At 52.1% G+C, this 461373-nt stretch carries 390 protein-coding genes, 4 tRNA genes and 1 riboswitch (2 of these 395 cut by a window edge); of the genes, 219 read left to right on the forward strand and 175 right to left on the reverse strand.

Annotated features, from left to right (window positions below; genetic code table 11):
• Positions 1-2158 carry the 3' portion of a translocation/assembly module TamB domain-containing protein gene (locus QUF18_RS01620; protein ID WP_289384674.1) on the forward strand. Its footprint begins 2621 nt before the window's first position, so 2158 of the gene's 4779 nt are visible here — the last part of the coding sequence; the start codon falls outside the window, past its left edge; it ends in the stop codon at positions 2156-2158.
• Positions 2159-2484: 326 nt separating this feature from the next.
• A complete protein-coding gene (locus tag QUF18_RS01625; RefSeq protein ID WP_289384676.1) occupies positions 2485-3198 on the forward strand; it encodes a L,D-transpeptidase in 714 nt (237 codons plus the stop codon).
• Between the two features lie 122 nt (positions 3199-3320).
• Here QUF18_RS01625 and QUF18_RS01630 read toward each other — a convergent pair whose 3' ends face one another.
• The 4 genes from QUF18_RS01630 to QUF18_RS01645 form a co-directional block, all read right to left on the reverse strand.
• Positions 3321-3515, reverse strand: a complete 195-nt coding sequence (locus QUF18_RS01630; protein WP_289384680.1) for a hypothetical protein — start codon at positions 3513-3515, stop codon at positions 3321-3323.
• A 100-nt stretch (positions 3516-3615) separates the two neighbouring features.
• Complete coding sequence (locus QUF18_RS01635; protein WP_289384682.1) at positions 3616-4122, reverse strand: hypothetical protein; 507 nt, start codon at positions 4120-4122, stop codon at positions 3616-3618.
• A 484-nt stretch (positions 4123-4606) separates the two neighbouring features.
• Positions 4607-5611 (reverse strand): DUF1775 domain-containing protein, encoded by a 1005-nt coding sequence (locus QUF18_RS01640; protein WP_374806446.1) that lies wholly within the window; start codon positions 5609-5611, stop codon positions 4607-4609.
• A gap of 216 nt (positions 5612-5827) precedes the next feature.
• Complete coding sequence (locus QUF18_RS01645) at positions 5828-6262, reverse strand: DUF2946 family protein (RefSeq protein ID WP_289384685.1); 435 nt, start codon at positions 6260-6262, stop codon at positions 5828-5830.
• A 251-nt stretch (positions 6263-6513) separates the two neighbouring features.
• Between QUF18_RS01645 and QUF18_RS01650 the strand changes: the two genes are divergently transcribed.
• The gene (locus QUF18_RS01650) at positions 6514-7680 is read left to right on the forward strand and encodes an Mrp/NBP35 family ATP-binding protein (RefSeq protein WP_289384687.1); all 1167 of its coding nucleotides are present in this window, start codon (positions 6514-6516) and stop codon (positions 7678-7680) included.
• Positions 7681-7745: 65 nt separating this feature from the next.
• On the opposite strand, the gene QUF18_RS01655 is transcribed toward QUF18_RS01650, so the two are convergent.
• Positions 7746-8177 (reverse strand): GNAT family N-acetyltransferase, encoded by a 432-nt coding sequence (locus QUF18_RS01655; protein ID WP_289384688.1) that lies wholly within the window; start codon positions 8175-8177, stop codon positions 7746-7748.
• Positions 8178-8281: 104 nt separating this feature from the next.
• Positions 8282-9913 carry an alpha-D-glucose phosphate-specific phosphoglucomutase gene (locus QUF18_RS01660; protein WP_289384689.1) on the reverse strand — a complete coding sequence of 544 codons (1632 nt, stop codon included), beginning with the start codon at positions 9911-9913 and terminating at the stop codon, positions 8282-8284.
• 376 nt (positions 9914-10289) lie between these two features.
• Here QUF18_RS01660 and QUF18_RS01665 point away from each other — a divergent pair, with 376 nt between their 5' ends.
• The 5 genes from QUF18_RS01665 to trhA all read left to right on the forward strand — a co-directional run bounded on the left by QUF18_RS01665 (position 10290) and on the right by trhA (position 13942).
• Complete coding sequence (locus QUF18_RS01665) at positions 10290-10937, forward strand: nucleoside triphosphate hydrolase (protein WP_289384690.1); 648 nt, start codon at positions 10290-10292, stop codon at positions 10935-10937.
• A gap of 53 nt (positions 10938-10990) precedes the next feature.
• Positions 10991-11683, forward strand: a complete 693-nt coding sequence (locus QUF18_RS01670) for a fumarylacetoacetate hydrolase family protein (protein ID WP_289384691.1) — start codon at positions 10991-10993, stop codon at positions 11681-11683.
• A gap of 234 nt (positions 11684-11917) precedes the next feature.
• Positions 11918-12106: a hypothetical protein gene (locus QUF18_RS01675; protein WP_289384692.1), complete on the forward strand. Its 189-nt coding sequence runs from the start codon at positions 11918-11920 to the stop codon at positions 12104-12106.
• Positions 12106-13110: a lytic transglycosylase domain-containing protein gene (locus QUF18_RS01680; protein WP_289384693.1), complete on the forward strand. Its 1005-nt coding sequence runs from the start codon at positions 12106-12108 to the stop codon at positions 13108-13110. The genes QUF18_RS01675 and QUF18_RS01680 overlap by 1 nt, the downstream gene beginning before the upstream one ends.
• Positions 13111-13300: 190 nt before the next feature.
• The gene (gene trhA, locus QUF18_RS01685; RefSeq protein ID WP_374806445.1) at positions 13301-13942 is read left to right on the forward strand and encodes a PAQR family membrane homeostasis protein TrhA; all 642 of its coding nucleotides are present in this window, start codon (positions 13301-13303) and stop codon (positions 13940-13942) included.
• Between the two features lie 313 nt (positions 13943-14255).
• Here the strand turns inward: trhA and QUF18_RS01690 are convergent, their stop codons facing one another.
• Positions 14256-15476, reverse strand: a complete 1221-nt coding sequence (locus QUF18_RS01690) for an argininosuccinate synthase (protein WP_289384694.1) — start codon at positions 15474-15476, stop codon at positions 14256-14258.
• Positions 15477-15697: 221 nt separating this feature from the next.
• On the opposite strand from QUF18_RS01690, the gene QUF18_RS01695 reads away from it, so the two are divergent.
• On the forward strand, positions 15698-16357 hold the full coding sequence (locus QUF18_RS01695) for a LysE family translocator (RefSeq protein ID WP_289384695.1): 660 nt from the start codon (positions 15698-15700) through the stop codon (positions 16355-16357).
• A gap of 114 nt (positions 16358-16471) precedes the next feature.
• On the opposite strand, the gene QUF18_RS01700 is transcribed toward QUF18_RS01695, so the two are convergent.
• The 5 genes from QUF18_RS01700 to QUF18_RS01720 form a co-directional block, all read right to left on the reverse strand.
• Complete coding sequence (locus tag QUF18_RS01700; protein ID WP_289384696.1) at positions 16472-16942, reverse strand: hypothetical protein; 471 nt, start codon at positions 16940-16942, stop codon at positions 16472-16474.
• Between the two features lie 13 nt (positions 16943-16955).
• The gene (gene rlmN, locus QUF18_RS01705; RefSeq protein WP_289384697.1) at positions 16956-18194 is read right to left on the reverse strand and encodes a dual-specificity RNA methyltransferase RlmN; all 1239 of its coding nucleotides are present in this window, start codon (positions 18192-18194) and stop codon (positions 16956-16958) included.
• Positions 18195-18576: 382 nt separating this feature from the next.
• On the reverse strand, positions 18577-19080 hold the full coding sequence (locus QUF18_RS01710) for an invasion associated locus B family protein (RefSeq protein ID WP_289384698.1): 504 nt from the start codon (positions 19078-19080) through the stop codon (positions 18577-18579).
• A 299-nt stretch (positions 19081-19379) separates the two neighbouring features.
• Entirely contained in the window at positions 19380-19772 is a 393-nt protein-coding gene (locus tag QUF18_RS01715; protein ID WP_289384699.1) for a YkvA family protein, read from the reverse strand.
• 71 nt (positions 19773-19843) lie between these two features.
• Positions 19844-20137, reverse strand: a complete 294-nt coding sequence (locus QUF18_RS01720; protein WP_289384700.1) for a 4a-hydroxytetrahydrobiopterin dehydratase — start codon at positions 20135-20137, stop codon at positions 19844-19846.
• A gap of 208 nt (positions 20138-20345) precedes the next feature.
• Between QUF18_RS01720 and QUF18_RS01725 the strand changes: the two genes are divergently transcribed.
• On the forward strand, positions 20346-20837 hold the full coding sequence (locus tag QUF18_RS01725) for a low molecular weight protein-tyrosine-phosphatase (protein ID WP_289384701.1): 492 nt from the start codon (positions 20346-20348) through the stop codon (positions 20835-20837).
• Between the two features lie 109 nt (positions 20838-20946).
• On the opposite strand, the gene thpR is transcribed toward QUF18_RS01725, so the two are convergent.
• A complete protein-coding gene (gene thpR / locus QUF18_RS01730; RefSeq protein ID WP_289384702.1) occupies positions 20947-21573 on the reverse strand; it encodes an RNA 2',3'-cyclic phosphodiesterase in 627 nt (208 codons plus the stop codon).
• A 293-nt stretch (positions 21574-21866) separates the two neighbouring features.
• Complete coding sequence (locus tag QUF18_RS01735; protein ID WP_374806468.1) at positions 21867-22559, reverse strand: arylesterase; 693 nt, start codon at positions 22557-22559, stop codon at positions 21867-21869.
• 161 nt (positions 22560-22720) lie between these two features.
• Between QUF18_RS01735 and QUF18_RS01740 the strand changes: the two genes are divergently transcribed.
• From QUF18_RS01740 to QUF18_RS01750, 3 genes are all read left to right on the forward strand, one after another.
• Positions 22721-23446 (forward strand): ABC transporter ATP-binding protein, encoded by a 726-nt coding sequence (locus QUF18_RS01740; protein WP_289386087.1) that lies wholly within the window; start codon positions 22721-22723, stop codon positions 23444-23446.
• The gene (locus QUF18_RS01745; protein WP_289384703.1) at positions 23443-26034 is read left to right on the forward strand and encodes an ABC transporter permease; all 2592 of its coding nucleotides are present in this window, start codon (positions 23443-23445) and stop codon (positions 26032-26034) included. The genes QUF18_RS01740 and QUF18_RS01745 overlap by 4 nt, the downstream gene beginning before the upstream one ends.
• Before the next feature lie 209 nt (positions 26035-26243).
• A complete protein-coding gene (locus QUF18_RS01750; RefSeq protein ID WP_289384704.1) occupies positions 26244-27020 on the forward strand; it encodes a Bax inhibitor-1/YccA family protein in 777 nt (258 codons plus the stop codon).
• Between the two features lie 174 nt (positions 27021-27194).
• On the opposite strand, the gene acnA is transcribed toward QUF18_RS01750, so the two are convergent.
• Positions 27195-29885, reverse strand: a complete 2691-nt coding sequence (acnA, locus tag QUF18_RS01755) for an aconitate hydratase AcnA (protein ID WP_374806444.1) — start codon at positions 29883-29885, stop codon at positions 27195-27197.
• Between the two features lie 346 nt (positions 29886-30231).
• Between acnA and ccmA the strand changes: the two genes are divergently transcribed.
• The 5 genes from ccmA (at position 30232) to QUF18_RS01780 (ending at position 33272) form a co-directional block, all read left to right on the forward strand.
• Positions 30232-30891, forward strand: a complete 660-nt coding sequence (gene ccmA, locus QUF18_RS01760; RefSeq protein WP_289384705.1) for a heme ABC exporter ATP-binding protein CcmA — start codon at positions 30232-30234, stop codon at positions 30889-30891.
• Positions 30888-31553, forward strand: coding sequence for a heme exporter protein CcmB (gene ccmB, locus QUF18_RS01765; protein WP_289384706.1), 666 nt, complete (start codon positions 30888-30890; stop codon positions 31551-31553). The genes ccmA and ccmB overlap by 4 nt, the downstream gene beginning before the upstream one ends.
• A 134-nt stretch (positions 31554-31687) precedes the next feature.
• Complete coding sequence (locus QUF18_RS01770; RefSeq protein WP_289384707.1) at positions 31688-32503, forward strand: heme ABC transporter permease; 816 nt, start codon at positions 31688-31690, stop codon at positions 32501-32503.
• Positions 32500-32658: a heme exporter protein CcmD gene (gene ccmD, locus QUF18_RS01775; protein WP_289384708.1), complete on the forward strand. Its 159-nt coding sequence runs from the start codon at positions 32500-32502 to the stop codon at positions 32656-32658. The genes QUF18_RS01770 and ccmD overlap by 4 nt, the downstream gene beginning before the upstream one ends.
• A gap of 2 nt (positions 32659-32660) precedes the next feature.
• The gene (locus QUF18_RS01780; RefSeq protein ID WP_289384710.1) at positions 32661-33272 is read left to right on the forward strand and encodes a DsbE family thiol:disulfide interchange protein; all 612 of its coding nucleotides are present in this window, start codon (positions 32661-32663) and stop codon (positions 33270-33272) included.
• Between the two features lie 55 nt (positions 33273-33327).
• On the opposite strand, the gene QUF18_RS01785 is transcribed toward QUF18_RS01780, so the two are convergent.
• From QUF18_RS01785 to QUF18_RS01805, 5 genes are all read right to left on the reverse strand, one after another.
• Entirely contained in the window at positions 33328-34137 is an 810-nt protein-coding gene (locus QUF18_RS01785; RefSeq protein ID WP_289384712.1) for a class I SAM-dependent methyltransferase, read from the reverse strand.
• A gap of 318 nt (positions 34138-34455) precedes the next feature.
• Positions 34456-35007, reverse strand: a complete 552-nt coding sequence (locus QUF18_RS01790; RefSeq protein ID WP_289384714.1) for a hypothetical protein — start codon at positions 35005-35007, stop codon at positions 34456-34458.
• A gap of 76 nt (positions 35008-35083) precedes the next feature.
• Positions 35084-36928: a dihydroxy-acid dehydratase gene (ilvD, locus tag QUF18_RS01795; RefSeq protein WP_289384716.1), complete on the reverse strand. Its 1845-nt coding sequence runs from the start codon at positions 36926-36928 to the stop codon at positions 35084-35086.
• 234 nt (positions 36929-37162) lie between these two features.
• Positions 37163-37399: an Lrp/AsnC ligand binding domain-containing protein gene (locus tag QUF18_RS01800; protein WP_237121037.1), complete on the reverse strand. Its 237-nt coding sequence runs from the start codon at positions 37397-37399 to the stop codon at positions 37163-37165.
• A gap of 208 nt (positions 37400-37607) precedes the next feature.
• Complete coding sequence (locus QUF18_RS01805) at positions 37608-37994, reverse strand: MliC family protein (RefSeq protein ID WP_289384718.1); 387 nt, start codon at positions 37992-37994, stop codon at positions 37608-37610.
• 198 nt (positions 37995-38192) lie between these two features.
• Between QUF18_RS01805 and QUF18_RS01810 the strand changes: the two genes are divergently transcribed.
• From QUF18_RS01810 to pncB, 7 genes are all read left to right on the forward strand, one after another.
• On the forward strand, positions 38193-38618 hold the full coding sequence (locus tag QUF18_RS01810; protein ID WP_289384720.1) for a hypothetical protein: 426 nt from the start codon (positions 38193-38195) through the stop codon (positions 38616-38618).
• A 182-nt stretch (positions 38619-38800) separates the two neighbouring features.
• A complete protein-coding gene (locus tag QUF18_RS01815) occupies positions 38801-39832 on the forward strand; it encodes a sulfate ABC transporter substrate-binding protein (RefSeq protein WP_289386089.1) in 1032 nt (343 codons plus the stop codon).
• Positions 39833-39855: 23 nt separating this feature from the next.
• A complete protein-coding gene (gene cysT / locus QUF18_RS01820; RefSeq protein ID WP_289384722.1) occupies positions 39856-40773 on the forward strand; it encodes a sulfate ABC transporter permease subunit CysT in 918 nt (305 codons plus the stop codon).
• Positions 40763-41644 (forward strand): sulfate ABC transporter permease subunit CysW, encoded by an 882-nt coding sequence (gene cysW, locus QUF18_RS01825; RefSeq protein ID WP_289384724.1) that lies wholly within the window; start codon positions 40763-40765, stop codon positions 41642-41644. The genes cysT and cysW overlap by 11 nt, the downstream gene beginning before the upstream one ends.
• A gap of 74 nt (positions 41645-41718) precedes the next feature.
• Positions 41719-42759 carry a sulfate/molybdate ABC transporter ATP-binding protein gene (locus tag QUF18_RS01830; protein WP_289384726.1) on the forward strand — a complete coding sequence of 347 codons (1041 nt, stop codon included), beginning with the start codon at positions 41719-41721 and terminating at the stop codon, positions 42757-42759.
• A 454-nt stretch (positions 42760-43213) separates the two neighbouring features.
• Positions 43214-51862 (forward strand): glycoside hydrolase family 94 protein, encoded by an 8649-nt coding sequence (locus tag QUF18_RS01835; protein ID WP_289384728.1) that lies wholly within the window; start codon positions 43214-43216, stop codon positions 51860-51862.
• Between the two features lie 247 nt (positions 51863-52109).
• Positions 52110-53414 (forward strand): nicotinate phosphoribosyltransferase, encoded by a 1305-nt coding sequence (gene pncB / locus QUF18_RS01840; RefSeq protein WP_289384730.1) that lies wholly within the window; start codon positions 52110-52112, stop codon positions 53412-53414.
• A gap of 41 nt (positions 53415-53455) precedes the next feature.
• Here the strand turns inward: pncB and QUF18_RS01845 are convergent, their stop codons facing one another.
• On the reverse strand, positions 53456-54382 hold the full coding sequence (locus QUF18_RS01845) for a carbohydrate kinase family protein (RefSeq protein ID WP_289384733.1): 927 nt from the start codon (positions 54380-54382) through the stop codon (positions 53456-53458).
• A gap of 25 nt (positions 54383-54407) precedes the next feature.
• Positions 54408-55154, reverse strand: coding sequence for an SDR family NAD(P)-dependent oxidoreductase (locus QUF18_RS01850; RefSeq protein ID WP_289384734.1), 747 nt, complete (start codon positions 55152-55154; stop codon positions 54408-54410).
• 139 nt (positions 55155-55293) lie between these two features.
• On the opposite strand from QUF18_RS01850, the gene glpK reads away from it, so the two are divergent.
• Positions 55294-56787, forward strand: a complete 1494-nt coding sequence (gene glpK, locus QUF18_RS01855) for a glycerol kinase GlpK (RefSeq protein ID WP_289384736.1) — start codon at positions 55294-55296, stop codon at positions 56785-56787.
• Positions 56788-57255: a GNAT family N-acetyltransferase gene (locus QUF18_RS01860; RefSeq protein ID WP_289384738.1), complete on the forward strand. Its 468-nt coding sequence runs from the start codon at positions 56788-56790 to the stop codon at positions 57253-57255. It begins immediately after the preceding gene.
• Between the two features lie 3 nt (positions 57256-57258).
• On the opposite strand, the gene QUF18_RS01865 is transcribed toward QUF18_RS01860, so the two are convergent.
• Entirely contained in the window at positions 57259-59667 is a 2409-nt protein-coding gene (locus QUF18_RS01865; protein WP_289384740.1) for a PBP1A family penicillin-binding protein, read from the reverse strand.
• A 275-nt stretch (positions 59668-59942) separates the two neighbouring features.
• On the opposite strand from QUF18_RS01865, the gene QUF18_RS01870 reads away from it, so the two are divergent.
• Positions 59943-61049 carry an acyltransferase family protein gene (locus tag QUF18_RS01870; protein ID WP_374806443.1) on the forward strand — a complete coding sequence of 369 codons (1107 nt, stop codon included), beginning with the start codon at positions 59943-59945 and terminating at the stop codon, positions 61047-61049.
• An 80-nt stretch (positions 61050-61129) separates the two neighbouring features.
• Here the strand turns inward: QUF18_RS01870 and QUF18_RS01875 are convergent, their stop codons facing one another.
• Positions 61130-61750: a ribonuclease D gene (locus tag QUF18_RS01875; protein WP_289384742.1), complete on the reverse strand. Its 621-nt coding sequence runs from the start codon at positions 61748-61750 to the stop codon at positions 61130-61132.
• Between the two features lie 83 nt (positions 61751-61833).
• Positions 61834-63225, reverse strand: coding sequence for a dipeptidase (locus tag QUF18_RS01880; RefSeq protein ID WP_289384744.1), 1392 nt, complete (start codon positions 63223-63225; stop codon positions 61834-61836).
• 501 nt (positions 63226-63726) lie between these two features.
• Here QUF18_RS01880 and polA point away from each other — a divergent pair.
• The 7 genes from polA to QUF18_RS01915 all read left to right on the forward strand — a co-directional run bounded on the left by polA (position 63727) and on the right by QUF18_RS01915 (position 75188).
• Entirely contained in the window at positions 63727-66669 is a 2943-nt protein-coding gene (gene polA, locus QUF18_RS01885) for a DNA polymerase I (protein WP_289384746.1), read from the forward strand.
• Positions 66670-67017: 348 nt separating this feature from the next.
• Positions 67018-68889 (forward strand): DEAD/DEAH box helicase, encoded by a 1872-nt coding sequence (locus tag QUF18_RS01890; protein ID WP_289384748.1) that lies wholly within the window; start codon positions 67018-67020, stop codon positions 68887-68889.
• Positions 68890-69123: 234 nt separating this feature from the next.
• A complete protein-coding gene (locus tag QUF18_RS01895; protein WP_289384751.1) occupies positions 69124-70134 on the forward strand; it encodes an Ldh family oxidoreductase in 1011 nt (336 codons plus the stop codon).
• A gap of 95 nt (positions 70135-70229) precedes the next feature.
• A riboswitch (cobalamin riboswitch) is annotated at positions 70230-70418 on the forward strand.
• A gap of 171 nt (positions 70419-70589) precedes the next feature.
• Complete coding sequence (locus tag QUF18_RS01900; RefSeq protein WP_289384753.1) at positions 70590-72539, forward strand: TonB-dependent receptor plug domain-containing protein; 1950 nt, start codon at positions 70590-70592, stop codon at positions 72537-72539.
• Between the two features lie 101 nt (positions 72540-72640).
• A complete protein-coding gene (locus QUF18_RS01905; RefSeq protein WP_289384755.1) occupies positions 72641-73411 on the forward strand; it encodes an ABC transporter substrate-binding protein in 771 nt (256 codons plus the stop codon).
• 2 nt (positions 73412-73413) lie between these two features.
• Positions 73414-74418, forward strand: a complete 1005-nt coding sequence (locus tag QUF18_RS01910; protein WP_289386091.1) for a FecCD family ABC transporter permease — start codon at positions 73414-73416, stop codon at positions 74416-74418.
• Positions 74415-75188, forward strand: a complete 774-nt coding sequence (locus tag QUF18_RS01915) for an ABC transporter ATP-binding protein (protein ID WP_289384757.1) — start codon at positions 74415-74417, stop codon at positions 75186-75188. Before QUF18_RS01910 ends, QUF18_RS01915 begins: the two co-directional genes overlap by 4 nt.
• A gap of 153 nt (positions 75189-75341) precedes the next feature.
• Here the strand turns inward: QUF18_RS01915 and gyrB are convergent, their stop codons facing one another.
• The 3 genes from gyrB to QUF18_RS01930 form a co-directional block, all read right to left on the reverse strand.
• Entirely contained in the window at positions 75342-77813 is a 2472-nt protein-coding gene (gyrB, locus tag QUF18_RS01920; RefSeq protein WP_289384759.1) for a DNA topoisomerase (ATP-hydrolyzing) subunit B, read from the reverse strand.
• A gap of 279 nt (positions 77814-78092) precedes the next feature.
• Positions 78093-79787, reverse strand: a complete 1695-nt coding sequence (gene cueO / locus QUF18_RS01925) for a multicopper oxidase CueO (protein WP_289384760.1) — start codon at positions 79785-79787, stop codon at positions 78093-78095.
• A gap of 72 nt (positions 79788-79859) precedes the next feature.
• Entirely contained in the window at positions 79860-80159 is a 300-nt protein-coding gene (locus tag QUF18_RS01930) for a hypothetical protein (protein WP_289384761.1), read from the reverse strand.
• 324 nt (positions 80160-80483) lie between these two features.
• On the opposite strand from QUF18_RS01930, the gene QUF18_RS01935 reads away from it, so the two are divergent.
• The gene (locus QUF18_RS01935) at positions 80484-81911 is read left to right on the forward strand and encodes a cytochrome P450 (protein ID WP_289384762.1); all 1428 of its coding nucleotides are present in this window, start codon (positions 80484-80486) and stop codon (positions 81909-81911) included.
• A 69-nt stretch (positions 81912-81980) separates the two neighbouring features.
• Here the strand turns inward: QUF18_RS01935 and fghA are convergent, their stop codons facing one another.
• The 5 genes from fghA to QUF18_RS01960 form a co-directional block, all read right to left on the reverse strand.
• The gene (gene fghA, locus QUF18_RS01940; RefSeq protein WP_289384763.1) at positions 81981-82811 is read right to left on the reverse strand and encodes an S-formylglutathione hydrolase; all 831 of its coding nucleotides are present in this window, start codon (positions 82809-82811) and stop codon (positions 81981-81983) included.
• A gap of 122 nt (positions 82812-82933) precedes the next feature.
• Entirely contained in the window at positions 82934-83575 is a 642-nt protein-coding gene (locus QUF18_RS01945) for a DUF1345 domain-containing protein (protein WP_289384765.1), read from the reverse strand.
• Between the two features lies 1 nt (position 83576).
• Positions 83577-84038 carry a GNAT family N-acetyltransferase gene (locus QUF18_RS01950; protein ID WP_289384766.1) on the reverse strand — a complete coding sequence of 154 codons (462 nt, stop codon included), beginning with the start codon at positions 84036-84038 and terminating at the stop codon, positions 83577-83579.
• On the reverse strand, positions 84038-85150 hold the full coding sequence (locus QUF18_RS01955; RefSeq protein ID WP_289384768.1) for an S-(hydroxymethyl)glutathione dehydrogenase/class III alcohol dehydrogenase: 1113 nt from the start codon (positions 85148-85150) through the stop codon (positions 84038-84040). Before QUF18_RS01955 ends, QUF18_RS01950 begins: the two co-directional genes overlap by 1 nt.
• 29 nt (positions 85151-85179) lie before the next feature.
• The gene (locus QUF18_RS01960; protein ID WP_289384771.1) at positions 85180-85461 is read right to left on the reverse strand and encodes a metal/formaldehyde-sensitive transcriptional repressor; all 282 of its coding nucleotides are present in this window, start codon (positions 85459-85461) and stop codon (positions 85180-85182) included.
• Between the two features lie 150 nt (positions 85462-85611).
• Between QUF18_RS01960 and hrpB the strand changes: the two genes are divergently transcribed.
• The 3 genes from hrpB to QUF18_RS01975 all read left to right on the forward strand — a co-directional run bounded on the left by hrpB (position 85612) and on the right by QUF18_RS01975 (position 90366).
• Positions 85612-88089 (forward strand): ATP-dependent helicase HrpB, encoded by a 2478-nt coding sequence (gene hrpB, locus QUF18_RS01965; protein ID WP_289384772.1) that lies wholly within the window; start codon positions 85612-85614, stop codon positions 88087-88089.
• Between the two features lie 239 nt (positions 88090-88328).
• A complete protein-coding gene (locus tag QUF18_RS01970; RefSeq protein ID WP_289384775.1) occupies positions 88329-89633 on the forward strand; it encodes an ActS/PrrB/RegB family redox-sensitive histidine kinase in 1305 nt (434 codons plus the stop codon).
• A gap of 169 nt (positions 89634-89802) precedes the next feature.
• Positions 89803-90366, forward strand: coding sequence for an ActR/PrrA/RegA family redox response regulator transcription factor (locus QUF18_RS01975; RefSeq protein ID WP_147245504.1), 564 nt, complete (start codon positions 89803-89805; stop codon positions 90364-90366).
• Between the two features lie 99 nt (positions 90367-90465).
• On the opposite strand, the gene QUF18_RS01980 is transcribed toward QUF18_RS01975, so the two are convergent.
• Positions 90466-90951, reverse strand: coding sequence for an MmcB family DNA repair protein (locus QUF18_RS01980; RefSeq protein ID WP_289384779.1), 486 nt, complete (start codon positions 90949-90951; stop codon positions 90466-90468).
• Between the two features lie 165 nt (positions 90952-91116).
• Here QUF18_RS01980 and QUF18_RS01985 point away from each other — a divergent pair, with 165 nt between their 5' ends.
• Complete coding sequence (locus tag QUF18_RS01985; protein ID WP_289384781.1) at positions 91117-91737, forward strand: L,D-transpeptidase; 621 nt, start codon at positions 91117-91119, stop codon at positions 91735-91737.
• Positions 91738-91908: 171 nt separating this feature from the next.
• On the opposite strand, the gene QUF18_RS01990 is transcribed toward QUF18_RS01985, so the two are convergent.
• The gene (locus tag QUF18_RS01990; protein WP_289384783.1) at positions 91909-92475 is read right to left on the reverse strand and encodes a NifU family protein; all 567 of its coding nucleotides are present in this window, start codon (positions 92473-92475) and stop codon (positions 91909-91911) included.
• 315 nt (positions 92476-92790) lie between these two features.
• On the reverse strand, positions 92791-93282 hold the full coding sequence (locus QUF18_RS01995) for a universal stress protein (RefSeq protein WP_374806467.1): 492 nt from the start codon (positions 93280-93282) through the stop codon (positions 92791-92793).
• A 300-nt stretch (positions 93283-93582) separates the two neighbouring features.
• On the opposite strand from QUF18_RS01995, the gene QUF18_RS02000 reads away from it, so the two are divergent.
• Entirely contained in the window at positions 93583-94329 is a 747-nt protein-coding gene (locus QUF18_RS02000) for a class I SAM-dependent methyltransferase (protein ID WP_289384787.1), read from the forward strand.
• A 61-nt stretch (positions 94330-94390) separates the two neighbouring features.
• Here the strand turns inward: QUF18_RS02000 and trpS are convergent, their stop codons facing one another.
• The 4 genes from trpS to QUF18_RS02020 form a co-directional block, all read right to left on the reverse strand.
• Positions 94391-95458, reverse strand: a complete 1068-nt coding sequence (gene trpS, locus QUF18_RS02005; RefSeq protein ID WP_289384789.1) for a tryptophan--tRNA ligase — start codon at positions 95456-95458, stop codon at positions 94391-94393.
• Between the two features lie 224 nt (positions 95459-95682).
• A complete protein-coding gene (gene murJ, locus QUF18_RS02010; protein WP_289384793.1) occupies positions 95683-97269 on the reverse strand; it encodes a murein biosynthesis integral membrane protein MurJ in 1587 nt (528 codons plus the stop codon).
• Between the two features lie 59 nt (positions 97270-97328).
• The gene (locus QUF18_RS02015) at positions 97329-100145 is read right to left on the reverse strand and encodes a [protein-PII] uridylyltransferase (RefSeq protein WP_289384794.1); all 2817 of its coding nucleotides are present in this window, start codon (positions 100143-100145) and stop codon (positions 97329-97331) included.
• A gap of 248 nt (positions 100146-100393) precedes the next feature.
• Positions 100394-102691 (reverse strand): NADP-dependent malic enzyme, encoded by a 2298-nt coding sequence (locus tag QUF18_RS02020; RefSeq protein WP_289384795.1) that lies wholly within the window; start codon positions 102689-102691, stop codon positions 100394-100396.
• A 387-nt stretch (positions 102692-103078) separates the two neighbouring features.
• Here QUF18_RS02020 and mutS point away from each other — a divergent pair, with 387 nt between their 5' ends.
• Complete coding sequence (mutS, locus tag QUF18_RS02025; protein WP_374806466.1) at positions 103079-105757, forward strand: DNA mismatch repair protein MutS; 2679 nt, start codon at positions 103079-103081, stop codon at positions 105755-105757.
• Positions 105758-105925: 168 nt separating this feature from the next.
• Here the strand turns inward: mutS and olsB are convergent, their stop codons facing one another.
• The 8 genes from olsB to sppA all read right to left on the reverse strand — a co-directional run bounded on the left by olsB (position 105926) and on the right by sppA (position 113574).
• The gene (gene olsB, locus QUF18_RS02030; RefSeq protein ID WP_374806441.1) at positions 105926-106795 is read right to left on the reverse strand and encodes a l-ornithine N(alpha)-acyltransferase; all 870 of its coding nucleotides are present in this window, start codon (positions 106793-106795) and stop codon (positions 105926-105928) included.
• 505 nt (positions 106796-107300) lie between these two features.
• Positions 107301-107783 (reverse strand): signal peptidase II, encoded by a 483-nt coding sequence (lspA, locus tag QUF18_RS02035; protein ID WP_289384799.1) that lies wholly within the window; start codon positions 107781-107783, stop codon positions 107301-107303.
• A 28-nt stretch (positions 107784-107811) separates the two neighbouring features.
• Positions 107812-108675 carry a TrmH family RNA methyltransferase gene (locus tag QUF18_RS02040; RefSeq protein ID WP_289384800.1) on the reverse strand — a complete coding sequence of 288 codons (864 nt, stop codon included), beginning with the start codon at positions 108673-108675 and terminating at the stop codon, positions 107812-107814.
• Positions 108672-109856: a class I SAM-dependent methyltransferase gene (locus tag QUF18_RS02045; protein WP_353074475.1), complete on the reverse strand. Its 1185-nt coding sequence runs from the start codon at positions 109854-109856 to the stop codon at positions 108672-108674. Before QUF18_RS02045 ends, QUF18_RS02040 begins: the two co-directional genes overlap by 4 nt.
• A 347-nt stretch (positions 109857-110203) precedes the next feature.
• The gene (gene lhpI, locus QUF18_RS02050; protein WP_289384801.1) at positions 110204-111178 is read right to left on the reverse strand and encodes a bifunctional Delta(1)-pyrroline-2-carboxylate/Delta(1)-piperideine-2-carboxylate reductase; all 975 of its coding nucleotides are present in this window, start codon (positions 111176-111178) and stop codon (positions 110204-110206) included.
• Between the two features lie 193 nt (positions 111179-111371).
• On the reverse strand, positions 111372-111701 hold the full coding sequence (locus QUF18_RS02055) for a lipopolysaccharide assembly protein LapA domain-containing protein (protein WP_289386094.1): 330 nt from the start codon (positions 111699-111701) through the stop codon (positions 111372-111374).
• Positions 111702-112032: 331 nt separating this feature from the next.
• Complete coding sequence (locus QUF18_RS02060) at positions 112033-112320, reverse strand: integration host factor subunit beta (RefSeq protein WP_289384803.1); 288 nt, start codon at positions 112318-112320, stop codon at positions 112033-112035.
• A gap of 276 nt (positions 112321-112596) precedes the next feature.
• On the reverse strand, positions 112597-113574 hold the full coding sequence (gene sppA, locus QUF18_RS02065) for a signal peptide peptidase SppA (RefSeq protein WP_289384805.1): 978 nt from the start codon (positions 113572-113574) through the stop codon (positions 112597-112599).
• A 574-nt stretch (positions 113575-114148) separates the two neighbouring features.
• On the opposite strand from sppA, the gene lptC reads away from it, so the two are divergent.
• The 6 genes from lptC (at position 114149) to QUF18_RS02095 (ending at position 119011) form a co-directional block, all read left to right on the forward strand.
• Positions 114149-114733 (forward strand): LPS export ABC transporter periplasmic protein LptC, encoded by a 585-nt coding sequence (lptC, locus tag QUF18_RS02070; RefSeq protein ID WP_434547411.1) that lies wholly within the window; start codon positions 114149-114151, stop codon positions 114731-114733.
• 290 nt (positions 114734-115023) lie between these two features.
• Positions 115024-115686: an LptA/OstA family protein gene (locus QUF18_RS02075; protein WP_289384807.1), complete on the forward strand. Its 663-nt coding sequence runs from the start codon at positions 115024-115026 to the stop codon at positions 115684-115686.
• A 195-nt stretch (positions 115687-115881) separates the two neighbouring features.
• Positions 115882-116664 carry an LPS export ABC transporter ATP-binding protein gene (gene lptB, locus QUF18_RS02080; protein WP_289386096.1) on the forward strand — a complete coding sequence of 261 codons (783 nt, stop codon included), beginning with the start codon at positions 115882-115884 and terminating at the stop codon, positions 116662-116664.
• Positions 116665-116925: 261 nt separating this feature from the next.
• Positions 116926-117516 carry a ribosome hibernation-promoting factor, HPF/YfiA family gene (gene hpf, locus QUF18_RS02085; RefSeq protein WP_289384809.1) on the forward strand — a complete coding sequence of 197 codons (591 nt, stop codon included), beginning with the start codon at positions 116926-116928 and terminating at the stop codon, positions 117514-117516.
• Positions 117517-117978: 462 nt separating this feature from the next.
• Positions 117979-118443, forward strand: a complete 465-nt coding sequence (gene ptsN, locus QUF18_RS02090; RefSeq protein ID WP_113943956.1) for a PTS IIA-like nitrogen regulatory protein PtsN — start codon at positions 117979-117981, stop codon at positions 118441-118443.
• A gap of 133 nt (positions 118444-118576) precedes the next feature.
• On the forward strand, positions 118577-119011 hold the full coding sequence (locus QUF18_RS02095) for an NUDIX hydrolase (protein ID WP_289384811.1): 435 nt from the start codon (positions 118577-118579) through the stop codon (positions 119009-119011).
• 93 nt (positions 119012-119104) lie between these two features.
• On the opposite strand, the gene QUF18_RS02100 is transcribed toward QUF18_RS02095, so the two are convergent.
• Both QUF18_RS02100 and QUF18_RS02105 read right to left on the reverse strand, forming a co-directional pair.
• The gene (locus QUF18_RS02100) at positions 119105-119356 is read right to left on the reverse strand and encodes a BQ00720 family protein (protein ID WP_113943548.1); all 252 of its coding nucleotides are present in this window, start codon (positions 119354-119356) and stop codon (positions 119105-119107) included.
• A gap of 126 nt (positions 119357-119482) precedes the next feature.
• Entirely contained in the window at positions 119483-119923 is a 441-nt protein-coding gene (locus tag QUF18_RS02105; protein ID WP_289384815.1) for an Hsp20 family protein, read from the reverse strand.
• Positions 119924-120128: 205 nt separating this feature from the next.
• Here QUF18_RS02105 and QUF18_RS02110 point away from each other — a divergent pair, with 205 nt between their 5' ends.
• Complete coding sequence (locus QUF18_RS02110) at positions 120129-121064, forward strand: nucleoside hydrolase (protein ID WP_289384817.1); 936 nt, start codon at positions 120129-120131, stop codon at positions 121062-121064.
• 143 nt (positions 121065-121207) lie between these two features.
• Here the strand turns inward: QUF18_RS02110 and QUF18_RS02115 are convergent, their stop codons facing one another.
• Positions 121208-122089 carry a ribokinase gene (locus QUF18_RS02115; protein ID WP_289384819.1) on the reverse strand — a complete coding sequence of 294 codons (882 nt, stop codon included), beginning with the start codon at positions 122087-122089 and terminating at the stop codon, positions 121208-121210.
• Between the two features lie 26 nt (positions 122090-122115).
• Entirely contained in the window at positions 122116-122634 is a 519-nt protein-coding gene (locus tag QUF18_RS02120) for a DUF2244 domain-containing protein (RefSeq protein ID WP_289384821.1), read from the reverse strand.
• A gap of 104 nt (positions 122635-122738) precedes the next feature.
• Here QUF18_RS02120 and nth point away from each other — a divergent pair, with 104 nt between their 5' ends.
• Complete coding sequence (gene nth / locus QUF18_RS02125; RefSeq protein ID WP_289386098.1) at positions 122739-123464, forward strand: endonuclease III; 726 nt, start codon at positions 122739-122741, stop codon at positions 123462-123464.
• Here nth and QUF18_RS02130 read toward each other — a convergent pair.
• Complete coding sequence (locus tag QUF18_RS02130) at positions 123461-124099, reverse strand: aspartate/glutamate racemase family protein (protein ID WP_289384823.1); 639 nt, start codon at positions 124097-124099, stop codon at positions 123461-123463. The two genes, nth and QUF18_RS02130, sit on opposite strands and share 4 nt — an antisense overlap.
• 11 nt (positions 124100-124110) lie before the next feature.
• Positions 124111-124830, reverse strand: coding sequence for a sulfate transporter family protein (locus tag QUF18_RS02135; RefSeq protein ID WP_289384824.1), 720 nt, complete (start codon positions 124828-124830; stop codon positions 124111-124113).
• A 256-nt stretch (positions 124831-125086) separates the two neighbouring features.
• Between QUF18_RS02135 and QUF18_RS02140 the strand changes: the two genes are divergently transcribed.
• Positions 125087-126106: an adenosine kinase gene (locus QUF18_RS02140; RefSeq protein WP_289386099.1), complete on the forward strand. Its 1020-nt coding sequence runs from the start codon at positions 125087-125089 to the stop codon at positions 126104-126106.
• Between the two features lie 119 nt (positions 126107-126225).
• On the opposite strand, the gene QUF18_RS02145 is transcribed toward QUF18_RS02140, so the two are convergent.
• From QUF18_RS02145 to hrcA, 3 genes are all read right to left on the reverse strand, one after another.
• Positions 126226-126885 carry a trimeric intracellular cation channel family protein gene (locus QUF18_RS02145; protein ID WP_289384825.1) on the reverse strand — a complete coding sequence of 220 codons (660 nt, stop codon included), beginning with the start codon at positions 126883-126885 and terminating at the stop codon, positions 126226-126228.
• A 267-nt stretch (positions 126886-127152) separates the two neighbouring features.
• Positions 127153-127800 (reverse strand): nucleotide exchange factor GrpE, encoded by a 648-nt coding sequence (gene grpE / locus QUF18_RS02150; RefSeq protein ID WP_289384826.1) that lies wholly within the window; start codon positions 127798-127800, stop codon positions 127153-127155.
• 106 nt (positions 127801-127906) lie between these two features.
• On the reverse strand, positions 127907-128992 hold the full coding sequence (gene hrcA / locus QUF18_RS02155; RefSeq protein ID WP_289384827.1) for a heat-inducible transcriptional repressor HrcA: 1086 nt from the start codon (positions 128990-128992) through the stop codon (positions 127907-127909).
• A 344-nt stretch (positions 128993-129336) separates the two neighbouring features.
• On the opposite strand from hrcA, the gene rph reads away from it, so the two are divergent.
• The 14 genes from rph to QUF18_RS02225 all read left to right on the forward strand — a co-directional run bounded on the left by rph (position 129337) and on the right by QUF18_RS02225 (position 140123).
• Positions 129337-130053: a ribonuclease PH gene (rph, locus tag QUF18_RS02160; protein WP_113943537.1), complete on the forward strand. Its 717-nt coding sequence runs from the start codon at positions 129337-129339 to the stop codon at positions 130051-130053.
• A 159-nt stretch (positions 130054-130212) separates the two neighbouring features.
• Positions 130213-130623, forward strand: coding sequence for a VOC family protein (locus tag QUF18_RS02165; RefSeq protein WP_113943954.1), 411 nt, complete (start codon positions 130213-130215; stop codon positions 130621-130623).
• 4 nt (positions 130624-130627) lie between these two features.
• Positions 130628-131281 (forward strand): RdgB/HAM1 family non-canonical purine NTP pyrophosphatase, encoded by a 654-nt coding sequence (gene rdgB / locus QUF18_RS02170; protein WP_289384828.1) that lies wholly within the window; start codon positions 130628-130630, stop codon positions 131279-131281.
• Positions 131281-132489 (forward strand): radical SAM family heme chaperone HemW, encoded by a 1209-nt coding sequence (gene hemW / locus QUF18_RS02175; protein WP_289384829.1) that lies wholly within the window; start codon positions 131281-131283, stop codon positions 132487-132489. The genes rdgB and hemW overlap by 1 nt, the downstream gene beginning before the upstream one ends.
• 19 nt (positions 132490-132508) lie before the next feature.
• On the forward strand, positions 132509-133414 hold the full coding sequence (gene rsmI / locus QUF18_RS02180) for a 16S rRNA (cytidine(1402)-2'-O)-methyltransferase (protein WP_289384830.1): 906 nt from the start codon (positions 132509-132511) through the stop codon (positions 133412-133414).
• Positions 133414-133788: a YraN family protein gene (locus QUF18_RS02185; RefSeq protein ID WP_289384832.1), complete on the forward strand. Its 375-nt coding sequence runs from the start codon at positions 133414-133416 to the stop codon at positions 133786-133788. Before rsmI ends, QUF18_RS02185 begins: the two co-directional genes overlap by 1 nt.
• Positions 133789-133913: 125 nt before the next feature.
• Positions 133914-135392: a siroheme synthase CysG gene (gene cysG / locus QUF18_RS02190; RefSeq protein ID WP_289384834.1), complete on the forward strand. Its 1479-nt coding sequence runs from the start codon at positions 133914-133916 to the stop codon at positions 135390-135392.
• Positions 135392-135691, forward strand: coding sequence for a DUF2849 domain-containing protein (locus tag QUF18_RS02195; protein WP_113943532.1), 300 nt, complete (start codon positions 135392-135394; stop codon positions 135689-135691). Before cysG ends, QUF18_RS02195 begins: the two co-directional genes overlap by 1 nt.
• Before the next feature lie 34 nt (positions 135692-135725).
• Positions 135726-137396 carry a nitrite/sulfite reductase gene (locus tag QUF18_RS02200; protein ID WP_289384837.1) on the forward strand — a complete coding sequence of 557 codons (1671 nt, stop codon included), beginning with the start codon at positions 135726-135728 and terminating at the stop codon, positions 137394-137396.
• Positions 137386-138135 (forward strand): phosphoadenylyl-sulfate reductase, encoded by a 750-nt coding sequence (locus QUF18_RS02205; protein ID WP_289384839.1) that lies wholly within the window; start codon positions 137386-137388, stop codon positions 138133-138135. The genes QUF18_RS02200 and QUF18_RS02205 overlap by 11 nt, the downstream gene beginning before the upstream one ends.
• Positions 138132-138671, forward strand: a complete 540-nt coding sequence (locus QUF18_RS02210; protein WP_289384841.1) for a DUF934 domain-containing protein — start codon at positions 138132-138134, stop codon at positions 138669-138671. The genes QUF18_RS02205 and QUF18_RS02210 overlap by 4 nt, the downstream gene beginning before the upstream one ends.
• A 254-nt stretch (positions 138672-138925) precedes the next feature.
• Entirely contained in the window at positions 138926-139273 is a 348-nt protein-coding gene (locus QUF18_RS02215; protein WP_289384842.1) for a 2Fe-2S iron-sulfur cluster-binding protein, read from the forward strand.
• A gap of 124 nt (positions 139274-139397) precedes the next feature.
• Complete coding sequence (locus QUF18_RS02220; RefSeq protein WP_289384844.1) at positions 139398-139691, forward strand: Dabb family protein; 294 nt, start codon at positions 139398-139400, stop codon at positions 139689-139691.
• 186 nt (positions 139692-139877) lie between these two features.
• Positions 139878-140123 carry a hypothetical protein gene (locus QUF18_RS02225; RefSeq protein WP_289384847.1) on the forward strand — a complete coding sequence of 82 codons (246 nt, stop codon included), beginning with the start codon at positions 139878-139880 and terminating at the stop codon, positions 140121-140123.
• A 135-nt stretch (positions 140124-140258) separates the two neighbouring features.
• Here the strand turns inward: QUF18_RS02225 and QUF18_RS02230 are convergent, their stop codons facing one another.
• Positions 140259-140717 carry a BA14K family protein gene (locus tag QUF18_RS02230; RefSeq protein ID WP_289384849.1) on the reverse strand — a complete coding sequence of 153 codons (459 nt, stop codon included), beginning with the start codon at positions 140715-140717 and terminating at the stop codon, positions 140259-140261.
• 347 nt (positions 140718-141064) lie between these two features.
• Here QUF18_RS02230 and metH point away from each other — a divergent pair, with 347 nt between their 5' ends.
• Both metH and QUF18_RS02240 read left to right on the forward strand, forming a co-directional pair.
• A complete protein-coding gene (gene metH / locus QUF18_RS02235) occupies positions 141065-144820 on the forward strand; it encodes a methionine synthase (RefSeq protein ID WP_289384851.1) in 3756 nt (1251 codons plus the stop codon).
• A gap of 223 nt (positions 144821-145043) precedes the next feature.
• A complete protein-coding gene (locus QUF18_RS02240) occupies positions 145044-145262 on the forward strand; it encodes a hypothetical protein (protein WP_289384853.1) in 219 nt (72 codons plus the stop codon).
• A gap of 91 nt (positions 145263-145353) precedes the next feature.
• Here the strand turns inward: QUF18_RS02240 and QUF18_RS02245 are convergent, their stop codons facing one another.
• The gene (locus QUF18_RS02245) at positions 145354-146481 is read right to left on the reverse strand and encodes an NAD(P)/FAD-dependent oxidoreductase (protein WP_289384854.1); all 1128 of its coding nucleotides are present in this window, start codon (positions 146479-146481) and stop codon (positions 145354-145356) included.
• A 289-nt stretch (positions 146482-146770) separates the two neighbouring features.
• Between QUF18_RS02245 and cysD the strand changes: the two genes are divergently transcribed.
• The 3 genes from cysD (at position 146771) to cysQ (ending at position 150593) form a co-directional block, all read left to right on the forward strand.
• Entirely contained in the window at positions 146771-147751 is a 981-nt protein-coding gene (gene cysD, locus QUF18_RS02250) for a sulfate adenylyltransferase subunit CysD (protein ID WP_289384857.1), read from the forward strand.
• Positions 147751-149700, forward strand: a complete 1950-nt coding sequence (cysN, locus tag QUF18_RS02255) for a sulfate adenylyltransferase subunit CysN (protein ID WP_289384859.1) — start codon at positions 147751-147753, stop codon at positions 149698-149700. The genes cysD and cysN overlap by 1 nt, the downstream gene beginning before the upstream one ends.
• Positions 149701-149774: 74 nt before the next feature.
• Entirely contained in the window at positions 149775-150593 is an 819-nt protein-coding gene (gene cysQ, locus QUF18_RS02260; protein WP_289384860.1) for a 3'(2'),5'-bisphosphate nucleotidase CysQ, read from the forward strand.
• A 12-nt stretch (positions 150594-150605) separates the two neighbouring features.
• Here the strand turns inward: cysQ and QUF18_RS02265 are convergent, their stop codons facing one another.
• Entirely contained in the window at positions 150606-151184 is a 579-nt protein-coding gene (locus tag QUF18_RS02265; protein WP_289384863.1) for a transglycosylase SLT domain-containing protein, read from the reverse strand.
• Between the two features lie 287 nt (positions 151185-151471).
• Positions 151472-151548: transfer RNA gene (locus QUF18_RS02270), tRNA-Pro, on the reverse strand.
• 410 nt (positions 151549-151958) lie between these two features.
• Here QUF18_RS02270 and QUF18_RS02275 point away from each other — a divergent pair.
• The 8 genes from QUF18_RS02275 to QUF18_RS02310 all read left to right on the forward strand — a co-directional run bounded on the left by QUF18_RS02275 (position 151959) and on the right by QUF18_RS02310 (position 163304).
• Positions 151959-153500, forward strand: a complete 1542-nt coding sequence (locus tag QUF18_RS02275) for a phosphomannomutase/phosphoglucomutase (protein WP_289384865.1) — start codon at positions 151959-151961, stop codon at positions 153498-153500.
• A gap of 32 nt (positions 153501-153532) precedes the next feature.
• Positions 153533-155875: an AGE family epimerase/isomerase gene (locus QUF18_RS02280; RefSeq protein ID WP_289384866.1), complete on the forward strand. Its 2343-nt coding sequence runs from the start codon at positions 153533-153535 to the stop codon at positions 155873-155875.
• 226 nt (positions 155876-156101) lie between these two features.
• Positions 156102-156869: a DeoR/GlpR family DNA-binding transcription regulator gene (locus tag QUF18_RS02285; protein WP_289384869.1), complete on the forward strand. Its 768-nt coding sequence runs from the start codon at positions 156102-156104 to the stop codon at positions 156867-156869.
• A 238-nt stretch (positions 156870-157107) separates the two neighbouring features.
• The gene (gene glpD, locus QUF18_RS02290; RefSeq protein WP_289384871.1) at positions 157108-158634 is read left to right on the forward strand and encodes a glycerol-3-phosphate dehydrogenase; all 1527 of its coding nucleotides are present in this window, start codon (positions 157108-157110) and stop codon (positions 158632-158634) included.
• 289 nt (positions 158635-158923) lie between these two features.
• The gene (locus QUF18_RS02295) at positions 158924-159925 is read left to right on the forward strand and encodes a GAF domain-containing protein (RefSeq protein ID WP_289384873.1); all 1002 of its coding nucleotides are present in this window, start codon (positions 158924-158926) and stop codon (positions 159923-159925) included.
• 233 nt (positions 159926-160158) lie between these two features.
• The gene (adh, locus tag QUF18_RS02300; RefSeq protein ID WP_289384875.1) at positions 160159-161676 is read left to right on the forward strand and encodes an aldehyde dehydrogenase; all 1518 of its coding nucleotides are present in this window, start codon (positions 160159-160161) and stop codon (positions 161674-161676) included.
• A 207-nt stretch (positions 161677-161883) separates the two neighbouring features.
• Positions 161884-162918: an alcohol dehydrogenase AdhP gene (gene adhP, locus QUF18_RS02305; RefSeq protein WP_289384877.1), complete on the forward strand. Its 1035-nt coding sequence runs from the start codon at positions 161884-161886 to the stop codon at positions 162916-162918.
• 20 nt (positions 162919-162938) lie between these two features.
• Positions 162939-163304, forward strand: coding sequence for a DUF779 domain-containing protein (locus QUF18_RS02310; protein WP_289384879.1), 366 nt, complete (start codon positions 162939-162941; stop codon positions 163302-163304).
• Positions 163305-163386: 82 nt separating this feature from the next.
• Here QUF18_RS02310 and QUF18_RS02315 read toward each other — a convergent pair whose 3' ends face one another.
• The 4 genes from QUF18_RS02315 to QUF18_RS02330 all read right to left on the reverse strand — a co-directional run bounded on the left by QUF18_RS02315 (position 163387) and on the right by QUF18_RS02330 (position 171151).
• Positions 163387-165744, reverse strand: a complete 2358-nt coding sequence (locus QUF18_RS02315) for a glucose/quinate/shikimate family membrane-bound PQQ-dependent dehydrogenase (protein ID WP_289384881.1) — start codon at positions 165742-165744, stop codon at positions 163387-163389.
• Positions 165745-165994: 250 nt separating this feature from the next.
• Entirely contained in the window at positions 165995-168505 is a 2511-nt protein-coding gene (locus tag QUF18_RS02320; protein ID WP_289386100.1) for a heavy metal translocating P-type ATPase, read from the reverse strand.
• A 117-nt stretch (positions 168506-168622) separates the two neighbouring features.
• A complete protein-coding gene (locus QUF18_RS02325; RefSeq protein ID WP_289384882.1) occupies positions 168623-168850 on the reverse strand; it encodes a heavy-metal-associated domain-containing protein in 228 nt (75 codons plus the stop codon).
• A 201-nt stretch (positions 168851-169051) separates the two neighbouring features.
• Positions 169052-171151 (reverse strand): sensor domain-containing protein, encoded by a 2100-nt coding sequence (locus QUF18_RS02330; protein WP_289384884.1) that lies wholly within the window; start codon positions 171149-171151, stop codon positions 169052-169054.
• A 496-nt stretch (positions 171152-171647) separates the two neighbouring features.
• Between QUF18_RS02330 and QUF18_RS02335 the strand changes: the two genes are divergently transcribed.
• Together QUF18_RS02335 and QUF18_RS02340 are read left to right on the forward strand one after the other, a co-directional pair.
• Positions 171648-173732, forward strand: coding sequence for an LTA synthase family protein (locus QUF18_RS02335; RefSeq protein WP_289384887.1), 2085 nt, complete (start codon positions 171648-171650; stop codon positions 173730-173732).
• A gap of 180 nt (positions 173733-173912) precedes the next feature.
• Positions 173913-175973 carry a sensor histidine kinase gene (locus QUF18_RS02340; protein ID WP_289384889.1) on the forward strand — a complete coding sequence of 687 codons (2061 nt, stop codon included), beginning with the start codon at positions 173913-173915 and terminating at the stop codon, positions 175971-175973.
• A gap of 4 nt (positions 175974-175977) precedes the next feature.
• Here the strand turns inward: QUF18_RS02340 and cueR are convergent, their stop codons facing one another.
• Positions 175978-176421 (reverse strand): Cu(I)-responsive transcriptional regulator, encoded by a 444-nt coding sequence (gene cueR, locus QUF18_RS02345; protein WP_289384891.1) that lies wholly within the window; start codon positions 176419-176421, stop codon positions 175978-175980.
• Positions 176422-176905: 484 nt separating this feature from the next.
• On the opposite strand from cueR, the gene QUF18_RS02350 reads away from it, so the two are divergent.
• Complete coding sequence (locus QUF18_RS02350; protein WP_289384893.1) at positions 176906-178342, forward strand: aldehyde dehydrogenase family protein; 1437 nt, start codon at positions 176906-176908, stop codon at positions 178340-178342.
• Between the two features lie 49 nt (positions 178343-178391).
• On the opposite strand, the gene QUF18_RS02355 is transcribed toward QUF18_RS02350, so the two are convergent.
• The 4 genes from QUF18_RS02355 to QUF18_RS02370 form a co-directional block, all read right to left on the reverse strand.
• Complete coding sequence (locus QUF18_RS02355; RefSeq protein ID WP_289384895.1) at positions 178392-178682, reverse strand: hypothetical protein; 291 nt, start codon at positions 178680-178682, stop codon at positions 178392-178394.
• A gap of 73 nt (positions 178683-178755) precedes the next feature.
• A complete protein-coding gene (gene mgtA, locus QUF18_RS02360) occupies positions 178756-181467 on the reverse strand; it encodes a magnesium-translocating P-type ATPase (RefSeq protein ID WP_289384897.1) in 2712 nt (903 codons plus the stop codon).
• Positions 181468-181745: 278 nt separating this feature from the next.
• Positions 181746-181916: a hypothetical protein gene (locus QUF18_RS02365; RefSeq protein WP_289384899.1), complete on the reverse strand. Its 171-nt coding sequence runs from the start codon at positions 181914-181916 to the stop codon at positions 181746-181748.
• A complete protein-coding gene (locus QUF18_RS02370) occupies positions 181913-182143 on the reverse strand; it encodes a hypothetical protein (RefSeq protein WP_289384901.1) in 231 nt (76 codons plus the stop codon). Before QUF18_RS02370 ends, QUF18_RS02365 begins: the two co-directional genes overlap by 4 nt.
• Positions 182144-182596: 453 nt before the next feature.
• On the opposite strand from QUF18_RS02370, the gene QUF18_RS02375 reads away from it, so the two are divergent.
• Genes QUF18_RS02375 through QUF18_RS02385 form a run of 3 tightly spaced genes read left to right on the forward strand, consistent with a single transcriptional unit; the run spans position 182597 to position 185085 of the window.
• Complete coding sequence (locus tag QUF18_RS02375) at positions 182597-183331, forward strand: MgtC/SapB family protein (RefSeq protein ID WP_434547412.1); 735 nt, start codon at positions 182597-182599, stop codon at positions 183329-183331.
• A gap of 9 nt (positions 183332-183340) precedes the next feature.
• Positions 183341-184450 carry a sensor histidine kinase gene (locus QUF18_RS02380; RefSeq protein ID WP_289384903.1) on the forward strand — a complete coding sequence of 370 codons (1110 nt, stop codon included), beginning with the start codon at positions 183341-183343 and terminating at the stop codon, positions 184448-184450.
• Positions 184447-185085, forward strand: a complete 639-nt coding sequence (locus QUF18_RS02385; RefSeq protein WP_289384904.1) for a response regulator transcription factor — start codon at positions 184447-184449, stop codon at positions 185083-185085. Before QUF18_RS02380 ends, QUF18_RS02385 begins: the two co-directional genes overlap by 4 nt.
• A 140-nt stretch (positions 185086-185225) precedes the next feature.
• Here the strand turns inward: QUF18_RS02385 and QUF18_RS02390 are convergent.
• The 3 genes from QUF18_RS02390 to QUF18_RS02400 all read right to left on the reverse strand — a co-directional run bounded on the left by QUF18_RS02390 (position 185226) and on the right by QUF18_RS02400 (position 187343).
• A tRNA-Arg gene (locus QUF18_RS02390) sits at positions 185226-185302 on the reverse strand.
• A 79-nt stretch (positions 185303-185381) separates the two neighbouring features.
• Positions 185382-185458: transfer RNA gene (locus QUF18_RS02395), tRNA-Arg, on the reverse strand.
• Between the two features lie 187 nt (positions 185459-185645).
• Positions 185646-187343, reverse strand: coding sequence for a sensor histidine kinase (locus tag QUF18_RS02400; RefSeq protein ID WP_289384906.1), 1698 nt, complete (start codon positions 187341-187343; stop codon positions 185646-185648).
• Between the two features lie 352 nt (positions 187344-187695).
• Here QUF18_RS02400 and QUF18_RS02405 point away from each other — a divergent pair, with 352 nt between their 5' ends.
• From QUF18_RS02405 to QUF18_RS02420, 4 genes are all read left to right on the forward strand, one after another.
• Complete coding sequence (locus QUF18_RS02405) at positions 187696-188859, forward strand: carbohydrate kinase (protein ID WP_289384908.1); 1164 nt, start codon at positions 187696-187698, stop codon at positions 188857-188859.
• 118 nt (positions 188860-188977) lie between these two features.
• Positions 188978-189895, forward strand: coding sequence for a pseudouridine-5'-phosphate glycosidase (locus QUF18_RS02410; RefSeq protein ID WP_289384911.1), 918 nt, complete (start codon positions 188978-188980; stop codon positions 189893-189895).
• Positions 189896-190187: 292 nt separating this feature from the next.
• Positions 190188-191336, forward strand: coding sequence for an efflux RND transporter periplasmic adaptor subunit (locus QUF18_RS02415; RefSeq protein WP_289384913.1), 1149 nt, complete (start codon positions 190188-190190; stop codon positions 191334-191336).
• Positions 191337-191338: 2 nt separating this feature from the next.
• A complete protein-coding gene (locus tag QUF18_RS02420; protein WP_289384916.1) occupies positions 191339-194560 on the forward strand; it encodes an efflux RND transporter permease subunit in 3222 nt (1073 codons plus the stop codon).
• A 52-nt stretch (positions 194561-194612) separates the two neighbouring features.
• Here QUF18_RS02420 and hydA read toward each other — a convergent pair whose 3' ends face one another.
• The 3 genes from hydA to QUF18_RS02435 form a co-directional block, all read right to left on the reverse strand.
• Positions 194613-196109: a dihydropyrimidinase gene (gene hydA / locus QUF18_RS02425; RefSeq protein ID WP_289384919.1), complete on the reverse strand. Its 1497-nt coding sequence runs from the start codon at positions 196107-196109 to the stop codon at positions 194613-194615.
• A gap of 94 nt (positions 196110-196203) precedes the next feature.
• Positions 196204-197454 (reverse strand): Zn-dependent hydrolase, encoded by a 1251-nt coding sequence (locus QUF18_RS02430; RefSeq protein WP_289384921.1) that lies wholly within the window; start codon positions 197452-197454, stop codon positions 196204-196206.
• Between the two features lie 78 nt (positions 197455-197532).
• Positions 197533-197787 carry a hypothetical protein gene (locus QUF18_RS02435; RefSeq protein ID WP_289384923.1) on the reverse strand — a complete coding sequence of 85 codons (255 nt, stop codon included), beginning with the start codon at positions 197785-197787 and terminating at the stop codon, positions 197533-197535.
• Positions 197788-198027: 240 nt separating this feature from the next.
• On the opposite strand from QUF18_RS02435, the gene QUF18_RS02440 reads away from it, so the two are divergent.
• A complete protein-coding gene (locus QUF18_RS02440) occupies positions 198028-198615 on the forward strand; it encodes a TetR family transcriptional regulator C-terminal domain-containing protein (RefSeq protein WP_289386102.1) in 588 nt (195 codons plus the stop codon).
• A gap of 86 nt (positions 198616-198701) precedes the next feature.
• On the opposite strand, the gene preA is transcribed toward QUF18_RS02440, so the two are convergent.
• The 3 genes from preA to QUF18_RS02455 form a co-directional block, all read right to left on the reverse strand.
• Positions 198702-200030 (reverse strand): NAD-dependent dihydropyrimidine dehydrogenase subunit PreA, encoded by a 1329-nt coding sequence (preA, locus tag QUF18_RS02445; RefSeq protein WP_289384924.1) that lies wholly within the window; start codon positions 200028-200030, stop codon positions 198702-198704.
• A 1-nt stretch (position 200031) separates the two neighbouring features.
• Positions 200032-201531, reverse strand: a complete 1500-nt coding sequence (locus QUF18_RS02450) for an NAD(P)-dependent oxidoreductase (protein WP_353074476.1) — start codon at positions 201529-201531, stop codon at positions 200032-200034.
• Positions 201532-201860: 329 nt separating this feature from the next.
• Entirely contained in the window at positions 201861-202331 is a 471-nt protein-coding gene (locus tag QUF18_RS02455) for an SRPBCC family protein (RefSeq protein ID WP_289384926.1), read from the reverse strand.
• A 326-nt stretch (positions 202332-202657) separates the two neighbouring features.
• On the opposite strand from QUF18_RS02455, the gene pgi reads away from it, so the two are divergent.
• The 3 genes from pgi to QUF18_RS02470 all read left to right on the forward strand — a co-directional run bounded on the left by pgi (position 202658) and on the right by QUF18_RS02470 (position 206333).
• The gene (gene pgi / locus QUF18_RS02460; RefSeq protein ID WP_289384928.1) at positions 202658-204304 is read left to right on the forward strand and encodes a glucose-6-phosphate isomerase; all 1647 of its coding nucleotides are present in this window, start codon (positions 202658-202660) and stop codon (positions 204302-204304) included.
• Between the two features lie 227 nt (positions 204305-204531).
• A complete protein-coding gene (locus tag QUF18_RS02465; RefSeq protein WP_289384929.1) occupies positions 204532-205593 on the forward strand; it encodes a succinylglutamate desuccinylase/aspartoacylase family protein in 1062 nt (353 codons plus the stop codon).
• Positions 205593-206333 carry an HAD family hydrolase gene (locus QUF18_RS02470; protein WP_289384930.1) on the forward strand — a complete coding sequence of 247 codons (741 nt, stop codon included), beginning with the start codon at positions 205593-205595 and terminating at the stop codon, positions 206331-206333. Before QUF18_RS02465 ends, QUF18_RS02470 begins: the two co-directional genes overlap by 1 nt.
• 50 nt (positions 206334-206383) lie before the next feature.
• Here QUF18_RS02470 and QUF18_RS02475 read toward each other — a convergent pair whose 3' ends face one another.
• From QUF18_RS02475 to QUF18_RS02485, 3 genes are all read right to left on the reverse strand, one after another.
• Complete coding sequence (locus tag QUF18_RS02475; protein WP_289384932.1) at positions 206384-206788, reverse strand: hypothetical protein; 405 nt, start codon at positions 206786-206788, stop codon at positions 206384-206386.
• Positions 206789-206902: 114 nt separating this feature from the next.
• On the reverse strand, positions 206903-208960 hold the full coding sequence (locus QUF18_RS02480) for a DUF4344 domain-containing metallopeptidase (protein WP_289384934.1): 2058 nt from the start codon (positions 208958-208960) through the stop codon (positions 206903-206905).
• Between the two features lie 368 nt (positions 208961-209328).
• The gene (locus QUF18_RS02485; RefSeq protein ID WP_289384936.1) at positions 209329-211074 is read right to left on the reverse strand and encodes a long-chain-fatty-acid--CoA ligase; all 1746 of its coding nucleotides are present in this window, start codon (positions 211072-211074) and stop codon (positions 209329-209331) included.
• Here QUF18_RS02485 and QUF18_RS02490 point away from each other — a divergent pair.
• Together QUF18_RS02490 and QUF18_RS02495 are read left to right on the forward strand one after the other, a co-directional pair.
• Positions 211016-211687, forward strand: a complete 672-nt coding sequence (locus tag QUF18_RS02490; RefSeq protein ID WP_289384938.1) for a hypothetical protein — start codon at positions 211016-211018, stop codon at positions 211685-211687. The two genes, QUF18_RS02485 and QUF18_RS02490, sit on opposite strands and share 59 nt — an antisense overlap.
• 393 nt (positions 211688-212080) lie before the next feature.
• A complete protein-coding gene (locus QUF18_RS02495) occupies positions 212081-213466 on the forward strand; it encodes a pyridoxal-phosphate dependent enzyme (RefSeq protein WP_289384940.1) in 1386 nt (461 codons plus the stop codon).
• 221 nt (positions 213467-213687) lie between these two features.
• Here the strand turns inward: QUF18_RS02495 and QUF18_RS02500 are convergent, their stop codons facing one another.
• A complete protein-coding gene (locus QUF18_RS02500; protein WP_289384942.1) occupies positions 213688-213855 on the reverse strand; it encodes a hypothetical protein in 168 nt (55 codons plus the stop codon).
• Positions 213856-214680: 825 nt separating this feature from the next.
• Between QUF18_RS02500 and QUF18_RS02505 the strand changes: the two genes are divergently transcribed.
• On the forward strand, positions 214681-215352 hold the full coding sequence (locus tag QUF18_RS02505; RefSeq protein WP_289384944.1) for an HAD-IA family hydrolase: 672 nt from the start codon (positions 214681-214683) through the stop codon (positions 215350-215352).
• An 11-nt stretch (positions 215353-215363) separates the two neighbouring features.
• Here the strand turns inward: QUF18_RS02505 and QUF18_RS02510 are convergent, their stop codons facing one another.
• Positions 215364-216311 carry an XdhC family protein gene (locus QUF18_RS02510; protein WP_289384946.1) on the reverse strand — a complete coding sequence of 316 codons (948 nt, stop codon included), beginning with the start codon at positions 216309-216311 and terminating at the stop codon, positions 215364-215366.
• 137 nt (positions 216312-216448) lie between these two features.
• Positions 216449-217006 carry an Lrp/AsnC family transcriptional regulator gene (locus QUF18_RS02515; protein WP_289384948.1) on the reverse strand — a complete coding sequence of 186 codons (558 nt, stop codon included), beginning with the start codon at positions 217004-217006 and terminating at the stop codon, positions 216449-216451.
• 77 nt (positions 217007-217083) lie between these two features.
• Between QUF18_RS02515 and QUF18_RS02520 the strand changes: the two genes are divergently transcribed.
• Complete coding sequence (locus tag QUF18_RS02520; RefSeq protein WP_289384950.1) at positions 217084-220125, forward strand: aminotransferase class III-fold pyridoxal phosphate-dependent enzyme; 3042 nt, start codon at positions 217084-217086, stop codon at positions 220123-220125.
• 40 nt (positions 220126-220165) lie between these two features.
• On the opposite strand, the gene dld is transcribed toward QUF18_RS02520, so the two are convergent.
• The 5 genes from dld to QUF18_RS02545 all read right to left on the reverse strand — a co-directional run bounded on the left by dld (position 220166) and on the right by QUF18_RS02545 (position 225095).
• A complete protein-coding gene (dld, locus tag QUF18_RS02525) occupies positions 220166-221908 on the reverse strand; it encodes a D-lactate dehydrogenase (protein ID WP_289384952.1) in 1743 nt (580 codons plus the stop codon).
• An 8-nt stretch (positions 221909-221916) separates the two neighbouring features.
• Entirely contained in the window at positions 221917-222312 is a 396-nt protein-coding gene (locus tag QUF18_RS02530; RefSeq protein ID WP_289384954.1) for a c-type cytochrome, read from the reverse strand.
• Positions 222313-222468: 156 nt separating this feature from the next.
• Complete coding sequence (locus tag QUF18_RS02535) at positions 222469-224040, reverse strand: GMC family oxidoreductase (protein WP_289384956.1); 1572 nt, start codon at positions 224038-224040, stop codon at positions 222469-222471.
• Between the two features lie 59 nt (positions 224041-224099).
• Positions 224100-224636: a twin-arginine translocation signal domain-containing protein gene (locus tag QUF18_RS02540; RefSeq protein ID WP_289384958.1), complete on the reverse strand. Its 537-nt coding sequence runs from the start codon at positions 224634-224636 to the stop codon at positions 224100-224102.
• Between the two features lie 63 nt (positions 224637-224699).
• On the reverse strand, positions 224700-225095 hold the full coding sequence (locus QUF18_RS02545; RefSeq protein ID WP_289384961.1) for a VOC family protein: 396 nt from the start codon (positions 225093-225095) through the stop codon (positions 224700-224702).
• A 187-nt stretch (positions 225096-225282) separates the two neighbouring features.
• Between QUF18_RS02545 and QUF18_RS02550 the strand changes: the two genes are divergently transcribed.
• From QUF18_RS02550 to QUF18_RS02570, 5 genes are all read left to right on the forward strand, one after another.
• Complete coding sequence (locus QUF18_RS02550) at positions 225283-225591, forward strand: ribbon-helix-helix domain-containing protein (RefSeq protein WP_289384963.1); 309 nt, start codon at positions 225283-225285, stop codon at positions 225589-225591.
• Positions 225592-225741: 150 nt separating this feature from the next.
• A complete protein-coding gene (gene ydiJ, locus QUF18_RS02555) occupies positions 225742-228792 on the forward strand; it encodes a D-2-hydroxyglutarate dehydrogenase YdiJ (RefSeq protein WP_289384965.1) in 3051 nt (1016 codons plus the stop codon).
• Positions 228793-228800: 8 nt separating this feature from the next.
• Positions 228801-229361 carry a L,D-transpeptidase family protein gene (locus tag QUF18_RS02560; protein ID WP_289384967.1) on the forward strand — a complete coding sequence of 187 codons (561 nt, stop codon included), beginning with the start codon at positions 228801-228803 and terminating at the stop codon, positions 229359-229361.
• Between the two features lie 401 nt (positions 229362-229762).
• Positions 229763-230851, forward strand: a complete 1089-nt coding sequence (locus QUF18_RS02565; protein WP_289384969.1) for a DUF475 domain-containing protein — start codon at positions 229763-229765, stop codon at positions 230849-230851.
• Between the two features lie 159 nt (positions 230852-231010).
• Positions 231011-232426, forward strand: a complete 1416-nt coding sequence (locus tag QUF18_RS02570; protein ID WP_289384971.1) for an MATE family efflux transporter — start codon at positions 231011-231013, stop codon at positions 232424-232426.
• 134 nt (positions 232427-232560) lie between these two features.
• Here the strand turns inward: QUF18_RS02570 and QUF18_RS02575 are convergent, their stop codons facing one another.
• From QUF18_RS02575 to QUF18_RS02600, 6 genes are all read right to left on the reverse strand, one after another.
• Positions 232561-233382 (reverse strand): M55 family metallopeptidase, encoded by an 822-nt coding sequence (locus QUF18_RS02575; RefSeq protein ID WP_289384973.1) that lies wholly within the window; start codon positions 233380-233382, stop codon positions 232561-232563.
• A 113-nt stretch (positions 233383-233495) separates the two neighbouring features.
• Positions 233496-233651, reverse strand: a complete 156-nt coding sequence (locus tag QUF18_RS02580; RefSeq protein ID WP_289384977.1) for a hypothetical protein — start codon at positions 233649-233651, stop codon at positions 233496-233498.
• Between the two features lie 188 nt (positions 233652-233839).
• Positions 233840-235357 carry a tripartite tricarboxylate transporter permease gene (locus QUF18_RS02585; protein ID WP_289384979.1) on the reverse strand — a complete coding sequence of 506 codons (1518 nt, stop codon included), beginning with the start codon at positions 235355-235357 and terminating at the stop codon, positions 233840-233842.
• 87 nt (positions 235358-235444) lie between these two features.
• Complete coding sequence (locus QUF18_RS02590; RefSeq protein WP_289384980.1) at positions 235445-235930, reverse strand: tripartite tricarboxylate transporter TctB family protein; 486 nt, start codon at positions 235928-235930, stop codon at positions 235445-235447.
• Positions 235927-236871, reverse strand: coding sequence for a Bug family tripartite tricarboxylate transporter substrate binding protein (locus QUF18_RS02595; protein ID WP_289384981.1), 945 nt, complete (start codon positions 236869-236871; stop codon positions 235927-235929). The genes QUF18_RS02590 and QUF18_RS02595 overlap by 4 nt, the downstream gene beginning before the upstream one ends.
• A gap of 240 nt (positions 236872-237111) precedes the next feature.
• Positions 237112-238137, reverse strand: a complete 1026-nt coding sequence (locus tag QUF18_RS02600) for an ABC transporter substrate-binding protein (RefSeq protein ID WP_374806465.1) — start codon at positions 238135-238137, stop codon at positions 237112-237114.
• Positions 238138-238453: 316 nt separating this feature from the next.
• On the opposite strand from QUF18_RS02600, the gene QUF18_RS02605 reads away from it, so the two are divergent.
• From QUF18_RS02605 to QUF18_RS02615, 3 genes are all read left to right on the forward strand, one after another.
• Positions 238454-239176 carry a response regulator transcription factor gene (locus QUF18_RS02605; protein ID WP_289384982.1) on the forward strand — a complete coding sequence of 241 codons (723 nt, stop codon included), beginning with the start codon at positions 238454-238456 and terminating at the stop codon, positions 239174-239176.
• Positions 239173-240570: a sensor histidine kinase gene (locus tag QUF18_RS02610; RefSeq protein WP_289384983.1), complete on the forward strand. Its 1398-nt coding sequence runs from the start codon at positions 239173-239175 to the stop codon at positions 240568-240570. Before QUF18_RS02605 ends, QUF18_RS02610 begins: the two co-directional genes overlap by 4 nt.
• Positions 240571-240741: 171 nt before the next feature.
• Positions 240742-242475: an ABC transporter ATP-binding protein gene (locus QUF18_RS02615; RefSeq protein ID WP_289384985.1), complete on the forward strand. Its 1734-nt coding sequence runs from the start codon at positions 240742-240744 to the stop codon at positions 242473-242475.
• 55 nt (positions 242476-242530) lie between these two features.
• Here QUF18_RS02615 and QUF18_RS20465 read toward each other — a convergent pair whose 3' ends face one another.
• Positions 242531-242683, reverse strand: a complete 153-nt coding sequence (locus tag QUF18_RS20465) for a hypothetical protein (protein ID WP_434547413.1) — start codon at positions 242681-242683, stop codon at positions 242531-242533.
• 96 nt (positions 242684-242779) lie between these two features.
• Between QUF18_RS20465 and QUF18_RS20470 the strand changes: the two genes are divergently transcribed.
• The 4 genes from QUF18_RS20470 to QUF18_RS02635 all read left to right on the forward strand — a co-directional run bounded on the left by QUF18_RS20470 (position 242780) and on the right by QUF18_RS02635 (position 245810).
• Entirely contained in the window at positions 242780-243238 is a 459-nt protein-coding gene (locus tag QUF18_RS20470) for a hypothetical protein (protein WP_434547414.1), read from the forward strand.
• Positions 243239-243832: 594 nt separating this feature from the next.
• Positions 243833-244744 (forward strand): DMT family transporter, encoded by a 912-nt coding sequence (locus QUF18_RS02625; RefSeq protein WP_289384988.1) that lies wholly within the window; start codon positions 243833-243835, stop codon positions 244742-244744.
• Entirely contained in the window at positions 244741-245391 is a 651-nt protein-coding gene (locus QUF18_RS02630; protein ID WP_289384990.1) for a TetR/AcrR family transcriptional regulator, read from the forward strand. The genes QUF18_RS02625 and QUF18_RS02630 overlap by 4 nt, the downstream gene beginning before the upstream one ends.
• Entirely contained in the window at positions 245388-245810 is a 423-nt protein-coding gene (locus QUF18_RS02635) for a DoxX family protein (RefSeq protein WP_289384992.1), read from the forward strand. The genes QUF18_RS02630 and QUF18_RS02635 overlap by 4 nt, the downstream gene beginning before the upstream one ends.
• Here QUF18_RS02635 and QUF18_RS02640 read toward each other — a convergent pair whose 3' ends face one another.
• Together QUF18_RS02640 and QUF18_RS02645 are read right to left on the reverse strand one after the other, a co-directional pair.
• A complete protein-coding gene (locus tag QUF18_RS02640) occupies positions 245811-246176 on the reverse strand; it encodes a winged helix-turn-helix domain-containing protein (RefSeq protein WP_289384994.1) in 366 nt (121 codons plus the stop codon).
• 32 nt (positions 246177-246208) lie between these two features.
• Complete coding sequence (locus QUF18_RS02645) at positions 246209-246763, reverse strand: cupin domain-containing protein (RefSeq protein ID WP_289384996.1); 555 nt, start codon at positions 246761-246763, stop codon at positions 246209-246211.
• A 191-nt stretch (positions 246764-246954) separates the two neighbouring features.
• Here QUF18_RS02645 and aptA point away from each other — a divergent pair, with 191 nt between their 5' ends.
• A complete protein-coding gene (aptA, locus tag QUF18_RS02650; protein WP_289386105.1) occupies positions 246955-248286 on the forward strand; it encodes an omega-aminotransferase AptA in 1332 nt (443 codons plus the stop codon).
• Between the two features lie 62 nt (positions 248287-248348).
• Here aptA and QUF18_RS02655 read toward each other — a convergent pair whose 3' ends face one another.
• The 4 genes from QUF18_RS02655 to QUF18_RS02670 form a co-directional block, all read right to left on the reverse strand.
• A complete protein-coding gene (locus QUF18_RS02655; RefSeq protein WP_289386106.1) occupies positions 248349-249329 on the reverse strand; it encodes a purine-nucleoside phosphorylase in 981 nt (326 codons plus the stop codon).
• Between the two features lie 367 nt (positions 249330-249696).
• Positions 249697-252489: a TonB-dependent receptor gene (locus QUF18_RS02660; protein ID WP_289384998.1), complete on the reverse strand. Its 2793-nt coding sequence runs from the start codon at positions 252487-252489 to the stop codon at positions 249697-249699.
• 115 nt (positions 252490-252604) lie between these two features.
• Positions 252605-253576: a FecR family protein gene (locus QUF18_RS02665; RefSeq protein ID WP_289385000.1), complete on the reverse strand. Its 972-nt coding sequence runs from the start codon at positions 253574-253576 to the stop codon at positions 252605-252607.
• Between the two features lie 98 nt (positions 253577-253674).
• Positions 253675-254223 carry an RNA polymerase sigma factor gene (locus tag QUF18_RS02670; RefSeq protein WP_289385003.1) on the reverse strand — a complete coding sequence of 183 codons (549 nt, stop codon included), beginning with the start codon at positions 254221-254223 and terminating at the stop codon, positions 253675-253677.
• Positions 254224-254344: 121 nt separating this feature from the next.
• On the opposite strand from QUF18_RS02670, the gene ppaT reads away from it, so the two are divergent.
• Genes ppaT through QUF18_RS02700 form a run of 6 tightly spaced genes read left to right on the forward strand, consistent with a single transcriptional unit; the run spans position 254345 to position 260640 of the window.
• The gene (ppaT, locus tag QUF18_RS02675) at positions 254345-255604 is read left to right on the forward strand and encodes a pyridoxamine--pyruvate transaminase (RefSeq protein ID WP_289385005.1); all 1260 of its coding nucleotides are present in this window, start codon (positions 254345-254347) and stop codon (positions 255602-255604) included.
• 24 nt (positions 255605-255628) lie between these two features.
• Positions 255629-257278 (forward strand): ABC transporter substrate-binding protein, encoded by a 1650-nt coding sequence (locus QUF18_RS02680; RefSeq protein ID WP_289385007.1) that lies wholly within the window; start codon positions 255629-255631, stop codon positions 257276-257278.
• A gap of 6 nt (positions 257279-257284) precedes the next feature.
• Positions 257285-258256 carry an ABC transporter permease gene (locus tag QUF18_RS02685; protein WP_289385009.1) on the forward strand — a complete coding sequence of 324 codons (972 nt, stop codon included), beginning with the start codon at positions 257285-257287 and terminating at the stop codon, positions 258254-258256.
• Positions 258253-259083, forward strand: coding sequence for an ABC transporter permease (locus QUF18_RS02690; protein WP_289385011.1), 831 nt, complete (start codon positions 258253-258255; stop codon positions 259081-259083). Before QUF18_RS02685 ends, QUF18_RS02690 begins: the two co-directional genes overlap by 4 nt.
• Positions 259076-259870 carry an ABC transporter ATP-binding protein gene (locus QUF18_RS02695; protein WP_289385013.1) on the forward strand — a complete coding sequence of 265 codons (795 nt, stop codon included), beginning with the start codon at positions 259076-259078 and terminating at the stop codon, positions 259868-259870. The genes QUF18_RS02690 and QUF18_RS02695 overlap by 8 nt, the downstream gene beginning before the upstream one ends.
• Positions 259867-260640, forward strand: a complete 774-nt coding sequence (locus QUF18_RS02700; RefSeq protein WP_289385014.1) for an ABC transporter ATP-binding protein — start codon at positions 259867-259869, stop codon at positions 260638-260640. Before QUF18_RS02695 ends, QUF18_RS02700 begins: the two co-directional genes overlap by 4 nt.
• Here QUF18_RS02700 and QUF18_RS02705 read toward each other — a convergent pair.
• On the reverse strand, positions 260615-261514 hold the full coding sequence (locus tag QUF18_RS02705) for a LysR family transcriptional regulator (RefSeq protein WP_289385016.1): 900 nt from the start codon (positions 261512-261514) through the stop codon (positions 260615-260617). The two genes, QUF18_RS02700 and QUF18_RS02705, sit on opposite strands and share 26 nt — an antisense overlap.
• Before the next feature lie 107 nt (positions 261515-261621).
• Between QUF18_RS02705 and QUF18_RS02710 the strand changes: the two genes are divergently transcribed.
• On the forward strand, positions 261622-262842 hold the full coding sequence (locus tag QUF18_RS02710) for a multidrug effflux MFS transporter (RefSeq protein ID WP_289385018.1): 1221 nt from the start codon (positions 261622-261624) through the stop codon (positions 262840-262842).
• Here QUF18_RS02710 and phnF read toward each other — a convergent pair.
• Positions 262839-263597: a phosphonate metabolism transcriptional regulator PhnF gene (phnF, locus tag QUF18_RS02715; RefSeq protein ID WP_289385019.1), complete on the reverse strand. Its 759-nt coding sequence runs from the start codon at positions 263595-263597 to the stop codon at positions 262839-262841. The two genes, QUF18_RS02710 and phnF, sit on opposite strands and share 4 nt — an antisense overlap.
• A 111-nt stretch (positions 263598-263708) precedes the next feature.
• Between phnF and phnG the strand changes: the two genes are divergently transcribed.
• The 13 genes from phnG (at position 263709) to phnN (ending at position 275443) form a co-directional block, all read left to right on the forward strand.
• The gene (phnG, locus tag QUF18_RS02720) at positions 263709-264197 is read left to right on the forward strand and encodes a phosphonate C-P lyase system protein PhnG (RefSeq protein ID WP_289385021.1); all 489 of its coding nucleotides are present in this window, start codon (positions 263709-263711) and stop codon (positions 264195-264197) included.
• The gene (gene phnH, locus QUF18_RS02725; protein WP_289385023.1) at positions 264197-264808 is read left to right on the forward strand and encodes a phosphonate C-P lyase system protein PhnH; all 612 of its coding nucleotides are present in this window, start codon (positions 264197-264199) and stop codon (positions 264806-264808) included. Before phnG ends, phnH begins: the two co-directional genes overlap by 1 nt.
• 3 nt (positions 264809-264811) lie before the next feature.
• On the forward strand, positions 264812-265915 hold the full coding sequence (locus tag QUF18_RS02730) for a carbon-phosphorus lyase complex subunit (protein WP_289385026.1): 1104 nt from the start codon (positions 264812-264814) through the stop codon (positions 265913-265915).
• Positions 265912-266820 (forward strand): alpha-D-ribose 1-methylphosphonate 5-phosphate C-P-lyase PhnJ, encoded by a 909-nt coding sequence (locus QUF18_RS02735; RefSeq protein WP_289385028.1) that lies wholly within the window; start codon positions 265912-265914, stop codon positions 266818-266820. Before QUF18_RS02730 ends, QUF18_RS02735 begins: the two co-directional genes overlap by 4 nt.
• Positions 266817-267605: a phosphonate C-P lyase system protein PhnK gene (gene phnK / locus QUF18_RS02740; protein ID WP_289385030.1), complete on the forward strand. Its 789-nt coding sequence runs from the start codon at positions 266817-266819 to the stop codon at positions 267603-267605. Before QUF18_RS02735 ends, phnK begins: the two co-directional genes overlap by 4 nt.
• 2 nt (positions 267606-267607) lie before the next feature.
• Entirely contained in the window at positions 267608-268327 is a 720-nt protein-coding gene (phnL, locus tag QUF18_RS02745) for a phosphonate C-P lyase system protein PhnL (protein ID WP_289385032.1), read from the forward strand.
• Positions 268324-268938 (forward strand): DapH/DapD/GlmU-related protein, encoded by a 615-nt coding sequence (locus tag QUF18_RS02750; protein ID WP_289385034.1) that lies wholly within the window; start codon positions 268324-268326, stop codon positions 268936-268938. Before phnL ends, QUF18_RS02750 begins: the two co-directional genes overlap by 4 nt.
• Before the next feature lie 163 nt (positions 268939-269101).
• Entirely contained in the window at positions 269102-269950 is an 849-nt protein-coding gene (gene phnC / locus QUF18_RS02755; protein ID WP_289385036.1) for a phosphonate ABC transporter ATP-binding protein, read from the forward strand.
• A gap of 152 nt (positions 269951-270102) precedes the next feature.
• Positions 270103-271020, forward strand: coding sequence for a phosphonate ABC transporter substrate-binding protein (gene phnD, locus QUF18_RS02760; RefSeq protein ID WP_289385038.1), 918 nt, complete (start codon positions 270103-270105; stop codon positions 271018-271020).
• A 229-nt stretch (positions 271021-271249) separates the two neighbouring features.
• The gene (gene phnE, locus QUF18_RS02765) at positions 271250-272215 is read left to right on the forward strand and encodes a phosphonate ABC transporter, permease protein PhnE (RefSeq protein ID WP_289385040.1); all 966 of its coding nucleotides are present in this window, start codon (positions 271250-271252) and stop codon (positions 272213-272215) included.
• Between the two features lie 3 nt (positions 272216-272218).
• On the forward strand, positions 272219-273586 hold the full coding sequence (gene phnE, locus QUF18_RS02770) for a phosphonate ABC transporter, permease protein PhnE (protein ID WP_289385041.1): 1368 nt from the start codon (positions 272219-272221) through the stop codon (positions 273584-273586).
• A gap of 115 nt (positions 273587-273701) precedes the next feature.
• On the forward strand, positions 273702-274856 hold the full coding sequence (locus QUF18_RS02775) for an alpha-D-ribose 1-methylphosphonate 5-triphosphate diphosphatase (protein ID WP_289385042.1): 1155 nt from the start codon (positions 273702-273704) through the stop codon (positions 274854-274856).
• 26 nt (positions 274857-274882) lie between these two features.
• Positions 274883-275443 carry a phosphonate metabolism protein/1,5-bisphosphokinase (PRPP-forming) PhnN gene (gene phnN / locus QUF18_RS02780; protein ID WP_289385043.1) on the forward strand — a complete coding sequence of 187 codons (561 nt, stop codon included), beginning with the start codon at positions 274883-274885 and terminating at the stop codon, positions 275441-275443.
• A gap of 58 nt (positions 275444-275501) precedes the next feature.
• Here the strand turns inward: phnN and ccoS are convergent, their stop codons facing one another.
• The 8 genes from ccoS to ccoN all read right to left on the reverse strand — a co-directional run bounded on the left by ccoS (position 275502) and on the right by ccoN (position 283770).
• Positions 275502-275669: a cbb3-type cytochrome oxidase assembly protein CcoS gene (ccoS, locus tag QUF18_RS02785; RefSeq protein ID WP_289385044.1), complete on the reverse strand. Its 168-nt coding sequence runs from the start codon at positions 275667-275669 to the stop codon at positions 275502-275504.
• Between the two features lie 4 nt (positions 275670-275673).
• On the reverse strand, positions 275674-277920 hold the full coding sequence (locus tag QUF18_RS02790; protein WP_289385045.1) for a cation-translocating P-type ATPase: 2247 nt from the start codon (positions 277918-277920) through the stop codon (positions 275674-275676).
• Positions 277917-278468 (reverse strand): FixH family protein, encoded by a 552-nt coding sequence (locus QUF18_RS02795; RefSeq protein ID WP_289385046.1) that lies wholly within the window; start codon positions 278466-278468, stop codon positions 277917-277919. Before QUF18_RS02795 ends, QUF18_RS02790 begins: the two co-directional genes overlap by 4 nt.
• A gap of 16 nt (positions 278469-278484) precedes the next feature.
• Positions 278485-280041: a cytochrome c oxidase accessory protein CcoG gene (gene ccoG, locus QUF18_RS02800; protein ID WP_289385047.1), complete on the reverse strand. Its 1557-nt coding sequence runs from the start codon at positions 280039-280041 to the stop codon at positions 278485-278487.
• 315 nt (positions 280042-280356) lie between these two features.
• Positions 280357-281220, reverse strand: a complete 864-nt coding sequence (ccoP, locus tag QUF18_RS02805) for a cytochrome-c oxidase, cbb3-type subunit III (RefSeq protein ID WP_289385048.1) — start codon at positions 281218-281220, stop codon at positions 280357-280359.
• Positions 281213-281371, reverse strand: coding sequence for a cbb3-type cytochrome c oxidase subunit 3 (locus QUF18_RS02810; RefSeq protein WP_289385049.1), 159 nt, complete (start codon positions 281369-281371; stop codon positions 281213-281215). The genes ccoP and QUF18_RS02810 overlap by 8 nt, the downstream gene beginning before the upstream one ends.
• A 12-nt stretch (positions 281372-281383) precedes the next feature.
• Complete coding sequence (gene ccoO, locus QUF18_RS02815; protein ID WP_289385050.1) at positions 281384-282115, reverse strand: cytochrome-c oxidase, cbb3-type subunit II; 732 nt, start codon at positions 282113-282115, stop codon at positions 281384-281386.
• Positions 282116-282129: 14 nt separating this feature from the next.
• Positions 282130-283770, reverse strand: a complete 1641-nt coding sequence (ccoN, locus tag QUF18_RS02820; protein WP_289385051.1) for a cytochrome-c oxidase, cbb3-type subunit I — start codon at positions 283768-283770, stop codon at positions 282130-282132.
• 80 nt (positions 283771-283850) lie between these two features.
• Here ccoN and QUF18_RS02825 point away from each other — a divergent pair, with 80 nt between their 5' ends.
• From QUF18_RS02825 to QUF18_RS02860, 8 genes are all read left to right on the forward strand, one after another.
• Positions 283851-284003, forward strand: a complete 153-nt coding sequence (locus tag QUF18_RS02825; RefSeq protein ID WP_289385052.1) for a hypothetical protein — start codon at positions 283851-283853, stop codon at positions 284001-284003.
• Positions 284004-284729: 726 nt separating this feature from the next.
• Positions 284730-286355 carry an amidohydrolase gene (locus tag QUF18_RS02830; RefSeq protein WP_289385053.1) on the forward strand — a complete coding sequence of 542 codons (1626 nt, stop codon included), beginning with the start codon at positions 284730-284732 and terminating at the stop codon, positions 286353-286355.
• Between the two features lie 59 nt (positions 286356-286414).
• Complete coding sequence (locus QUF18_RS02835) at positions 286415-287356, forward strand: ABC transporter permease (protein ID WP_289385054.1); 942 nt, start codon at positions 286415-286417, stop codon at positions 287354-287356.
• Entirely contained in the window at positions 287353-288246 is an 894-nt protein-coding gene (locus tag QUF18_RS02840; protein WP_289385055.1) for an ABC transporter permease, read from the forward strand. Before QUF18_RS02835 ends, QUF18_RS02840 begins: the two co-directional genes overlap by 4 nt.
• A gap of 58 nt (positions 288247-288304) precedes the next feature.
• Positions 288305-289897, forward strand: coding sequence for an ABC transporter substrate-binding protein (locus QUF18_RS02845; RefSeq protein ID WP_289385056.1), 1593 nt, complete (start codon positions 288305-288307; stop codon positions 289895-289897).
• Positions 289898-289973: 76 nt separating this feature from the next.
• Positions 289974-291410 (forward strand): amidohydrolase family protein, encoded by a 1437-nt coding sequence (locus QUF18_RS02850; RefSeq protein ID WP_289385057.1) that lies wholly within the window; start codon positions 289974-289976, stop codon positions 291408-291410.
• 88 nt (positions 291411-291498) lie between these two features.
• Positions 291499-292479, forward strand: coding sequence for an ABC transporter ATP-binding protein (locus QUF18_RS02855; RefSeq protein WP_289385058.1), 981 nt, complete (start codon positions 291499-291501; stop codon positions 292477-292479).
• On the forward strand, positions 292476-293555 hold the full coding sequence (locus QUF18_RS02860; RefSeq protein WP_289385059.1) for an ABC transporter ATP-binding protein: 1080 nt from the start codon (positions 292476-292478) through the stop codon (positions 293553-293555). Before QUF18_RS02855 ends, QUF18_RS02860 begins: the two co-directional genes overlap by 4 nt.
• 66 nt (positions 293556-293621) lie before the next feature.
• Here the strand turns inward: QUF18_RS02860 and QUF18_RS02865 are convergent, their stop codons facing one another.
• From QUF18_RS02865 to QUF18_RS02900, 8 genes are all read right to left on the reverse strand, one after another.
• Positions 293622-295019 (reverse strand): alanine/glycine:cation symporter family protein, encoded by a 1398-nt coding sequence (locus QUF18_RS02865; RefSeq protein WP_289385060.1) that lies wholly within the window; start codon positions 295017-295019, stop codon positions 293622-293624.
• A 261-nt stretch (positions 295020-295280) separates the two neighbouring features.
• On the reverse strand, positions 295281-296105 hold the full coding sequence (locus QUF18_RS02870) for a bifunctional allantoicase/(S)-ureidoglycine aminohydrolase (protein WP_289385061.1): 825 nt from the start codon (positions 296103-296105) through the stop codon (positions 295281-295283).
• Between the two features lie 160 nt (positions 296106-296265).
• A complete protein-coding gene (locus QUF18_RS02875; RefSeq protein ID WP_289385062.1) occupies positions 296266-296982 on the reverse strand; it encodes a glycerophosphodiester phosphodiesterase family protein in 717 nt (238 codons plus the stop codon).
• A gap of 14 nt (positions 296983-296996) precedes the next feature.
• Positions 296997-297872, reverse strand: coding sequence for an ABC transporter permease (locus tag QUF18_RS02880; protein ID WP_289385063.1), 876 nt, complete (start codon positions 297870-297872; stop codon positions 296997-296999).
• 12 nt (positions 297873-297884) lie between these two features.
• A complete protein-coding gene (locus QUF18_RS02885) occupies positions 297885-298814 on the reverse strand; it encodes an ABC transporter permease (protein WP_289385064.1) in 930 nt (309 codons plus the stop codon).
• 12 nt (positions 298815-298826) lie between these two features.
• A complete protein-coding gene (locus QUF18_RS02890) occupies positions 298827-299846 on the reverse strand; it encodes an ABC transporter ATP-binding protein (RefSeq protein ID WP_289385065.1) in 1020 nt (339 codons plus the stop codon).
• Positions 299843-300877, reverse strand: coding sequence for an ABC transporter ATP-binding protein (locus tag QUF18_RS02895; RefSeq protein WP_289385066.1), 1035 nt, complete (start codon positions 300875-300877; stop codon positions 299843-299845). Before QUF18_RS02895 ends, QUF18_RS02890 begins: the two co-directional genes overlap by 4 nt.
• Positions 300878-300973: 96 nt before the next feature.
• Positions 300974-302608, reverse strand: a complete 1635-nt coding sequence (locus tag QUF18_RS02900) for an ABC transporter substrate-binding protein (protein WP_289385067.1) — start codon at positions 302606-302608, stop codon at positions 300974-300976.
• Positions 302609-302998: 390 nt separating this feature from the next.
• Here QUF18_RS02900 and QUF18_RS02905 point away from each other — a divergent pair, with 390 nt between their 5' ends.
• The 7 genes from QUF18_RS02905 to QUF18_RS02935 all read left to right on the forward strand — a co-directional run bounded on the left by QUF18_RS02905 (position 302999) and on the right by QUF18_RS02935 (position 309860).
• The gene (locus QUF18_RS02905; RefSeq protein WP_289385068.1) at positions 302999-303817 is read left to right on the forward strand and encodes a sugar phosphate isomerase/epimerase family protein; all 819 of its coding nucleotides are present in this window, start codon (positions 302999-303001) and stop codon (positions 303815-303817) included.
• Between the two features lie 80 nt (positions 303818-303897).
• The gene (locus QUF18_RS02910; RefSeq protein ID WP_289385069.1) at positions 303898-304815 is read left to right on the forward strand and encodes a hypothetical protein; all 918 of its coding nucleotides are present in this window, start codon (positions 303898-303900) and stop codon (positions 304813-304815) included.
• 157 nt (positions 304816-304972) lie between these two features.
• A complete protein-coding gene (locus QUF18_RS02915) occupies positions 304973-305788 on the forward strand; it encodes a hypothetical protein (RefSeq protein WP_289385070.1) in 816 nt (271 codons plus the stop codon).
• A gap of 159 nt (positions 305789-305947) precedes the next feature.
• Complete coding sequence (locus QUF18_RS02920; protein WP_289385071.1) at positions 305948-306646, forward strand: response regulator transcription factor; 699 nt, start codon at positions 305948-305950, stop codon at positions 306644-306646.
• Positions 306643-307827: an ATP-binding protein gene (locus QUF18_RS02925; protein WP_289385072.1), complete on the forward strand. Its 1185-nt coding sequence runs from the start codon at positions 306643-306645 to the stop codon at positions 307825-307827. Before QUF18_RS02920 ends, QUF18_RS02925 begins: the two co-directional genes overlap by 4 nt.
• Before the next feature lie 326 nt (positions 307828-308153).
• The gene (locus QUF18_RS02930) at positions 308154-309026 is read left to right on the forward strand and encodes a DUF535 family protein (RefSeq protein ID WP_289385073.1); all 873 of its coding nucleotides are present in this window, start codon (positions 308154-308156) and stop codon (positions 309024-309026) included.
• 66 nt (positions 309027-309092) lie between these two features.
• Positions 309093-309860 carry a phosphatase PAP2 family protein gene (locus tag QUF18_RS02935; protein WP_289385074.1) on the forward strand — a complete coding sequence of 256 codons (768 nt, stop codon included), beginning with the start codon at positions 309093-309095 and terminating at the stop codon, positions 309858-309860.
• 1 nt (position 309861) lies between these two features.
• On the opposite strand, the gene QUF18_RS02940 is transcribed toward QUF18_RS02935, so the two are convergent.
• A complete protein-coding gene (locus QUF18_RS02940; RefSeq protein WP_289385075.1) occupies positions 309862-310848 on the reverse strand; it encodes an AraC family transcriptional regulator in 987 nt (328 codons plus the stop codon).
• 118 nt (positions 310849-310966) lie between these two features.
• On the opposite strand from QUF18_RS02940, the gene QUF18_RS02945 reads away from it, so the two are divergent.
• The 18 genes from QUF18_RS02945 (at position 310967) to lpdA (ending at position 331742) form a co-directional block, all read left to right on the forward strand.
• Complete coding sequence (locus QUF18_RS02945) at positions 310967-312154, forward strand: acetyl-CoA C-acyltransferase (protein WP_289385076.1); 1188 nt, start codon at positions 310967-310969, stop codon at positions 312152-312154.
• A 38-nt stretch (positions 312155-312192) separates the two neighbouring features.
• Positions 312193-313968: an AMP-binding protein gene (locus tag QUF18_RS02950; RefSeq protein WP_289385077.1), complete on the forward strand. Its 1776-nt coding sequence runs from the start codon at positions 312193-312195 to the stop codon at positions 313966-313968.
• The gene (locus QUF18_RS02955; RefSeq protein WP_289385078.1) at positions 313958-315106 is read left to right on the forward strand and encodes an isobutyryl-CoA dehydrogenase; all 1149 of its coding nucleotides are present in this window, start codon (positions 313958-313960) and stop codon (positions 315104-315106) included. The genes QUF18_RS02950 and QUF18_RS02955 overlap by 11 nt, the downstream gene beginning before the upstream one ends.
• Positions 315103-315999, forward strand: a complete 897-nt coding sequence (mmsB, locus tag QUF18_RS02960) for a 3-hydroxyisobutyrate dehydrogenase (protein ID WP_289385079.1) — start codon at positions 315103-315105, stop codon at positions 315997-315999. The genes QUF18_RS02955 and mmsB overlap by 4 nt, the downstream gene beginning before the upstream one ends.
• Positions 315996-316769 (forward strand): enoyl-CoA hydratase, encoded by a 774-nt coding sequence (locus tag QUF18_RS02965; RefSeq protein ID WP_289385080.1) that lies wholly within the window; start codon positions 315996-315998, stop codon positions 316767-316769. Before mmsB ends, QUF18_RS02965 begins: the two co-directional genes overlap by 4 nt.
• Before the next feature lie 126 nt (positions 316770-316895).
• The gene (locus tag QUF18_RS02970) at positions 316896-317585 is read left to right on the forward strand and encodes a GntR family transcriptional regulator (protein WP_289385081.1); all 690 of its coding nucleotides are present in this window, start codon (positions 316896-316898) and stop codon (positions 317583-317585) included.
• Position 317586: 1 nt separating this feature from the next.
• A complete protein-coding gene (locus tag QUF18_RS02975) occupies positions 317587-319050 on the forward strand; it encodes an aldehyde dehydrogenase family protein (protein ID WP_289385082.1) in 1464 nt (487 codons plus the stop codon).
• 32 nt (positions 319051-319082) lie between these two features.
• Entirely contained in the window at positions 319083-319862 is a 780-nt protein-coding gene (locus QUF18_RS02980) for a glucose 1-dehydrogenase (RefSeq protein ID WP_289385083.1), read from the forward strand.
• A gap of 248 nt (positions 319863-320110) precedes the next feature.
• A complete protein-coding gene (locus QUF18_RS02985; RefSeq protein WP_289386107.1) occupies positions 320111-321577 on the forward strand; it encodes an ABC transporter substrate-binding protein in 1467 nt (488 codons plus the stop codon).
• A gap of 39 nt (positions 321578-321616) precedes the next feature.
• Complete coding sequence (locus QUF18_RS02990) at positions 321617-322570, forward strand: ABC transporter permease (protein WP_289385084.1); 954 nt, start codon at positions 321617-321619, stop codon at positions 322568-322570.
• 2 nt (positions 322571-322572) lie between these two features.
• Positions 322573-323433 carry an ABC transporter permease gene (locus QUF18_RS02995; protein ID WP_374806464.1) on the forward strand — a complete coding sequence of 287 codons (861 nt, stop codon included), beginning with the start codon at positions 322573-322575 and terminating at the stop codon, positions 323431-323433.
• Positions 323430-324446 carry an ABC transporter ATP-binding protein gene (locus tag QUF18_RS03000; RefSeq protein ID WP_289385086.1) on the forward strand — a complete coding sequence of 339 codons (1017 nt, stop codon included), beginning with the start codon at positions 323430-323432 and terminating at the stop codon, positions 324444-324446. Before QUF18_RS02995 ends, QUF18_RS03000 begins: the two co-directional genes overlap by 4 nt.
• Positions 324443-325267: an ATP-binding cassette domain-containing protein gene (locus QUF18_RS03005; protein WP_289385087.1), complete on the forward strand. Its 825-nt coding sequence runs from the start codon at positions 324443-324445 to the stop codon at positions 325265-325267. Before QUF18_RS03000 ends, QUF18_RS03005 begins: the two co-directional genes overlap by 4 nt.
• A gap of 88 nt (positions 325268-325355) precedes the next feature.
• Positions 325356-326741 (forward strand): amidase, encoded by a 1386-nt coding sequence (locus tag QUF18_RS03010; protein ID WP_289385088.1) that lies wholly within the window; start codon positions 325356-325358, stop codon positions 326739-326741.
• A 102-nt stretch (positions 326742-326843) separates the two neighbouring features.
• Complete coding sequence (locus tag QUF18_RS03015; protein WP_289385089.1) at positions 326844-328073, forward strand: thiamine pyrophosphate-dependent dehydrogenase E1 component subunit alpha; 1230 nt, start codon at positions 326844-326846, stop codon at positions 328071-328073.
• A gap of 2 nt (positions 328074-328075) precedes the next feature.
• A complete protein-coding gene (locus QUF18_RS03020; protein ID WP_289385090.1) occupies positions 328076-329089 on the forward strand; it encodes an alpha-ketoacid dehydrogenase subunit beta in 1014 nt (337 codons plus the stop codon).
• The gene (locus QUF18_RS03025; protein WP_289385091.1) at positions 329090-330343 is read left to right on the forward strand and encodes a dihydrolipoamide acetyltransferase family protein; all 1254 of its coding nucleotides are present in this window, start codon (positions 329090-329092) and stop codon (positions 330341-330343) included.
• A 1-nt stretch (position 330344) separates the two neighbouring features.
• Positions 330345-331742 carry a dihydrolipoyl dehydrogenase gene (gene lpdA / locus QUF18_RS03030; RefSeq protein ID WP_289385092.1) on the forward strand — a complete coding sequence of 466 codons (1398 nt, stop codon included), beginning with the start codon at positions 330345-330347 and terminating at the stop codon, positions 331740-331742.
• A gap of 46 nt (positions 331743-331788) precedes the next feature.
• Here the strand turns inward: lpdA and QUF18_RS03035 are convergent, their stop codons facing one another.
• Positions 331789-333441 (reverse strand): alpha/beta hydrolase, encoded by a 1653-nt coding sequence (locus QUF18_RS03035; RefSeq protein ID WP_289385093.1) that lies wholly within the window; start codon positions 333439-333441, stop codon positions 331789-331791.
• Positions 333442-333460: 19 nt separating this feature from the next.
• Entirely contained in the window at positions 333461-334246 is a 786-nt protein-coding gene (locus tag QUF18_RS03040; RefSeq protein ID WP_289385094.1) for a hypothetical protein, read from the reverse strand.
• A gap of 274 nt (positions 334247-334520) precedes the next feature.
• Between QUF18_RS03040 and bioB the strand changes: the two genes are divergently transcribed.
• The 8 genes from bioB to QUF18_RS03080 all read left to right on the forward strand — a co-directional run bounded on the left by bioB (position 334521) and on the right by QUF18_RS03080 (position 343062).
• Complete coding sequence (gene bioB, locus QUF18_RS03045; protein WP_289385095.1) at positions 334521-335513, forward strand: biotin synthase BioB; 993 nt, start codon at positions 334521-334523, stop codon at positions 335511-335513.
• Complete coding sequence (locus tag QUF18_RS03050; protein ID WP_289385096.1) at positions 335507-336622, forward strand: 8-amino-7-oxononanoate synthase; 1116 nt, start codon at positions 335507-335509, stop codon at positions 336620-336622. Before bioB ends, QUF18_RS03050 begins: the two co-directional genes overlap by 7 nt.
• Entirely contained in the window at positions 336615-337250 is a 636-nt protein-coding gene (gene bioD, locus QUF18_RS03055; RefSeq protein WP_289385097.1) for a dethiobiotin synthase, read from the forward strand. Before QUF18_RS03050 ends, bioD begins: the two co-directional genes overlap by 8 nt.
• Positions 337247-338521 carry an adenosylmethionine--8-amino-7-oxononanoate transaminase gene (locus tag QUF18_RS03060; RefSeq protein WP_289385098.1) on the forward strand — a complete coding sequence of 425 codons (1275 nt, stop codon included), beginning with the start codon at positions 337247-337249 and terminating at the stop codon, positions 338519-338521. The genes bioD and QUF18_RS03060 overlap by 4 nt, the downstream gene beginning before the upstream one ends.
• A gap of 71 nt (positions 338522-338592) precedes the next feature.
• A complete protein-coding gene (locus QUF18_RS03065) occupies positions 338593-339468 on the forward strand; it encodes a beta-ketoacyl-ACP synthase 3 (protein WP_289386108.1) in 876 nt (291 codons plus the stop codon).
• A 91-nt stretch (positions 339469-339559) separates the two neighbouring features.
• Positions 339560-340753: a CaiB/BaiF CoA transferase family protein gene (locus QUF18_RS03070; RefSeq protein WP_289385099.1), complete on the forward strand. Its 1194-nt coding sequence runs from the start codon at positions 339560-339562 to the stop codon at positions 340751-340753.
• Between the two features lie 33 nt (positions 340754-340786).
• Complete coding sequence (locus QUF18_RS03075; RefSeq protein ID WP_289385100.1) at positions 340787-341962, forward strand: acyl-CoA dehydrogenase family protein; 1176 nt, start codon at positions 340787-340789, stop codon at positions 341960-341962.
• An 11-nt stretch (positions 341963-341973) separates the two neighbouring features.
• Positions 341974-343062, forward strand: a complete 1089-nt coding sequence (locus QUF18_RS03080) for an acyl-CoA dehydrogenase family protein (protein WP_289385101.1) — start codon at positions 341974-341976, stop codon at positions 343060-343062.
• On the opposite strand, the gene QUF18_RS03085 is transcribed toward QUF18_RS03080, so the two are convergent.
• From QUF18_RS03085 to QUF18_RS03095, 3 genes are all read right to left on the reverse strand, one after another.
• Positions 343047-344810, reverse strand: coding sequence for a LysR family transcriptional regulator (locus QUF18_RS03085; protein WP_289385102.1), 1764 nt, complete (start codon positions 344808-344810; stop codon positions 343047-343049). The genes QUF18_RS03080 and QUF18_RS03085 overlap by 16 nt on opposite strands.
• Before the next feature lie 147 nt (positions 344811-344957).
• The gene (locus tag QUF18_RS03090) at positions 344958-346469 is read right to left on the reverse strand and encodes a M81 family metallopeptidase (protein ID WP_289385103.1); all 1512 of its coding nucleotides are present in this window, start codon (positions 346467-346469) and stop codon (positions 344958-344960) included.
• Positions 346470-346601: 132 nt separating this feature from the next.
• Positions 346602-347396, reverse strand: coding sequence for a transporter substrate-binding domain-containing protein (locus QUF18_RS03095; RefSeq protein WP_289385104.1), 795 nt, complete (start codon positions 347394-347396; stop codon positions 346602-346604).
• 247 nt (positions 347397-347643) lie between these two features.
• Between QUF18_RS03095 and QUF18_RS03100 the strand changes: the two genes are divergently transcribed.
• Together QUF18_RS03100 and QUF18_RS03105 are read left to right on the forward strand one after the other, a co-directional pair.
• A complete protein-coding gene (locus QUF18_RS03100) occupies positions 347644-348552 on the forward strand; it encodes a LysR family transcriptional regulator (RefSeq protein WP_289385105.1) in 909 nt (302 codons plus the stop codon).
• A 155-nt stretch (positions 348553-348707) separates the two neighbouring features.
• Positions 348708-349202, forward strand: a complete 495-nt coding sequence (locus QUF18_RS03105) for a DUF2938 domain-containing protein (protein ID WP_289385106.1) — start codon at positions 348708-348710, stop codon at positions 349200-349202.
• A 52-nt stretch (positions 349203-349254) separates the two neighbouring features.
• Here the strand turns inward: QUF18_RS03105 and QUF18_RS03110 are convergent, their stop codons facing one another.
• Entirely contained in the window at positions 349255-350070 is an 816-nt protein-coding gene (locus tag QUF18_RS03110; protein ID WP_289385107.1) for an IclR family transcriptional regulator, read from the reverse strand.
• A 246-nt stretch (positions 350071-350316) separates the two neighbouring features.
• Here QUF18_RS03110 and QUF18_RS03115 point away from each other — a divergent pair, with 246 nt between their 5' ends.
• The 16 genes from QUF18_RS03115 (at position 350317) to QUF18_RS03190 (ending at position 368403) form a co-directional block, all read left to right on the forward strand.
• Positions 350317-351366 carry an ABC transporter ATP-binding protein gene (locus QUF18_RS03115; RefSeq protein ID WP_289385108.1) on the forward strand — a complete coding sequence of 350 codons (1050 nt, stop codon included), beginning with the start codon at positions 350317-350319 and terminating at the stop codon, positions 351364-351366.
• A 2-nt stretch (positions 351367-351368) separates the two neighbouring features.
• The gene (locus QUF18_RS03120; protein WP_289385109.1) at positions 351369-352250 is read left to right on the forward strand and encodes an ABC transporter permease; all 882 of its coding nucleotides are present in this window, start codon (positions 351369-351371) and stop codon (positions 352248-352250) included.
• 4 nt (positions 352251-352254) lie between these two features.
• Positions 352255-353049 (forward strand): ABC transporter permease, encoded by a 795-nt coding sequence (locus QUF18_RS03125; RefSeq protein WP_289385110.1) that lies wholly within the window; start codon positions 352255-352257, stop codon positions 353047-353049.
• Between the two features lie 5 nt (positions 353050-353054).
• A complete protein-coding gene (locus QUF18_RS03130) occupies positions 353055-353381 on the forward strand; it encodes a (2Fe-2S)-binding protein (RefSeq protein WP_289385111.1) in 327 nt (108 codons plus the stop codon).
• Positions 353381-354805: an FAD/NAD(P)-dependent oxidoreductase gene (locus QUF18_RS03135; RefSeq protein WP_374806437.1), complete on the forward strand. Its 1425-nt coding sequence runs from the start codon at positions 353381-353383 to the stop codon at positions 354803-354805. Before QUF18_RS03130 ends, QUF18_RS03135 begins: the two co-directional genes overlap by 1 nt.
• Positions 354802-355929, forward strand: coding sequence for an NAD(P)/FAD-dependent oxidoreductase (locus QUF18_RS03140; protein ID WP_289385112.1), 1128 nt, complete (start codon positions 354802-354804; stop codon positions 355927-355929). Before QUF18_RS03135 ends, QUF18_RS03140 begins: the two co-directional genes overlap by 4 nt.
• A gap of 66 nt (positions 355930-355995) precedes the next feature.
• Positions 355996-357030, forward strand: coding sequence for an ABC transporter substrate-binding protein (locus QUF18_RS03145; protein WP_289386110.1), 1035 nt, complete (start codon positions 355996-355998; stop codon positions 357028-357030).
• 218 nt (positions 357031-357248) lie between these two features.
• The gene (locus tag QUF18_RS03150; RefSeq protein WP_289385113.1) at positions 357249-357935 is read left to right on the forward strand and encodes a GntR family transcriptional regulator; all 687 of its coding nucleotides are present in this window, start codon (positions 357249-357251) and stop codon (positions 357933-357935) included.
• A 193-nt stretch (positions 357936-358128) separates the two neighbouring features.
• Positions 358129-359694, forward strand: coding sequence for an ABC transporter substrate-binding protein (locus QUF18_RS03155; protein ID WP_289385114.1), 1566 nt, complete (start codon positions 358129-358131; stop codon positions 359692-359694).
• Between the two features lie 405 nt (positions 359695-360099).
• Positions 360100-361671, forward strand: a complete 1572-nt coding sequence (locus tag QUF18_RS03160; RefSeq protein ID WP_374806436.1) for an ABC transporter substrate-binding protein — start codon at positions 360100-360102, stop codon at positions 361669-361671.
• Positions 361672-361786: 115 nt separating this feature from the next.
• Complete coding sequence (locus QUF18_RS03165; protein WP_289385115.1) at positions 361787-362758, forward strand: ABC transporter permease; 972 nt, start codon at positions 361787-361789, stop codon at positions 362756-362758.
• Positions 362759-362768: 10 nt separating this feature from the next.
• Positions 362769-363716, forward strand: coding sequence for an ABC transporter permease (locus tag QUF18_RS03170; RefSeq protein WP_289385116.1), 948 nt, complete (start codon positions 362769-362771; stop codon positions 363714-363716).
• A gap of 5 nt (positions 363717-363721) precedes the next feature.
• Entirely contained in the window at positions 363722-364915 is a 1194-nt protein-coding gene (locus tag QUF18_RS03175; protein ID WP_113943384.1) for an amidohydrolase family protein, read from the forward strand.
• On the forward strand, positions 364912-366426 hold the full coding sequence (locus QUF18_RS03180; protein ID WP_289385117.1) for an amidohydrolase family protein: 1515 nt from the start codon (positions 364912-364914) through the stop codon (positions 366424-366426). The genes QUF18_RS03175 and QUF18_RS03180 overlap by 4 nt, the downstream gene beginning before the upstream one ends.
• 1 nt (position 366427) lies before the next feature.
• The gene (locus QUF18_RS03185; protein WP_289385118.1) at positions 366428-367420 is read left to right on the forward strand and encodes an ABC transporter ATP-binding protein; all 993 of its coding nucleotides are present in this window, start codon (positions 366428-366430) and stop codon (positions 367418-367420) included.
• Entirely contained in the window at positions 367420-368403 is a 984-nt protein-coding gene (locus QUF18_RS03190) for an ABC transporter ATP-binding protein (protein WP_289385119.1), read from the forward strand. Before QUF18_RS03185 ends, QUF18_RS03190 begins: the two co-directional genes overlap by 1 nt.
• A gap of 304 nt (positions 368404-368707) precedes the next feature.
• On the opposite strand, the gene QUF18_RS03195 is transcribed toward QUF18_RS03190, so the two are convergent.
• Both QUF18_RS03195 and QUF18_RS03200 read right to left on the reverse strand, forming a co-directional pair.
• Positions 368708-369406: an aspartate/glutamate racemase family protein gene (locus QUF18_RS03195; RefSeq protein ID WP_289385120.1), complete on the reverse strand. Its 699-nt coding sequence runs from the start codon at positions 369404-369406 to the stop codon at positions 368708-368710.
• Between the two features lie 4 nt (positions 369407-369410).
• A complete protein-coding gene (locus QUF18_RS03200; protein WP_289385121.1) occupies positions 369411-370046 on the reverse strand; it encodes a flavin reductase family protein in 636 nt (211 codons plus the stop codon).
• Between the two features lie 174 nt (positions 370047-370220).
• Between QUF18_RS03200 and QUF18_RS03205 the strand changes: the two genes are divergently transcribed.
• On the forward strand, positions 370221-371411 hold the full coding sequence (locus QUF18_RS03205) for a M24 family metallopeptidase (RefSeq protein ID WP_289385122.1): 1191 nt from the start codon (positions 370221-370223) through the stop codon (positions 371409-371411).
• 52 nt (positions 371412-371463) lie between these two features.
• Here the strand turns inward: QUF18_RS03205 and QUF18_RS03210 are convergent, their stop codons facing one another.
• Genes QUF18_RS03210 through QUF18_RS03225 form a run of 4 tightly spaced genes read right to left on the reverse strand, consistent with a single transcriptional unit; the run spans position 371464 to position 376327 of the window.
• Positions 371464-372462: a TRAP transporter substrate-binding protein gene (locus tag QUF18_RS03210; RefSeq protein WP_289385123.1), complete on the reverse strand. Its 999-nt coding sequence runs from the start codon at positions 372460-372462 to the stop codon at positions 371464-371466.
• A gap of 26 nt (positions 372463-372488) precedes the next feature.
• Entirely contained in the window at positions 372489-374318 is a 1830-nt protein-coding gene (locus QUF18_RS03215; protein ID WP_289386112.1) for a TRAP transporter large permease, read from the reverse strand.
• A gap of 2 nt (positions 374319-374320) precedes the next feature.
• Complete coding sequence (locus tag QUF18_RS03220) at positions 374321-375451, reverse strand: LLM class flavin-dependent oxidoreductase (protein WP_289385124.1); 1131 nt, start codon at positions 375449-375451, stop codon at positions 374321-374323.
• Between the two features lie 39 nt (positions 375452-375490).
• Positions 375491-376327, reverse strand: coding sequence for an ABC transporter substrate-binding protein (locus QUF18_RS03225; RefSeq protein WP_289385125.1), 837 nt, complete (start codon positions 376325-376327; stop codon positions 375491-375493).
• A gap of 255 nt (positions 376328-376582) precedes the next feature.
• On the opposite strand from QUF18_RS03225, the gene QUF18_RS03230 reads away from it, so the two are divergent.
• The 3 genes from QUF18_RS03230 to msuE are packed head-to-tail and all read left to right on the forward strand — an operon-like array spanning position 376583 to position 378202.
• On the forward strand, positions 376583-376969 hold the full coding sequence (locus QUF18_RS03230) for an ArsR/SmtB family transcription factor (protein WP_289385126.1): 387 nt from the start codon (positions 376583-376585) through the stop codon (positions 376967-376969).
• A 1-nt stretch (position 376970) separates the two neighbouring features.
• A complete protein-coding gene (locus QUF18_RS03235) occupies positions 376971-377645 on the forward strand; it encodes a glutathione S-transferase family protein (RefSeq protein ID WP_289386114.1) in 675 nt (224 codons plus the stop codon).
• On the forward strand, positions 377642-378202 hold the full coding sequence (gene msuE, locus QUF18_RS03240) for an FMN reductase (protein WP_289385127.1): 561 nt from the start codon (positions 377642-377644) through the stop codon (positions 378200-378202). The genes QUF18_RS03235 and msuE overlap by 4 nt, the downstream gene beginning before the upstream one ends.
• A gap of 9 nt (positions 378203-378211) precedes the next feature.
• On the opposite strand, the gene QUF18_RS03245 is transcribed toward msuE, so the two are convergent.
• The 11 genes from QUF18_RS03245 to QUF18_RS03295 form a co-directional block, all read right to left on the reverse strand.
• Positions 378212-379105 carry a DMT family transporter gene (locus tag QUF18_RS03245; protein WP_289385128.1) on the reverse strand — a complete coding sequence of 298 codons (894 nt, stop codon included), beginning with the start codon at positions 379103-379105 and terminating at the stop codon, positions 378212-378214.
• A 218-nt stretch (positions 379106-379323) separates the two neighbouring features.
• On the reverse strand, positions 379324-380181 hold the full coding sequence (locus QUF18_RS03250) for a ChaN family lipoprotein (RefSeq protein WP_289385129.1): 858 nt from the start codon (positions 380179-380181) through the stop codon (positions 379324-379326).
• The gene (locus QUF18_RS03255) at positions 380178-380894 is read right to left on the reverse strand and encodes a hypothetical protein (protein WP_289385130.1); all 717 of its coding nucleotides are present in this window, start codon (positions 380892-380894) and stop codon (positions 380178-380180) included. Before QUF18_RS03255 ends, QUF18_RS03250 begins: the two co-directional genes overlap by 4 nt.
• Before the next feature lie 24 nt (positions 380895-380918).
• Positions 380919-382640 (reverse strand): ABC transporter ATP-binding protein/permease, encoded by a 1722-nt coding sequence (locus QUF18_RS03260; RefSeq protein ID WP_289385131.1) that lies wholly within the window; start codon positions 382638-382640, stop codon positions 380919-380921.
• A 19-nt stretch (positions 382641-382659) separates the two neighbouring features.
• On the reverse strand, positions 382660-384966 hold the full coding sequence (locus QUF18_RS03265; protein ID WP_289385132.1) for a TonB-dependent hemoglobin/transferrin/lactoferrin family receptor: 2307 nt from the start codon (positions 384964-384966) through the stop codon (positions 382660-382662).
• Positions 384967-385145: 179 nt separating this feature from the next.
• Positions 385146-386009 carry a transporter substrate-binding domain-containing protein gene (locus tag QUF18_RS03270; RefSeq protein WP_289385133.1) on the reverse strand — a complete coding sequence of 288 codons (864 nt, stop codon included), beginning with the start codon at positions 386007-386009 and terminating at the stop codon, positions 385146-385148.
• 135 nt (positions 386010-386144) lie between these two features.
• On the reverse strand, positions 386145-386939 hold the full coding sequence (locus QUF18_RS03275; RefSeq protein WP_289385134.1) for an ABC transporter ATP-binding protein: 795 nt from the start codon (positions 386937-386939) through the stop codon (positions 386145-386147).
• The gene (locus QUF18_RS03280) at positions 386936-387691 is read right to left on the reverse strand and encodes an ABC transporter permease (RefSeq protein WP_289385135.1); all 756 of its coding nucleotides are present in this window, start codon (positions 387689-387691) and stop codon (positions 386936-386938) included. The genes QUF18_RS03275 and QUF18_RS03280 overlap by 4 nt, the downstream gene beginning before the upstream one ends.
• Entirely contained in the window at positions 387688-388410 is a 723-nt protein-coding gene (locus tag QUF18_RS03285) for an ABC transporter permease (protein WP_121993910.1), read from the reverse strand. Before QUF18_RS03285 ends, QUF18_RS03280 begins: the two co-directional genes overlap by 4 nt.
• A gap of 112 nt (positions 388411-388522) precedes the next feature.
• Entirely contained in the window at positions 388523-388762 is a 240-nt protein-coding gene (locus QUF18_RS03290) for a hypothetical protein (protein ID WP_289385139.1), read from the reverse strand.
• A gap of 439 nt (positions 388763-389201) precedes the next feature.
• The gene (locus tag QUF18_RS03295; protein ID WP_289385141.1) at positions 389202-389795 is read right to left on the reverse strand and encodes a DUF922 domain-containing Zn-dependent protease; all 594 of its coding nucleotides are present in this window, start codon (positions 389793-389795) and stop codon (positions 389202-389204) included.
• A gap of 235 nt (positions 389796-390030) precedes the next feature.
• On the opposite strand from QUF18_RS03295, the gene QUF18_RS03300 reads away from it, so the two are divergent.
• From QUF18_RS03300 to QUF18_RS03315, 4 genes are all read left to right on the forward strand, one after another.
• Positions 390031-391629, forward strand: coding sequence for an ABC transporter substrate-binding protein (locus tag QUF18_RS03300; RefSeq protein ID WP_289385143.1), 1599 nt, complete (start codon positions 390031-390033; stop codon positions 391627-391629).
• Positions 391630-391742: 113 nt separating this feature from the next.
• A complete protein-coding gene (pepT, locus tag QUF18_RS03305) occupies positions 391743-392981 on the forward strand; it encodes a peptidase T (RefSeq protein ID WP_289385145.1) in 1239 nt (412 codons plus the stop codon).
• A 774-nt stretch (positions 392982-393755) separates the two neighbouring features.
• On the forward strand, positions 393756-401894 hold the full coding sequence (locus QUF18_RS03310) for a DUF7507 domain-containing protein (RefSeq protein WP_289385147.1): 8139 nt from the start codon (positions 393756-393758) through the stop codon (positions 401892-401894).
• Between the two features lie 4 nt (positions 401895-401898).
• A complete protein-coding gene (locus QUF18_RS03315) occupies positions 401899-405645 on the forward strand; it encodes a TonB-dependent receptor (protein ID WP_289385148.1) in 3747 nt (1248 codons plus the stop codon).
• Between the two features lie 80 nt (positions 405646-405725).
• Here the strand turns inward: QUF18_RS03315 and QUF18_RS03320 are convergent, their stop codons facing one another.
• The 11 genes from QUF18_RS03320 to QUF18_RS03370 all read right to left on the reverse strand — a co-directional run bounded on the left by QUF18_RS03320 (position 405726) and on the right by QUF18_RS03370 (position 417785).
• The gene (locus tag QUF18_RS03320) at positions 405726-406805 is read right to left on the reverse strand and encodes an SbmA/BacA-like family transporter (RefSeq protein WP_289385150.1); all 1080 of its coding nucleotides are present in this window, start codon (positions 406803-406805) and stop codon (positions 405726-405728) included.
• A 164-nt stretch (positions 406806-406969) separates the two neighbouring features.
• Positions 406970-407911 carry an isoaspartyl peptidase/L-asparaginase family protein gene (locus tag QUF18_RS03325; RefSeq protein WP_122008957.1) on the reverse strand — a complete coding sequence of 314 codons (942 nt, stop codon included), beginning with the start codon at positions 407909-407911 and terminating at the stop codon, positions 406970-406972.
• Positions 407912-407976: 65 nt separating this feature from the next.
• Positions 407977-408861, reverse strand: coding sequence for an ABC transporter permease subunit (locus QUF18_RS03330; protein WP_113943350.1), 885 nt, complete (start codon positions 408859-408861; stop codon positions 407977-407979).
• Positions 408858-409778: a glutathione ABC transporter permease GsiC gene (gene gsiC / locus QUF18_RS03335; RefSeq protein ID WP_113943349.1), complete on the reverse strand. Its 921-nt coding sequence runs from the start codon at positions 409776-409778 to the stop codon at positions 408858-408860. Before gsiC ends, QUF18_RS03330 begins: the two co-directional genes overlap by 4 nt.
• A gap of 64 nt (positions 409779-409842) precedes the next feature.
• Positions 409843-411372: a glutathione ABC transporter substrate-binding protein gene (locus QUF18_RS03340; RefSeq protein ID WP_289385157.1), complete on the reverse strand. Its 1530-nt coding sequence runs from the start codon at positions 411370-411372 to the stop codon at positions 409843-409845.
• Between the two features lie 19 nt (positions 411373-411391).
• On the reverse strand, positions 411392-413269 hold the full coding sequence (locus tag QUF18_RS03345) for a dipeptide ABC transporter ATP-binding protein (RefSeq protein ID WP_289385158.1): 1878 nt from the start codon (positions 413267-413269) through the stop codon (positions 411392-411394).
• On the reverse strand, positions 413250-414161 hold the full coding sequence (locus QUF18_RS03350; protein ID WP_289385161.1) for a MurR/RpiR family transcriptional regulator: 912 nt from the start codon (positions 414159-414161) through the stop codon (positions 413250-413252). The genes QUF18_RS03345 and QUF18_RS03350 overlap by 20 nt, the downstream gene beginning before the upstream one ends.
• 172 nt (positions 414162-414333) lie before the next feature.
• Positions 414334-415770, reverse strand: a complete 1437-nt coding sequence (pdxR, locus tag QUF18_RS03355; protein ID WP_289385189.1) for a MocR-like pyridoxine biosynthesis transcription factor PdxR — start codon at positions 415768-415770, stop codon at positions 414334-414336.
• A gap of 105 nt (positions 415771-415875) precedes the next feature.
• Complete coding sequence (locus QUF18_RS03360) at positions 415876-416553, reverse strand: MOSC domain-containing protein (protein WP_289385193.1); 678 nt, start codon at positions 416551-416553, stop codon at positions 415876-415878.
• Positions 416554-416620: 67 nt separating this feature from the next.
• Positions 416621-416694: transfer RNA gene (locus QUF18_RS03365), tRNA-Cys, on the reverse strand.
• Between the two features lie 134 nt (positions 416695-416828).
• Complete coding sequence (locus QUF18_RS03370) at positions 416829-417785, reverse strand: LysR family transcriptional regulator (protein ID WP_289385195.1); 957 nt, start codon at positions 417783-417785, stop codon at positions 416829-416831.
• Between the two features lie 149 nt (positions 417786-417934).
• On the opposite strand from QUF18_RS03370, the gene QUF18_RS03375 reads away from it, so the two are divergent.
• The 5 genes from QUF18_RS03375 to QUF18_RS03395 are packed head-to-tail and all read left to right on the forward strand — an operon-like array spanning position 417935 to position 422272.
• A complete protein-coding gene (locus QUF18_RS03375) occupies positions 417935-418627 on the forward strand; it encodes a CoA transferase subunit A (protein WP_289385197.1) in 693 nt (230 codons plus the stop codon).
• Positions 418608-419267: a 3-oxoacid CoA-transferase subunit B gene (locus QUF18_RS03380; RefSeq protein WP_289385198.1), complete on the forward strand. Its 660-nt coding sequence runs from the start codon at positions 418608-418610 to the stop codon at positions 419265-419267. Before QUF18_RS03375 ends, QUF18_RS03380 begins: the two co-directional genes overlap by 20 nt.
• A gap of 14 nt (positions 419268-419281) precedes the next feature.
• On the forward strand, positions 419282-420565 hold the full coding sequence (locus tag QUF18_RS03385) for an ArgE/DapE family deacylase (protein WP_289386115.1): 1284 nt from the start codon (positions 419282-419284) through the stop codon (positions 420563-420565).
• 6 nt (positions 420566-420571) lie between these two features.
• The gene (locus QUF18_RS03390; protein ID WP_289385200.1) at positions 420572-421750 is read left to right on the forward strand and encodes a thiolase family protein; all 1179 of its coding nucleotides are present in this window, start codon (positions 420572-420574) and stop codon (positions 421748-421750) included.
• A 24-nt stretch (positions 421751-421774) separates the two neighbouring features.
• Entirely contained in the window at positions 421775-422272 is a 498-nt protein-coding gene (locus QUF18_RS03395) for a GNAT family N-acetyltransferase (protein ID WP_289385202.1), read from the forward strand.
• Here QUF18_RS03395 and QUF18_RS03400 read toward each other — a convergent pair whose 3' ends face one another.
• Positions 422273-422959, reverse strand: a complete 687-nt coding sequence (locus QUF18_RS03400) for a GntR family transcriptional regulator (protein WP_289385203.1) — start codon at positions 422957-422959, stop codon at positions 422273-422275.
• Positions 422960-423010: 51 nt separating this feature from the next.
• On the reverse strand, positions 423011-424318 hold the full coding sequence (locus tag QUF18_RS03405) for an aspartate aminotransferase family protein (RefSeq protein ID WP_289385205.1): 1308 nt from the start codon (positions 424316-424318) through the stop codon (positions 423011-423013).
• A 448-nt stretch (positions 424319-424766) separates the two neighbouring features.
• Here QUF18_RS03405 and QUF18_RS03410 point away from each other — a divergent pair, with 448 nt between their 5' ends.
• From QUF18_RS03410 to QUF18_RS03435, 6 genes are all read left to right on the forward strand, one after another.
• Positions 424767-425534: a transporter substrate-binding domain-containing protein gene (locus QUF18_RS03410; protein WP_289385208.1), complete on the forward strand. Its 768-nt coding sequence runs from the start codon at positions 424767-424769 to the stop codon at positions 425532-425534.
• A 344-nt stretch (positions 425535-425878) separates the two neighbouring features.
• On the forward strand, positions 425879-426667 hold the full coding sequence (locus QUF18_RS03415) for a transporter substrate-binding domain-containing protein (RefSeq protein ID WP_289385210.1): 789 nt from the start codon (positions 425879-425881) through the stop codon (positions 426665-426667).
• 77 nt (positions 426668-426744) lie between these two features.
• A complete protein-coding gene (locus QUF18_RS03420) occupies positions 426745-427392 on the forward strand; it encodes an amino acid ABC transporter permease (protein WP_289385213.1) in 648 nt (215 codons plus the stop codon).
• A 12-nt stretch (positions 427393-427404) separates the two neighbouring features.
• Complete coding sequence (locus tag QUF18_RS03425; protein WP_289385215.1) at positions 427405-428064, forward strand: amino acid ABC transporter permease; 660 nt, start codon at positions 427405-427407, stop codon at positions 428062-428064.
• A 35-nt stretch (positions 428065-428099) separates the two neighbouring features.
• The gene (locus QUF18_RS03430; RefSeq protein WP_289386116.1) at positions 428100-428846 is read left to right on the forward strand and encodes an amino acid ABC transporter ATP-binding protein; all 747 of its coding nucleotides are present in this window, start codon (positions 428100-428102) and stop codon (positions 428844-428846) included.
• Between the two features lie 40 nt (positions 428847-428886).
• Positions 428887-430251, forward strand: coding sequence for an aminotransferase family protein (locus QUF18_RS03435; protein ID WP_289385217.1), 1365 nt, complete (start codon positions 428887-428889; stop codon positions 430249-430251).
• Positions 430252-430457: 206 nt separating this feature from the next.
• On the opposite strand, the gene QUF18_RS03440 is transcribed toward QUF18_RS03435, so the two are convergent.
• Positions 430458-431915 carry an NAD-dependent succinate-semialdehyde dehydrogenase gene (locus QUF18_RS03440; RefSeq protein WP_289385219.1) on the reverse strand — a complete coding sequence of 486 codons (1458 nt, stop codon included), beginning with the start codon at positions 431913-431915 and terminating at the stop codon, positions 430458-430460.
• A gap of 109 nt (positions 431916-432024) precedes the next feature.
• Between QUF18_RS03440 and QUF18_RS03445 the strand changes: the two genes are divergently transcribed.
• Positions 432025-432813 carry an IclR family transcriptional regulator gene (locus QUF18_RS03445; RefSeq protein WP_289385221.1) on the forward strand — a complete coding sequence of 263 codons (789 nt, stop codon included), beginning with the start codon at positions 432025-432027 and terminating at the stop codon, positions 432811-432813.
• A gap of 44 nt (positions 432814-432857) precedes the next feature.
• On the opposite strand, the gene QUF18_RS03450 is transcribed toward QUF18_RS03445, so the two are convergent.
• From QUF18_RS03450 to QUF18_RS03470, 5 genes are all read right to left on the reverse strand, one after another.
• Positions 432858-434912 (reverse strand): oxidoreductase, encoded by a 2055-nt coding sequence (locus QUF18_RS03450; protein ID WP_289386117.1) that lies wholly within the window; start codon positions 434910-434912, stop codon positions 432858-432860.
• Between the two features lie 116 nt (positions 434913-435028).
• Entirely contained in the window at positions 435029-435841 is an 813-nt protein-coding gene (locus QUF18_RS03455; RefSeq protein WP_289385223.1) for an ABC transporter permease subunit, read from the reverse strand.
• A gap of 1 nt (position 435842) precedes the next feature.
• Positions 435843-436574 carry an ABC transporter permease gene (locus tag QUF18_RS03460; protein ID WP_122008940.1) on the reverse strand — a complete coding sequence of 244 codons (732 nt, stop codon included), beginning with the start codon at positions 436572-436574 and terminating at the stop codon, positions 435843-435845.
• A gap of 89 nt (positions 436575-436663) precedes the next feature.
• Entirely contained in the window at positions 436664-437458 is a 795-nt protein-coding gene (locus tag QUF18_RS03465) for a transporter substrate-binding domain-containing protein (protein WP_289385225.1), read from the reverse strand.
• 39 nt (positions 437459-437497) lie between these two features.
• Positions 437498-438271 carry an ABC transporter ATP-binding protein gene (locus QUF18_RS03470; RefSeq protein ID WP_289385228.1) on the reverse strand — a complete coding sequence of 258 codons (774 nt, stop codon included), beginning with the start codon at positions 438269-438271 and terminating at the stop codon, positions 437498-437500.
• Positions 438272-438615: 344 nt separating this feature from the next.
• On the opposite strand from QUF18_RS03470, the gene QUF18_RS03475 reads away from it, so the two are divergent.
• Complete coding sequence (locus tag QUF18_RS03475) at positions 438616-439236, forward strand: TetR family transcriptional regulator C-terminal domain-containing protein (RefSeq protein ID WP_289385230.1); 621 nt, start codon at positions 438616-438618, stop codon at positions 439234-439236.
• A 76-nt stretch (positions 439237-439312) separates the two neighbouring features.
• Here the strand turns inward: QUF18_RS03475 and QUF18_RS03480 are convergent, their stop codons facing one another.
• From QUF18_RS03480 to QUF18_RS03525, 10 genes are all read right to left on the reverse strand, one after another.
• Positions 439313-439996, reverse strand: coding sequence for a phosphoribosyltransferase (locus tag QUF18_RS03480; protein ID WP_289386119.1), 684 nt, complete (start codon positions 439994-439996; stop codon positions 439313-439315).
• Positions 439983-441164, reverse strand: coding sequence for a M20 aminoacylase family protein (locus QUF18_RS03485; protein ID WP_289385232.1), 1182 nt, complete (start codon positions 441162-441164; stop codon positions 439983-439985). The genes QUF18_RS03480 and QUF18_RS03485 overlap by 14 nt, the downstream gene beginning before the upstream one ends.
• Before the next feature lie 5 nt (positions 441165-441169).
• A complete protein-coding gene (locus QUF18_RS03490) occupies positions 441170-442951 on the reverse strand; it encodes an adenine deaminase (RefSeq protein WP_289385234.1) in 1782 nt (593 codons plus the stop codon).
• The gene (locus tag QUF18_RS03495; RefSeq protein ID WP_289385236.1) at positions 442948-443874 is read right to left on the reverse strand and encodes a nucleoside hydrolase; all 927 of its coding nucleotides are present in this window, start codon (positions 443872-443874) and stop codon (positions 442948-442950) included. The genes QUF18_RS03490 and QUF18_RS03495 overlap by 4 nt, the downstream gene beginning before the upstream one ends.
• A gap of 8 nt (positions 443875-443882) precedes the next feature.
• Positions 443883-444905: an ABC transporter ATP-binding protein gene (locus tag QUF18_RS03500; RefSeq protein WP_289385238.1), complete on the reverse strand. Its 1023-nt coding sequence runs from the start codon at positions 444903-444905 to the stop codon at positions 443883-443885.
• The gene (locus tag QUF18_RS03505) at positions 444898-445695 is read right to left on the reverse strand and encodes an ABC transporter permease (RefSeq protein WP_374806434.1); all 798 of its coding nucleotides are present in this window, start codon (positions 445693-445695) and stop codon (positions 444898-444900) included. Before QUF18_RS03505 ends, QUF18_RS03500 begins: the two co-directional genes overlap by 8 nt.
• Positions 445692-446519 carry an ABC transporter permease gene (locus QUF18_RS03510; protein WP_022709509.1) on the reverse strand — a complete coding sequence of 276 codons (828 nt, stop codon included), beginning with the start codon at positions 446517-446519 and terminating at the stop codon, positions 445692-445694. The genes QUF18_RS03505 and QUF18_RS03510 overlap by 4 nt, the downstream gene beginning before the upstream one ends.
• A gap of 210 nt (positions 446520-446729) precedes the next feature.
• Positions 446730-447746, reverse strand: coding sequence for an ABC transporter substrate-binding protein (locus tag QUF18_RS03515; RefSeq protein WP_289386121.1), 1017 nt, complete (start codon positions 447744-447746; stop codon positions 446730-446732).
• A 5-nt stretch (positions 447747-447751) separates the two neighbouring features.
• Entirely contained in the window at positions 447752-448801 is a 1050-nt protein-coding gene (locus QUF18_RS03520; protein ID WP_289386122.1) for a LacI family DNA-binding transcriptional regulator, read from the reverse strand.
• Positions 448802-449185: 384 nt separating this feature from the next.
• Entirely contained in the window at positions 449186-450289 is a 1104-nt protein-coding gene (locus tag QUF18_RS03525) for a PLP-dependent cysteine synthase family protein (protein WP_289385247.1), read from the reverse strand.
• 415 nt (positions 450290-450704) lie between these two features.
• Here QUF18_RS03525 and QUF18_RS03530 point away from each other — a divergent pair, with 415 nt between their 5' ends.
• The 10 genes from QUF18_RS03530 (at position 450705) to QUF18_RS03575 (ending at position 461046) form a co-directional block, all read left to right on the forward strand.
• Positions 450705-451208, forward strand: coding sequence for a hypothetical protein (locus QUF18_RS03530; RefSeq protein WP_289385249.1), 504 nt, complete (start codon positions 450705-450707; stop codon positions 451206-451208).
• Positions 451208-451780, forward strand: coding sequence for a peroxidase-related enzyme (locus QUF18_RS03535; protein ID WP_113943320.1), 573 nt, complete (start codon positions 451208-451210; stop codon positions 451778-451780). Before QUF18_RS03530 ends, QUF18_RS03535 begins: the two co-directional genes overlap by 1 nt.
• A gap of 63 nt (positions 451781-451843) precedes the next feature.
• Positions 451844-452830, forward strand: a complete 987-nt coding sequence (locus tag QUF18_RS03540) for a LysR family transcriptional regulator (RefSeq protein ID WP_289385251.1) — start codon at positions 451844-451846, stop codon at positions 452828-452830.
• A 2-nt stretch (positions 452831-452832) separates the two neighbouring features.
• Positions 452833-454290, forward strand: a complete 1458-nt coding sequence (locus QUF18_RS03545; RefSeq protein ID WP_289385253.1) for an NAD(P)-binding domain-containing protein — start codon at positions 452833-452835, stop codon at positions 454288-454290.
• Entirely contained in the window at positions 454287-455267 is a 981-nt protein-coding gene (locus QUF18_RS03550; protein ID WP_289385255.1) for an ABC transporter permease, read from the forward strand. Before QUF18_RS03545 ends, QUF18_RS03550 begins: the two co-directional genes overlap by 4 nt.
• Complete coding sequence (locus tag QUF18_RS03555) at positions 455264-456163, forward strand: ABC transporter permease (RefSeq protein ID WP_272906577.1); 900 nt, start codon at positions 455264-455266, stop codon at positions 456161-456163. Before QUF18_RS03550 ends, QUF18_RS03555 begins: the two co-directional genes overlap by 4 nt.
• Positions 456160-457152: an ABC transporter ATP-binding protein gene (locus tag QUF18_RS03560; protein WP_289385262.1), complete on the forward strand. Its 993-nt coding sequence runs from the start codon at positions 456160-456162 to the stop codon at positions 457150-457152. The genes QUF18_RS03555 and QUF18_RS03560 overlap by 4 nt, the downstream gene beginning before the upstream one ends.
• Positions 457149-458192 carry an ABC transporter ATP-binding protein gene (locus QUF18_RS03565; protein WP_289385264.1) on the forward strand — a complete coding sequence of 348 codons (1044 nt, stop codon included), beginning with the start codon at positions 457149-457151 and terminating at the stop codon, positions 458190-458192. The genes QUF18_RS03560 and QUF18_RS03565 overlap by 4 nt, the downstream gene beginning before the upstream one ends.
• Positions 458189-459757: an ABC transporter substrate-binding protein gene (locus QUF18_RS03570; RefSeq protein ID WP_289385266.1), complete on the forward strand. Its 1569-nt coding sequence runs from the start codon at positions 458189-458191 to the stop codon at positions 459755-459757. Before QUF18_RS03565 ends, QUF18_RS03570 begins: the two co-directional genes overlap by 4 nt.
• An 11-nt stretch (positions 459758-459768) precedes the next feature.
• Complete coding sequence (locus tag QUF18_RS03575) at positions 459769-461046, forward strand: acyl-CoA thioesterase/bile acid-CoA:amino acid N-acyltransferase family protein (protein ID WP_289385268.1); 1278 nt, start codon at positions 459769-459771, stop codon at positions 461044-461046.
• A 52-nt stretch (positions 461047-461098) separates the two neighbouring features.
• On the opposite strand, the gene QUF18_RS03580 is transcribed toward QUF18_RS03575, so the two are convergent.
• On the reverse strand, positions 461099-461373 hold the end of the coding sequence (locus QUF18_RS03580) for an arginase family protein (protein WP_289385270.1). The gene runs 532 nt beyond the window's last position; 275 of the gene's 807 nt are visible here — the last part of the coding sequence; its start codon lies off the right edge, out of view — the gene reads right to left on this strand; its stop codon occupies positions 461099-461101.

The following is a 461373-nucleotide window of genomic DNA, read 5'->3' on the forward strand; positions in this document are numbered from 1 at the left end:
AGTTAAAGTTGATGGTGCGCTTGAACCGCAAAATGGTGGTTTGCTCTTGTCGCTTAACGATGCTGAGCTGCGTCAGGGTACAATGCTGACCAAGCTGGCACAGCCTGCATCAGTGGGACTTCAAGGCAGCGACGTCAGCTTCAATAATATTATTATGCAGGTCGGCAGCGGCCGTCTGAGCCTCAATGGTGCTTTGGCGGATCGTTTCAATCTGGATGTGAAGCTGGATAACCTGCCTTTAAATGTGGCCAACAGCATTCAGCCGGAGCTGGGGCTGGGTGGTTTAATCAATGGTCAGGCTAAGGTTACCGGTTCACGGGCGCAGCCGGATGTGAATTTTGACATTACCGCGCGTGATGTGATTGCCCGCCAGACCCGCGAACTTGGCATCGGTGCATTGAATGCAACGGCCAAAGGCATATCCAGTCAGAACCGTCTGAAAGTGGACAGCCGCATTACCGGTGGTAATGGTCTGGACACCCGCATCAATGGTTTTGTGCCGCTCGGCACAGATAAGTCTGCCGGTGCGCTGGATGTGAGCGTTGATCTGGCCAATCTGCCGCTGGCCTTGCTCAATGGCGTGGTTAAAGACCAGAATCTCGGTGGTAATGTTACCGGCACTGCCAAAGTGAGTGGTGCGCTGACCAATCCGTCTGCTGAGTTTAATCTGAATGGCCGCTCGCTGAGTGCAAAGCCGCTGGTTGAAACCGGTCTTGCACCACTGAATCTGAAAGCCGCTGGGCGTTATGGCGATAAGATCGTCAATATCACTTCGCTGGCGATTGATGGCCCGCAAAATCTGAGTGTAACTGCACAGGGGCGTATACCTCTGGCTGGCAGTGGTTTGGGCATTGATGTGACTGGTCAGATTCCGCTGGCACTTGCCAATCGTTTTCTGGCTGATCGCGGTGCGCAGGCAAGCGGTACGCTGGCTCTGACCGCCAATGTCACCGGTGCTTTCGACAATCCGCAAATCCGCGGTATGTTCTCGACAAGCGGCGCACAGATGGTTGATCCTGAGACCAATGTCCGTCTCAACAACATCACCATCAATGGCAGCATGGACGGTCAGACAATTCGCCTGCGCAATGCAAGCGCAGCACTGTCTACCGGTGGTTCAATCAATGCGGACGGCACAGTCTCAATCAATGCCGCGCAGAACTTCCCGGCTGATCTGCGGATCAATTTCAACAAGGCACGCTATGCGGACGGCTCGATGGTGGTTGCGACCATCAATGGCGGTCTGACGATTACCGGTGGCCTGCTGCGCGATCCGCTGATTGCCGGTAAGATTGAAATTGAACGCGCTGAAATCACCGTGCCGGAAAGCATGGGCGGTGGCGGTGCCAATATTGATGTGCGCCATACCCATACACCAGCCTCTGTGTTGATGACGTTGCAGCGCGCCAAAGTGGAAACCCGCACCAAAGGTGCAGCACCTGTGCCGACATCACGTCCGACTGTGCCGCAGCTGGATGTGCGTGTGATTGCACCGAACCAGATTTTTGTTCGTGGCCGTGGTTTGGATACAGAACTGGGTGGCGCGGTGCGTCTGACTGGTCCTGTTACCAATGTGAAGCCGGTTGGTGCTTTTGAACTGCTGCGTGGTCGTCTGGATATTCTGACCCAGCGTGTTACCTTTGATGAAGGCCGTGTGACGCTGATCGGGGATTTGAACCCGCAATTGTATTTTGTTGCCCGCACCGATGGCGGCGATATTACAGTGCTGGTGACCGTGCAGGGTACAGTGGATAATCCGGATATTAAATTCTCGTCCGAGCCGGAGCTGCCGCAGGATGAAGTTCTGGCACGTTTGATCTTCAAGCGCTCAATGTCGGAACTGTCAGCCTTCCAGATTGCACAGCTTGCCGCCGCAGCTGCCGAGCTTGCAGGTGGTAAAAACGCCAATCTGCTCGGCGCTCTGCGTCAGGGCGTGGGGCTGGATGATCTGGATGTGGTGACCGACAGCAAGGGCAATGCGGCAGTGCGTGCCGGTAGCTATATCCGGGATAATATTTATCTCGGCGTTGAGGCCAGCGGTGTGGACGGCACTAAGGGAACAATCAATCTGGATATTACCCGCAATCTGAAAGCCAAGGGCTCGGTCAGCAGCACAGGTGATTCCGGTATGGGTGTGTTCTACGAAAAAGATTATTAGAGCGCCGTGTGCCAGATTTGGCACACAAAGGTCGCTCTAACACTTTAAAAGTAGAGCATAATTTTACCTTAAACTGATCCAAGTTTAAGGAATTATGCTCTAAAGCATTTGCGAGCCAAAAATGCGAAGCGCCTCCGCAGGGAAATCAGTTCGCCGGACTGATTTCCTTTCCTGCTGCGCTCACTTTCAATGAAGCGAGAAGCCGGTGCTGCAAAGCGCCGGCTTTTTTTTATATTATAGTAAACCAACGACACTCGGGATTAATGGAATCTCAACTATGCGGGCGCACAATCTTGACCTCAAACAAATTTAAGGTCGCACTGAGTATGGCAAAGCAGGGTGATAGGTTGAACCGTCGCATTTTTCTGACCGGTATTGGTGCCTTTGGTCTTGCAGGCTGTTCCCAGTCTCTGGATATGTCGGCATTCCAGCCGGATATTGATATGTCATCTACGGGCAGCGTTATGCGCCCGCAAATCAGCGTTGATAAGGGCGTCACCAGTAATGAGGTGATGTATGCGGCTGTTCATGAGAATGGATATGCGCTGCCCGCTATTCCTTATGAAAAAGTGCCGAAACAGTTTCGCCGTCAGATCGTACCCGATCCGACCGGTGAGGCACCGGGCACCATTGTTGTCCGGCTGAATGAGCGTTTTCTTTATCTGGTTCTGCCGGGCGGTGAGGCTATGCGTTATGGCATCGGCGTCGGGCGGGCAGGCTTTGAGTGGTCAGGCCGCGCCAATGTGCAGTATAAAAAGCAATGGCCGCGCTGGACACCACCGCCGGAAATGATCAAGCGTCAGCCAGAACTGGAAAAATACCGCAATGGTCAGGAACCGGGGCCGACAAATCCGCTTGGTGCGCGGGCATTTTATATTTTCCGCAATGGCGTTGATACCGGCTACCGTATTCACGGCAATCCGGAATGGTGGTCGATCGGGCAAGCCATGTCATCGGGCTGTGTGCGTTTGATGAATCAGGACATTATTGATTTGTATGATCGCGTGCAGGGTAAAGCACCGATCGTAGTTCAGGCCTGATACTTTGCCTTGAAGATAAAAAGACAAAAGCCGCGCTTTTCAACGCGGCTTTTTTGTTGTCTTGGGAGGACAGCAATGAATATAGAAATGAATTATAAAAAGAGCGTCTGAAATAAATAAGGTTAGTGAATAGCCTGATTTGTCTGGCTGTTCTGTGCCACGACAACCAGACCCGGCACATTTTTCACGGCTTCCTCAGTCATGCTGAGAAAATGAAATTTCTGTTGTTGCTGGATTGGGTTCGGCGCAACAAAGATCGCTGCTGTGAGCAGAAATGCAGCCATAATTCCTAAGCGCTTTTCAGTTTTTGCATTCATGGTTTTAGTCCTGTTCGTTTTGCCCTTGGCTTGCGAGCGCTCGCCCGGCTCTATGGGCTGAAATCATGGTAAAGTTATGAAAACCTCTGCGGTTTTCACATCAGTGAAATGTTTTGTAGCCAGCCGGTGAGAGAACACAGGCAACGGCATAATGCGGGATTGGCAGCAGTACCTGATCCAGATCGGTCATAGTCTGCGCATAATCCTGCGCGGCCTTTTTGACTTCCGCGATACGGCTGCTGCAAACTAGTGCATCAAGGCAGACATCACGGGTTGTGTCGTCGCCATTCTGCAAAGCAGAGATCAGTCCCATCAGCAGGCATTCTTCGCGGCAGATATGCATCGAACCGTAAGGAAAGGCTTTGAGCTGACAAGCTGCGCAAAAATGCAGGGTGCGGATGAAGTGGGAAAGTTCGGTCACCGCACGCTTGGCTTTATCAAGACCAAGTTCCTGCGTGTAAACTGTCCAGGCCATTTCCCACGGAATAACTGATCCGGTTTCAAAACCGGCCGTCCAGTGGCGGTAGCCTTCAAGCACCAGCTTTTCAGCCTGTCGCTCGAAATAATGGCTGGATGTTTCAAAGAGATTTGTTACCTGCATATTCATAGCTGACGTCCTGACTGCAACGGACGCGAAAGAGCGATGAATATGCGTCGCGGCTGCGGGCGCGACGAGAGTACCACCCTTGGGCGGTAGAGTGCCTGACCAAACATAGGTCCTCCAATAGAGCGGGTTCAAGGCCCAAACATCAAAGGTTGAATTTATTGCCACGAGCTGGGGGAACGCTCCCTCTCTGCTCTGACGAATGGAATATGCCGGTGAAAATGGTTGATTGTCAAACCTAATTTCCACGGATTTTTTAGAAAAATGTTCTTAATTCAATAGCTTAGAATAATTCCAGACTATTTTACTCAAGTTATAAATCTAAAAACGCAAGCTATCTATATGAAACCGTACAGATTTTGCTTGATTGTCGCAGGAGGCCGGATTGCAGTGCATTCCGGCCTGATTTTATCTCTCTGCGACGTCGCGCCTCACGCATTTGATGTGAAACAGAGCCTGCGTGAGGAACAACAACCAGAATCAGCCCTTAGTGATGGCTGTGCGCACCAGCTTTATCGTTCGAACCCTTAGCCGGATTCACGTGAAACGATAAATTAACCTTTCCTGCTTTTTCAAATTCCAGTTCCACATTGACTGCTTCACCTTCTTTGAACGGCTTGGCCAGATCCATAAACATAATATGGAAGCCGGTCGGTGCCAGTGTCACGGTCTGACCGGCAGGAATGGTCAGTGGTTCGCTCAGCTTGCGCATTTTCATGATATTGTCCTTCATGGACATTTCATGAATTTCCAATTTACCGGCAGCATCAGTCTTACCACCGATCAGGCGGTCATCTTCTTTGCCATTGTTGGTGATGACAACATAACCACCGGCCACACGAGCGTTCGGAATTGTTGCAACGCTATGCGCCTTGGAAAGCGACAGATCGCCTACGGTCACGGCATCAACTGCTTTATCGCCATGCATATCGTGGGTGCCATGGCCGTCATGCGCTGAATGATCGGCAGCAGCAACTGTCACATTCAGCTGCGGTGCAGGGTTTTTTAGATCATGCGGGTTCTGGCCTTCAGCAGCAATATCCGTCCAGTTTTCTGTTTTGCCATCTTCGCAGGTCTGCACAGTCGGGAAGGACAAAGCGGTGTCCTTATCAAAAGAGGCAAGCTTGCCGACAAAAGCAAATTCATCATAGAAATCGCTTGGCAGTTTGCCACCTTTCCAGATGATTTCAGTCACGCCGTTCTTTACGTCTTTGCCGTAAAGTTTGTAGCTGTGCTGATAATCGGATTTGACAGTTTCAATGTCCCAACCGGCTTTTAACTGCGGTTGTGCCGCGATAAAGCCTTCCGGAATTTTAACGCTGACCTGTGTGGTTGCAGCAGCGCCACAACCATGCGGGATTTTGAGAACAGCTTTATAAGAGCTTTCGGCAGCGGCTTGCGGTGTTGCAAGCGAAACATGTGCCTGTGCCAGTCCGGCTGTGCCGAGGATAAGGGCAGAGACGCAGAGCGGAGTAAAAATCGTTTTCATCATTATATTCCTTGCAAAGATCAGACTTTCTGTGCCGCATTTGTGCAGCCGGAAGTCTGGAACGTGCGAACGCGTATGACAGATCAATCTCGATATCAGAGATACGCGGGTTCTAGAGCGCGGCGTGCCATACTTGGCACACAAAAGTCGCTCTAACACTTTCAAATGAGAGCATAATTTTACCTTAAACTGATCCAGGTTTAAGGAATTATGATCTAATCAGGCAAGGAGAGGTGGTGCTTGCGGCGGGGCAGCGGGCGGATAATCGCGGGCGCGGGGCAGAACATAAGCCGTACGTCTGACGCTGTCGCTCGTATCTTTGGTAACGACAGGGCCGCCGGTAGCGGGCGGCATCACCAGTGCAAAACCTGCTGAGATACGGCAGGCCTCACAATCAGCCATCATATTGTGGCTCTTGTGATGCTGGTCAGATGCGGCGCTATTTTCAGAAACGCAGATTGAAACAATACTGCCATCCGGCATTGTTTCATAACGGATGAAAACCGGATCAGCTGCTGTGCCGCTCTTCATGGTCATTTGCAGCAGCGGCGCACTGACATCAACCGGCTTATGGGCAAAAGACAACAAAACAAGCGCCAATACGCATAAAATGCGTATCCATACTTGTTTGTTTTTCGTTGTCTGAACCATCATCCGCCAATATATGCCATGAAATATTTTATGCCTTTTTACCGTGAGATTGACCGGAAAGAAAGAGCTTTGCTAGGCGTTCACCGGAGATGCAGTGGGTATGCCTCACGATGTCACAGAGGTTTACGCAGAAAGCGGTGAAGATAACTTTCTCTTAAAGGGAAAATCATTTAACGATGCTACAGGAAATGCTGGTTGCAGGGTAACCTGTTGTTCCGGCGATAATGAACAGATTTTGCGACGGGGTGTGAGACATGTCACAGATCACGAAAGACGTGGTACTGGCTCAGCTGAAACAGGTCACAGGACCGGATTTTGAAGGTGATGTTGTCAGCCTCGGGTTGGTTTCCGATATTTTCATCGCTGATAATAAAGTCTTCTTTTCTATCACCGTTCCTTCTGATCGTGCGCAGGCGATGGAGCCGTTGCGTCTGCGGGCAGAGAAACTGGTGAAGGATATTCCGGGTGTGGCCGGTGCGCTGGTCACTTTAACGGCCGAACGCAAAGGCGGTCGCACCAGCGATGACGCTCCGCAGAGCCGCCCAAAACCGGTTTCGCCGCCGGCACCGCAGCCACGCCCTGCAGCACATGCGCATGCCGCACCGCAGCCACAGGCAAAACCGGGCATTCCGGGGGTGGGTAAGATTATCGCCGTTGCTTCAGGCAAGGGTGGCGTGGGCAAATCCACCACTTCGGTCAATATTGCGGTCGGGCTTCAGGCGCTCGGGCTTAAAGTCGGTATTCTTGATGCCGATATTTACGGCCCGTCCATGCCGCGTCTGCTTGGCATTTCCGGCAGACCGGAAACGGTCAATGGCCGTATCATGAAGCCGATGAGCAATTACGGCCTCAAAGTCATGTCGATGGGCTTTCTGGTAGAAGAAGAAACCCCGATGATCTGGCGTGGCCCGATGGTGATGTCGGCGCTCAATCAGATGATGCGAGAAGTGGAATGGGGTAATCTCGACGTGATGGTCGTGGATATGCCGCCGGGCACCGGCGATGCACAGCTGACCATGGCGCAGCAGGTGCCGCTGGCCGGTGCGGTGATTGTTTCAACACCACAGGATCTGGCACTGATTGATGCCCGTAAAGGCTTGAATATGTTTAACAAGGTCAATGTGCCGCTGCTCGGCATTGTTGAGAATATGAGCTATTTCATCGCGCCGGATACTGGCAAACGCTATGATATTTTTGGTCATGGCGGTGCGCAGCGCGAGGCTGAGCGGCTGAATGTACCTTTCCTCGGCGCTGTGCCGCTGGATATGCAAATCCGCGAATTGTCGGATGCAGGTATGCCGATTACGGTTAAGGAACCGGATAGCCCGCATGCCCAAATCTATCGTGATATTGCTGCGAAAGTTTGGTCTCAGGTCAGCGGTGGCTCAACCCGCGCTGCGCCAAAGATCGTGTTTGAATAACAGATGATGAAATTAAAAAAAGGCCTGCAATGCAGGCCTTTCTATTATGAGTATTGCTGAGTAGTTTACAGGTCTTTGGCCATGAAAATCCGGCTCGTTCCTTCTGGCTTGCAGGGGATTTCACCAAACCTGCGCCATCCGTTTCGCTCATAAAAACCCGGCGCCTGAAAACTGATCGTATAAAGTACTGCAGACTTACAGCCGCGTTTACGGCCTTCTTCTTCGGCCATTTGCAGAATGCGACTGCCGAGACCTGATCCTCGATGCGCTGCAGGAATATAAAAAAGATCGAGAAATAACAGCCCTAGTGATGTTCTGCCTGTTAAGCCACCCAGAATTTCTCCGGTCGCGGGATCTTTGGCGATAACCGCAAGAGGGTGCCGGTCATTTATGCCTATAATTTCATCATTAAAGCTGTTTAAGCCCGCCGAAATTATATCGATTATTTCCTTGTCTGGCGCATCTGTCGTAATAAGGATCGGATTTTCATCGGACATAAGTTGCTCTTTCAGTTTTGTTAAATTGACAGGAAACAAAAAAAGAACAACTTATCCGTCAAGCCTCTGCTTTATACAATCACAATTTTGCTCAGACACAACAATCAGGTAATAACGCTTGGTTTTTCACGGCCGGTATAGCGGGTGATCTCCGTAAGCTCAGCTGCTGCTGCGATCTGCGATGTGAGTGCGCTTTGCGTTTCCAGATCATGTTTGCTGCTGTCGGCTTCATAGCGCTCCAGATAGATGCGGATGGTTGCGCCTGCTGTGCCGGTGCCGGACAGCCGCACCACTAAACGGGAACCGCCCTCAAACAGAATACGGATACCCTGATGTTTGCTGATCGAATGATCGACCGGATCATGATAGGCAAAATCATCAGCTGCTTCTACAACCATGCCCTGCACAGCTGTGCCTTTAAGAGCAGGCAGTTTTGCACGTAATGCATCCATCAGTGCATTGGCGCCATCGGAAGCAACTTCCTCATAGTCATGACGGGAATAATAATTGCGGCCATAGGTCTGCCAATGTTCATGCATAATCTCGGCGACAGACTGTTTGCGTACGGCCAGAATATTCAGCCATAACAGAACTGCCCACAATCCGTCTTTTTCGCGCACATGGTCAGAGCCGGTTCCGGCACTTTCTTCGCCGCAAATAGTAACAAGACCGGTATCCAGTAGATTGCCAAAGAATTTCCAGCCGGTCGGTGTTTCATGCATGCCGATCTTCAGCTTTTCCGCTACACGATCAGCAGCACAGCTGGTTGGCATGGAGCGGGCAATACCGGCAATGCCTTTGCTATAGGCCGGAGCCAGATGGGCATTGGCAGCCAGCACAGCCAGAGAATCTGACGGGGCAATATACATGCCCTTGCCGATAATCAGATTGCGGTCGCCGTCACCATCCGATGCTGCGCCGAAATCCGGTGCATGATCGGACATCAGCTCTTCATAAAGCTCATGCGCATAGACAATATTCGGATCAGGGTGATGACCGCCGAAGTCTTCAAGCGGGACTGCATTGAAAACGCTGCCGGCTTTGGCGCCAAGACGCTTTTCAAAAATCTCTGTCGCATAGGGGCCGGTCACCGCATGCATGGCATCAAAGCGCATGGTGAAGCCTGATTGCAGCAGATTGCGGATGGCGGCAAAGTCAAACAGGCCTTCCATCAATGCGGCATAATCTTTAACCGGATCAATGATCTCCACTACCGTATCACCGATCTGATGCGTGCCGAGCGTATCAATATCGATATCAGCGCAATCAGCAATTTTATATTGGGTGATGGTTTTGGAATGTTCAAAAATCGCTTCGGTCAGCTTTTCCGGTGCAGGGCCGCCATTACTGATATTGAATTTGATCCCAAAATCGCCCTGCGGTCCGCCTGCATTGTGGCTGGCAGAAAGAATAATACCGCCAAAAGCCTTATTCTGACGGATCAGATTGGAAGCCGCAGGCGTTGAGGTAATGCCGCCTTTGCCTACAAGAATACGGCCAAAACCATTGGCTGCTGCAATCTTGATGACACTCTGGATGACTTTGCGATTAAGGTAACGGCCGTCACCGCCCAGCACCAGTGTTTTGCCCTGAAAATTCTCCAGACTGTCAAAAGTCGACTGGATGAAATTCTCGGCATAATGATCCTGCGCAAATACGGTCACTTTTTTACGCAGACCGGAAGTGCCGGGCTTTTGATCTGTAAAAGGCGTGGTACTGATGATTTTAACAGTCATGGTCTGGCTCTGTCCCGACAAAGAAGGCTCTCGTAAAAGATAAATGCACATGGAATAAACAAGTTGCATTTTTAACGGATATTATAGGCAGTCGTGTGAAACATGCGTAAATGATTTCATAGAATAACCGGTTTATTGTTCAAATTTGGTAAGACAGCTTTATTCTATGTGTTTAAAGAATGTGTGAGCTAAAAGTGCGAAGTGCCTCCGCAGGGAAATCAGTTCGCCGGACTGATTTCTTTTCCTGCTGTGATGCGTCGGATAATGCGCAAAAACAAATGGTTACAGCGGTTCCGACAAGTCAGTATTAACTGGAACAGCTGTAACAACTCTCTTTTTTCAAAGAGATACCGGATAATGAGAGATTGGCGGCGGGATGACTGAGGCACCGGTGTTAAAACGCGCAGAATTGGCTGCTAAAATTCTGGCTTCAAGAGCAGCAAAGAGACCGACACGGTTTATTGTTGCAATAGCTGGTGCGCCCGCTGCCGGAAAATCAACATTAGCCGAAGCGCTCTGCGCTGAAATCAATACTCTGTCGGCTTCAGAATTGTGCGTTGTCGTGCCGATGGACGGCTTTCATTATGATAATGCCATTCTCGATGCCCGTGGTGATAGGGCGCGTAAAGGCGCGCCGCATACTTTTGATGCGGCAGGGTTCAGGGTTCTGCTTTCGCGCCTGAAACAGGAGAGCGGTGATATCGCCATTCCGGTTTTTGATCGCTCACAGGATTTGGCGCGCGCAAGCGCGGCTTTGGTAACGTCACAACATCGGATATTGCTGGTAGAGGGCAATTATGTGCTGCTGGATCAGCCGGTCTGGCGCGATCTGCGGCAATATTTTGATCTGAGCCTTTTTCTGGATGTGCCTTTTGCCACGCTGGAACAGCGTCTTATTCAGCGTTGGCTGGATCACGGAGCGGATATGGACGCTGCGAGAAATCGCTCCCTTTCCAATGATATTCCCAATGCGCTGACGGTCACCCGGCAGTCTTATCCCGCAGACTTTATCTTGCAGGATTAAAACTTTCCTGTAGGTTTCTGTTATTCACGAATTCAAAATTTAAGAGAATACAGATGTCCGATAAGCTGATCTTTCCTGCGCACCCGCCGGTTACACTCCCGATTGAGGGGAGCGATCAGCGCTTTCCTGTTCACCGTATCTATTGCGTCGGGCGCAATTATGCAGACCATGCGCGGGAAATGGGACATGATCCGGATCGCGAACCGCCGTTTTTCTTCCAGAAAAATCCGGATAATCTGGTGGCAGATGGCGGCAATTTCCCTTATCCGCCGCTGTCTAATGATGTGCATCATGAAATTGAGCTGGTTGTTGCCCTTCATAAAGGCGGAAAAAACATTCCGGCTGCCGAGGCCAATGACCATATTTACGGCTATGCGGTTGGTCTTGATATGACGCGGCGCGATCTGCAGGGACTGGCTAAAAAGCAAGGCCGTCCATGGGAAACAGGCAAGGCTTTTGAACAGTCTGCCCCATGCTCTGCATTGGTGCCTGTAAGCCGTATCGGTCATCCGAACTCAGGCGCTATCTGGCTGAAAATTAATGGAAAAACAGTTCAGGAAGGCGATATTAACCAGCTGATCTGGTCAATACCGGAAACCATTGCTGTATTGTCCACTCTTTATGAATTGCAGGCCGGTGATCTGATCTTTACCGGCACGCCTGCGGGTGTCGGACCGGTTGCCCGTGGTGATGTTCTCGAAGGTGGTGTTGACGCTATCGGACATTTGACAACAAAAGTTGTCTGATTGTTTTAGCGCTTGCTGCATTTTCAGGCTGGTCTCATGGGCGGAATCTCTGTAACTATTAACCAACCATGAGACAGGGTCCTCATTCTTCGGGACTTTGTGACGACTTTTGACTGCATGAGCGATACGAAAGCTGGCTTGCGTTTAATCAATGCGCCCTGACGGATCGCTGCTTACGTTTGTAAAAGACGATTTATTCTGTCTGCAAGCGAAGACAACAAAAAGGATCGCCCGATGGCATTCGAAGAGATCAAAGCAGAAATCGCTTTGCTGTTTGAGCAGATGGTCAACCAGCCGGAAGATACGCACGAACTGGCTGAAACCATTCGTGAAAAGCTCAATACAATGCGCGCCAGTGGTCTGCCCTTGCCGGAAGATCTGGTTGAGTTGGAAAAACGTCTCAACAGCGATTTGGGTGTCTGATGCGACTTTCTGTTTTGGCATTTCGCTCTGTTCTTCTGCTGTCCGGTGCCGTTGCGCTTTCTGCCTGCACCACGACCAATAATGGCCCTAAAACGGCCGGAACAGCAACTGCAACACCGGCTGTTGATGCTGCTGTAGCTGATATGGCGAAAGCCGTCGGAGCACCTGCAGAGGCTGCCACGATTGATGCCAATCCGGATGGCAGCGCTAAAGGCGCAACAATTGCCGCTTCTGCCTATGCGGCAGAAAATGGTAATGCAGCACAGGTCGTTGCACTTGCGACGACAGAAAGTGCGGATCCTGTTCTGCCTGCTGCTGTGCCATTACCAATGTTCCGCCAGACCGCGACTGAAGCTTTGATCGCAACCGCTACGCCGTCTTTGTCTGCCGATGGCCATAATACACCGGGTGAAGTGAAATATACCGGTGTTACCAAATCCGGTACGGCCAATCATCTGGTTGAGCAGCGTGCCGAGATTGCCTCAAACAGCAAACCGGAACTGCATAATCTGATCGGACAATATGCTGCGGCCTATCAGGTGCCGGAACGTCTGGTACACCGCGTTGTACAACGTGAGAGCCGTTATAACCCGATTGCACGCAACGGCCCGTATTTCGGTCTGATGCAAATCAGCCATGCGACTGCACGCGGCATGGGTTATCAAGGCAATGCGCAAGGCTTGCTCAACGCCAATACCAATCTGCGCTATGCGGTTAAATATCTTGCCGGTGCCTATAAAGTTGCTGGCGGCAATGAAACGCAGGCTGTCAGGCTCTATGCCCGTGGCTATTATTATGATGCCAAGCGTCAGGGGCTTTTGGAAGAAACCGGATTGCGTAAAGGGCCGGATTCAATTCGCACCGCTTTCATTGAGCCGGGTCAGACTGCACCCGCAACGGTCGCTAATGTTGCGCAGACCGATCCGATGACCACGCAATCCGTTGCTAAAGCGAAAAAATCCGCACGCGTGCAACCGAATAAGCGCGATTTCAGCCAACGCTGATCCGACAGTTTTATAAGTTTCAAAACCGCCCGCTTCCTTGTGAAACGGGCGGTTTTTTATTGCGACCTGACTTAGGTGTGCTGTTGTTACAGCACGGTCATTTTGTCGTCATGAATTTATAATCAATCTGGCGCATGATGTTTTTGATCTAAGTTATTCAGTCATGCAGATATTGCGCAGGTTGTTGAACGTGAACCAGATTTTACAAAAAGCAGAAGCCTCTGTTGCGCGTCTTTATGACAGCGCGGAATTATGGGCAGATGGCATTGTCCATGTTGTTGGTGTGGCGCTGGCCATTGGCGGTGCCGCAGCGATGTTGTGGTATTTCGCCGGACAGATTTCGCCGCTGATCTATGTTTTGAGTCTCGTGGCCACGCTGACGATTTCAGCAATTTATAATATCTGGCCGGTTTCACCGGTGAAACAGTTTCTCCGCCGTTTCGATCACTCGATGATCTATGTGCTGATTGCCGGAACCTATACGCCCTTTATTATGAAGATGGGCGAGGGGGCTGGCTGGCATTTGAGCTTAGTCTGGCTGATTGCCTTCTGTGGTATTGCGCTGAAACTGACAATGCCCGGTCGTTTTGACCGCTTGGCAATTCTGCTCTATCTGGCACTCGGCTGGAGCGGCGTGCTGATCTATGATCAGTTGTTGCAGTTTCTGTCCATGCCGGTCGTGATGCTGATCGCAGCAGGCGGCATTATTTATTCGCTCGGCGTTATCTTCCATGTCTGGGAGCGTCTGCGCTTCCAAAACGCAATTTGGCACGGCTTTGTCGTAGCAGGGGCTAGTCTCCACTACGGTGCCGTCTTTCTCGCCGTTCACTAGAGAATTTCGGCTCTGGCGGTCTGCAAATGGCAATTTCCTCCGATCCGGTGCTCATGTACCTTAGAGTACATTCCGCTCCGGTTCTCGAAAATCACCATTTTCGCCACGCCATAACCAAAATTCACGTCGCGCTATTTAGAGCATTTCACAGTTAATTTGGATCAACTTGGACAGTCCGGGATAATGCGACAAACAAAAGAAACTAGAGCAAGCGCTATGATTCAATCTGAACATAACCTGCTTTGGAAATAGTCATAAAAAAACAGCCGGATCACTCCGGCTGTTTTGATTTTTTATAGATTAGCTGACCTGATTAGCCGCGGTTGCGGGCTGCCAGTGTGCGCAGACGCAGTGCATTGAGCTTGATGAAGCCCGCAGCATCTTTCTGGTCATATGCGCCGTGATCATCTTCAAATGTCACCAGCTTGTCGGAATAGAGCGACTTATCGCTTTCACGGCCGGTAACAATCACATTGCCCTTGTAGAGCTTCAGTGTCACTTCACCTTCAACGTGACGCTGGCTGAGATCGATTGCAGCCTGCAACATTTCACGTTCCGGCGAATACCAGAAGCCATAATAGATCAGTTCCGCATAGCGTGGCATCAGTTCATCTTTAAGATGCGCTGCACCGCGATCCAGCGTAATGCTTTCAATCGCACGATGTGCTGCCAGCAGGATGGTGCCGCCCGGTGTTTCATAAACACCGCGGGATTTCATGCCAACGAAACGGTTTTCAACGAGGTCAAGACGACCGATACCATTGTCGCGGCCGTAATCATTGAGTGCGGCCAGCAATGTGGCAGGCGACATGCGTACGCCATTGATCGAAACTGCATCACCGCGCTCAAAGCCGACTTTGATGATGGTGGCTTTGTCCGGCGCAGCTTCCGGCGAAATCGTGCGCATATGCACATATTCAGGAGCTTCAACAGCCGGATCTTCCAGCACTTTACCTTCTGAAGAAGAATGCAGCAGGTTGGCATCAACGGAGAATGGCGCTTCGCCCATCTTGTCTTTTGCCACTGGGATCTGGTGTTTTTCAGCAAAGTCGAGCAGGTCTGTACGGCTCTTGAACGACCAGTCGCGCCAAGGAGCGATGATCTTGATGTCAGGATTGAGCGCATAGGCAGACAGTTCGAAACGAACCTGATCGTTACCTTTACCGGTTGCGCCATGCGCAATCGCATCAGCACCGGTCTTTTTAGCAATCTCGATAAGGTGCTTGGAGATTAATGGGCGGGCAATCGAGGTGCCGAGCAGGTAAACGCCTTCATAAACAGCATTGGCGCGGAACATCGGGAAAACGAAATCGCGGACGAATTCTTCACGCACATCTTCAACGAAGATTTCTTTAATGCCGAGCATTTCAGCTTTTTTGCGTGCCGGTTCCAGCTCTTCACCCTGACCAAGATCAGCCGTAAAGGTAACAACCTCAGCATTGAGCTCAGTCTGCAGCCATTTCAGAATGATTGAAGTATCGAGGCCGCCGGAATAGGCGAGCACGACTTTTTTAACGTCTTTCCAGTTGTTCATTTTATGCATCCAGTACGTGCCGGTACGGCATCTGAGAGTTTTCCGCATCGCTGCGGGCAAAAATTCTGCCTTTTCTTTTATCATCTCAATAAGGCGAAGCAAGACGTCTTATTGTAGAAGTTGGTATGAAGTGAAAATTTACACGGCTAAGCATGAAAGCAGTTTCAGAGAATAAATATCTGCGTTAGTTTGGCCAAACTTAACCTCTTCGGGGCGCATCCATGTCATTTTTAGATACTCTGACTTTTATACCAGACTGGCCGGTATTGGTTCAGTTCGCCATTGCCACTTTTATCCTGTCGATTACACCGGGCCCTGATATGACATTGTTCGTCGGGCGCGCTTTGTCGGAAGGCCGGGCTGCCGGCTTCGCCTGTCTGGCTGGTGCTTCCAGCGGCATTGTTATCCATACGACAATGGTGGCGATTGGTTTGTCTGCGCTGATTATCGCATCACCAAGTGCCTTCTGGGTGCTGAAAGTTGTTGGTGCCGGTTATCTGGTGTTTTTGGCAGTGCAGGCTCTGCGCAAAGGCTCAGCCTTCTCGCCGGAAAAAGGCAGCGGTAAAAAACACACGATGTTTCAGAACTGGGCAACGGGCTTAGGGATTAATCTGCTGAACCCGAAAATCATCTTGTTCAATATGACATTCTTGCCGCAATTCGTTTCTGCGCATGATCCGCATGCTCCGGGAAAGCTGTTCTTCCTCGGCCTGTCTTTCATTCCGCTGAGCTTGCCGGTGGTGGTGCCAATGATTTTGGCTGCCGATAAGTTTGCCGGTCTTTTGAAGAAAAATCCGACGGTTACGCGCTGGGTGGATTATATTTTTGCCGGTGTTTTTTCGGTTTTCGCATTGAAAATTCTGCTGGCCGAAGGCAAGTAATCGCAGCATGTATCCCAAAAGTGGATACCGATTTTGGGGAAAAGACATGCGTAAAATAAAAAGATAGAGCATTTCGAATGATTCAATTTATACGCGAAATGCTCTAAAGAAAAGTTATTTGGTTTCCGGTGTCTTTTTGCCGGAAACCATATTCGTCCAGCGCCCAGATACCAGCCAGTAGACGAAACCGCCGGTAATACCGGCAGCAGCAATGCTCATCAGCATCACTGCTTCATCGACGTTTTTTACATCCGGCTCAAAGCCTGCAACGAAGAGTATAATACCGGAGATCATGCCGCCAAGACTATAAAACAAGCTGTCGCGCTTGTTGAAGTATTCACCGCTTGCGATGAGTATGAGAGCAGGCCAGAAGGCGAGATAGCCGACAATAATGGCCATGAACGGTGTGGCAACAAACAACCCTGCGCCGAAGCCATATTCAAAACCATCATTGATAATATCCGGCAAGAAGCCGATGGTTGCCAGAAGCAGCACATTAAGCAAAAAGCCTGCAGCCAGAACGGCACAGCCATAGCCAAAAAGAATGACTGTGAACCGGCCGATCAGTTGCAGGCATTTATCCATATGATAATTGCTCTTAATCTTCGCCGTGATTGGCAATCATCATGGCTTCAAAAGCCAGACGTTCGGTTTTGCGCATACGCTCGGATTCCGATTTCAGCTGACCACAGGCTGCGAGAATATCGCGGCCGCGTGGTGTGCGGATCGGGGATGCATAGCCTGCTGCATTCACATAGTCAGCAAAGCGTTCAATCTGTTCCCAATCCGAACACTGGTAGTTGGTGCCCGGCCACGGGTTGAAAGGAATGAGGTTGATCTTGGCCGGAATGCCTTTGAGCAGCTGTACCAGTTTCTTAGCATCATCCAGACTGTCATTGACGTCTTTGAGCATCACATATTCAAAGGTGATACGCTTGGCATTCGACAGGCTCGGATAAGCGCGACAGGCTTTAATCAGCTCTTCCAGCGGGTATTTCTTGTTGATCGGCACCAGCATGTCGCGCAGATCATCGCGCACCGCATGGAGCGAGATCGCCAGCATAACGCCGATTTCTTCACCGGTGCGGTAGATTTCAGGCACAACACCGGAAGTGGAAAGCGTGATACGGCGTTTTGAAAGAGACAGGCCATCACCATCGGAGGCAATGAGCAATGCCTTTTTCACTTCTTCGAAATTATAAAGCGGCTCACCCATGCCCATCATCACGATGTTGGTGATCTTGCGGCCTTCCGCAGGTACAATCGCACCATCGGGTGTGTTGGCTTCAGGGAAATCACCAAGCCGGTCGCGGGCGGTAAGAAGCTGCGAGAGAATTTCTTCAGCTGTCAGGTTGCGTACCAGTTTCTGGGTGCCGGTATGGCAGAAAGAACAAGTAAGGGTACAGCCGACCTGAGAGGAAATGCACAGCGTGCCACGGCCTTCTTCCGGGATATAAACACATTCGATTTCAACCGGACGACCGGCACCACGCGGTGGAAAGCGAAACAGCCATTTGCGTGTGCCGTCGGTGGAGATTTGCTCTTCCACAACTTCCGGACGGGCAATTGTATAGTCTTTGGTCAGAGCTGCGCGGAGATCTTTGGAGATATTGGCCATATCGGCAAAATCCGAAACACCGCGCACATAGAGCCAATGCCAGATTTGCGCGATGCGCATTTTAACCTGTTTAGGGGCTATGCCTGCTTCCAGCAGAACCTCACCCAGTTCCTCACGGGAAAGCCCGATCAGTGTCGGCTTTGGTGCCAGCATTGCACGGGCATTGGCAGCCAGTGCATCGCGGGTCTGAGGCGTGGTAAGGTCATAAGAAATAGACATCGGTTTTACTTAAGGCTCACAATTGCATAGCCGCATCAGAAGGACGACAAGCCCTGATTTGAAACTGATAGAACGGCACTGTTGCATGATTTACGGGGGGCTGTTTTCACCTTGAGGCCGAAAAACACCCTGAAGTACGGCCTCATAGCATGGAAATGGCGCTACGTCACGCTTTTATCAAGAGCTGTGGTTTGCGACTTTTTTGTCTTTGTTTCAGAAATGCAAAAAGCCGGACATGAATCCGGCTTTTAAACTTTTCAGATTGGCTACCGCTTTAGAGGCATTTTTTGGCCAGCCTGCTTTAGAGACATTTTCTGACCAGCCCGCTTTAGAGGCATTTTTTGGCCAGCCCGCTTTAGAGGCATTTTTTGGCCAGCCCGCTTTAGCGGCATTTTTGAATAGCAGCGAGCGCTGCTGAAATACCTTTGAGGGAATAGGTATAAGTGGTTTTTGTGCCGCGTTTTGATGCAGCATTCACAACCATGTCAGAGCCGCCGCGCATAGCAGCAATCAGCTTAGGCTCTTCCGCAGCGTTTTCCATCCAGCCGGATTTGCCGTTGGTAAACATGTTAAAGCGCGCATTGCCGATAGTGACGACGACTTTTGTATTGGCCTGCAGCTCATAGCCAGCCATAAATTGCGGCTCAAAAGATACATTCTGGCCTGGCTTCTGACTGACGAGGAAGAAATTATCTCCGTGGTCAACAGATGCAGGCTGTTTCTGGGTCGGGACAGACAGGACATAGCATACTTTACCGTTGCCCGACTGATAGCTGTATGCGCCCCAGGCGTTGAACTGGCTGATCTGGCTCGGAGACTGGGCAAGCGCACTGCCTGCCATAGCCATTGTGAACACAGAAGCCGCGACGATCGATTTTCCAAGCATAGGTCCTACCGGTTCTCTTTCGTTTTGCTTCAAACTCAAAATTCGGGAAACATGCCGTTTAAAGCACGCCCCGCTTGTTTGTCTTAATTTGACTTAATCTGGGTTACCAAACCGTGAAGTTTTGAGATAAAGGAGTAGTTTTTCTGCACAATATGCAGAAATTCTCATTCATCAGCCCTTATCCGCGACTTCAGCATCAGGAAAGCGGCGATAGTTTGTCCGTGAGATTTTTGATTCTGACTTCTTTGAAATCAGGGACAGTGCAACCGTGCCGGCTGACTCTACCGATTGCACAGCAATCAGAGTTCTTGCTGTTCAGTATCCGGATTTTGGCTCAAAGCGTGCCGTGCAGCGGCATAATGTGCCGGCGTAATATGTCTGCGCACAGAGGCCAGCGCTGCCATGAGCACGGCCATATCATCGGTAAAGCCGATGCCAACCAGCAGATCCGGTACAAAATCAAACGGCAGCACGAAATAAGCAAGTGCGGCAAGCAGTATCGCACGCACACGCTTAGGCGTTTTAGGATCAAGGGCACAATAATAGGAGGCCACCAAATCTTCCGTAAAAGGTATCCGGCCTGCGGCTTTTTTCAGGGTTTTCCAAAAATGTTTACGGACACGACGCGCACGACTTTCCTGTTCGCGCTCGGTGCCCGGCTGCAAAATTTCACCTATTTTGACATCATCCATAGCAGATCCTCATGGGAATACAGATGGTGCAGTTGCTGCTGGTTTACAAGATATGCGGAGATTGAGCGCTGTTAGCCTGCATATTCATTGGCAAGCTGTGCCATGCGCATATCCAGCACTGTCAGGCCTTTGGCAGAATGGGTGGTCAGGGTTATTTCAACTTTATTATAAACATTGAACCATTCCGGATGGTGGTCGAGTTTTTCCGCTGCCAGAGCAAGGCGGGTCATAAAAGCAAAGGCTGCAGTGAAATCACGGAATTTGAAATCCTTACGGATTGATTTGTGATCTTCAGATAATTCCCAGCCGGTGAGGCCAGATAAACTAGTCGTGATTTCTTCGCGGGTGAGGGGTATGCGAGACATAGGGAGGACTCCTGAAATAGAACGACGTGAAAATATACCACGAGACTGCATTAAATTACCGTAACTTGTTTTTTGTACAGTTTCGGTTCATGTCACATTTTATATTTGTACCTGTATCAGAACCAATCTTGATTCAATGATTGCATAAACTGAAAACATACCTGCCTTAGCGCTGGTGTGTTTTATATTTTGAATGCCGGGGGAATGTATGCCGCAGCCATTTTCAATTCTTTTCATCTGCCTTGGGAATATTTGCCGTTCTCCCTTGGCTGAAGGTGTTATGCGCGCTGTGGTGCAGGAGCGTTTTCCGCAACGGGAGTTCCTGATCGATTCTGCCGGCACCAATGGTTATCATACCGGTGAAGCGCCGGATGAACGATCTGTGGCCGTTGGTAAGCAAAATGGTATCGATATTTCAAAACAGCGCTGTCGCCAGCTGATTGATGAAGATTTCAGCCGTTTTGATCTGATTTTGGGCATGGATCAGAATAATCTGATGACAATCAACCGCCTTGCACCTTGTGGAAGTTCTGCCGTGACCGGTCTGTTTACGGCTGTCGCGCGTGATGGCCTTGATGGTCATACAGCAGATCGGGGTGAGGAAATTCCTGACCCGTATTATGGTGATACGGAAGATTTCGAACGGGTCTATGAGATGGTTCGTGAGGCAGCTGAGGCGTTAGCCGACAGATTAAAATAACAAGGCGCTAGCCGATAGATTAAAATAATGCGGCGCTAGCCGATAGACTTTCTTAAGTGCGATAGCGGCAGATTACTCTGCCGCTGTTTTATTACTAAGGAGCCGCAGATTACTCCGCGGCTCCGGCAGGAAACTGATAATTGGAAGCAGATACATCCTGTCCGTTTTCAAAACCGGCATTGAAGGATGCGCTGCGCAGCGGCCAGACTTCTTCCGTCACATAAGGGCCGCCACCAGTGGATTCCTTTGAGGACATCAGCACGAACCGGCTGACGTTAAACGGCAGCGTCGTGAAATTGCCCCGCTCAGACAAATAGCGCGCCAGCTGCATATCCGGCAGACCTTTGAGCCGTGCCAATGTGACATGCGGGGTAAATTTGCGCGGGTCAGGCGGCAGGCGCAATCTCTGGCAAATACGCTCCATTTCAGCCTGCAAGGCCAAGAGGTCAGGGGAAGGCGTAACACCGGCATAAATACTATGCGGTTTTTTGCTGCCGAAAACATCAACGCCCGCCAGTTGCAGAGTAAAACTCTGCCGGTCAATGCGATCCAGCGCATGTACGATCTCATCGGCAACATGGCCTTCGACATCGCCGATAAAGCGTAATGTGATGTGATAATTTTCGGGATCAATCCAACGAACTGACCCTTTAGGGCCGATAATTCCGCCACGTAACAAAGATAGTGACAGGGCGGCGTCGCGGGAAATTTCAAGGGCAGTGAAAAGGCGCGGCATAGCATCCTCCTCAAAGGGATATGGTCTTAACATTTGGTTTTGGTCAAACCGGCACCATTGATTTGCGGTCCGGTCTGCACCAGCAAGACAGTATGTTTGTGAGGCAGGCTGTCATGCTTTTATCATAGCGAAGCACTGATTTTCCCTGATTACAAGGACTTTATGGAGTACTCCGCAGATGTTTATTCAATCGTATAAAAACCTGCTGATATTACCACATCATGTGTTTCACAATGCATAATTAGCATATGCATTGTGTCAGGATGATGAAACCACAATAGGGTCTTATCGCCTTAGTTGAGATCAATTGATTCCTGATCCAGCATGGCTTTCACATCCGGCAGAATATTCTGCACCATGATTTTTACGCCTTGCGGATTAGGATGCATACCGTCTTCCAGCAGCAAGCTTTTATCCGCGGCAACACCATCCAGAAAAAACGGATAGAGCCTCACCTGATATTTATCCGCGAGCTTTTGATAGAGCGGATTGAATTTTTCCGCATATTCAGCGCCCATATTCGGTGGGGCAATCATACCGGCCAACAGCACGGGAATGCCGCGTGTCTGTAACCGCGCCAGCATCTGATCGAGGTTCTGTTCTGTCAGCTCAGGAGAGATGCCGCGCAGGGCATCATTGGCACCAAGTTCTAAAATCACTAGCTGTGCTTCATCCGGCACTGACCAGTCGAGTCGTGCCAGGCCCGCACTGCTGGTATCACCGGATACACCGGCATTGGCCACAGTGACTTTATAACCGGCTTCTGTCAGGGCGGATTGTAATTGTGCCGTAAAACCATCTGTTTGTGCCAGCTGATAGCCTGCCATCAGACTGTCACCAAAGCCGACAATCTGCACTGTATCATTGCTGGCATCCTGCGCTGCGACGGGGGACGCGGCAAAGATCGAGAGCCCCAGCAATAAAGCCACGCTTGTGAGATGAGAGAGCCGCAGCGCCATTGGTTTTTGATCCTGTCTGAACATTATAACTTGCATATGGCGAATAATATCAGGCTTGCAAGAGCCAAATTTATGGTCATTGGCAACAGTATTTCAGTCTTTGCCCTGTACATTAGCTTTATGCGACCCCAGATAGAAAACAATCTGTCTTCAGGGCCTCCGCCATTTATCAGGGAAATGACGTGACAATGCAGCCTCACCAATCCGGTATCACGCTTGAAAATATTGATCTGACTTTGGGGAGTAATGCTTCCCGCGTTCATGTTCTCAATGATATTTCTCTAAAAATACAAAGCGGTGAATCGGTTGGTATTGTCGGGCCTTCCGGCTCCGGCAAATCCACTTTGCTGATGGTGCTGGCAGGACTTGAAAAAGTCGATAGCGGCAAAGTGCTGATCAGCGGCGAGCGGATCGACACAATGAGCGAAGATCAGGCTGCGGCCTTTCGCGGTCGCAATATCGGTATTGTCTTTCAGTCCTTTCATTTGATTCCCAATATGACAGCTCTGGAAAATGTCGCCGTGCCACTGGAACTGGCGGGGCGCGATGATGCATTTGCGGTTGCAGAACAGGCTTTGAAATCGGTTGGTCTTGGCCATCGTCTGTCGCATTATCCTTCGGCTTTATCTGGTGGCGAGCAGCAGCGCGTAGCGATTGCCCGCGCTCTGGCGCCAAAACCGGCAATTCTGATTGCTGATGAACCGACTGGTAATCTCGATAGCGAAACCGGTGGCCAGATTGCGGATTTGCTTTTTGCCAAGCAGCAGGAATACGGGCTGACAATGGTGCTGGTGACCCATGACCCGTCACTATCTGCCCGTTGCGCCCGTGAAATTCATGTGCGGTCAGGGCAGGTTCATGCAGAGCCAATCCATGGTGCTGAAGAACCTGTTCCGGCGGAAGCCGCCCAATGAGTAAAGCCAAACCATCTTTTGCTCTCGCTTTGCGTTTTGCTCTGCGTGAGATGCGCGGTGGCCTGACCGGCTTTTACATTTTCCTTGGCTGTATTGCCCTTGGTGTCGCGGCAATCGGCGGCGTCAACTCCGTTGCCCGTTCCATTGCTGATGGTCTGGCTGTCGAAGGGCAGGCTATTCTCGGTGGCGATGTCAGCTTTATGCTCAATCAGCGTGAGGTGAATGAACAGGAACGCGCGTTCTTGAATGCTCAAGGCACTGTGTCGGAGAATATCACCATGCGCTCAATGGTGCGCATGACGGATGGTTCCGATCAGGCGCTGGTTGAGGTAAAGGCTGTTGATAGCGCTTATCCGCTCTATGGCACGTTGAAACTGCAACCGGATTTGTCTTCAAACGAGCGTTTTGCCTTACAAGACGGTGCCTATGGCGCGGCTGTACCGCAGCTTTTGCTTGATCGCTTGAATTTGAAAATCGGCGATCAGATCATGCTCGGCTCGGCAAAATTCACGTTGCGGGCGATTATCGAGAGTGAGCCGGATATGCTTAGCACTGGCATGGCGCTCGCTCCGCGTTTTCTGACCTCGGATGAAGCTTTGCGGGCAGCCGGTCTTATTCAGCCCGGCAGTCTGGTCAATTATATTTATAAAATTGCTTTGCCCGATACGGCGCAGTCAGGGGCACAGGATACGCGGCTTGCAGCGCTGGAAAGTGCAGCCGAAAAAAACTTCCCCGAAGCAGGATGGAATATTCGCAATCGTAACAATGCGGCTCCCGCCTTATCAGCCAATATTGAGCGGTTTTCGCAATTTCTCACCCTTGTCGGGCTGACTTCACTGATTATCGGTGGCGTTGGTGTAGCCAATGCGGTGCGTAGTTTTCTCGATGGTAAGCGGCCGGTTATTGCGACATTCAAATCGCTTGGCGCATCTGCCGATTTCGTGGTGCTGATTTATCTCTGCCAGATTGTGGCGATTGCGCTGATCGGTATTGTGATTGGTCTGGTGCTGTCATTGGGGTTGAGTGCTGCGGCGGTTTTCGGCCTGTCTTCCTATTTGCCAGTCAGCGGCGGTTTGAAAATTTACCCTCAAGCTTTGCTGCTGGCCACGGCTTTCGGTCTGATCACAACGCTGATTTTTGCGCTACTGCCTTTGGGGCGGGCGCGAACAATTCCGGCAACAGCTTTGTTTCGTCAAAAAGGTTTTGACCAGAGCGGCTGGCCGCCGGTGCTCTATATGGTAACCGCCGGAGTTTTGCTGCTGGCATTGATTGGTCTGGTGCTGTTTTTTGTTGAAGATCAGCGCATTGCCGGTGTTTTCATTGTCGGTGCGGTTGCTGCTTTTATCATTTTGCGCGGCGTGTCTTTTGGCTTGCGGATGCTGGCGCGCAAAGCGCAGCATTTTCTTTTTGCGCGCAAAGCGTCGCGGGTTAAAGCGCCTGCTTTGCGGCTGGCTATTGGCAATATTCATCGCCCGGGTGCCTTGACGCCTTCTGTTGTGCTGTCACTTGGTCTTGGCCTGACATTGGTTGTGGCGCTGGCTTTGGTGGATGGCAATCTGCGTCGTCAGATCACCCAGAGTCTTCCAGCCCACGCACCGAATTTCTTCTTCGTTGATATTCAGAATACCGAAATTGACGGTTTTCGCGATTTGCTGGCCAAAACAGCGCCGGAAGGCAAGGTCGTCAGCGCTGCGATGTTGCGCGGGCGTATTGTGGCGCTGAACGGCATTGATGTTGATAAGGTCAATGTGCCGCCGCAAGGTGCGTGGGTATTGCGCGGTGATCGCGGCATTACCTATGCCAAGAATCTGCCGGAAAATTCCACCATGTCGCAAGGCGAATGGTGGCCTGCGGATTATAGCGGTGAGCCGCTGGTCTCTTTTGCTGCCAAAGAAGCGCAAGAGCTCGGGCTGAAAATCGGGGATAAGATTACGGTCAATGTGCTTGGCCGGAATCTCACCGCGAAGATCGCCAATTTCCGTCAGGTGCAATGGGAAACACTGGCGATCAACTTCGTTATGGTGTTTTCACCCAATACTTTTGCCGGTGCGCCGCATTCATGGCTGGCCACGCTGACAGATGCTAATGCATCACCGGAGCAAGAAGCGAATGTGTTGCGTACTGTGACACAGACTTTCCCTGCGGTTACTTCGGTACGTGTGAAAGACGCAATTGAAGTCGCTAATGATTTGATCGGCCAGCTGGCGGTTGCAATCCGCTGGGCTGCATCGGTTGGTCTGCTGGCCGCAATCTTGGTGCTGGCAGGAGCCTTGGCTGCGGGCAACGGTGCCAGACAGCATGATGCGGTCGTGTTGAAAACACTTGGCGCAACGCGTCTGACTTTGATCCGTGCTTTTATCTATGAATATGCATTGCTCGGCTTTGCGACGGCTGTTTTTGCTTTGGGTGCCGGTGGTCTGGCCGCATGGTTTGTCGTGGTCAGGCTGATGAATTTGCAGATGCGGATGTTGCCGGATGTGGCTTTCTTCACGGTTTTAACCGCGCTGGTTTTGACCGTCGGCTTTGGTCTTGCCGGTACATGGCGGGTGCTGGGACAGAAAGCGAGTTCGGTGCTGCGAGAACTATAATGGAGTAAATCCTGCAATTCTCTGCGTAATTCTAAATATCCGTGCAGGCAAAAAGACATAAAAAACGTCGCTTTTTCCTAATATGCGCCTGTTTGGTCTTGTTTTAAACACGTAAAATAACCATTATATTGGGAAGGCATGCTGGGGTTCCGCCAGCGGCGCCTGGGGAGCGCCCCTGACACCGGACGGAACAGAGCTAGAGGAATATCATGGTAGATTTTCGTAATGTACAGGCGCAGAGCCCGATCGGGGCGCGCGCAGACGCAGCCATCGATCAGGGGCTGCGCTCCTACATGCTTGGCGTATATAATATGATGGCGATTGGCCTGGCCGTAACCGGTCTGGTTGCTTATGCCTTCGCAGCTCTGGCGGTTACAACAGATCCGTCTGCTGCTGTCGGTCAGCTTGCCAATGGTAAAATGCTTACCGCACTTGGTGCCGCAATTTATACTTCGCCACTGCGTTGGGTAATTATGCTTGCCCCTCTGGGAGCTGTGTTCTTCCTCAGCTTCCGTATTGAGCGCATGAATGTTGCAACCGCTCAGCTGACCTTCTGGGTTTATGCTGCTCTGGTTGGTTTGTCGCTGTCGTCGATCTTCCTGATCTATACATCGGCTAGCATCGTGCAGACCTTCTTCGTTACCGCGGCTTCTTTTGGTGCCCTGTCGCTTTATGGCTACACCACCAAACGTGACCTGACGGCAATGGGTTCGTTCCTGATGATGGGTCTTTTCGGTCTGATCCTCGCTTCGATCGTGAATATTTTCCTTGGTTCGACTGCTCTGCAGTTTGCAATCTCGGTTCTTGGTGTTCTGATCTTCGCAGGTCTTACCGCTTATGACACCCAGTCCATCAAGGAAATGTATTATGAGGGCGATTCTTCGGATGCGATGGGTCGTAAGATTGTTATGGGCGCGCTGCGTCTTTACCTCGACTTCATCAACATGTTCATGTTCCTGCTGCAGTTCCTGGGCAATCGTGATTAATTCACGGAACTGAATTTATGAATTGAAAAGGGCGGCTGCAAAGCCGCCCTTTTTGCTGTCTGCTTGATGGATATGAAATGCTGATACCCTGTGTAACAAGGCTGTAAATGAGCTATAAAAAAACGCCGCTGAATGTCTTCAGCGGCGTTTTTCGTAGCTTAGATAATGCGCTTATCAGGCTTTGGCCAGATCGCGCAGAACGGTCTGCAGAATGCCGCCGTTCTTCATGTAATCCAGTTCATCCAGCGTATCGATACGGCAGATTAATGGCACCTGTTTCACGGTTCCATCACCGAACGTAATGGTTGCATTGGTCTTCTGGCGTGGACGAATATCTGCCAGACCTTCAATGGTCACCACTTCGTCGCCTTTCAGGCCGAGGGACTGCCAGCTTGTGCCTTCTTCAAACACAAATGGTACAATGCCCATGCCAACGAGGTTGGAACGGTGAATACGCTCAAAAGACTGCGAGATCACAGCTTTAACACCGAGCAGGTTGGTGCCCTTGGCAGCCCAGTCACGGGACGAGCCGTTACCATATTCAATACCGGCAAACACAACCAACGGAACGCCCTCTGCCTTATACTGCATTGCTGCATCATAGATCGAGGTTTCTTCCTTGCTTGGGTAGTGAATGGTGTAACCGCCTTCGCGGCCATTTTCACCCAGCATGTGGTTGCGGATACGGATGTTCGCAAAAGTACCGCGCATCATGACTTCGTGGTTACCACGACGTGTACCGTACTGGTTAAAGTCTGCAACGGCGACGCCGTTATCGAGCAGATATTTACCGGCAGGGGATTGTGCCTTGATCGAACCGGCTGGCGAAATGTGGTCAGTGGTGATCTTGTCACCGAACAGGCCGAGCACGCGTGCGCCCTTAATGTCGGAGATTTCACCGGCTGATTTGCCCATGCCTACGAAATATGGCGGGTTTTGCACATAGGTCGAGTTATCGTCCCATGCATAGGTCTGACCGGCTGGTACTTTCACAGCCTGCCAGTTTTCGTCGCCCTTGAATACGTCGGCATATTTTTCCGAGAAGATCTTGCGCGTTACGTTCTTGGCAATGAATTCCTGAATTTCAGCCGATGAAGGCCAGATATCACGAAGGAATACTGGATTGCCGTCTTTGTCTTCGCCAAGCGGTTCTGTGGTCAGATCCTTGGTGACTGTACCGGCCAGAGCGTGGGCAACAACCAGTGGCGGGGATGCCAGATAGTTGGCCTGAACGTCAGGTGATACACGGCCTTCAAAGTTACGGTTACCGGAGAGAACAGCAGCGCCGATCAGACCTTTTTCATTGATGGTCTTGGAGATCGGGGCAGGCAGCGGACCGGAGTTACCGATACAGGTAGTGCAGCCGAAGCCAACCAGATTGAAGCCCAGTGCGTCGAGATCTTTCTGCAGACCTGCATTTTCCAGATAGGCAGCAACAACCTGTGAGCCAGGTGCCAGCGAGGTTTTAACCCAAGGCTTGGTTTTCAGGCCTTTGGCAACAGCATTACGGGCAAGAAGACCGGCAGCAATCAGCACACTCGGGTTCGAGGTGTTGGTGCAGGAGGTGATCGCAGCAATCACAACATCGCCGTGGCCGAGATCGAAATCTTCGCCTTCAACAGCATAGCGTGCAGTCTGACCGGTTGTTTTCTTGTATTCTGCTTCCAAAGAGGTTGCAAAACCGGAGGCAATGCCTTCCAGAGCAATACGGCCTTCAGGACGCTTAGGACCAGCCATCGATGGCACAACGTCAGCCATATCCAGCTCAAGAATGTCGGTGAAGAGAGGATCTGTGCTGTCAGCTTCACGCCACATGCCCTGCGCACGGGAATAGGCTTCAACCAGTGCAATGCGATGTTCATCGCGGCCGGTTGTGTGCATGTAGTTGAGGGTTTCTTTATCTACCGGGAAGAAACCACAGGTCGCGCCATATTCAGGGCCCATATTGGCAATGGTTGCACGGTCTGCCAGCGTCATATTATCGAGGCCCGGACCGAAGAACTCAACGAATTTACCGACAACGCCTTTTTTACGCAGCATCTGGGTAACGGTGAGCACGAGGTCAGTCGCGGTGATGCCTTCTTTGACCTTACCGGTCAGTTTGAAGCCGATAACTTCCGGCAACAGCATGGAAACCGGCTGGCCAAGCATCGAAGCTTCCGCTTCAATACCACCAACACCCCAGCCAAGAACGCCAAGGCCGTTGACCATAGTGGTGTGGGAATCTGTACCAACGCAGGTGTCAGGATAAGCAACGGTCTCGCCGTTTTCTTCCTTAGTCCACACGGTCTGCGCCAGATATTCAAGGTTAACCTGATGGCAGATACCTGTGCCCGGAGGAACAACGCGGAAATTCTGGAATGCCTGCTGACCCCATTTCAGGAAACGGTAACGCTCGGCATTGCGCTGATATTCGAGATCAACGTTGTTTTTGAAAGCCTGCGGATTACCGAATTCGTCAACGATCACGGAGTGGTCGATTACGAGGTCAACCGGTACCAGCGGGTTGATCTGTTCAGCGTCGCCGCCGAGTGCCACCATGGCATCGCGCATCGCAGCAAGGTCAACAACGGCAGGAACGCCGGTAAAGTCCTGCATCAGCACGCGTGCAGGGCGATAGGCAATTTCCGCACCGGCAGAACCACGGTCAACCAGCCATTTGGCGATATTTTCGATATCCGCTTTCTTGACGCTGCGGTCATCTTCAAAGCGAAGAAGGTTTTCAAGCAGAACCTTCATGGAGAAAGGGAGTTTAGATACGCCTTCAAGACCGTTTTTTTCAGCTTCGGTCAGGCTGTAATAAACATAGTCTTTGCCGTCGACGGTGAGCGTCTTGCGGCATTTGAAACTATCGATGTGAGACACGATGTTCGTCCTTCATGCTTACTGGCCGGAAAACCAGGACGAACGCCTCTGCTGCGTTTCAAGGACGCGCTTAGGTGCGGGTGCAGTCATTTCCGCTGTCCGTCCCGAGGCCTGTGCTTAACAAGGAATTTGTTTAACAAACATCAGGCTTTAGAGATCGGCCAAAAATGGTTTCCACGCCGACCGCTGGCATGGTAGCTGCTATATAGTCAGTTTTTTAAAACTGTTCCAGACTCTTAATGTGTAAAATTATGCCATTGCGGCGAAATGTTGCGGCTTGTTTTGTCGAGGTTCCTGATAGGGGAAACGTAATAATAATGCGCAAAACCATGCGATCGGAGGCCATATGCGGCTTGTTGCGGAAAATCTGAGCGGAGAACGGGGTGATAATCTCCTGTTCAACTCTCTGTGCGCAAGCCTGAAGGATGGTCAGGCTCTGATTATTACAGGGCCGAATGGTGCAGGAAAATCAACATTGCTGCGAATCATCGCGGGGCTGTTGCCCGCCTCAGAAGGGGCGGTCTGGCTGGAGGCGGATGAGGCGCAGGAACCGGTCATGGCGCATAGTCATTATTTGAGTACGCTGAATGCGATGAAACCGGCGCTGAGTGTTTATGAAAATCTGAAATTCTGGCAGGATTTTCATGGCAATCCGCTGCATGATATTGATGAAGCGCTGGAAATTGTCGGTCTCTATAATATCGACCATTTGCCCTATGGCTATCTCTCCACTGGGCAGAAGCGCCGTGTGACCATTGCCACGCTGCTGTGTTCGCACCGGCCATTGTGGCTGCTGGACGAGCCGACCTCCGGTTTGGACACACATGCACAAGCGATGTTTGCCGGTGTGATGCGCGGGCATCTGGCTTCGGGCGGTATGATTGTTGCGGTCACGCATATTGCGCTTGGTTTAGAGCAAGCCGGTTCAGATGCCGTGCAATATTTGCAACTTGAGGATTACCTGCCGAAAGATGATAGCAGTGAAACGCAGGGCTGGTTCTCATGAAAGCACTTTTCTGGCGAGACTTGCGTATTGCTATCCGTGCGGGTGGCGGTGCGTTAACCGGCATCTTGTTTTATCTGGCTGTTGCCGCCGTTGTGCCATTTGCTGTAGGGCCTGATCTTAAATTGCTGGCGCGGATTGGTCCCGCAATGCTTTGGCTTGGCGCACTCTTGGCGGTGCTGCTTGGTCTTGACCGCTTGTTTCAGGCGGATCGGGAAGACGGTTCACTGGATGTGATGATTATGGCGCGTGAGCGCCATTTCCTGACCCTAACCGTGATCGTGAAATGTCTGGCGCATTGGGTGGCAGCCGTCTTGCCGCTGGTGATTGCCGCGCCGTTTCTGGGGCTGATTATGAATATGGAGCCGCTAGCCATTGCGGCGACAACACTGACATTGCTGATCGGCACGCCTGCGGTTATCTTTATCGGTGCGCTGGGCGCGGCTTTGGCCGTTTCCATGCCACGCGGCGGGTTACTTGTTTCGGTGATGATCCTGCCGCTGACAATTCCGGTGCTGATTTTCGGCGTGTCTGCATCCTATGGTGCGGTGACAGATAATGCTGCTTTTCTCTCGCCATTACTGATGCTGACCGCGAATACGTTGATTGCAGCGATTATCGGACCATTGGCCGCAGGTTATGCATTGAAAATTTCAACAGATTAAACCCATATTCTGCAAAGAGTACTGTCTCTTCCGAGATCACTCTAATGTTAAAGTGTTAGAGCGACCTTTGTGTGCCAAGATAGGCACACGGCGCTCTAAGGATAGCTTAAGTTTACAAATATATCCGGGTATCTATGACTGAACGACCAACTGATAAAGCCACATCCAAAGTTGCGCCGCGGCGCTTTCAGGCGCTGCTTGATCTGGCTAACCCGACACGCTTTTTAAGCCTGAGTAGTGCAATCCTGCCATGGATGGTTGCACTGACGGTGCTGTTGTTGCTGACCGGTCTTTATATGGTGTGGTTTGCACCGGAAGATTATCAGCAGGGACTGACCGTTAAAATCATGTTCATTCATGTGCCTTTCGCATGGCTGTCGATGATGTGCTATTCGGTAATGGCCATTGCCGCGCTCGGCACGCTGGTCTGGCGCCATCCACTGGCTGATGTGTCGGCCAAAGCTGCGGCACCGCTCGGTGCCATGTTTACCGCATTGGCGCTGGTCACAGGTTCGCTGTGGGGCAAGCCGATGTGGGGTACATGGTGGGTGTGGGACGCGCGCCTGACCTCGGTCTTTATTCTGTTTTTGATGTATCTCGGTATTATCGCTTTGACCCGCGCCATGGACGATCAGGCGAAATCGGCACGCGCTGCGGCGGTGCTGACACTGGTTGGCTTCATCAATATTCCGATCATTAAATTCTCGGTTGACTGGTGGAATACGTTGCATCAGCCAGCTTCTGTGCTGCGGATGGAAGGGCCGGCAATGCCGCCAAGCATGCTTTATCCGTTACTGGTAATGGCATTGGCGATGACCATGCTGTTTTTTACGCTGCATCTGATGGCGATGCGTAATGAGATTTTCAGCCGCCGTATTGCTGCGATGCGCAAAATTGCAGCACGTAATGCCGAGCGTGAAAATCGCAGACCTGCAGGAGAAGCAGTATGAGCCATCTTGATTATGTTTTAATTTCCTACGGCGTTTCAGCGGTTGTGATCCTGATGATCGTGGCATGGATTGCCATGACCCAGAGAAATTTGCGTGCAGAGCTTGTCCGACTTGAACAACAGGGCATCCGCCGCCGCTCAAACAAGGCAAAATAACTATGACAGATCCGGTTAAACACACGGACGACGGTGATGTGCAGCCAACGAAAAAGCGCGTTTTCGTGGCGCTGTTGCCATTGATTATTTTTGCTGCTCTGGCCGGTATTTTTACATGGCAGTTGCTGAGCGGAAAAAACATGCAGGAAATTCCCTCCGCTTTGATCGGGCGGGATGCGCCGCAGACCGATCTGCCGCCGCTGGAGGGATTACGGCTGGCTGATGGTTCGCAGACACCTGGCCTGAAGGGTTCCGATCTGAAGGGGCAGGTGACACTGGTCAATATCTGGGCATCATGGTGTGTGCCGTGTCGCGATGAGCATCCGCTGATCGTGAAACTGGGGCAGGATCCGCGCATTAAAGTTGTTGGCCTGAACTATAAAGACGCACCGGAAAATGCGCTGGAGTTTCTGAACAGTCTCGGCAATCCCTATGATGTTGTCGGCACGGATCGCTCAGGTCGTGCGGGTATTGAGTGGGGTGTTTACGGTGTGCCGGAAACCTTCATCGTCAACCGTGAAGGCAAGATCGTTTATAAATTTGTCGGCCCTTTGAGCACGGAAAGTCTGATTAAACAATTTATGCCGGAAGTTGAAAAGGCTTTAGCACAGTAAGATTGCGGCGAAAGAAAACAGAAGGGCTTCGCATTTCGCGAAGCCCTTTTTTTATTTAAAGACTATTGCCGGTTTTCACAGCACAGGTAGCTAAGAAAGTTGGCAGATAGGGATCAATCACAAAGCGCGGCGCAGGCTGATAATCCTCCTGAAAACCGGCAATGACAAATCCGGCTTTGAGCTGCCCGCTGATCTGATCAGACAGGCTGTGCCCGAAGACAAAGGCTTCCTGATTTTGTTGTTTTGCCGCGAGCTGCTTGTCGTTCAGGTGATCCTGTTCTGCAAAAGGCATGCGATAAAGCGGGCGGATAATGCCTTGCTTGGCATCTTCCGGATTTCTGGCGCCGACGAAAACGACAGGATTGTAAAAGCTGGAGAGTAACCGTCCGCCGTGTTTTAACACCCTGTAGCATTCACGCCATACAGGCTGAATATCCGGTATATATAGGTTGGAGATCGGGTGAAAAATGACGTCGAACGTCTCGTCATCAAAGCAGGATAGATCGCGCATATCACCCTGAATAGCGGTGAGTGACAGGTTCTCTCGCTTTGCAACCATGCGATCCTGATCGAGTTGACCTTCAGAAAGATCGAAGACCGTAACCTTTGCACCCGCTGCGGCCAGAAGCGGTGCCTGCTGGCCGCCGGCTGATGCAAGGCAAAGGATTTTGCGATCACGCACATCGCCTAGCCATGAGGCCGGAATTGTACCGGGTGTGAGTTTAACCTCCCACTGACCGGCACGGGCTGTTGCAACCTGTTCAGAAGAGACTGGTTGTGACCATTCGCAATTGGCGCGGGCCTGCTTGTCCCATGCTTCACGGTTGTGATTGATGATATCCGAATGTGGTTTGGTAGTTTGCATGATGAACCTCTGGAATTTCCGTTGGTCACCGCAAGAAAGATCTGAAGGCGCGGAAGCCGTGTGCATATATTCTTGATATACGCGGGGCTTATACTGTCCATGTAATGCCGTCATTCATCCTCCTCGCAGGCGAAGATAAGATAAATAAATTGAAACGGGCATTACTGGTTCACTACACGACACTCCTCTGTGTCTTTTGAAAATAGAAGAAATATCTTTGTCGTCAATAAACAAGGTTGAGATGTGAGGGGGTAAAAGGCAATTACATATGATGCCGCTTAAATATAACGTACTGTAATTGTTTGATTGTATGAGGACTCAGTTGAGATCGCTACGCAATTGTTCAAGCATTTTAGGTGGCATTCCTAAAGCATTATAATCACAATATTCGTCTATAAGTGCTTTTGCTTTCTGTTTTATCTGTGCCAGATCAATATTTCTGTCTTCGGGAATAACAAGTTCCATTCTCTCGGCGAGGTCACCTGCGGCGTTTATAGAAATGCGTCCAAGGTTGAAAGCAATTTGTTGCTGACGGTCAGAGGTGGTGATTGATGTCGGATTATACATAAATTCGGAAGGTATATCCAATGTGAGGTCTATTATTGTGATTTTATTGCTGTCGATTGCCTCAAAATATTGCTTGCCGAGTTCGTAGCCTTTCTGAGTGAAGCTTGAGGCCAAGATGCTTATGGCTGGTGATGGTTTCAATACGTTACCAGTATTGGTGAGTAGAATAGCGCATTGGAAATATTTTAATGCTTTGGCAGGCATTGCTAAATAATCTTGTTTACTGAGTTCTTCGCTGTGAATTGTTCCGTTTAATAGCAAAAATGTTGATAAAGCGACCAATAGTGTTGATTTGAAATTCATCGTTTCTGCTGCCGCTATATTGAAGGTTGTAAAAAAAAGAGGGTTCCGAAGAACCCTCATAAGTACGTTTTTAAAATCACTCAGGTACGTGTCTCACGGCACCTTTGGCGGCGCTGGTGGCCATGGCAGCATAGGCACGCAGCGCTGTGGTGACTTTGCGTTTACGTACCTCTGTCGGTTTCCAAGCGGCGATGCCTTTGGCTTCCATCTCTGCGCTGCGCTTTACTAGCACAGCATCGTCAACAGCCAGATGGATTTTGCGGTTCGGAATATCGATCTCGATCAGATCGCCTTCTTCAACCAGACCGATCAGGCCGCCTTCAGCTGCTTCCGGCGAAACGTGACCAATGGAGAGACCGGAGGAGCCACCGGAAAAACGACCATCGGTGATCAGCGCGCAAGCCTTGCCCAGACCTTTGGACTTCAGATAGCTGGTCGGATAGAGCATTTCCTGCATGCCCGGACCACCGCGTGGGCCTTCATAGCGGATCAGAACAATATCGCCTTCTTTGATCTTGCCGTTGAGAATGCCGAGAACCGCACTGTCCTGACTTTCAAAAATACGGGCAGGGCCGGAGAAGGTCAGGATACTATCATCCACACCGGCAGTTTTAACGATACAACCGTCTTCGGCCAGATTGCCGTAAAGCACGGCCAAACCGCCGTCCTGTGAGAAGGCGTGTTCTTTTGTGCGAATAACACCGTTTTCACGGTCGCTGTCAGTGCTGTCAAAATAACGGTTCTGACTGAATGCAACCTGTGTCGGAACGCCGCCCGGTGCAGCGCGGAAAAACTCATCTACGCTCGCATCCGAAGTGCGTTTGATATCCCACTTATCGAGTGCGTTTTTCAATGTGCCGGAATGAACCGAGCCAACATTGGTATGAAGCAGGCCTGCACGGTCAAGCTCGCCGAGGATACCCATAATACCACCGGCACGATGCACATCTTCCATATGCACATCAGCAATCGCCGGTGCGACCTTGCACAATACCGGCACTTTGCGCGACAGGCGGTCGATATCGGACATGGTGAAATCCATTTCCGCTTCATGTGCCGCCGCCAGCAAATGCAGCACGGTATTGGTGGAACCGCCCATGGCGATATCCAGTGTCATGGCATTTTCAAAGGCTTCAAAACTGGCAACTGCGCGTGGCAACACGCTTTCATCATTACCCTCGTAATAGCGCTTGCAGAGGTCAACAACCAGACGACCGGCTTCAAGGAACAGTTCTTTACGTGCGGCATGGGTTGCCAGTGTCGAGCCGTTGCCTGGCAAGGACAGACCAAGCGCTTCAGTCAGGCAGTTCATCGAGTTGGCGGTGAACATACCGGAGCAGGAGCCGCAGGTCGGGCAGGCGGAGCGCTCAATCGCGTCCACTTCTTCGTCGGTGTATTTGTCATCAGCGGCTGCGACCATGGCGTCAACCAGATCGAGCTTCTTCTCTTTGTCACCCCAGACAACTTTACCGGCTTCCATCGGGCCACCGGAAACAAACACGACCGGAATATTGAGGCGCAGTGCGGCCATCAGCATACCCGGCGTGATCTTGTCGCAGTTGGAAATGCACACCATCGCATCAGCGCAATGGGCGTTGACCATATATTCGACCGAGTCGGCGATGATTTCGCGCGATGGCAGCGAATAGAGCATGCCATCGTGACCCATGGCGATACCGTCATCGACCGCAATGGTGTTGAACTCTTTGGCAACGCCGCCCGCTTTTTCGATCTCACGGGCAACCATCTGTCCGAGATCTTTCAGGTGTACGTGCCCCGGCACAAACTGGGTAAAGGAATTGACCACGGCGATAATCGGTTTGCCGAAATCACCGTCTTTCATGCCTGTGGCGCGCCAAAGGCCGCGCGCACCCGCCATATTGCGGCCGTGGGTGGAAGTTCTTGAGCGATAGGCTGGCATGATCTTATTCCCTTATGCATTACAGCGCTGCGAAACCCCTGTTTGCAGAAGTTGCAGAAATGCAGTGTTATCTTTTCAGATATGTCTTACAGTACCCGAGCGTACGGCGCAAAGTACAAATTGCCTCACATGCAAAAATTCTTCGTGTATGAGGTCTTAAAATAAAAAAGCATCGCCCGTTTTTGATACAGGCAATGCTTTGTCGTCGAGCATATTGGCGTTTGGCCGCTGAACTCAGAATGCTTTGAAAGTCAGTGTCGTCAGCGAGCGGACAATATGCGGAATGTTCAGCACATTATCATTGATGAATTTGCCGATATCATCACCTTCCTGAATATAAATCTTTGCGAGAAGATCAAATTCACCGCTGGTGGAATAAAGCTCTGAAGCGATTTCACGCTCATACATTGCTTTGGCAACATCATAGGTTTTGCCGGGGCTGCACTGGATCTGCAGGAATACTGGTTTCATCTCACATCTTTCCTGTAAGAGAACGGATCATATAAATTCATAACAGGCAAATGAGATTGCCGTTTGACGGCACAATTAGCAGTCTAAAGCGCGTTGTGCAATTAAACGACCACATTAAATGCACTGATAGTGCGGCTTAAAAAAGCACAGGCAGCGTATCGGATGAAGCACTGCCTGCTCTTCCTGTTTTTTAGCCGAAATCCGGAATTTACTCGGAAGCCTGTTCCTTGGCGACGCAATTTTGCAGAACTGTCATTTCCTTGGCGCTGTCATCGGCCTCAAGAAATGTCAGCGTGCCTTCATTACCTTTGGTGTGCCAGCGATAGCTGTCCTGCTCATCAATCGCTACATAGAGTGCACCGGAACCGCTTGTTGAAATGCGCATTGGCACCAGCTTGCCTTCGGTCGAAAGGACAGCAGCGGAATCATCATTTTTCAGGCCGTTAATATAAACAACATCCAAGTCGACATTGCGCTGGCAAAGATAAGACACTTTGGTGAGTGGCTGTTCAGCATTATCCTGCGCATTGGCACTGCCCGCAAAAGCAGCGAATACAAAACCTGCGGCAAGGGTAGAGAGGGCTGTTTTCAACATCAGTTTATCCTTTTGTTTATACCATATATAAGGGCATGATGCCTGCTGGAAATCAGACACTGGATTCTGCCGGAAAATGAAATGCGGGCAGGTATTTAGGTATGTCTCATAAAAAACATATCCGGCATAAATAAGATAGTTTACGGCACGATGCTGAAAACCATAACGGACGTTCATAAAAGGATATGTCCCCGCGTGATGAAAAACATTTCTATATTTCGTCATCAAATAAAGGCACCTGTTGGCCGGATCGGACTTCTTGCTGTGCTGGTTCTTTCCGGTTGTGCCGGTGTGAATTATGTTCAAGCCAAATATCAGGGGCTGCCATCCGTTGAGTTTGTTGGTACCAGCGGCACCAATTACCGGATTGTCGATAATCAGGCCGAGAGTCGTTTGCTGATCGGTCCCGGTCTTGCAGGCTCTGCGACACAAAATTTTGTCAAAGGGTTTTCCAACGGTTCAGGGCTTGGTGTCACGCCGCCGGTTGTGTTCCGCGATGTGGCGGAAGAATATCTGAAATCGACCGGCAAACGCTGCGAAACCCGCGATGTGACGCTGGTGGTCGATCCTTATTATGAGGTACGTTATAAATGTAGCCTGCGCAGTCCCCGCATGGCTTTTTAGACGAATATAAAACTGCCTGATCATAGTTGTCTTTGGCAAAGGCGAATTTTTATTTTACAATAGCCGTGCATGAGGAAGATTATTTCCGTCAGGACGGTGTATTGAGGTTCTTGTAGCATCCTTATCCGTTCCGGCTCTGTTAGTTTGTTGTTGAACATGAAACGGAGGCCATAATGATACAGATGCGAAATAGCTTTTCCGCCTTTGCTGCGCTGGTTGTTGTATCAGCGGTTTCCATATCCGTGCAGGGGTCAGTACAGGCACAGGCTGCCCAGACATTGCTGAATGTTTCCTACGATCCGACGCGGGAATTATACAAAGATTATAATGATGCTTTCGCCAAACACTGGAAGGCTGAGACCGGTGAGGATGTCACGCTGCGTGCATCCCACGGCGGTTCCGGTGCGCAGGCACGCTCCGTTATTGACGGCATTCCGGCAGATGTTGTGACGCTGGCACTGCAGAGCGACATTGATGCGATCGTTGCGAAGACCGGCAAAATCAATGCGGACTGGCGGCAGAAATTTCCGAATAATTCCGCGCCCTATACATCTACGATTGTCTTCCTGACCCGCAAGGGCAATCCGAAAGGTATTCAGAATTGGGGCGATCTGATTAAAGACGGGGTAGAGGTGATTACACCCAACCCGAAAACCTCCGGCGGTGCGCGCTGGAATTATCTGGCCGCATGGGGCTGGGCTTATAATGAATTTGGCGGCGATGAAGCCAAAGTCAAAAATTATATGACGGAACTGTTTGCCCATGTGCCGGTGCTGGATACCGGCGCACGCGGGGCAACCACCAGCTTTGTACAGCGCCAGTTGGGCGATGTGCTGCTGGCATGGGAAAACGAAGCCTATCTGTCGGTTGCGGAATTCGGACCGGATGCCTTTGATATTGTTGTGCCGCCACAATCCATTCTTGCAGAACCGCCGGTGGCTGTGGTGGACAAAAATGTGGATGCCAAAGGCACGCGTAAACTGGCCGAAGCCTACCTGACCTATCTTTATTCCGAAGAAGGACAGAAGATCGCTGCCAAGCATTTTTATCGCCCGTCCAAGCCGGAACTAGTGCCTGAAGCCGATCGCAGCTGGCTGAAGGAGGTGAAACTTCTCACCATTGATGACCCGCTCTTTGGCGGTTGGGCAAAAGCGCAGCCTGCCCATTTCGGCGATGGCGGTACATTCGATCAGATTTACAAACCGTCTAAGTAATCCTGTTTTTGATGGGAACACCAATGACAAAACCATCCACGGTAAGTGGCAGTCAGCAAAGCAAGTCTCTGCCGGTCAAGCACCGGCAGAACAAGCCGTCGTTTTTTGCAGCATGGCGCAAGCCGAGCATTCTGCCGGGTTTCGGTCTGACGCTGGGTTTCAGCGTGGCCTATCTGTCGCTGCTGATCCTGATCCCGCTGATGGTGCTGATGCTGCATGCGGTGGGGGTAGGACCTGCACGGTTCTGGCAGCTGGCGACTGATCCGCGACTGGTCAGCGCCTTACAGGTCAGCTTCTTCAGCGCGATTTTGGCGGCTGTGATCAATGTGGTCTTTGGCGGCATTGTTGCATGGGTGCTGGTGCGTTACCGTTTTCCCGGCAGGCGTCTGGTTGATGCTATGGTCGATTTGCCATTTGCATTGCCGACTGCCGTTGCCGGTATTGCGCTGACAGCGCTTTATGCGCCGAAAGGCTGGATTGGCGCGTGGCTGATGCCGCTGGATATCCGCATTGCTTTCACACAAGCTGGTATTGTTGTGGCGCTGGTTTTTATTGGTCTGCCTTTTGTGGTGCGAACCATTCAGCCGGTGATTGAGGAAATCAGTCGTGAGCAGGAAGAAGCGGCAGCAACTCTGGGTGCCAGCCGCTTTCAGACGGTATTTCGTGTGCTGTTACCGGGCTTGCTACCGGCTATCCTGACCGGCTTTTCACTGGCTTTCGCTCGTGCGGTCGGGGAATACGGCTCAGTGATTTTCATCGCCGGTAACCGGCCATATTCGACAGAAATCGCGCCATTGCTGATCTTCATCAAGTTGGAGGAGTTCGACTATTCCGCCGCTACAGTTCTGGCCACGGTAATGATGCTGATTTCCTTTGTGATGTTGCTGATTGTCAATCTCATCCAGACACGAACACGCAGGAGATATGGCTATGGCAGCTAGTGCCGGTAAATTATTCTCCCGTCGTCTGAAAAGCGTGGATAGGGGACAGAGCCAGTCTGCGGTTACAGAGAGACCGGCTGTTCGCTGGTTTCTGACTGCAGTGGGCCTGTTATTCTTGGCTTTATTTATTGTGTTGCCGTTGATTGTGATTTTTACGCAGGCTTTTAGCAAAGGCACGGGCGCTTATTGGGATGCGTTGAACGATCCTGATGCGCTTTCGGCTATTCGTTTGACCCTGCTGGTGGCGGCGATTGCAGTACCGTTGAATATGGTATTCGGCATCGCCGCTTCATGGGCGATTGCCAAATTCGAATTTCGTGGCAAGATCTTTCTCATCACGCTGATTGACTTGCCGTTTTCGGTGTCGCCGGTGATTTCAGGGCTGGTTTTTGTGCTGCTATTTGGTGGCAACAGCCTGCTTGGGCCTTGGCTGCAATCTTATAATATCCAGATATTATTCGCAGTGCCGGGCATTGTACTGGCGACAGTTTTTGTGACATTTCCCTTTGTTGCGCGCGAATTGATCCCGCTGATGCAGGAGCAGGGCACCGGAGATGAAGAAGCGGCATTGTCATTGGGCGCCAGCGGCTGGAAAACCTTTCTCTATGTGACATTGCCGAATATCCGCTGGGGGCTGCTCTATGGGGTGTTGCTGTGTAATGCGCGCGCTATGGGAGAATTCGGCGCAGTTGCCGTTGTTTCGGGTCGTATTCGTGGCCTGACCACGACAATGCCGCTGCATGTGGAGATGATGTATAGCGAGAATATCGTGGCGGCTTTTGCCGTGGCATCGCTGCTGGCCGGACTGGCGCTGATTACACTTGTTTTGAAAACTGTACTGGAGATGCGCTTTGCGCATGACGGGGTCTGATTTGTAATGCGCTTTGCGTATTACAGGGCTTAATTTGCATTGCACTGGCATGAGGGTGCCTGAAAGGATTGAGAATGGAAGTACGCGTTGTTGAGGTGCGCAAGGAGTTTGAGCAGTTTCCGGCGCTGCACAACGTTTCGCTTGATATTCATTCAGGCGAGCTGATTGCTTTGCTCGGGCCATCCGGCTCGGGTAAGACGACATTATTGCGTCTGATCGCAGGACTGGAAAGCCCGACAGAAGGTACAGTCTATTTTGGCGATGAGGATGCCTCGCATAAAACCGTGCAGGAACGCAATGTCGGTTTTGTGTTTCAGCATTATGCTTTGTTTCGTCATATGACTTTGGCGCAGAATGTCGGTTTTGGGCTGAAAGTGCGTCCGCGTGCAACACGCCCGTCCAAAACGGATATTCATAATCGTGCCGTAGACTTGCTTAATCTGGTGCAATTGCAGGGATTGGAAAACCGTTATCCGGCACAGCTTTCCGGCGGTCAGCGTCAGCGTGTCGCTTTGGCGCGTGCTATGGCAATTGAACCGAATGTGTTGCTGCTGGACGAGCCTTTCGGGGCGCTGGATGCACAGGTGCGTAAAGAGTTGCGCAAATGGCTACGTGAAATTCATGACAGTACCGGTCATACCACTGTCTTTGTGACCCACGATCAGGATGAGGCGCTGGAGCTGGCTGACCGTGTGGTGGTGATGAGTCAGGGGCGTATCGAGCAGGTGGGAACGCCGGACGCAATTTATGACAATCCGAACTCGGCTTTTGTCTATGGGTTTATCGGGGAATCCAGCCGTTTGAATGTGCGTGTCGAGCAAGGCGCAGTGTGGCTGGCTGATCGTGCGCTGGGGTTGAAAACAGATCAGGCGGATGGCGATGCCGTTTTGTATTTCCGGCCACATGATGTGGAGCTGGTTGACGGATGCGGCGGTTGTATTGCCGGTGTGGTGACGGCCACGCGACGTGTCGGAGCCAAGCGCCGTGTTGAATTGGAAGTCGGCGGTAACCGTGAAATTATTGAGATTGAAATTCCCGCAGAAAATGAAGCGGTCACCGGAAGCCGTCTGGCTTTCAGGCCGAAATACTGGCGCGTCTTCGCAACTGAAAGCTGAAAATTATTTCAGGAAATGATTCTGTCAGCACCGGATATCGGCTTTAACAGAAGGCCGATATCCGGTGTTTTTCTTTATTACGGAGAAGGACTTTCAAAATAATTTAATCCGTTTAAAGTGCGGTCAGGCAACTTTTTTCACCCTCTGACATTATAACAAAGCGTGCTGCACCCGCTTTGCTCGGGCTCGCGCAATTCCGGAGTGCAAATTGCAGAGGGTAGTGCGTTGATTTTTATAACGTAAAGTTAAAATCAGCTATGATTTGTGCTTTGCGATTTCGCCAAATTCGATCATGGCATGGGCTGCGGACGTAATTTGGTCATAACTGTTTAACACCACCGATTATACGTGAAACTTCATAAATTCACGCGATCTGAAGCATGTGTTTGCGGACTTGAAAAAATCTGATCGTCCGTAGCGGAACTTAAATCTTATAAAAGGCTGTAAAAGGCATATGCCGGCTTTGTCTTTCTCTCTTTCGTCGTTGTTTTCCCGCCCTGCTGCTGACCGTCTTTTGCCGGTTCTGCCTTTGCCAATCAGGGGGCATTATAAAACACCTGAAGAATTACAGCTGCTGGCGGTAGCGCTGGCTCGCAATGAAGCCGTGCGCCTGCCTGATTATGAAACTTTTGATTTTAACAAACGACTGGCAGAAAATGCCGGACTGATCCTGCATGCTTATCGTTCGTCGGATGCGGCATCGCGCAATGGTGAGACGATTACACCGGCGGCACAGTGGCTGCTCGACAATTATTATGTTGTCGATAAAAGCATGCAGCAGGCGCGCCGCGACTTGCCGGACAAGTTTTTGCGCCAGCTGCCATTGGCGGCGAATATTCATCCGGATGTTGCCGGTTCAAAAAACGGTGCTGCTGAAGAGAAGTCAGAAAGCCTGCCGCGGGTTTTCGCGCTGGCCTGGCTCTATGTCGCGCATAGCGACAGCAATTTTTCACTGAAAAGTCTGAAAGCACTGGTTGACGGTTTCCAGAGTGTGGAGCCGCTGCGCATCGGTGAATTATGGGCACTGCCATCGGTGATCCGCTTCATGTTGGTGGAGAATGCCCGCCGTCTTGCGCTGCGTGTTGAGCGCGCCCGTGGTATGCGTAATTTCGCTAATCGCGTGGCTGATAAGATTGTTGTGACCTCTTCGCCGGAAGAACTGCAATCCATTCTGACAGAATATAGTGAACCGGCACGGGACGGCACTTTTGCCACCCATCTGCTCTATCGTTTGCGCAGCTCTTCAACCGCGACTGGTCCGGCCATTGAATGGCTGGAGGCGCAGCTTGAAGCGAGCGGCTATGATGTGGAAGAAGTGATTGTTGAGGAACATGCCCGCCAGTCCACCGGCGGCATGACCATGGGCAATATTATCCGTTCGCTCAAAACCATTGATGATGTGGACTGGACCTCATGGGTTGAAACCGTCAGCATTATGGATGCGATCCTGCGCGAGAACAGTGATTTCGAAGACCTCGATTTCGCCTCGCGTAACAGCTACCGCGTGACCATTGAAAAGATCGCCCGCAATTCCCTGATGACGGAAATTGAGGTGACCAATACGGCACTGAAGCTTGCCCGTGAAAAATCCGTGCGTGAGCATAAAATCACCGAGCGTGAGCAGAGCGGTGCCATTGCCTATTATCTGAGTGGTAATGCCCGCACCGAACTGGAACAGGTTTGCGGTTATAAACCGCCTTTATCGACCCGTTTGCTGCGCTGGTATCGCGGCCTTGGGCTGCTGGGCATTGCCGTGCCGGTCTGGGCAATGACCGTCGGCCTGCTGGCGCTGATTTATATCTGCATGGGGCGCATTGGTTTTGACGAGAGCGAACAGTTGCTCTTTACCCTTCTCGCGCTTTTCCCGGCCTATGAAGCATCGCTTGGTCTGTTCAACTCGCTGGTGCCGTGGTTTGTGCAGCCGAACCGTCTGGTCGGCTATGAATATCGCGATGGCCTGCCTGCCGATGCGCGTACACTGGTGGCAGTTCCGACACTGATCAATTCACGCGACAGCGTGGACGAACATATCCGTAATCTCGAAGTGCATTATCTGACCAATCCGCGCGGTGAGGTCTATTTTGCAATTGTCAGTGACTGGACAGACAGCAATGTCGAAGTCACACCTGCCGATATGGAAGTGCTGGACTATGCCCGTGAGGAAGTGGCCCGGCTTAACGCGCATTATGCGGGTGAGGATTATGCAAGTAACGGGCAGGCGCGTTTCTTCTTTCTGCATCGCCGCCGCCTTTACAATCCGTCACAGGGCAGCTGGATGGGCTGGGAGCGCAAACGCGGTAAGCTGCATGAGCTGAACCTGTTGCTGCGCGGCGATCATGATACCAGCTTCTTCCCGTCGGATGTGCCGCTGCCGCGTGATATCCGCTATGTGATGACACTGGATTCCGACACTCGTCTGACACCGCAATCAGTGACCAATCTGGTCGGTAAGCTGTCGCATCCGCTTAATCATCCGGTTTTTGATGAGAAAACCGGCCGCATTACCAGCGGTTACGGTATTTTACAGCCACGGGTTACTCCGTCGCTGACCACCGGCGATGATGCATCATTCCTGCAGCGCGTATTCTCCGCCAATCGCGGTATCGACCCATATGTGTTTGCTGTTTCTGATGTGTATCAGGATTTGCTGGGTGAAGGCACTTTCACCGGTAAAGGCCTCTATGATGTTGATGCCTTTGAACGGGTGATGCAAGGCAAGATTGAGGAAAATACAGTCCTCAGTCACGATTTGCTCGAAGGCGGCTATGCCCGTTGTGCGCTCGCCAGCGATGTTGAGGTCGTGGAAGATTACCCGACGGGCTATAATGTTGATATTTCCCGTCATCACCGCTGGGCGCGTGGTGACTGGCAGTTGCTGCCATTCCTGTTCTCAACCGGCAAAGGTGTCAGCAATGTCACCCGCTGGAAAATGGCCGATAATCTGCGCCGTTCGCTCAACCCGATTATGTGGGTGATTGCGTCTTTTGCCGGTTGGTGTTTGCTGCCGCTTGGCGTTGCCACCATCTGGCAGTTGTTCCTGATTTTGGCGATGTTCGTGCCGATGATTTTCGGCATCGTCACCAATCTTATTCCCGTGAATATGGACTATTCGCTGAAAGGCCATGCGCAGTCGGTGCTGACCGATGTGACGCTGGCTTTTGCGGATATGGCGCTGCGTCTGAGCTTTATTGCCCATAGCGCAACGCTGATGGGCGATGCGATTGTCCGTACTTTCTACCGTCTGTTTGTCTCGCGCCGCTATCTTCTGGCATGGCGTGCAGCCGCGCAGATGAAGTCTTCCGATACGCTGGATTTCTATGTGCGCCTGATGTGGCCGTCGCTGCTGATCGGCGCACTGGCGTTTCTGCTTCCGGTATTGTTTGGCAGCAAAGCGGTGCTGATTGCAGTGCCTTTTGCCGTGATCTGGATTGCCTCGCCGTGGATCGCATGGGCGGTCAGCCGCTCGGCCAAACCACAGGATACGCTGGAAGTTCGTTCCAGCGATAAAGGTGATTTGCGCCGCTATGCCCGCCGCACATGGCGCTATTTTGAAGCCTTTACCAATGAGGAAGGCAACCATCTGCCGCCGGATAATTATCAGGAAGATCCGGTTGGTCTGGTGGCAATGCGTACCTCACCGACCAATATCGGTGTCTATTTCCTCTCCATTATTTCCGCCCGTGATTTCGGCTGGATCAGCTTTAACGATACGCTCACCCGTATCGGCCTGACGCTGGATACAATGGAGAAGATGGAGAAATTCCGCGGCCATCTCTATAACTGGTATGAGACTGATACGCTGAAACCATTGCAGCCGCTTTATGTGTCGGCGGTGGATAGCGGCAATCTGGCCGGTCATCTGGTTACATTGTCTTCAGCACTGGAGGAATGGGCGCAAGCACCTTCCGTCTATTTGCAAGGCGATTTTGAAGGTATTCTCGACGTCAACGACATTCTGGAAGAGGCAATTGCCGCTATTCCGGATGATCGTCGTATTCTGCGTCCATTGCGCCGCCGTTTGGAAGAGCGGATTGCCAATTTCCGCCGTGCTGTGCGGTCTTTCCGTGAAGAACCGGAAACAGCCTCTTTCCGCACCATCAATATCTCGCTCTTTGCCAAGGATATTGAAAAGCTGGCACTGGAGCTGGATGACGAGCTGGAAACCACCCAGTCGCAGGAAGCACTGGAATGGGCGCGCGCGCTGGTTGAAACCTGTAAAGCACATACAGAAGATGCTATTGGCGAGCATAATGCAGAAGAGCTGCGTGCCCGTCTGCAAGACCTTGGCCGTCGCTCGCGCCAAATGGCTTTTGACATGGAATTCGGTTTCCTTGAGCGCAAAGAACGCCGTTTGTTGTCGATCGGCTTCCGCGTTCAGGAAAATGAACTGGATGAAAGCTGCTATGATCTGCTGGCTTCGGAAGCCCGTCTTGCCAGCCTGTTTGCCATTGCCAAGGGCGATGTACCGGTAGAACATTGGTTCAAACTTGGCCGTCTGCTGGTGCCGGTCGGCTGGAAGGGCGCTTTGCTGTCCTGGTCCGGCTCGATGTTTGAATATCTGATGCCGCCATTGGTGATGAATGAACCGCTTGGCTCGCTTCTGGACCAGACCAATAAGCTGGTTGTGCAGCGCCAGATCGAATATGCAACCTCGCGTGGTCTGCCTTGGGGTATTTCGGAAGCGGCCTACCATGCCCGTGATCCACAGATGAATTATCAATATTCCAATTTCGGCGTGCCGAAACTGGGGCTGCAACGCGGTCTGTCGCGCAATGCAGTGATTGCGCCTTATGCCAGCCTTTTGGCTTCGCAATATCGTCCGGCTGATGCGGTTGCCAATTTGAAGGTCTTGCAGAAGCTTGGCGCTCTGGGACGTTACGGCTTCCACGATTCCGTGGATTTCACTCCGTCGCGTGTGCGTGAAGGTGAAAAATGCGCGGTGGTGAAAAACTATTATGCGCATCACCACGGCATGTCGATTATCGCGGTTAATAACGTGATTTTTGACGGTCGTATGCGTAGCCGTTTCCACTCCGATCCGGTGATTGAGGCGGCAGAACTGTTGTTGCAGGAAAAAGCACCGCGTGAAATTCCGATGGTTTATGCCAAGACGGAAAATCCGATGCGTGTGGATAGCGGTGCCTTTGATGAAGCGCCGATGCGCATTATCGAAGAGCCGTTGAAAGCCCCTCGCAGTGTGCATCTGATGTCCAATGGTCAGTATTCGCTGATGCTGACCGCTGCCGGTAATGGCTACAGCCGCTGGCATGATTTGGCGATTACCCGTTTCCAGCCTGATGCGTCTGAAGGCATGCAGGGCAGCTTCCTGTTCCTGCGCGATATAGAAAGCGGACGCTGGTGGTCGGCAACCGGTGAACCAACCCGTCATCTGGAAACCGAAACCAAGACGGTTTTCACGGAAGACAAGGCCGAGTTCTACAAGACTTCCGGTGACATCAAAACCGTAGTGGAAACCATTGTTACCACCGATGCTGATGGTGAAGGACGCCGGATTGATATTATCAATACCAGTTCGCGCGACCGTGTGATTGAGGTCACGTCCTATGCGGAACTGGTGCTGAATAACCCGGATACGGATGATGCGCATCCGGCTTTTGCCAAGATGTTTGTAGAAACGGAAATCGCACCGGACGGCACCACAATTTATGCTAAACGGCGCAAACGTGCACCGTCAGATACGGAAGTGCATGTGGCGCATTTCGTCACCGATTTGTCGGGTGCCGTGCGTGAGACTGAAGCCGAAACCGACCGTCGTGTCTTTATCGGTCGTGGTCGCACCTTGCGTAATCCGGCAGCATTTGATCCGGACATGAAGTTTACCGGCAGTCAGGGCACGGTGCTAGATCCGGTTGCCTCATTGCGTACCCGTGTTCGTGTTCCGGCACATAAAAAAGTGTCGCTGGTATTCTGGACATTGGCGGGCGGTTCGCGCTCTTATCTGGAAGAAAAAGCGGCATTGCTGCGTTATCCTGAAGCCTTTGCCCGTGAATATACTTTGTCATGGACACGTAGCCAAGTGCGTCTGCATCATGTCGGTATCAAACCGGCTGAGGCAACCGATTATCAGAAAACCGCTGCCTATCTGATCTATCCGGATCGCGCTTTGCGCCAGCCGTCAGAAGTGATTGCTGCGGGACTTGGTGCACAGTCTGATCTTTGGCCATTGTCGATTTCCGGCGATGATCCGATTTTTGTGCTGCGGATTGACAATGAGGCCGATCTTGAAGTGCTTCGCGGTGTGCTGAAGGCACAGGAATATTGGCGCGAAAAAGGTCTCATGGTTGATGTGGTTGTAGTCAATGAACGGGCATTCTCCTATGCGCAGGATACCCAGCGCGCAGTAGAATGGCTGAGCGAAAGCTTCCGTGTCCGCTCGCAGCATCAGGGGCAAAAACCACATCTTTTCACGGTGCGTCGCGATCAGATGAGCGAGGAATCCTATAATACGCTGCTGGCCGCTGCACGGATTGTGATGCATGCGCAGAACGGTTCTCTGGCAGAGCAGCTCAAGCGTATTCAGGAGCTTTCGGTTGATCTGGCAAGCCGCAAGGAAACCAAGCTGGAAAGCACGGATCCGCGGCTGAGCCGTCGTCGCACTACGGAGGCTGATGGCGAGCAGGTTGTCAAACTTCCGGGTGTTGCACCACACCAACTCACAACAGACAAGCAGATTTCCGGTGACGGGCTGGAATTCTGGAATAGCTATGGCGGTTTTGATACGGACGGCAATTATGTTGTGCGTCTCAACGGGGACCGCACAACGCCGCATCCGTGGATCAATGTGATTGCCAATGCGGAGTTCGGCTTCCATGTTTCAGCGGAAGGTTCCGCTTTCACATGGAGCGGTAACAGCCGTGATTATCAGCTGACCCCATGGTCGAATGATCCGGTTTCCAATCTGCCGGGTGAAGCGCTCTATATTGCGGATCGTGACAGCGGCAAGGTTTTCGCACCGACGGCCAATGTTATCCGTGATGCGGAAGTAACCTATGAAGCGCAACACGGTCAGGGTTTCAGCACGTTCACGTCCCAACATGGCGATGTGTTCTGCGAACTGACAATGGCGGTTGATCCGGACAAACCGGTGCGTCTGACACGTCTGCGTCTTGTCAATCGTGGCCAGTCTATGAAGCGTCTGCGGCTGTATAATTATGCGGAATGGGTACTGGGCAATGTTCGTGCTAAAAATGCTGCTTATATTGTGCCGCGTTTTGATACGGGCCTGGGCGCGCTCTTTGCCCGCAATCCGTATCATACCGACAAGGCAGGACAGGTCGCTTTCTTGACAGCCAATATTCTGCCTGTATCAGTCACTTCTGATCGACAAGAATTTATCGGTGCCACCGGTTCCGTGACAGAACCTGATTGTGTGATGCAGGGCAAATCTCTGTCAGGCACGGTCGAAGCCGGACGCGATCCTTGCGCGGCTCTGAGCTATGATCTGGAACTGAGTGCAGGGCAGACCAAAGAGATTCTTTTCATTCTTGGTAACGCCAAAGATGAAGAGGCGGCACAGGGACTGATGACCTATAGTCGTGGTCTGGATATGGACGATCTTTTGGCACGGACTTCTCAGCAGTGGCAGGATTTTACCGCGCCATTGCAGGTGAAAACGCCGGATCGCTCTTTCGATCTGATGGTCAATCGCTGGCTACCTTATCAGAGCATGGCTTCGCGTATTCTGGCGCGTGCGGCGTTCTATCAGGCTAGTGGTGCCTATGGTTTCCGCGATCAGTTACAGGATACACTGTCATTGCTGATGCTTGATCCGCTTTTGGCGCGCAAGCAGTTGCTCAATGTTGCCGGTCGTCAGTTTGCAGAAGGTGATGTGCAGCATTGGTGGCTGCCGGTGACGGGTGCCGATACTGGAGCTGGTGTGCGCACTCTGATCTCCGATGACGTGGTTTGGCTGTCCTATGCGGCAACGCTCTATACGCAGGTGACCGGTGATTTGGCGGTACTTGATGTGGAGATTGCCTATCTGCAGGGCCGTGCGCTGCAAGAGGGCGAACATGATGCTTTCTATCAGCCCGAGGTCTCTGACAAAACCGATACGGTCTATGAGCATTGCGTGAAGGGGCTGGAACTGGCCATGCAGCGCACCGGACAGCACGGTCTGCCGCTGATCCTTGGCGGCGACTGGAACGATGGTATGAACCTTGTCGGCGTTGAAGGCAAAGGCGAGAGCGTCTGGCTTGGCTGGTTCCTGAGCTATACCTTACAGCAGTTTATTCCGCTGAGCGTAGCGCGTGGTGATACGAGCCGTGCGGAAGCCATGCAGCAGCATCTGGATGCATTAAACAAGGCATTGGAAGAGCATGGCTGGGATGGTGAATGGTATCGGCGTGGTTATTTCGACGATGGCGCACCGCTTGGATCGCATTTGAGTGACGAATGTCAGATTGATGCCATTGCCCAGAGCTGGGCTGTATTGTCCGGCGTTGCTGATCCGAAGCGCGCAACCCAAGCTATGGCTTCCCTTGAAAAACATCTGCTGGATGAAGAGGGCGGCTTGCTGCGTCTGTTCACGCCGCCGTTTGATAAGACCGAACATGAGCCAGGTTATATTAAAGGCTATCCGCGCGGTGTGCGTGAGAATGGCGGACAATATACGCATGGTGCTACATGGGCGATCATGGCTCTGACCAAACTTGGTCGTGGTGATGAAGCTTACAAGCTGTTCTCGCTGATTAATCCGGTGCATCACGGTGAAAATCCTGAGACTTATCGTGTTGAGCCTTATGTGATTGCGGCGGATATTTACTCCGTTGAGCCGCGTCGCGGTCAGGGCGGCTGGACATGGTATACCGGTTCTGCTGGCTGGTTCTATCGTGTGGCGACAGAAGGTATTCTGGGCTTGAGCAAGCACGGCAATGCGCTGTTCCTCAATCCGGTATTGCCATCTGACTGGGATGGTTTCGAGCTGGATTATCGCCACGGTGAGGCACTGTATAAAATCATCGTGCGCAATAAGGCTGGTCGTGACAGTTTGAAAGTGGATGGCAAAGCAGTGAGAAAACGCGATGCCGGTATTGCTCTGGCAACGCAGGGGCAGCACGAAATTGTGCTGGAACTGAAATAAGTCAAAGCAGATAAAGCATGTCGCAGCTAAATGCATTCATTTGAGCTACCGCGAACATGCGACAATTAAAAGAAACTAGAGCGAGCGCAGTGGGTACGATTAAACGCAACACGCTCTAGAACTTTAAATAAAGGGCGGTGAGTAATCATCGCCCTTTATTTTTGTTGAATTCTGCTTATGGTCTGTCCAACAAGAATGATGCTCAGGATGAGAATAAATCTCATCGGATCAGATAAGGACATCTGGCATGACCAGAACAGATATTGCGCAGCGCGTTTATAACCATGCCTGGAAGCTGGATCCGATTGTCCGCAGTCTGCTGGATACGGATTTCTATAAGCTGCTGATGCTGCAAATGATCTGGGGGCTTTATCCGCAGGTGGATGCCACTTTCTCGCTGATCAACCGTTCCAAAACCGTGCGGCTGGCGGATGAAATTGATGAAGGCGAGCTGCGTGCGCAGCTTGATCATGCCCGCTCCCTGCGTATGACCAAAAAAGAAATGATCTGGCTGGCCGGTAATAATTTCTATGGCCGCAAACAGATTTTCACGCCGGAATTCCTGCAATGGCTCAGCACATTCCAACTGCCGGAATATGAGCTGACACGCCGTGACGGGCAGTATGAACTGCATTTTCACGGGCCATGGACGCATACCACAATGTGGGAAATTCCCGCACTGGCGATTATCAATGAGCTGCGTTCCCGTGCGGCGATGAAATCACTCGGCCCCTTCGCACTGGATGTGCTTTATGCCCGCGCTAAGGCTAAAATGTGGGGCAAGGTTGATCGCCTGCGTCAATTGCCTGATTTGAAAATCTCTGATTTCGGCACCCGTCGCCGCCATTCTTTCCTTTGGCAGCGCTGGTGCGTGGAGGCGCTGAAAGAAGGTATCGGCGATGCCTTTACCGGTACCAGCAATGTGTTGCTGGCAATGGATACCGATCTGGAAGCGCTCGGCACCAATGCCCATGAATTGCCGATGGTTCTGGCTGCCATGGCCGATACGGATGAAGAGCTGCGCTCAGCACCTTATCGCGTGTTGCAGGACTGGAACCGCTATTATGGCGGTAATCTGCTGATCGTGTTGCCGGATGCTTTCGGCACCACTGCTTTCTTGCGCGATGCGCCGGATTGGGTTGCTGACTGGACAGGTTTCCGTCCAGACAGTTCGCCGCCGATTGAGGGTGGGGAGCGGATTATCGAATGGTGGAAGGCCAAAGGCAAAGACCCGCGTGAGAAGCTGCTGATTTTCTCCGATGCGCTGGATGTTGATACAATCGAGGAAACCTATCGCCATTTTGAAGGCCGTGTGCGGATGAGCTTCGGTTGGGGCACCAATCTGACCAATGATTTCAGTGGGTGTGCGCCGCAGCATGTGTCCGGTCTGGATGCAATTTCGCTGGTTTGCAAGGTGATTGACGCCAATGGTCGTCCGGCGGTGAAATTGTCTGACAATCCGTCAAAAGCAACCGGTGATCCGGAAGCTGTGAAACGCTATATTGCGTTTTTCGGTGGCGAAGATCGCGTTGCCAAAGAAGTGCGGGTGTAAAATACAAAAGGCGGCTGTTTAATAAAGCCGCCTTTTTCATATCAAGTTATCTCATAATCCCATGGGGGATTGGCACCGGTACGCGACACGGTGATCGCAGCGGCTTTCATACCAAAAGCAACAGCTTCGATAAGTTGTCCTTGCGAGATTGCTACAAGTGCCTGTTTGTTTAGCAGTCCTTGTTGCTCAAGGCTGACCAGCACACCGGCATTGACTGTATCACCGGCACCAACTGTATCGGACACGGTGACTTTCTCACCTTGAATACTGACCTTGCCACAGGCGGCATAGGCATCAGCCCCTTCTGCCCCCTTGGTGATGATGAGGATTTTATTGCCGTTGGTTTCCAGCCAGCTGCGGGCAATGGCATCCTGATCTGAACCTTCCTCAAACCACAGCAGATCTTCATCCGACACTTTGACAATATCGGCCAGCGCGATCATGCGCTTGATCCGCGCCATATGCGCGGCTTTGTCGGGAATAAAGTTCGGCCGGATATTCGGGTCAATCATTGTCACACGATGCGGGGTTTCCCGCCGCAGCAGCGCTTCATAGGTACTGCCGCAAGGCTCCGGAATGAGGCTGATGCCGCCGAACATCAGGGCGCGGACATCATCACTCAGTTCCGGCAGTTGAGCTTCACCGAGCAAACGACCGGCGGTATTCTCGTCATAAAAATTATAGCTCGCCTGACCATTGTTCAGTCGCACAAAAGCAAGTGTCGTCGGCTGATCTGAGATTGCGCAAAATCGCGTATCAACACGGGATTGCTCCAGCGTGTCACGCAGAATTTGGCCAAGAAAATCTGACGACAGGCCGGAGAAAAATCCGGCCTTGGCGCCCAATCTGCCAATGGCGATAGCTGTGTTAAACACTGAGCCACCGGCATGAGGCACAAACCCTGTCTCGCCGCCGCATGTTTCACGCGGCAGCATATCAATCAGCGCTTCTCCGCAGCAGAGGATCATACTCGTATCCTTCACCATGCCCGTCTTAGACGTGTTGACCGCCATTAATATGGATTTCGGAACCGGTCACATAGGACGAGGCATCCGTGCACAGATAATAGATGGTCTCTGCCACTTCCGAAGTCTGTCCGAGACGACGCAGCGGCAATTGTTCCACCAGCTTTTCAGTGCCCGGAGATAGGATGGATGTTTCAATTTCACCTGGCGCAATCGCGTTGACACGGATACCATGCGGGCCGAAGTCGGATGCCATTTCGCGGGTGAGACCTGCAAGTGCTGCTTTTGAAGTGGCATAGGCTGTGCCGGCAAAAGGATGCACGCGGCTACCGGCAATGGAGGTGACATTGACCACTGAGCCTTGGGCGGCTTCCAGCTCTTTGAACAATCCGCGTGCCAGCATGATCGGCGCAAAGAAGTTCACTTGGAATACATCGCGCCATGTGGCCATTTGCGTTTCAATGGAGTTCAGGCGGCTTCCGCCTGCGCCTTTTGGTGAGATGCCGGCATTGTTGACCAATGCATTCAGCTGGCCGCCATGATCTTCGAGGCGACGGCGGATTTCTGAAATTGCACGACCGATATCTTCCGGATCAGCCAGATCGACCTTGATATGATCTTCCGGACCTGCAGGCCAAGGACAATTATCAGAAAAGTCCTGCCGTGAGCAGGTGATGACACGCCAACCTGCGCGCGAAAAGCGCTTCACAGTCGCATGGCCGATGCCGCGGCTTGCGCCGGTCAGTACGATGGTTTTTTTAGGCATATCAGTCATTTTAATCGAGCCTTTTGCACAAATTTTAAGTGGACACTATCACTATAGATTTTAGAATTTGCAAGGCGTGTTTAAATTTGTCACTGAATCATTATGCGCATAATTTGAAAAATATAAATTTTGAGAATCGGAGATATTTATGTCGAAACTAATTTTGGCGATTGATCAGGGCACCACTTCCAGCAGAGCCATCTGTTTCGATGAAAAACATAAAATTGCCGGTCTCGGACAGCAGGAATTTGCGCAGCATTATCCAAAATCCGGCTGGGTTGAACATGATCCCGAGGAAATCTGGCAGAGTGTTGTCAGCACCTGCAAGCTGGCTGTCGAAAATGCCAAGGCCAGAATGGCCGATGTTGCGGCGATCGGGATTACCAATCAGCGTGAAACCGTGGTGGTGTGGGACAAAGCAAGCGGTAAACCGGTCTATAATGCGATTGTCTGGCAGGATCGCCGCACACAAAAAGAATGCCTGAAGCTCAAGAAAAAAGGTCTGGAGCCGCGCATTCGCCGCAAGACAGGACTGTTGCTTGATCCGTATTTTTCTGCGACCAAACTGGCATGGATTTTAAACAAGGTTTCCGGTGCCCGCAAAAAAGCTGAAAAAGGCGAGTTGCTGTTTGGCACAATTGATAGTTTTCTGATCTGGCGTTTGACCGGCGGACAGGTTCACGCGACCGATGCCACCAACGCCTCCCGCACACTGCTGTTTAATATTGCAGAAAATGACTGGGATGATGAACTGCTGAAACTGTTCAATATTCCCCGTGCGATGTTGCCGGAAGTGAAAGACTGCGCCGATGATTACGGCGTGACGGAAGCAGGTATTTTCGGTGCCGAAATTCCAATTCTCGGCGTAGCCGGTGATCAGCATGCCGCGATAATCGGGCAGGCTTGTTTTGAAAAAGGCATGTTGAAAGCAACATTTGGTACCGGTTGTTTTGCTTTGCTGAATACCGGTAAGGACAAGGTGCTGTCGCGCAATCGTTTGCTGACGACCATTGCCTATCGCCTCAACGGCGAGGTGACTTATGCGCTTGAAGGCTCAATTTTTGTTGCCGGTGCTGCGGTGCAATGGCTGCGTGACGGGTTGAAAATTATCAAAACGGCTGCTGAAACCGGTGAACTGGCATTGCAGGCAGATGAGACGCAGGATGTCTATCTGGTGCCTGCTTTTGTTGGTTTGGGCGCCCCCCATTGGGATGCGGAAGCTCGTGGCGCGATCTATGGTCTGACGCGCAATTCAGGCCCTGCTGAAATTTCCAAGGCTGCACTGGAATCCGTTGCCTATCAGGCGCATGATCTGCTTGAGGCGATGCACAAGGATTGGAAAGCCGATACGGATCATATTGTGCTACGAGTTGATGGCGGCATGGTTGCTTCTGACTGGACGATGCAGAATCTGTCGGACATTCTCAACGCACCGGTGGATCGCCCAGCCATTCTGGAAACCACAGCCCTTGGTGCCGCATGGCTTGCGGGTATGAAGGCTGGTCTGTGGGGTAATATGGAGGAATTTGCCAAGGACTGGCAGCAGCAGCAGCGCTTTGAACCGGCCATGGAACCGGCATTACGCAAGCGTAAGATCAATGGCTGGCATAAGTCGGTGCGTAGCACATTACGAGCCAAGTAAATGGAAATACGCTCTGCAAGACAGGATGATGCCGCTGAAATTTGTAGTGTTTTACGACGCTCTATCACGGAACTATGCATTGCGGATCATCATAACGATCCGCAGATTTTAGACCCGTGGCTAGCCAATAAAACGTCCGATAATCTGCGGGCATGGATAGTGCGCGATGGACAGACCTATCGGGTTGCTGTGATTGAAGGGCAGATTGCCGGTATTGGTGCAGTCTCGGCCACAGAGGGCGTTTTGCTCAATTATGTCTCGCCGGATTTTCAATATCGCGGTGTGAGCAAGGCTTTGATGGTGACTCTGGAAAATTGGCTAAAAGAGCAAGGGCAGAGCGTGAGCTGCCTGACCAGTACAGCGACCGCCAGAAAATTTTATGGAAAAATCGGCTATTTGCCGGACGGGAAACCGCAAATGGGAAGGTCGGGTAGCCCGACCTTCCCGATGCGCAAGCAGTTGGGATAAACTTTATTCCCCGTTGCCCATAATCACATCCAGCAGCGTGGTGTTTTTGCGCACTGGCTGTCCGCCGACATCACCTTGCGGGCGCGGACCACCATAGGCGGGATCACCGGCAACAGGTGGCGGCGCATTATTGTCCTGCACCGGATAACCGGAATTATCAGGCAGCGGTGCCGGATAACCGCTATTGCCTTGAACCGGCACCGGATTTTCCTGTACGGAAACCGGCGGCTGAACAGGCTGGCCATTATTCTGCGATGGCAGTCTGGCGCTGTCGGGCTGCTGCGGTGTGCCCGGAGCCGGAGGCCAGTAAGTGTCATCATTTTCCGGCAAAGCAGGATAGCTGCTATTGTCCAGCGCTGGCGGCTGCTGGCCGATGCTGGCGGACGCATCCGGCAATTCGTCGCTGCCACCCGGTAGAACATTCTGAATCTCGTAAGTACTTGGCAGATCAGCCACCGGTACGCCTTTATGAGCGGCAGTCATGAAGGTTTTCCATGCCATTGCCGGCAAGCCGCCACCGGTGATTTTTTTGGTCGGCTTGCCGTCATCATTACCGAACCAGACGCCGGTGGTCAGATTGGCAGTATAGCCGATAAACCATGCATCGCGGGAGCTTTGGCTGGTGCCGGTTTTACCCGCTGCTGGCCAGTTGCCGAATTTGGCGCGTTTGGCCGTACCGTCTTCAACTGTGCGGCGCAGCATCGCATTCATCATACCCAGCACCTGCTCGGTAATGATGCGTTGTTGTTGTTCTGCCGGATAGTCATAGATCACTTTGTCATCACCATCGGTGATTTTGGTAATCATATGCACTGGCGCGCGATAGCCGCCATTGGCAAACGGCACAAAAGCATCGGTCAGTTCCATCAGGGTGACTTCCGAAGTGCCGAGCGCCAGTGAGGCATTGGCAGTGAGCGTTGACTGGATACCAAAACGGTGCGCAGTATCGACGACCGCCTGCGGGCCGACTTCCATCACCAGCTGTGCGGCAATCGAGTTGAGCGAGTGCGACAAGGCAGTCGCCAATGTCACTTCACCGAAATATTTGCCGTTATAATTGCTCGGCGTCCATTTGCCGATCCGCACCGGTGCATCATTCCGTACGGAGTCCGGTGTGCGCCCTTGTTCAAGAGCGGTCAGATAGACGAAAGGTTTGAAGGTTGAGCCGGGCTGACGGCGCGCCTCCGTTGCACGGTCAAACTGGCTGTTGGCATAGTCATAGCCGCCGATCATTGCGCGCACCGCACCGGTACCGTCAATCGACACCAAAGCGCCCTGACTGACATCCATCTTCTTGCCATTTTGCGCGATCAGATCGCGAATGGCTTCTTCCCCGACCTTCTGCAAATCCAGATCGACAGTGGTGTGGATGGTTACATCGCTTTTGGTTTCGCCAATCAGTTTTGGCAATTCAGACACGACGGCATCGGCCACGTAATTTTCTGAACCGGACCAATAGGTGGCAGCACGGGTTGGCGGCTCACTCTCGGCGATAGCCTGTTCTTTCAACCCGATCATGCCCTGATCGCGCATAGCTGCTAGCACCAGTTTGGCACGGTCATTCGCGGCTTTCGGGTCACGGGCGGGGGAGAGACGTGACGGCGCTTTCAGCAGACCGGCAAGTGTGGCCGCTTCGGTGAGGTTCACATCCTTGGCGGATTTCTCAAAATAACGCCGTGAGGCAGCATCAACGCCATAGGCGCCGGAGCCGAGATAAACGCGGTTGAGATACATCTCAAGAATTTGGTCTTTGGTGTAAGTATGCTCCAGCCACAAAGCGAGCATGACTTCCTGCACCTTACGCTCCAATGTTCTGTCCGGTGACAGGAACAGGTTCTTGGCAAGCTGCTGCGTAATGGTAGAGCCGCCCTGTGTGGCGCGCCCTTTGGAAATATTGGTGAAAATCGCACGCCCGAGACCAATCGGATCAACCCCATAATGGGAATAGAAACGGCGATCTTCAATGGCAATCACAGCCTGCGGAATAAAGGGCGACATTTCGCGCAAGCCAACTTCTTCGCCGCCGGTAGTGCCGCGATTGGCAATCAGCTTGCCGTTCACATCAAGAATTTTCACATTCGGCGGGCGATCCGGAATCGCCCAGTCACTGGTGGGCGGCATTTTAGCCGCAATATAAACAACCACACCGGCAAGGGCGATACCGCCCCAGAGCATCAGCACCAGCGACCAATAAAACAGGCGGCGCAGCCAGCGGAATGAACCCGTTGCGGGTTGTTTGGATTTTTTTGATTTGCGCGAAGATCGTTCAGAGCGCGGCGCACGTTTTTTCGACGTGCCGCCATTCACACGATCGCTCTCATCCATACGTATTTCATCTTTATTGGTAGCAGGTGTCTCTGGCTTTCCGAATGACGGTTCTATGCGCCGGTCTTTTGAGTCTCTGGAAGCCATATGCGTTGGTGTACCTGCTTAAAAAAGGGAGGGAGTGCATTCTGAAAATGTGCCATAAATTTCATACGGAATGCTCTGCTGTGCTTTGCATCGTAATTGAGGCAGTTTAAAGAGCAGTAAAGTTTTGCTAACAGTATAATGGTGTTAACAAGGTTTTGAGATTTCGCTTTGTATTCAGGAATGTACTTAAATGCAGCTGACGCATGAAAATACATTCATATTTCACGATATTTCATTGTAGAAAACAGGCTGAACGGTTTCAGATAGGTATATGCGTGACACAACGGATTGACTGGGTCGATATCGCCAAGGGTATATGCATCATTTTTGTGGTGATGATGCATTCAACATTGGGCGTGGAAGAAGCTGCCGGTCAGACCGGCTGGATGCATTATGTCGTGGCTTTTGCCAAACCGTTCCGCATGCCTGATTTTTTCCTGATTTCCGGCCTGTTCCTGAGTGCGGTGATTGACCGGCCATGGGTGCGCTATCTTGATCGTAAAGTCGTGCATTTCCTGTATTTTTATGTGCTGTGGCTGACGATCCAGTTTGTCTTTAAGGCGCCGGGGATCATGGCTGAGGGCGGTGTTTCCGGTGTCATTACGGCCTATCTGATGGCCTTTATCGAGCCGTTTGGCACATTATGGTTTATCTATCTGCTGCCGTTTTTCTTTCTGGCAACCCGTTTCATGCGTGAGGTGCCGCGCTCGCTGGTTCTCACGATGCTGGCTATTCTGGAAATCCTGCCGATCCATACCGGATGGATTATGATCGACGAGTTCTGCTCGCGTTTTGTCTATTTCTATGCAGGCTATGCGCTGGCACCGCAGATTTTCCGGCTGGCTGATTGGGTTGCACGTCATTGGCTGGCTGCGGTCGCCGGCCTTCTGATCTGGGCATTTGTGGAATATCAGATGGTGTTCACACCCGTGCCGCACTTCGGGCAATCATTGCTCAGCGGGCAGGCATGGATGGCAGGCGGTTTGGGCGGCTATAGCGAATTGCCGCTGGTCTCGCTGTTTCTCGGGTTTCTCGGCGCTTTGGCAATTATCAGTATGTCATCGTTGCTCGCTAATTTAAGCCAGAGCAATATTGTGCATCGGGTATTGAGCTATCTTGGCGCGCATTCGATTGTTGTCTATCTGGCATTCTTCCTGCCAATGGCTGCCACCCGCACAGTGCTACTCAAGACAGGCATTATCACCGATGTTGGCACCATCTCGCTACTGACAATGCTGATGGGTATTATCTTGCCGGTCATCCTCTACATGCTGATTGAGAAAACCGGTTACGGACGCTTTCTGTTTACACGGCCGCAATGGACTATGACCGAGCAGTTTCAGGAAAAGTGGAAGCCGGTTTTCCGTTCGAAACTGCGTTGAATATGATCGCAGTGGTACAGTTCCGGCACGGGCATAAGGCATATAATAAAAAAGCCCGCTTTTAAGCGGGCTTTAAGTTTTTAAGCGTGGGCGAAGATGTCTTGTTCATCCCAGCCCATCAGATCGAGCTCTGCACGACTTGGCAGGAATTTGAAGCAGGCTTCAGCCTGTTTCTCACGACCATCGCGCTCTAAGCGATATTCCAGAACCTTTTTCAGACGATGCAGATAGAGAACATCGGACGCAGCATATTCAAGCTGCGCCTGAGACAGGTTTTCCGCAGCCCAGTCGGATGATTGCTGCTGTTTGGAAATTGAAACGTCCAGCAATTCCGAGCAAATTTCTTTCAGACCATGGCGATCTGTATAGGTACGGGTGAGTTTCGAGGCGATCTTGGTGCAGAAAACCGGCTGCGGCATCACGCCAAATGTATGCGCCAGCACAGCCAGATCGAAACGGCCAAAATGGAAGATTTTGGTGATCGAACGGTCTTTCAGCAGTTTGACCAGATTAGGGGCTTTTTTCAGCCCTTTCTCGATCTGGATAATATCCGCGGTGCCGTCACCCGGTGAGATCTGCACGACGCACAGGCGGTCACGCAGAGGATTGAGACCCAGCGTTTCCGTATCGATGGCGACGGAATCAACCTGATAATTCTCAAGATCAGGCAGATCGTTTTTGTGAACGCGGATAGATGTCATTGAAAGTTCCGTATCTTATTTATTTGAAAGTGCAGCCGAAATTCTGGCCTCACCTTGCGGCAAGAGTTGCAAGAATGCGAGCCTCACTTGGCGGCAAGAGCCGCCAAAATTCTAGCCCATGAGCGCTGGCCTTTATGGAAAGAGGACAGCTCGTATTTTTCATTCGGGGAATGGATGCGGTCATCTTCAAGGCCGAAGCCGACCAGCAGGGAATCCATACCGAGGAATTTGTCGAAGTCACCGACGATTGGAATTGAGCCGCCCATGGCAATCAGTACCGCAGGGTTTGGCCATTCGTCCGACAGCGCCTGTTTGGCCTGTGTGACCAGTGGTGAGTCATACGAAAGCTGGATGGCCGGTGAACCACCATGCGGATGGAATTCCACGCGGCAATCAGCAGGCAGGCGGGCTTCAACGAATTTGCGGAAATTCGCACGGATTTTATCCGGATCCTGCTTATGTACGAGGCGGAAAGAAACTTTGGCGGATGCTTCAGCAGCGATCACGGTCTTGAAACCTTCGCCGGTATAACCACCGATCATGCCGTTGACTTCGGCAGTCGGGCGCGCCCATGTCTGCTCCAGAACACTGCGACCCTGCTCACCCGATGGCACGGAGAGACCGATAGGGCCGAGGAAGTTTTCAGGGGTACGGCCAAGGCCTTCCCATGATTTCAAAATCTGGCTAGGCGTTTCTTCCACACCTTCATAAAAATCTTCCACAGTTACGCGGCCGGTTTCATCATGCAGGTCGGCGAGAATTTTCGACAGTACATGCAGCGGGTTTGCAGCCGCACCACCGAAGAAACCGGAATGCAGGTCGCGGTCGGCGGCTTTAATGGTGATCTGCTCACCCACCAGACCACGCAGAGCAACACAGATCGCTGGTGTATCACGGTTCCACATCGAGGTGTCACAAACCAGAGCAACGTCTGCTTTGAGTTCTTCTTTGTGGCTGTCGAGGAATGGCTTCAGCGATGGAGAGCCGGATTCTTCTTCGCCTTCAAAAAGAATAGTGACTTTAACCGGCAATTGGCCATGCACGGCTTTATAAGCACGGACAGCTTCAACAAATGTCATCAGCTGACCTTTGTCGTCGGACGTGCCGCGACCGGTCAGGATTTTGCGACCCGGTTCAATTTCTTTAGCGGCAGGGTCAAACGGGTCGTTTTCCCAGAGGTTCAGCGGATCAACCGGCTGCACATCATAATGGCCGTAGAACAGGACATGGGGTGCGTCGGCTGTTGCGCCTTCATGATGGGCAACAACCATCGGGTGGCCTGGTGTATCGCGCACACTGGCATCAAAACCAATGCTTTTCAGATCTTCCACCAGCCACTCTGCGGCCTGACGGCAATCGGCCTTGAAAGCCGGATCCGTTGAAATGGATTTAATACGCAGAAGATCAAACAGATGATCGACACTCTTGTCGAGGTTCTGGTCGAGATGTTTCAATACAGGTTCAAGTGCTGACATGTTGCCCTCATGATAAAACAAGCTTCGACTCGCAAAGCATGAATGAGTTCTAAGAATTCTGTTTGGTTTTAGCGTATATAGAAGGAGACTGTACAGGGAAGATGTTGCGTATTTGCGAGACAAAGGCCGAAGCCGGTTTCACTGCGGATAATGCTTTAAAACAAAAGACAAAGCTTATTTAAATCCGGAAAAACGAAAGCCGTTACGGTGAGGGGAACCGTAACGGCTTATAATAATTGGTGGCAGCCAGAGGGGGGGGAGGCTACCACCCCGGTTTTCCGGCGGGGGACGTGCCGAAAAACGGAAACCGACAATGTTGTCGATGCTGCTAATGTGGCTAGGAATAGTGGCAATACAAGGGCTGAAACGCGGCGGTGCATTCACAAAAAAGTTATTGCTTATAGAGCTTTCAATTACGCAAAAGAAAAACTGAAAGATAAATGAGTGGCATTCGCCGCCCCATGATTTCTTTTTTCGAGCTTATGCTTTACATCTTTTCGCATGAAAAAAGGTGATCATCTCTTCCTCGTCGACGGCTCCGGCTATATTTTCCGCGCTTATCACGCTTTGCCGCCGCTTACCCGCAAATCAGACGGTTTGCCGGTCGGTGCGGTGTCCGGTTTCTGCAATATGCTGTGGAAGCTCCTGAAAGATGCGCGCAATACGGATGTTGGTGTTGTGCCGACCCATTTTGCGGTGATTTTTGACTATTCGTCGAAGACGTTTCGCAAGGAACTTTATCCGGAATATAAAGCCAACCGTACAGCGCCACCGGAAGATCTGATCCCGCAATTCGGCCTGATCCGTCAGGCAACCCACGCCTTCAACCTGCCTTGCATTGAGAAGGAAGGCTATGAAGCGGATGATATTATCGCCACCTATGCCCGCCTTGCGGAAGAGGCCGGTGCGACTGTTACCATCGTCTCATCAGACAAAGACCTGATGCAGCTCGTGACAGAGCAAGTATCAATGTATGACGGGATGAAGGATAAGCAGATTTCAATCCCTGAAGTGATTGAAAAATGGGGCGTGCCGCCGGAGAAAATGATTGATCTGCAATCGCTGACCGGCGATTCAACCGATAACGTGCCGGGTATTCCGGGTATCGGACCGAAAACGGCAGCGCAATTGCTGGAAGAATTCGGCGATCTGGACACCCTGCTAGAGCGTGCTTCTGAGATCAAACAGAATAAACGCCGTGAGAATATTATGGCTTTCGCGGATCAGACCCGCATTGCCCGTCAGCTTGTTACATTGAAGACAGATGTGCCGCTGGAAGTCGATCTTGATGGTTTGCACCTGGAGCCACAAAACGGCCCTAAGCTGATCGGTTTCCTCAAAGCAATGGAAATGACTTCGCTGACCCGTCGCGTGGCTGAAGCAACGGATACGGTTGCTGCCGAGATTGAACCAATATCCGTTGAAACAGAATGGGGTGCGCAAGCGCGTGGCCCTGATCTTGATCGCGGTGCAAATGCAGCCGGTACTGCCGCACCGGAAAAAACATCTGTGGCCGAGACTTCTGAAAACAGTGATGCATTGATGCGCCCTCAGGCGCTGGTCGAAGTGCGCAAAGCGCAAGGTGCATCCGCAACGATTGATCGCTCTGCCTATATTGGCATTACTGATATTGCTGTGTTGAAGAGCTGGGTCGAGCAGGCAATTGAGCAGGGCTTTGTGGCTTTTGACACGGAAACCACTTCGCTTGATCCGATGCAGGCGGAACTGGTCGGTTTTTCGCTGGCACTGGCACCGGGTAAAGCCTGTTATGTACCGCTGACACATAAGTCCGGTCAGGGTGATTTGCTGGGCGGCGGGTTGATCGAAGGACAAATTCCGCTGAATGCAGCACTTGCAGAGTTGAAACGCCTGCTGGAAGATCCGTCTGTTCTCATCATCGCGCAGAACATGAAATATGACTGGTTGATTATGCACCGCCTCGGCATCGATGTTGCGCGTTTTGACGACACGATGTTGCTGTCCTATGCGCTGGATGCCGGCACCGGTACACATGGTATGGATGCACTGGCAGAGCGCTGGCTCGGGCATGCAACAATTCCCTATAAGGAAGTCGCAGGTAGTGGAAAATCTGCTGTAACCTTCGATATGGTGCCGGTTGAGCGCGCCATTGCCTATGGTGCGGAAGATGCCGATGTCACATTGCGTTTGTGGCAGGTACTGAAGCCACGCCTTGCGGCTGATGGTATGGCTTCGGTTTATGAGCGGATGGAGCGTCCGCTTGTGACCGTGCTGGCGTTGATGGAAGAGCGCGGCATCAGTGTTGACCGCCAAATTCTCTCCCGCCTGTCCGGTGAATTGGCGCAATCTGCTGCGGCCATTGAAGATGAAATTTATACGCTGGCCGGTGAGAAGATGAATATCGCCTCACCGAAACAGCTCGGCGATATTTTGTTTGGCAAGCTTGGCCTTCCGGGTGGTTCAAAAACCAAGACCGGACAATGGTCGACCTCGGCGCAGGTGCTGGAAGATCTCGCAGCAGAAGGCCATGAGCTGCCGCGTAAAATTGTTGACTGGCGCCAGCTCACCAAGCTCAAATCGACTTATACCGATGCCCTGCCCGGCTATATTCACCCTGAAACCAAGCGGGTGCATACATCCTATTCCATGGCGGTGACGACCACAGGACGCCTGTCTTCGTCAGAACCGAACCTGCAGAATATTCCGGTGCGCAATGCGGAGGGCCGCAAAATCCGCACGGCCTTTATCGCGCCGCAGGGCAAAAAGCTGGTTTCTGCCGATTACAGCCAGATTGAATTGCGTGTTTTGGCGCATGTGGCGGATATTGCACAGCTTAAAACAGCTTTTGATGACGGTATCGACATTCATGCGATGACCGCATCTGAAATGTTCGGCGTGCCGGTTGAGGGTATGCCGTCTGAAGTGCGCCGCCGTGCCAAGGCGATCAACTTCGGCATTATCTATGGTATTTCTGCCTTTGGTCTGGCCAATCAGCTGTCTATTCCGCGTGAAGAGGCTGGCTCTTATATCCGTACCTATTTTGAGCGCTTCCCCGGTATCAAGGATTATATGGAGGCGACGAAGGCCACTGCGCGTGAAAACGGTTATGTTGAAACGATTTTTGGTCGCCGCATTCATTATCCGGATATCAAGGCCAGCAATGCACAGGTGCGCGCTTTTAACGAGCGTGCTGCGATCAACGCGCCTATTCAGGGCTCGGCAGCAGATATTATCCGCCGTGCGATGATCCGCATGGAACCGGCACTGGTTGCTGCAAAGCTGGATGCAAAAATGCTATTGCAGGTGCATGATGAACTGATCTTTGAAGTCGAAGACCAGCAAGTTGATCGCACAATCGATATTGTGCGGGAAATCATGGTCAATGCGGCAATGCCGGCTGTTTCGATGACTGTGCCGTTGCAGGTTGATGCACGTGCGGCGCAAAACTGGGATGAAGCGCATTGATCTTATGCAGTTAATGCATTAAGAGGCACCAGAACATGTTGCAGAACTCCGGTTTTGCAACATTAGCGCCTTAAAACGCGGATAACAGGTCAACTGCATATAATTGATTGAAACAATCAGCTGTTGCAGATTGACCTTCTTGTCATTCGCCTTTAGTTAGCGCAGCATCATCACTAATTGTTGTTTGCTTATTTACGTTACCGGTCACGGATGTGTGAAAGCATGACTATACGGATATTCTCCGTTTAATCATGAATGAAGCCAGGGATGGGACATTTGCTCTGATTGTCAGGGTAAAGATTGTCGGGGCCAGTTGATGCGTGGGTGAGCCATTGCTGAAAGTCATTCATGACCTTGCCTTCTACTATTGCACCAGCTCTTGCCGGTGCGCTCACAGCCCGTGGCTATGAGGAACTCACCTCCGTTCAGGAAGCTATGCTGACGCCTGATAATGACGGTCGCGATCTGCTGGTTTCCGCTCAGACCGGCTCCGGTAAAACTGTTGCCTTTGGTATTGCCATGGCGCCTGACCTGCTCGAAAAGGGCGATCGTCTGGAAGCCCCGCGCGCACCACTGGCTCTGATTATTGCGCCGACACGCGAACTGGCTTTGCAGGTTGCCCGTGAGCTGGAATGGCTCTACGCGCCAACCGGTGCCCGCATCACCACTTGTGTTGGTGGTATGGATATTCGTACCGAACGCCGCAATCTGGAGCGCGGTGCACATATTATCGTCGGTACACCTGGTCGTCTGCGCGATCATATCACCCGTCGTGCGCTGAATATGTCTGATCTGCGTGCCGTTGTGCTTGATGAAGCTGATGAGATGCTTGATCTCGGCTTCCGCGAAGATCTGGAATTCATTCTCGGTGAAGCACCGGAAGATCGCCGCACGCTGATGTTCTCGGCAACCGTTTCCAAGTCGATTGCTTTGCTTGCCAAGCGTTTCCAGAAAGATGCACTGCGTATTACCGCTACAGCATCCCATGAAAAACACGCTGACATTACCTATCAGGCAATGGTTGTGCCGCCGCATGAGCGCGAAAACGCGATCATCAACACGCTGCTGTATTATGATAATGTCAATACCATCATCTTTGCATCAACCCGTGAAGGCGTAAAACATCTGGCAAGCCGTCTGAGCAATCGCGGTTTCTCGGTTGTAGCACTCTCCGGTGAATTGTCACAGGCTGAACGTACCAATGCGCTGCAATCCATGCGCGATGGCCGTGCCCGTGTTTGCGTAGCGACAGACGTTGCTGCACGCGGTATTGATCTGCCAAATCTTGATCTGGTTATTCATGCCGATCTGCCGAATAATGGTGAAACACTGCTGCACCGCTCCGGCCGTACCGGTCGTGCCGGTCGTAAGGGCACCTGTATTCTGGTGGTTCCGTTCTCCCGCCGTCGTTCGGCTGAGCGTCTTCTGCAAATGGCACGTCTTGATGCCAAGAGCATTTCTGCGCCAACGATTGCTGATGTTCAGGCAAAAACCCGCGCGACTATTCTCGAAGATGCCCGTTTGAGCGAAGAAATTCCTGAGGATATTCAGGAAATGATGCGCGAATTGCAGGCACGTTATACACCTGAACAGATCGCCAGTGCTTATCTGCGCCGTGAAATCGAAAACCGTCCGGCACCGGAAGACGTGTCAGAAGGTCCGGTACGCGCACTCGGTGCACCGGCTCGCGAGCGCGGTGAACGTGGCGAACGCTCAGAGCGCGGCCCGCGTGAAGACCGTTCATCGTTCAACGGCGGTGCGTGGTTTACCCTGTCGGCTGGTCGCAAACATCGTGCAGATCCGAAATGGATTTTGCCGCTGATCTGTAAAGCCGGTCAGATTTCTAAGGGCGATGTCGGTGCAATCCGCATTCTCGAAGACGAAACCCGTTTTGAAATCAACAGCGAGAAAGCCAAAGAGTATTTCTCAATCGTTGAAGAACGTGGCACCGGCGAAAAAGGTCTGGTGATCCGTACGTCTTCTGCACCGCAGCAGGAAAGCCGTGGTCCTCGTTCAGATCGTCCGCGTTCTGACAGAGCGCCATCTGATCGTGATGGCGAGCGTCGTTTTGAAAAACGTGGTGGCGACGATAAAGCAGGTTGGGGTGCGCCTAAGGGCAAGCCACGCTTTAAGGGCGGCGAAGGCAAGCCTTTTGGCGATAAGCCGAAAGGCCCGCGTAAACCACGTGAAGGTGGTGACCGCAAGTTCTCTCGCTCATAATCTGAGTTTGAAAAACCCGCTCTCTGAGCGGGTTTTTTGTTTTATTAGAGCGGCTTTTGGGCGCATAAATACCGCTCTAACACTCTATTTTTGCAGCATAATTTCTTCAATTGGTTCAAGTCTGAGGAATTATGCTGTAGTATAGACCTTGCTGTTTAATAATGGTTGGGCTAAACCTCTGATATATTAGATTGCCTTTCTGGCAAGATGTATACGCAGGGAGGATGCCGTATCATGACCGCAACAATCACAATCACTCTGGATGAAGCTTATAATCTCGCGGAAAAGACCTTTATCAAGCTTGGTCTGTCCGAAGACCATGCACAGGCCAATGCGCGTTTGTTGCAAAGCTGCCAGCGGGATGAATGTGATTCACACGGGCTTTATCGTGTGCTGAGTTGTGCGCAGACCATTAAAACCGGTGCTGTTGTATTGGACGCGGAGCCGGAAGTGGAAGACCGTGCCGGTGGTATTGTCGCGGTAGATGCCAAAGGCGGCTATTCTTTGCTGGCGTTGGAAAAAGGTCTGCCGATGCTGGTGGAAAAAACCCGCAAGCTGGGCATTGCCGCCATGGCGATTAATAATTGCGTACATTTCTCAGCGCTTTGGCCGGAAGTGGAGATGCTGGCGGAGCATGGTTTGGTTTCGCTGACGATGGTGCCGAGCCATTCATGGGTTGCGCCTGCCGGTGGTAAGACCGGTGTCTTTGGTACCAATCCGATTGCTTTTGGCTGGCCGCGTGCGGGCAAATATCCGTTTGTTTTCGACTTCGCCACCAGTGCTGCGGCGCGAGGCGAGATTGAATTGCATCGTCGTGCAGGCAAGCCAATACCGGAAGGCTGGGCGGTTGATAAAGACGGTGCGCCGACAACCGATGCACAAACGGCACTGGAAGGTGCGATGCTGACTTTCGGCGGCTATAAAGGGTCGGCGCTTTCCGCAATGGTGGAACTACTGGCAGGGCCGTTGATCGGCGATATGCTGAGTTTGGAATCTCAGGCCTGGGATAATGGGCGTGGTGCGACGCCGAAACACGGAGAAATCGTGATTGCGCTTAATCCGGAGAGTTTCCTCGGTGCGGCTATGGCTGACCATATGGGGCGGGCGGAAAAAATGTTCTCGGCGATTACGGATCAGGGTGCACGTTTGCCGTCGCAGCGCCGATATGAAGCCCGCGAGCGTAGCCTTGCCAATGGCACAGTGACTATTCCGCAGAAGCTTTATGACGATATTCGTGCTTTGTAAGCGTGTTTTTCTGAAACTGCGGCACATCTATCACGCCATGCATGAAAAATGCATGGCGTATTTGTATAAGAATTGACCGTTCAGCGGTGCATTGTTATCGCTTGATACGGAAAAGGTTTTGCTCATAGCAGCAAATGAAAAGGGAACACGGTGCTAATCCGTGACTGCCCCCGCAACTGTATCCGGTGAGCGGCCTCCGGTAAGCCACTGCTTGAAAAGGCGGGAAGGCGGAGTGCCCGTGTTGACCCGTAAGTCAGGAGACCTGCCTTTTCTTGTCACCAGCCGGTACACGAGGGGTGTGCAGGCGCGGACGTCCGTGACGGTGACATTGTAAAAATGTTGCCGCATGTGGATAAGTGACTGTTTATTCAGCCTGTCTCAAATGCGGTTTGTATTCTTCAGGGCAATGCCTGTGCCGGAATGGTGGTGCATTGTCTGAAATCAGGCGGGACAGCATGACACATAATTTGTTGCAGCATAAAAAATCAGCATTGATCCTTGGCACTGCTTTGACAGTGTTGAGCTTTGGTAGTGCACTGGCGCAAGAGAAAAAGCAGGAAACTGTTCAGCTCAAAGAGATTATTGTGACTGCCGGACGCACACCGATTGAAGAAGGCAAAACCGGCCGTGCGGTGACTGTTATTACCGGTAAGCAGCTTGAGCAAAATCAGGTGCGCTATGTGGCTGATGCCCTGCGCATGGTGCCGGGTTTTGCGGTGTCACGCTCAGGCTCTAAAGGTGGCATGACCAATATCCGTGTGCGCGGTGCGGAATCCAATCATCTGTTGGTGATGGTTGATGGCGTTGAAATGAATGCAGCATCCGGCGACGCCTTTGATTTCGGTGCTTTGCAGGCAGCAGATATTGAGCGGATTGAAATTCTGCGCGGCCCTCAGAGCGCTTTCTGGGGTTCTAATGCACTGGCCGGTGTGGTGAATATCATCACCAAGGGCGGCAAACGCGATGGTTTCAAAATCAGTGGTACAACAGAAGGCGGCAGCCAGAATTCATGGCTTGGCGGTGTGTTGTTACAGGGTGGCGCTGAAAATTACGACATGGCTCTTGGTGCATCTTATCGCCGTACCAAAGGTTTCAATATTTCCAATGTTGGTGATGAAAAAGACGGAGATGAGAACCTGACATTGAACGGTAAGGTCAATGTTGATCTTACCGATACAGCGAAGCTGGATGCGACTTTGCGTTATGTGAAGAACCGCACTGACCTTGATAATATGACATCTCTTAAGCCGCTGGATTCTCTTGGTCTGGAAGGTAAGACGAATGAGTTGCTCGGCAGTGTTGGTCTGACATGGACTGCCCTGGATGATGCGCTGACACAAAAGCTGCGCTTTAGCGGCAGTGATCGTAAATACGAATATATCGCACCGGATTATCCGGCGGAAAATAAAGGCAGCCGTTATAAGGCTTCCTATCAGGCGACCTATGCTTTTGATACGCCATCATTTGCTGATGCTCATCACAAGATCACCGGTGGTATCGAGTGGCAGCAGGAGCGGTTCCGTCAGGTTCCTGTAACTTTTCCTGTTTACGATGAGACACAATTCGAGAAGCATAAGCGTTCGATGTATTCGTTTATCGGAGAATATAACGGTGAGTTTGCCGATCAGTTTTATGTCAATCTCGGCCTGCGTCATGATGTGAATAAAGATTTTGATGACGCGACGACTTTCTCATTGAGTGGTGCATGGGCTATTCCTGATACGAACGCCCGTTTGCATAGTTCTGTTGGTACCGGTGTGACCAATCCGACTTTTTATGAGCAATTTGGTTTTATCCCGAGCAGTTTTGTTGGCAACTCGTCTTTGAAACCTGAAAAAAGTCTCGGTTGGGATATCGGTCTGGAATATGCATTCTTTGACGGTCTCGTTGTAACAGACGTTACCTATTTTAATCAGGATTTGCGTGATGAAATTGTTTCGATCTATAATCCTGACTTTACATCAACTGTGAAAAATCTTGATGGAAAAAGCCGCCGCCACGGTGTGGAACTGGCTGCAACGCTGAATCTGTTCCACGGTTTCACAGCAGGCGGTAGCTATACCTATACGTCTTCGAAAGGTGCGGACGATCTTGATGCTGTTCGCCGCCCACGCCATTCCGGTTCTGTAAATATGGCTTATACCTTCTATGAGGATCGTGCACGCCTGTTCGGGGAAGCAATCTTCAATGGAAAAATGGAGGATGTTGCATTTATCAGCGGCGCGTCTTCCCGTGTTAATCTCGGCAGTTACACCGTCGTCAATATTGGCGGCAGCTATAAATTTACCGATAAGCTGGAAGGTTTTGCTCGCATCGAAAACCTGTTCGACAAGAAATATCAGGAAGTTTACGGCTATAACACACCGGGTCGCGGTGCGTTTGCCGGTTTGAAAGCTTCTTTCTGAGCATGATGCGTTCAAGCGCTCTTCGCAACTTTATCAAAAGGCAGGCCGTACTCGCGGCCTGCCTTTTGTGTTTCTGCGCAGGGATAAGCCAAGCGCAGGCAGTGCCCAAACGCGTGGTGTCTTTGAACCTTTGTACGGATATTCTGGCACTTTCACTGGCTGAGCCGTCTCAGCTGGTTTCTGTCAGTCACATTGCAGCGGATGCCGTTTCCTCTCCGGTTGCGGAAGCTGCCAAAACCTATCATTTGAACCGTTCAGGGCTTGAAGAGATATTATCGCTGAAACCTGATCTGGTGCTGGCGTCGGTTTATACTGCTCCGCATATCCTTGCTGCTTTAGAACGAGCGGGGATAGCGGTTGAGCGTTTCGGCTATGCACAGAGTTTTGCGGATATCGCTCAGCAGATTGCGCAAATGGGGCAGGCTCTGGGGCAGCAAGACAAAGCTGAGGCGCAGATTACCGAGATCAACCGGACAATCGGCGTTGTGAAGAAAACGGCGCAGCCGGTAACCGCGCTTCTTTATGAGCCGAATGGCTATACATCCGGTGCGGGGACATTGGCGGATGAGATCATGAAACAGCTTGGTATCAGCAATCTGGCAGCAGGAGATAGCAGGTTGGCTGCAGGGCGTGTGACACTGGAAGACTTGATTCGGCTGAAGCCGGATATGATTATCGAGCCTGAATTTTATGAGAAACCGGCATTGGCCTATCAGAATTATCGTCATCCGGTTATGCAGGCGCTGGTCAGTGAACAAGGGCGTAAAACCCAGCATATTGCTGTCCCGGGGCGCTATTGGTCTTGCGGTTCAATCTACACACTGCAAGCAGTGAAAATTTTGCAGCGTGCCCGACAGATAAACGGAGAGTGATGATGGACCAGAACCGGCGCTATTATGGTCTGTTGCTTGCGCTTGGCGTGATACTGATCGCCCTGTTTGCTGTCTCATTACTGACCGGCTCGAATTCTATCAGTCTTATGCAAGGACTATCGGCGCTGATTGGTATTGGCGACGGTGATACAGTGCTGATTATGCAGCAATTGCGTCTTCCCCGTGCCTTGCTGGGTTTAATGATCGGGCTGACACTGGGCTTGTCCGGTGCGGCTTTGCAGGGCTATTTGCGCAATCCATTGGCTGAACCCGGATTGCTCGGTGTCAGTTCATCCGCATCGCTTGGTGCAGTTCTGGCGCTATATAGCGGCCTGTCTTTGATGTTTCCTTTGAGCCTCCCGCTGATGGCTTTGGGTTTTGCTTTTGTCGCCGTCATTTTGGTGCAGTTTCTGGCAGGCCGCAGCGGCTCTACGATCACGGTCATTCTCGCCGGTGTGGCTGTCTCGGCTTTTTCCGGTGCGCTGACATCGCTGGCGCTGAGCCTTGCTCCCAATCCTTTTGCGCTGATGGAAATCGTTTTCTGGATGCTTGGCTCTTTGAATGACCGCTCTATGATGCATGTATGGCTGGTTTTGCCGTTTATGGCGCTCGGCTGGGTCATGTTGCTATTTTCCGGCCGTTCATTGGATGCATTGACATTGGGGCAGGAGACAGCAGCGAGCATGGGTGTTGATTTGCGCAAAGTACAGTTTCTTGTCGTGGCAGGAACGGCGGTCAGTGTTGGTGCTGCAACGGCTGTGGCCGGTAGCATCGGCTTTATCGGGCTGGTGGTACCGCATATTTTGCGCCCATTAATCGGTTCGCGGCCATCACATTTGTTACCGGCTTCGGCTCTGGGTGGTGCGGTAATGTTGCTGGCAGCGGATATTTTTGTACGGCTTATTCTGCCGGAAAAAGATCTGAAACTCGGCGTGCTCACAGCACTGATCGGTGCGCCGTTCTTCCTGCATCTGGTTTGGAAATTGCGTAAAGGAGCAGAAATTTGAGCCTGTTACGCGTAGAAAATCTCTCAGTTGCCCGCCAGAAACGCATGGTTGTGGACGGCATTTTTTTTGATGTCGGAGAAGGTGAGTTTGTCGGATTGATCGGCCCGAATGGTGCAGGAAAGTCAACATTATTGCGCGCTATTCTCGCGCAGCTGCCTTATCAGGGATCTGTGATTTTGAACGGGCAGGAGAGTGCGCAGCTTAAAAACGCTAAACGTGCGCAGATGCTGTCTTATATTGCGCAGGATCGTGAGATCAGTTGGAATATGCGCGTTGAAGCCGTCGTGCAGTTGGGAAGGCTTGCCCGATTGTCACATTTTTCCGGATTGAGTTTGCAGGATCAGCAATTGGTGGAAAGTGCCATCAATGCGCTGGAAATCGGGCATCTGCGCGATAAACCGGCACGGGAGTTGTCCGGCGGTGAGCAGGCGCGGGTTTTGATTGCCCGTGCGCTTGCACAGGATACGCCGCTGATGCTGGCTGACGAGCCGGTCGCCGGACTTGATCCGTCACATCAGCTTGGCCTGATGCAGATTTTCCGTGATCTTGCAGCTGGTGGTCGCAGTATTATCTGTACTTTGCATGATTTGGGATTGGCAGCGCGCTGGTGTACGCGATTGCTATTGATGAAAAACGGACGCTTGGTTGCTGATGGAACACCAGCAGAGATTTTGAGCGATGATGTGATCCGCGATCTTTATGGTGTGGATGTTTATCGCGCAGAAACTACCGACGGGCTGATTATCCAGCCGGTTAATATCGTGAAATAAAAAAAGCCGCTTCAACTTTGAAGCGGCTTTTAAATGCACCTACAGCATAATTCCTTAAATTTGAATCAGTTTAAGGTAAAATTACGCTGTAAATATAAAGTGTTAGAGCGACTTTTGTGCGCCCAAGAGGGCGCACGGCGCTCTAATTGGCGATTATACGTCCAGATTGGCAACGCTCAGTGCATTGTCCTGAATGAATTCGCGACGTGGTTCAACCTCATCACCCATCAGACGTGAGAACAGTGCATCGGCACTGGTAACATCCGGAATTTTTACCTGCAAAAGTGAGCGGGCATTCGGATCAAGCGTGGTTTCCCACAGTTGATCGGCATTCATTTCGCCAAGACCCTTATAGCGCTGCAGCGAAAGGCCCTTACGGCCGGTTGCGAAAATCGCTTCCAGCAGCTGAATGGCACCAGAAATCGTTTCGGTTTTATCCTTACGGCGCAGAACCGGCGGCGTAGCGTAAACTTCAGTGAGACGTTCACTGAAACGATCAAGCTGACGGGCATCGGCAGAGCCGAGCAAAGCCATATCGATCAGTGCAGTATCTTTTACGCCGCGCAGCATGCGTTCAAAACGGAAGCCTTCTTCCGGAGAATAGGAGCCGCTCCAGCCGCGCTCCATATCTTCGGCAATCATGTCGAGGCGTTTGGCTACTGCATCGGCCAGAGCCTGCGCTTTTGCCGGATCGTTCGAGGCTTCCACATTCATAGCACCGGCAATCACGGCTTGCTCAACCACCGCACGGTCATAGCGTGTGTGCAGACCAGCAAGAAGCGTACGCAAATTGCGCGCATCATTGACGACAGCCATCAGATCAGCGCTGGCACGCACTTCACCATTGCCAAGTTGCAATGAAGCTTCTTCCAGACCTGTTTCGATCAGGAAGTCCTCAAAAGCGGCTTCATCTTTAATGTATTGCGAGGACTTGCCGCGGGTCACTTTGTACAGCGGCGGCTGCGCAATATAGATATGACCACGTTCAATCAACTCCGGCATCTGACGGAAGAAGAAAGTCAGCAGCAGGGTTCGAATGTGGGCACCATCGACGTCAGCATCCGTCATGATGATGATTTTATGGTAGCGCAGCTTATCGGGATTGAAACCGCTGGTTTCGTCTTTACCGATGGATGTACCAAGAGCCATAATCAGCGTGCCGATCTGGTCGGATGACAGCATGCGATCAAAACGCGCGCGTTCGACGTTAAGAATTTTACCACGCAGCGGCAGAATGGCCTGATTTTGACGCGAACGTCCGCCCTTTGCAGAGCCACCAGCTGAGTCACCCTCAACGATGAAGATTTCAGATTTGGCAGGATCACGCTCCTGACAGTCAGCCAGCTTGCCCGGCAGAGAGGTAATATCCAACGCACCTTTACGGCGGGTCAGGTCGCGGGCTTTACGTGCAGCTTCACGCGCTGCTGCCGCTTCCACAACCTTAGCCATCAGCACTTTAGCTTCGCCCGGATGCTCTTCCAGCCATGTGGCCAGCGCTTCATTGACAAGGCTTTCCACAATTGGTCGGACTTCCGAGGAAACCAGCTTGTCTTTGGTCTGGGACGAGAATTTCGGATCCGGCACTTTCACGGAAAGAACCGCTGTCAGACCCTCACGGCAATCATCACCGGTCAGACTGACTTTTTCTTTTTTTGTCGTGCCCGAGCTTTCCGCATAGCCGGTCATCTGACGGGTCAACGCGCCGCGGAAACCGGCCAGATGTGTGCCGCCATCGCGCTGCGGAATATTGTTGGTGAAGCACAACACGCGCTCATGATAGGTGTCGTTCCACCACATCGCGACTTCAACGGTCATGCCGTCTTTTTCGCTGATGATATAGATCGGCTCCTCCAGCAGAGGTTTCTTGGCCTGATCGATATATTTAACGAACTCCTGCAAGCCGCCGTCATAATGCAGAATTTGCTCAATCACATCGGCATGACGCTTGTCTGACAGTTTGATACGTACACCGGAATTGAGGAAGGCCAGTTCGCGCAAACGGCGCTCCAGCGTTTCATAATCAAATTCCACCATGGTGAAAGTATCAGGCGATGGCAGGAAGCTGACTTCGGTGCCTGTCTCATTGCCTGCATCACCGGTCACTACCAGCGGCGCATCGGCGACGCCATGAGTAAAGCTCATTTCATGAATCTTACCGGCGCGACGGATTTTCAGTTTCAGCCAGATGGACAGCGCATTCACAACCGACACGCCCACGCCGTGCAGACCGCCGGAAACCTTATAGGAATTCTGGTCGAACTTACCGCCCGCATGCAGCTGGGTCATAATAACTTCAGCGGCTGAAACGCCCTCTTCCTTATGGATATCGGTCGGAATACCACGACCATTATCGGTCACGGTGCAGGAACCGTCGGCATTCAATGACACGGTGACCAAAGTTGCATGACCGGCCAGCGCCTCGTCAATTGCGTTGTCCACCACCTCGTAAACCATGTGATGCAGGCCGGAGCCGTCATCAGTGTCACCGATATACATGCCCGGGCGCTTACGCACCGCATCAAGCCCTTTCAGAACGCGGATGGAATCTGCGCCATATTCGGAATTATTCGCATTAATATCTGCGGAAAGGTTCTCGCCGTGAGGATTTTCAGTGGTCTCGCTCATGAAAGACTTTCGTTAGCGTTGCCGTCAGGCATATGCCTTCCGGTAAAGATTTGGGCTGATGACAGATTCTGCACGCGGTATAGCCGAAAAGTGCTGAAACGAATCAGGCTGAAATAGTAAGTTTAATATAGTCGCTGAGCGCTGATTTACCAAATTTTACCGCCGGAAATCGGCATAATTACCAGCTTTTATGCAATAATCCGCACCCATGGCAAAAGACGGCGTAAGAGCCTGTCTGCCATGGGAGCGGATCGCTTCATTCGCCGCTGTTAACGCTTATCAGACCGTTACAAACTGCCCCATCATGCCGACATCTTCATGTTCCAATACATGGCAATGGAACATGAACGGATGCGAGCGCTTGCCCTCTGCTTTGAAATGCACCAGCAGTTCGGCTTCTCCGTCAACCAGCACAGTGTCTTTCCAGCCTTTTTGATAATCCGGTGCTGCCTGACCGTTCTTGGAAAGTACGCGGAAATTCGCACCGTGAATATGGAAAGGATGCCCCATTTCAACGGCCTTCAGTTTCCAGATTTCCATGGAGCCGAGTTTGGCCTCCACATCCACGCGGCTCATGTCGAAAGGCTTGTCAGCAATCGACATGGTAATGCCGGAGGTGGCGGCTGTCAGGGATGGCCCCATCTGGTCAGCGGTGCGTGCTGAATGCTCTCCATGATCCATCTCTCCGGACATCATTTCCTGCATTTTAGATGGTTGCGGCATTTGCATCTGCCCCATCTGGCTGTGATCCATTTTGCTATGGTCCATTTGCCCCATAGGGGAACTTTCACCGCCCATCATTTTTTTGCGCATCATGGCCATATTGCCAGCCATGTTTTCATCAAAAATGAAAGAACGGGTTTTGACAGATTTGGCCGGGTCAGCAGCAGCCGGTTCTTCCAATGCGGAAACAAGTTTCATCACATCGGCTTTCAGACCATCACTCACCTCAAAACGCATCAGATGTTCAAGGCTTTGTGCATCACTCAGTTTCGGTGTTCTGCCGGAGCCGTCATCAGGCAGGCTGGTAAAGTCCGCCGCCATACCATTGGAAAAATCGACCAGCACTTCGTAACGTTCACCCGGTGCAATGGTCAGAATATTGACAGCTACTGGTTTGGCGAGGAAGCCGCCATCCGAGGCAATCGCGTGCATCATCCGGCCATCGCTGAAATGGAAGTGATAATTGCGTGAATTGGAAGCATTGAGCAGACGCAGACGCACAATGCTCTGTGGCACGGTTGCGATTGGTGCAATCGCACCGTTTACAGTCAGATATTGGCCACGGAAACCATGCATCAGATCCATAAAGTCCGGCGCATAAACATTGTCACCGTCAATCACGCGACGATCCTGAAAAGCGAGGAACAGATCGTCGGAACCGAATGTTTCCGGCAATCCGCGCTCACGGTCGCCGCCATCACTGACATGCAGCAGACCGGCTGCCCCCATATGCGCCTGACGGGCAGTGTCCATATGTGTATGCGGGTGGAACCAGTTGAACGATGCCGGTTGATTGATGTCAAATTCCGGCTGCCATGTTGCGTCAGCATTAATCACATTATGCGGGCCGCCATCCATATCAGACGGGATCATCAGCCCGTGCCAATGCAGGGTTGTAACATCATCCATGGCATTTTCAACGGCAAAGCGCACATGCGATTTATTCTGCAGGCGTACAACCGGCCCGAAATAATTGCCGTTAATACCGGCGGATGCAGCGCTGCTGCCTGCCTGAAAACTATGACGGCCTTTAGCGATTTTTAGCTTGATCAAGCCGCTATTATCCGGCTGCAAAAGAGCGGGATGGGGCAGTTTCACCCCTGTGGCCGACTTGGCTGCGGCAGGTGCCATATTGTGCATGTCATGCGCACCTTGTGCACTGGCGCGATTGAGGTGCAAAGCTGGCAGCGCAACAGCAGACAAGCCGCCGAGGCCGAACATTAAAGCGTGACGACGATTGATGATTTTCATCGGAATACTCCGTTTATGTCAGAAAATAGCTGTCCTTCGCACGAATGATTTGTGCGTCAGGAAATGTGATTTTCAGGCAAAAACAGAGATCGGAGGGCGATCGGAAAGGGCAGGCGGCAGACCATGCAGAGCCTGCATATAGGGCACTGTCAGAACGCGCGGTATAAGATCGAGCTGTGTCATCACAGGCGGCACCGGAACAGGCACAACACAACCGCTGACCGAACAGGCCATACCTTTTTTGCTGTGATGCTGGTCAGAGGGCATATCCTGATGGGATTGCCCGTGTTCCGTGGTTTTATGTGCTGATGAATGAGCGGCAATCGTATCGTTTATCGGGGTAACCGGAAACGTATAGGCTTGAGCAGACATCTGGAAAGCGCAGAACTGTAACATCATAAATGCAAGCAAAAACAGCATGAGCCGGTAAGGCAGCCTGATGATGTTGATTGCGGATGACACAGGTGGCAGCTTTCGTTTTCTCTTGAATTTCAATAGATATAGGCAGGTGGGGCAGCATTGACCAGTGCTGCCTTTAAACGTCATGACAGATAATTACGGCGAAATTTAACAAGTCGCTGTTTTGCCTTATTGTCTTTCCTATATTTGTTTGGATAAACGCTGTTTCCGGTGCTATTTGGGGGCGCAGGACTGATACCAGAACAGCATGATGAAGCATTTTTTAAGGATGGCATCATGACTGAATTGACAAGAAATTCATTTTCCAATGGCGGTGCAAATCCGGCAGGGCAACCATTTGTGCCGCCTGCGCCAATCCCCCGCAAAAGTCCGGTCGGACGGCTGGAGCTGATGCGGATTGCCTATCGCAATCCTTTAGAGCTCTGGGGCGAACCATCCTATAATGAGCCGTGGGTTGAGGTAAACTGGATCGGGATGCGCACGATTATTGCCAATGATCCTAAACTGATCCGTCATGTTCTGGTCGAAAATCCGCAAAACTATCCGATGGGGACTGTCCGGCAGCGTGTGCTGCGACCGATCTTGCGTGATGGTTTGCTGACGGCTGAAGGCACAACATGGCGGCGTTCGCGCAAAGCAATAGCGCCGGTTTTCACGCCGCGCCATATTCATGGTTTTGCCGATGCTATGCTGAAAAGTGTGCAGGAATTTACCACGCGCTATCAGATTGCCGGAACGGTAACGGATGTGTCACGGGATATGACCCTGCTGACCTATGATATTCTGGCGGAGACCTTGTTTTCCGGTGAGATTGCAGGTGATCCGAAGGAGTTTGCCCGTCAGACTGATCGCTTGTTTGAAACGATGGGACGGGTCGATCCGTTTGATCTGCTTGGCGCTCCGGACTGGCTGCCACGATTTACGCAGTTGCGTGGTCGTCGTTCCCTCGGCTTTTTTCGCTCGATTGTTGCGCAGACTATTCAGCTGCGTAAAGACCGGATGGATCGCGGCGAGAGAGTGCCGAATGATTTTCTGACATTGCTGCTGCAGGCAGAAACCTCACCGGACAAGCCCGATGGTCTGTCGCGGGATGAGATTGAGGATAATCTGATTACTTTTATCGGTGCAGGACATGAAACAACTGCCCGTGCTCTCGGCTGGACACTCTATCTGCTGGCGCAAGCACCATCGGAACGCGCGATTGTTGAAGCGGAAATTGATGCGTTTATGGCAGGTGAGGGTAAGGATTTACCGCCGCATCAATGGCTGGAAAAACTACCGCTAACCCGCGCTGCTTTTGAGGAAGCGATGCGGCTTTATCCGCCTGCACCGTCTATTAATCGTGAGGCGCTTGCGGATGACAAGTTCGGTGATCTCAAAATTCGGGCGGGTACTGCGGTTATTGTGATGCCTTGGACAATCCACCGGCACCAGAAATATTGGGACAATCCGGAAGCTTTTATTCCGGCGCGGTTCCATCCGCAAAACCGCGATAAAATCGACCGCTTTCAGTATCTGCCTTTTGGTGCGGGGTCGCGTGTTTGTATCGGCGGCAGTTTTGCCATGCAGGAGGCGGTGATTGCTCTGGGGGTTCTGTTGTCAAAGCATCGTTTTGATATGGTGGGCGATGCAAAACCGTGGCCGGTACAGAAACTGACCACTCAGCCTAAAAACGGCCTGCTGATGAAGGTGACGCCGCGCTGAGTTTCAGCGCGGCACATGACACATATTCCGTTTTTGACGCGCCATTTGCAGCCCGTCAAAGCTGAAATATCACAGACGGGCGGCGTGCCAGCGCAAGTGCTCATCCATAAAGGTTGAGATGAAATAATAGGAATGGTCATAGCCATCCTGCATATTCAGCGTCAGCGGAATACCGGCTTTGGCGCAGGCTTCCTGCAACAGCCACGGGCGCAGACCATCATCGAGAAAACCGTCCGAAGTCCCCTGATCAACCAGTAGGCTTTCAATCCGGTGGCCGTCTTCAATCAGCGCGGTTGTATCATAAGCGCGCCATACGCTCTGATCGTTTCCGAGATATTTTTCAAAGGCAGGCTTCGACCATCCGGCTGTGGAGGGCTGGGCAATCGGTGCAAAGGCCGAAACAGATTTGAAGCGTTCAGGGTTTTTCAGAGCGATGGTGATCGCGCCATGGCCGCCCATGGAGTGACCGGTGATCGCCTGATGGGACATATCCAGCGGAAATTTCTGAGCGACCAGCTCGGTCAGTTCTTCCGTGATATAGCTGTACATATTATAGTTTTTAGCAAAAGGCGCTTCTGTAGCATCGAGATAGAAACCGGCACCTTTACCAAACTGCCAGTTATCCGGTTCGTCCGGCACATCATCACCGCGCGGGCTGGTATCAGGGCAGAGAATAGCAATGCCAAGCTCGGCAGCAAGGCGGCGATATTCGCCTTTATCCATCACATTTTGGTGGGTGCAGGTCAGGCCGGAGAGATACCACAAAACTGGCACCGGCCCCTGTTCGGCCTGTGGCGGCAGAAACAACGCAAAGGTCATATCGCATTGGCAAGCTTCGCTTTTATGACGATAGACGCCTTGCGTGCCACCAAATGCTTTGGCTTTTGAAATGGTTTCCATATGGGGCTCCTAAAGCATGTCGCAGCTCAATGAATTCATTGAGCGTCCGCGAACATGCGGTAAATAAAAGAAGTTAGCGCGAGCACTATAAGCACAATTAAACGTGACACGCGCTAGAGGTTTCAGCCCAGCTCCATCGCGACATTAACCGCTGCCGCAACCAGAACCGTGTTGAAAAAGAAAGAGATAATGCAATGCGGCAGCGTCAGCGCCCGCATTTGTCTGGTGGTGACTGCTGTGTCACCGGTACCGGCAGACATGCCGATCATATAAGCACAATAGACAAAGTCCCAGCCGGCCGGATCGGGGGTGTTGGGAATTTCCATGCCCCGCTTATACGGGTCTTCATGGGCGCCGCCTTTGCGCTGCCAGTAAACATGGGCGTAATGCAAAGCGGCCATCATATGCATGGTTGCCCAGCCCAATGGCACAGACAGCAAAGTAGTGAGGAGCGAGAGAATATCCGGCTCCGGTTTGCGGTTCACTAGAATGAACATGGAGACAACCGCAACAATCACAATGGCCAGCGTCAGGCCGAAGATCACCGGTGCGGGTGCATCTGTATAATCTTTCTTTCTGCGCAGACGCTCCGGCGTGAGATAGGGTAAGCGCGTTAAGGCAGCGATCAGAAAGGTCAGGAAAAAGCAGTTCGCGCCGATAACCGGCGCGAGCGGTTTGTCAAAAGGATATGACAGTGAAAAACCTGCAACACCAAGGATTGCTGCCAGATAAAAAGGCATATGGCGCAGCTGAAGTATTTTCATGTCAGATTACCGTTTTCGGAGCGAGACGCATATCAATATGCGGAATATTGTCTTCCAGATATTCTTCTGAAATAGCAACAAAACCGAACGAGCCGTAGAATTTCTGCAAATGGCTTTGCCCGCCCAGCTCAATCGGTTGGCCGGGAAAACGCGCTTGCGCAAAATCCACGGCTTCCTGCATCAGGCGCTGGCCGAGTTTATAGCCCCGATAATTTGGCGCTACAACAACACGACCGATTTTCACCGGTGCGGCTTTTTCCGGTGGCAGAACCCGCAAGCATGCTGCGAGTTCCTCACCATCAAGAATGCGCAAGTGAAAGGCGCCGATATCCTTGCCGTCTATCTCCGCAAAGGCACAATTCTGCTCGACAATAAACACGTCCATACGCAGCTTCAGCATTGCATATAAGGCGCGAGGCGTCAGATCATCGATCTCGTGCCATAGGGAAATAAACTGTGGCATCAGAATGTGATCACCGAACGGATCGACTTGCCTTCATGCATCAGATCAAACGCGGTGTTGATCTCGTCAAGCGGCATTTTATGGGTGATCAGATCATCAATATTGATCTTGCCGTCCATGTACCAGTCAACGATTTTCGGCACATCGGTGCGGCCGCGTGCGCCACCGAATGCTGTGCCTTTCCAGACGCGGCCGGTAACCAGCTGGAACGGGCGGGTGGCGATTTCCTTACCAGCTTCGGCAACGCCGATGATGATGCTTTCACCCCAGCCGCGATGGGTGCACTCCAGTGCCTGACGCATGACATCGGTATTACCGGTGGCGTCAAAGGAATAATCAGCACCGCCGTCAGTCAGATCCTGAATAGCCTGCACCACTTTGTCATTACCGACTTCCAGTGGGTTGATAAAGTCGGTCATGCCGAATTTTTTCGCCATTTCCACTTTGCCCGGATTGATATCAACGCCGATGATCTTATCGGCACCAACCATACGCGCGCCCTGAATAACATTGAGGCCGATACCGCCGAGGCCGAAGACCACCACATTGGAACCCGGGCGTACTTTTGCAGTGTAAATCACCGCGCCGATACCGGTGGTGACACCGCAGCCGATATAGCAAATCTTGTCGAAAGGAGCGTCTTCACGCACTTTGGCCAGCGCGATTTCCGGCAGAACGGTAAAGTTCGAGAAGGTCGAGCAGCCCATATAATGGAAGATTTCACCACTATCACAAGAGAAGCGCGAGGTGCGGTCCGGCATCAGCCCCTGACCCTGCGTCGCGCGGATCGAGGTGCAGAGATTGGAGCGCTGTGACAGGCAGGTTTTGCATGAACGGCATTCCGGTGTATAAAGCGGAATCACGTGGTCACCCGGACGCAGCGTGGTGACGCCGGCGCCGACTTCACGCACGATACCTGCGCCTTCATGGCCGAGAATGGCCGGAAACTTGCCCTCAGAATCAAGGCCGGACAGCGTATAGGCATCGGTATGGCAAACGCCGGTTGCCATGATTTCCACCAGCACTTCACCTGGCTTCGGGCCACCGATTTCGATTGTTTCAATAGTGAGGGGCTTATTGGCCTCCCAGGCAACAGCTGCGCGCGATTTCATGGCTTTGTTCCTCTTTAAATCAGTGTCTTTTATTTCAGATAAGAGCGGATAATCCGCATAAGCTGGTCGATTTCTGTATCCATCTCAGTCGGAGTCAGAGCTGCTTGCGGTTGCTGGAAGGTCTCTTTTAAATGGCTTTCCAACACCTCAGCCATCAGGCCGGTAGCGGCGCCGCGCATGGCGGCAAGCTGCTGTAAAAGCGCGCCGCATTCTGTGCCTTCCTCAACCGCACGCTCAAGCGCCTCCGCCTGTCCTTTAATACGGCGCAGGCGTGTCATGACGCGTTTCTTGGCTTCCGGTGAGTGGGGCATAGTTTTCCGCCGTTTGAATTTATGATGAAAATATATACTATGGGGGAGTATGTCAATTGATGTGCAGTCTCTGTTCCTCAAGAATAGTAAAGCACATTGCGGCTGTTTATAATTCGCTGTAATCAGAATCATTTATCAGGTGCGTTGTCTTTGCCTCAGCAGTCCGTTTCATCCCTTCCGCTTTTGCCTGTCCGTGAGGCACTGCCGCAACTGGATCATGCCTTGCAGGCTGGTGGCTCTGCCGTTCTGGTTGCGCCGCCCGGTGCGGGTAAGACGACTTTGGTGCCGTTGCATCTGTTGCAGGCAGACTGGCGCAATGCTGGACGGATTATTGTACTGGAGCCGCGCAGACTGGCGGCACGGGCTGCGGCCACACAAATGGCGCGTTTGCTGGGCGAAGAGGTTGGCAAGACGGTCGGCTACCGGATGCGTCTCGACAGCCGCTATAATGCGCAGACGCAAATTCTGGTGGTGACGGAAGGCGTGTTTGCACGCATGATCCTTGATGATCCGGAATTGTCCGGTATCAGTGCGGTGCTGTTTGACGAATTTCATGAGCGCAGACTGGATGCCGATTTTGGTCTGGCATTGGCACTGGATGTGCAGGGAGCCTTGCGTCCCGATCTCAAAATTCTGGTGATGTCAGCAACGCTTGACGGTGCGCGGGTGGCGGAACTGCTCGATAATGCGCCGGTGGTGGAGAGTGAAGGCCGCAGTTTTCCGGTGGAAATCCGCTATCAGGAACGCAAAACCGATGAACGGATTGAAGATGCAATGGCGCGGACAATCCGCGCGGTTCTGGCGGATGAGCAGGGCAGTTTGCTATGTTTTCTGCCCGGTCAGGGCGAGATTGAGCGCACAGTCCGTGCCCTTGAAGGGCGTGTGGGCGAGCATGTGCTGCTTTGCCCGTTATATGGTGCTATGGACGGGCGCGATCAGGATCAGGCGATTAAACCGGCACCGGAAGGCAAACGCAAAGTTGTACTGGCAACCTCGATTGCCGAAACTTCGATCACCATTGACGGTGTGCGGGTGGTGATCGATAGCGGGTTGTCACGTCAGCCGCGTTTTGAACCAGCAACTGGTCTGACGCGGCTGGAAACCGTGCGTGCATCACAGGCGGCGATTACCCAGCGGGCAGGACGTGCGGGGCGAACCCAATCCGGCATTGCGATCCGGCTCTGGCATGAGGGGCAGACGTCCTCTCTGCCGCGCTTTACCACGCCGGAAATTCTGGAGGCTGATCTGTCATCGCTGTTGCTCGATTGTGCGGCATGGGGCGTGCAGAATGTCAGTGATTTGCGTTTGCTGGATCAGCCCTCAGCGGCTAGTCTGAAAGAAGCGGCGACCTTGCTGAAACGGCTTGGCGCATTGGATGATGACGGACGGTTGACGGTTTCCGGTGAGCAGATCAGGAAGCTCGCTTTGCCTGTACGACTTGCGCATATGGTGGCAGAGGCAGTCAAACGCGGTGAGGCTTTGCAGGCGGCCGAGCTTGCTGTGCTGATGACCGAAAGGGGGCTTGGCGGCAACGAGGTTGATCTCGATGCACGGCTTTCCCGCTTCCGCCGTGATCGCGGCGACCGTGCGCAAAAGGCGCGTGGCCTGGCGCGCTCACTGATTAAAGATTTACCGGCTGCAAATGCGCAAAGCAAAGAAGATGCCCATGCCGGTCGCTTGCTGCTGGATGCCTATCCGGATCGCGTGGCCAAAGCGCGAGGAAATGGCGGGCAGTTTATTCTGGCGAATGGGCGTGGTGGTGAGTTGGATGCCAGCCAGCATCTCTCCCGAGCATCGTGGCTGGTGGTGGCTGATCTGACCGGACGGGCAGGGGCGCAGCGTATTCTCTCTGCCGCTGAGGTGAGTGAAGAGGATATCCGCAAAAGTCTGGCGAGCCAGATCGAAGGCGGACAGCAGGTGATTTACGACCCTGAACGCAAAGCCTTGCGTGCCCGCGAGGCAGTGCGGTTGGGAGCAATAACCCTGACGGAGAAAAATCTGGCGGCACCATCTGGAGAGGCTGCCGATCTGGGCGTTGTTCAAGCTGTTCGCCAATATGGTTTGGATATTCTGCCTTGGGACAAATCTTCCTTAACGCTGCGCCGCCGTCTTGGCTGGCTTTATCGCGGACTTGGTGAGCCATGGCCGTCGATGGATGATGAATATCTGCTGGCGACACTGGAAGACTGGTTGTTGCCATTCCTGACCGGTGAGGCGCGGCTCGATAAAATCAGTCAGTCCGCTTTGATGAATGGTCTGCGCTCCCTCGTGCCGTTTGATCTGCAACGGCAGATTGATACACTGGCACCAACGCATTTTACGGTGCCGACCGGCTCCAATATCGCGATTAATTATGAAGGCGATGAGCCGGTAATCGCCGTGCGGGTGCAGGAATTGTTCGGTTTGACAACACATCCTTCCATTGCCCGCGATACGGTGCCGCTGTTGCTGGAATTATTATCTCCGGCACACCGGCCAATCCAGATCACCCGCGACTTGCCAAATTTCTGGAAAGGCTCATGGGCAGATGTGCGTACCGATATGCGCGGCCGTTATCCCCGCCATGTCTGGCCGGAAAATCCCGCAGAGGCTGATCCCACTCGACGTGCCAAACCACGCGGGACTTGAATATTTCGGCTCTGGTGGTCTGTAAATGGCACTCTTCTTCGCTTACCTAGGCTCACGTACTGGCAGTACGCTCCGCTCCGGTTCTCGTAGAGTACCATTTTCGACTCACCGTAACCAAAATATGGCGGGAGCGTTCGGGGAGAATTAGCCTGCGGCAGGATGGCGCAGATTAACTTGCGTGTGCGCGGATTTTGCCGCATAAGGCATTGTGTACGAGACATTTTACGGGGAAAGACTGAATGGCAAATGGCGATCTGATTAACCGGGCCTCGTCGCTTTCCCGTCGTTTACGTCTGACAACATTGGTACGTGTGCGCTGGTTTGCCATTACCGGTCAGACTGCCGCCGTATTGTTTGTTTCTCTCTCTCTGCATTTTGTTTTCCCGCTCGGGATCAGCTTTGCACTGATCGCCGTGTCGGCATGGCTGAACCTGTTTCTGTCCTTCCGCTATCAGCTCAATCATCGTCTGGATTTGCGCACTGTTCTGTTGGTGCTGGCCTTTGATATTCTGCAACTCACCGGCTTGCTATATCTGACCGGCGGCCTGCAAAATCCGTTTGCTGTTTTGCTGGTCGTGCCGGTGATTATTGCGGCAACAGCACTCTCAGTGCGCAGTATTCTGCTGCTTGGCCTGATGGCTATTGGTTGTGCCAGTGTTCTTGTGGTGTGGCATCTGCCGCTGCCTTGGTATAGCGGCGTGGCACTGGAATTGCCGCTGATGTTTGTCATCGGCGTCTGGTGTGCCATTGCATCCACGCTGATTTTCAGCGGCGTCTATGTCTATCGTATTGCCGAAGAAGCGCGCCTTTTAGGCGATGCTCTGAGCGCGACTGAACTGGTGTTGCAACGTGAGCAGCATCTATCGGCGCTTGATGGTCTTGCCGCTGCCGCTGCCCATGAATTGGGAACACCATTAGCAACCATCACATTGGTGGTGAAGGAAATGCAGCGCGCTTTGAAAAATGATGATCGTTATGCAGAGGATATCCAGCTGCTGTCTTCACAGGCACAGCGTTGCCGTGAGATTTTGCGACGTCTCACCAGTCTGTCTTCGGAGGGCGAAGAGCATATGTCGAAGCTGGCATTGTCTTCGCTGATTGAAGAGGTGATTGCACCGCATCGTAATTTCGGCATCCAGATTGATGTTGAGAAAAAGCCCGATCCAAAATCGACTGTTACAGAGCCGGTGGTGCGACGTAATCCCGGTGTGATTTATGGTCTTGGCAATCTTATCGAAAATGCGGTGGATTTTGCCAAGACCGAAACACAGGTGATCTGGGGCTGGGACGATCAGTCGGTGCGTATTACGATCCGCGATGACGGGAAAGGTTTCTCGACGGATATGCTCGACCGGATCGGCGAACCTTACATGTCGCGTCGTAATGATGAGCGCAATGGCGGTGGTCTGGGGCTTGGTCTGTTTATTGCCAAGACATTGCTGGAGCGTTCCGGTGCATATATCTCCTTTGCCAACCGGCCGGAGCCTGGACAGAGCGGCGCAGAGATCACAATTGTCTGGGCGCGTCAGGCACTGACGGCTTAAATATGATTCTTTCATTCCGTCAATGTGGAGAAATTTGGTTTTTTGAATAAAATATTTGTGAAATGCTATCAATTTCGGCATTTTACATTAATAGTTACATTGCATATTTGACTTTTTGACGCAGGCGCAGCAAGAAGTAAAAAGACAAAAGACGAGTAAGGAATACCTGATGGATGATATGAGTCAGGATGATCACCTTGCCATCGGCAGTGATCCTTCGCTTCTTCTGGTTGATGATGATAAACCGTTTCTGCAGCGGCTCGCACGAGCTATGGAAAGTCGCGGCTTTACAGTGACAACAGCAGACTCCGTTGAGGAGGGCATTGCTGCTGTGAAACTGGCTGCACCGGCCTATGCCGTTGTGGACATGCGTCTTGGTGACGGCAATGGTTTGGACATTATTGAGGCTATTCGCACCAAGCGCGAAGATACCCGCGCAATTGTGCTGACCGGCTACGGCAATATTGCCACTGCGGTCAATGCGGTCAAAATCGGTGCTATTGATTATCTCTCCAAGCCTGCGGATGCGGATGAAGTTTTTGCAGCGCTCACACGCCGTGACGGTGAGAAGATTGCACCGCCGGAAAATCCGATGTCAGCAGATCGGGTGCGCTGGGAGCATATTCAGCGTGTTTATGAAATGTGCGAGCGCAATGTTTCTGAAACCGCACGCCGTTTGAATATGCATCGCCGCACATTGCAGCGTATTCTTGCCAAACGCGCTCCGCGTTAAGGTTTTATGATATGTGCCGGCTGATCAGGTCAGTCGGCATTAGAGCGCCGTGTGCCGGATCGGCACACAAAGGACGCTCTAACACTTTAAAAATTATGCTTACGTGCGTGGCATCGCCACGCCTGCCATTTCCGCGAGTGTCAGCCGGTTAGCACCAATCCTTGCCAGTTGTAATGTCAGAGCCTTGCGTGTGGCTGGTGCAAGTTTGTGTTCTGGCGCATCACGCAGAATTTCCCCGCCATATCCGTCTGAGAGAATAAAACCGCAATCTTCAGGGAAAATGTCGCGCGGGACTTGTTCGTGAGTGGCAAAAAACAACCGGTCGCAATAATTGCGGTAATCCGGCCATTTCTGATCGGCCTTCCAGTCCTCGACCGATGATTTGATTTCTATAATCCAGATTTCGCCTTTGCGGGTCAGACCAATCAGGTCAGCCCGTCTGCCGGAACGCAAAGAAACTTCCGGCAAAACGTGAATATTCAGATCAAGACACAGGCGCTGTACACCACGGCGAACCAGCAAAGCTAATTCTGACTGACGACCGTCTATGAGCGGATGTTGCTGAAAAGGTGAGATAATCGGCATATTTGTCTGTTGTTTCCGGATATTGCTTTTGCAGGCAATATAATTGACTGTCACTTTTGATGGGGACTTATAAAAAAGATAATCATGGTTAATCTTTGGTTAATCATCAGTAATTACTCTCCTGACAACAATCATCACTGCAAAAACGATTTTCTGAGGGGAAAAATGGTGTTCAGAAATGCTCTCTCTGCTGCCGGTTTTATTCTGACACTGGGTTTGGTCGGTTGCTCGACCACGGCACCTTTTCAGACCAGCACAGCATCCTATTCCAGCGTGACTGATGCAAGCTATGTGCTGCCAACTGTTCCTGTTCAGAAAATCGCACCGGAATATCGCCGCCAGCTGGTTAAATACGATACCAAAGAAGCGCCGGGCACGATCATTGTCGATACGCAGAACAAATTTTTGTACCTTGTGGAGCCGGACGGCAAAGCAATGCGTTATGGTATCGGTGTCGGTCGTGAAGGCTTTCAGTGGAAGGGTAGTGCCAAAGTTGCCATGAAGCGGGAATGGCCGACATGGACACCACCTGCGCCGATGATCAAGCGTCAGCCTGAACTGGCGAAATATGCCGGTGGTATGCAGCCTGGTCTGAATAATCCGCTGGGTGCCCGTGCGCTATATTTATATAAAGGCGGACGCGATAGCGGCTATCGTTTGCATGGCACACCGGAATGGTGGTCAATCGGCAAGAATGTTTCTTCCGGCTGCATTCGTCTGATTAATCAGGACATTATAGACTTGCATGACCGCGCCAGTGTTGGCGCCAAGGTTGTCGTGCTTTAATTTCTTATATAATAGAGCATTTCCAGTTTATCCTGACTTATAGGAAATGCTCTATCTTTTTGTTTTTACGCGCATCTTTTCCGAAAAACGGTTCCCACTTTTCGGGATGCGCTCTAGATAACAAAAAAACGCGGCTGTCTCAGCCGCGTTTTTTAATGCCTGATGGAAAAATCAGATAGCTTCGACCTGTAGCACTTCCGGTACGAAATGCTTGAGCAGGTTCTGGATGCCGTGTTTCAGGGTGGCTGTTGAAGACGGACAACCGGCGCAAGCGCCTTTCATGTGCAGATAAACAACGCCGTGCTCAAAACCACGGAAAGTGATATCGCCGCCATCCTGCGCAACGGCAGGGCGAACGCGGGTTTCGATCAGCTCTTTGATGGTTTCAACGATTTCGGCATCAGAGTCAGCGAAGAATTCGCCTTCTGAGTGGTCGTGACCTTTGGCCTGCTCTGTCGCCATCACCGGCGCGCCGGACATCATATGTTCCATGATAGTGCCGAGGATGGCTGGTTTCAGATGCTGCCACTCCGCGCCGTCTTTGCTGACAGTGATGAAATCATAGCCGAAGAAAACGCCGTTGACGCCCGGTACTGCGAAGAGTTTGGCAGCAAGCGGCGAAGTATTGGACGCGCTGTCGGCATCACGGAAATCGGCGGTGCCTTCCGGCATAACCACTTTGCCCGGCAGGAATTTCAAGGTTGCCGGATTTGGTGTGGCTTCAGTCTGGATGAACATAAAAGTCCTCCTTTTGGATATACAAGCTGTGATTGCTCACATGGTGTTTATTGGGGCGGAACACAATGCGACAAATTAAATATTTGAGTCAGGGCTGACATTAGCGGAGGCACGCAGAAAATGAAACTGCTGTCTTTATTAGACTGTGCGGCTCACGCTTAATTGCTGAGACCATCGGAGTGCCTGCGAAGCAGGGCGTTCAGTGTTCTGATTGTGCAGCATTGTGATGTTTGCAGCTGCACCCCGCCAGTCCCTTCTGCTATCATTTATATACGCATAAGGGACTGTGGTTGTATTCAGAGCCGGAATAGGGCTTTACGCAACAGCATCAATGTCTTCGTCAGAGAGATCTGCCGGAATAACCGTAACCGGAACGGGGAATGAGGCACCGCGTCCGGCAATGGACTGTACCAGAGGCCCCGGACCTTCTTTGCCGGAACCGGCAGCCAGTACCAGAATGGCAATATCCTGATCTTCTTCGATCAGGCTATAAATTTCTTCCGTTGTCTGTCCTTCACGCACAATCAGCTCAGGCTCAATGCCGTATTGCTCACGCAATTGTGTGGCATATTTATTGAGCGCTGTTTGCGCACGTTCCAGTGCTTCGGCGCGCATAATATTGCCAACGCCGAGGAATTGCTGAAAATCTGAGGGGTCGATAACGAAAAGCAGTACCAATGCGCCGCCGGTATTTCGAACACGGCGTGAGGCATAAGCAACTGCACGTCCGCATTCGGGCGTTTCATCGATTGAGACTAAAAATTTACGGCGGTGGCCGGCTTCCCGGCTAAGACGTTTTGAAACCATGCGCGGGAATTTGCCACTCAATGGGCGATACTGCAAGATGACAATTTTGTGGCGGCGCGAAAATTTAACAATTTGGCCGGAAAGAAATATCTGCCTTTATTCATCCGGATTTGGCAGTCGTTGCGGAGAAAACCGCATTTATCTTGTCTTTTCAGATGTTTCATGTTCGAAAGAGACAGCGAACTTTCTGCATATTGGCCGTTCCATCTTGCTGTGCAGTCGAATGATTTTTTATGTGCAACAGAGTTTTAATCGGCTTCAAACCGGTCTCCGGTTGCAGCATGTAAGGCAAATTTCAAAATGACCAAGACTTATGGCAAGCTGGCTTCACGCGTTTACGAATTGGATAAGCCGGTCGGGCGCTCTTTCGGTGATGTGGAATTCTATCTCGAACGCCTGAAATCTGTCGCAGGCCCCATGCTTGAACCGGCTACAGGCAATGGCCGTATGCTGGTGCCACTGGCACAGGCAGGCCATAGTGTCAGCGGTTTTGATCTGTCGCCCGAAATGCTTGCTTTATGCAAAGCCAATTGCGCGCAATATGGTGTGGAAGCTGAACTGAGTGAGCAGGGGTTCACGACATTCCGCTATGCGCAGAAATTCGCGGCTATTGTACTGCCAGCCGGTTCTTTTCAGCTGCTGACCGATGTTGTTGATGCGATGAGCTTCCTGCGACGCAGCAAAGAGGCGCTGACACCGAACGGAAAATTGCTGCTGGATATTTCCGTTACCGGTGGTTTTATGGATCATGCACCGCGTGCGCGTCATTGGCAGGATGGCGAGGATTTGCTGACCTTGCAGGAAATGCGCACCGCAACGGACTATGCCAGACAGCTGGTGACATCGCAGCTGCGCTATGAACTGTGGCGCAACACGCAACTGGTAGAGACAGAGATGGAACTGTTTTCATTGCGCTGGTGGGGAATGTTCGAGCTGGAGCTGGCACTGCGGGAGGCAGGCTTTACGCAAATCAAAATCTTTGGTGATTATCAAGCAGATAGTCTTGATACAGGTTCGGTCAGCACACTGACTTTTGAAGCGCAATAGAAAACAGACAATAAAAAAGGCAGGGAATTCCCTGCCTTTTTAATGTTCGGATTAGACTCTGTTAGTTCTGCAGAAAGCCGACAATATCACGCACATTGTGCATGGTTTCTTCGGCAATCACGGAGGCGCGTTCGCCACCATCACGCAGAACACCATCAATATAGGCCGGATCATTCACCAGACGACGCATTTCCTGCGTAATCGGTGAGAGTTGCGCGACGGCGAGTTCAGCAAGCGATGCTTTGAATTCAGAGAATTGCTTGCCGCCGAAATCACGCAATACGGCTGCCTTGTCCGTGTTTGTCAGTGCCGCAAAAATGCCGATCAGATTATCCGCTTCCGGACGACCTTCCAGTCCTTCCACTTCTGAAGGAATGGCATCGGCATCGGTCTTCGCCTTACGGATCTTCTTGGTGATGGTTTCTTCATCATCAATCAGATTGATACGCGACAGGTCAGACGGATCGGATTTCGACATTTTCTTGGTGCCGTCACGCAGCGACATGATGCGCATGGCAGGGCCGGAAATCATCGGTTCGGTCAGCGGGAAGAAGCCCGAAACTGTTTCATCGCCAACAGCCATTTCCACGCCGATGCCGAGCGAGGCAATGCGGTCGGAATAGTCATTGTTGAATTTCTGCGCGATGTCGCGTGTCAGCTCAAGATGCTGTTTCTGATCGTCGCCAACCGGCACATGGGTGGCGCGATAAAGCAGAACGTCAGCGGCCATCAGGCTCGGATAAGCCAGCAGACCAAGCGAAGCATTTTCGCGATCTTTACCGGCTTTATCTTTGAACTGCGTCATGCGGTTCATCCAGCCGACACGTGCAATACAATTGAACACCCAGGCAAGTTCCGCATGTTGTCTTACGCGGCTCTGATTGAAGACAATGCTCTTTTTCGGATCAAGACCGGCAGCCAGATAGGCCGCTGTAAGTTCACGTGTGGAGCTCAAAAGCTCTGCGGGATCCGGCAAGATCGTCAGGGCATGCATATCCACGACGCAATAGATGCACTCTTTTTCATCCTGCAAGGCGACCCAACGCTTTAATGCGCCAAGATAATTGCCGAGGTGAAGATTGCCGGTTGGTTGTGCGCCGGAGAAAATCCGTTCTTTAAAGGTGTTCATTTTAGTCAATCCTGAAGCTGGTGGAGAGCCGTTCGAGCGCGATTATCGTGCTTTCGTATATTGATAATCAAATTGCTCTGGGGTTGCTTTTAAGGTCGGCATATGTGGTTTGGACGCATGCTGCCGATCTTTGGCGAAAAAATATCCGGAAGGCAGGTGTGTAATCCTGTCTTCCGGATGCGCTATTACTGCCAGAGTGCGGAAGTGCAATCAAGTGCAATTTATTAGTCTGTTTTGGCAGGTGCTTGTTTTTTACGGCCGCGCATATTGCCTTTGACAGAGGAGAGGCTGGCACCGCCAATGGCAAAAACAGTTGCGAAATAAACAATCATACTGCCGGTGACGAGCAGACCGAGCGTGGTTGCCTGAATGGCAAAACCGGCCTGTCTGCTTAAGTAAAACTCCAGATAATCAGAGGCGAAATACAAAGCGGCTGCCATGATAGCGGCGGCAATAATCATTCGTGGAATACGGCGGATCAGACCGGCATCATAATCCCAATGCTTACGCCAGATCAGTAAAACGAACAACAGTATAGCATTGACCCAGCCTGCTGTGATTTCCGCCGTGGCAATACCGGATGGGCCGAAATGCGGGAACAGTGTCAGTGCCAATGCCACATTCACCACCACCGAAATACCGGCGAAAATCATCGGTGTACGTGTGTCTTCACGGGCAAAAAATCCCGGAAGAAAGGCTTTAATCAGCACAAAGGCAGGCAGGCCAAGACCGTAGACAGCCAAAATCTGCGACACAATCAGAGTGGATTCAGGACCGAACTTTCCACGCTCAAAGAGCAGGCGCACCAGCGGCTCGGAGAAAACCAGCAAAGCTGCCGCCGCAGGCAGAGTCAGAAACAGTGTGAATTCGACGGAGCGGTTTTGTAAGTTGCCTGCCTCTTTCAGATCGCCGCTGCGTAGTGCGCGTGCCAATTCCGGTAGTAAAACAGTGGCAACGGCAATACCAACCACACCAAGTGGCAATTGATAAAACCGGTCGGCATAGACGAGGGAAGACACCGCACCATCAGAGCTTGAAGCAATATTGGTATTGATCAGCAGATTGATCTGGGTGATGCCGCCGGTAATAGCGGCAGGCAGTGCCAGTACCAGAAGGCGGCGGACATTGGGGGTCAGTTTAGGCCGACGAAAGCCGATTTTAATACCGGCACGGCGCACGGCAAACCAGACGATCCCCAGTTGCACCACACCCGCCGCCATAACACCCCATGACAGCGCATAACCGATTTGCAGCGGATCATAATTCTGCATCCATGCAAGGATCAGCGCACCAATCAGAATGAAGTTCAGAAACACCGGTGCAATCGCCGCTGCAAAATATTTATGTAGGCTGTTAAGCATGCCGCCCATCATCGCCGCCAGTGACATACAGGCAAGATAGGGGAACATGATCATCGCCAGACTGACCGTATTCTCAAATTTCACCGGATCATCGGTGAAGCCCGGCGCAATCACTGTGCTGACCAGAAACGGCATGGAGAGTTCCATGGCGATGGTCAGACCGAGCAGAATGGTAAATAGCACGCCGAAGACTTCTTCGGAAAAGCGTTTTGCCCCATCCATGCCGTTTTTCTCAATCTCTTTGGCAAAGAGCGGTACGAACGCGGTATTAAACGCGCCTTCGGCGAACAGACGGCGAAAAGTATTCGGGAAGCGGAAAGCCGTGTTGAACGCATCGGCGACCGGGCCTGTGCCGAGAAAAGCCGCCATCAGCATTTCACGGGTAAAACCGAAAATTCTGCTCATCAGCGTGCCGGAAGCAACAGTTGCGAATTTTTTCAGCAGGCTCATGAACGGGTCTCTTTGAAATGGAATGATGATCAGAAGGTACAGCTTTGTCTTAAACTTGTTCAGACAGGTATTTCGCGCAGTTTCTTCTGGTCGCCATTTTTGGTGTCTGACGCTCTGCTATCACTCCCGTTCTTTTCAAACAAGCTGAGGAGACGTTTCTGTATCGTTGTCTGTTTGGTTGGTGCGGTGACCTTTTGCCCGTCGAGACCGGTGACGTAGAAAGTATCAATGACTTTTTCACCGAAAGTTGTGATATGTGCCGAGGCAATATTCAGGGAAAGATCGGAGATTGCATTGGTGATTTCCGATAACAGACCGGTACGGTCGAGCCCTTTGACTTCAATCACCGTGAATTTTTCTGACAAGGTATTGTTGATATTCACGCGCGGCGTAACCTGAAATGCGCGGGCGGAGCGGCGTGATTTTGCCCTTCTGGCCAGCACTTCCGGCAGATGGGTTTTGCCGGTCAGCACATCTTCAATCAGTTGACCGACGCGGGCAGCACGGCGCATTTCATCGTCATTGGTGTCAAATTCACGGCTGATCAGAATGGTATCCAGTGCCCGCCCGTCGGTGGTGGTGAAGATCTGCGCATCAACAATATTGGCACCGGCAGCCGAACAGGCACCGGCAATAATGGAGAGCAGACGCGGGTGATCAGGAGACAGGATTGTCAGCTCGGTCACGGCTTCAAACTCATGCGGGCGAGCCAGAATATTGAGGATTTTTCCGGCTTCGTCGCTGGCGCGGATGAAATCGGCATGGCGCTTCTGGTCTTCCTGCGGCACAGTCAGCAGATAATTATTATAATGCAGGGAGAGCAGGCGATTGCGCGTTTGCTCCGGCCAGTCGCTGAGCTGCTCTGCCAGCTGGGCGCGTGCCTGATTGCTGCGTTCAGTCTGGCTCACTTCCGAGAAACCGCCGGTCAGAAGCAGTTCTGTTTCATGATAGAGGGTGCGCAATAACTGGCCTTTCCAGCCATTCCAGACACCGGGGCCAACGGCTTTAATATCGCAAATTGTCACCAGTAATAGCAGTTTCAATCGCTCGGTGGTTTGCACAATTGCTGCAAAGTCAGCAATGGTTTTGCGGTCATTGAGGTCACGCGATTGTGCTACTTTGCTCATGGTCAGATGTTCCTGCACCAGCCACGCTACCAGTTCGGTTTCCTGCTGGTTCAGGCCAAAGCGCGGACATAATTTGCGGGCGATTTTGGCGCCCGCTGTGGAATGATCTTCCGGTCTGCCTTTGGCAATATCGTGCAGCAGCAATGTCACATAAAGCAGATGCCGGTCATTTTTCAGCGTCGGCAACAGACTATGGGCAAGCGGATGCTCGTTCTTCAGTGTCTCATGTTCAATCTCGGACATGATGGCAATGCAACGCAGCAAATGTTCATCAACCGTATAATGATGATACATATTGAACTGCATCATCGCGACGATCTTGCCGAAATCCGGAATAAATTGCCCCAAAACACCGGACTCATTCATGCGGCGCAGGGTGCGTTCCGGGGAGCGTGGTGAGGCGACAATTTCCAGAAACAGCCGGTTGGCTTCTTTGTCATTGCGCACATCGCTTTTGATCAGTTTCAGCGAGCGGCTGACACGCTGAATGACATGCGGGTGATATTGCAGCCCGTGTTTATCGGCGAGATAAAACAGCCGGATCAGATTAACCGGATCGCGCTGAAATACCTCATCATCGGCAATATTGATACGGTTATGATCGAGAATGAAATCTGTACTGCCGGCAATTTTGCGCTTTTTTCGCGTCAGTGTGGAATAGATCTGGCCGGTGCCTGGTGTTTCTTTGAACTGCTCTTCTTCCAGTGCCGCACTGATGATGCGGGTCAGGTCGCCGACATCTTTTGCCACCAGAAAATAATGCTTCATGAAGCGTTCAACGCCGGTTTGTCCCGGATGATCCGTATAGCCGAGGCGCGTGGCAATCTCGCGCTGAATGTCGAAAGACAAACGCTCTTCCGCTTTGCCGCACAGAAAATGCATATGGCAGCGCACTGCCCAGAGAAAGTCGTCGGCCTTGCTGAACAGTTTTGCTTCGCTGCGCGAAAAGACACTGCGTTTGATCAGTTCTTCGGTGGAGTGGACACGGTAGATATATTTGGCAATCCAGAACAGCGTTTGCAGGTCACGCTGCCCGCCTTTGCTTTCTTTCACATTCGGCTCGACCAGATAACGGGTGGAGCCAGCCTTCTTGTGGCGGATATCACGCTCAATCAGCTTGGCTTGCACAAACTCTGCACCGCTGTCCGCGACAATCTCCTGATCGAAACGCGTGGTCAGTTCACTGTAAAGTTCCCGACTGCCGGTGAGAAAACGTGCCTCCAGCAGTGAGGTACGGATGGTCATATCCTCGCGTGACAGGCGGATAGCCTCATCAATATTGCGTGTGGAATGACCAACTTTCAGCCCCATATCCCAGAGCATATAGAGCATATATTCCACAACCTGCTCGCCCCACGGGGTTTGCTTGTAGGGAAGCAGAAACAGCAGATCGATATCGGAACCCGGTGCCAGCCCGCCGCGACCATAGCCGCCGACAGCTATAATCGCTAGGTTTTCAGCTTTTGACGGGTTAATTGCCGGATAGATATGCGCGACAGTGAAATCATGGAGCGCGATAATCAGCTGATCCATCAGCCCGCTGAGCCGTCGGGCGCAGAGAATGCCGCCGCCATCTTCCAGCAGCATATTTTCCGCACGGGCTTTGCCGTCTTTCCATGCGGATTTAAGAGTTTTCAAAACCTGATTGCGCGTTTGCTCTTTGGAAATTGCCGTTGAGGCGCGTGTCAGATCTTCCAGCAGAGGCTGTTTGTCGATGATGCGGTCGAGATGAAGATCAGAGTGACGCATGGTTCGAAATTCCGTCAAAGCAATAATGTAGGCAATGGCCAAAATTGAGCATGGTTTACAGGTGAGCGCAACCGTATGTGCAGATGAAAGCATTTTCGAGCCAAAAGTGTGAAGCGGTTTTGCGTAGGATAATGCGTAGAAAAAAAGATAGAGCGGTTTCAATATTCAATCGTAAATGGAACCGCTCTATGCCTGAAACAAGAAAAGCCGGAGAGTGCTCCGGCCTTTCTTACGTCATTATTTGCGGATCAGTTGGTTGCGGCATAGGCGGTGAAGGCCGCCATATTCACAATGTCGGAATCCTTGGCGCTCAGCGGCACAATCTGTACGGCTTTGTCCAGACCGGTGAGGAGCGGGCCGATCAGTGTGGCACCGCCCAGTTCCTGCAACATATCGGCAGCAATGGAAGCCGCATGATAATCCGGCATCACCAGCACATTGGCAGGGCCAGTCAGGCGGGTGAACGGATAGGCTTCCATCAGTTTGCCGTTAAGGGCAACTTCCGCGCTCATCTCACCGTCGAACTCAAAATCGACATGGCGTTTTTCGAGAATACGAACGGCTTCCTGAATATTCTCAGAGCGCGCACCGGACATATGACCGAAGGTAGAATAAGCCAGCATGGCAACACGCGGCACATAGCCCATGCGGCGTGCCACATTGGCAGCTTCCACTGCGATATCGGCCAGTTCTTCTGCTGACGGCTGCTCATGCACTGCAGTATCCGCGATGAACACTGTCCGGCCACGGCACAGAGCCAGCGACACGCCGATCATTCGATGACCCGGCTTCACATCAATCACGCGACGCACATCTTCAATGCTGGTCGCATAATTGCGGGTAATACCGGTGACCATGCCGTCGGCATCGCCCATAGCGACCATGCAGGCAGCAAAATGGTTGCGGTCATTATTGATCATGCGCTGGCAATCGCGGAACAAATAGCCTTTGCGCTGCAGCTTCTCATAGAGATGATCGGCATATTCCGAAGTGCGTTTGGACAAGCGGGCATTGGTAATTTCAATGCCAAGTTTAGCAAGATCGATGCCAGCCTGATCGGCAGTTTCAAGGATACGGTCTTCGCGTCCCAGCAGGATAGCCTTGCCAAGTCCCTGATTAGCAAAAGAAACCGCAGCGCGAATGACTTGCGGCTCTTCACCTTCCGCAAACAATACGCGTTTGGTGTGACGGCGGATACGGTCGTTAATGCCGGACATCGCCGAGGCGATCGGATCGCGGCGTGCAGACAGGGAGCGCGCATAGGCCTCCAGATCTTCGATCGGTTTACCGGCAACACCGCTGTCCATCGCAGCTTTAGCAACAGCCACCGGAATGGTGGAGAGCAGGCGCGGATCAAATGGTACAGGGATAATGTAATTCGGGCCGAAGCGCGGGCGGTTGCCCTGATAGGCGGCAGCCACATCATCCGGCACATCGGTGCGTGCCAGCTCAGCCAGTGCATTGGCAGCGGCAACCTTCATCGCATCATTGATGGTGGTGGCGCGAACATCCAGCGCACCGCGGAAAATATACGGGAAGCCGAGAACATTGTTGACCTGGTTCGGATAGTCGGACCGGCCGGTAGCAACAATCGCATCCGAGCGGATGGCGGCGACTTCTTCCGGTGTGATTTCCGGATCAGGATTGGCCATCGCAAAGATAATCGGATTATCAGCCATGGAGCGAACCATATCGTCTGTCAGTGCGCCTTTGGCAGAAACACCGAAGAAAATATCCGCGCCTTCCATAGCTTCCGCCAATGAGCGCTTGTCGGTTTTAACCGCATGGGCAGACTTCCACTGGTTCATACCCTCAGTGCGACCCTGCCAGACCACACCTTTGGTGTCGCAGAGGACAACATTTTCTGAGGCAAAGCCCATGGCTTTAACGAGTTCGATACAGGCAATACCGGCAGCACCGGCGCCGTTACAAACCATTTTGGTGGTTTTCAGATCGCGGCCGGTAAGGTGCAGAGCATTGAGCATACCGGCAGCAGCAATAATCGCAGTACCGTGCTGATCGTCGTGGAAAACCGGAATATTCATCAGCTCGCGCAGGCGGCTTTCAATGACGAAACATTCCGGTGCTTTGATATCTTCCAGATTGATGCCGCCGAAGCTCGGGCCGAGATAGCGCACAGAATTGATGAATTCTTCTACATCGGTGGTATCAACTTCCAGATCGATGGAGTCGACATCGGCAAAGCGCTTGAACAGTACGGATTTGCCTTCCATCACCGGCTTGGAAGCCAGCGCGCCGAGATTGCCAAGACCCAAAATTGCTGTGCCATTGGTGATGACGGCGACCATATTCCCTTTAGATGTATAGTCATAGGCTTTGGCAGGGTCTTCCGCGATTGCCTTAACCGGTACAGCCACACCCGGAGAATAGGCCAGCGACAGATCGCGCTGCGTTGCCATTGGTTTGGTCGGAGTAATTTCCAGTTTGCCCGGACGTCCGCGCGAGTGAAAATCCAGCGCTTCCTGTTCAGTCAGGGACGGGCCCTTTCCTGTCTGTGGCTTATGGGTGGTCTTGTCGATGGTCATTGACCCCTCCGATCTTACTGCGGGGCGGTTACCGGCTTTTGCAAGCGTTAACCGTCATAATATATTGAAGCATCCTTTCGGATGGTTGGGCAGTGTGTTTATCTCAAGTCGTTCTGTTTGGGTAGCGCAATATTTGAAAAGATTCCGGTGTTTAAAGACAATATTCGTATAATATCTGCATTCCGGTGAAAATCACGGGGATATAAGCATCTGGCTGCTTCACAGGGCTTTGCACAAGGCTTTAAACTGACAACAGAATTTTGAAAAATTATTTCAGGAACGTGTGTATTCCCTATGACGCAGCATGAAACAGCTCCCAAAACATCCGAACTCGCTGACGAGCCGCAGAGCACTTATGATGCGGGTCTGAATGCGCGTCCGACACCGATGATGGAACAATATATCGAGATCAAGGCGGCCTATCCGGACAGCCTTTTGTTCTATCGTATGGGCGATTTTTACGAGCTGTTTTTTAATGATGCGGTTGAGGCGTCAGAGGCTCTGGGTATCACGCTGACCAAGCGCGGCAAGCATCTGGGTGAAGATATTCCGATGTGTGGCGTGCCGGTGCATGCCGCAGATGATTATCTGCAACGCCTGATCGGCAAAGGCTTTCGCGTGGCCGTCTGTGAACAGGTGGAAGATCCGGCGGAAGCGAAAAAGCGCGGTTCCAAATCGGTGGTCAAACGCGATGTGATCCGTCTGGTTACACCGGGCACGATTACGGAAGAAAAGCTGCTCGATCCGGCGCGTGCTAACTTTTTGATGATTTTAGGCCGTGTGCGTAGCCCACAAATGGGAAGTGGTGTGCGTGGTGCGGAAGAGGGCAGGCTGGCACTGGCATGGATTGATATTTCTACCGGCCAGTTCCGGATGACGGAAACTACACCGGAAAAACTCTATGCCGATATTATGCGTGTTGATCCGAGCGAGTTGATCGTGCCGGAAACAGCTTTTCAGGATCCGCAAATTCGGCCGACATTGGACTTGCTCGGGCGTATTGTTATGCCGCAGCATCCGAGCCTGTTCGAAAGCTCAACCGCTGAAGAGCGCATCAAGCGCTATTACGGTGTGGCGACACTGGATGGTTTCGGTGAGTTCAACCGCACGGAACTGTCTGCGATTTCCGGTGCGATTGCTTATCTGGAAAAAACCCAGATTGCCGAACGTCCGCCGCTCATGCGCCCTGAACGTGAAACAGACGGCTCATCATTGTTTATTGATCCGGCAACCCGTGCCAGTCTGGAATTGATGCGCACGCTCTCCGGTAATCGTGAAGGCTCCCTGCTGAAAGCTGTTGATCGTACTGTTACCGGTGCCGGTGCGCGTTTGCTGGCTGAGCGTTTGACAGCACCGCTCACCGATCCGGAGCAAATTGCTGCAAGACAGGATTCGGTCGCGTTTTTCTTAAGCGAAACGTCATTGGCGCAGGGGCTGCGCGCAGCTTTGCGTGGTGTGCCGGATATGCCGCGCGCTTTGTCGCGCCTCGCAGTCGGACGCGGCGGTCCGCGTGATCTTGGTGCATTGCATGCCGGTTTTCAGGCGGCACATCTGGTGCGCCAGCTCTTTCAGGGCAAAGATCTGCCGGCAGAATTGGCACATGCCTGCCAGTCCATTCTCGCGCTGCCGGAAGATTATGCGCAATTGCTTGATCTGACTTTGGCGGAAGAACTGCCATTGCTGAAACGGGATGGCGGTTTTATCCGTACCGGCTATCATGTTGAGCTTGATGAAATGCGTGAGTTACGCGATCAGTCGCGCCGTGTTATCGCCGGACTTCAGGCTGATTACATGGAAGAGACCGGTGTCAAATCGCTCAAGATCAAGCATAATAATGTGCTTGGCTACTTCATTGAAGTCACCGCCAATAATGCCGGTGCATTGACGGACACGGATGAAGCCAAAGCCCGGTTTATCCATCGTCAGACTATGGCCAGCGCCATGCGCTTTACCACCACGGAACTGGCTGAACTTGAAACAAAAATCGCCAATGCCGCAGATCGTGCGCTGTCGATTGAACTGGCGACTTTTGAAAACCTGATCCGTCATACGGTTGAAAATGCCGATGCTATCCGTGCCGGTGCCGCCGCCCTTGGCGTCATGGATGTGTCGGCAGCATTGAGTGTGTTGGCGGATGAGCAGGGCTATTGCCGCCCAAGAGTCGATAATAGTCTGAATTTTGCTATTGATGGTGGCCGCCATCCGGTGGTTGAGCAAGCGCTGAAAAAACAGGCTGCTAATCCGTTTGTGGCCAATGATTGTGATCTGTCGCCGGAGGGGACACAGAAATTTGGTGCGATCTGGCTTTTGACCGGTCCGAACATGGGCGGTAAATCGACCTTCTTGCGCCAGAATGCACTGATCGCCATTCTTGCCCAGATGGGTTCCTATGTTCCGGCATCCTCTGCCTATATCGGGATTGTTGATCGTCTGTTCAGCCGTGTCGGTGCATCAGATGATCTGGCACGTGGCCGCTCCACCTTTATGGTGGAAATGGTTGAAACAGCAGCCATTCTCAATCTGGCCGGTGAGCGTTCGCTGGTTATTCTCGATGAGATCGGCCGTGGCACCGCGACCTTTGACGGCCTGTCGATTGCCTGGGCGAGTGTGGAATATCTGCATGAGAAAAACCGCTGCCGTGCTTTGTTCGCCACGCACTTCCATGAAATGACGGCGCTGTCCGAGAGGCTGGCACGGCTTGCCAATGTCACTATGCGGGTGAAAGAATGGGAAGGCGATGTCGTGTTCCTGCATGAGGTGGCCAAAGGCGCTGCTGACCGTTCCTATGGTGTACAGGTTGCCCGTCTTGCCGGTCTGCCGGATGCGGTGGTTGAGCGGGCGCGTGATGTGCTGCATCGCTTAGAGGAGGGGGAAACCTCCGGCAAAGCCGAGAAGATCATTGATGATCTGCCGCTTTTCGCCGTTGTGGCCAAGCCGCGTGAGGTGCCTAAACCTGCGCAGGATAGTGCTTTGCTAACTGCGGTGCATGAGATCAATCCTGATGATCTGACACCACGCGAGGCACTGGAAGCCTTGTACCGGCTGAAGGCCGTAGCGCAAAAATAGGCGCATAATAACAAACCGCCGGATGATGAAATCCGGCGGCTCTTTTAGACAGGTTAGAGCGGCGTGTGCCCTCTTTAGTGCTGCACAAGATAGCTTTAATGCTTTGTATTTACAGCGTAATTTTACCTTTAACTGATTCAAGTTTAAGGAATTGTGCTGTAGATTTTATTACACAAAACGGTCAGCTTCAGCGCCGTAATAATTGATGTAGCGGCTGGAAATGCGCTCAACCGGCAGAATAATCAGTACATCGGTTGTGCCGAACTGATGGTCAACCACAGCGCCGTCACCGATCATTGCACCGAGGCGCAAATACCCTTTAATCAGCGGCGGCATCGAAAACAGCGCCACTTTCGGATTGATTGCTTCCTGTGGTGCAATATCCATTGAGCGATAATGCTGTTCAAGCGCGCGAACATCCCACTCCGCATCGGCACGGCAATGATGATGCAGGAAGGAAAGTGGTACAGCATGCGCTTCCGGCACAGTGCCGTGGAAGGAAGCACAGCCGAACATCACTTCAATCTTGTGCTGGCGGCAATAGGACCAGATGCCCTGCCACAACAATTCAACTGTGCGCTTGGAACGATATTCCGGCTTCACGCAGGAGCGGCCAAGTTCCAGAAATTGCAAGTGAGGCTTACGCGCTGTCAGCTTGGTGATTTCATATTCACCGGCTGAATAAAATGAGCGGCCTTCTGTAATCATATCGCTGCGCATCAGGCGATAGGTGCCGACAAGCTGAGCCGCTTCATCACCGGCAATCGATGTATCGTAAACAACAAGATGATCGCAGATCGCGTCATAATGATCGCTGTCACGTTCTTCGAGCACGGTGTTTTGGGATTTCTGCGCGCCAAGCTCAGTATAGAAAACATCATAGCGCAGTTTTTGAGCGATGCGGATTGTTTCCGGATTATCGGCAATCCGTACAATCAGACTGCCCATGCGGCCGAGTATCTGTCCGGTGAGTGAAGACAAGCCGGAATCAGCCAGAATTGCGCTTATTTCAAGCGTATCAGGAGGTGTCTGCTTCATTTGTGTATCATGCGCGGTTTCTGAAACAATTCCAAGAGCCTGTTGCAAGATATATCCTCCGCCGGATTCAACTGTCTTAGAGCGCCGTGCGCCCTCTTGGGCGCTACACAAGGTCGCTCTAACATTTTATATTTACAGCGTAATTTTACCTTAAACTGCTTCAGGTTTAAGGAATTCTGCTGTTGTTTATCTGCTGCCGCTTTTATGCGCAGCCTCATCCTGTTTGGCTGTAGCATAGATAATATCTGCGTCAGGTATGTGACATAAAACGGAATATAAGGGAATGATGAATTAGAGGGAATAATAAATGCGCTGTTGTTATTTATAGGAGCGGGATTTCTTTCTCTTAGAGCGCCGTGTGCCATACTTGGCACACAAAGGTCGCTCTAACACTTTAAAATGAGAGCATAATTTCACCTTAAACTGATCCAAGTTTATGGAATTATGCTCTAGCCCGCAGAACGGGACTTCCTCCCTTCAACCAGCGGAGCGGGACTTCTTCCCCTCAACCTGCAGAGCGGGATTTTCTCCATTGAACAAGTTCATCAAGAATAATCAGTGCTGCACCGGTGCTGATATAAACATCGGCCATATTGAAGACCGCAAATGACCAGCTTGGTAGATGGAACAGGATATAATCCACCACATAACCGAGCAGGCTACGGTCAATCAGATTGCCCAGTGCACCGCCGATAATCAATGCAAACCCAATCCGGCTGATGACCCGTTCCGGCGCGGTTGTCCACCACAAATAGGAGACGAAGCCGATCACGGCAACTGTCATCGCCACCAGTCCGCCGTCATGCAGCCATGACAGCATTGAGAAGGCGATGCCCTCATTATGCGTGCGATAAAGCGCCAAAAACGGCAGCAGATCAATCTGCTGATTATAGTCCATGCCGCTCTCAACCAGAAATTTGATATACTGGTCTGAGGTGACTGCAAAAACGATAATCAGAACAGACCAGAGAGTGGCACGTTGGGACATAGGGGCTTAAACTCCTGCAACCGTAATTTTAGCGATCATCCAGAACCAGAGCGTCACGGCGGATTTCATAGAGCATAACGCCTGTGGCAATAGCAAGATTAAGCGAATCCGCACGGCCAATCTGAGGAATACGTGCCAAATGCGAACAAATTGCAGCGAGATCATCAGGTAATCCCTGCTGCTCATTCCCCATCATCAGCATCACCGGCTGTTTGTTATAAGGAATGGTACGATAATCAACGGCACCTTTCAGATGCGTGCCGACCAGCACGCCCTTATAGGATTTGCGCCAGTTGATGAATTCTTCATGGCGGGCACGGTAAAGCGGAACCGCAAAAACGGAACCCATAGTCGCGCGCACAGTTTCCATGGAATACGGATCAGTACAATCGCCGATCAGAATGATGCCTTTGGCGCCAACTGCATCAGCGGTGCGGATGATGGTGCCGAGATTGCCGGGATCGCGCACCCGGTCAAGGGCGATATAGGTATCATTACCCTGTGGGCGTAAGCTGTCCAGCGTTTCAAAGCGCTGGTCGAAAACACCTGCAACCATTTGCGGATTGTCTTTACGGGTGATGGCTGCAATGACTTTTTCCGAAGCTTCCAGCACAAGTCCGCCACCGGCTTTGGTGCGGGCTGCGACTTTCTCGACTAGCGGATTGCCTTTGCCGGCTTTGGAAAAAACCAGAGTACGGATGCGCCAGCCTTGCTCAATCGCATCGATCACCAGTTTCAGACCTTCAGCCAGAAACACGCCCTGCTGGTCGCGATATTTCTTCATCGACAGAGCACGCAGATCTTTAACGATCGGATTGGTCAGGCTGGTGACTTCCTTGACGCTGCCGGTGCGCGGCGTATCTTTGCGGGAAAAATCATTGTTGTGGGTCATGAATTGGCAATCCAGCGGGAAAACATGGAAGTGGAAAGCGCACGCTCGGCAGAGCGTTCACGCAGGATGAGTTCGCCTGATTCAATGACACCGCCGCGACCGGTAAAACGGTCACGCATCAGCTCATGAATAGCAAAGAAAGAGGCACGGATTGAATAGGCTGTGAGGACGACGCTGAGAGCATCCGGCGAGAGAATGGCACGGCACATATCGACCATCTGCGGCAGATTATCGAACAACTGCCAAACTTCGCCATTCGGACCACGACCATAGGCAGGCGGGTCGAGCAGAATAATGTCATAGGTATTGCCGCGACGCTCTTCACGCGCCACAAATTTGGTTGCATCTTCGCAAATCCAGCGGATCGGCTTGTCATCAAGACCAGCCAGTGCCTGATTTTCACGCGCCCAGTTAATCGCTTTCTTAGATGCATCGACATGGGTGACTTCTGCACCTGCATGGGCAGCAATCAATGAGGCAACGCCGGTATAGCCGAACAGGTTCAGGACGCGCACGGAACGGTTGACCTGCTTTTTACGGGCATCACGAACCTGCTGCGCCATGAAAGCCCAGTGTGCGGCCTGTTCAGGAAACACGCCGACATGGCGAAATGAGGTGAAGCGACCGAAAAAGCGCACGTCCTGTAGCGCCATTGGCCAGGTTTCACCCAATTGCTGTTTCGGGAACTGCCAGCGACCCATGCCCTCTTCATCGGTATTACCGGTGAAAACGGCATCGGCTTTATCCCATTCGCTTTGCGGCCATGCAGGCTGCCAGATCGCTTGCGCTTCAGGGCGGATGATACGGTAAGGGCCGTATTGTTCAAGCTTGAGGCTGTTGCCGCTATCGAGCAGCGCGTAATCTTCACTCGGACTGGTCTCAAGAATAACCGGCAGATTTTGTTGTGGCCGTTCACCAGTCAGTTTCAGGAGCGGGCGCTGGGCAATAGCAGGCTCGGCGCTCACTTTTTTCGGTGCAGCCGGAGCCGTATTTTCAAAACTTGCAGAATTTTGTTCGGTTTTAGCAAATTTAGGGCGTGGTTTTTTAAAGCCCTGCATCGGTGCAGCTGCTGCGGATTTACGATTGTCGCGCTGTGCTGCCGGTTTTCCGGCCAATTTTCCGGCCAGCTTCGCTGAGGAACCATTGCGTGGTTTGGCTGCTTTTCCTTTTGGCGATTTCACCCTGTCTGCTCCGGAAACTGTTAAATTGAAGATATTATAGCATCAGATGGTGCAATATTTTCTGTTTCGTAGAGCATGGCAGCCTTTTGGGAAAGCTGAATTTAAACGCCAGTGCATAATTTTAAAGTGTTAGAGCACCATGTGCCAAGTTTGGCACATGGTGCTCTAGTGTCTTATAAATGTATCTTTGCCTTGAAAAACTGCATGGATTAAAGCATTTCCAGCAAAAGTGCGAAGCGGTTTTGCGTCGGATAATGCGATAAAAATAAAGAGATAGAGCGGTTCCAACGGTTCACTCTTAACTGGAACCGCTCTAAAACTTTTACAGGGCAACAGAACAGGCGGGATCAGCCCTGTTGTTTCAAGCTCTTTTCATAGACCATGATACCGGCGGCGAGGTCTTCCATCGCGGCACCGACGGATTTAAACAGTGTAATATCCTGATCGCTTTCACGGCCTTTGACCGTTCCGCGTGCCAGATCAAACAGATCGCCGAGAACATGATCCGGCTGAATAATACCATCACGAAGCGGCTGTGTAATGTCGCCGCCCTCTTGCCGCGCACCGGCTTTGGTGTCGACAAAAACGCGCGAGCGCAGAACGGCCTCATCATCACTTTCACGCATAGCAGGGGTGTAAGCGCCCACCAGATCAATATGGGTGCCCGGGCGTAAATGTTTCCCGTGAATCAATGGCTTAGTGGATAAAGTACCGGCAGCGACAATATCCGCCTGCTCAATGGCGGCAGTGTGATCTTCTGCAATATAGGCATTGTAACCTTCATCGCGCAGTTCTTTGATTGTTGTTTCAGCACGCTGCGGATTACGCACGCAAAGAGCAATATCGGTAATCGGACGCACGGAGCTATGCGCACGAACAAGATTGGTGGAAACAGCACCGGCTCCCATAATAACAAGACGGGACGCATCTTCGCGGGCAAGATAACGGGCAGCCAAAGCCGAGGCTGCGGCTGTGCGCCAACGGGTCAGACTTTGTCCGTCGATCAGGGCTTTCGGTTCGCCGGTAATGCCATCGAGTAACAGATAGACCCCCATAACGGCCGGTTTGTTAATCAAACCGTTATCAGGGGAGACGGTAACAATTTTTACCCCCATATAGCCTTGTGACGGATCATTGAGCTTATGAAAATCAGACCATGCCGGCATCAGGAGCAGCATGGATGGTGTACCTTCAGGGCGCTCAACCGGATGATGGTGGCGCACCGGCTGGATCATACCGTTACGGAAAGCGCTGTCCAGCGCATCGACCAGTTCCGGCCATGTCATCAGCTTGTCAACGGCAGCAGCGGAAATATTCAGCATGTTTTATCAGACCTTTATGATACCACGCATCGTCTCCTACAATGCATAGGCACTGGTTTTATTCGCAGTGGTGCGGCAATCTACGCGAAGCGTAAACCGCCACGAGCAGATGAAACAAGGGCTGATCTGTATGAAGTTAATGAAAAAAACGGATCACATAAGTCTTGTCCGCATGACCGTTGCGGAGAATTTCTTAAGATAGCGAAGATGCTGATGGCAGCGCTTTTGCTTCGGCCTGCTTGGCGCGGGTTAAAAGCGCATCCGCTTCCGCTTTACGCTTGCGTGCCAATTTGCGGTGCCGCCCTTGTGTAAACCAGATCAGTAATCCGCCGATAATAATGCCTGCGAGCAATGCGCCAAGCACCCAGAGGAACAGCGGCGCTGTATAGGTCAAGGCAGGATTGCCGGGATTAAACGGGTCAAGTGTAACGCTGACTGCACCACGATTGGCGACTGACAAAACAATCAGGATGACTGCAACAGGCAGAGCAATAAGAAGTGTCAGAAGACGGTTGGTCATAATTCAATCCGTGTTTTGGAACGGCACTAAAGAATGCCGCGCTCAAATGGTATCATTTGAGCTACCGCAAACATGCGACAATCAAAAAACCAGAGCGCCGTGTGCCATGCTTGGCACATAAAACTCGCTCTAACACATTAAAATTAGAGCATAATTCCTTAAACTGATCTAAGTTTAAGGAATTATGCTTTAGAGCGAGCGCTACGACTTCGATTAAACGCGACACGCTCTTGATAAGCATATCTTTGCTATCAGGCATAATTGTGCCCGATAGCAAAAGTGCTGATTGGTATTGCTGCATCATTTAACAAGACGGTGACGCAGTTTTTAAACTTTAGTCATTGCCGTTATTGAGGCGGTCACGCAATTCTTTGCCGGTTTTGAAAAATGGAACCCATTTTTCTTCAACGTCAACTGATTCACCCGTGCGCGGATTGCGTCCGTTGCGGGCAGGGCGGTTTTTCACGGAAAATGCGCCGAAGCCGCGGAGCTCAACGCGGTTTCCTTCCGCCAAGGCTTCAGTAATTTCATCAAAAACTGCGCCGACAATATTTTCCACGTCACGCTGGAAAAGATGCGGATTGCGGCTGGCGATGATCTGCACGAGTTCAGATTTAATCACTGCGTTCGACCTCTCTGCAATATTAGCGTCAAACCTGACTGTCAGAAACAGACCGGTGCGCTTCCGGTTTTGATATACTGCACATCTTAATCCATAATCGTTTCATGGCTTTAAGGATGCGCCCTAAAAGAAATACTCTCAGAACCTGTATGCGAACTGCCTCGGACTAACCAGAGGCAGCTTATTATGAGTAATATAGTTAAACTAGCAATGTTTTATAGCATAACTATCTGAAAAATACGCGCTATCCTTAACGGAGGCTGCATTTTTCGGGGATTATTGCGGTTTTTCTCCGTTGCCACCGTGCCAAACTGAGAGCATGCCGTCAAGAAAGATACGCTGACCGATCTGTTCATTAAATAACGCGCTGCCCTGATCTGACAAGCCCATGTTTCGCAACAATAATTTCATTGCGGCAGATGAGAGGAGGTCATTATAAGGCGAAGTTTCCGCTTTCCATTCAATAACCGGCAGTTCTTTGTCGATTCCTTTGGTGGCGAGCCATGCAATGGAGGTCTCCTGATCGCCGAGCGCATCAATCAATTTGTGCTGCAAAGCCTGGCGTCCGGTATAGACAGAGCCATTGGTGAGTGCCGGTAAATTATCTGCTGGTATCATCGGGCGGCGTTCTTTCACCAATCCAACAAACCAGTCATAAGTGTCTTTGACCGTATTATCGATCATCGCCTTGGCTTCATCACTGGCTGGCGAGAAGAAATTCGGCTCGGCTTTCAGTGGGCTGGATTTGATGGTTTCAAACTTTACACCAATTTTATCGAGCAAGCCGCTGATATCAGGATATTGAAACAACACGCCGATCGAGCCGATCATTGAGGTTTTATGGGCAATCACATGATCGGAGGCGATGGCAATCATATAGCCGGCAGAGGCCGCTAAGGTGCCGACCTGTGAAACAACTGGTTTTTTATCCGCAATCTTGCGCACCGCATCATAAATCACTTCGCCGCCGGTGGTTGTGCCGCCTGGAGAGCTGATATCGAGAATGACGCCTTTGACCATATCGCTCTCTGCGACATCTTTGAGACGTTTCAAAAGCTCTTCATTGTTATAAATGGTGCCGGTGATAGAAATTTTCGCTATATGAGCAATATTGCGGGAAGGTTTGCTGCCGTTGATGTAGAGGGCTGCGAAGAGTATTATTGCTGCAAGCAAGAGCAATGTAACAACGCGCCAAAATGTCAGCTTACGGCGGATTCGACGACGTTCGAGCACTGCATCGGCAGTATAAGTCATGAGATATGTCCGTTCCTGGGCTTATTTGAAGTCTTTATAGATTGTATAGGCTGAATTTGCTTTGAAGGCGAAATGAAAATCCGGGAGAAGATCTGAAGCTGGTATTGTCAGGTCTTTATACCTCATGTCATGAAAAAGTGATCTGAGTTAAGCCTCCGGAATACGGAATCGCTGGATTTCAGCTTGTTTTGGACGCAGTGTGATCCCATTTATACCACACTAAAAAGCGATTTGAGCGCACTGTATTGAATAGTCGGGCATTTCACTAGAGCGCATTCCGAAAAGTGCGAAGCGGTTTTCGGGCTAAAAGGCGCGTAAAAACAAAAGATAAAGCGCATTCCGAAAAGTGCGAAGCGGTTTTCGGAGTAAGATGGGCGTATAATCAAATTGATGGAGCATTTCCAATAATTCAAATTAAGTGGAAATGTTCTAAACAATATTAATACCTTACGTATAGGCAGCTGGCAAATTGCCGGTTTAGGAGTTTTGGACTGTGTCAGACCATAAGATGGTTTTCGGAGCATCACAAAAAAGTACGGCTGTGTTTCATGCTGCAAAGCGACACAGCATACGTGTGCGCGTGTTAAAAACTGCTCTGCCGGTTGTTGCACTTGCCGTGGCTGCCGTATTCTCGTGGTACACATTTTTGGCTGCACCGGCTTCCACTGTCAAAGTGGAACTTGATCCGTCCGAAAGCGGTAAGCTGGTTATGACCGGTCCGCAGTTGAAGGGCTATACAAAAGATAAGCGACCGTTTTCGATGGTTGCTGAGCGTGCGGTACAGGATGCCAAGCAAAGTGGTGTGGTTGCTCTGGAAGGAATCAAAGCACAATTACCTGTCGGCGATAAAGATAGTGCAGAGATTGATGCAGTTTCCGGTGTCTACGACAGTAATAATGGCCGTCTGCAATTTGATGATGCTTTTACTGTCAAGACCACAGATGGCATGGAAGCCAAGCTCGGCTCTGCCAGCGTGAATATGTCGAGTGGCGAAATGTCGACGGATAAGCCGGTCGATATCCGCACCGAGAATGCTCATATCCGCGCGAATAAAATGCGGATTGAGGAAAGCGGTAAAGTGATGGTGTTCGAAAGCGATGTTCACCTGACGATTGAGCCAGTAAAAGAAACGGCCTCTGCTGTGAAAAAAGGCAGCTGACCGGATATTTTCGGCAGTGGCGGAAGTCGTTGTAACAGCGTATTCTGCCATACTGAGATCGGGGCAGGCAGACGTGGCGCTTTGACGGTGTTAAACAGGATGTGATGGCTGTTTGCGTTTCAGCAATGGCGATTTACACCAATAAGTAATACCCCTGTTATAGGGTTCGCTGACAGATTCAGTAGATTCCGTCAGGATATATGAACCGGCAATAACAATATGTTCAAAAGTTTGTTGTGTTATTCTGAAACTTGCGATTTATAACAAGGGTGCTTTTCGAGGGAATGAAGATGATGCAGCAACAGGCATGCAGCGGGCTGATCACCGGCTCACAGAATAAAGTTTCGGGCAAATTTGCGCTGCGTTCCGCAGGCGTCAAAAACTTTGCTGTCCTTTTTATGTCTGCTTTGCTGGCGCTGCCTTTGAGCATGACCGCTGCACAGGCTCAGCAGGGTGTTCCTCTTGATGGCTTGAAGCTTTCTGACAGCAAAGACCCTGTTTCGATTGATGCAGGCAAGATGGAAGTGCGCGATAAAGAAGGTATTATTATTCTGACGGGCAATGTCTCGGTCAAGCAGGGTGATATTGTTTTGCGCGCTGGTCGTATGCAGGTTTACACCGCAAAATCAAAAGACAGTGGTGATAAAGCCAAGGGCGGTATCGGCGGTTTAAGCGGTTCCGGTCTGAATGCCGGTGGCATTGACAAGATTGTTGTCGACGAAAAAGTCTATCTGAAATCAGGTACACAGGTCGCTACCGGTGATGCCGGTACTTATGATGCTAAAGCACAGACTATGGTGTTGACCGGTAAAAAAGTTGTGTTGTCAGATGGCGATAATATTGCATCAGGTTGTAAATTGACTGCCAATACCCAAAGCGGCAAAGCATTTCTGGAAAGCTGCAAAGGCGAGTCCGGTCGTGTTTCGATCATTTTGTCACCAAAAGATAATTAAAAGTTGAAGCCTTTCAGCGGACTTCATCTGATGAGGACTGCTGACAGGTTTAAGAACTGACGAATTTCATTTTGCTGTGTTGCGATACCTGCACCGGCGCTGAGTAACTGGTCTGGATCGCTATTGTCCTCTTCAAAAGCAAACACCGTTCAAGCTTCCGATAATAGTGCTGCCGCAGATGATATCGCTGCCGGTATGCAGCCGCAGGCCGTCGGTGAGGAAGGGCAACGTCCGCCGCAGGAGTTGTCACGCCTCAAAGGCACGCTGGTTGCCCGTGGTATCAGTAAAAGCTATCGCGGCCGCCAGGTCGTAAACGGTGTATCCTTTGGCGTGCGTGCTGGTGAAGCTGTTGGTATTCTGGGGCCGAACGGTGCCGGTAAAACCACTTGTTTCTATATGGTGACCGGTCTGGTGCCGGTTGATAGCGGAACGATTGAGATCGACGGTTTTGATGTAACATCAATGCCGATGTATCGTCGCTCACGGCTTGGCATTGGTTATTTGCCGCAGGAAGCTTCGATTTTCCGTGGTCTTTCTGTGGAAGATAATATCAAAGCTGTGCTGGAAGTGGTTGAGAAAGATCGCAAAAAGCGTGCGATTGAACTCGACGCCCTTCTGGAAGAGTTTCATATTACACATTTGCGCAAGGCGCAGGCGATTTCACTATCCGGTGGTGAGCGCCGCCGTCTTGAGATTGCCCGTGCACTGGCATCCCGCCCGAATTTCATGTTGCTGGATGAGCCTTTCGCCGGTGTGGATCCGATCGCGGTTGCGGATATTCAGCAGCTCGTGCGTCATCTGACCAGCCGTGGTATCGGTGTGCTGATTACTGACCATAATGTGCGTGAAACATTGGGGCTGATTGACCGCGCCTATATTATTCATGCCGGTCAGGTGCTAACCCATGGTCGTCCGAAAGAAATCGTCGCCAACCCTGATGTGCGCAGGCTGTATCTGGGCGACCAGTTTACGCTTTAAGCTGAAGAATCATCTTATTTTAGGGAGCCGAAAGCTTCCGAACTCTTTGCATTCTTTGCTTAATTTTAAAAAACGGCTTGTTATTCGGCAAAATAATGAGCAGGCGCCTATATAAGTGCTGATTGTGGCAATCAAAGAGCCGAAGCCCTAATCTTTTATCTTCTGCCAAGTTTATTTTATTTTGTGCCGGTTGGCTTTGCGCAATGCGTTCGCTTGTGATTAGATTGCTGTGTTCGAATATAGACAGCGAGGTACTGCCACATGAATCTCCGCGTTTCGGGTAAACATATGGACATCGGTGATGCTTTCCGCATCAGAATTGAAGATCGTGTCCGTGATGCTGTTAGCAAATATTACGAAGGTGGCTATTCCGGTACAATTACAGTCGTTAAATCTGGCTCCCGCTTTAGTACAGATTGCACTTTGCACCTCGATACCGGTGCAACGCTCCAGTCTTCTGCTGAAGCTCAGGATCCGCAATTTTCCTTTGACGCAGCTGCTGAGAAGATGGATACGCGTCTGCGTCGCTATATGCGCCGCCTCAAGTCGCGTTCACTGGTACAGTCAGCGCGCAATAATCAGCAGAATATCGCTTATAGCGTGATGGAGCCTGCTCCTGATGAGGATGAGGATCTGCCAGAGGATTACGCACCGACAATCGTTGCGGAATCATCGGTGTCACTACGCACGCTCAGTGTTGCATCGGCGGTTTTTGAACTTGATCTGACCGAACATCCGGTTCTCGTCTTCCGCAATGCGGGCAGTGAAGAGGTCAATATCGTTTATCGCCGGCCGGATGGTAATATCGGCTGGATTGATCCGTCCAAAGCAGCACAGGCTGCGCGCGCATAATCGTGCAAAGAACAAACCCCGCAATTGCAGAAATGTGATTGCGGGGTTTTTCTTTGGCAGATTTTCGCGATTTACCCAGCTTTGGCAGCAGGCAAGCCGGATATTTGGATTCTATTCGATTTTTATTTTAACCAACTGAAATATAATGATAAAATATGATTCAATGCATGTGTTGGGTTTTTTATCGCTTTCGTCGTTGTTAATCACGATATCTAGAGATAGGAATTCTTATCTGACTGGTGTACCCTGACCGGAATGCCGCAGCACAGGCATTATTGAGCGCGCGGTGTAACCTTTTTTTAATTTTTATTTTTGAATAAAATCAAATGGTTATCAATTTTGTGCGTGAAAAATGTGAGTAGAATCGCGAATTTGACTTGAGTATCTGTTGAATGGGCAGTAGATCACTGCACCTCCCGGTTACGGAGATGTTTACTCCGCATGAGAGAAGGAATGGAGAAAATGGATCTTAGCGATCTGATTCAGCCAGGGGCAATTATCCCTTCGCTGAAGGCAAGCTCCAAGAAGCAATTGCTGCAAATCTTGGCTGAGAAAGCTGCTGAACTTACAGGTCTTTCTGAGCGAGAAGTTTTTGAAACTGTGACTCAGCGCGAACGTTTGGGATCTACCGGTGTCGGTAACGGCATTGCTATTCCCCATGGTAAGCTGCCGAATATCAGTAAAATTACCGGTGTTTTTGCCCGTCTTGAACAGCCGGTGGATTTTGAAGCACTGGATGATCAGCCGGTTGATCTGGTCTTTTTGCTGCTTGCACCGGAAAATGCAGGCGCAGATCATTTGAAAGCACTGTCCCGTATTGCGCGTTTGCTGCGCGACCCGGATATGGTTGCCAAATTGCGTGGCACGGTTGATGCGCAGGCGCTGCATTCATTTTTGATTGCGCCTCCGGCAACCAATGCGGCCTGAAAAGCTGCTACCCCTGCTGATTAAGGCAGGGTTGAGTTGAATTATAAATGCCGTGCCTGCCTTGTGCAGCGCGGCATTTTTCATTTCGAAGCCTTATATTTTTAGAAGTGATTTCATAAAAGGATTTTTTGCTATGCTTGTTTTAAAAGCAATGATCTATGTCACCAGCCCTCAGGGCGTGCTGGTTTTTGAAGAACCGGAATCTCCGCATATCGGATTGCAGGTGCCAGGCGGTACGATTGAGACAGGCGAAGACCCGCTTCTTGCTGCTGGCCGCGAACTGTTTGAGGAGACGGGTCTGACAGCGGATGATGGTTTGCGGTTTCTCGGTACAATTGATTTCACACTGACGGAAGAGGGGCGCCCTTATACGATGCGCCGCTATTATTATCATGTGCATTTTGAGGGGGAGTTACCGGAAAGCTGGGAGCATTACGAAATGCATGCTTTTGACGGCAGTGGCCCGATCCTGTTCCGGCTGTTCTGGTTGCCGTATGAGGACGCGCGCCAGAGGCTGGCTCATGGCATGGCGGAGCTGCTGCACCACGTACCCGCCACAGTGAAATAAAGCAAAACCCGCCTGCGTGGCACAGGCGGGTTGCAGAGATTTTAGCTCTGATTGCATCTTGGGATGCAGAATTAATGCAGTTGGGATGCAGAATTAATGCAGCATGACCGTGTGGAGTTCATGTTCCTGTGCTCCGGCCAAGGCTGTGGCGCGCATATCAGAAAGCATAATCGGGGTGCCGCTGGCACCGAAGAGTGCCCAGAGTTCCATGCCCGGTGCCATAGGCGGCAGGGCAGGGAAACGGCGGGAGAGGTCATCAGAGCGCACTTTGCGCAAATAAGCGATTTCACCTTCGCCAAGATGAGCAAATTCAAATTCTGTAAAAATGTGTCTGTCAGCAGTCATTTCAGGCCTCCTGTCTTGGCAGCTCATAAGACGCTGCCTGTCGAGAGCATTTGCGATTGCAGATGCAATCACGGGTCTGATTATAAAGGAGAACCCTTTACAGTTCTTTTATAATCGTAAGAACGATCACTCTTTCACGTTTATACTAATACGTTTGACGAGGCGTTCTGGTTCCGGTCTGTCGAGGTCAATCGATAATAATCCGTTTTTGAGTTCTGCATTGACCACACGCATTCCGTCAGCAAGCACAAAAACACGCTGAAACTGGCGGGCAGCAATACCGCGATGTAAGAATTCGCGCTCAGACTCATCGGTCTGTCGTCCGCGGATCACCAGTTGATTGTCTTCGGTGGTAACTTCAAGATCATCGTCAGAAAAACCGGCGACAGCAAGGGTGATGCGCAATTTTTCCGGAACAGGTTGTTCCTGATCTGGTGCAGGGCTGCGTAATCTTTCGATATTATACGGCGGATAGCCGTCACCGGATTTAGCAATCCGCTCCAGCGTCTTTTCCATCGTATCAAAACCCAGCAGCAGCGGGCTGGAAAAAGGTGTTAGTCTGGTCATTGTTCAGTCCTTGGATAAAAGCGACCGTTAAGAGGGAAAACCCGTTTAGGCATTTTCTTAGTCTTTATATGGCTTGGGAAAAGCGCTACTTCAAGAGGATCTGCTGATATGCATGTGATCTCTTCGGATTCGTGCAGAAAATAATTTAAACAAATTCATAGTGCATCGGAGCCGGTGTGCAGTTTTAAATGAAAAGGATGGCTGAATGGCCCGCAAAATCATTATTGATACAGATCCGGGACAGGATGATGCACTGGCAATTTTGCTGGCACTGGCCAGCCCTGAGCTGGATGTGCTGGGTATTGTGGCTGTTGCCGGTAATGTGCCGTTGCCTCTTACACAAAATAATGCTTTGAAAATTGCAGAACTGGCCGGAAAGCCGGAGACAAAAGTCTTTGCCGGTGCTTGCAAGCCACTGGTGCGTCCGCTGGTAACAGCTGAAGAAGTCCATGGCCGTACTGGTCTTGATGGTCCTGATCTGCCCGAACCGGTAATGAAGCTGCAGGAACAGCACGGTGTGGATTTTATCATTGAAACGCTGCTGCGTGAAAAATCCGGTACTGTGACGCTTTGTGCCCTTGGGCCACTGACCAATATTGCGTTGGCTCTCAACAAGGCGCCGGAAATTGCCACCCGTATTCAGGAAATCGTGCTGATGGGCGGCGGTTTCTTTGAGGGCGGCAATATTACGCCAACTGCCGAGTTCAATTTCTACGTCGATCCGGAAGCAGCCAAAGTTGTCTATGGAGCTGGTATTCCGATTGTGATGATGCCGTTGGATGTAACCCATAAGGCGCTGACAACAGCCAAGCGTATTGAGGCTTTCCGTGCACTCGGCACGAAAGCCGGTGATGCCTGCGTGGCGATGCTGGAATTCTTTGAGCGTTTTGACGAGGAAAAATACGGCACCGACGGCGGCCCGCTGCATGATCCGAATGTCATTGCCTATCTGCTGAAGCCGGAGCTTTATGCAGGCCGTCATTGCAATGTCGAGATTGAAACTGCGTCCGAGCTTTGCCTTGGCATGTCGGTGTTTGACTGGTGGGGTGTTACCAAACGTCCGAAAAATGCAATGGTGATGCGTGAAGTTGACCATGAAGGTTTTTTCACACTGCTGACAGAGCGTATCGGAACGCTTTGAGCATTACAGCATAATTCCTTAAACTTGAATCAGTTTAAGGTAAAATTATGCTGTAAATGTAAAGTGTTAGAGCGACCTTGTGTAGCGCCCAAGCGGGCGCACGGCGCTCTAAAAAGGCCGGAGAAATCTCCGGCCTTTTTAATTTATGCAACATCTGATGCATAAGGAATGGATGGCTGGGCACCGGGCTTCAGGCAGGCGAGTGAGGCTGCATTGGTTGCGCGCTGGCAGGCATCACGCAAAGACAGGCCGCTGTCGAGACCAGCTGCAAGATAGCCGCAGAATGTATCACCGGCACCAACCGTATCCACCGGTTTGATCTTCATCGCTGGCAGGCTGTAATGTTCATCTGGTGTTGCCACCATAATGCCCTGCGCGCCGAGTGTTACAATAACAGTGCGGCCGTAATGCTCGGCAAAATCGATCATTTTTGCCAGACGGTCATCGCCGCTTAGTTCCAGATGCGTGCTGGCCAGATCAAATTCTGTTTCATTGGCGATGATAATATCGGCACGTGGCAACAGAGCTGCCGCATCATCGCGCCAAGGGGCAGTGTTGAGAATGCAGGTGGTGTCGCTGGTTTCCGACATGGCAATGGCTTTTTCCAGCGCTGGCAGCGGGATTTCCATTTGCAGCAGCAGATAGCCGCCATCGAGGTCGGACGCATGCACATCGTCTTCGGTGACCAGACCATTAGCACCCGGAATGACGATAATGGTATTCTCACCACTGTCTTCAACGGTGATCAGAGCAATACCGGTCGCATAGCCACGGGTGGATACACGAGACAAATCCACGCCGTCAGCACGTAGCAGGGCAACGGCCTGCGATGCAAAACTGTCATCACCGATAGCACCAACCATACGTACATCAGCACCGGCACGCGCTGCAGCCAGTGCCTGATTGGCGCCTTTGCCACCTGCCGCGGTGGAGAAGTTGTGACCGGTCAGTGTTTCACCGGGTTCCGGCAGTTTAGGACTGCGGGCAATAAGGTCAAAATTAATCGAACCGATAATCGTAATCATGAAACATCCGGTGTTAAACCTGACCGTCAGCGACGGCTGCGGGTCAGGGCGTTGGAAAAAGCTGTTGCAAAGCTCTCACGATCATCGGGTGGCAGAAAACGGCCGATATCCAGAGATCTGTCGTCACTTTGCAACTGCATCTGGGTAATGCCGATATCATCTTTGCGGGTAATGTGGAACCGTGTGCGGAACGGATTAAACTGATAAGCGCGAATATGTCCGGATGCGGAAACCTGCCGGATGAGCAATTGCTCACGGGAGACACTGATTTCTTCCCGCTGCCGTGCAGCATAATAATTAAGCCGGAAGGCCAGATAAATCAGCGCGATATCTAAACCAAATAATCCGACTATGGGCCCGACCACTGGTAATACGCCGATCTGCATGAAGACCATGCCGATACAAGCCCAGAGCAGAAGCAGGCTTAAAATCATAATCTGAAAACCGCGCGCACTCAGCGAGCGGTAGGGCAATAATGTGGCTTTAAAAAATTGTGCGCCATAGGCGTCCGGATCAGCACCGTCCGGATGGTAGGGTGCATTCATGATGATATCTCTTAAGCCGCAGGTGGTTGATGGTGGTTGATAAAGTCCCTGCTGCGGCAAGCTTGCAGATAGGCTTCTTGCTGATAGCTTACTATATAAATACTATGCAGAACAACCAGACCCAGATTCCCGTTAAACCTCAGCGCCGTGTCAGCGGTACGCTTTACACACCGGCAGAAATCCATGAGATTTTCCGGCGCTTTTCAGTGCAGCGTCCGGAGCCGAAAGGCGAGCTTGAGCATGTCAATACGTTCACCTTGCTGGTGGCGGTTATGCTCTCGGCGCAGGCGACCGATGCAGGCGTGAATAAAGCCACGCGGGCTTTGTTTGCCATTGCGGATACGCCGCAGAAAATGGTTGATCTGGGTGAAGACACAGTCGGTGATTATATCCGCACCATTGGTCTGTGGCGCAATAAAGCCAAGAACGCGATTTTACTGTCGCAGGCTCTGATTGATAATTTCGGCGGTGAAGTGCCGGGTGACCGTGATGCGCTGATGACTTTGCCGGGGGTCGGGCGCAAAACCGCCAATGTGTTACTGAATATGGCTTTCGGCCAGCCGACAATGGCGGTGGATACGCATATTCTGCGCATTGGTAACCGCATTGGTCTGGCACCCTATAAAACACCGGATGAGATTGAAGCCAAGCTGGTGAAGATCATTCCGGCAGAATTTATGATGCATGCCCATCATTGGCTGATCTTGCATGGCCGCTATGTCTGCAAAGCCCGCACACCGGATTGCATCAATTGTGTGATCGCCGATATCTGTAAATCGGCACAGAAAACCAATGCAATTCCTGCGCCATTGGTACAGATAGAGGATTAAACCTGCGCCGTGATCCGCAGTAATGCAACTGTTGGTGCATCCAGTACTGTGCGCTCATGATTTATAAGCTCTGAGGCACCAGCCATAGAGGTTTGTGCCAATACCACCAGCTGCGTACCTTGTTGGTACGCGGTTTCTGCAGCGTCAGCAATTATCCGGTTATAGGTTGCGCTGTCACCAGAGCGGAAGACATCCCATGCTTTGTCAATAAGCCTGATATCCGGCTTGATAGATGTATCGGCAAAGACCTGACGGAACAGGTCGGTTGTTGGCTGCAAGGTGGTCGGCGCTGTACATAACACAGTCAGCGACAAGCCGCTCTCCAAAGCCTGTTCTGCCAAAGCACGATCTGTCCGCAACACCGGCTTGTTGAAACTGCTTTGTGCTGCGTCTGCAATGGCACCCAAAGTTGAACAGGTGACAAGCACAGCATCCGCATTGTCAAGTAATCCGGTAATGATACGCAATGTCTGGCTGGTTATGTCCTGCGTGATGCCGCCTTGCTTTTCAGCCTCTTCCAGTAAACTACCATGCACAACATGGTGCAATTGTCCGGCAGGGAGTGCAAGACGGCTGGCTGCCTGCTCAAAAATACCGATATTACTGGCAGCTGTGTGCAGGCAGGCAATGCGCATATATTTCCCGATCAGTGGCTGTTGATGGCGAGTGGTTTTTGTCCGCTCAGCGCTTTATGCAGATGCACCATCATAGCGGCGGCAAAGAGCGGTGTCAGCAGATTGACAAGCGGTATCGCCATAAAACCGGCAATCACCATGCCGCCGAGGAAAACCGTGATCCGGTTTTCTTCACGGAAGGTTTTAGCGCCATCCTCGCCGCGATAGCGCATGGCTGCAAATTCAAAGAACTCACGCCCCAAAAGATACCCGTTGACGATGAAGAAGGCGATCAGGTTGACACCCGGTATTAGCAACATCAGCAATGCGAACAGGTTGCCGAGAATAACCACGACCAGAAATTTGAGCGAATAAACCAGCGATCGACCAACCGGCATCGGGGTGCCAAGCGGCGCGTTGCTGTAATCCTCACGCTCGATAATCTCGGCCACATCATCAAGAAACAGACCGGCAATCAATGCCGTGACCGGTGCGATCAGAAATGCCAATAGTAGCGCCAACACAAAACCCGCCGCAATGGCAGCAATCAGGCCAAACCAGCTTGTCCAGTCCGGCATGGTTGGTAACAGGTTTTCAAACCATGGCCATGCCAGCCAAAAGAAAAACTGCCGTACAAGCGCCCATAATGCGATCAGTGCCAAAAAGGTCAGGCCGAGAGACTTCCACAGGACCGAACGGAACTCCGGTGTTGGCAGGCGGTAGAGCGCATTCAGCGCGGCAGTCAGGATCATCAGGGCTCCATTGGTTTGTTTTCAGATAGATAGGAAGCCGTTGCAAGGGCAACAAGATGAGGTGATGAGGATATCAGACTGCTTTTTTCAAAATGAAAATCTCGTTCGGCTCTGGCAAAAACCACATTCCGTGATTAGAACTAGAGCATAACTCCTTAAACTTGGATCAGTTTAAGGAGTTATGCTCTAATGCCGCAATGGATGTGAGGGCGTTCAGTTTTGCATCTGACTGCGAAATTTCACGGGAGTAAAAGCCATTTCTGTCCCTAAATATGATGTGTTGTGTATCGGTAATGCGATTGTCGATATTCTGTCCCGCACCGAGGATAGTTTTCTTATTGAGAACGGTATCATAAAAGGTGCGATGAATCTGATTGATACCGAGAGAGCCGAGCTGCTTTACAGCCGCAAAGGCCCTGCGATTGAAGCATCAGGCGGCAGCGCCGGTAATACGGCGGCAGGCATTGCCAGCTTGGGCGGACGTTCCGCTTATTTTGGCAAGGTTGCAGCAGATGAGCTTGGCAAAATTTACACCCATGATATTCGCGGACAAGGTGTGGCTTTTGACACGCCCCCGCTTTTGGATGGTGCGCCAACCGCGCGATGCATGATTTTTGTGACGCCTGATGGTGAGCGCTCCATGAACACCTATCTCGGAGCCTGCGTGGAACTGGGAATTGAAGATATCGAAAGCTCGAAGGTCAGCACCGCTCAGGTTGTTTATTTCGAGGGCTATTTGTGGGATCCGCCACGCGCCAAAGAAGCCATTCTGCTGGCAGCCAAAATTGCCCATGAGCATGGCCGAGAAGTGGCGATGACCCTATCCGATCCATTCTGTGTGGATCGTTACCGTGATGAATTTCTTGATCTGATGCGCAGCGGTGTTGTTGATATTGTTTTTGCCAATGAGGCAGAAGTGAAGTCGCTGTATCAGACATCGTCTTTTGAGACAGCACTTGAAGCACTGCGTAGTGATTGTAAACTGGCGGCTGTAACCCGTTCTGAAGACGGCTCCATTGTTCTGCGCGGCGATGAAACCGTAGAGATCAAAGCTATTGAGATTGATGCGCTGGTAGATACGACCGGTGCCGGTGATCTCTACGCGGCCGGTTTCCTCTTCGGCTATACCAATGGCTATACATTGGAAGAGAGCGGTAATTTCGGCTCGCTGGCTGCAGGCATTGTTATTCAGCAAATTGGTCCGCGCCCGATGCATAATCTGAAAGAGCTTGCTGAGCAGTTTGGTCTTATTAGAGCGCATCCCGAAACGTGTTAAACGGTTTTCGGAAAAGATGCGCGTTAAAACAAATGATTAGAGCGCCGATCTGATCCAATCAGATTGAAACGCGCTCTAAAGCATGAAAATGAAACGGGGAGCTTTTTGCTCCCCTGTTTTTATTCGTCGCGCACGATACCGTCGCGTTTAAGTTCTTCTTCCGTGCGTCCGCGCCGCGCTTTATGCGCAGGCAGCATCCAGCCATATTGCAGGGCGCCACCGCGGATCAGGAATGCGATTGCGGTGCCGGAGAGTACGGAAACGATGGTGGGGACGTTTAACATTTCCAGCGCCACAAAAGTACAGGCACCGGCAAGAGCTGCGGAAATATAGATTTCGCGGCGCATCAAAACCGAAGGTTGACCAGACATAATATCACGCATCACGCCGCCCAGCGTTGCGGTGAAAACTCCGGCGACAATCGCGACCCATGCGTTAAAGCCGAGCTGCAAGGCTTTTTCTGCCCCCATCACACTGAACATCGCCATACCAACCGCATCAAGCCAGAGCAGAATGCGATAACGCGATTCAACACGGTGTGCGGTAAAATAGACCAGAACTGCGGCACAGGTGCCGATCAGCAGATAGAGCGGCTCGCGCACCCAGTTGACCGGCGTATTGCCCAGTACCAGATCACGGATCGTGCCGCCGCCGACAGCAGTCATATTGGCTAGAAAAATAAAACCAATAATATCAAGCCGGCAGCGCGAGGCAGCAAGCGCACCGGTTGCGGCAAAGACAAAGACACCGGCATAGTCGAGAAAATCGATAAATGTCATATTTGCCTTTCAGTGAGAGACGAAAACAGCAGTGCTGTATTAATATTATGAGAGCGCCGTCTGCCATACTTGGCACGCAAAGGTCGCTCTAAGGCTCTGATTTGACGCGCTTCTTGTCCGAAAACCGTTTCACACTTTTCGGGATGCGCTCTAAAATAGGCTATTCTGCATGCCACAGACAATAAAAAGCGGACGCAGAGAAAGCTCTGCGCCCGTTTTTGTCTTTTCATTGAGCGACATATACCATGCCGCAATGTCAGAATGTTATTATTCTTTAGGACCACCGCGTGAAACGCCAACCATCGCCGGACGCAGCACACGATCACCGATAGCGTAGCCGGTCTGCATAACCTGTACGACCGTGTTGTTCGGTACTTCCACGTTTGGCACTTCAAAAATTGCCTGATGGAAGTTCGGGTCGAACTTCTGGCCCTCAGGTGCAATCTGTGTCACGCCATGGCGCTCCAGAGTGTTCAGCATCGCGCGTTCGGTCATTTCCACGCCTTCAGCCAATGCTTTGAGGCTTGGATCGGTTTCCAGAGCGTCAGCAGGGATAGCATCCAGAGCGCGGCGCAGATTGTCTGAGACTGAGAGCATGTCACGCGCAAAATTAGTGGTCGCATAGGTTTTTGCGTCCTGAATTTCGCGGGCAGTACGCTTGCGCAGATTTTCCATGTCCGCAGCCAGACGCAGCATCTGATCTTTCAGCGCATTGTTCGCAACCTGCAGCTCAGCCAGCGGGCTGATTGCATCATCGTCCAGCGCTGCATCTTCTTCAGCTTCCGCAACTGCTTCATCTTTGCGTGCTTTCAGAAAATCATCAGCGGCACGCTTCAGAGCATCACGGTCACGCGGATTGTTAAGATCGCGCTGGCCAAGGTCCGGGGTTTCGCCGTTTTTGTTTTCGTCAGCCATTATTCTCTTCCGTCTTGAATCATCTTGTCTGGGATATCGATGTTTGTGTGCTGAAAATCAAGACCGTCCCTCTGTGGCGCGGCAAATTAACAGGCAAATTTAAATTTTAGCCCCGTAAGAGGCGCGAAACCAGTGAGGCCGTATAGTCAACCATCGGTACGATACGAGCATAATTGAGCCTTGTCGGGCCGATGACACCAAGCGCACCGATTACCCGTTGTTCGGAGTCACGATAAGGCGCAACCACCAGTGAGGAGCCGGACAGGGAGAATAACTTGTTCTCGGAACCGATAAAAATCCGCACGCCGGAACCAGCTTCTGCCAGATCGAGCAGTTGGATCATGCCTTCTTTGGTTTCCAGATCGTCAAACAGTAGGCGCAACCGCTCCAGATCATCCTGTGCGGAAATGTTTTCCAGAAGGTTGGAACGTCCGCGCACAATCAGTCGCGTCTGCTGGTCGCTGGCCGCACCGCTCCAGATAGCAAGTCCCTGTTCCACCAGATGTTGGGACAGGCTGTCGAGCGCCTGACGGGTTTCTTCGCGCAAGGTCGCAATCTGTGTGCGGGCTTCGGCAAGGGTCTTGCCGTGAATATGGGCATTAAGGAAATTCGAGGCTTCAATCAGCTGCGAGGAGGTGACGCCTGCGGGCAGATCAATGACACGGTTTTCCACATCGCCGCTTTGGGTGACCATCACCGCCAAAGCGCGGGTTGGTTCAAGGCGCACAAATTCAATATGTTTGAGCGCACCTTCAGCTTTAGTTGCCAGCACCAGACCGGCACCGCGTGACAGGCCGGAGAGGATCTGGCTGGCTTCAGTCAGCACATGCTCGACAGAATTATTGTGTCCGGCGGCACGTACCTGATGTTCAATGCTGCTGCGCTCATCGGCAGGCAGGTCGCTGACCTCCATAAAGGCATCGACAAAGAAGCGTAAGCCCAACTGGGTCGGCATGCGTCCGGCAGAAATATGCGGCGAATAGACCAGTCCCAGATGTTCGAGATCGCTCATCACATTGCGGATGGTCGCCGGTGACAGGGATAAAGGCAGCAAACGTGAAAGATGACGCGAACCGACCGGCTCACCGTCATTCAGATAGCTCTCAACAATGCGCTGGAAAATATCGCGCGACCGCTGATCCAGCACTTGTAAAGGGGCATGCAGATTATCGGCACGCTCTGATCTGATCATTCGTCAATTTGCTCCGTTGATATGCAATATATAGGCTATTGTCATGCGGGGGCAAAGGGCAGGATCGGTTGTTTGCGTGTTTAGTCGCCGATTTTCCTTTAAATTTCGCCACTTCAGTACAGAGTGGTTTATTTTAAAACCACTCTGTCTCTTTGCTTGACGCAGTTTCGGACGGATCGTAGCGGGGTAGGGAAATAGTCCGGCGAACTATTTTCCCCGCGAAGGCGGTTCCACTTTTCCTGAAACTGCTCTAGAAGCAAAACAAATGCCTTTCAAAGGTGTCATCAGATTATAATCAGGCTGCCGTAAGTTTTTTGGGCGGCATTGTTTTAAAAGGAAAATCCATGCGTCCATCCAAACGCGCTCCGGACGAAATGCGTGCAATCTCTTTTGAACGCGGCATTTCCAAACATGCGGAAGGCTCCTGCCTCGTCAAATTCGGCGATACTCATGTGCTGTGCACCGCGAGCCTTGAAGAAAAGGTTCCGGGCTGGATGCGCAATAGCGGCAAAGGTTGGGTCACTGCGGAATATGGCATGCTGCCACGCTCGACCGGCGATCGTATGCGCCGTGAAGCCGCCTCGGGCAAGCAGGGTGGCCGCACACAGGAAATTCAGCGTTTGATCGGCCGTTCCCTTCGTGCCGTTGTTGATATGCAGGCACTGGGTGAATATCAGATCACTGTTGACTGCGATGTTATTCAGGCCGATGGCGGTACACGCACTGCGGCCATTACCGGTGGCTGGGTTGCTCTGCATGATTGCCTGCGCTGGATGGAAGCCCGCCAGATGGTCAAAGTCGACAAGGTTCTTAAAGACCATGTTGCTGCTATTTCTTGCGGTATTTATGAAGGCACACCGGTGATCGATCTCGATTATCCGGAGGATTCAACAGCGCAGACCGATGCGAATTTCGTGATGACCGGTCGCGGCGGTATTGTGGAAGTGCAGGGCACTGCTGAAGGTGAGCCATTCTCGGATGAAGAATTTGCTTCTCTGATGCTGCTGGCACGCAATGGTATTAAGCGTCTGGTTGACCTGCAGAAAATGGCTGTTTCTTAAATCAGCTGGAGCTGGCCGGAATGCAAAATGAATTATCCAATTATTTTATTGGATAATTCACCCGATCGTGAGCGGAAACTGATTTCGAACCTGTTATAAGGGGAGACAGTTTTCGTGTTCATGATTATTGAAAGGGCATTCATTATGCAAACCGGACAATTGAAACCAACACAGATACTTGAATCTGCGCTCTATGTGCGCGATATCGAAGAGGCTGTGCAGTTCTACCGCGATATTCTGGGGCTGGAGCTGGCTTTACCGCATAATCATCGCAATGCTTTTTTCCGCTGCGGTACAGGGATTTTGCTGGTTTTTGATGCAAAAGAAACCGTAAAACCGGCACCGGAAGGCGCGTTGCCGATCCCGACCCATGGTACGACCGGTGCAGGCCATATGTGTTTTGCCGCCAGCCGTGAGCAGATCGCGGAGTGGAAACAGCATTTTGCGAAGCATGGCATAGAGATTGAGCGTGAATTTGACTGGCCGAATGGCGCGCGCTCCCTTTACATCCGCGACCCTTCCGGTAATTCACTGGAATTCGCTGAACCCAAATTATGGAATAATGGATAAACTGATGAGAGAGCTGAACAAAGGCAAACTGGTTGTTGCAAGTCACAATGCAGGCAAGCTGAAAGAGTTTGCGGATCTGATCGGACCTTTCGGTTTTGATACCCAGTCTGCCGGTCAGCTTGGTCTGCCTGAGCCGGATGAAACCGGCACAACCTTTGAGCAAAATGCTTATATCAAAGCTTTTGCTGCGGCTGAAGCAACTGGTCTGCCGGCTCTCTCGGATGATTCCGGCATGATGGTGGATGCGCTGGGTGGTGAGCCTGGTGTTTATACCGCCAATTGGGCGGAACTGCCGGATGGCAGCCGCGATTTCAATATGGCGATGGGCAAAGTGATTGATAAGCTTGCAGCCGCAGGCGCATTGCAGCCGGAACAGCGCAAAGGCCGTTTTGTCTCCGTGATTTGCCTGTGCTGGCCGGATGGTCATGCTGAATATTACCGCGGTGAAGTGGAAGGCCAGATTGTAACGCCACGCGGCAATGACGGCTTTGGTTTTGACCCGCTGTTCCTGCCGGACGGTTATGACAAGACATTCGGTGAAATGACTGCAACGGAAAAACATGGCTGGAAGCCGGGCGATGCGCAAGCCTTGTCGCATCGCGCACGCGCTTTCAAACTCTTTGCTGAAGCGAAGTTCGCACCTGTGGATGTGAAATAATGCAGTCCCTGTCTGCTGCCGCTTCAGAGACCGCACGTCCGCTGCCTATTTTGCAGACAGACGGGGATCATGCTTTTGGCATTTATCTGCATTGGCCGTTTTGCATGGCGAAGTGCCCTTATTGCGATTTCAATTCGCATGTGCGGCATCAGCCGGTTGATCAGCCGCGTTTCGCGCAGAGTTTTTTGCGCGAGATGGCGACTTTGCGTGAGCGCACCGGCCCGCGCACAGTGACCAGTATTTTTCTTGGCGGCGGCACACCTTCGCTGATGCAGCCGCAGACTGTCGGTGCTTTGCTGGATGGTATCGCCAAATACTGGTCTGTGGCGGATGATATTGAAGTGTCATTGGAAGCCAATCCGACCAGTGTGGAAGCAGACCGTTTTCGCGGATACCGCGCTGCCGGTGTCAATCGCGTATCGCTCGGCGTGCAGGCGCTGAATGACCGTGACCTCAAGCGGCTCGGCCGGTTGCACTCCGTGGCTGAAGCGAAAGTAGCAATTGGTCTGGCACGTGAGATTTTCCCGCGCTTATCCTTCGATCTGATTTATGCCCGCCCAGACCAGAGCATTGCCGACTGGAATGCGGAACTGCGTGAGGCTGTAGCACTCGCTGCTGATCATTTGTCGCTCTATCAGCTGACGATTGAAGAAGGCACGCAGTTCTATAATCTCTGGAAGGCGGGTAAACTGACCACGCCTGATCCTGATCATGCGGCGGCGCTCTATGAAGAAACCCAGCGGGTCACGAGCGAACTCGGACTGCCTGCCTATGAGATTTCCAACCATGCGGTGAAGGGACGTGAGTCCCAGCATAATCTGGTCTATTGGCGCTATGGCGAATATGTCGGCATTGGCCCCGGTGCCCATGGTCGTTTTCGCGAAAACGGTGCGCGCACTGTTACGATGACCGAGAAACATCCGGAAACATGGGTGGATAAAGTGGAATCTTCCGGCCATGGTATTATCGAAGAAGAATATCTGACGCCCGAGCAGGAAGGCGACGAGTTTCTAATGATGGGGTTGCGTCTGAAAGAGGGCGTTGATCTTAACCGCTATCAGAAACTGACCGGCCATGGTTTGAAACCGGAGCGGCTTGCTTCGTTGCAGGAGCAGAATTTTCTGCAAGTGCTGGACGGTAATTTCCTGCGTGCAACACCGGACGGTGCTTTGCTGCTCAATACGCTGGTTGCGGAACTGACTGCCTGAATTTTGATAAGGATATGTTGTGGAAGACAATCTACTGGAAACACGCAGCTATGTAGTGGGCGAAAATCAATTTCGCGCCCGCCCGATTGAGCCTGCGCTCTATATTGTCGCCACGCCGATTGGTAATCTGGGTGATATAACTTTGCGGGCGCTGGAAGTGCTGGCGTCGAGTGATGTGCTGGCCTGCGAGGATACGCGCGTGACCCGTGTATTGCTCAACCGTTTTGCTATTGCGCGCCGCCCGATGGCCTATCACGAGCATAATGCTGCTGAAGCCGGCCCGAAAATTCTCGAAGCTTTGGCATCCGGCAAAAGCGTGGCACTGGTGTCTGACGCCGGTACACCGCTGGTTTCCGATCCGGGCTATCGTCTGGTCGAGGAAACCCGTAATGCCGGTTATAAAGTAGTGCCGGTGCCCGGTGCCTCTGCGGTGATGGCGGCTTTGATGGCCTCCGGCCTGCCGACTGACAGTTTCATGTTTTGCGGATTTTTGCCGTCCAAACAGGGACAGCGCCGCAACAAGCTTGAAACCTATAAGACCATTGATACGACGCTGATCTTTTTTGAATCGCCCAACCGTGCTTCGGATACTTTGCAGGATATGGCAGTCGTTTTCGGGGCGGATCGCCCTGCCGCTCTGTGCCGCGAACTGACCAAAGCCTATGAGACTTTCTCAACTTCGACTTTGGGTGAATTGTGCGAGCAATATGACGGTGAAGACCGTATTCGCGGTGAGGTGGTTTTGTTGGTCGGTGCGCCATTGCAAAATTCCGTGCCGGTGACCGAGCAGGATATTGATGCTCTGTTGCTTTCTCTTGCACAGGAATTGCAGCCTTCCAAAGCTGCCGGTGAAGCCTCGCGCATGACCGGTAAACCAAAAGGTGAGCTGTATCAGCGTTTGATGACATTAAAGGCTCAGAAATAATGAAGATTTCCCATGAGAAAAAGCAGCAGGCATTTTCTCGCGGGATATGGGCAGAGCGGTTGGCCGCTTTTGCTCTGATGCTCAAAGGCTTTCGCATTGTCGAGCGGCGTTATAAAACCCGCTTTGGCGAAATTGATCTGATTGCCAGACGCGGCAGTCTGGTGCTGATTGTTGAGGTGAAAGCACGCACCTCCGTTGAGGCGGCAATGGAGGCGGTCAGCTCTATGAGCCTGTCGCGGATTGAAGCGGCTGCCGACCACTGGCTTGCCCGTCAGCCGGATTATCACAAGCTGTCTTTGCGGTTTGACCTGATTGCAGTGCTGCCACGCCGCTGGCCGGTGCATATACCGGCAGCTGTCAGTTTCCGGAACTAAATTTCACGAAATTTGTAAAACGCGAAAAAGCGATGCGGTGCAACGCTCAAGCGCACAAGCCTGTTGCTTATAAGCTGTCGCAGAATACGCGATACTGGACACAATCTTTAACCACCCTTTGAAAGGTGCTGATTGTGACAGCTCGCCCAACCAGATTAACGGCTTTTCCGGCTTTTTTCCGCGTCGACAGCGCGGCAGTGCTGATTGTCGGCGGTGGTGAAGAAGCGCTGAACAAGGCACGTTTGATTGCGGAAACCACAGCGCAAATCCGTATTGTTGTGCCGGAAGGTGAGGCGCCAGAGCCAAATCTGGTGCAGTTTGTGCTGGACGGTGCCTATAGTTTGCGCACCGGAGCATTGCAGGACAATGATTTCTCTCAGGTAAAATTGGCTTTTGTCGCAACCGGCGATGCCGCACAAGACGCAAAAATCGCAGGCCAGATAAAAGCGCGGCATATTCCGGTCAATGTCGTCGACAGGCCGCATCTGTGTGATTTTTTCACACCGGCACTGGTTGCTCATGCGCCGGTTGCGGTGGCAATCGGCACAGAAGGTGCGGGGCCGGTACTGGCGCAGAAACTGCGGCGCGAAATCGGTGCAGCTTTATCTCCGCAAACCGGAGCGCTGGCACAATTGGCGGCTGACTATCGCAACAAGGTGGAAAGCACGTTGCCGAAAGGGGCGACGCGACGCCAGTTCTGGGATGTATTCTTCAATGGTGCTGTCGCGCATGCGGTTGAGCGTGGCGATCTGAGCCTTGCACGAGAACTGGCTGATCAGGCTCTGACTGAGGTGAATATCCCTTCCGGTTATGTCTGGCTGGTTGGCGCAGGACCCGGAGCAGAAGACCTGCTGACCTTGCGTGCGCAACGTGTGCTGATGCAGGCAGATGTGATCCTCTATGATGCGCTGGTGCCGGAGAGCGTGGTTGCCATGGGCAGACGCGATGCGGTGCTTATTCCGGTGGGAAAGCGCAAAGGCTGCCACAGCAAAAGTCAGGACGAGATCAATCAGTTGCTGGTTGAGCTTGCCCAAGACGGGCAGCGTGTGGTGCGGCTGAAATCCGGCGATCCGCTGGTCTTTGGCCGTGCCGGTGAAGAAATGGCGGCGTTGCGCGCAGCCGGTGTCAGCTTCGAGATTGTGCCCGGCATTACCTCAGCCATAGCTGCCGCCGCCGATATGCAGTTGCCGTTGACGTTACGTGGTGTTGCATCCTCCCTGATTTTCACCACCGGTCACGATATGGCGGGAGTCATCCTGCCGGATTGGGCGCGGCTTGCGCTCAGTGGTGCAACCATTGCTGTTTACATGGGTGCAAGCGTTGCCGCATCGGTGGCTCACCGTTTGACCGCTGCCGGTCTGCATGAGGATACGGCAGTGGCGGTGGTAGAAAATGCCGGACGCACAGAGCGTGTAATGCTGCACGGCCACTTAAAAGATCTGGCACAGTTGGAAAATCATAAAGAGCTGCAAGGGCCGGTCATGGTGATTATCGGCGATGCGGTTGCCGGTGCCTCACTTGAAGGTGCCCGCCCACTTGCCAATCAACAGACAATGACACCGGCACTGCATGTCTTGCAGGTTGGTGAAAAGGAGAAAGCATAATGACGGTCAAAGTCCTGAGTGCCAATCGTCTGAGCGACGGTGTTTCGGTCTGGCTTGCTGCGGATGGCCATTGGGCCAGCTCCATTCGCGGTGCATTGCTCGCGCGTCATCCTGAAGCTGTGGCGGCATTGGAAGCTGCCGGAAAACAGGCCAGCCGTTTTGACGAAGTGGTGGATATCAATCTGATCGAGGTCGAAGAGCGCGGTGTTGAGCTTTTCCCTGTTCGCTTGCGCGAACGCATCCGGCTGTCAGGCCCTACAATCACACCTGTTGTACGGCTGCATTCTGTAGCGGGTTGAACTGTTAAAATGATGCCTGTCGGGAGGGGCTGTAATGTACCGGTATGATGAGTTTGACCGCGAATTTGTTTTCGCCCGTGTGGAGCAATTTCGCGATCAGGTGTCGCGTCGTCTGAGCGGGGAGTTGAGTGAGGATCACTTCAAACCGCTGCGTTTGATGAATGGCGTCTATTTGCAGCTCCATGCCTATATGCTGCGTATTGCTATTCCTTATGGCACTTTGTCGTCGCGTCAGATGCATAAGCTGGCGCATATTGCCCGCGTCTATGATCGTGGCTACGGGCACTTTACAACGCGGCAGAACTTGCAATTTAACTGGCCGAAACTCACCGATATTCCCGCCATTCTGGAGGAACTGGCCGAGGTGGAGATGCACGCCATTCAAACCTCCGGCAATTGCATCCGTAATGTGACTGCCGATCATTTCGCCGGTGCGGCACGGGATGAAGTCGCCGATCCGCGCCCCTATGCCGAGATTTTGCGGCAATGGTCATCACTGCATCCCGAGTTCTCTTACCTGCCGCGCAAATTCAAAATTGCGGTCACTGGTGCAGAGGCCGACCGTGCGGCCATTCAGGTGCATGATATCGGTCTGCATCTCAAAGAAAACGAACAGGGACAGCGTGGCTTTGCAGTCTATATCGGCGGCGGGCAGGGACGCACGCCGATGATTGCCAAAAAGGTACGCGATTTTCTGCCGGAAGCGGATTTGCTGACCTATATCACCGCTATTGTGCGGGTGTATAACCTCCATGGTCGCCGTGACAATAAATATAAGGCACGTATCAAAATCCTCGTCCATGAAACCGGATTGGAGGATTTGCAGGCGCAGATTGAGGCCGAATGGCAGGTGATTAAAGATAGTGATCTGAAATTGCCTGAAGCTGATATTGCCGCTATTAACGCCTATTTTGCAGCGCCCCGATTGCCTGAACGGGCAGAGGGACACGGGTTTGTTGCGGTAACGCGTAAAATTGATGCGGCTTTTGCTTCTTGGTTTTCCCGCAATGTGACGGCGCATAAGCACCCTGATTATGGTGTGGTGACAATCTCGCTCAAAGCCATCGGAGAAATTCCGGGCGATGCGTCAGCCGATCAGATGGATATTGTGGCCGATCTGGCTGAACGCTTTTCGCAAAGTGAAATCCGCGTCAGCCATGAGCAAAATCTGGTGCTGCCGCATGTGGCGCTGGCCGATTTGCCTGCACTTCATGCACAATTGCAGCAGGCCGGACTTGCCACGGCCAATGCAGGGCTGATTACCGATATTATTGCCTGCCCCGGACTGGACTATTGCGCTTTGGCTAATGCCCGCTCCATTCCTGTCGCACAGCGTATTTCCGAGCGCTTTGGCTCGCAGGCGCGGCAGGAGGAAATCGGTGATCTGAAGATCAAAATCTCCGGCTGCATTAATGCCTGCGGTCATCATCATGTCGGTCATATCGGTATTCTCGGCGTGGAGAAAAAAGGCGAAGAACTGTATCAGATAACGCTCGGCGGTTCCGGCGATGAACAGACATCCATCGGCGATATTACCGGTCGCGGATTTTCTTCTGAAACCGTGGTAGATGCTATTGAAACAGTGGTGAATACCTATCTGAGTATACGCAGCGCACCGCACGAAAGTTTTCTCGAAACCTACCGGCGTTTAGGTGCGCAGCCGTTCAAGACAGCACTCTACGGGGAGGCTGTACATGCAGCCTGATCTGACTGAGACCACAGCAGACAGGGCGCAACGCCTGAATTACCTTTACGGCGATGCAAGTGCCGAGGCGATTATCGCAGTGGCCGTTAAAGAGTTTGGCGCAGGGCTGGCTGCCGTGTCTTCTTTCGGTGCGGATTCTGCAATCTTGCTGCATTTGATTGCGCAGATACAGCCGTCGCTTCCGGTGTTGTTTTTGCAAACCAATAAGCATTTTCCGGCAACATTGCGTTATCAGACGCAATTGGTGCAGGAACTGGGGCTGACAGATGTCCGTGATTTGCTGCCGGACGCGGGCGCTTTGAAAGCCCATGATCCGCTGGGCGCTCTGTGCCTGACGGATAAAGACCGCTGCTGCGATTTACGCAAAGTTCAACCACTCGCACAGGGCATTGCGCCATTTCAGGCATGGTTCACAGGACGCAAGCAGTTTCAGGCAGCGACGCGCAACGGTTTGCCTGCTTTCGAGGCAGTAGGAGAGCATATCCGCATCAATCCTATGCGAGACTGGAATGCAGAGCAGCTGGAGGCCTATCGCGCGTCCCATCATTTACCGCCGCATCCGCTGGTGGAGCAGGGCTATCGTTCCATAGGCTGTATGCCCTGCACACGACCGGTCGGTGATGGTGAAGATCAGCGGGCAGGGCGCTGGACAGGTTCAGGTAAAACCGAATGTGGTATTCATCTGGGTGGTCTCGAACAGCATTTGCAAAAGGATAAGGCAAAGGGAGCAGAGCTATGACTGAGACAATTTTACCGGCACTCTGGTCACGTTCCGGCCTGACGGATGATGGTTTTGTGCATGTTGAGAGTGTTGAGGAAATCACCGGCCATGATGCGGTGATCGTGCCGCTTCAACTGTGGCCACAGATCAGTCGCGAGCGCCTGCGCACCAGCAATATCCGGATCGGTGTATGCGTTGAGGCTGGTGAGGCGCTCGACAACCTGCTGGGTGATTTGGCGCATATTGACCTGCTCGTGCTGGACTTTCCGGCTTTCAATGACGGGCGTTCTTTTTCCAAGGCTGCACGCCTGAGGTCGCATTATGAATTTACGGGCGAGATCAGAGCATCGGGTGCCGTACATATTGATCAGGTGAGTGCTATGCTGCGATCCGGTTTTGACACGCTACAGATCAGCGACGCACGGACTTTAAAACGTCTGCTTGCCGGCGAATTGCACGATACAGGTGTTTATTATCAGCCTGTTGCCGGTGGTATCCATGGTGCAGAGCAGGGACTGGCAGGTTATAGCTGGCGTCGACGGCAGGGTTTTTAAACAAGAGGTTCTTATTCCTGTCTGAAGGCTGGCTGCCTGTACCAATTCACGGTATCGGCATAGGGAAACAGGAATAAAGCTTGTTTTATGTGTCGAAAACATTATCTACCATAAAGCGCATCCCGAAAAGTGCGAAGCGGTTTTCGGAATGAGATGCGCGTAAAAACAAAGAGATAGAGCGGTTCTAGTGATTCAGTATTAGTTGGAAACGCTCTAATATCACCCCACGTCTGCGATACTCAAAAGGCATTGTTGTGAGTTCTGATACGCTTCTCATTCATGTTACCGATCAAAAAGGTGAGCGCCATACGCTTGAGGCTCTCGAAGGCTTTCGTGTTATGGAAGTCATCCGTGACTGGGGGCTGAATATTAAAGCAGAATGCGGCGGCGCCTGTGCCTGCGGAACCTGTCATGTCTACGTTACGCCGGAATGGGCGGGTAAGCTCTTTGAGCCGCAGGATGAAGAGCTGGATCAGCTCGATCAGACATTCCATGTCGAAGATAATTCACGCCTGTCCTGTCAGATTATCATGACAGAGGAACTCAATGGTCTGGAAGTCACCTTGGCTCCGGGCACTGAGGCTGACCGCGAAGCAGCCTGAATTGAAAGTGATGTCTTTGGTCTGATTTGAAGATGACTTTTCCGCACTCTCCGTGATAGACAGAATTTGTGAAGAGGAGGCTTTACCAGCCTCCTTGAGTGATTTTATGGATTAGGAAAAGCTCGTGATACGGCATATTGTATTTTTCAGCGTCAAAGAAGATCAGGACGTAGAGGATGTATGCCGCCGGTTACGGGCTTTGGCGACGATTCCCCATTCAGAATGTTTTGAAGTTGTGGCCAATAGCAAGGTTGATCCGATGTGCGACCGGATTGATCTGGTTGTCTATGGAGAGTTCCGTGATGAGGCTGCATTGGCGGCTTTCAAGGCGCATCCGACCTATGATGCGACGACGCAGGCGGTGCGTCCGTTGCGCGAAATGCGCTATTCCGCTGATTTCACATCAACTGTTGTCTGAAATAATCCCCTGAAAAGCAGTGTGATTGCTGATATTCCTTAGCATCAGTGGTTGAAGATTTCCGTTAAAAGTGATTGTCTGACTTTGAAATGATGACAAGTCAGGCATAGTGGTGCCGTTATTACTTTGCAGGCTGTGTTAATAGCTGCTTTAGAGCCCTGACGGGCTGATACATAGGAAATGCATATGGACGATTATGAAAAATATGCCATGGGCATGATGATCGTTTTCGGCGCACTGATTATTGGTGCCCTGATGACCGTAAATCTTGTGGTTTATGACAAGCCTGGCTTCTTGTTCGCACTTGGTGCGGCAGTGGTCGCATGGTTTTCAGCATTTGCTGTCTTGCTGGACAAGCCGCGCGTTTACGGTGCGCTGATCGCAGTGGCGATCGGGCTGGTTGCTGCTTCAATCGGTGCCTATGTAACCTGATCGTATCTGTGAATTTACCTAATGGAGCGCCGTATGCCAGGCTTGGCACACAAAGGGCGCTCTAACACATAAGAATTATGCTCTAAAACGCCGCCTTCAGGGGCGGCGTTTTTTGTTTTCAGGCAGCTTTATGCCTCAGGTATAAGGCGAATAGCATTGGCGACGCGGACCGTAATTCGGCTGAAATGTATTGTCCGATGCGCGGTAAGAGCGGTAGCGGTTATAGCACCAGTTGATATGACCGTTGCGGCCTGAGCGGTAGACCGGTGCCGGACGGTAATGGCGTGGCGGTGCAGGACGGTAATAGCGGAACTGGGGCTGATAATAAGGTCTGTATTGCGGCCGGTAACGCGGGCCGTTCCAGTGGCGCGGCCGGTCATAGCGACGGTCGTAATGCCGTCTTTCACGGTAATGGCGACGCTCCGGATAATATTGCACATTCCGGCTCAGTCCCTGTCCGGTTGCAGTCATATCCTGTAATATAGCATTGTGTGTAACTGCCGCAGGCTGAGCCTGTGCAGCACTACCAAAGGACAGTATGCTCATAGTCAGCGCTGTCAGCGCCGCAGTAAAATAAGAAATCATTCTTCTCATTTTGTTTCTCCTCAGATCAAAGCGCAGTGCATAAAAAGCGATGCGGCTTTTATGGCATGCATATAACAATGTTACTCTTCATGAGATGAACGCTGCATGACTGTAATTATTCCGGCGATACCCGTAAAAATCGTCTGTTTGACTATGACTGAAAGAACGCAGGAATTGCAGCGAATTTGTGCCGGACGGCTTCACAGATCGTAAATGCTGGAATGGATTTGGTGAACGGCTGATATTATAAAAGATCGATCGCTTTGTTTGACATAAAGATATGTTTATGTCATCAACTCGAATAATGGATTTGAGCGGCATAGTGACTGACATATTGTGTGATAGGCAGGTATCGGATGAGCACTTCTTTTGACAATCTTTTCGGACCGGTCGCAGGCAGACCGGATGGTTCCGAAGTGCTTGCTGCCCTGCAAAAAGCAGCACGGGAACGTATCCTGATTCTTGACGGTGCTATGGGCACGCAGATTCAGGGTTTGGGCTTTCATGAAGAGCATTTTCGTGGTGAGCGTTTTGCCGGTTGTGAATGTCATTTGCAGGGTAATAATGACCTTTTGACCCTGACCCAACCGCAGGCAATTGAAGAAATTCATTATGCCTATGCCATGGCCGGTGCGGATATTCTTGAGACCAACACATTCTCTTCCACGTCCATTGCACAAGCTGATTACAGCATGGAAGAGGCGGTTTATGAGCTGAACCGTGACGGTGCGCGTCTGGCACGCCGCGCAGCTTTGCGCGCGCAGCAAAAGGACGGTCGCCGCCGCTTTGTTGCCGGTGCTTTGGGGCCGACAAACCGTACCGCATCTTTGTCACCGGATGTGAATAATCCGGGTTTTCGCGCCGTGACATTTGATGATCTGCGCATTGCCTATGCCGAGCAGATCAATGGTCTGGTCGATGGTGGCTCGGATATTATTCTGATTGAGACTATCTTTGATACGCTGAATGCAAAGGCTGCCGTGTTTGCTTGTGAGCAGGTTTTTGCGGAAAAAGGCATCCGCCTGCCGCTGATGATTTCCGGCACCATCACCGATCTTTCCGGCCGCACACTCTCCGGCCAGACGCCGACGGCTTTCTGGTATTCGCTGCGCCATGCGCGTCCGTTCACTATTGGTCTCAACTGTGCGCTCGGTGCCAATGCGATGCGCGCGCATCTGGCGGAAATCTCAAGCGTGGCGGATACATTTGTCTGTGCTTATCCGAATGCCGGTCTGCCGAATGAGTTTGGCCGTTATGATGAAACGCCTGACGTTATGGCCGCGCAGATGGAAGATTTTGCCCGTGAAGGGCTGGTCAATGTGGTCGGCGGCTGCTGTGGTTCGACACCGGAACATATTACGGCAATCGCGGAAGCCACAGGCAAATATGAGCCGCGCAAGCCGGTAAAGCTGGCCCCGTTGATGCGCCTGAGCGGTCTTGAGCCGTTTACGCTGACGAAGGACATTCCTTTTGTGAATGTCGGCGAGCGTACCAATGTCACCGGTTCTGCGCGGTTCAAAAAACTGATTACCGCCGGAGATTACACTACGGCGCTGGATGTTGCCCGCGATCAGGTGAACAATGGTGCGCAGATCATCGACATCAATATGGATGAAGGTCTGATCGACAGCCAGAAAGTGATGGTTGAGTATCTCAATCTGGTTGCCGCCGAGCCGGATATTGCCCGTGTTCCGGTGATGATTGACAGTTCCAAATGGGATGTGATCGAAGCCGGTCTGAAATGTGTGCAGGGCAAGCCGTTAGTCAATTCCATCTCGATGAAAGAAGGCGAGGAGGCTTTCATTCATCATGCTAAACTGGTGCGCGCCTATGGTGCCGCCGTGGTGGTGATGGCGTTTGATGAGGTAGGGCAGGCTGATACGAAAGAGCGTAAGGTCGAGATTTGTACCCGCGCCTATAAAATCCTCACCGAGCAGGTTGGTTTCCCGCCGGAAGATATCATCTTTGATCCGAATGTTTTTGCGGTGGCAACAGGGATCGAAGAGCATAATAATTACGGCAATGATTTCATCGATGCGACCAAAGAAATCATTGAAACCTTGCCGCATGTGCATATTTCAGGTGGCGTCTCTAATCTGTCCTTCTCGTTCCGCGGTAATGAGCCGGTGCGTGAGGCGATGCATGCGGTGTTTCTCTATCATGCCATTCAGGTTGGCATGGATATGGGGATCGTCAATGCCGGTCAGCTGGCGGTTTATGAATCGATTGATCCGGACCTGCGTGAAGCCTGCGAAGATGTGGTGCTGAACCGCCGTGAGGATGCGACAGAGCGCCTGTTGGAGATCGCCGAGCGTTATCGCGGTGCGGCAGGCAAAGAAGCCAAAGAAAAAGATCTCAGCTGGCGCGAATGGAGCGTTGAAAAGCGTATTGAACATGCGCTGGTCAATGGTATTACCGAATATATTGAGGCCGATACGGAAGAAGCCCGCCAAAGCGCTGAGCGTCCGCTGCATGTCATCGAAGGTCCTTTGATGGCCGGTATGAATGTTGTGGGTGATCTGTTCGGCTCGGGAAAAATGTTCCTGCCGCAGGTGGTGAAATCTGCCCGTGTGATGAAACAGGCTGTCGCTGTGCTGCTGCCATTCATGGAAGAGGAAAAGCGCCTGAATGGCGGTGAAGCACGTCAGAGTGCCGGTAAAATCCTGATGGCGACGGTCAAAGGCGATGTGCATGATATTGGCAAGAATATTGTTGGTGTCGTGCTGGCCTGCAATAATTATGAAATCATCGATCTCGGTGTGATGGTGCCTGCTGCCAAGATTTTGCAGGTCGCCAAAGATGAGAAAGTCGACATTATCGGTCTGTCCGGTCTTATCACGCCGTCGCTTGATGAGATGGTGCATGTGGCTGCTGAAATGGAGCGTGAAGGCTTTGATCTGCCATTGCTGATCGGTGGTGCCACCACCAGCCGCGTGCATACGGCGGTCAAAATCCATCCGAAATATCAGCGCGGCCAGACTGTCTATGTGCTGGATGCCAGTCGCGCGGTGGGGGTTGTATCACAACTGCTGTCACCTGAGCAAAAAGATGGTTATGTGGCCGATATTCGTGCGGAATATGCCAAGGTCACAGCTGCCCATGAGCGCAGTGAGGCAGAGAAGAAACGCCTGCCGCTTGCCCGTGCCCGTGAAAATGCACAGAAGCTCGATTGGAGTAATTACACCCCGCCTGCGCCTTCTTTCCTCGGCACCAAGGTCTTTGAAACCTATGATCTGGCCGAACTGGCACGCTATATTGACTGGACACCATTCTTCCAGACATGGGAGCTGAAAGGTCGATTCCCTGCCATTCTCGATGATGAAAAACAAGGCCCTGCCGCTCGCCAGCTTTATGAAGATGCGCAGGCTATGCTGAAGAAGATCATTGACGAGAAATGGTTTGCACCGCGTGCGGTTATTGGCTTCTGGCCGGCCAATGTGGTTGGCGATGATATTCATCTCTATAAGGATGACAGCCGTCAGGAGCATACGGATACATTCTACACTCTGCGCCAGCAATTATCGAAGCGTGACGGCCGTCCGAATGTGGCACTGTCGGATTTCGTTGCACCAAAGGATAGCGGTAAGGCTGATTATATCGGTGGTTTCGTTGTCACTGCGGGGATTGAGGAAGTCGCGATTGCCGAGCGCTTTGAACGCGCCAATGATGATTACTCCTCCATTCTTGTTAAGGCACTGGCCGATCGTTTTGCGGAAGCTTTTGCCGAAGCTATGCATGAGCGGGTGCGCAAAGAGTTCTGGGGCTATGGTGCGGATGAGACCTTCACACCGGATCAATTGGTGGGTGAGCCTTATGCAGGTATCCGTCCGGCACCAGGCTATCCGGCGCAGCCGGATCATACGGAAAAAACCACTCTGTTCCGTTTGCTGGATGCCACAGCAACGATCGGCGTTGAGCTGACAGAGAGCTATGCGATGTGGCCCGGTTCTTCGGTTTCAGGTCTCTATCTCTCGCATCCTGACAGCTATTATTTCGGCGTGGCTAAGGTAGAGCGCGATCAGGTGGAGGATTATGCCGCCCGCAAGGCTATGCCGGTTGCGGATGTAGAGCGCTGGCTCGGCCCTATTCTCAATTACATTCCGCAGGACTAAAGCCCTTCCCAAAAGTGTGAAGCGGTTTTGGCGTGTGATCTTATAAAAACATCTGGCTCGCAATTTGTTGCGTATATTTACAAAACTTGTTCAGGTGCCGTTCAGGTTGACTGCGCGATATTCACAGCGCGCAATCAATGGATTGCACCAGATTCACCGGCATAAATATTGTTGAGTAGTTTCGACAGGATGCCGATGTCTGCAGCTTAAAAGGTCACTCATTATGAAACGCTTGATTATCGCAATTGCTGCTCTTGGTATGATTGCTCCAGTGGTTGCTCAGGCAGCTCCTGTTGCACATAAAACTGCTGCTGTGCAGACCCACGCTCCGGCTGCAAAGAAAGTTGCTGCCCACAAAACTGTGAAAGCTAAGTCAACCGGCATGCACAAGACTTCCAAGCACACTGTGAAGAAGGCTGCTCCTAAGCACGCTAAAAAATAATCTGAGATGCGTGCCAAGCCGGAGTTCCCGTCCGGCGAGGGAATATTCTGAGATATAAGGCATAAATACCATCAAGGTATTTATGCCTTTTTCATTTGATGAGCGTGTTCACATAAGCAGCAATGGCAAGGCTCGATGTCAGTCCCGGACTCTCAATACCAAACAGATTGACCAGTCCCGGGATACCGTGATCGTCGCTGCCGGAAATATAAAAATCGGCTGCTGTCTCGCCTTTGCCGCTCAGTTTAGGGCGGATGCCGCTATAGGTGGCCTGCAAGGCATTATCCGGTAAGTCCGGCCAATAGCTGCGGATTGCAGCGTAAAAACTATCGCCGCGTTGCGGATCAACGCAATAATCGAGATTGGCGGGTGATGTCTCTTTGCCGAGCCATTCGACATCAGGGCCGAAGCGCATCTGCCCGTTGAGATCAAGCGTCAGATGAACGCCCAGTCCGCCATCTTCCGGCACCGGATAAATCAGATGCGAGAACGGGGTTTTGCCAAGTGCTGAGAAATAATTGCCCTTGGCAAGATATTGTGCTGGTATGTGCTGCGGTGCCAGTCTGTTGATCGTGGCGGCGATGGCTTGCGCACCAATACCTGCAGCATTGATGAAGCGTTCGGCAAGCAGTGTAAATTCCTCGCCGCTCTCACGGTCGCGGGTTGAAATGGAAAAACCGTCTGCATTATGCTCAACACGCAGAATTGCGGTGTTGAAAGCAACCGCCGCACCGTGATTTTCCGCGTCTCCCTGCAGGCTCAGCATCAGAGTATGACTGTCGATAATGCCGGTGGAGGGGGAAAATAAAGCCGCAGTGCATCGGATAGCGGGTTCCAGTACCTGAGCCTCTGCTGCACTCAGACGTTGCAGATCATGCACACCGCAGGCCGTTGCACGCGTCACAATTTTATCCAGTGCGGCATGTTGCGCTTCAGAGGTCGCGACAATCAACTTGCCGCAGCGTTTATGCGGTATGCCCTGTGCTGCGGCATAGGCATAAAGGCGCTCTTTGCCTTCAACGCAAAAACGGGCTTTCAGACTATCCGGTTCGTAATAGATGCCGGCATGGATGACTTCGGAATTACGAGACGACGTCTGCGTGCCGATCATATGTTCGGCTTCAAGGACGAGTGTTTCAAAACCGCGCATTGCCATTTCGCGGGCAATTGCCAGACCAACCACACCGGCTCCGGCAACTACACAAGCTGTCTTTTCCATTCCCGCTCTACCCTCTGATTTTTATCGGCGGAGGATATGCTGACGAAGGGACAGAGTGCAAGATCAAAGCGTTCGCAGGCAATCTCTCAGAACCATCTTGAAATCGATTGCGGAACGGCATTCCACGCAGACAACGCCTTGCGCAATGAAAATCACATTCGCAGGCAAACTTCACCATATCATCCTTTCTCACTGGTACAGTCTTTGGGCATGATGATGGGCATGTATCATCGCCGGAACAGCGTTTCTCTGAGTGGAATGAAGTGCCGGACAAAATACGGAATTGAGTATGAGCCTTGCACTGCATGTGGCGGATCTTGTACCGCTAACCTCTGACCGTCAGACTAGCCCGCATTTCGGCCGGTCTGTTGCACCGCTGACCCATCTGCAAAGATTGGAGGCAGAGGCTATCCACATTTTTCGGGAGGTGGCGGCCAGTTTTGCAAAGCCGGTCATGCTTTATTCTGTCGGTAAAGATTCAAGTGTGATGCTGCATCTGGCGCGCAAGGCCTTCTATCCGGCACCGCCGCCCTTTCCGTTTCTGCATGTCGATACGACGTGGAAATTCAAGGAAATGATTGCTTTTCGCGATGCGCAGGCCAAAGCCTATAAGCTCGATCTGCGGGTGCATATTAATAGCCAAGGCGTTGAGGCCGGTATCAATCCGTTTATTCACGGATCAAATGTGCATACGGATGTGCTGAAAACACAAGCCCTGAAACAGGCATTGGATAAATACGGCTTTGATGCTGCCTTTGGCGGCGCACGGCGGGATGAGGAGAAATCCCGCGCCAAGGAGCGGGTCTTTTCCTTCCGCAATGCGACCCATAGCTGGGATCCGAAAAACCAACGCCCTGAAATGTGGAATATCTATAATACGCGTATTCAGACGGGCGAGTCGATCCGCGTATTTCCGCTGTCCAACTGGACGGAAGCCGATATCTGGCATTACATCCATCAGGAAAATATCCCGATTGTACCGCTGTATTTTGCGGCGCCCCGTCCGGTGGTTGAGCGCGATAATATGCTCATTCTCGCTGATGATGATCGTCTGCAATTGCGGTATGGCGAGACGATTGAAACCCGTATGGTGCGGTTCAGGACGCTGGGCTGTTATCCGCTGACGGCAGCGATTGAATCGCAGGCGCAAACACTGCCGCAAATTTTGGAAGAAATGCTGCTGACGCGCACATCGGAACGGCAGGGGCGGCTGATCGACCGCGATGAAGCCGGCTCCATGGAGAAGAAAAAACGGGAAGGATATTTCTGATGACGGAGACACTGACCCGTGAACAGCCGGAAACAATAATCTCGGATTATCTGGAGGCGCAGGAGCATAAATCGCATTTGCGTTTTCTCACCTGCGGCTCTGTCGATGACGGAAAATCCACCCTCATCGGGCGTTTGCTCTATGACGCCAAAACCCTGTTTGAAGATCAGATATCACAACTGCATCAGGACAGCCGTAACCATGGCACAGCAGGCGAGGATATTGATTTTGCGCTGCTGGTGGACGGGCTGGAGGCAGAGCGCGAACAAGGTATTACCATTGATGTGGCCTACCGGTTTTTTGCAACGCCGAAGCGCCGCTTTATCGTTGCCGATACGCCGGGGCATCTGCAATATACCCGCAATATGGTGACAGGGGCTTCAACCGCAGACCTCGCCATTGTGCTGGTCGATGCCCGCAAAGGGCTACTGGAGCAGACACGCCGGCATAGTTTTATCGCCGCGCTGTTAGGCATCCGTCACATTGTGCTGGCAGTGAACAAGATTGATTTGGCTGGATATGATGAGGGTGTCTTCAACCGGATTGTGCAGGATTATCAGTCCTTTGCGCGAGCTCTTGGTTTCAGTACTATTCAGGCTATTCCGGTATCTGCACGTTTTGGTGATAATATCCGCACAGCTTCAGAGAATATGCCATGGTATCAGGGGCCAGCATTGTTGGAATGGCTGGAGAATGTGGCGACAGACAATGCGGATGCTGCGGAACCGGATTTTCGCTTTCCTGTGCAATATGTCAGCCGCCCCCATGCAGATTTTCGCGGCTTCGCAGGCACGATTGCATCTGGCAAGATTAACGTCGGTGATGAAATCACTGTTGCCCGTTCCGGTGTAAGTTCTGCTATCCGCTATATTGTGACAGCTGACGGCGAGCTGGAAACGGCACAGGCCGGACAGGCCGTGACGCTGGTTCTGGAAGACGAGCGCGATATCTCCCGCGGTGATATGCTGGCGCATCCGCAATCGCGCCCGCAGGTGAGTGATCGTCTGGCAGCCAAACTGGTGTGGTTTGCACAGGAGCCGTTGCGGGCAGGGCGGCAATATTGGCTGCGCAGTCAGACAGATCAGGTGAGCGTAACGGTGACGACGCTCAATTACCGGATTGATATTGAAAATACAGACAAGCAATTTGCGCAGGAACCTGCGGAGCAATTGCAGATGAATGAAATCGGTCAGGTGGCTTTGCAGCTTTCCGCACCACTGGCCTTTGATCCTTACGGACAGAACCGAGCAACCGGTTCTTTCATTCTGATTGATCGTCTGACCAATGCAACCGTTGCAGCCGGATTGATCGATCATTCATTGCGTAAAGCCTCGCATATTCATGTGCAGGCGGCAAAAGTCACACCAACAGAGCGGGCGGCACAAAAATATCAGAAACCGGCACTGTTATGGTTCACCGGCCTGTCCGGCTCCGGTAAGTCAGCCTTGGCAACCGTGCTGGAGCAGCGGTTGCATCTGGCGGGGAAACATACATTCATTCTCGATGGCGATAATCTGCGCCATGGCCTCAACAGCGATCTGGGTTTCTCCGCAGAAGAACGCAACGAGAATATCCGGCGTGTGGCTGAAACATCGCGGCTGATGCTGGATGCGGGATTGATCGTGCTGGTGTCAGTGATTGCACCACTGGCGCAGGATCGCGCTCTGGGACGCCATCTTGCCGGTGATTTTGATTTCATTGAAATCTTTGTCGATACGCCTCTGGAGGTCTGTGAGGCGAGAGATGTGAAGGGTCTTTATGCTAAAGCCCGCGCCGGTGAAATTCGGGATTTTACTGGTATTGATGCACCTTATGAGCGGCCGGTAGCACCGGAACTGCACCTGCGGGGAGAGACGGCGAGTGTGGATGATCTTGCCGACCAAATAGAGCATTATCTCAATCAGCGTGGGCTGATTTATAGTCTGGTCGATGAGGGCTGGTCGATTTAACGCTGTCGAGCGCGGTGTTTCTTACTGATGAAAAATGTTATATGTCACCCTGAACGGGTGAGAGGAACATCGCAATGACAACGGAAAAGACATCACTTGCCACAGATACTCTGATGGCAGTGATGCAGCAGGCAGCACTGGATGCCGGCCATGCAATTATGCGGTTTTATGAGACAGGTTGTGAGATCAGTCTGAAGCCGGATGCATCGCCTGTCAGCGAGGCAGACCATGTGGCGGAAGCTATTATTCTGAAACAGTTGCGTGCATTTCTGCCGGAGGTTTCCGTGGTGGCAGAAGAGGAAATGGCGGCTGGTGACGGCCCCGTTGAAATCCGCGAGCGTTTTTTCCTCGTTGATCCTCTGGATGGCACCAAAGAATTCGTGCTGCGCAATGGCGACTTCACCGTCAATATAGCTTTGATTGAGAATGGTGTGCCGGTCAGCGGCGTGGTTTATGCGCCGGTCAGCGCCAAGCTATATTGCGGATCACCAGCCGGTGCATGGCAGTATGATGTGCGCTCGGATGCACTGGTGGCAGAAACCCGCTTGATCGTGCGGGAATGCGGCGAGCAGAAAACCGCTGTGGCCAGTCGTTCACACAATACGCCTGAAACAGATACGTATTTGCGCGAACAGGCCATTGTCTCTTGCGTGAGTGTTGGTTCGTCCTTGAAATTCTGTTTACTTGCGGCGGGGAAGGCGGATGTCTATCCGCGTTTCAGCCGGACAATGGAGTGGGATACAGCGGCCGGTGATGCGGTATTGCGCGCGGCAGGCGGTAAGACCCTGACACTGGATAATCAGCCGCTGACCTATGGCAAGCGGAACCAGCAGCCTGAAAGCGATTATGCCAATCCGTTTTTTATCGCCTATGGCGGGGCGGAACCAGCCTGAGTCGTTTTTTGACTACAGGCGACCGCAGCTACGCATTTGTGCTGCATAGCGCTGGGAGATGTTGGTGGCTTTGCGGGCGGCACGCTGCACCATCGCATTGCCGCGCCAGCTGCCTTTTGCATAGCCGCCATGGCCGGAATAATAAGCCAGATACAGATTATACGGATCGTTCAGCGAAATGCCGTTACTGATATTGCTCTGTTTGTGATACCAGCCGACAAAATGGATGGCATCGCCAAAATTGGTGCGGCTTGCACCAAAGCGTCCGGTTTCACGCGTATAACGCGCCCATGTGCCGTCCAGCGCCTGAGAATAGCCATAGGCTGAGGACTGGCGCTTCCACGGGATAAAGCCGAGCAATTTGGTGCGTGGTGGCCGTGCATAAGGCTGGAAACTTGATTCTGTGTAAATCGTCGCCATCATAATCGGGATCGGCACGCCGAAATCCCGTTCTGCCTTTTTGGCATCTTTGTGCCAGTTATTCACCCAGCCGTCGCGCTGATCAAAAATCGCACAGGCATTGTTGACTGATTTTGGCGCCGAGGCGCAACCAGCTAGAAGAACAGCAAAAATAAGAATGATTTTTTTCATTTAGGCGATCTTTCAGGCAGGCAATCTCTCAGACGAAATGAAATCTCCCGTTATGCGGCAAGAAAGCGCCACAGAACGACAAAGCGATAATGCTGAAAAGCATAACGCGAAGACTTTTGATAAAATGTGGTGCAATCGGGTTTTGGAGCGTTAAGTTTGCTGGCGTAGTTAATCGCGGGTTAAAGTGTGTTTGATTTTTAAAAACAAAAATAACGTGCGATGAAAAATCATACACGTTTATAATATTGAATTGTAAAGAGAATTTTAAATCACCGCTTGCGGTGTGATGGTCGGAGCGAGAGGATTCGAACCTCCGACCCCCTGATCCCAAATCAGGTGCGCTACCAGGCTGCGCTACGCTCCGTTGACCGTGAGGCGGCTTATAGCTGTGCATTTTGCTCGCTGCAAGCGAATTATGCAAAAAAAACAAAACAACTGTTCATTATTGATTTTTCAGCCCTTTTTGCCGGTCTAACTCTGGGTGCGAAGGCCCGGATTTGAGCGAAAACTGAACCTATTTAATACAGTTTTCATATAATGATCTTGATTATGAATTTATAAATAAATCAATATAATCAATTATTTAATATCTAAATTTTCAGATTAAAATTTATTGGATTTCTTCGTTTTTTACAAAATATCGCTTGGCAAAAAGAAATTCCCGATCTTATGCTCAGTTCATAACTGTAAATGTGATTTTGAGTGAATTTCAGCCGTTCGGAGATCAATCCGTTCAGGACATGCATGTGCTTTGATTCTTTTCAGGAGCAAATAATGCAATCGACTGCGATCAATATGAAGCAATTGCTTCCAAATTTCACGGATGAGTCTGTGATCGACGATTCAGTTTTGCTCTCTCCGCAAGGTTTTCGCGAGTATGATACGCGGTGGTGGTATGGTTTTTCGGGATCGGATCGTGTGCCGGAGATTAATCTCGCCGGTATCAAAGCTGTCGGAGCAGGGCTGGCACATTTGCTGCGGCAGCGAGGTAATGATCAGGCGATTATTGTCGGGCATGATCTGCGCAGCTATTCCTTTGAGGTCAAAACGGCGCTTGTCAAAGGGCTGGTCTCCGGCGGTGCGCATGTCTGCGATATTGGTCTTGCCCTGTCGCCTATGGCTTATTACGCGCAATTTGCGCTGAATATTCAGTCTGTTGCGATGGTCACTGCATCGCATAATGAGAATGGCTGGACGGGTGTGAAAATGGGCTGTGAGCGCCCTTATACCTTCGGGCCGGAGGATATGGCGGAACTGAAAGCCATTGTGCTCGAACAACAGGCCGTACCTGCAACGGGCGGGCAATATAATTTCGTCAATAATATTGAGAAGCTTTATGCATCGGCCTTAACAAAGGGGCGTTTTTTTAAGCGTCGGCTAAAAATTGTGGTGGTTTGCGGCAACGGAACGGCTGGATTGTTCGCACCTCAGATTTTGCGCAGGATCGGTTGTGAGGTTGTCGAGGTTGACTGTGCACCAAATTGGAGTTTTCCGAAATATAATCCCGATCCGGAAGCCGCTCCAATGCAAAAAGCAATGACCGAGGCTGTGCAGCTCTTTCGCGCGGATATGGCTTTTGGTTTCGACGGCGATGGGGATCGCTGTGGTGTGGCGGATCATGAAGGTAATATTATTTATGCTGACCGTATCGGATTGCTGTTGGCGCAGGCATTTTCTACGCAACACCGCGACGCGCATTTTATCGTTGATGTGAAATCAAGCGGATTATTTCGCACAGATCCGGTTTTACAAGCCAATAATGCAACGGTGGACTATTGGAAAACCGGCCATTCTTATATCAAGCGGCGTATGGGAGAAACGCATGCATTGGCAGGGTTTGAAAAGTCAGGCCATGTGTTTTTGAACCAGCCTTTGGGCTTGGGCTATGATGACGGACTGGCAACTGCGATCGCGGTTTGTGAAATGCTGGCAGCGCATCCGGATCAGACACTGGCATCATTAAACCGGCAATTGCCTCAAAGCTTTGCAACGCCAACGCTGAATATTTTCTGCTGTGACCAAGAAAAATACAGAATTATCAGCCGGATACAGGATTATTTTGCAGATTTAGTCAGTTCGGGTGAGATGTTTGCAGGGCAGTGCGTGAGCGAGCTTCTTACCATTAATGGTGTGCGGGTTACGGTTGATGACGGCACTTGGGGGCTGATCCGCGCATCTTCAAACAAACCCGATTTGGTGGTGGTGGCGGAAAGTCCGGTCTCGCTTGAGCGACGCAATGCCATGCTACACGCAATCAATCATGTCTTGGCACGGTTTGAGGCAGGACAACTCTCTGATTTTGAGGGCACTGTATAATTTTGTGAATAGCTTAGGCGGGGGCATTGGCTATGGCATTTGATCTGGAAAACCGGAAACTTAACGCATCGCGCGGCAGAGGTTTGCCTTTTTTGAGTTTTGTCATGTGTGGTGGCAGCGGTTCACGTTTATGGCCGCTGTCACGCATTGATAAGCCAAAACAATTCCACCGGTTGTCCGGCAAAGAGAGCCTGTTATCGGCGACGTTAAAACGCCTGCAATCTGCGCCTGATTTGAACGGCAGAATTACCGTGATCGGTGCGAAGAACCATCAGATGCAGATTGAAAAAACGATCTCTGCCGGCTCTGACATTAAGATGATTTTGGAGCCGGTGGCACGTAATACGGCTGCCGTTGCGGCGTTGGCAACCCTGTCTGCGTTGTCGGGCTGCGATGACGCATTGATATTATTGTGTCCGGCCGATCACGATATTTCGAGCACAGAACAATTCTGGCAGAGCGTGGCGCAGGGTATATCCGCTGCCAGTCGCGGGGCAATCGTTACATTCGGACTTTTGCCCGAGCGTCCGGAAACCGGCTATGGTTATATCGAGGCGGGAGAGCCGGAGGATAACGGCTATGCAATTACCCGTTTCGTCGAAAAGCCGGATCATGAAACGGCCATAGCGTTTATCCGGCAGGGGAGGTTCTTCTGGAATTCCGGTATTTTCCTGTTTCGTGCCAGTACAATGCGGGAGGCTTTTCTGCAATTTGCGCCGGATATCTGGCAGCATACGGAGGGAGCTTTACAGCATGCTGATTGCTCGGCAGAGGCAATATATCTGCGAGATGAGTTTTATCAGTCTGTTCCTGCGATTTCATTTGACCATGCGATCATGGAAAAAGCCGACAGGCGGATGTTGATACCGGCATCATTCAGTTGGAGTGATCTGGGCTCATGGCAATCTCTGTGCAAGCTTGAACAGCAGCACGATAATCAGGATGATTGCGGTAATGTTCTGATTGGCGATGTCATCGCGCATGATTGCAGCAATAGCTATATCCGCAGCGAGGCGGGGCTGCTTACTATTTCCGGTTTAAAGGATATGGCTGTCATTGCTTTGAAAGACGCCACTTTTATTTCGCCGCTGGCACAAAGCCATCAGGTGCAGGCGATTGTCAAAGAGCTGACACAGCAAAAGCGTGCAGAATTATATTATGAGCAACCGGTCTATGCGCCGGACATACACCGCCAGCATGTCAAAGACTGGTTGTTTGAAAAGGCACTGCCTTATTGGGCGCTTAAAGGTGCGGATCACCGGCATGGCGGTTTTTATGAGAGCCTCTCATTGCAAGGGCTGCCGGTTGCAGGGCCACGCCGATCAAGAACTATGGCGCGGCAAATCTATGTTTTCGCTAAAGGTCAGCTTGCCGGATGGGCGGGTGCATCGTCTGATTTGGTTTCGCACGGCCTTCTCTTCATGCAGGAGAGGGGGCGCAGCCGGAGTGGCGGCTGGGTACAGTCTTTCACTGCAAGTGGAGAGGTTGCACAAGCGCGGGAGAATTTCTACGATCAGACATGCATGTTATTGGCGCTCAGCTATGCGCATCAGGCGGGGCATAATCAGGCTTTACAGCTTGGACAGGAAACATTCGCATTTCTGGATAATAAGCTCGCGCATATTGCAGGCGGCTTTTATGAGAGCCGCGCTGACCGCGATAACCCGAGGGCATTACTGACTAGCAATGCGCATATGCATTATCTGGAAGCCTGCCTTGCATGGCATGAGGTGACCGGAGATGATGCCTATCTGAGACGGGCAGATGAGGTTGTTGAGCTTTGTAAAGATCATTTTTTTGACCGTGATTATTGGTGCTTAACAGAGTTTTTTCAGAACGGCTGGCGGCAGGTTGCAGATGCACGGGGCGACCATACCGAGCCTGGTCATTATTTCGAATGGGCCGCCTTATTGAGTGATTACGCCAACCGCACCGGTTGTCGTGAAGCCCGCCGGATGGCACACCGGCTTTATAGTTGCACCCTTTCAACGGGTATCAACCGGTCGACAGGTCTGGCTTATAATAGTGTTTCACGCGAGGGCAGGCCGATTGATCGCGGTAGCCGCAGCTGGCAGCAATGTGAGGCACTCAAAGCGGCTATCATGCTTGATGGCTATAATGATCAGGATTTAAAGCCGGAAATTGAAGCGAGAATTGCCACTTTATTTCGCTGGCATCTTCAGCCTGCGCAAGAAGGACTGTGGTATGATCGTCTTGATGCCAGCGGTACCAATTGCTCAGACCATGTGCCTGCTTCTATTCTTTATCATCTGGTCAGTGCTCTCACCTTGTATTTGCAGCCACTTGGAAAGGTGGACGCGAAGAAGTCGGTGAATAAACAAAACATGGTGGAGCGGGTGACAATGCCTGTCTGAGATAAATTGCCTGTGGAATTGTGCTGATACGAAACAAACTTATTTGAATATGAGGTTCATCTGCTTGTGTTCAGCCGGTGATTAGTTATCCTGATATACAAAACGGCTTCAGGAATAACGAAAATCGGTTTTCCTGAGACGGTTTAAAAAGCAATCAGTGCGGGCGCGGAAGATACATCCGGACGCAGCGCGTTGTCCGGTTCATGGGTAATTCAGGCAGATCTTCATGCAGCACTCGAAGCGTCATCGTGCGATTTTGGAACAGGCCAAGCTGAAAGGGCAGGTGCTGGTTGATGATCTGGCAGAGCAGTTTCAGGTCAGTCCTCAGACAATTCGTAAAGATCTCAATGATTTGTGTCGCGCACAATTGCTGACACGCACGCATGGCGGCGCTTTGTTCCCTTCCGGTGTGGAAAATCTGGAATATGAGGCGCGCAGGCAGATTGCAGCTTCAGAAAAACAGGCAATCGGACAGGCAGCAGCAGAACTGATCCCTGAAGGCGCTTCGCTTTTCATCAATATCGGCACCACGACTGAGGCTGTCAGCCAGCACTTGCTGGCGCATAACCAATTGATGGTCATCACCAATAATATCAATGTTGCCAGTCGTTTACGGGTCTATTCAGGGCTTGAGGTTATTATTGCCGGTGGCGTGGTACGCGCCAGTGATGGGGGTATTGTCGGTGAGGCTGCTGTCGATTTTATCCGTCAGTTCAAAGTGGATTATGCAATTATCGGGGTTTCGGCCATTGATGCAGACGGCGCATTACTCGATTTTGATTATCGTGAAGTGAAGGTTGCGCAGGCAATTATAGCCAATGCCCGCCATGTTATTCTGGTGGCAGATTCGACCAAAATGGAGCGCACTGCGCCGGTGCGGATGGGGCATTTATCGCAGATTAATACCTTCATCACCGATCAATGTATTGAGCCGTCGCTGCGCCAGATTTGTGCTGACCATGATGTGCAACTGATCGAGGCTGTGAAGCGTTAAGGCTTTGCTGGTTTTTGTCTTATGCATATGCGCGTTTTTTACGCGTTCTTATTTGTGTTGAGTTTCGTTTTTTCGCTCGATTTAGTTTCGTTTTTTACTATATTGCTTTCATATGGCGAAGATTGCCGGATTGAAAACGATTCCGGCGCGCCGTTTTTATGTGTCACAGCCGTGTCAATTTACCGTGCTTGAAGTGTTTAAGTATTGAATTGGCATGATTTTCGGCGGAGCTTGCGACGTGGTTGCAAATACGGACTATGATATTTTCATTATTGGCGGTGGTATTAACGGTTGCGGCATTGCCCGCGACGCGGTGGGGCGTGGTTTCCGCACCGGACTTGCCGAAATGAAAGATCTGGCCAGTGGCACATCTTCCCGCGCCACTAAGCTTATTCACGGCGGGCTGCGTTATCTCGAGCATTATGAGTTTCGTCTGGTGCGTGAAGCGCTGATGGAGCGTGAGATCATTTGGGCCAATGCCCCGCATCTGGTCAAGCCGATGCGTTTCATCCTGCCTTATCACCGCGGCGGTGTGCGTCCGGCATGGTTGCTGCGGCTGGGTTTGTTTCTTTATGACCATATCGGTGGGCGTAAACTTTTGCCTGCAACACGCACGCTGAATATGAAAACCGATAAGGCTGCGGTACCTCTCAAAGACCTGTTTACCAAGGCTTTTGAATATTCTGACGCATGGGTTGATGATGCACGTTTTGTGGCACTCAATGCGATGGATGCCAAAGAACGTGGCGCAGAAATCCGCACCCGCACCAAAGTAACTGCAGCACGACGCGTCGGTGATGTTTGGCACATTACATTGCAGGATTTGCGTACCGGCAAGGTCAATGAAGTGACCTCGCGCTTGCTGGTCAATGCGGCGGGGCCATGGGTGGATCGTGTTCTGGCCGGTATGGAAGGTCTGGCTGAGGTGCATAATGTGCGTCTTGTGCAGGGCAGCCATATTATCGTGCGCAAGAAATTTGATGGTGATCGATCTTATTTTTTCCAGAATAATGACGGACGCATCATTTTCGCTATTCCTTACGAAAATGATTTCACGCTGATCGGCACCACGGATCAGGACTATCACGGCGATCCGGCGAAAGTGGAAATCACCGAGAGCGAGAGCGATTATTTGTGCTCTGCCGCCAGCGAATATTTCCGTGAGCCGGTTCAGCGTGAGGATATTGTCTGGGCTTATTCCGGTGTCCGTCCGCTCTATGATGATGGTGCGAATAAAGCGCAGGAAGCCACACGCGATTATGTGCTGAAAGATGATGCCGGTGACGGCAAAGCGCCGCTGATTAATATTTTCGGCGGTAAAATCACAACCTATCGCCGTTTGTCTGAGCATATGATGCAGAAAATCGAGCATTTTCTCGGCAAAAAAGGCGCACCTTGGACACATAAAGCACCGCTGCCGGGCGGTGATTTTCCGGTGCAGGATTTTAGCCGGATGAGTGCGAAATTTGCCGCACATTATCCGTTTTTGACGCCATCCCATGCGGCACGTCTGTTCCGTATGTATGGCACGCGCGCGCAGTGGATTTTGGGCAATGCCACTGATTATAAAGACCTTGGCCAGCATTTCGGCGCTGATCTTTATGAGGTGGAAGTGCGCTATATGATGGTGCAGGAGTGGGCGCTGACGGCAGAAGATATTGTCTGGCGCCGTAGCAAGCGCGGCTTGGTGATGACTGCAAGTGAGATTGCTGCGCTGGATCAGTTTATGAAAACCGAAACCGGTTATGATGAAAAAGCAGCGTAACGCATTTCATATTGCTCGCTTATAATTTTTACACCGCAGTAGAAATTTCCTACTGCGGTGTTTGCTTTTCAAGCCATAGTTTCTCCTCCTTTCAGTCTCATCCTGATGCTCTTCACAGCAGCATAAATCTGGACTAACATTCTCTGTGCAGACTCTGAGTGAAGCATAAGAGCAGTTTTCAATTTGACGGATATTGGGACGCAGAAAACCGCTCTTTCTCTTTGTATTACGCAGTTTCGAACGGAAAACCGTAAACACTTTTCCTGAAACTGCTCCTGAGGAGCAGCCGATGAGCATTCAGTCAGGCGGAATATCCGCCGCGGCAGGTCAGTCAGTTTTTAGCGCTCATGCGGAGCGTGTAGACTCTGCTATTCGTGGTAGCGGTGCAGCACGGTCTGCGCTTGTCGCCTCATGGCAGCGCTCTGCCCGTTTGCATGGCCTGAGGCCGCAGGATTCCGGCAGGCCGCAAACCATCACCGCACAAAGATTGCGGGAGGTGCAGGAGCATGTTGAACCGCTGACCCATCTGGCACAACCTGTACTGGATCGCTTGTTTTTATCCGTTGGCGGTATTGGTTGTTGTGTTCTGTTGGCTGACAGTCAGGGTGTTCCGGTCGAGCGGCGTGGTGCTGTTGCCGATGATGATGTGTTCCATCAATGGGGTTTGTGGACGGGGGCTGTCTGGAGTGAAGCCTGTGAAGGCACCAATGGCATAGGCACCTGCATTGTTGAGCAGCGTGCGGTGACAATTCACCGTGATCAGCACTTTCATGCCAGAAATTCAGGGCTTTCCTGCTCGGTTGCCCCAATTCATGATCATACAGGGCGGCTTGTTGCGGTACTCGATGTATCATCCTGCCGCTCTGATCTGACTGAAGCTTATGCAGGTTTAATATTTGCCGCTGTGAATGAGGCAGCACGCAAGATTGAGACAGATTATTTCCGTTATCATTTTCAGCAAGCCCGTATCGTGCTGGCGCCTGTTGCCGAGCATAATAGCGGCGCATTACTGGCAATTGACCGTGATGATATGGTGATCGGTGCCAGCCGTTCCGCACGACTGGCACTGGGGCTAAGTGAAGACGGGTTGAAAGATCCGGTACCCGCAGCCGATTTTTTCGGTGTTTTAACGGAGAAAACAACCGATATGGCCGAGGCCGAACGCGGTGTGATTATCCGCGCCCTTGCCCGCGCAGAGGGCAAAATTTCCCTCGCGGCTAAAATTTTGGGCATGAGCCGTGCAACTTTGCACCGCAAGCTCAACCGTTTGCAGATCAGACGCAACGACTGATCCTGCGCGTACACGCGTAAAAAGTGATGTGGTTTCGGTCACCATGCGCAGTATTTAAAACTGTCTCTTAAACTGTCTCATTCTTGCGACATTACCGGCAAGAGTTTGTTGTGCGGGCACCACTGTCCTCATGACAAGCGGGATATTTCCCGCAACATTATCTTTGAGTTCAGGCATTCGCATCTGAGGAGAGATGTAGTGTCACAGTTGAACGTGAAACAGGGAGAGAGACAATGAACAAGGTTGAAGTAAGCCGGACTGTTCACCCGAAATTTGCCAAACGCTATGGTAATTTTATCGGCGGCAAATGGGTTGAGCCAAAATCCGGACGTTATTTTGAGAATATTTCACCGGTCAACGGGCAGGTTCTCTGCGAGGTTGCCCGTTCCGATGCTGCGGATGTGGAACTCGCACTTGATGCAGCCCATGCTGCGAAAGAAGCCTGGGGACGCACCAGTCCTGCGGAACGTGCGCTGATCCTCAATAAAATCGCTGACCGGATGCAGGATAATCTGGCACTGCTGGCTGAAGCCGAAACCTGGGATAACGGCAAGCCGATCCGCGAAACCACAAATGCCGATATGCCACTGGCAATTGACCATTTCCGTTATTTTGCCGGTGCTATCCGTGCGCAGGAAGGCGGCATTTCCGAGATTGATCACGATACGGTTGCCTATCATTTCCATGAGCCGCTGGGCGTGGTCGGGCAGATTATTCCGTGGAACTTCCCGATCCTGATGGCCGTGTGGAAACTGGCACCGGCACTTGCTGCCGGTAACTGCGTGGTGCTGAAGCCGGCTGAACAGACGCCGGCCTCTATTCTGGTACTGGCAGAACTGATCGGTGATCTGTTGCCTGCCGGTGTGCTGAATATTGTCAACGGTTTCGGCCTCGAAGCCGGTAAACCGCTGGCTTCCAGCCCGCGTATTGCCAAAATCGCCTTCACCGGTGAAACCACCACCGGCCGTCTGATTATGCAATATGCCAGTCAGAACCTCATTCCGGTGACGCTGGAACTGGGGGGTAAATCGCCGAATATCTTCTTTGAAGATGTGACAGCGGAAGATGATGATTATCTCGACAAAGCCATTGAGGGTTTTGTGATGTTTGCGCTCAATCAGGGCGAAGTCTGTACCTGCCCGAGCCGTGCGCTGATCCATGAGAAAATCTACGATAAATTCATGGAAAAAGCCTTGAAACGGGTGGAAGCCATTGTGCAGGGTGACCCGCTCAATCCGGCAACCATGATCGGTGCGCAGGCTTCACAAGAGCAGCTGGAAAAAATCCTTAGCTATATGGATATCGGCCGTCAGGAAGGTGCGGAAGTACTGACCGGTGGTGAGCGTAGCCATCTTGGCGGTGATCTGGCCGGTGGTTTCTATGTGAAGCCGACGGTCTTCAAAGGCCATAATAAGATGCGTATTTTTCAGGAAGAAATCTTCGGGCCTGTGGTTTCTGTCACGACTTTCAAGAATGATGAAGAAGCACTGTCGATTGCGAATGATACGCTTTACGGCCTTGGTTCTGGTGTCTGGACACGGAATGGCAACCGCGCTTACCGCTTTGGCCGTGGTATTCAGGCAGGCCGTGTCTGGACAAACTGCTACCATGCTTATCCGGCACATGCGGCTTTCGGTGGTTACAAACAATCCGGAATAGGGCGTGAAAACCACCTGAAAATGCTCGATCATTATCAGCAGACCAAAAATATGCTGGTGAGCTACAGCCCTAAAAAACTGGGCTTCTTCTGATAAGACATAGAGCGCATTCCGAAAAGTGTGAAGCGGTTTTCGGATAGAATGCGCGTAAAAACAAAAGCTAGAGCGGTTTCAACGATTCAACATTAACTGAAACCGCTCTAAAGGGTGATCCGAGGCATTCGGATCACCCTCCTTTCGCAATGCTAACTTCATAAATGGAGCAGAAAGAGTGCGCTCTTTCTGCAATAGGAGAATGTTATGGCAAAGACGATGAAAGCCGCCGTCGTGCGGGAATTTGGAAAACCACTAACAATTGATGAAGTGCCGGTACCGGTGCCTGGTCCGGGGCAAATTCAGGTCGCTATTCAGGCTTCCGGTGTTTGCCATACGGATTTACATGCCGCAGAAGGCGACTGGCCGGTCAAGCCGAACCCGCCGTTTATTCCGGGGCATGAAGGTGTGGGCTTTGTTTCCGCTGTCGGAGCGGGTGTTAAAAATGTCAAGGAAGGTGACCGCGTTGGTATTCCATGGCTTTACACGGCTTGCGGCTATTGTCGTCATTGCCTTGGCGGATGGGAAACCTTGTGTGAATCTCAGGAAAATACCGGCTATTCGGTGAATGGCGGTTTTGCCGATTATGTGGTGGCCGATCCGAATTTCGTTGGTCATTTACCGAAGAATATCGAATTTAACGAAATCGCGCCGGTACTCTGCGCTGGTGTGACTGTCTATAAAGGGCTGAAAGTTACCGACACCAAACCCGGTGACTGGATGGTGATTTCCGGTATCGGCGGGCTTGGCCATATGGCGGTGCAATATGCCAAAGCCATGGGCCTGAATGTTGTGGCTGTCGATATTGATGATGCCAAACTCGATCTCGCACGGCGGCTTGGGGCTGTTGCAACGGTTAATGCCAAAACCAGTAATGATCCGGCTGCGGAAGTGAAGAAACTGACCGATGGCGGCGCGCAAGGCGCATTAGTGACAGCGGTTTCACCAAAAGCTTTCCAGCAGGCAATCGGGATGATGTCGCGCGGCGGCACTATCGCTTTCAACGGTCTGCCTGCCGGTGAATTTCCGGTGTCGATCTTCAATATGGTGCTGAACGGCGTGACCTTGCGCGGTTCTATTGTCGGTACAAGATTGGATTTGCAGGAGTCGATTGATTTCGCCGCTGATGGTAAAGTGAAGGCGACGATCAGCACCGACCGGTTGGAAAATATCAACACGATTTTCGACAAGATGCGTAAAGGTGAAATCGAAGGCCGTATCGTGATGGATATGACGAAGTAACCCACAAAGAGGAGGGTGTCATGACTGAAGCAGATCGTAATGCGGATACTGCATCTTTGAACAAGGTGACTGCGACACCTGACGCCCTCAAACTGATTGCCGAATTACAGGGTGAATACGGGCCGGTGATGTTTCATCAGTCCGGAGGTTGCTGTGATGGTTCATCGCCGATGTGTTATGCGCAGGGGGACTTTCTGATCGGTGATCAGGATGTGCAACTGGGTGAGATTGGCGGTGCGCCGTTTTATATCAGCCGCTCGCAATATGAAGCATGGAAACATACCGATCTGATTATTGATGTTGTGCCGGGGCGGGGCGGTATGTTCTCGCTGGATAATGGCCGTGAAGTGCGTTTTCTGACCCGCTCGACCATATGTAAAATTTAAAACCTTTCCCAAGGCACGGTGAAAAACCGCGTGACGTAAAAAAGGGCGGAAATCTCCGCCCTTTTTTCTGTGTCTGTTTTGCCTATGGTAGTTTATAAGACATCACATAATCACCGGCTTTGGTGCCGACTGAACCGTGCCCCCCGGCTACGATCAGCACATATTGTTTGCCGTCTTTGCCGGTATAGCTCATCGGAGTGGACTGGCCGCCAGCGGGCAGGCGGGTCTGCCAGAGCTGCTTGCCAGTGGTGAGATCATAGGCACGCAGATAGTCATCAACTGCCGCACCGAGGAAGGCAACGCCGCCTGCGGTGATCATCGGGCCACCAATACCTGGCACACCAAGTTTCAGCGGAATTGGCACCGGTGCCATATCCTCAACCGTACCGTTTTTATGCTTATAGGCGATTTTGCCTGTGCGCAGATCAACACCCGCGACATAACCCCATGGCGGCGACTGGCACGGAATGCCGAGCGGCGACAGGAATGGCCCCATAAACACGCCGTAAGGTGCGCCGTCATTGCGGTTCAACCCTTGTTCGCTAGCTTTTTCATCCTGACCTTTCGGCGGAATCTGATCCGCTGGCACAAGGCGCGAGGTGAAGGCCAGATAGGTCGGCATACCGAACATCACCTGACGTTTAGGATCAACGGCCACACTGCCCCAATTGAATACCCCGAAATTGCCGGGATAGACAATCGTGCCTTGCAGGGATGGTGGTGTGTAACGGCCTTCATAGCGCAAGGAGCGGAACTGGATGCGGCAAGCGAGCTGATCGAACATCGTCGCGCCCCACATATTGGCTTCCGTCAGTGGTGACGGGTTAAATGTTAGGCCGGAAAGCGGCTGTGTTGGTGCCGAAAAATCTTCCGGTATGGCACCTTTTGGTGCAGCAACTTCCTTCACCGGAATGATTGGCTCACCGGTGCGCCGGTCAAGCACATAAATGTCGCCCTGTTTGGTTGGCCCAACCAGTGCAGGCACGGCCTGTCCGTCTTTGGTGATATCGAGCAGCACCGGTTGCGCAGGCACGTCCATATCCCACAGGTCATGATGTACAGTCTGGCGTACCCAGCGCACTTGACCGGTATTCACATCGAGGGCGGTGATGGATGAGGAATATTTCTCCACCGCCTCACTGCGCCCCATACCGAGCTGATCCGGCACCTGATTGCCGAGCGGTATATAAATCAGACCAAGCTTTTCATCGGCGCTGAAAACTGACCAGCTGTTTGGTGAGTTGGTTGTGTAATGTTCGCCCTCGGCAATCGGTGTAGTGACATCGGGATTGCCGGAATCCCAGTTCCACAACAACTGACCGGTCAGAATATCAAACGCGCGGATAACGCCGGACTGTTCTTCAGTCGAGAAATTATCATTCACTGCACCGCCGACAATAATCTTGCCGTCAATCGCGGTTGGCGGAGACGTGGAATAATAATAACCGGACGGATTATATTTCATGCCACGGGTCAGATCGAGCACGCCTTTTTCGGCAAAGCTCTCGCAGACCTGACCGGTCTTAGCATCCAGTGCGATCAGATGCGCATCAGATGTCGGCAGATAGACCCGCTCATAGCAGGCCTGATCAGCGGCAACGGTCTGGTCTTTCCAGTAGGTTACACCACGGCAGGTCTGGTGCTGACGCTGTGTATTGGCGCTGACCTCCGGATTATAACGCCATTTTTCCTTGCCGGTATCCGCATCCAAAGCAATGGCAATATTATGCGGCGTGCAGAGATAGAGCGTGTCCTCAATCTTGAGCGGTGTGACCTGATAGGTTGTTTCCGTCACATCCTGCGGCTGGCGCACATCGCCGGTGCGGTATTGCCATGCCAGCTCCAGCTTGGCCACGTTCTCCGGTGTGATTTGCGTGAGCGGAGAATAGCGCTGGCCATATTGCGTGCGGCCATATTGATGCCATTCACCGTCCGGCATTGCATTGCCGGTATCGGGTGCAGCCGCCACTTCTTCCGTTGGCAGAGAACCGTCAAGATTATGCGGGTCTTTTGAGATTGCAACACCGGCAACAATCAGTGCTGCAGCAATTGCGGCCAGCAAGGGCAATGGACTGGCATTGCCTGCGCGTGCTTGTTCAACAGTCGGTGCAATTTCTCTGCTGGCAGGGCTCAGCGCTTTGCGGATTGGTGGTAGTAGTAACCACAGACCGAGCAGCACAACAATGCCACCGCGCGAACCGAGCGGCCACCAGTCAAAGCCGACCTCATAGATCGCCCAGCCTAATGTACCGAGAATAATCAGGGCATAAACCCATAGTGCCGCAGCGCGACGGGTAAAAAGCAGGAAGGCGGTCAGTAAAAAACCGACCGCGGTAATAATGTAATAGAGGCTGCCGCCCAGCAGGGCGAGTTTGATGCCACCATAGCCAAGTGCGATGCCAATGAACGCAAAGAGGATGGCTGTTAAAGAAATAAACACAATGCTACCCCTTCTTTATTTGATGGGGAAAAATATAGATCAGCAAAGCACATAGGGAAGTGGTGCGTCACATTTATTTGAAGATAGAATAAATGAATCGGCACAGATACAGTTAATTCTGACAGGAAGAAGAGCCGTTATTTCCGTAAAATAATAATTAAATCAATATTATAAAGAGTTGAACAAAGACGCCGCCCCGTTGAGGGCGGCGTCTTTAGTTAAAAGCATCAGCCTTGGGAGGATGGAGCTTTTATAAACGTGTGCTGGTGAAGCTGCGCAGGCGCAATGCATTGGTCAGCACGAAAATGCTCGACAGTGCCATGGCTGCCGCAGCCAGTACCGGCGAGAGCAGGATGCCGTAAAACGGATAGAGCAGACCTGCCGCAACCGGAATGAGTGCGGTATTGTAGGAAAACGCCCAGAACAGGTTCTGACGGATATTGCGGATTGTCGCTTTAGACAAAGCAATGGCATCCACAACAGCAGTCAGATCACCGCTCATCAGCACCACATCGGCGCTTTCAATGGCGATATCCGTGCCGGTGCCGACAGCCACACCCACATCAGCCGCAGCCAGTGCCGGAGCATCATTGATACCGTCCCCGACAAAGATGATCTTGCGGTCGGAACCTGCAAGACGCTTCAGTGCTTCCACTTTTCCATCCGGCAGAACTTCCGCAGACACTTCATCAATGTTGAGTTCTTTGGCGATAGCATTGGCCACGACTTTACTGTCACCGGTAATCATCGCCACTTTCAGGCCAAGCTTATGCAGGGCATCAATGGTGGCTTTGGTTGTCGGTTTTAGTTCATCAGCCACGGAGAAGGCTGCGACCAGCACACTGCCCCGCGCCATATAGAGCACGGATTGCGCTTTGGCCGTCATTAGTGCTGCGGCTTCTGCACCGGTGGCAACATCAATGCCGAGCTTTTTCATGAAGCGCTCTGCACCGACATGCACGGCCTGACCATCAACCATACCGCTGACACCAAAGCCCGGTACGGCTTCAAATTCCTTCACTTCCGGCTGTTGCAGATCTTTATCTTCTGCTGCCTGAACAATCGCTGTGGCAATTGGATGTTCCGAGCGGGACTCCAATGCTGCTGCCAAAGCCAGCATTTCATCATCCTGATTGCCGGCAAAGCTGAAGAACTGCGAGAGAACAGGTTTGCCGATCGTCAGTGTGCCGGTTTTGTCGAAAGCGATAATATCGGCATCACGCAGACTTTGCAGAGCATCACCACGACGGAACAAGACGCCCATTTCCGCACCGCGACCGGTACCAACCATGATCGAAGTTGGCGTAGCCAGACCCATGGCACAAGGACAGGCGATAATCAGCACGGCGATGGCATTGGCCAGCGCAAAGGTGAAGGCCGGTTCTGGGCCGAAAATAAACCAGATCAGGAACGTGACAAAGGCAGCCAGCATCACCGCAGGCACAAACCATGTTGTCACTTTGTCGATCAGGTTCTGGATCGGCAGTTTGTCGGCCTGCGCATCTTCAACCATGCGGATAATCTGTGAGATCACCATATCCGAGCCGACTTTGGTGGCGCGATAGGTGAAAGCACCAGTCTTATTGACCGTACCACCGACAACTGTATCGCCGACATTTTTAGTCGCTGGCACCGGCTCGCCGGTAATCATGGATTCATCAATATAGGACGTACCTTCAGTGATCTCGCCGTCGACCGGTACTTTCTCACCCGGACGCACCTGAACAAGATCGCCTGCACGCACATCTTCCAGCGGAATATCTTGTGCCACACCATCACGCACCACACGGGCAGTTTTGGCCTGTAGTCCGAGCAGATGGGCAATGGCATGGGATGTCCGGCCTTTGGCACGGGCTTCCATCCAGCGGCCGATCAGGATCAGCGTGACGATAACTGCTGCGGCTTCATAATAGACATTGACGGTTTGTGCAGGCAGGACGGCAGGCATGAAAGTTGCAACAACCGAGAAGCCCCATGCTGCCAATGTACCAACGGCCACAAGCGAGTTCATATCCGGTCCGCCGCGCAGCAAAGCGGGGATGCCGATACGGAAAAAGCGCAAGCCAGGGCCGAATAGCACAAGCGTGGTCAGGATAAACTGGAGATACCAGCTGTTCTGCATGCCGATGGTGCTATCAATGACATGGTGCAGCGAAGGGATCAGATGCGAGCCCATCTCAGTGAGAAAAACCGGCAGTGCCAGCGCACCGGCAATCAGGACATCCCGTTTGAGAATTTTAATCTCGGCGTCATTCTTCTCTGCGCGACGCTCTGCTCCGCTGGCAGGAGCAGCTATTGCGGCAGGTTGCGCCGGATAACCGCTCTTGGTTACAATATCAGTCAGCATTTGCGGCGTAACAGACGGATCACTGAGTGTGATGCTGGCGCGTTTGGTTATCAGATTGACGGAGGCTGTCGCAACACCGGCTGAGGCCTGCAAGGCTTTTTCCACGCGCCCGACACAGGACGCGCAGGTCATGCCATCCACATCCAGCACCACCTGCGATGCCGGCTGCGGAATATGGGCGGTATAACCGGCTTTTTTAATGGCTTCTGCGGCAAGATTTGCATCAGGCTTGTCATCAAAGCGCACGGTTGCCTGCTGGGTTGCCAGATTGACAGAGGCGCTGTTGACACCGGGCAAAGCAAGCAATGCTTTTTCCACGCGTCCGACACAGGATGCACAGGTCATGCCGTCAATTTCGAGCGTAACAACGGGCAGGCCGGAGCGTATCTGCGTGGGATTGCTATGTTTGGTCATCATTGAAGATCCTGCTCTTTAGAGCGCCGTGTGCCATGCCTGGCACACGGCGCTCTAACACTTTAAAATTCGAGCATAATTTTACCTTAAACTGATCCAAGTTTAAGGAATTATGCTCTAGCCGAGGATTGTGGTTTCATAACCGGCGGCATCAATGGCTTTGGCAATTGCCGCAGCATCTGCCGGAGCGGAAAACCCGATACTGGCCTGTTTATTCGCCAGATCAACGCTGACAGTGCTGACGCCGTCGATGGCTTTAGCGGTTTTCTCGATTTTGGCGACGCATGCGCCGCAACCCATGCCGTCAACGGAGAGAAGGACAGTTGAGGAAGCAGAATATGTCATGGTGATTTTCAGAGCTTGATCGCGCGAAAGTTTTGTTCCGCTGGCAGCCCTGCCTTTCTTGTCAGTTTCAGGCGCAGATTTTGCGCGTTGATTGATGTTGAAAGAAAGATAGGGCTTCCCATTATGGGAAGGTCAAGGAAGAAAATCTGAATAATTGAGTAATAATTTATCTAATTGATAATGCTATGTTATTTGTGATTTTTAGTGATGCCGGCTGGCAATAAAATCGCATACTTCCGGCTGCGGCATCGGTTTTCCGGTGAAAAATCCCTGCACTTCGCCAAAATGTTCACGCTTCAGACGGGTCAGTTGTTCCTGAGTCTCCACACCTTCTGCCGTGGTTGTGATATTAAAGGCGCTACCCAGTGAAACCACAGCTTGCAAAATTGCCAGATTGCGTTTGTCGCTATCAATATCGGAGACAAAACTGCGGTCAATTTTGATCTTATCGAAGGGGAAGGTGCGTAAGTAATTGAGAGATGAATAACCGGTGCCGAAATCATCCATGGCGATACGCACCCCGAGTTTACGCAATTCAAACAGCAATTCGGTATTATAGGCAGTATTGGAGAGCAGAACGGTCTCGGTTATTTCCAGTTCCAGACGGTTCGCCTGCAATCCGCTGGTGGCAAGCGCGGATTTAACAATGTCCAGCATATTACGACTGTTGAACTGTACCGGTGACAAATTAACCGAAACTCTGATGTTTTCAGGCCATCTTGTGGCATCCTGACAGGCCTGTTGCAAAGCCCATGCGCCAATCGCGGCGATAATGCCGGTATCTTCAGCAATAGGAATAAAATCATCCGGCGCAATCAACCCGCGCGTTGGATGTTGCCAGCGCAGCAAGGCTTCGCAACCGGTAATCTGATCTGTCGTCAGGGAGAAAATCGGCTGATAGAACAGAACAAACTCATCATTTTGTAGCGCTTTGTGTAATTCCATTGCCGTGCGGTGGCGTTTTTCAACGGCTTCGCGCATGGATTTCTCGTAAAACCGGTAAGTGCCGCGTAGATCGGCTTTGGCGGCATAAAGCGCCAGATCTGCATTGCGCAGCAGGGTATCAATATCCTGCCCATCCTGAGGGGCGAGAACAACGCCGATGGTACAGCCGACATATTCCGAATTGTCTTCCAAATTGTATGGCTGCTGAAACAGCTCTGTAATTTCTTCGACAAACAGGCTGATTTCTTGCCGGTAGTCAGGACTACTGATGTCAAAAGGATGAATGATCGCAAATTCATCGCCGCCAAGACGGGCAATAAAATCTTCCGGTCTTAAATAGGCACGCAGACGACGGGCAACCTGACAGAGTAATTCGTCACCGGCGGCGTGGCCGATACTATCATTAATATGTTTGAAATGATCGACATCCAGAAAAAGCAGGGCGTGTCCCTGATGTGGCTGTCCGGCAGAAAACAATTCGCTGGTATGTTGCGAGAAATAAACCCGATTTGGCAGATTGGTCAGGGCATCATGCAATGCGGCATGTGTCAGATGTGCCTGTAATGCCTGTTTTTCGGTAATATCCTCCATCAAGCCGATGAGATAACGCGAATTACCACCGATTTGCGCCGGAATTGCGCGTTTTACCACTCTGATTTGGCGGGTATTGCCGGGTAGAGGAATATTATTTTCAACGGTGAGTGTCGTATCATTTTCCATGACATGACGATCTTCGCTGACAAAGCAGTTGGAATAATCTGCACTGAAAATCTGATGATCCGTTTTGCCGATTACGTCAACAGCATCTTTGCCGGTAATCGTTTTTGCAGCCTCGTTAAACAGAATGTAGCGGCCGTCATCCTGCATATCTTTAATAAATACACCAACCGGCAGGTTCTTAATCAGACTGTCCAGCAGAGAGCGGGTTTGATTGATCTCATGGCGTGCCTGAGTAATCTCTGTCTGATCCTGAATAATCACCAGAACCGCAGGCTTGCCGCCAAAAACAGTGCGGCGGCCATAGGTGCCAACCTCGACTATGTCACCATTGGCTTTCAGGTGTTTCCAGAGCTGCGGTTTGCCAAAATCAATGTCTGCGTTGATCGCTTCACGCATGCGTTCATATTCGCATTCCGGCCGGATATCGAGCATGGTCATCCCGGCCATTTGCTGTTCCGAATAGCCATAAAATTCATAGACAGCATTATTGAGCAGCAGAAACTTCAACGAAACCGGATCATAAAGCCACATCGGTATCGGGTGCTGGGTAAATAACAACCGGAAATCGCTCTCCGAGAGCGGCGCCTGAATGAAGGGCCAGGAGTCGGTCTGATGAGACAAAGGAACAGTTGTCATAAAGGCTCCGTGGCTTTTAACCGGTAAATAGCGCGCCGGACTGTGCCGGACAGGCGTATTTACGCAAATCTGAGCCTATACTACTCATCACAAATCTTAAAACCACATTACAGCGGCGCGATAATATTTTTAAGGTTTTTGGAGCGTTGTACAGGCGTTTAAATTGATATCTCATTGAAAATGCTTGGAGATTTTTTTGATAATTTTTTGTCGTTTTATGCGAAATATTTACCACTCTGTCTGTTATTACCATTAAAAAGCCTGCAAAGACATCCGGCTGTGAAATTCGCGTGTCTGCGCCGCCCCGCCATCTTGCTTCATGATGCTGCTTTACCTAAAAGCTATGCCTTGTGTGACGTTTTTATGAACCTTCAGTGGCCGCCGGATAAATTAAGATGCATCGGTAAAAAATACCGGTTGATCAGAAAATAAAGGTGAGTGCGGAGGGGTAACGCAGCAGGGATAAAAATGTTCCTGCTTATTCCGGAAGTTATCATTGAGCAATCTTGCCACCCATAGTGCCCCGCACGCTGCATCCTTTTCTGAAGATAAGCTTCATGAAGGGGCTAAGCCTGAATCTGCGGCCGGAACAGCGCGGTTCCGCGCATATTTTGGACGCAGACACTGGGTGTGGCGGGCGCTGATTGCGGCGTGTGGTTCTGCGATCATCACAGTATCTGTGCTGATGCTGACGGAATGGCTGATGCGTGGTTCTTTTGCCTCATGGCAACAGTTTTTCTCGCTCTCCCACCGCCCGTTATGGACGACATTGGCTCTGGTCTTTTTGACTATGCTGCTGCTGGACGGATTGCTTGGGCGCTTGTGGCAGGGCGTGATGATTGTTGCGCCGGTTTTGCTTGGCTTTGCATGGTTCAGCCAACAGAAGGGCATGTATCTCGGAGATCCGCTCTATCCCAGCGATCTGCTGTATAGCCGACAGGTGATTGATCTGATGCCGCTGCTGGTGCGCGACCGCCCGCTGGATGCGGTGCTGATCGTGCTGGCATTGCTCGCAGCTATTGCGGGACTGTATTTTTGCTGGCGCTATTTCCGCCGCTCAATGCCAAAACTCAGCTGGGCAGCACGGGGCGCACGGCTGGCGGTTGCCTTGCCGGTTTTGGTCTGGTTTGGCAGTGTTTCTGATTATTCGAGCTTCTCTTATATCCGTGATCGCATGGGTATTGTGCCGATGATGTGGGATCAGAAGGAAAATTACGCCCATAACGGGCTGGTTGTGGCTTTTATCTTTAATATTCCTATGGCCAATGTGTCTGCGCCCAATGGTTATTCGCAGGAACGGATTGAAAGCATCGCGGAATATTTGTTCCCTGCAGATGCCGATGGCGACCTGAGCGGCGTGGCCGGTACGCATGGGGAAGCGATCGTTCCGGTTGCTATGCGTAATGATGACAAGCCGGATGTGATTATGATTATGAGTGAATCCTTCTGGGATCCCTCACGTCTGCCGGGTGTCGCCTTTGATGAAGACCCGATCAAAAATGTGCGCGCAAACCAGTCCGGCCATGTGTTCTCGCCGGAATTCGGCGGCATGACCGCGAATGTCGAGTTCGAGGCGCTGACCGGTTTCTCCAATGCGTTTTTGCCTTATGGCAGTATTCCTTACCAGCAATATGTTCGCAGGCCTGTTCCGTCTTTGGCCTCTTTCTTCGGAGAGCAGGGTTATGAGACGCGTGCCTTGCACCCGTATCGCCAGTGGTTCTGGAACCGTGGTTCGGTTTATGAGAATTTCGGCTTTGATAAATTCCTGTCAGAGGAAAATCTGCCGGAACTGATGAAAAAAGGCCATCTCGCCTCGGATGAAGAGTTCACCAGCGAGATTATCCGTGCCGCTGAAGAGGCTGAAAAGCCGCTTTTCCTGTTTGGCGTGTCTTTGCAGGGGCATGGTCCTTATGCACCGAGCCGCTATCCGGACAGCAAGATTAAAGTTGTAACCGATGCAGGCAGCGCTGTGAGCGAGGCTTCAAAAGGTTCGGTACGGTCATATGCGCAAGGCGCGCAGGATGCGGATATCAATCTGGCGCGGTTAATGGACTGGGCGAAAAAACGCGAACGGGAAACCATTATTGTGTTTTTCGGCGATCATCTGCCACCCTTGGGTGATGTCTATGTCGAAAGCGGTTTCATGAAAACCCGCGCGGCCAGTCGTGTGGATACTGCCGATCATATGATGGCGCAGCATGAGACCCCGCTGGTTCTGTGGTCAAGCCGCACCAATAGTTTGCGTGGTGTGGGAACCGTCAGTCCGTCCTTCCTGCCGCTGTACGTTCTGGAAATGGCAGGTCTTCAGCACCCTTATTACACCGGTTTTCTGGGTAAAGTGCATCAGGAATATAGTGTGATTGACGGCCATATGCTGCTGGACAAGGATTACACGCCGCATGCAGGCTGGATGCAGCAACCGGTTCTTCCGCAGATTTTGCAGGATTATCGTCAGGTGCAATATGACATGATGTTCGGCAATACCTATTCAAAGGAAAAGATTTTTCCGTTTTTGAGTGCCGGAACTTATGCTGTGACCGATCAGGATAATAAAGAGCAGGTTACATCAACGAAATATTAAAAACGCTTCTGCCAGATCAGTAACCAGTTCGGTTTTGGCTTCATTCCTGTGGTTTTTACGTACTTGCTATGATTTGATAATTTTTTTATCTTTGATCAAAGATTGCGAGTATCGTTCTTTTTTCTGATGGGAGGCTTTGCCTTTTTGTTTGGAAAATGAACCGATCAGGGGAGAGCGAATTTGAAGCGGCATCTTACGCAATTTGCGCTGGTCTTGTTGCTTCCGCTGATCTTCTTGTCAGGCTTTTTTCTGTGGCTGCTGGTCGTGCAGGAAAGAACCCGCATTGAAAACCAGACATTAGATGTCACACAAGCTCTGTCCATTACTATTGACCGCGAAATTTACGGACTACAGCGTGCGGCTGAAATCATCAGCTATTCCAATATTTTAAAAAACGGCCGTTTTGATATTCTGCAAACGACATTGCGGGATATGGCGGCTGAGCTGAATATTGTGATGACGATCTATGATCCGGAAGCGAAGCTGCTTGTGTCGTCGGATACGGCACATATTGCGGATATCCCGCTTTTGACAAAGGCAGACTTACAAAATGTCTCCCCTGAGAAACCGACTTATGTGAGCGGCCTCATGCGTGCCGGACAGGAAGATCCTTATTATTTTACGGTGTTGCGTCCGGTTCTGGTTGAGGGAAGGGTGCAATATTACCTTGCTTTGACGATGGAAGCCCAGCGGATCAGCGATATTTTGAATATGCGTGATATCCATAAAAACTGGACGGCTTTTGTTGTTGATGAGAATGACAGGGTTTTGGCGCGCAGTAGCAACAGCAAGGATTATACGGGCAAGCTGATACCGGATAATTTGCGAGCCGTTACGCGGGATGCGGAGGGTTTTTGGAGCGGTAAAATTCTCGATGGCAATGAGGTTTTCGGTTATTATATCCGCTCTGATTTAAGTGGCTGGAGAACCGCAATCGGCGTTAATCGGGCGGAGCTGAACCGGCCGGTCTGGCTGGCCTTTGCTTATTTCGTGTTGCTGCTCGTCGGGACTGTGCTGTTGAGTGTGGTTCTGGCTGGTTTCTTTGGCCGTAGAATTTCCCGACCGGTACGAAAACTGGCCGCACAGGCTAAAGCTGTTGGTGATGTACCTGCGGTTAAACCGCTGAAATCAGGTATTGTTGAGCTGGATGTGGTCAGCGACGCGCTGGCCGAGGCTGATAAGCGTAACCGCAGCAAAGAACTGAGACTGCTGGAAGCACAATTGCGACTGCAAATGGCGCTCGATGCGGGCAATATCGGTGTATGGGAATATAGTCCTGATGATGCCGGTGTCACACTGGACGGTCGTGCCAGCCATATGCTGGCATTTGAGGACAGGCATAAAATCAATTTTGATACGGATTTCATGCCACTGGTGCATGATGAGGACAGGACGCGCGTTGAAACAGCAATGGGCAAAGCCTTGCAATCCGGTGAGATCGTGCGGGAAACTTTCCGTATCCGTGATGAAGATCAGCCGCATCCACTCTGGGTGACAGGTATTGGCCGCCGTATTTACACGGATAGCGGCAAACCCTCTGTGCTTGGTTTACTCGTTAATGTCACAGCGGAGCAAATGGCATTGCAACAGCGCGAGGTGGTGGCGCAGGAGCTTAACCACCGGCTGAAAAATATGTTTGCGGTTATCATCAGCCTGATGAATTTATCGGCGCGGGGCAAAACGGATGTGCAGGATTATGTCAGGCAGATGCGTGAGCGGATGACAGCGCTCGCCAGTGCTTTTACGCTGACCTATCAGAATAATACGACGGCGCTTAGTCCGCAGACACATATTTCCCTGAATGAATTGCTGAGCCGTTTAGCGGAGCCCTACGGTTTTGCTGATCAGGAACGTATTCGCATTACGGGCGAGGCGCTGTTATGCCCTGTCGGGCATGTCACGCCGATTAGTCTGGTTTTTCATGAGCTGGTGACCAATGCAGTCAAACACGGTGCTTTATCCGTGCCGCAAGGGCATGTGGAAATCCGGTTGTCGAAACAGGCGCCGTTCATGACGATTGAATGGCTCGAAATCCATGGGCCTGAAATTACGCAGGAACCTTTAACGCGTGGTTTTGGTTCCCGCCTTAAGCAAATGAGCATTGATGTGCAAATGCAGGGTTCTTTTAAAGAGGTTTGGGCGAAAGAAGGCCTCATTTGCATCATTCAGTTGCCACTGCCCGATCTGACTGATCTGGCTGAGCAGAAGAGTGGGCAGGAGAGCGGACAGGAGCAGGGCTAAATCACTATTTCTTGGCACCGGTTTTGCTGCAATTATGCTTATTCTCTGCAATCATCTGGTTTTGCAGGGACAGGGCATCAATAATAGCGCAATTCGGATCATTATCGCCGTGGCAGCGGTCGGCCAATTGCTGCAAAGTATCGGCCATGGAGCGCATATCGGCGATTTTTGTTTCGAGTTCAGCCACATGGGCTAAAGCAATTTGCTTGACCTCTGCCGAGGCACGCTGATCATTGCGCCAGAGATTGAGCAGTAGTTTGATCCGCTCCAGCGACAGGCCGAGATCGCGGCACTGGCGGATAAAGCGCAGATTTTGCACATCGCGATCCGAATAGACGCGATAGCCGGATGCGGTGCGGTTGGCCGGATCAATCAGCCCGATGGATTCATAGTAGCGGATCATCTTGGCGGAGATGCCGGATGCTTTTTCTGCCTCGCCGATTATCATGAGTCGCTCCGATCAGTCATAGAGTGCCGTGTGCCAGACTTGGCACACAAAACCCGCTCTAACACTTTCAAATCAGAGCATAATTTTCCTTACACTGATCTAAAGCATGTCGCGCTCAAATGTATTCATTTGAGCTACCGCGAACATGCAATAATTAAATGAACCTAGAGCGAGCGCAGTGGATACGATTAAACGCAACACGCTCTAGGTTTCAGGAATTATGCTCTGGTCACTATTATATAGGTTTGACTGCAGCTTATCAAAGAGCTGACCATTTGGCTTTCAAACTAATATTATGTAGTGACAGCGTCGAAAACTTCATATAATTACTGATATATCACGATCATTCCGAATGATCATCGCTTGATACGGCCTCAGCCATAGTCAGCGGTGGAAAAATCATATTAGTTTGATGCATCATATACGTATATGCAGCCAATAAGTTGAAACATTCGGGTGACACGCAAAGGGGAGTTTGCAGGATATGACATTGCATAAAAATCTGATCAATGGCGAATGGGTTGGCGGCGAGGCGATCCCGAATATCAGTCCGTCTGATACCAATGATGTGGTGGGTGAATATGCCCGTGCCACGCAGGCCGATGCGCTGAGCGCGATTGCAGCAGCCAAGGCGGCATTTCCGTCATGGTCACGCTCCGGCATCATGGAGCGCCATGCGATCCTGCGCAAAACCTCTGACGAAATTCTGGCGCGCAAAGAAGAACTCGGTCGTTTGCTGGCACGGGAAGAAGGCAAGACTTTACTGGAAGCCATTGGCGAAACCATGCGTGCCGCACAGATTTTCGACTTCTTTGCCAATGAGGCTCTGCGCCTTGCCGGTGAAGTTCTGCCGTCGGTTCGCCCGAATATCGGTGTTGAAGTGACCCGTGAGCCGGTTGGTGTGGTCGGTATTATTACGCCGTGGAACTTCCCGATTGCCATTCCGTCATGGAAAATCGCACCGGCGCTTTGCTATGGTAATACCGTAGTGTTTAAACCGGCTGATCTGGTGCCGGGCTGCGCTCATGCAATTGTTGATATTCTGCACCGCGCAGGCCTGCCAAAAGGCGTGCTCAATCTGGTGATGGGCAAGGGCTCGGTTGTTGGTCAGGCTATTCTGGACAGTGCGGATGTACATGCACTGACCTTCACCGGTTCCACCGGTACCGGCCAGCGTGTTGCTGCGGCTTCTATCGTTCATAACCGTAAGTTCCAGCTGGAAATGGGCGGTAAAAATCCGTTTGTCATTCTGGATGATGCCGATCTGGATGTGGCCGTTGATGCCGCGCTTAATTCCTCTTTCTTCTCAACCGGTCAGCGCTGCACAGCATCGTCCCGCCTGATTGTGCAGGAAGGTATTCACGACCGCTTCGTGGATGCACTGGTTGCGCGTATGAAGACGCTGGTGATTGATGATGCTCTGAAATCCGGCACCCATATCGGCCCTGTGGTGGATGACAGCCAGCTGAAACAGGATCTGGATTACATTGCGCTTGGTTCACAGGAAGGTGCGAAACTGGCCTTTGGCGGTGAGCAGCTGGAACGCGGCACACCGGGCTTCTATCTGCGCCCTGCCTTGTTCACAGAGGCCACCAACCAGATGCGCATTTCCCGCGAGGAAATCTTCGGCCCTGTGGCCAGTGTTATCCGCGTGAAGAATTATGAAGAAGCATTGGCAACAGCCAATGATACAGCATTTGGCCTGTCTTCCGGCATTGCAACAACCAGCCTGAAATATGCAACGCATTTCAAGCGCAACTCCGATGCAGGCATGGTGATGGTCAATCTGCCGACAGCGGGTGTGGATTTCCACGTGCCGTTTGGTGGTCGTAAAGGTTCCAGCTACGGCTCGCGTGAGCAGGGGCGTTATGCGGCAGAATTCTACACGACCGTTAAAACCGCTTATACGCTGGCTGGCTGAGACAACCGGTAAGACAAGGAAAAACGGAGAGGGCAACCTCTCCGTTTTTTTAGCGCCGTAACATACGGATCGCGGCTTCATTGAGAGTGGCATAATAGGCCAATAATTGTTTCCGCCGCCTAGGCGACAGACGTTTCTTACGCAGCAGAAATGTGGTGGCAGTTTGAATAAGACCGCACAGGCTGAGCAGAAACAGGCAGAGCAAACGGGCGAACCAGCCGAGTTTTCTGGGTGGTTTATGCTGAAATCGCGGTGCGGATTTCCGCCCTTTGCGCGGTGGCTGATTTCGTGGCAGAGGTGCCTGAAAACAGAGGGGAGATAGCCGGTTGATAAAGGTCATGAGGCATATCCTGTTGTTATGAAAGATTACGGGCAGAACAACCTGCCCGTAATTTCAGTCTAGAACCCCAAACTCAGAACCACTGGCCGAAGCGGCGGATATAGATGGCTTTCATACCCTGTGCGACGATGCAGTAGCTGATGAGCGTACCGGCCAGCCAAGGGAAATACTCCCATGGGAGCGGCACGAGGCCGACAGCATTACCCAGTGGTGAGAACGGAATATAAATACCGATTGCCATCACCAGAGTGGTCATCAGCATCACCGGCAAAGCAGCGGTGCTCTGGATGAACGGGATTTTCTGGGTACGCAGCATATGCACGACAAGGGTCTGGGACAGCAGGCCTTCAATGAACCAGCCGGACTGGAACAGGGACTGCATTTCAGGCGAATTGGCAGCAAAAACATACCACATCAGCGCGAAAGTCGTGATATCGAAGATCGAAGAGGTCGGTCCGATCCAGAGCATGAAGCGGCCGATATTCTTCGCATCCCATTTGCGTGGTTTGCTCAGAAATTCCTTGTCCATCTTGTCCCAGGGCAGAGCCAGCTGCGAGATGTCATACATCAGGTTTTGGATCAGCAGGTGGATTGCCAGCATTGGCAGGAACGGAATGAAGGCAGAGGCAACCAGTACGGAGAAGACGTTACCGAAATTCGAGCTAGCCGTCATATTGAGATATTTGATGATATTACCGAAGGTTTCACGACCTTTGATAACACCTTCCTCAAGCACCATAAGGCTCTTTTCCAGCAGGATGATATCGGCGGATTCTTTGGCAATATCGGCACCGCTGTCGACAGAAATACCCACATCGGCATCGCGCAGCGCCGGCGCATCATTAATACCGTCACCGAGGAAGCCGACAGTATGGCCATTGGCCTGAAGTGCCTTGAGAACACGGGATTTCTGCAATGGTGTCAGTTTGGCAAAAACCGTGGTGTCTTCAACGATAACCCGCAGGGTGGCATCGTCCATTTTCTCGACATCACGACCCATCACCGGCATGCCTGGTTCCAGCCCGACTTCACGGCAGATTTTGGTGGTGACAATCTCATTGTCGCCGGTCAGAACTTTGACAACCACACCATTGTTGCGCAGAGCGGCAAGGGCAGGAGCGGCGGTTTCTTTTGGCGGGTCGAGGAAGGTCAGGAAACCTTCAACGGTCAGTTCACATTCGTCGTTCTGGCTATATTGCGGCTTGGTCGAGCCTTGCGGAATATCGCGGGTGGCGATCATCAGAACACGGAAACCATCTTGATTGTAGGCGCGAGCCAATGAGGTCAGTTCCGCACGGTGCTTATCATCCAATGGTAGAATTTGCGTGCCTTCTTTAACCTGTGTGGCAATGGCGAGCATTTCTTCCACGGCACCTTTACAGATCAGCAGGTGATCGCCGTGAATACCTTCCACAACGACTGAGAGGCGTCGGCGGATGAAGTCAAACGGCAGTTCATCAATCTTGCGGTAGAATGAGGCGGAGCGCAACACATCGCCAAGACCGCTGGAGAACCGGATAACGGCCTGATCCATCAGGTTTTTCATGCCGCTCTGATGATAGCTGTTCAGCCATGCGAGGCGGAAAATATGGTCGTCACGCTCGCCTTTGCTGTTCACATGGTGTTCGAGGATGATTTTATCCTGTGTCAACGTGCCGGTTTTATCGGTGCAGAGCACATCCATCGCGCCGAAGTTCTGAATGGCGTTGAGGCGTTTCACCACCACTTTGCGCCGTGACATCGCAACCGCACCTTTGGCGAGGTTGGAAGACACGATCATCGGCAGCATTTCCGGTGTCAGACCGACGGCAACGGCGAGAGCAAACAGGAAGGCTTCTGCCCAGTCACCTTTGGTAAAGCCGTTAATCAGCAGCACAATCGGCACCATCACCAGCATGAAACGGATCAGCAGCCAGCTGACGGAGTTTACGCCGCGGTCAAAAGCGGTTTCTGCACGGGAACCGACAATGGCTTTGGCCAGCGAGCCGAAATAGGTGCGTGCGCCGGTGGCAACCACCACGGCAGTTGCTGTGCCGGACACTACATTGGTACCCATGAAGCAGATATTCGGCAGATCGAGCATATCTGCTTCGTCAGTAGCGGTAGCGGCGGCAGATTTTTCGGCAACGGAACCCAGCGTGTCGTATTTTTCAATCGGCAGCGCTTCACCGGTCAGAACAGCCTGACTGACATAGAGATCACGCGATTCAATCAGACGGATATCCGCAGGGATCATGTCACCGGCAGACAGCAGCACGATATCACCGGCCACCAAATCACGCATCGGAATTTCATGGCGTTCCGGTGTGTTGCCGCCGCTGCTGCGCCGCAGAACGGTGGCGGTTGTGCGCACCATAGCCTTGAGGGATTCGGCGGCTTTGCCCGAGCGGTATTCCTGCCAAAAACGCAGCAAACCGCTGAGCACAACCATAATGACGATAATGCTCACACCGGTATAATCGACTTCATCGCCGTCGCGCATCGGCAGCCAGATATCGGTGACAGAGCTTATGGCAGCCAGCGCCATCAATACCATGATGAAAGGATTGTTGAAGGCTTGCAGCAACTGGATCAGGGCATGAGGGCGCTTATCGTGAGCGACCTCATTGGCACCGTTTTCTTGCAGACGCAGGGCTGCTTCGGCATTGGTCAGCCCTTGCTGATCGCTGCGCAGATTGGCGAGTGTGGTTTCAAGGCTGTTACGGGCTTCTTTCATCGCACGGGATGAAAGTTTCCGGTCGCCTTTATCCGCCTGAAAGGCGGTATTTTTGAGCGGTTTGTTCATGAGATACTCCCGCGATGACAGAGCATCGCTGAAAAATGGCAGCACAGAGCCGCTCCGCGTTTAGAGCGCCGTGCGCCCTGTCGGGCGCACAAAGGTCGCTCTAGTACTTTGTATCTACAGCATAATTTCTTAAACTGATTCAAGTTTAAGGAATTGTGCTGTAGAAAGCGCAAAACTCTGTGCCGATCTTTACTTGTCTGGTTTTGTGGGGGAGTGGCTGCATGCGGTCTGAAAGCAGGAGGGGTGGTTCCCGCTATCAGACCGCACACAGCCACCGACTACTGTCGTCGTCCATAGATATCTCCATTATCAAGGGGCAGTTCTTCTGTTGTCTGCGTTTTGAGCAAAGGCTCATAGAAACCTGCTTTGGCCTGCACGCGGATAAAACTGACGGCAAGCATCAGCAGCGTGAAGCCGAAGACCATAAGAATATCGAAGAGAATGCTCATGATTGTGCTCCGCCTGATACCGCAGACCAGATACATTCCAGTTTGCGGTTTTGCGGATTACGCACCCAGCGGGCAACCGGCCGGTTTCCGCCGTCAGCGATGACGGCAATCACATCCGGTCCGTCAGCCAGTTTTGGCAGGCGGGATGAGCGGACAAACCGGCGTGTATCACCATTGAGCGGGGATGCGCACAGAATCTGCGCCATGTTGAGAATTGGATAGGTCATGTTTCACCTCGTTAGCCGCAACGGCACGGGTGAAACCTGCAAGGGTTCAGTCCGGTTGCTGCTGCGGCTTGGTTATTTGACTACTGTCGCTTGGCATTTAGGAACGGGATCCTTTCGGGTGCATCCTGAGTATTCAGGAGAAATGCACGTGAGATGTGGTTTCAGAGCGCCTGACTGATCCTGTAAGATCAGATCACGCGCTGAAACCGGTGATTGAACAGTTGAACTGTCCTGACCTGTGTTTAAAACAGATGGTCTGTCGCCTCAACTATGAACAAAGACTGTTTCAATATGATTAGGTGTTATGCGGATATACCAAAGTATATTCTCAGAGGTTAAGCTTGTTTTATGTAGCAAAAACAGACAGAAACGGCCTGAATTTTACGAATTTTATTGATGGAGCAAACCTTCATATAGTTGCGGAATAAAGCTGCTATCGGAATACAGACGAAAATGGCAGGACAGATTATGGTTTCAGTTGAAAGTCTTTTGCATACATTTACTGCACTGGCAGCAGCTTTTGTGCTGGGTGGTATTATCGGGTTTGAACGGCAATGGCGTCAGCGCCTTGCGGGCTTGCGCACCAATACGCTTGTGGCGATCGGTGCTGCGACCTTTGTCTTGTTTGCTTCATTGGTTGACGGCGATACCAGTCCGACCCGTGTGGCCGCGCAGATTGTTTCCGGTATCGGCTTTCTGGGCGCAGGTATTATCTTTAAAGAAGGCTTTAACGTCCGCGGGCTGAATACCGCTGCAACGCTGTGGTGTTCTGCGGCTGTTGGTGTGATGTGTGGCGCTGGCTTCTATCTTCATGCGGCCATTGCCACTTTGTTTATCATCAGTGTGAATCTGTTTTTGCGTCCGCTGGTACATCTGATCGACCGGCAACCGGCGAGTGGCGCAGAATCTGACAGCCGTTATTCCGTTAGCATTGTTTGTATGGGCGATGCGGAGGCGCATGTGCGCTCGCTCCTGCTGCGCGATCTTGGTACGGTGCTGCATATTCAGGATCTGGAAAGCACCAATATTGAAGACAGCAACCGCGTTGAGGTGAATGCACTGTTTCGTGCAGATAATAATCAGGATCCGCTGCTTGAGCAGATTATCGGACGCTTAAGTCTGGAGCCGCTGGTGACTTCAGTGCGCTGGCGTTATGTTACGTCTGATGACGGGGATATAGATTATTGAAAGCGCGCAATGCAGACAGATAAGCAGCTCTTTGAAGACCGGATCAAATCTGCACTTTCCGTGCAGGTATTGCTGGAAGGTGCCAGCTTCTGGCAGGTTTTGGCCGGTCTGGCGCTGATTGTTGCAATTTTTATTGCAGATACCGTTACCGATCTCGAGATTGCGGCGGCTGTCTTCTATGTGGCTGTGGTACTGCTGGCTGTGCGTTTGTTGCAGCCCAAGGCAGTGATTGCCACTGCATTGCTCTGTGTGCTGATGACGATTGTCAGCTATTTTCTGACATTGAGCGGCTCGCCGGAGTCAGGAATTGTAAACGGTTTTATCAGTGTTGCGGCGATTGCGGTCACGACATGGCTGGCTTTGCAAATCCGCAATGCACAGCAGGCGGCAGAAGAAGCACGTAAACAAATGGCGCAAATGGCGCGCGTGATGACACTGGGCGAACTGACGGCTTCTATCGCGCATGAGGTTAATCAGCCATTGGCGGCTGTAACGACCAGTGCGGCGGCTTGCACACGCTGGCTGGCTACCGAGCCACCGAATATTGAAAAAGCGCGGCAAGCTGCAGAGCGGATCAGTAAAGATGCAACGCGTGCAGCTGAAGTGGTCGGGCGTGTGCGTGCTTTGGTACAGCGCCAGCCTTCTGCGCGCGAAGATATCCGCTTGAATAGTCTGATATCGGATGTGCTGGCTTTGGTGCGCGGTGATCTGGAACGCTGGCGGGTGAATATCCGGCTTGATCTGGATGAGGCATTGCCGGTGATACAGGGGGACAGGATTGAGATTGAACAGGTGCTGCTCAACTTGTTCAGCAATGCGGTGGAGGCGGTGCGGGACAGCAAGCGCGTTGAGCCGCGTGAGATCACGATCCTGTCTCGTGGTGAGTCGAATAGCTCTGTTCGCGTGGCCGTGTCCGATACCGGGGAAGGCGTGCCGGCAGAACGGCTGAAAACCATGTTTGATGCGTTTTATACCACCAAATCAGGCGGTATCGGTATTGGTCTGGCGATCAGCCGTAGTATTATCGAAGCGCATCAGGGCGCTATCCGTGCCTATTCCCGTCACCCGCACGGTCTTGTTGTAGAATTCACCTTAAATGGCAGCGGAACAAAAGCATGAAACAGCCGGTCAGTGATAATCATAATACAGAAGAACCGGTCGTTTATATTATTGATGATGACCAGTCTTTGCGTGAGGCCATTGAGGATCTCCTGAATTCAGTTGGGCAGCAGGCGCAGTCCTTTGCATCCGTGCAGGCTTTTCTGGAGACTGAGCGCCATGACGCTCCGGCTTGTCTGGTGCTGGATATCCGCATGCCCGGTATGAGCGGACTGGATTTTCATCGCGAGATGGACAAGTGGGATGTGCAATTGCCTGTTATTTTTATCACTGGCCACGGCGATATTCCGATGTCTGTGCGGGCGATGAAGCAGGGGGCAGTCGAGTTTCTGACCAAGCCGTTCCGCGAACAGGATTTGCTGGATGCGATCCATCAGGCGATTGAGCTTGACCGCAAAAACCGTATCGCCCGCAACAGTCTGAAATCTCTGAAAGATCACTATGCCGGATTGAGTGATGGTGAGCGTGATGTGATCACCCATGTGGTGGCAGGACGGCTCAATAAGCAGATCGCTGCGGAACTGGGTATCAGTGAAATCACGGTGAAAGTGCGCCGTGCGCAGGCAATGCGCAAAATGCAGGCTGCCTCCTTACCTGAGCTGGTGCGGATGATGCAGCAGTTGCATGGTTCTTGAGCGATAAAATGTTTCCGAAGAAATATTTAACCGAAAGTAATTGCAGGCCTGATGCTTTGCGTCATTTTCTGATGTTATGTGCTTGGAAAAAAGCTGAAATTTTCTTTCAGAAATCAGACTTCTCATCGTGAGAGAAGGAATGGCGCACCCGAAAGGATTCGAACCTCTGACCCCCAGATTCGTAGTCTGATGCTCTATCCAGCTGAGCTACGGGTGCATGCCTAGAGTGCTTTGTTTTGTAAAACACCCTCATAAGAAGTTTATTTCATATTAAAATAAAATCTTATTAAGAAGAATGGCGCACCCGAAAGGATTCGAACCTCTGACCCCCAGATTCGTAGTCTGGTGCTCTATCCAGCTGAGCTACGGGTGCATGCCTTAGAACCGCGCCGTTTCCGTGCGGTATGCGCTCTCTAAAGGGTTCTGTTTGGCATTGCAAGGGTTTGTGATGGAAAACTTTCAAAAATTTGTATTTTTTTTGAAGGATGGGGATAAAAACGAAAAAACCACGCGATTGCGTGGTTTTCTTGCGCTTGTTTCAAAGTAAGACGTTGAAATAATTACACCATAGTGCGTTGGGTACGCTGAGCATGGGGCGGATAGGCCGGCATATCGGGGATGCGAATCTCAAATAAAGCGCCTTCAGTGTAATCTTCGCGCAATTCGATGGTTCCGCCATGAGCACGCACCAGTTCCTGCGCAATTACCAGCCCCAAACCGGTGCCGTCACTGCGGGTTGAACCGCGAAAAGCGGTAAAGAGATTGTCCCGCGCTTTTTTCGGTAAACCAGGACCGGTATCAGCAACGGCGATGCAGCAATTATTGCCCATACGCCATGCGGAGATAGTCAGGCTCTTTTCGCTTTCCGGCGCGGTATTATGTGTCGTCATCGCCTGTACCGCATTGCGACAGAGATTATTTAGTACGCGCAGCATCTGTTCTTTATCGATATAGGCTTCAAAATCGACCGGAATCATATTGCGGAAGGTGATCTCCACACTCGGTGGAATCACCAGCATATCTTCGACTTCATGCAGCAGCGGGCGCAGCAGGCGCTGCTGGCGCACAGGAACGGCCTCCTGTGTACGTCCGTAAGCGATGACTGTTTCAGAATAGGTGATGGCGCGGTTGAGTGTCCGGATCAGCTTTGGTGAAAAGCGCTGCACAACGGGATCTTGTGTATCGGCAAGACTGTCAGACATTAGCTGTGCTGAGGCCAGAATATTGCGCATGTCGTGATTGATCTTGGAGACTGCGAGGCCGAGATCTGCCAGATGTTTGCGCTCAAGAAACAAATGCTGCAAATGGGTCTGCATTTGAGCCAGTCGGTTTTGGGCATAGCCAAGCTCATCTTTACGGCAGGAGCCGTCAATAATCAGGGTCGGATCATCGGGCTTTTGGCCAAAGGCAAACATATTGCTGTACATATGGCCGAAAGGCCGCAGTAGCAGGCGATGAATGATAAAATAGATCAGCGCTGCCGCGATCAGCGAGATCAGCAGCGAGATCGTCGCAATAATGCGCGAGTTTTGTATCAGCTTGTCATGCAGCGCGGTGTCATACATGACGATATCGACGGTTGTGCCGGTATAGTCCGGAGAACTTGAAATCTGCATGACTTTTTTGCCGCCGTTAATCAGCGTCTGTAATGCGCCCAGAAAGTCACTCAGCGGGGTTGCTGTGGTCAGATCAACATATTCTGTAACCGGCGGAGTCGACGGAGATGAGGCAAGCACGCGGCTGATACCGTTGCGGGTGATGGTGATGCTTTCTGCGCCGCTGGAACGCAGCAACTGATCCTGCACTTGCGGCTCCAGTGTGGCGCCGGGATTCGCGTCGAGCAAGAGCAGGCTCGATGTGGCAATCATATTATGTCTGGAGGTCAGCCATTGCGTGCGCATATTGGCAATGGAGGGAACAAGAATGATAACTTCCGCAATCAGCACTGCCAGAATGATCATCAGCAATAATTTGCTGGATAGCCGGTGGCGTAAAGGAACGTACCAGTCATCCTTGTCGTGCGGAGGGAAGTCTGGCCGGTTGTCAGCATAAACCGGCGGAACAGCGACACCGAGCGGTGCAGCGGAAGACAGTGTTTTTATTGTTGCCGGCGGAGAAGATACTATGTCGGATGGTTCGGCAGAGCCGTCTGCCTGTGCAGAACTGTTGGCCTGCAAATTTTCCGCGCGTTTTTTCTCTGATTCTGCAGATGCTGTGTCAGCAGGCCCTTGAAAGTCCTCGTTTTTCATAAAGGTCATTTCATCCATCCGTCAGGCTGACAGGTCTCTCCCTGTCCCCCGTTTCCACCCACGGACCCGATCAGGTCACGGACTGTCAAGTTGCATATCTATGCCTGACTGCCAGCCTGTCCCCACAAAGGCTAAAATCCTGCAAAGCAGTAATATAAGCGCTTTGATGCCGGATTTCAAATTTCCGTGTGCGCTTTATGTAAAAAGTGATTTTTCTGAATTTTCGTGTGCTTAGGTGCATTTAATATAAGGGCTAAAACAAGATCAAAACAAATGTTTAAAATAAAACAAATGTTTTGATTGTTGCGACTTGCTGTGCTAGAAGACGCTCTCTCGATAAAAATTGATACGGAGAAGAGCAATGGTGCAGAGCGATCAGGATGTGACCCCGACAGCAAAAGCCGGAACACAAAGCTTGCAGGATCTCTCCGCACAAGAACGTGCTGTTCTGGATATGATTGTTGCTAACCCTTTTGTCGGTCAGCAGCAAATTGCGGATGCGTTAGGCTTGGCGCGTTCGACCGTTGCAGCGCATATTGTGCAATTGACTCAAAAGGGCTTTGTGCTGGGACGCGGTTATTATCTGCCCGTCAGCAAGCGCATTGTCTGTATTGGTGGCGCGGTTTTCGATCGTAAATATCATGCGCATGCCCCTCTCATCAGTGAAACATCCAATCCGGTCAGCGGTTATCGCAGCCATGGTGGCGTTGCCCGTAATGTTACGGAAAATCTGGCGCGTTTGGGAGTGAATATCGGTTTCGTTTCCATTCTTGGTGATGATGAAACTGGTCGTGCCATTCTCGATAATCTGCGCCTGCTCGGTGTGGATGTCAGTCGCGCGATTGTCACCAATGAAGCGCCGACCGCCGAATATGCAGCGATCTTGGGGCCTGATAATGAACTGGCACTCGGTATTGCCGATATGGGTATTTTCGATCTGCTGAAGCCTGAGATGCTTGAAACCGTCTGGCCGCAGCTGGCTTCGGCTGATTGGGTCTTTGCCGATTGCAATCTGCCACAGGCAACCTTGGAAGCCTTGCTGGCTAAAAAATCCGGCAGCCGTTTCCGTTTGAGTATTGATACGGTTTCTGCGCCGAAAGCACTGCGTCTGCCGCAGGATCTCAGCGGCGTTGATCTGTTGTTCCTCAATCTTGATGAAGCGCATAGTCTGCTGCGTCATCCGGCGGGGACGCCGCGTCTTTCGGCAGATCAGGCGATCAGTGCCCTGCGTGAACGCGGTGTGGCTAAAATCGTGATGACGATGGGTGCTGCCGGTGTTCATATCGGTGATGAAAACGGTATCCGGCATATTGCCAGCGTGCCTGCGCAGCCGGTGGATATTACCGGCGCGGGTGACGCATTGATCTCGGGCACACTCTATTGTCTGCTTGACCAGAAGACGCTGCCGGAAGCGGTGCGTACCGGCACATTGCTGGCGACATTAACAACCGAAAGCGATGCCAGTGTGCATCCGGATTTATCCGCACAATTTCTGGAAGCGCACCGCCATCGCGTAAGCGAATAACTAAAAAGCCATCGCGTAAGCGAATAATCAAAAAGTTATCGCGTAAGCGACTGATCCAAATAGCATCGCGTAAGCGAATGATTTTAAGACATAACCTCCCTCAGAAAGGCTGCTCCTCATGACCAGTTTGACCATGCATTTCAGCGACGAAGTCCGTAGCGCCCTTGATAAAGGTGCGCCTGTTGTCGCGCTTGAATCCACAATCATCACCCATGGTATGCCTTTCCCGCAGAATTTGGAAATGGCACGTAAGGTTGAAGATGTGATCCGTGAGAACGGTGCAGTACCGGCAACGATTGCGGTGCTGAAGGGCGAAATTCACGTTGGTCTCGGCGATGCGCAGCTGGAACAGCTGGCACAGACAACTGATGCCGTGAAAACATCGAGCCGCGATCTGGCTGCCGATATGGTGCAGGGTTTGACTGCCGGCACTACTGTTTCGGCAACCATGCGTATTGCGGCTCTTGCCGGTATTGAAATTTTCGCCACCGGCGGCGTTGGCGGCGTGCATCGCGGTGCGGAAGACAGCTTTGATATTTCCGCTGATCTGAACGAACTGGGCATGACCAATACCACCGTTGTTTGCGCCGGTGTGAAGTCCATTCTCGATATTCCGAAAACCCTTGAATATCTGGAAACCCAGCGCGTGCCGATTATTGCGCATGGCAGCGATGATTTTCCTGCATTCTTTACCCGCTCAAGCGGTTGTAAAGCCGATCACCGTCTGAACAGCGCAGAAGAGATTGCAAAAGCAATGGCACTTCACCATGCGCTTGGTTCAGGTACCGGTATTCTGATTGCAAACCCGATCCCTGAAGAAGATGCACTGACACCGGAATTCATTAACGGTACAATTGAAGCTGCTGTTAAAGAAGCTGCCGATCAGGGCGTTGGTGGTAAGGATGTGACACCATTCCTGCTCGCCCGCATCAATGAACTGTCAGAAGGCCGCAGCCTCAAAGCGAATATTGCGCTGGTGCTGAACAATGCCAAACTGGCAGCGCGTATGGCGGTTGCTTACAAGGCTATCGTATAAAAGATTAATATTTTTTATGAAAACGGGCGGAAACATCATGTTTCCGCCCGTTTTGCTTTGTCAGATAGCTGTCATGTTTAAATATTATTAACCATATCGGCGCATGTCAGAGCCAACAGAGCGGTTTAGAATGCGGTAAATGCCTGTTTTGTGGGCTTTCCGGCACTATGCCGCAAGAGGATTACAGAAATTTAATTAGACCTGCGGGCGCAGATTACGCATTTTAAGGACATGATAGTGTTCGCCTGCGACTGCGGGCAATAAACTTGGCTTGCGGCAAGATCGGGATAGAATGAAAAACTGGAAGCAGATTGCGGTATGTGTGGTAGTGGCTGCCGCTGCCTTCGGGGGCTGGAGCTGGTATAATGCCGGGCGCACAGGCACAGAGGCTACGGGCACTCCCCCATCTGCCGGACAGAATAGTGGTGCGCGAAACGCCCCGCTGGTGATGGTTAAGCCTGCACAGAAGCAGATCGTGAATGACAAGCTCAGTGCGATCGGCAGCGGCGTGGCACTCAATACCGTTGCGGTGATGCCCTATTCCAGCGGAACGATCCGTCAGTTTCTGGTGAGCGCCGGTACTTTGGTGAAAAAAGGCCAGATCATTGCCGAGCTGGATGCAGAAACAGAACAGATTGCAGTTGAGAAAGCACAGGTTCTGCTGAAAGATGCAGAAATTACGCAAAAACGCATGGCGACCTTGCGGGCATCCAATACGGCAACGCAGGTGCAGGTGGTTGCTGCCGATCTCGCCCTTGCCAATGCAAAACTCGCGGTCAAGGATGCCGAGCTGGCACTGAGCCGCCGCTCTGTTGAAGCGCCGATTGCCGGTATTGTCGGTATTCTGCCGGTAGATGCCGGTAACTATGTCACGTCCTCAACCACAATTGCGACAATTGATGACCGCTCAAAGCTGTTGATTGATATCTGGGTGCCGGAGCGCTTTGCACCGCAATTGCGTATCGGGCAGGCCGTGACCGCTGTGCCGACTGCCTTGCCTGGCAAGAGCTTTCAGGGGCAGATCAGTGCGCTGGATAATATGATTGATGCGGCGAGCCGTACTATGCGGGTGCGGGCGGAAATCACCAATCCGAGTGATGTGCTGCGTTCGGGCATGTCCTTTACCGTAACAATCCTGTTTCCGGGCGATCAGTATCTGGCGGTCGATCCGCTCTCCATTCAGTGGGACGGTGACGGTTCCTATGTCTGGCGCATTGATACGGATGGGAAAGCCGAGCGCGTTGCTGCCCGTATCATTCAGCGCAATGCCAATGCGGTGTTGGTGGAAAGCGAACTTGCTGAGGGCGATGTGATGGTAACCGAAGGTGTGCAGAATGTGCGTGAAGGTGGCAGCGTGACTGTTAAAGGGCAAAATACCGGCAGTGCTGCCAGCCCGAAAGCACCGGCAACCGCTCAGGCGAATAATAAGCAGGCGGGATGATTATGACATCCGATACATCATCTGCTGACAAGAACACCGTGCCGGAGCAGGATCAGCCTTCCGCTAAAACACATGAAGCAGCTGAAGCCGAGACGCAGCACAACCCGCAAAATGGCGGCTTTACAGCACTGTTTATCCGGCGTCCGGTTTTTGCTTTTGTGCTTAATGTGTTGATTGTTGTGGCAGGTCTTGCCGCACTGACCGGCGTGGATATCCGCGAATTGCCGGATGTTGACCGTCCGGTCATTTCGATCAGTACGACTTTCAACGGGGCATCGGCCGAAACGGTTGACCGTGAGGTAACGCAGGTTCTGGAAAACGAAGTTGCGCGCGTCTCCGGCGTGAAGAATATTTCTTCAACCTCCTCATTCGGCCGCAGCCGTGTGACGGTTGAATTTAATGACGGCGTCGACATCAATGTGGCTGCTGCCGATATGCGTGACTCGATCTCGCGTGTGGCCAACCAGATGCCGGAAGAGGCTGATGCCTCGCGTATCATCAAAGCGGATTCCAATGCTGATGCGGTGATGCGTCTGGCGATTGCTTCTGAAACGCTCAGCGTTGATGATATGACGGTGATTGTTGAAGATCAGATCGTCGATGTGCTGTCCGCCGTTCCCGGTGTTGCCGATGTTGAAACCTATGGCGACCGCGATAAGATTTTCCGTATTGATATCGATCATAAGCGCCTTGCCAGCTACGGCCTGACCTTTGCTGATGTCAGTTCTGCATTGGCTTCGATGGCGCTGGATCAGCCTGCCGGATCGCTGCGCAGTGCTTCGCAGGCGATCGTGGTGCGTGCAACAGCTTCCGTTGCTTCACCGGCAGATTTCGAGAATATTATCATCAAGGGACAAACCCGTATCCGTGATGTGGCGAATGTCACACTCGGGCCGGATATTGAAAGCTCTGCGGTGCTGAACAACGGCCGCAACAGTATCGGCCTTGGTATTATCCGTCAGGCACAGTCGAATACGCTGGATATTTCTGACGGTGTCCGTGCGGAAATTGAACGCCTCAATAAGACATTGCCGGAAGGCATGACGATGCGCGTGACCAGTGATGATGCGAATTTCATCAGGGGCGCGATGCATGAGGTACAGATTGCACTGATTGCTGCAATCCTGATCGTGATTGCTGTGATTTACGTGTTCTTGCGCGATATCCGCGCGACATTGATCCCGACCATTTCCATTCCGGTGGCGCTGGTCGGTACAGTGGCTGCAATTTATCTGGCAGGCTTTTCCATCAATATTCTGACTCTTCTGGCGCTGGTGCTGGCAACCGGTCTGGTGGTGGATGATGCGATTGTAGTGTTGGAGAATATTGTGCGTCGCCGTGCAATGGGGCTGGGGCCGCGTGCCGCAGCCGTGCTTGGCACGAAGGAAGTGTTTTTCGCGGTTGTTGCCACAACCCTGACACTGGTTGCCGTGTTCGTGCCGATCTCTTTTCTGCCGGGGCAGGCGGGTGGTCTGTTCCGTGAATTCGGTTTCGTGCTGGCGATTGCGGTCTTGCTGTCCGGCGTGGTGGCTTTGACTTTATGCCCGATGTTGGCCTCCCGCTTTATGACCGGCGAGGTCAAAGATCATGGTGCGCCGACGGATAAACCGCAGGGTATTGTCGGTCGTATCAGCATGGGACTGGCAAAATTCTACCGTACCAGCCTGCACTGGTGCCTCAATGCACCATGGATTGTGGTTGCGGCTGCGCTTGTCTTCGCGTTTCTCTCGCTGAGCGCCTATACGACCTTGCGTCAGGAACTGACACCAAACGAAGACCGCTCCGCCGTTATGCTGCGTATTTCGGGGCCGCAGGGCATCAGTATTGATTTTCTGCGCTCGCAGCTTGAGCAGATTGATGAGCGTCTGAAACCATTGCGAGACAGTGGCGAGATTATCAATTCCTTTGCGATTGCCGGTTCCGGCGGTGCATCCAATAACGGCTTTATGGTGCTGACATTGGCACCGTGGAGTGAGCGTGAGCGCAAGCAGCAGGATATCGTCAACGACATCAATCAGCGTCTGCGTCCGATTACCGGTGTGCGTGCCTTTACCCTGCAGTCAAACAGTCTGGGTATTCGCGGCGCGGGTAACGGTTTGCAATTCACACTGGTCGGTAATGATTATGCAACGATCCAGCCGGTGACCCGTGCCTTGCTGACCGAGATGGAAAAAGATCCGCGTTTTGTGCAGCCGCGCTTGTCGGTAGATGCAACGCAGCCGCAGCTCTCGGTGCAGATTAACCGTGAACGCGCATCCGATCTTGGTATTGATATTACCGGTCTGGCCAATGCGGTGCAGTCGGTGCTGGATGGTCGTAAGATCGGTGCGGTCTATATCGGTGACCGTTCCTATGACGTGAAAATGATGGCGACTTCCAATCCGATCAATGATCCGACGGATTTGGAAAATATCTTCATGCGTACCGGCGACGGCCGTTATGTCTCCATGGCAACCATTGCTTCGGTGCGTGAAATTGCTGTGCCACCGCAATTGGCGCGTGAGCAGCGTCTGCGTTCCATTGCGATTACCTCCAATCTGCGCAGTGATTTCGCTCTGGGCGATGCTTATAAAACCGTGCAGGAACTGGCAGCACCGCTGCTGCCTGCCGGTGTGCAAATGGTGCCGTTGGCGGAAGCTGCCACACTGGGCGAAACCTCAACCGGTCTGTTTATGGTGTTTGGTTTCGCAGTGGTGATCATTCTACTGGTGCTGGCTGCGCAGTTTGAGAGTTTTGTCAGTGCGCTGATCGTTATGGCGACCGTGCCGCTGGGGCTTGGTTGTGCCATTGTGGCACTGATCCTCACCGGCACCAGCCTTAATGTTTATAGTCAAATCGGGCTGGTGCTACTGGTCGGTATTATGGCGAAAAACGGTATTCTGATTGTGGAATTTGCCGATCAGTTGCGCGACCGTGGCCTGTCTTTGCGGGAAGCGATTGAAGAAGCATCGAATATTCGTCTGCGCCCTGTCTGTATGACAATGATCTGTGCAGTGCTCGGCGGTATTCCGCTGGTGATTGCAACCGGTGCCGGTGCGGAAGCCCGTATCGCACTGGGCTGGATTATCGTTGGCGGTCTTGGCCTGGCAACCATTGCCACGCTCTATGTGACACCGGTGGCCTATCTGCTGCTCGGTCGTTTCACCAAGCCGAAAAGCGATGAAGAAAAACGACTTGATCGTGAGCTGGCTCATGCGGCCACGCTGGAGATGAAGCCGGAGTAAAAGAAAAACGGCGGGATAAATACCCGCCGTTTTTATAAGTTTTTATATGTGGTCACACGCCAATCGGCATCAGTGCCGGATCACGCTCAACTTTGCGTGGCGCTACCACTTCTTTCCAGACTGACAAAGCCTGCTGTTGTGGTGCATTCGGCGCACGTTCCACGAATTTCCCGGCACCGGGTTCTGCCAGTACTTTGCCCTGTGCATAGGCGACGTGGCCGCCGCTTATGGTCATGCGGGGCAGGCCGGTGACTTTCATCCCCTCAAACACGCTGTAATCAATGGCCGAATGTTGAGTTTTTGCAGAGATTGTCTTGGTTGCATTCGGATCCCAGATCACCAAATCAGCGTCAGATCCCTCCAGCACAGCACCTTTGCGCGGATAGATGTTGAGGATTTTCGCCGCATTGGTGGAGGTGACGGCTACAAATTCATTCTCGGTCAGACGACCGGTGCGCACGCCTGTTGTCCAAAGCACCGGTAAGCGTTCTTCCAGCCCTGCGGTGCCGTTCGGGATTTTGGTGAAATTGCCAACGCCGTGGCGTTTTTGTTCCGTGGTGAAAGCACAATGGTCGGTGGCTACACATTGCAGACTACCGGCGCTTAACCCCGCCCAGAGACCATCCTGATTGACCTTGTCACGAAACGGCGGTGACATCACTCGTCGCGCTGCATAGTCCCAGTTTTTATTTTGATATTCGCTTTCATCCAGTGTCAGATGCTGGATCAGCGGTTCGCCGTAAACACGCATGCCTTTCTGGCGGGCACGGCGGATAGCCTCATGCGCCTGTTCGCAGGAGACATGCACCACATAAAGCGGCACCCCTGCTTGATCGGCGATCATAATCGCGCGGTTGGTGGCTTCGCCTTCCACTTCCGGCGGTCGGGAATAGCTGTGCGCTTCAGGTCCTGTATTGCCTGCGGCCAGCAGGTTTTGCTGTAATTGGGCGACAATATCACCGTTTTCCGCATGTACGAGCGGCATGGCGCCGATTTCGGCACAACGGCGGAACGAGGCAAACATCTCGTCATCATTGACCATCAGAGCGCCTTTATAGGCCATGAAATGTTTGAATGTATTGACGCCGCGTGCCACCACCTCCGGCATTTCATTATAGCAGCGCTCGCTCCAGCCGGTGACAGCCATATGGAAGGAATAATCGGTACGTGCTTTTCCGGCTTTCTGAAACCATTCCTGCAGCGCTTCCAGCAGATTACCTTCCGGTGAGGGCAGCACAAAATCAACCACCATAGTGGTGCCGCCTGCCAGTGCCGCAGCAGTGCCGCTATCAAAATCGTCGGTGCTATGGGTGCCCATAAACGGCATTTCCAGATGGGTATGGGGATCAATGCCGCCAGGCATAATCAGGCAGCCATGCACATCAATTGTGGTATCGCCCTGTAAATCATGGCCGATCGCGGCGATTTTGCCGTCTGCGATCAGGATATCAGCATCGTAAGAGCGGTCTGCGGTAACGATTTTACCGCCTTTAATCAGTGTGGTTTTGTTATCTGTCTGTGACTTGGTAGGTGATCCGGTATGTGACATTGTTCGTTTCCCCTTATGGTTTTTTGCGAACAGATGCGGATTGATCGATAAGGTTAAGGGCTCCGGCACAAATGTCTCATGCCGGAGCAGGTATTTATACGATTTCAGCGGTCTCTAATGCCGCATGCAACAACACATCCGCGCCGTTGCCCGCCCATTCCTTGCTGATGTCTTCCGCTTCATTGTGGCTCAGGCCATCAACGCAAGGGCACATAATCATGGCTGATGGTGCGACCTGATTAATCCAGCAGGCATCATGACCGGCACCGGAAATAATATTGCGATGTGTCAACCCGAGACGCTCGGTTGCCTGACGAATGGTCGAGAGGCAGGTCTCGTCAAAAGAAATGGGATCAAAAGCTCCGACTTCTTCAATCTCATAGGTCAGTCCGATTTTCTCGCAGATTTCTGCAACGGATTTTTCCAGCTTCTGCACCATAATGGCGAGTTCTGCTTTGTCCGGATTGCGGAAATCCGCGACGAAGACAGCGGTACCCGGAATGATATTGCGGGAATTCGGGCTGATATGGGCATAACCGACAGCACCCACGCCATTTGGCGCGTGTTCCCATGCGATTTCATCCACACGCTCAGTAATACGCGCCATGCCAAGCCCTGCATTCACACGTTTGCGCATTGGCGTTGAGCCGGTATGGGCTTCTTTGCCGGTCAGCGTAATCTGCAACCATTTCAGCCCCTGACCGTGGGTGACAATGCCGATATCCAGCCCTTCATCTTCAAGGATAGGGCCTTGTTCAATATGCAGCTCATAATAGGCTTTGATCGGGCGCTTGGCCGTTGGCACTGAACCTTCAAAGCCGATGCGCTTCAGTTCGTCACCAACGGTTTTACCTTCTGCATCAGTGCGGGATTTTGCCCATGTCTCATCAAAGAGGCCGGCGAAGACACCGGAGGCCAGCATCGCAGGGGCAAAGCGTGCGCCTTCTTCATTGGTCCAGTTGACCACTTCAATCGGATGACGGGTTTTAATGCCGAGATCATTGAGGGTGCGCACCACTTCCAGCCCGCCGAGGACACCAAGCACACCGTCGAATTTGCCGCCGGTCGGCTGAGTGTCGAGATGGCTGCCGAGCATCACCGGCGGCAGGGACGGATCGCTGCCCTCGCGGCGGGCAAACATATTGCCCATCGTGTCGATGCTCATGGTCATGCCGGCATCTTCACACCATTTCTGAAAAAGCAGCCTGCCTTCACGGTCTTCATCGGTCAGGGTCTGGCGATTATTACCGGTTGAGATTCCGGGGCCGATTTTGGCCATATCCATCAGGCTGTCCCAGAGGCGGTCAGCATTGGTTTTGAGATTGCTGTTCAGATGCGTGTTCATGTCTGTTTCCGTATGCGGTCTGTATTAATCATAATCGTTTCATAAAAGGCGCGGGGAGACGGCATGTGGATGTCCTCCTCAAGCACTATCCCGGAAACCTGACAGGTTTCCGTTGCCGGATAGGCGGTGTTTCAAAGCTTTTGCATAAAAAGAGCCTTGATTGTTTCCCCAAAACACGTTGATTATTGCTCCGTTCTGTTGCGGAGTTTTTTTGAAACCAGCCAACTGCTTGCGTGTTAAACTAGTTAGTTGCTTGCGCGTAAAACTAGCCAGGCGCTTGTGCGTAAAACTAGCCAGGCGCTTGCGCGTAAAACTGATTGACGTATCATTCACTAAAATCTGCTCAGGACAAGCGATTATACGTGAGACAGTATGCCTGCGGCGCGATGCCATTGCAGGACGGGTGCAGAAGGGCGGGAGAACAGCATGGTACGGAAACCGAAAGCGGTCAAAGAGACTTCCGCCATGCATCAGGACAAAGCCGATAGCCCTCTTAAATACCCGTTGAAACTTGCGAAAAAGTGGAAAACAAGTGCGGAACCCGCACCGGAAAACCTGTCGCGCATTCAGGAAATGAACCGCAAACTCATTCTGGATGCCGCACTGGATGTGTTTTCTACCTATGGTTTTCGCGGCTCTACCATCGATCAGATTGCGTTGAAATCGGGCATGTCCAAGCCTAATCTTCTGTATTATTTCCGCCGCAAGGAAGATATTTATTCCACTGTTTTGCAGCAGACGATGGAAGAATGGCTGGCTTCGATGCAGGCGATTGACCCGCAGGGTGAGCCGCTGGAAGAACTTGGTGCGTATATCCGTAACAAGATTGAAATGGCGTTCCGCAATCCCGCTGCATCGCGCCTGTTTGCCAATGAAATTATGCATGGCGCACCGGCGATCGGTACTTTTCTGCAAGAGGATATGCGCAGGTTGGTGGATGAGAAAGCTACGGTGATCGGGCAATGGATGGATGAGGGCAGACTGGCTAAAACCGATCCGCATCATCTGATTTTTACGATCTGGGCTACGACCCAGCATTACTCCGATTTTGAAACACAATTGCGCGCCGTGCTTGGTGAGAAATTTGATGCGCCGGATTGCTGTGAGAACACGGTACAGGCTGTAAGTGCCATTCTGCTCAATGGTATCCGTCCACGTTAAGCAGGCAGGAGCTGAGCGGTGGCGAATAGCGGCAGAAAGATTGCTGCCGCTATCCGTATTATGCGCTGAGATGACTGCCTGTCTTGTCACCTTATCCGCTCCGATTCCGCAGCTTGTTTGTGTCTTGCCATCGGATTGTTCGGATGGGTCGTCCAATTGGCATAATCAGGGCTGATCGGCTCTTTGATGCGCGGATCAATGCCGGAAACCTGCTCCATGGTAATACAATCCTGTACAGGGCAGACGCTCACACAGAGATTGCAGCCGACGCATTCCTCATCAATCACCTCAAAATGGCGCGCGCCGTCCACCATGGATGTGATCGCCTGATGGGATGTATCCTCGCAGACAATGTGGCAACGGCCGCACTTGATGCAGGCATCCTGATCGATCCGCGCTTTGGTGGTGTAATTGAGGTTGAGATATTGCCAGTCGGTGACCTGCGGGGCAGCCAGACCACGGAAATCATCCAGTGAATGATAGCCTTTGCTGTCCATCCAGTCGGACAGACCGTCGATCATCTCCTGCACAACCTTGAAGCCATAGGTCATGGCCGCTGTGCAGACCTGCACTGTGCCGCAGCCGAGCGAAATATATTCCGCTGCATCGCGCCAAGTGGTGATGCCGCCGATACCGGACATTGGCAGACCACGCGTTTCCGGATCGCGGGCAATTTCTGCCACCATATTGAGCGCAATCGGTTTGACCGCAGGGCCGCAATAGCCGCCGTGGGAACCGCGTCCGTCAATACTTGGTTGCGGGGCAAAATCATCGAGATCAATGGAGACGATGGAGTTGATGGTATTGATCAGCGACACGGCATCGGTACCGGCATGTTTGGCAGCCCGTGCAGGCATACGGATATCGCTGATATTCGGGGTGAGCTTGGTGATCACTGGCATGCGGCTATATTGTTTGCACCATTTCACCACCATGGCCACATATTCCGGCACCTGACCGACGGCGGCACCCATGCCGCGCTCGCTCATACCGTGCGGACAACCGAAATTCAGTTCAATTCCATCGGCGCCGGTTTCCTCAACCCGTGGCAGAATGGCTTTCCATGCCTCTTCCTCGCAAGGCACCATGATGGAGGCAATCAGTGCACGGTCAGGCCAGCGGCTTTTGACCTCTTTCATTTCACGCAGGTTAATTTCCAGCGAGCGGTCGGTAATCAGCTCAATATTGTTGAAGCCGAGCAGTCTACGGTCTGCGCCCCAGATGGCACCATAGCGCGGGCCGTTGACATTAACGACTGGCGGGCCTTCAGCCCCTAGTGTTTTCCAGACAACGCCACCCCAGCCCGCTTTAAAAGCGCGCTCGACATTATAGGCTTTGTCGGTTGGCGGCGCAGAGGCCAGCCAGAATGGATTAGGGGAACGGATACCGAGAAAGTTTGTGGTCAGATCAGCCATGTCAGTGATCCTTTGCCGGAGAGGTCGCGTGGGTGTGGATGGGCTGAGTTTGCGGCCAGAGACTTGGCAAATCCTTGCGATTGGCTGCCAGAACAGCCTCAGCAAAACCGCTGACGGCTTCCGGCAACTGCATCAGATGCTGATGGATGGATTGTGCTGCGATTTTGCCGTCCTGCACGGAGGAAACAGTCAAATCCTGACCACCCGCCACACAGTCGCCGCCAGCCCAGATGCCCTGCACACTGGTGCGGTTTTCAGCGTCGGTTTTAATCCTTCCGCCGCTCATTTCTATGCCACTGGCACCAAGGCCTTGACCGTCAAGCTTTTGTCCGATGGCCTTGTAAATCTGATCGGCTGGCACTGTGAGTGTGACACCGGTTGCAACCAGTTTGCCGTCACGTTGCTCGGTCTGGGCGAGGCGGATGGCTATGGCTTGTCCCTGATCGTTGAGCAGGATTTCTTCCGGTTGCAGATTGTCGCGGATTACCACACCTTCAATCTGTGCCAGTTGCTGTTCATAGAGGCTGGCATTCATATGTTCACGGCCACGACGATAGGCCAGCGTTACATTCTCCGCACCTAGCCGTTTGATCTGCACAGCAATATCAATAGCAGTCATACCACCGCCAATGACGACAATGTCATTGCCGATATTCATGCGGGAGAGGTCGGAGCTTTGACGTAATTCGGCAATGGTGCGCACGGCATCCAGCACGTTGTCTGCATCTTCACCGGCAATATGCAGACGGTTTGTGCCGCCAAGGCCAAGCCCCAGAAACACGGCATCATAACCGGAACGTAATGCATCCAGCTGGATGTCTTTGCCCAGCGCTTTGCCGGTCTCAATGGTGATGCCACCAATTTTCAGGATGAATTCCAGTTCACGGGCGGCGAAATTATCGACACTTTTATAGGAAGCGATGCCATATTCATTGAGGCCGCCGCCTTTCGGGCGGGCTTCAAAAATTGTGACCGTATGGCCGTCGCGTGCCAGTGCATGGGCACAGGCAAGACCGGCAGGTCCCGCACCGACAACAGCCACGCTTTTACCGGTAACCGGCGCACGGGTGAAAGGATGAACACCGCTGTCCATCAGATGATCGGTGGCATGGCGTTGCAAGAGCCCGATACGTACCGGCTTGCCTTCAGCAGCCTCACGCACACAGGCTTCTTCGCACAGGGTTTCCGTCGGGCAGACGCGGGCGCACATGCCGCCGAGAATATTCTCGCTCAGAATAGTGCGGGCAGCGCCTTGCGGGTTGCCGCCGGCGATCTGGCGGATAAATTGCGGAATATCAATATGCGTCGGACAGGCTGTCATGCATGGCGCATCATAACAGAAATAGCAGCGGTCAGCCTCGACCAATGCCTCATGCTTGTCGAGCGGCGGATGCAGATCTGCAAATATATCCTGATAGTCATTCAGACGATTGGGTCTGATATCCGGTGCGGTTGTATCCGCACTGCGGGTCATAGCCGGTTTCCCGTTATGGTCACTCATGCCCTTTCACTCCTCCCGGGCATTTCGCAAATTGTGTTCGCGAGAATGCACTAAAAACATGATGTCAGAGTCGCCGGATGTTCTACGAATATGTGCAGACAAATCCGGTTATGCAAAGCTGTCTCAGAACGCATGTGATATGCGCTCCGCATGATTCATTGCTGCATGGTGGGGAAGCGGCGTGGTTCCCTTATTAAACGCCGGTTCCGCAATCTGTCAGAGCAAAGCATTTTTTGTACGCATGCTTTTTTGCTGCTGTGACTTCAGCATGACAGATTTTTACGGAAGGTCAAATTTTTTATCAGATGGTCAAAATATGACAATAATACTCATAAAATAGAGTTATCCTGCCGGACTGTTTTTGCTGCTTCTTCTCCGATACTGGCGAAAAAGCGGTCAGCGATTTTGCGCGCTGCATTGCCAAGCAATTTGGTGCCGAGCTGGGCAATCTTGCCGCCTGCATCACCGTTAATAGTGTAGCGCAGGAGCGTAACATCAGGGCTTTCTTCGATCAGTTCCACATCGGCGCTGCCCGTGGCAAATCCGGCAATAGAGCCCTGACCTTCACCGCTGATGGTGTAGGAAAACGGTGGGTTAAGATTGGAGAGGATCAGCAAGCCGTGAAAACGAATTTTGATAATGCCGAGATTAACCCGTATTGCCGCCTGAATATCGGTATCGGAGAGGCGTTCCAGTGTCTCGCAGCCCGGAATACAGGGCTTGAGCATGTCCACATCATTCATGGCATTCCATACGGCTTGTCTGGGCGCATTGATGCGTTCTTCACCGGTCAGATCCATATTTATCCTTTAAATTTTCCCTCTTGCCGAGGGGGCTTGCAGTACAGGCAGAATTAAGTGCAGACTGCATTCCTGATCATGATATCGGTTTTAATCACAAGAAAACAACGACTGAATTTTGTTTTTATTTATCATGCCCTTAAAACACTTCAATCGGTTCATAATTATAGTGTTATAGGTTGTGACTTGAGAAGCGGTTATTCCTCATTAGAGCGCCGTGTGCCATGCTTGGCACACAAAGGTCGCTCTAACAGTTTAAAATCAGAGCATAATTTCACCTTAAACTGATCCAAGTTTATGGAATTATGCTCTAGGGAGAGATTAGCATGGCAGGGAATGAAGCGGGTATTGCAGCAGGTGTGCGTGCACTGAAAGCGCATTGGCAGACAGTAGCCACGCAGCAGAATATGCGTACAGCTTTTGCTAATGACCCGCAGCGATTTCAGCGGTTTTCCCTTAAAATGGATGATCTTTTGCTCGACTGGTCAAAATGCCGGATCAATGATGAGACAATGGCATTGCTCAAAGAGCTGGCTGTGGCATGCGATGTTGAAGGGCAGCGCGATGCAATGTTTGCCGGTGAGCCGATTAATAACACAGAGAATCGCGCCGTTCTGCATGTAGCTCTGCGCGCAAAACCGGATGATGTGATTGTCACCGGCGGGGAAAATGTGGTGCCGGAGGTGCAGGAGGTTCTGCACCGTATGAGCCTTTTCAGTGAGGCAATTCGTTCCGGTGATTTGGCGGGCGCAACAGGGCGCAGTATTACAGATGTGGTCAATATTGGTATCGGCGGCTCTGATCTCGGACCAGTGATGGCAACGCTGGCACTCACGCCTTATCATGACGGGCCGAATACGCATTTTGTTTCCAATATTGATCCGTCGCATATTGCCGATACGCTGCGTGATCTTGATCCGGAAACCACGCTGATCATTATTGCGTCGAAAACCTTCACCACGATTGAGACCATGACCAATGCTAAAACCGCCCGTCAATGGGTGGCGGATGCTTTGGGTGAGGAGGCCGTCGGCGCTCATTTTGTGGCGGTATCCACGGCGCTTGATAAGGTGGCGGCTTTTGGTATTCAGCCGGAACGTGTTTTCGGTTTCTGGGATTGGGTCGGCGGTCGCTATTCCGTCTGGTCATCCATCGGTCTGCCTGTGATGTTGGCGATTGGCGCACAGCGTTTTAAAGAATTTCTTGCCGGTGCGCATGTTATGGACGAGCATTTCCGCTCAGCACCATTTGAGAAAAACCTGCCGATGATGCTGGGTGTGATCGGTTATTGGCACCGTGATATTTGCGGCTTTAACAGCCGTGCGATTATTCCTTACGATCAGCATCTGGCGCGTCTGCCTGCTTATTTCCAGCAGCTGGACATGGAATCCAATGGCAAAAGCGTGAAGCGTGATGGCACGCCGGTTTCTGGCGCAACCGGTCCTGTGGTCTGGGGCGAACCCGGCACCAATGGTCAGCATGCATTTTTCCAGCTGTTGCATCAGGGCACAGATACGATTCCGTTGGAATTCATGATTGCTGTGCATAGCCATGAAACGGAACTACCGGAGCAGCACCAGATGTTGCTGGCCAATTGTCTGGCCCAGAGCGAGGCTCTGATGAAAGGCCGCACGCTGGAGGAGGCGCAGGCACAGTTGCGTGCGCGCAAAATGCCGGAAGCAGATGTGGCACGGATTGCTCCGCATCGCGTGTTCTCCGGTAATCGTCCGTCGATTACGATTATCTATGACAAGCTGACACCTTTTGCGCTTGGCCGTCTGATTGCCCTGTATGAGCATCGTGTTTTTGTTGAAGCACAACTCTTCGGTATCAATGCATTTGATCAGTGGGGCGTTGAGCTTGGCAAAGAGCTGGCAACCGAATTGCTGGATGTGGTGAGCGGTAAACAGAGCGCTGATAATCGCGATGCCTCAACACAAGGTCTGATCGCGCATCTGCGCCAGTCTCTCTGAGGTTTCCGACTTTCTCCGAAGACTAGTTTTGTTCTATCCCTTTGTTTTTGCTTATTTCGTTTGGAAGTGCGTGACAATTTATTGGGATTGGTGTTCAGTGCTGAGATTGAAGCAATGGTCGCGTGTTGTGAGGGCAGCAGCGATACAGAACTTATCAGAGATAAATCTTGTAATGATGGCCGGAGCCTATGGCTGCGGCGTAATGGAAGAGTTTGGGTGGAGCAGCAATGAAAACGGATCGGATACAGTTTGCCGGTGATGTGCCGGGCATTCAGGTGGAAATGCGCGTCCTGCGGTTTGCCGGGACAAACGCAACAGCGCCAACGGCATATTTGCAATCGTCTTTGCATGGTGCTGAATTGCCGGGGCAGGCGGCGCTGCATTTTCTGATTCCGATGTTGCAAAAAGCTGCTGATGAAGGACGGATTAAAGGTGATATCACGCTTGTGCCGCAGGCCAATCCGGTGGCTTCCAATCAGTGGCAGAGCCATCAGCATCTCGGCCGGTTCGACTTTTTCTCCGGTGTGAATTTCAACCGCAATTTCCCGTTGCTCGAAGATTTTGACACGTCTGCATTGCCGCAGCCTGATGCACCGGTTTCACTGGATAAACGCATCAAGGCGATGCTGGTTCGTCTGGCGTTGAAGCATGAGATCGTGCTCGATCTGCATTGTGATGATGAGAGCGAAAATTATCTCTATGTGCATGAGGATTATGCGGAAGATCTGCGCGATCTGGCAACGGCGCTGCGTTCAACGGCCATTCTTGCGGGTGATTCAACTGTCAGTGCTGCTTTTGAAGAAGCTTGCGTTAATCCGCTGCTGCACATGAAAGCGACGGATCGCGACATGCGCCGCCGCGCTGTGACAACGGTTGAATTCCGCGGTCTCAATGATGTTAATCCGGCAACCGGTCTGGCTGATGCAGAAGGGCTTTACCGCTTCCTCGTGCATCGCGGCGTTGTGGTTGATGCTTCCAGTCAGTTGGGTGAACCGTTCAACGGGCCGATTGCACCTTTCTCCCGCGTGGAAATGATCCGTGCACCGCAAGGCGGTATGGTGCTGTATCATGTGGCACTAGGCGATATTGTTAAAAAAGACGACCTTTTGGCTGTGATTGTGCCCGTTCCGGGCGAGCCGGAATATGATATTAAACTATACGCACCGCAGGCCGGACGCGTTTTAACGCATCGCAGTTTGCGCTATTTGCGCCGCGGTGATGATGTGATGAAGCTGATCGGTGATGAGCCGTCAGTCCAAGCTAAACCTGCCGGTTCACTGGAGGCATAATGTCTGAAACTGTAGCAGTGCCGTCCGGCTCTGAAAAAGCAATCCGTGCTATTCTTTTTGACAAGGATGGCACGCTGGTTGATTTCAACAGGACCTGGTATTCCATTTCCTGTGAACTGGCCAGACGCTCTGCTGCCGGTGATGATGTGCTTGCAAAATCCCTGCTGGATGCCGGTGGTTATGATGCGGGGGCGGAAAAATTCCGCGCGAATTCTGTGATTGCCGCCGGTACAGTTGAAGATATTGTTGCGCTCTGGCATCCGCAGGATACGGATGCACAGCGCCGCGCACGCGTAGCGGAATATGATGTTTACGGCGTTGAAGAAGGTGCAAAACAGGCTGTTGCCGTTGAAGCCCTGAGCCAGACATTGCAGGCACTGAAACAGGCCGGTTTTATCTTAGGCATTGCCACCAATGATTCCGAGGCCGGTGCCCGTGCAACGGCAGAAGCTTTGGGGATCAGCAGTCTGTTCTCCGGTTTTATTGGCTATGACACGGCAGCGCGCGCCAAGCCTTATGCCGATCCGCTGTTGCATTTTGCGGAGGCGGTTGGCGTAGCACCGGAGCAGGTGGCCATGGTTGGCGACAATCCGCATGATATGGAATGTGCCAGAGCGGCTAAGGCCGGTCTGGCCGTCGGTGTGCTCACAGGAAACAGCCCGCGTGAGGTACTGGAACCGCTGGCGGATATTGTTTTGCCATCTATCGCGGATTTGCCGGCTTATCTGGCCGGGAAATAATTTCTGAGATCAAAAATGATAAAGGCCGGTAATTGCACCGGCCTTTTATTTTATTCAGGCATAACCTTGATTGTTATGTAGCCTTTATAAATCTGTACGAAAACCAGCGGGGTGCCGTTAATAATCGCAGCACTTGCTTCATCGCTGATACGGCTATTGGCAATCAATGTGCCGATCAAAGCGCGGTTTTCTTTAATGGCGAAAAAGTAATCGAGATTATCTTCATGGTCGCGGCGACCCAATGCATAAACATTGGCACGATCTTGCTGGATAATTCCTTCCACCTTTGTCAGGGGATTGCCTGATGAGTTGAAATGATCCTGCTTACTCAGTCTTGCATAATATGAATCAATCGACTTTTCCTGCGCAAAACCATTGTTACTAATCAGTAACGGGCAGAGCAGAGCCGCTGCGGATGCCAGCTTACTCAATCGGCTTCGGTTGTTTCTGTTCATATTGCTGTATTCCTGGTTGTCAGCCTCATCCGGCATAGAATGCGATAGCTTAGAGCATAATTTTAGTGTGTTAGAGCGACCTTAGCGTACCAAGTCTTGCACACGGCGCTCTAATCATTTGAGCTGCACCGTTGGCAGTCCGTTGGCAATCCAAGCCTCAAGTCCCCCGCGATACCAATAGGTAGGCCAGCCCAGAGTGCTTGTTCGCAGAGCCGCATTATAGGACGAGCGTTCATTCATGCTCTGGCCGAAAAACACCACGGCAAAATCGCGTTGCCCTTTGGTTTTGTCCATCAGCCATTGATCAAGAGCGGTTTGGAAGCGGTCTGTCGTACTGCCATCCGTACCGGCATCGGCCAAAGAATAAGCCTCCGGCAGCGTTTCCCGTGAGCCGCTGGTATCGATGAGAATAACGTTTTTCTCGGTCTTCAGCAGGTCAACCAGATCAACGGTTTTAATCACTTTTGCTTTTTTGATATAATTCGGTGTTGCGCCTTTATAAGGAGCGGGGAATAACCGAACTGTCGAAGGAATCCCCAGTTCTTCCAGTTCATCAAAGCGGCCGGTTGCGGGCGCTGTCGTTTGGGCAGGAGGGGCGCTGCCGGTATCATTGCCGCCTGTGGTGGCAACAGGTGTTGTGCCGGTTTCGGGCGCCGCTATATTGCCGCCGACGGTTTTCATCTCAATGTCAGAGATCATCACGGCCAGATGCTCAATCAGATCATAGCACATGGTAACAGAACCTTCGCTCGGGCTGTACCATGCATTGAGCTGGCCACAATCTTTAAAGGTGATCTGCAGCGGGCGGGGCAATACATAAGTTTGACCAAGGCGCTTGATATAGCCTTTAAGGCCGCCTGAGAGGTGGTTTGCCAAAAGATTACCGACGCGTCTCTGCGATGGCTCAAAGGCGATGCTAATTTCAGCGCCGGGCGCATTTGCAGGCAGTTCACCATCCGGATGCCATGAATCGACACGGGTATGCGGCGCTAAAATCCGGCGCCATGCACGGTTTTGCTTGTTAAACTCATCACCACAGCGGGCTTTGGTACGTTCTTCCAGTCCCACGCTTTGGGCAACGGATTCAAACACGCCCGGATTGCCGCCATACATGATGCAGAACATGTTGCGGAAGCGTTTAAGATCTGCGGTATGTTCATCCTGCCAAGGGGAGGAGCCTGCGCCTTTCATTTCTGACAATTTGCCGCTGTAATACCATTGCAGAGCGGCGTAAGTGGCAGCGCCGTTGGCAATGTCATTCACTTCTTTATTGCTGTCCGGATACATTGTCGGCTCGACAATTTGTAATGCAGCATAAACATCAACGGCATCTTCTTCAGGGCCGGTGGACGGTAATTGCAATTCACCAATCAGAGCATGACCGAATTCATGCATCAGGATACTTTGTACCAACCCCATATAAACGGAAATCAGACGCACTGTGTCATTGCCAAATTCAGGCAGTGGCCCTGCACCTGGCGTGGAGTTATCCACGCCAGAACCAGAACCAGAACCGGAACCGGAAGCCGGTGTGGTTTGAGCGGTGCCGCCGGTCTCTGTGCGAGGCGGTAATTGTGTGTTCAGATTGGAATCAATATTAAAGCCGGTAATCGCAAATGTACCGATATCATAAGCCATGATACCGATTTCAGAACCGAGAGCAGGGATGTCGCTGATCTCACCGACTTTCTGGTCATTGAAGAGGAAACGGGCAGCGCCCGGTACTTCGATAATTTTTACGATATCTGAGCCGTCAAGTTTGGCGAGATTAGGAACGGACGCAATATTGTGACGTTTTTCGCCCTCAGTACAAAACAGGTTAACTGTTTTATTGGCTGAAATCTCCAGAAGGCAAATGCTCTTTTGGGCGCGATTACTGAGGGTAACGCCGACCGAGGCATTGGGCTTATCAGAATAAACCCCAAGTGCTGCGCTGGTGATACGGCCGGATTCCGGCGGCACACCGACATGTACCGAAAGCGATTGCTCACTTTGGCTGACTGTGAAATTTTGCAGCATGAACCAGCCGTCCTGCTGTTTTGCATTCCAGCCTTTGAGGAGCTGGCTTTTTACCGTATCCGCGAGCGGGCCAAGCTGTTTTTCAAACTCTGCATGTGCAGAAGACCCCAAAAGCACCAGAGAAACGAAGACAGCAGCGCCGCGTAAGAACATTTCTATTTTCCTGTTATCTCAATTTCGGGGGGCTTCTTATCAAGTGAAGCAGAACAACCGCTTTGCCTTATTGCTCAGATGCTGTTTTGGACGAAACCGGTTCCCGTTTTTAAAATAAATTTCGCTATACAGAAAGATAGTAATATCCGGATATTTGTTAATTTGCCTCGGTTTAATTGCAGCAGCGAGACCGGAAGGTGATTGACAGGCGTTCAGTGTTGCTCATCGGAAACATATTTCCGAAGTTACATGCTCAACCTTAGTGCGCCTGATGGGGCGCTGCGCTCGAATGCCGGCAAAACAGGTTTTACCGGCATTCGTTTACAGAAATGGCTTATCTCGATGACAGCTATCGGAGATAAGATAGGTTACCGCAATTCGCGGCGCAGAATCTTACCGACATTGCTTTTCGGCAGACTGTCACGGAACTCAATCATACGCGGACGTTTATAATTGGTTAGGCGCTCAGAACAGAAAGCTTTCAAGGCCTCTTCTGTCAGTTCCGGATCGCGACGTACAACATAGAGTTTGACCACCTCGCCGGAATGTTCATTGGCGATGCCGATGGCTGCCGCTTCCACCACTCCCGGATGTTCGGCAGCAACTTCTTCAATCTCATTCGGATAGACATTGAAGCCGGAGACAAGGATCATATCTTTTTTGCGGTCAACAATTTTGGTGAAACCGCGTTCATTCATGAAGCCCATATCACCAGTCCGGAAGAAGCTGTCAGCGAAAACGGCTTTGGAGGTTTCGTCCGGCCGGTTCCAATAGCCTTTCATGACCTGAGGGCCGCGAACACAAATCTCACCTACATCCCCCAGTGGTACATTATGGCCATCATCATCGCGGATCGCGACGTCAGAACCGGGAATCGGCAGGCCGATTGTGCCTGAAAATTCCGTGGCATTGAGCACATTGGCGGTGGCAACCGGCGAGGTTTCAGACAGACCATAGCCTTCTGTAATCAGGCATCCGGTCATTTTCTCCCAGCGCTCAGCTACAGGTCGTTGAACGGCCATACCGCCGCCAAGAGTGAAGATCAGCGGTTTGAAATCAAGTTTACGGAAATCCGCATTTTCCATCAGGGCATTGAACAAGGTATTGAGTCCGGGGAAAATATGGAACGGCGCTTTTTGCAGGTCTTTTACAAAAGCCGGAATATCACGCGGGTTAGGGATCAGCACATTGCACGCACCTTGCTGGATACCCATCATCGCATTCACGGTCAGCGCGAAGATATGATAGAGTGGTAAAGCGCAGACATAATTGATGTTTTCAGGGCGACCCTTGACCTGAAATGCAACGTCGAGCCACAGGCGCATCTGCTCCACATTGGCAATAATATTGCTATGCATCAACATGGCACCCTTGGAGATGCCGGTTGTGCCGCCGGTATATTGCAGGAAGGCCAGATCATCAGGTGCAATGCTGACCGGTTTGAAACTCTGTTTTGCACCCGCAGCCAGTGCGGATTTGAAGCTGCTATATGCCGGAATATTCCATGCAGGCACCATCTTCTTGACACGACGCACAACGAAATTGATCACTGCGCCTTTGAGCCCGTACATATCGCCCATGGTGGCGACCAGCACATGCTTGACAGGAGAGTTCGGCAGGACTTTTTGCAGTGTATGGGCAAAATTCTCAAGAATGATGATCGCTTTAGCACCGGCATCATTCAGCTGATGTTCGAGCTCGCGCGGTGTGTAGAGCGGGTTGACGTTTACAACCACCAGACCGGCACGTAAAATTGCAGTAATTGCTACAGGATATTGCAGTACATTCGGCATCATCACGGCAACGCGGTCGCCTTTAACCAGTCCGCGTGATTGCAGCCATGCAGCCAGTGCTTCGGATTTTTCATCCAGTTCCCGATAAGACAGGGATTTGTCCATGCAGGTGAAAGCAGGGCGGTCTGCATATTTCTTGCAGGAGGTGTGGATCAAATCCGCAATCGACTGATAGGGAGACGGCTCCAGCGTGTGGGCTACCCCTTGCGGATAACTGTTGAGCCATGGTTTTGCATCATAAGGGCTGACAGTGACAACCGATTTGGCTGCTGGTGCTGTAGCTTTTGTTGCGGATACAGGCTTTTTCTTCTCCGCACTCACGGCTTTGGTTGCCGGTTTAACGCTGGCAGTTTCAGGTGCAGATTTTGGCTTTGCCGCTTTCACCGGCTTTGCGGCAGTAGCTTTAGCTTTTTCCGCCGGTTTTGCTGTTGCTGCTTTTGCAGGCTTTTTCGCTTCTTTTAACGCAACGACAGGCTTATCAGTCGCTTGCGTTTTGACAGTCTTTTTAGCCGGAGATTTCTTGACCGTAGCAGCCGCCTTTGTTGCGACCTCTGCCACCCCAGACTTCACGGCTACAACCGGAGCTGTTTCTTTTTTAACGGTAGTCTTCGTGGTTTTTGTAGCCGGAGTACTCTTTACAGCCGTTTCTTTAACCAGTTTTGCAGCGGCAGGTTTTGCCGTTGCTGTCGCGGTTTTCTTAACTGCGCTTTTTGGTGCAGCGGTTTTGGCATTCGCATCACTTGAACGTGTCATTCTGCCTCCCAGAATTCCTGTTGTGTCGGCATATGCCACCGGAATGTTTCCGGTTTACCGGTCTTCCTCGCTAAGACCGCTCTGCCAACAACTTAAACAAGATTATGCCGATATCAACATCCGGCACAAGGTTTCCATTGACGTAAACGTAAATTTTTTATCAGGCTGTGTATTTGCTTAAACCGCAGGTAATAAATGTAATGCTGTAAGGCAAAGAACTGCCTGCTGTCTTATAATGTGTTGCTGGCAATATTATTCCTGTCGAAGTCATTGTGTGAAACAACAAACCTGTAAGCCCCCTATAAAAGTAAAAAATCTCAGTTTAATTGCGTTGTGCTAAAATAATATGTCTTCTGATTTAGAGCGTAATCCCTTAAATTTGGATCAGTTAAGCAAAGAATTATGCTCTGATTTTACTGTGTTAGAGCTATCTTTGTTTGCCAAGTCTGGCACACGCCGCTCTAGTGATAAAACACTATGCATATATGAACTTTAATCAAAGTGACTGACTTGATAAAATCGCAGATATATCGGGTCTTACACAGCATTATGAGCTGTAAAGGAGCCCATAGCAATGCGATTTGCAAATGTATTTCCGTCCGTTTTACAACTTATTGGCCGCACACCTCTCGTTGAACTCAGTGGGTTTGATACAGGGAAGTGCCGGTTATTTGCAAAGCTGGAGAGCCAAAATCCGTCTGGTTCCATTAAAGACCGGGTTGCACTCAGTATTATTTCTGCGGCCGAACAATCTGGTCAATTGCGCGCTGGCGGTACGATCGTGGAGGCCACCGCCGGTAATACCGGCCTTGGGCTGGCGCAGGTCGCTGCTCTGCGTGGTTATCACTTGATTCTCGCTATTCCCGATAAAATGTCAAAAGAGAAAATCCGGCATTTACGCGCATTGGGAGCGGATGTCCGGCTGACCCGCTGTGATGTGGGGAAAGACCATCCTGATCATTATCAGAATGTGGCGCGCCGTATTGCCGAGGAAATACCGGAGGCATTTTTTGCCGACCAATTCTCCAATCCGGCAAATCCGCAGGCACACGAGACAACAACGGGACCGGAGATTTGGGAGCAGACAGATCATGCAGTCGATGCCGTGATTGTCGGTGCCGGTTCCGGTGGAACACTGACCGGACTTGGTCGTTATTTTCGCGCTGTCTCTCCGCAAACCCAGATTATTCTGGCTGATCCAGAAGGGTCAGTGCTAGCGCCTTTTATCAGGACAGGGCGGATTGGGCAGGCAGGAGAATGGTCTGTTGAGGGGATTGGGCAGGATTACATTCCTGAGAATGCTGATCTTTCTTTTGTCAGTCGTGCCTATACGATCTCCGACCGGCAATCCATTCAGGCTGCCCGTGATTTATTGTTGCGTGAGGGGATTTTAGCCGGAACATCATCCGGTACCTTGCTGGCGGCGGCACTGCATTATTGCCGTGAACAGACTGAGCCCAAAAATGTTGTGACACTGATTTGCGACAGCGGTTCCAAATATTTATCGAAGATATTTGATGATAACTGGCTGCGTGAGCGGCATTTGTCGGAGCGCATTACTCAGGGCAATCTGGAGGATCTGATTTCGCGGCGTCATCAGGATGGTGCGGTAGAGGTGACCGCACCGGATGAAAATCTGCTGGATGCTTACGGACGGATGCGGCGCAATGCAGTATCGCAATTGCCGGTGCTGGATGGTGGCAAGCTTGTTGGCATTATTGATGAAAGTGACATTCTGAAAGTGGTCGAAGGACCGCCGGAAGGGCGCTGGTCGCGCTTTGCCGCACAGGTCTCTACGGCCATGACAGCGCAGCCACGTGTGTTGCAGGTTGATGCGCCTTTGAGTGCATTGCAGAGTTTTTTCGACAGGGATGAAGTGGCATTGATTGTTGACGGTGATGACTTTATCGGCCTGATTACGCGCATCGATCTGATTAATCATCTGCGTTACACGGGTTAAACAGGCATAAAAAAAACGGCCATATGCTGCAAGGTGCATATGGCCGTTTCAGCTTTTTCCGGTCAGTATCAGCTTAATGCAAGCCGCATATTCATACGATGACGGTACAGTTGTGTACCGGAAGTACAAGAGCAGCGCTAAGCTCATCTTTTCTTGGCGTTGTTGTGGAGATCCAACTGCCGGAAAATGCTTATTTGAACTGAGTTTGTTTCCGGTATTTCTTAGCCTAAAGCTGCAATCAGGCTTGTTGAGATTGCCCAGATAAGAAATGCGGCGGGAACAGCCAGACCGGCAAGAAAGATCCCGAGAAAAACAAATGCCGCTTCATCTGTGCGGTTTTTCATCTGATCGGCAGGCTTTTGCCAAAGAGCGGGTACACCATCATACATTGCAGGTCTCCTCCGATATAGTCTTAATGAATTTATTATGATCCGAATGTGAAATACTGCAATACTGAATATAAAAAGATTTGAATTGCACGAAAATGATGGTATTAGCTATCTTGTTGTGAGTTTGAATTTGAATTTTGAAATATTTTCTACAGAATCTGATTGATTTTTTTAATTTAAGTCTATGATATTTATAAATTTTTCTTTTATACTGTAGATTCTGAAGTATCTGTAATTTCAATAAATGCTGAATGTCTCGAAAAATATGAGATTTCTGTATGGATTGTCGTTGAGATAACCCGACAAATTTAAGCAAAATCGGTGTCTGTTGAGTCGGGCAAATCACACGCACTTTGCTGCAGCGCACATGACTTCTTTGATCCCATGATCGTGATGGAATCCATAAGACGGATGGCTGCCTTGCAATGCTGCATAACTGTTATGCATTATTGTTTATTGTCGGTTTTTTTATCTGCCGTTATATGTCTGTCCATCGGGTTCGTTCTCCTCCTCCCAATTGAGCCCGATGACGGAATGCGGCACTCCTCCTCCCAGCCGCATCCATGATCAGGCCGCGCATCTCCTCCCCCGCGCGGCCTTTTTCTTTTCTCCCGAGACTTTTTTGATATTGCGGTGCTCTCTGTCTTTCAGACGAAAGCATATTCAATTTTGTTTGAATTTTTGCTGAGCCCTGTTTGATTTTGGTCAATGCAGTGTAAGAGTGCACTGCCTGATCTGATGTTGCTGACAGAGCTTTGTTTGCGATCTGACGGTCAAATCTGTTTACTCCCTGCCATTTGTTCATTGCCTATGAAGGATATAAAAGTGAAGCAGCGCGATAGTTCGGTATTTCTGAATTCCTATTCCGGTTTTCTGTTTGATATGGACGGTACTCTGGTCAATTCCATTCCGGTTGTGGAGCGGATTTGGCTGGAATGGGCAGCTGAGCACGGCATTGACGGACAGGAATTGCTGAAACAGGTGCATGGTATCCGCGTTGTTGATGTGATCAAAATGCTGAACATGCCGCATCTTGATCCGGACGCGATTGCAGCAGTGTTTCTTGCTGAAGAAATGCAGGACTTCGCCGGTATCCGCGCTATTGCCGGTGCAAAAGATTTTATAGCCAGCCTGCCTGCAGACCGTTGGACAATTGTCACCTCAGCGCCGCGTGAACTGGCGGAAGCCCGTTTGGCCGCCGCCGGTCTTCCGGTGCCGGAAACGATTGTCGTGGCTGAGGATGTTACAGCCGGTAAACCTGACCCGTCCGGCTATCGTCTGGGCGCACAGCGTCTTGGCTTTGATGCTGCCGATTGTCTGGTGTTTGAAGATGCGCCAGCCGGTATTGCAGCAGGGCAGGCGGCAGATGCGCAGGTCGTGGTTATTACTGAAACGCACAGCCATCCGGTGACCGGTGGTAATGTAGACTTTCGTGATTTTACTAATTTGGGTCTGATGCAGGATAGCGACGGGCGTTTGCGTCTTAGTGTTGGCTAAAAGCTTATTAGTCAGGCCTTGCGATAGGCCTGAATAATCTCTGCCAAAATAGCTATGGCAATTTCTGCCGGTTCCTGTGCGCTGATCGCAAGGCCGATTGGCGCGCAGATGCGCTCTAAAGTTCCTGCCTCAAAACCAGTTGCGGTTAAACGCTCCAGACGTTTGGCATGAGTTTTACGACTGCCTAAAGCGCCGATATAGAAGCAATCGCTTTTCAGCGCGGCATTGAGCGCCGGATCGTCGAGATGCGGAATATGGCTGAGCGCGACAATGGCCGTAAAACTATCCGGTTGATTGGTTTTGAAAAATTCCTCCGGCCAAATTTCATGTAAATTGACGGACGGAAAGCGTTCCGCTGTCGCAAAACCGCTGCGCGGATCAATTATGCTCAGATCGTAGCCGGTTATTCGAGCCATTTGTGCCAGCGCCTGAGCGATATGAACAGCACCGATCACCATAATATGGGGTTGCGGCCGGTAAGTCTGAATAAATCCGCTCTCGTCCAGTTGTGTGATCCTGGCATTATCCGGTGCAGGGATCAGCGCGATTTGTCCGGTTGTTAAATCCGTATGGCTGGTAATGCGCTGACGTGTAATCTGCGCCTGTACGATTTGTATCACCACGTCATGTATCGCTGCATCATAGGGCGCAATCAGCAACCGGATCGTGCCGCCGCAGGATAATCCCGCAGACCATGCCGTTTCATCGCTGATACCAAAAGACAAATCACGCGCTTGTCCCTTTGTTAGCACTTCAACGGCTTGAGCAATCACTTCCGCTTCAATGCAGCCGCCGGAGACTGAGCCTTCAAAATTACCCTGATTGTCACAGATCAGATGGCTGCCCGCAGGGCGTGGAGCAGAGCCCCAGACGGAAAGAACTGTCACCAGAGCCAGTTTACGCCCTTGTTCAAACCAGTTTTGTGCATGATGCAGCGGGGTGGTGGCATGGTTTTCCATGGAGGGTATCTCCTTGTCAGGGCGTTAAAGCATTTCCAGCAAGAGTGTGAAGCGGTTTTGCGTGGGATAATGCGTAAAAACAAATAGATAGAGCGGTTTGAATGTTTCGTTTTTAACTGGAACCGCTCTATCAAATTTTATTTATCGCGCAGGATTTCGCGGCGCAGCACGATACTGGTTGTCAGATCTTCCACATTTTCGATTTCTGCAATTTTATTGCGGATTTCGTTCAGAGCATTGATGGAAGGTACTTCTACTTCAACCACCAGATCAAGCTGGCCGCTCACAGAAGAGACTTTGCGCACGGCCGGAAATCCGGCAAGAATGTCGAGAATGGAAATGCTCGGTGTGCGTTTCAGCGTAATCATCAGAAAAGCCTGCAAAGCTGCATCATCCAGCAGGCCGATATCGGCACGGTAGCCACGGATCACGCCGTTCTTTTCAAGACGGGCAACGCGCTCGCTGGTGGCGCTGCGGGACAGACCAACACGCGCTGCAAGGGTCTTCATCGGAATGCGGGCTTCCTGCGACAGAATGGTCAGGATTTTCTGATCCGTTGTGTCAATATCCTGCATCATTCCCCCCTTTGGCCCTCTCTGAAACGGCACGATCCTGATGGTGAAAAGTGCGACCGGCAAAGTGACGGTTACTTGAAACAAAGTGCCGGTGCAACCGGCACTTTGTCTGATGCGCATCTTTTTACGCTGTGCAAATCTGTGGAAATACAGATGCAACGCCTGTCTCAAAAACAGGCAGACAGAACGGAACAGCCATGCTTGATACCGCACCGCAGTTTTCACTTACCGATGCCGCTTCTCTGCTTCAGACACATTATGGTCTGAGCGGTGACCTGTCGCCGCTCAATAGTGAACGCGATCAGAATTTCAAAGTGACCACGGCAGATGGAAAAATCTTCATTCTGAAGATTATCAATGCATCGGAGCCGGTTGTTGAAAGCCGTTTTCAGACTGCTTTGCTGGGGCATATTCGCGATCATGCCGGTCATCTTCCGGTGCCGCATATTGTGCCAACGCTGAAAGGTGACAGCCTTGCCAATACGCTTTCGGTCAATGGTGATGTGCATAATATCCGTCTGGTTGGCTGGGTTGATGGCTTGCCGCTGGCAGAATCCTCCCGCTCATTGCAGGCGTTGGAAGGTTTGGGCGAATTGCTCGGCCAGTTTGATGCCGCCTTGCAGGGCTTCATGCATGGCGGTGCACTGCGTGATCTCGACTGGGATATTACCAAGGCCGGCCGTTCCAATGACCGGTTGCATTTTGTTAAAAATGCCGATGATCGCGCTTTGCTTGAGCGTTTCATCAGCCGTTTTGAAACACAGGTCGTGCCAAAGCTCGGCACGCTGCGCTCGGGTGTAATCCATAATGATGCTAATGACTGGAATGTGCTGGTTGAAGACAGCAACCATGATGTGATTGCCGGTCTGATTGATTTCGGGGATGCGCTTTATACGCCAGTGATTGCGGAAGTGGCGATTGCTGCTGCCTATGCCGGGCTGGATCATGATGCGCCAATTAGTGCCGCCGCTGCTATCGCAAAAGGCTTTCACAAACACTACCCGCTGCGTGAAGAAGAGTTGAATCTGCTCTATGATCTCATCGCCATGCGTCTTGTTACCTCTGTCACGATTTCCGCATCACGCCATGCAGAAACTGCAGATAATCCGTATCTGGCGATCAGTGAAAAACCGGCATGGGATTTTCTGCGCAAGCTCGACCGGATGGAACCACTGTTTGCAACAGCTATCTTGCGCAAGGCCTGCGGCTTTGATGCAGTTTCCGGTGCCTCGGCAACAGTCAGCTGGCTGAAAAATAACCGCTCAAAACTCTTGCCATTGCTGGATAAACCGGTGGCCTCATATCCGGCAGAACTGGTGCCTTACGGCGATCCGACCCATCCGATGACCATCAAGTCGGCAGAAGAACAGCCGGTTATTGCGCAGGCAATGTGGGAAGAGCATTGCGCTGTTACCGGCTCGGAACTTGGCATCGGCCCGTGGGGGGAAGAACGCACTGTTTATGCCGGTACAATGTTTGAATCCAAGCTGGTCAAGGACAAGCGCCGCACCTATCACTTAGGGCTTGATCTGTTCATGGCTTCCGGCACGCCGCTTTATACACCGCTTGATGCGATTGTCCGCAGCGTGGATATTGAGCCGGATCCGTTGGGTTATGGCTGCCTGATTACTCTGGAACATCGCCCCGAGGGCTGTGCGCCATTCATCTCGCTCTGGGGGCATCTGGCGCATGAGGCGGGTAATCGCCTTAGAGCGGGGGATGTTCTGAAAGCTGGTGATCTTGTTGCCGTGATGGGCGATGAAACCGAAAATGGTCATTGGGCACCGCATCTGCATTTGCAGATTTGCACGGATACCCGCCTGACTGCGATGGATATTATCGGTGTGGGTGAAGAAGCCTATCTGGATGTCTGGGCAGAACTGTTTCCTGATGCGCGCAACTATGCCGGTATGGCCGAAGAGTTCTATCAGCAGTCCGGGCGCAGCAAGGAAGAAATCGTGGCTATGCGCCGCGAGATGCTGCTGCCGAACTTGTCGATCTCCTATGAAGATCCAATCAAATTTGTGCGTGGCGACGGCGTCTGGCTGATTGACCATAAAGGCCGCGCCTATCTCGACTGCTTCAACAATGTCTGCCATATCGGCCATGCTCATCCGGCAGTCGTGGAAGCAATGGCAAAACAGGCCTCAACGCTCAACACCAATACCCGCTATCTGCATGATAATATCGTTGCCTATGCCGAGTGTCTGACGGCGACCTTGCCGGATAATCTCACTGTTGCCGGTTTCACCAATAGCGGTTCGGAAGCCAATAGTCTGGCACTGCGCATGATGCGCGTGCATACAGGACGCGAAAATGCGGTTGTACTCGACTGGTCCTATCATGGCACCACACAGGAGCTGATTGATATCAGTCCGTATAAATTCAACCGCAAGGGTGGCAAGGGTGCCAAGCCGCATGTTTATGTGGCGAAAGTGCCGGACAGCTATCGTGCACCGAAAGACTGGTCACCGGAAGATCACGCCAAGCTCTATGCGGAAAGTGTGGCCGAACAGATCACGCTGATGCAGGCAAAGGGCGAAGGGCCGGGCTTCTTTATCGCGGAATCCATTCCGAGTGTTGCCGGTCAGGTCTTTATGCCGGATGGCTACCTCAAGGAAGTTTACAAGATGATCCGCGATGCCGGTGGTATTTGTATTGCCGATGAGGTGCAGGTCGGTTTCGGCCGTGTCGGCAGCCATTGGTGGGCGTTTGAAACGCAAGGCGTTACACCGGATATCGTGACGATGGGCAAGCCGATTGGTGACGGTCATCCGATGGCAGCAATGGTCACCACCCGTGAAATCGCAGACAGCTTCAACAATGGCATGGAATATTTCAACACATTCGGCGGCAATCCGGTGTCCTGTGCCGTTGGTCTTGCTGTTCTGGATGTGATTGAGAGCCAGAACCTGCGCGGCAATGCACTGACAATGGGCAATTATCTGATGGATTCTTTCCGTGAGATGCAGAACCGTTATGAAGTGATCGGCGATGTGCGCGGCCTCGGCCTGTTCCTTGGTATTGAGCTGGTCAATGACCGTTATACCAAAGAACCGGCAACCAATATTGCGCGCGCCGTGTGTAATGTCGCCCGCCGTCGCGGTATTCTGATGGGCACAGAAGGCCCGTTTGATAATGTGCTGAAAATGCGTCCACCAATGATCTTCAGCAAGGCCAATGCCGATTATCTGCTTAATGTGCTGGATGAGGCTTTCGCAGAAGTGACGAAGAAGTAAGTTAAACAAGAAGGCCGGTGAAACTCACCGGCCTTTTGCTTTAGCAGTCATTACACTGACAGCCATAGAATCTGAGTTTCGAAGCTTTACCGATCCCCGGATTGAAACTGTTGGTCGGATCAAGTTTTTTATAGAATGCAGCCTGTTCCGGTTTGGCTTCATAAAGATGACCGACATTATGCTCGGCAGGATATTCTGCGCCACGTGCGCTTATCAATCCCAGCAGATCATGCTTGAATACCTTGGCATCAAAACCCTTTTTCACCACATAATCCTGATGGAAAACATGGCAGAAGAAATGCCCGTAATAGAGTTTTGACAGGCATTGCTGCTCCAGATCGTCCGGCAGAACTTCAAACCAGTCTTGTGTGCTGCGCGGCAAGGCAATATCCAGCGCGACCATATCTTCCGCATCTTTACCATGCACAGTCGCATAGCGGATAGCGGCACCGGCGGCTGCAAAGCGGTGTAGAAATGCTTTCTTGCCCTCTTCTGCCGTGCAGGTGAACCAGTTTCCGCTTCGTGTATTTTCAGCCTTTGTAAACAGGCTGCTTAAGTAATCCCGCGCTTCCTGCACACCCTTGCCGGACATTTTCAGCATCAGATGATGTTCATATTTTTCGTGATAATCCAGCAGGCGTTTTGGCAATACTTCCGGCCAAAGCCGCATCAGTTTTTGCAAAATCCGGTCGGTGAGTGGCGAAGGTAAAAACGGCAAGCGGTTGGTGAAAGCATCAATCCGGCCTTTGAGCGTAAAAAAGCGCGGCATGAATTCTGTGCCGAGCTTGTCGATCATGACAAATGTATCTTTGCCGTAAATGCGGGTTACAGCAAAAGCTTCACGATGCATATATTCACCAGCTACGGGAAGATCGTCAAAATTTTGCAGAATGTGTCGCCGGATTTCGGTGAGGATTTGCGGATTATTCGTGCCAATATAGAAACTTTGCTCTTCGCCTTCCGGTGCAAATGTATCCAGCCGCACGGCAAAAACCGCGAGTTTGCCTGCGCAACCGGAGGCGTTTTTCAGACGACGCGGATCAGCATTGAAACGGGCAGGGCTGTCTTCTTCCACACCACGCACACGAGCGGCATAATCATCATCATGGGCAACTGCATCTGCATTATTGCGGATATCATCCTGAATATAATCACCTTTGTCCAGCCGTGTCAGAATTTCTTCCGGTGTATTGCCGAGATCAATGCCAAGTTCATTGATCAGATGTAATTCACCTTGTTCATCAAGGCGGGCATAGAGCGCCAGTTCCGTATAGGCAGGGCCACGTTTGACCAGTGAACCGCCGGAATTATTGCTGATGCCGCCGATAATTGACGCACCAATACAGGATGAACCGATGACGGAATGCGGCAGACGGTTGTGGGGTTTGAGCAGTTTTTCCAGCTGATACAGCGTTGCACCGGGCAGGCTGATAATCTGTTTCGCGTCATTGATCAAATCAATACGGTTCATCCGTAAAGTGCTGACTAGCACCACAGGCCGGTCATAATCATAACCGCTTGGGGTGGAGCCTTCTGTCAGGCCGGTATTCGCGGCCTGAAAAATGATTGCCGCACCATGTTTCACGCAAACCTGCAATATCCGCCATTGTTCTATAAGGCTTGCCGGAAACACCACTGCCACAGCTGCCCCTTCGCCACTGCGAAACCCTTTGCGATACCGCTCTGTGGCGCGGGCAGATGTCAGAATGTGTTTTCTGCCGACGACAGAACGCAGATCATTGATCAGTTTCTGCGGGGCGGAGGCGGTTGTGCTGGGCTTCATGGGACTGCTTATTCTGCGGATTTGGAACGGATATAGGCAATGAGATCACTGATATCTTCCGGCTTTTTCAGGCCGACAAAGATCATTTTATTGCCCGGAATGAACTGCTTCGGTGCTGTGAGATAAGAGGTCAGTGTTGCTTCGTCCCAAACCATACCGTCTTCACCGGCTTTGGTCATGGCCGGAGAATATTTAAAACTGTCAACCGTTGCGGTCTTACGGCCGAGAATATTCACCAGATGCGGGCCAACGCGGTTTTTCTCATCTTCAATTGTGTGGCAGGCCATGCATTTTGCGAAGACTTTTTTACCTTTGTCGGCATCACCTTCCGCATGGGCAGGTTGGATGAGAGCAAAGCCTGAGAGAACAGCAAGGCCGATAAGAGTTTTTATTGCACTACGCATAGTCATACCTTTTTTAAACCGCAGTTAAAGCATTTCCGGTAACGCAGTCGTCAATGGAACTGCTCTGTTCTGTGGTTTTAAATGAATTCTGCCGCAACGGCGCTGGCATTAGCGTCGCTGCGACAAAGCTGTGCAGAGGAAACATCTTAGTTTACGTCAGATATTTCCTGCAGCCATTTCAGCTGCAATATATTCGGCCTGTCTGATCGCCAGAGATACGATGGTCAGTGTCGGATTTTCTGCCGCTGATGTGGTGAACTGGCTGCCATCCGAAATAAACAGGTTTTTAATATCATGGCTCTGGCCATGTTTGTTCACCACGCCGTCCTGTGCTTTTGCACTCATCCGGTTGGTACCCAGATTATGGGTGGAAGGATAAGGCGGCGTCGGGAAGGCCTTGGTTGCGCCGACAGCTTTATAGAGCGCTTCTCCCTGTTTGTAAGCATGATTACGCATAGCGATGTCATTGGCATGATCCGTGAACCATACATCAGGTATCGGCATGCCATATTGATCTTTCAATTCGCCATGCAGTTTAACGGCATTTTGCTCCTGAGGCAGATCTTCGCCGACAATCCACATGCCCGCCATATTCGGATAATCATCCATAGCGGCTGCAAAAGACCGTCCCCAGCCACCCGGATTAAGGAATGCTGCCATAAAGGGAATCCCCAGCGACAGGGTTTCCAGTTCATAACCGCCGACAAAACCGCGTGACGGATCGTGGCGGGCTTCATCACGGATAATGCCTGCCATAGTGGTGCCGCGATACATGCGAACCGGATTTTCAAACACGCCATAGACGGAACCGGTGGTGTGGCGCATATAGTTTTTTCCGACCTGACCGGAGGAATTGGCAAGACCATCCGGAAACAGGGAGGAAGCCGAGTTTAGTAGCAGGCGCGGACTTTCAATCGAATTACCGGCAACGGCAATGATACGGGCTTTCTGTGTGTGCAGGTTGCCTTCTTTATCCGCATAGGTAACGCCGGTAACTTTGCCGTCTTTGTCATGTTCGATTTTGACAACATGGGCATTATCACGCACTTCGAGTTTGCCGGTGGCTTCACCTTTCGGAATTTCCGTATAAAGGGTTGACCATTTGGCACCCCATTTGCAGCCCTGAAAGCAAAAGCCGGTTTGCTGGCAGGCCATGCGGTCATCACGCTCGGCAGAGTTGATCGCCATATTGCCGGTATGGCATTCTTTATAGCCGAGCTTATCGGCGCCGGCCTTCATGACTTTGAAGTTATTATTACCGGGCAGAGGTTTAATCCCATTGGTATTGGTTACGCCCATTTTGTCTTCGGCACGAGCATAATAAGGCTCTAAATCCTGATAGGTAATCGGCCAGTCCAGCAGGTTGGCACCCTCAATCTTGCCGTAATGGCTCAGGGTTTTGAATTCATGTTCCTGAAAGCGAAGCGATGCACCAGCCCAGTGTGTTGTTGTGCCGCCAACAGCTTTTACAATCCATGCAGGCAGGTTCGGAAAATCTTTTGTTAAGCGCCAGCCACCGCTGCTGGTGCGGTTGTCGCCCCATGAAAGCTGGGCAAAACTGTCCCATTCATCATTGATAAAGTCTTCATACTCATGGCGTTGACCTGCTTCCAGAATGACAACATCAATGCCCTTCTGCGCCAGTTCATTACCCAATGTGCCGCCACCGGCACCGGAGCCGATAATAACGACCACATGGTCATCGGTTAGTTTATAAGGAGCTGCCATAGTTCCCTCCCAAAAGAAAAATGACGTAATTTACTGAAATAGATTGTTAAAATGCGCGGTCAGAGCCACTCGATATCGTCAAAACCGCGTTCGATATAACCACCCTTGGAATAGGATTCGCCCTCATAACCGAACAACGGCCAGAGTTCTTTCTGGTTATAAAGGCTGACAACGAGATCGCTGCGCACAGCCTGAAAAAACGGGGTATCTTCAATGTCACGTAAGATTGCGATGCGGTCTTCTTCCCAACCCATATCGCGGTAGGATGTGCCCGTTGTCGCCGCACGCTTGTCAAGATCGGCAACGCCGTCTTCAATCAAAGCCTGGTGAACTTTGTCTTTCGCGGCTTTAGTCTCATGGCCTTTAATAGCAATGGCATAAAACCGGTCAGCCAGTTTGTCATGCGGATAGATATCGCGTGCCAGTTTGATCAGTGTCGCCATTGTTTCCGGCTTTAAGGCGCTGCTTTCGAGTGCCCATGCATAATTGGCACCGAATACCGTATTGCCCATGACAATGAGTGCAGCACCGGCAGTGCCGCGTTTCAGTAAGTCGCGGCGTGATAGGCCGCGCAGATTTTTGGTTAAGCCTGTCATGTTTCCCTCCCAAGATAGACAGTCATTGCCGGGCAGCACTGCTCAATGCTGCCCGTTTCATGCTTATTTGAAGCGGCGGCCGCGCTGCAAAACTTCGATTTTGTAGCCGTCCGGATCGGTGATGAAGAAGAAGCGACCAACCGGCACACCGTCCGGTTTGAACTCGATCAGCTTGCCCGGATTGAGACCGGCTTGTTCAAGACGGGCATGTTCTGCATCAAGGTCAGACACTGAAACAGCGAGATGGCCGTAGCCGTCACCCAGATTGTAAGGTTCAGTGCGGTCTTTGTTGATCGTGAGTTCAAGTTCAAAATCGCTTTCCGTATTGCTAAGGTAAACAAGCGTGAAAGCCTGAAAATCAAGCCGCTCAGCAATATCCAGATCGAAAGCTGATTTATAGAATGCAAGGGAGCGGGCTTCATCAAGCACGCGGATCATGGAATGGATATTTTTTGCCATAGGACACCGGTTATGAGATATTTAGAATTAGTTTCATTCCAAACTTGCACTTTTTGTCTCATTGCATGGTAGTAGCCCGTTACCGCATGATGATTTTTTATTGTGAAGTGAGCGGATGACGGCGAAATATGCCGGATTACGCTCCGGTATGAATAGAAACGAAAAGAAATTTTAGTGAGGATTGGCCATGTGTGAGGTATTTGCGACGCAGGATCCAGACCGCTATCGTCCGGTTAACCGCTCTGTCCGTATTGGCGGGCATTCCACCAGTATTCAGCTCGAGGCCGCATTCTGGGACATTATTGATGAAATCGCGAGCGGACAGGATATGTCGACTTCGCGTTTTCTTTCCACGCTTTATGATGAAGCAATGCATGTAAATGGTGCGGTGCCGAATTTTGCATCTCTGCTGCGTACCAGCTGCCTGATTTATCAGGGTGGGAATCCGGTGCAGCGTAAAGATATGACAGCACCGCTGATTATTGCTGCCGAATAAATTATATCAGCGATTATGCATGACTTCATGCCAATGCGTGACAAAGTAGCCGCTGCGTATGATTGGAAAATGTTGCTGAAAACGCTATGACATCTGTGAAAGACGGGTTGCTTGCGCAGACAGGCAACCGGCAAATGCGGAGAGAATTGCGTGATACCATTCCTGCAGGCAGACGTTCTGGCAAAACCGGAGCCGTTGGATTTTTACGATGCGTTGCGACTGAGCAGCTTTGGCGGTGATATTGAATTCAGCGCGGCGACAACCACCGTTTATGCAACCGACAATTCCGTTTATCAGGTGCAGCCTCAGGGCGTGGTCTATCCGTGTGGGTTTGAAGATTTGCAGCAGATTGCGCAGCTTCTCCATAAGCCTGAGTTCCGTCACCTGAAAATGGCGATGCGCGGTGGCGGTACCGGCACCAACGGCCAGTCACTGACCGACGGAATTGTGGTTGATACCTCACGCTACATGAACCGTATTCTCTCGATTGATCCGGAAAAGCGCATTGCCCGTGTGCAGAGCGGTGTGGTCAAAGATCAGCTCAACAAAACATTGAAGCCTTATGGCCTGTTTTTCGCACCGGAGCTTTCAACATCGAACCGTGCCACTATCGGCGGTATGATTAATACCGATGCCTGCGGGCAGGGCTCCTGCCTTTATGGCAAAACCTCCAACCATGTTTTGGGCTTACGTGCTGTTTTGATGGATGGCAGTGAGCTGAATACCAGACCGGTTTCAAAGACAGAGCTGCAAGAGTTACAGAAACCGGATAATCGCAGTGGTGCAATCTATCGCCTGATCGATGAGATCGAGCACGATAATCGCGACCTGATTGATAAGACTTTCCCGAAGCTCAACCGCTTTTTGACCGGTTACGATCTGGCGCATTTGCGCGAGAGAGACGGCGGGCTTAATCTCAATTCTCTGCTGTGCGGTGCGGAAGGAACATTGGCGCTGATCGCTGAAGCCGATCTCAATCTGCTGCCGCTCCCGCGTTTCGCGGCATTGATCAATATCCGCTATGATGACTTCAACACTGCGCTGCGCGATGCCCGTTTTCTCACCGGATTGCAGGTAGCATCGGTTGAGACAGTAGATGCCAAGGTGCTGTCACTGGCGCGCGGCGATATTATCTGGAGCCGGATTGCGGATTATTTTCCGTCAGAGGAAGGCAAGCGCACAGACGGTATCAATATTGCCGAGGTGCTGGCCGACAGTGCCGAGGAACTGGCGGAGAAAATCCGTTTTGTCAGCCAGTCTCTGGCAAATTCTCCGCAAAGCGGCCGTCATGGTTTTACCATCACAGAAAAACCGGATGATATTGAAGCGATCTGGACAATGCGCAAACGCGCGGTTGGTTTGCTCGGCAATGTCGAAGGCGCGCGCCGACCAGTTGCATTTGTGGAAGATACGGCGGTGCCGCCGGAAAATCTGGCCGATTATATTCTCGAATTTCGCGCGCTGCTGGATGGGGAAGGGCTGGATTACGGCATGTTCGGCCATGTCGATGCAGGCGTGTTGCATGTGCGCCCCGCTCTCGATCTGTCTGACCCCGCACAGGAAATAATGATCCGCCGTATCTCCGATGCGGTGGTGGCGTTGACGCTGAAATATGGCGGCGTTTTGTGGGGCGAACACGGTAAGGGTGTGCGCTCGGAATATGTGCCGGAGTTTTTTGGCCCGCTTTATCCGCAATTGCAGCGTATTAAAGCTGCTTTTGATCCTTATAATCAGCTCAATGCCGGTAAGATTGCCACGCCGGATGATCAGCCGCTGACAAAGATCGACGAGCTGGCCTTTCGTGGTCAGAAAGACCGGATCATCCCTGCAGATGTGCGCAATGCTTATGACAATGCGCCTTATTGCAACGGTAACGGCGCTTGTTTTGATTTCAACACAGATTCCGCTATGTGCCCGTCTTTCAAAGGCAGCGGCGACCGGCGTTATTCTCCGAAAGGCCGTGCTTCGCTGATCCGCGAATGGCTGCGTCTGTTGAGCGAAAAGGGTATTGATCCGCGCCGTTCGGCACAGGCGTTGCGGGATAAGCCGCTATGGAGTGGTTTGCTTGGTCGTATCAGCAACAGTCTAGGCTCGAAAAACCGCGATGACTTTTCCCATCAGGTGCGTGATGCGATGGATACCTGCCTTGCCTGTAAGGCTTGCGCAGGTCAATGTCCGGTCAAGGTCAATGTGCCTGCCTTCCGCTCCAAATTCCTTGAGCTTTATTACAGCCGCTATCTGCGTCCGCTGAAAGACCCGCTGATTGCCTCGATTGAACATATGATGCCGCTGGTTGCCAAAACCGGCAGGCTTTATAATGGCGTGATGGGCAGTGGTCTTGGCCGTTGGGGTATGAAACAGGTTGGCCTCACAGCTCTGCCGTCCCTAAGCGATGTTCGCCTGACAAAAGAACTGTGCGCCCGCAATATTCATATGGCGGATGCAAATGTGCTGAATAACCTGAGTGCGGAACAGAAAACCAAAGCGGTTATTCTGGTGCAGGACAGCTTTACGAGTTTCTTCGATACACAATTGCTGCTGGATGTGCTGGATCTGCTGAAAGCGCTCGGCTTCACACCTTATCTGGCTGAATTGAAACCGAACGGCAAAGCGCAGCATGTGCATGGTTATCTGAAGTCTTTCACCCGTACGGCGCGCAATACCAGTCTTTATCTCAACACTCTGGCGCAAAGCGGTGTGCCGCTGGTCGGGCTTGATCCGTCGATGACGCTGACCTATCGCAGTGAATATCGCTCGGCGCTGCCAAATGAAGCCGTGCCGGATGTGAAGCTGCCACAGGAATGGCTGGCTCAGCATCTGGGGCAGATTGCCTCCGGGATTAAACCATCGGCTGAGCACAGCACACAGAATTATATGCTGCTGCCGCATTGTACCGAAAAGACTAATGCCACGCCGACAATTGCGGCTTGGGTTGCGATCTTTAAACATTTCGGCATCAATATGGTGATTGGAGAAAGCGGTTGCTGCGGTATGGCCGGTACTTTTGGTCATGAGTTGCGCAATCGTGCACTGTCCGAAAATATCTATGATCTGAGCTGGCGGCAGAAAATGCAGACCCATGGCCGCGAGCAAATTGTTATGGCCACAGGTTTTTCCTGCCGTTCGCAGGTTGAGATCATGGAAAAGACGCAAATTCAGCATCCTTTGCAGGTTCTGAAGCAGTTGATCTCTTCTTTGTAACGGGTGCCATGATTCCAAAGCGTAGAAAAACTTTAGCTGTCTTGCTGGTTCTGGCGCTGGCTGTGCCGGTTGCGGGTTTTGCTTATACGAAAGTGCTGGGACGTTTCGGTTCCGGCACTGCACCGGTTATGGCGGCTGTTGAACAACAGGCAGATAAAATCATCGTGCGTAAAGGTCAGCGTGAGTTGCAATTGCTGCGCGGTGATGAAGTCTTGCGCACATATCGCATTGCGCTGGGTGGCGCACCGGAGGGGCATAAATTACAGGAAGGCGATCAGAAGACGCCGGTCGGTGATTATGTGATTGATTGGCGTAATCCGCGATCCATGGCGCATCTTAGCCTGCATATTTCTTATCCCAATGAGCAGGACGCGCTGAGAGCCAAAGAGGCCAATGTTTCACCCGGCGGCAATATTATGATCCATGGCCTGGCAAATGGCTGGGGCGCGCTTGGAGCTATCCATCATCTCTGGGACTGGACGGATGGTTGTGTGGCCGTGACCAATAGCGAAATGCAGGAGATTTGGTCCTTGGTGCCTACAGGCACGCCGATTTTGATTTCTGAGTAATCATGTTTGAAATGTGGCCTTTTTTCATTGAAAACGGGTCGCAGCTCTTGAAGCCTGAGCAGGAATGATTAATTACTATACATCTGTAGTATGAAGGCTGCGGAATTTTCTGCTGGTGAGAGGCACCGGCATCCGCCTTGCGTTTGTTTGAAGCAACCGGGTTGATCATTACAGAACTAACACGGTACCGGGCCCCTCTGGCGAGAGTTTTTACGGCGCTCTCGTGATGTCGGTACTGCCGCAAATTTAGCCGGCGGACATGTGATCATGAAAATCTGTTTCATGTTTTTTGCGGAAGGCCATCAGGCCATTTCCGCTTTTAACTCTTGTTCTCACACTGAAAATTCATATCGGGCAGACCGGTCTCCCGCCTTTCATCCGGCTAATAAGGAGATCGTGAAATGAGCACGCCTACACCTCATAAAACTGTTCTGAGTTATTTTACCTGGTCATTTATTGTCACCGTTGTCGGTTTGGCACTCGGCGCATGGCTTGGCTGGCAGTCCTCCGGCACAATCGGTGGTATGGCCTCGATCTTCTTTATCTGTGCGGTTCTCGCCGTGCTGGAAATCTCGCTGTCCTTCGACAATGCCGTGGTCAATGCCAATAAGCTGAAAGACATGACGCCGGAATGGCAGCATCGCTTTCTGACCTGGGGTATTATCATTGCCGTTTTTGGTATGCGTATTATCTTCCCGCTGCTGGTAGTGGTGATTGCTGCGGGCATCGGCCCGATTGAAGCGATTGTGCTTGCTGCATCGAAGCCGGAAGAATATGCGCGGATCATGACGGATGCGCATCTGCCGATTGCCGCTTTCGGCGGTACATTCCTGTTGATGGTCGCGCTGACCTATTTCTTCAACTCCGATAAGGATGTGCATTGGTTTGGCCCGTTGGAACGCCCGATGGCACGTCTTGCGGAAATCAAAGGTATTGAAGTTGCGCTCGTTCTGATCCTGTTGCTGACGTTCTCGTCGGTGCTTGGTGAGGTCGAAGGCACAACATTCCTTTATTCCGGTATTTACGGCTTGCTGACTTTCCTCGCAGTGGAAGTTCTGGGTGGTATTCTTGATGCTTCACAGAAAACGCTGAATGCAGCGGCGCAGGGTGGTTTTGGTGCCTTCCTTTATCTCGAAGTGCTGGATGCCAGCTTCTCCTTCGACGGTGTGATCGGTGCATTTGCTCTGTCGCAGAACCTGTTCGTGATTGCGATTGGTCTGGGTATCGGTGCTATGTATGTGCGTTCTATGACTATTATGCTGGTCGAAAAAGGCACGTTGAGCGAATACCGCTATCTGGAGCATGGCGCATTCTATGCGATCCTGATCCTCTCGGTGGTGATGTATTTCCAGACACTCGTGCATATTCCGGAAGTGATTACCGGTCTTGGCGGTGCGGTGCTGATCGGTATCGCCTTCTGGGCATCGGTTCGTCACAATCGTCGTGAAGAAGCACATGCTGAGCAGGGCAAGACTGTTGCGGCTGAATAATCAGCCTCTAGTCCTTCACTAAAATATGAGCCGCCGGAGTGATCCGGCGGTTTTTTATATTTTGCAACATTGCAAAACTGCGATTATTGCTCATTGATGAGACAGGCATAATAACCAATAGCCATTGGCTATCGGTGGCAGCGGGAACGGAAAGCGGATATGACAGCAAGTGGACAGAACGGGAATAACGGACAGGCTGTTGCTGCCAGTGTAGATACTGTGAAGCCGCCTGTACTGCAGGGCCTGTGGCGCTCTTATATGCTGATTTTTCTGCCGATGTTGCTGTCCAATGTGTTGCAGGCAGCATCCGGGACGCTGAATGGTGTGTTTGTCGGCCGGATGATGGGCGTCGATGCACTGGCGGCTATGTCCGCTTTTTCACCGGTGTTCTTTTTGTTCCTCGGGCTGATTATTGGTCTCGGTGCCGGTGCAACTGTGCTGATCGGTCAGGCATGGGGCGCGCGGGACATGGTCAAACTCCATGGCATTGCGGGGAGTGCGGTGGCTATGGTGATGACCGTTTCTATCACTGTGGCAATAATCGGCGGATTATTTGCTACACAGTTCATGGCATTCCTAGGCACGCCCGTGGCGGTGCTTGAAGAATCCTCTCATTATGCGCGTATCATGATGATGGGTATGCCGGTGATTTTTCTGCTATGGCTGATGAGCAATATGAGTCGTGGTGTGGGTGATGCGGTCAGTCCGCTCTGGGCTTTGGTGATCGCCACAGGTGTTGCCATGGTGCTGACACCAATATTTATTGAAGGCTGGCTGGGCTTTCCGCAGCTGGGTGTGATGAGTGCGGCTGTTTCAACAGTGATTGCTTCCGCTGTAGCTCTGATCTGGTTGATATGGTTTTGGAACCGTCGCAATCATCCGATGGCTTTTACGCGGCAATTTCTGGCGCTGGTGCGGTTTAACAGTACCTATTGTAAGACAATCCTGCGTGTTGGATTGCCGACAGCTTTGCAAATGCTGACAATCGCTTTTGCCGAAATCGTGCTGCTGGGGCTGGTCAACGGACATGGTACGCAAGCAACGGCTGCCTATGGTGCAATTGTGCAGACATTGGGCTGGGTGCAGTTTCCGGCTATTTCTATCGGTATCACGGCCTCTATTCTGGCGGCGCAGGCTGTCGGGGCAGGGCGCAATGAGCAGGTGCATAAGATTGTCATTGCCGGATTGCAGCTGAACTGGCTGGTCACGGGTTCCTGTGTCGCACTGGCTTATTTACTGTCCGGTTATATTACCAGTGCTTTCCTCACCGAACAGGCTGTGGCTGATCTGGCAGCGCATTTGCTGCATATCGTGCTTTGGACGATTGTGCTGTTTGGTATGAACATCGTGTTTATGAGTGCAATGCGGGCGAGCGGCGCGATTTATGCGCCGACTGCGCTGACGATGAGTGCCCTTGTGCTGGTGGAAATTCCCGCAGCTTACACCTTCAATCACTGGATCGGCATTGACGGTATCTGGTGGGCTTATTCACTGACTTTCGTAACAATGTTGTGCCTGCAATCGGGCTATTATTATTTCATCTTCAGGAAGCGGAAAATTGTGAAACTGATTTAGAGCGCCGTGTGCCACACTTGGCACTACACAAGGTCGCTCTAACATTTTAAAATGAGAGCATAATTTTACTTTAAACTGATCCAAGTTTAAGGAATTATGCTCTAAAAAAGCCGGCAGTGCCGGCTTTTTTGTTGTTATCTCACATTGGCTGCGAGGCCGGAGAGAACGCCCATCCAGCCGACAGCCTCAGCGACATTTTTGCAATCAAAGCTGATTGTGGTGGCATCTGGACGTTTGGCACAAGGGATAATCGCCATCTGATCGGCGAGCAGCGGTGAATTCATGATGAATTCTGCATGTATGCGGCCGGTAAACGGCTTCCAGACTTTGAGCTCGCTTTTACGTTCAACGGCCTTTTTCGCCCGATCATAGATCATTGTACGGGCATTTTGCACGGAAACCTGACGGGCTGCGCGGTTGCCGAGTGCAGTTTTAACCGTGGCAAATTCAGCTTGCGGGAAGAACGGACGGTTTTCCTGTTCAGTCTGATCGTCACCGCTGATCAAAGCCACCGGCACACCAAGCTCACCGGCATAGGCACCATAAAAGCCTGGCTCGCCAACAACCTGACCATTGAGTTTAATGGTGCGGAAAGCAAAGCCGTTGGTGGTATGAGCAAGCACGCCATATTGCGCGGCACTGGCATGGTGGCCGGTGAAGAACAACAGGTCAAAACTTTCATTCAGACCGGCAGCCATATTGAATTTTTTTGGGCGGCCAAGGATCAGCTCTGCCGCCGGATGCAGCATTTCCGGAATGATATTGACCATTGGTCCGTGAGAGTCATTGACCAGAATATACTCTGCTCCGCCTGCCAATGCGCCTTCGATAGCGGAATTGACTTCTTCTGTCATTAAGCGGCGTGCGCGTTCATATTCCGGATTGCCAGGCTGACCCTGCTGGGATGTTACAACGCCTGCAACACCTTCAATATCCGCACAAATATAGACTCTCATATTTTCCCTCCGGTAATCATGATTGATTCCGTGCGCTACCTTGACAAAAAAGCCCCGCAGCTTCAACCGAAGCGCGGGGCTTAAAACTTTTAAAATCTTGTAGCTAAGGCAGATTAGCTGAAGTCAGCAGGATTGATGCCAAGCGTACGCAAATCTCTTTCATGCGGGCGGCGGCGACCTTCAACGGCGGCGGCAGCGGAAGCGGCAGCGCCGAAAACTGCCAATGCGCGGGCGATGAAGTTACGGGAATGCTTTGTGCGTTCAGTCATCTTGCTTCTCCGTGTTTGGGGCTTCGTCTTTTGCAAAGCCGTAATCTGATGTTTTAAAGATGGGCTCGGAGAAGCACTTTCACAACTGCTGTAAAGGCAGAGCTGCCATGCATGAATCGCATGGCCAGCTACAATAAAAAACCCGCCGTGTTAAGCGGCGGGTTTTTATATAGATCATGCGGGCGTGATTAGTCTTCGTTTGCCGCAAGTTGTGAGAGTACCTGTCCACGGCCACGGGCACGCATAATCAGCGGTACAATTAGAGCCAGCGCTGCAATGGTGAGCAGAACAGCGGCAATCGGTGAGGTAAACAGCACTGTTACATCGCCCTGACTGATCGACAAAGCACGGCGCAACTGTTGTTCTGCCAAGGGGCCGAGGATCAAGCCGACAACCGCAGGGGCGATCGGATAACCGTAAATGCGCATACCATAACCCATCAGACCGAAGGCCAGCAGCATGCCGAGTTCAAACACAGACGGGTTCGCGCCGATGGTGCCAAGGGTGGCGAACATCAGAATACCGGCATAGAGCCACGGCTTCGGAATGCTCAACAGTTTCACCCACAGGCCGATCAGCGGCAGGTTGAGCACCAGCAACATGAAATTAGCGATGAGCAGACTGGCAATCAGACCCCAGACCAGCTGCGGATTGGTAGCAAACAGTAATGGGCCCGGTTGCAGACCATATTGCTGGAAACCGGCCAGCATGATTGCCGCAGTGGCTGTTGTCGGCAGACCGAGCGTCAGCAATGGCACAAGCGTACCGGCCGCCGAGGCATTATTGGCCGCTTCAGGCCCTGCAACACCTTCAATCGCGCCATGACCGAATTCTTCCGGATGTTTGGTGAGTTTGCGCTCCGCTGCATAGGACAGGAATGTGCCGATTTCCGCGCCACCGGCAGGCATGGCACCAATCGGAAAGCCGATAAAAGTCCCGCGCAGCCAAGGTTTCCATGAGCGCGCCCAGTCAGAAGCGGACATCCACAGTGAGCCTTTTACCGCTTCGACTTTATCCGGTGCCCGCGCGCCTTGCGCGGCGATATAAAGCGTTTCGCCAATCGCAAACATGGCAACGGCAAGAGTTGTCACTTCAATACCGTCCAGCAGATCAGGCACACCAAAGGACAGGCGTGCCTGACCGGTAAGCTGGTCAATACCGATGGTTGCAAGCGCAAGGCCGATAAACAGCGAGGTTAGCCCCCGCAAAGCACTGTCACCAAAAGCAGAGGAGACCGTGACGAAAGCCAGCACCATCAGCGCAAAATACTCGCGGGGGCCAAAAACCAGTGCGAGTTTGACGATGTAAGGCGCGATAAAAGCGAGGCCGATGGTGGCGATCAGACCGGCAACAAAAGAACCGATGGCGGCCGTGGCCAATGCAGGGCCACCGCGACCTTTGCGTGCCATTTTGTTACCTTCCAGAGCGGTAACAATCGAGGCACTTTCACCCGGTGTATTTAGCAGGATGGAGGTGGTGGAGCCGCCATACATGCCGCCGTAGTAAATACCGGCAAACATAATCAGAGAGCCTGCTGCATCAAGCTGATAGGTCACAGGCAGCAGCAGGGCAACTGTGAGCGCAGGGCCGATGCCCGGAAGTACGCCGACAGCAGTGCCGAGTGTTACGCCGATCAGTGCGTAAAGCAGGTTCATCGGTTGCATCGCAACCCCAACGCCCTGCATCAGAAAATCAAATGTAGACATTTAAGCATTTCCCACTTTTGTCTCAGAGCTTCTCAAAGCCGCAGGCGTCATGGTAAGGCGCGGCGTTGAGGAGACAGTCTGCGGATTTCAGAAGAACAACCGCTCTAAAGGGCCCGCAGGCAGCGATAATTGCAGCAATTTGGCAAAAATCAGCCAGATCACATAGCAGGCAGCAATGCCGACAGGGATTGAGAACCACAATTTACGTTTGCCGAAACCATAGGCTGTCAGGGCAAACATGATGCCTGTGGCGATGGAAAAACCTGCGATATTGAGCAGCAGCATTTGCGCGGTCAGACCGCCGACAATCCAGAGAACCGGCTTGACTTCCTGCGGCTCGCGCTCAGGAAAATCATTGCGAAAAGCTGCAATAATTGTCCAGACTGCCAGTCCCGCGAGAGCAAAGGCAATGGCTTTGGGAACCGTTGCAGGACCAACTTGTGAATAGCCGGCAGACTCAGAAAGACGGGTCATGTCCCAGAACATAATGCCGGAAACAACGAGCAGGATGGCGGCGATACAAAGCGCCGCCCGATCGGGGCGACGCTCTGTTGCTGATTTCAGCGTACTCATTGAACCAGACCGATATCTTTCAGAACACCTTCGGTCGCCTCAATATCCTTGTCGAGCTGTGCATCAAATGCATCGCCTGCCAGATAGGTGTCGGCCCAGCCTTTGGTTTTCAGCGTGTCCTGCCATGTTTTGGATTTGGCCAGTTTTTCAATATCGGCATTGATCGCGGCTTTCTGCTCAGCGGAAATGCCAGGTGCAGCTGCCAGCATGCGCCAGTTTTCAACCACAACATCAAGGCCGGATTCTTTCAGTGTCGGCGCATCAATACCTTCAAGGCGCTCGGCGCTGGAAATTGCAAGCAGACGCAATGTGCCGGATTTAACCTGCGATTCAAATTCACCATAGCCGGAAATACCGGCAGAAACCTGACTGCCAAGGATAGCGGCCAGTGCTTCACCACCGCCGGAATAGGCGATGTAGTTGATTTTCTTAGGATCAACGCCCGCAGCCTTGGCAATCAGACCAACCGCAATATGGTCAGTCCCACCGGCCGAGCCGCCGCCCCATGAAACAGCACCCGGATCTTTTTTGAGCGCTTCAACCAGATCGCCGATGTTTTGGAAAGGGGATGAAGCAGGCACAACAATGGCTTCATATTCGCCGGTCAGACGAGCAATCGGGGTAACATCTTTCAGCGTTACCGGTGATTTATTGGTAAGAATAGCACCGACCATCACATAGCCGCCGACGATCAGGGCATCGCCTTTGCCTTTTTGCTGACTGGCAAATTGTGCAAGGCCGATTGTACCACCGGCACCTGGTACGTTCTGTACCTGTACTTTACCGGAAATGCCTTCCTGCTGCAGAACAGTCTGCAGGGAACGGGCTGTCTGATCCCAGCCTCCGCCCGGATTGGCCGGTGCGATAATGGTGTAATCTGCTGCATAGGCAGGCAGTGCTAATGCGCTTGCAAAAAGGGAAGCGAGTAAAAATTTTTTCACGTCTGATCCTCCGGATGCTGCGTTTCAACGCAGGCTGTGCTTTTAAAATAAACGCACGGGAAGGATCAGGCACTGTGGCCCCCGACCATATGACAGTATTCCTCCCCGGCACTGTTGTGAGCCGCCTCCACGGACAACAGTGCTTCCAATCGATCATATGAAGCTGACGCCAACCTGACATGATATGCAGATTGTTTGCTGCGTCTCGCGTGTTCACAGAATTATAGCCGGAGAGAGGGATTACTGCTGCCGCAGGACATTATTCCATTTTTCAATCAGACGGCTACGCTTGACCTGATCGAGATAGACCATCAGCCCTGGGCTGACCGGCACCGGTTTCAGCTTACTGCCGTAGATTTCCTGCATCGTCAGAGCAGTATTCTCACCGGCAACTTCAGGGCTGACCGCCGGAATTTGCAGCTGGCGGGCGAGAATGGTCTGGCCTTCTTTCGACATGAAAAATTCAAGATAGCGCCAGCCAAGTTCCGGTGAGGCGGCAGCCTCCGGCACCAGACCGATACGGGACATCACCACCGTATAATCTTTGGGCAGAATAATGCCGACATCCGGATTGCGGGATGCCCAGTCGGCGGCATAAGAACCGAGAATATTATAACCGAGGACAAAGCGCCCGTCAGCTACACGCTCTAAAATGGCCTGACTGGTGGAATAAAGTTTGACACCGGCGGCACCCATCGCGCGAATGACTGTCCAGATATCGTCAAACTGCTCCTGATCGCGTGCCATAAAGAGAAAGCCCACGCCGGAGCGTTCAATATCATAGGTGCCGATACGGCCAAAGACCGCTTCTCCCTGTTCTTTGAGATAGGCGATAAATTCTGCACGGGTTGACGGTGGTTTGCGGGTTTTAAAATCCGGTTTGTGATAAACGAAAACGGCCGGCTCGAAAGTCAAAGCATAGGCTGTATTGCGCCAGTTCGCCCAAGCCGGCCAACGTTCGCTCATTGGTAAAATACCGGATTGTGCATAGCCGTCATTGGTGAGTTTGACCTGCAAGTCCATTGCCGAGGAGAAAGCAAAGTCGGCGGTTTTCAGCCCGTCATCCGTTTCACGCACGATACGCTCATAAATCTCGGTGGTGAGCATATCCTCATAACGCACAGTGATGTCTGGGTTTTCTTTTTGAAAGCCTTCAATCATCGGGCGGGCAAGCGGCTCGTCTAGCGATGAGTAAACAACCAGTATCTGTGCATTTTTATTGCCGTTGAGAGCGGGAAATAAGACAGGGGCGGTCTGTGCAGGGATGCTCCCCAGCACAAGTACACCGAAAATAATACTCAGCCACAAACGGCGCACACTCTGTCCTCCTCAGAACTACAGCGTCAATGCAATGTGCCATAATCTTAAACCAAAACTCTGTGAGTATGACTCATGGGGTTTTGGTTAAGCCCGAGTGGCGATTGAACTTCTTCAAGGCGTGATGCGTTAGCATCTTAGCGTCTTGGTGTTATGTGCTATTAATTTGCTTGCATGGCACTGACATTGCTGCGGTAATCATTATATGTTGCTCGCAAGAGAAACAATACGGGCTGCGATATACTGGCGGGGAGAGGCTGACTGCGTGCGGATTTTGCTGGTTGAAGACAACAAGGCACTATCAGAAGGGCTTGGTGCTTTGCTGCGTGGTAGCGGTTATGCTGTTGATATTGTTGAGGATGGAGCATCAGCCCATGCCGCAGCAGCGACGGAGACTTTTGATCTGGTGATCCTTGATCTCAATTTGCCGGAAATGGACGGTCTGGATGTTTTGCGCGCGATGCGGGCGCGGCATAATCAGGCAGCCGTGCTTATTCTGACAGCGCGCGGGACAGCGGAGGAGCGGGTGCGCGGGCTGGATCTCGGTGCTGATGATTACATGATTAAGCCCTTTGATATCAGTGAGTTTGAAGCACGGGTGCGGGTTTTATTGCGCAGACAAGCGGGATTGCGTCATGCGCTGGTACATTTTGGGTCTGTAACACTGGATCTGAACACACGTACATTCAGCGCAGGCGGACAGCCGATTGAAATACCGGCACGTGAGCTTGGTTTGCTGGAATTATTGTTTGTGCGTGGCGGCAAAGTGGTGGCGAAAGAAGCAATTGTGCAATCGCTCAGCGGTTTTGACCATGATTTGAGCTCCAATGCGATTGAGCAATATGTCAGCCGTTTGCGTAAACGGCTTGCACCCTTCGCTTTGACGGTGCGAACCGCGCGCGGCCTTGGTTATTATCTTGATCGCCTGACTGCAGCGCAGCCGGTTCTGCCTGACGATATGCCGATACTCTCTGCGGACAGAGAATGAGAGAAGCCGCCTATTCCCTGCGCAAACGTCTGCTTGGCTGGTTGCTGGTTTCAACTGTGCTGATCGGTCTGGTTGCGCTGGTGGATACCTATCAAGAAGCCGTCAGTACCGCCAATAAAGTTGCGGATCGTGTGTTGAGTGGCTCTGCGCTGGCTATTGCCGAACGTGTTGTTGTCTCTGAATATGGTGAGCTGGAAGTCGACATTCCCTATGTCGCGCTGGAAATGCTGACCTCTGCGGCGCAGGATCGGGTATTCTATCGCGTCGATGGTCCGCCGGGACAGTTTATTACCGGTTATGAAACGTTGCCGCTGCTGGAAAATCCGCAAAATAAAGATCTGGAATTTGGTGACGGGCTTTATCGCGGAGAGCCGATCCGGCTTGCTCTGTTACGGCGCTCCGCATCGACGGGCGTCAATTCCGTGCCGTTTACGGTGACCGTTGCTGAGACCACCATGGCTCGCCGCCAGCTGACGCAAACGATTTTGCTGCGCTCGGCTTTACGATTGTTATTCATGATTATTGGCACGGCGCTGGTGGTCTGGATTGCTGTTACCTATGCGCTGCGCCCGCTTTATCGTTTAAGTGACGCAATTGCGGAGCGAAATCCGCAGGATTTGCATCCGATCAGCGAGCATGTGCCCAATGAGGTGCAGGGATTGGTGGAAACGGTCAATTCCTTCATGGTGCGGCTGCAATCGGCGCTTGATGCACTGCGTCATTTTACAGGCAATGCCAGTCATCAGTTGCGCACGCCGCTGGCGGTGGTGCGTACCCAGCTTGCCCTTGCACAGCGCAATGATGACAGGCAGGCTATGCTGGAGGCTGTGACGCAGGCCGATCAGGCTGTTGCCCATGCGGAGCGCATATTGGCTCAATTGCTTCTACTGGCAAAAATTGATGCATCCGGCGATCAAGCAGCACAATTGCTGGTGCCGCTGGATATGGCGGAGATGGCACGTCAGATCACCGGCGACTATGTGCGCGAGGCAGCGCGTAACAATATTGACCTCGGTTACGAGGGCGAAGCAAGTCTGATAGTACGGGGCGACCGGCTGTTGCTGGAAGAAGCTTTGAAAAATCTTATCAGCAATGCCCTGCTTTATGCCGGAGAGAATACGGCTGTAACGGTGCGGGTACGCAGGCAGGGCGATAATGTCTGTCTGGAGGTTGAGGACAGTGGTGCGGGCGTAGCGGAAGAAAAGCTCGCTGTGATCCGCAAGCGCTTTGCCCGTGGCGAAGTATCAAAAAATACCCAGCATCAGCCACATGGCAGTGGTTTGGGACTGTCGATCGTGGAAGAAATCGCAGTGCTTCATGGTGGTAATTTGAGTTTACGTCACGCTGGTCAGGGCAAAGGCCTACTGGCCACAATCTGTTTTCCTCATCCTTGATGAAATATCTTGGCCGGTTAAAATAATATTGTGTTGCGTATAAATCATACCGGCCGTGTTCCTGCCCGCCAGCAATTTATTCTGTTGCAAGATAAAGCTTTTTCACTACAACCGCCTGTAACTTGAATAAAAATGTCAGATTTGTACGGACGGATGGCGGGAGAGAGAAGCATGACGGATATATTAAAGCGGTTTTTTGCCTATTATCGCCCGCATAAGCTTCTCTTTGCCGTAGATTTTTGCAGTGCTGTGCTTTCCGGTTTGCTGGAACTGGCCTTTCCGGTGGCGGTGACATTGTTCATCGACCGTTTGCTACCGACAAATGAGTGGGGGCTGATTGCTCTTGCTGCGGCAGGTTTGCTTTGTGTTTATGTATTCAATGCCGGTTTGCAGGTGGTTGTGACCTATTGGGGGCATATGCTCGGAATCAATATTGAGACCGAGATGCGCCGCAAAGCTTTTGATCATTTGCAGAAATTGTCTTTCGGTTATTTCGACAATCAAAAGACCGGTCACCTTGTGGCGCGTATGACCAAGGATCTTGAGGAGATCGGTGAGGTCGCCCATCACGGCCCCGAAGACCTGTTCATTGCGATTATGACCCTGATCGGCGCTTTCCTGCTGATGTTCTGGGAGCATTCGACACTCGCAATCATTACTGTGCTGATCGTGCCGGTAACCGCTTGGGTGACGTTGCGCTACGGCGGTCGTATGACCACAACATGGCGTGCGCTCTATGGTCGTGTGGCGGCGTTCAATGCGCGTATCGAGGAGAATGTCGGCGGTATTCGTGTGGTTCAGGCGTTCACCAACGAAGATTATGAGCGCGCGCTTTTTGCCGAAGACAATCAGAATTATCGCAACACCAAGCTTGAAGCCTATAAGGTCATGGCCGCCTCAACATCGCTAAGCTATCTGTCGATGCGCTTTATTCAGGTTGTGGTGATGCTGTGTGGCGCTTATTTCGTAATCCGCGGCGATCTGACAGCCGGTGGCTTTGTCGGCTTTCTGTTGCTGGTGAGTGTGTTCTTCCGCCCGATTGATAAGATCAATTCCGTGATTGAAAGCTATCCGAAAGGGATTGCCGGTTTTCAGCGTTATCTGGAGTTTTTGGATACGCGGCCGGATATTGCCGATCGCAGCAATGCCCGCGATGTGGGGCAATTGCAGGGCAATATCCGCTATGATCAGGTATCCTTTGGTTATCAGGACAACCGTGCGATTGTGCAGGGGCTGAACCTCGATATTCAGGCCGGTGAAACCATTGCTTTTGTCGGCCCTTCCGGTGCGGGTAAAACGACGATCTGTTCTTTATTGCCACGCTTTTACGAAGTGACCGGCGGCAGTATCAGCATTGATTGTATTGATATCCGCGACATGACGCTGAAATCTTTGCGTAGTAATATCGGTATTGTCAGTCAGGACGTGTTTCTGTTTGCGGGAACCATTCGCGAGAATATTGCCTATGGCCGTCTTGATGCGAGTGATGCCGAGATTATGCAGGCGATGGAACGTGCGCGTCTGAGTGATGTAGTTGCCGGTCTGCCAGCGGGGCTGGATACGATTATCGGTGAGCGCGGGGTTAAACTTTCCGGCGGACAGAAACAGCGTCTGGCGATTGCGCGGATCTTCCTGAAAAACCCGCCGATCCTGATTTTGGACGAGGCGACTTCTGCGCTGGATACAGAAACTGAGCGTGCCATTCAGCAGTCACTGGCGGATCTGTCGGTCGGGCGTACCACTCTAGTGATTGCACATCGCCTTGCCACGATTACCAATGCTGATCGTATCGTTGTGGTGCAGGACGGGCGCGTGGCGGAAGAGGGCAGCCATGAGCAATTGCTCGCGTCTCAATCGGGACTTTATCGTCAGTTGCTGGAGGCGCAAAACCGACCTGCAGCTTAAAAAATGACTGAAGTTATGAGAGCATTTCGTTCCTGAAAATGCTCTCATAATGTTTTTAAAAAGTGCGCTGGATGAGTAGCGTGCCGCCAAAAGCTTGTTTCCCGTTAAGGGCTGTAGCGCGCTCATCATTCCATTTCGTATAGTTAAATTCCGGTTGGATAGTCAGACCGGGAAGAATTTGATATTCAACATTAATTGCTGCTGCCAACGTCTTGCTGGCATCGTAGCCAACTTGTGTGTTGAGGCTGGCTTTAGCGTTTAACTGATATGCGAAACCACCCCAGCCAACCCAGTCTCCGCCCCATTGGCCGTAAAAACTGGTTTTCTGGCGTTGTCCGTTAAAATAAATATCTTCGTTATTTTTGTAAGCGCCCTGTATCCAGAGAGACAGAGCATCACTAACTTTCAGGTCAAGTCTGGTTTTTCCTGCCCAGGTTCTGTTCACGCTGTCATAGGCTGCTACAGTCGCAACAGCACCCCATCCCTGTTCATATTTCACACCGGCAATAACGTGCGGTACATAATCTTTAATTGTGCCGCCGTGGATCAGGCTGGTATCGTCATCTTTTTTCGTATTATAGCCGCTGTCTTTGTCACTACCCTGTTCAAGAGCCAGAAGAGCCGAGAAACCATTGTCGCTTTTATAAATATAACTGATTTGGGCGGTGCGGGTGCCGCCGTAAGCGATAACATCATCATTGATAATATTGCCGAGATAGTTACTGAAGCTAACAAAAGTCGAAAAATCGAGGCCGATTTATAAGCCTCCTAGCTGGATAATTGCTTTACGCAACGTGCCGGTGCCCTTGCCGTCGTTTCCATCATCCCATTGAAAACGGAGGGAAGTATCTGTTTTCAATGTGCCGAGTTCGGTCTCGGAGGCTGTTTTAGTGTTGAATGTAAATCGTACGGAATTCGTGGGGCTTGTATAATTTGTATTGTCATAGGGGTCATGACCGACTTGCGTTGTCGTGCGCACATATCCCCCGAGCGACAGACAAGTTTGTGTGCCCGGAATCGCGAAGTAGCTCTTACCATAAGTATCGCAAATACGAACATAATTGAGATTATCTGGCTCAGGCGATATTATATTATCGGCTGCATATGAAGTATTATTGAAAGATGTTAATAAGATTAAGCTGCAATATATTTGCAAATGTTTCATTGCGTCCCCTAAATGTTTTTATTTGAGTTCTCAATATGTATGGATATCTTATTGTCCGAAATTGCAGTTTTTGGGGACGCAGAATGAGCGGGCAAGCACTGTGCCGGATCATATCTATGCATAAATTTAACGTATTGATACGGTACCGTATGGTATGATATTGATGTGACAAATTGAAAGACAGGTCACATTATGAACCCAAAACTTGCCGCTGCACTGGCCACCATTCTGTGGGGCTTCACCTATATTGTTTCCTCTAACATGCTTCCGCATAATCCGGTTTTCATCGGTGCTATCCGCGCTTTGGGCGGCGGCATACCGCTGCTGCTGTTCGCCCGCACAATGCTGCCGCGCGCGTGGTGGTGGAAAATTGTTGTGCTTGGCACACTCAATGCCGGTCTGTTTTTCGGTCTGATATTCGTCGCAGCGCTGCGTTTGCCGGGTGGTGTAGCGGCAACCATTCAGGCGCTGGGGCCGCTTTTTACCATTCTGCTGGCGTGGCCGCTGATGCATGTTATCCCAACTGGCCATAAAATTTTCAGTGTGCTGCTTGGCGCGGTTGGCGTTAGCCTTGTGGTGCTGCGCGGTGGCGTGCAGATGGATATGATCGGCGTGCTGGCAGGTCTGGGCGCAGCTCTGTCTGTGGCGCTGGGCGGTATCTATGTCCATAAATGGGGACGCCCGTGTTCTCTGCTGGCTTTTACCGGCTGGCAGTTGGTGGTCGGCGGTGTTGAACTGGCAATCCTTGCTGTGATTTTTCAGGATATTCCGTCTTCGATAAGCCTCGTTAATGTCACCGGCTTTGTGGTTATGGCACTCTTTCTCACTGCTTTGGCCTTTGCTTTATGGTTCCGTGGTATTGAAGGTGCAGGCCCATCAGCCGTTGCACCATTCTTCCTGCTCGCTCCGGTCACAGCCTTCATTATGGATGCGACATTTAATAATATGGTGCCAAGCTGGTTGCAGCTTGGTGGTATTATGCTGGTATTGGGCAGTCTGCTTTATGGTCAGCTGGTGGATCGCAGGTCTTTCCGGCCAGCGCATCACCATAAAATCAACGCTGCAGATAAAAAGGCAGAGAAACAACCGGAGGTCGCTGAATGAGTGAGATAAAGCCTGTCCGGATTACCCGCCGCGGCATTGAGCGGCGGGAGCAGATCAGAACTATCGCTGCGGCTTTGTTCTTGGAACATGGCTATGAAGGCGTGTCGGTTGACGAGATTATGCGGCAGGCCGGTGGTTCGAAAACCAATCTCTATAATCATTTCGGCGATAAAGAAGGCCTGTTCATGGCTGTTATCTCGGAAATGAGTGAGACTTTTACCCATGGTATCAAAGATCTGGATGTATCCATGCTACCGTTGAAAGACGGGCTGGAACGCTTAGGCCGGCAATTATTGTCTTTGCTGATGCAGGAGCATCATGTGGCTTTTCAGCGGCTGGTGATAGCGGAATCCGGCCGGTTTCCGGCGATTGCCAAAACTTGGTTTGAGAAGGGGCCGCAAATGGCACGGCATTATTTTGCTAAAACCATTGCGCCGCATATTCAGAAGGGCAGCCTGCGGCAGGGCGACCCTCATGTGATGGCAACCCATTATCACGATATGATTGTTGAAAATCTGCTCAGTCAGGCACTGCTCGGTCAGCATGTGGATGAGCCCATGCAACATCAGGCTGTTGAAGATGCTTTGCAGACATTGTTGTGGGGCTGGCAGTCCCGATCTCACGATTTAAGCGGAGTAAAATCATGAACCCGAACTGGATTTACCAGCTTTTAGCCATGCCTGTTATTCAGCTCTTGGCACGTATCTTACTGACGATTACCTTCTGGCTGAGTGGATTAGCCAAGCTGTTTGATTTTCCGGCAGCTGTGGCGGAAATGACGGCGAATGGCCTGCCTGCTCCGGCTTTATTCGCCGCGCTGACTATTGCAGTGCAACTGATCGGCTCTGCTCTGGTGATCTGGGGCGGCTCACTTGTCTGGCTGGGCGCGGGAGCATTGGGTGTTTTCACGGCCGCCACCATTCCGGTGTCTCATGCGTTCTGGCGGGCAGAGGGGGCGGAAGCTATTGCCAAAATGCATGTGGCGGTTGAGCATTTGTCCGTGATCGGCGGCTTAATTGTCGTGGCTGTTCTGCATGCTGTTGTACCGCATCTGCGGCGCAAATAATCAGTCCTGTTCTGCGCGGTTGCTGTCCAGCCATGCGAGATCATCGTTCAAGGCATCATTAAGGGTCACTTCCATTTGACGGAACCGGCGGATCAGCTCTTCTCCGAAAGGGGTGAGAACTGCACCACCGCCCTGTTTACCACCGCGTTGCGACGTGACAGAGGGCTCACTGAACATGCTGTTCAGCGCATCAACCAGCTGCCATGCACGGCGATAGGACATATCCATAGCGCGACCGGCTGCAGAGATTGAGCCGGTTTCGCGGATGTGTTCAAGCAGCTGGATTTTACCACGACCCAAGCGTGCTTTTTCAGGGAAATCAATCCGGAGTACCGGTTTTAGCAGATTGGTATTTTGATGTGCCATGAGCGGTCTCCGCTTGGATTCAGGCTGAAAATTTAAAAACTTGGTGGTGTGCAGGCGCTGATGACATCACAAGCAACCGGCCCCACACAACGGAAGCGATGCGGGCGTCGGCTTTCAAAGTAATAGCCGTCACCGGGGCCGAGAATTCGTCGTTCACTGTCAACCGTCACTTCAAGGCGACCGGCAATCACAATACCGCCTTCCTCGCCTTCATGAACCAGCGGTACTTTTCCTGTGTCTGCGCCCGGTTCATAGCGCTCTTTCAGAATTTGCAATGCGCGTCCAAACAGATTATCGCCCAATTGACGGAATGAGATTTTGCCTTTGCCGATTTCAACAAATTCTTCCGACTGATAAAATGCTTTTTGCGGCATATCCGGCTGCAAAGCAAAAAACTCAGACATACCAATAGGTAGGCCGTCGAGGATGCGTTTTAAAGCGCCAACGGAAGGATTTGTCTGATTGCCCTCAATCAGCGAAATGGTAGCATTGGTGACGCCGGTGCGCTTTGCCAGTTCACGTTGTGACAGGCCGGATTTTTCACGAATAAAGCGCAGACGACCACCAATATCGATTTCATTCGTCATAATGCAATCATCCGCTGTTATGGTTGTTAAATATTTTAAACAATCTATGCACTTTATAAGCAAGATCAAGGGGATAATAATCAATAGAAATAGACTTGTTTCGCTCCCCGAAGCATGGCCAACTTAACATCATACAGATGGGAGAGGTCAGTTTTTTATTACTGAAAAACTGTGCCTGTGAGGAGTGAATGATGAGCGATTTAACCAATAGTCCGAAACTGGATAGTTTCTGGATGCCGTTTACGGCAAACCGTCAGTTTAAAGCGGCGCCGCGTATGCTGGCAGCTGCCGCTGGTATGTACTATACCGATGTCGACGGTAATTCCGTGCTGGATGGTACGGCCGGTCTGTGGTGCGTGAATGCCGGTCACGGTCGCAAGCAGATTTCCTCTGCCGTGGAAAAACAGCTTTCAACCATGGATTTCGCGCCAACCTTCCAGATGGGGCATAATATTGCATTTGATTTTGCGACCCGTCTTGGTGAAATTGCACCGCGTGGTGATGGTAAAATTCTCGACCGCGTTTTCTTCACCGGTTCCGGTTCGGAATCCGTTGATACCGCTCTGAAAATTGCGATTGCCTATCAGCGTGCGATTGGTCAGGGCACCCGTACCCGCGTGATTGGTCGTGAGCGGGGCTATCATGGCGTGGGCTTTGGCGGTATTTCCGTTGGCGGTCTGGTCAATAACCGCCGTGTGTTCCCGCTGCTGCCGGGTGCAGACCACCTGCGCCATACCCATGATCTTGAGAAGAATGCTTTCAGCAAAGGTCAGCCGGAACACGGCGCAGAACTGGCGGATGATCTGGAGCGCATGGTTGCACTGCATGGTGCGGAAACTATTGCCGCGGTGATCGTGGAACCGCTGGCCGGTTCAACCGGTGTACTGGTGCCGCCGAAAGGCTATCTGGATCGCCTTGCTGCTATTGCCAAAAAACACGGTATCCTGCTGATTTTTGATGAAGTCATCACCGGTTTTGGCCGTCTTGGTACGCCATTTGCGTCAGATTATTTCGGTGTAACACCGGATCTGATCACCACTGCAAAAGGCCTGACCAACGGTGCCATTCCGATGGGCGCTGTTTTTGCCAGCCGTCATATTTATGATGGTCTGATGCATGGGCCTGAAGGTGCGATTGAGCTGTTCCACGGCTACACCTATTCCGGTCACCCGGTCGCTTGCGCTGCGGGTATTGCAACGCTGGATGTTTATGCCGAGGAAGGTCTGCTGACCCGTGCGGCTGATCTTGCCGATGATTGGCAGGAAGCCATGCATTCGCTGAAATCCGCGAAAAATGTGATTGATATCCGTACACTCGGTCTGGTGGCCGGTATTGAATTGTCCTCCCGTGACGGTGCTGTGGGCGCGCGTGCCTATGACATCTTTACCGATTGCTTCAGGAAGGGGCTGCTGATCCGTGTGACCGGCGATGTGATTGCCCTTTCTCCACCGCTGATCGTCAGCAAAGAAGAAATCGGTAAGATTGTCTCTATCCTTGGTGATGCAATCAACCGCGCAGCGTGATTGTACAAACATGAAAAAGCCCCGCACAGTGTTTGCTGTGCGGGGCTTTTTCTATTTTTCAATTATTTCGCGCTGTCGGTCTGCGGTGCTTCCTGCCATTTGTCCCAGCCTGTCAGAATGGTCTGGGCATAGGTTTTGCCGATGCGATAGGCATTGGTTGTGGCCAGCTTGAAGCCGCCGGATTCTGATTTCAGCGATTCCAAAGCGGTCTGATCTTCACCCTGACGGTCAAAATTCGATGCAGTACGCAGCAGGGCAATACGGTCAAAATCCAGCTTGCCGGCTTCGGATGCACGTTTCAGCGCGGTCAGCGTGGCATTGTCTTCCATCTGTGATGTGCAATAGGTCGCTTTGCCATCGGTGAGCAGTTCAACCCATTTTTCCATAAACAGCGCCATTTTAACGCCATGCCAGTAGGTGTCGCTGGAAAGCGTGTCACAAATGCTGACAATCGGCGCACCGGTTGCGATATCGCCTTTGTAATGTTTGCGATAGGCTTTGGCACCGTCACCATCCAGCAGTTCCACATCTTTGGTCACGCTGAAAGCATAGTCGGTCAGCTTGGCATTGAGAGCATAAACTTCTGTACCGGCAGACCATTTGGCTGTTTCTGTCGGGTTTTCAGCACCCAGTGCAAAAGAACCGGTTTCCCATGTATCAGGCACTTCACTCTGATCAATGCGGTGGTTGAGGTCAGCATCAATGGCAAATTTTGCCCAGTGCGCGGAGCCGAGTGTGCCGTGCTTCGGATCAACACCGGCAATACCGGCAATCAGAAAATAGGTTTTGGAGAGGTCGAATTTCTCGCTGAGCGCCATAGCCGAAACCGAACTTGCGGCATTGGCAAAGCCCATGGCGGTTGTCATGTGGCACAGACCTTCATCCGAGCAGTCAACATTCGGATATTCAGGATTAAGGCCGGCCAGCTTGATCTGTTGGGTGAATTTTTCGCCTTCAATCCAAGGCTTGGCTTCCTGACCGAACATGGTGATGACCATGACTTTCGGTGCGATTTTAGCGCCGTCCTGTGCCTGAGCAGGCATTGTCAGTGCAGCAGAAAAAGTAACAGCGGTGAGGGCAGAAGCTGAAAGAAGAAGCGAGCGCAATTCTGGAATACCTTTGATGATATGACACTAGAGCATAATTCCTTAAACTTGGATCAGTTTAAGGTGAAATTATGCTCTCATTTTAAAGTGTTAGAGCGACCTTGTGTAGTGCCAAGTATGGCACACGGCGCTCTAGTCAGTTTCATATCAGACAGGTTGCATTGCGGATCAATTGGCGATCAGGCTCTGCCGGTTATCTGGCTAGTTAGAAACTGATCTTTCGTCTTTTACGGCATCTTGCGGTCTATGGGAACTCGGATTTGCGGTTATACAGGCCGGAGATTGGCTCTCCGGCCTCTGTTCATCAGAATTTTGCGGTCAGACTGGCGCGGAATGTCCGTCCCGGTGAAGGCATCAGGCCGAGTGTCAGCGCATCCATATAATAAACATCGGTGAGGTTATCGATGTTGAAATCAAAGGTCGTATCCTCATTGATCTTATAGCTCGCGAAGATATCCACCAAGGTATATTGGCTCCACTCAATACCGGCGGTATAGCCGCCGCTGGTGGCATTGCCGAGTTCGGAGGCCCGTCGACCGGTATAGGTGACACGGCTACCCACAGTCAGAGCCTCATCCAGCCAGCGGGTGCCCAGAATGACCGAGCCGGATTTTTTAGGCGGCAGATGCATTTGTGCATAGCCGCTCGGCACGCCGCCGCCGAAGCAATTTGGCCGTGAAGTGCTGCCGGTTTGTTCTGTGGTGCAGAATTCCGTGCCGGTATAATAGATGCCGGATGCTTCACCGAAGAACCAGCCATTGTCATAGCGGGCTGAAATTTCGTAACCTTTGAACTTTGCATAATCCAGATTACGCATAGTTGTGGAGCCGATATTTTCACCCGGTTTGTTTTCAATGGTGCGGGTGAGGTAATTATCAATGTGGTTGTTGAAATAAGCGACTTTGAAACGCAGTTCATCGCCGCCGTCAAACACGCTGTCGAGTTTGAGATTGGAGCCGAATTCCCAGTTTTTGGCGTGTTCCGGTTTGAGCGTCAGCAACGGCGAGGCATCAAAAGACCAGCCTGATGTTGTTTCAAACAGGTTCGGCGCACGGATCGCTTCTGCATAACGGGCATAGAATTGCAGTCCGTCCTGCGGTTCGATCGTCACCGCCGCAATCGGGGCAAAGCCGGAGCTATTTTCCTCATTGTTCAGATAATAAGCATCTGCCGGATTTTTCGTCGGAATACGGGTCAGGGCATTATCGTAACTATGGGTTTTGGTATAACGTAGCGTGCCGTCAAATTTCAGCCAGTCGAGCGGTTTCCACTCACCGGAAATGAAGCCGCTGGTTTCTTTGCGCCAGCCGTCACGGGCATTCAGCGTGCCACCATCCGGTGTGTTGGGACGATGTTTTGATGGCGCCAGCGTTTCATAGGTGTAAGAGCCACCATAATTCAGCGTTACATCACCCCAGCGCGTATCGAATAAACTCTCATTGGAAACATCGAAGCCGGTACGTTTGGCAACATCCGAGTAACCTTGCGTATAGTCATCGCCGAAAAACTCGTAAGGCGTGCGGATATCGGTTTCGGTTTTGGTATGCCAGAGATTGGCAGTGAGATTGATCAGATCATTATTGTCCGGCTTCCAGTTATAGCGTGCGGTATAGGTATCGACATCCACATCGCTGAGCGGTGCCTGCACTGCACCTTCACCGCGAATAATCACGGAAGGCATCAGCTCACCGAATTTGCTCTGATATTTCATATAGCCGAGATCAAGCGTATGCCCGCCTTCCAGCATGAACTTGCCTTTAAGCAGATAAGACGTGTTATCCTGCGAGGTATTCAGCACTTCTTCCCCCGCGCGATAGCGGTTCAGACCATCAAGCGCGAAGGAAGTCGTTTCCGTCCATGTGTCCGGTCGCCCGCCGCGTCCTGGTCGCACAACCCGTCTGACAGTTTTTTTAATCTCCGGCGTGTCGCCCCGTGTTCCCGCATGGTAATTGCCGACCTTTCGTCTGGTATAGGCAGCTACCAGCTCAAAATTTTCCCAGCGCTTGGCAAAGGCAACACTGCCGGAGCCGGAGCTTGGCTCCAGCAAAGCAGGGCGGTCAAAGCCGGTTTTACTGCCATATTTGCTCATATCCATTTTGGCGATGTCATCCGGTATCGGCTGAATCACGCAGTTCGTATTACAACCGGTGATATAGGATTTGCTGACACCATAGAGGCCGCCGGTCGTGCCTGCCGGTGGCGGGGAGGACGTGTTGCCCATCAGGCTGCCGCGTACCCGCCAGCCCATATCCTGCCCGTCTTTGATAATGTCATTGGCTGTGAGTGTCCGCATAACGGCGACACCGCCGGTGGCACCCACACCATAAACACCGGCAGATGGGCCTTTGACGATTTCCACGCCGCCGATCATATCCGGATCAACATAGTTGCGCGACGCCACGCCGGAATAACCGCGATAAACGGTGTTTTGCTGCTGCGCACCATCAATCACCACCGGCACACGGCCAAAGCCCTGCATCCCGCGAATATTAATATCAATCGCACCGCTATTGCGGTTGTCGCCGGTCATAATACCGGCCTGACCCTTGAGAAAGTCACCTGTGGATGTACCGCGAAACAGCTCGATTTTTTCCTGTGACAGATAGGTGGACGAGCCGGGGCTGGAATAGGTAGCATCCGCCGCAGCGATGGCACTGTTACCGGCAATGGTGATGGTGTTGAGGGTGATCCCTCCCTCCGGCACGGCACCTGCATTGCCTGTTGCTGCCGGAGCAGGGGCATTGAGGGTCACAGACGTCGGCGAGGTGAAATGATAGCTGATACCGCTGCCTGACAATAGCTGACTGAGGGCGGCCTCCGCAGACATTGTGCCTTTGACACCATTGGTGGAAAGCCCGCGCGTGACTGAAGCATCATAGACAAGACGTATGCGCGATGTGTCAGCGAACCGGTTGAGTGCCGCACTGAGATTGCCGGATGCAATCGCATAGCTGAAACTTGCACTTTGCTGGGCGGCAACCGGAGCCGCGCCATACAAGAGCGTGCCACCGGATAAAGCGGCAATGGCTACCGAATTCAGCAATAAAGCTGTCAAGAATTGTGAGTGGCGCAAACCGCTATTCATCCGCGTGGTCATATTGTCAAATTCCGCTGTCAATCTGTGCAACAGGCACATTCATAGCGGTAGACGAATGAGTGGTTTAAAACCGGATATAAATAATCATCTTTTTATAAAAAATATTTTACTGCACTCAGCGATGCAGCAAAATCAGATAATTACTGAGCCGTGTGGAGCGGATATTCAGTGCATTTTCCAGATCGCTGACAACGACAACGGTGTTTTTGGTATCAAACACGCCGCTCACACGCTGTTCACGGATTGCTGCATCCGTAATGCGGATCAGCCCTGCATGATAACGATTGAGCTCTTCAATAACTTCACCAAGCGGACGATCCGCTACAATCAGCTTACCGCGTCGCCATGCGGTTGCGGTATCTGCATCAATCGTGCTGACTGCGGAGACGGTATTGCGGGTAAAACGAGCCGTCTCATCCGCATTGAGCACTGTTGCCTGTGCATTTTCCGCACGGCCTTTGATCTCGACCTTACTCTCCAGCACAGTCACTTCCGTGCTTTGCGGCTGCTGCCGCACAGCATAGATGGTGCCGAGTGCTGTGGCTTCCCCCTCATGGGTCTCCACACGAAACGGACGGGTTTTATCGGCGGCAACGGTGAACACAGCTTCGCCTTTCAACAGGCGTATTCTCCGCTCTTGCGGCGTGTAGAGAACTTCAAGTGCGGTCGCCGTGTTTAGCTCCGCGGTAGAGCCATCGGGCAGAGTGACGCGCTCATTATGCCCTTTGGCGGTGTAAATATCAGCCTGCACCCGTGTTGGAACATCATAAATATAGGTGCCGGAAAGCGCGAACGCTGCGAATAATCCAGCGGCGGCAGCGGACTGCCATCGGGTGAAAACAGAACGGCGCTGAGGCGCAGTTTTGGCAGAGAGCGGGATGACGTTATCCTGTATTGCGGGTTTGGGCAGTAATGCCGTTTCATACCAAATGCCGGATATTTCATGATAGACAGCACGATGCCTTGCGCTGGCGGCAAGCCAGTCGTCAAAGGCGCTCTGATCTGCGTCGGAAAGCGCATTGTCTTCCTGTCGGGCAAACCACAGAGCCGCTTGCTCAAGGATATGATGCTCTGTTGTGTCTCTCATGAAAGGTTCTGTTTCATTCCCTGTGATCGTGATGTTGATAGGTTTCTATAGTTAAGACGAATGAGAACGGCCAATTCCTCATTGATTTATAAAAATAATTATCCGCGCTCCCGCATCCGCCTTGTACAATGCGCCGTTGCTGCAGCAAGATGTTTCTCTACGGCACTTCTGGTAATATTCATGCGGAAGGCAATTTCTGCATGGGGCAGCTCGTCAAAACGCCGCAAAATAAAGCATTCACGGCAGCGCGGCGGGAGTTCATCAATAGCTTCCTGCAGGATTTTCAGGCGCTGTCGCGCGATCAGCTGGTCTTCGGCATTTTGGGTATCAGCTGCAATATCCGGCGCTTCTGCTGTGCTGAAACGCTCACGGGTACGCCGTAACTTGCGAAAATGATCGGTCACCAGATTGTTGAGAATACGAAACAGGAAAGCGCGCATATTGCGCAACTCGGAACTGTCGCTGTTGACAGCACGTAAATAGGTTTCCTGCACCAGATCTTCGGCCAGCACCGTGTCTCCGGTTCTGGAGCGGGCAAAATTATGCAATTCACGATAATGACCGGCACTGTCCCGTGCCGCATCTTCGTGCTTTACAATTTTGCTTTGGCCGTTGTTATGCGGCGCATCAGGGTCCGAAAAATCCATGCCGCTCTGAAAATGAAGAATGCTGATCAAAGCCGCTTATATAAAACATGATTTTTATAATCAAGTTAATTGCCCGTACAAATTCAGGTGAAAATCAGGCATGCGGCAGATATGAATATCTATGCGTATAAAATTTATGCAGCAGAGTATTTCCGCAAATTGCAGGAAAAGAAAATCAGATTTCAATAAATCCGGATCGTGGAAAATTATCCCTCTTGGAGAAGCGGAAAAGCGCTCCTATGATGCTGTTTTTCAACAGGTCAATGCCACCATGCTTCACGTGCCTGCCTATATGCTCACAACCGGTCCGGTACCTGCTTATCCGGAGGTGCTCCGTGCATTGGGGCAGCCGGTTTCCTATGACTATACGGATGCGTTTCAGGCATTTTATCAAAGCGTGATTGAGAAGCTGGCGCAGATTATGCGCACCGTCAACCAGCCGGTGATTATGCAGGGTGAGGCTATTCTTGGCATTGAGGCGGCAGCTGCGGGTCTGATCGCCCGTCAGGATGTGGTGCTTAATCTGGTGTCCGGTGTTTATGGCAAGGGTTTCGGGCCTTGGGCTGCGCGCTATGGAAGTGAAGTCATTGAACTGGCAGTGGATTATGACGATGTGATTGATCTGCAGGCTGTAGAGGTCGCGCTGAAACAACGCCCTGACATCAGTATTATTGCCGTTTGTCATCACGATACGCCTTCGGGTACGCTCAATCTTTTGGCGGAGATCGGTGCGATCGCCGCGCGTCACGGTGCTTATCTGATTGTCGATGCGGTCTCATCTTTTGGCGGCATGGATGTGCATCCTGAAGCTGTGCATGCGGATATTTTCATTACATCACCGTCCAAATGTTTGGGCAGCACACCGGGACTGACATTGGCTGCGGTGAGCGATCGCGCATGGCAGAAAATGGCCTCTAATCCGGATGCGCCACGAGCATCATTCCTGAGCCTTCTGGATTGGAAAGACGCATGGCGTGCAGGCAATGCTTTTCCGGTAACACCTTCAGTTGCGGAAATTTATGCTCTCAATGCGGCGCTTGATCTTTATCTGGCGGAAGGCGCTGCAAATGTCTGGGCGCGTCATGCCAAGACTGCGCAAATCGCTCGTGAAGGTGTCAAAGCGCTGGGGCTGGAATTATGGCCGCGTCAGGAGGCTTATGTATCACCGACTGCGACAGTGTTTAAAGTGCCGGATGGTATCAGCGATGTGCCTTTGCGCGATCTGATGCTGCGCGACCATGATGTGCTGGTATCGCTGGGTCGCAAGGATACGGCTGGCAAGGTGTTGCGCATCGGTCATATGGGGGCATCTGCACAACCGGAATTCGCGGCAAAAGCGGTTGAGGCTTTGGCTGCTGCATTGAAAAAACTTAAGATATAAGCGATTACAGAGGGACAGGGACTTATGACAAGATTGACGCTTAACCGACGCGCGCTGCTGGCAGGAACTGCCGGTCTTGCAGCATTGTCTGTTCTGCCGCGATTTGCTTTTGCGCAAGGTTCAACATCGCCGCGCCGCGAAGCGGTTGTGCCCAATCGCGGCGGTCATTTGGTGGTTGCGGCAGATAGTGAACCGGCCAATCTTAATCCGGCAATTGTCGCCTCCAATGGCGTGTTCTTTGTTGCCAGTAAGGTGATTGAGCAACTTGCCGAGCAGTCCTATGTGAATGTTGATCAGCCGGATGGTTTGAAACCTCTGCTGGCCACCAGTTGGGAAGGCGCAGCAGATGGCCTGTCGGCCACATTCAAATTGCGTGAAGGCGTGACATGGCATGACGGCAAGCCGTTCACCTCTGCCGATGTGGCATTCTCGGCGCTGGAGGTTTGGAAGAAACTACAAAATCTCGGCCGCTCGGTTTTCAAAAATCTGGAAAATGTTGAAACACCGGACGAGTATACGGCTGTCTTCCGTTTTTCCGAGCCGACACCGTTTCAGCTGATCCGCAATGCCTTGCCGGTAGTAACTTCAGTACTGCCGAAACATCTCTATGAAGGCACGGATATTGCGAAAAATCCGGCCAATGAGAAACTTGTGGGCACGGGGCCGTTTGTCTATGGCGATCACAAACCGGGTGAATATTACCTGCTGAAACGCAATGAGAATTATTGGGACAAACAAGCACCTGCACTGGATGAGATTATCTATCAGGTGCTGCCGGATCGTGCTTCTGCGGGCAATGCGCTGGAAGCCGACCAGATTCAGCTGGCCGCTTTCTCTGCCGTGCCACTGGCTGATCTGGAGCGGATTTCCAAAGTACCAGGGCTGAAAGTCTATGCCGACGGCTATGAGGCACTGACCTATCAGTTGAGTGTCGAGCTTAATCATCGTCGCAAAGAACTCGCTGATCTGAAAGTGCGCCAAGCTATTGCTCATGCGATCGATAAGGACTTTGTGGTTAAGACGATTTTCCTCGGCTATGCAAAACCGGCGACAGGACCGGTACCGGCTTTTGACACGGTATTTTATGCGCCGGATACGCAGCAATATGCATTTGATATTGCCAAGGCTGAAAGCCTGCTGGATGAGGCCGGTTATAAAAAAGGCGCTGACGGTATCCGCTTTAAACTAAAGCTGCTGCCTGCTCCATTCTTTAATGAAACCAAGCAATTCGGCGATTATCTGCGTCAGGCTCTGGTGAAAATCGGTATTGATGCGGTGATTGTCGCCAATGACTCACCGGCGCATCTCAAAGCGGTCTATACCGATCATGACTTTGATATTGCTGTGGCTACGCCGGTTTATCGCTCTGATCCGGCGATCTCGACAACAGTACTGTTCCAGAGTGGATTACCAGCCGGTGCGCCATTCACCAACCAATATGGCTATAAGAATGAGGCGGTTGATGCACTGATTGCCAAGGGCGCAGTGACTTTGGACGATGGGCTACGTGCAGGTATCTATCAGGATCTGCAACGACTGGTGGCGGAAGATTTACCGCTGATTAATGTTGCGGATTTCTCGTTCATTACGGTTGCAAGCGAACGTGTGCAGAATGTTTCGGATAATCCACGCTGGGCTGTGTCTTCATGGGCGAATACTGGTTTGCAAGAGTAACCCGCAGTGCCGTTTCTCCTCCGCCGTCTTGCCAGTATCCTTCCGGTTCTGGGTATTGTTCTGGTGGGTAGCTTTCTTATTCTGGAAGCTGCCCCCGGCGATGCCGTGGATGCTTATGTGGCGCAGATGGGCGGGGCGGATGCGCAGCACCTTGAAGCTTTGCGCCAGTCATGGGGATTAGATCAGGGGCCGTTGCAGCGGTTTTTTGCCTATGTCACGGCGCTGTTCTCCGGCGATTTTGGCTGGTCTTCGGCTTTTCAGCGTCCGGTGCTGGATGTCATTCTGGAGCGGCTTCCGGCAACCTTACTGTTGATGGGCGTATCGACGTTTTTGGCATTTTTTGCCGGTTCTCTGCTCGGTATCGTGGCCGGTGCCAAACCGCATTCCAAGCGAGACCGGTTGTTGTCACTGACTTCACTGGCACTTTATGCAGTCCCGGGTTTCTGGCTGGGCTTGGTACTGATAGTGATCTTCGGCGTAACATTGCGCTGGTTGCCAATCGGCGGGCTGGAAACCATTGCATCGGGTAAAACAGGACTGGCCAGAGCGGCGGATATCAGCCGACATCTGATCCTGCCGGTTGCGGCACTTTCCAGCGTCTATCTCACGCTTTACCTGCGCTTGATGCGGGATCGTATGGCCGATCTGCATCAGGAAATGTTTGTGCAGGCGCTTAAAGCACGCGGAATTTCTTCGCGCCGGATCATCTGGCGGCATATCGCCCGTAATGCTGTGTTGCCGGTGGTGACAATGTTAGGTCTGCAGGCCGGTGTGATGCTCGGCGGCAGTGTGGTGATTGAGAGTGTCTTTGCCATTCCGGGCTTTGGTCGGCTGGCAGCAGAAGCCGTTGCCAAACGCGATACGGCCTTGCTGCTTGGTGTCGTTCTGTTCGGTGCTTTCGCGGTGATCATTGCCAATCTGCTGGTTGATCTGGCCTATGCACGGCTTGATCCGCGGGTGCGGAGCCAGCGCCAATGAAGTTTTTTCAGACTTTGGACAGGCAGAGTAAGGCCGGTATTGGTCTTCTGATACTTCTAGGACTAATGGCGCTGTCTGCACCATTACTGTTTGCCGGTGATCCGCTGGCGATTGCCGGAGAACCGCTGATCCGGCCATTCACGGATTATGCCCATTGGTTGGGTACAGACCGGTTGGGACGCGATGTGCTGGCAGGGCTGTTTCATGGCGCACGCACGACTTTGCTGGTGGCGCTGAGTTCCGCAGCAGCAGCACTGATTGCTGGTAGTCTGATCGGCACACTGGCTGGTTTTCTCGGCGGTTTTGCCGATAATGTGCTGATGCGGATCACTGAGGCGTTTCAGACTGTGCCGGGCTTTTTGCTGGCGCTGGCGATGATCAATGTGCTGGGGCCAAGCATTCCGACGCTGATTATTGCAATCAGCATTGGCAGCTGGACGCAGGCTGCGCGGGTAACGCGGGCGGAAGTGCTGTCTCTGCGCGAGCGCGATTTTGTTGCCGCTGCCCGCACGCTGGGGCAGGGGCCGTTCTCCATTGCTTTTCGGGAAATCCTGCCCAATGCTTTTGGGCCAGCGGCATCGCTGGCAGCTGTCTCTGTTGCGGCGGCAATTTTGATTGAAGCCTCACTGGCCTTCTTAGGCTTTGGCGATCCGAACAGCGTGACATGGGGCACGATGATTGCCGAGGGACGCAGCGTGCTACGCTCAGCGCCTTATCTCTCGATCATTCCGGGACTGGCATTGGTGGTAACCGTTTTGGCTGTGCATCTCACCGGACAGGCACTGACACGCCGCCCATCATCCGCGAGGGAGCGCAGCAATGTCTGAGGTCTTTCTTGTCGTACAGGACTTGGCTGTTCGCTATGGTGCGCAGCAGGTGTTGCACCCTGTTAGTTTTGAGCTAAAACAAGGTGAAAGACTGGCGCTGATTGGTGAAAGTGGTTCCGGTAAAACCACATTGGCCATGGCAATTGCCGGTCTCTTGCCTGCCAGTGCTAAAACTGCCGGTTCAATCCATTTTCCGGCTTTAGCGCATGAGCCGCGTGCCGGTCGTGATATTGGTGTGGTGTTTCAGGATCCTGATGGGTCACTCGATCCGATGATGCGGGTGGGCGATCAGATTGCAGAAGTGATCGTCACGCATCTTAAAACCTCTTGGACTGAAGCACGCCAAAGAGCTGTAGAACTGATGCAGCAGGTGCAGATTGCGGATAGTCAGCAGCGTTTACGCAGCTACCCGCATGAATTCTCCGGCGGGCAAAAACAGCGTATTGCCATTGCCGCAGCTTTGGCTGCACAGCCGCAGTTACTGATCGCAGACGAGCCGACCAGTGCGCTGGATACGGTAGTACAAAATCATGTGGCGCAATTGCTGGATGGTCTGGTGCGGGCACAAGGACTGACAATGCTGTTCGTGACCCATGATATCGCGCTGGCATCACAACTGGCTGATAGAATTGCCGTGCTTTATCGCGGGGATCTGGTGGAACTTGGCACGGCTGAACAGGTAATCACCGCGCCGCAGCATGAGTATACCAAAGCTTTGCTGGCAACCCATATCGGGCTGGACTGGGAAAAGCAGCCACGCCTGCCTGAGATTGACGGTGTGCTATGAGAGAGGTTTTGAATATTTCCGGTCTCAATAAGACCTTTGGTAAAGACCCTTCTAAAGGATTGAAAAATATCCATCTCACAGTTCATGCCGGTGAGACACTGGCGCTGGTCGGGCGTTCCGGCTCCGGCAAAAGCACACTGGCGCGGCTGATCATGCGGCTGAACGAGCCGGATAGTGGCAGGATCATTCTCAACGGCACCGATATTACCGCTCTTCAGGGCAATGCGCTGCGGGAGAAGCGTACTGCATTCCAGATGGTGTTTCAGGACCCTCTGGCGGCTTTCAACCCGCGCCATACGCTGCGTCAGATATTACATGTGCCGCTGGCTTTGCACGGTAGTCAGCAGCATACGAACCAGCAAATTGCTGAAGTCTTGCAACGGGTTGGTCTGACAGCGGATATGGCTGACCGCTATCCGCGTGAACTCTCCGGTGGTCAGCGCCAGCGTGTTGCCATTGCCCGTGCGCTGTTGTGCAAGCCTGATCTGATTGTGCTGGATGAACCGGTATCGGCTTTGGACGTATCTGTGCGTGCGAAAATCCTTAATCTGCTGGCTGATTTACAGCGCGAAAATGACATTGCCTATCTGTTTATCTCGCATGACCTGGCATTGGTGCGGGCTTTTTGTGACCGGATGCTGGTGCTGCATGAGGGCGAGATCGTCGAGCAGGGTGTGCCGGATGATGTACTGCAAAACCCGCAGACAGAACCGACGCGGCAACTGGTTGATGCTGTACCAAAACTTATAACTGAATTCGGCAAATCTTAACGGCGAAATCAATGAAGTGCCGCAAAACAGGCAGAATACGCCCGCTTTTCCGGTAGAACAAATGCACCGGAACCGCTGGTAATTCATAGTCCGGTAGCAGGCGGATCAGCTCGCCGGAGCGGATCATATCCTCAAGCATATAATGATGCAGGGAAACAATGCCTGTACCTTGGCAGGCAGCCTGCCGCATGGCCGATGTATCATTGAGGCGCAGAACTGTGCGCATTGCCACTTCCTGATGATCTCTGAATATCAGCCTGTTCGGATGGCGGCGCATCGTATGGGCAATCAGATAATGTTCGCTCAGATCATCCGGTTGTTGCGGATGACCGTGGCGCTCCAAGTAAGACGGTGCGGCACAGAGCCAATAGGCCGTCTTGCCGATGGAGCGCTGGATCAGACCGGCAGTGCCTTGCATGGTCATGCCGAAAATCAGATCGATATTCTCCTGTTCGATATCCGGAAAGCGCTCAGCCAGTTCCAGATCAAGGGTGATATGCGGAAAGCGGCTGGTAAATTCGTGTAAATGCGGCAGCAGGAATTGTGTGGCCAGCGGACGTGCAGCGACAACGCGCAAAGTACCGGATGGCTCGCCACGCATTTCCGAAAGATAACGGCTTTCCCGTTCGCTTAGGAGGCGCAATGTCTCGGCCGCATAATCTTTGAAAATCCGGCCTGCCGGTGTCAGCTGCATACGCCGTGTGGTGCGTTCAATCAGTCCCAGTTCCAACTGGTTTTCCAGCATTGTCAGTTGTTTGCTGACTGCAGGAGCGGAAATGCCGAGCTTTTTGGCGGCAGCAGCAATGCTGCCAGCCTCGGCAATATCCAGAAAAATTTGCATCTGCTGCGGTGAAACGCGAAAATTCGGTGACATCTATTCGTAACTTTTAGTTATGAAATCGTAATTTTAACAGGGCTTATGTTACTTATTAGATTGTTTTAAGGACTGGCGCAAATTCTGAATAAAGAAAGGAATGCGCCATGACCACATTGGCTGCGCAAACGAAGACATTCCGTAAAACACCGGCTTTGCTGCTTCTGGCGCTGCTGGTTACACTGCCGCAAATCGGCGAAACAATTTATACGCCTTCTCTGACTGGTATGGCGCGGGGGCTGAATATTTCCGCATCGGCGGCGCAAACAACACTGAGCATCTTTTTTGCCGGTTTCGCGCTTGGCGTTTTATGCTGGGGGCAGGTGTCCGATCATATCGGGCGGCGTAAAACCATGATCATCACACTGGCACTTTATCTGCTGGGTTGCCTGATCTGTCTTTCTGCATCCTCGTTGTGGGTGCTCAATAGCGGACGTTTCATTCAGGCTTTCGGTGCGGCCAGCTGTTCGGTGGTGATTCAGTCTGTCTGTCGTGAGGCATTCAGCGGTGAGCGTCGCGTGGTTGTTTTTACAACAATCGGTATGCTCATTCCTGTTTCCGCGGCAGCAGGGCCGTTTATCGGCGGTCTGAGTGTCACGCTCGGTGACTGGCGTACCGCTTTCATGGTACTGCTGGTGCTTGGTGCTGTCTCTCTGGTGCTGGTCTGTGTTGCTTTTCCGGAAACGCTGGTGAAGCAGAACCATAAATCATCCCTGATGCAGATTTTGGCGCGGATGCTGCGCGATCCGCAGGTGATCGGCACAGGCCTGCTGATCGGCATTGGTAACGGGATTATTTTCAGCTTCTATGCGGAGGCACCGTTTCTGCTAATCAATATGCAGGGCTTGTCGCCTGTTACCTATGGCACGCTTTGTATGCTGGTCGTGTCCGGCAGTATTTGGGGTGGCATGGCGATGCGCCGTTTGAATACGGCAGGCTATACAAGTCAGACGGTGATGATTGCAGGTATTCTGCTGTTGGCTTGTGCTGCGGCCGGTTTGCTGGTCGTGAGCCTGCTGACAACAGGACAGCTTTATCTTGTGTTGTTTACCGGTTTTTCCGTGCTGCTGTTTGCCGGTTTTACTTTGCTGACAACCGCCTGTCTGCATGGCGCCTTGCAACATTATCATGATGCTTTGGGCACGGCTGGTGCTTTGCTCGGCCTGTTCTACTATGCGGTGATCACAGCGCTTACAGAGGGCATGGCACTGCTGCACAGTGGTTCTGCTCTGGTTTTCCCGAGCTATGCGCTGGGGCTGAGTGCGGCGGCAGCGCTGATATTCTTTGCCTTTATTTACAAGGCAAAGGCCGCTGCTGTTAAAGCCTAATCATCATTCAGCGACATGCTCTCAATAGAGAATTCCATGCGGTCAGCAGGAAAGCGTGTCGCTGAATATTCCACCGGCACGCCATTCGTATCGACATTGAGGGATTGAGCTGTGAGTACAATCGCACCCGGTGTGAGCTTTAGGTGGAGCAGATCTTGTCCATTGGCATGCTGGGCGGAAATCAAGGTGGATTTGCGGAAATAATCGGCAATGCCCGATTGTTTCAGCGCCTGTGTAACCGAACCGCTGGCCTTGTAAAATTCATCAAATTGCGGAAAGCGCTGTTGATCAAACCAGCTGTCAGACATGGAAACCGGCTGGCCATCGGCAATGGATAATGTTTCAAAATGATGCACCTGTGCAGTCTCATCATTGAGTTGCAAGGCATGGGCAACCTCAGCGGATGGTTTGTCGATGCTGTGGGCAAGAATAACCCGCTCCTGCTGTGTAATCTGTTCGGCGAGACTGGTCGACATACGCGTGCGTTTGCTGATGGGGTAAGTCAGCCGCTTGGCATTGGCGATAAAAGTGCCACGCCCTTGCTCCGCCCGTAACACGCCTTCCTGTGTCAGCGCAGCAATAGCACTACGCACCGTATGGCGGTTGACACCAAAGCGGGCAGCCAGTGTCATTTCCGGCGGCAGCTTTTCGCCGCGTTTGAAATGACCGTGTTTAATTTCCCTGCGAATTTCATCTGCAATCTGCCGCCAGACAGCCACGCCGCTGTTGCGGGCGATTTTTGTTGTTTCTGCCATTTATTTTGTCGCAGCCCCGCTGATTGTCATGCGCTTGTCACCAAGAGCGTTTAAGACAATAATTAATGTCTAGTTGTATAGATGAATAGACAATTTAGAGCGGTGTGTCAAATGAAGAATGAAACCGAAAATCTACCCGATAATTTGCAGGGTGAGCGACGCAAGGTTGCAGCACTACTGGCAAAGGCGGAGTTGCAGGAGCTGGCTTCCTTCTGGAGCAATCAATCAGAGCAGCCGCAGGTCGATGTGCTGCGCGGCCCTGAAACCGGACTGGTCATGGTGCGTGGCCGCATTGGTGGCGGCGGTGCACCTTTTAATCTGGGTGAGACAACCGTGACTCGCGCGACGGTGCGCGTGGCATCAGGTGCTTCTTCGGAAGGTTCTGTTGGTCATTCCTATGCGCTTGGTCGCGATCATGAAAAAGCGCGTCTGGCAGCTATTGCCGATGCTTTATGGCAGGCGCCGCAAAGCCGTGCGGCTGTTGAGCGCGATCTGTTGCAGAAAATTGCACAGCGTCTTGATGCACGTGCCACGCAGCGCCGCCGTGAAGCGGCAGCAACGAAAGTGGACTTCTTCACCATGGTTCGGGGAGACGACTAATGGCTTTTGATAATCAGGCTTTTGAAGGCGGTTTTGCTGATGCCGTTTATGATGCGCAAACCTGTTTTCGCGCATTGATGGATGCTTTGGCTAATCCGGGCATAATCCAATCGCTGACAGCCGAAACGCAGCCGCCATTGCCGCTGACACCGGAGCTCGGTGCCATTGCACAGGCATTGTTTGATCACGATACCAAGGTCTGGCTCGACAGTCGTTTAGCCGCAAGCAGCGCGGTGCGTGAATGGCTCTCGTTCCAGACCGGTCTGGAACTGGTGTCTGAGATTGGTGAGGCACAATTCGCGCTGGTCAGCGATATTGCTCAGATGCCGCCGCTGGATGTTTTTGCCAAAGGCACATCGGAGTATCCGGATCGCTCAGCCACCATTATCATGGCGTTGGACGGCTTTACGGGCACGCAGACTCTGCAGCTTCAGGGGCCTGGTATCGAGCATGTCCGTGATTTCGCGCCAAGCATTTTGCCGGTGCGTTTCAGTGAGCAATGGGCAGCCAATGCAGCCTTGTTCCCGCGTGGTGTGGATCTGGTTTTTGCAGCATCCAAAGCCGTTGCCGCACTGCCGCGCAGTACCAAACTTATCAAAAACGGAAATTGAACCATGTATGTTGCAGTTAAAGGCGGTGAAGCCGCTATTCAGAATGCACATCAGTTGCTGGGTGATCGCCGCCGTGGTGACCGTTCAGTACCGGCCTTGCAGCTGGAGCAGATCGTGGAGCAGCTGGGTCTGGCCGTTGATCGTGCTATGGCGGAGGGTGCGCTTTATGATCGTGAGCTGGCAGCACTGGCAATCCGTCAATCGCGCGGTGATTTGATTGAGGCGATTTTTCTGGTGCGTGCCTATCGCACAACCTTGCCGCGCTTCGGCTATTCCGAGCCGCTGGACACAGCGCAGATGCTGGCGGAACGCCGCATTTCCGCAACCTTTAAAGACCTGCCGGGTGGTCAGCTTTTAGGCGCAACTTTCGATTACACCCATCGTCTGCTTGATCCGGAAATGGCCGGAGATCATCCCGTGGCGCAAGGTGTGCAGCGTGATGATGAGACCGTCGGTGAGCACATGCCGCGTGTGACCGATATTCTCGGTGCCAATGGCATGATCGAGCCGGATGGCGAGATGCCGGAAGGCCATGTTCCGGGTGATCTGACCCGCGAACCTTGGACATTCCCGATGGAGCGCGATCTGCGTTTGCAGGCCTTGGCACGTGGCGATGAGGGTTTTCTGCTGGCGCTGGGTTACTCCACGCAGCGCGGTTATGGCCGTACGCATCCTTTCGTGGGCGAAATCCGTATTGGTGAAGTTGAAGTTGAACTGGATGTGCCGGAGCTTGGCGGTCTGGTATCGCTAGGCAGCATACAGGTGACTGAGTGCCAGATGGTCAATCAGTTTGCCGGTTCGGCAACTCGCCCGCCACAATTCACCCGTGGCTATGGTCTGGTTTTTGGTCAGAGCGAACGTAAGGCGATGTCAATGTCGCTCTGTGACCGTGCGCTGCGCACCGCAGAATTTGAAGAAGATATTACCGCACCGGCACAGGATGAGGAATTTGTGATTTCCCACTCCGACAATGTGCAGTCGACCGGTTTTGTCGAGCATCTCAAACTGCCGCATTATGTGGATTTTCAGGCTGAGCTTGACCTTATCCGCCGTATGCGTGCCGAATATGCCAGCCACAATGATGCACAGAAGGAAGCCGCAGAATGAGCGTTCTGATGCAGTATAATTTTGCTTATCTTGATGAGCAGACCAAGCGGATGATCCGCCGTGCATTGCTTAAAGCGATTGCGGTGCCGGGGTATCAGGTGCCTTTTGCAAGCCGCGAAATGCCGATGCCTTATGGCTGGGGTACCGGTGGTGTGCAGGTGACCGCTGCGGTGCTGGGCGCTGACGATACGCTGAAAGTGATCGATCAGGGTGCGGATGATACGACCAATGCCGTGTCGATCCGTGCATTCTTTGAAAAGACCGCGCAGGTTAAAGTGACGACCCGCACGGAAGATGCAACCATCATTCAGACCCGTCACCGTATTCCGGAAGCACCGCTCACAGAAGGTCAGATCCTTGTTTATCAGGTACCGATCCCTGAGCCGCTGCGCTTTCTGGAACCACGCGAGACCGAAACCCGCAAAATGCATGCACTGGAAGAATACGGCCTGATGCATGTTAAGCTCTATGAAGATATTGCCCGTCACGGCCATATCGCCACGACCTATGCCTATCCGGTGAAAGTCGAAGACCGATATGTGATGGACCCTTCACCGACGCCGAAATTCGACAATCCGAAAATGCATATGTCACCGGCCTTGCAGCTGTTTGGTGCGGGACGTGAAAAGCGTATTTACGCTCTGCCGCCTTACACCAAAGTGGTGAGCCTCGACTTTGAAGATCATCCGTTTGAGGTGCAGAAATTCGCCCAGCCTTGCGCCATGTGTGGTGCCAAGGGCGTTTATCTCGACGAGGTGGTGTTGGATGACAAGGGCGGCAGCATGTTTGTTTGCTCCGACACCGATTATTGCGAAACACGACAGGCCGACGGCCATGTTGGCCATCTCTCCGCAAATAACAAAGATATCGGACAAGCGTCCTCAGGTCGGGAGGCAGCCCAATGAGCGATATAAATCATGATACGCCTTTGCTGCGTGTAAACGGATTGTCGAAGTTCTATGGCAACCGCCTTGGTTGCAGCAATGTTTCCTTTGAGCTGTATCCGGGTGAAGTGCTGGCGATTGTCGGCGAGAGCGGTTCCGGTAAGACAACGCTGCTCAACTGCCTTGCCACACGCTTGCAGCCCTCAGTCGGCGCTGTGGAATACCGGATGCGTGACGGCCAGTTCCGTGATCTGTACCGGATGAGTGAGGCCGAGCGCCGGTTTCTGATGCGTACTGACTGGGGCTTTGTGCATCAGAACCCTTCTGACGGTTTGCGTATGACTGTCTCTGCCGGTGCCAATGTCGGCGAGCGTCTGATGGCGGTTGGTGAGCGCCATTATGGCAAAATCCGTGAGACCGCGACAGACTGGCTTGGTCGTGTGGAAATCTCTGCCGACCGTATTGATGACCAGCCGCGTGCGTTTTCGGGTGGTATGCGCCAGCGCTTGCAGATCGCCCGCAATCTGGTGACTGCACCGCGTTTGATCTTCATGGATGAGCCGACCGGTGGTCTGGACGTATCCGTGCAGGCGCGTTTGCTCGATCTGTTGCGCGGTCTGGTGGCCGATCTCGGTCTGGCTGCAATTGTCGTGACCCACGATCTGGCTGTGGCGCGTCTGTTATCGCATCGTATGATGGTGATGAAAGACGGTCATATTATTGAAGCCGGTCTGACTGACCGCGTGCTGGATGATCCGCAGGCGCCTTATACACAGCTGCTCGTTTCCTCGATTTTGCAGGTTTAATCATGACTATGCCCCTTATTGTTTCGGAAGTGGCAAAGAGCTTCACCATGCATTTGCAGGGCGGCATTAAGTTGCCGGTGGTGAATAATGTTTTCTTTGCTCTGAAAGCCGGTGAATGTGCCGTGCTCGGCGGCCCGTCCGGTGCCGGTAAAAGCTCGATCCTGAAAATGGTCTATGGCAATTACGCCGTGGACGAAGGTCAGATCATTCTGCGCCATCACGGCAAACAGATCGATATTGCCTCGGCAGATCCGCGCACTGTTATGGCGGTGCGCCGCGATACGATTGGTTATGTCAGCCAGTTTTTGCGCACTGTACCGCGTGTCAGTGCATTGAATGTGGTGGCTGATCCGTTATTTGCCCGTGGTATTGACCGCGAGAAAGCTCAGGATAAAGCGCGTGAATTGCTGGCGATGCTCAATCTGCCGCAGCGCCTGTGGGATCTGCCGCCAGCCACTTTCTCCGGTGGTGAGCAGCAACGTGTGAATATTGCCCGTGGGTTCATCACCGATCATCCGGTTCTGTTGCTCGATGAACCAACTGCCTCGCTCGATGCCAAAAACCGTGACGTGGTTGTGGAGCTGATCCGCCGTAAAAAAGCGGAAGGCGTGGCGATGCTCGGTATTTTCCACGATGAAGATGTGCGCGAAGCCGTGGCTGACCGTATCATTGACGTGACGGAGTTTGCTCCGGGTTATGTGCGTCAGGGAGCGGACGCATGACCAGATTGTCAGAGCAGCCGTTTATCCATCTGGATACAGAAATTTCCGACAGCACATTCGGCCGCTATACGGAAATTGGTAACCGTTGTCGTATTTCTGAAACGGAAATGGGTGACTATTCCTATATTGAGCGCGACGGTATGGTCTGGTGCGCCAAGATCGGTAAATTCGCGAATATTGCAGCCTCTGTGCGTATCAATGCCACCAATCATCCGATGTGGCGCGCAACACTGCATCACTTTACCTATCGCGCCAATGATTACTGGCCGGATGCCGAGCAGGAGGCGGATTTCTTTGAATGGCGCCGCGCCCATGAAGTGACCATTGGTCATGATACATGGCTTGGACATGGTGTAACCGTTTTGCCTGGTGTTAAAATCGGTAATGGCGCGGTCATCGGCTCCGGTGCAGTCGTTTCCAAAGATGTCGCGCCTTATACGATTGTCGGCGGGGTGCCTGCCAAACGCATTCGTCAGCGTTTTACAGACAGCATTGTTGAGCGTCTCGAAGCTCTGGCATGGTGGGACTGGGATCATCAGCGCCTGCGGGATGCACTGGATGATTTCCGCAAACTTGAGATTGAAGCCTTTCTTGAAAAGCACGGCGGCTGATAAGCCAAGGTGCTGAATCCAATAGCAGAACAGAGCCGCCGGAGTTTCCGGCGGCTTTTTTGTCAAAAATCTGATTCAGAATTTTCACATAGATGTAATATAAGTTACATTTTCATTTCATATCACGCCCCTAATTTCGCATGGAAATTGATAGAGGGCGCTGATGCTGAAGCTAGAAAATGTAACCCGTCGTTTTGGCGGTAATACTGCGGTTGCAGATGTAAATCTGGAAATCCCGCAGGGCCAGATGGTGGGTATCATTGGTGCATCGGGTGCGGGTAAATCCACACTGCTACGCATGATCAATCGTCTGATTGATACCTCTGATGGTTCCATCATCTTCAAAGATCAGCATGTCTCGCGTTTGCGTGGTTCTGAACTGCGCCGCTGGCGCAGCGATTGCGCGATGATTTTCCAGCAGTTCAATCTGGTGCCGCGTCTTGATGTGCTGACCAATGTTCTGCTCGGCCGTCTTAATCAGCGCTCCACAGTCAAAAGCCTGATGGGCATTTTTTCCCGTGAGGAACGGGCGCAGGCGCTATCGAATATCGAGCGTCTGGATATTGTTAAAACTGCTTTGCAGCCAGCTGGTACGCTTTCCGGTGGTCAGCAGCAGCGTGTGGCGATTGCCCGTGCGCTGATGCAAAACCCGAAAGTTATTCTCGCCGATGAGCCAATTGCTTCGCTTGACCCGCGCAATGCGCAGGTGGTGATGAGTGCACTGCGCGATATCAATCAGCGCGAAGGCCTGACGGTTATCACCAATCTTCATACGCTGGATACAGCACGCACCTATTGCGACCGGATCATCGGTATGCAAGGCGGACGCGTTGTGTTCGACGGAACGCCTGCTGATCTGACACAGGCCGCAGCCCGCCGCATTTATGGTGCTGAAGCTGATGATGAAAGCTTCTCAGAAGCGGTGACATCCACCGCTCTGGAGCAGCCGCAGCCGCCGGTCAGCCCGCAAGTGGCACGACAGGTCGCAAAGCTCGTTGCAGACGCACAATAATATAGCATTTCCAGCAAAAGTGCGAAGCGGTTTTGCGTCGGATAATGCGTAAAAACAAACAGTTACAGCGGTTCCAACGATTCAGTCTTAACTGGAACCGCTGTAACTCATCCCAACCAAAAAACGATCATCGTTTAACAGGAGAATGGTTCATGACCTTCAAGAAGCTTTTGCTCGGCGCCGTTGCGCTGTCCGCAGTGGCAACCGCAACCGCAGCGCAGGCAGATAAGCCTGAAGTGTTCCGCGTTGGTATTATCGGTGGCGAAAACGAAGCTGACCGTTTACGCAATTACCAGTGCATTATTGACCAGCTGCCAAAGGCAATCGGCGTAAAGGAAGTTAAACTGTTTCCTGCCGCTGATTATGACGGTGTTATTCAGGGTCTGCTCGGCGGCACACTGGATTATGCAGAGCTTGGCGCTTCCGGCTATGCCAAAATCTATCTGACCAAAGAAGATGCTGTTGAGCCAATCCTGACCACTGAACAGACAGACGGTTCGACCGGTTATTATTCGATCATGGTTGCCCGCAAAGACAGCGGCATCAAGACTATTGCCGATATGAAAGGCAAGAAGCTTGGTTTTGCTGATCCGGATTCAACTTCCGGCTATCTCATTCCGGTAACTTCGCTGCCAAAAGATCTGAGCGGCGCGACGGTTAAAGATTATTTTAGCGAAACCGGTTTTGGCGGCGGTCATGAAAATCTGGTTCTTGCTGTTAAAGACGGCAAGTTTGATGCCGGTACAACTTTCGGCTCCGGCGTTGGCAGTTTCGATGAAGGTTACACATCCGGTAACCTGCGCAAGATGGTCGACAAAGGCCTGATCGACATGAAAGACTTCACAGAAGTCTGGAAGTCCCCGCTGATCCCGAACGGCCCGATCGTTATCCGTACAGCCATTGATGCTGATCTGAAAGCCAAGTTCAAAGCCTATATGCTGGACCTGCCGAAAAATGATCCTGAGTGCTTTGCTTCCACCATGGGCGGTGATTTCAAGTCCTATATCGAAGTGAATAAAGATTTCTACCAGCCGGTTATCGACGCACGTAAGTCGCAGATCGGTCAGTAATATTAAGTTGCGGCCAGTGTCAGAGTCTGATGCTGGCCGCATTTTTGTATCCTTTTTAGAGCGTGTTGCGTTTGGTCTTTATTCACTGCGCTCGCTCTAACTCTTTGTTTTGTCGCATTATCGCGGTCGTCAAATGAAGTCATTTGACTGCGAAATGCTCTGTCTTTTTGTTTTTACGCGTATCCCGAAAACCGCTCACACTTTTCGGGATACGCTCTAGGCGGGCCCGATGACCCATACTGTTTCTAAGCCATCCCTGTCCGGTGAAGCCGCTTTGGTCGAGCAGCACTGGCGGGAGCTATCCTCCCGACGTCGTACCTATACGCTGCTGATACTCGGCGGATTGTTTCTGGCGCTTTCCGCATCTTTGTGGTTCGCCAATGAAAGCAATGCCGGTAAATTCTGGGAGCGTCTGCCGCATTTCTTCGACTTCGTAGGCGATATGGTGCCGCGTGACGGCTGGGAAGTCTGGCGGGCTCTGTTCGATCTGCCGTCACCTTATTTCGACGGTAGTCAGAAATATGATTATGAGGCAGGCCGCATCTATTTGTTCGGCAGCGGTTTTTATATTCCTGAATATTTCTACAAGATGCTGGAGACGCTCAATATTGCCATGATGGCAACTTTGATCGGCTTTTTCTTTGGTTTTATACTCTGCTTCCTTGCCGCTAAAAATCTGACAACCAGCCGTGCGCTGCGTTTCTTCGTGCGCCGCTATATGGAAATTCTGCGTGCTTTTCCTGAAATCGTGATTGCCGGTTTCTTCGCTGCCATTCTCTCGCTGGGGCCAATTCCTGCGATTTTTGCGGTTGGTATTCACACCATCGGCGCGCTGGGTAAGCTATTTTTTGAAGTGGTTGAGAACGCCGATATGAAGGCGGAAGAAGGCCTGCGTGCCGTCGGCGCCAACTGGTTCGAGCGTGTGGGCTTCGGCATTGTGCCGCAAGTCATGCCAAACTTCATGTCCTATGCCTTCTTGCGTTTCGAGATCAATGTCCGTGCATCCACTATTATCGGTGCGGTTGGCGGCGGCGGTATCGGTGAGGCACTACGCCTGTCGATCGGTCATGGCCATCAGGCAAAAACACTGGCGATTGTGTTTCTGCTGCTCGTTACAATCATTGCGGTGGATCAGACCTCTGCATGGCTGCGTGGTCGTCTTGTCGGCGCACAAGCCTTTCAGTTCGGAGCGTAAAAAATGACAGCTTTGACTTTAAACGCCGATCAGATTGCTGATTACGAAAACCGCTATCCGCATGTCTTTCGCCGCCCGTTCTCCAAGCGCTATACATTGCCGCTGATCGGTTTGGGCATTGTGCTGTATATGGCCTATAGCTGGTGGTTTTTTGCCATTGGTACAGTGATCTCGGAAGGTCAGTGGGATCGTGCCGGTATTACTGCGCGTCAGTGGTATTCCTACGAAGTGCGCCCGACTATACGCCTAACCACTGGCTTGAATGGTGATGAGGCAAAAGTAACCTATCCGCGCTTTTCTGTGCTGGGTAAAAATCCTGATCCGGATTGGGTGCAGCAGGCCAATGGCCGTGCCAGTGTGATTTTCGGCAGTTCTGAAGCGCTGCATCTCAGTGGCAATACGGTTGTCGTGGAGCATGGCGGCGAGACGCTCAATGTGCGTATTGATGCTGATGCTGCCCGACCTGCCGATGATAAGCCGCTGCCGTCTTGGGCAGTGCTGAAAAATGATGAAGTGCAGGTGGATTTCGGCTTCTCCGGTGAAGCCCGTATCATGCCGGAGCGTATCACCGTTAACCGCCGCTTTTTAGGTTGGCCGAACTTTGTCTTCGATACCAATTCGCCATTCTGGGGTAAATCTGTTGGTGAAGTTACCTCGATGATCGTCTCAGGTGAGCGTATCAAACCGGAAATGTCCAATCTGTCGTTGGCTTTCAACAATATCTGGAACAATGCGGAATGGCAGCACGGCGATGTCTGGATCAAGATGTTGCAGACCATTGTCATGGCCTTTGTCGGGACGCTGTTTGCCGGATTAATCGCCTTACCGCTGGCATTCATCGCTGCGCGTAATATTACACCGAACTTCTTTGCCAATCAGATTACCAAACGCCTGTTCGACTTTTTGCGTTCCGTCGATATGTTTATCTGGGCCTTGTTCTTCACGCGTGCTTTCGGCCCGGGGCCGCTGGCTGGTATTTCGGCGATCTTCTTCACCGATACCGGTACGCTGGGAAAACTCTATTCGGAAACACTGGAAAATATCGACGATAAACAGCGTGAAGGTGTGAAATCGGTTGGTGCTTCACCGGCCAATGTGCAGCGCTATGGTGTTATTCCGCAGGTGATGCCGGTCTTCCTCAGCCAGATGCTGTATTTCTGGGAGTCCAATACCCGTTCGGCAACGATTATCGGTGCTGTTGGTGCCGGTGGTATCGGTCTGAAGCTTTGGGAAGCGATGCGCACCAACTCCAATTGGGCAAACGTCGCCTATATGGTGATCCTCATTCTGATCGTGGTGTTTGTATTTGATGCCATTTCCAATGCGCTGCGTTCACGTTTGACCGGTGATCGCCGCGTCTCACAGAAATGAGACAAAAACTTCAAATCAGCGTTGTGTGATTGTCACAAAACTCCTGTAGGCCACAGCCATGCTGCGTGATCCGATCATGCAGCATGGTTATTTCTTGTAGGAAAGCATAATTCCGATGACACGTGACACGCGCCCTTCCGATATCGTTTTTAAAAATGCCCGCATCATCCTTGAGGATGAAGTTATCACCGGTACAATCCAGATCCGTGACGGAAAAATCGCTGATATCAGCGCTGGCAATGGCATAAGCGGTGAAGATTTTGGCGGCGATTATCTGATGCCGGGTGTTGTGGAGCTGCATACCGATCATCTTGAACATCATTATGCACCGCGCCCTAAAGTCCGCTGGAACGCAGATGCAGCATTGATGGCGCATGATGCACAGATCGCGGCTTCGGGTATCACCACAGTGTTTGACGCTTTGCGCGTTGGTCTGGACGGGGACACCGATATTAACTCAGATGATATGGTGCTTCTTGCCGATGCAATTGCCGATGGTCAGAAAAACGGACGACTGCGCGCAGACCACTATCTGCATTTGCGCTGCGAAGTATCTTCGCCGAATTGCCTCGATGCGTTTGAATTATTTGAGCATAACCCGCAGGTGAAAATTGCTTCCCTGATGGATCATGCACCGGGGCAACGTCAGTTCGCCAGCCTTGAAGCCTATAAGACCTATTATATGGGCAAACAGAAAATGACACAGGCCGAGTTTGATGCGTTCTGTGATCGTCGCGTGGCGGAATCTGTGTCTCATGCAGATCGTTTCCGTAAAGAAATTGCTGCCCGTTGTCAGGCCAAGGGCATTTCTCTGGCCAGCCATGATGATGCGACACTTGCTCATGTGGATGAGGCGATTGAGCAGGGCATTCATGTGGCAGAGTTCCCGACAACGTTGGAAGCTGCCAAAGCCTCCAAAGAAGCAGGTATGGCTGTTTTGATGGGCGCACCGAATATTGTGCGTGGTTCTTCGCATTCCGGCAATGTCTCGGCACGTGATTTGGCTTCTGCCGGTCATCTGGATATTCTGTCGTCCGACTATATTCCTTTCAGCTTGATACAGGCGGTTTACACACTGCCGCAATTGGTGGATGGCTATACGCTGCCGCAGGCGATCAATCTGGTAACACGCAATCCGGCCAAAGCGGTTGGTTTTGCAGATCGCGGAACACTTGCATCGGGCAAGCGGGCTGATATGGTTCGCGTTCATATGCAAAATGCGATACCGGTGGTACGTTCAGTATGGCGGGAAGGGCAGCGCGTACTCTAAGTGCGGTTGCAATGTTGAGTGACGGAATGAGTGAAATGACCGGTATTTTTGTTGCCGTTGTGGGACCGAGCGGTGCGGGCAAAGACACAATCATTGATTATGCACGCACGCATTTGCCACAGGATGGCAGCTATCATTTTGTGCGTCGCGTGGTAACCCGCGATGCGGATAGTAATACGGAAGATCATGATACATTGTCGGAAGCCGATTTTCTGAAAGCAATTGAGCAGTCAGAATTCTGTATGCACTGGCAGGCGCATGGTCTGTATTATGGCCTGCCTGCTTCCGTGGAGAAGGTGCTTGAAAACGGCGGCGTGGTAATCGCCAATCTGTCGCGAAAAGTGCTGCCGCAACTGGCTGAGCGTTTCCCTCATGTCGCGATTGCCCATATTACCGCTCGTCCTGAAGTGCTGGCACAACGTCTTGCATCACGCGGGCGCGAAACTGAAGACTCCATTGCATTACGTTTGCAACGTCAGCAGCCGGTGGAGGCAGGTAATCTGCCGCTCTGGACGATTGATAATTCCGGTGAAGTGTCGGATGCCGGTGATGCTTTCACCGCGCGTCTCAAAGCTTGCCAGTCCTGAACGGATACATTGACATAAAATAAAAGAGGCGATGCCGGGTTGCGTTATCGCCTCTTTTTTATGATTTTTCCTGCGCTGGCCTGTCATCATCATCCGGCAGGAAAATCCGGTTGGCAGCACCATCCATATCCTCATATTGCCCGCTTTTCAGCGACCACAGAAAAGCCGCGAGCCACATACCGCCTAAAAACAAGGCGATGGGAATAAGGAAGATCAAGATATTCATATATTCAAGCCTTTTGACGCTTGAGCAGGCTTAAAGGAGAGACCGCTTTAGGGTCTTTCTTCTTGCCCGCTTTCAGGCGAAGCGCGTTGCTGACCACGAGGATCGAAGACAGCGACATAGACAGCGCCGCAATCAAAGGCGTGACATAGCCGAACAACGCAATGGGTACGGCGATGATATTATAGATCAGCGACAAAGCAAAGTTCTGACGGATCAGTTTGCCAGCCTCGCGGGAAATTGCCACTGCCAGTGGTACAGCTTTCAGGCTGTCATGCAGGAAGACGAAATCCGCAGCATTACGACCGATATCCGCAGCCGTTGCCGGTGCCATAGAAACATAAGCGGACATCAATGCCGGAGCATCATTCAGCCCGTCGCCGACCATCAATACCTTATGGCCTTCATTGGTACGCTCGGTCACCAGTTCCGATTTATGCGCAGGCAGAATTTCCGCACGATATTTCTCAATACCCAATTGACGAGCCAGAGTCTTGACGGCCTGTTCTTTATCGCCGGAGAGAATTTCCACACTGAGTTTTTCGTCTTTCAGCGCCTGCACAGAGCGGGCGGCATCATCACGCGGGCTGTCTTCAAAACGGAATGCCTCAAGCAGGCTGCCATTGCGGCTCAGAACAGTTTCCGTGCCAGTGTTGGCGGTGTCTTGTGGATTGTCTGCAACAGCCCAGTCGCGGCGACCAAGACGGTAAATATCTTTGCCCATACGCGCTTCGATACCGGCGCCGCTCACTTCTTCAATCAGATCAAAACGGATGTTTTTTGCCGGATTGGTAAAAGCGGTCAATGCACGCGACAGCGGGTGGCGGGAATAGAGTGCCAGTTCTGCGGCCAGCTCAAGCGCATTTTGGTCAAGAGCGCCGCGCTCAATCAGCTGCGGCTGACCGAGAGTCAGTGTGCCGGTCTTGTCAAACATCACACTGTCAATCTCAGCCATGCGCTCCATAGCGGAGCCGTCTTTGACCATGATGCCGTTTTCAAACAGACGACGTGCGGCTACAACCTGCACAATCGGCACAGCCAAAGCCAGGGCGCACGGACAGGTGATAATCAGTGTGGTAATGGCAACGTAAGTGGACTTGTACCAGTCGCCGGTGAAATAGAACCAGACGACAAAAGCCAGAAATGCAGTGGTATGCACAAGCGGCACATAAAGGGCGGAAGCACGGTCGGCCAATTGGCGATAACGGGCGCGGCCACCCTCAGCCGCATCCATCAGACGTACCATTTCCGAGAGGAAAGAATTGTCGGCGGAAGCAGTCGCTTTAATGGTCAGCGGTGCGGTCAGGTTCATCGTACCAGCGCGGATTTTGGAGCCTTGCGTCACCGGAACCGGCACACTTTCACCGGTGGCAATCGAGCAATCGAGATCGGAGCGGCCGCTTTCAACAACAGCATCGACCGGCACGCGTTCACCAACCGCCAGAATAATCCGCATGGAGGGGCGAATATCGCCGATCGGCAGGAAATTATGCTGGTTATCATCACCTATCACCACAGCGCCGCGTGCCGCCAGCTGGCTTAAACCTTTCACGGCAGAGCGTGCGCGTTCACGCATCACGTGATCCAGCGTGCGCCCGATCAGCAGAAAAAACAGCAATGTCGCTGAAGCATCAAAATAGGCATGCTGACCGGAATTGAGTGTTTCATACACACTCATACCAAAGGCCAAAGTGATCGCCAGCGAGATCGGCACGTCCATATTGGTGCGGCCGTGTTTCATTGCATTCCATGCGGACATATAGAAAATACGGCCGGAATAAACCAAAGTCGGTAGTGCAATCAGACCGGACAGCCAGTGGAACATATCACGCGTTGCAGCATCCGCACCGGACCAGACCGACACGGAGAACAACATGATATTCATAGAGGCAAAACCGGCAACCGCCAGCGCAATCAGCAAGCGGGAAAGCTGCGGATCTTTGTCATCACCGAGTTCAAAAATATGAGCGGGGTAACCGGCTTTTTGCAGCGCATCAATCACATGTGGCGGTTCAATACCATCCTTCCAGCGAATGGAAACCCGCTTGGAGGACAGATTAACGCGCGCATAGCTGACATCCGGCAGTGCTTTCAACGCGCTTTCCACTGTCTGGATACACAACCCGCAATGAACAGAAGGAACGGCCAGATCAAGCTGACGCTGACCGTCACCGAGGATGCGGCTGGCCAGCAATAATTCTTCCGGGCGGTAATCCGCAGCAGAAAATTGAATACCGGAGCCGCAGCAACTCATTTTGCTGTTCCTTTCGCAACGTGATCATCATCAATGACCACAAATTTACCATTGGTAATATTCACGCGGTGAACCTGACGATACGGCTCTTCAAGACCGGCATAGGTGTTGACTTCAACAACCCAGTTACCGTCCTTCAGTTCCGCTTCTGCTGACAGCATATTGTCTGCGGCAGGCAGCATATTCAACGTCTGGTCTTCTTTTTCATTCACCGGCCTGCGGAAAACGGCGGTGGCACCAACAGCTTTAATCGCCTCGCCATTGATGTCAGTCAGGTGATAGGTCACGACACCGTTTTCATAATTGAGGTGTTCCTGCCAGTTCAGCGCCGCATGCGCTTTACCGGTGATTGATTTCTCATTGAATTCCTGACTGGCGACATAGGAATTCTGAACAACGAGGCCGGACCAGCTTCTGATCGCTGATGTCGCCATAATGAGGTTCACAACGATAATCACGCCAAAAAAAGCGACCATAATTGCGAGCATATGCCAGCCGGTAAATTCACGACCCTGTGGGGCAGGGGGCGATGTATCTTGCTTGATCATCTGCTTGTCTCCGTAATTAGCGCTTTTCAGGGGCGATGAATGTGGCCTTATAGGTAGCCGATTCCGTGCCGTTCACGTCCCGAACTGTCATGGTGAAAGGTGTACTGTCTGCCGCTATCGCATCTTTAGGCATCACCACAAAGACTTTCAATGTTTTCAGGCGATCCGGCTCGGCATTGAAAACATGCTTGCCTGAACCATTCGTTGCCTGATCCGCTACATTAACTTCCGCCTGTGGCAGGCCATCGACGATGAGTTCAAACTGGCGTGGTTCATTGACCATATTCAGCAGTTTAACAGTGTAACCGTTTCGGATGGAACCGTCAGAGAGTAACACATATTGCGGGTTACGATCCTGCAATACGTTAATACCAATGCGTTCGCGCATCAGCAGTGTTGTGACCAGTGCCACACCGATCAGCATCCAGATCGAGAAATAGAACAAGCTGCGCGGACGGAACACCTTGGACATTTTGAGCTGTTCCACCTTATCATTAAAGGTGTTTTTAGCTTCATATACGCGGGTCGGTTCAATCGGAGAGGTACCATTATTGGTGGCCAGCGCCATATTGGCATCGTAATCGGACAGAGTGGAATAGGAAATCAAACCACGTGGTTTGCCGATCTTGTCCATGACCGAGTTACAGGCATCAATACACAATGCGCAGGTGATACATTCCAGCTGCTGTCCGTCACGAATATCAATCCCCATCGGGCAGACGGCAACGCAGGCATTACAATCCACGCAATCGCCGACGCTCTCACCGGCCGCGATTGCCTTTTTAGAATTGCGTGTACGAGGCTCACCGCGCCAGTCATTATAGGTCACAGTGAGGGAATTTTCGTCGAGCATAGCCGCCTGAATACGTGGCCAAGGGCACATATAGGTACAGACCTGCTCGCGCATCAGTCCGCCGAAAACATAGGTCGTGGCTGTCAGAATTGCGACAGTGATATAGGCGACCATTGCCGCCTGTCCGGTGATAAATTCCATTGCCAAAGTCGGTGCGTCAGCAAAATAGAAAATCCACGCACCGCCGGTCATAACGGCAATGGCGAGCCAGATTGTATGTTTGGTGACGCGTTTCGCCAGCTTGTTGGCATTCATCGGGGTGTTTTCGAGTTTGATACGCGCGTTGCGGTCGCCTTCAACGGCGCGCTCCACAACGAGAAACAGATCAACCCAGACAGTTTGCGGACAGGTATAGCCGCACCATGCACGTCCCGCGACACTGGTGACAAGGAACAGTCCGATACCGGCCATAATCAGCATACCGGCAACGTAATAGAATTCTTGCGGCCAGATTTCGATGAAGAAGAAGTAGAAGCGGCGATGCGCGATATCAATCAGCACTGCCTGATCGGGCGCATAAGGCCCGCGATCCCAGCGCAGCCATGGCGTGAGATAATAGATGCCCAACGTGATGAACATGATAATCCACTTGAAGCGGCGGAAATCACCGCTCGCTCTCTTCGGGAAAACCTTGACGCGTGCAGCATAAAGAGGACTGCGTTTTCCAGACGAATTAACCGCCTGTGCATCGATACGTTCAAACTCACCAATATCAGACATGGTATACTCCGGGGGCTAGAGCGGTTTACGTCCGGATTGGATCACTGCGCTCGCTCTAATTTTTTAGTTGTCGCATTATCACGGACATCAAGTTGATCTGACTTGATTGTGAAATGCTTTAGAGCAGTTTGAAAGCTTGGGGCGTTTTCATCAATAACTGCGCTAATAATTAATCAGAGCGGTACCGGCAGGAGCGAAAATTGCACTTTGGCAGTACCGTTCTGATTAACTGCCCGATGATCAAAACTTAATATTCGGGCCGTTTGGGGTGTAAACCGGCCGGTGCAACAATGCTCCGGCCGGTAATGATAGTTTTTATTCACCGCCACCGAGGGAGTGAACATAGATTGCCAACTGCTTAACTGTGGTGTCGCCGAGGCGCACTTCCCAAGCAGGCATAACGCCATGCTGAGGCTTTCTGATCTGCTTGGTAATATCAGCTTCAGACGAACCATAGAGCCAGATCGCATCGGTCAGATCAGGCGCACCAAATTCCTTGCTGCCTTTGGCATTTTCGCCATGGCAGGCTGCGCAGTTTTCCGCAAAAATCTGCTGACCGGCAGGAATAAGTTTGGCGTCGTGCGGTGTCGATGTCAGGCTGGTAACATAGGCCGCCACTTCACGGATCTGCTGTGGTTCCAGAATGTCACCATAGGCAGGCATTTCTGAGATGCGGGTATCATCATCATCTTTTGCGCGCACGCCGTGACGAACTGTCTGAAGGATCTCGTCAATAGAACCGCCCCACAACCAGTCATCATCATTCAGGTTCGGATAGCCTGGTGCACCCTGTGCGCCGGAACCATGACACTGAACACAGTTCACACGAAAAGCTGCCGCGCCGCCTGCAATCGCAAACTGGTTAAGCTGCGGATCCGCCATGATGTCCTGCACGGACTTTTCCTTGATCGCAGTCAGAGTTTCCTGACGTTCATCAAGGATTTTGGCGTTTTCTTTCCAGAAATCACCACGGCTCGACCATTCCAGCACACCGGTTGTAGCGCCGTTGATCAGCGGCCATGCCGGATATGCAATCGTATAGGCAATTGCCCAGACAATACTGGCGTAATAGGCATAGAGCCACCAACGCGGCATCGGATTGTCGAGTTCTTTAATGCCGTCCCATTCGTGGCCGGTTGTTTCAACGCCTGTGACGTCGTCAATTTGCTTTTCACTCATTGTTTTCGTCCTTGAACGGAATGGCTTTCGCAGCATCAGCAGCTTGTTTGCTGCCTGGACGGAAGGCGTAGAAGACAACAAAAAGGAAGAAAAGGAACATGCCTAACAGCCCCCAGCTGTCGGCAAAGTGACGCAAGGTATTATAATCCATGCTGAACCTCCTTTAGCGCGATTTTGGTGACTGGTCGTAGGTCGAGAAATCAACCAATGTGCCCAGCATCTGCAGATAAGCAACAAGGGCATCCATTTCGGAAAGCACTTGCGGATTGCCATCGAAATCGCCGACCTTGGCTTTTGGATAACGTGCCAGCAGAGCTGTCGTATCCGCATCTGGATCAGCCTGAGCCTTGATGTCCACCAAAGCATTATCAAGCATTTCCTGCGTATACGGTACGCCGAGGAGGACGTTTGCTTTCAGATTATCGGCGATGGTCGCGGTGCTCAGCGGTGCATTCATCAGGAACGCATAGCTCGGCATCACGGATTCAGGCACAACTTTGCGCGGCTCAATCAGATGCTGCACATGCCATTCGTTGGAATAGCGGCCACCAACACGTGCCAGATCGGGACCCGTGCGCTTGGAACCCCACTGGAAGGAATGGTCATACATACTTTCAGCCGCAAGGCTGTAATGACCATAGCGCTCTACCTCATCACGGAACGGACGGATCATCTGCGAGTGACAGGTATAGCAACCTTCACGCACATAAATATCACGTCCGGCCAGTTCCAGAGGAGAGTAGGGGCGTACGCCCTCTACTTTCTCAATGGTGTTTTGCAGCCAAAACAGCGGAGCGATTTCAACGAGACCGCCGATTGTCACCACAAAAAGCGAACCGATCAGCAATAAAGTAGCGTTTTTTTCAATCAGCGAGTGTTTTTTGAGAATAGACATAACTCACCTGCTCCTTATTCCGCCGGTTTCAAGTACGGGCCGTTGTTTGTGGTTTGGATGATCGGAGTGGAGCCCGGAATGAGGGCTTCCTTTCTCAGATCGCCTTTGATGGTCTTGTAGACGTTCCAGGCCATAACGAAACCGCCGGACAGATACATCACGCCGCCAAGTGTACGGATGACATAATAAGGGAACATAGCAGCTACAGTTTCAGCGAAGGAGTAAACCAGGAAGCCCTGATCGTCATATTCGCGCCACATCAGACCCTGCTGGATACCGGCAACCCACATGGCGGCGGCGTAAAGCACGATACCAAGTGTTGCGAGCCAGAAGTGCCAGTTGACCATGCGGATCGAGTACAGACGCTCACGGTTCCACAAGCGCGGTACAAGGTAATACACGGCTGCAAAAGTGATCATACCATTCCAGCCAAGCGCGCCGGCATGAACGTGACCAATGGTCCAGTCCGTATAGTGCGACAGCGAGTTAACGGCCTTAATCGACATCAGCGGGCCTTCGAATGTCGCCATGCCGTAGAAGGCAATAGCAGCAACCATCAGACGAACCACCGGATCGGTACGGATCTTGTCCCATGCGCCGGAAAGCGTCATCAGACCGTTGATCATACCACCCCATGACGGCATCCACAGCACGATCGAGAAGACCATACCCAGTGTCTGTGCCCAGTCAGGCAGCGCTGTATAGTGAAGATGGTGCGGGCCGGCCCAGATATAGAGGAAGATAATCGACCAGAAGTGAACGATCGACAGGCGGTAGGAATAAACCGGACGATCAACCTGCTTCGGTACGAAATAATACATCATCGCAAGGAAAGGCACGGTCAGGAAGAAGGCCACGGCATTATGACCATACCACCACTGGGTCACTGCATCCTGTACGCCGGAGAAAGCCGAATAGCTTTTTACGCCGAGGAAAGAGACCGGAATTGCCAGATTGTTGATCACATGCAGCATGGCAATCGTGATGATGAAGGACAGATAGAACCAGTTCGCTACATAAATGTGCGGTTCTTTACGCTTTATCAGCGTGCCCATGAAGATCACGAGATACGCAACCCAGACAATGGTCAGCCAGATATCGACATACCATTCAGGTTCAGCATATTCACGCGACTGGGTGATGCCGAGCAGATAGCCGGTGGCGGCCATGATGATGAACAGGTTGTAGCCCCAGAACACGAACCAAGCCAGATCGCCGCCATAAAGGCGCGCACGGCAGGTACGCTGAACCACATAAAAAGAGGTGGCGATCAGGGCGTTACCGCAAAAGGCAAAAATAACAGCTGATGTGTGAAGAGGACGCACACGGCCAAAATTTAGCCATGGTCCCAGATTCAAATCAGGGAAAGCAAGCTGCGCCGCGATGAAAACACCGACGAGGAAACCAACAACACCCCAAAACACTGTGGCAATGATACCATAGCGGATCGGGCCATCCATATAAACGGAGTTGTCTTCCTTCACAGGCTTCAGGCTGTAATCTGCATTACGCAGCAGCAGCACTGTGAAAATGACAAGTGTAAAGAACAGAACCCACATATGGCTTCTGAATAAAGGATCATGTGTAAAGCCCGCGGCCAGGAGCGCCAAAAAAGCACCCACCCCCGAGATTACAATTCCCGCAGCGTAATTCATGAAGATTCCCCTCGCGCGCGCAACAAGTTTTGCCCGGTCATTGCGGATAAGCCGCAACACGAGCAATATGGGCGTATTATATGAAACGCGAAAAAATAGTCATTGATTTAAATCAAACAGAACCCTGTGCGACAGGGACTGAAATAGCCCGGATTTTGCTGTTTTGCTTATGCGGGAGCGCTGCTACTCATCAGGTGGCAAGCACTGATTTTGTAAATTCAAAAGGTATTTAATACTAATATTAAAGACTATGGTTATGTATAACCAAATCAACAGCTTAGATTGTTTTCGGAAATTGTTATATGCAGAGTTTTCAGAAATTTCTGAAAATTTTGTATAAAAATCTCTGCCTTTAAATAAAAGAATGGCGCGAGCTGAGCTGCTTGTTTTTGCTGCATAAATGTGTTCGTCGCACGGCTTTTGAGAGAGGCTCGAGGGGGTGGGGCTGATTGTCGCTGAGGCTATGCGGGTCACCTCAAACAGGCAAATTTGCAGTCGGTTATTTGTCGGGACTATCGGGCATCTGCGTTTTTACTTTGGAATGATTCTCACCTTAACTGCGTGTCCGAAGGAATAATCTGTGAGGGGTAAGCAATTTGCTTTCCGTTTCTAAACGGCCTTAGAAATGTTTTTATTATGCATAAATGTTATTGATGTATGCAATTTTCGTCTGATAAATTGTCAACATTTGTGTCGCGGGCTCTTGCTTTGGTACCAGTTTTTTGCAAGCATGATGTAACAAATAAGAAGAAATGCTGACGGATTAACCGATATGTTAAGTCGGAAACTACGCACAGCACAGGGGAATAAAAAGCCGTCGGATTTCGTATGCCGGATCTCATGTAAATGAGGCTTTTCCTCAGCTCTATCACTAACCTTTCCGAGAATAATCATCGGTAGGGAACACTGAATTATGTCTTGTCTTTGCAAGGGGCAGGGCACTGGGAGATTGACAGAATATGAAATATGCAGATCTCGTCCTGTCGGGCGGGCGGATTTTTTGCGGCCTGAATGAGGGCTTTGTTGAGGCGCTTGCAATTGCTGACGGTAAGATTTCGGCCACCGGTACAGCCGCAGACATTGAACCTCTGGCCGGTGAAGCAACAAAGCGTGTTGATCTGCAAGGGCGGGTTGCGGTTCCGGGGCTGAATGATGCCCATATGCATCTTCTGATGCTTGGCGTCGCGATGAATGAGATTAACCTGCGACCTGAATCCGGTGCGCGCAGTCTCGAAGAAATTTTCAAACGTATTGCTGATGTTGTAGCGCAAAAACCTGCGGGTGAGTGGGTTTGCGGTGGCGGCTATGATCATTATGAGCTGAGCGAGCAGCGTCATCCGACCATTGAAGAGCTTGATGCGATTGCACCGGATCATCCGGTTTACATTACACGCACCTGTGGTCACGTCGGTATTGCTAATAGTGCAGCCATGCGTCTGGCAAATATTACCCATGATACACCAAGTCCGTCCGGCGGGCTGATTGAAAAGCGCAACGGTAAATTGTCGGGTCTGTTGGCAGAATCCGGTATGCGTGTGGTCACGGATAAAATTCCGCCACTGAGCCGTGAGGAATTGAAAACGGCCATCACCCGTGCTGCAGAATTTATGCTGTCACAGGGCTTCACTAGTGTGATGGATGCCGCTGTCGGCATGAGCTATGGCATGGAAGAGCTTCATGCTTATGAAGAACTGGCCGCTGCCGGAGATTTGCCGATCCGTACCTGGGTCTGCATCTATGGCAATCATGACGGCATTGGTGATCAGGCCTATGCAGAGGGTTTCCGTGCCAAACGCCAGACCGGAAACTTACGCTATGGCGCGATGAAAGTATTCTCGGATGGCAGTGCCGGTGGCCTGACGGCTGCGATGAGCGAGCCTTATGTGGCAGGTGATCCGAATAATTTCGGTATTTTCTGCTATTCGGATGAGGAGATGCACAAATCCCTCAAACATTATCATGAGCTTGGTTATCAGTTGGCCATTCATGCGATTGGTGATGCCGCGATTGAGCAGGTTTTGTCCGGTATTGAGAATGCCGATAGCGCAGAACAGCCTATTAAAAACCGCCGTCACCGCATTGAACATTGCGGCTTTTTGAGTGACGGCCAGATTGAACGTATGGCCAAAGCCGGAATTGATCCGGTGCCACAGCCAATGTTCATTTATGAATTCGGCGATCTTTACGTTGCCAATCTCGGTGAAAAGCGTGCCCATGAATCTTATCCGATGCGCAAATGGATGGATGCCGGTTTGCATCCTGCGGCGTCTTCCGATGCACCGGTAACCTCCACCAATCCGTTTCAGAATATCTACACGCTCATCACCCGCAAGACCAAGATCGGTTCGGTGATTGGTGGTGATCAGCGTCTGACACGGGAAGAGGCGATCCACGCTTACACGCATTTCGGTGCCTATACGCAGTTTGCGGAACAGGAAACCGGACGATTGGCGGCTGGTATGGCTGCGGATATTGCTGTGTTGTCGAAAGATATCTTCACTTGTGATGAGGAAGAAATCCGCACTGATGTGGTCTGCGACATGACCGTGCTCGAAGGCAAGATCGTATTTGAGCGGCAGGTGTAACTGTTGTCGTTTGAGGTGCTCAAAGCACCTCAGGCAAACAGCCAGAGAAAGGCAATTTCATGCTTCGGCACACGTTACAACGTCTGCTTCTCGCATTGCCGGTCATGTTCGGTGTGCTGCTGCTCGGCTTTTTGCTGATGCAGGTGGTGCCGACGGATCCGGCGCAGGTGCGTGCAGGTCCAACCGCGACACAGGAGCTGGTTGAGGCCATTCGCCGTGATCTCGGTCTCGATCAGCCATTATGGAAACAGTTCTTCTTTTATGTCGGCCGTCTGATGCAGGGCGATCTCGGCGTATCCATCATCAATAATGTGCCGGTGTCTCAGGAACTCGGTGCCACAATCGGCCCGACATTGGAGCTGATGGTTGCTTCCCTGATCTGGGCAATTCCGCTGGGTATTCTGCTCGGCACAGTCGGTGCTTATTACCGCGGCTCGCTGCTGGATCGCTCGATCATGGCTGTGTCGGTTGCCGGTGTGTCTATCCCTGTGTTTTTCTTAGGTTTGGTGCTGGTCTGGCTGTTTGGTTTTAAATATCCGATTCTGCCGTTTACCGGTCGCCTCGGGCCTTTATGGACATGGGAAGGCTTCACCAGCATAATCCTGCCGGCGATTACGCTGGGTGGTGTTTTCGTCGGCCCTGTTGCCCGTATGACCCGCACATCCGTGCTGGATGTGCTGGGCGCGGATCATATCCGTACCGCGCGTGCGAAAGGTCTGAAAGAACGTCTGGTTGTGACCCGTCATGCTTTACGCAATGCGCTGGTGCCGGTGGTGACACTGATCGGCTTGCAGATCGGCTTTTTGCTTGGTGGCGCCGTTGTGGTTGAGACAGTGTTCTCATGGCCAGGCATTGGCCGTCTGGCCGTCGGCGCTATTCTTTCCAGCGATCTGCCAATGGCGCAGGGTACGATTATTGTGATGTCTCTCGGCTTTATTCTCGTCAATCTCGGTGTTGATATTCTCTATGCCGTGCTCGACCCGCGTGTGAGAGGTGCATGATGACCAGTGTTGCAAAAACAACGCCTGTTCAGGCGGCAGAACCGGAAGTCGCCTTCAAGCGTGTCAGCGTTTTACGCATGTTGATGTCTGATACCGGCTCGGTGATTGCTTTGACCCTTGTGGTGCTGACCCTGTTTTGCGGTCTGTTTGCGCCGTGGCTGGCACCGGAAGACCCGTATGGCGGCAATCTCGGTATGATGCTTAAGCCGGTCGGTGAGGCAGGCTATCTGCTTGGCACCGACGGGCAGGGACGTGGTATGGTTACGCGTCTGCTCTATGGTATCCGCACCACGCTGTTTATGGGTTTCGTCTCGGTATTTTTCGGTTGTGTCGTCGGTGGTCTTATCGGTTTTGTTGCCGCTTATTACACCCGTTGGAGCGGCCTGCTGATGCGCTTCATGGATGTGCTGCTGTCGTTTCCGGCTATTTTGTTTGGCTTAGCAATTGCCGCAATCTTTGGGCCGGGTCTCACCGCAGTCATTATTGCTTTGTCGATTGCGACTGTGCCGCTGATGGCGCGCGTGGTGCGTGGTGGCGCGATTGTGGTGTTGCAGCAGGATTATATTGAAAGTGCCCATTCGCTCGGCATGTCCGACAGCCGTATCATCTTCAAATATGTGCTGCCGAACTGCCTGTCTTCAATCTTCGTGTTCGTGACACTTCGTTTCGGACAGGTGATCCTGCTGGGCGCGGCACTTTCTTTCATCGGTCTTGGTGCGCAGCCGCCGACAGCAGAACTTGGTGCCATGGCATCGGAAGGACGCAACTTTCTGTTCTTCGCACCGCATGTCTCGGTTCTGCCAAGTCTGATGATCTTCATTATCGTTCTGGCGTTTAACGTATTGGGGGATTCCCTTCGTGACGCGCTCGATCCGAAATTACGTAAATAAACATTTTTGGCGGCGGATCACTGCATAGAACAGGGAGCGCCACATCAGGAGGACTAAAATGAAAAAATACCTGACTGCCACGCTTATCGCCGGCGTTGCTGCCGGAGCCGTTTTGTCCGGTGCGACTTATGCCCAGACCAAAGCGCCATTGTCGATCCTGCGCGTGATTGATGCGGATAATTACGATCCGATCCGTTCCACCGCAACAGCAATGGTGGAAGTGATGTCGATGCTGGGCGATACGCTGGTATCGCTCGATTTCGACATGAAAACCGTCAAGCCGGGGCTGGCTGAAAGCTGGACCGTGTCTGATGATGGCACAACATATACCTTTAACCTGCGCAAAGACGTAAAATTCTGCGATGGTCGTCCAATGACGGCTGCTGACGTGGTCTATACGATCGAGCGTTGGCAAAATCCTGAAAAACGCTCACCAACCGCTTTCCGTGGCGGTAAGGTGAAAAGTGTAACCGCTAAAGACGATTACACCGTTATCTATCAGCTGGAAGAGCCATATTCCGATCTTCTGCCTCAGCTGACCATGCCGTTCTCATCCGTTGTGGACAAGGACACAGTTGAAAAACTGGGTGAAAATTTCGGTGTGCAGGGCTTCAACGGCACCGGCCCTTATTGCTGGGTCAGCTGGCAGCCGCGTCAGGAACTGAAGCTGAAAAAGAACCCGCATTATACATGGGGGCCGTCTTTCTATAAAAATCCAAGCCCGCAGATCGATGAGATTGTCTGGCGTATTATTCCTGAAGCCAACACACTGATGGCGGCTATTCAGGCACGTCAGGCGGATATGACCTATTACATGCCGCCGATTGCGCTGACCACAATGGAAAGCATGCCGGGTATCAGCGTTTCCAAGCAGGAAAACTATATCTATGATATGTTCATGGGGTTCAAGATCGACAAGCCTGTGGTGTCTGATCCGGTGATCCGTAAAGCCGTGAATATGGCAACCAACAAGGCGGCGATCACGCAGGCCGTTTATTTCGGTCATGGTAAGGAAATGCGCTCGCTCGTTAATCCGGCGATCATTGATTATGATGCGGAATCCGCCAAACTGACACCTGCCTTTGATCAGGATGCAGCCAATAAAATGCTGGAAGAAGCTGGCTGGAAAATGGGCGGCGACGGTATCCGTGAAAAAGACGGCCAGAAAGCCACCTTCCTTGTCTATGGTCTGCGTAATGCGACCAATCCGACTGTGAGTGAGGCCATGCAGGCTGATCTGCGCAAAGTCGGTATCGACATGAAAATCCAGCTTTGGGATGCGACTGTCGGCTGGGGCAAGATGGCAACACAGGAATTTGATGCGTTCTATATGAACTATCCGGCGCTGACTGCTCTTGAAGCGATTGGTCTGTATTTCCCGAGCCGTCAGGCACCGACACCAAACCGCATGAACTGGAAAGATCCGGCAACGGATGAGCTGATCCGTAAGGCGGCAACCACCACCAGTAAGGAAGAGCGTCATGAAGCGCTGGCAACTCTGCAGCGTAACCTGACCGAGGCCAATGTCTGGGTCACATTGTCGTCCGAGCCGATGTGGCTGATCTCCGGTGATCGTGTGGAAGGTGCCAAGGCGCACGGTATCTATGGTGCCGGTATCTATAAAGGTCTGGATATTTCTCTGAAACGCTAAAAACAAAGACTGCGGCACTGCGAGGAGGCAGTGCCGCAGTCTCAAATCGGAAATTCAGGCGCAGGGGAGTGATGCGGTGCGTGTAACAGTCATCAGAAACGCGGATATTGTCGTTGCATGGGATAAGGACAGCCAAAGCCATATCTATGTAAAAAATGCCGATGTTGCTTTTGAAAACGGCAAGCTTACCTATGTCGGTACGGGCTATGCCGGTGCAGCCGATACAGAACAGGACGGTCGTGGTTTTATGGTCATGCCGGGTCTGGTCAATATCCATTCCCACCCAGCAAGCGAACCGCTGAATAAGAGCATCCTCGATGAACTCGGTTCTCCGGGGCTGTATAATTCCGCGCTTTATGAATTTATGCCGATTATCCGTCCGGATGCGGAAGGCGCTGAAGCCGCATGGAAAGTCGCCTATGCGGAACTGCTGAAATCCGGCGTCACAACACTGGCTGATCTCTCTGTTGCCCATCCGTCATGGATTGATCTGGCAGGGCAGAGTGGTCTGCGCGTCTGCATTACGCCAATGTTCCGTACGGCGCGCTGGTACACCAAAAACGGCCATGTGGTTGAGTATGAGTGGGATGAGGCCGTTGGCGAAAAAGCCATGGCGCAGGCATTGGAAATGGTGGATGCCGCAGAGGCACATCCGTCTGGCCGCCTGTTCTCCATGCTGTGTCCGGCGCAGATTGATACATGTAGCGAAGGCCTGATTAAAGAGAGCTATGCAGAAGCACAGCGTCGCAAAATTCCTTGGCAGATTCATGCCGCACAATCGACCGTAGAATTTCATGAAATTACCCGCCGTCATGGTGTTTCGCCGGTGCAATGGCTGGAGCAGCTTGATGTGCTGGGTGAGACCAGCATTGTCAGTCACGGGATTTTCCTCGACGATTATCCGCGCAACAGCTGGCATACGCGCCGCGATCTTGATCTGCTGGTGGAAACCCGCACAGCGGTTGCCCATTGCCCGACTGTGTTTATGCGACGTGGCATAGCCATGCGCGATTTTGGCCGTTATCTGCGCGCCGGTGTGCGCCTTGGCATCGGCACCGATACCTATCCGCATAATATGCTCGAAGAGATGCGTCATGTCGGCTACGTGGCGCGGATGATGGCTGAGAACCCGCGCACTGTTACATCCGGTGAGATTTTTACCGCGGCGACTGTGGGCGGTGCTGATCTGCTCGGACGTGATGATATCGGGCGTCTGGAAACTGGCTGTAATGCCGATCTGGTGCTGGTTAATCTCGCGCATCCGATGATGCGGCCGGGCTATGATCCGATCCGCAGCATGATCTATGCGGCAGCCGAGCGTGCTGTGGATACGGTCTATGTCGGTGGTGAGAAGGTGGTCGAGAAAGGGCAATGCCTGACGATTGATTTTGAGCAGGCCGCCGAAGACCTCCACGCTGCACAGCAACGCACAGTTCAACGGGCACCACAGGAAGACTGGGCGAAACGCCCTGTTACTGCTTATGCCCCGCATTCATTTTCCGGCCTTGCGTAAGCAAGCCAACCAAAAATCCGGCCTCGATTAATCAGGCCAAAGCAATATTCCGGTCATATGGAACTATGACCGGCTTGGAGATCACACTATGACAGAACCGGTTCTCGAAATCCGCAATCTCGTCACAGAGTTTAAAACCCCGAACGGTGTCATCCGTGCGGTGGACGGCATTTCTCTGAAGGTTGAACGCGGCAAGACACTGGGTATTGTGGGAGAAAGCGGCTGTGGTAAATCCATGCTGTCGCTGTCTGTCATGGGACTTGTGCCGCAGCCCGGTAAGAATGCGGGTGGTGAAGTAATTTTTGAAGGGCAGGATCTTCTGAAACTATCGCCGGATGAGATGCGCAGGCTGCGTGGCAACCGTATTGCGATGATTTTTCAGGAGCCGATGACCTCGCTCAATCCGGTGCATACAATCGGCTATCAGCTGGTTGAGGCGCTGCAAGCGCATTATAAAAAACCGTATAAGGAAATGCGTGAGGAAGCGATTGAAGCGCTGCGCAAAGTGCGCATTCCTGCACCGGAATGCCGTTTTGATGAATATCCGCATCAACTGTCCGGTGGTATGCGCCAGCGTGTGATGATTGCAATGGCACTGGTTTGCAAGCCGGTTTTGCTGATAGCCGATGAGCCGACAACAGCGCTGGATGTGACCATTCAGGCGCAGATTCTTAACCTGTTGCGCGAGTTGCAGCAGGAAACCAATATGGCAATCATCCTCATTACCCATGATCTGGGTGTGGTAGCGCAAGTCGCGGATGATGTGGCGGTGATGTATGCCGGTAAAGTGGCGGAACGCGCTTCCGTCAATGCGATTTTCAAAGATCCGCAGCATCCCTATACCATTGGTCTGATGGGCTCGATGCCGCGTATGGATGAGGATGTTGACCGGTTGGTGGCAATCAGCGGTGTTGTGCCGCCGCCGTTTCGTTTGCCATCCGGCTGCCGGTTTAACCCGCGCTGTCCGTTTTCCGATGAGGAATGCACGTCCACTTTACCGGCATTGCATGAACTCCAGACCAATCATCTTGTTGCCTGCCATAGAGCGCCGGTGGAGGATTTCGTATGACGCAACCGCTTCTGGAGCTACAGGGTATTTCCAAACATTTCCCTGTCAAAAAAGGCCTGATCCGTCAAAAAGTGGTGGGTACCGTGCGTGCTGTGGACGAAGTTTCGTTCAAGCTGATGCCGGGTGAAACGCTGGCAATCGTGGGTGAAAGCGGTTGCGGTAAATCCACAACTGCACGTCTGGCATTGCGCCTGCTGGAGCCGACCGCCGGTCGGGTACTGTTTGAGGGCGAGGATGTTACCCATGCCAGCGGCACTAAACTGCGTGATCTGCGCCGTCAGATGCAAGTGGTGTTTCAGGACCCCTATGCCAGTCTCAATCCGCGCATGACAGTGGGGGAACTGATTGCCGAACCGATGCTGGTGCATGGTGTCGGTACCGATGCCTCACGCCGCGAGCGGGTGATTGAACTGCTGCGCCGCGTTGATCTGGCACCGTATCATGCCGCGCGTTATCCGCATGAGTTTTCCGGTGGTCAGCGCCAGCGTATCGGTATTGCCCGTGCGCTTTCCTTGTCACCGAAACTGATCGTTTGCGACGAGCCTGTCTCGGCACTGGATGTGTCCATTCAGGCGCAGGTGGTCAATCTGCTCAAAGATTTGCAGAAAGAAATGGGGCTGTCTTACCTGTTTATTTCGCACGGACTGCCGGTGGTCAAACATATGGCTGACCGCGTGGCAGTAATGTATCTCGGACAGGTGGTGGAGATCGCCGACAAGCATCAGCTCTATAATAATCCGCGCCATCCCTATACGCAGGCTTTGTTGTCTGCCGCGCCGCAGCCCGATCCGGCGTCGCGCGGCTCATGGAACGTGCTGGGTGGCGATGTCCCAAGCCCGCTTAATCCGCCTTCCGGTTGCCGCTTTCATACCCGTTGTCCACTGGCACAGGATTTGTGCAAACAGCAAATTCCTGAATTGAAGGATTTAGGCACTGGCCAGCAGGTGGCCTGCCATTTTGAGAGCCAGGTGTCTGCCTTCAAACATGCGGCGCATTTCGCATCCGGTGCGGAGAAATTGCAGCAGCGTTTAGGGCTTTTCGCGAAGAAGCGGGCAGAAAAAGAACAGGCTGCTTAAAAACAATCAGACTACAATAAAAACATGCCGCTTCAGTTCTGAAGCGGCATGTTTTGTGTTTGGTGGTTATTTCCAGATTTCGCCGTCTACTTTGCCGTTGAGTTCCGGATAATCTTTCAGCGTGAAATGCGGTGTACCGCGCTTCTGCTGGTCGAAATAATCCTTGGTCACTTTAACAACCGTGCCGGAGAGCAGAGCAATGGCAATCAGGTTGATGGTTGCCATCAGACCCATAGCGGCATCAGCCGCATTGAACACGGTGAGAATGCTTTCATAGGCGCCCCAGACGACCATCAGCAGTGTGCCGCAGCGCAGTAGTGAGATCCACAGACGTTTACCGGCACCGAGATAAATCATGGCATTTTCCGCATAAGCGTAATTGCCGATGATGGAAGTGAAGGCAAAGAAGAAGATCGCAATACTGATAAAATAGCTTCCGAACCAGCCGATATGCACAGTCATGGCTTCCTGTGTCAGAAGCGTGCCGGTAAGACCTGAATTTGGTGCCAGTTTATTTGACAGCAGGATCATGATGGCTGTTGCGGTACAAATCAGAATTGTATCAATGAACACGCCGAGTGCCTGCACAAACCCCTGCGAGGACGGGTGGTGCGGATTAGGTGTGGCAGAGGCCGCGATATTTGGTGCCGAGCCCATACCGGCTTCATTGGAGAACAGCCCGCGCTTCACACCATTCATCAGTGCGCCGGCGATACCACCTGCGGCAGCTTCCACACCAAAGGCGCTTTTGACAATCAAGGCCAGCAGAGCAGGGACTTCGGTAATATTGGTAATCAGTACAAAGAGCGCAACACCGAGATAGATTGCCGCCATAAACGGCACAACCAGTTCGGCCACGCGGGCGATCTGACGGATGCCACCGAAAATGACGATACCGGCAAGCGCTGCAATTACAATGCCAACCACAATTTTGGAGAAGCCGAAAGAGCCGTTCATTGCATCGGCAATGGCATTGGCCTGCACAGCATTAAACACCAGACCAAAGGCGAGGATCAGACAGACGGAGAAGATGACAGCGATCCACGGGGCTTTCAGACCTTTCGCAATATAATAGGCTGGCCCGCCACGGAACTGACCATTTGCATCACGGGTTTTATAAAGCTGCGCCAGTGTGCTTTCGGCATAGGCCGTAGCCATACCGACAAAGGCGACGATCCACATCCAGAAAATAGCACCGGCACCACCGAGATAAAGCGCAACCGCCACACCGGCAATATTGCCGGTACCGACGCGGGAGGCAAGGCTGGTACAGAGTGCCTGAAACGGGGTAATCCCGCTGTCATCGCGCTTTGGTGCGCGCAAAACCGAGCGGAAAAACTCAGGAAAGTGCAGAAGCTGAATGAAATTGAGCCTGATCGAGAAATAAATCCCGACCGCAAGCAATCCGTAAATCAGGACATAATCCCAGAGGATCGTGTTAATAAAGGCAATAATTGTTGTCATTTGTAGAATACGCTCCGGTCACACCTCAGTTGAGGTGACGATGTCGTTTTGCGGTAAATATGACTTAATAAATTATTTTAGCTTATATTCAGGCTCATTGCTTGGAGCACTGCGATCCAACATGAATGTAGACCGCTCCAGTTTTTTAGCAATGACTGAAGAGCGGTGCTTTTGCCAATAAAATTCGGTCTTGTCAAAAATACAGCCGCACGGTCTGTGTAAAACCGGCGGCTGTTGTTTAAAAAATGATTATTTATGCGGTCAGAGCTTCAGCTTTACATGACGGTTGACATCTTTGTAGAGCAGATAGCGGAACTTGCCCGGACCACCGGCATAACAGGCCTGCGGACAGAAGGCGCGCAGCCACATATAGTCACCGGCCTCAACCTCAACCCAATCCTGATTGAGACGATAAACCGCTTTACCTTCAAGCACATAAAGACCATGCTCCATCACATGGGTCTCCGCAAAAGGAATAATGGCACCCGGCTCGAACGTGACGATATTGACATGCATATCGTGGCGCAGATCGCTTGGGTCAACAAAGCGGGTGGTTGCCCATTTGCCGTCGGTGTCCGGCATAGCAACCGGCTCGACTTCGGACTCATGCTTGAAAAAGGCTTCCGGCACATCCAGACCATTCACATATTCAAAACTTTTGCGAATCCAGTGGAAACGGGCAGGTGCCTCGCTTTTATTACGCACAGTCCAGAGGCTCTTCGGCGGCAAAAACGCATAGCTGCCTGCGCGCATGGCATGATCTTTGCCGTCAAGCGTAATGACAATATTGCCTTCAACCACAAAAATACCGGCCTCGGCATCCGGGTCAGGTTCTGGCTTGTCACTACCGCCTTTTGGTTCCAGTTCGACGATATATTGCGCAAAGCTCTCGGCAAAACCGGACAACGGGCGCGATAAAATCCAGACGCGTGTCTTGTCCCAGAATGGCAGGCAGGATGTGACAATATCCATCATCACGCCTTTAGGGATAACCGCATAGGCCTCAGTGAATACGGCACGGTCGCTCAGCAATTGCGTCTGCTTGGGTGCGCCGCCGGTTGGCGCATAATAAGTGCGGTCAGTCATGATCTCTCCCGTTGTCTTTATCCTCTGTTTGCAGTCAGGCTGGTTTTGAGCAATTCTGCAAGAGGGCGTAGTGGGATTATCACTGAAATCTATAAATTGTCGACAATATTGTATATAATTTCCCGTTTATTGGATTAATAAACGGGAAATTACAGTATGATCAGGCGAGATCAGGCCGGTCTGTGGTGATCTGACGGATTGGTGTGTTTTTCCAGAACGTCAGTTCTGGTTCGGTATTCGGCACCCAAACGCCCAGACGCTCCGGTGCGATCCGGCTGGTGATAGCGTCCCAGCTATGGGAGAGCAGGGCTTTTTCAATGGCGAGAATATCGGCATGGGTGTCGAAATAATCGAGCGCTTCCTGTAAACCACCGAGAATAGTGGCGCTGAAAGCATTGAGCGAGGCGAGGCGGCGCATTTCCGGAGCAACATCTTTCACTTGCTCCAATACCTGACGGGTAAAGCCGGTAAGTATGCACTGATCTTTCATACCCTGTGCGCGGATGATCTGCACAACCGCATCGGTGAGGCCGTCATAGAGATCACCATTGGCGCGGTTTTTCAGTTCCACATGCAGTTCCATACCGGTCGGTTTGAAAATTTCCAAAACCTCTTCAAACAGCGGAATATGTTCATCCATGCTTTCACGTAAATAAGTATTCACACGCGCAGTTTTGGAAAGCTCTGCCACATCGCCGAGGCCGTTGGTGGTGCGCTCCAGTGTCGGATCATGCAGCACAACCACTTCACCGGCATTGGTCAGATGCAGATCAAATTCCACACCGGCAATATTAAGATCAGCGGTTTTGCGAAAACCGGAGAGTGAATTTTCAGGCCAGAGATTACGCGCGCCGCGATGGCCGATAATACGTGTCATGACAGGTATTCCTTTTAACGAATGGTCGGGTCGAGTTTGTCGCGCAGCCAGTCACCGAGGATGGAAATCGATAGCGTGGTGAACATGATCACAAAGGCCGGTGCCAGCATGATCCATGGCGCGGTTGTCAGATATTCGCGTCCGTAACCGACCATATTGCCGAGGCTGGATTTTGGCGGCTGCACACCAAGGCCTAAGAAAGACAGGCTGCTTTCCAGCAGAATGATCTCAGGAAAAGTCAGGGTCATCGAGACGATGAGGGTCGAGGCAATATTTGGCAGAATATGGCGCAGATAGACCCATGATTGCTTGGCACCAAGCTGCGTCACTGCTGCGGCATAGCCCTGCGAACTGGCGGAAATGGCCAGACCACGGGCGATACGGGCATAGCGCTCCCAACCGTAAAGCCCCATCAGGCAGACCAGCAGCATCATGGAGTTACCGAAGAAAGCCAGCACTGAGAGTGCGAGGATCAGAAACGGCAATGCCGCCTGAAAATCGGCCAGTGTCAGCACGACTTGTTCTACGGTCTTGCGGAAATTCGCAGCAAGAAAACCAACGGTAGTGCCGAGCAGGGTGGAAATAATGGTGGCACCAAAAGCGATCAGCAGAGAGACACGAATGGATTCAATCAGGCGGGACAGGACATCGCGCCCGACCTCATCTGTACCGAGCCAATGTTGCGGGTGTCCCGGCATGACAAGACGGCTTTTAAGATCCATCGCCGTAATGCTGTAAGGGCGGATCCAGTCAGCTGCGATAGCGATGATAATCATCGCGGTAAACCAGATCAGCGACAGCATAACCAGCAGGGGTATGCGTTTCTTTTTGCGCTTTTGGATATTCACCGCCGGCACGCCGGTACTATCGCTGATTGAGAGTTCAGACATCAGCTGGTTCCTTTACGCTTTGGCTTGATTATCGCGCAGGCGCGGATCGAGAAAACCATAGAGCAGATCAACAACGAAATTGGACAACACCATTGTCGAGGCAATCAGCAGCAGGATACATTGCACGACCGCCAGATCGCGGTTGGAGACGGCAACCACCAGCAAACGTCCGACACCTGGCCATGAGAACAGGGATTCAATCACCACTGCACCGGCCACCAGTGAGCCGACCATGAAACCGACCAGTGTCACAATCGGAATGGCGGCATTGGGCAGCGCGTGATTGCGAATGACGTTGCCCCAGCGCACGCCTTTGGCACTGGCGGTGCGGATATAAGGTTGGCCGAGAATTTCAATCATGGCACTGCGGGCAAAGCGGGCGAGAATGGCCGCACCGGCAATGCTCATGGTGAACACTGGCAGAATGGCATGCATCCATGTGTCACTGCCACCGGAAGGTAACCATTTCAGTGTCACCGAGAAGATCAGCACCAGCACCAGACCCAGCACGAAATTCGGCAGGGTAAAGCCTATAATGGCGGTCATCATCACCAGCCGGTCGATGATGCTGTCACGATGGAGTGCCGCATAAACACCGGCAGGAATACCGATGGCCAGATTGAGCAGCAATGTCGGAATGGTCAGCATCAGTGTCGCGGGAATGCGCTCGGCAACCAGATCAATCGCTTTCTGGCCGTCGCGCATGGAGACACCGAGATCGCCCTGAAAAATCGCCCCGAAATAACTGAAATATTGTACGAGGATCGGCTGATCCAGCCCCCATGCTTTGCGGAAAGCCTCGACGGCTTGTGGCGGTGCATCAGGCCCAAGAATGATTTGTGCCGGATCACCGGACATGCGCAGCACGATAAAGGCAAAGCTTACGACCAGCACGATGGTGATGAACGCCCGCAACAGACGGGTAAGGAAAAAAGAAATCATCAGTCTGTCCTGTTATCCGGCTAATGCTATTTGCTGCGATGCACTGTCATAGAGATGGCTTGTTTGCCCCTTGTCATAAAGATGACAGGCAACACTATGCTCTTTGCCGGTTTGCAAGGTTTCAGGCACCTCGGTGCGGCAGCGCTCAGAGGCGAAACGGCAGCGCGGATGAAAGGCGCATCCGCTTGGTCTGGCTGCCGGATTTGGCGGCTCGCCCTGCAGGATAATGCGGTTGCTCAGGAGCGTACCGGGCACCGGAATACTGGAAACCAGTGCCTGCGTATAAGGATGCTGGGGTGCCTGAAAAATCACATCGGACGGTGCTTCTTCCACAATCCGACCCAGATACATCACAGCCACACGGTCACTGATATTGCGTACCACTTTCAGATCATGGCTGATAAACACCATGGCAATGCCGTTTTTCTCCTGCAGATCGCGCAGCAGATTGACCACCTGCGCCTGAATGGAAACATCCAGTGCTGAGACGGCTTCGTCGCAAACCAGCAATTCGGGATTGCAAGCAATGGCACGAGCAATCACCACGCGCTGGCGCTGCCCGCCGGAAAGCTCGTGGGGAAAGCGCGCTGCATGGTGCGGCATCAGGCCAACGGATTGCATCAGTTCTTTCACCCGTGCCGCACGGCTTTCCTTGTCGCCGATGCCATGGATCAGCAGCGGTTCTTCAATCTGCGTGGCAATGGTCAGACGGCGATCAAGTGCAGCCAGCGGGTCCTGATAAACAAGCTGCATGCGTTTGCGCAAAGCCCGCCATTCATTGGTGCGGGCAGGTGGCAGAACATCGCCGTCAAAGCGCACTTCACCGGTACTCGGACGTTCCAGTCCCAGCAACAGGCGACCGGTGGTGGATTTGCCGGAGCCGCTTTCGCCGACAATACCCAGCGTTTTACCTTTTTGTATGGACAGGCTCACCGCATCTACGGCTTTGACCTCTGTTGGCTTGGCAAATAATCCGCGCTTGGAGGTGTAGATTTTGCTTAAATTTTTAGCTTCGAGCAGCGGCTTGTTCATGACAGCACCTGCTGTTGTGTTGCCGGAGCGGGAGCAATAAATGCAGTCGGTACAACCGGTGTCGCAGGAATAACAGTGTCACGTATTTCAACGGGGCGGAAACAGGCGATATAACGATCATACTGATTGCCGGTCAAAGGCGGCAGATCGCTTTTGCAACGATTTTCTGCACGGTTGCAGCGCGGAGAAAAAGCACAGCCTTTCGGTAGTTTTCCCGGTTCCGGCACAGTGCCTTCAATAGGGATGAGACGCTCACGGCCACCATCAATGCGCGGGATCGCATCAAAAAGCCCGCGTGTATAGGGATGGCGCGGCTGCGCGAACAGCGCTTCTGTCGAACTTTTTTCGATCATACGTCCGGCATACATCACGCAGACCCGTTCGCAGATTTGCGACACGGCACCCAGATCATGGCTGATGAACACAATCGCCATGCCGGTTTCCTTACGGATACGGGCGAGCAGGTCGAGCACCTGCGCCTGAATAGTGGCATCCAGCGCGGTGGTCGGCTCATCGGCAATCAGCAAATCCGGCTCACCGGCCAATGCCATGGCGATCATCAGACGCTGGTTCTGCCCGCCGGAAAACTCATGGGGAAAATTATCAAGACGGCGGACAGCATCAGGAATGCCGACCAGTTCCAGCAGGCGCAGCGCTTCTTTGCGCGCAGCCGCACCGGAAATACCGCGATGCAGTTTCACCGCTTCTTCGATCTGCTTGCCGACACGGATCACCGGATTGAGCGAAGAGGACGGATCCTGAAAAATCATGGCAATGCGTGATCCGCGTACAGATTCCAGTTTGCGCCGTGTCGCGCCGATCAGATTGGCACCGTCAATCATGACCGAACCGGCGACTGTGGCTTTCTTCGGCAGTAGCCCGAGTGCTGCCAGCCATGTTACGGATTTGCCGCAACCAGATTCTCCGACCAGCCCGACGGCTTCGCCTTTTTCAATTTTCAGATTGATACCGTGCAAAACCTGCACGCCGTCAAAAGCCACTTTCAGATCGGCGATCTCGACCAAAGCCATCGACGCGCTCCTGTTATAAATAACGGCATCAAATGCCGAAGCAGAGAATGAAACAAAAAGCCATGCGGATGATGACACCCGCATGGCTCACAGGGCTTAGCCCCAGTTGTTTTTACGGAATTCCATGGCGAAGGCCGGTGCGGCTTTCCACTTCACGGATTTACGTTTGGCGGTGAAAGTCGCGTTCTGGTGCAGAACCGTATAGGCCGGATCTTCACGCTCGCAGATTTCCAGCATCCGCTTGAAAGCTTCACGGCGTTTGCCCTGATCCATACTGGTTTCAAGGAAGCCCGAGAGTTCATTCACTTCCTTGTTTGTCCATTCGCCAACCTGCTGCTGCTGACCGTTTGGACCATGTTGGCTGACAATGGAAGAGACCGGATCGTTGAACGGTGCGGAGTTCGACCAGTCGCGCACCGCGCGGGTCGGGGTCTGTTCCAGCACCTGCTGCCAGTTTTCCTTCATCTCGATCTCAACATTGAGACCGGCCTGCTGCCACATCTCCACCAGAATTTGACCGGTTGCGGTCTGGTTGGTGTAGTAATTGTTGAGCAGACGATAAGGGATCGGATCGCCTTTATAACCGGCTTCTTTAAGCAGCTGACGCGCGAGACCGGGATTATATTCCGGCACAGTCCAGTCACTGATGAACATGTCAGCATAATACGGCCATTGCAGACCCGCCGGAATTTGTGTGCGGCCTGCCCACAGGCTTTCAACGATAGCCTGACGGTCGATCGCATGGGTGAAGGCGCGACGGATCAGCGGGCTGGCAAGTTGCGGGTGGTTCTTGTCGAACACGGTCAGACGATGGTTGAGCACCGCACCGCCGAGAACTTCAAACTCGGGGTTCTTTTCGATGTTTTCAATCTGATCCGGCGGGATATCACAGGCGAAATCATATTCACCGGAAAGCAGACCATTGACGCGGGAAGCGACTTCCGGCACTTCAACAAAACGGATGCTTTTCAATGGCGGACGCCCGCCCCAATATTCGTCATGCGCTTCAAGCTGCAGATAATTATCCGGTTTGAATTCCACGATTTTATACGGACCGCTGGTCACAGGCTTACGTGCCCAGTCGAGATAGCTGCTGGCTTCTTCATAGGCGCGGCGGTTCATGATCTGGCTGCCGTAACGGGAAATGCGGCCTTCCAAGGTGATGTCCGGCGTACCATTTTTGAAGCGTACGGTATATTTGTCGACGATCTCAACGCCGAGCAGTGACGGGAAATTGCGGCGCGCTGTGGCCGGAACTTCCGGCGGCAGTTCTTTGCTCTCGCGATTGGTTGGATTGACCTCGGTGACGCGGAGCGTTTCACCTGTATTTGGCTTGGTGTCGCCGAACATACGGTCTGCACTGAATGTAAAGGCCACATCTTCGGCGGTCATTTCATCGCCGTTGTGGAATTTCACGCCTTGGCGCAATTTCAGTTCAACGGTCTGGTCGTCAATGCGCTTCCATTCGGTCGCAAGACCTGCAACGCGGTTGAGATTGTTGATCCAGTCAATCTCGATCAGTGCTTCCCACAATTGCGAGAAGAATATGCGTTCGCCCACATTGGACTGCTCGCGCAACACATCAAGCGTATTGGAGTTGGATACTTTCTGCACCGCAATGGTGATGGAAGGACGGTCATTGCTCTGGGCAATGGCAAAGCGTGGCAGGGTCAGTGAGGCTGCGCCAAAGCCGATCAGGCCGAGTGCATTGCGCCGGTTAATCGAAACCATCAAAGGTCTCCCGTTGTTGACAGAAACATGATGCCGTCCGGCTGTTAAAGAGCGGGGAGGAAAAACCGGTTCCGGCATGGACTGGCAGCGGAATAGGCGCTCTGTGTGACACGGGTATAAACTTGATTTTATCTTTTCATGACATTCTGCTGACAGCCGGTTTTTGTGTTGCAACCGTATGAAATATTTATGAATTTTCTAATTTCTATGATTTGAGCTCAGTGTTGTAAAATGCCTGACATATAATGCAGGCAAGAGCGCGCTCATGCGGTTGCTTGCAGAGTTGCAGCGCCGTTTATTGATGCATAATGTATGATTATTTTGTGCATCGCATTTTGGCGCCATCCTTCAATAAGTGTGGCTATCTGATTATTATCCGAGGACGAGACAATGTCTGAACTGCCGATTATTGGTGCTGCCCTGCTGGTTGAAGAAATGCCGGTTCACCGCGACTGGTATCTTTCCAAACCGCGCGATCTAGAAATCCAGAGCTTTATCGATGCCGATGTACTGCGCGGTGACTGGAAACCTATGGCTGAAGAAATCAAGAAACAGCTGGATGGTCATCAGGGGCGTTTGGGTATTCATGGCCCGTTCTGGGGTTTTACCATTGATACGCCGGATCCGGATGTACGCACCGTTGTGCAGAAACGTCTCGATCAGGCTCTGGATGTTTGTGAGTTTCTCGGTGCCGATCAGGTTGTGATCCACAGCCCGTTCACCACATGGTCTTACAACCATCTGGATGACGGTTTTAAAGGCCGTGAAGAAATGACTGAAAACACCCATTTGGCGCTGACACCAGCTCTGCGCCGCGCGGAAAATATGGGCGTGACTTTTGTGATTGAAAATATTGAAGACATCAATCCGTTTGAACGTCTGAAACTGGCCGACAGTTTTAACTCGTCTTCTGTGGCCGTTTCCATCGATACCGGTCATGCCCATTACGCTCATGGTAATACCGGTGCGGCGCCGGTTGATCATTTCGTTCATGCTGCCGCCAACCGTTTGCAGCATGTGCATTTGCAGGATGCGGACGGCTATGCTGACCGCCATTGGGCAACCGGTGACGGCACAGTCAACTGGAAAGCTGTCTTTGCAGCGTTGAAACAATATGACAGCAATCCGCGCCTGATTTTGGAAATGCGCGACCATAATGACATTAAAAAATCGATGAAATATCTGGAAGCCACAGGGTTGGGACAGTAAATTTTATCGACGGAATAATAATTGTTGTTGCGTCCCGCCGGTGTTACACCGGCGGGATGTTGCATTTTAAGGAGCCGCTTATGTCCGTTTTACGCCCGTTTTTATCCGCTTGTGTCATGCTGCCTTTATGGTCAGGCACAGTGCTTGCAGAACAAAGTTCAGCAGAGCCGGTAAAGCAGGCAACGGCAAAAGCGGAAGGTCCTTGTGCAGTGATTTTTTCCGAGGCGTCTTCACTTTTGAATGATGCAGAAATTACCTATCGTGCCGATGGCTGTACACTCACCAATGTTACATTCAACGCCGGTATGTATCAGAACTGGACAGCGCAAAAAGTGGAAATCAGCAGTGCTGCGCTTGATGAAAAGGCGCAGACCCTACCGGAATGGGGAGAGGTGCATATACAGTCTGTCGGATTCTGGCCGAGCAATCTTCCTGCTATGCGTTATCTGAGTAAGCTCAAAGACGATGGCTTTAGTCTCAAAGTGGCCTATCGCTGGGATCAAGACAGCAAAGTCTTGAATGTGAATGAGGTTCGTTTATACGGCAAATATATCGGTGAGGTTCTGGCATCTGCCATTGTGGAATTACCTGAATTACCAAAATTGGATGCCCTGGATGAACCAACTCCGCCGGTTGACAATATTAAACTCCGTGAGATTTCAGCAAAGCTCGACGATCAGGGTTTCTTTGTAAATTACGTGATGATGACCCTTGTCGGGCTGATCGGGTATGATCATGATCCGGAACCGGAAGTTGAAAATTACCGCGCTATGGCACTGGCTTTTGTGGCCGGTTTGTCACCGGAGATGCTCGCGAGCGACGATAAACAGGCCATAATCCGCTTCATTACGGATTTGCCGAAGCCAAAAACTCCCGCAGAAATTCATCTGAATTTTGATCCGGCTATCGCTCTGGCTCAGAACGATAAAGAGCCTTTGAAAATGCTTGGTGAACTCCAGAAAACTTTAAAAATTAAGGCGAGTTACGCAGGGCAATAAGCCCTTCATGGCTATAATTTCAGTTGGTTTGGCAGCATGAAGCACAAGTTTGTTTACATAGGTTTGTGCTTTGTGAAGTGGTTTCCGGTGGTCTCAAGGGCTGTTTTTCATTATAGCGGCCAAAATATTTCGCTTCAGACAGTAGGAAATGACTCTTATGCAAGCACTTGAACAGACGTTTCCGCGTCGTGCAATTCAGATCAAAAATGCAGGCCTTTCAGGCGGTATCATGCTCTCGTTCGCGATGGTCGTTTGTATGGCGCTGGGTATATTTTTGTTGTGGTATCAGGGCCCGGGTATTCTCCGCGATTATACAATCAGCCAAAATCCGATCGTGGATGACAATGCATATATCCGAAAAGGCGAATGTAAAACCCGCCAAATCATTATGACGGATTGCAAAGCTGATATTATCTTCAAGGACAATACGGGCAAGTCTGTTCAGGAGAGCGTCAGCTTCATGTTTTTTGACCTGAACAGTTCAGGTTATGAAGTAGAAGTCGTCCGCTCCGGCGATGATCCGTCATTGGTGACGCTGGATCTGGGAATTGAAAAGCTTTGGGATCGCATTTTTACACTTGGTGTTTTCACGGTGCTGCTGATCGGTGGGGCGATTGCAGTGATTGTCGCCATGTTCAAAACCCGCGGGTTGAATAAGAAGATGCGTAAACCACTGGTGCTTAAACCGGTTGCTGTGACGATCACAGGTATTCAAAAGAACTATGGTATTCGCAACGTGTTTTACAGCTACATGAATGATGCGGGTAAGAAGAAAAAACGCGCAAGCCGCTTCAAGAAAAAAGAAGAGCCATTTTACTTGAGCGTTGCAGCGGGCACTAAAGCCAATCAAACACCTGCATTGGCAGTCTTACCACAGGGCTGCGATGTGCCGATATTGCTGGATGAAAATCTTGATCGTCTCGATCTGACAGCAGATGAAAAACAATCAATTCAGAACGCATTGGCAGTCTGATCATTCTCTGTCGTCATCATCTTTGGAGGCTTGGCATCACGCACACATAATCTTGACAATCAGCCTATACTGGCAACTGTTTCTCCGGACAGGTGACAACTGATCTTGCCAAGTGCAGAGAATATGACTTTGTGCGAACTCCGCTATTAGAGGTGTAGAATGCTTGATAAAGGCCTGATACTGATTGTTGAAGATGAGCCTGCTATTGCCAGTATTCTGGAGGCATATCTGATCCGCGACGGTTTTCGCACAGTGAGTGCGTCTGATGGTGAAATCGCGTTGCGGCATCATTCTATGCTGTCCCCCGATCTCATCCTGCTTGATGTCAAAATGCCGAAATATGATGGTTTCGAAGTGCTGGCACGTATCCGTCGCGACAGTAATATTCCGGTGATTATGATTAGTGCTTTGGCGGAAGATCTCGACCGTTTGTCAGGTCTGCGTCTGGGGGCGGATGATTATGTGATCAAGCCGTTTAATCCGCAGGAGGTGGTCGCACGCGTTAATGCCGTGCTGCGTCGCACCCGCAATAATGCTGCCAATGTTGCAATCCGCTTTGAGAATATATTGGTGGATTTCGACGCTCATGCGGCCTTTACCGATACGGGTGACGAAAGGCAGCTTTTGCCGCTCACCCTGAGCGAGTTTCGTATTCTGGCGCATATGATCCGCAGACCGACGCATGCATTTCCGCGCAATGATCTATTGGATGCCTGTCTGCCGCAAAGTGATGCGCTTGTGCGCACCATTGATACGCATATCGCCAATTTGCGCCGCAAGATTGAAGTTTCAGGCGGTCCGTCAGGACTGTTTCCGGCCGTTCGTGGTATAGGTTATCGTCTGGCAGAACCACGATGAAAATTTCCCGTCTGTCTCTGAGTACGGTTTCAGCATTGGTCACAGCAGCAATGTTGTTGCTGAGTATGGCCATAGTCTTCTTTGGTGTGCTGTGGGTGCAAAATCTCTATGAGCAGGAATATCTGGATCAGCTGACGCCGAATGCGCGGCGGGCTTATGATATGCTGGACAGGCTAGAATTGCCCAAAGAGGCTGATTTTCTGGCTCTGGTTCAGCAGCTGAAGCCGCTTTATGAGACCGGGGAAGCAGAATTATATCTGCTGGTCGTGAAATTTGGTCTGGCGGCTGCTTTTTTGTGCAGCATTATCGGCTTCTGGCTTGCCCGTAAAATCAGCCGCCCGTTGGAGAACCTGACTCGGGTGGTCAATAATCTGCGCGAAGGGGATTTTTCGGTACGCGTTCCTGATGATGTTCAGGGGACAGGTGAGGTGCAGTTGCTGATCCACCGGTTTAATGCCTTGGCAGAGGAACTGGAAAATATGGAGCGGCGCCTGCGGTTTAATACAATGGCCGTTGCCCATGAACTACGTACACCGCTGACAATTGTACAGGGTATGTTGCAGGGGATGGCGGATAAGGTTTTTCCGCGTGATGATGATCGTATCGAGGATTTGTTGACGCAGGTTGAAGGCCTGTCACGCCTTGTCAATGATTTGCGAACTTTGTCGCTGGCGGCCAGTCAGAAGCTGGTGACAGAGCGGAATAAGGTGGATATCGCGCAAGCAGCCGAACAAATTTTGCAGGCATCACGGCCCTTGCTACAAGATGCTGGCATGGTGCTGGAGACCGGTCTGAAAAAAGCAATCATACCTGCGGATAATCAGCGTTTGCGTCAGGCTATACTGGCCGTGATGGAAAATGCCTGTCGCTATGCGGCAGAAGGCGGGTATCTGCGTTGTGAAAGCGGTTATCTGAATAAGGAAGAAGCCTTCTTAAGGATTATTGATCGTGGCCCCGGTTTTTCGCAGGATATGACTGGGTATTCGATTGATGTTTTCTGGCGCGGAGAGCCATCGCGTTCCAGAGCAAGCGGTGGTTCAGGGTTGGGGCTGTCTATTGTGCGGGCGATTGTTGCTGCTCATGGCGGCAGGCTGGAACAAGAAAATCTCAAAGAAGGCGGTGCCTCTGTAACGATGATTTTTCCGCGAAATTTACCGGTGAAGACCGGTGATGTCATATGATGCTGCCGGAATTTTAATTCAGTATTGATTTTATTTCATGTGCATTAAGTATTTTTATGCCTATGAGGTTTTTAGAATTTAAGAAAATTCAGAAGAAATATTTATAAAGTTTATTGTCTTATAATATAGCTTGCATTTGGTCACATAATTCTCCGGTTAAATCTTGACATTTCTGCCGCACAAGCTCTCACGAAAGTGAGAAATATGCTGTGAACTGTCATATAAACCTTCCTGAAGCAAAAAAACATCCGGTCAGAAGACGTGTAAAGTCTGAAGATTTGCCCTCGCAGGTTTTACAGGCTCAAGCGATAAGCTGGCGCTGTGTATTGAAACATGCGCTTGGTATGGGCTTACGGCTGCGTTTCAGAAAGGCTGCGGCTTTCACATTGCGCCTGATGATCTATCCGCAATTATCATTGCAGTGGTATGCTTTTATTGCGGCATTTTGCCAAAAGCATCACCTTGGTTTGCCGCATGATGATCTGATCCGCAAAGCCATTCCGAATTTCTTTCTTCATAAAGCTTCATTGCGCGAGCGTTCACACTGGTTGCAAAATCATTTTTCTATTGCCGGCCAAGTGATGGCTCAGGAAGATCTGCAGCAGCTCTGGATGGGGCGGCGGCTGAAAATCTCCGAAATTGAGGGGAAACGGGATCATTATGATCTCTCGCTCTGCTTGTCGGATCATGCAGGGGCGCGTCACGAAGGCGGGTTTACACTCGCTCTGAAACGGCGGCGGGATCAGGCATTTCTCCACATGCTCAGCTTTATTTTTACAAAGGATGAGAACGGCAAAGTGACCGTGGCTATTGGCGGATTTCAGGGCGCGAAAGGCGAGGATGCTAAGCGATCTGTGATTGATGCGACCCGCGATCTTTTTGGGGTGCGCCCGAAAGATGCCTTGTTGATGGTTACGGAGGGTATAGCAGAGGCTGGCGGCGCCACTCATGTGCTGGCCGTGGCCAATGATAGTCACGTTATTAATTTCCGGCACAATACGCGTCGTGAAAAGATGATGTCCGATCTGAACCACTATTGGACTGAGCGTGGCGGTGAACCTGCGGGCCGCTTCGGCTATATTTTGCCGCTGCGGAATGCCGGATTAAGACCAAAAGCTGCCAAGCGTGATATTTGCAAATCGGAGTTTTTGCTGGCCGGAAGACAGCTGATATTTGCGGGTGAGGATGCCCCCTTATGAAAAAGGCGACCTCATGATTTATTTTTATATCTTGTTTTTATTGTATTTTTTTGTGCGTGAGTTTTTATGGACTTAAATCCTATTGTACCGGCTTTTATTCGCAGTTCTGCTATCAAACCACAAAATGAGTGGCTGATTACGCTGACACGACTGGCGGTGGTCATCAGTTTTATTTTTATGATTGTGCCTGTCACCGATATTATGATTTCCGGCCTGTTTGCAGACGCGGCAGGCAAATTTGCGCTTCATGAGAATTGGTATTTACTGGCATTGCGTGATTTGCATCGCATACTGCCGGCCATAATAGTCCCTGCATTATTGTTGGCTTTGGTGATACAGGCCTTATTCAGGCGGCGCTGGCTGCCGGCACCGCATAAGTTGCTCTATGTTATTTCAGTCTATGCTGTGGGAGCCTTGGCAGTCGTCCACGTGTTAAAATATCTGATTGGCCGTGCGCGCCCGAATGAAATATTGGAGTTCGGCGGCACAATGCTTTTCACACCGGCTTGGCAGATTGCCAATAGCTGTCAGAGCAGTTGCTCTTTCCCCTCCGGAGAGGCCGCCAGTGCTATGGCCATGTTATCTGTTCCTTTGATCTTAGGTGGTGCTTATCGTTTGCCGTTACTGGCTTTGACAGCCATTTTTGCGCTGATTTTCTCATTGAACCGCATTGTGATGGGGGCGCATTTTTTGTCTGACGTGATGCTATCATGGATGTTTGTCGCCATTGTAATGGCATGGCTATGGCTGGTATTTGAACGCAACAGCACACGTATTGACCACTCTGTCGGACAGATCGGACAGGCTATCCGCAATCTGTTTCGCTCACAGTGATTTATGGTCTCTTGCGATAAAGGGCGGGGCTGGTGCCTGTCCATTTTTTAAAGGCACGGTGAAAGGCGCTTGGCTCCGTATAGCCAAGCTCGGCTGCAATCATGCCAACAGGCTTATCTGCTTCCTGCAACCAGATCAGTGCATATTGACGACGCAACTCTTCTTTCAAACCGCTGTAACTCATACCGTCGGCATGTAAATGACGGCGCAAAGTCGGCTCGGATATATGCAGGCTTTGCGCTGCCTGTGCAAAATCCGGCCAACTGACAGGGGGCGTTTCACGCAGCAATTTGTGGATTGCGGAAGCACTGCCGCGATCATAGCGATAGCGCAGCAGAATATTGGCCGGTGCCTGCGCCAGAAACTGCCGCAAAGCTGACTTGCTGCGATGAATTTTCAATGACAGCAGCGCCGGATCAAACGCAAGGCTGGTTTCCTGGCTCAAGAAACGAACTTTGGTGCTGAAAAAATCTGCATAATCGGTCCTGTCCGGCGGCGGTGCACCACGAAAACTGATATCGTGAATAGGAAGACGCCGCTTCACCAGCCAGCATAACAGGCCGTAAAGAATGAGAAAAAAGGTGCGATAGGCAAAGGCTGGGCGTGCAGGGCTGACCTCACGCAGCACAATAACAGCCAGTCCGTCGCGCAAGATCAGTTCGCCCCTCGGCTCACCGATCAGCAATGTGAAAAAGCGCAAGGAACGGCGGATGGCATGTTCCAAATTATCGCTCGACAGGGCTGCATGGCAGAGCATGGCAAAGCTGCCGGGTGGCATCGGACGCTGGCCAAAGCGGAAAAACTCACATTGAATTTCCTCTGCAATGGCCAGCCAGAGACGACCATATCGGGCGGCATCGAGTGTAAAATCCGGTTGTTTTAAGGCGAGCGCATCAATACCGGCGGCTGCCAGCACAAGCGGTACTTTTGCAGGCGCATAGTGCTGCAAGGCTGCCAGTGCATCATCAACAAAGCCGCTGCCGATCATGGTTTTCTCCTGCTCCTTAAAGGCAGAATATGGCAAAACCGATCATAAAATAAAGTCCAAACTGTTATTATTTGCCATAGACCTTAGGGTTAGGCTGAATTTGCAATTCTGGGAGGAGATGCAAATGGCAGATCCGGTGGTTATTGTCGGTATGGCACGCACGCCTTTAGGGGCGTTTCAGGGCAGTTTCAGTGCCTTGCAGGCACCGCAACTGGGCGCAACCGCTATTCAGGCGGCTGTTGAGCGGGCGGGTATAAGACAAGCGGATATTGATGAGACTTTGCTTGGCTGTGTCCTGTCTGCGGGGCAGGGACAGGCACCGGCACGCCAGGCTGCCATTGCTGCCGGCATTCCCGTGGCATCGGGAGCAACAACCATCAATAAAATGTGTGGTTCCGGTATGAAAGCTGTGATGCTGGCGCATGATATGCTGGCTGGCGGTAGTGCGGATATTATCGTCGCAGGTGGCATGGAGAGCATGACCAATGCACCCTATCTGCTGGATAAAGCCCGTGGCGGCTATCGCATGGGACATGGCAAAATCACCGATCATATGTTTCTCGACGGGCTGGAAGATGCCTATGACAAAGGCCGCTTGATGGGAAGTTTCGCCGAGGATTGTGCCGAGGCCTTTCAGTTTAGCCGCACCACGCAGGATGAATTTGCACTGCGCTCCCTGAAACGTGCGCAGACGGCGCTGGAGCGCGGTTATTTTGCGCAGGAGATTGCGCCCGTTGTGACCGGAAACGGCAACTCCGCCCATCTGATTGATATGGATGAACAGCCTGCCAAGGCACGACCGGAGAAAATTCCGTTTCTGCGTCCTGCGTTTCGCGAGGACGGCACCGTTACAGCAGCCAATTCCAGCTCGATTTCTGATGGTGCGGCGGCTCTGGTGCTGATGCGCTTGTCTGAAGCGGAAAAACGCGGGCTGACACCGCTTGCCCGCATCGTTGCACAAACCTCTTATGCTTATGAGCCGCGTTTGTTTGCCACTGCACCGATTGGGGCAATGCGTAAACTTTACGAGAAAACCGGCTGGACGGCGGATGATGTCGATCTTTTCGAGATCAATGAGGCCTTTGCCGTGGTGACAATGGCCGCAATGCAGGAACTGAATCTGCCTGCGGAGAAGGTGAATATTCATGGCGGTGCCTGTGCGCTCGGCCATCCGATCGGCGCATCAGGCGCGCGTATTTTGGTGACATTGCTGGCCGCACTGCAAACCCATGATCTGCAACGTGGCATTGCCAGTATCTGTATCGGTGGCGGTGAGGCAACAGCCATAGGTGTGGAGCGTTTATAGTCGCAGTCACAGTGATCTATGCTTTTTGGGAGGATGGCATGAGGCAGCTGAGTACGGAGAATTTCAAGCAAGCACGTGATTTTCTTTTGCAGCATCGCGAGGATTATCACACTGCAAAAGCTGGTTTTGTCTGGCCGGAGGCACTGCCCTTTAACTGGGCGCTGGATTGGTTTGATGCCGAGCTTGCCACGAACCCGCTGAGCCGCGATCAGACTGCTTTATGGATTGTCGATACTGTTTCCCAAACTGATGTGAGACTGAGTTTTGCTGAACTGAGCAAGCGTTCTTCACAGGTTGCCAATTATCTGCGCGGGCTGGGGCTGAAGCGCGGCGATCACTTGCTGGTGCTGCTCGGCAATGTTCCTGCCTTATGGGAAGTGATGCTGGCCGCGATGAAGCTGGGTATTATTACTATTCCCGCGACCACTTTGCTGACACCGGATGAATTGTCCGACCGGCTGGAACGTGGCCATGCTCGCGCCATTCTCGCAACCGGCGATCAGCTTTTAAAATGCGAGGGGCTGGCAGGCGCAGATGTCTTGCGCATACAGGTACCGAATGGTCATGCTGCTGAAAACAGTAACTGGCACGATTATAACGAAGCCTTCAATCAGTCCGCTGAATTTCAGCCAGATGGTGAAACTCAGTCGTATGATCCTATGCTGCTCTATTTCACCTCCGGCACGACCGCCAAGCCGAAGCTGGTGCGTCACAGTCATCGCAGCTATCCGGTCGGCTCGCTCTCCACTATGTATTGGGTTGGTCTGCAACCGGCAGATATTCATCTCAATGTATCTTCCCCGGGCTGGGCGAAACATGCATGGAGCTCGCTTTTTGCACCGTGGAATGCCGGTGCAACAGTGCTGATTATCAATCAACCTGCGTTCAGCGCCAAGGTGCTGCTGGCAGAAATGCAGCGCTGCGCAGTGACCACCATGTGTGCTCCGCCGACTGTGTGGCGTATGTTGATACAGGAAGATCTCAAAGCCTGTAAAATGAGTCTGCGTGAAGTCGTGGGGGCGGGTGAGCCGCTCAATCCTGAAATCATTGATCAGGTGCGCGACGCATGGGGGCTGACAATCCGTGATGGTTACGGCCAGACAGAAACCACCGCACAGGTGGCGAATAGTCCCGCGCAGAACGTGAAAAGCGGTGCTATGGGCAGGCCGTTGCCGGGCTATGAGGTGATGATCCTTGATGCAGACGGCCATGCGGCACAGGAAGGCGAAGTCTGCCTCTTGCTGGGTGACAAGCATCCGGCAGGGCTGATGCAGGGCTATCAGGAAACCGACGGCAGTCTCAGCGGCACTGATGGCCGCGTTTATCGCACCGGTGATGTCGCCTATCAGGATGAAGACGGCTATTTGCATTTTGTCGGTCGTGCAGATGATGTGTTCAAATCCTCTGATTATCGTATCAGCCCGTTTGAGCTGGAAAGCGTGTTGCTGGAACATGATGCAGTGACTGAGGCTGCGGTTATTCCGGTAGATGACCCGATCCGTCTGTCTGTTCCCAAAGCCTATATTCTGCTGCGTGCCGGTGAGGAGCCTTCGCGGGCGCTCGCACTTTCAGTTTTGCAATATACCAATGAGCGTCTGGCGCCGTTTAAGCGTATCCGTTCGCTGGAATTTGTGCGGGAATTGCCCAAAACAATCTCCAGAAAAATCCGTCGTGTGCAACTGCGGCGATTGGAGCGGGAAGGCATTGAAGATGATGTGTTCCGTGGTGTGGCTTTTTGCGAAAGTGAATTTTCAGAACTGAGTGTCGGGCGTAACCGAACCACACAGAGTGAAGGAGAGAACCATGTCCGGTGAACTCAATGAGGAGCAGAGCAGCATTGTCGCCATGGCTGCGGATTTTGCCGCGCAGGAACTGGCACCTCATGCTCTGGAATGGGATGAGCAAAAGCATTTCCCTATAGATGTGCTGCGCAAGGCGGCAGCGCTAGGCATGGGCGGTATTTATATTCGGGATGATGTGGGTGGCTCTGGCCTGACCCGTATGGATGCAGCATTGATTTTTGAAGCACTGTCGCAAGGTTGTCCGGTCATTGCGTCATTCCTGTCGATCCATAATATGTGCTCATGGGTGATTGATGCCTATGGCTCGCAAGCACAACGGCAAAAATGGTTGCCCCAACTCACACCTATGGAGCTGATCGCCAGTTATTGCCTGACCGAACCGTCCTGCGGTTCTGATGCCGCTAATCTCAGCACCAAAGCCGTGCGCGATGGCGATGATTATCTGATTACAGGACAGAAGCAATTTATCTCCGGTGCCGGTGCGAGTGATATTTACATCGTGATGGCACGAACCGGCGTGGCAGGAGCCAAAGGCATCTCGGCCTTTATCGTGCCGAAGGATGCAGCCGGCCTGTCCTTCGGCGCCAATGAAAAGAAAATGGGCTGGAATGCCCAGCCGACCCGCACCGTAATGTTTGATAATGTGCGTGTACCAGCGGAAAACCTGATTGGTCAGGAAGGCATCGGTTTTAAAATTGCGATGTCGGCGCTTGATGGCGGGCGGTTGAATATCGCCGCCTGTTCTCTTGGTGGCGCGCAGGCCGCTTTTGACAAGGCACTGACCTATATGGATGAGCGCAAGGCTTTCGGCTCCAAGCTGCACCAGTTTCAGGCATTGCAATTCCGTCTTGCCGATATGGCAACAGAACTGGAAGTGGCGCGCACATTTCTGCACCGCGCCGCCCGTGCGCTCGACCGTCATGATGCCGATGCGGTGAAACTTTGCGCTATGGCCAAACGTTTTGTCACTGATGCCGGATTTAACGTCGCTAATCAGGCGCTGCAACTGCATGGCGGCTACGGTTATCTGAGCGAATATGGCGTGGAAAAACTGGTGCGCGATCTGCGTGTCCATCAGATTTTGGAAGGCACCAATGAGATCATGCGGGTGATTATCGCGCGTGAGCTACTGAACGGGAGGGGTAAATGAACGCGAATATTGTTGGTTTTATCGGCCTCGGTCATATGGGCGGGCCTATGGCGGCCAATCTCGTCAAAGCGGGATTGAACGTGCGCGGTTTTGATCTGGTCGAAGCATCAAAACAAGCCGCACAAGCAAACGGCGTTCAGATTGCGGATAATGTTGAGCAGCTTGTGCAGGGCGCGACTGTGATTATCACCATGCTACCCGCCGGTTCGCATGTTTTGAGTGTCTGGCGCGAACTGACAGCGCTGGTTGCGCCGGATACAGTGTTGATTGATTGCTCGACCATTGATGTCGACAGCGCCCGCAAGGCGCATGAAATGGCGGCAGAGCATAAATTATTGAGCATTGATGCACCGGTTTCCGGTGGTGTGGTTGGTGCAATAGCGGCAACGCTCACCTTTATGGCCGGTGGTGAAAAAGTTGCTTTTGACAAAGCCGAACCTGTGCTGGCTGCAATGGGAAAACGTATTGTGCATTGCGGTAATGCGGGTGCAGGGCAGGCAGCAAAAATCTGCAATAATATGATCCTCGGCATTTCCATGATCGGGGTGTGCGAGGCTTTCGCTTTGGGTGAAAAACTGGGTCTGTCGCAGCAGGCTTTGTTTGATGTGGCTTCCACTTCATCCGGCCAATGCTGGGCGCTGACAACCAATTGTCCGGTGCCGGGTCCGGTACCAGCTTCGCCTGCCAACAGGGATTATCAGCCGGGTTTTGCCGCAAGCTTAATGCTGAAAGATTTGAAACTGGCGCAGGAGGCTGCGGCCTCGGTCGGGGCGACAACACCATTGGGCGCAGAAGCGGCGCAGCTCTATAATCTGTTCAACGCCCTTGGCTCCGGCGGGGAGGATTTTTCCGGTATTATCCGCCTGTTACGCGGCAAGGAGGGACAGTCATGACTTATGAAACGATCCTGACAGCAATGCATGGCCGCGTCCGGCTGATAACGCTGAACCGCCCGCAGGCGCTGAATGCATTGAACCGGCAGCTTGCGGCAGAGCTGATCGCAGCGGCGGAAGCCGCAGACAAAGACCCTGCCGTGGGGTGTATTGTTTTGACCGGCTCGGCCAAGGCTTTCGCTGCCGGTGCGGATATCAAGGAAATGCAGGCGCAGGATTTTAGCACAATATTTGCGGCAGACTGGTTCGGCGAATGGGAGAGTTTTACCTCCGTGCGCAAACCAATTATCGCAGCCGTTGCAGGCTATGCGCTGGGCGGTGGTTGCGAACTAGCGATGATGTGCGATTTTATTCTGGCAGCCGATAATGCCCGGTTTGGCCAGCCGGAAATCCGTCTCGGTGTTATTCCGGGTATGGGCGGCTCGCAGCGTCTGACCCGCTTTGTCGGCAAATCCAAAGCCATGGAAATGTGCCTGACAGGGCGAATGATGGAGGCTGAGGAGGCCGAACGCTGTGGTCTGGTTTCGCGTATTGTGCCAGTGGATCAGCTGCTTGAGGAAGCCTTGAGCGTGGCATCATCTATTGCAGAGAAATCCTTGCCGGTGACTATGATGGCGAAAGAGGCCGTGAATGCGGCCTATGAAACAACGCTGAATCAGGGAGTGAAATTCGAGCGCCGTCTGTTTCAGTCCGGCTTTGCCAGTCACGATCAGAAAGAAGGCATGAGCGCATTTATTGAAAAGCGCGACCCGTTTTTTCTGCATCGCTAAATCTAAAAACGCTATTTGTGTCAGGCTCAAACTGCTCTGAAAACAAATATCGGCTGATAAGAATTTTGGGCTTGATCAATTTTGTATCCTGGATAATCATAGTAAAAAATATAAGGGAACTGAGGCTTGTCCAGCTATAAATGGAGCAGCCAGACAAGGCTGCTGGACGAAGTTGCGCAAGCACTTCGTGAGAGCATCTATGCGGGTCAATATGCGCCGGGCACGATTTTGCGGCAGGAGCAGATTGCCGCCGAGTTCGGCGTTAGCCGCACGCCTTTGCGTGAAGCATTGCGGATGCTGGAGCGTGATGGCTTGATTATTCATCTGCCTGGCCGCGGTGTGCGGGTGGCAAGTGTTGATCTGCCGCATCTGCTTGATGCTTATGCCGTGCGCGAAGTCATCGACGGTGTTGCCGCGCGCTTTGCTGCGGAACGTGCCGATGCTGCAGCGATTGCCGGTCTTGAAAAGCTCATCATGCATCAGCGCTCGATTATCGAGCCTTGGGATTCCAAAGCCTATACGCAGTCCAATGTGGACTTTCATCTGGCAGTGATGGCCGCGGGCGGCAACGTCTCGCTGGAGAATTTTGTGCCTTTGTTGCGCATGACCTCGCAAGTCTTTGCGCCGGTATTTGCACTTAGTGCAGAGCGGGCAAAAAACGCCATTGAGGAGCACAGTCTCATTGTTGAGGCGATTGTCCGCAAAGACGGAGCAGGGGCTGAAGAACTGGCGCGCCAGCATATCCGCAAAACCATTATCAGCCTGCAACAGATGAAGAATAGTAATCAGCAGGAAATATCCTGCGGGAGAGAATGACATGGCACAGGAGCAAGAAAACGGACTGCGCCGCTACGGTAATCTGATCAATGGTGTGTGGCAGGATGCCGTGCAGGGCGAGGTTCTGACGCTGAAAAATCCGTCGGATAGCAGTGATCTGGCATTGATCGCCCGTGGTACGCGGGCCGATATCGATCTCGCAGTAACCTCTGCCCGTAATGCTCTGTCCGGCGCATGGGGTAAGCTGACTGCAACCGAGCGCGGACGTATTTTGCATAAAATCTCCGAAGCGGTATTGCATGAGATTGATCTGCTGACGGTACTGGAAGCGCGTGACGTCGGCAAACCTTTGACACAAGCGCGCGCTGATGTGGTGGCGCTGGCACGTTATCTGGAATTTTACGGTGCTTCCGCAGATAAGGTGCATGGCGATACGCTGCCTTATCAGAACGGCTTCACGGTTTTGTCGGTCTATGAACCGCATGGTGTGACAGGGCATATTATCCCGTGGAATTATCCGATGCAGATCCTTGGCCGCAGCCTTGGTGCGGCGCTGGCGATGGGCAATGCCGCTGTGGTGAAACCGGCGGAAGAAGCCTGCCTGACTATCCTCGAATTTGCCCGCATCGCCCATGAGGCCGGTCTGCCTGCCGGTGCGTTGAATGTGGTGACCGGTTTGGGTGTTGAGGCCGGAGCGGCTTTGTCTTCCCATCCTGATGTCAATCATATTTCTTTCACCGGCTCTTTGCGTACCGGTGAGGCAGTGCAGGCGGCAGCGGCTAAAAATGCTGTGCCGGTAACGCTGGAACTTGGCGGAAAATCCCCGCAGATCGTGTTCGCCGATGCGGATATTGAGCGCGCATTGCCGTTTCTGGTCAATGCAGGCATTCAGAATGCGGGGCAGACCTGTTCTGCGTCCTCACGTATTCTGGTGCAGCGTGACGTCTATGAGCAAGTTATCGCCGGTATGAGCGAGCGCTACCGTGCCCTTAAAGTTGGCGCGGCAGAGGCTGACCTGTCGCTCGGACCCGTTGTTTCCGCCCGCCAGAAAGCCATTGTTGAAGACTATCTGAAACTGGCTGAACAAGACGGTTTGCAGATTGCCGCGCAAGGCGAACTGGCTGCTGATGCACCGGAAAATGGTGCCTATGTGCGCCCGACTTTACTGCGTGATGTGCCGCCGCAACATCGGCTGGCACAGGAAGAGATTTTCGGTCCCGTACAGGTGATTATGCCGTTCGATACGGAAGAGGAAGCGGTAGCTCTGGCCAATAGCACGCCTTACGGACTGGTTTGCGGTGTCTGGACAAAGGACGGTGCACGGCAGTTGCGCATGGCGCATGCGGTGCAGGCCGGACAGGTGTTTATCAATAATTACGGAGCAGGCGGCGGTATTGAACTGCCTTTCGGCGGGGTGAAACGTTCCGGCCACGGTCGTGAAAAAGGGTTCGAGGCGCTTTATGGTTTTGCCTCGCTGAAAACCATTTCTGTCTATCACGGCTGATCCGCAAAATTCGCATGGGAGAATATAATTCAATGACTGGTTCGCTCGATAAGAAAACCGCGATTATTACCGGTGCAGGCTCTGGTTTCGGCGAGGCTATGGCGCGTAAATTTGTGCGGGAAGGCGCAAATGTTGTGGTGGTCGATCGCGATGCTGCGGGTGCAAAACGTGTGGTCAGTGAAATTTGCCAGCAGGGGCTGGCGGGTGAACTGGGCGCACAGGCTCTGGCGGTTGAGGCGGATATTGCAGCGGAAAGCGGCGTGGCTGAAGCCGTGCGGCAGGCAATTATGCAATTCGGGCGGGTGGATATTCTCATCAATAATGCCGGTATCGGACATAAGCCACAACCGGCAGAAAATGTGCAGCCGGATGAGTTTGACCGTATTGTCGGGGTGAATATTCGCGGCATTTATCTGATGAGCCGCGCTTTGATCCCGCATTTTAAAGGCAATGGCGGCGGCGTTATTCTCAATATTGCCTCGACAGGAGCGGCGCGTCCGCGCCCTAACCTGACATGGTATAATGCCACCAAGGGCTGGGTTGTATCCGCCACCAAGGCGCTGGCAATTGAACTGGCACCGGAGAATATCCGTGTCAATGCACTCAATCCGGTGGCGGGTGAAACCCCGTTGCTCTCGACATTTATGGGTGAGGATACGGAAGAAATCCGTCAGAAATTCCGTGCTTCCATTCCGCTCGGCCGCTTGTTGAAACCGGAAGATCTGGCGGAGAGCGCTGCATTCTTGTGCTCATCTGCAGCCAGTATGATTACCGGCGTTGCATTGGATGTGGATGGTGGTCGTTCAATCTGAAATGACTGATCGAATAGTGATAACGATTGGAACGATCAGTGGTTCGTTAGAGCGTATCCCGAAAGTGTGAAGCCGTTTTCAGATAAGATACGCGTAAAAACAAAAAGATAGAGTGTTTTCTACGGTTCAAGATAAGCAGGAAATGCTCTAAAGTCGGCCAGCTCTATTCCGGTAATTCCTGAGCAAATTTCAGGATGTGATAAATAAGGGGACAGGCAATGCGATATAAATATTTGACCGGACAGCTCATGCTGGCAGCAATGACGGGGATTGCTGTTTTGGCTACGAGCGGTTCAGGGCTGGCAAAAGATACATTGGCAATCGGCGAAGTGCTGGAGCCTCCGGGTATGGACCCGACGGCAAATGCTGCGGCCTCTATCCGCCGACTGACCTATAACAATCTTTATGAAGGTTTGGTGCGGATTGATGAAGAAGGTACGGTTAAGCCGAACCTCGCGGAAAGCTGGACGATTTCACCGGATAATCTGAGCTATACATTCAAGCTGCGTCAGGGCGTGAAGTTTCATAACGGCACGGCATTCGACTGTTCCGTGGTGAAATTCACCTATGACCGCGCTATGGCTCCGGATTCCACGAATGCTCAGAAGGCACTGTTCGCGCCGATTGAAAAGACTGAATGCCCCGATCCGGCGACCGCCGTTGTGACACTGAAACATCCGTCCTCTACCTTCCTGTTCGGGATGGGCTGGGGCGATGCGGTGATGATGGCTCCGGATACGATTGCGACCAACAAGACCAATCCTGTTGGCACAGGGCCGTTCAAATTCAAACGCTGGCTGCAGGGTGATCGCATTGAGTTCGAGCGCAATCCTGATTACTGGGGTGAGCCTGCGAAACTCTCCGCTGTGACTTTCCGCTTTATCAGCGATCCGTCAGCGGCTGCCGCTGCGGTTATGGCCGGTGATGTCGATGCTTTTCCTGAGTTTCCGGCACCGGAGCTGATCAGCCGCCTGCAAAGTGATGAACGTCTTAGCGTTGAAATCGGCTCGACGGCTGGCAAAGTGATTATGTCACTGAATAATGGACGCAAGCCTTTTGATGATGTGCGGGTACGCCGTGCGCTTGCCCATGCCATCGACCGCAATGTCGTGCAAGAAGCGATCACGACCGGTCTCGCCAAGACGATCGGTGCTCATTATACGCCTGCCGAACCGGGCTATGTCGATCTGAGTGATACCTATCCTTACGATGTGGCCAAGGCTAAAGCACTGTTGGCTGAAGCCGGTGTGCCTGCCGGTACATCTATTACCATTATGCTGCCGCCGCCTGCCTATGCGCGTCGTGGCGGTGAGGTGATCGCGGCAATGTTGGCAGAGGTTGGCATTGAGGTGAAGCTGGTGCCGGTTGAGTTTGCGCAATGGCTGGATCAGGTCTTCGCCCGCAGTGATTTTGATGCGACGATCATCGCCCATGTGGAAACCCGTGACCTCGATATCTATGCGCGGGATAAATACTATTTCAACTACAACAGCCCTGAATATAAGGCGATTTACAAGCAATTTTCGCAAGCAACAGATGACAAGCAGCAGCTTGAACTGCTTGGCCAGTTGCAGCGCAAACTCGCTGAAGACGAGCCGAATGTGTTTCTCTATGCCCTGCCGAAAATCGGTGTCTGGGACAAGAAGCTCAAAGGTATGTGGAAAAATCAGACCATTCCGGCCAATGACCTGACCAGTGTGTACTGGGCAGACTGATCTTGTTGATGCTGAAATGAATATTGAAGGAGGTCGCATTTGCTGCGTTATTTTACAGGGCGTCTGATCTCTCTGATCCTGACGACGCTGGCGGCCTCTGTCATTGTTTTCCTGCTGATGCAGGTGCTGCCGGGCGATCCGGCAGCGATTATGCTTGGTATTAATGCGCAAGCAGACACCTTGACGGCTTTGCAAAAACAGCTCGGTCTCGATGCACCGTTGATTGTCCGTTATTTCAACTGGATTACCGGTTTTCCGGTGGGGGATTTTGGCACCAGCTATACCTATTCTGTGCCGATCAGTGAGCTGATCGGACCACGCTTGCAGGTGACTTTGCCGTTGGCGGTGCTGGCGATGATCCTCTCGGTGGTGATTGCTATTCCTCTTGGTGTGATTGCCGCTTCAAAGCGCGGCAGTGCGACTGATGTGGTGGGGATGGGCGTTGCACAGATCGGTGTGGCGATCCCGAATTTCTGGCTCGGTCTGCTGCTGATCCTGTTCTTTGCCCTCACGCTCGGCTGGTTTCCGGCTTCCGGTTTTGCCGGTTGGGAAAATGGCCTGTGGGCTGGCACCCGCTCGCTGATCCTGCCAGCCGTGGCACTGGCTTTGCCGCTGGCTGCAATTCTGGCGCGCGTTACCCGATCCGCAGTGATTGAAACATTGAGCGAAGATTTTGTGCGTACAGCGCGCGCCAAGGGCTTGAGCCGTAATGCGGCCTTGTGGAAACATGCCACGCCCAATGCATTGATCCCTGTGGTGACGATCTTGGGTCTGCAATTCTCATTCCTGCTGGCCGGTACGATCATCATTGAAAACGTGTTCAATTTGCCGGGGCTGGGCCGTTTGATTTTCCAGTCAATTGCCCAACGCGATCTGGTCACGGTGCAGTCACTCGTAACCTTGCTGGCGGCCAGTGTGATTGCGGTGAATTTTCTGGTCGATATGGCCTATGGCTTTCTTGATCCGCGCCTCTCTACAGGTGTGCGGGCATGAGCATGGCAGAGAATTTCTCCCGTCGGAGCCGTATGATTTTGCTGTCTTTCGGGCTGAGCCGCAGCCTGTTGATCGGTACAATCATTACCGGTTTTCTGATCGGACTGGCTGTGCTGTCTCTGGTCTGGACGCCCTATAGTCCGACAGGCATGAATATCCTGCGCAAACTGCAGGGGCCGTCGATGCAGCATTGGCTGGGCACCGATGCGCTTGGCCGTGATGTGCTGTCGATGGTCATGGTTGGTGCGCGCAATTCCTTGTCGGTGGCTTTGATTGCCGTTGCGGTTGGTATGGGGCTTGGCGTGCCGCTCGGTGCCTATGCGGCTGCACGCGGTGGTATGATTGACGGTTTTGTCATGCGCATGACTGATCTGGCTTTTGCTTTTCCGGCACTGCTGACAGCCGTGATTATCACAGCCGTTTTCGGGCCCGGTGCGGTTAATGCGATGATCGCTATTGGTATTTTCAATATTCCGGTTTTCGCCCGTATTACCCGTGGTGCGTCGATGGGGCTGTGGAAACGCGATTATGTCTTGGCCGCCCGCTGTGCGGGGCGCGGTGATGTGGCGATTACGCTGGATCACATTCTGCCGAATATCGGCCATGTGCTGATTGTGCAGGCGACCATTCAGTTTGCTCTTGCGATCGTGGCTGAAGCCGGTTTGTCCTATGTCGGTCTTGGTACGCAGCCGCCGATGCCAAGCTGGGGTAAGATGCTCAATGATGCGCAGACCTATATTTATGATGCGCCGCATCTGGCGATTTTTCCGGGGCTGGCCATTACTTTTGCGGTTCTTGGGCTGAATATGCTGGGGGATGGTTTGCGCGATATACTTGATCCTCGTATCAGGAGAGAGAGATGACGACACCGCTTCTCGAAATCCGTGATCTGGGCGTGCATTTGCAAGCCGGAGGTAGGCAGGCCGAAATTCTGTCGGGCATCACGCTGACACTAAACCGTGGCGAACGTCTGGGCATTGTCGGGGAATCCGGCTCCGGCAAATCCATCACCGCATTGGCCGTGATGGGGCTGCTGCCGCATCGTATGACTTTGAGCGGAACCCTGCGCTTTGACGGGCAAGATCTGACTGAAATTTCAGAGGCTGCCCATTGCACCATGCGTGGCCGTCAGATAGCGATGATTTTTCAGGAGCCGATGACAGCGCTGAACCCGATCAAAACCATCGGTGCGCAGATCAGTGAAGGTCGCCGACTGCATTTGAAAGAAAACCGCGCGGATGCTGATAAGGTCGCACGGCGTTTGCTGGATCGTGTCGGTCTCGCTGCCCCGCGTTTTGATCTGGAGCTTTATCCGCACCAATTATCCGGAGGTCAGCGCCAGCGCGTGATGATTGCTATGGCCTTGGCCTGCGAGCCGGAACTGTTGATTGCTGACGAGCCGACCACAGCACTGGACGTCACCGTTCAGGCACAAATTCTTGATCTGCTGGATGAGCTGATTGACGAGAGCGGCACGGCACTGCTGCTGATTACCCATGATCTCGGCGTGGTCTCGGAAATGACGGATCGCATTGCAGTGATGTATGCAGGACGCGTGGTCGAAACCGGCGATACACAGGACGTCTTCCGCCATATGGCGCATCCCTATGCACGCGGGCTGTTCGCAGCCTCTCCCCATAGTCTGACAATGCGGCCAAAGCCGGAAAACACGGATAAACGCCAGCGTCTGACCACGATTGCCGGTGTGGTGCCTGATCCGTTTAGTCGTCTGCCGCAATGCGGTTTTGCTGATCGCTGCCGTTATGTGCAGGCTGATTGCCGTGCAACAGTCCCCCCGTTAGGCAATACGGACTTTCTCGACGTGACACATCGGGTCGCCTGTTTTCATCCGCTGACAGATGAGGTGATGGCATGACCGCTCTTCTGGAAGTACGTGATCTTGTGCGTGATTATACGCTGCCAAAACAATCCTTGCTTTCCAAGCCGCAAAATTTGCGGGTGCTGCATGGTGTCAGTCTTAGTCTGAAAGCGGGCGAAAGCCTCGGCATTGTCGGCGAGTCCGGTTCCGGTAAGTCTACATTGGCACGTTCAGTGATGGGACTGGAAAAACCGCAATCCGGCAGTGTGACGATCAATGGCAAGGACATTTACAGTTTAGGGCGGGCAGAGCTGAAAGCCGCACGCAAAACCTTTCAGGCGATTTTTCAGGATCCTTACGGTTCGCTCGATCCTCGCCATTCTGTGCGCCGTATTCTGGCGGAGCCGGTTGTGTCACTGGAAGACGCCACAACGGCAGAAAGCCGTGAAGAGCGTATAGGCCAAGTTCTGGAAGCCGTTGGTTTGGCTGCATCCGCTGCGGATAAATATCCGCATGAGTTTTCCGGTGGTCAGCGCCAGCGTATTGCGATTGCCCGCGCATTAATCACGCGTCCGAAGCTGATTGTTGCCGATGAGCCGGTTTCGGCACTCGATGTTTCCATTCAGGCGCAGGTACTCAATCTGATGATGGATTTGCAGGAGCAATTCGGGTTGTCTTATTTGTTCATCAGTCATGATCTGGGTGTGATGCGGGTGATTACAGATCGCGTTGCGGTGATCCATCTGGGGAGAATTGTTGAAGAAGGGCCGACCAATGAGGTCTTCGACAATCCGCAGCATCCATACACGCAAGCACTGGTGAATGCTGTGCCGAAACCGTTTTCAGGTCGCCGTAAATTGCGGGTGAAGGCGCCGTGAAGAAAGTACTATGATGAAAAACTGAGTGTCTGTCTGACCATCAAAACCCGTAAAGAGGTTGTGGCCGGAGAGAGAAATGGGAGCAGATATGTCTGAGCTTGCTGATTTAAGCGCTGTGGAAATGGTTGCCGGTTATAAGGCAGGTACGCTGTCGCCGGTGGAAGTGGCAGAATCCGTGATCGACCGGATTGAGCGTTGTGAGCCACAGCTTCATGCGATGTGGGCTTTTGAGCCGGAGGCGGCACTGGCTGCGGCAACCTTGTCGGAAGGTCGCTGGAAGCGGAAAGAAGAGCGCGGGCCGATTGATGGAGTGCCGCTGACCATCAAAGAAAACATCGCCACAAAAGGGCTGCCGGTACCGCTTGGCTGTGCGGCAATACCGCTTAATCCCGCTGTAAAAGATGCACCGCCTGCTGCTCGTTCCCGCGAGAGCGGTGGTATTCTTTTGGGCAAAACAACCATGCCTGATCTCGGCATGTTGTCGTCCGGCTTGTCGAGTTTCCATGAACTGGCACGCAATCCGTGGGATTTGGCCACCAATCCTGGAGGCTCAAGTGCAGGGGCGGGAACGGCTGCCGCTGCCGGTTATGGCCCTTTGCATATCGGGACAGATATTGGCGGTTCCATTCGTCTGCCTGCGGGTTGGTGCGGTGTGGTTGGACTTAAACCTTCTTTTGGTCGTATCCCGATTGATCCGCCATTTATCGGGCGCGTCGCAGGGCCGATGACGCGGACAGTTGCGGATGCTGCGCTCTATATGTCGGTTCTGTCCAAGCCCGATCGCCGCGATCCGATGAGCCTGCCTTATAGCCGTATAGATTGGATGAATCTGGAGCGCGATATCAAAGGCCTGCGTATCGGCCTGTGGCTGGATGCCGGTTTTGGCTCTGCCGTTGAACCAGAGGTCAAGGCAGCGGTAGAAGCCGCAGCGAAAGCCTTTGCCAATGCCGGTGCGATTGTTGAGAAAGTGCCGAGCTACCTCACCCGTGAGATGATTGACGGGTTGGATCATTTCTGGCGTGTGCGCTCATGGGGCGATATTTCCAAAATGACACCGGATAATCAGGCAAAAATACTGCCTTATATTTATCAGTGGGCAGAGGGCGGTAAAGGCTTGAGCGGTGCGCAGGTCTATCAGGGCTTTGCGCAGATCGATGCCATGCGCCATGCGGCTCTGGCGGCAATCAGTTCTTATGATTTTATCATTTCGCCGACAGCACCAATGCCGACCTATCCGGCAGAATGGGCGTCGCCGCTGAATGATCCGCAACGCCCGTTTGAGCATATTGCTTTCACCGTTGCCATGAATATGTCGGAGCAGCCTGCTGTCTCTGTCAATTGCGGTTATACGGAAAAAGGTTTGCCGATCGGTTTGCAGATCATCGGTCAGCGCTTTGATGATCTGGGCGTGTTGCAGCTTGCTCATGCCTATGAACAGTTACGCCCACAACAACGGCCTTGGCCGAAAATATAGACAATAGCAGTTACGGGGACAAACGGATTACATTCTGCCGTTCAGGAGCGGGCGGCAGAAACAGCATGCAGTATCGGTTCCAGCCAATGGAGAAATGCAGCCATGTCATACCCGCCACTTTCACTACATATGCCCGGCGCAATGCGCGGGGAAGCAGCGCCGCCGCCTAACCCGCATTTGCGGTTTGCGCGAGCGGGCGAAATGCGCCGCCCGCCTGTTGATGCCGATCCTTATGAAATGCACGATCTGGCCTATAATCTGGTGCGTGTACTGGATGATAATGGCGAGGCTAAAGGCGAGTGGGTGCCGGATCTGACGCCGGAGCAACTGCGTCACGGTTTGCGTTCCATGTTGAGAACCCGCGCTTATGACCGGCGTATGATGCGGATGCAGCGGCAGGGGCAAACCTCTTTCTATATACAATGCACCGGTGAGGAAGCGATTGCCTGTGCATTCCAAATGGTGATGCAAAAAGGGGATATGAATTTCCCGACCTATCGTCAGGCGGGATTGCTGATAGCACAGGACTGGTCATTGACCGATATGATATGTCAGGTGCTTTCCAATGAAAAAGATCATTTAAAAGGCCGACAACTGCCGGTCTTGTATTCTGTACCGGAGGCAGGTTTTTTCTCGATTTCCGGTAATCTGGGCACACAATATGTTCAGGCAGTGGGCTGGGCTATGGCTTCGGCTATGCGCGGCGATACAAAAATCGCTGCCGGATGGATCGGTGACGGCTCCACAGCCGAGAGTGACTTTCACTCGGCGCTGGTTTTTGCTTCGGTCTATCGCCCGCCGGTGGTTCTCAATATCGTCAATAACCAATGGGCAATTTCCTCGCCGCAAAGTGTGGCGGGTGGTGAGAATATTAGTTTTGCCTCCCGCGCCCATGGTTTTGCCATTCCGTCATTGCGGGTGGATGGCAATGATTACTTGGCGGTCTATGCTGCCGCCAGCTGGGCAGCAGAACGCGCACGACGCAATCTCGGGCCGACATTGATCGAATGGGTGACCTATCGCGTGGCACCGCATTCTACCTCTGATGATCCGAGTAAATACCGTGCCAAAGAGGAAGAGAGTAACTGGCCGCTGGGCGATCCGGTGGAGCGGTTGAAACAGCATCTGATCCGCAAGGGTGAATGGAGCGAGGAGCGCAATGTGCAGTTGCTCGCAAGCATAGATGCGGAGATCAATGATGCTGCGCGGGAAGCGCTGAAATACGGCACTTTGCATGAAGGGCCAAAAGCCAGTCCGGCAACCATGTTCGAGGATGTCTATAAAGACATGCCACGGCATCTGCGCGAACAGCGCCAGCAGATGGGGAGTTGATCATGCCAAAGCGTACAATGATTGAGGCTATCCGCGAAGCGATGGATGTGATGATGGAGCGCGACGACAAGGTGGTCGTGTTTGGGCAGGATGTCGGCTTTTTCGGTGGTGTGTTCCGCTGCACAGAGGGACTGCAACGTAAATATGGTGCGGCGCGTTGTTTTGATACGCCGATTTCGGAATCCGGTATTGTCGGGGTCGCCGTCGGTATGGGGGCTTATGGTTTGCGCCCTGTCGCGGAAATTCAGTTCGCGGATTATGTTTATCCGGCCTATGACCAGATAGTCTCGGAGGCCGCCCGTCTGCGGTTTCGGTCTGCCGGTGATTATACCGCGCCGATGGTGATCCGTATGCCGTGCGGCGGCGGTATTTTCGGAGGGCAAACCCATAGTCAGAGCCCTGAAGCCATTTTTACGCATGTGGCAGGGCTGCAGACGATTATTCCGTCCAATCCGTATGATGCCAAAGGCTTGCTGATTTCGGCAATCGAGAATGATGATCCGGTGATCTTTCTGGAACCGAAACGGCTGTATAACGGACCCTTTAACGGTCACTATGATCAGCCGGTGGTGCCGTGGTCAAAACATGCTTTGAGTGAAACACCGGAGGGTTATTATACTGTCCCCATCGGCAAAGCTGCAATCCGGCGTACAGGTTCCGCTGTCACGGTGCTGGCCTATGGCACAATGGTTTATGTGGCGGAAGCGGCGGTTGCTGAAACCGGTATTGATGCGGAAGTGATTGATCTGCGTTCACTCGTGCCGTTGGATATTGATACGATCATCGCGTCAGTTGCCAAAACGGGACGCTGTGTGATTGTCCATGAAGCCACACGGCTGTCCGGCTTTGGCACAGAACTGGCAGCAGAAGTGCAGGAGCGTTGCTTCTATCATCTTGAAGCGCCGATCCTGCGCGTGACCGGCTGGGACACGCCTTATCCGCATGCCCATGAATGGGATTATTTTCCGGGGCCGGAGCGGGTCGGACGGGCACTTCTTCAGGTAATGGAGGCATAAATGGTGAAAAAGATCATTAAAATGCCGGATATCGGCGAAGGTGTAGCTGAGGTTGAAATCGTCGAATGGCACGTCAAGGTTGGCGATGTCATCATGGAAGATCAGGTGTTGGCTGCTGTCATGACCGACAAGGCCACGGTGGAAGTGCCTTCACCGGTGGCAGGCATAATTTTACAAACAGGCCCCGAAGCCGGAACTGTGATGGCCGTTGGTGCAATGCTGGTTGAGATTGAGTTGGAGGGCACAGTTACGAATGATGTGCTGCCACATCAGGCCGCGCCGATACCGTCACTTCCTGAAAAGCCAACTCCGGCAAGAGCAATGCCGGAACAACCGGTTTTCGCACCGGTTCAGCAAGCGCAATCCATTTCGCCAACCATCCCTCATGACAAGCCGCTGGCATCGCCTGCAGTCAGGGCATTGGCACGGGAACTGGGGATTGATCTTTCACATATACAAGGCAGCGGGCCCGCAGGGCGTATTACCCGTGACGATCTGGATCATTTCACAGCCAGTGGTGGCAGCGCGCAAAATACAACCTATCAGCGGCGCGATGGCACTGAACAGATCAAAATTACCGGTCTGCGCCGCAAAATTGCCGAGCGAATGGCTAAATCCTCCCGTGAAGTGGCGCATTTTTCCTATGTAGAGGAAGTCGATGTCACCGATCTGGAAATTCTGCGCAGCACGTTGAATACGAGCCATGCGGAGCGGCGCGGCAAGCTGACTGTGTTGCCGTTTATTCTCCGTGCGCTGGTCGTGGCATTGCGGGACTTTCCGCAGATGAATGCACTCTATGATGAGGAAGCGCAGACACTAACCCGTCATCAGGCTGCCCATATCGGCATGGCGACCCAAACACAATCCGGCCTGATGGTGCCGGTGCTGCACCATGCAGAGGCAATGGATATCTGGGCAATAGCTGCAGAGATATCACGGCTTGCTGCGGCCAGCAGGGAGGGCGTGGCAAAGCGGGAAGAATTGTCGGGTTCCACCATTACGGTCACCAGTCTCGGTGATCTCGGCGGTCTGGTGTCAACACCGGTCATCAACCAGCCAGAAGTGGCGATTATTGGCATAAACCGCATCGCGATACGCCCGCAATGGCAGCATAACCAGTTTGTGCCGCGTAAGATGATGAACCTGTCATCCTCCTTCGATCACCGGATGGTCGATGGGTATGAGGCCGCCGCTTTTATCCGGCGGATCAGGCAATTGCTTGAGGTTCCCGCAACACTTTTCATTGAGGTGTGAGATGGAAGATATTGCAACACATGTGCTGATTATCGGTGGCGGGCCTGCCGGTTATGTCGCTGCCATCCGTGCCGGGCAACTTGGCCTGCCGGTGATATTGGTTGAAAAAGAGCAGTTGGGCGGCACCTGCCTGAATATCGGTTGTATCCCTTCCAAAGCACTCATCCATGCGGCGGATACTTATCACCATGCGCTTGGTCAGCAAGCCGGTTCTGCATTGGGCTTGCGCGTAGGGGATGTGTCACTGGATTGGGGGAAGACGCTCAACTGGAAAAATGCCATTGTGCGGCGGCTGACCGGCGGCGTTGAAGGTCTGTTGAAAAAGCATAAGGTCACCGTGCTGAAAGGGACGGCGGAGATTGCCGACGGCAAGACGGTTGTGGTGCATGGTAAGGCGGGCAGTACCCGTATCCGCACCAAACATCTGGTTTTGGCAACTGGTTCTTTGCCGATGCAGATCAGCGCTTTGCCTTTCGGCGGTAATGTTATCTCCTCAACCGATGCGCTGGCACTGGAACAGGTGCCAAAACGGCTGGCGGTAATCGGTGCTGGCTATATCGGGCTGGAGCTAAGTACAGCATTTGCCAAACTCGGTTCGCAGGTGACGATTATTGAAGCGGCTGACCGTATTTTGCCGCTTTGGGATGCGGAATTGACAATGCCGGTACGCAAGCGGCTGACGGCTCTGGGCGTTACCGTGATGACGCGTAGTGAGGCGCGGGGTCTCAATGCAGACGGGCAATCATTGCTGGTGCATGAACATGGCAATGGCACGCCGGTTGTGGTGGAGGCGGATAAGTTTCTGGTGGCTGTCGGACGCCGTCCGAATATCAATGGTTTCGGGCTGGAACGGCTTGATCTGGCGATGAATGGTGCTTTCATCCGCATTGACAAGTATTGCGCGACTTCCATGCTCAATGTCTGGGCAATCGGCGATGTGACGGGGGAGCCGATGCTGGCACATCGGGCAATGGCGCAAGGCGCGATGCTCGCAGAACATCTAGCCGGACAGAAATCTGCTTTCGAAGAGCCGGTTATTCCATCCGTCTGCTTCACCGATCCTGAGGTGGTGAGTGTCGGACTGTTGCCCGATCAGGCAAAATTACAGGGCTATGAGATTGTCACCGGCAGTTTTCCGTTTATGGCCAATGGCCGTGCTATGACCCAGCAGGATGAGACGGGCTTTGTCCGCATCACTGCGCGCGCGGATAATCATCTGGTGCTGGGCATACAAGCGGTCGGGCATGATGTGTCCGAACTGGTCAATGGTTTTGCACTGGCACTGGAAATGGGCGCTGTTTTGGAAGATGTGGCGCAGACTATTCACGCGCATCCGACACGCGGCGAGGCTTTTCAGGAGGCCGCTTTCACAGCGCTCGGTCGCAATCTGCATAGTTAAAATTATGGCGGGCTTTGCAACGACAAAGCCCGCCATATTGTGATTACTATTTTGGCAGTCTGGCGATGAAATATTCTTTCAACCGGTCAATATCCGCTTGTGCCCACTTCACATCGGTTACCTCTACCCACGCATCGATATAATGTTGCGGCGCATAGACATGGCCATGTCCGATTGGTGTGGTGGTGGCCATCATCAGATCAATGGCCAGTTGCAGCATACTGACAACCGGATACCATTTCAGCTGCGGAGAGACATCAGGGCCACGTGGTGCCTTCATCCAGTCCGGCTCGCGGTAGAAGTCTTTCGGATCAAAGAACACAATCGGGTCACTGGCATATTGCAGATAGACAATCCGCATCGGACCCCAATGGCTGTTTGGCAGCTTCAAAGCATTATTCTGGTTGGTAAAACGCGCATAGGAGCCATCACGAAACTCCGGCAACCATTCCGGTGTGCCTTCATTGCGGTTATTGGTGATAGAACGCCACAAACGGCTGGTGAATGGCGGACCGCTCCACAAAGCGCCCTGATACGGATCACCCAGAACCTGAAACAGCTCAGATGAAAGCTGCGAGTTCATCGCACCAAGGCTCAGGCCATAGAGATAGAGCTTCGGACGCGTGTCTTTCGGCAGCTTTGTCCAATAATCATAAACCTCATCAAACAGAGCTGTGGCGGTTTCGCTGCCATAGCCCGGCTCAACGAGCAGGGAGAGCCAGCTGGCGAGGTAGGAATATTGTACGGCAACACTCGCAATGTCGCCGTCATGGAGATACTCCACCGGATCAATGCCCATTTCATCAACCCAGCCGGTGCCGGTCGGAATAGTCACAATGAGCAGTGAGCGCTCGAATGCACCGACGCGGATCATCTCCTGAAGCGCAATTTTGGCGCGTTCTTTGGCGGTTTCAGCCGAGCGCAAGCCCACATAGACGCGCAGCGGATTTTGCGCCGGACGGCCGGTGAAGCTGCTAATCTGCGCGGCATCAGGACCGGAGCTGACATAGCTGCGCCCCATGCGGCCCAGCTCATCCCATTTTACCAACGAGGCAGCACTGCCGCTTTTCAGCGGATCTTGCGGTTGCGGGACTTCCGCTTCCATCAGGGCATCAATCTTGCGATAGGAGGAGTCCATCACATGCAGACCAAAGCGGAACAGCACGCCGTTAATCGCCATGCTGAAAATCACGGCGGCAATCAGGAAACCGGTAAAGCGCGACAGGCGCGGTGGTATATAGCGGTCGAGCCAGCGGCTGGAGCTGCGATAAATCAGCTGAAACAGGCGGGCAAGGGCAATCAAAATGACAAAAGTGGTAATCGCGATCAGACCGGTTTTAAACGGATGCGCGCTTTCAACCTTTTTCAACTCCATCAGGGAACGGATGGAATTTTGGCCGTCTGCCGCATGCCACAAGAACACCATAGCGGTGATAATGGTGACGGCCATTGCTGCAATTTTAATGGCATGGGAAATGCGGCCTTTAAGCTTTGGCAGTTGCAGATAATTCCACAGCCAGAACAGAAAAACACCAATGCCATAGCCGATGGCAAAACAGGCGCCTGACAGCACACCTTGTATCAAAAAAGGACGCGGCACCAGCGAAGGCGTGAGCGAAGCTGCAAAAAATAAAGTGCCGAGCAGCATCCCGATCAGAGACAGGGAGTTCCAGAATTTTTCCAGCCAGAGGGGCTTCATCAGCTCTTTTCCCTTATTTTTAATGCAATGCACAAAGGCCGGTGCAGTCTTTATTTTCCATGGTAGTAATGAACTGATCTGCGGACTGGCGGGCAGTTTCACGCAAAACCGGTTTTGCGCCTTTGACAATATTGCTTAGCATTGTGCGATCTTGCAAGGAGATAGAGCGGGCAATCGTAGCGGCATTTTCTGCAAGTGCCTGAGCTAATCTTTCCTGATTATGGGCGTTCAATTCAGGATTGCTGAGCATCAGTGCTGCGCCATTGATGACTTGCTGTAAGCCCAATCGTAACTTGAGGATTGTATCGGTCTGCGCCTTGTTGCCTTTGTCGGTTTGGACGGCGGCAGCATAATCCTCGGCAGCCTCCAATGCAGCGGCGATAAAACGGATCATCGCTGCGGAAGAACGGGTAATTTCATCCTGAAAGGCGATGCTGTTATTTTTTGTATCAGCCTGTTTTTGCGGGTCTGGCGAGAACAGCACATAGGCTTTGGTGACTTGCGCTTGCTGCTGGATAATATCCATCAAAACCGGCAGGTCACTGGCTTTATAAGGAGCCTGTCCGATGATCGCAGGCGCATTCCACAGCGCTTCAAGTACCTTCGCATCTTCTGTATTGGAAAGGCGCGGTGGCAGCTTAGTTTCCTTGGCTTTCTCAAGCCGGACAATAAAGGCCTGTAATGCACTGTTGAGTTGGTCGGGACCATTTGACGGTACTGTCGCTACAGCCGGATGAATGGCCGTAACGGCAATGGCCAGCGCCAGCATAGGCAGCGAATAACGTCTGAAATGTACCGGCAGCATTGGTTCTCTCTCGCTGTTTTGATCGGAACAGCCTGCATAATATAAAAATTACGTCAATGGGTGCGCAAATCCGATGGCTGACGAATTTTTGATGGGTGTTCATAAAATGCGATCTAAAATTATAGATAATTAATGATGATTTTGGGTGATTTGATTTAAAATTATAGATATTTTTATATAGACTTATAAATTTTACCGTTTTAAGTGGTTAGAAAATTCCGAATCTCGTAAAATTATCTATAATTTATGCGAGTAATATGAGAGAGGAAATTTCATGCCGCTGTCCGAGCTTCTACACAATGCGCCTGAACCACGCTGGACGAATGAAGAAGCACGCCGCATCTATGATTTACCGTTTAACGATCTGATGTTTCAGGCGCATGTCATCCACCGGCAGAATTTTGATCCGAACCGGCTGCAGATGAGCAAATTGCTGAGCATTAAAACCGGCGGCTGTCCGGAGGATTGCTTCTATTGCAATCAGTCTGCGCATAATCCGACCGGCCTGAAGGCGTCCAAATTGATGGAGGTGGAGCGTGTGTTGGCTGAAGCACGGCAGGCCAAAGCGGCTGGCGCGACACGCTATTGCATGGGCGCGGCATGGCGCAGTCCTAAAGAGCGCGACATGGATATGGTTATCGCCATGGTTGAAGGTGTCAAAGCCATGGGCATGGAAACCTGCATGACGCTTGGCATGTTGTCACTGCCGCAGGCACAAAAGCTCGGTGCGGCGGGGCTCGATTATTACAACCATAATATTGATACGTCTGAGGAGTTTTACCCGCAGATCATCACCACCCGTACATTCGCAGACCGACTGGATACGCTGGATAATGTGCGGTTGGCCGGTATCAATGTCTGCTCCGGTGGCATTCTCGGTATGGGGGAGAGTGAGCAGGATCGCGTCAATATGCTGGTAACGCTGGCCAATCTTCAGCAAGTACCGCAAAGCGTGCCGATCAATATGCTGATCCCGATTGAAGGCTCTAAACTCGCTAATGCCAGGCCGGTGGATTCCATCGCTTTCATCCGCATTATCGCCTTGGCACGGATTATGATGTCGACATCTCATGTTCGGCTTACCGCAGGACGCAGCAATATGAGCGATGAAATGCAGGCGATGTGCTTCTTCGCCGGTGCCAATTCAATTTTCATCGGGGATGTTCTGCTCACTGCCGCCAATGCGGGGGATGACCGCGATGCGGATTTGCTCAAACGTCTGGGCATGAAGGCTGAAACTGTGGCCGAGGAAAGCTGCACATGCTGATGCAGCCTTACAATGCGATATTGCAACGGCTTGAAAGCAAGGGGCGGTTGCGCAATCTCAACGTGGCGCGAGGTGCAGATTTCTCTTCCAATGATTATCTGGCGCTGGCTGGCTCAGACTATTTGCGGAATATTGCCTGTGATGCGCTGGAGCGTGGCGTGCCAGTCGGCTCCGGCGGTTCGCGTCTGTTGCGCGGCAATCATTCGGAACATGAAGCACTAGAGGCGGAAGCCGCTGCTTTTTTCAAAGCACCACAAGTCTTGTATTTCGCCAGTGGTTTTGATGCCAATCAGGCGGTGTTTGCAACGCTCCCTCAGGCAGGTGATTTGGTGCTTTATGATGCGCTGATCCATGCCAGTATTCATGCAGGGATGCAGGCAGGCAAAGCGAAAATACAAAGCGTGCCGCACAATGATATTGCGGCATTTGAAACTGTCATCCGGCATTTTCGTGCGACAGAGAAAAGCGGCAATATCTGGCTGGTGGTTGAAAGCCTCTATTCTATGGATGGTGATCGCGCCCCGCTTGCAGAACTGAGTGCTTTGGCAGATCGTTACGGGTGTTTTCTTTATATTGATGAGGCACATGCAACCGGTGTGTTTGGTGCCAACGGGCGGGGCTTGGCGGCAGAACTGGAGGGGCGTGAAAATGCGCTGATCCTGCATACCTGCGGCAAGGCACTCGGCGCTTCCGGTGCGTTGCTTTGTGCCGCAAAACCTTTGATTGATGTACTGATTAATCAGGCACGGGGCTTTATTTTCTCGACTGCGCCAGCGCCTTTGCAGGCGGCGATTGTACGCGGCAGTTTAAAAGCGTTGACTGCAGAACCGCAGCGGCGTGAGAAATTACAGGCACTCATTCACCATGCAGAACACTACTTGCAGCCAAGCGGTTCGCAGATCATTCCCTATCAGATCGGAGATAATCAACGCGCCGTTGCAATGGCTGAGGCTATGCAAAATCAGGGCTTTGATATTCGTGCCATTCGTCCGCCGACAGTGCCGTTTGGCACCGCGCGACTACGTATTTCTATCACGTTAAATGTTGATGAGGCACAGATCACGCGTATGGCTGAAGTGCTGAAAAAGATTGCAAACCTTTATGAGTAATCCCGTATTTATTGTCAGTGGTACTGATACCGGTATTGGCAAAACCATTTTCAGCGCAGCACTGACCCAAGCCCTGCAAGGCAGCTACTGGAAACCGGTGCAATCCGGTCTGGAGGAAGAGACAGACAGCGAGACTGTGCGTCGTTTGGCACCGGAATGTCCTGTTCTGCCGGAGCAGTGGCGTTTACAATTACCCGCTTCACCGCATCTCTCCGCTGAGACGGAGGGGGTGGAGATCGAACCCGCAGCACTGAATATTCCACATTGCAACCGGCCGCTGGTGGTGGAAGGTGCAGGTGGCTTGATGGTGCCGCTGACACGCTCCCAGACTTATCTTGATATCTTCGCCCGCTGGCAGCAGCCGGTCATTCTCTGCGCTCGCACACAGCTAGGCACGATCAATCATAGTCTGCTGTCATTGGAAGCACTGCACAGCCGCAATATTCCGGTGCTCGGTGTGGTCTTTATCGGACATGCGCATGAGGACAGTGAAGGGATCATCTGTGAGCTGGGCAAAGTGCGCCGCCTTGGTCGCCTGCCTGTATTGGATGATCTGAACCCGCAGACATTGAGGCAAGCATTTGCAGAGAACTTCAATCTGGATGATTTTACCGGAGGTGCCCGATGAGCCATTCTTCATCGCCGGTCTGGCATCCGTTTACCCAGCATCTGCTGGAGCCTGTTACAAAAAAGATTACTCGCACGGAGGGTGCCTATCTGATCGATGAAGACGGGCGCAAAATCCTTGATCTGATCTCGTCCTGGTGGGTGATTACCCATGGTCATCGCACACCGCAGATCATGCAGGCCATTCGTGAAGCAACAGAACAATATGACCAGATCATTTTTGCGGAATACAGCCATGAACCGGCGGAGCAGCTGGCACAGGAACTGATCCGTATTGTGCCGCATGGTCTGTCGCATGTGTTCTATTCCGACAGTGGTTCGACTTGCGTGGAAGTGGCTCTGAAAATGGCGCTGGGCTATTTCCATAATCGTGGTGAACTGCGTGCCAGAATTGCTGTGATGGCGGGCAGCTATCACGGGGACACAATCGGCACTATGTCTGCCGGTGAGCGCGGCGTGTTCAATGCGGCCTATGGTGCATTGCTTTATGATGTGGCGACAATTCCGTTTCCCGCAGAGGGGCGTGAACAGCAAACGCTGGATGTATTTGAACAGCTTTGCCGAGGCGGGGACTTGGCTGCCTTGATTGTCGAACCGCTGCTACTCGGCGCAGGCGGTATGAAAATCTATCCGGCTTTTGTGTTACGGCAGTTGAAGGCGATTGCCGAGGCGCATGGTGTTTTACTGATCTGCGATGAAGTGATGACTGGTTGGGCGCGCACCGGCACATTATTTGCCAGTGAGCAGGCCGGTATTACACCGGATATTCTGTGTCTCTCTAAGGGTATTACCGGCGGAGCACTGCCTCTGGCGGTGACGCTGTGTGTACCGAAAATATTCGAAGCACATCTTTCAACCGATCGAAGCCGCACTTTCTATCATTCAAGTTCCTATACGGCGAACCCGATTGCCTGTGCGGCTGGTCTTGCCAACATGCAAATCTGGCGCGATGAGCCGGTTTTGCAGCGCGTACAAGATTTGCAGGCGATGCAGAGCCGTGAGTTGCTACGTTTCAAACATGATCCGCGTTTTGAGAATGTCCGGCAATGCGGAACCATTACAGCACTGGATGTTAAAGCGCAAAGTAGCGGGTATCTCTCGGATATCGCTTTACGGCTGAAAGCATTTTTCCGCTCTCATGATGTGCTGCTGCGACCACTTGGTAATGTGCTGTATCTGATGCCGCCTTATTGCGTCACCGAGCAGGAATTGCAGCGCTCTTATCAGCTGATTGATGAGGCGGCAGACCTGCTGCAAAGCGGCAAATTATGAGCGGCTCTTATCCGTCTTCCATCATCGGCTTTGGCCATGCCGTGCCAAAGCGTTAGGTTTTCAATGCAGAGATTGAAGCTGCGCTTGGGCTAGAAAGTGGCTGGATTGAACGCCGCACCGGTATCCGCAGTCGTTATTGGGTTGAGGATGGTGAGACGCTGACTGATCTTGCAACTGAAGCAGGGCGCATGGCGCTGGCAAATGCTGGTATAGCTCAATCTGAAATCGGCATGGTGCTGCTGGCAACATCAACGCCGGATCATCTTTTGCCACCTTCTGCGCCTTTGTTGGCGCATAAGTTAGGGCTCACAGGTGCTGGTGCGGTTGATCTTGCCGGTGCCTGTTCCGGTTTTCTCTATGCGCTGGTGATGGGGGATGCATTGGTACGCACGCAGGGGCGGGCAGTGCTGATTGTTGCGGCGAATATTCTCTCGCGCCGTATCAACCGGCAGGAGCGGGCGTCTGCCGTGATGTTTGGCGACGCGGCTGGTGCTGTTGTTTTGGCGCCATCCCAAAACGGGATTGGCAGTCTGGTCAGTTCCACACTCACCAGTGATGGCAGTCATTATGATCTGATCGGCATTCCGACAGGTGAAACATTGATGACAATGCGCGATGGCCGTTCCATGTTTGCACAGGCGGTGAAGACCATGATGGATTGCGGCAAAACCGTTTTACAACAAGCCAATGTTGAACCCACTGCGATTGGTCATTTTGTGCCGCATCAGGCCAATGCACGGATTTTTGATGCAGTGGCAGAGCAGTTGCAACTGAACAATGCAGTGACTGCCTGCACGATTGCGGATTATGGCAACTCATCGGCGGCGACTATTCCGCTCAGCCTGTCTCTGGGGCAGAGTACCTATCGTAAAGATGATCTGATCCTGCTGACAGCCGCAGGTGCTGGACTGACAGGCGGCGCGGCGCTGCTCAATTACACGGGATAATTCGGTAAACTTTATAGCCTGATTGCCGTATCACTATTTCACAAGGCATGACGCGGTTTCTTATTCTTGTCTCCGGTATGGAGGAATTGGAATGGTGAAGCAGCAGAAGCCTTTTGCGGGTATTACGGTGCTGGATTTTTCCCGCGTTTTGGCAGGGCCGTTTTGCTCTGCCATTCTGGCGGATCAGGGCGCGCAGATCATTAAAGTTGAACCGCCGCAGGGCGACGATCAGCGCTATATGGGCGCGGTGCGTAACAATCAGAGTATCAATTTCCAGCTGTTTAACCGCAGTAAACGCAGCCTGAAACTCGACCTGCGCCAGCCGGAAGCTGTGAAGATCGCACAGGAACTGGCGCTGAAAGCTGACGTGGTACTGGAAAATTTCCGCCCCGGTGTGGCTGATCGTTTGGGGATCGGCGCTGAGCAGTTGCAGGCGCTGAAGCCTGATCTGGTCTATTGCTCCGTTTCCGGTTTTGGCCAGCATGGGCCGATGGCCGCTATGCCTAGTTATGATGTGGTGGCGCAGGCGCTGTCCGGCATGATGAGTGTGACCGGCGAGGCATCGGGGGGGCCGACACTGGTTGGCGACTCCATTGGCGATATTGTTTCCGGTATTTATGCCGCGCAGGCGATTTCTGCTGCACTTTACCGTCGCTCGGTCACCGGACAGGGCGCACGGATTGATGTTGCGATGTTTGATGCGCTGTTCAGCCTGCTACCGACGGTGCTCGCCGGATGGCAGGGCAGCGGCAACCGGCCTGCACGCTTTGGCAATCAGCATCCGCTGTCTGCGCCTTTTGGTGCCTTTGCTGCATCGGATGCGCCTTTCATTCTTGCTGTGGCCAACAAGGCGCTTTTTGCCCGTCTCGCAGAGGCGCTGGGCAAGCCGCATCTGGCAGATGATCCGCGCTTTGCTTCCGATCAGTTACGCAGTCAGAATCGTGATGCTTTGCAGGCAGAGATCGAAGACTGGTCACGGCACTACACTGCCGCTGAAGTGGTGGAGAAGCTCGGCAAAGCCGGCTTGCCGGTGTCGGAAATCTGGGCGGTGGATGACGCCGCACGAAGCGCTCATGCGCAGCATCGCCAGTTATTGCATGAAGTTGAACATCCGCAATTGGGCAAACTTCTGGTGCCGGAGCAGCCGGTACATTTCGACGGCTTGCCACGCGGTGACATCCGGCAGGCACCGGAGCTTGGTGCTGACGGCGCGGATATTTTGCGGGAATTTCTGAATATGGATGAGACACAGATCAGTGCGCTAATAAGCGCCGGAATTGTCTGATTATCCTTGTGGTTTAAGGTACGGAGTACAAGAATGGGATTACAGATTACGGATGCCGACCGCGCATTCGCAGCGGATGCAAGTGCTTATTTGCGTGCCAATCTGCCGGAAGCGCTGGCCTATAAGGTGCGGCACAATATTCGCCTGACCAACGAAGATCTGACCGGTTGGCAGGAAGTGCTGGCAGCGCGCAACTGGTATGCAATCGGCTGGAGCAAAGAGATGGGCGGTGCCGGTCTGACGCCGGTGCAGCGCTATTTGTTTGAGCAGGAATATGGTGCGATTTGTGCACCGCATCCGTGTCAGTTCGGCATTGCTATGGCAGGGCCTGTTATTCACTCCTTTGGGAATGAGGAACAGCGGGCACGCTTTCTGCCGGACATTCGCGAGAACCGGACATTCTGGTGTCAGGGCTATTCCGAACCGGGGGCAGGTTCCGATCTGGCATCGCTGACCACTTCAGCCATGCGGGATGGTGATCATTATGTGGTCAATGGGCAGAAAATCTGGACGACATGGGCGCAATGGGCAGACTGGATTTTCTGTCTGGTACGCACGCATAAAGGCGAACGTCCGCAGCAGGGCATTTCCTTCCTGCTGATTGATATGCGTACCTCCGGTATTACAGTTCGCCCGATCCGTACACTGGATGGTGAGGCCGAGTTTAACGAGGTGTTTTTCAATGATGTGCGTGTGCCGGTTGAAAACCTGATCGGTACTGAGGGCGAAGGCTGGGGCTATGGCAAATATCTGCTCGAATATGAGCGTTTTTCCATGTCCGGTGCTGCGCGTTCCAAGCGTATTCTTGGTGAGTTGAAGGAAGATGCCGCACGCCTTGGTGTAGCGACTGATCCGCTGTTGCAGGATCGCATGACGCGGATTGAAATCCAGCGTCTGGCGCTGGAGCATATGGAGCTGAAACTGCTGTCGCAGAGTGAAGCGGGTGAAAATCCGGGCCCTGAAGCCTCGAAACTCAAAATCCGCGGTACAGAAATTGCACAGGCATTGGCGCAATTGCGTCTGGATATTTTTGGTTCGCAGGTGCTGCCTTACAGTGAAGCATTTCTTGATGGTGAGGCGGATGCGGAAAATCCTGCGGCTGCCGGTGCGGCTGCTGCATGGCTCAATTTGCGCAAGCTGACGATCTGGGGCGGATCAAATGAAATTCAGCGCATGATCCTTGCCAAGCAGGTTCTGGGTTTAAGGTGAGGAGAGCGGATATGCAGAAAACACGTGAAGAAAAAGCAGACGAATTGCGAATGCTGACGGATTTTGTGACCCGCTTTGCTGCCGATCACACGCCGGAAAACGGTTTGCCGCAGACTGATCTCGATCTGTGGCCTCAGATTGCGGAAATGGGGCTGATTGGTCTTGCACTGCCGGAAACATCAGGCGGTGCGGAGCTGGGCGCAGAAGGTCTGGCAGCGGTGGCACAAGCTCTGGGAAGCGTTGCCTTGCCTGTGGATTTTGCCTGCGGCGCGGCACTGACCGCAAGTCTGTTATGTGAAGCGCAGAAGAGCAATCCGGATGTTGCGCCATTGCTGGAAAGTTTTCTCGCAGGTGAGATGCGCATAGGCATTGCCGGTCAGTTGGTAATAGCTGCACAGGGGATTAAACCTGTGAACCTGCCGGAACTGATCGGCACTGGTCTGGCACTCACAAAGCTTCAGGTCTTTGGTGCACGGGAACCGGAAAAGCTGTTATGTCTCGTGCAACAAGGCGGTGACGTTGCTCTGTGTCTGATCTCTCCGGAAACGGCGCAGTTTCGTCAATTATCAATGATTGACGGCCGGATGATGAGTGAAATCACGGTAGATATTGCACCAACGAATATTCAGGTGCTGCTATCCGGCGGTGATGCACAACAGCGCATTGAGGCTTGCGCCGCCGATATTCTGATTGCCGTTGCCGCAGACAGTCTTGGCGCGATGGATAATCTTTATCGCCAAACGCTGGATTATATGCGGATGCGCAAGCAATTCGGCAAAGCGCTTGGCTCTTTCCAGACCATTCAGTTTCGTCTTGTGGATATGTCTGTGGCGCTGGATGAGGCAAAAGCCTTGGTCGAAGCCGCAGCGGAAGCGCAGGATAATGTTGCGGAAGATGTCCGCGCTTTGACCATCGCCGCATGGGTGCAGACATTGTGGTCAGCGCGTCATATTGCACAGGAGGCAGTCCAGCTTCACGGCGGTATCGGCATGACAGAGGAATGTGCGATTTCTCCGCTGGTCAAGCGCCTGCTGGTGAATGAGCATAGTTTCGGTCAGGCGGAGGCCTATATGGCAGCCTATCGTCAGTTGGCTGCCTGAAACGCCTTACGCAAACAAGCGAGCAGAATATGCTCAGGCTCATTGAGATTGCGGGTGCCGCTGGTGCCCGCAGTCAGATAGAAATGCGGTGCATCCGGTAAATTGTGCTGTAACAAAGGTTTAGCTGAGCTGATAATATCGGCCAAAGCAGCGGGCATAATTGTGCTATAGCCGTTACCAGCCAGCATCAGGCAGAGTTTCAGCGATTGGGTTTCCAGCACCGGCTGATAATGCGCCGCTTCCGGCAATTGCATAATAGCATTGCGAACACTGTCAGCAGGGGCAGGCAGGGCAAGCGGTGCATTCGCCGCATCAATATCCGAGATATATTGCAGCGGTCCCATATCCATCAGCAATGTGGCGCTTGCAGGGAGCGCAACACTCTCATGAATGGCAATGGAATATTCTCCCTGCCGTAAATGTTCGTCCAGAAATTGTGCAGGCGCTTCACCAACCTTGAGCACAACATGCGGGCAAAGCTGCTGCCATTCGCTAATGGCACGGCTGATCGCTGTGGCACTCACCGGGCTCAGCATAGCCATCGGGCTGAGGCCCAAATAAATCACCGGCTCGTCCATCACCGCAATTTGCTGTGCACCCTGACGAATTGCATCAGCCAGATTGAGCACGCTTTGCAGCAAAGGCGCTTTATGCACCGCAGTCGGCAGCGGGTGCAGGCCTTTATAGTGGCGGGCAAACAGTGCCGTGCCCATCAGTTGCTCTGTCTTGCGCAATTGTGCGGACAAAGCAGGCTGGGTCTGATTGAGCCTGCGGGCGGCTTCGCTCATATTGCGGCACTGATAGAGAGTCAGAATGCTCTGAATATCGCGCAGGGAGACCGGCGGATTATAGAGCGTTACGGTTTGCCGGTTCAGTTCTTCGCGCACCAGCCTGATGAAATCCTGAGCAGCGACAGTTAGCCTTTCATCTTTCGTGGTGATCTGCGCTGTGACAGGGCTATGCAGCGGTATCTGTAGTTGTAGTACGGCAAGATCATTACGGCTGATGCCGCTGGCAAGCAAGCTATGTGGTGCCAGCAGAAGCACCGGCTGTTTGGCCTGTTTCAGGCGGGTGAAAATCCCTACATCTTCCGATGTCATCTCCGGCGCAGGCAGGTCATGCTGGCGGCAATAGGCGCGGATGCGTGCTTCTTCGGCAGGTAAGAGCGGTGGCAGCCACAGGCTGTAATTGCGCAAATCCTCCGGGCTGAGCGGAGCCTGATCTTCATCGGGCACAAGGCCGCCTGCAACGGCAATCCATTCATCGTCAAACAGAAATTGTTCCTGCGCGCTGCCGTTCTGCGAGGCATAGCCCATCAGAATATCTGTATTCTCTGCATTGCTGGTGTCGAAGGCGCTGATCAATGGTGAGCGGAAATGCACCTGCGCATAATATTCAGGATGGGAAAGCCGGAAAGGGCGCACGGCAGCGGTTGCCGCGCGGGACAATTTGCCGAACATGAAATGCAGCGGCGAGCTGACTTTCAGCGCGGTTGAAATGGCTTTACCGGAGAAAGCGGTTTCTACTGCCTGCAAGATGGCGGTCGCCTGCTGAAATAGCCAACGTCCGGCTTCACTCGGCACCAGACCTTTGGGGCCACGCACAAAAAGTTCCAGCCCCAATTCCGTCTCAAGCGCAGAAATTGCGGTGCTGAGTGTGGAGGGCGAAATCTGCTCGGCTTTGGCTGCTTCGGCATGATTATAATACTGGCAGGCCAGAACAAAATAGGCGAGGGAGCGAAGTTCCATGGTCTGTGCAGCTTTATGTTTTTACAGGACAGTTTTCTATAGCTTTTCCTTGGTACAAATGGCCAGCTTTAAAACGGAAGTGAAAAAGACAAAACAAAACCGGCTCTGCAAGGCAAAGCCGGTTTTGTGCGGATATATGTTTGCTGGTCAGGTGGGGAATGTTGTTTCCGTATTCAACGGATAGATCGGGCGGCGCAGTTTTTTATAATCGCGGGCGCTGAGATTGGCCGTGCTTAGGCCATCGGCATCCACTTCGATAATCGCCGAGGCAATCGGGCCGAACGCCGCGCGGAAATGCTGCTGCGATTTTACCACCACAATATCGTACTCAGCAGGTTCAATCCCGACACTGCGGAACAGGTTCTTATCCAGCATTTGCTGGCGCTCGGATGAAATCAGCATGTCAGTATTGCCGACACGAAAACACACGCTCAGCCCAAGAGAAGCAGGCAGCCCCTGAAACATCGGGCCTTCGAATGTGATATTACCGTCTGAAAGTGCAATGACTTCACCGGTCAGAGTAATCGCGCCGCCACCAATTTTCGGGTCAACTTTTCCGCCAAGGCTGACAGTGCATTGCGCACCGATGCCTGCTGTTACCAGTTCCTCAACCGCTTGCGGATCGCAGAAAGCACCGAAGGCCGCACGCCCGACATTGGTTTTGAGCAATCCGCTCAGCACGGTTGTTGCATCGCTATAGGCACCGCAGCCGGGATTGTCGGAAAAGTCGGCAATCACTAGCGAGCCTTGTTTGGTGTTACTGGCAAAATGTGCACGAATTGCCTCGGGCATATCCGGTGCCTGTAAGCGGCTGTCTTCGTCTTCACGGCGCTGCCAGATTTCCTGACACAGTTGTTCGGCGTGACTGACAGCCTGAGCTTCATTCACCTTATTGCGGTCATAGCAAATTACAGCAGAAGGTCCTGTATTAAACACATCGGCATCATAGAAGCCTGCATTGATGGAGGGGGCAAGAATGCCGTCTTGTGTTGCAATCTGATCAGCGATTTCCAGAATTTCTGTCATCGCGCAGGCATGCGTGGTGCGGCCGTCATTACAGCCGTTGAGCATTGGCGGCTGGCGAATAGCAATGGCCGGATTAATATCGCCGCGCATGGCGGCTTCCAGTAATTGCCCCGCCTTGCGGCCACATTCTGCCATATCCACATGCGGATAGGTGCGGAAAGAAACAGCAATATCCAGCAGTTCACTCATTTGCGGCGCGCTGTTGGCGTGCAGATCAAATGTACCGGCAATGGGTATATCATGGCCAACGATGCTGCGGATGAATTGCAGCAATTCGATCTGGGCATCATCCGCGCTTTCCGAGCACATGGCACCATGAAAAACAATAAACACGCCGTCCGGCTTCTGCCCCTCAAGGGTTTCGGTGACATCGCGCATGAATTGCTCAATCATGGATTTCTCAACCAGACCACCGGGCTCGGCACGGGCGGCAACCGTATAAACTGGCTCCCAGCCATAGGTCTCACAACAGTCGATAAAACCACCGATCTCCGAATTGGTGCCACGGCAATGGGTTTCGATCTCCTGACCTTTAAAATAATGGCAGAGGTGAAAGTCCTTCAAAGTGGTTTTCAGCTTGGAAAAAGTATTGGTTTCCTGATTGAGTTCAAGAACAGCAACTTTGAAGCGCATCGGAGCATCTTTCATTTCTACGGCAATGAGTTTGGCAAGCGAACAGGTAATCTGTCCTGCCGAAAACACCGGCAGGACAGAGGGATAGAGCCTGTAACGGAACGTTGTTTCAGGCTGCGGGGGAGGCGGGGATTATTTTAAATAAGCGCTGGCATTGACCGGACGCACCATGATATCGAAGTCAAAATATTGCTGACGGATCTTGTCATAAGTGCCGTTTTTCATAATCGTTTCAAGGGCGGTATTGAGGCGCTTTGTCAGATCAGTGCTATCTGTGCGAAGTGCCATGGCGTTGCCCTGCGCTGTATCAAGAATGAAAGGCTTACCGGCAAATTCGCAACAAGCACCGCTGTCCTGTGCCAGCCAGTCGCTCAGAGCCATCTGGCTTTCAAGCACCATATCGAGGCGACCGCTGTCCATATCGAGAAAAGCCTCGCTCAGTGAAGGGTAGAGCTTCACTTCATTGTCGGGGAAATATTCTTTGAGCGTTTCCACAGCGACAGAACCGGATTGGGTGCCGATAATTTTGCCCTCTAAGGCTGCTTTGGAAACGTCCTTAATGCCAAGGTCTTTGCGGGCGATGAAATGCATGGCATTGAAATAATAGGGATTAGTAAAGCTGACTTGCTTTTTGCGTTCATCATTGATCGCCATGGAAGCGATCATAATGTCAAATTTTCCGGATTGCAGCGCCGGAATGATCCCTGACCATTCATGGGTGCTCCATTCGCATTCGGCTTTCAACTCCGCGCAGACAGCTTGTCCGATATCATAATCGAAGCCTTTGATCTCGCCGCTGCCGGTCACATAATTGAAAGGCTTATAGTCCCCTTCGGTGCCGATGCGCAGTTTTTCAGTTGCCATTGTTTGTGAGGTGAGCAGACCGAGCAGCAGACAGCCTGCTGCAGTCATTGATAATACTTTCATGCGAATTTCCCCGATTATATTCTTTATTCTTTTAATATCTGATGCGGTTGTGAAGTGGTAATTCCTGCGCTTCCCCACGCAGAAATATCCCGCATATAAATAATCAATCTATTGATATTTATTGATTATTTTAATTTTACGATTGGCTTTCCCGAGGAGCATGATGGATTTTTACCCTGTATGCAATGTGAAAGAATTGACGTAAGATATCGAAATAATTCATAGCTGAATATGAAATGGGGAAGATATGCGTGATTTGCCGGGGCTGAAATCATTGCGGGCATTTGAGGCGGCGGCGCGCTGTGGCAGCCTGACCGCTGCGGCAGATGAATTATGCGTCGGGCAAGGTGCGATCAGTCATCAAATCCGGTTGCTGGAAGATTATCTGGGCTTACGGGTTTTTATCCGCAGACAGCATGGTGTGGAGCTGACGCAGGAAGGCACTTTGCTTTTCAATTCATGCCAGCGGGCATTTGATGATCTTGCCGGTACCATCCGGCATATTAGCCCGCGCACAGTGCAGAAGGTGTTACGCGTCAAAGTCGGACCATTCTTCTCGATGAAGATTATCGCGCCGCGTATTTCAGAATTTCTGGCGCAGCATCCGGGTTTGCAACTGCATCTGTCCCATCTCGATACCAATGTTCCGGCGTCCGGCCAGCCGGATATTGTGATTGATTATCGTCTGGGGGCAGTTACAGGTAAATTCTCCCGTCAATTGTTGCGTGAAAGGCTGGTGCCCGTTTGCGGGGCATCAATCCGCAATCAATACAACAGTGCGACTGAGTTGTTATGCAGTAACCGGCTGCATTATCGTTCTGTGTCTGAATGGCAAAGCTGGATTACCACATCCGGCCTGATGCTTGGCCACAGCCAGCAGGATCTGATTTTTGACGATCAGCATATCATTCTGGAGGCCGTGAAAGAGGGGCAGGGCGTGGCACTGATCGATCAGGCGCTGGTCGAGCAGGAATTGCGAAATGGCCAGATGTTTCTGGTGTCGGAACATAGTTTCGAGCCGCAGGAAACCTATCAGTTTGTCTGTCAGGAAGAGCTGTTTCGCGCCAAACCTGTGACGAAAGATTTTCTCGATTGGCTAATCAGAGAGATTGCTTTGCGGCGTAAACAACAGGATGTAGCGGAGCTTTTCAGCTGAGCAACCATTTGTCTGAGGGATCGCCCGACAGACAATGCTTTTAAATTTTACTAAACATTCAAATAATATATTGAATGTTTTATACGATATGATAATTGCATATTGTATAAGGCGAGAATGAAGCCGTTTAGCGATCGTGGTAAAAGGGTGAAGATATGTTGCTCAATGATGGCGTTGCGCTCATAAGAGATGCAATTATTCTCGGCATTGGTGCAACAGTTTTTATGGATATCTGGGCGCTGGTGCTGTGGCACGTGTTTGGCGTGCCGTCACTGGATTATGCGCTTGTCGGTCGTTGGATCGGGCATTTACGTCATGGCACATGGATCCATCCATCCATTATACGTGCAGAACCGCTGCGCTATGAAAGGTCTGCTGGATGGATTGCCCATTATCTGATCGGGATTGTTTTCGCAGGCGGTTTGCTGCTGATATGCGGTAGAGAGTGGTTGCTGCAACCCGATTTTCCGACGGCTTTAATCACCGGACTGGTCACGCTTGTGGCGCCGTTTTTTATTCTGCAACCCGGAATGGGCGCGGGAATAGCAGCCAGTAAAACTCCGCATCCGAATAAAGCCCTTATGCGCAGCTTGCTGGCGCATACGGGGTTTGGTGTCGGGCTTTATATTGCCGCGCTACTATTGTCTTGATTAGAGCGCCGTGTGCCAGACTTGGCACACAAAGGTCGCTCTAGCTTGTGATTTAGCGTGACAGTGCCTGACTTGGATAACGCAATGTCGCATCAAACGGATTGAGTTTGCTGGAAATCAGCGCGGCTTCCTTTTTCAAAAGATCGGCAATAGTGCGCTGGCGTTGTTCTGTCAGACGCGAGGCCAGTGTGCCGATACTCAGCGCCGCAACTGCCACGCCGTTTTGATCCAGCACCGGTACGCCCAGTCCTGCCATGCCTTCAATCAACTCGAAATTCATATGGGCGGCACCAGTCTGGCGAATAGTGTCGATCATGATACGCAAATCCACCTCATCAATGGCTGCGCGGTCGAGAATACGTGGCATGTTGAAACGGATAATCGCCTCGCGCTCTTCTTCCGGCAGAAAGGCGAGTATGGCGATGCTGCCCTGACCAATGCCGAGCGGAACCTTACCGCCAATATCGCCGGTAAAAGAGCGGATCGGAAACGGGCCTTCAACGCGATCAAGACACACGACATCAAAGCCGTTCCGCACCAGCAAAAACACCGTGTCATTAAATGTGGCAGACAGGCGCAGCAGTGCCGGACGCGCGAAATCCAATATGCCGTCGCGCTGACGAGTTTGCGCGGCCATGCAGAAAAAATCAAGCGACAGGCGATAGGATTTCGTATCGCTGATCTGCTCTACCAATCCTTCGCTGATCAGGCTTTTGAGTAGACGGTGGGCAGAAGGCTGGCTGAGCTCCAGCTCACGAGCCAGATCAATCAGCCGCATTCCGTCCCGTGAATTTTCTGCCAGACCTTTCAATATCTGGATCGCTTTGGTGAGGCTAGTATTCACAGGGGATTTCGTATTTTCACTCATTGCCCGACTCTTGAATGCTATAATTCCGTATTTTGGATTAAACTATATAAATTATTTCGTAATAGAAAATAGAATTTGTCTAATTCACAAAATTTCTGTCAATAAATGGATAAATTCCGCTTTAAGTGAAATCTGTCTGCATGTCCTTGTTACAGGGCTGCCATGAAACAGGCCGGCGAAAAGAGCGGCGAACCACCAGATAACCCGCAATATTTATAAATGCGGGGGCTGCTCAGGGAGATATGCATGAGCTTTTTAAGCCTGAAACAGGTTTCCAAAATTTATGGAAAATTCTCAGCCGTGAAAGATTTCGATCTGGCCGTGGAAAAAGGTGAGTTTATCTCTCTGCTCGGCCCTTCCGGTTGCGGTAAGACCACCACATTGCAGATGATTGCCGGTCTGGTAACGCCAAGCGCCGGTTCTGTGACGCTGGATGGCCGCGATATTACCTATACAGCGCCTGCACAGCGCCAGCTTGGTGTCGTCTTCCAGAGCTATGCATTGTTTCCGCATATGACGGTTGCGCAGAATGTCAGTTTTGGTCTGGAAATGCGTAAAGTGCCGAAAGCAGAGCGTGACGAGCGCGTGAAAGAAACGCTGGGTCTCGTGCATCTCTCCGCATTGGCAGACCGCTACCCGCGTGAAATGTCCGGTGGTCAGCGTCAGCGTGTGGCGATTGCCCGTGCGCTGGTGATCAATCCGCCGGTGCTGTTGCTTGATGAGCCGCTGTCCAATCTCGATGCGCAGCTGCGTGAAGAAATGCAGTTTGAACTGCGCCGTATTCAGCGCGCGGTTGGCATTACCACAATTATGGTCACGCATGATCAGGCAGAGGCGCTGTCGATCAGTGACCGTATTGTGGTGATGGAAAAGGGCAATATCACACAGGTTGATGCCCCTTATAAGCTCTATGAACATCCGCGGAATGACTTCATTTCCAACTTTGTCGGCAAATCCAATTTCCTGACTGCAGAGGTTGAAGCCGGAAATGTACTGGCGATCGAAAACACATCAGTTCGCTTTACACCGGAACAGCCTGTGAGCGGCAAGAAAGTCTCGCTGTTCATCCGTCCGGAAAAACTGAACCTCACCAATGCCGGTGCCGGTCATGTTGATGGCACTGTGACCACTCGTTATTTCATGGGCAGCCAGTGGTTTGTGACAGTCACAACGCCTGCCGGACAATTGTCCGTGTCGCTACCGAATGTTGGTACACCGCCACCAGCAGAGGGTGAAACCGTTGGTCTGATCTGGCAGCATGAAGATTGCCGGATGCTTGCAGGCGGAGCGGCCTGACCATGAGCGCAACCACTGCTGACACAAAAATCAAGGAAAAGCGCAGCCGCGCACCGCTGTTTCTGGCGGGGCCTGCGACACTGCTTTTCATCGGGCTGGTACTACTGCCATTGGCACTGACAGTTATCCTGTCATTCAACAGCTATAATTACGACACAGGTATCGAAAACACCTTCACACTGCATAATTATATGCAGGTTCTTCAGGATGATTATTACCTGTCGATTTTCTGGCGCACTTTGCGTCTCGCATTACTCACCACAGTGATCGCTGTGGTGATCGGCGTGCCTGAAGCCTATATTCTCTCGAATATGCGTGCGCCGTGGCGCTCGATCTTCCTGCTGGTGATTATCGGCCCGCTGCTGGTTTCCGTTGTTGTGCGTACCTTCGGCTGGAGCATGATCCTTGGCCGCAACGGTTTCGTCAACGGCGCGCTGGGTATGGTCGGGCTGGAGCCGGTGCAGCTGCTTTACACCGAAACTGCAATTGTCGTTGGTCTGGTGCATATTATGCTGCCATTCATGGTTATTCCGGTCTGGACAGTGCTGCAGAAGCTTGATCCGACTGTGGAAGCTGCTGCACTGACCCTTGGTGCGTCCCGCTTTACGGCGTTGCGACGTATCGTGTTTCCGCAGGCGATGCTTGGCATTCTCTCCGGCAGCCTGATTGTTTTTGCCTTGTCGGCCAGTTCTTTTGCGATCCCGGGTCTGCTTGGTGGCCGTCGTTTGAAAATGGCTGCAACCGTTGTCTATGACGAGTTCATGATTGAGCTGAACTGGCCGCTCGGTGCTGCCATCGCCATCATTGTTCTGGTCGCTAACCTTGTCATCATGATTGCCTATAATCGCATGATTGAGGGACAGGCCAAACGGAAGCTGGGTTAATATCATGCAGAAAAATGGTCCTGGTGCTCTGATTTTTCATAGCCTCGTTGTCATCTTCATGCTGGCGCCGATGGTGGTGGTCTGTCTCGTTGCTTTCACACCCGAAAACACACTGACAATGCCGTGGAACGGTCTGTCTCTGCGCTGGTTTGTGGCCGTGTTCCAACATAATGATTTCATGACCTCCTTCGGGAATAGTCTGAAACTGGCTTTTATAGCGGCAACAATTTCCACCCTGCTGGCTGTACCGTCCGCACTGGCAATTACACGTTATAATTTTGCCGGACGCGATGCACTGAACGCGCTGTTTCTGTCACCGCTCATTATCCCGCATCTGGTGCTCGGCGTTGCTTTCCTGCGTCTATTCTCGCTGATGGGCATGAGCGGCTCGTTCCTCTGGCTGGTAGCAACCCACGCGATTATCATCACGCCTTATGCGCTGCGTCTGGTGCTGGCCTCATTAAGCAGCATGGATCAAAACGCGGAAAATGCTGCGCGCACGTTGGGTGCCGGTGAGTGGACTGTGTTCAAGCGCATCACCCTGCCATTGTTGTTGCCGGGTGTGAGCGGTGGCTGGTTGCTGGCTTTCATCAATAGCTTTGATGAACTGACCATGTCGATCTTCGTGACATCGCCTTCAACAGTCACGCTGCCGGTACGCATGTATATGTATGCCAGTGAATCGATTGACCCGATGATGGCTGCGGTCTCTGCGCTGATGATCCTTGTGGCAACGATTGCGATGATCATTCTTGATCGCCTGTTTGGTCTGGATCGTATTCTGGTCGGAAAAGGCTGACCGGAGTGAGCGCACAAACTTCAAATCAATCTGGTGGCGGTCAGTTTTACCGCCGCTACCGTCAGGATGAAAAGCCGGTCGGCTTTTCACTGAACGGCGTTGCTCAGACCGGCCGTCATGGCGATACGGTGCTGACTGCTATTATGGCGGTGAGTTCTCATGTGCGTCATACGGAATTTACCGGTGAGAACCGCGCCGGTTTCTGCCTGATCGGTGCCTGTCAGGATTGTTATGTCATGACAGAAGAAGGGCAGCGTATCCGTGCCTGCACAACGCCGTTGCAGGAAGGCATGCGCTTTGTAACCACTATGCCTATGGGCGCCGGAGTGTGATGATGGCCAAAGCCGATTTACAGCCGGTGATTATCGGTGCGGGGCCTGCGGGTATCCGTGCAGCGCAAGTGCTGGTGAAGGCTGGTTTGCGCCCTATAGTGCTGGATGAAGGTTTGCGGGCAGGCGGGCAGATTTATCGCCAGCCGCTGATTGATGACGGCCGCTCCTATGCCAAGCGCTACGGTTCGGAAGCGTCAAAAGCCAAAGCGCTGCATGAGACCTTTGAAGCGCTGCGACCGGCAATTGATTATCATCCGGAAAGTCTGGTGTGGAATATATCACCAAGCGGTGACACACGTTTTCTCGATGTGATGTCCAATGGCCATTATCGCCGGATTGAATGTTCTGAGCTGATTGTTGCAAGCGGTGCAACCGATCGCGTTTTGCCCTTTGCATGCTGGACAACACCCGGTGTCTATACGCTCGGTGCATCACAGACAGCCTTGAAAGCACAAGGCGTTACAATTGGTAACAAGCTGGTTTTCATGGGTTCAGGGCCGCTGCTTTATCTGGTGGCATGGCAATATATGAAAGCTGGTGCCAAGGTTGTGGCGGTGCTGGATACGGCACCCTTCAAAGCCAAATGGCATCTGGCGCAGCTGGCATTACATGCACCGCGCATTGTGGCATTGGGTATGTTCTATGCCATGCAATTGCGTCTTGCCGGTGTGAAAACCATCTATAATGCACGGCCTGACAGCATTGTCGGGAAAGACCACGTTGAGGGCATCCGCTACCATATTCAGGGCAAATCCGGTGTCAAAACGCTGACCTGCGATGCATTGGCCTATGGATTTGCATTGCGTCCGGAAACACAATTGGCGGATCTCGCCGGTTGCGACTTTGAATTTAACAGCCGTGACAGAGCATGGCTGCCGGTGCGTGATACACAGGGGCAGAGTAGCGAACAGGGCGTCTATCTTGCCGGTGACGGCAGTGGCATTGCCGGTGCCGATGCGGCGGAAATCTCCGGTGAACTGGCCGCACTGGCTTTGCTGCAAAAGCGTGGTCTGGCAACAGATAGCAACCGGATCACAGCACTGCAAAAAGCCCATCAGAAGATCGTCACCGAGCGCGATCTGCTGGAAAAAGCCTTTCCGTTTCCGCGTGACTGGTTTGAGACTGTCAGCCCTGATGTCACGTTGTGCCGCTGCGAGGAAGTCACTGTTGGCGAGGCACTCAATGCGATCAGTGGCGGCAGCATCCGCGAAATCAATCGTCTGAAAGCGCTGAGCCGTGTTGGTATGGGGCGTTGTCAGGGGCGGATGTGTACTGCTGCCGCAACAGAACTTCTGTCATCACAGTTGCAGATCGATGCGCTTGAGCTCGGACGGTTACGTGCGCAGGCGCCGGTGAAGCCGGTGCCCCTTGGCTTTGGCGCGATGCAGCAGGCTGATGAGCCAGCGGGCAAGGTGGTGTCATGACCAGGCATTTGGATGCAGATGTTGCGATTATTGGCGGCGGTCTGGTTGGCAGTTCTGCGGCCTTGGCGATACGCAAGGCCGGTCTGTCGGTTATTCTGCTGGATAAAGGGTTTTGCGGTGCGCAGGCCAGCGGTGTCAATTATGGCGGTGTACGCCGTCAGGGGCGCGGCGTTGAGCAACTGCCACTGGCTGAACTGTCCCATGAAATCTGGGGGCGTTTGCCCGAACTGATCGGCATTGATGGTGAATATCAGCGCAGTGGTCATCTGAAACTGGCGCGCACCGAAGAAGATTTCGCCAAACTCGAAGCCTATGCCGCCCGTGTTCGTCCGCAAGGGCTTGAGCTTGAGCTGATCAGCGGCAAGGCTGTCAAAACGCGTTTTCCGTGGCTGACGGGGGATGTGGCAGGGGCATCGCTCTGTCATGATGATGGCCATGCCAATCCGCGTCTGGTATCTCCGGCTTTTGCCCATGCAGCCAAAGCGGCGGGAGCAACCGTGCTGGAACATATGCCGGTGCATGAGGCTCTCACGACCGGTAATGGCTTTGCCCTGTTTGCCGGTGAAGATACGGAAATCCGTTGCCGCCAATTGGTCAATGCGGCGGGCGCCTGGTCAGATCAGTTTGCCGCGCAATTTGGCGAGAGCGTTCCGCTCAAGAAAATCTATCCGTCAATGGTGGTGACTGAGCCGCTGCCATATCTTCTGCCGATGAGTATGGGCGAAGAGGGCGGCAGTTTTTACGGCCGTCAGGTGGCACGTGGAAATTATGTTATGGGCGGCGGGCGCGGTGTCGTGCTGAATAATCCGGATTATTCACGGCCTTCTGTGACCGCAGCTTCATCAGTGATGCAGCGGGCGATTGCACTTTTTCCGCATTTGCAGCACGCGCATGTTATCCGCTTCTGGTCCGGCACAGAGGCGGAGATGCCCGATGGTAATCCTGTCATCAGTGCCAGTTCTAAAGTGAACGGGTTGTTCCACGCTTTCGGTTTTTGCGGCGCTGGTTTCCAGACAGCACCGGCGGTGGGCTCAGTGCTGTGCGATCTGGTCACTCAAGGCCGCAGTTCAATTCCGGTTGAGGCTTTTAGCATCGACCGTTTCCATGATTTTCAGGCGCCTTGATTTGCCTGAAATTCAGTTCTTTGTCTTCATAATGGGAGTAGCATGAAAATGAATTTTCGACTGACTATGGTTTCCGCTCTGGCACTTGGTGCTGTGGCTGTTGCATCCGGTGCTGCGCAGGCAGAAACCAAAACGCTGTATATTGGCATGAATGGCGGTAACTTTGAACGCGCCTATACCGAGCATGTTCTGCCGCCTTTTGAAAAAGCCAATAATGTTAAAGTGGTTATTGTTCCGGGCACTTCGGCTGATATTTTGGCTAAGGCAACGGCTTCAAAAGACAATCCGCAGATGCATGTTATGCTGCTGGATGACGGCGTAATGGTTCGCGCTATCGGCGGCGGCCTGTGCCAACCGATTTCTGATAACGCAGTGCTGAAAGAAATTCAGCCGGCAGCCCGTATGAAAGATGATATGGCAATCGGCGTTGATATGGGCATGACCGGTCTTGCTTATAACAAGAAGCTGTTTGATGAAAAAGGCTGGGCAGCACCAACTTCATGGATGGATATGGCTGATCCTAAATTCGCTAATGCGGTGGTGTTCCAGTCCGCTTCGGCTTCCAGCTTCGGTCTGCATGCTTTCCTGATGTTCAACCGTATTCAGGGCGGTGATGAAAACAATGTCGAGCCGGGTTTTGAGAAATTCTCTGATACGATCGGCAAGAATGTAATCGAGTTCATCCCAAGCTCTGCCAAGATTTCTGAAATGGTACAGACCGGTGAAGCTGCGATTTTCCCACTCACACCAACCGCAGTGAACAATCTGAAAGATAAGGGTATTCCGGTAGAATATGCCCAGCCTAAAGAAGGTTCCGTTGTATTGGCTGTTACCCAGTGTGTGATTGCCAACAATAGCGAACCGGAGCTGAGCCAGAAACTGGCGCATTATCTGTTGTCTGCTGATGCGCAGAGCCTTGCGTTGGATAATGGTAATATCATTCCGTCTAACGTGAATGCCAAGGCCGGCAATGAAGACGCCAATGCCAAACTGACCGCTTTCCGTGGTTATATGGAAACGGCAAATGTTCTGGACTGGGATGCGGTTAATAAAAACCGTCAGGCATGGAACAGCCGCTGGAATCGCACAATCGAACGTTAAGAGCGTTAACATTGTCGCAATGAATGACAGAAATGTCGTAGAGGCCCGTGATCTTTGATCGCGGGCTTTTATTTTGCCTGATTGATCTTTACAACGCACGCACAGACATTCAGACTTGAAATCCAGAACAATCATGTCGACATTTCTTGGAAAATATTTAAACAGGGATGCGAATGTGTCCTGATGTATGAATGAGAATTGAGATTAACGGAGCTTCCATGTCCAAGGCAGAAAATGCGCAGGCAACGCCGGCAGGTCAGATATTTGACAGGATATGGCTCTCTATCGCCGAGCGGCGTTTGAAGCCCGGCACACGTCTCAAAGAAGAAGAACTGGCTGAGATTTTTGATGTCAGCCGCGCCCGCATCCGGCAGGCTTTGGCTACGCTGGAACGCGAAGGACTGGTAACAATTCAGGCCAATCGCGGCGCGTTCGTCTCCGAGCCTTCTGTGGAAGAAGCGCGGGACGTGTTCTATGCCCGCCGTGCGATTGAACATCGTGTGGTTGAACGTCTGTGCGAGCGTATCAATAAAGAGCATGTCGCACGTCTCAATGCCCATGTAGAAGAAGAGCGCACAGCCGACCGTCAGGGCAATCGTACAGATATTATTCGCCTGTCCGGCGGGTTCCATTTGTTGCTGGCAGAGCTTGCAGGGTCTTCCTTCCTTTACGGTATCGTCAAAGATCTGATCTCACGCACATCGCTGATTACGGCGGTTTATCGTTCGCGTCATTTGCATAATTGCGGGCCGGATGAGCATCAGGCGATTGTTGAACATATTGCGCGTGGCGATACGGAAATTGCCATCAAAGCTGTGCTCGAACATCTGGACCGTGTGGAATGTGAACTGGAATTAGAGGACGAAAAAGATCAGTCCTATAATTTACGTGCTGCATTGCTCTGAGTTTATTTTTTGTAACTTCGAAATTCCAACTCCGGAAACCTTCAGGTTTGCCGGAGTTTTTTGTGTCCTCTGAAATATTTGATGACAAATATGTTGACAATTATGGCGACATAAAACATCGTCAGACACTATTCTGCGCCTTCCGGCTTGAGGAAGAGGAAGGCGGTTTACCGTGTCGGCGAGAGGGACGACTATGACTTCACTATTGAAAAAACTGTTATTCTGTACGGTTGCTACTTGCATTAGCACCGCATCTTTTGCGGAAACGCTGCGCTGGGGCGGCGCGCGGGATATTTTCTCGCTGGATCCATATTCATATGGCAGCACATCCAATCTGGCATTCCTGAACCATATTTATGAAGGTCTGGTACGCTATACGCCTGAATTCGTAGTGGAGCCTGCACTGGCAACCAGCTGGGAGCTGATTGACAATAAAGTCTGGCGTTTCAAGCTGCGTGAAGGCGTTAAATTTCAGGACGGTTCTGACTTCACTTCGGCAGATGTTGTCGCTTCAATGAAGCGCGTCAGCCATCCGTCTTCACCGTTGCGCGGGAATATTCCGTTGTTTGTCGGCGCGACTGCTGTCGATGATTATACGGTTGATATTGAAGTCTCATCACCGAGCCCGTTGTTCCTCAACGATATGACCAATATTTTCATGTTCGATGCGGATTGGCTGGTTAAAAATAACTCTGAAATGCCAACCGATGTTGGCGGTCAGGTTGAAGGCTATACGACTTTCCATACCAATGGTACGGGCCCGTTCACGCTGGAAAGCCGTGTGCCGGACAGCAAGACCATTCTGGTTAAATATGACGGCTGGTGGGATGATGCGAAGCACAATCTCGACCGTATTGAATTCACGCCAATTGCTTCGCCTGCAACGCGTGTAGCTGCGCTCCTTTCCGGCGAGATTGATCTGGTGGATGGCGTGCCGTTGCAGGATGTGAAGCGTCTGGAAAGCACGCCGAATATTCGTGTTGAACAGCGCCCTGATCTGCGCACCATCAATCTGGTATTCAACCGTAAGGAAAAGCTCAACGACGGACGCGACAACTTCTTCAATGATTTGCGCGTGCGTCAGGCGATCGATCATGCAATCGACCGCGATCTGCTGGCGAAGCGCGTGATGCGCGGCATGACTCATACAGCGGGAACTGTGGTTGCGCCGGAAATTCCGGGCTATACAAAAGAGCTGGATATTCCGACAAAATATGATCCTGAACTGTCCAAAAAACTGCTTGAAGAAGCCGGTGCCGTCGGTTCTGAATTCACTTATCTCTGCATGAATGACGAGAGCGTGAATGAAGAGGATGTCTGCTCGGTTATCGTCACGATGTTGAGCCGGGTCGGTCTGAAGCCGAAGCTGGATATTGCCCCGCGTGCCGTGCAGGCACCGAAACGTTCCAGCGGTAAATCCGATATGTTTATGATCGGCTGGGCGAATGAGCCGACACTGGATGCTTATTCCATTCTGGTGCAGGTTCTCTCCACGCGTAAGGGTGCAGCTGGTGTTGCGAATTACGGCGGCTGGTCCTATCCGGAGCTGGATGCGCTGACTGAAAAGGCGGCTTTGGAAATGGATCGTGATAAACGTCTGGCACTCGAATCCGAGGCGCTTGGAATTGTGAAGTCCGAGGTCATTATGGTGCCTTTGCATCAGCAGCCGATGGCATGGGGTATGACCAAGAAAGTTGAAGATGTCACCATTCGTGCGGACAATAAGCCGCGGCATTGGTTGACACGTATCGCTAAATAATTGAGTGAACGACTGATTTACAGCGCCGGTATGGGCTACATACCGGCGCTATTGTTATTTCTAGAGCATTTCACAGTCAAGTTGGATCAACTTGACGACGGGATAATGCGACAAACTAAAGAAACTAGAGCGAGCACTGCGATCCAACATGAACGTAAATCGCTCTAACACTATGTATTTACAGCATAATTTTACTGATTCTGATTCATGTTTAAGGAATTATGCTGTAGCGCTGTTTTTCTGTGTTTTTCTGTGTTTTTAACGTAGCGTTAATTGCATCGTTAAATTTCGCTGATAATTATGTCGACAATTTAGTTGACAATTAAATCTGAATTCAACAAACTCCCTGCACGGACAAACACCATCAAGAGTGAAGAGCCGGTTATCGTTTTGGGGAACTTAATCATGAAATTCAGAAAATCGATCCTTGCGGGTCTGATGGCTTTCGCATTGAGCCATACCGCCAATATTGCATCTGCTGAAACACTGCGTTGGGGAGCTGCGCACGATGTTTATTCGCTTGATCCGTACTCCTATGGTGACAGCTATACGATTGCGTTTCTCAATCACGTTTACGAAGGCCTTGTGCGCTACAATGCCGATCTGAAGATCGAGCCTGCGCTGGCTACCAGCTGGGAAGTTGTGGGCGAAAACACATGGCGCTTTAATTTACGCAAAGATGTGAAATTTCATAATGGCGCGGATTTTACTGCCAATGACGTGCTGGCCTCGCTCACCCGTGTGAGCCATCCGACATCACCGCTGCGCGGTAACCTGCCAGCCTATAAATCAGCGAAGATTGTTGACGATCATACCATCGATATCGAGCTGACCGGCCCTTATCCGCTGCTGCTCAATGACCTGACCAATATTTTCATTTTTGATGAGAAATGGCTGGTTGATAATGATTCTCTGCTGCCGACCGATGTAGGCGGGCAGAAAGAAGGCTATGCCACCTATAACACCAATGGCACGGGTCCGTTTAAGCTGGAAAGCCGCGTACCGGACAGCAAAACCGTTCTGCTGAAATTTGACGGCTGGTGGGATAAGCCGCAGCATAATATCGACAAGATTGAATTCACGCCGATCATTTCCTCGGCAACCCGTGTTGCAGCCCTTCTTGGCGGTGATGTGGATTATACCGATTCCGCGCCGACACAGGATATGGCGCGTCTGGCAGCGGCACCGGGATTGCGTCTGCTGGAACGCACAGATTTGCGTACTGTCTTTGTCGGCTTCCAGCGTCGTGAAAAACTGCACAATGGTGCGGAAAATCACTTCAATAAACTGGGTGTCCGTCAGGCCGTTGCTCATGCGCTGGATATGGATCTGATCAAAAAGCGTATCATGCGCGACAAGTCCCGCAATGCCGGTACGATTATTGCGCCGGAAATTCCGGGTTACACAAAAGAGCTGGATACTCTCTATGGCTATGATCTGGATAAAGCCAAAGCGCTTTTGAAGGAAAACGGTGCCGAGGGCTTCCCGTTCACACTGGTCTGCACCTATGAAAACTACCTGAATGAAGAAGAGTTGTGCAATGGCATGATCTCCATGCTGACCCGTGCCGGTTTCAAGCCGTCGCTGGATATCGGGCCGACAGCTGTTCAGGCACCAAAACGCACTGCCGGTCAGGCTGATGCCTATGTGCTCGGTTGGGCGAATGAGCCGATGCTCGACAGCTATTCCATTCTGATGCAGGTCATTCAGACCAAGTCCGGTGTTGCGGGTGTGTTTAACTGGGGCGGCTGGTCCTATCCGGAGCTGGATGAACTGGTCACCAAGGCCTCCACGGAAATGGATCGCGAGAAGCGTCTGGCTTTGCAGACCAAAGCTCTGGAAATCGTGAAAAAGGAAATCATCCAGCTGCCGTTGCATCAGCAACCGATTGCCTGGGTGCTGACCGATAAGGTGGAAAGCGTTGTGCAGCAGGCTGATAACAAGCCGCGTCACTGGCTGACAGTCCTTAAAAAATAACAAGATTGGCCGTGCCGCAAGGGAAGAAGTTGCGGCACGGCCTGATGATTATTGAAGTAAAAGAGCGGTGAATAGGTGCGGTAACGCGCAAATTGCCCTTGGGAGAGACAACTGAATGCTTGTATTTATTATCAAGCGACTGGCAAACGCAGCCATGGTTATGCTTGCTGTGGCATTGCTGGCTTTCATGATTTTCCGTTTTGCGGGCGATCCTGTGGAACTGATGGCCAATGAGCAAATGAGCCAGATCGACCGCGATGCTTTGCGCGACCGGCTCGGGCTGAATGACGGCTTTGTCACGCAATATGCGCGCTTTGTCAGCGATGCGGTGCAGGGCAATTTCGGTATTTCTTACCGTAATGGTCAGGAAGTGCTGGGGCTGATTGCCGAGAGCTTTCCGGCCACGATGGAGCTGGTCATTGTCGCCACATTGCTTTCCCTGATTATCGGTATTCCGATGGGGGTTATTACCGCAATTCATCGCGGCAAATGGTATACTGAATTATTCCAGTTCACCTCAATTATCGGGGTGTCATTACCAAGCTTTGTCGTTGGTATTCTGCTTATCCTGCTGTTCTCTGTCACACTTGGCTGGTTGCCGGCATTCGGACGGGGTGATGTGGTGCAACTTGGCTGGTGGTCAACCGGATTTCTCACCCATTCCGGGCGTCTGGCGCTGATCCTGCCATCCATTGCGCTGTCGCTCTATCAGATCACGCTGATTATGCGTCTGGTGCGTGCGGAAATGCTGGAAACATTGCGCTCTGATTTCGTGAAATTTGCCCGTGCCCGTGGTATTCCGCGCTATCGGATTTATTTCCGCCATGCGCTGCGCAACTGCCTGATGCCGGTTGTCACCATGACGGCGATGAATATCGGTTCTCTAATCGCCTTTGCGCTGATCACCGAGACTGTGTTCCAGTGGCCGGGTATGGGGATGCTGTTTATTCAGGCGGTAACATTCATCGATATTCCGGTGATGGCGGCCTATCTCTGCATCGTTTCTTTCATCTTTGTTGCGCTGAACACGCTGGTTGATATCACCTACGCTGTGATTGATCCGCGCCTGCGCGCTGCTACACGCTAAAGGGGCTCTCATGACAGATAATATAAATGCCCCGCTTGCTAACCAAAAATCACGCTGGCAGCGTATGAAAGACAGTGATCTGTGGTGGTCATTCACCCGTAACAAACCGGCAATGATTTCTGCTGTTTTGCTGACAGTGATGATCGTCTCCGCTTTCGCTGCACCGCTGATTGCTCCGCAAAATCCGTTTGATCCGGCGCAGCTGGACCTGTGGAACTCCGAACTGCCGCCGATCTGGAATGCGGATGGCCAATGGCCATATCTGCTGGGGACTGATACGCAGGGTCGCGATATTCTCTCAGCCATTCTCTATGGTTCGCGGATTTCCATTCTGATTGGTGTTGCCTCGGTATTCCTGTCGCTGGTCATTGGTCTGAGCTTTGGCCTGATCGCCGGTTATATGCAGGGCATTATCGACAATCTGCTGATGCGTATCGGTGACGTGCTGCTTTCGATCCCGACCATTCTGATCGCTATTCTGGTCAGCGCCGTGGTGCGCCAGATGCTGCCTGCGGATTTGCGTGATTATGCTGCTGCCGGTGTTCTGGTACTGGCAATCACTTTGTCGGGCTGGGTACAATATGCGCGTACTGTGCGTGCACAGACGATTGTTGAGCGCTCCAAGGAATATGTGCAGGCTGCACGCCTTCTGAAAGTGCCATCCCGCCGCATTATGATGTACCATATTCTGCCGAATACGCTGACGCCGATCCTTGTGGCCGCGACGCTTAATTTTGGTATGGCCATCCTCACCGAAGCCACGCTTTCCTTCCTTGGTATCGGTATGCCGCCGAGCCAGCCGAGCCTTGGCACGCTGATCCGTCTTGGTAATCAGTTCCTGTTCTCCGGTCTGTGGTGGATTACCGTTTTCCCTGTCTTGCAGCTCTGCCTGCTGGTTGTCGCCGTGAACGTGCTTGGTGACTGGCTGCGCGATGCTCTCAATCCAAAACTGAGGTAAAAATTATGTCTGATCTTTTGTTACGCAATGTGCGCCCTCATGCAGGTCAAGCCACAGATATTCTGATCCGTCAGGGTCGCATCGCTGAATATGGCACAAACCTCAGTGCGGATGGTGTTGCTGTTGAAGACGGTCAGGGACATATTGTTATCCCTGGTCTGATTGATGCCCATACCCATCTCGATAAAACCAATTGGGGTCTCGACTGGCATGTGAACGGCAAGCAGGCGAGTTTGCGCGAGCGTATTGATTTTGAACGTGAAAAGCGTCTTGAAATCGGTCTCGATCCGCATATCCAGTCGATGCGCCATGCGATCGGCCTGATTGCGCATGGTTCCAGCCATATCCGCAGCCATGTGGATATTGATACGACCCATGGTCTGAAAATTCTCGAAGGCGTGTTTGAAACCCGCGAGAAACTTAAAGACCTGATCGACATCGAAATCGTTGCTTTCCCGCAATCCGGTCTGATGGTGATGCCGGGCACACTGGAATTGCTGGATGAAGCGCTGCGTCAGGGCTGTGAAGTGCTGGGCGGTATTGACCCTTGCGGTATCGACCGTGATCCGAAAGGCCAGCTGGATGCGCTGTTTGCGCTTGCAGTGAAACATGGCAAGCCGATTGATATTCACCTGCACGAACTGGGTGAACTCGGCGCTTTCACCATGGAACTGATCTTTGAGCGTATCCGCGCCAATGGCATGCAGGGTAAGGTCGCGATTAGCCATGCTTTCACACTCGGTGCGAATGATTATCTGCGTGTCTCGAGCCTGCTGGAGCAGCTTCGCGAGCTTGATGTTGCCATTCTCACCACCGGTGCGCCTTCCGTTCCGGTGCCGTCTGTACTGCGCCTCAAAGAAGCGGGTATCCGCATGGGCGCCGGTTGTGACGGTATCCGCGACACATGGGGTCCGTGGGGACAGCCGGATATGATCGACCGTGCCAAAGTGATCGGTATGAAAAACGGCCTGCGCCGTGACGTTGATCTGGAGCATGTGCTGCATATCTGCTCGCAGGGCGGTGCGGATGTGATGCAGCTGGAAGGCTATGGTCTGGATGTTGGCTGCAAAGCTGACATGACTTTGCTCACCGGCCAGACACTGGCTCATGCCGTTGTTGATGTGGCACCACGCCCGCTGGTGATTAAAGGCGGTCGTGTTACTGCACGTAACGGTACTGCTGTGGTGGAAATGCCATGACGGACAAGACACAATTCACTGCACTTGAAAGCTTGAAACTGGGTGCGCGTCCTGAGGGGCGCACACTGCTCACAGCACAATGGGTGCTTGGGCATATTGATGGCCAGCATCGCCTGTATAAAAACGGTGAAGTGGTGATCGAAGATGGCACCGTGCTGTTCGTCGGTCACGATTTTGCCGGTGAGGTTGCGCGTCGTATTGATCTTGGCAATGCACTGATCAGTCCGGGTCTGATCGACCTCGATGCGCTGTCCGATCTCGACACGACGATTCTCGGTATTGACCACCATCCGGGTTGGGCGAAAGGCCGTGTCTGGCCTAAATCCTATATCGATAGCGGCCCTTATGAGATGTACAGCCAAGATGAGCTGGCATTCCAGAAGCGCTTTGCATTCGGCCAGCTGCTGCAAAACGGTATTACCACCGCAGCACCGATTGCCTCGCTGTTTTACCGCGAATGGGGCGAAACCGTAGCGGAATTTGATGCGGCAGCGGATGCTGCCGGTGATCTGGGATTGCGCGTTTACTTGAGCCCTGCGTATCGCGCCGGTGGTATGATGCTGGAAAGCCCTGGCAAAATTGTACCGGTCTTTAACGAAGAGCGCGGCTTTGCCGGACTTAAAGATGCTGCGGATTACATCACCCGCCAGAATGGCCGTCATGGTGATCTGGTGCGCGGTATGCTGGCGCCGGATCGTGTGGAAACCTGTACCGCTGATCTGTTGAAGCGTACGCAGGATGTGGCGCATGAGCTGGATTGTAAAATCCGCTTGCATATGGCGCAGGGTCAGATGGAAGTGGAAACAGTGCGTAGCCTGCATGGTACCACTGCACCGGTCTGGCTCAACAATCTTGGCGTGCTCAATGACCGGATTATCGCTCCTCATGCCACCAATGCAACAGATGAGGATCTGACACTATACGCGCAAAATAATGTGTCGATCATTCATTGTCCGCTGGTTTCATCCCGTGGCGGCAGCACACTGAAGTCGTTCTCCAGTGTGAAAAAGCGCGGCATCAATATTGCTATGGGCACCGACACCACACCGCCTGATATGTTGATGAACCTGCTGATCGGGTTGATTACCTGCCGTATCAATGACGGTACACCGGAAAGCATCCGCTGTGCTGATCTGTTTGATGCAGCGACACTGGGCGGCGCCAAAGCGCTGGGACGCGACGATCTTGGCCGCCTGCAGGCAGGTGCCAAGGCTGATATCGCTGTGTTCGGTCTTGATGATACATTCATGGCACCAAGCATTGATCCGATCACCACATTGGTCACCGGCGGTTCCGGCAAAGTCACTAAAGCTGTGTTTGTGGATGGTCGTCTGTCGATGCGCCATGGTGAAGTTGCAGGCATTGATATGCAGGCAGCACGCGCACAGGCACAGGCACAATATGATGGCCTGATCGCTAAATATCCTGAGCGTTCCTACAATAATCCGCCGGTATCAGAGATTTTCCCGCCGAGCTATCCGCTGGCCGGAAAACACGGAGAGGAAGCATAATATGGCAGAAACCTCTTCTACCAGACCGACCCTTGAGGTCAAAAATCTGCAGGTTGATTTTCCGGGACGTCGCGGCACACTGACCGCTTTGTCGGATGTCAGCCTGTCGATCATGCCGGGAGAAATTCTCGGCGTGGTTGGTGAATCCGGCGCGGGTAAATCCATGACCGGTCTGGCTGTGCAGGGCTTGCTTGAATCGCCGGGGCATATTGCCGGTGGTGAAGTTTTGCTCAATGGCCGCCGCATTGATAATCTCAGCGATAAAGAAATGCAGAAAATCCGTGGCCGTGAAATCGGCGCGATTTTTCAGGACCCGCTGACATCGCTCAATCCGCTTTTCACAATCGGGTCGCAGTTGGTTGAAACCATCACCCAGCATTTAGCCTTAAGCCGCACGCAGGCACATGAACGCGCGATTTCGCTGTTGAAAGAAGTGGGCATTCCGGCACCGGAAGACCGCATCAATCATTATCCGCACCAGTTTTCCGGTGGTATGCGCCAGCGTGTTGTGATTGCATTGGCACTGGCCGCAGAGCCAAAGCTGATTATTGCTGATGAGCCGACAACAGCACTTGATGTGTCTATTCAGGCGCAGATTACTTCGCTGTTGCGTCGTCTTTGCAAAGAACATGGCACAGCAGTAATGCTGGTTACCCATGATATGGGCGTGATTGCCGAAACCGCTGATCGTGTGGCCGTGATGTATGCCGGTCGATTGGTGGAAAACGGACCGGTTGAAACCGTGCTGAAAAATCCGAGCCATATGTATACCCGCGGTTTGATGAGTTCCATTCCGGCGCTGGGCAAACGAGTGGAACGGCTGAACCAGATTGACGGCTCGATGCCGCGTCTTGATGCCATTCCGACCGGTTGTGCCTTCAATCCGCGCTGCGTGAAAGCGTTTGACCGTTGCCGTAGCGAGCGTCCTGATCTGATGCCAGCGGTGGATGGTACAGGTGTCAGCGCCTGCTGGCTCAATGCGGGAGCTGCCTGATGAGTGATATTGCTATGAAACAGACACCTGCTGCCCTTGAAGTCAAAGATCTGAGCATTTGCTTTGATGTTTCTGCTCCATGGCTCAACCGTGTAATCGAGCGCAAACCGCGCCAGCTGCTGCATGCGGTTAATGATATCAGTTTCAGCGTGCCGCAGGGCGGGTGCTTAAGTCTTGTTGGTGAGTCCGGTTGCGGCAAGTCCACTGTGGCGCGTCTGGTGACGGGTCTTTACCGTCCGAGCAATGGTGAAATTCGTTTTGCACCATCAAAAAGCGGCGCACCATTGTCAGCGCATATGATCTTTCAGGATCCTTATGCGAGCCTTAATCCGCGCTGGCGGGTACACAGCATTATTGCTGAACCGCTGCGTGAATTGAAATTGCGTAAGACTGAAGCCGAGATTAATGAGCGTGTGGAAGAACTGCTGAAAATCGTTGGTCTTGCACCATCGGACGGCAAGAAGTTCCCGCATGAGTTTTCTGGTGGTCAGCGCCAGCGTATTTCGATTGCCCGCGCCCTTGCGGGTGAGCCAGAATTTCTGGTCTGCGATGAGCCGACTTCAGCGCTGGACGTCTCTGTGCAGGCACAGATTCTCAATCTGATGCGCAGGCTGCAGGATGAGCTTGGTCTGACTTTCCTGTTCATCAGTCATGATATGAGTGTTGTCCGCCATATGTCGGATCGCATCGCGGTGATGTATCTGGGACGGATTGTTGAGGAAGCAGATACAGAAACGCTGTTTGCTGATCCGAAGCATCCTTATACGCGTCTGCTTTTGGAAACGATCCCGAATATTGCTGAACCGCATCGTGATCGTGTGGTCGGAGGCGGTGAAGTGCCAAGCCCGCTGAAACCGCCTTCTGGTTGCACATTCCATCCGCGTTGTGCGTTTGCGGATAGCCGCTGCTCGGCAACAAAGCCGGAAATGAAAGCTTATGATGACGGCAGCCGCGTTGCCTGCCATCGTATCGGAGAAATTTAAGCGTATCCCGAAAAGTGTGAAGCGGTTTTCGGATAAGATACGCGTAAAAACAAATAGATAGAGAATTTTCTGTAATTCAGGATAAACAGGAAAAGCTCTAAGGAACCCTCCGTGCCGGATGTCTTCGGATATCCGGCACCCATCCGGCAAAAGGCGACAGAGTTCTCTCTGTCGTCTTTTGTTTTTAGAGCGCCATGCGGTCGCTTTCTGCACAAAATCAGTTTTAACAATTTATAATGCAGGCAATAAAAAAGCCTCCGGACATTGCTGGCCGGAGGCTTTTCAAAAGCTGTGGTGCGCGTGGTTATTTCATACGCGGATAATCATAGGCACCGGCTTTGGAGGTGCGATATCCGGCGCTGACATAAGCTTCTGCCAGTTTGACCGCAGCGGTTACGCCGTCGATCACCGGCAGACCGCAACGCTGTTCCAGCCTTTCGCACAGTTCCGACATACCGGCACAACCGAGGACAATCGCTTCTGCATGGTCTTCGCGTTTGGCGCGTTCGATTTCCTGCACCAGCGTGTCTTCCGTATGGCAGGCGTTTTCTTCCAGTGCCAGCACCGGCATGTCGATGGAACGCACACGGCGGCAATGATGGGTAGCACCATATTCCTGCACCAGATCTTCAATGATCGGCACCGAACGGGGCAGAGTGGTGACGATGGAGAAACGCTTGGAAATGGTCATGGCAACCTGCACAGCAGCCTGACAAATACCGAAAACCGGACCACCGGCAACTTCACGGGCAGCATCCAGTCCCGGATCGTCAAAACAGGCGACAACATAGGCATCAAAGCCTTTTGTCTCTCCCTCACGGATAAGCTTCAGCATTGACGGAACAGCCATTGCTTCGTCAGCATGGCCTTCAATACTGCGCGGTGTATCCGTCGGATTAATGGCCTCAATGACTGTGGTTGGCAGGGCTGCGCTGCGGGCGCTGCGTTCTGCCTGATCAGTCATGGATTGGGTGGAGTTCGGATTGATAAGAAGAATGCGCAAGGGCTTAGCCTTTATTGGTCAAACGATCCTGAAACGCAGCTAATCCTGGCGATTTCAGTACAAACTGGTTATCGGAAGTGATGTAGTTATCGGCATGCAAACGAGCGATTGGCTGATAGGTCTCAGGATTGACGTAACGGCCTGCCTCATCCAGACAGTCGCGGCGCACATGCATATGCACGACCTCACCAAGCACGATGACACGGCGTTCATATTCAATCAGCCGCTCCACCCGACATTCCATGGAGCAGGGCGATGCAGGCAGCCAGCGGGAACAAACCTGTGTTCCGGCCTCAGAAGTCAGTCCGGCCATAGCGACTTCATCAACATCAGGCTCGAAACCGATCCCGCAAACCAACATGGCATCGGATATCGCCATATCCACCATGTTGATGGTAAATTCCTGTGTCCGGCGGATATTGCCTACTGTATCCTTTTCCTGTCCGTCCGGCCTTGTTTGAATACCGAGAATGACAATTGCCGGATCATGGGAGAAGACGTTAAAAAAGCTCATAGGGGCAGCATTGTCCTGCCCGTTTTCCGCGCGGGTTGTAACCAGAGCAATCGGTCGCGGGCCGACAAAATTTGTCAGCAGCCGGTAACGGTCGAGCGGTTCCATTTGCGTGAAATCAAAATCCATTCATGTTCCCCCGTTATTGTTATGGAGTCGTGCTAATCTAGAAAAAATCCATATTATTGTCTACAAATATGTTGCCAATAATATTCATCATTGTTTGCAATGAAATTTGCTCTGTTTTCTTGAAATCACCTGATATATGAGGGTGTATCTGAAAAGAAACGGGAAGATCGTCCGATGATTGGTGGCTCTGATTACACAACAGAACTGGCTTCTATCCGCCTTTGGGCAGATGTTGCACCGGCAATAACAATTGCTGAACGACAGGCACGGCTTGAGAAAGCCCGCAGTCTGATGGCAGCAAGCGGGGCTGGTGCGCTGATTGTTGGCGCGGGCACGAGCCTGAATTATTTTACCGGTATTGGCTGGGGCATGATTGAGCGGCTGGTGGCTATGGTGCTGCCGCTTAAAGGGGAGCCTTATCTGATCTGTCCGGCTTTTGAAGCCGGATCGCTGGAAGCCGTGCGCATTATGGATGCACGTGTGCGGTTGTGGGAAGAGCATGAAAGCCCGTCTGATCTCGTTGCACAAATCCTGAAAGATGAAAATTGCTCCGTGCTGGCCGTCGATCCGGCGCTGCCCTTTGGTATGGCAAGCGGTATCGGTAAAGCCGCCGGTAGTGTGAAACTGACAGATGCGACTGCGATTATTGACGGCTGCCGCAGTGTGAAATCACCGGCAGAAATCGCGATCATGAAACAGGCCATGCAGATGACACTGGAAGTGCATCGCCGCGCTGCCCGTATTCTGCATGTTGGTATCAAAGCCAGCACAGTTCGCAATTTCATTCATGAAGCGCATAAGGCAATCGGCAGCAATGGCAGCACTTTTTGCGCCGTGCAATTTGGCCGCTCGACGGCTTTTCCGCATGGATTGCCGCAGGATGATGTGCTGGTTGAAAATGATGTCGTGCTGGTCGATACCGGTTGTCTGGTACAGGGCTATAATTCCGACCTGACACGTACTTATATTTTCGGCACACCGACTGCTGAGCAGCAGCGTATCTGGGATATTGAAAAAGAGGCACAGCTTGCAGCATTTGCAGTCGCTAAAATTGGCTCAACTTGTGGCTCAGTGGATGATGCAGCCCGCGCTGTGCTGGAGCGTCATGGCTTGGGGCCGGACTACCAATTGCCGGGTCTGCCGCACCGTACCGGCCACGGCATCGGGATGACCATTCATGAGGCACCTTATCTGGTGCGCGGTAACCAGACTGTGCTGCAGGCTGGCATGTGCGTTTCCAATGAGCCGATGATCGTGGTGCCGGAACAATTTGGTATCCGGTTGGAAGATCATTTTTATATGACAGAACAAGGTGCGGAGTGGTTTACCGAGCCGTCATTCAGCATGACGCAGCCATTCGGTTAGAAAAACTGAGAAGCCGCTCAAAAAAATGAGCGGCTTTTCTTTTGCTTAAAGCTTAGAGGGCTTTAATCGTATTAATGCGATCTATGCCGCCAACAACCGGTGCAAAATCATCCCAGACGGTCTTTGCACCAGCCTGCCACTGGTCATACTCTTCCGGCTGCAGAACCTGTGCGCCATGTTCTTTGGCGGTGGTGATCGCTGCGGCTTCATCCTCAACAATCAGTTGATTGAAATAGGCGGTGGCCTCTTGGGATGCCTCTTGCAGCACTTGTTGCTGTTCGGCATTCAGGCCATTCCAGAAACTTGCTGAGAAATAGACTACGCCCGACGCCCAGATATGGCTGCTCTCGGTGACAAACGGCACCACCTCATAGAGTTTGAAACTCGCATAGGCTGATTTTGTCAGATCCATCGCATCGGCAACGCCGGTTTCCAGCGCATTATAGGTTTCTGTAATCGGAATACCCACCGGTGTGGTGCCGAGATTGCTCCAGAGCTTGGTATGCAACGGGCTTTGAATAACGCGGATACGCTTGCCTTTCAGCTGTTCCGGTTTGGTCACGGCTTCTTTGGTCAGCAAATGTCGTGCGCCGTAATTGATAAAGCCGGTGGCAATGAAATTTTGCGCCTTCAGCTTTTCTTTCAGATCATTGCCGGTCTCGCCCTGTACCGTTTTCAGCACATGCTCAGCATCTTTAAACAGGAATGGCAGGTCGAGAATTTGCAGCTCCGGCACCCAGCCGGATAAAGCGGAAACCGTGGAAAGGCTGCCCTGAATGGAGCCGAGGCGGATGCCCTCAGCTACTTCTTTTTCACCACCCAAGGCACTGTCTTTGACGATGTTGAAACGGAATTGTCCTGGCAATTTTGCCTCGACGAGATCGCGGATTTTCAACCAGATTTTGGTTTCCGGTTTATCATCACCAAACAGCGAGGCAATCGTGATGGCGGTTTTGGCCTGCGCCGTGCGGATCAGGGCTGGCATGGCAAGAGCGGTGGCAGTGCCGAGCGTGGCGGTGCGCAGAAAATGGCGGCGGTTCAGCGTAATCATAGCGGATAATCCTTTATGCGGACGGGTCAGATGAGCAAAGCCCATGCACCGAGAATGACGAGAGAAAACACAAGAGCGATGAAATAGGGCGTCATGGCTCTGAAAAGGGCGGTGGCGGGCAGGCGGGTTACGCCGCTGACCACAAAGACCAGCATGCCGACCGGTGGTGTCAGCCCGCCGATCATCAGATTGACCACGAGGATGACGCCGAACATGACCGGATCAATACCGGCAGCAACGGCAATCGGCAGAAAGATCGGGCCGAAAAGCAGAATGGCAGCACCGATATCCAGAACAAGACCGACGACCAGCAGCACGAGATTGATGATGATCAGGATAACAACCGGATTGGCACCGAAACCGCTGACCAGATCGGAAATCGTGCCGGAAATGTCATCCACCGCCAGCAGGAAAGCGAAGGGACTGGCCGTGCCGATTAGCAGGCCGATCGCGGAAGCCTCTTTGCCGGATTGCTTGAAGATATCATAGAGCGAAGTGATGCCGACTTTACCGATCAGAGCCATGACCAATGTATAGATTGCGGCAATGGCGGCGGCCTCCGTGGTAGTAACAACGCCCATGCGGATGCCGACCACAACGATAATACCAAGGCCGAAAGCCGGTATGGCACCGATGGCTGCCTGTACACGCTCCCGCCCGCTGGCACGAGGTTGTGCAACCTGTTCGCGTACCGTCAGATGAATGGCCACGGCAAGGCAGACGGCCATGACAGCACCAGCAAAAAATCCGCCGACCAGCAGAGCACCAACAGAGAGGTTGGTGGCTGCTGCGAGAATAAGAAAGGCAATAGATGGCGGGATCACATTATCCAGCACGGAAGTCGCCGCGATAATCGCACCGGCCTGTGCAGGCGGATAACCACGCTTCACCAGTTCCGGCTGAAAGGTTGCCGAACTGAACGCGGCATTGGCGACAGAAGAGCCGGAGGCGCCGGAAAACAACACACTGGTCAGCAGTGTGGTTTGTGCCAGTCCGGCACGGCGATGTCCGACGAGGGAGGATGCACATTGCACGATTTTCTGGGCAATACCTGCGGCGGTGAGCAGGCTTCCGGCCAGCAAAAAGAACGGGATCGCAAGCAACAGGAATTTGGAAACACCGGTGACAGTGGAGGAAACCACAGCCGGTTCCGGCAAGGTACTGCCAAAGGCAATGGCAATATAGGCACCCGCGAGAAATGCGTGCGGCAGAGGAGCGGCAACCAGCAGCCCGATGAGCGCGATCAGACCCAGCACAATACTCGGGCTGAAATCCGTATCAATATGGACATGGCTGACAGCGATATAGATCACGGTTGCTATAATACCGGCGATCAGGACGTCAGCGATTTTATTCTCACTGATGCGCTGTAGTCCCAGTACAATCAGAATAAAGAACCCGCCCAGCCCGAGAAAACCGAACCTGATCCATTCCGGCAGGCCGAGTGTCGGAGAAATGCCGCCAAGCAAACTGGCAATCCGCGCACTGCCGAAACTGAGGATCAGTCCGCTCATCAGTGTGAAAACATCAGCAAAAACAGCCGTCACGCGTTGACCGGTAGGGGACAGGCGCGAGGTCACCAGATCAAGTCGCATCGCCAGCGCCGAATTGATGGCCAGCGGAGCGCCGAAGGCAATCAGAGCGACATAGAGCCATGTTGCCAGCTCTTCCGAGCCGAGAAGACCGGTATTGAACCCGTAGCGCAGCACAACGGCTGTCAACACAATGACCAGTAGTGCAGCCAGTAATATGGCGCAGATTGCACCCAGCATAGTCTCGACGCCTGCCAGCACTATTCTGGCGAGCGACTGAACCGGCGTGGCTGCAACTGCGGGATAGGTCTTCACTGTACTCATCATCAGGCCGTTTTTAGCTTGGAGAGGTCGCGGTCAAACAGAGTTGACCATGTATAATTCTTTGCTTGCTTCACTTCGGTTGAAACATCAAGGCGTGGCAGCACAGTTTCCCCGAAACGATAGGCTTCTTCCAGAAGTGGCATGCCGGAGAGGATGAATGTTTCCACACCCGCTTCACGATAGGCTTCGAGTGTGCGGATCACCGTATCCGGTGAGCCGACAATGGCTGTGCCGGGTCCCGGACGCACAAGTCCAATACCTGCCCAGAGGTTCGGCGCAATTTCCAGATCGCGTAAGTTTTCAGGTTTAACGCCGCCATGCAAAGCGCTCATCCGCTGCTGACCAACGGAATCCGTATTGGAAACAAAGCGTTGATTAGCGGCAATGGACGCGGCATCCATCTGGGCGTAGAGATCATTCGCAGCTTCCCATGCTTTGGCGTCGGTATCGCGCACAATCACATAAAGGCGGATACCATATTGCATAGTGCGGCCGAATTGTTTGGCGCGTTCTTTAACCTTGGCGATTTTCGCGCCGATCTGCTCCGGCGTTTCACCCCACGACAAGTAAGTGTCAGTATGCTTGGCGGAAACATCGAGCGCTTTATCGGAGGAGCCGCCAAACCAGAGCGGCGGCGGGGCAATCGTATCACCCACCGGCAGTGCCAGCTTGGCACCCGTCGTTGAGAAATATTTGCCCTGATAATCCACGCTCTCACCGGCAAACAACTTGTGCCAGATGGTCAGATATTCATCTGCCATGTCATAGCGTTCATCATGGGGAATGTTCATGCCATAGGCACCGAGCATTTTGGCATCACCCGATACGACATTGACCAGCAGGCGACCGTTGGAAAATTCCTGAAAACTGGCTGCCATTTTGGCAAGCAAAGTTGGCGCAATCAGACCCGGATGAATAGCAACGAGAAATTTCAGCCGTTCCGTATATGGCAGCAGTGAATTGGCCAGCCCCCATACATCATGGGCGCCGGTGGCAAAGAGTGCGCCGGTATAGCCCAGCTGATCATAGGCCATGGCAAGCTGCTTGTAATAGCCGAGATCAACCTTACGGGAACCTTCAGGCTTCCACGGATAAGCACCGTCAGGCGCGCACATATACCAGAAAATATTCATATCATTGTCCGTATTTTTAAATTTAGGAGTTTGTGGCGATCAGGCGGCCTGCGGATAAATCTGCGCAAGGCGGTCAAAGTGACCATGACGATGCAAAACCTCTGCTTCCGTCTGCTGTTCTGTGAGAATGGTGTCGTCTGCCGGAATTACGGTGAAATCGCGTGAGGCAATTACCTTTTCCCAACCTTGCAGGCTGGCTTCCGTTGCACCGCTTTCCACCAGCCTGCGGGCAACCTGATGCGGGTCTGCTGTGATTTCGCGACCAATACGTGCCAGTTCCTGTGCAATTTTCAGGCGGGTCTCGGCATCAAGTTCGCTGTCTTCAAGCGTCCAGAACAGGGAGCGGTTAGGAATGGTTGAACCGCAGCGTGAGAGCAGACGGATATCATCGCGTTCAAGCGCATTTTCCAGCCGCGGTGCCATGGCAATCCATGCATCAACACGACCGTCGAGCAGAGCTGGCAGCGCATCATTTACCTCCGGCTCGACACGTTCAATATCAGCGAGGTTGAGACCGGCCTCTTCAAGATTGCGTGCCAGATAATAAGTCTGGAAAGAACCGTCCACCAGCCCGATACGGTGGTGCTTCAGATCAGCAATGGATTTGATCGGGCTGTCAGCGCGTACCAATATGGCGCCATTGGCAGGGCGCGGAGCGGAGGCAGCAATATATTGTACCTTCAACCCGTCCAGTGCGGCAGTAATCGGTGGCGTTGAGCCGGTGCCGCCAAAATCAATCTTGCCTTCCGCAATCAGGCGGCCGGTGTCGCGCCCTTCACGATAGGCGACAAACTCACCATTCAGTGCGGCAAAGGCATCAGGCCAGACCTGTGCGATACGCAGATGCAGATTGCTGGGATGAACACCGATTTTCATAAACTGCCCTTTCAGATGGCGGGCAGAAACCGGAATTCTCTGCCTGTGATGCTGAGATACAATTTACGTTTTTGTAAAATGAATGCCAAAGCGGGCTGTTCTAATTTTGAGTGGATTTGTAACGGATTATTCTAGTTTTTGGCGCGGGTGCAGGTCATAATTTTTAACGCGTTAAATTATAAGATATTGATTAATATTGGTTATCAATATATTTTTTCATATAATGTTTGCGCGTTGGTTATAAAGAGAGGTTTAATGACCAAGCCGGTTGCAGCCCGTTTATGTCGTTCCGTCACTACAGCGAGTGATCTGCTCAAGCTGATTGCCAATGCAAACCGGCTGGCGCTGGTCTGCTATCTGATGGAGCAGGAAGCGCAGGTCGGTGAGCTGGAGGCCGAGCTGCGTATTCCGCAACCAAGCCTGTCGCAACAATTGAGTATTTTGCGTGAGGCGGGTGCCATTGCCTGCAAGCGTGAAGGCAAGACGATGATCTATAGTGTGGCTGATCCGCGTGTTGAGCAGATTGTTCTGCGGTTGCGGGAGATTTTTGACGGGCTGGAAGATGTGACCGGACGCAATACGATAAACCGTCCATCATCCGGTGAGATGTCCGATTTAATGCCTGACCTGATGTTTGACTGATATGATTGATCTTTACACCTGGATAACACCCAACGGCTTGAAAACCTCCATTGCACTGGAAGAGTTTGGCTTGCCCTATCAAGCACACGCAATCGACCTGACCAAAGATGAGCAGTTTTCGGATAGCTTTCGCAAGATTAATGCGGGTTCTAAAATTCCGGTGATTGTCGATCATTCAAACGGGCTGACACTGCTGGAATCCGGTGCCATTCTGACCTATCTCGCAGAGAAGACCGGCAGGTTTTTGCCAGCAACAGGCGCTGAGCGCTATGCGGGGCTGGAGTGGGTGTTTTGGCAGGTAGGGGGCTTAGGGCCCACACTTGGGCATGCACATTATTTTCTGACCTATCATCCGGATGCGGCACCGGCAGCATCAACGCTCTTCGCACAGGAAACCAAGCGGCTTTACGAGAAGCTGGAGCTGCATCTCACAGACAAAGACTATCTGGCAGGGGATTATTCCATTGCCGATATGTCGGTCTGGCCGTGGGTGTCACGTTTTGAACGCCATAAAATCAATCTCAATGATTATCCCGCCGTGCGGCGCTGGTATCTGCAGATCGCGCAGCGTGAGGCTGTGCAGCGCGGTTACCGCGTACCGTTTTTTACGGGAGACATCCCTTTGCCTCTCCCGCTGACACATGACACATCTGAAAATTCTGAGGAAAGACTATGACTGCGCCCCGCATAACCGGATTTTCCGGCAATCTCACCAGCCCGTCTAAAACCCGCGGTTTTGTTGAACATATTGCCGGACAGGCAGCTTTGTCACTCGGTGGTGTATCATCCGTTTATGATGTTGCCGATCTGGGGGCATCTTTTCCGGCTGCACGCTGGCCTTCACAACTAGACAAGCAGGCTTCGGATATTGTGGATGAAATCGCAGCGGCTGATCTGCTGGTTGTCGGTACGCCGACCTATAAAGGCAGCTATACGGGATTGTTTAAACATTTCTTCGATCTGCTTGATCCGAAATTACTGCGTGGCAAACCGGTCATTCTGGCGGCAACCGGCGGCGGTGACCGTCATTCACTGATCGTCGAGCATCAGTTGCGTCCGCTGTTTGGCTTTTTCGAAGCTTTTGCCCTGCCGACAGCGATTTATGTTTCAGATCGTGATTTCACCGATGGGCAACTCAGCAATCCGCTGATTGAGAGCCGTATTACACAGGCGGTTTCCGAAGCCGTGCGTGTCGTTTCCGGTCATAGCTACCAGCAGCTGGCGGCTGAGTGAGTATTGCACTTAGCGCAGCATAATCAGCGCCATTCCGGCGACGACCAGCAGCGCACCAAGCCATGCGCCATTGGCGGGGCGCTCACCGGTGCGCAGCCATAGCAGCGGCAGAATGATCACCGGTGTTGTCGCCGAGATGGTGGAGACAATACCGACTTTGCCGCCGGAAAGTGCAAAGAGCAGCAAAGTCATGCCAAGTGCCAGCGAGAGAAAGCCGGTCAAAGCGGTGAGGAACGCAATCTTCAGCGTAAAAGGCTTTTTCGGTTTGAGTGCCGGAAACGGCAATTGTGTCAGCACAGTCAGACAACAGGCGGCAATACCCACACGCAGCAGGGAGGCCAGTGCCGGATCAATGCCGCTGGCCATTACAGGGCGTGCGATGATCGAGCCAATGGCCTGACCCGTTGCCGCTGCCAATCCCAGCCCGACACCAATCCACAGCGGGCCTTTGATTTTTTCCCATTCATGGATTTGGGCACGACGCTTGCCAAACAGAATGGCAAGCAAAACGCCGGAAATGGTGATGGCAATGCCAAGCACACCCATAGGCGATAATGTTTCATCCAGTAGCAGCCAGCCAAGCACGGCGGCAATCGGCGCATTGAGCGCAAACAGAATACCGGAGCGGCGGGGACCAAGACGGTTCAGAGCGGTGAACAGCAAAGAGTCACCGACAAAAATACCGATAAGGCCGGAGAGCAGCAGCGGCACAGCACTGTCCCAGCTGAGGTCGCGCCATGTACCGGAGATCAGCACATAGACCAGCAATAATCCGGTGACGAAAACCTGCCTGCCGCGATTAAAAGCCAGTGCGCCGACATGGCCTGCGGGAATAGCGGAGATAATACCTGTGAACGCCCAGCAAGTCGCGGCTCCAAGTGCGGCGAGTTCATAAACAGGCATGTGACTGATCCATATGCAGGATGATAACTACTGAATAATAAAGGCTTTTACAGCGATATTGCTTTGTCGTCCAATCATATTACAGGGAGAGGATCATCAGCATTGCGGATCAGATCATGCGGTTGCGCGATGATCTGATCTGAAGTCATAAAGGGATGCAGGATATTGCGTTGTCTCAAGGAGTTCAGACTTAAAGCATTGCAATATCCCGCACTCGCTCAGGCTTGTGAAGGAGCCGGAGTGAAATTTTGCGGCAGGCGATAGACGGACTTCGCGTAATTCTGCACTAATTTTGCTTCATCAAGCGGCTTGTCGCAGGTCAGCAAAACAGCCTGTTTCTCGATGCCTAAATCCCGCAACTGAAACGGTGTGCCATGGCCATATTCAAGGTGACCTTGGCCGATAATGCCGACAATCAGTCCGGCTTTATTATCGTGCAGAGCATTGGCGATATTACAGGCAAACGCTCTGTCCCAGACCTGTTGCGCCCGCACAAAGCGGTCAAACTCCGGTGAGGCAGCGGACTTGTCTTTCATCCATGGCGGCCCGCCATTGGTAATGGCAAAGAGATAGTCCCGATAGGCCATGGTCGCATCTTTGGCGGGTGTCAGCCCGTCGTGTTCTTCAACAGGCACAGCGTCCCAGCCTTCTTTGCCGACGCGTGTAACAAGCGGACGGTGGCAGTTGAGTGCGAGCATCGGCACACCTGCCTCACGGCAGAACCGGAAAATCGGCATGTAAAGCGCGCTGTCAAAACCCCAGACCGTGCCCCATTCGGCCTTTTCCAGAAACAGCGGCTCATCCATCTCACCGGTAATCCATGCATCCAGCACCGGTTGCAAACGACGCGGAAACATCTCAAAGCCAACAGCAATATCCTGACGATGCGCCAGCAGACCGCTGCAGATTTGCAATTGCCAGCGGTGAATATCATAGCGGTCGTGATATTCCCCCAGCATCACAACCTGCTGTTGCGCCAGTTCCTGCATCAGTTGCGGGTAATCTGTCAGTTGTTTTTGCGCCGGATCAAGCCATGTCGTTTGCGGGTGAAATACGGTGTCAGTGCTTTTAGTCATGCTGCGGCACCGTCTTGTTTCAGCAGGGTAACAACCAGACCCAGCGGTTTTTGTGCTGCATTATAGGCAGCATAGCTTGTGCCTTCATGCGTTTCCTGCTGCTGCCAGCTATCAACGCTGTCGCCTTTGAGGTGGAGGTGAAAATCGCTGACCATAACATTGATAAAACCCATTGTTGACCGAATTTCAGGCATAGAACCCTGCCATTGCTGATGAAAATGCGGCAGATCCAGTTCAATACGAATGTCGGCTTTGTCGGTTTCAGCCTGTTTAAAAGGCTGTAAACCACCATCATTTTCACGGATTTCTTTGCGCTCGGCTGCTGTTTCGTCTTTGGTTTTTTCTTCAAGTGCCGTTCCTGCACCAAATTCTGCCAGCGCCGCATCGAAAGGTTCAATCCCGTCAAAACCGATAACACTGGCGACGACTTCACCATCCTTATCCAGCATATCAATACGCGGATAACATTTATCACGCATGACACTGGTGCGGTCGATAATGATCTGAGTAACGGCAAACGGATCAAGGCTTCTGTGATGTTCGGCACCAGTGATGGCAATGCGGCCATTGGCAAAATATACGCGCTCTACGGTGCCGATGCGCTCATGCGTGGCGCCAAGATTTTTGGAATTGACCATCAGTTTGCCAATGTCCGGCAGCTTTTGCAGCAGAGTGAAAAGGTCAACATTGAGTTGTTCGCGGCGGTTTTGCATGGCGTATAGGTCCTGTTTTGCCCATCAGGCTGCCGCACTGGCAGGCACTGAGAGAATATTCAAATCGATGATGCGTGGTTTGATGCTGGTTTCCATCGCGGAATGCGCAATGATGATGATGGCGGTCTCCGGCAAACGGCTGCGCAGCAATTGCAGCAGTTGCGCTTCGGCCTGTTTATCCAGCGAGGAGGTTGCCTCATCAAGAAACAGCCATTGCGGTTTTTGGATCAATGCACGCGCAAGCGACAGGCGTTGCAACTCGCCGCCGGACAGGCCGGAGATCATCAGCGGATGGCCTTGTGCCTCTTGTTCAAGTGACATTGCGGAACTGTTACCCAAGCCGACATCATTAATCGCTTGCTGCAAATCAGCCTTGTCAAAATCCGTCACAGGATGCGGGTAGCTCACCGCAGCATAGAGATCGTTTTGCGGGAAATAGGGTTTCTGCGGCAGAAACAGCGCATTATGCAAATTGGTGCTGATCGTGCCTGTCCCATGCGGCCAGAAGCCCGCAACAGCGCGATAGAAAGTTGATTTCCCAAAACCGGACGGTGCGCGTAGCCAGACTGTCTCGCCTTTTTTAACGGTAAGCTGATCAAGATGCAGCAATGTCTGGCCGTTTGGTGTGGTCAGGTGCAAATCTTTGATATGCAACATTTCATCCGTATCAGCTGAGTGTTCAATGGCGATACGGCGCTGTGCTGCGTCCTGTGCGGCGTTGAGGAAAACATCCAGACGTCCGGCCGTGGCGGCGAGATCAGCCAGTTTTTTATAATAAAAAACAAACCATGACAGAGTTGTTGCCACATTGCTGAAAGCACCGGCAACCTGCATCAATCCGCCAAGTGTTACGCTTTTTGCCAGATAGGCCGGTAGTGCAACAAATAACGGGATGCGCAAAATGGTGAACTGATAAGGCGTGGTAAAACAACCGAGCCAGAATTCACGGATAATCAGATTGCGCCAATTGGCACGGACATTCTCAAAACGGCGATCAAGCAGATCGCGTTCGGCATTTTCGCCGCGCAACAGGGCAATTTCTTCCGTTGACTGACGCAGTCTTGCCAGTGAGTAGCGGAAATCCGCCTCGCGCTTTTGCTGGGCTTCAAAGAGCTTTTTCAAAGGTTTACCGAGCACGAAGGTCAGCATGGTCGACAGACCGACATAGATAAAGACTGCCCAAACCATATAGCGCGGAATGGTGATGTCGAACCCCAGTAAGGTGAAACTCAGCGCAAAGGTCGAGAGGCTCCATAGCAAAACGAGATAGGAAAACAGGCCGACAACACGGCCGATCAGTTCAATACCTTCACTCAGAAAACCGCGCACAAACAGCTTGCAGTCATCAGCAATACGCTGATCCGGATTGTCGACGTCGCGGCTACATTCACCCTGTGTCAGGTGCCAATAGGCTTTGTTGGTGAACCACAGATCAAGTGCCTTGCCGGTCAGCACTTCACGCCAGCGAATTTCGAGTATTTTTTGATAATAGCTGCCGATCAGGCTGCGCAGCGAATTACTGCCGACAATCAGTGCAAACAGGCCGATCTGGGTAATGACGGTTTCAGTATCGATTTTCTCAAGTGCATTGTAGAAATCGGCTGTCCAGCTAATCATACGTATAGAAAACCAGACGCCTGCCAGATCGAGGGCGATAACCAAACCCAGCAGAAGCAAGCTAAGTTTGGCACCTTTGCCCGCGATACACAGGCGGGCAAGACGGTATATTTGCCGCAGAACATGCATAATCTGAAGTCTCCGCTACTCAGAAGCGCATTGTCGCGCCGAGTTTGTAGGTGCGCCCCGGAGCGACCTGCATTTCCAGCGGGTTCTGATTGGCGACACTGCTTGATGCAGGAGTGTTCAGATAAGTGCCGGCCAGCGTATTCGGGAAATAACGCTTGTCGAAAATGTTCTGTACGCCGAAATTGACATCAATCATCTCGGTCGGTTTCCATTTGCCATAGACATCAAACACGGCATAACCGGCTGGCTTATAGGCATCCGGATCGGCGCGACGGGTTACACCTTTGGCAAATGTGGCGACCAATTCGGTTTCCAGTTTCCATTCCGGTATCAGATAACGCAGACCGGTAACGACGGTCAGCGGAACGGCACCGTCAAAGGCAGTCTTGTCAGAACCTGCATTCACACGCTGATTACCGCGCTGATAGGAGAGGGCAGCATTGGCAAAGAGGTTATCATAGACCTCATATTCACCGCCGAGTTCAAAACCCCAGATCTGCACACTGTCAACATTGTCAGACGTATAGCGCTCGGCAGTGCCCGGCACCCGCTGGAAGCCGCGAATGAAGTCTTTATAATCAGCATAGAAACCGGTGAAGCTGAAATGGCCGCGATCCAGTTCGCCACGTAAACCGGCTTCATAACTGCGCACAAATTCCGGTTTCAGGTTCGGGTTTGGAATGGTCTCAACCATGCCGGTGGAACCGATAGAGAGCGAAGAGACGAAAAGCTGCTGTGACGTCGGCATTTTAAAGCCTTCACCATAGGAGGCGTAGAGCGAATAAGTATCATCAAGCTTGTAAGTGCCGCTGAGACGCTTGATCAGGCGGGTCTTGTCGATTTTATGCGGCTCATAGCCTGGTAACGACACATAGTTGTCATCCTTGGTCGGGTCGATTGAATAGGTCGCAAGACGCAATCCCGATGTAATGGTCAGGCGCTCATCGAGCAGTTTGATCTCATCCTGCAGGTAAAAATCTGCGCGTGTTGTATCAACACGCGGGAAGTTGAAACCTTTATTGATGCCGGTGGTTGTGGTTCCGGTCGTCAGGTTGCGGGTAATATCTGTGCCTTCATAGGTGGTCTTGGTCAGATCGCCGTCAAAACCATAGATCAATGTATGATCCGTTGCACCAAGGCTGAAGGAGGAGGTCAGCTGCAGATCGGCTTCAATAAATTCTTCGCCGTAATTGCGGATTTGAATGCGCTGTTCTTTACGCGCAGGATAGGTGCGGAACTGGTTACTAAGCGTGTCGCGCTTTTGCGGTGAATAGGAGACTTTCCATTTCACAGCATCGAGCCATGGTGCATCGACCTGCCATTCATGTTCCAGTGCAATGCGATAGCGCTGCATCTTCAGATCACGATCCCAGCTGTCGGATTTATAGCCCATCATTGCAGAAGAGGAGTCATAAACCTGATCGATGGAAGTTTTGCGATCAAACCATTCGCCGGTCAGCATAAACTGATTATCGCTGTTCGGGTTCCATTGCAGTTTCATCAGGCCGTTATAGGCATCGGTATCTGCCGGAAATGCTTTGTTACAAGCAAGAATATTCTGGCGCGGACAACCCCAGATGCCACCATCGGCATAGCCCTTACGGTTTTTGATTTCGGAGGAGCCGACATGGCCGAAAGACCCGAGCACTTTGAAATCACCAGCCTGTGCTGCTCCGGTAATCTGCTTGCGGAAACTGTTGTCATAGGAGTCATAGCCGAGCTTGATCTCTCCGCCCCATGCTCTGTCGCCCTTGAGAATATCGTCTGGATCGATCGTGCGGAAGGAAACAACGCCGCCCAGTGCATCGGCACCGGAAAGTACAGAGTTTGGCCCGCGGATGATTTCGACAGCCTTCATGTTGAACGGGTCGACAAAGTCACGGCTGCCGTCGGTGATCTGTTCCTGAATACGCGAGCCGTCAACCAGCATCTGCACACGATTGCCGCCAACACCGCGGATGGAGAAGCTGGAAAGCTGACCAAAAGGATTTGTCATAGAGGTGAGGCGGTTAACGCTGACGCCCGGCTCATAGCGCACCATATCCTGAATGTCGCGCACCACACGCCGTTCCAGATCTGCACCGCTGATAACATTCACGGTCATTGGCAGGTCAAGAATAGTGCCGGAAGTACGGGCAGCGGTGATGGTGATCTGTTTTAACTGAATCTGCTGCTGTTCGGTGAGGGGGGCAGTCTGCAGCGTATTTTTATCTGCTGCTGGCTGCTGCGCCGGCACCTGAGCCTGTGCAGCTTGCGTGAGCGCAAGAGCGTACGTGCTGAGCAAGATAAGCGTTAGTCCGGTTGCTGTCGGAGAATGTCTGTTCATGTCTGAAGCCGCCCGCCTGAAAAGAAGTTTTAATATGACTCATTGACTCATATTTATTCTTTTGCGATAATCTACGTGCGACAATCTGTCAAGCAGGCTTCTTTCGTATAACAGGCATAAAAAAATGTGGCCGCGAAAAACGCAGCCACATCATAAAATTTATTAATTTTATCAGTAGTTTATGGAGTTACGTCGAAGCCGAACCATTTTTCGGACAGCTTCTTGATTGTGCCGTCAGCTTTGGCAGTTTCAATCGCATCGCTGAACATTTTCTGCAGTTCAGGCTCGTTCTTACGCAGGCCTACAGCAACACCGCGACCCAACACGCCGCCTTTAAAGTAAGGGCCGGTCAGAACCATATCTTCATTGCCCGGCTTCTTGGCTGCATCGGCCAGATAGGCCAGCGAGGCAACAACCAGATCAACGCGACCGGACTTCAGATCCAGATCATGCTGTTCAGTTGTCTTATATTCGCGGATATCAGCGGAATCTTTGAAATAGGTGTTAAGAAGTGTCAGGCCGAGCGAAGCAGTCTGAACGCCAACGGTACGGCCTTCAATCGAAGTCGAAAATTCGCTGATGGCTTTTTTCGTGGCTTCGTCGTCATTGGCAAGAAACAGAGTTTCGCCGGTATGTGGCAGTTTGGCGAACGGGCTGTCTTTCAATGTTGCGAAAGTCTGTGGTGTCAGGCCGTAGGAAACCGAGAAATCAATGGTTTCTTCGCGCTTTGCAGTGGCAGTCAGACCAGCCATGATCGCATCGAATTTACCGGCGTTCAGGGCAGGGATCATGCTGTCGAAAGGTGTTGCAACGATGGTGCATTCCACTTTCATCTGCTCGCAGAGATGCTTGCTCAGCTCGATTTCATAACCGTCGAGTGTGCCGTCTGGTTTAGTGAAGTTGTACGGACGATAAGCACCTTCAGTTGCGATGGTGATTTTCGTCCATTTCTTTGTCTCAGCCTGTGCAGTGACGCTGGCCGATACGGCGCCGAGCAGCATTGCAGAAGCAAGAAGGTATTTGGTAATGAGGCTGGTTTTCATGGAAGCACCCTGTTTCATATTATTTTTATTCACTTAGAGCGGTTCATTTTAAGATTGAACTTTTGAACCGCTCTGTCTCTTTGTCGTACGCATTATCCTACACAAAACTGCTTCGCATTTTTGCTGGAAATGCTTTTAAGCCGCACTATCGTGGCTGATGAATTTGCGGAAACGCTCTGATTTGGAATTGGTGAAGACCTCAGACGGTGCACCGTCTTCTTCAACCTGACCCTGATGTACAAAGATAACGCGGTTGGACACATCGCGGGCAAAGCCCATTTCGTGGGTCACGACGAGCATGGTACGGCCTTCTTCAGCAAGACCGCGCATCACGCGCAGTACTTCGCCAACCAGTTCCGGATCGAGCGCGGACGTCGGTTCGTCAAACAGCATAACCTTTGGCTTCATCGCCAACGCGCGGGCAATGGCTGCACGCTGTTGCTGACCGCCGGAAAGATGTGACGGGTAATAATTGCGCTTGTCAGCAATGCCAACTTTTGCCAGCAATGCTTCTGCCTCTTCGATGGCTTCAGCGCGTTTGCGCCCTTGCACATAGATCGGTGCTTCGATCACATTTTCCAGAATGGTTTTATGCGACCAGAGATTAAAGCTCTGGAACACCATGCCAAGCTCGGAGCGAATACGCGAGACCTGTTTTTTGTCTGTCGGGTAGTTTTCACCCTTGGAGTTCTGCGCCATTTTGATGGTTTCACCGGAAATGGTGACCTTGCCGGAGGTCGGAATTTCCAGCAGGTTGATGCAGCGCAGCAGTGTGGATTTACCGGAACCGGAGGAACCGAGAATGGAAATCACTTCACCTTCACGGGCTTCGAGCGAAATACCTTTCAGCACTTCGACCTGACCGAAGTTCTTGCGCAGGTCTTCAACTTTCAGCGCGACCGGTTTGGATGCGGATACTGTGTTGCTCACGAGGATTTTCCTTCTGTAGGAACTTGGCCGCCAGAATTTGCAGTGCTGGCAGAGAGGCTGACAGGAACAGGCTGACGCAGATACGGGGTCAGACGATATTCAGCCAGCAGCAGAAGACGGGTCAGAATGAAGTTGATGGCAAGATAGATCGCACCGGCAACAATGAAGACTTCAATGGCGCGGTAGCTTTCTGCAATCAGCTTGGCTGCAATACCGGTTACTTCCATCAGCGTGATGATCGAGGCCAGCGATGTGGCTTTGACCATGGAGATCATTTCATTGCCGTAAGCAGGCAGCGCCTGACGGATAGCCAGTGGCATCACAATACGGCGGAAGGTGGTGAAACGCGACATGCCCGAGGCTTTAGCCGCTTCAACCTGACCATGCGGCACGGAAAGCAGACCGCCACGGATGATTTCACCGGCATAGGCTGCGGTATTCATCGTCAGGGCAATCACCGCACACCAATAAGGCTCACGCAGGATCGGCCACAGGAAGGAATAGCGAACCGCTGGGAACTGGCTGAGGCCATAATAGATGATGAAGATCTGCACCAGCAGCGGCGTGCCGCGGAATACAAACACATAAATACGTGCAATCCAGTCGAGAATGGGATTGCCGGACAGGCGCATCATCGCAATCAGAAGAGCAAGACAGGCGCCAAGAGCGATAGCAGTGGCAGCCAGCTTGAGGGTCAGCGGCAGACCTGCCAGCATCGCCACGAAAGATTCAGCGAAAAATTCAAAACTCATTGGGCTCTCCTCACACCGCGCGAGAAATAGCGCTCAGCTGATTGCAAAATGCCGCCTGAAACAGACGAAATCAGCAGATAGAGGGCACCGGCAATCAGGAAGAAGTTGAATGGCAGGCCGGTTGAACCAGCACCGATCTGTGCCTGACGCAGCAATTCCACAACGCCGGTTACCGAAACCAGAGCGGATTCCTTCAAGGAAACCTGCCACACATTACCAAGACCCGGCAAAGCGTGACGCAATGACAGAGGCGCAATAATACGGCGGAACTTCATCCAGCGACCCATACCGCAGGCTGTTGCTGCTTCCAGCTCGCCTTTGGCAACGGCTTTAAATGCACCACGGAAAACTTCCGTATGATGCGCGCCGCAGGAAATAGCGATCGCCAGCATACCGGCGAGGAAGCCCGGAAAACCGAGGAAACCCTCAGCACCAAACAGCTTGCCGATTGCGGTAATCGCTGCACTGCCGCCGAAATAAAACAGATAGATGATCAGCAGATCGGGAATGCCACGGATGATCGTTGTATAGCCGTCCGCAATGGTACGGGTCACACGTCCGCCGGAGATTTTAGCCCATGCGCCGAACACGCCGATGACAGCGCCGAGCAAAAAGCCGGTCACAGCAAGGGCAACACTCATCAATGCGCCGGTGAGCAAAACATGCCCCCAGCCGTCAGGCCCGAAGCTGAGGATTTCAAAAAAGCTGAGTTGCTTCATAATGTCCTTGGCCTGTCAGAGCAGTTTCGCAGCAAAAGTGGGATGGTTTTGCGTCCGAAACTGCGTTTGAATTAAAAGAGAGAAAGTCATAGTCATATCCTGAAGTCAGCCCTTAACAAAATTGATTTGTCCGGGCTGGCTGAACATCATCCGGTGCCGGATTGATGGAAATTATTCCGGTGATGCGCTTTATATGGTCAGCAGGTGCAGCAGGTAATTTATCCCGCGCAATCAGGTGCCATGAATGCAGCATTGTACCGGTTGTACGGCTAACATCAGTGGTATCAATGAGGTCGAAATAAGCAGGGCTTTTCTCTTCCATGATATCCCAGATATCAGAATGGTTTTTCATTACTGCTCCGACCGACCCTGCTGTTCCGCAGGGTATTTGTATTATAGCACTTTCGCACATAATTACCTGTCAGGCTGGGAACCTTAACCGGTAATACAACTTATTATTGCGTTCTGATAAAATTCCTTGGCTCTGCATACAAGTGCTGATTTGCACAAAATGCCTGTATTCAACATAGTTTGATGCTGAACCTGCTTATGCAAAGACGTTTTGCGAGTCAGGAAATATCCTCCCTTGCAGATAACCTCCACCTTCTGCAGCGCAGATATCTACAGTGACGAAATGGCAGAGTATAGGCACAATAATGCTCAAAGGGGCATATTTGCCGAGCAAATTGCACACTGATTATTGCCGTTTTGGCTGATTTTGCCTTTACTTAGTTGTGTTCTGCACGCGACATGGTAAGTCGCAGTTGCATCCATACCAAAACATGGCTCGTTTACTGGCTATTGACCAGACCAAGGATCAATTGGTGGACGTTGCCGCCCTGTGCCATTTCTACACGGTCAAAATCACGACCACGCTGGCGTTGTTCCTGAAACAGTTCTGAGAGAACTTTATTCAGCTCTGTTTTGAATTTGACGCATTTCGGGTCTTTGGCAACGGACATGCCGACAGTCGCAGCTTCAATTTTCTGCACCATCTCTTTGATGTAATCACCATGAATATGTTCATGTTTTTCAATGCCTGCATAAAACTCTGCCCAGAGTGCAGCACTTTGCGGTGGCAGTTTCTGTGCAGGCTTCGGCAATGTATAAGTGATGGTCAGTTTTGGTTTGGCAGATACCAATGTGCAATTGCCGTCGTCGGTTTTATATTTACGCGACCACAATAGCGTGAAATTGGTATGGGCAATGGTGCGGATATTCTTTCCGATGAGTGGGCCTTTTTCGCCAATTGCAGCATAAAGCGCAGGGCCTGTGGTGCCGGAAATCGCATAGGTTTCTACTTTTTCAATTGTTTCAGCCAGAGCGTGGCCTGCCCAGAGTGTGCTGCCTGCGAGCAGGGTATAAAAAATGCTTTTCAATGACATTGATAATTTCCGGTTTGACCAACATTACACAGGGTTGCCGTAACCGGCTGACTATCTCTAAAACATTTCTTCGTTGAATGAAAACTCTTGCCTGCCGGCAGGTCGTCCCATTTTTGTTGGGATCATTGTTGTTTTATATAAAATAATCAATGGAACTCAAACTGAGATCGTTCCACTATTACTGTACGGAATCACCTGATCTGCTCAGGCACCGGATGGAATTGGGGAATACCATATGAATATTTATACGAAGGCCCTTTCAGCCACTGCGCTTGCATTGGTGCTTGGCGGGCTGGCTTCTGCGCAGGCTTCGGCTAAAACACTGATCTATTGCTCGGAAGCAGCGCCGGACAATTTTGATGCGGCAACCACCACATCAGGCGCAACTTATGACGCCTCGGCGCGTAATGTGTCCAACGGTCTGATCAAGATCAAGCGCGGATCGACAGAACTGGAACCGGGTCTGGCGACAAGCTGGGAGATTTCGGCTGACGGTAAAGAATATACGTTTCATCTGCGTAAAGGCGTGAAGTTCCAGACGACCAGCTATTTCACACCGACCCGTGAATTCAACGCGGATGACGTGATTTTCAGCTTTGATCGTCAGGGCAATAAAGAAAATCCGTTTTACGGTAAAGGAACCTGGCCGCAATATGGTGCCTATTCTTTCCCGTCATTGATTAAAGAAATTCAGAAGATCGACGATCATACGGTTAAATTCTTGCTCAACCGTCCGGAAGCAACCATGATTGCTTCGCTGTCGCTGACCTTCGCTGTGATCCAGTCGAAAGAATATGCGGATCAGCTGGTTGCTGAGGGTAAAACCGATCAGCTGAGCCAGTTGCCGGTTGGTACAGGCCCGTATCAATATGTAGACTATCAGGCAAACAGCGCTGTGCGTTTTCAGGCCAACCCTGATTATTGGGGCGGCAAACAGAAAATCGACAATCTGATTTTCGCAATCACGCCAGACGCATCGGTACGCTATCAGAAGCTGAAAGCGGGTGAATGCCATATCATCGCTTATCCGAACCCTGCGGATATTGATGAGATGAAAGCGGACAGCTCACTTGAAGTGCAGCGTAAAGAAGGCCTGAATATTGCGTTCATGGCCTATAATACTGTTGTTGCACCTTTTGATGATGTGCGTGTGCGTAAAGCCCTGAACATGGCGATCAACAAGCCTGCGATTATTGAAGCCGTCTTTGGCTCAACCGGTATGGTTGCAGTCAACGCAATGCCTCCGGGCGTTTGGGGCTATAATAAAGACGTCAAAGACGACGCCTATGATGTTGAAGCATCACGCAAACTTCTTGAAGAAGCTGGCGTTAAAGATCTTTCGATGAAAATCTGGGCAATGCCCGTACAGCGCCCTTACATGCCGAATGCCCGCCGTGCGGCAGAACTGATGCAGGCTGATCTGGCGAAGGTTGGCGTGAAAGCTGAGATCGTCTCCTATGACTGGAGCGAATATCTCAAGCGCTCGCTCGAAAAAGACCATGACGGTGCGGTGATGCTTGGCTGGACCGGTGGTATGGCTGATCCGGATAACTTCCTCGCAGCACTGCTGGGCTGTGAAGCAGTCGGCAGCAGTAACCGCGCTAACTGGTGTAATGCTGATTTCGAAAAGCTTATTCAGGCGGCTAAGCTGACAACTGATCAGGCAGAACGCACCAAGTTTTATGAACAGGCTCAGGTGATCTTTAAAGAACAGGCGCCTTGGCTGACGATTGCCCATCAGGTGATGGAACAGCCGGTCAGCAAGAAAGTCAAAGATTTCCGTGTTGATCCTTTTGGCGGTTATCTCTTTGAAGATGTTGATATCGAAGAATAAGCGACACGACCTTACCCGTTTTTGGTGAGCACTTGTTTCAAAATCAATGGCGCCGTCACCGGCGCCATTTCTGCAAGATGAAATGAAACTGTAAGCTGAGTTGAAAGAAGCCGATGGATATTGTTGAACGTTTTCTGAACTACACCCGTATCAATACAACAGCCGTATCCGATGCGGGAAAACTCCCGTCCAGCAGCGGCCAGACCGAACTTGCCAATCTGTTGGCAGGAGAGCTGCGTGATCTGGGACTGTCCGTTGAAATGAGAGATCATTCCATCGTGGTTGGTACATTACCGTCCAATATCAAAGATGCCAGCCGTCAGGCACCGGTGATCGCATGGGTCGCCCATATGGATACCAGCGGTGAATATGACACCGATACCAAGGCGCATGTGGTGGAGTATCAGGGCGGAGATATCGTGCTCAACAAGGCGCTTGATATCGTGATGCGTGTTGAGGAATTTCCGGAGCTGAAACATTATGAAGGTGACCGTATTATCGTCACTGACGGCACCAGCCTGCTGGGTGCGGATAATAAATCGGCGATTGCTGAAGTGATGCATGCCATGCAGGTATTGCAGGACAATCCGCAGATTGAACATGGCGAGGTTAAAGTCGTGTTTGTGCCGGATGAGGAGATTGGTCTGCTTGGTGCGAAAGCACTGGATGTGCCAAGCCTCAATGCGGATTTCGCCTATACGCTGGACTGCTGTGCTGTGGGTGAAATTGTCTATGAAAACTGGAATGCCGGTGAGTTTCACATCACTTTCCGCGGTCAGCCTGCCCATCCGATGTCAGCTAAGGGCAAGTTGCGCAATGCAATTCTCTATGCCCAGCAATATATGGGTATGTTGCCAGCCGGTGAGCGGCCGGAACATACGGAAAATCGTGAAGGCTATTACTGGGTCAAGGGTATTCAGGGCAGCGTGGCATCGGCCAAAATCGTGGTTGATATCCGTGATTTTACGGTAGAGGGTTATGATAAACGCCGTAATTTCATTGATACACTGGCTGCAAGCTTTAACCGGTTGCATGGTGAGGGCACAGTCTCGGTTGAATATCGTCCGATGTATCGCAATGCTGCCGAAGGACTGAAGGGTGATAATTTCTATCCGGTTGAGCTGGCTCTGGAAGCGATGAAGGCCATCGGTGTCGAACCTTATGCCATCCCGATGCGTGGTGGCTATGACGGTGCTGTTCTGTCAGAAAAAGGTCTGCCTTGCCCGAACCTGTTCTGCGGTGCGCATAATTTCCATTCGATCTATGAGTTCCTGCCGGTGGCTTCATTGAACAAGGCATCGGAAATGGTGATTGAGATTCTCAAACGTGCAGCAGCGGTTGATAAACGGTAATCACATACCATTCACACATTATCCGTAACGGATATTTTGGCAGGCGCGGAGAGCATTACCGCGCCTGTTCTGTTTACGACAATGCTTCAGATGATAACTCAAAGTTTCATATATTTTTGGAAAAACAGATATTTCAGAAGTTTTTGCCATCAAGTAATTGGCAGTTTACGTCAACAGTTATTTGCTGGCCTTCAGGCGATTACTGTTCACGCCTATACCTGTATTGTTTATGTTTGCTTTATTTCAAAAAAACAGTTGATTTTTTAAAAATTGCAAAAACTTTAGTATGCTGAGCGAAGTGAAGTTTGATCGTTTCTTAATCATGCCTTGTTAAGTTTGTTCTATATTTTCTGAAAATACGATAAACAATTTCTAATTAAATGATGTAAATTATATATTTTGATGCACTTAAAATCTCAAATTTTATAATGAAAACAGCGAATTTTACATATTTTATATCGCTTATTTAGAATTTAAGCAGTTTTGACAAAATTATCGAAATCTTAATAAATTTTATATACGGACACGATTTTTTGTTTTTAACGGTTTTTTAATTTTTGAAAATGGCCTATCAGCATGGCGAATCAGAGTCTCTTCTTTTTTGCCGCGCATCACTGTCGCGCCGAAATATAAAGATCATGACTTTTCTGTAATTGAAAATTTAAGGGGCGAAATGCTGATGAGCGTTTCCATTCAGTCGCGGGTGTCTTCACCCGCGACCGTGAATCTATTGTCTTCATTCTGGCTCTCTTCTTGTGAGGCGAGTGCCCGCTAATGAAATTCCTTACATTGAAAACCATGTCGCGATTCGCACAGGTCGCAGGCTTTGTTGCGCTGTCTCTGCCGTTTTTGGCAGATCATGCATCCGCTCAGGCGACCGGCGGCTGGACGCTGAATATTGATAACGCCAAAAATTCGGTAGCGACCGCTGGCGCAACTGTTCCCTATGAGTTTTGGATTGAAAACAATGCCAATCAGGGTACGCAGGCAACCAGCATCACCTTCACAGTGCCGGCAGGCTCTGTATTTCTTGGCGTAGATGGTCTTGCAGGTTGTAAATCTGCGCCGGTCACACCCGAAGAAACACTGACCGCGCCTCTAGATATAACTTGTGATGTGCCTGCAATGGCACCGCAGGAAATTATCCGCCCGGTTACTGTCAATTTGCGCCCAATGACCGAAGGTTATCTCAAACTGAAGGCGAAAATGGCTGCGCCGGGTCCTGAGCAACATGGTTATACCACGGTTGAAGAAGGGGCTGATCTGGCTGTCGCACTTTCGTTTGATAAACCTGAAGTACAAGCCGGTTTTGAGGCTAAGTTTACAGCAACGGTCAAAAATAACGGCCCATATCCGTCAAGTGGCGCTACGCTCGTGCTGCCTTTGCCGGTCGGTCTGTCGCGCAATGTCAGCATGCCTGCGGGCTGCAAAATTACCGGAACCGATATTATTTGTGCGGTGCCGGGTGAAATCGCTGTCGGGAAGGAAATCCCGTATGTGTTCTCCTCTCAGGTCATCGTTGAAAACGTATCCACTATCACTATGGGTGCGAAAATTGACCCGACTGGCAAGCCACTGGATCCGCTCAGTGACAATAACGAAGCTTCTGCAAGCGTAAGCGTTATTGCCGGTACGGATGTAAGCATTGCGAAAACACGTTCACCTTCCGGCCTGCTGTTCACAGAGGATGAAGTTACCTTCACGCTGAACCCTGCTTATGCCGGTACTGTGCCGTCGCAGGCGAGCATCACGGATGTGCTGCCGGAAAATTATCAGTTCATCGGTCTTGATGCCGGTAAAGGTTGGGTCTGTCCTGAGCAAGGGCAGACAATTCGTTGTGAATATACTGCCGGTGCCGGTACTGACTATAAAGCGCCGATTACAATCAAAGCCAAAGCGATCAAGTCAACCGATGAAAAAGGCGTTGTAAACACTGCAACTATTGCGTCGGATGATGAAAATCCGGGTCTTGATCGCAACAATAGCGGTCGCGATACAGTTGCTCATATTGCTGATCCGAAAGTGGATCTGGTTGCACATAAGTCCGGTCCTGCCCGCAATCTGGTGACAGTCGGCAATAGCTATGACTTCAACCTGCATACGACCAATAAAGGCAATATCGGATTTTCCGGTGAGCTGACCATTACGGATGATCTGCCTGCCGGTTTGAAAGTGACCAAAATTGCAGCGCCTGCAAACTGGCGCTGTTCGCCGCAGCCGGAGGTAACCGGTCCTGCAAAAATTGTCTGTACTACGGATCAGTACACAAAAACTTCGCCGCTTAATCCGGGGACGGGGACGTCACCGATTACCTTGACAGCCGAAGTGACTGAAAAGGGTGCATTCGAGAACCGCATGACGGTCTCTTTCGATGATTATTTGAATCTCGATGCAAATCCTGCTGATAACACCACATCGACCGGCCCGATCACCAGTGCGGATGATAAAAACTGGGCAGATATCAGTATTAAAAAAACTGTACTAAGCAGTCCGGTTCTTGCCGGTGATGAAATCACGTTCCGTCTGGAAGTAACGAACAGCGGACCTGCTGTTGCTGAAGATGTCTACCTGCAGGACAGATTGAGTGAAATCGTTGCCGAAGCTGCCGGTGGTTCACCGAGTGATGTGAAGATCAATATCATCCCGAATAAAGCGGTGGGACTGGCATGCAGTTCTGCGACTAGTGGCGCTTATTCGCGTGATTTGTCGTGCCGGATGCAGTCTTTGCCTGTCTGTACATTGGCAACAGATTGCCCTGTTGTTGAAGTAACAGTGCGTCCTGGTACGGAAGGCACAAAGCTGAATTCAGTGCATGCCTATTCGCTGAATACGCCGGACAACAATCTGACTAACAATCAGAGCGAAGCCCGTTATGAAGTGCTGCCACGTACAGATGTGATAGTTGCAAAATCCAGCCCGTCGGCAAGCTCCGGTGCCAAAGCCGGGCAGGAACTGCTGTATATTCTGACCGCAAGTGTGCCGAATAATGGCCTCAGCAAAGCTGAGAAAGTTACAATCACTGATACATTGCCGGATGGCCTGATGTTTGTTGGCGCAAGTGCCAGCTCCGGTGGCATCTGCTCGACTTTGCCGGATGTTACGAAAGTGACCGGCACAGGCAATAATCAGATCGTTTGTAATCTCGGCACCATTAATAACGGCTCTCAGCAAACTGTTTCTGTGCGCGTTATTCCGACAACACCGCTAGTTGATAAGAGAATCACAAATGCTGCCAGTGTGAAAACCGATACAGAGGAAGTTAACGAGCAGAATAACACTGCGACGCTTGATGTTCTTGTTCTGGCGCCGGCATTCGATCTGCTGGTGACAAAATCTGATGGTCCTGATCCGCTCGAAATAGGAACAGATACAACTTATACTGTAACTGTCAGCAATCGCGGTCCGTCTGATGCCTATAATCTGGTGATTACGGATACATTGCCGGAGACCGGTCTTGCCAATCCTGTGGTTACCAAGACAATCCCGACCGGAACTTATAAACTTACGAATACCAGTACAACTGTCCCTGGCGGTACGCTGGTCTATGAGCTGCCTTTCCTCAAAGCAGGAACATCCGTTAATTTCCAGATGACCATGACCGGCGTTGAGCGCGGCAAACATCTGAACATGGTTGAAGTTAAATCCGATGCCACGGATTTGTATGAAACTATCAAAGAAAACAACAAGGCTGTTCAGGATACGACTGTCCGCGTGCGCTCTGATATTTCGGTTACGAAGGTTCCGAGTGTAGAGACCGTTGATCTGCGTGAAGAGTTCTCATGGGATATCACAGTCACCAATCTGACCGGTGCCGGTCTTGATATTGCTGAAAATGTGACACTGCAGGATATGCTGCCAAGCGGCATGGAACTGACAAAAGCGCCGGTGATTATTCCTGCCGGTGCCGGTCGTATCTGTCAGGGCGCTGCCAAAGGCCGTGAGATCACGTGTGAACTTGGTGATATGGCGCTTGGTGAAGTTGTAACGGTGAAACTGTTTACAAAAATCACCGATATGAAGGCCGAGGCCGCATCGAATACTGCTCAAGTCAAAACCGACTCCTTCGACAAAAATCCGACCAATGATAAGTCTACCGGCACTGTAAAAACGGTGAAGGGCAGCAGCATCAGCGGTAAAATCTACCGTGACTTCAATACGAATGATGCTTTTGATGCAGGTCAGGATACCGGTATCAGCGGTGTTTCGGTAACCGTCATCGGTAAAGCTATCCATGACAGTGAAACTATCACCCGCACTATGACCACAAATGCTCAGGGCGAATATGATTTCACGCAGCTGCCTCCGGGTACCTATGACGTTTCTTATGGCCGGATTTCCGAACCAAACCTGACAGACGGTAAAGCATTGCCTGCACCGAACGACACAGGTATTGCGGCTCCGGTTGCCAATGGTGTGAACCGCATTAACGGCATTATCATCAGCAATAGTTTTGCGTCGAAAAATCAGGATTTCACGCGCGTACCTCTGCCACGTATTGATCTGACAAAAGCAGCCGGAACCATTACCTATCTGGATAATGGCAGCTATGAAATTCCTTATACGCTGACTATTAAAAACCCGAGCCTTGAGCCGCTGAACAATATTACTGTTACTGATGTTCTGACGGGTTCTGACCAGAATTACGGTACTTATAATGCCAGTGGTAAGCCTGCTGAAGGCGAGTATAGCGTTAAGACTATTTCAGCGAGCTTTGGGACGTTGCAGTCCGGTTTTAACGGTTCGGGCAACAATATTCTTGTCTCTGACGGAAAATTGCCTGCGAATAATCTGAACGGGAGTGCGTCGGGTACAAGCGCGACTGTCGGCTTTACGATTGTGGTCAATCCTGTGATCCCGCGTGTGTTGCCGGTTGTTCCGCATCTGAATAAGGCGGACGTCAAAGGGAACGGCGAATATTCCGGCAAATTGGTCGAGAAAGCCGCAACAGCGACGATCACCCCTGTTATCACGCCGCAGATTGAGCTGAAAAAATCGCATATCTATGCGCCGAAAGACGGCATTGCCAAAATCGGTGACCGGATTGATTACAGCTTTACTGTCACCAATACCGGCAACACGCCTCTGCTGAACATCAAACTGACAGATGAACTTGTTGGTCTGGAAGGTCTGGATGCTGCCACTGTGATCAAACGTCTTGATCCGAAACAGTCTGACAGCACAACATTCAAAGCACATTATTTCCTCACTCAGGCCGATCTCGACAGTGGCAAAGTGCCGAATAAAGCCACGGCGACCGGTGAGTGGAGCACGAAGGGCGATGCGGATAAAGTCAGTTCGACTGCCGATGATCTTGTTGAAAATCTGAGCAAGCCTGGTCTGACACTGCTGAAGGAAATTGAACGCAACAGCGTTCAGAATCCGACAATTGTCGGCGATACAATCCGCTATAAATTTACCGTTGAGAATACCGGTAATACGATCCTCAATGATGTGAAAATCACGGATGAGCTGGTTGGTATCGCGCCGGACCCTGCTGCTGCTTTCGCAATCGGCACATTAAATCCGGCTGAAGTTAAAACGGTCTATGCAAATTATACCGTTGCTCTGAAGGATATCGATGTTGCTGAAGTGCATAATATTGCAACGGCAGACGGCACCACAGGTCCTGCCAAGACACCGGTAACCACCGGTCCGTCTGAAGTTAAAGTTCCGCTGTTCCGTAACCCGAAGCTGGAACTGACAAAAGTTCTGGAAGGAACTGCGCCTGAAAACCCGCGCGTCGGCGATATGCTGACATGGACTGTGACAGCGAAAAACACCGGTAACGTTACACTGAGCAATCTGGTTCTTGGTGATGATTTCGCTGATGCGTTAATCACTCCGGCGTCAGTGGCCAGTCTTGCGCCGGATGCCACAGTTGATTTCACGGTGACTGCACCGCTGAAACAGAGTGATATTGATGCCGGTGAAGCACGTAATATTGCCAAGATCGACTTCAACGATCCTGAAAAACCACAGCCACCTGTTGATTCCAATGAAGTGGTGACACCGCTGCCGCAGAAACCTGCGATTGCGCTGAAGAAGACCGGCGATGTTTCCGACCTGTCATCTCCGCCGAAAGTCGGTGAAAAGATTACCTATACAATGGTGATCCGCAACACCGGTAACGTGGCACTGAACAACATCACGCTGACGGATGAGCTGCCGGACTTCGAGCTGGATGTTACGGATGCGGCACGTCTGCAAGCGGTTACGCTTCCGGCAAAAACACCAGCAAACAGTTTTGCTGATACAGAGATTACTGTTCACGGCACTTATGCCCTGAAAGCAGCAGATATTGATGCCGGTAAGGTCACCAATATTGCTGAAACAACCGGTACATCTGTTGTTAAGCCTGATGAGCAGGTCAAAGACACCAGCGGTACAGAGTTTGAGAATGACGATCCGTCGGTCACAGACCTGACCCGTGATCCGCAGATCCGTCTGATCAAGACCATTACGGATGCTGCTCTGAGTACACCGCCGCAGGTAGGCGATATCATCACCTTTGGTTTTGAAGTCCGCAACACCGGCAATGTGACGATTGAGAACATTCGCATTGAAGATCAGGTGGCAGGCGTTGTTGTTCACAACACCTCCGGCTGGACTGGTCCGCTTGAAGCGGGTGCTGAGAATACTGATGCCTTTACAGCGACCTATGCGCTGACACAGGACGATATTGATAAAGGAAACTTTGCCAATACCGCCAAGGTTATCGGTAGCAGTGTCGGCGGTACGCCGGATGATGTGACGGACATTTCCGGTACTGATATTGATAATGACACGCCGACAGAACAGACGTTCGACAAAGTGACCGGCCTGAGCATTGTCAAATCGGAAACCCATGTTCTGAGTACACCGCCGGTGCCGGGCGACCTGATCACCTATAGTTTTGTGGTGATCAATACCGGTAACGTCACACTGACAAATGTGGTTGTGACCGATCCGCTTCCTGATCTGGATATGCCGGAAACGACAATTGCGACATTGCTGCCGGGTGCTGCCAATGCAGTCACGCTGACAGCGACCTATGCAATCAAGCAGGCTGATATCCAGAAGGGTGAAGTTAAAAACAAGGCCAGTGTAACCGGTATCTATACCGATCCGAACACCAAAGTGCCTGAGACTGTGCCGCCGGTTGAGTCCAACGAGATTGTTGTGCCTCTGGATCAAGTGCCTGCGATCGCGGTGGTGAAATCGGCTGTCTCTGCCCTGACAGAACCTGCGGAAGAAGGTCAGGAGATCACCTATACATTTACCGTCACCAATACCGGTAATATGGAACTGATCGATGTGAAGGTTGAAGACCCGCTGCTGGGCATCAATCCGTCATCGTTCGATGCCGGTGATCTGGCACCGAATGAATCGAAAACATTCACAGCCGTTTATGCCATCACGCTTGCAGATATCGACAATGAGAAGGTTGTTAATCAGGCAACGGCGACCGGTACCTATGATGACGGTTCAGGACCAAAAACCACGACAGATTTGTCGGGTCCGGATATTCATACGGATGAACCGCTGATCGTGCCGGTTGTGCCTCCGGTACCGGAACTGAAAATCATCAAAACCGGTACATGGCTTGATGATAACGGCAATGGTTATCCGGAAGTCGGTGAGAAAGTTGAATTCACCTTCAACATCACCAATACCGGTAATGCAGTCCTGTTCAATGTGACGCCTGCTGATATCGGTCCGAGCTTTAACAACAAGCCTGCGACCGGCAAGCTGTCAGCGTTCACACCTGATCCGGTTGAACTGAAACCGGGGGCTTCGCAGAAGTTCGCTGCAACTTATGTTCTGTCGCAGGACGATATTGATGCAGCCGCCGGTATTGTCAGCGCTGTCACCAATATTGCGACCGCTAAAGGTAATGTACGCAACGGCAAGGAATATGAATCGCCGGAAAGCGTGGCGAAAGTCACACTGCCTGCGACCGAGCCGAATGATGTCACCATTACCAAGCAGGCAATGCTGCGTCAGATCAAACGTGGTGAGCGTGTGCCTTACATCATCCGCGTTGAAAACAGCTCGACCAGCAATGCCGGTCCGGTCAATGTCATCGACACCATGCCTGCAGGTTTCCGCTATGTGGAAGATTCCGCAACGCTGGACGGCAATCCGTTTGTGCCTGTGGTCAATGGTCGTCAGATCCGCTTTGACAATCTGCCGCTGGGACCAAAATCCACGCTGGAAATCCGCGTCGATCTGCTGGCACTGAGCACAGCGGGACCAGGTAAACACACCAACGTAGCCTCTGTCACCGACAGAACCGGCACACCGGTTGCCAAAGATGCAAAAGCGGTTGTCGAGATTGTTGCGGAACCTGTGTTCGACTGTGGCGATATCGTCGGCAAGGTCTTCGATGACAAAAACCGCAACGGTTATCAGGATGAAGGCGAGCCGGGTCTTGCAGGTGTGCGGATTGCCACCGTCAAAGGCTGGCTGGTGACAACCGATGAACATGGCCGTTTCCATGTTGCCTGTGCGGCTCTGCCGGATCAGCGTATCGGTTCCAACTTCATCATGAAGCTTGACCCGCGCACCCTGCCAAGCGGCTACCGCCTGACAACGGAGAACCCGCGTGTTGTCCGCCTTACCGCCGGTAAAATGACCAAGCTCAACTTTGGTGCTGCCATCGGCCGTGTCGTTCGCCTTGATGTGAAGGGTGATGCGTTTGAAGCAAACAGCACAGAACTCAAGCGTCGTTGGGCTGACAATATCAGCAGCCTGATCGCCGTATTGCGCAAGGAGCCATCGGTTCTGCGACTGAGCTATGTCGATGCAAACACCAAGCCGCAACTCGCGAAACAGCGGATCAAGCACTTGCGTGATCTGATTACAGAGCGCTGGCGCAAAGACGGTGAGCATTACCAGCTCGAAATTGAAACCCGCTCAGAAGTGGGGAAATGAAGCTATGACGGACATTATTCCATCCATGAAACACCGTAATATCCGTCGTCTTGGCTTGCTTGCAGGCAGCGCCATGGTCACTCTGACCATGGCAACTTTGCCCGCTTTGGCTGCAAATTCTGCAGATAGCAGCAAGACGGAGCTTCATTCCATTCGCGGTAAAAAGCTGGATGACCAGACTGTACGCAGTCTGGAAGTCGGCGAAAATACCGAGCGTGAATCTTTAAGCGACAGCGGCAACATTCCTTTTGCCATCAGTGTTGATGGTGAAACGGTTGAAGAAAGCACAGCACCGGCAAACGTGAAGAAAAACGACAAACCGGTTAAGCAGGCTGATCGTCAGCGCAAAACCGATGTTGATTTGCATGCGGTTGATATCCAGATCAAATATGACGGTCTGGAAAGCACACCTTTGCTGAATGTCTCCACTATGCCGGTGCGTCGCAGCTACCGTGCCGGTGAGACGGTCGAGTTTCTGGCAACGACCAACTATCCGGGTTTCGTAGAGCGTTCTGAAATCCGTATTTTCCATGATAATGACAGCAAGAAGACTGAGAAGCCTTTGGCTGTCGTTCCGGTCGGCACCAATGCAAAAGCTGGCTGGAAAATGCCGGCCGGTGACGATCTGCGCGATTTTACCTATGTGTTGCGCGTCTATGATGCCAAAGGCCGTTATGATGAGACTGTGCCGCTGACATTGAGCCGGACAGAAAAAGACTTCTCGTCCGAAAATAAAGTAACAGCTGTTGCTCCGGGCATGGGCGAAGATCGTACAGCTCTACGCAATATTCCTGTGCGCGGTGGTTCCGTTACGATTTATGGTCGTAATGTCCCGCAGCAGCATCAGGTAGAGGCTTTCGGGGAAGCTATTCCTGTTGACCGTGAACAGGCTTTTGTGGTGCAGCGCATTCTGCCACCGGGTAATCACGATGTTGATGTATCGGTGAACGGCGTTTCCAAGGATAGTGGTCTGCATTTTAACCGTGATATTAATATTCCGGATAATGAATGGTTCTATGTCGCACTGGCCGATCTGACCGTTGGCAAACGTACCGGCGATAAGAATATTGAGAGCGTGCGTCCGGGTGAATATGACAGCGTTTATACGCGCGGTCGCCTTGCTTTCTATCTGAAGGGCAAGATCAAAGGCGAATATCTGCTGACCGCTGCCGCTGATACGGCTGAGGATGATCTGGATCAGTTGTTCCGTAATTTCGGCAGCAAAGATCCGCGCCGTCTGCTGCGCCGCCTCGATCCGGATGATTATTATCCGGTCTATGGCGATGACTCGACCATGGTTGAAGATGCACCGACAAACGGTAAATTCTATGTGCGTCTGGATCGCGGCGACAGCCATGTGATGTGGGGTAATTTCAAAACCCAGATCAAGGGCACAGAATTTATGCGGGCTGAACGTGCGCTCTATGGCGGGCAGGCAGTTTATCGCTCTGAAACCAGCACATCTTTCGGTGAACGCAACACGGAAGTGACCCTCTATGGTGCGCAGCCGGATACGCTGCCGCAACGCGAAGAGTTTCTTGCGACCGGCGGTTCAGCTTACTTTATGAAGCGTCAGGATATTATCGAAGGCTCGGAAACGCTCACCATTGAAGTACGCGATCCGGTAACCGGCCGTATGATCGAGCGCCGCACTCTGCGTGCCGGTGAGGATTATCGTTTTGATTATATGCAGGGCGTGGTTATTCTTACACGGCCTTTGTCCACATCGACGGCGACCAGTGATCCGGTGCGTAGCGGTGCATTGGGCGGCAATAAAATCTATCTGCTTGCGCAATATGAGTTTGAGCCGTCTGCCACTGATGTTGATGGTTTCAGCTATGGTGGTCGTGCGCAGCAATGGCTGAGTGATAAAGTACGTGTCGGTGTTACCGGCATGAATGAAACGACCGGTACAGCTGACCAGCAGGCTGGTGGTGCTGATATTCAGCTGCGCCATTCCGAAACCACCTTTCTGGAAGGTGAAATTGCTGTCTCGAAAGGGGAGGGCTTTGGTCTGAACCGTTCGACCGATGGTGGTTTGACCATGAGCAATACCGGCCCTGCCGGTAGCCGCGACCGAACCGCAACGGCATGGCGTATGCGTGGTCAGGTTGATCTGGAAGACCTGACAGACAATGGCGCCAAGGGTATTCTTGGTGGATATTATGAAAACCGTGAGGCCGGTTTCTCTTCGCTTTACGATCAGGTGCAGGTCGATAAACAGCTCTGGGGATTGCATGCCGATCTGGAATTGCGTGAGCGCACCAAGCTGAAACTGACCTATGACGATTTTAAAGATGATGATGGTCAGATCAAACGCGAAGGCAAGTCCAGCATCAGCTATGAGCTGGATCAGTATTGGAAACTGTCTTTCGGTGTCTCCTATACCGAACTGATGTCACCAACTGCCATTAAATCCGGCAAACACGGTTATGATGGCTCGCGCCTTGATGGTGGTGTGCGTGCGGATTATCGCCTGAGCGATGATTACCTGTTCTATGGTTTCGGTCAGGGGACGATGAGCCGTTCGGGTGATATTGACCGTAATGACCGTATCGGGCTTGGTACAGAGATCAAACTGACCGATAAAGTCGGCCTCACCGGCGAGCTGTCCTATGGGACTCATGGCGTCGGCGGTCTGGCAGGCCTGACCTATGATCCTAATGCCGATGACCATTATTATATCGGTTATCGTCTTGATCCGGATCGTGCGTTCGACCTCAACCGTATCTATGATCTGAGCGGTCGTGATAAAGGCGCGATTGTTGGTGGTGTGAAACGTCGTATCGATGATGTTGCTTCTGCTTATGTCGAAAACAGTTACGATATGTTCGGTCTGCGCCGTTCACTCACTCAGACCTATGGTGTTGTCTATACGCCGGATCCGGTCTGGACAGTCAATGCCGGTTTTGAATCCGGCCGTATTCACGACAACACACTCAATTCGGGTGGTCTTGAAAATTCGGACTTTGACCGTTATGCGCCATCGCTGGCCGTTGGTTATAAAGATGAAGAAGCCGGCATTGATGCGCGTATGCGTGGTGAAGTCCGCATTGAAAATTCTGAAGACGGCACGCGCGATCAGAATACCTATCTGCTGGCCGGTGGCGTTTCATGGAAAACCAGTGAAGACTGGCGTGCATTGGCGAATTTCGATGCGGTTATTTCTGACAGTAATTCGTCCCTCACTTCCGTGCAGAATACGGATTATGTGGAAACGTCCCTCGGCTATGCCTATCGTCCTGTTGAAAATGATCGTCTGAACGCGCTGTTCAAATATTCATGGCTCTATGACATGCCGGGCAATAACCAGCTTGTCAGCGGCTCAACGCGTGATGTTTATGCTCCGGCGCAGCGCAGCCATATTCTCTCGGCAGATTTTACCTATGATCTGGTGCCATGGCTGTCGGTTGGCGCGAAATATGGTTTCCGTATCGGCGAAGTGAAATACCGGATTGCCGATAATGCAGGCACTTTCCAGCCTTATTGGCAGCGTTCATCTGCTCACCTCGGCATTGTGCGGGCAGATCTGCATATTGTGAAGGAATGGGATGTGCTGGTTGAGGGCAAGGTGATGCATATGCCGGAAGCCGACACCACAGACTTCGGTGCTCTGACTGCGGTGTACCGCCATGTCGGCAATAATTTCAAAGTGGGTGTCGGCTATAATTTCGGCCGCTTCTCCGACGATTTGCGCGATCTGACCATGGATGACCGCGGCGTCTTCCTCAATATGGTCGGCAAGTTCTGATCTGTTGACAGAATATTGAAACAGGAATGCCCCGTATTGCTAAATACGGGGCATTTTTATTGAAGAACAGACTAGCTTGTTTAGTCCGCCAGCAGTGTGTGGAAGCCGGTAATGCGTAGCAAATGGGCGCGCCATTCGGCAATGGCCTGATAATTATTCACATACCACCGCAAAGCTGAATAGACCTGATTGAAAGCGCCGACTGACATCATCAGGCCACCAAAATTCAGATCACCGGAAAAATAGATCGGTGCAGCCGCCAATATCGGCACGACAATAGCCATCCAGCCAAAACCGGATGAAATCCATGTGAGATTGGTCTCAGTCAGGATGAGTTTTTTGACACTGAGATAGAGGCTCTGAAATTTCTCGCGCAAAAAACTGATTTTCCGCTCGCTATCATCCACTGTCGGGTAATTGTGGTTCTCACTGACAATCGTGACCAGTGCGGAGCGAAATTCGGCTTCCTGTGCTTCACGCGCTGCATTGAGCCGAACCAGTCCGCGCCCGACCCACTTGCTCAGCGCTGAAGCGAGGCCAACATAGAGAAACGCTGCCCAGACCATATAGCCCGGGAGTGAAAACGAATAACCATTATAATGAAAGACAAAGCCTTCCGAGACATTCCATAAAATACCGACAAAGCTGAGCAACAGGATCGTCGATTGAATAAAGCCGATTGTCAGACCTGTCGTGGAATCTGCGAGCTGTCTGGTATCCTGATGGATACGCTGATCCGGATTTTGCGCATAAAAATCTGTTTTATCGAGCTTGGATGCTTTATTGCCATGTAACCAGCAATCAATCAGATTTTTGACAATGGCTTTGCGCATCATCACAGACAGGATTTGCTGGAACCAGTTTTGCGCGACATTGAGGATCAGCAATCCGGCAGCGATAAAGACAAAAATCTGCAACTGCCGGATAAATTCAGGCACGTTGCGCTGCTCAATTGCATTGTAAAACGGCACATTCCACTGATTGAGCGTGACCTGTCCGTAAGCGGTTGCCAGCAAGATGAATAGCAAACCTGCGGAGAGTGCAGCAAGTTTAAGAAACTCATCGGAGGAGTTCAGCAATCTGCGCAGAATGCCGACCTGTTTTAAAAATGGGATTTCCGGCAGATGAGGGTCTTGCTGAGGGTCATGAGGAACTGGCACCGGAATGACCTCTTACAGCTGTTGATGTATCGCTCTGGGAGCATCTTAAACGTAATAGAATTTTCTGTACTGTTCCAGAGTGGTCGTTGAAAAAAGCAGTTACAAAAAAATCCCCCGCGTAATCATTACACGGGGGAGATACGATTATCGGATTGTAAAAAGTATCAGTCTTCTTTGCCGTAAATGCCGGTATGGATGACGCCATCTGCACCGCACCATGCGCGATACATTCCAGGGCTGTTGAACGGCAGCTCGATATTGCCTTTGGCATCAACGGCGATAAGGCCGCCGGAACCGCCAAGTTCACCAAGTTCCTGCACTACATCGCCTGCAGCCTGTGCAAGGCTCTGGCCTGCCCAGCGCATACGTGCATCAATTTCGTGGCCGACTGCCCAGCGGATGAAATATTCGCCGTGACCGGTGGCGGAAATCGCCGCAGTTTTATCATCTGCCCATGTACCGGCACCGATCACAGGGCTGTCACCCACGCGACCCGGTGTTTTAGCGGTCATGCCGCCGGTGGAGGTGGCAGCAGCAATATGGCCGTGCTTGTCGAGCGCAACCGCACCGACTGTGCCGTGCTTACGTGCCGGATCACCATCATCGGCAAGACCGAGACGGCGGCGTTCCATTTCCGCTTTCAGCGCATCAAGACGTTGCTGGGTGCCGAACCATTCCGGTTCCATCATTTCCAGACCGGCATTTTCACAAAAACGCTTGGCACCGTTGCCGGCGAGAAACACATGCTCAGTCTGTTCCATCACGGCACGTGCTGCCAGCACCGGATGGCGCGGGCCGCAAATACCGGTGATCGCACCGCAGGCACGGGTCGCGCCGTCCATCACAGCAGCATCCATCTCATGGGTGGCATCGGTGGTGTAAACCGCACCGCGACCGGCATTGAACAGCGGATTATCTTCGAGCGCCATAACCGCAGCAGTGGCTGCATCCAATGCGCTGCCGCCTTCGTTAAGAATTTTCAGACCAGCTTCGAGGCAGGCTTTAAGACCTGCATGATAGGCGGCTTCACGCTCCGGTGTCATATTGGATTTCAGGATCGTGCCTGCACCGCCATGGAGTGCAATTACAGGGGTAGTTTCAGACATAATATTCCTCAGATATTGAAAGGCTGACATGAGAACGCCGTCTCAGTTGAGACGGCGTAACTTCATCAGTCAGAGCGCAGTTTCGGATCCAATGCGTCGCGCAGACCGTCACCAAACAGGTTGAAACCCAGAACGGTCACGAAAATCGCAATGCCCGGAAACAGGGTCAGATGGTCGGCCACACCCATATAGGAGCGTCCGTCAGCCAGCATGGCACCCCATTCAGGGCTTGGCGGTTGTGCGCCCAGACCGATGAAGGAGAGGGAGGCCGCGGTCAGAATGGATGTCCCGATACGCATGGAGAAATAGACGATCACATTCGGCAATGTGCCAGGCAGAATGTGGCGCAGCATAATCACGCGATCTTTCACGCCGATCGCACGGGACGCATCCACATAAACAGTGCGCTTGAGCTGCAATGTTGTACCACGGGCAAGACGGGCAAAAACCGGAATCGAGAAGATCGCAACTGCATAGATCACGTTAGTGATGCCAGGTCCGAGAATAGCGATAACGGCAATCGCCAACAGGATACCCGGAAAGGCCAGCAGCAGATCGCACAGACGCATCACGGCAGAGTCAATCCAGCGGCCATAATAGCCGGAGATGATGCCGAGCGAAACACCGGCAAGCGCACCGAGTGTTACGGAAAGGAAGCCGACGGATAGTGAGATCCGTGCACCCCAGATGATACGGCTGAAAATATCGCGGCCATAGGTGTCTGTGCCTGCCCAGTGGGCGGCACTCGGGCCTTGCAGCACGGCATTATAATCCGGAATGGTCGGATCATACGGCGCAACAAATGGCGCAAAGACGGCCATCAGAACGAGAGTGATGATGAAGATAAGCGCGATTACAGCCACTTTTTGCTTTTTAAAGCGGCGCCAGAATTCAGCCAAAGGCTTGCGCATTTTTTCGGTGGGTTCCACCACAACAGTTGTCGCACTCATTTGTAGCGGATCTCCGGATTTGCGAAGGCATACAGCACATCAACCAGCATATTGATGAAAATGAACTGCAGCGAGAACAACAGGATCAGCGCCTGAATGACCGGATAGTCACGATAGGAAACTGAATCGACCAGCAGACGACCAAGACCCGGCCATGAGAACACGCTCTCAACCACAATCGAACCGCCGAGCAGGAAGCCGAATTGCAGACCGACCATGGTGATGATCGGGATCAGCGCATTGCGCAGCGAGTGTTTCCAGATCACACGGCGTTCCGGTACACCTTTGGCGCGCGCAGTGCGGACATAATCTTCACGGGCAATTTCTATGAAGGAAGAGCGGGTGAAACGTGCCATGATTGCCGCAACACCAAGGCCAAGCGTAAAGGACGGCATGATGAAATGCTGCCAAGTGCCGTAGCCGCCGGTCGGGAACCAACCGAGATGCACGGAAAACAGATTGATAAGCAGAAGGCCGAGCCAGAAAGGCGGAAAGGAAATCCCGGAAACCGCAATAATCATCCCCGCATAATCCGGCCACTTACCGCGTTTAACAGCGGAGATAACCCCGATCAGCAGGCCGAGAGCCGTGGACCAGAGCATGGCGAATACGGTGAGCCATACGGTCGGCATCAGGCGGGAGCCGATTTCTTCGGCAACAGTACGGCGGGTTTTCAGCGAGATGCCGAAGTCGCCCTGTACTGCACGGCTGAAGTAAGTGACAAACTGCTCAGGCAGCGGCTTGTCGAGGCCGAGTGAGGAGCGTACGGCGGCAACGTCTTGCGGGCTGGCATCAGGACCTGCAACAAGACGGGCAGGATCGCCGGGCAACATATGCACAAAGGCAAAAACGCAGACCATCACCATCAAAATGACGGGGACAGTGGCCAACAGCCGTTTGATCAGATAGGCAAACATGGATTTCCTTTCTGAAAAACTGTGCTGACCGCATAAAGCGGTCAGCACTCGCTTTCAGATACGATTATTCAGAGAATGCAGCTTCTTCAAGCAGGAAGCCGCGGTCAGGCAGCATGTAAACGCCTGAGAGGGTTTTGCTTTTAGCTGAAATATTCTGGTTTTCACCGAGGAAGATCCAAGGTGCACCTGCCCATGCAACTTTCTGTGCTTCCGCATAGAATTCCGCACGTTTTGCAGGATCTGCCGTGCTGATCGCGCCCTCGATTGCAGCGTCAACTTTCGCGTCTTTATAATAAGCTACGTTGAACATTGCAGGCGGGAAGCTCTGGCCGTAAAGCAGCGGACGAATGCCCCAGTCAGCATCACCGGTCGAAGCTGACCAGCCGCCATAATACATCTGGACGCTTGCATCTTCTGGCTTTTCAACAGCCCAGATTTTCTGTGCAGCAACACCGGCTTCAAGCGGCATTACATTCACCTTCACATTGATCTGCGCCAGCTGCTGCTGGATGAACTGAACGGCGCGGATGGCTTCTGTATTGGAGCCTGACCAGATTTCAGTTTCAAAACCGGCTTCGAGGCCAGCTTCTTTCATCAGCTCTTTGGCTTTATCGACGTTAAAGTCGTAATTGCCGGCTGTAACGTGGAAAGCCAGATTTTTCGGAATGATCGAGTCTGATGGTTCGCACAGATCATTGTAAACGATTTTACAATAGGTCTTCTTGTCGACAGCATAGTTCAATGCCTGACGAACGCGCACATCATCAAAAGGTTTTTTCAAAGTGTTGAGTGCAACATAATACTCAACAATCGACGGGCTTGCGGTTACTTCTACATTCGGGTTCTTTTCCGCAACGACCATCAGTTCCGGCGGGAAGGAAGGAATGAACTGAGCTTCGCCGGTCTGCAACATAGCAAAGCGGGCACCGGATTCCGGTACGGAACGGATGGTCACGCCGTCAACTTTCGGCAGGCCTTCTTTCCAGTAGGTGTCGTTTTTCACGACTTCCAATGTGTCCGCACCCCAATGTTTAAACTTGAACGGGCCGGTGCCGACAGGATTACGGTCAATGTCCTTGCCGAATTTTTCCAGAGCGGCAGGCGAAATCATCATCGCACCCGGATGAGCAAGAGACGGGATCATCGCACCGAAAGGCTCTTTGAGGATCAGCTTAACAGTCGTTGCATCAACGACCTGTACTTCCTTGACCATGGATACGAGGCTGCGGCGGGACAGTTTGTTGTCCGGATTAGCAAGGCGGTCAATATTGGTTTTAACCGCTGCTGCGTTGAAGTCAGTGCCATCGTGGAACTTTACACCTTCACGCAATTTAATCGTGAATTCGGTGGCATTGTCATTGGCTTCATAGCTTTCGGCCAGAAGCGGAACAAGTTTCATATCTTTATCAAAGCCGAACAGACCCTGATAGATCAGGCGGATCGAAGTCTGCGACAAGGTATCGTTGATATTTGTCGGATCCAGACCGGTCAGGTTATTCGGAATGGCAACGGTGAGGGACTTCGCCCAGACAGTGCCTGGCAGCATGACAGCAGCAGCGAGTGCGGTTGACAGCAGAATTGACTTCAGTTTCATATGTCTCTCCTTACACATATTACTTAAAATCGCCGATCGGGTGGCGGGCTACAAAATGGCCGGGTTCCACCTCAACCAATGGTTTGACAACAGGCATATCGTCGGGCTTGCGCACCGGACTTGGGATTTCGCCCTCAATCAGCGGTCTGTTGCGATCACGTCGTGACGGATCGGCAATTGGCACTGCAGAGAGCAGGCGACGGGTATAGGCATGCTGCGGATTTTCAAAAATCTGACGGCGTGGGCCGATTTCAACGATCTGACCAAGATACATCACGGCAACACGGTGCGAGACGCGCTCAACAACTGCCATGTCATGGCTGATGAAAATATAGGACAACCCGCGTTTTTCCTGCAATTCCATCATCAGGTTGATGACCTGCGCCTGAATGGAAACGTCGAGCGCTGCCACAGCTTCATCCGTAATCAGGATATCCGGATCACCGGCAAGGGCGCGGGCAATGCAGATACGCTGGCGCTGGCCGCCGGAGAACTGATGCGGATAGCGGCGTGCATGTTCCGGCTGCATGCCGACATCGCGCAGCAATTGCATCACACGGGCTTCAATCTCATCGCCCTTGGCGAGGCCGTGGGTAATCAGCGGCTCGGCAATGGAAAAGCCGACGGTCAGGCGCGGATCGAGTGAGGCAAACGGATCCTGAAACACATATTGAATTTTGCGGCGAATGCTAAGTTTCTCCGCGCCGCTCAGCTTGAAGATATCTTTGCCGCGATAGTGTACAGAGCCGGAAGTGGCTTCCTGCAACATCATTAGCGTGCGGCCGGTGGTGGATTTACCGCAACCGGATTCACCGACGAGCGCCAGTGTTTCGCCCTGACGCAGATCAAAATTGACCTGCTCTACAGCATGAACACGACCGGTCAGCTTGGAGAAAAAACCCCGCCGGATATCAAAACGGGTAACCAGATTTTGCACTTTCAGCACTGGTTCAGCGGATTTGATCGTATCTTGCGGCGGCGATATTTCAAATTCAGCAGGTTTGCCGTCGGCATGATCGGCTTTAAGCATCGGGAAGCGACGCGGCAGATCTTCACCATTGAGCGCACCAAGGCGTGGTACGGCGGCCTGCAAAGCGCGGGTATAAGGATGCTGCGGTGCTTTGAAGATATCTTCAACCGTGCCTTCTTCCACTTTTTCACCATGGCGCATAACGAGAACGCGGTCAGCCACTTCTGCCACCACACCCATATCATGGGTGATGAACAGCACGGCCATGCTCATCTCTTCCTGCAACAGGCGGATAAGACGCAAAATCTGTGCCTGAATGGTCACGTCAAGCGCTGTGGTCGGCTCGTCGGCGATCAACAGTTTCGGCTTGCAGGACAATGCCATTGCTATCATCACACGCTGGCGCATACCGCCGGATAGCTGATGCGGGTGACGATCGAGCAGGCGGGCGGCGTCCGGAATGCGGACTTTTTCCAACATGCGCAGGGCTTCAGCGCGAGCTTCTGCGGCTGAGCAATTCTGGTGCAGGCGCACGGCTTCGGCAATCTGTTCGCCAACGGTAAAAACCGGATTGAGCGAGGTCATCGGCTCCTGAAAGATCATGGCAATATCATTGCCGCGAATTTTTTCCATCGCCTTCAGCGAGTATTTGGTGAGATCGGTGGTCACGCCGTCATTGCCGGTAAAATGAATGCCGCCTTCGGTGATCTTGCCGCCGCCGCTTTCCACCAACCGCATAATAGCCAGCGAGGTTACGGATTTACCCGAACCGGATTCACCGACCACGGCCAGTGTTTCTCCGGCTTTAATCTCGAAAGACAGATTCTTAACCGCACGGAATGTGCTTTCATCACCTTTGAAATCAACGCTGATATTCTCAACACGGATAACCGGTGCTGCTTGCGGGTTACTCGGCTTCACTGACATCCGTGGTCCTCGTCTTGGACTGCGGATGAGTTTTATCATCCGCATAAAAATAGGGCATAAGAAAGCGTGTTCGTGCAACAGCATCGGACACGCTTTGATGATGAGCCGCCAGAATGGCGAGAATGGTTTCAAAAGCGGCAATTGCCGCAATACCGGAACTGTGCAGAACCGGATGTTCTGCCGGAATGAAAATCTGTTCGTGGCTGAGCGCAGCGAGCGGTGAATGAGTGCCGTCAGTAATCGCAATACAATAGGTGCCGCGACCGCGCGCCATTTTCATAAAATCGACTGTAGCCTGCGAGTAGCGCGGCAGTCCCATCGCAATCAGCAGATCTTCAGGGCCGAGACCGGCGATTTTTAATGCCACACGTTCCATGCCGCAGTCGCCAGTCAGCATGACTTGAGCGCGGCTGAAAGGCAGCAGCCTGTCGGCAAAAAGTTGCAGGAGATTGCCGCTGACGCCAAAGCCTAAAAAGGCAATACGTTGCGCATTGAGAATGCGCATGGCTGCGCTCTCCCAGACCGGATTGTCGGCCTGCTGTGCTACGTTTTTTAACAGTTCAAGGGCATTGGCAAAGGAGTCTTCCACCACGCGTTTTGGCGGATTATGACGGGCGCGATCGACATTTTCGACCGGCTTCAGCAGAGCCTGATAGCCCTGAACCGCATGCGTGCGAAACTCGGTATAACCATTGAGGCCAAGGGCTTTGACAAAGCGGGTAATCGTTGCTGTTGAGGTTTCAGTCGCTGAAGCCAGCTCTTCAATACCCATTGTGGCAACGGGAAAAGGATTGGTCAGCACATAATCAGCAATCTTCTGCTGATTAATAGTCAAACGTATCCACTGTGCTTCGATCAGCGCCGGCAGGTTCAACGATTCTTTCCCCCTCAAATCTCTCCCGAAAAAATTCTTATCAAAAATGATTCCATATGAAAATCTTTTTCATATCGTGTGACAAAATATCTTTTCTATATAGCAGAATAAAAATAGGCCGCTGTTCCGGTCAGAGGAGCAGCGGCCTGAGGCGGGGAATTCGTAAGGAAATGATAATCTTGTTATAGTTTCAGGGCTTTGAACGAACCAGCATCTGGATAGAACGGGATAATTCTGCCTCATTCAGACTGGCAAAACCCAGACGAAACGCATTTGTTGCATTGGCTTTATCCAGTTCAAAATGCGCACCTGCTAAAACAGAGAGGCCAGATCGGGATGCATTTTCAGCCCATTGCTGAGCATCAAGACCGCGATTGAGCCGGAACCAGACGGCCAGACCACCGGCGGGTAATGAAAACCGTCCGCAATCACCGAGCAAATTATTCAGTTGTCCGGCCAGAAAATCGCGCCTTGCATGATAAATCCGGCGGGCTTTGCGTGCATGGCGTTTAATCGTACCATCCGCCAGCAGATCACTGAGTGCCAGTTCCAGCGGCAGGTCGCCTTGCCGGTCAATCGCCTCACGATGGCGGATCATGCGACGGAGAATATCTGCGGGCGCAACTGCATAGCCAATGCGAATACCGGGCGCCAAAACTTTGGACAGGGAGCCGAGATAAATGATCGGCAGTTCTTTGCCGGAGCGCGCGATCAGCGGCAGAACAGGGCGACCGTCATAGCGGTATTCATTATCATAATCATCTTCGATAATCACCAGACCATAGCGCTGAGCGATATCAAACAGCCGCAACCGTCTGGCAGCTCCCAGCGTGACTGTTGTCGGATATTGATGATGCGGCGTCAGGTAAACGGCTCTGAGGTACGGTTCCTGTTGAGCAAGCTTTTCAAGTGCATCCACATCAATGCCGCCGTCATCAACCGGCACACCAAGAATATCGGCGCCTGCTGCACGAAAGGCTGACCATGCCAGCGGATAACCGGTACGTTCCACGGCGATTTTAGTGCCGGGCTCGACCACCGCTTTTGCCGCCAGAAACAAGGCCATCTGGCTGCCTCTGGTGATCATAATATCTTTTTCAGTGGCAACAAGTCCGCGCTCGACATTGAGATAGGATATGAGCGTTTCCCGCAGCGATCTGTTGCCGGACGGATCGCTCTGAGCACTGCCAAGGATAAAATTAGTGTTGGTCAGCGCACGGCGAAAAGCTTGGGCAAAGGCGGTTGTCGGCAGCAATCGTGCATCCGGTGCGCCGTCAGAGAATTTGAGCGCAATGTAAGGCATGTTATTATTGACCGGTAGAGGTTGCTGCGTTGTGGTTGCGTTTTTACCCTGTGCTGAAACATCCGGCAGATCACGGGCGACGAAAGTGCCGCGTGATGGTTCCGCTGCCAGCCAGCCTTGCATCGTTAGTTCATGATAGGCTGCATCAACTGTGTTGCGATTGAGTTTGAGGGTTTGAGCCAAAGAGCGCGTGCCGGGTAAGGGTGAACCCGGTTTCAGGCGGCCACGTTCAATCTCACCGATAATCGAGCGGGCAAGCGCCAGAAAAATCGGCTCCCGATCTCTGGCAAAAACTTCAAGGGCAAATGCGGTGCTTTTTCTCATCACAAACCTAAACTGGTATGGGGCCTGAACTGATAAAGGTAATGACATTGCCTGCCGCATGATAGCGGTTTGCAGATGATGACGGAATACGAATTTGGACGCTACTCAGCCTTGCAGACGGCGCGACCAGTCTTCAACCTTGCGCGAAGCAAGACGTTTGATCGCATAATCCCGCCAGTTCTGCGCCAGATGTTCGAGTTCTGCCATCACTGATAATTCTGCCAAGTTCATCGTATCAACATAGAGCAGATGCCATGCTTTGCGAATTGTCCATTCCGGCGAGGGACGCTCAATCCGTTGCAATGTGTCACCGGCTTTGACATTGCCTTCCTGCAATACACGATAATACCAGCCGGTGCGGCCGCTGCGTTGCACGCGCAAAGCCATATCACCGGTGTCAAAGCGGATATTCAGCTTCCAGCAAGGCTGGCGTCCCTGACTGACCTGAATAACAGCATCACCGGCCTGAAAAATATCGCCGATTGCCACTGTTTCTTCAGTCAGTCCGGTGGTGGAGAGATTTTCACCGAATGCACCGGCATGGTTCAGAATAGTGCGTTCACCGATTTCCTGTTTCCAGCCGTCATAATGGTCATAGGCATAATGATGAACGGCTTTTTCCGGCCCGCCGTGATTTTTGCGGTCGCCTTGCGCGTCTTTGATAAAGCCTTCACTTCCGAGCCAATTTTTGCCGGTGGATGGCAGCTTGTTAATCGCGCTGGGCGCGGCACGCGGCCCCAGCGGGGCGATAGAACCGGTTAGTATTGTATCAATGACTGTCATGAGCTGAATTCTCTGAAGTACAATGTAAACCCATCTCTGACCAATAGACGTCGCTATTGGTCAGAGATGGAGGCCGACCTTGGATTTGAACCAAGCTGTACGGATTTGCAATCCGTTGCGTAACCGCTCCGCCATTCGGCCTGATCTGAAGATACTTAAAAAGGTTGCAAAATCCGGGAGGATATTTGTTGAAACCGTCTCCTGAATAGGGCTGAACCGGATCAAATGAATGATCCGGTTTGTATAATTTTACTAGGCCGGTATGAAGTCTAAACTCAGCGATAAGTGCGTTCTTCCAGTGATGTATTGCGCAACATTTCGGCCATCATCCGTATAAAAGCAGCCTCTGCAGGATTGAGACTGCGGCGCGGATTATAGACAAAATGAATATCAATCGCGGGCAGATCATCCTGTGGTGGCAAAGTCCAGAGCAGGCCTGCATCCACTTCACGGCTGGCAATATGAACCGGCAGGGCACCGATCCCCAGCCCCTGAATAATCATCCGGCTGACTTCCGGCAGATTGGCTGAAACACCGCGTGGTTCGGAGTGTAGATGAACCCGTTCACGCAATTGCCGCACCAGAAACAGCGGGCCGTTTTCAATTTCCGTCTGGAAGGAAACTGACTGTTTGCCGGAGAGGTCTTCTGGTTTGATATTTGTACGGCCGAACAGCTCATGACTGATACCGCAGAACAGGCCGAAAAACTCGCGATAGAGAATGCTTGCCTCTAGTGAGGGGTCATCCTCACGCATCAGACACACACCGAAAGTGGCCTGATTTTGCCGGACACGGCTCAGAACATCGGCACTTTCAGTCACAGCAATCGAATAGGTTGCTTCGGGATAAGTCCGGCTGAACTGCTGCAGGATCGCATCAAAATGCGGGCAGGTGACATGGCTGGTCATAGCAATGGAAATATGGCCGGTGACCAGGCTTTCTGCAGCGGCCATCAGGCTCGGAATACGTGAAATCGAGCCAAAGAGCAGGTGGCTTTCGCGATAGAGCGTTTCGCCCGCTGTGGTCAAGGCAAAATGGCCGGGTCTGCGGTCAAGCAACCGTTTTTCAACCGTGTCTTCAAGGCGTTTGAGCGCACTGCTGACGGTGGGTTGGCTCAGGTTCAGAAATTCTGCCGCACGGGTGATACCGCCCTGTTCCACAACGATGGTGAAAGTGCGCAACAGGTTCCAGTCCAGCCGCCATAAAAAGCGTTCTTCATAGGTGCGCATCATTAATCCTATCAATGATGATGATTATGTTTATCTGTTTGCGCTATGGTTGCCGCAGTGTCAAGATTTGTCAAGAAAGCCGTTTTGAAGCTTTTGAGCGAGGGGCAAAGGTGGCGTTTACGCGCCTTTGTAGCAATAACTGGATGGTCTGAATGACACTACCCGACAAAATCGGTCTGATGGAGGACGCGATCTCTGAAATCAGGGATGGCGCTGTGGTGATGCTGGGTGGTTTCGGAGTGCCCGGAACGCCGTTTTGCCTGATTAAAGAGCTGGTGCGGCAGGGTGCGCGTGGCCTGACAATCATCAAAAATGATGCCAATGAAGCCGGTATGGGGGTCGATTGGCTGCTTGAAAACGGGCAGGTGGAAAAGCTCATTGCCAGCCATATCGGGCTGAACCCCACTGCCGTGCAGCTGATGAATGAAGGTCGCATCAAGGTTGAATTTGTGCCGCAGGGTATTCTCGCTGAGCGTATCCGTGTGGCTGGTGCCGGTCTGATGGGTTTTGTAACTGATATCGGTATCGGCACGCCTTTGGCCGAAGGCAAACCGCAGATCACGATCGGCGGTGAGACAGGTGTGCTGGAGACGGCGCTGAAAGCAGATTTTGCACTGCTCCATGCCGAAAAATCTGACCCGTTCGGCAATCTGCTCTTTGCTGCAACAGCGCGCAATTTCAATCCGCTAATGGCTATGGCTGCCGATAAAACCATTGTTGAAGCAGAACAGGTTGTGCCGTTCGGGCAGATTGCACCAGACGCTGTGCATTTGTCCGGTGCCTTTGTGGATCATGTGGCGGAACTGGGCGAATTGCCGGAGGTCTATGATGTCATCAGACGCTAAAGAACGGATGCTGTGCCGTGCAGCCAAAGATATCTTGTCAGGTATGACTGTCAATTTAGGTATCGGCCTGCCGACAGAAGTATTGCAATATGTGGCGGCGGATATGCCGGTTTGTCTGCACTCGGAGAATGGTATTGCCGGTGTGGGGCCAAGCCGCTCCTATGACGAAGCCGACCGTAATCTGATTGACGCCGGTGGTGCTTATGTTTCCAGAGTAGCAGGCACGGCATTTTTTGACAGTGCTGTAAGCTTTTCCATTGTCCGTTCAGGGCGGTTGGATTTGACCATGCTTGGCGCTTTTGAAGTAGCTGCGAATGGCGATCTCGCCAACTGGATCATTCCGGGGAAATTCTCTCCCGGCATGGGCGGCGCTATTGAACTGGCGCAAAAAGCCCGTCAGGTTGCCGTGGTGATGATGCATACTGACCGCAAAGGTAATCCGAAAATTCTGCCGCAATGTACTTTGCCGCTGACCGCTAAAGGACGGGTAAACCGGATTTATACGGATATGGCATTGTTTGACGTGCGTGACGGTACATTGCATCTGGTTGAAATTGCAGATGGTGTCAGCCTCGATGAACTCAAAGCTGCAACGGCGGCGGATTTCACCGTTCCTGATCACGATCTACCGGTATTTTGAGGCACACCATGAGCATGAATGAAACATCCGTCCTCCATGCTGTTGATGCGGTTTTTGACCGTGAAATCGCGTTCCTTTCTGAACTGGTAAAGCACCCGTCTGTGCGGGGGGAAGAGCAGTCGGCACAGGATTTTATGGCACGGGAGCTGGCAGCCGGCGGCTATGAGGTGGATCGCTGGGAAATTGATGTCAATGATATTGCCGGTATGCCGGGCTTTTCACCGGTAATCGGCAATTATGATAATGCGGTCAATGTTGTCGGCACATTGCGCAGCCGCACCCGACGCGGCCGCAGTCTTATTCTCAACGGCCATATTGATGTTGTGCCGGTGGGGCCGCTGGATATGTGGAAACGCCCGCCTTTCGAAGCCTATATTGATGATGGCTGGATGTATGGCCGTGGTGCCGGTGATATGAAGGCCGGTCTGGCTTCTAATCTGTTCGCCATTGAGGCACTGAAACATCTCGGATTGAAACCTGCGGCGGATGTGTTTTTCCAGTCGGTGGTGGAAGAAGAATGCACAGGCAATGGCGCGCTCGCCTGTTTGCAGCGTGGCTACCGCGCTGATGCCGCTTTGATCCCTGAGCCTTTTGCCGAGAAGATTGTCTCATCACAGGTCGGCGTTTTGTGGTTCCAAATCCGTCTTAAAGGTCTGCCGACCCATGTGGCCTATGCAGGCAGTGGCGCCAATGCGATTGAAGCGGCAATTCCGCTTTTTGCAGCGCTGCACGATCTGGAAAAACAGATGAATGCGCCGCAATGCCGTCATTATGATTTTGCCTGCCACGACCATGCGCTGAACCTCAATATCGGTAAGATTGAAGGCGGTGACTGGGCAAGTTCAGTTCCGGCATGGTGTGTGTTTGACGTGCGCATGGGGTTGTTTCCGGGGCAGAGCATTGACGAACTGAAACAGCGCATTGAACAGGCAATTGCGGAAGCAGCTAAAAGCCATGCCTTTCTGGCGCAGAACCCGCCGGAGATTGTCTATAACGGCTTTGCGGCGGAAGGTTATTCGCTGGATGAGGACAAACGTCCTGTGGCGCGTGAGGCACTGGACGCCCTTGGCCGTGCGCACAAATTTGTCTCCGGCCAGGAACTGGAAAAAGAGGCGATTACCGCCACGACGGATGCGCGTTTCTTTGGGCTTTATGCGGATACGCCTGCATTGGTCTACGGGCCGAAGGCCGAGGCCATTCACGGATTTAATGAGCGGGTTGATCTGGAATCCGTTCGCAGAATAACGCAGTCCACGGCACTGTTTATTGCCGATTGGTGCGGTGTTGAGGAGCTTTGATTGACTATGCGTGATGCTGTAATTGTTTCCACTGCCCGCACCCCGATCGGCAAGGCCTATCGTGGAGGTTTTAATGCCACACAGGGGCCGGTACTGGCTGCCCATGCGGTCAAAGCCGCGATTGAACGTGCCGGTCTTGAAGGCGGCGAAATACAGGATTTCACCCTTGGTTGCGCTCTGACGCAAGGCACAAGCGCGGTCAATGCGGGGCGGCATGTGATTTTTGCGGCAGGCTTGCCGGATCATGTGCCTGCGGCGACGATTGACCGCCAATGCGCGTCCGGCCTGTCTGCCATTGCTGTTGCGGCAGGGCAAATCCGGCAGGGCGATTATGATGTGACGATGGCGGCGGGTATGGACAGTATCTCGTTGGTGCAGAACGACAAATGGAACAGCTCGCATTATCGCATCGCGGCGATCCGTGATGGCTATTACATGCCGATGATCGCTACGGCTGATCTGGTGGCACGCCGCTATACTATTTCGCGCGATGCTCAGGATGCCTATGCACTGAGCAGCCAGCAGCGCACAGCCGCAGCGCAAAAATCAGGGCTTTTTGCCGATGAGATTGTGCCGGTTCGGGCTGAAAAATTACAGAAAGATGCGGTGAGCGGAGAAGAAAGCAAGGTCAGTGTTATTCTGCAGCAGGATGAATGCAACCGGCCTGAAACCAGTCTTGACCGCTTGGCAAGTTTGGCACCGGTGCTAAGTGAGGATTCCACAATTACAGCTGGTAATTCGTCACAATTATCCGACGGGGCATCGGCCTGTGTGCTGATGTCGGCGCAAGCCGCTGCCGCGCGGGGACTGACGCCGCTGGGAATTTTTCGCGGTATGCAGACAATCGGTTGTGCGCCGGAAGAAATGGGTATCGGTCCTGCACTGGCTATACCGCAATTGCTGAAACATCACGGTCTGACCATGGATGATATTGATCTGTGGGAGATTAATGAAGCTTTTGCTTCCCAGCTTGTCTATTGCCGTGATCGTCTGGGGATTGATCCGGAAAAGCTCAATGTGAATGGCGGGGCGATTTCCATCGGCCATCCTTATGGTATGAGCGGTGCCCGTATGGTAGGCCATGCGCTGCTTGAAGGCAGAAGACGTGGTGCCCGTTATGCCGTGGTCAGCATGTGTGTTGGCTGGGGTATGGGTGCGGCAGCACTGCTGGAAATCACTGGCTAAAGTGCCGTAGAAACGGGAGGAAATATGGCTGTGACGGAAAAGAGTGATTTATCATTCCGCCTTGCTGTGCGCGAAGATTGCCCTGCAATTCTGGCTGCTCTGAAGCTGCTGGCACAGTCCATCGGTGTCAGCGAGCGTTGTGAAAGCACATTGCAGGATCTGGAAATGCATGGCTTCGGTGATAAGCCGCAATTTACGGTCATGCTGGCAGAGACAGACGGCAAAATGGCCGGTATGTGTCTGTATTTTCCGATGTTTTCGACATGGCTCGGCAAGCCCGGCCTGTATATTCAGGACATTTATGTCCATGAAGGTTGTCGTAACGCGAAAATCGGCGAGAAATTGCTGCGCCATGTCAGCCGCATCGGACGCGATGAAGGCTATGCCTATCTGCGGCTGACTGTGGATGAGGGCAATGAGGGTGGGGCGCGTTTCTACAGCAATCATGGTTTTATCCGATCTGATGATGAATATATCTACAAGCTGATCGGTCCGGCTTTTGATGCTTTCTGTGATGCTTGATTAGGTGCCATCTTTGAAAGACATGACGTCGAGCAGAAACTGGCAGGCACTTTGGATTTCGTCTGTCAGAAAAGCCTGTGCGGCATCAATATCGCCGCCTTGCAGCGCATGAATGATTTCACCGTGACGATGGGGAGCACGGCTGGCGCTGGCACTGAGTAAAGCCCAGCGGGCTTCCCAGAAAAACGGACTGCGGCGCAACCAGAGGCTTTCGATAAAGCTCAAAAGCAATTGCGAACGCGATGCACGGTAAAGTGCCAGCATAAAATCCGTATCTGCCTGCCTTACACCTGCCGGATCACCGGCAAGGCGTGCAGCTTCATGCGAGGCAACAAGCGCATTGAGCTTTGTATAATCAGATGCCGTCAGATGCGGGGCTGCCAGCCGGAGTGCCAGAGGCTCCAGCTGTAACCGCATCTGCGTGAGTTCCTGAAATTCCTGACGGGTGAGGCGTGGCACCAGTGCGGTGCCTGAGGCTGTGGTATCAAGCGCCCGCTCATTGACGAGGCGGCGCAGTGCTGCCCGCACCGGCATCGGGCTAAGCGATAAAGTTGCACAGACCCCGCGAATGGATAGTTTATCCGCAGGCGAAAAAGAACCGTCAATTATTGCCTGTTTGATGCGCTGATAAGCTTCTTCTTCCAGCAGGCCGGAGGCAGGTTGAGGTGTCTTGTTCTTATCAGGCATGATTATCATCCGTTTCAGGCTGCGGGATTTCTCCCGCAATAATCTGAGTATTTAGTGCATCAGAGCCGCTCTGGATGCAACAAACTCTTCAACCGCATTGGTAAAGCGAGCCAAGTCCTGATCTGTCACCGGCAGGCTCAGCGCTGTCATGCCGCGACGGGCAATATAGATGCCGGCATCAAGCATATCAAAGAAGAACAATTCTTTCAGTGCTTCTTCCCGCGCATCTGATGGATAGGGTGCGGTTATATCACCTGTACGGAAATGCGGTGTTGCCAATGATCCCAGCCCTGCAAACTGCAATGGTACATTTGCAGTCCGGCATATCTGGTTGAGCATCTGGCGCAGGTTTTCGCCTTTTTCATACAGAGTGTCAGCCGCCTGTGCTGTGAAAATATCCCGCATTGCGGTGATGCCTGCTGCCATGGTCATGACATTATTGTTGAATGTTCCCGCATGAGAGACCTTGGAGGCAAATAAATCCATGATTTCCCGTGTCCCGCCAAAGGCACCGAAGCTCATGCCGCCGCCGATATATTTGCCGAGCGTGGTCAGGTCAGGCCGGATATCCAGCCGCTGCTGCATGCCGCCGCCGCTCATGCGTGAGGTCATCACCTCATCGAAAATCAGTAAAGCGCCGGTTTCCCGTGCTGCTTTGGCAATGGCAGTGAGGAACTCTTTTTGCGCCGGAATACAGCCGCCGCTGCCCAGCATCGGTTCCACAATAACCGCGGCCAGCTTGTCACCTGCCGCACGGATTGCGGCAACCGTTCCTTCCGTATCATTATAATCACACAGATGAACGGGAAAAGGTGCGGTAATCGGGCTGCTGCCGCTGACCGGAAAATAGAGCAGACTGCCGTGATAACCACCGCGAAAGGCAATAATATCGGTGCGGCCGGTGGCAACGCGGGCAATACTCAACGCAATCAGATTGGCCTCGGTGCCGCTATTGGTGAAACGGATTTTATCAACAGACGGAAAGCGGGCACATAAAATCTGTGCCAGTTCCTGTTCAGCCTCACCCACTGCCGCCAGACTAATACCTTGTGCCATAGCCTGATGCAGTGCCTGATGAATGCGCTGTTCTGTATGGCCGAAAAGACCGGCCGTATATTCACCGCACAGGTCGAGATAATCGTGGCCGTCAACATCGCGCAAATAGGCACCTTCACCGCTGGCCATAGCGGTGGGGAAAGGCGCATAGGACAGCACTGTGCGGGTGTTTCCGCCGGGCAAAACCTCCAGAGCCTGTTGGTGTAATTGCTGACTGCGCGGCCGTTTTTGCGTGTATTTTTCCCGTACCTCGTCAAGCGCTGTTGCCAGAGAACTATTATGTCCGGTGGTAGTGATTGTCATTTTATGATCCCATTAATATAATTTTTGTGATCACATTTTATGTATTTTGAGATATTGTCAAGAGGCGCAAATCTGAGAAATCGTTTGCGCGTTACACATTGGCGACGGTAATTCCTGCCATTGACGTTATTTATTTCCATAAAACGCAGCATTATGTTTTGCTATAAATGTTCCTGAGGCCGGACAATGTCTGTCTCAAGATCCGGTTGAGGAGCCGGATTAACGGAACGTGATAATAAAAAAATACGGCTCTGTGACTGATACCGGAGCCGGAACGGGGCAATTATATTCGCCTTACAGCCAATGATTTTCTTTGAAATCCGCGATGAGCATCATGCGGAAATAATGTCTGTGAGCCTAAGCTACGCAGCAGCAATCTTGCTGTGTCTTTTTCAAAGGAAAATCATGTCTGCAGGTACCGGCAACGACCGGATAAAAGAGGTGGAACATGAAATTGAAACTGATCACTTTGCTGGCGGCGGGAACCGCTTTGTTCGCCGGTCAGGCTCTGGCTGAAAAGATTAATATTGCGGTCGAGGGGGCTTATCCGCCGTTCAGCTATGTTGATAATGCGGGCAAGCCGGTAGGCTTTGATGTCGATATTGCCGAGGCGCTGTGTACGCAAGCGAAACTCGATTGCAATATTGTGACGCAGGAATGGGACGGGCTTATTCCGGGGCTGAATGCGAAGAAATATTCGGCCATTGTCGCATCGATGACAATTACTGATGAGCGTCGTCAGGTCGTGGATTTCACCGACAGCTATTACCGTTCGCCGGTACGTTTTATGGCGGCTAAAGGTGCTGAATTCGACTTCGCCAAAGGTGGTCTGCGTGGCAAAGTCATCGGCGTGCAGAGCGGTACAGTTTATGACAAGTGGCTTGCGGAAACCTATCCCGATGCTGAGGTTCGTAGCTATCCCTCCACAGAAGAGCATAATGCCGATCTGATGTCCGGCCGCGTTGATCTGGTTGTGACCGATGCTCTGGCATTGCTCGGTGGTTTTCTGCAAACTCCTGAGGGGAAAAATTATGATCTGACAGGGCCTGATCTGACCGATCGCAGGCTGATTGGTGATGGTGTGGGGATCGCAGTGCGGAAGGGTGATGATACTCTGCGCGAGACGCTCAATAAAGCGATTACGGCCATTCGTGCTGATGGTACCTATGACAAGATCAACAAGAAATATTTCCCGCTCGATATTTTCGGGCGTTAGAGCATTTCCAGCAAAAGTGTGAAGCGCCTTCGAGGGGAAATCAGTTCGCTGGACTGATTTCTATTCCCTCTTAGATGCGTTGGATAATGCGATAAAAACAAAAAGTAGAGCATTAGTTGAAGAGGCAAGGCGGTGCATGGAGCCTGAATTGGTGTCCATGCATCGCCTTTGTCGTTTTTGGTTGTGATAACGGTTAAATTGTATCGCCGTAGAATGCTTTTTCACATTGATGAAATTTATATTTAATATTCTAACTATCTATTTGAATAATGATGCCATCTGCGCGACCATAATATCAAGAAGAAGAATTCTCAAGAATTCAGGGAAAATGGGAGCGGGTTTTCATGTTTCATACTATCTCACGCGCAGCATTGCGCACTGCATTTGTTGCGGGACTTTTCTGTGGTGCTGCATCGCCGGTTCTGGCAGATGATCTGGCCACAATTAAAGAAAACGGCACTTTCAGCGCTGCCATGTCCGGTCAGTATCCGCCTTTCAGCATGGTGGATGAAAAAAACGAAGTGATCGGCTTTGATGTCGACATCACCAACGAGATCGCCCGCCGCCTCGGTGTGAACGGCAATGCCGTTACGACAACATGGGACGGTATTATTCCGGGTCTGCTGACCAAGAAATATGATGCGATTATCGGTTCTATGGCGATCACAGAAGACCGCCTGAAAGCTGTTGATTTTGTCGGTCCTTACTATCACGACGGTCGCGGTATTTTCGTTCTCGATAAATCCGAGGCTAAAGGGCTGGATGATCTGAAGGACAAAGTGATCGGGGTCACCCTTGGTGAAACCCATGAAAAATGGGCGCGTGAGCAGGGTGGCTGGACAATCCGCACCTATAAAGGTCTGCCGGAGCTGATCATGGAGCTGAAGGCCGGTCGTGTTGATGCTGTGGTCGTCGACTATATCGCACTCCTGACGGTGATTAAACAGACAGCCGACCCGATCCGTATGCTGGATATCGCCAATATCGAAGGCGCACAGATTGGTATCGGTATTGCCATTCGCAAGAACAATCCGGAGTTGAAAGCAGCAATGCAGAAAGCGCTGGATGACATGATGACTGACGGCACCTATGAGACGATTTCCACCAAGTGGATCGGTCGGGATATTCGTTGATATAGGCCGTTAAAATCTGCCACTAAAACCTGCTTGCCTGACCTGAAATATGGTCAGGCCGTATGCCGGAGGTGACGATGGATATCGCACTGATCCAAAAAACTTTCCCGTATTTTGCACAAGCTGCATGGGTGACAATTCTTGTCTCTTTGTTGGCGCTGGTGCTGGGGCTTGCACTGGCCAGCTTGTTGACGATGATGCGGCTTTCACAAAGCACCATGCTGCGTTTTCCTGCTATTGCTTATATTAGCCTCTTTCGCGGTACACCCTGCCTTGTGCAGCTGTTTCTGCTCTATTTCGGCGGCGCGCAGATCGGGATTAATCTCTCGCCTTTTACCGCCGGTTGGATCGGGTTGGGATTGAACATTGCCGCCTATATGTCGGAATCCATGCGTGGTGCCATTATCGCGGTTGACCGCAGTCAGAGCGAAGCTGCACGCAGTATCGGCTTTGGCCGTGCCCGAACGATGGTGCTGATTATTCTGCCGCAGGCCGCGCGTCTGATGATCCGCCCTTTGGGTGTGAATATTGTAGCGCTGATTAAAGGCTCGGCGCTGGTCTCGGCTATCTCGGTGATCGATCTGACCTATACGGCACAGCGCTATATCAGCGCGACCTATAAGCCGTTTGAAATCTTCACGGTGGCTGCATTCTTCTACATGGTCATCATTATTACTGTCACCATTGTACTGCGTTGGCTCGACCGGCGTTTTGTCATCGCTTAAAGGGGGAGAGAGATGGAAGGTTTGGATTTCTCAGTCCTCGTCCCCTATATACCGTTGCTGTTGCAAGGGGCTTTGTGGACGGCAGTTATCACCGTTCTGGCTGGTCTGCTGAGTTTTGGCGGCGGTGTGGTTTTCGCAGTGCTGCTGCTCTATGCGCCTTGGTTTGTGAAAGTGCCGGTTGCCGGTTTCATGTGGCTGTTTATGGGCACGCCGCTGTTGTTGCAGCTGTTTTTGATCTATTTCGGACTGGTACAGATCGGTATTGATATTCCGGCACTCTGGGCAGGGATCATCGGTCTGGGGCTGCATTATGCGGTTTATAATGCCGATATCCTGCGTGCCGGTATTGCCAGTATCGACAAAGGCCAGTCTGAAGGTTCGCGCAGCATTGGTTTCGGGCGTTTTCAGACCCTACGCTATATTGTGGTACCGCAGGCCGTGCGTGTAACCCTACCGCCGATTGCCAGCAATATGATCGCACTGCTGAAGGAATCTTCGCTGGTCTCGATCATCGGTATCGCTGAACTGGTTAATGCCGCGCAGCTTGGCATTTCTTCCACTTTCCGCCCGTTTGAATTCTATATTGCCGTGGCGGTTCTCTATTATCTGCTAAATCTTGTGCTTGAAGGTGCCATTGCGCTTATCGAGCGGCGTGTGGAGACGACACGATGATAAAATCGGGGATACAACAATCCGGTCAAGCGCCGATGGTGCGTGTGGTCAATGCGCATAAGTCCTACGGAGCGCTGGAAGTTCTCAAAGGCATTGATCTCTCTGTTGATAAAGGCAAAATCTTTGCGCTGATCGGACCGTCCGGCTCCGGTAAAAGCACATTGCTGCGCTCGATCAATCAGCTGGAAACGCTCAATCAGGGTGAGGTCTGGCTGGAGAATGAACGGGTGAACCGCGATATTCAGGGGCTGGCCTATGAGCGGCACATCAATCATATCCGTCAGCAGATGGGCATGGTGTTCCAGCATTTTAACCTGTTTCCTCATTTGAGCGTGCTGGGCAATATCACGCTGGGACCGATCAAGCTCAAAGGTATGAGCAAAGCGGAAGCCCGCGATCTGGCAATGGATCTGCTGGCAAAAGTCGGCCTTTCGGATAAAGCCGATGTTTTTCCGTCACGTCTTTCCGGCGGTCAGAAGCAGCGTGTTGCCATCGCCCGTGCGCTGGCGATGAAGCCGAAAGTGATGCTTTTTGACGAAGCCACATCAGCGCTTGATCCGGAACTGGTGGATGAAGTGAATGCGGTGATGAAGCAGCTTGCAGCAGAACATATGACCATGCTGATTGTGACTCATGAAATGCGCCTTGCCGATGAGGTTGCGGATTTTGTGCTGTTCATGGATGGCGGGCGTGTTGTGGAGCAGGGGCCGCCGTCGCAGCTTTTCCGTAATCCGGAGCAGGAACGTACCCGTCAGTTTTTACGCAAACATCTTGCTGCCTGAAACAGTCAGCCTATTCGGTAATTATTTGAAAGATCAGATCATGATGCCAGACAAAAGCGAAGCCGTTAAGCCTTCCCACCTGTTCTACCAGTCACGCACAAGACGCCCTTTGGCGACCCATGCGGAAGGGATTTATATCTGGGATGAATCCGGCCGTCGCGTGATCGACGGCTCCAGCGGTGCGATGGTGGTTAATATCGGCCATTCCAATCCGAATGTGCTGGCTGCGATGAAAGCGCAGATGGATAAGGCGACTTTTATCTATCGTCTGCATTTTGAGAATGAGCCGGCGGAAGAACTGGCACGTCAGCTGGTACGCCGTATGCCGGAAGGCATGGATAAAGTGTTCTTTGTTTCCGGTGGTTCGGAAGCGGTTGAATCTGCAATCAAGCTTGCACGGCAATGGGCGGTCGCAACCAAGCAGGCCAGCCGCTGGAAGGTGATCTCACGTTTTCCTTCCTATCATGGCGCGACATTCGGCGCGCTTTCGGTAACCGGTTATGATGCACTGACAGCACCTTTCACACCGATGGTGCCGGACATGCCGAAGATTGGTGCGCCGACAGCCTATCTCGACCGCGATAATCTGACCTATGAAGACCGCGGTCTGAAATATGCAGATCAGCTGGAGGAGAAAATTCTGGCTGAAGGTGCGGATTCTGTTCTGGCCTTTATCATGGAGCCGATTGGTGGTGCTTCAACTGGCGCGCTGGTTGCGCCTGACAGCTATTACGGGCGCATTCGTGAGATTTGCGACAAATACGGTATTCTGCTCATTCATGACGAGGTGATGAGCGGTGCAGGGCGCACGGGCAAATATCTCGGTGGCGATCACTGGAATTGCCGTCCGGATATTATTGCCATGTCTAAAGGGCTGGGCGCAGGTTATGTGCCGCTCGGTGCAATGATCGCATCAGACCGTATTGTGCAGCCGGTGCTGAGTGCCGGTGGTTTTGCCCATGGCTATACCTATGCCGGTAACCCGCTGGCCTGTGCGGCAGGTCTGGCGGTGCTGGAAGAGATTGACCGGCTTGATCTTCTGACCAATGCCACTGTGATGGGCGAGCGGATGAAGCAGGGACTGCTTGATCTGGCGGAAATCTTTCCGTTTATTGGTGATGTGCGCGGTAAAGGTCTGTTGCTGGCTGCGGAATTTGTTGCCGATAAGAACACGATGGCACCACTGCCTGCCGCTCTCAATGCTTACCAGCATATTGTCGAGATTGCCTATAAACGCGGACTGATCATTTATTCCCGTCGTTCACGCGGCGGTGTTGAGGGGGATCATTTCCTGATTTGTCCGCCGATGATTATCACAGCGGATGAAGTTGATCTGATCCTGTCGATTATTAAAGACAGTCTGGAAGAACTGGCACAGATGTTGGATTTGCCTGTTAATCGCTAAACTATAGCATTTGCGAGCCAAAAGTGCGAAGCGCCTTCGCAGGGAAATCAGTTCGCCGGACTGATTTCTTTTCCTGCTGCGATGCGTCGGATAATGTGTAAAAACAAACAGTTACAGCGGTTCCAACGTTTCAGTCTTAACTAGAACCGCTGTAAAAGCAGATAAATAAAAACGGGGCGGTTTTTCCGCCCCGTTTTTATTTGATCTCAGAGACCGCCGAGGCTCAGATATTTCATATTTAGGTAATCATCGAGACCGTGGACAGAGCCTTCACGCCCCATACCGCTTTCTTTGATGCCGCCGAATGGTGCGACTTCTGTGGTGATGATGCCTTCATTTATGCCGACCATGCCATATTCCAGTGCTGAAGAAACACGGAATGACCGTGCCAGATCGCGGGTGTAAATATAGGCAGCAAGGCCGAATTCTGTGGCATTAGCGGCAGCGATGGCTTCTTGCTCTTCTTTAAAACGGAAGAGGACGGAAAGCGGGCCGAAGGTTTCTTCCCGTGCAACCAGCATATCCGCAGTGGCATCTGCAAGAACGGTCGGCTCATAGAAGGTATGCCCAAGTGCATGGCGCTGACCGCCGGTCAATGTGCGCGCACCTTTGGCAAGGGCATCGCGGACATGATGTTCAACCTTCTCAACAGCCGCTTCATTAATCAGCGGCCCCTGTTCAGAACCGGCATCAAAACCATTGCCGACTTTCAGTGTTTTCACCCGTGCGGCATATTTCTCGGCGAAAGCCTCATAAATACTGTCCTGAATGTAGAAACGGTTGGTGCAAACGCAGGTCTGGCCGGAATTGCGATATTTGGCAGCCAGTGCGCCTTCAACTGCGCGGTCAAGATCTGCATCATCAAAGACGATGAAAGGTGCATTGCCGCCGAGTTCCATCGACAGGCGTTTCATCGTGTCGGAGGACTGGTTATAGAGCAGTTTGCCGACGCGGGTGGAACCGGTGAAGGTGATTTTTTTGACCATCGGGCTGGCGGTCAGCTCGCCGCCGATCTCAACCGCATCACCGGTAAGGATATTGACCACTCCGGCCGGAATGCCTGCTTTTTCAGCCAGAAGACCCCATACAAGGCCGCAATATGGGGTAAATTCGGCAGGTTTGACAACGATGGTACAACCGGCAGCCAGTGCAGCGCCGAGTTTACGGGCAATCATTGACAGCGGGAAATTCCACGGGGTGATGGCACCAACCACACCAATCGGCTCACGGGTGACGAGAAGACGGCGGTCTTTCCACGGGGAAGGGATGATTTCACCATTCACGCGGCGTGCTTCTTCCGCAAACCACTGAATATAAGAGGCGCTGATCGCGACTTCGCCCTTGGCTTCAGCCTGTGGCTTTCCCTGTTCAAGGGTGAGCATCTGCGCCAGCGGTTCGGCATTTTCACGGATGATACGGGCAAGCTCCAGCAGTAATGTTGAACGCTCGGCAGCAGTTTTGCCGGACCAGTCAGGAAATGCCGAGGACGCGGCAGCAATCGCACGGGCAGTCTCTGCTTTACCGGAAAACGGAATGGTGCCGATGGTTTTTCCGGTGGCCGGATCGGTCACATCCAGTGTTTTGCCACTGTCAGCCTGCACCCATTCGCCGCCGATCAGGTTGGCTTCCCGCAACCAGCCGGATTTCTTGATAATTTCCAACATTCTTGTCTTCCCATCTTTCATTATTATTCGTTCAATATATTGAACGATGTTCGATATACTGTATAGTATTGACGATAATGATCAACGTCAAGAAAAAGGCTGCTTCCTCATGACCAAAGAAGATGTGCCCGCAAACAAGCCTGCAGCACCTGCTGTACAACGGGCCGCGCTGCTTCTGGATATGATTGCTATGAGCGATGAGCCGTTGACTGTCAGCGGCCTTGCCCGTGAATTAGGTTTGGCCAAAAGCTCGGTGCATGGTCTCTGCAACACGCTGGCCGATCTTGGTATTCTCGACCGTCGTAATAGTGGCTTTGTCATGGGCGGCCATGTGATGTTGTGGGCGAATGCTTTCGTCAACAAGTCGGATATGGTGGCGGAGTTTTTCCGGCTCTGGCAGGGGCAGCATGATCTGAAAAACGAGACGGCAACGCTGACAATTCTCGACGGACAGGATGTAGTTTACATCGCGTCCCAGCATGGCTCGGTGCCGCTTGGCATCACCTTTCGCATCGGTATGCGCCTGCCTGCTGCTTTCACGGCAACCGGCAAAGCCATTCTCAGCACCATGCCGCAAGAGGCTGTGGAGCAGATTTATGCCACTGGCCTGCCGGAGGCGCTGACTGAGCATACAGTTCAGACCATGCCGAATTTATTAAGTGAGTTGGAAGATATCCGTGAGCGGGGCTATTCACTGGATAACCAGCAGGTGCGTGAGGGCATGTTTTGTTTCGGCGCGCCGGTATATGATTTCAGCGGCAATCTTGCCGTTGGCGGTATTGCCTTCAGCATCAATGCTTTGCAGATGGATAAAGCGAGAGAGCAGGAACTGGGTGCGGCAGTCATCCGTTATGCGCGGGCATTGTCGCATAATCTTGGCTCGAACAATCTGAGCTGATTGCTACGCATGGGTGTAATACGTAGCAATCATTTGGCGCAAGTTTAGCGGTAGATATCCATATTCGCTGCCGGTGCGCTCAGAAGTTCACGAGCATAGCTGTGGCCTGCGTGATTGGCCGCAGCAATAATGCCTGGTGCTAGGCAGTCACCAATGCGTTGCACCGTTTCAATGCCGTGATCTGCCCATTGATCTTTGACTGCAATCAGCTGATGCCAGAGCGTATCTGTCGCAATGCGGGATGTGACAGGCACCAGAGTTGCACAATCGATTACGCGCGTGCTGCCGGAATAGACACATTCAATGGTCAGTGTATCGGCTGTACGCCCTGCCAGCTGATGCAGAGGAATGATGTCCACACCGAGATCAATCAGACGCTTCTGAATACGTCTCTGTTCCAGCGTATGCTCCGTCCATGGTGCAACAATCGGGGTCGGGGTGACAAAGACCACCTTATGACCGGCATTGGCGACCAGTTCTGCCAAAACGCTGCCCATATAGTAACGGTCATCATCAAAGACCACGACCGGCCCTTGCGCGGTGATCGCTGCCGCACCCGAGGAGAGCAGAGCTTCCACGCCAACAGTTGCGCCTTGGGTGAGGAATTCCAGCGGCTTGCGGTGAACACGGCCAACACCGTCATCACGCCATTTCGAACCGGTGGCGAGTGCAATATGCGGAATACCGTAAGAGAGAATGTCTTCGGCAGTCAGCGGACTGTCCAGATACATCTGGGCATTCGGCATTTGCTGTAATTGCCCCACACGCCAGTCACGTACACGGCCATAGGTGGCCAGTCCCGGCAGGCGACATTCGCGGGCAATGCGACCGCCCCATTCCTGTCCAGCTTCGGCAAGCATCACATCCGCGCCGCGCTTGGCAAGACCACGCGCTGCTTCCAGACCGGCTGGGCCACCGCCGACAACCAGCACAGAAGGTGCGTTGTCAAAGGCAGGCATTTTCTCCGGATGCCAACCTTTACGCCATTCTTCTCCGGTGGTCGGGTTCTGTGTGCAGCGCAGCGGCGCAACGATATTGTCGCTCGCGGTACAGATATTGCAGCCGATACATTCACGAATATCGTCAATACGGCCTTCTTTGATTTTCTGCGGTAGAAAAGGATCGGCAATTGAAGGGCGCGCTGCACCAATCAGGTCGAAGATACCTTTCTTCACCACACGCACCATGGCATCCGGCGAGGTATAGCGCCCCACGCCGACAACAGGTTTGGTGGTCAGCGGTTTAACGAAGGAAACGAAATCTTCCTGAAAGCCTTCTTGCGAGAAACGTGCTGTCTGGCTGTCATTCGACCAGTTGGAGAGATTGACGTCCCACAGATCCGGCTCATCGGCGAGTGCTGCAACCACGTCACGACCTTCGCCGTCATGCTGCAAACCGTCTTTGCCGAGAAATTCTTCTACGGCAAAGCGAATGGCAATCGCACAGGTATCACCCACGGCATCGCGCGTATCGGCCAGTACCTCACGGAACAGCCGCAGGCGGTTTTCAAGACTGCCGCCATATTCATCGGTGCGCGTATTATAGCGTTGCAGCATGAAGTGCTGCAGCAGGGTCATATCATGACCGGCATAGACATAGATAATATTGAACCCCGCGCGTTTGGCGCGTAGTGCTGCATCACGGTGCCATTTGCGAAACTCGGCAATATCCGCTTTATCCATGCCGCGTGCCTGTACTGGATCTTCCACATCAACCATCGCATCCGACGGTGCATAAGGAGCAATGCGGCTCAGGCGGTTGGCGGTGTGAATACCATTATGCGCCAGCTGAATTGCGGCAAGGCTGCCATGAGACTGGATTTTCTCGGTCAGTACCTGCAAGCGCGGAATGTCTTTATCATCCCAGATACGCCCCTGATTGGAGGGCGAAATATCGGAGGACGGGTGAATTTCCGTTTCCTGTGTTGAGACCACACCCCAGCCGCCTTCTGCTTTCATGGCGCGCATATGGATATCAGCATCGGGATAACGATGCCCCATGCCGCTGCAATGCGGCACCTGATAAAAGCGGTTCGGGGTGGTGACAGGGCCGATTTTTACCGGCTCGAAGAGAATATCGTAACGGGGATCACGCATTATATTTATCCATGGTTCAGGCATAGTCCGGCTGTGCGCAGCTTTGGGGAGCTTCGCCGGTATGGAGTGCAATTCATGAGTTAGCGGGGCAGTCAGGTGAAAATGATCTGGCTGGCGGGTCACACACCTTTCACAGGAATGCGCCTTTCAAGGAAACGCAGTCCGGCAACCAGTATGAAGGTCAAAAGCAGATAAACGGCTGCCAGCAGGAGCAACGGCTCATAGGTCAGCAACGTCTCCTGCCGCACTTTGGTAATCACGCCGTAGACGTCAATCACCGTGATGGTCGCAACCAGTGGCGTGGCTTTGAGATGCAGCACAGTTTCACCGGTCAGGGTTGGCAAAGCGCGGTAGAAAGCACGCGGGAACCAGATACGGCGGAACATTTTCCAGCGCCCCATGCCGAAGGCATGGGCAGCTTGCAGTTCACCGGACGGTACACCGGCAAAGGCGCCGCGCATCACTTCGCCCTCATAGGCCGCAAAAGAGACGGTCAGTGCGAAGACACCATAAGGCCATGCTTCACGCAGATACGGCCAGAGAAAGGATGAGCGGATGCCCGGTATCATCGGAAACAGCGAACCCAGACCATAATAGAGCAGCCATAATTGCAGCAGCAGCGGCGTGCCGCGGAAGATCGTGCAGAAGGTTGCGGCAGGGGCTTTCAGCCACCACGGACCTGTTACCTGCACAATGCCAAGCGGCAGAGCCAGCATGAAACCGATAATGACACTGCTGAACAACATAGCCAGCGTGACACCGACACCCGATGCAAGGCGCGGCAGATAGCGCGGCACCCAGTCCCATTCGCCAAAGACTAAAGCTGCGATGATCATGGCAGCAAAAATCAATAGCAGGATAATGCGGTGCGGTTTGAACCAGCTATCCGCTGCGGTGCCGGACAAGGACGGGGCTGTTAAACTGTTTTCCATGTCACACAGCCTCCGGCAGGCCACGACGGGCGCGTTTTTCAATCAGGCGAATGACGATAGTCGAGAGCAGGGTAATGGCGAGATAGAGCGCGCCGGCAGTCAGGAAAAACAGCATATAGGCTTTGGTTGCGCCCGCCGCCTGTCTGGTAGCCAATGTCAGTTCCGTAAAGCCGACAACCGCGAGCAGGGCTGTATCTTTGGTTGCAATCAGCCAGAGATTGGACAAGCCGGGAATGGCAAAAGGCAGCATGGCCGGCAAAGTGATACGGCGCAGAATTTTCAACGGCGGCATACCAAAAGAGCGCGCGGCTTCAATCTGTCCCGGCGCGATAGACTGGATAGCCCCGCGAATGACTTCCGTTGAATAGGCGCCTTGTACCAGTCCGATGACGATAATACCTGCCACAAGTCCGCTGATATCAACGGAGCCATAGCCCATGGTCGCCAGCATAGTATTGAGAAATTCCGTGCCTGCATAATAGAGAATCAGGATCAGAACCAGTTCGGGAACACCACGGATAACTGTTGTGTAGACCTCCAGAAGATCACGGAGTACCGGCCCGCCATAGAGCTTTCCCATCGCACCGAAAATGCCGAGAAACAAACCCAGAGCATAACCGCCGACAGCGATCTGCAATGTATTGGCAAGCCCTGCCAGCAACACACCGCCCCAGCCGGGTGGTGAATAGGCAAGCAGATCCCAATTGATCAGCGAAGGGACGGTGATATCCATGTTTCAGACCTTTAGAAATAGTTCACTCTGGGACTGTGGCCGGAGCGGCGCAGGGCTATTTCGCAATGCAACCACTCCGGTTTTCAATCTCAGTCGCCGAAGACGTCGTAGGTGAAATATTTCTTGGCGAGGGCTTCATATTCGCCGTTTTCACGAATGGTCTTGATCGCGGTATTCATCTTTTCGCGCAGGGCATCATCACCTTTGCGCAGACCGATACCGACACCTGGCCCCAGAATTTCAATATCCGGCGCAGGGTTGCCTTTGGCATCGCAGCAGGACTGACCAATATCCGTTTTGAGGAAGTCTGCCATTGCGCCTGCATCGGCCATAACTGCATCCAGACGACCGGCAGCCAGATCATTATTGGCTTCGTCCTGTGTCTGATATTCTTTCAAAGTTGCGCCTTTAGGCACAAAATGCTTTTCAACATAGCTCTGATGAATGGTCGAAACCTGTACACCGACAGTTTTGTCAGCCAAGCCCTCGGCATTCGGCTCAAACTTGATATCCTTGGTGCCGATGATCATTGGCGGGATACTGTAATATTTGTCGGAGAAATCGATCTTCTTCTGGCGTTCCGCAGTGATCGACATCGAGCCCATAATCATATCAATCTTGCCGCTGGTCAGTGCCGGAATAATACCGTCCCATGCGATTGGTGTGGTTTCGCATTCAAGCTTGGCGGTTTTGCAGAGCAGACCTGCCAGATCGACCTCAAAACCATGCCACTGGCCGGACGCATCCGGATAATACATTGGCGGATAAGGTTCGGCACCGACAGCCACTTTCAGCGTCTGCGCCTGCGAAGGCAGAGTTGCGGCCAGTGTGATGGCCAGACCGGCGAAAACGGCGGTGGTGATTTTTTTGCTAAAGCTTTTCATTTGTTCCCTCTTTTATTGTTTATGCAATTATCTCTGTAATCAGGCATCAACGGTACTGATGAACTTTTGCAACCGTTCCGATTTCGGGTTGCCGAACACCTCTTCCGGCGTGCCCTGTTCTTCAATCAGCCCGCCATGGACAAACACCACTTTGGACGCAACTTTGCGGGCAAACTTCATCTCGTGGGTGACAAGAATCATTGTGCGGTTTTCACGCGCCAGATCGGTGATCACGGCCAGTACTTCGCCCACCAGTTCGGGATCCAAAGCCGAGGTTGGCTCGTCAAACAGCATCGCGAGCGGCTGAATAGCGACTGCGCGGGCAATCGCTGCACGTTGCTGCTGACCACCGGACATAAAGCCCGGATATGTATGGCGCTTTTCATAAAGACCGACACGGCGCAGAATGGTTTCTGCCTCTGCAATCGCCTGATCCTTAGGGACGCCCAGCACATGCACAGGCGCTTCGATCACATTTTCCAGCACCGTCATGTGCTGCCAGAGATTGAAACTCTGAAACACCATGCCAAGACGGGAGCGAATACGCTGCACCTGCTTACGATTGGCCGGAACCTGTCCCTGTGCGCTATGACGCATTTTGATGGTTTCGCCATGAATGGCGATATCGCCTGAGGTCGGGATTTCCAGCATATTGATACAGCGCAGCAGCGTGGATTTGCCGGAGCCGCTGCCGCCGATAATGGCAACCACATCACCGGTTTGTGCTTCCAGCGACACACCTTTCAGCACTTCCAACGCGCCGTATTTCTTATGCAGATTACTGATGGATATGGCGCTTTGTGTCTGGAACATCTCCCGTTCGTCCTTATCTTTATGAGGTCTTCTATAGGGTAAAAATCAGCATTTACGCGCTTGCTGTCAGGCAAAGCGTATGAAAACGGCACGAAAGGCCGGTCTTGTGAGGTGTGATTGCTGATTATCGGCAGAGTGATTAGTTGGTCAGAAGTTCCTCATTGTTCCCCGTTGTCACCTTCCTGTTGTGTTTTTATTGCGGAGGGTGATCTTTGCTTGTTTTTTGAGGCTATACATTTGCATAGTGCTATGCAAGTGCATAGTTTGTGAAAAATCGCTGGTAAAGTGTCGTGTTTTGTCACACCTATGCAGCGGATGCAGCAAGCAAGGAGTATCAGGAAATAATGTCGGGTTTATACAGGCATGCACCGGAGGGAGATCGCCGGCAGGAGCTGATTGAGGCAACGCTGGAATGTATTGCTGAGCTGGGCATTCAGTCGACGACGGTTCGTGCTGTGGCTGCTAAAGCGGGGGTAAGTAACGGCCTGATCCGGCATCACTTTGAGAATAAAGCGAATTTGATTGTTGCAGCCTATCGCAGAACGATGGAACTGATCACTGAGGCAGCATTAGAAGTTCTGGCTTCGAAAGAGGGGACGCCGCATCAGCGTCTCAACCGGTTTGTGCGTGTGGCTCTGGGCGGGCAGGCTTCGGAATACCGGATGATTTCTCTCTGGGCGACATTCATCAGCCAGATCGGCGTTAATCCGGTTATTGCATCCCTGCGCAGTGAGGAATATCTCAGCTTTCGCCGCGCCACAGAAGCCCTGATTGCTGAAGTCTTTGCTGCGGAAGGCCGTAATCCCTCGACTGAAGAGGTCGAGAAAATGGCTATTGTTGCCAATGCGGTGCTTGATGGTTTGTGGATTGAAGCCTGTCTGGATGAAAGCGGTAAAACCGTTGAGCAGATGATCGATCTCGGCATCAGCTCTTTTGAGACGCTGATGAATGTGAAGCTGACCTGATTGCCATCAGCGCTTTTATAAAACCGGAGCCATTGATGGGATGAGCTTTCCCTTCAGATGCTCCGGTCGTTATAAATTATCCGGCGATTGTCCAGCCGCCGTTTTCACCGTGTTCCAGCATCGGTGTGGTGAAACAGCCGCGTGTCATCTGGGCAAATTCAGTGCCAAGTTGCTCAAGCGGTGCACGCCAGCGCTGGGTTTGCAGCATTGCCGCACCGATAACGACGGGCTTGAATGCACGGGAATTCAGCAGATTGAGCGCAGCCACAATCGACGTGCCGCTGGAGATCACATCATCCACCAGAGCAATGCGGCGGCCGTCAAGCAGCGGCAGCATACGCGGGTCGATATAGAGCCGTTTGATCTGATCCGGTGTGGTGATGGAAGACAGCGGAACTGACAGTTCTTCCTCATACCAGAATTTGCGCGAGGTACCCAAAGGCACATAGCGGCTATGGCCGAGTTTACGCGCCACTTCACTGGCAAGGGTCAGACCCAGTGTCGGCAGGCCGACAATCACATCCGGTTCAAATGCTTTGAGTTTCACGGCCAGATCATCGGACAAGGCATCAACCACATCAAAGGCAGCCTGATTGACGATCAACGATGCCAGTGCATGTTGTTTATCCGAGAGCGGGCGGATCGGCAGTTGCAACTGACGACCATCATCCAGCGTGGCTGGAAAGAAAGTCTCATGCACGCCCTGCACATCAAAGGTTTCAGGTGCATAGAGCTTTTGCCAGAATTCATGCGATTGCATCATGGTCTCCCGACAATTCCTGCTCCACAAGGCGCGTCCAGAAACGTACGCCGTGTTCAATGGCATCGTCATTGAAGTCGTAAGCGGTATTGTGGTGCAGGGCACCGTCGACAGCAGGGCCATTGCCGAGCCAAACATAGCAACCCGGTGCTTCACCGGCGAAGAAGGCGAAATCATCACCCGCAGTGGAAGGCGGGAAGCTGGTGCGCACTTTGCTGCCAAACACATCCTGTGCGGCACGTAATGCGCGTGCTGTGGCGTCGGCATTGTTGACGACCGGCGGGATACGACGGATAAAATCATACTCAGCAGCAATGCCATACATCATCGCAGTACCCTGCGCGAGGCGGCCGATTTCCTGCTCAAGCTGGTCACGGACATGCGGGGTATAAGCACGGGCTGTGCCGCCGATTTCCACAATATCCGGAATAACATTAAGCGCCTTCGGGTCACCGGCCTGTAAAGAGCAGGCGCTGACGACTGCCGGTTGTAACGGATCAACCACGCGGCCGATAATCGTCTGTAATGAAGCGATGAAAGTTGCGGCTGCCGTGACCGGATCTTTACCGAGATGCGGTTTTGCACCATGGGTGCCGGTGCCGCGGAAAGTCACACGCCAGCTGTCGGAAGAGGCAAGCTGCGGGCCTTCAACCACGGCGATTTCATCAGGATCAAGACCCGGCATATTATGCAAGCCATAGACCGCATCGCACGGAAACAGGTTGAACAATCCTTCTTCAACCATGCGCTTGGCGCCACCGCGACCTTCTTCTGCAGGCTGGAAGATGAAATGCACGGTACCTGAGAAATTACGGCTTTTTGCCAGCGCACGGGCTGCTCCGAGCAGAAGCGTGGTGTGACCATCATGGCCGCAGGCATGCATCTTACCGGCGAATTTTGATTTATAAGGACGATCCGCCATTTCCGGCATTGCCAGTGCATCCATATCGGCGCGCAGGCCAATGGTGCGGGTGCCGTTACCAATTTGTAAAGTGCCGACCACGCCAGTGCCGCCAAGACCGCGATGAATGGTGATGCCTGCCTCTTCCAGAAGTTTGGCAACAATATCCGAGGTGCGGGTTTCTTCAAAACCGAGTTCAGGATGCGCATGCAGATCACGGCGCAACGCGGTCAGAAAAGCAATATCGTCGAGGATAGGATCAGTCATAGGTATTACTCTGTCACTTGCAAAATAGGGGAGGCCAGCACTTGTCCGGTTTTAACATCGGCAATGCCCTGATCGGTCTGGTGCGGGCCGGCATTGCAGGCCAGAGTTGCACCAAAACAGGCTTTGAAAATGAGATAAGGCGGCTGCCAGTCAACCACATCATCCATAGCTGTGCGCAAAGCGGCAAACTGTGCGGCGACATCGGCCAGCGATGCTTCTGATACCAGACCGGAGACCGGCAGTGGCAGCAGGGCAGTGACTTTGCCACCGAATGCAACAGCCATGCCGCCACCGGCAGCAATCACCGCATTGGCTGCGAGTGCCATATCTTCTTCATTGCCGCCGAAAACTGTGAGATTATGGCTGTCATGGGAAACTGTGGTGGCGAAAGCACCGCGCCAGCTGCCCCATTCACGCAGGAAACCAACGCGCGGCTTCGCTTCTGCGCGGCCATGGCGATGGGCAACGGCAATCATAGTTGCACCTTGTGGTGGAACCACAAAACCATTGGCGACTTCCGTTTCCGCTTGTCCCCATTGGGTAAAGCGTGGGCGGTCAATGGTTGCCACAACAACACGCTTGGCATCACTGCGAATACGGAAATCATCGGCGCTTAAAGCACCGATCTTCATAGATTGCAGGAACTCACCGGCGCTGGTGCTGGTGAGGGCATGTGCGAGAACGCCATTTTCAGCAGCTACGGTACCGTTGGTCAGCACTGTCTTTGCAGTGAAGTCGGACAAGTTGTCGAAGATCACAATATCCGCACGGCGGCCTGCTGCAATCAGACCGAGGTCATCGCGGCCAAAGCGGCGTGCTGCATTGAGCGTTGCCGCCTGCAATGCCCATTCCGGTTTCATGCCGTAGCGCACCAAGCGGCGCACCACATCATCAAGACCACCGGCATTGAGCAGATCATCAGGGAACACATCATCCGTGCAGAGTGTCACCGTCTGCGGCAAATGGCCGAGACGGTTCAGTTCCTGCACAAATTCCGGCAACAGATGGTCGTGGGACCCGCGCATCTCAATCGTCAGACCGGCACGCAGTTTTTCCATCAGATCTTGGCCGGAAACCAGTTCATGATCGGAGGTTACACCCGCAGCCATAAAGGCCGCGAGATCAGAGCCGGTGAGGCTGCGTGCATGGCCGCAAACCGGCTTGCCCGCTGCCAGCCCCGCATGGACAATGGCACTCATTCGCGGTTCACCGTCAATGACATTGCGCATGGTCATGACCTCGGCAATGCCGCCGATTTCAGTCCGCGCCAGCAGGTTATTCAGCACGTCAGCGTCAAAGTCCGCTCCGGCCAGTTCCAACCCTGGTGCGGAGGGCACGCAGGAAGGTGCCAGCATAATGGTACGCAGCGGCAGATCACGGGTTGCCGCGATTGCCCAGTCAACACCGGCTACGCCATGCACATTGCCGAATTCATGCGGATCCCAGACAATGGTTGTCACACCACGCGGGACTACAGCTTGTGCATAGGTGGCAGGGGTGATCATCGAGCTTTCAATATGCATATGCGTATCGATCAGACCCGGCGTGATATAACCGCCTTTGGCATCAATGATTTTGGCTGCGTCCTTGCGGCTGTCCGGTGCATGAACGGAGGCAATCAGGGCGCCGGTGATGCCGATATCGGCACGGCGATGCTCTCCGGTCACCATATCAATGATAGTGCCGTTGATGATCAGACAGTCAAACGCTTCCGCACCGCGTGCCGCAGCTGTTGCATGCAGGCGCAGTTCAGGGGAACTCAAATCAAAGGGTTCTGCACGTGTCATGATTTGGCTGCCTCTGTTCTGAGGGTATCGAGAATAATGCCGAGAATGGCCTCCGCATCGCCGTCAGCTGCATAGGCAGCATTGAATGTGGCATGGCTGGAACGCGTTTCTACCACAGTGCGGCCGCGTGTCAGCGAGCCGCAAAGTTCCGCACCAATGAAAGCCCTGTCAAAACGCACGAGATCAGGACGGGCAAAAGCCACAGCTGCCGCCGGATCATAGAGCGCCATGGCAGTACGGCCACGCGAGATCGCAATATTGATAAAGCCGCCGGTCATATCGGCAATCAAAGCGGCATTGGCACCACCAGCTGCACGGATCGGATGCACATCATCCGGTGTGGCCAGAATCTTACGGCAGAAATCAAGCTCCACCATTTTCAGCGGCAACTCATGAGCAAGCACGATCGCCAGCGCTTCCGGATCGGCCAGAGCATTAAATTCGGCTGAGGCCGTGTGGTTGCCTTTGCCAACGCCGCCGCCCATCCAGACGAGCTCGTCAATCCGTGCTGCCAGATCAGGGCGTGCCAGTGCCAGCGCGGCAATATTGGTGAGGGGGCCAAGTGCAAGAACGCGTTTGGTGCCGCAGGTATTTTCAAGCCAGTGGCACAGGGCGGTGAAGGCACAGCCCTGTGTATTATCTTCACAGACAGGCAGGTTCAGGCCGAGTGTCGGAATGCCGGTTTCACCGAGAATTCCGGCGGCAGTTTCAATCTCCGCCAGAACCGGTTTGTGCCGCCCGCGATAGATCGGAAAATCCCAGCCGAAAACCTGTGTCGCTCCAGCCGCATTGCGGCAGACCTGACCAAGCTCCGTATTTCCGAAAACCAGAGACACACCGTCGATTTCAAGACCCAGATGTTTCACCACCAGAATGGCGGCGATATCATCAAAGCCCATATCCGTATCAATCCAGACACCCATGCTGCAATTTACTCCCGTTCCAGAATTGCCGCCTGATCAACTGGCAGATCAAAGGCAACCTCATCGCCCAGTGTATAGGCAGGCAATGTGGCATCAACATCCGCTTTGACAGAGCCGAATGGTGTTTCCAGCACATATTCACGGGTGTTACCGGCAAATGCGGCGCCGCGCACAATACCTTTGAGCGGGCCGGTACCAAGCGTGACGATCTTTGGACGGAACGCCAGACCGGCAGCTTTTGGCAGTGGTGCATTGAGCGGCACTTCACCACTTTCGGAATAGAGTTTGCCGTCGCGGATCGCATAGACATTCTCGAAACCGACAAAATCCGCGACAAAACGCGATGCCGGATGATTATAGATTTCTTCCGGTGTGCCGATCTGTTCAATCGCACCGGCACGCATCACCACGATACGGTCAGCCAGCGCCAGCGCTTCTGCCTGATCGTGGGTTACGAAGATCATGGTGACGCCGGTTTCCTGCTGCACGCGCTGCAATTCGGTGCGCATGTCGAGACGCAGACGTGCATCCAGATTGGACAGCGGCTCATCCAGCAGCAGCACTTTCGGCTCCATCACCATCGAACGGGCAAGGGCAACACGCTGCTGCTGACCACCGGACAATTCCGGTGGCTTACGGTCAGCGAATTTGGCCAGACCAACGGATTTCAGGCCGCTTTCGACCTTCTGGCGCAGTTCATCACCCTTGATACCTTTGAGTTTGAGACCGAAGGCAACATTGTCGAACACGCTCAGATGCGGGAACAGCGCATAGGACTGAAATACCAGCCCGATTTCGCGCTTATTGGCAGCAACACGGGTAATGTCTTTGTCGTCAAGACGGATAGTGCCGCCTGCCACATCCATCAGGCCTGCAATCGCACGCATGGTGGTGGTTTTGCCGCAACCCGAAGGGCCGAGCAGCGCCAGCAACTCACCTTTGTTGATCGTGAGATTGAGTTTATCCACGGCTGTGGTGTTGCCGTAGCGCAGTGTCAGCTGGTCGAGAGTAAGAAAGGCTTGATCAGACATAGCGGGAGAATCCTAGGAAACGTTCTGCGAGAAGGACAATGCCCATGGACAGAAAAGCAAGCAGAGAGGAGAGGGCGGCGATGGAAGGGTCAAAAACGATTTCCATATAGCCCAGCATATCGATTGGCAGGGTGCGGACACCTGGACCGGAGAGGAACAGCGACACCGGCACCTGATTGAAGCTGGTGACAAAGCCGAGAATGAAAGCGGAAAGAATACCGCCTTTGATATTCGGCATCACCACGCGGAAGAATGCACCGGCGCGCGAGCAGCCGAGCAGCACAGCCGCTTCTTCCATGTCAGAGCGCAGATTGTTGAGGCTGGCAGACACCACACGCACCGCATAAGGCAGCACCAGTGCCGTATGTGCCAAAAACAGTGCCAGCGTGATCGACATGCCAACCGGCACCACGAAATAACGCAAGAGTGCCAGACCGACGATGATACCCGGCACAATGATCGGCGAAGAGACGATCGTGCGCACAGTTTCAGAAAACGGCATGTCATAGCGTGCCATCGCATAGGCTGCCGGTACACCAAGTGCTAAAGCCACCAGAGTACCGCCGATCGCCAGAACCATGGAGGTGACGAAGCTCTGCTGGAAACTCTCGATGGTAAAGACCTTATAGACCCATTTCAGCGAGAAACCCTGTGGCGGGAATGCCAGTGTGTCACCAGCCGAGAAAGAGGCGGCAACGATGATGAGAAACGGGCCGATCAGAAAGACAATGACGAGCCAGAGAACCAGATTGGCCGGATTAATCAGCCGTGAAAGCAAATTCGTGTTCATTTTTTGCCCTTCACTGTCGCAATACGCTTCAGAAGAATATTAGCGGCAAAACTCATCACGACGAGAATGAGTGCGATAACGCTGGCCGCAGCAAAATTATTGGATACGGTTACATGCTGATAGAGCAGTGTTTCCAGCATCAAAACCTTGGAACCACCAAGAATGGCCGGTGTGATATAGGCGGTGAGCGAACCGGTGAAAACCAGTGTACCACCCACAACCAGACCCTCTTTGGTCAGCGGCAGAATGATTTTCCAGAAAACGGTAAACCAGCTGGCACCGAGCACGCGGGCTGCAGGCACCACATCTTTCGGCAGGTTTTCCAGCGCACTGATCAGCGAGATCACCATCAGTGGCAGAAACAACTGCAGCAGACCGATGAAGATCGCGGTTTCAGTGAACAGAATACGCAGCGGCGCATCGCTTAAGCCCACAGCCTGCAAGGCCTGATTGATAATACCGGTGCGGCCGAGAATAACGATCCACGCATAGGTACGGGCAACCGGCGAGATCATCATCGGCAGCATAATCAGACCGATCATCCGGCCTTTGGAATTGGCAGGCAGGCCGACAATCGCCCATGCAGTGGCATAGCCGATAATCGCGGCGACAACGGTTACTTCCAGTCCCAGCCGCAGGGTACGCCAGAACACTGTGCGGTTCATCGGCTCGGAGAAGAAATCAATCCATGGGGCAATTGTCCATCCTTCTGTCGATCTGAAACCTTCAGACAGCAGAAGAATAACTGGGACGAGGAAGACAAGTGCCGCGAAAAGCGCTGCCGGCAAGGCCAGCCACATGGCTTCGGTGCGGTTGTTGAACATAAGCTTTCCTATAAGACAGGTGGCCTACAGCATAATTCCTTAAATTTGAAACAATTTAAGGAATTATGCTGTAAATATAGTGTGTTAGAGCGACCTTTGTGCGCCCGAGAGGGCGCCCGGCGCTCTAACCGGAGGCGGGATAATGCATCAAAAAAGAAAGCTGCCCGTGAACTGAAAATGTTACGGGCAGCTGCTGTTATTGTGGCCGGATTACTGGCCGATTTTGGCGTTCCATTCTTTCAGCCATGTGTCACGGTTGTCGAGAACGACATCGGACGGAATGAGCTGAAGGCTTTTAGCGGTTTCTTCGCCATAGGTAATGTTATTGGCAACTTCGTCAGAGACCTTAACTTCCTTATTGGCAGGGCTGTCGACCAGCTTTTCAGCAATTTTGGTCTGAATTTCTGTAGAGAGCCAGAAATCCATGAATTCCAGAGCCAGATCACGGTTCTTGGTATCCTTGGCAACGACCATCACATTCATACCGCCGGTCTGGCCTTCTTTCGGTGTTGCCCAGCCGAGCGGCAGGTCAAGCTTGGTGAAAGGAGCCCAGGAGAAACGGCCGATTGGCGCTGCCCAGATTTCTTCCTGCTGCATCAGCTGCACGAGCTGCGAGGATTTGACATAGAAAGTCACGATATCATCGGACTTTTCACCAACAGCAGCAATGGCGTTTTTCAAATCCGCTTCATTATGACCGAGGGATTTTTCCAGCATGTAAAGTGCTGTCGGACCCTGATTGGTGGTCACATTCGGGAAAGCAATATGCGGTGCATATTCAGGTTTCAGAAGGTCTGCCCAGGATTCGATTTTCATCTTGTCGGTGCGGTAGACGATAGATGTCGCGTAGAATGTGTAGCCAACGCTCATGCCGTCTTTGTTCGGGTCTTTGGCAATGTCATAAAGCTTGTCGAAGTTGGACAGCTTGGCTGTGTCGATCTTTTCGATCAGACCGGCACGCGATGCCTGCAGCGCATCCGCCATGGAAACAACAGCCATATCCACAACCGGATTGGCTTTATTGGCTTCCATTTTGGCCAGACGCTCTACGCTGTTGCCGGTTTCAACAACCAGTTTACAGCCGCATTTTTCTTCAAAAGGCTTGTAGAGGATTTCTTTGAAATCATCCTGCGCAAAAGCGTAAACCGAAATGGTCAGTGTCTTGTCAGCGGCGTAAGACGCTGTGGTCAGAAGCGCCAGTGTGGATGCGGCGATGAGTTTCTTCAGCACTTTTAAAGTCCTTTTGCGGAAGTGGATGAGGATAGAATAGAACGGCATGTTTGGCGGGCAATCAGCGTCATTGGCACACGGGATGTGCCGAATGTCGGCACCGGCCCTTTGCGGCTTTCACTTTTGCCTTCAATAGCTTGCACCAGTGAGGCAATGGCAATTTCACCGATACGCGGCAAGTCCATACGCACGGTGGACAGAGCAGGCGTAATGCCTGACGCCCAGAACAGGTCATCAAAACCAATAACACTGACATCATCCGGCACACGGTAACCACTGTGATAAAGCTCGGTCATCGCACGCAGGGCATGCACATCAGACACGGCAGCAATGGCCGTTGTGCCGGATGTAATTTTCTCATTCAGGCCGAGATGGGCGCCTTTGCCGAATTCAGCCTCGTGATGTTCGATCCACAGAACATCAATTTCTGTTTGTTTGCCTAATCCTGCACGAATACCGCCCAAACGGTCATTCTGCACGATAGAGGCCGGATTTTTACCGATCAGCAGCACTTTGCGGTGTCCGCCGGACACCAGATGCTGGCCAACCAGCTCGCCGCCCTGCCAGTGATCCGCCGCAACCGTATTGCCGGGCGTTGAAGGGCTGTCGATCACCGCAACAGGAATATCCAGATCCGCAATGCGGGTGCCAAGGCGCGGTACAATCACCAGACCATCGACACCATATTCAATCAGACGATTAATCGCTTCAGTCTGAAGACTGACATTTCCGCGGGAATCCGCAATCAGAATACCATATCCGGCTGCCGCTGCCGCTGCTTCAATCGCCTGTGCGATTTGCGGAAACAGAGGATTGGCAATATCAGGCAAAACCAGTCCCAGCACACTGTTGCGCCCTGTACGCAAAGCCCGTCCTGTATGGCTCGGGACATAGCCCATCTGGATAGCTTTTTCTTTAATGCGGGAAATGAGACTGGCAGAAACCCGTCCTTTTCCGGACAGGGCATTGGACACAGTTGCAACCGACACACCTAGGGCTTTAGCGACATCGCTCAGATTGGGTGTCTGTTTAGGTTGCAAGGTGTCGGACATCGAAACCATCTTGATTAAACGATTAATCATCTCCCGATACGGATTCTCGGGCGGAGAGTCAATCAGGATAATCACCTTGTCATGATTCAGACACAGTTTATGCAATCAGGACTTGCCACTGATTTTGGCGGGATGCCGGAGGGGGCTTACATGAGCAATGCCGCCAGCAATTTGTTTTGACTGGTAATTTTACTGGCAGATAAGTAGTGAAACCGATGAATGGCGCGCTTTTAACGGGGAAAACGTCGTGCGGAAAAAACAATGAAACCGGATGATTAAAAAGTGCGGAGCAGGTGTTCGGGGGTGATTAAACGCCACCTGCTCCGGAGAAAAAGCAAACGCACAGAAATGTGGTGCTGTGAGTCTGCGGCTGTTTCGAGTAAATTATTCTGGCATCAGCTGTCCCTGATGGAAGAAGGCGCGCAGTTTTTGCAGGTGCGGTTCAATGTCAAAACCGTTGTCTTTAATCCAGCTGTCATTGAGATAAGTGGAGCGATAACGATCACCGTGGTCGCAAAGCAGTGTTACAACTGAACCGGTTTCTCCACGGCGGATCATATCGGAAATCAGATGCGCACAGGCCCAGATATTAGTGCCGGTAGAGCCGCCACAGGTGCGGCCAAGAATTTCACCGATGACGCGCTGGGCAGCGAGGCTGGCTGCATCAGGCACCACGACCATGCAATCCACGACTTTCGGTATGAAAGACGGCTCAACGCGCGGGCGGCCAATGCCTTCGATCATCGAAGTGCAGCAAGGAATTTCCGTAACAGAACGATCCATAAAGTGCTGATGGAAGATAGAGCCGGAAGGATCGGCTACACAAAGGCGGGTGTCCAGCGCACGGTAGCGGATATAGCGCCCGAGTGTTGCGGAGGTGCCGCCGGTGCCAGCGCCGGTTACAATCCAGCGCGGGTTCGGATGTTCTTCGCGCTGCATCTGGCTGAAAATGGAGTCGGCAATGTTGTTGTTGCCACGCCAGTCCGTTGCGCGTTCCGCATAGGTGAACTGGTCCATATAATAGCCGCCGGTATCTTCTGCGACCTGACGGGCGGCATCATAAACGCTTTTCGGATCATCAACGAGATGCGGACGCCCGCCGTAAAATTCAATCGCTGCAATCTTCTCCGGCGAGGTGGTGCGTGGCATCACTGCCACAAATGGCAAGTTGAGCATACGGGCGAAATAGGCTTCGGAAACAGCGGTTGAACCGCTGGAGGCCTCAACGATTGTGGTGCGCGGGCCGACCTTGCCGTTACAAATGGCGAAGAGAAACAGCGAGCGGGCAAGACGGTGTTTCAGGCTGCCGGTCGGGTGGCTGGATTCATCTTTTAAATAGAGCGCAATGCCGTTGAATTTCGGTAGGTCAACACGGATAAGATGCGTATCAGCAGAGCGGTTGAAATCCGCTTCAATGATTGCAATAGCACGGTGGCGCCAATCCATATGACATTCTTCGGTATGGCCACACTGAATAATCTGACTCATATATTCCCCTCTGTCTGAAACAGACCAACTGAATCAACTGCCGTATATTTTTGCATATTCTGATGTGATTTTAAAAAAATCTTTTATTCCTGATGCAGGATTTGGATTGTTTTACCCTTCGTCCTGCTCCCCGCTGGGGTAAACTCTGTAAAACTAAAGCACTGTTTATCTTGCGCAAAGTGAAAACCCGCAAAGCAGTGCAGTTTCCCCCAGCCGCATATGTGCCTCGAGGAATTTATGAAATGAGCTGTTTTCCATTTTGGTGGTTGACAGCCTTAACTGACGGTGACAGGTTATTTGAAAAATGAATAAACGGCAATACTTCATCCGTAAAGTAACTATATCTCGCCGGACAGTGTGATCTGTCTGTTACCTGATTGAAATGCTTTTGCTGAAGCAATGTCTGGGGAACGTAATGAAACAATCTGCTTTGGAAGCCGTGAGCCTTTGGCTCGCCGGTAATGTTGAAGATGTGCCGCCTTTTGCGGCGCTCGTCGCCCGTCAGGATGTGTTTGTCATGACACGTCAGGCGCAGGATGCGGTGCTGAAGCCTGCGGATGCCGGTGCGTGGCCGCATGCATTGCGTGCAGCTTTTGCCGCCCGTATCGCGGCAGCAAATGACAATCCTTATCTCGGCGCGCTTTATGTTCAGGCTGCTGCCGGTTCAGACTATGCTGATCTCGCGCAGAGTAACTATGTGCCTGCCGATGCTGTGCAGCAAAAAGTCGTGGCTTTCATGGATAAAGTTGCCAACAAGACCAAAGATGTCGGTGCAGACGATATCGCTGTTTTGCAGCAGGCCGGTATTGCCGATGCTGATATTGTGCGCCTGTGCGAACTGAATGCTTTTCTTGCCTATCAAATCCGCGTGGCGTCCGGCCTCGCATCTTTGGCTGAAGCTGACGGGGAGCAGAACTGATGAGCGAGATCATTCACAAATTCACGAAAACGGTTCCTGAATGGCGTCCGCGTGTGAAGCCGGTCGTGCTGGCGGAAGCTACACCCGAGCAGCTGGATGCACTGAAAGTGACACCATCCAACACCAAAGTATCTGATTATGTGCTGGTACTGGCGCATGATCCGGAAAGCCTGAATGTGCGCTCACCGCTGTTCAATACAGTGATGTATGGCAAAGGCGGTCTGGGGCGTGCAGAGCGTGAGCTTGGCGCATTGGGCGCATCGGTTGTCAATCGCTGTATCTATTGTGCAGCCGTGCATGCCCAGCGTCATGCGCAGCTCAGCCGTGATGAGAGCGTAACCGACAAGCTGTTCCTTGATGGCGAGAAGGCGAAACTTGATCCTAAAAATCAGGCGATTTTCGATTTTGCGCTGAAGCTGTCGCAGTTTCCGCCGCAGACAAATGCAGAAGATGCACGCCGGTTGCAGGAGCAGGGGCTGAACAAGGAAGAGGCCGTTGATCTGGTGCTGTCTACTGCCATGTTCGGCTGGGCAAATCGCCTGATGCATGTGCTGGGCGATCCCGTCAAATAACTGAATTCACCATCGTAGAGCCTGACCACTAATGCTGCCTGAACAGGCTGGCAGGGAGAGATTATGCGCAATTTAAAGGCGCTGGAAGCCTACTTGGAAGTTGCAACTTTAGGTAGCGTCACCGCCGCTGCCAAACGGTTGCAATTGTCCCAGCCTTCCGTCAGCCGGATTATTCAGGATCTGGAACGCGATCTCGGCCAGAAGCTTTTTGTCCGTGTCGGGCAGCGTCTGGCGCTGACCCAGCAGGGCATGTTGTTACGTGATGATGTGGAGCGGGCATTGGCCGGTGTTGCCGAGGTTTGGGAGCGCGCGCAGGAAGTGGCCAATTTACGAACACGGCCGGTGCGCATTGCCTGTATCTCGGCGCTGGCTTTTGGTCTTGTGCCGCATGCATGGGCATCCCTCAGCCATTCCGTTGGAGCAGAAGGTGCAAGACGTATCGCTATTCAGACGGATACGCCGGAGCGGGTGCGCAGTTCAGTTCTCTCGAACGATGCGGATATCGGTGCGACAAGCCTGCCATTACAGCATCGCGATCAGACAACCCACTGGTTCGGCAGTGCGCCCTGCGTGCTGGCTGTGCGGGCTGATGATCCGCTGGCGAAAGAGCAGGGGCCAATTCCGCTCTCGGCTATCAAAAGCCGTACATTGGTGGAAATGTCCAACCGTCGCGGTCTGCCCGCCCGTATCCGCCAGACTTTGAAAAATAATCATATCGAGACCGGCGGGCTGATCCGTACCAACTCAACCATGAATGCACTGGCGCTGATCCGTGCCGGTGCGGGTGGTCCTGCGGGAACCGTCGGTGTGGTTGAGCCGGTTACCTCTGCCGGTACGCCACTGGACGGTATTGTCACTTTGCCGCTGGAGCTGGATATTCCCTATAGTTTTGGTGTGATCAGTCACAATGCCACGCAGTTAAGTGAGACAGCAGCAGAACTGATCACCGCTCTGGAACAGGCCGCCCATCTCCTGGTGCAGGGTTTCAAACTTCACACGCCTGATGAACATCAATCGCTGATTACCCAGCTTGCATTGCTGGAGGACTGACCATGACAAAATTTCCCTCATCGCTTGAAGAACTCAACAGCCTCGTTGCCCGTGATCTGGATTATCTGACATTACCGGCTAAAGAATGGGTGCCGCTGAAACAGATCGGTGGCGAAACACTGCTGGATGTGGCGATTATCGGTGGCGGCATGGCAGGCCTGTCAGCTGCGGCATCGCTGAAACATCTTGGTATCCGCACGGTTATTTTTGATGCACGCCCTCACGGTTTTGAAGGCCCTTGGGCAACAACAGCGCGCATGGAAACCCTGCGCTCACCAAAGAGCCTTACAGGACCGGCGATTGGAATTCCGTCTCTGACATTCCGTGCATGGTTTACAGCACAATTCGGTGAAGCCGAATGGGATGCCCTCGATAAAATTCCGCGCCTGCAATGGATGGATTATCTGCGCTGGTATCGCGATGTTCTCAATATTGAACTGCGCAATGATCATCGCATTACACTGATCAAGCCGGAAGCTGACCACACCGTGCTGGAGCTGGAAACCCCGCAAGGCAGCCAGACTGTCCGCGCCCGTCACGTGGTGCTGGCAACCGGACGCGATGGTCTCGGGGGGCCTTATGTGCCGGAGATTATCCGCACTCTGCCGAAGCAGTTCTGGGCACATTCGTCGGATGAAAATGATTATAGTGCGTTGAAGGGCAAATCGGTTGCCGTTATCGGTGCCGGTGCATCGGCGATGGATAGTGCGGCAACGGCTTTGGAAGCTGGTGCGGCGCGTGTCGATCTGCTGATCCGCCGCAAAGATATTCCGCGGATTAATCGTGGTAAGGGCATGGGTAATCCGGGCTCAGTCTATGGCATGCAAAATCTCGATGGCCGCACCAAACTGGTAATCTACAGCTATATCGGTGCGGAACAGGTGCCGCCGCCGCGTGCCAGTGTGCTGCGCGTCAGCCGCCATAACAATGCATTCTTTCAGCTGGGCGCTTCCCTTGAGAGTATCGTGGTGAAGGGTGACAAGATCGAGATCACCACGCCACAGGGACGCAGACAATTCGACTTCCTGATCGCTTCCACCGGTTTTCAGATTGACTGGCGCCAGAAAGCCTTCCTGTCGGAAATCGCCAGCAAAGCCCGCACATGGGAAGAGCGTCTGGCACCGCTGACCGGCAATGAGGATCGCTCATTGACTGAGGCACCGGATCTCGGACCATCTTTTGAATTCCTGCCAAAAGCGGGCGTGGAGGCAGAGGGTCTGTCCCGTATCCATTGCTTCTGCTATCCGGCCATGATGTCTCATGGCGGTGTATCCGGTGATATTCCGTCGATCAGTGAGGGCGCAGCCCGTCTGTCAACGGGCATTGCCGCCACGCTGTATCATGAGGACATCGACCAGCATTTTGCCAATGCCAAAAGCTATTCAGAGCCGGAAGTCTTCGGGGACGAATGGGTTGAAGCAGATAATTATGACCAGACTGATCTTGAGGCGCTGGTATGAATTTCACTGTCTGGCTCATCAAACGATTAGCTCAGGCGGCGGTCGTTCTGCTGATTATGTCGGTCATCGTGTTTCTCGGCCTGCATATGATCGGCAATCCGGCAGATATTCTGCTGGCACCCGATGCAACGCAGGTCGACCGCGCAGAGCTGATTGAACGCCTCGGCCTCGATCTGCCGGTCTGGCAGCAATATTGGTTGTTTCTGAAAAGCGCTTTGCAGGGCGATCTGGGCAATAGCTTTGTCTATAATACACCTGCGGTGACGCTGATCCTGCAACGCCTGCCAGCAACGCTGGAACTGGCCGTACTGGCAATGATCTTTGCGGTGTTTATCGGTATTCCGCTCGGTCTTTTTGCTGGGCTTAAACCGGAAAACCCGTTTGCCAAGCTGATCACAACCGGCAGTATTCTGGGCTTTTCCCTGCCAACTTTTTGGGTTGGCCTGCTGCTGATTATGACCTTTAGCGTCTCGCTCGGGCTGTTGCCTGCCAGCGGACGCGGCACAACCGTGCGGATTTTCGGCGTGGAGTGGTCATTCCTGACCCTCGATGGTCTGCGCCATATGCTGCTGCCGGCAATCAATCTGGCAATGTTTAAAGTCTCGCTGGTTATCCGTCTCACCAATGCCGGTGTGCGTGAGGTGAAATCGCTGGATTATGTGCGTTTTGCCCGCGCCAAAGGCCTGTCGCCTTTGCGTGTTGTGCGCCGCCATATCCTGCGCAATGTTATGATCCCGCTGGTCACTGTGCTTGGTATTGAATTCGGTTCGACTGTCGCTTTCGCGGTGGTAACCGAGAATATTTTTTCATGGCCGGGTGCCGGTAAGCTTATCCTCGATAGTATCAACGCGCTCGACCGCCCTGTGGTTGTTGCCTATCTGATGGTGGTTGTGACGTTGTTTGTGACGATCAATCTTATCGTGGATATTCTGTATCGTGTGCTTGATCCGCGTGTCAGAACGGAGGCGGCCGTATGACCATGTCTCTCACCAAACCACCGCGCTCACCAATCGCAGAAAATATCCGCATGTTCCTGCGCTCGCCGCTTGCCGTTTTCGGGCTGGCTTTGTGTGTGCTGATTGCCGCCGCCGCTATTTTTGCGCCGCTGATCGCACCGCAGAACCCCTATGATATGATGGCGATTGACGTGATGGATGCACGTCTCGCACCGGGTGAAACCAATATGACGGATGGTTATACCTATCTGCTCGGAACTGACGGGCAGGGGCGAGATCTGTTCTCGGCTATTCTCTATGGCCTGCGCACCAGTCTGGTTGTCGGCATTGGTTCTGCCACTATTGCCGGCGTGATCGGCATTGTGCTCGGGCTGGTTGCGGCCTATGCAGGCGGCAAAACCGATGCACTGCTGATGCGTCTGGTCGATCTGGTCATGTCGCTGCCGTCTATCCTCGTGGCACTCTTGATGCTGGCTTTCTTCGGTCGTGGTGTCGGCAATGTGGTAATCACACTGGTGCTGCTGGAATGGGCTTATTATGCCCGTACCGCCCGTGGTCAGGCACTGGTGGAAAGCCGCCGCGACTATGTGGAATCTGCCCGCGGGCTTGGCCTGTCGCCGCTCAGAATTCTGCTTGGTCATATTCTGCCGAATTGCATGCCGCCGCTGATTGTTATCGGTACATTGCAGATCGCCCGCGCGATTACACTGGAAGCTACGCTGAGCTTTCTTGGCCTTGGTGTACCGGTGACAGAGCCTTCGCTTGGCCTGCTGGTGTCCAATGGTTTCCAGTATATGTTGTCGGGTGATTACTGGATCAGTTTCTTTCCGGGGCTGGCTTTGCTGATTTCGATCGTGGCTATCAACCTCGTGGCCGACCGCCTGCGTGATGTGTTTAATCCGAGGGCTTTATCATGAGTGAATTGCTGCTGGATGTCCGTAATCTCTGCACGAGATTTTATACTGATGCCGGTGTGCTACATGCGGTTGAGGATGTGTCTTTTACGCTGCGTGCTGGGCAGACCATGGGGCTGGTCGGAGAATCCGGCTCCGGCAAATCGGTGACAGGTTTTTCGATTTTGGGGCTGATTGACCGGCCGGGTCGCATCGTGTCTGGTGAAGTGCTGTTCAAAGGACAGGATATTACCAAACTGTCAAAGAAACAGCTGCGCCATTTGCAGGGCAACCGTATTGCAATGGTGTTTCAGGACCCGATGATGACGCTCAATCCGGTGCTGCGTATCTCCGAGCAGATGATTGAAGCACTGCAGGCGCATGAGAAAATCTCCTATACTGATGCCCGTCAGCGTGCCCGTGATGTGCTGGGTGCAACCGGTGTGCCAAGCCCTGAAAGTCGTCTGGATGCCTATCCGCATCAATTATCCGGCGGTATGCGCCAGCGTGTGGCATTGGCAATTGCGATGCTCAATAAGCCGGATCTGATTATTGCTGATGAGCCGACAACGGCTTTGGATGTGTCGATCCAGTCGCAAATTCTGGCGGAAGTGCAGGGATTGGTCAAAGCCACCAATATGGCGCTGATCTGGATTACCCATGACCTGTCAGTGGTGGCCGGTATCGCCGACACTTTATCGGTGATGTATGCCGGACGTATTGTTGAAACCGGCCATGTCGGTGCTGTGCTTGATCAGCCACGCCATCCATATACCGCAGGATTGATCGGCAGCCTGCCCGGCAATGCGGAACCGGGCACCCGCTTGCAGCAAATTCCGGGACTGGCACCGAATATGTTCCATCCGCCGAAAGGTTGTGCTTTTGCCGCTCGTTGTGGCTCGGCAACGGATGCTTGCAATGTACAGCCGGAATTTACCGGAACAGAGGATCATCGCTATCGCTGCTTCCATCCGGTTACGCTGAATAGCAATATGCAGGAGCTGCGGCCATGACCAGTAACAATCATGATATTACTGCTCAGCAACCAATTGTTCTGCAAATGCAGAATATTGAAAAGCGTTTTGGCGGCGGTGGTTCTGCCTTAACAGAGCGTATGGGGTTGTCACGCCCGCGCCCTGTTGTGCACGCGCTGGATGGTGTGAACCTGACCATCCGCGCCGGTGAATTTGTCGGTCTGGTTGGCGAATCCGGCTCCGGCAAGTCCACGCTCGGTCGTATTGCAGCCGGTTTGATGGCACCAAGCAGCGGCGAGGTTAAGGTCTATAATAAAGCACCATCACGCGAGAATAAAACACATCTTGATGTGCAGATGATCTTTCAGGATCCGCAGGCCAGTCTCAATCCGCGCAAACGTATTGATAAGGCTGTTGGCGAGGCCCCGCTGATCCATGGCCTGACGAACCGCGCAGGCATTGATGAGTATGTCAGTGCGCAGCTGCGCCGCGTCGGGCTTGATCCGGCAATCCGCACCCGTTTTCCGCACCAGTTTTCGGGCGGTCAGCGGCAGCGCATCAGTATTGCCCGTGCTCTGGCGCTTAATCCGCGTTTTCTGGTCTGTGATGAATCCATTGCCGCACTGGACGTTTCTATTCAGGCGCAAATCCTCAACCTGTTTATGGACCTGCGCGAAGAGCTTGATCTGACCTATCTGTTTATCAGTCATGATTTGCGGGCGGTGCGCCATGTCTGCGACCGCGTGCTGATCATGTATCTGGGCAGAGTGGTGGAGGATGCACCGGCGAAGGAGTTCTTTGCCCGCCCGAACCATCCTTATACGAAAATGCTGCTGTCCGAAGTGCCGGATCTCTCGCAGCGCGGCAAAGCCTATTCAGCGATTAAAGGGGAAATTCCAAGCCCGATTAATCCGCCGAAGGGCTGTCATTTCCACCCGCGCTGTCCGCTTGCTTTTGACAAATGCCGCCTTGAGCGCCCTGCATTGAAGCAGGTCGGTGAGCAGCATTTAAGCGCCTGCCACCTCAATGATAACCCTTCATTTATTGATAAAGCCGCCCCATTGGAGTTAACCGCATGAAAAATTTACTTGCTGTCCTTGTTATGACCACCAGCCTGTTTTCTGCCAGTGCTATGGCAGAAGAACTGCGTATCGGTTTTGCGGATCCGTTGTCATCCATTGATCCGCAACTGAACAACCATGCCGGTGACCATTCTGTCGCCCAGCATTTCTGGAGCGGCCTGACCGGCAAAGACGCCATTAATATGCAGCCGGGTGTTGCCAAGACATGGCGCAATATTGACCCGCTGACATGGGAATTTACCCTTTTTGACAATGCGGTCTGGTCTGACGGTCAGCCGGTGACTGCTGCGGATGTGGCTTTCTCCTATGACCGTGCCCGCGATGTGCCGGGCAGCGTTGCCAGCGTCAAAGGTTTTATCCGTACAGTTGATAAGGTCGAGATCAAAGATGACCATCATCTGCTGGTCAAAACCACTGTGCCTGATCCGCTGCTGCCGGTCAGCCTTTCCAGCCTCTACATTGTCAGCAAGCATGTCGGTGAGAAATCAACAACGGAAGATTACAATAGCGGTAAGGCCATGGTGACCAACGGCGCCTATAGCTATGTCGGCTACACACCGGGTGACCGTGTGCTGATGAAGCGCAATGAAACCTATACCGGCGACAAGCCTGAATGGGATACGGTTACCTATCGTTATATTGCCAATCCGGCAGCGCGTACCGCTGCCTTGCTGGCTAAAGATGTGGATGTGATCGACAAAGTATCTGTTGCCGATATTTCCAAACTGGAAAAGTCGGAAGGCGTAAAAGTCTATGCCTATCCGGGTTTACGTGCGTTGATCATGCAGCCAAGCTTTAGCACGCAGCCGTCCAAATATCTGACCGACAAAGCCGGTAATCCGCTGAAGGAAAACCCGCTGCTGAATCAGAAAGTGCGTGAAGCGCTGACACTGGCGATCAACCGTGAAGCACTGGTGAGCCGTATCATGCAGGGTGGCGCAACGGTTGCGAACCAGTGGATGCCGGAAGGTACATTCGGTTATGACACGGATACGAAAGACATTCCGTTCGATGCCAAAAAAGCCAAGGAACTGCTGACAGAAGCAGGCTATCCGGATGGTTTCAAAATGACAATCCATGCGCCAAGCGACCGTTACCCGCAAGGCCCTGAAACCGCACAGGCTCTGGCTCAGTTCTGGACACGTATCGGCGTGGAAACACAAGTAGAGGTCGTACCTTTCTCGGTTTATTCCGGCAGCGCCAACAAAAACGAATATGCCATGACCATGATCGGTTGGGGTAATGGCACCGGCGAGGGCACCTATGCCATGACCTCTATTCTGGCAACGCCGAATAAGGAAAAAGGCGTTGGTGCATCCAACTGGGGTCACTATAGCAGTGCCGATCTCGATAAGGCTCTGGCTGAGGCAACGTCAGAATTTGACAATGCCAAGCGTGAAGATGTTATCCGCGGTGCGGTGAAAACCGTGATGGGTGATGTCGGTATTATGCCGCTCTTCCATTATAAAAATATCTGGGCATCGCGCGATGATCTGAAAGTTGTGCCGTGGAACAGTGACCGTACCGTTGCGATGCAGGTCAGCAAAATCAAAGCTGACTGAGGAACTGGCTGATGTTGCAAATCTCTGTTGAACCAGCCGTAGCGCTGATTGATGTGGAGCGCCGGATTACGATATCCGGCGCTAAGCCACAGGGCAAAGTCACGGTCAAAACACTGACAAAGCGTGCCGGTCATGACTGGACGAGTGAGGCGGTTTTTGAAGCCGATGCACAAGGCGTGATTGACCTGACCCGCGATGCACCTGTGTCCGGCACCTATCAGGGTGTCTCAGCTATGGGGCTGATCTGGTCGCAAAATCATGGCGGGCAGGGCATGTTGCCGCTGTTCCATCAGGATTTGTCACAGGCGCTTGAAACAACAATCACAGCAAGCTCCGGTGATGACAGCAGTGATGCATTGCTGGTGCAAACTCTGATGGCAGAAGGTGTGACCCGTGAGGAAGTGCGGGTGAACGGTCTTGTCGGCACGCTTTATCGCGCTGCTGGCAGTGAAGCACGACCGGCTGTGATGATCATGAACGGTTCCGGTGGTGGTGTGAATGAACCGCGTGCGGCGCTTTATGCGTCCCGTGGCTATCATGCGCTGGCACTTGGTTATTTCGGTGCAGAAGGTTTGCCAAAATATATTTCCAACACACCGCTGGAGTATTTTGAAAAAGGGCTGGACTGTTTGCGCGAAGCTGTGAAACCGAAAGATGATTTCGTGGCGGTCAGCGGTCAGTCACGGGGCGGCGAGTTGGTGCTGTTATTGGGCGCTACCTACCCGCAGAAAGTCTCTGCGGTGATCGGCTATGTGCCGAGCGCATTTATGCATGGGGGGCAGGCGGCTGCCGATCCTGCCTTGGGTCGTGACGGGCCTTGCTGGCTCTATCAGGGCAAGCCGCTCACCCATATCTGGGATAATAACCGCTTTGCGAGCTGGAAGCCGTATGATGACGGGCCGCAGCCACGCCGCAACAGCGCTGCAATGCGTACCGCACTTGCCGATCCTGAAGCTATGCGCAAAGCGCGTATTCCGGTGGAAAAAATTGCAGGGCCGGTGATGCTGATCTCCGGCGGTGATGATGGTGCATGGCCGTCAGATTATTATTCACTGCTGGTGCAGTCGAGCCTTCTGGCCGCCAATCATGCTTTTCCGGTGGCGTGGTATAATCATCCGGAAGCAGGACATTCCATCCTGTTCCCTTATGTGCCGGCTACGCAGATTGTTCATGCACATCCGGTCAATGGCAATCTCACGACAATGGGCGGCGAACCTGATGTGAATGCTGAGGCCAATGCCGCATCATGGCAGGCTGTGTTACAATTTTTAAAACAGGCAACGGCTTAAAACGTCGATTAAACAGAAAAGGCGCAGTGTCGGATAACACTGCGCCTTTGTTTTACTTAAACAGCGGGGTGATGATCTCTTCGAGAACCGCAAGTGCTGCATTATTTGCAGCGGCATCATCGCCTGCTTCAAATTCGGCCAGTTCAATACCGGCAATCTTGTCCTGCGGCAGGGCGGCGAACACATCACGCAGCTGCTGTGGCATCAGACCATCTGCCACTTTATATGCAGCCGGAATGAAATCAGGCTCCATCACATCCCAGTCGACATGCACCCAGATTGGTGCATCACCGATAGCCTGCAAAACCGTTTCAGGGGTGGTTTGGG

It is taken from the genome of Pseudochrobactrum kiredjianiae (assembly GCF_030362795.1).
Lineage (GTDB): Bacteria > Pseudomonadota > Alphaproteobacteria > Rhizobiales > Rhizobiaceae > Pseudochrobactrum > Pseudochrobactrum kiredjianiae.

Coding starts and splice junctions, on each gene's coding strand:
- ccoN (WP_289385051.1), bottom strand. CDS start 283,770: ATGAATTACGCTGCGGGAATTGTAATCTCGGGGGTGGGTGCTTTTTTG.
- QUF18_RS03535 (WP_113943320.1), top strand. CDS start 451,208: ATGAGCGAGATCATTCACAAATTCACGAAAACGGTTCCTGAATGGCGT.
- ccoO (WP_289385050.1), bottom strand. CDS start 282,115: ATGTCTATTCTCAAAAAACACTCGCTGATTGAAAAAAACGCTACTTTA.
- QUF18_RS03345 (WP_289385158.1), bottom strand. CDS start 413,269: ATGTCAGTGAAGCCGAGTAACCCGCAAGCAGCACCGGTTATCCGTGTT.
- QUF18_RS03385 (WP_289386115.1), top strand. CDS start 419,282: ATGAATGAAACATCCGTCCTCCATGCTGTTGATGCGGTTTTTGACCGT.
- hrcA (WP_289384827.1), bottom strand. CDS start 128,992: ATGATCAGATCAGAGCGTGCCGATAATCTGCATGCCCCTTTACAAGTG.
- QUF18_RS03390 (WP_289385200.1), top strand. CDS start 420,572: ATGCGTGATGCTGTAATTGTTTCCACTGCCCGCACCCCGATCGGCAAG.
- QUF18_RS01995 (WP_374806467.1), bottom strand. CDS start 93,282: ATGGTTTCAAAACGTCTTAGCCGGGAAGCCGGCCACCGCCGTAAATTT.
- QUF18_RS01875 (WP_289384742.1), bottom strand. CDS start 61,750: ATGACATCTATCCGCGTTCACAAAAACGATCTGCCTGATCTTGAGAAT.
- QUF18_RS03430 (WP_289386116.1), top strand. CDS start 428,100: ATGGTGCGTGTGGTCAATGCGCATAAGTCCTACGGAGCGCTGGAAGTT.
- QUF18_RS03540 (WP_289385251.1), top strand. CDS start 451,844: ATGCGCAATTTAAAGGCGCTGGAAGCCTACTTGGAAGTTGCAACTTTA.
- QUF18_RS03290 (WP_289385139.1), bottom strand. CDS start 388,762: ATGAAAAACCATTCTGATATCTGGGATATCATGGAAGAGAAAAGCCCT.
- QUF18_RS02680 (WP_289385007.1), top strand. CDS start 255,629: ATGACAAGATTGACGCTTAACCGACGCGCGCTGCTGGCAGGAACTGCC.
- QUF18_RS03270 (WP_289385133.1), bottom strand. CDS start 386,009: ATGAAAACCAGCCTCATTACCAAATACCTTCTTGCTTCTGCAATGCTG.
- QUF18_RS02535 (WP_289384956.1), bottom strand. CDS start 224,040: ATGGCAGCTCCTTATAAACTAACCGATGACCATGTGGTCGTTATTATC.
- QUF18_RS01845 (WP_289384733.1), bottom strand. CDS start 54,382: ATGATCCTCTGCTGCGGAGAAGCGCTGATTGATATGCTGCCGCGTGAA.
- QUF18_RS03010 (WP_289385088.1), top strand. CDS start 325,356: ATGTCTGAGCTTGCTGATTTAAGCGCTGTGGAAATGGTTGCCGGTTAT.
- QUF18_RS03565 (WP_289385264.1), top strand. CDS start 457,149: ATGACCAGTAACAATCATGATATTACTGCTCAGCAACCAATTGTTCTG.
- phnE (WP_289385041.1), top strand. CDS start 272,219: ATGACAGCTTTGACTTTAAACGCCGATCAGATTGCTGATTACGAAAAC.
- QUF18_RS03485 (WP_289385232.1), bottom strand. CDS start 441,164: ATGACTGATCCTATCCTCGACGATATTGCTTTTCTGACCGCGTTGCGC.
- QUF18_RS03180 (WP_289385117.1), top strand. CDS start 364,912: ATGACGGACAAGACACAATTCACTGCACTTGAAAGCTTGAAACTGGGT.
- QUF18_RS02510 (WP_289384946.1), bottom strand. CDS start 216,311: ATGGAAAACCATGCCACCACCCCGCTGCATCATGCACAAAACTGGTTT.
- QUF18_RS02480 (WP_289384934.1), bottom strand. CDS start 208,960: ATGTTCTTACGCGGCGCTGCTGTCTTCGTTTCTCTGGTGCTTTTGGGG.
- QUF18_RS01850 (WP_289384734.1), bottom strand. CDS start 55,154: ATGACTGATATGCCTAAAAAAACCATCGTACTGACCGGCGCAAGCCGC.
- QUF18_RS01695 (WP_289384695.1), top strand. CDS start 15,698: ATGTCATTTTTAGATACTCTGACTTTTATACCAGACTGGCCGGTATTG.
- QUF18_RS02910 (WP_289385069.1), top strand. CDS start 303,898: ATGTCCGTTTTACGCCCGTTTTTATCCGCTTGTGTCATGCTGCCTTTA.
- QUF18_RS03255 (WP_289385130.1), bottom strand. CDS start 380,894: ATGCAAAACCGCCGCGAACAACTCAATGTTGACCTTTTCACTCTGCTG.
- QUF18_RS03310 (WP_289385147.1), top strand. CDS start 393,756: ATGAAATTCCTTACATTGAAAACCATGTCGCGATTCGCACAGGTCGCA.
- QUF18_RS02580 (WP_289384977.1), bottom strand. CDS start 233,651: ATGACTGAACGCACAAAGCATTCCCGTAACTTCATCGCCCGCGCATTG.
- lptB (WP_289386096.1), top strand. CDS start 115,882: ATGCAGCCGCAGGCCGTCGGTGAGGAAGGGCAACGTCCGCCGCAGGAG.
- pgi (WP_289384928.1), top strand. CDS start 202,658: ATGGCAGGGAATGAAGCGGGTATTGCAGCAGGTGTGCGTGCACTGAAA.
- QUF18_RS02110 (WP_289384817.1), top strand. CDS start 120,129: ATGGCCCGCAAAATCATTATTGATACAGATCCGGGACAGGATGATGCA.
- QUF18_RS02210 (WP_289384841.1), top strand. CDS start 138,132: ATGACTGAGACAATTTTACCGGCACTCTGGTCACGTTCCGGCCTGACG.
- QUF18_RS03280 (WP_289385135.1), bottom strand. CDS start 387,691: ATGAGTTTTGAATTTTTCGCTGAATCTTTCGTGGCGATGCTGGCAGGT.
- QUF18_RS02840 (WP_289385055.1), top strand. CDS start 287,353: ATGATGACCAGTGTTGCAAAAACAACGCCTGTTCAGGCGGCAGAACCG.
- QUF18_RS01645 (WP_289384685.1), bottom strand. CDS start 6,262: ATGATGGTTCAGACAACGAAAAACAAACAAGTATGGATACGCATTTTA.
- QUF18_RS03555 (WP_272906577.1), top strand. CDS start 455,264: ATGACCATGTCTCTCACCAAACCACCGCGCTCACCAATCGCAGAAAAT.
- metH (WP_289384851.1), top strand. CDS start 141,065: ATGAGCACTTCTTTTGACAATCTTTTCGGACCGGTCGCAGGCAGACCG.
- QUF18_RS03295 (WP_289385141.1), bottom strand. CDS start 389,795: ATGTCATTGAAAAGCATTTTTTATACCCTGCTCGCAGGCAGCACACTC.
- QUF18_RS01690 (WP_289384694.1), bottom strand. CDS start 15,476: ATGAACAACTGGAAAGACGTTAAAAAAGTCGTGCTCGCCTATTCCGGC.
- phnE (WP_289385040.1), top strand. CDS start 271,250: ATGACCCATACTGTTTCTAAGCCATCCCTGTCCGGTGAAGCCGCTTTG.
- QUF18_RS01860 (WP_289384738.1), top strand. CDS start 56,788: ATGGAAATACGCTCTGCAAGACAGGATGATGCCGCTGAAATTTGTAGT.
- QUF18_RS03530 (WP_289385249.1), top strand. CDS start 450,705: ATGAAACAATCTGCTTTGGAAGCCGTGAGCCTTTGGCTCGCCGGTAAT.
- mmsB (WP_289385079.1), top strand. CDS start 315,103: ATGAACGCGAATATTGTTGGTTTTATCGGCCTCGGTCATATGGGCGGG.
- QUF18_RS03225 (WP_289385125.1), bottom strand. CDS start 376,327: ATGAAAATCGGTGTTCATCCCAGCAATCTGCATCTGCGTATCGCACAG.
- QUF18_RS03080 (WP_289385101.1), top strand. CDS start 341,974: ATGCAGAAAACACGTGAAGAAAAAGCAGACGAATTGCGAATGCTGACG.
- QUF18_RS02670 (WP_289385003.1), bottom strand. CDS start 254,223: ATGGATTTTTCGGACCCTGATGCGCCGCATAACAACGGCCAAAGCAAA.
- QUF18_RS01725 (WP_289384701.1), top strand. CDS start 20,346: ATGCCGCAGCCATTTTCAATTCTTTTCATCTGCCTTGGGAATATTTGC.
- QUF18_RS02980 (WP_289385083.1), top strand. CDS start 319,083: ATGACTGGTTCGCTCGATAAGAAAACCGCGATTATTACCGGTGCAGGC.
- QUF18_RS02610 (WP_289384983.1), top strand. CDS start 239,173: ATGAGAGAAGCCGCCTATTCCCTGCGCAAACGTCTGCTTGGCTGGTTG.
- cueR (WP_289384891.1), bottom strand. CDS start 176,421: ATGATAATCGGCGAGGCAGAAAAAGCATCCGGCATCTCCGCCAAGATG.
- QUF18_RS02450 (WP_353074476.1), bottom strand. CDS start 201,531: ATGAGTGACCATAACGGGAAACCGGCTATGACCCGCAGTGCGGATACA.
- QUF18_RS02265 (WP_289384863.1), bottom strand. CDS start 151,184: ATGAAAAAAATCATTCTTATTTTTGCTGTTCTTCTAGCTGGTTGCGCC.
- QUF18_RS03170 (WP_289385116.1), top strand. CDS start 362,769: ATGACAGATAATATAAATGCCCCGCTTGCTAACCAAAAATCACGCTGG.
- QUF18_RS03075 (WP_289385100.1), top strand. CDS start 340,787: ATGGGATTACAGATTACGGATGCCGACCGCGCATTCGCAGCGGATGCA.
- QUF18_RS02465 (WP_289384929.1), top strand. CDS start 204,532: ATGAAAACGGATCGGATACAGTTTGCCGGTGATGTGCCGGGCATTCAG.
- dld (WP_289384952.1), bottom strand. CDS start 221,908: ATGAAGCCCAGCACAACCGCCTCCGCCCCGCAGAAACTGATCAATGAT.
- QUF18_RS02040 (WP_289384800.1), bottom strand. CDS start 108,675: ATGACCCACAACAATGATTTTTCCCGCAAAGATACGCCGCGCACCGGC.
- QUF18_RS02655 (WP_289386106.1), bottom strand. CDS start 249,329: ATGCCTGCTCAGGCACAGGACGGCGCTAAAATCGCACCGAAAGTCATG.
- QUF18_RS01945 (WP_289384765.1), bottom strand. CDS start 83,575: ATGAAAATACTTCAGCTGCGCCATATGCCTTTTTATCTGGCAGCAATC.
- polA (WP_289384746.1), top strand. CDS start 63,727: ATGAAAAAAGGTGATCATCTCTTCCTCGTCGACGGCTCCGGCTATATT.
- QUF18_RS01895 (WP_289384751.1), top strand. CDS start 69,124: ATGACCGCAACAATCACAATCACTCTGGATGAAGCTTATAATCTCGCG.
- preA (WP_289384924.1), bottom strand. CDS start 200,030: ATGGCTGATCTGACCACAAACTTTCTCGGTATCCGTTCCCCTAATCCA.
- ilvD (WP_289384716.1), bottom strand. CDS start 36,928: ATGCCAGCCTATCGCTCAAGAACTTCCACCCACGGCCGCAATATGGCG.
- QUF18_RS03190 (WP_289385119.1), top strand. CDS start 367,420: ATGAGTGATATTGCTATGAAACAGACACCTGCTGCCCTTGAAGTCAAA.
- QUF18_RS02645 (WP_289384996.1), bottom strand. CDS start 246,763: ATGACGAATGAAATCGATATTGGTGGTCGTCTGCGCTTTATTCGTGAA.
- QUF18_RS03105 (WP_289385106.1), top strand. CDS start 348,708: ATGTTGCTCAATGATGGCGTTGCGCTCATAAGAGATGCAATTATTCTC.
- QUF18_RS03395 (WP_289385202.1), top strand. CDS start 421,775: ATGGCTGTGACGGAAAAGAGTGATTTATCATTCCGCCTTGCTGTGCGC.
- QUF18_RS01980 (WP_289384779.1), bottom strand. CDS start 90,951: ATGCCGATTATCTCACCTTTTCAGCAACATCCGCTCATAGACGGTCGT.
- QUF18_RS01930 (WP_289384761.1), bottom strand. CDS start 80,159: ATGTCTGCTCAAGCCTATACGTTTCCGGTTACCCCGATAAACGATACG.
- QUF18_RS01745 (WP_289384703.1), top strand. CDS start 23,443: ATGAGTAAAGCCAAACCATCTTTTGCTCTCGCTTTGCGTTTTGCTCTG.
- grpE (WP_289384826.1), bottom strand. CDS start 127,800: ATGGCTGACGAAAACAAAAACGGCGAAACCCCGGACCTTGGCCAGCGC.
- QUF18_RS02325 (WP_289384882.1), bottom strand. CDS start 168,850: ATGACATATTCTGCTTCCTCAACTGTCCTTCTCTCCGTTGACGGCATG.
- QUF18_RS02420 (WP_289384916.1), top strand. CDS start 191,339: ATGACATCCGATACATCATCTGCTGACAAGAACACCGTGCCGGAGCAG.
- ccoG (WP_289385047.1), bottom strand. CDS start 280,041: ATGTCTGATATTGGTGAGTTTGAACGTATCGATGCACAGGCGGTTAAT.
- QUF18_RS03435 (WP_289385217.1), top strand. CDS start 428,887: ATGATGCCAGACAAAAGCGAAGCCGTTAAGCCTTCCCACCTGTTCTAC.
- bioD (WP_289385097.1), top strand. CDS start 336,615: ATGAGTAATCCCGTATTTATTGTCAGTGGTACTGATACCGGTATTGGC.
- QUF18_RS02545 (WP_289384961.1), bottom strand. CDS start 225,095: ATGGCAAAAAATATCCATTCCATGATCCGCGTGCTTGATGAAGCCCGC.
- QUF18_RS02710 (WP_289385018.1), top strand. CDS start 261,622: ATGACCACATTGGCTGCGCAAACGAAGACATTCCGTAAAACACCGGCT.
- QUF18_RS03370 (WP_289385195.1), bottom strand. CDS start 417,785: ATGATGCGCACCTATGAAGAACGCTTTTTATGGCGGCTGGACTGGAAC.
- QUF18_RS03560 (WP_289385262.1), top strand. CDS start 456,160: ATGAGTGAATTGCTGCTGGATGTCCGTAATCTCTGCACGAGATTTTAT.
- QUF18_RS01975 (WP_147245504.1), top strand. CDS start 89,803: ATGGATGATATGAGTCAGGATGATCACCTTGCCATCGGCAGTGATCCT.
- phnH (WP_289385023.1), top strand. CDS start 264,197: ATGGCTTTTGATAATCAGGCTTTTGAAGGCGGTTTTGCTGATGCCGTT.
- QUF18_RS01960 (WP_289384771.1), bottom strand. CDS start 85,461: ATGCCCCACTCACCGGAAGCCAAGAAACGCGTCATGACACGCCTGCGC.
- QUF18_RS02865 (WP_289385060.1), bottom strand. CDS start 295,019: ATGACAACAATTATTGCCTTTATTAACACGATCCTCTGGGATTATGTC.
- QUF18_RS03315 (WP_289385148.1), top strand. CDS start 401,899: ATGACGGACATTATTCCATCCATGAAACACCGTAATATCCGTCGTCTT.
- QUF18_RS02690 (WP_289385011.1), top strand. CDS start 258,253: ATGAAGTTTTTTCAGACTTTGGACAGGCAGAGTAAGGCCGGTATTGGT.
- QUF18_RS03070 (WP_289385099.1), top strand. CDS start 339,560: ATGGTGAAGCAGCAGAAGCCTTTTGCGGGTATTACGGTGCTGGATTTT.
- QUF18_RS03215 (WP_289386112.1), bottom strand. CDS start 374,318: ATGAGTACAGTGAAGACCTATCCCGCAGTTGCAGCCACGCCGGTTCAG.
- QUF18_RS02615 (WP_289384985.1), top strand. CDS start 240,742: ATGACGGATATATTAAAGCGGTTTTTTGCCTATTATCGCCCGCATAAG.
- QUF18_RS02245 (WP_289384854.1), bottom strand. CDS start 146,481: ATGGAAAAGACAGCTTGTGTAGTTGCCGGAGCCGGTGTGGTTGGTCTG.
- QUF18_RS03145 (WP_289386110.1), top strand. CDS start 355,996: ATGGTTTCCGCTCTGGCACTTGGTGCTGTGGCTGTTGCATCCGGTGCT.
- thpR (WP_289384702.1), bottom strand. CDS start 21,573: ATGCCGCGCCTTTTCACTGCCCTTGAAATTTCCCGCGACGCCGCCCTG.
- QUF18_RS03095 (WP_289385104.1), bottom strand. CDS start 347,396: ATGAAAGTATTATCAATGACTGCAGCAGGCTGTCTGCTGCTCGGTCTG.
- adh (WP_289384875.1), top strand. CDS start 160,159: ATGAACAAGGTTGAAGTAAGCCGGACTGTTCACCCGAAATTTGCCAAA.
- QUF18_RS03135 (WP_374806437.1), top strand. CDS start 353,381: ATGATGGCCAAAGCCGATTTACAGCCGGTGATTATCGGTGCGGGGCCT.
- QUF18_RS02015 (WP_289384794.1), bottom strand. CDS start 100,145: ATGCGTCACTCTGATCTTCATCTCGACCGCATCATCGACAAACAGCCT.
- QUF18_RS02550 (WP_289384963.1), top strand. CDS start 225,283: ATGTGTGAGGTATTTGCGACGCAGGATCCAGACCGCTATCGTCCGGTT.
- trpS (WP_289384789.1), bottom strand. CDS start 95,458: ATGAACACCTTTAAAGAACGGATTTTCTCCGGCGCACAACCAACCGGC.
- QUF18_RS02475 (WP_289384932.1), bottom strand. CDS start 206,788: ATGAACAGAAACAACCGAAGCCGATTGAGTAAGCTGGCATCCGCAGCG.
- QUF18_RS01630 (WP_289384680.1), bottom strand. CDS start 3,515: ATGAATGCAAAAACTGAAAAGCGCTTAGGAATTATGGCTGCATTTCTG.
- QUF18_RS02095 (WP_289384811.1), top strand. CDS start 118,577: ATGCTTGTTTTAAAAGCAATGATCTATGTCACCAGCCCTCAGGGCGTG.
- QUF18_RS03425 (WP_289385215.1), top strand. CDS start 427,405: ATGGAAGGTTTGGATTTCTCAGTCCTCGTCCCCTATATACCGTTGCTG.
- QUF18_RS02120 (WP_289384821.1), bottom strand. CDS start 122,634: ATGAATGCACCCTACCATCCGGACGGTGCTGATCCGGACGCCTATGGC.
- QUF18_RS02565 (WP_289384969.1), top strand. CDS start 229,763: ATGAGCACGCCTACACCTCATAAAACTGTTCTGAGTTATTTTACCTGG.
- QUF18_RS03015 (WP_289385089.1), top strand. CDS start 326,844: ATGTCATACCCGCCACTTTCACTACATATGCCCGGCGCAATGCGCGGG.
- QUF18_RS02935 (WP_289385074.1), top strand. CDS start 309,093: ATGGACTTAAATCCTATTGTACCGGCTTTTATTCGCAGTTCTGCTATC.
- QUF18_RS03465 (WP_289385225.1), bottom strand. CDS start 437,458: ATGAAAAGCTTTAGCAAAAAAATCACCACCGCCGTTTTCGCCGGTCTG.
- QUF18_RS03440 (WP_289385219.1), bottom strand. CDS start 431,915: ATGTTGGAAATTATCAAGAAATCCGGCTGGTTGCGGGAAGCCAACCTG.
- gsiC (WP_113943349.1), bottom strand. CDS start 409,778: ATGTTTGCCTATCTGATCAAACGGCTGTTGGCCACTGTCCCCGTCATT.
- QUF18_RS02570 (WP_289384971.1), top strand. CDS start 231,011: ATGACAGCAAGTGGACAGAACGGGAATAACGGACAGGCTGTTGCTGCC.
- QUF18_RS02790 (WP_289385045.1), bottom strand. CDS start 277,920: ATGAGTTGCTGCGGCTCCGGTATTCAATTTTCTGCTGCGGATTACCGC.
- QUF18_RS03500 (WP_289385238.1), bottom strand. CDS start 444,905: ATGTCTGATCAAGCCTTTCTTACTCTCGACCAGCTGACACTGCGCTAC.
- ccmD (WP_289384708.1), top strand. CDS start 32,500: ATGAGCCATCTTGATTATGTTTTAATTTCCTACGGCGTTTCAGCGGTT.
- ccoP (WP_289385048.1), bottom strand. CDS start 281,220: ATGAGTGAAAAGCAAATTGACGACGTCACAGGCGTTGAAACAACCGGC.
- QUF18_RS02105 (WP_289384815.1), bottom strand. CDS start 119,923: ATGACCAGACTAACACCTTTTTCCAGCCCGCTGCTGCTGGGTTTTGAT.
- phnN (WP_289385043.1), top strand. CDS start 274,883: ATGAGTGAAATGACCGGTATTTTTGTTGCCGTTGTGGGACCGAGCGGT.
- QUF18_RS02915 (WP_289385070.1), top strand. CDS start 304,973: ATGCAAGCACTTGAACAGACGTTTCCGCGTCGTGCAATTCAGATCAAA.
- ccoS (WP_289385044.1), bottom strand. CDS start 275,669: ATGAATATCTTGATCTTCCTTATTCCCATCGCCTTGTTTTTAGGCGGT.
- QUF18_RS03455 (WP_289385223.1), bottom strand. CDS start 435,841: ATGGAAAACAGTTTAACAGCCCCGTCCTTGTCCGGCACCGCAGCGGAT.
- QUF18_RS03020 (WP_289385090.1), top strand. CDS start 328,076: ATGCCAAAGCGTACAATGATTGAGGCTATCCGCGAAGCGATGGATGTG.
- QUF18_RS02295 (WP_289384873.1), top strand. CDS start 158,924: ATGAGCATTCAGTCAGGCGGAATATCCGCCGCGGCAGGTCAGTCAGTT.
- glpK (WP_289384736.1), top strand. CDS start 55,294: ATGTCGAAACTAATTTTGGCGATTGATCAGGGCACCACTTCCAGCAGA.
- QUF18_RS03415 (WP_289385210.1), top strand. CDS start 425,879: ATGTTTCATACTATCTCACGCGCAGCATTGCGCACTGCATTTGTTGCG.
- QUF18_RS03250 (WP_289385129.1), bottom strand. CDS start 380,181: ATGACTAAAAGCACTGACACCGTATTTCACCCGCAAACGACATGGCTT.
- QUF18_RS03380 (WP_289385198.1), top strand. CDS start 418,608: ATGATGTCATCAGACGCTAAAGAACGGATGCTGTGCCGTGCAGCCAAA.
- QUF18_RS03110 (WP_289385107.1), bottom strand. CDS start 350,070: ATGAGTGAAAATACGAAATCCCCTGTGAATACTAGCCTCACCAAAGCG.
- QUF18_RS02845 (WP_289385056.1), top strand. CDS start 288,305: ATGAAAAAATACCTGACTGCCACGCTTATCGCCGGCGTTGCTGCCGGA.
- QUF18_RS03360 (WP_289385193.1), bottom strand. CDS start 416,553: ATGACAGTCATTGATACAATACTAACCGGTTCTATCGCCCCGCTGGGG.
- cysQ (WP_289384860.1), top strand. CDS start 149,775: ATGACAACGGAAAAGACATCACTTGCCACAGATACTCTGATGGCAGTG.
- QUF18_RS03165 (WP_289385115.1), top strand. CDS start 361,787: ATGCTTGTATTTATTATCAAGCGACTGGCAAACGCAGCCATGGTTATG.
- QUF18_RS03245 (WP_289385128.1), bottom strand. CDS start 379,105: ATGCCTGTTTATGAACTCGCCGCACTTGGAGCCGCGACTTGCTGGGCG.
- QUF18_RS02200 (WP_289384837.1), top strand. CDS start 135,726: ATGTACCGGTATGATGAGTTTGACCGCGAATTTGTTTTCGCCCGTGTG.
- QUF18_RS01955 (WP_289384768.1), bottom strand. CDS start 85,150: ATGAAATCGCGCGCAGCTGTTGCCTGGGAGGCCAATAAGCCCCTCACT.
- cysN (WP_289384859.1), top strand. CDS start 147,751: ATGACGGAGACACTGACCCGTGAACAGCCGGAAACAATAATCTCGGAT.
- QUF18_RS01750 (WP_289384704.1), top strand. CDS start 26,244: ATGGTAGATTTTCGTAATGTACAGGCGCAGAGCCCGATCGGGGCGCGC.
- QUF18_RS01720 (WP_289384700.1), bottom strand. CDS start 20,137: ATGTCTCGCATACCCCTCACCCGCGAAGAAATCACGACTAGTTTATCT.
- QUF18_RS01910 (WP_289386091.1), top strand. CDS start 73,414: ATGGACCAGAACCGGCGCTATTATGGTCTGTTGCTTGCGCTTGGCGTG.
- ccmB (WP_289384706.1), top strand. CDS start 30,888: ATGAAAGCACTTTTCTGGCGAGACTTGCGTATTGCTATCCGTGCGGGT.
- QUF18_RS01790 (WP_289384714.1), bottom strand. CDS start 35,007: ATGAATTTCAAATCAACACTATTGGTCGCTTTATCAACATTTTTGCTA.
- QUF18_RS02310 (WP_289384879.1), top strand. CDS start 162,939: ATGACTGAAGCAGATCGTAATGCGGATACTGCATCTTTGAACAAGGTG.
- QUF18_RS02825 (WP_289385052.1), top strand. CDS start 283,851: ATGAAACGCGAAAAAATAGTCATTGATTTAAATCAAACAGAACCCTGT.
- QUF18_RS03525 (WP_289385247.1), bottom strand. CDS start 450,289: ATGAGTCAGATTATTCAGTGTGGCCATACCGAAGAATGTCATATGGAT.
- cysD (WP_289384857.1), top strand. CDS start 146,771: ATGAGCCTTGCACTGCATGTGGCGGATCTTGTACCGCTAACCTCTGAC.
- QUF18_RS02495 (WP_289384940.1), top strand. CDS start 212,081: ATGCGATTTGCAAATGTATTTCCGTCCGTTTTACAACTTATTGGCCGC.
- bioB (WP_289385095.1), top strand. CDS start 334,521: ATGCCGCTGTCCGAGCTTCTACACAATGCGCCTGAACCACGCTGGACG.
- QUF18_RS03235 (WP_289386114.1), top strand. CDS start 376,971: ATGATTGATCTTTACACCTGGATAACACCCAACGGCTTGAAAACCTCC.
- rph (WP_113943537.1), top strand. CDS start 129,337: ATGCGTCCATCCAAACGCGCTCCGGACGAAATGCGTGCAATCTCTTTT.
- QUF18_RS01950 (WP_289384766.1), bottom strand. CDS start 84,038: ATGCCACAGTTTATTTCCCTATGGCACGAGATCGATGATCTGACGCCT.
- hemW (WP_289384829.1), top strand. CDS start 131,281: ATGCAGTCCCTGTCTGCTGCCGCTTCAGAGACCGCACGTCCGCTGCCT.
- QUF18_RS03410 (WP_289385208.1), top strand. CDS start 424,767: ATGAAATTGAAACTGATCACTTTGCTGGCGGCGGGAACCGCTTTGTTC.
- QUF18_RS02350 (WP_289384893.1), top strand. CDS start 176,906: ATGACATTGCATAAAAATCTGATCAATGGCGAATGGGTTGGCGGCGAG.
- QUF18_RS02100 (WP_113943548.1), bottom strand. CDS start 119,356: ATGACTGCTGACAGACACATTTTTACAGAATTTGAATTTGCTCATCTT.
- QUF18_RS02365 (WP_289384899.1), bottom strand. CDS start 181,916: ATGAGCATTCTCTTCGATATTCTTATGGTCTTCGGCTTCACGCTGCTG.
- hpf (WP_289384809.1), top strand. CDS start 116,926: ATGAATCTCCGCGTTTCGGGTAAACATATGGACATCGGTGATGCTTTC.
- QUF18_RS01935 (WP_289384762.1), top strand. CDS start 80,484: ATGACTGAATTGACAAGAAATTCATTTTCCAATGGCGGTGCAAATCCG.
- QUF18_RS01900 (WP_289384753.1), top strand. CDS start 70,590: ATGACACATAATTTGTTGCAGCATAAAAAATCAGCATTGATCCTTGGC.
- QUF18_RS02530 (WP_289384954.1), bottom strand. CDS start 222,312: ATGCGTAGTGCAATAAAAACTCTTATCGGCCTTGCTGTTCTCTCAGGC.
- QUF18_RS02075 (WP_289384807.1), top strand. CDS start 115,024: ATGATGCAGCAACAGGCATGCAGCGGGCTGATCACCGGCTCACAGAAT.
- QUF18_RS03230 (WP_289385126.1), top strand. CDS start 376,583: ATGACCAAGCCGGTTGCAGCCCGTTTATGTCGTTCCGTCACTACAGCG.
- QUF18_RS03495 (WP_289385236.1), bottom strand. CDS start 443,874: ATGGGTGTCTGGATTGATACGGATATGGGCTTTGATGATATCGCCGCC.
- QUF18_RS03160 (WP_374806436.1), top strand. CDS start 360,100: ATGAAATTCAGAAAATCGATCCTTGCGGGTCTGATGGCTTTCGCATTG.
- cysT (WP_289384722.1), top strand. CDS start 39,856: ATGACAAAACCATCCACGGTAAGTGGCAGTCAGCAAAGCAAGTCTCTG.
- QUF18_RS01710 (WP_289384698.1), bottom strand. CDS start 19,080: ATGCTTGGAAAATCGATCGTCGCGGCTTCTGTGTTCACAATGGCTATG.
- QUF18_RS03400 (WP_289385203.1), bottom strand. CDS start 422,959: ATGCCTGATAAGAACAAGACACCTCAACCTGCCTCCGGCCTGCTGGAA.
- QUF18_RS03040 (WP_289385094.1), bottom strand. CDS start 334,246: ATGCTGCCGGTACATTTCAGACGTTATTCGCTGCCTATGCTGGCGCTG.
- QUF18_RS02665 (WP_289385000.1), bottom strand. CDS start 253,576: ATGAGAGACACAACAGAGCATCATATCCTTGAGCAAGCGGCTCTGTGG.
- QUF18_RS02920 (WP_289385071.1), top strand. CDS start 305,948: ATGCTTGATAAAGGCCTGATACTGATTGTTGAAGATGAGCCTGCTATT.
- QUF18_RS02870 (WP_289385061.1), bottom strand. CDS start 296,105: ATGACTGACCGCACTTATTATGCGCCAACCGGCGGCGCACCCAAGCAG.
- QUF18_RS02900 (WP_289385067.1), bottom strand. CDS start 302,608: ATGGTTTCGATTAACCGGCGCAATGCACTCGGCCTGATCGGCTTTGGC.
- QUF18_RS02585 (WP_289384979.1), bottom strand. CDS start 235,357: ATGTCTACATTTGATTTTCTGATGCAGGGCGTTGGGGTTGCGATGCAA.
- QUF18_RS02875 (WP_289385062.1), bottom strand. CDS start 296,982: ATGACACGTATTATCGGCCATCGCGGCGCGCGTAATCTCTGGCCTGAA.
- QUF18_RS01715 (WP_289384699.1), bottom strand. CDS start 19,772: ATGGATGATGTCAAAATAGGTGAAATTTTGCAGCCGGGCACCGAGCGC.
- QUF18_RS03505 (WP_374806434.1), bottom strand. CDS start 445,695: ATGAACACGAATTTGCTTTCACGGCTGATTAATCCGGCCAATCTGGTT.
- QUF18_RS02810 (WP_289385049.1), bottom strand. CDS start 281,371: ATGGATTATAATACCTTGCGTCACTTTGCCGACAGCTGGGGGCTGTTA.
- QUF18_RS02020 (WP_289384795.1), bottom strand. CDS start 102,691: ATGACCATCGACAAGACCACCCATAAGCCACAGACAGGAAAGGGCCCG.
- QUF18_RS02130 (WP_289384823.1), bottom strand. CDS start 124,099: ATGCGCATTGCCTGCCTGCACACAGCTGCCAGTAATATCGGTATTTTT.
- QUF18_RS02135 (WP_289384824.1), bottom strand. CDS start 124,830: ATGATCCTGACTGCCGCGCTGAATGCGCTCTACCGCCTGCCAACACCG.
- QUF18_RS02355 (WP_289384895.1), bottom strand. CDS start 178,682: ATGACCTTTATCAACCGGCTATCTCCCCTCTGTTTTCAGGCACCTCTG.
- fghA (WP_289384763.1), bottom strand. CDS start 82,811: ATGGAAACCATTTCAAAAGCCAAAGCATTTGGTGGCACGCAAGGCGTC.
- QUF18_RS02630 (WP_289384990.1), top strand. CDS start 244,741: ATGAGTGAGATAAAGCCTGTCCGGATTACCCGCCGCGGCATTGAGCGG.
- QUF18_RS03340 (WP_289385157.1), bottom strand. CDS start 411,372: ATGAAACTGAAGTCAATTCTGCTGTCAACCGCACTCGCTGCTGCTGTC.
- QUF18_RS01815 (WP_289386089.1), top strand. CDS start 38,801: ATGCGAAATAGCTTTTCCGCCTTTGCTGCGCTGGTTGTTGTATCAGCG.
- lpdA (WP_289385092.1), top strand. CDS start 330,345: ATGGAAGATATTGCAACACATGTGCTGATTATCGGTGGCGGGCCTGCC.
- QUF18_RS01800 (WP_237121037.1), bottom strand. CDS start 37,399: ATGAAACCAGTATTCCTGCAGATCCAGTGCAGCCCCGGCAAAACCTAT.
- QUF18_RS03510 (WP_022709509.1), bottom strand. CDS start 446,519: ATGTTCAACAACCGCACCGAAGCCATGTGGCTGGCCTTGCCGGCAGCG.
- QUF18_RS01665 (WP_289384690.1), top strand. CDS start 10,290: ATGACTGAGGCACCGGTGTTAAAACGCGCAGAATTGGCTGCTAAAATT.
- QUF18_RS02410 (WP_289384911.1), top strand. CDS start 188,978: ATGACCAGTTTGACCATGCATTTCAGCGACGAAGTCCGTAGCGCCCTT.
- QUF18_RS02195 (WP_113943532.1), top strand. CDS start 135,392: ATGACGGTCAAAGTCCTGAGTGCCAATCGTCTGAGCGACGGTGTTTCG.
- QUF18_RS02405 (WP_289384908.1), top strand. CDS start 187,696: ATGGTGCAGAGCGATCAGGATGTGACCCCGACAGCAAAAGCCGGAACA.
- mgtA (WP_289384897.1), bottom strand. CDS start 181,467: ATGAACAAACCGCTCAAAAATACCGCCTTTCAGGCGGATAAAGGCGAC.
- QUF18_RS03025 (WP_289385091.1), top strand. CDS start 329,090: ATGGTGAAAAAGATCATTAAAATGCCGGATATCGGCGAAGGTGTAGCT.
- QUF18_RS03545 (WP_289385253.1), top strand. CDS start 452,833: ATGACAAAATTTCCCTCATCGCTTGAAGAACTCAACAGCCTCGTTGCC.
- QUF18_RS01835 (WP_289384728.1), top strand. CDS start 43,214: ATGCCGGCTTTGTCTTTCTCTCTTTCGTCGTTGTTTTCCCGCCCTGCT.
- QUF18_RS02385 (WP_289384904.1), top strand. CDS start 184,447: ATGAAACAGCCGGTCAGTGATAATCATAATACAGAAGAACCGGTCGTT.
- QUF18_RS03470 (WP_289385228.1), bottom strand. CDS start 438,271: ATGTTCCAGACACAAAGCGCCATATCCATCAGTAATCTGCATAAGAAA.
- QUF18_RS02905 (WP_289385068.1), top strand. CDS start 302,999: ATGTCTGAACTGCCGATTATTGGTGCTGCCCTGCTGGTTGAAGAAATG.
- QUF18_RS02625 (WP_289384988.1), top strand. CDS start 243,833: ATGAACCCAAAACTTGCCGCTGCACTGGCCACCATTCTGTGGGGCTTC.
- QUF18_RS02925 (WP_289385072.1), top strand. CDS start 306,643: ATGAAAATTTCCCGTCTGTCTCTGAGTACGGTTTCAGCATTGGTCACA.
- QUF18_RS02185 (WP_289384832.1), top strand. CDS start 133,414: ATGAAGATTTCCCATGAGAAAAAGCAGCAGGCATTTTCTCGCGGGATA.
- QUF18_RS02500 (WP_289384942.1), bottom strand. CDS start 213,855: ATGTATGATGGTGTACCCGCTCTTTGGCAAAAGCCTGCCGATCAGATG.
- QUF18_RS02115 (WP_289384819.1), bottom strand. CDS start 122,089: ATGATTACGATTATCGGTTCGATTAATTTTGACCTTATTGCCCGCAGT.
- sppA (WP_289384805.1), bottom strand. CDS start 113,574: ATGACTTATACTGCCGATGCAGTGCTCGAACGTCGTCGAATCCGCCGT.
- phnG (WP_289385021.1), top strand. CDS start 263,709: ATGAAGAATGAAACCGAAAATCTACCCGATAATTTGCAGGGTGAGCGA.
- QUF18_RS03325 (WP_122008957.1), bottom strand. CDS start 407,911: ATGTCTGAAACTACCCCTGTAATTGCACTCCATGGCGGTGCAGGCACG.
- QUF18_RS01780 (WP_289384710.1), top strand. CDS start 32,661: ATGACAGATCCGGTTAAACACACGGACGACGGTGATGTGCAGCCAACG.
- QUF18_RS03085 (WP_289385102.1), bottom strand. CDS start 344,810: ATGGAACTTCGCTCCCTCGCCTATTTTGTTCTGGCCTGCCAGTATTAT.
- QUF18_RS02225 (WP_289384847.1), top strand. CDS start 139,878: ATGGACGATTATGAAAAATATGCCATGGGCATGATGATCGTTTTCGGC.
- QUF18_RS01890 (WP_289384748.1), top strand. CDS start 67,018: ATGACCTTGCCTTCTACTATTGCACCAGCTCTTGCCGGTGCGCTCACA.
- QUF18_RS03445 (WP_289385221.1), top strand. CDS start 432,025: ATGACCAAAGAAGATGTGCCCGCAAACAAGCCTGCAGCACCTGCTGTA.
- ptsN (WP_113943956.1), top strand. CDS start 117,979: ATGGATCTTAGCGATCTGATTCAGCCAGGGGCAATTATCCCTTCGCTG.
- QUF18_RS01810 (WP_289384720.1), top strand. CDS start 38,193: ATGAAAAACATTTCTATATTTCGTCATCAAATAAAGGCACCTGTTGGC.
- QUF18_RS03475 (WP_289385230.1), top strand. CDS start 438,616: ATGTCGGGTTTATACAGGCATGCACCGGAGGGAGATCGCCGGCAGGAG.
- QUF18_RS02985 (WP_289386107.1), top strand. CDS start 320,111: ATGCTGGCAGCAATGACGGGGATTGCTGTTTTGGCTACGAGCGGTTCA.
- QUF18_RS02975 (WP_289385082.1), top strand. CDS start 317,587: ATGGCACAGGAGCAAGAAAACGGACTGCGCCGCTACGGTAATCTGATC.
- QUF18_RS03205 (WP_289385122.1), top strand. CDS start 370,221: ATGATTGGTGGCTCTGATTACACAACAGAACTGGCTTCTATCCGCCTT.
- QUF18_RS02695 (WP_289385013.1), top strand. CDS start 259,076: ATGTCTGAGGTCTTTCTTGTCGTACAGGACTTGGCTGTTCGCTATGGT.
- hydA (WP_289384919.1), bottom strand. CDS start 196,109: ATGTCACATACCGGATCACCTACCAAGTCACAGACAGATAACAAAACC.
- phnK (WP_289385030.1), top strand. CDS start 266,817: ATGAGCGATATAAATCATGATACGCCTTTGCTGCGTGTAAACGGATTG.
- QUF18_RS03420 (WP_289385213.1), top strand. CDS start 426,745: ATGGATATCGCACTGATCCAAAAAACTTTCCCGTATTTTGCACAAGCT.
- QUF18_RS02380 (WP_289384903.1), top strand. CDS start 183,341: ATGCAGACAGATAAGCAGCTCTTTGAAGACCGGATCAAATCTGCACTT.
- QUF18_RS02750 (WP_289385034.1), top strand. CDS start 268,324: ATGACCAGATTGTCAGAGCAGCCGTTTATCCATCTGGATACAGAAATT.
- QUF18_RS02835 (WP_289385054.1), top strand. CDS start 286,415: ATGCTTCGGCACACGTTACAACGTCTGCTTCTCGCATTGCCGGTCATG.
- QUF18_RS01670 (WP_289384691.1), top strand. CDS start 10,991: ATGTCCGATAAGCTGATCTTTCCTGCGCACCCGCCGGTTACACTCCCG.
- QUF18_RS01660 (WP_289384689.1), bottom strand. CDS start 9,913: ATGACTGTTAAAATCATCAGTACCACGCCTTTTACAGATCAAAAGCCC.
- QUF18_RS03200 (WP_289385121.1), bottom strand. CDS start 370,046: ATGGATTTTGATTTCACGCAAATGGAACCGCTCGACCGTTACCGGCTG.
- QUF18_RS02965 (WP_289385080.1), top strand. CDS start 315,996: ATGACTTATGAAACGATCCTGACAGCAATGCATGGCCGCGTCCGGCTG.
- QUF18_RS02995 (WP_374806464.1), top strand. CDS start 322,573: ATGGCAGAGAATTTCTCCCGTCGGAGCCGTATGATTTTGCTGTCTTTC.
- QUF18_RS03150 (WP_289385113.1), top strand. CDS start 357,249: ATGTCCAAGGCAGAAAATGCGCAGGCAACGCCGGCAGGTCAGATATTT.
- QUF18_RS03285 (WP_121993910.1), bottom strand. CDS start 388,410: ATGAAGCAACTCAGCTTTTTTGAAATCCTCAGCTTCGGGCCTGACGGC.
- QUF18_RS02240 (WP_289384853.1), top strand. CDS start 145,044: ATGAAACGCTTGATTATCGCAATTGCTGCTCTTGGTATGATTGCTCCA.
- QUF18_RS01650 (WP_289384687.1), top strand. CDS start 6,514: ATGTCACAGATCACGAAAGACGTGGTACTGGCTCAGCTGAAACAGGTC.
- QUF18_RS03050 (WP_289385096.1), top strand. CDS start 335,507: ATGCTGATGCAGCCTTACAATGCGATATTGCAACGGCTTGAAAGCAAG.
- QUF18_RS02330 (WP_289384884.1), bottom strand. CDS start 171,151: ATGACAACTGTTCCTTTGTCTCATCAGACCGACTCCTGGCCCTTCATT.
- QUF18_RS02470 (WP_289384930.1), top strand. CDS start 205,593: ATGTCTGAAACTGTAGCAGTGCCGTCCGGCTCTGAAAAAGCAATCCGT.
- QUF18_RS02280 (WP_289384866.1), top strand. CDS start 153,533: ATGGCATTTGATCTGGAAAACCGGAAACTTAACGCATCGCGCGGCAGA.
- QUF18_RS02205 (WP_289384839.1), top strand. CDS start 137,386: ATGCAGCCTGATCTGACTGAGACCACAGCAGACAGGGCGCAACGCCTG.
- QUF18_RS02375 (WP_434547412.1), top strand. CDS start 182,597: ATGGCAGGACAGATTATGGTTTCAGTTGAAAGTCTTTTGCATACATTT.
- QUF18_RS01880 (WP_289384744.1), bottom strand. CDS start 63,225: ATGTCAGCACTTGAACCTGTATTGAAACATCTCGACCAGAACCTCGAC.
- nth (WP_289386098.1), top strand. CDS start 122,739: ATGCAGAACAACCAGACCCAGATTCCCGTTAAACCTCAGCGCCGTGTC.
- QUF18_RS02515 (WP_289384948.1), bottom strand. CDS start 217,006: ATGCGCATCAGACAAAGTGCCGGTTGCACCGGCACTTTGTTTCAAGTA.
- cueO (WP_289384760.1), bottom strand. CDS start 79,787: ATGAAAATCATCAATCGTCGTCACGCTTTAATGTTCGGCCTCGGCGGC.
- QUF18_RS02540 (WP_289384958.1), bottom strand. CDS start 224,636: ATGACAGGCTTAACCAAAAATCTGCGCGGCCTATCACGCCGCGACTTA.
- QUF18_RS01625 (WP_289384676.1), top strand. CDS start 2,485: ATGGCAAAGCAGGGTGATAGGTTGAACCGTCGCATTTTTCTGACCGGT.
- QUF18_RS03210 (WP_289385123.1), bottom strand. CDS start 372,462: ATGATTACGCTGAACCGCCGCCATTTTCTGCGCACCGCCACGCTCGGC.
- pncB (WP_289384730.1), top strand. CDS start 52,110: ATGACCAGAACAGATATTGCGCAGCGCGTTTATAACCATGCCTGGAAG.
- QUF18_RS03490 (WP_289385234.1), bottom strand. CDS start 442,951: ATGACACGTGCAGAACCCTTTGATTTGAGTTCCCCTGAACTGCGCCTG.
- QUF18_RS02705 (WP_289385016.1), bottom strand. CDS start 261,514: ATGTCACCGAATTTTCGCGTTTCACCGCAGCAGATGCAAATTTTTCTG.
- ccmA (WP_289384705.1), top strand. CDS start 30,232: ATGCGGCTTGTTGCGGAAAATCTGAGCGGAGAACGGGGTGATAATCTC.
- QUF18_RS02895 (WP_289385066.1), bottom strand. CDS start 300,877: ATGGCTTTGGTCGAGATCGCCGATCTGAAAGTGGCTTTTGACGGCGTG.
- QUF18_RS02700 (WP_289385014.1), top strand. CDS start 259,867: ATGAGAGAGGTTTTGAATATTTCCGGTCTCAATAAGACCTTTGGTAAA.
- rdgB (WP_289384828.1), top strand. CDS start 130,628: ATGAGAGAGCTGAACAAAGGCAAACTGGTTGTTGCAAGTCACAATGCA.
- QUF18_RS02635 (WP_289384992.1), top strand. CDS start 245,388: ATGAACCCGAACTGGATTTACCAGCTTTTAGCCATGCCTGTTATTCAG.
- QUF18_RS03100 (WP_289385105.1), top strand. CDS start 347,644: ATGCGTGATTTGCCGGGGCTGAAATCATTGCGGGCATTTGAGGCGGCG.
- QUF18_RS03260 (WP_289385131.1), bottom strand. CDS start 382,640: ATGCATGTTCTGCGGCAAATATACCGTCTTGCCCGCCTGTGTATCGCG.
- pdxR (WP_289385189.1), bottom strand. CDS start 415,770: ATGAGAAAAAGCACCGCATTTGCCCTTGAAGTTTTTGCCAGAGATCGG.
- QUF18_RS01865 (WP_289384740.1), bottom strand. CDS start 59,667: ATGGCTTCCAGAGACTCAAAAGACCGGCGCATAGAACCGTCATTCGGA.
- QUF18_RS03175 (WP_113943384.1), top strand. CDS start 363,722: ATGTCTGATCTTTTGTTACGCAATGTGCGCCCTCATGCAGGTCAAGCC.
- QUF18_RS02285 (WP_289384869.1), top strand. CDS start 156,102: ATGCAGCACTCGAAGCGTCATCGTGCGATTTTGGAACAGGCCAAGCTG.
- QUF18_RS01740 (WP_289386087.1), top strand. CDS start 22,721: ATGCAGCCTCACCAATCCGGTATCACGCTTGAAAATATTGATCTGACT.
- gyrB (WP_289384759.1), bottom strand. CDS start 77,813: ATGAGCGAGACCACTGAAAATCCTCACGGCGAGAACCTTTCCGCAGAT.
- QUF18_RS03520 (WP_289386122.1), bottom strand. CDS start 448,801: ATGTCCGACACCTTGCAACCTAAACAGACACCCAATCTGAGCGATGTC.
- QUF18_RS01680 (WP_289384693.1), top strand. CDS start 12,106: ATGCGACTTTCTGTTTTGGCATTTCGCTCTGTTCTTCTGCTGTCCGGT.
- QUF18_RS03265 (WP_289385132.1), bottom strand. CDS start 384,966: ATGAACAGACATTCTCCGACAGCAACCGGACTAACGCTTATCTTGCTC.
- QUF18_RS02730 (WP_289385026.1), top strand. CDS start 264,812: ATGTATGTTGCAGTTAAAGGCGGTGAAGCCGCTATTCAGAATGCACAT.
- QUF18_RS02640 (WP_289384994.1), bottom strand. CDS start 246,176: ATGGCACATCAAAATACCAATCTGCTAAAACCGGTACTCCGGATTGAT.
- QUF18_RS03570 (WP_289385266.1), top strand. CDS start 458,189: ATGAAAAATTTACTTGCTGTCCTTGTTATGACCACCAGCCTGTTTTCT.
- QUF18_RS03330 (WP_113943350.1), bottom strand. CDS start 408,861: ATGAGTGCGACAACTGTTGTGGTGGAACCCACCGAAAAAATGCGCAAG.
- QUF18_RS02455 (WP_289384926.1), bottom strand. CDS start 202,331: ATGGATCTGACCGGTGAAGAACGCATCAATGCGCCCAGACAAGCCGTA.
- QUF18_RS03575 (WP_289385268.1), top strand. CDS start 459,769: ATGTTGCAAATCTCTGTTGAACCAGCCGTAGCGCTGATTGATGTGGAG.
- QUF18_RS02955 (WP_289385078.1), top strand. CDS start 313,958: ATGTCCGGTGAACTCAATGAGGAGCAGAGCAGCATTGTCGCCATGGCT.
- mutS (WP_374806466.1), top strand. CDS start 103,079: ATGATGGAACAATATATCGAGATCAAGGCGGCCTATCCGGACAGCCTT.
- QUF18_RS03300 (WP_289385143.1), top strand. CDS start 390,031: ATGAATATTTATACGAAGGCCCTTTCAGCCACTGCGCTTGCATTGGTG.
- QUF18_RS02440 (WP_289386102.1), top strand. CDS start 198,028: ATGAACCGCAAACTCATTCTGGATGCCGCACTGGATGTGTTTTCTACC.
- QUF18_RS02415 (WP_289384913.1), top strand. CDS start 190,188: ATGAAAAACTGGAAGCAGATTGCGGTATGTGTGGTAGTGGCTGCCGCT.
- QUF18_RS01805 (WP_289384718.1), bottom strand. CDS start 37,994: ATGTTGAAAACAGCCCTCTCTACCCTTGCCGCAGGTTTTGTATTCGCT.
- QUF18_RS03005 (WP_289385087.1), top strand. CDS start 324,443: ATGACCGCTCTTCTGGAAGTACGTGATCTTGTGCGTGATTATACGCTG.
- QUF18_RS01675 (WP_289384692.1), top strand. CDS start 11,918: ATGGCATTCGAAGAGATCAAAGCAGAAATCGCTTTGCTGTTTGAGCAG.
- QUF18_RS03115 (WP_289385108.1), top strand. CDS start 350,317: ATGAGCTTTTTAAGCCTGAAACAGGTTTCCAAAATTTATGGAAAATTC.
- QUF18_RS02145 (WP_289384825.1), bottom strand. CDS start 126,885: ATGACATTTATCGATTTTCTCGACTATGCCGGTGTCTTTGTCTTTGCC.
- QUF18_RS01640 (WP_374806446.1), bottom strand. CDS start 5,611: ATGATGAAAACGATTTTTACTCCGCTCTGCGTCTCTGCCCTTATCCTC.
- QUF18_RS02590 (WP_289384980.1), bottom strand. CDS start 235,930: ATGAGTACGCTGAAATCAGCAACAGAGCGTCGCCCCGATCGGGCGGCG.
- QUF18_RS02735 (WP_289385028.1), top strand. CDS start 265,912: ATGAGCGTTCTGATGCAGTATAATTTTGCTTATCTTGATGAGCAGACC.
- lspA (WP_289384799.1), bottom strand. CDS start 107,783: ATGTCCCAACGTGCCACTCTCTGGTCTGTTCTGATTATCGTTTTTGCA.
- QUF18_RS03140 (WP_289385112.1), top strand. CDS start 354,802: ATGACCAGGCATTTGGATGCAGATGTTGCGATTATTGGCGGCGGTCTG.
- QUF18_RS03155 (WP_289385114.1), top strand. CDS start 358,129: ATGACTTCACTATTGAAAAAACTGTTATTCTGTACGGTTGCTACTTGC.
- QUF18_RS01635 (WP_289384682.1), bottom strand. CDS start 4,122: ATGAATATGCAGGTAACAAATCTCTTTGAAACATCCAGCCATTATTTC.
- QUF18_RS03185 (WP_289385118.1), top strand. CDS start 366,428: ATGGCAGAAACCTCTTCTACCAGACCGACCCTTGAGGTCAAAAATCTG.
- phnD (WP_289385038.1), top strand. CDS start 270,103: ATGACCTTCAAGAAGCTTTTGCTCGGCGCCGTTGCGCTGTCCGCAGTG.
- QUF18_RS01785 (WP_289384712.1), bottom strand. CDS start 34,137: ATGCAAACTACCAAACCACATTCGGATATCATCAATCACAACCGTGAA.
- QUF18_RS02275 (WP_289384865.1), top strand. CDS start 151,959: ATGCAATCGACTGCGATCAATATGAAGCAATTGCTTCCAAATTTCACG.
- phnC (WP_289385036.1), top strand. CDS start 269,102: ATGCTGAAGCTAGAAAATGTAACCCGTCGTTTTGGCGGTAATACTGCG.
- phnF (WP_289385019.1), bottom strand. CDS start 263,597: ATGGCAGAAACAACAAAAATCGCCCGCAACAGCGGCGTGGCTGTCTGG.
- QUF18_RS01655 (WP_289384688.1), bottom strand. CDS start 8,177: ATGTCCGATGAAAATCCGATCCTTATTACGACAGATGCGCCAGACAAG.
- olsB (WP_374806441.1), bottom strand. CDS start 106,795: ATGAAGCAGACACCTCCTGATACGCTTGAAATAAGCGCAATTCTGGCT.
- rlmN (WP_289384697.1), bottom strand. CDS start 18,194: ATGTCTATTTCTTATGACCTTACCACGCCTCAGACCCGCGATGCACTG.
- QUF18_RS02830 (WP_289385053.1), top strand. CDS start 284,730: ATGAAATATGCAGATCTCGTCCTGTCGGGCGGGCGGATTTTTTGCGGC.
- QUF18_RS01770 (WP_289384707.1), top strand. CDS start 31,688: ATGACTGAACGACCAACTGATAAAGCCACATCCAAAGTTGCGCCGCGG.
- QUF18_RS03460 (WP_122008940.1), bottom strand. CDS start 436,574: ATGGATATCACCGTCCCTTCGCTGATCAATTGGGATCTGCTTGCCTAT.
- QUF18_RS02370 (WP_289384901.1), bottom strand. CDS start 182,143: ATGACCTATCCAATTCTCAACATGGCGCAGATTCTGTGCGCATCCCCG.
- QUF18_RS02885 (WP_289385064.1), bottom strand. CDS start 298,814: ATGATTTCTTTTTTCCTTACCCGTCTGTTGCGGGCGTTCATCACCATC.
- QUF18_RS03405 (WP_289385205.1), bottom strand. CDS start 424,318: ATGACAATCACTACCACCGGACATAATAGTTCTCTGGCAACAGCGCTT.
- QUF18_RS02320 (WP_289386100.1), bottom strand. CDS start 168,505: ATGACCAAACATAGCAATCCCACGCAGATACGCTCCGGCCTGCCCGTT.
- QUF18_RS03550 (WP_289385255.1), top strand. CDS start 454,287: ATGAATTTCACTGTCTGGCTCATCAAACGATTAGCTCAGGCGGCGGTC.
- lhpI (WP_289384801.1), bottom strand. CDS start 111,178: ATGCTGAATATTTCCGCTGCTGCCGTTGACAAGCTGATGACATGGCCG.
- pepT (WP_289385145.1), top strand. CDS start 391,743: ATGGATATTGTTGAACGTTTTCTGAACTACACCCGTATCAATACAACA.
- QUF18_RS01830 (WP_289384726.1), top strand. CDS start 41,719: ATGGAAGTACGCGTTGTTGAGGTGCGCAAGGAGTTTGAGCAGTTTCCG.
- QUF18_RS01985 (WP_289384781.1), top strand. CDS start 91,117: ATGGTGTTCAGAAATGCTCTCTCTGCTGCCGGTTTTATTCTGACACTG.
- QUF18_RS02575 (WP_289384973.1), bottom strand. CDS start 233,382: ATGAGAGTCTATATTTGTGCGGATATTGAAGGTGTTGCAGGCGTTGTA.
- murJ (WP_289384793.1), bottom strand. CDS start 97,269: ATGAGCCTGCTGAAAAAATTCGCAACTGTTGCTTCCGGCACGCTGATG.
- QUF18_RS02775 (WP_289385042.1), top strand. CDS start 273,702: ATGACACGTGACACGCGCCCTTCCGATATCGTTTTTAAAAATGCCCGC.
- QUF18_RS03060 (WP_289385098.1), top strand. CDS start 337,247: ATGAGCCATTCTTCATCGCCGGTCTGGCATCCGTTTACCCAGCATCTG.
- cysW (WP_289384724.1), top strand. CDS start 40,763: ATGGCAGCTAGTGCCGGTAAATTATTCTCCCGTCGTCTGAAAAGCGTG.
- QUF18_RS03120 (WP_289385109.1), top strand. CDS start 351,369: ATGAGCGCAACCACTGCTGACACAAAAATCAAGGAAAAGCGCAGCCGC.
- QUF18_RS02795 (WP_289385046.1), bottom strand. CDS start 278,468: ATGATCAAGCAAGATACATCGCCCCCTGCCCCACAGGGTCGTGAATTT.
- QUF18_RS03125 (WP_289385110.1), top strand. CDS start 352,255: ATGCAGAAAAATGGTCCTGGTGCTCTGATTTTTCATAGCCTCGTTGTC.
- aptA (WP_289386105.1), top strand. CDS start 246,955: ATGAGCGATTTAACCAATAGTCCGAAACTGGATAGTTTCTGGATGCCG.
- msuE (WP_289385127.1), top strand. CDS start 377,642: ATGACTGCGCCCCGCATAACCGGATTTTCCGGCAATCTCACCAGCCCG.
- QUF18_RS02520 (WP_289384950.1), top strand. CDS start 217,084: ATGCTTGATACCGCACCGCAGTTTTCACTTACCGATGCCGCTTCTCTG.
- QUF18_RS02940 (WP_289385075.1), bottom strand. CDS start 310,848: ATGATCGGCAGCGGCTTTGTTGATGATGCACTGGCAGCCTTGCAGCAC.
- adhP (WP_289384877.1), top strand. CDS start 161,884: ATGGCAAAGACGATGAAAGCCGCCGTCGTGCGGGAATTTGGAAAACCA.
- QUF18_RS02230 (WP_289384849.1), bottom strand. CDS start 140,717: ATGAGAAGAATGATTTCTTATTTTACTGCGGCGCTGACAGCGCTGACT.
- QUF18_RS03480 (WP_289386119.1), bottom strand. CDS start 439,996: ATGCAATCGCATGAATTCTGGCAAAAGCTCTATGCACCTGAAACCTTT.
- QUF18_RS03000 (WP_289385086.1), top strand. CDS start 323,430: ATGACGACACCGCTTCTCGAAATCCGTGATCTGGGCGTGCATTTGCAA.
- QUF18_RS02880 (WP_289385063.1), bottom strand. CDS start 297,872: ATGTCTGAACTCTCAATCAGCGATAGTACCGGCGTGCCGGCGGTGAAT.
- QUF18_RS03090 (WP_289385103.1), bottom strand. CDS start 346,469: ATGCGCTTCAAAGTTGCTGTTCTTGAACTCAATCAGGAAACCAATACT.
- QUF18_RS03035 (WP_289385093.1), bottom strand. CDS start 333,441: ATGAAGCCCCTCTGGCTGGAAAAATTCTGGAACTCCCTGTCTCTGATC.
- QUF18_RS02400 (WP_289384906.1), bottom strand. CDS start 187,343: ATGACCTTTATGAAAAACGAGGACTTTCAAGGGCCTGCTGACACAGCA.
- QUF18_RS02855 (WP_289385058.1), top strand. CDS start 291,499: ATGACAGAACCGGTTCTCGAAATCCGCAATCTCGTCACAGAGTTTAAA.
- QUF18_RS02560 (WP_289384967.1), top strand. CDS start 228,801: ATGATTCCAAAGCGTAGAAAAACTTTAGCTGTCTTGCTGGTTCTGGCG.
- QUF18_RS02660 (WP_289384998.1), bottom strand. CDS start 252,489: ATGACCACGCGGATGAATAGCGGTTTGCGCCACTCACAATTCTTGACA.
- QUF18_RS01700 (WP_289384696.1), bottom strand. CDS start 16,942: ATGGATAAATGCCTGCAACTGATCGGCCGGTTCACAGTCATTCTTTTT.
- QUF18_RS02950 (WP_289385077.1), top strand. CDS start 312,193: ATGAGGCAGCTGAGTACGGAGAATTTCAAGCAAGCACGTGATTTTCTT.
- QUF18_RS03375 (WP_289385197.1), top strand. CDS start 417,935: ATGACACTACCCGACAAAATCGGTCTGATGGAGGACGCGATCTCTGAA.
- ppaT (WP_289385005.1), top strand. CDS start 254,345: ATGCGTATAAAATTTATGCAGCAGAGTATTTCCGCAAATTGCAGGAAA.
- QUF18_RS02000 (WP_289384787.1), top strand. CDS start 93,583: ATGACCAAGACTTATGGCAAGCTGGCTTCACGCGTTTACGAATTGGAT.
- QUF18_RS02430 (WP_289384921.1), bottom strand. CDS start 197,454: ATGAACACGCATCTGAACAGCAATCTCAAAACCAATGCTGACCGCCTC.
- QUF18_RS02860 (WP_289385059.1), top strand. CDS start 292,476: ATGACGCAACCGCTTCTGGAGCTACAGGGTATTTCCAAACATTTCCCT.
- QUF18_RS02945 (WP_289385076.1), top strand. CDS start 310,967: ATGCAAATGGCAGATCCGGTGGTTATTGTCGGTATGGCACGCACGCCT.
- QUF18_RS01990 (WP_289384783.1), bottom strand. CDS start 92,475: ATGTTCATCCAGACTGAAGCCACACCAAATCCGGCAACCTTGAAATTC.
- phnL (WP_289385032.1), top strand. CDS start 267,608: ATGACTATGCCCCTTATTGTTTCGGAAGTGGCAAAGAGCTTCACCATG.
- QUF18_RS03220 (WP_289385124.1), bottom strand. CDS start 375,451: ATGAATATTTTCTGGTATATGTGCGCGCCTGACGGTGCTTATCCGTGG.
- QUF18_RS01970 (WP_289384775.1), top strand. CDS start 88,329: ATGGCAAATGGCGATCTGATTAACCGGGCCTCGTCGCTTTCCCGTCGT.
- QUF18_RS02890 (WP_289385065.1), bottom strand. CDS start 299,846: ATGAACAAGCCGCTGCTCGAAGCTAAAAATTTAAGCAAAATCTACACC.